394 protein-coding genes, 12 tRNA genes, 3 rRNA genes, 2 pseudogenes and 1 riboswitch (1 of these 412 cut by a window edge) are annotated in these 461,373 nt (G+C 51.4%); of the genes and pseudogenes, 161 read left to right on the top strand and 250 right to left on the bottom strand.

Annotated elements, in window-relative coordinates:
• Positions 1–133: the final stretch of a hypothetical protein gene (locus JTE88_RS02470; protein WP_204425166.1), read on the top strand. The gene continues 164 nt to the left of window position 1, outside the view; the window shows 133 of its 297 coding nt (coding positions 165–297); the start codon falls outside the window, past its left edge; the stop codon is at positions 131–133.
• A 109-nt stretch (positions 134–242) separates the two neighbouring features.
• On the opposite strand, the gene JTE88_RS02465 is transcribed toward JTE88_RS02470, so the two are convergent.
• Together JTE88_RS02465 and JTE88_RS02460 are read right to left on the bottom strand one after the other, a co-directional pair.
• The gene (locus JTE88_RS02465) at positions 243–407 is read right to left on the bottom strand and encodes an FAD-dependent oxidoreductase (protein ID WP_204425165.1); all 165 of its coding nucleotides are present in this window, start codon (positions 405–407) and stop codon (positions 243–245) included.
• A 320-nt stretch (positions 408–727) separates the two neighbouring features.
• The gene (locus JTE88_RS02460) at positions 728–1,528 is read right to left on the bottom strand and encodes a hypothetical protein (protein ID WP_204425163.1); all 801 of its coding nucleotides are present in this window, start codon (positions 1,526–1,528) and stop codon (positions 728–730) included.
• Between the two features lie 128 nt (positions 1,529–1,656).
• Between JTE88_RS02460 and JTE88_RS09135 the strand changes: the two genes are divergently transcribed.
• Together JTE88_RS09135 and JTE88_RS09130 are read left to right on the top strand one after the other, a co-directional pair.
• Entirely contained in the window at positions 1,657–1,935 is a 279-nt protein-coding gene (locus tag JTE88_RS09135) for an aldo/keto reductase (RefSeq protein ID WP_275586619.1), read from the top strand.
• Positions 1,936–1,961: 26 nt separating this feature from the next.
• Positions 1,962–2,480 carry an aldo/keto reductase gene (locus JTE88_RS09130; protein WP_338021086.1) on the top strand — a complete coding sequence of 173 codons (519 nt, stop codon included), beginning with the start codon at positions 1,962–1,964 and terminating at the stop codon, positions 2,478–2,480.
• A gap of 76 nt (positions 2,481–2,556) precedes the next feature.
• Here the strand turns inward: JTE88_RS09130 and JTE88_RS02450 are convergent, their stop codons facing one another.
• Both JTE88_RS02450 and JTE88_RS02445 read right to left on the bottom strand, forming a co-directional pair.
• A complete protein-coding gene (locus JTE88_RS02450) occupies positions 2,557–2,760 on the bottom strand; it encodes a YbdD/YjiX family protein (protein ID WP_204425162.1) in 204 nt (67 codons plus the stop codon).
• Between the two features lie 69 nt (positions 2,761–2,829).
• Positions 2,830–5,187, bottom strand: coding sequence for a carbon starvation CstA family protein (locus tag JTE88_RS02445; RefSeq protein WP_204425161.1), 2,358 nt, complete (start codon positions 5,185–5,187; stop codon positions 2,830–2,832).
• A gap of 451 nt (positions 5,188–5,638) precedes the next feature.
• Between JTE88_RS02445 and JTE88_RS02440 the strand changes: the two genes are divergently transcribed.
• From JTE88_RS02440 to JTE88_RS02425, 4 genes are read left to right on the top strand one after another with little or no spacing between them, the layout of a single operon-like run.
• Positions 5,639–7,195 carry an anchored repeat ABC transporter, substrate-binding protein gene (locus JTE88_RS02440; RefSeq protein WP_239519543.1) on the top strand — a complete coding sequence of 519 codons (1,557 nt, stop codon included), beginning with the start codon at positions 5,639–5,641 and terminating at the stop codon, positions 7,193–7,195.
• Complete coding sequence (locus JTE88_RS02435; RefSeq protein WP_204425160.1) at positions 7,192–8,160, top strand: choice-of-anchor M domain-containing protein; 969 nt, start codon at positions 7,192–7,194, stop codon at positions 8,158–8,160. Before JTE88_RS02440 ends, JTE88_RS02435 begins: the two co-directional genes overlap by 4 nt.
• Entirely contained in the window at positions 8,157–8,885 is a 729-nt protein-coding gene (locus JTE88_RS02430; RefSeq protein WP_204425159.1) for a metal ABC transporter ATP-binding protein, read from the top strand. The genes JTE88_RS02435 and JTE88_RS02430 overlap by 4 nt, the downstream gene beginning before the upstream one ends.
• Positions 8,882–9,745 carry an anchored repeat-type ABC transporter permease subunit gene (locus JTE88_RS02425; protein WP_204425158.1) on the top strand — a complete coding sequence of 288 codons (864 nt, stop codon included), beginning with the start codon at positions 8,882–8,884 and terminating at the stop codon, positions 9,743–9,745. The genes JTE88_RS02430 and JTE88_RS02425 overlap by 4 nt, the downstream gene beginning before the upstream one ends.
• Here JTE88_RS02425 and JTE88_RS02420 read toward each other — a convergent pair.
• From JTE88_RS02420 to rpmF, 3 genes are all read right to left on the bottom strand, one after another.
• Positions 9,722–10,714: a sialidase family protein gene (locus tag JTE88_RS02420; RefSeq protein WP_204425157.1), complete on the bottom strand. Its 993-nt coding sequence runs from the start codon at positions 10,712–10,714 to the stop codon at positions 9,722–9,724. The genes JTE88_RS02425 and JTE88_RS02420 overlap by 24 nt on opposite strands.
• Positions 10,714–11,400 (bottom strand): hypothetical protein, encoded by a 687-nt coding sequence (locus JTE88_RS02415; RefSeq protein WP_204425155.1) that lies wholly within the window; start codon positions 11,398–11,400, stop codon positions 10,714–10,716. Before JTE88_RS02415 ends, JTE88_RS02420 begins: the two co-directional genes overlap by 1 nt.
• A gap of 122 nt (positions 11,401–11,522) precedes the next feature.
• On the bottom strand, positions 11,523–11,687 hold the full coding sequence (gene rpmF, locus JTE88_RS02410; RefSeq protein ID WP_013169725.1) for a 50S ribosomal protein L32: 165 nt from the start codon (positions 11,685–11,687) through the stop codon (positions 11,523–11,525).
• 169 nt (positions 11,688–11,856) lie between these two features.
• On the opposite strand from rpmF, the gene JTE88_RS02405 reads away from it, so the two are divergent.
• The 3 genes from JTE88_RS02405 to epsC all read left to right on the top strand — a co-directional run bounded on the left by JTE88_RS02405 (position 11,857) and on the right by epsC (position 14,313).
• Positions 11,857–12,510, top strand: a complete 654-nt coding sequence (locus JTE88_RS02405; RefSeq protein WP_204425153.1) for an IMPACT family protein — start codon at positions 11,857–11,859, stop codon at positions 12,508–12,510.
• Positions 12,511–12,791: 281 nt separating this feature from the next.
• A complete protein-coding gene (cysK, locus tag JTE88_RS02400; protein ID WP_275586618.1) occupies positions 12,792–13,718 on the top strand; it encodes a cysteine synthase A in 927 nt (308 codons plus the stop codon).
• Positions 13,719–13,731: 13 nt separating this feature from the next.
• The gene (epsC, locus tag JTE88_RS02395) at positions 13,732–14,313 is read left to right on the top strand and encodes a serine O-acetyltransferase EpsC (protein WP_204425151.1); all 582 of its coding nucleotides are present in this window, start codon (positions 13,732–13,734) and stop codon (positions 14,311–14,313) included.
• 115 nt (positions 14,314–14,428) lie between these two features.
• On the opposite strand, the gene JTE88_RS02390 is transcribed toward epsC, so the two are convergent.
• Positions 14,429–14,872, bottom strand: a complete 444-nt coding sequence (locus tag JTE88_RS02390; RefSeq protein ID WP_204425149.1) for a ribose-5-phosphate isomerase — start codon at positions 14,870–14,872, stop codon at positions 14,429–14,431.
• Positions 14,873–14,929: 57 nt separating this feature from the next.
• On the opposite strand from JTE88_RS02390, the gene JTE88_RS02385 reads away from it, so the two are divergent.
• Both JTE88_RS02385 and JTE88_RS02380 read left to right on the top strand, forming a co-directional pair.
• A complete protein-coding gene (locus JTE88_RS02385) occupies positions 14,930–16,930 on the top strand; it encodes a M13 family metallopeptidase (protein WP_204425147.1) in 2,001 nt (666 codons plus the stop codon).
• Between the two features lie 2 nt (positions 16,931–16,932).
• Entirely contained in the window at positions 16,933–17,625 is a 693-nt protein-coding gene (locus JTE88_RS02380) for an N-acetyltransferase (RefSeq protein ID WP_204425145.1), read from the top strand.
• A gap of 94 nt (positions 17,626–17,719) precedes the next feature.
• Here JTE88_RS02380 and JTE88_RS02375 read toward each other — a convergent pair whose 3' ends face one another.
• Positions 17,720–18,175: a hypothetical protein gene (locus tag JTE88_RS02375; protein ID WP_204425143.1), complete on the bottom strand. Its 456-nt coding sequence runs from the start codon at positions 18,173–18,175 to the stop codon at positions 17,720–17,722.
• 284 nt (positions 18,176–18,459) lie between these two features.
• Between JTE88_RS02375 and pepN the strand changes: the two genes are divergently transcribed.
• Positions 18,460–21,006, top strand: coding sequence for an aminopeptidase N (gene pepN / locus JTE88_RS02370; RefSeq protein ID WP_204425141.1), 2,547 nt, complete (start codon positions 18,460–18,462; stop codon positions 21,004–21,006).
• A 94-nt stretch (positions 21,007–21,100) separates the two neighbouring features.
• Positions 21,101–21,877 (top strand): formate/nitrite transporter family protein, encoded by a 777-nt coding sequence (locus JTE88_RS02365; protein ID WP_204425139.1) that lies wholly within the window; start codon positions 21,101–21,103, stop codon positions 21,875–21,877.
• 85 nt (positions 21,878–21,962) lie between these two features.
• Here JTE88_RS02365 and JTE88_RS02360 read toward each other — a convergent pair whose 3' ends face one another.
• A complete protein-coding gene (locus JTE88_RS02360; RefSeq protein ID WP_204425137.1) occupies positions 21,963–23,018 on the bottom strand; it encodes an LLM class flavin-dependent oxidoreductase in 1,056 nt (351 codons plus the stop codon).
• Between the two features lie 143 nt (positions 23,019–23,161).
• Between JTE88_RS02360 and JTE88_RS02355 the strand changes: the two genes are divergently transcribed.
• Positions 23,162–24,358, top strand: a complete 1,197-nt coding sequence (locus JTE88_RS02355; RefSeq protein ID WP_204425135.1) for a dicarboxylate/amino acid:cation symporter — start codon at positions 23,162–23,164, stop codon at positions 24,356–24,358.
• 52 nt (positions 24,359–24,410) lie between these two features.
• On the opposite strand, the gene JTE88_RS02350 is transcribed toward JTE88_RS02355, so the two are convergent.
• Positions 24,411–24,641 carry a PTS sugar transporter subunit IIB gene (locus JTE88_RS02350; protein ID WP_204425133.1) on the bottom strand — a complete coding sequence of 77 codons (231 nt, stop codon included), beginning with the start codon at positions 24,639–24,641 and terminating at the stop codon, positions 24,411–24,413.
• 99 nt (positions 24,642–24,740) lie between these two features.
• Positions 24,741–26,888: a 4-alpha-glucanotransferase gene (malQ, locus tag JTE88_RS02345; RefSeq protein WP_204425131.1), complete on the bottom strand. Its 2,148-nt coding sequence runs from the start codon at positions 26,886–26,888 to the stop codon at positions 24,741–24,743.
• A gap of 178 nt (positions 26,889–27,066) precedes the next feature.
• Here malQ and JTE88_RS02340 point away from each other — a divergent pair, with 178 nt between their 5' ends.
• The gene (locus JTE88_RS02340) at positions 27,067–27,999 is read left to right on the top strand and encodes an acyl-CoA thioesterase (RefSeq protein WP_239519542.1); all 933 of its coding nucleotides are present in this window, start codon (positions 27,067–27,069) and stop codon (positions 27,997–27,999) included.
• Between the two features lie 227 nt (positions 28,000–28,226).
• On the opposite strand, the gene ettA is transcribed toward JTE88_RS02340, so the two are convergent.
• From ettA to JTE88_RS02320, 4 genes are all read right to left on the bottom strand, one after another.
• Positions 28,227–29,909 carry an energy-dependent translational throttle protein EttA gene (gene ettA / locus JTE88_RS02335; RefSeq protein WP_204425129.1) on the bottom strand — a complete coding sequence of 561 codons (1,683 nt, stop codon included), beginning with the start codon at positions 29,907–29,909 and terminating at the stop codon, positions 28,227–28,229.
• 91 nt (positions 29,910–30,000) lie between these two features.
• On the bottom strand, positions 30,001–30,534 hold the full coding sequence (locus tag JTE88_RS02330) for a single-stranded DNA-binding protein (protein WP_204425127.1): 534 nt from the start codon (positions 30,532–30,534) through the stop codon (positions 30,001–30,003).
• A gap of 161 nt (positions 30,535–30,695) precedes the next feature.
• Positions 30,696–32,162 (bottom strand): GTP-binding protein, encoded by a 1,467-nt coding sequence (locus JTE88_RS02325; RefSeq protein ID WP_204425125.1) that lies wholly within the window; start codon positions 32,160–32,162, stop codon positions 30,696–30,698.
• 42 nt (positions 32,163–32,204) lie between these two features.
• Positions 32,205–33,743: a GTPase gene (locus JTE88_RS02320; protein ID WP_204425117.1), complete on the bottom strand. Its 1,539-nt coding sequence runs from the start codon at positions 33,741–33,743 to the stop codon at positions 32,205–32,207.
• Between the two features lie 140 nt (positions 33,744–33,883).
• Here JTE88_RS02320 and JTE88_RS02315 point away from each other — a divergent pair.
• Positions 33,884–33,956, top strand: a tRNA-Arg gene (locus JTE88_RS02315).
• A gap of 105 nt (positions 33,957–34,061) precedes the next feature.
• Positions 34,062–34,715: an oligoribonuclease gene (gene orn, locus JTE88_RS02310; RefSeq protein WP_204425115.1), complete on the top strand. Its 654-nt coding sequence runs from the start codon at positions 34,062–34,064 to the stop codon at positions 34,713–34,715.
• 198 nt (positions 34,716–34,913) lie between these two features.
• Here orn and JTE88_RS02305 read toward each other — a convergent pair.
• Together JTE88_RS02305 and JTE88_RS02300 are read right to left on the bottom strand one after the other, a co-directional pair.
• A tRNA-His gene (locus JTE88_RS02305) sits at positions 34,914–34,985 on the bottom strand.
• A 76-nt stretch (positions 34,986–35,061) separates the two neighbouring features.
• Positions 35,062–35,991, bottom strand: coding sequence for an ATP-grasp domain-containing protein (locus JTE88_RS02300; RefSeq protein WP_204425113.1), 930 nt, complete (start codon positions 35,989–35,991; stop codon positions 35,062–35,064).
• Positions 35,992–36,196: 205 nt separating this feature from the next.
• On the opposite strand from JTE88_RS02300, the gene JTE88_RS02295 reads away from it, so the two are divergent.
• From JTE88_RS02295 to JTE88_RS02285, 3 genes are all read left to right on the top strand, one after another.
• Positions 36,197–36,817: a hypothetical protein gene (locus JTE88_RS02295; protein WP_204425111.1), complete on the top strand. Its 621-nt coding sequence runs from the start codon at positions 36,197–36,199 to the stop codon at positions 36,815–36,817.
• A gap of 112 nt (positions 36,818–36,929) precedes the next feature.
• Positions 36,930–37,002, top strand: a tRNA-Lys gene (locus JTE88_RS02290).
• Positions 37,003–37,062: 60 nt separating this feature from the next.
• Positions 37,063–37,138, top strand: a tRNA-Lys gene (locus JTE88_RS02285).
• 65 nt (positions 37,139–37,203) lie between these two features.
• On the opposite strand, the gene JTE88_RS02280 is transcribed toward JTE88_RS02285, so the two are convergent.
• The 3 genes from JTE88_RS02280 to JTE88_RS02270 are packed head-to-tail and all read right to left on the bottom strand — an operon-like array spanning position 37,204 to position 40,286.
• A complete protein-coding gene (locus JTE88_RS02280; protein WP_204425109.1) occupies positions 37,204–38,520 on the bottom strand; it encodes an ABC transporter permease in 1,317 nt (438 codons plus the stop codon).
• Positions 38,520–39,254, bottom strand: a complete 735-nt coding sequence (locus JTE88_RS02275; protein ID WP_204425107.1) for an ABC transporter ATP-binding protein — start codon at positions 39,252–39,254, stop codon at positions 38,520–38,522. Before JTE88_RS02275 ends, JTE88_RS02280 begins: the two co-directional genes overlap by 1 nt.
• 9 nt (positions 39,255–39,263) lie before the next feature.
• Positions 39,264–40,286: an efflux RND transporter periplasmic adaptor subunit gene (locus JTE88_RS02270; protein ID WP_204425105.1), complete on the bottom strand. Its 1,023-nt coding sequence runs from the start codon at positions 40,284–40,286 to the stop codon at positions 39,264–39,266.
• A gap of 194 nt (positions 40,287–40,480) precedes the next feature.
• Here JTE88_RS02270 and JTE88_RS02265 point away from each other — a divergent pair, with 194 nt between their 5' ends.
• The 4 genes from JTE88_RS02265 (at position 40,481) to JTE88_RS02250 (ending at position 45,335) form a co-directional block, all read left to right on the top strand.
• Positions 40,481–43,153 (top strand): DEAD/DEAH box helicase, encoded by a 2,673-nt coding sequence (locus JTE88_RS02265; protein ID WP_204425103.1) that lies wholly within the window; start codon positions 40,481–40,483, stop codon positions 43,151–43,153.
• Positions 43,154–43,184: 31 nt separating this feature from the next.
• Positions 43,185–43,916 (top strand): YggS family pyridoxal phosphate-dependent enzyme, encoded by a 732-nt coding sequence (locus JTE88_RS02260; RefSeq protein ID WP_204425101.1) that lies wholly within the window; start codon positions 43,185–43,187, stop codon positions 43,914–43,916.
• A gap of 51 nt (positions 43,917–43,967) precedes the next feature.
• A complete protein-coding gene (locus JTE88_RS02255) occupies positions 43,968–44,765 on the top strand; it encodes a MerR family transcriptional regulator (RefSeq protein WP_204425099.1) in 798 nt (265 codons plus the stop codon).
• Between the two features lie 117 nt (positions 44,766–44,882).
• Positions 44,883–45,335, top strand: coding sequence for a hypothetical protein (locus JTE88_RS02250; RefSeq protein WP_204425098.1), 453 nt, complete (start codon positions 44,883–44,885; stop codon positions 45,333–45,335).
• A 95-nt stretch (positions 45,336–45,430) separates the two neighbouring features.
• Here the strand turns inward: JTE88_RS02250 and pflA are convergent, their stop codons facing one another.
• From pflA to aspA, 5 genes are all read right to left on the bottom strand, one after another.
• The gene (gene pflA, locus JTE88_RS02245) at positions 45,431–46,357 is read right to left on the bottom strand and encodes a pyruvate formate-lyase-activating protein (RefSeq protein WP_204425097.1); all 927 of its coding nucleotides are present in this window, start codon (positions 46,355–46,357) and stop codon (positions 45,431–45,433) included.
• A 28-nt stretch (positions 46,358–46,385) separates the two neighbouring features.
• Positions 46,386–46,634, bottom strand: a complete 249-nt coding sequence (gene grcA2, locus JTE88_RS09125) for an autonomous glycyl radical cofactor GrcA2 (protein WP_204425096.1) — start codon at positions 46,632–46,634, stop codon at positions 46,386–46,388.
• A 46-nt stretch (positions 46,635–46,680) separates the two neighbouring features.
• Positions 46,681–48,768 carry a formate C-acetyltransferase gene (gene pflB, locus JTE88_RS02235; RefSeq protein ID WP_204425095.1) on the bottom strand — a complete coding sequence of 696 codons (2,088 nt, stop codon included), beginning with the start codon at positions 48,766–48,768 and terminating at the stop codon, positions 46,681–46,683.
• 258 nt (positions 48,769–49,026) lie between these two features.
• Complete coding sequence (locus tag JTE88_RS02230) at positions 49,027–50,181, bottom strand: branched-chain amino acid aminotransferase (protein ID WP_239519541.1); 1,155 nt, start codon at positions 50,179–50,181, stop codon at positions 49,027–49,029.
• A gap of 76 nt (positions 50,182–50,257) precedes the next feature.
• Positions 50,258–51,691, bottom strand: coding sequence for an aspartate ammonia-lyase (gene aspA, locus JTE88_RS02225; RefSeq protein ID WP_204425094.1), 1,434 nt, complete (start codon positions 51,689–51,691; stop codon positions 50,258–50,260).
• A gap of 205 nt (positions 51,692–51,896) precedes the next feature.
• On the opposite strand from aspA, the gene JTE88_RS02220 reads away from it, so the two are divergent.
• On the top strand, positions 51,897–53,498 hold the full coding sequence (locus JTE88_RS02220) for an aspartate:alanine exchanger family transporter (RefSeq protein ID WP_204425092.1): 1,602 nt from the start codon (positions 51,897–51,899) through the stop codon (positions 53,496–53,498).
• Positions 53,499–53,661: 163 nt separating this feature from the next.
• On the opposite strand, the gene JTE88_RS02215 is transcribed toward JTE88_RS02220, so the two are convergent.
• The 9 genes from JTE88_RS02215 to gatC all read right to left on the bottom strand — a co-directional run bounded on the left by JTE88_RS02215 (position 53,662) and on the right by gatC (position 66,676).
• Positions 53,662–54,990: a threonine/serine exporter family protein gene (locus JTE88_RS02215; protein WP_204425090.1), complete on the bottom strand. Its 1,329-nt coding sequence runs from the start codon at positions 54,988–54,990 to the stop codon at positions 53,662–53,664.
• Between the two features lie 120 nt (positions 54,991–55,110).
• The gene (locus tag JTE88_RS02210) at positions 55,111–55,866 is read right to left on the bottom strand and encodes a class I SAM-dependent methyltransferase (RefSeq protein WP_204425088.1); all 756 of its coding nucleotides are present in this window, start codon (positions 55,864–55,866) and stop codon (positions 55,111–55,113) included.
• Positions 55,867–56,165: 299 nt separating this feature from the next.
• Positions 56,166–56,283 (bottom strand): 5S ribosomal RNA (rrf, locus tag JTE88_RS02205).
• Between the two features lie 101 nt (positions 56,284–56,384).
• Positions 56,385–59,477, bottom strand: a 23S ribosomal RNA gene (locus tag JTE88_RS02200).
• Between the two features lie 262 nt (positions 59,478–59,739).
• Positions 59,740–61,265 (bottom strand): 16S ribosomal RNA (locus JTE88_RS02195).
• Together the 16S, 23S and 5S rRNA genes form the textbook arrangement of a ribosomal RNA operon.
• Positions 61,266–61,899: 634 nt before the next feature.
• The gene (locus JTE88_RS02190; protein WP_204425087.1) at positions 61,900–63,300 is read right to left on the bottom strand and encodes an NAD-dependent malic enzyme; all 1,401 of its coding nucleotides are present in this window, start codon (positions 63,298–63,300) and stop codon (positions 61,900–61,902) included.
• 76 nt (positions 63,301–63,376) lie between these two features.
• Positions 63,377–64,870 carry an Asp-tRNA(Asn)/Glu-tRNA(Gln) amidotransferase subunit GatB gene (gatB, locus tag JTE88_RS02185; protein WP_204425086.1) on the bottom strand — a complete coding sequence of 498 codons (1,494 nt, stop codon included), beginning with the start codon at positions 64,868–64,870 and terminating at the stop codon, positions 63,377–63,379.
• Between the two features lie 4 nt (positions 64,871–64,874).
• Positions 64,875–66,377, bottom strand: coding sequence for an Asp-tRNA(Asn)/Glu-tRNA(Gln) amidotransferase subunit GatA (gene gatA, locus JTE88_RS02180; protein ID WP_204425085.1), 1,503 nt, complete (start codon positions 66,375–66,377; stop codon positions 64,875–64,877).
• A 2-nt stretch (positions 66,378–66,379) separates the two neighbouring features.
• The gene (gene gatC / locus JTE88_RS02175) at positions 66,380–66,676 is read right to left on the bottom strand and encodes an Asp-tRNA(Asn)/Glu-tRNA(Gln) amidotransferase subunit GatC (RefSeq protein WP_204425084.1); all 297 of its coding nucleotides are present in this window, start codon (positions 66,674–66,676) and stop codon (positions 66,380–66,382) included.
• A gap of 57 nt (positions 66,677–66,733) precedes the next feature.
• Here gatC and JTE88_RS02170 point away from each other — a divergent pair, with 57 nt between their 5' ends.
• Positions 66,734–67,993: a phospholipase D-like domain-containing protein gene (locus JTE88_RS02170; RefSeq protein WP_204425083.1), complete on the top strand. Its 1,260-nt coding sequence runs from the start codon at positions 66,734–66,736 to the stop codon at positions 67,991–67,993.
• Positions 67,994–67,998: 5 nt separating this feature from the next.
• Here the strand turns inward: JTE88_RS02170 and JTE88_RS02165 are convergent, their stop codons facing one another.
• Complete coding sequence (locus JTE88_RS02165; protein WP_239519540.1) at positions 67,999–70,521, bottom strand: NAD-dependent DNA ligase LigA; 2,523 nt, start codon at positions 70,519–70,521, stop codon at positions 67,999–68,001.
• Positions 70,522–70,559: 38 nt separating this feature from the next.
• Here JTE88_RS02165 and JTE88_RS02160 point away from each other — a divergent pair, with 38 nt between their 5' ends.
• The 5 genes from JTE88_RS02160 to JTE88_RS02140 all read left to right on the top strand — a co-directional run bounded on the left by JTE88_RS02160 (position 70,560) and on the right by JTE88_RS02140 (position 76,060).
• Positions 70,560–71,753 (top strand): sensor histidine kinase, encoded by a 1,194-nt coding sequence (locus JTE88_RS02160; protein ID WP_204425082.1) that lies wholly within the window; start codon positions 70,560–70,562, stop codon positions 71,751–71,753.
• The gene (locus tag JTE88_RS02155) at positions 71,746–72,438 is read left to right on the top strand and encodes a response regulator (protein ID WP_204425080.1); all 693 of its coding nucleotides are present in this window, start codon (positions 71,746–71,748) and stop codon (positions 72,436–72,438) included. Before JTE88_RS02160 ends, JTE88_RS02155 begins: the two co-directional genes overlap by 8 nt.
• The gene (locus JTE88_RS02150; protein WP_204425078.1) at positions 72,435–73,160 is read left to right on the top strand and encodes an ABC transporter ATP-binding protein; all 726 of its coding nucleotides are present in this window, start codon (positions 72,435–72,437) and stop codon (positions 73,158–73,160) included. The genes JTE88_RS02155 and JTE88_RS02150 overlap by 4 nt, the downstream gene beginning before the upstream one ends.
• A 1-nt stretch (position 73,161) precedes the next feature.
• Positions 73,162–75,693, top strand: a complete 2,532-nt coding sequence (locus tag JTE88_RS02145) for an ABC transporter permease (protein WP_204425076.1) — start codon at positions 73,162–73,164, stop codon at positions 75,691–75,693.
• Positions 75,694–75,811: 118 nt separating this feature from the next.
• Positions 75,812–76,060, top strand: coding sequence for a WhiB family transcriptional regulator (locus JTE88_RS02140; RefSeq protein WP_204425074.1), 249 nt, complete (start codon positions 75,812–75,814; stop codon positions 76,058–76,060).
• Positions 76,061–76,096: 36 nt separating this feature from the next.
• Here the strand turns inward: JTE88_RS02140 and JTE88_RS02135 are convergent, their stop codons facing one another.
• Positions 76,097–77,524: a sensor histidine kinase gene (locus JTE88_RS02135; RefSeq protein ID WP_204425073.1), complete on the bottom strand. Its 1,428-nt coding sequence runs from the start codon at positions 77,522–77,524 to the stop codon at positions 76,097–76,099.
• A gap of 37 nt (positions 77,525–77,561) precedes the next feature.
• Here JTE88_RS02135 and JTE88_RS02130 point away from each other — a divergent pair, with 37 nt between their 5' ends.
• Genes JTE88_RS02130 through JTE88_RS02115 form a run of 4 tightly spaced genes read left to right on the top strand, consistent with a single transcriptional unit; the run spans position 77,562 to position 80,126 of the window.
• Complete coding sequence (locus JTE88_RS02130; RefSeq protein ID WP_204425072.1) at positions 77,562–78,056, top strand: DUF2505 domain-containing protein; 495 nt, start codon at positions 77,562–77,564, stop codon at positions 78,054–78,056.
• Positions 78,056–78,856 carry a thymidylate synthase gene (locus JTE88_RS02125; RefSeq protein WP_204425071.1) on the top strand — a complete coding sequence of 267 codons (801 nt, stop codon included), beginning with the start codon at positions 78,056–78,058 and terminating at the stop codon, positions 78,854–78,856. Before JTE88_RS02130 ends, JTE88_RS02125 begins: the two co-directional genes overlap by 1 nt.
• Before the next feature lie 23 nt (positions 78,857–78,879).
• Positions 78,880–79,416 carry a dihydrofolate reductase gene (locus JTE88_RS02120; protein WP_204425070.1) on the top strand — a complete coding sequence of 179 codons (537 nt, stop codon included), beginning with the start codon at positions 78,880–78,882 and terminating at the stop codon, positions 79,414–79,416.
• Between the two features lie 38 nt (positions 79,417–79,454).
• Positions 79,455–80,126 (top strand): FMN-binding negative transcriptional regulator, encoded by a 672-nt coding sequence (locus JTE88_RS02115; protein WP_204425069.1) that lies wholly within the window; start codon positions 79,455–79,457, stop codon positions 80,124–80,126.
• A gap of 5 nt (positions 80,127–80,131) precedes the next feature.
• Here JTE88_RS02115 and JTE88_RS02110 read toward each other — a convergent pair whose 3' ends face one another.
• The 9 genes and pseudogenes from JTE88_RS02110 to JTE88_RS02065 all read right to left on the bottom strand — a co-directional run bounded on the left by JTE88_RS02110 (position 80,132) and on the right by JTE88_RS02065 (position 88,386).
• Entirely contained in the window at positions 80,132–82,330 is a 2,199-nt protein-coding gene (locus JTE88_RS02110) for an FtsX-like permease family protein (protein ID WP_204425068.1), read from the bottom strand.
• 3 nt (positions 82,331–82,333) lie between these two features.
• The gene (locus JTE88_RS02105) at positions 82,334–82,999 is read right to left on the bottom strand and encodes an ABC transporter ATP-binding protein (RefSeq protein ID WP_204425066.1); all 666 of its coding nucleotides are present in this window, start codon (positions 82,997–82,999) and stop codon (positions 82,334–82,336) included.
• Positions 82,987–83,517, bottom strand: coding sequence for a PadR family transcriptional regulator (locus tag JTE88_RS02100; protein ID WP_204425064.1), 531 nt, complete (start codon positions 83,515–83,517; stop codon positions 82,987–82,989). The genes JTE88_RS02105 and JTE88_RS02100 overlap by 13 nt, the downstream gene beginning before the upstream one ends.
• Positions 83,518–83,588: 71 nt before the next feature.
• Positions 83,589–84,029 carry a pyrimidine dimer DNA glycosylase/endonuclease V gene (locus JTE88_RS02095; protein WP_204425062.1) on the bottom strand — a complete coding sequence of 147 codons (441 nt, stop codon included), beginning with the start codon at positions 84,027–84,029 and terminating at the stop codon, positions 83,589–83,591.
• A 122-nt stretch (positions 84,030–84,151) separates the two neighbouring features.
• Positions 84,152–84,439 carry a hypothetical protein gene (locus JTE88_RS02090; protein WP_204425061.1) on the bottom strand — a complete coding sequence of 96 codons (288 nt, stop codon included), beginning with the start codon at positions 84,437–84,439 and terminating at the stop codon, positions 84,152–84,154.
• Positions 84,420–86,057 carry a heavy metal translocating P-type ATPase gene (locus JTE88_RS02085; RefSeq protein WP_204425060.1) on the bottom strand — a complete coding sequence of 546 codons (1,638 nt, stop codon included), beginning with the start codon at positions 86,055–86,057 and terminating at the stop codon, positions 84,420–84,422. The genes JTE88_RS02090 and JTE88_RS02085 overlap by 20 nt, the downstream gene beginning before the upstream one ends.
• Positions 86,057–86,461 (bottom strand): ArsR/SmtB family transcription factor, encoded by a 405-nt coding sequence (locus JTE88_RS02080; protein ID WP_204425059.1) that lies wholly within the window; start codon positions 86,459–86,461, stop codon positions 86,057–86,059. The genes JTE88_RS02085 and JTE88_RS02080 overlap by 1 nt, the downstream gene beginning before the upstream one ends.
• Before the next feature lie 361 nt (positions 86,462–86,822).
• Positions 86,823–88,066 (bottom strand): annotated as a pseudogene (locus JTE88_RS02070) (ISL3 family transposase).
• Between the two features lie 246 nt (positions 88,067–88,312).
• Positions 88,313–88,386: transfer RNA gene (locus JTE88_RS02065), tRNA-Met, on the bottom strand.
• Between the two features lie 199 nt (positions 88,387–88,585).
• On the opposite strand from JTE88_RS02065, the gene JTE88_RS02060 reads away from it, so the two are divergent.
• From JTE88_RS02060 to JTE88_RS02050, 3 genes are read left to right on the top strand one after another with little or no spacing between them, the layout of a single operon-like run.
• Entirely contained in the window at positions 88,586–88,972 is a 387-nt protein-coding gene (locus tag JTE88_RS02060) for a GntR family transcriptional regulator (protein ID WP_239519539.1), read from the top strand.
• Positions 88,969–89,724: an ATP-binding cassette domain-containing protein gene (locus JTE88_RS02055; RefSeq protein ID WP_204425057.1), complete on the top strand. Its 756-nt coding sequence runs from the start codon at positions 88,969–88,971 to the stop codon at positions 89,722–89,724. Before JTE88_RS02060 ends, JTE88_RS02055 begins: the two co-directional genes overlap by 4 nt.
• A complete protein-coding gene (locus JTE88_RS02050; RefSeq protein ID WP_204425056.1) occupies positions 89,721–90,476 on the top strand; it encodes a hypothetical protein in 756 nt (251 codons plus the stop codon). Before JTE88_RS02055 ends, JTE88_RS02050 begins: the two co-directional genes overlap by 4 nt.
• 78 nt (positions 90,477–90,554) lie before the next feature.
• On the opposite strand, the gene JTE88_RS02045 is transcribed toward JTE88_RS02050, so the two are convergent.
• On the bottom strand, positions 90,555–93,602 hold the full coding sequence (locus JTE88_RS02045) for a UPF0182 family membrane protein (protein ID WP_204425055.1): 3,048 nt from the start codon (positions 93,600–93,602) through the stop codon (positions 90,555–90,557).
• 139 nt (positions 93,603–93,741) lie between these two features.
• Between JTE88_RS02045 and JTE88_RS02040 the strand changes: the two genes are divergently transcribed.
• Positions 93,742–94,290: a PPA1309 family protein gene (locus JTE88_RS02040; protein ID WP_204425053.1), complete on the top strand. Its 549-nt coding sequence runs from the start codon at positions 93,742–93,744 to the stop codon at positions 94,288–94,290.
• 47 nt (positions 94,291–94,337) lie between these two features.
• On the opposite strand, the gene JTE88_RS02035 is transcribed toward JTE88_RS02040, so the two are convergent.
• Positions 94,338–95,468: a YlbL family protein gene (locus JTE88_RS02035; protein WP_204425052.1), complete on the bottom strand. Its 1,131-nt coding sequence runs from the start codon at positions 95,466–95,468 to the stop codon at positions 94,338–94,340.
• A 125-nt stretch (positions 95,469–95,593) separates the two neighbouring features.
• Here JTE88_RS02035 and JTE88_RS02030 point away from each other — a divergent pair, with 125 nt between their 5' ends.
• Together JTE88_RS02030 and JTE88_RS02025 are read left to right on the top strand one after the other, a co-directional pair.
• The gene (locus JTE88_RS02030; protein WP_204425051.1) at positions 95,594–96,952 is read left to right on the top strand and encodes a zinc-dependent metalloprotease; all 1,359 of its coding nucleotides are present in this window, start codon (positions 95,594–95,596) and stop codon (positions 96,950–96,952) included.
• Between the two features lie 79 nt (positions 96,953–97,031).
• Positions 97,032–98,018 (top strand): hypothetical protein, encoded by a 987-nt coding sequence (locus JTE88_RS02025; RefSeq protein ID WP_204425050.1) that lies wholly within the window; start codon positions 97,032–97,034, stop codon positions 98,016–98,018.
• Between the two features lie 10 nt (positions 98,019–98,028).
• Here JTE88_RS02025 and JTE88_RS02020 read toward each other — a convergent pair whose 3' ends face one another.
• Complete coding sequence (locus JTE88_RS02020; RefSeq protein WP_204425049.1) at positions 98,029–100,017, bottom strand: ATP-dependent helicase; 1,989 nt, start codon at positions 100,015–100,017, stop codon at positions 98,029–98,031.
• A 95-nt stretch (positions 100,018–100,112) separates the two neighbouring features.
• Positions 100,113–101,048 (bottom strand): NAD(+) diphosphatase, encoded by a 936-nt coding sequence (nudC, locus tag JTE88_RS02015; protein ID WP_204425048.1) that lies wholly within the window; start codon positions 101,046–101,048, stop codon positions 100,113–100,115.
• Positions 101,049–101,107: 59 nt separating this feature from the next.
• Here nudC and glgX point away from each other — a divergent pair, with 59 nt between their 5' ends.
• Positions 101,108–103,291 (top strand): glycogen debranching protein GlgX, encoded by a 2,184-nt coding sequence (gene glgX, locus JTE88_RS02010; protein WP_239519538.1) that lies wholly within the window; start codon positions 101,108–101,110, stop codon positions 103,289–103,291.
• Positions 103,292–103,952: 661 nt separating this feature from the next.
• Here the strand turns inward: glgX and JTE88_RS02005 are convergent.
• From JTE88_RS02005 to JTE88_RS01990, 4 genes are all read right to left on the bottom strand, one after another.
• Entirely contained in the window at positions 103,953–105,197 is a 1,245-nt protein-coding gene (locus tag JTE88_RS02005; RefSeq protein ID WP_204425047.1) for an MFS transporter, read from the bottom strand.
• A 140-nt stretch (positions 105,198–105,337) separates the two neighbouring features.
• Positions 105,338–105,547: a hypothetical protein gene (locus JTE88_RS02000; protein ID WP_204425045.1), complete on the bottom strand. Its 210-nt coding sequence runs from the start codon at positions 105,545–105,547 to the stop codon at positions 105,338–105,340.
• A 215-nt stretch (positions 105,548–105,762) separates the two neighbouring features.
• Positions 105,763–106,893, bottom strand: a complete 1,131-nt coding sequence (locus tag JTE88_RS01995) for an MFS transporter (protein ID WP_204425043.1) — start codon at positions 106,891–106,893, stop codon at positions 105,763–105,765.
• A 786-nt stretch (positions 106,894–107,679) separates the two neighbouring features.
• The gene (locus JTE88_RS01990) at positions 107,680–108,666 is read right to left on the bottom strand and encodes a DNA glycosylase AlkZ-like family protein (protein WP_239519579.1); all 987 of its coding nucleotides are present in this window, start codon (positions 108,664–108,666) and stop codon (positions 107,680–107,682) included.
• A gap of 597 nt (positions 108,667–109,263) precedes the next feature.
• Between JTE88_RS01990 and JTE88_RS01985 the strand changes: the two genes are divergently transcribed.
• On the top strand, positions 109,264–110,472 hold the full coding sequence (locus tag JTE88_RS01985; RefSeq protein ID WP_204425039.1) for an MFS transporter: 1,209 nt from the start codon (positions 109,264–109,266) through the stop codon (positions 110,470–110,472).
• 42 nt (positions 110,473–110,514) lie between these two features.
• Positions 110,515–110,727, top strand: coding sequence for a hypothetical protein (locus tag JTE88_RS01980; RefSeq protein ID WP_204425037.1), 213 nt, complete (start codon positions 110,515–110,517; stop codon positions 110,725–110,727).
• A gap of 375 nt (positions 110,728–111,102) precedes the next feature.
• On the opposite strand, the gene JTE88_RS01975 is transcribed toward JTE88_RS01980, so the two are convergent.
• From JTE88_RS01975 to JTE88_RS01960, 4 genes are all read right to left on the bottom strand, one after another.
• Positions 111,103–116,298 (bottom strand): DUF4132 domain-containing protein, encoded by a 5,196-nt coding sequence (locus JTE88_RS01975; RefSeq protein WP_204425036.1) that lies wholly within the window; start codon positions 116,296–116,298, stop codon positions 111,103–111,105.
• A 40-nt stretch (positions 116,299–116,338) separates the two neighbouring features.
• Entirely contained in the window at positions 116,339–116,740 is a 402-nt protein-coding gene (locus JTE88_RS01970; protein WP_204425035.1) for a hypothetical protein, read from the bottom strand.
• 287 nt (positions 116,741–117,027) lie between these two features.
• Entirely contained in the window at positions 117,028–117,201 is a 174-nt protein-coding gene (locus JTE88_RS09225) for a hypothetical protein (protein WP_168917347.1), read from the bottom strand.
• Between the two features lie 968 nt (positions 117,202–118,169).
• Positions 118,170–118,436 (bottom strand): hypothetical protein, encoded by a 267-nt coding sequence (locus tag JTE88_RS01960; RefSeq protein WP_204425034.1) that lies wholly within the window; start codon positions 118,434–118,436, stop codon positions 118,170–118,172.
• Between the two features lie 1,087 nt (positions 118,437–119,523).
• Between JTE88_RS01960 and JTE88_RS09220 the strand changes: the two genes are divergently transcribed.
• A complete protein-coding gene (locus tag JTE88_RS09220; RefSeq protein WP_204425698.1) occupies positions 119,524–119,754 on the top strand; it encodes a transposase in 231 nt (76 codons plus the stop codon).
• Entirely contained in the window at positions 119,754–120,128 is a 375-nt protein-coding gene (locus JTE88_RS01950; protein WP_204425033.1) for an IS3 family transposase, read from the top strand. Before JTE88_RS09220 ends, JTE88_RS01950 begins: the two co-directional genes overlap by 1 nt.
• On the opposite strand, the gene JTE88_RS01945 is transcribed toward JTE88_RS01950, so the two are convergent.
• The 4 genes and pseudogenes from JTE88_RS01945 to JTE88_RS09210 all read right to left on the bottom strand — a co-directional run.
• On the bottom strand, positions 120,125–120,376 hold the full coding sequence (locus JTE88_RS01945) for an integrase core domain-containing protein (RefSeq protein ID WP_204424104.1): 252 nt from the start codon (positions 120,374–120,376) through the stop codon (positions 120,125–120,127). The two genes, JTE88_RS01950 and JTE88_RS01945, sit on opposite strands and share 4 nt — an antisense overlap.
• 45 nt (positions 120,377–120,421) lie before the next feature.
• Positions 120,422–120,631, bottom strand: a complete 210-nt coding sequence (locus tag JTE88_RS09215; protein WP_420826931.1) for a hypothetical protein — start codon at positions 120,629–120,631, stop codon at positions 120,422–120,424.
• A 71-nt stretch (positions 120,632–120,702) separates the two neighbouring features.
• The gene (locus tag JTE88_RS01940) at positions 120,703–120,879 is read right to left on the bottom strand and encodes an IS3 family transposase (RefSeq protein WP_204425032.1); all 177 of its coding nucleotides are present in this window, start codon (positions 120,877–120,879) and stop codon (positions 120,703–120,705) included.
• 255 nt (positions 120,880–121,134) lie between these two features.
• Positions 121,135–121,251 (bottom strand): annotated as a pseudogene (locus JTE88_RS09210) (IS3 family transposase); the annotation flags it as partial.
• 303 nt (positions 121,252–121,554) lie between these two features.
• Here JTE88_RS09210 and JTE88_RS09120 point away from each other — a divergent pair.
• Positions 121,555–121,686 (top strand): hypothetical protein, encoded by a 132-nt coding sequence (locus JTE88_RS09120; protein WP_275586617.1) that lies wholly within the window; start codon positions 121,555–121,557, stop codon positions 121,684–121,686.
• A gap of 18 nt (positions 121,687–121,704) precedes the next feature.
• Here JTE88_RS09120 and JTE88_RS01935 read toward each other — a convergent pair whose 3' ends face one another.
• Positions 121,705–123,411 (bottom strand): alpha/beta hydrolase, encoded by a 1,707-nt coding sequence (locus tag JTE88_RS01935; RefSeq protein ID WP_204425031.1) that lies wholly within the window; start codon positions 123,409–123,411, stop codon positions 121,705–121,707.
• Positions 123,412–123,558: 147 nt separating this feature from the next.
• Positions 123,559–123,768, bottom strand: coding sequence for a hypothetical protein (locus JTE88_RS01930; RefSeq protein ID WP_204425029.1), 210 nt, complete (start codon positions 123,766–123,768; stop codon positions 123,559–123,561).
• Between the two features lie 961 nt (positions 123,769–124,729).
• Between JTE88_RS01930 and JTE88_RS09330 the strand changes: the two genes are divergently transcribed.
• From JTE88_RS09330 to glgB, 12 genes are all read left to right on the top strand, one after another.
• Positions 124,730–124,894 (top strand): hypothetical protein, encoded by a 165-nt coding sequence (locus JTE88_RS09330; protein ID WP_168917339.1) that lies wholly within the window; start codon positions 124,730–124,732, stop codon positions 124,892–124,894.
• Positions 124,895–125,139: 245 nt separating this feature from the next.
• Positions 125,140–125,265: a hypothetical protein gene (locus JTE88_RS09115; RefSeq protein WP_256367955.1), complete on the top strand. Its 126-nt coding sequence runs from the start codon at positions 125,140–125,142 to the stop codon at positions 125,263–125,265.
• A 51-nt stretch (positions 125,266–125,316) separates the two neighbouring features.
• A complete protein-coding gene (locus tag JTE88_RS01920) occupies positions 125,317–126,267 on the top strand; it encodes a radical SAM protein (RefSeq protein ID WP_168917338.1) in 951 nt (316 codons plus the stop codon).
• A gap of 799 nt (positions 126,268–127,066) precedes the next feature.
• Positions 127,067–128,437, top strand: a complete 1,371-nt coding sequence (locus JTE88_RS01915) for an FtsX-like permease family protein (RefSeq protein WP_168917337.1) — start codon at positions 127,067–127,069, stop codon at positions 128,435–128,437.
• 79 nt (positions 128,438–128,516) lie between these two features.
• On the top strand, positions 128,517–129,170 hold the full coding sequence (locus JTE88_RS01910; RefSeq protein WP_204425028.1) for an ABC transporter ATP-binding protein: 654 nt from the start codon (positions 128,517–128,519) through the stop codon (positions 129,168–129,170).
• Positions 129,171–129,331: 161 nt separating this feature from the next.
• Positions 129,332–130,438, top strand: coding sequence for a tryptophan--tRNA ligase (gene trpS / locus JTE88_RS01905; RefSeq protein ID WP_168917335.1), 1,107 nt, complete (start codon positions 129,332–129,334; stop codon positions 130,436–130,438).
• 173 nt (positions 130,439–130,611) lie between these two features.
• On the top strand, positions 130,612–132,978 hold the full coding sequence (locus JTE88_RS01900; RefSeq protein ID WP_204425026.1) for a glycogen/starch/alpha-glucan phosphorylase: 2,367 nt from the start codon (positions 130,612–130,614) through the stop codon (positions 132,976–132,978).
• Between the two features lie 133 nt (positions 132,979–133,111).
• Positions 133,112–133,651 carry a methylated-DNA--[protein]-cysteine S-methyltransferase gene (locus JTE88_RS01895; protein ID WP_204425025.1) on the top strand — a complete coding sequence of 180 codons (540 nt, stop codon included), beginning with the start codon at positions 133,112–133,114 and terminating at the stop codon, positions 133,649–133,651.
• A 39-nt stretch (positions 133,652–133,690) separates the two neighbouring features.
• Entirely contained in the window at positions 133,691–135,772 is a 2,082-nt protein-coding gene (locus JTE88_RS01890) for an alpha-1,4-glucan--maltose-1-phosphate maltosyltransferase (protein WP_204425024.1), read from the top strand.
• 17 nt (positions 135,773–135,789) lie between these two features.
• Positions 135,790–137,469, top strand: a complete 1,680-nt coding sequence (gene treS, locus JTE88_RS01885) for a maltose alpha-D-glucosyltransferase (protein ID WP_204425696.1) — start codon at positions 135,790–135,792, stop codon at positions 137,467–137,469.
• Positions 137,456–138,844 (top strand): hypothetical protein, encoded by a 1,389-nt coding sequence (locus JTE88_RS01880; RefSeq protein ID WP_204425023.1) that lies wholly within the window; start codon positions 137,456–137,458, stop codon positions 138,842–138,844. The genes treS and JTE88_RS01880 overlap by 14 nt, the downstream gene beginning before the upstream one ends.
• Positions 138,845–138,898: 54 nt before the next feature.
• The gene (gene glgB, locus JTE88_RS01875; protein WP_204425022.1) at positions 138,899–141,082 is read left to right on the top strand and encodes a 1,4-alpha-glucan branching protein GlgB; all 2,184 of its coding nucleotides are present in this window, start codon (positions 138,899–138,901) and stop codon (positions 141,080–141,082) included.
• 103 nt (positions 141,083–141,185) lie between these two features.
• On the opposite strand, the gene JTE88_RS01870 is transcribed toward glgB, so the two are convergent.
• From JTE88_RS01870 to JTE88_RS01855, 4 genes are all read right to left on the bottom strand, one after another.
• Entirely contained in the window at positions 141,186–143,531 is a 2,346-nt protein-coding gene (locus JTE88_RS01870) for a glycoside hydrolase family 31 protein (RefSeq protein ID WP_204425020.1), read from the bottom strand.
• Between the two features lie 100 nt (positions 143,532–143,631).
• Complete coding sequence (locus JTE88_RS01865; RefSeq protein WP_204425018.1) at positions 143,632–144,525, bottom strand: sugar ABC transporter permease; 894 nt, start codon at positions 144,523–144,525, stop codon at positions 143,632–143,634.
• Between the two features lie 2 nt (positions 144,526–144,527).
• Positions 144,528–146,144, bottom strand: coding sequence for an ABC transporter permease subunit (locus tag JTE88_RS01860; protein ID WP_204425016.1), 1,617 nt, complete (start codon positions 146,142–146,144; stop codon positions 144,528–144,530).
• A 67-nt stretch (positions 146,145–146,211) separates the two neighbouring features.
• Positions 146,212–147,447 carry a sugar ABC transporter substrate-binding protein gene (locus JTE88_RS01855; RefSeq protein ID WP_204425014.1) on the bottom strand — a complete coding sequence of 412 codons (1,236 nt, stop codon included), beginning with the start codon at positions 147,445–147,447 and terminating at the stop codon, positions 146,212–146,214.
• A 324-nt stretch (positions 147,448–147,771) separates the two neighbouring features.
• Between JTE88_RS01855 and JTE88_RS01850 the strand changes: the two genes are divergently transcribed.
• A complete protein-coding gene (locus JTE88_RS01850) occupies positions 147,772–148,782 on the top strand; it encodes a LacI family DNA-binding transcriptional regulator (protein WP_204425012.1) in 1,011 nt (336 codons plus the stop codon).
• Here JTE88_RS01850 and JTE88_RS01845 read toward each other — a convergent pair.
• The 3 genes from JTE88_RS01845 to JTE88_RS01835 are packed head-to-tail and all read right to left on the bottom strand — an operon-like array spanning position 148,779 to position 151,846.
• A complete protein-coding gene (locus JTE88_RS01845) occupies positions 148,779–149,714 on the bottom strand; it encodes a co-chaperone YbbN (protein ID WP_204425010.1) in 936 nt (311 codons plus the stop codon). The genes JTE88_RS01850 and JTE88_RS01845 overlap by 4 nt on opposite strands.
• Positions 149,715–149,718: 4 nt before the next feature.
• Entirely contained in the window at positions 149,719–150,726 is a 1,008-nt protein-coding gene (locus JTE88_RS01840) for a DUF8094 domain-containing protein (protein ID WP_204425008.1), read from the bottom strand.
• A 31-nt stretch (positions 150,727–150,757) separates the two neighbouring features.
• Positions 150,758–151,846 (bottom strand): hypothetical protein, encoded by a 1,089-nt coding sequence (locus tag JTE88_RS01835; protein WP_204425007.1) that lies wholly within the window; start codon positions 151,844–151,846, stop codon positions 150,758–150,760.
• Positions 151,847–151,990: 144 nt separating this feature from the next.
• On the opposite strand from JTE88_RS01835, the gene JTE88_RS01830 reads away from it, so the two are divergent.
• Complete coding sequence (locus JTE88_RS01830; RefSeq protein ID WP_204425005.1) at positions 151,991–153,154, top strand: DivIVA domain-containing protein; 1,164 nt, start codon at positions 151,991–151,993, stop codon at positions 153,152–153,154.
• Here JTE88_RS01830 and JTE88_RS01825 read toward each other — a convergent pair.
• The 21 genes from JTE88_RS01825 to argS all read right to left on the bottom strand — a co-directional run bounded on the left by JTE88_RS01825 (position 153,151) and on the right by argS (position 171,598).
• Positions 153,151–153,930 (bottom strand): alpha/beta fold hydrolase, encoded by a 780-nt coding sequence (locus tag JTE88_RS01825; protein WP_204425003.1) that lies wholly within the window; start codon positions 153,928–153,930, stop codon positions 153,151–153,153. The two genes, JTE88_RS01830 and JTE88_RS01825, sit on opposite strands and share 4 nt — an antisense overlap.
• 39 nt (positions 153,931–153,969) lie before the next feature.
• The gene (locus JTE88_RS01820) at positions 153,970–154,257 is read right to left on the bottom strand and encodes an ATP/GTP-binding protein (protein WP_204425001.1); all 288 of its coding nucleotides are present in this window, start codon (positions 154,255–154,257) and stop codon (positions 153,970–153,972) included.
• Positions 154,257–154,952, bottom strand: a complete 696-nt coding sequence (gene nucS, locus JTE88_RS01815; protein WP_204424999.1) for an endonuclease NucS — start codon at positions 154,950–154,952, stop codon at positions 154,257–154,259. Before nucS ends, JTE88_RS01820 begins: the two co-directional genes overlap by 1 nt.
• Positions 154,953–155,099: 147 nt before the next feature.
• Entirely contained in the window at positions 155,100–155,507 is a 408-nt protein-coding gene (locus JTE88_RS01810; protein ID WP_204424997.1) for a DUF2550 family protein, read from the bottom strand.
• Between the two features lie 3 nt (positions 155,508–155,510).
• Positions 155,511–155,789 carry an ATP synthase F1 subunit epsilon gene (atpC, locus tag JTE88_RS01805; protein ID WP_204424995.1) on the bottom strand — a complete coding sequence of 93 codons (279 nt, stop codon included), beginning with the start codon at positions 155,787–155,789 and terminating at the stop codon, positions 155,511–155,513.
• Positions 155,759–157,219 (bottom strand): F0F1 ATP synthase subunit beta, encoded by a 1,461-nt coding sequence (gene atpD, locus JTE88_RS01800; protein WP_204424993.1) that lies wholly within the window; start codon positions 157,217–157,219, stop codon positions 155,759–155,761. The genes atpC and atpD overlap by 31 nt, the downstream gene beginning before the upstream one ends.
• A 38-nt stretch (positions 157,220–157,257) precedes the next feature.
• Positions 157,258–158,157 carry a F0F1 ATP synthase subunit gamma gene (locus JTE88_RS01795; protein WP_204424991.1) on the bottom strand — a complete coding sequence of 300 codons (900 nt, stop codon included), beginning with the start codon at positions 158,155–158,157 and terminating at the stop codon, positions 157,258–157,260.
• A 2-nt stretch (positions 158,158–158,159) separates the two neighbouring features.
• Positions 158,160–159,785 carry a F0F1 ATP synthase subunit alpha gene (gene atpA / locus JTE88_RS01790; RefSeq protein WP_204424989.1) on the bottom strand — a complete coding sequence of 542 codons (1,626 nt, stop codon included), beginning with the start codon at positions 159,783–159,785 and terminating at the stop codon, positions 158,160–158,162.
• 43 nt (positions 159,786–159,828) lie between these two features.
• Positions 159,829–160,644, bottom strand: a complete 816-nt coding sequence (locus tag JTE88_RS01785) for a F0F1 ATP synthase subunit delta (protein ID WP_204424987.1) — start codon at positions 160,642–160,644, stop codon at positions 159,829–159,831.
• On the bottom strand, positions 160,644–161,195 hold the full coding sequence (atpF, locus tag JTE88_RS01780; RefSeq protein WP_204424986.1) for a F0F1 ATP synthase subunit B: 552 nt from the start codon (positions 161,193–161,195) through the stop codon (positions 160,644–160,646). Before atpF ends, JTE88_RS01785 begins: the two co-directional genes overlap by 1 nt.
• A gap of 5 nt (positions 161,196–161,200) precedes the next feature.
• Entirely contained in the window at positions 161,201–161,410 is a 210-nt protein-coding gene (gene atpE / locus JTE88_RS01775; protein WP_091278578.1) for an ATP synthase F0 subunit C, read from the bottom strand.
• Positions 161,411–161,437: 27 nt separating this feature from the next.
• Complete coding sequence (gene atpB, locus JTE88_RS01770; protein WP_239519537.1) at positions 161,438–162,268, bottom strand: F0F1 ATP synthase subunit A; 831 nt, start codon at positions 162,266–162,268, stop codon at positions 161,438–161,440.
• A 141-nt stretch (positions 162,269–162,409) separates the two neighbouring features.
• Positions 162,410–162,841, bottom strand: coding sequence for a hypothetical protein (locus JTE88_RS01765; protein ID WP_204424985.1), 432 nt, complete (start codon positions 162,839–162,841; stop codon positions 162,410–162,412).
• Positions 162,822–163,985, bottom strand: a complete 1,164-nt coding sequence (locus tag JTE88_RS01760) for an MraY family glycosyltransferase (protein ID WP_204424984.1) — start codon at positions 163,983–163,985, stop codon at positions 162,822–162,824. Before JTE88_RS01760 ends, JTE88_RS01765 begins: the two co-directional genes overlap by 20 nt.
• Positions 163,982–164,620, bottom strand: a complete 639-nt coding sequence (locus tag JTE88_RS01755) for an L-threonylcarbamoyladenylate synthase (protein WP_204425692.1) — start codon at positions 164,618–164,620, stop codon at positions 163,982–163,984. The genes JTE88_RS01760 and JTE88_RS01755 overlap by 4 nt, the downstream gene beginning before the upstream one ends.
• The gene (prmC, locus tag JTE88_RS01750; protein ID WP_204424983.1) at positions 164,620–165,459 is read right to left on the bottom strand and encodes a peptide chain release factor N(5)-glutamine methyltransferase; all 840 of its coding nucleotides are present in this window, start codon (positions 165,457–165,459) and stop codon (positions 164,620–164,622) included. Before prmC ends, JTE88_RS01755 begins: the two co-directional genes overlap by 1 nt.
• A gap of 9 nt (positions 165,460–165,468) precedes the next feature.
• Positions 165,469–166,584, bottom strand: coding sequence for a peptide chain release factor 1 (prfA, locus tag JTE88_RS01745; RefSeq protein WP_204424982.1), 1,116 nt, complete (start codon positions 166,582–166,584; stop codon positions 165,469–165,471).
• A gap of 118 nt (positions 166,585–166,702) precedes the next feature.
• The gene (rpmE, locus tag JTE88_RS01740) at positions 166,703–166,915 is read right to left on the bottom strand and encodes a 50S ribosomal protein L31 (protein WP_204424981.1); all 213 of its coding nucleotides are present in this window, start codon (positions 166,913–166,915) and stop codon (positions 166,703–166,705) included.
• 201 nt (positions 166,916–167,116) lie between these two features.
• A complete protein-coding gene (gene rho / locus JTE88_RS01735) occupies positions 167,117–168,814 on the bottom strand; it encodes a transcription termination factor Rho (RefSeq protein WP_204425690.1) in 1,698 nt (565 codons plus the stop codon).
• A gap of 248 nt (positions 168,815–169,062) precedes the next feature.
• Entirely contained in the window at positions 169,063–169,911 is an 849-nt protein-coding gene (locus tag JTE88_RS01730; RefSeq protein ID WP_204424979.1) for a GHMP family kinase ATP-binding protein, read from the bottom strand.
• Between the two features lie 13 nt (positions 169,912–169,924).
• Positions 169,925–171,598: an arginine--tRNA ligase gene (argS, locus tag JTE88_RS01725; RefSeq protein ID WP_204424977.1), complete on the bottom strand. Its 1,674-nt coding sequence runs from the start codon at positions 171,596–171,598 to the stop codon at positions 169,925–169,927.
• 149 nt (positions 171,599–171,747) lie between these two features.
• Between argS and JTE88_RS01720 the strand changes: the two genes are divergently transcribed.
• Positions 171,748–171,820 (top strand) — tRNA-Arg (locus tag JTE88_RS01720).
• A 4-nt stretch (positions 171,821–171,824) separates the two neighbouring features.
• Here JTE88_RS01720 and JTE88_RS01715 read toward each other — a convergent pair.
• From JTE88_RS01715 to JTE88_RS01700, 4 genes are all read right to left on the bottom strand, one after another.
• A complete protein-coding gene (locus tag JTE88_RS01715) occupies positions 171,825–172,592 on the bottom strand; it encodes a glycerophosphodiester phosphodiesterase family protein (RefSeq protein ID WP_204424975.1) in 768 nt (255 codons plus the stop codon).
• 5 nt (positions 172,593–172,597) lie between these two features.
• Complete coding sequence (locus JTE88_RS01710; RefSeq protein WP_204424973.1) at positions 172,598–173,662, bottom strand: M23 family metallopeptidase; 1,065 nt, start codon at positions 173,660–173,662, stop codon at positions 172,598–172,600.
• Positions 173,663–173,758: 96 nt separating this feature from the next.
• Positions 173,759–174,790, bottom strand: a complete 1,032-nt coding sequence (locus tag JTE88_RS01705; protein ID WP_204424971.1) for a hemolysin family protein — start codon at positions 174,788–174,790, stop codon at positions 173,759–173,761.
• Positions 174,787–176,109: a hemolysin family protein gene (locus JTE88_RS01700; RefSeq protein WP_239519536.1), complete on the bottom strand. Its 1,323-nt coding sequence runs from the start codon at positions 176,107–176,109 to the stop codon at positions 174,787–174,789. Before JTE88_RS01700 ends, JTE88_RS01705 begins: the two co-directional genes overlap by 4 nt.
• Before the next feature lie 186 nt (positions 176,110–176,295).
• On the opposite strand from JTE88_RS01700, the gene JTE88_RS01695 reads away from it, so the two are divergent.
• Entirely contained in the window at positions 176,296–180,021 is a 3,726-nt protein-coding gene (locus JTE88_RS01695) for a multifunctional oxoglutarate decarboxylase/oxoglutarate dehydrogenase thiamine pyrophosphate-binding subunit/dihydrolipoyllysine-residue succinyltransferase subunit (RefSeq protein ID WP_204424969.1), read from the top strand.
• Between the two features lie 127 nt (positions 180,022–180,148).
• Entirely contained in the window at positions 180,149–180,766 is a 618-nt protein-coding gene (locus JTE88_RS01690; protein WP_239519535.1) for a GDSL-type esterase/lipase family protein, read from the top strand.
• Between the two features lie 16 nt (positions 180,767–180,782).
• On the opposite strand, the gene JTE88_RS01685 is transcribed toward JTE88_RS01690, so the two are convergent.
• The 4 genes from JTE88_RS01685 to JTE88_RS01670 form a co-directional block, all read right to left on the bottom strand.
• Positions 180,783–181,565 (bottom strand): heme ABC transporter ATP-binding protein, encoded by a 783-nt coding sequence (locus JTE88_RS01685; protein ID WP_204424968.1) that lies wholly within the window; start codon positions 181,563–181,565, stop codon positions 180,783–180,785.
• Position 181,566: 1 nt separating this feature from the next.
• On the bottom strand, positions 181,567–182,616 hold the full coding sequence (locus tag JTE88_RS01680) for a FecCD family ABC transporter permease (RefSeq protein WP_204424967.1): 1,050 nt from the start codon (positions 182,614–182,616) through the stop codon (positions 181,567–181,569).
• 4 nt (positions 182,617–182,620) lie between these two features.
• The gene (locus JTE88_RS01675; protein WP_204424966.1) at positions 182,621–183,691 is read right to left on the bottom strand and encodes a heme/hemin ABC transporter substrate-binding protein; all 1,071 of its coding nucleotides are present in this window, start codon (positions 183,689–183,691) and stop codon (positions 182,621–182,623) included.
• Between the two features lie 128 nt (positions 183,692–183,819).
• Positions 183,820–187,083 carry an HtaA domain-containing protein gene (locus tag JTE88_RS01670; RefSeq protein ID WP_204424965.1) on the bottom strand — a complete coding sequence of 1,088 codons (3,264 nt, stop codon included), beginning with the start codon at positions 187,081–187,083 and terminating at the stop codon, positions 183,820–183,822.
• Positions 187,084–187,444: 361 nt separating this feature from the next.
• Between JTE88_RS01670 and JTE88_RS01665 the strand changes: the two genes are divergently transcribed.
• Positions 187,445–188,509 carry a DUF5692 family protein gene (locus JTE88_RS01665; RefSeq protein WP_204424964.1) on the top strand — a complete coding sequence of 355 codons (1,065 nt, stop codon included), beginning with the start codon at positions 187,445–187,447 and terminating at the stop codon, positions 188,507–188,509.
• Positions 188,510–188,740: 231 nt separating this feature from the next.
• Here the strand turns inward: JTE88_RS01665 and JTE88_RS01660 are convergent, their stop codons facing one another.
• Complete coding sequence (locus JTE88_RS01660; RefSeq protein ID WP_204424963.1) at positions 188,741–189,781, bottom strand: hypothetical protein; 1,041 nt, start codon at positions 189,779–189,781, stop codon at positions 188,741–188,743.
• 172 nt (positions 189,782–189,953) lie between these two features.
• Between JTE88_RS01660 and JTE88_RS01655 the strand changes: the two genes are divergently transcribed.
• Positions 189,954–191,201: a DUF5692 family protein gene (locus JTE88_RS01655; RefSeq protein WP_204424962.1), complete on the top strand. Its 1,248-nt coding sequence runs from the start codon at positions 189,954–189,956 to the stop codon at positions 191,199–191,201.
• A 153-nt stretch (positions 191,202–191,354) separates the two neighbouring features.
• A complete protein-coding gene (locus JTE88_RS01650) occupies positions 191,355–192,320 on the top strand; it encodes an SPFH domain-containing protein (RefSeq protein ID WP_204424961.1) in 966 nt (321 codons plus the stop codon).
• Positions 192,321–192,475: 155 nt separating this feature from the next.
• Here the strand turns inward: JTE88_RS01650 and JTE88_RS01645 are convergent, their stop codons facing one another.
• Both JTE88_RS01645 and JTE88_RS09205 read right to left on the bottom strand, forming a co-directional pair.
• Positions 192,476–193,057 carry a P-loop NTPase family protein gene (locus JTE88_RS01645; protein ID WP_204424959.1) on the bottom strand — a complete coding sequence of 194 codons (582 nt, stop codon included), beginning with the start codon at positions 193,055–193,057 and terminating at the stop codon, positions 192,476–192,478.
• Positions 193,058–193,164: 107 nt separating this feature from the next.
• Positions 193,165–193,254, bottom strand: a complete 90-nt coding sequence (locus JTE88_RS09205; protein ID WP_420826936.1) for a 50S ribosomal protein bL37 — start codon at positions 193,252–193,254, stop codon at positions 193,165–193,167.
• A gap of 708 nt (positions 193,255–193,962) precedes the next feature.
• Here JTE88_RS09205 and JTE88_RS01640 point away from each other — a divergent pair.
• Entirely contained in the window at positions 193,963–194,694 is a 732-nt protein-coding gene (locus JTE88_RS01640) for a DUF2599 domain-containing protein (protein WP_204424957.1), read from the top strand.
• Positions 194,687–195,043, top strand: a complete 357-nt coding sequence (locus JTE88_RS01635) for a hypothetical protein (protein WP_204424955.1) — start codon at positions 194,687–194,689, stop codon at positions 195,041–195,043. The genes JTE88_RS01640 and JTE88_RS01635 overlap by 8 nt, the downstream gene beginning before the upstream one ends.
• A 100-nt stretch (positions 195,044–195,143) precedes the next feature.
• Here the strand turns inward: JTE88_RS01635 and JTE88_RS09200 are convergent, their stop codons facing one another.
• From JTE88_RS09200 to JTE88_RS01605, 7 genes are all read right to left on the bottom strand, one after another.
• Entirely contained in the window at positions 195,144–195,218 is a 75-nt protein-coding gene (locus tag JTE88_RS09200) for a 50S ribosomal protein bL37 (RefSeq protein WP_369801280.1), read from the bottom strand.
• Positions 195,219–195,344: 126 nt separating this feature from the next.
• The gene (locus JTE88_RS01630) at positions 195,345–195,626 is read right to left on the bottom strand and encodes a mycothiol system anti-sigma-R factor (protein ID WP_204424953.1); all 282 of its coding nucleotides are present in this window, start codon (positions 195,624–195,626) and stop codon (positions 195,345–195,347) included.
• Positions 195,623–196,231, bottom strand: a complete 609-nt coding sequence (locus JTE88_RS01625; RefSeq protein ID WP_204424952.1) for a sigma-70 family RNA polymerase sigma factor — start codon at positions 196,229–196,231, stop codon at positions 195,623–195,625. The genes JTE88_RS01630 and JTE88_RS01625 overlap by 4 nt, the downstream gene beginning before the upstream one ends.
• Before the next feature lie 112 nt (positions 196,232–196,343).
• Positions 196,344–197,504: an N-acetylglucosamine-6-phosphate deacetylase gene (locus JTE88_RS01620; RefSeq protein ID WP_204424951.1), complete on the bottom strand. Its 1,161-nt coding sequence runs from the start codon at positions 197,502–197,504 to the stop codon at positions 196,344–196,346.
• On the bottom strand, positions 197,501–198,277 hold the full coding sequence (locus tag JTE88_RS01615) for a glucosamine-6-phosphate deaminase (protein ID WP_204424950.1): 777 nt from the start codon (positions 198,275–198,277) through the stop codon (positions 197,501–197,503). The genes JTE88_RS01620 and JTE88_RS01615 overlap by 4 nt, the downstream gene beginning before the upstream one ends.
• Before the next feature lie 57 nt (positions 198,278–198,334).
• The gene (locus tag JTE88_RS01610; RefSeq protein ID WP_204424949.1) at positions 198,335–199,006 is read right to left on the bottom strand and encodes an N-acetylmannosamine-6-phosphate 2-epimerase; all 672 of its coding nucleotides are present in this window, start codon (positions 199,004–199,006) and stop codon (positions 198,335–198,337) included.
• Complete coding sequence (locus tag JTE88_RS01605; protein WP_204424948.1) at positions 199,006–199,926, bottom strand: ROK family protein; 921 nt, start codon at positions 199,924–199,926, stop codon at positions 199,006–199,008. The genes JTE88_RS01610 and JTE88_RS01605 overlap by 1 nt, the downstream gene beginning before the upstream one ends.
• A 125-nt stretch (positions 199,927–200,051) precedes the next feature.
• On the opposite strand from JTE88_RS01605, the gene JTE88_RS01600 reads away from it, so the two are divergent.
• The 4 genes from JTE88_RS01600 (at position 200,052) to rsgA (ending at position 203,856) form a co-directional block, all read left to right on the top strand.
• Positions 200,052–200,810, top strand: a complete 759-nt coding sequence (locus tag JTE88_RS01600) for a FadR/GntR family transcriptional regulator (protein ID WP_204424947.1) — start codon at positions 200,052–200,054, stop codon at positions 200,808–200,810.
• A 69-nt stretch (positions 200,811–200,879) separates the two neighbouring features.
• Positions 200,880–201,395, top strand: coding sequence for a DoxX family protein (locus JTE88_RS01595; RefSeq protein WP_204424945.1), 516 nt, complete (start codon positions 200,880–200,882; stop codon positions 201,393–201,395).
• A 20-nt stretch (positions 201,396–201,415) separates the two neighbouring features.
• Positions 201,416–202,786 (top strand): 3-phosphoshikimate 1-carboxyvinyltransferase, encoded by a 1,371-nt coding sequence (aroA, locus tag JTE88_RS01590; protein WP_204424943.1) that lies wholly within the window; start codon positions 201,416–201,418, stop codon positions 202,784–202,786.
• The gene (gene rsgA / locus JTE88_RS01585) at positions 202,783–203,856 is read left to right on the top strand and encodes a ribosome small subunit-dependent GTPase A (protein ID WP_204424942.1); all 1,074 of its coding nucleotides are present in this window, start codon (positions 202,783–202,785) and stop codon (positions 203,854–203,856) included. The genes aroA and rsgA overlap by 4 nt, the downstream gene beginning before the upstream one ends.
• Before the next feature lie 84 nt (positions 203,857–203,940).
• Here rsgA and JTE88_RS01580 read toward each other — a convergent pair whose 3' ends face one another.
• Together JTE88_RS01580 and JTE88_RS01575 are read right to left on the bottom strand one after the other, a co-directional pair.
• Entirely contained in the window at positions 203,941–205,200 is a 1,260-nt protein-coding gene (locus JTE88_RS01580) for an SIR2 family protein (protein ID WP_204424941.1), read from the bottom strand.
• A 182-nt stretch (positions 205,201–205,382) separates the two neighbouring features.
• Positions 205,383–206,822 carry a PAS domain-containing protein gene (locus JTE88_RS01575; protein WP_204424940.1) on the bottom strand — a complete coding sequence of 480 codons (1,440 nt, stop codon included), beginning with the start codon at positions 206,820–206,822 and terminating at the stop codon, positions 205,383–205,385.
• A gap of 166 nt (positions 206,823–206,988) precedes the next feature.
• On the opposite strand from JTE88_RS01575, the gene JTE88_RS01570 reads away from it, so the two are divergent.
• Together JTE88_RS01570 and JTE88_RS01565 are read left to right on the top strand one after the other, a co-directional pair.
• Positions 206,989–208,182 carry an exonuclease SbcCD subunit D gene (locus tag JTE88_RS01570; RefSeq protein ID WP_204424939.1) on the top strand — a complete coding sequence of 398 codons (1,194 nt, stop codon included), beginning with the start codon at positions 206,989–206,991 and terminating at the stop codon, positions 208,180–208,182.
• 1 nt (position 208,183) lies between these two features.
• Entirely contained in the window at positions 208,184–211,249 is a 3,066-nt protein-coding gene (locus tag JTE88_RS01565) for an AAA family ATPase (protein WP_204424938.1), read from the top strand.
• Positions 211,250–211,255: 6 nt separating this feature from the next.
• Here the strand turns inward: JTE88_RS01565 and JTE88_RS01560 are convergent, their stop codons facing one another.
• From JTE88_RS01560 to JTE88_RS01550, 3 genes are read right to left on the bottom strand one after another with little or no spacing between them, the layout of a single operon-like run.
• Positions 211,256–211,705 (bottom strand): DUF6912 family protein, encoded by a 450-nt coding sequence (locus JTE88_RS01560; RefSeq protein ID WP_204424937.1) that lies wholly within the window; start codon positions 211,703–211,705, stop codon positions 211,256–211,258.
• Positions 211,684–212,907 (bottom strand): CpaE/TadZ family protein, encoded by a 1,224-nt coding sequence (locus tag JTE88_RS01555; RefSeq protein ID WP_204424936.1) that lies wholly within the window; start codon positions 212,905–212,907, stop codon positions 211,684–211,686. The genes JTE88_RS01560 and JTE88_RS01555 overlap by 22 nt, the downstream gene beginning before the upstream one ends.
• Positions 212,904–213,494: an SAF domain-containing protein gene (locus tag JTE88_RS01550; protein ID WP_204424934.1), complete on the bottom strand. Its 591-nt coding sequence runs from the start codon at positions 213,492–213,494 to the stop codon at positions 212,904–212,906. The genes JTE88_RS01555 and JTE88_RS01550 overlap by 4 nt, the downstream gene beginning before the upstream one ends.
• 124 nt (positions 213,495–213,618) lie before the next feature.
• On the opposite strand from JTE88_RS01550, the gene JTE88_RS01545 reads away from it, so the two are divergent.
• A complete protein-coding gene (locus JTE88_RS01545) occupies positions 213,619–213,831 on the top strand; it encodes a helix-turn-helix domain-containing protein (RefSeq protein WP_204424933.1) in 213 nt (70 codons plus the stop codon).
• Between the two features lie 155 nt (positions 213,832–213,986).
• Here the strand turns inward: JTE88_RS01545 and JTE88_RS01540 are convergent, their stop codons facing one another.
• A complete protein-coding gene (locus JTE88_RS01540) occupies positions 213,987–214,541 on the bottom strand; it encodes a hypothetical protein (protein ID WP_204424932.1) in 555 nt (184 codons plus the stop codon).
• Between the two features lie 141 nt (positions 214,542–214,682).
• Here JTE88_RS01540 and JTE88_RS01535 point away from each other — a divergent pair, with 141 nt between their 5' ends.
• Positions 214,683–215,318: a LysM peptidoglycan-binding domain-containing protein gene (locus JTE88_RS01535; RefSeq protein ID WP_204424931.1), complete on the top strand. Its 636-nt coding sequence runs from the start codon at positions 214,683–214,685 to the stop codon at positions 215,316–215,318.
• A gap of 5 nt (positions 215,319–215,323) precedes the next feature.
• Positions 215,324–215,890 carry an Rv3235 family protein gene (locus tag JTE88_RS01530; RefSeq protein ID WP_204424930.1) on the top strand — a complete coding sequence of 189 codons (567 nt, stop codon included), beginning with the start codon at positions 215,324–215,326 and terminating at the stop codon, positions 215,888–215,890.
• Between the two features lie 122 nt (positions 215,891–216,012).
• Here the strand turns inward: JTE88_RS01530 and secA are convergent, their stop codons facing one another.
• From secA to JTE88_RS01440, 18 genes are all read right to left on the bottom strand, one after another.
• Positions 216,013–218,820: a preprotein translocase subunit SecA gene (gene secA, locus JTE88_RS01525; protein WP_204424929.1), complete on the bottom strand. Its 2,808-nt coding sequence runs from the start codon at positions 218,818–218,820 to the stop codon at positions 216,013–216,015.
• Positions 218,821–218,937: 117 nt separating this feature from the next.
• Positions 218,938–219,888, bottom strand: a complete 951-nt coding sequence (locus JTE88_RS01520; protein ID WP_204425684.1) for a polyprenyl synthetase family protein — start codon at positions 219,886–219,888, stop codon at positions 218,938–218,940.
• Between the two features lie 65 nt (positions 219,889–219,953).
• Positions 219,954–221,552, bottom strand: a complete 1,599-nt coding sequence (gene nuoN / locus JTE88_RS01515) for an NADH-quinone oxidoreductase subunit NuoN (RefSeq protein ID WP_204424928.1) — start codon at positions 221,550–221,552, stop codon at positions 219,954–219,956.
• A complete protein-coding gene (locus JTE88_RS01510) occupies positions 221,549–223,081 on the bottom strand; it encodes an NADH-quinone oxidoreductase subunit M (protein WP_204424926.1) in 1,533 nt (510 codons plus the stop codon). The genes nuoN and JTE88_RS01510 overlap by 4 nt, the downstream gene beginning before the upstream one ends.
• 19 nt (positions 223,082–223,100) lie before the next feature.
• Positions 223,101–224,972, bottom strand: a complete 1,872-nt coding sequence (gene nuoL, locus JTE88_RS01505; RefSeq protein WP_204425682.1) for an NADH-quinone oxidoreductase subunit L — start codon at positions 224,970–224,972, stop codon at positions 223,101–223,103.
• Positions 224,973–225,047: 75 nt separating this feature from the next.
• Positions 225,048–225,347: an NADH-quinone oxidoreductase subunit NuoK gene (gene nuoK, locus JTE88_RS01500; protein WP_204424924.1), complete on the bottom strand. Its 300-nt coding sequence runs from the start codon at positions 225,345–225,347 to the stop codon at positions 225,048–225,050.
• Positions 225,347–226,354: an NADH-quinone oxidoreductase subunit J gene (locus JTE88_RS01495; RefSeq protein ID WP_204424922.1), complete on the bottom strand. Its 1,008-nt coding sequence runs from the start codon at positions 226,352–226,354 to the stop codon at positions 225,347–225,349. Before JTE88_RS01495 ends, nuoK begins: the two co-directional genes overlap by 1 nt.
• Complete coding sequence (gene nuoI, locus JTE88_RS01490) at positions 226,354–227,037, bottom strand: NADH-quinone oxidoreductase subunit NuoI (protein WP_204424921.1); 684 nt, start codon at positions 227,035–227,037, stop codon at positions 226,354–226,356. The genes JTE88_RS01495 and nuoI overlap by 1 nt, the downstream gene beginning before the upstream one ends.
• Before the next feature lie 3 nt (positions 227,038–227,040).
• The gene (gene nuoH / locus JTE88_RS01485; protein WP_239519577.1) at positions 227,041–228,360 is read right to left on the bottom strand and encodes an NADH-quinone oxidoreductase subunit NuoH; all 1,320 of its coding nucleotides are present in this window, start codon (positions 228,358–228,360) and stop codon (positions 227,041–227,043) included.
• A 5-nt stretch (positions 228,361–228,365) separates the two neighbouring features.
• Positions 228,366–230,960 carry an NADH-quinone oxidoreductase subunit G gene (locus tag JTE88_RS01480; RefSeq protein ID WP_204424919.1) on the bottom strand — a complete coding sequence of 865 codons (2,595 nt, stop codon included), beginning with the start codon at positions 230,958–230,960 and terminating at the stop codon, positions 228,366–228,368.
• On the bottom strand, positions 230,957–232,297 hold the full coding sequence (nuoF, locus tag JTE88_RS01475) for an NADH-quinone oxidoreductase subunit NuoF (RefSeq protein ID WP_204424918.1): 1,341 nt from the start codon (positions 232,295–232,297) through the stop codon (positions 230,957–230,959). The genes JTE88_RS01480 and nuoF overlap by 4 nt, the downstream gene beginning before the upstream one ends.
• On the bottom strand, positions 232,294–232,974 hold the full coding sequence (gene nuoE, locus JTE88_RS01470) for an NADH-quinone oxidoreductase subunit NuoE (RefSeq protein WP_204424917.1): 681 nt from the start codon (positions 232,972–232,974) through the stop codon (positions 232,294–232,296). The genes nuoF and nuoE overlap by 4 nt, the downstream gene beginning before the upstream one ends.
• Entirely contained in the window at positions 232,974–234,323 is a 1,350-nt protein-coding gene (locus tag JTE88_RS01465) for an NADH-quinone oxidoreductase subunit D (protein ID WP_204424916.1), read from the bottom strand. The genes nuoE and JTE88_RS01465 overlap by 1 nt, the downstream gene beginning before the upstream one ends.
• Positions 234,323–235,021, bottom strand: coding sequence for an NADH-quinone oxidoreductase subunit C (locus tag JTE88_RS01460; RefSeq protein WP_204424915.1), 699 nt, complete (start codon positions 235,019–235,021; stop codon positions 234,323–234,325). The genes JTE88_RS01465 and JTE88_RS01460 overlap by 1 nt, the downstream gene beginning before the upstream one ends.
• Positions 235,018–235,575 (bottom strand): NADH-quinone oxidoreductase subunit B, encoded by a 558-nt coding sequence (locus JTE88_RS01455; RefSeq protein ID WP_204424913.1) that lies wholly within the window; start codon positions 235,573–235,575, stop codon positions 235,018–235,020. The genes JTE88_RS01460 and JTE88_RS01455 overlap by 4 nt, the downstream gene beginning before the upstream one ends.
• Positions 235,576–235,580: 5 nt before the next feature.
• Positions 235,581–235,940, bottom strand: coding sequence for an NADH-quinone oxidoreductase subunit A (locus JTE88_RS01450; RefSeq protein ID WP_204424912.1), 360 nt, complete (start codon positions 235,938–235,940; stop codon positions 235,581–235,583).
• 91 nt (positions 235,941–236,031) lie between these two features.
• Positions 236,032–237,318, bottom strand: coding sequence for a geranylgeranyl reductase family protein (locus tag JTE88_RS01445; RefSeq protein ID WP_204424911.1), 1,287 nt, complete (start codon positions 237,316–237,318; stop codon positions 236,032–236,034).
• A gap of 172 nt (positions 237,319–237,490) precedes the next feature.
• A complete protein-coding gene (locus JTE88_RS01440) occupies positions 237,491–238,231 on the bottom strand; it encodes a class I SAM-dependent methyltransferase (protein WP_204424910.1) in 741 nt (246 codons plus the stop codon).
• A 38-nt stretch (positions 238,232–238,269) separates the two neighbouring features.
• On the opposite strand from JTE88_RS01440, the gene JTE88_RS01435 reads away from it, so the two are divergent.
• Positions 238,270–239,574, top strand: coding sequence for an isochorismate synthase (locus JTE88_RS01435; RefSeq protein WP_204424909.1), 1,305 nt, complete (start codon positions 238,270–238,272; stop codon positions 239,572–239,574).
• 144 nt (positions 239,575–239,718) lie between these two features.
• Here JTE88_RS01435 and JTE88_RS01430 read toward each other — a convergent pair whose 3' ends face one another.
• The 3 genes from JTE88_RS01430 to JTE88_RS01420 all read right to left on the bottom strand — a co-directional run bounded on the left by JTE88_RS01430 (position 239,719) and on the right by JTE88_RS01420 (position 243,937).
• Positions 239,719–241,230, bottom strand: a complete 1,512-nt coding sequence (locus JTE88_RS01430; protein ID WP_239519533.1) for a S1C family serine protease — start codon at positions 241,228–241,230, stop codon at positions 239,719–239,721.
• A gap of 81 nt (positions 241,231–241,311) precedes the next feature.
• Entirely contained in the window at positions 241,312–242,946 is a 1,635-nt protein-coding gene (menD, locus tag JTE88_RS01425; protein WP_204424908.1) for a 2-succinyl-5-enolpyruvyl-6-hydroxy-3-cyclohexene-1-carboxylic-acid synthase, read from the bottom strand.
• 10 nt (positions 242,947–242,956) lie between these two features.
• Positions 242,957–243,937, bottom strand: a complete 981-nt coding sequence (locus tag JTE88_RS01420; RefSeq protein ID WP_204424907.1) for an o-succinylbenzoate synthase — start codon at positions 243,935–243,937, stop codon at positions 242,957–242,959.
• A 129-nt stretch (positions 243,938–244,066) separates the two neighbouring features.
• Here JTE88_RS01420 and JTE88_RS01415 point away from each other — a divergent pair, with 129 nt between their 5' ends.
• The 4 genes from JTE88_RS01415 to JTE88_RS01400 are packed head-to-tail and all read left to right on the top strand — an operon-like array spanning position 244,067 to position 247,676.
• The gene (locus JTE88_RS01415) at positions 244,067–245,050 is read left to right on the top strand and encodes a 1,4-dihydroxy-2-naphthoyl-CoA synthase (protein WP_204425680.1); all 984 of its coding nucleotides are present in this window, start codon (positions 244,067–244,069) and stop codon (positions 245,048–245,050) included.
• 16 nt (positions 245,051–245,066) lie between these two features.
• Positions 245,067–246,332, top strand: a complete 1,266-nt coding sequence (locus tag JTE88_RS01410; protein WP_204424905.1) for an AMP-binding protein — start codon at positions 245,067–245,069, stop codon at positions 246,330–246,332.
• The gene (locus JTE88_RS01405; RefSeq protein WP_204424904.1) at positions 246,319–247,197 is read left to right on the top strand and encodes a 1,4-dihydroxy-2-naphthoate polyprenyltransferase; all 879 of its coding nucleotides are present in this window, start codon (positions 246,319–246,321) and stop codon (positions 247,195–247,197) included. The genes JTE88_RS01410 and JTE88_RS01405 overlap by 14 nt, the downstream gene beginning before the upstream one ends.
• 47 nt (positions 247,198–247,244) lie before the next feature.
• A complete protein-coding gene (locus tag JTE88_RS01400) occupies positions 247,245–247,676 on the top strand; it encodes a PLD nuclease N-terminal domain-containing protein (protein WP_204424903.1) in 432 nt (143 codons plus the stop codon).
• A gap of 65 nt (positions 247,677–247,741) precedes the next feature.
• On the opposite strand, the gene JTE88_RS01395 is transcribed toward JTE88_RS01400, so the two are convergent.
• The 4 genes from JTE88_RS01395 to JTE88_RS01380 form a co-directional block, all read right to left on the bottom strand.
• On the bottom strand, positions 247,742–248,404 hold the full coding sequence (locus JTE88_RS01395) for a histidine phosphatase family protein (protein ID WP_204424902.1): 663 nt from the start codon (positions 248,402–248,404) through the stop codon (positions 247,742–247,744).
• A 36-nt stretch (positions 248,405–248,440) separates the two neighbouring features.
• Positions 248,441–248,917, bottom strand: coding sequence for a MarR family winged helix-turn-helix transcriptional regulator (locus JTE88_RS01390; protein ID WP_204424901.1), 477 nt, complete (start codon positions 248,915–248,917; stop codon positions 248,441–248,443).
• Positions 248,918–249,076: 159 nt separating this feature from the next.
• Positions 249,077–249,175, bottom strand: coding sequence for a 30S ribosomal protein bS22 (locus tag JTE88_RS01385; protein ID WP_005504750.1), 99 nt, complete (start codon positions 249,173–249,175; stop codon positions 249,077–249,079).
• Between the two features lie 86 nt (positions 249,176–249,261).
• Positions 249,262–249,477, bottom strand: a complete 216-nt coding sequence (locus JTE88_RS01380; protein ID WP_204424900.1) for a helix-turn-helix domain-containing protein — start codon at positions 249,475–249,477, stop codon at positions 249,262–249,264.
• A gap of 352 nt (positions 249,478–249,829) precedes the next feature.
• Here JTE88_RS01380 and JTE88_RS01375 point away from each other — a divergent pair, with 352 nt between their 5' ends.
• From JTE88_RS01375 to radA, 3 genes are read left to right on the top strand one after another with little or no spacing between them, the layout of a single operon-like run.
• The gene (locus JTE88_RS01375; RefSeq protein ID WP_204424899.1) at positions 249,830–251,275 is read left to right on the top strand and encodes a TrkH family potassium uptake protein; all 1,446 of its coding nucleotides are present in this window, start codon (positions 249,830–249,832) and stop codon (positions 251,273–251,275) included.
• 37 nt (positions 251,276–251,312) lie between these two features.
• A complete protein-coding gene (locus tag JTE88_RS01370; protein ID WP_204424897.1) occupies positions 251,313–251,981 on the top strand; it encodes a potassium channel family protein in 669 nt (222 codons plus the stop codon).
• Positions 251,982–252,032: 51 nt separating this feature from the next.
• Complete coding sequence (radA, locus tag JTE88_RS01365; protein WP_204424895.1) at positions 252,033–253,406, top strand: DNA repair protein RadA; 1,374 nt, start codon at positions 252,033–252,035, stop codon at positions 253,404–253,406.
• A gap of 40 nt (positions 253,407–253,446) precedes the next feature.
• On the opposite strand, the gene JTE88_RS01360 is transcribed toward radA, so the two are convergent.
• A complete protein-coding gene (locus JTE88_RS01360; RefSeq protein WP_204424893.1) occupies positions 253,447–254,376 on the bottom strand; it encodes a hypothetical protein in 930 nt (309 codons plus the stop codon).
• Between the two features lie 266 nt (positions 254,377–254,642).
• Between JTE88_RS01360 and JTE88_RS01355 the strand changes: the two genes are divergently transcribed.
• From JTE88_RS01355 to JTE88_RS01345, 3 genes are read left to right on the top strand one after another with little or no spacing between them, the layout of a single operon-like run.
• Positions 254,643–256,124 carry an MFS transporter gene (locus JTE88_RS01355; RefSeq protein WP_204424891.1) on the top strand — a complete coding sequence of 494 codons (1,482 nt, stop codon included), beginning with the start codon at positions 254,643–254,645 and terminating at the stop codon, positions 256,122–256,124.
• The gene (locus tag JTE88_RS01350; protein ID WP_204424889.1) at positions 256,111–256,656 is read left to right on the top strand and encodes a TetR/AcrR family transcriptional regulator; all 546 of its coding nucleotides are present in this window, start codon (positions 256,111–256,113) and stop codon (positions 256,654–256,656) included. The genes JTE88_RS01355 and JTE88_RS01350 overlap by 14 nt, the downstream gene beginning before the upstream one ends.
• Positions 256,653–257,540 carry an HhH-GPD family protein gene (locus tag JTE88_RS01345; protein WP_239519532.1) on the top strand — a complete coding sequence of 296 codons (888 nt, stop codon included), beginning with the start codon at positions 256,653–256,655 and terminating at the stop codon, positions 257,538–257,540. The genes JTE88_RS01350 and JTE88_RS01345 overlap by 4 nt, the downstream gene beginning before the upstream one ends.
• Positions 257,541–257,560: 20 nt before the next feature.
• Here the strand turns inward: JTE88_RS01345 and JTE88_RS01340 are convergent, their stop codons facing one another.
• Positions 257,561–258,511: a sugar-binding transcriptional regulator gene (locus tag JTE88_RS01340; protein WP_204424887.1), complete on the bottom strand. Its 951-nt coding sequence runs from the start codon at positions 258,509–258,511 to the stop codon at positions 257,561–257,563.
• Positions 258,512–258,687: 176 nt separating this feature from the next.
• On the opposite strand from JTE88_RS01340, the gene glpA reads away from it, so the two are divergent.
• From glpA to JTE88_RS01305, 7 genes are all read left to right on the top strand, one after another.
• Positions 258,688–260,403 carry an anaerobic glycerol-3-phosphate dehydrogenase subunit GlpA gene (glpA, locus tag JTE88_RS01335; RefSeq protein ID WP_204424885.1) on the top strand — a complete coding sequence of 572 codons (1,716 nt, stop codon included), beginning with the start codon at positions 258,688–258,690 and terminating at the stop codon, positions 260,401–260,403.
• Positions 260,403–261,602: a glycerol-3-phosphate dehydrogenase subunit GlpB gene (gene glpB, locus JTE88_RS01330; protein ID WP_204424883.1), complete on the top strand. Its 1,200-nt coding sequence runs from the start codon at positions 260,403–260,405 to the stop codon at positions 261,600–261,602. The genes glpA and glpB overlap by 1 nt, the downstream gene beginning before the upstream one ends.
• Entirely contained in the window at positions 261,599–262,861 is a 1,263-nt protein-coding gene (locus tag JTE88_RS01325; protein WP_204424881.1) for an anaerobic glycerol-3-phosphate dehydrogenase subunit C, read from the top strand. Before glpB ends, JTE88_RS01325 begins: the two co-directional genes overlap by 4 nt.
• A 107-nt stretch (positions 262,862–262,968) precedes the next feature.
• Positions 262,969–263,628, top strand: coding sequence for a uridine kinase family protein (locus JTE88_RS01320; RefSeq protein WP_204424879.1), 660 nt, complete (start codon positions 262,969–262,971; stop codon positions 263,626–263,628).
• A 182-nt stretch (positions 263,629–263,810) separates the two neighbouring features.
• On the top strand, positions 263,811–264,557 hold the full coding sequence (locus tag JTE88_RS01315; RefSeq protein ID WP_204424878.1) for an MIP/aquaporin family protein: 747 nt from the start codon (positions 263,811–263,813) through the stop codon (positions 264,555–264,557).
• Between the two features lie 66 nt (positions 264,558–264,623).
• Positions 264,624–266,156 (top strand): glycerol kinase GlpK, encoded by a 1,533-nt coding sequence (gene glpK / locus JTE88_RS01310; protein ID WP_204424876.1) that lies wholly within the window; start codon positions 264,624–264,626, stop codon positions 266,154–266,156.
• A 238-nt stretch (positions 266,157–266,394) separates the two neighbouring features.
• A complete protein-coding gene (locus tag JTE88_RS01305) occupies positions 266,395–270,276 on the top strand; it encodes a LamG-like jellyroll fold domain-containing protein (protein ID WP_204424874.1) in 3,882 nt (1,293 codons plus the stop codon).
• A 108-nt stretch (positions 270,277–270,384) separates the two neighbouring features.
• Here JTE88_RS01305 and lysS read toward each other — a convergent pair whose 3' ends face one another.
• From lysS to dacB, 14 genes are all read right to left on the bottom strand, one after another.
• Positions 270,385–271,968 carry a lysine--tRNA ligase gene (gene lysS / locus JTE88_RS01300; protein ID WP_204424872.1) on the bottom strand — a complete coding sequence of 528 codons (1,584 nt, stop codon included), beginning with the start codon at positions 271,966–271,968 and terminating at the stop codon, positions 270,385–270,387.
• A gap of 69 nt (positions 271,969–272,037) precedes the next feature.
• On the bottom strand, positions 272,038–272,454 hold the full coding sequence (gene panD / locus JTE88_RS01295; RefSeq protein ID WP_204425678.1) for an aspartate 1-decarboxylase: 417 nt from the start codon (positions 272,452–272,454) through the stop codon (positions 272,038–272,040).
• A gap of 16 nt (positions 272,455–272,470) precedes the next feature.
• Positions 272,471–273,298, bottom strand: coding sequence for a pantoate--beta-alanine ligase (gene panC / locus JTE88_RS01290; protein ID WP_204424870.1), 828 nt, complete (start codon positions 273,296–273,298; stop codon positions 272,471–272,473).
• Between the two features lie 54 nt (positions 273,299–273,352).
• The gene (locus tag JTE88_RS01285) at positions 273,353–274,234 is read right to left on the bottom strand and encodes a Rossmann-like and DUF2520 domain-containing protein (RefSeq protein ID WP_204424868.1); all 882 of its coding nucleotides are present in this window, start codon (positions 274,232–274,234) and stop codon (positions 273,353–273,355) included.
• Positions 274,224–275,735 carry a PH domain-containing protein gene (locus JTE88_RS01280; protein ID WP_204424866.1) on the bottom strand — a complete coding sequence of 504 codons (1,512 nt, stop codon included), beginning with the start codon at positions 275,733–275,735 and terminating at the stop codon, positions 274,224–274,226. The genes JTE88_RS01285 and JTE88_RS01280 overlap by 11 nt, the downstream gene beginning before the upstream one ends.
• Positions 275,736–275,738: 3 nt before the next feature.
• The gene (locus tag JTE88_RS01275; RefSeq protein WP_204424864.1) at positions 275,739–276,242 is read right to left on the bottom strand and encodes a PH domain-containing protein; all 504 of its coding nucleotides are present in this window, start codon (positions 276,240–276,242) and stop codon (positions 275,739–275,741) included.
• 45 nt (positions 276,243–276,287) lie between these two features.
• Positions 276,288–276,776 carry a DUF3180 domain-containing protein gene (locus JTE88_RS01270; protein ID WP_204424862.1) on the bottom strand — a complete coding sequence of 163 codons (489 nt, stop codon included), beginning with the start codon at positions 276,774–276,776 and terminating at the stop codon, positions 276,288–276,290.
• Positions 276,766–277,641 (bottom strand): 2-amino-4-hydroxy-6-hydroxymethyldihydropteridine diphosphokinase, encoded by an 876-nt coding sequence (gene folK, locus JTE88_RS01265; protein WP_204424860.1) that lies wholly within the window; start codon positions 277,639–277,641, stop codon positions 276,766–276,768. Before folK ends, JTE88_RS01270 begins: the two co-directional genes overlap by 11 nt.
• 14 nt (positions 277,642–277,655) lie before the next feature.
• Positions 277,656–278,468 (bottom strand): dihydropteroate synthase, encoded by an 813-nt coding sequence (gene folP, locus JTE88_RS01260; RefSeq protein ID WP_204424858.1) that lies wholly within the window; start codon positions 278,466–278,468, stop codon positions 277,656–277,658.
• Between the two features lie 9 nt (positions 278,469–278,477).
• Positions 278,478–279,071: a GTP cyclohydrolase I FolE gene (folE, locus tag JTE88_RS01255; RefSeq protein WP_204424857.1), complete on the bottom strand. Its 594-nt coding sequence runs from the start codon at positions 279,069–279,071 to the stop codon at positions 278,478–278,480.
• Positions 279,064–281,310: an ATP-dependent zinc metalloprotease FtsH gene (ftsH, locus tag JTE88_RS01250; protein ID WP_239519531.1), complete on the bottom strand. Its 2,247-nt coding sequence runs from the start codon at positions 281,308–281,310 to the stop codon at positions 279,064–279,066. The genes folE and ftsH overlap by 8 nt, the downstream gene beginning before the upstream one ends.
• On the bottom strand, positions 281,307–282,407 hold the full coding sequence (gene tilS, locus JTE88_RS01245; RefSeq protein WP_204424855.1) for a tRNA lysidine(34) synthetase TilS: 1,101 nt from the start codon (positions 282,405–282,407) through the stop codon (positions 281,307–281,309). The genes ftsH and tilS overlap by 4 nt, the downstream gene beginning before the upstream one ends.
• Positions 282,408–283,304, bottom strand: coding sequence for a zinc-dependent metalloprotease (locus JTE88_RS01240; protein ID WP_204424853.1), 897 nt, complete (start codon positions 283,302–283,304; stop codon positions 282,408–282,410).
• Positions 283,304–284,674, bottom strand: a complete 1,371-nt coding sequence (gene dacB, locus JTE88_RS01235; protein ID WP_204424851.1) for a D-alanyl-D-alanine carboxypeptidase/D-alanyl-D-alanine endopeptidase — start codon at positions 284,672–284,674, stop codon at positions 283,304–283,306. The genes JTE88_RS01240 and dacB overlap by 1 nt, the downstream gene beginning before the upstream one ends.
• Before the next feature lie 83 nt (positions 284,675–284,757).
• Between dacB and JTE88_RS01230 the strand changes: the two genes are divergently transcribed.
• Complete coding sequence (locus tag JTE88_RS01230) at positions 284,758–285,261, top strand: inorganic diphosphatase (RefSeq protein WP_204424849.1); 504 nt, start codon at positions 284,758–284,760, stop codon at positions 285,259–285,261.
• 97 nt (positions 285,262–285,358) lie between these two features.
• Here JTE88_RS01230 and JTE88_RS01225 read toward each other — a convergent pair whose 3' ends face one another.
• Together JTE88_RS01225 and JTE88_RS01220 are read right to left on the bottom strand one after the other, a co-directional pair.
• Positions 285,359–286,912 (bottom strand): C40 family peptidase, encoded by a 1,554-nt coding sequence (locus JTE88_RS01225; protein ID WP_204424848.1) that lies wholly within the window; start codon positions 286,910–286,912, stop codon positions 285,359–285,361.
• A gap of 501 nt (positions 286,913–287,413) precedes the next feature.
• Positions 287,414–288,730, bottom strand: a complete 1,317-nt coding sequence (locus JTE88_RS01220) for an MFS transporter (RefSeq protein ID WP_204424847.1) — start codon at positions 288,728–288,730, stop codon at positions 287,414–287,416.
• A gap of 168 nt (positions 288,731–288,898) precedes the next feature.
• Between JTE88_RS01220 and JTE88_RS01215 the strand changes: the two genes are divergently transcribed.
• Positions 288,899–289,924, top strand: coding sequence for an alpha/beta hydrolase (locus JTE88_RS01215; protein WP_204424845.1), 1,026 nt, complete (start codon positions 288,899–288,901; stop codon positions 289,922–289,924).
• Between the two features lie 41 nt (positions 289,925–289,965).
• Here the strand turns inward: JTE88_RS01215 and JTE88_RS01210 are convergent, their stop codons facing one another.
• The 3 genes from JTE88_RS01210 to ppdK all read right to left on the bottom strand — a co-directional run bounded on the left by JTE88_RS01210 (position 289,966) and on the right by ppdK (position 296,334).
• Positions 289,966–291,411, bottom strand: a complete 1,446-nt coding sequence (locus JTE88_RS01210; protein ID WP_204424843.1) for a hypothetical protein — start codon at positions 291,409–291,411, stop codon at positions 289,966–289,968.
• A 106-nt stretch (positions 291,412–291,517) separates the two neighbouring features.
• Complete coding sequence (locus tag JTE88_RS01205) at positions 291,518–293,404, bottom strand: acyltransferase family protein (RefSeq protein WP_204424842.1); 1,887 nt, start codon at positions 293,402–293,404, stop codon at positions 291,518–291,520.
• A 191-nt stretch (positions 293,405–293,595) separates the two neighbouring features.
• A complete protein-coding gene (ppdK, locus tag JTE88_RS01200; protein WP_204424841.1) occupies positions 293,596–296,334 on the bottom strand; it encodes a pyruvate, phosphate dikinase in 2,739 nt (912 codons plus the stop codon).
• Between the two features lie 210 nt (positions 296,335–296,544).
• Between ppdK and JTE88_RS01195 the strand changes: the two genes are divergently transcribed.
• On the top strand, positions 296,545–297,885 hold the full coding sequence (locus tag JTE88_RS01195) for a Na+/H+ antiporter family protein (RefSeq protein ID WP_204424840.1): 1,341 nt from the start codon (positions 296,545–296,547) through the stop codon (positions 297,883–297,885).
• 89 nt (positions 297,886–297,974) lie between these two features.
• Here the strand turns inward: JTE88_RS01195 and trpB are convergent, their stop codons facing one another.
• From trpB to JTE88_RS01160, 7 genes are all read right to left on the bottom strand, one after another.
• Positions 297,975–299,348 carry a tryptophan synthase subunit beta gene (trpB, locus tag JTE88_RS01190; RefSeq protein ID WP_204424839.1) on the bottom strand — a complete coding sequence of 458 codons (1,374 nt, stop codon included), beginning with the start codon at positions 299,346–299,348 and terminating at the stop codon, positions 297,975–297,977.
• A gap of 423 nt (positions 299,349–299,771) precedes the next feature.
• Positions 299,772–302,348 carry an ATP-dependent Clp protease ATP-binding subunit gene (locus tag JTE88_RS01185; protein WP_204424838.1) on the bottom strand — a complete coding sequence of 859 codons (2,577 nt, stop codon included), beginning with the start codon at positions 302,346–302,348 and terminating at the stop codon, positions 299,772–299,774.
• An 89-nt stretch (positions 302,349–302,437) separates the two neighbouring features.
• Entirely contained in the window at positions 302,438–302,899 is a 462-nt protein-coding gene (gene dtd / locus JTE88_RS01180; protein ID WP_204424836.1) for a D-aminoacyl-tRNA deacylase, read from the bottom strand.
• Positions 302,899–304,035 carry a CAF17-like 4Fe-4S cluster assembly/insertion protein YgfZ gene (ygfZ, locus tag JTE88_RS01175; protein WP_204424835.1) on the bottom strand — a complete coding sequence of 379 codons (1,137 nt, stop codon included), beginning with the start codon at positions 304,033–304,035 and terminating at the stop codon, positions 302,899–302,901. Before ygfZ ends, dtd begins: the two co-directional genes overlap by 1 nt.
• Positions 304,032–304,646, bottom strand: coding sequence for a heme-binding beta-barrel domain-containing protein (locus JTE88_RS01170; protein WP_204424834.1), 615 nt, complete (start codon positions 304,644–304,646; stop codon positions 304,032–304,034). The genes ygfZ and JTE88_RS01170 overlap by 4 nt, the downstream gene beginning before the upstream one ends.
• Positions 304,647–304,679: 33 nt before the next feature.
• Positions 304,680–305,480 carry a hypothetical protein gene (locus JTE88_RS01165; protein WP_204424833.1) on the bottom strand — a complete coding sequence of 267 codons (801 nt, stop codon included), beginning with the start codon at positions 305,478–305,480 and terminating at the stop codon, positions 304,680–304,682.
• 1,158 nt (positions 305,481–306,638) lie between these two features.
• Complete coding sequence (locus tag JTE88_RS01160; RefSeq protein ID WP_204424832.1) at positions 306,639–308,069, bottom strand: alanine/glycine:cation symporter family protein; 1,431 nt, start codon at positions 308,067–308,069, stop codon at positions 306,639–306,641.
• A gap of 303 nt (positions 308,070–308,372) precedes the next feature.
• On the opposite strand from JTE88_RS01160, the gene JTE88_RS01155 reads away from it, so the two are divergent.
• The 4 genes from JTE88_RS01155 (at position 308,373) to JTE88_RS01140 (ending at position 313,340) form a co-directional block, all read left to right on the top strand.
• Entirely contained in the window at positions 308,373–308,957 is a 585-nt protein-coding gene (locus JTE88_RS01155; RefSeq protein WP_239519575.1) for a DUF47 domain-containing protein, read from the top strand.
• Positions 308,957–309,967 carry an inorganic phosphate transporter gene (locus JTE88_RS01150; protein WP_204424830.1) on the top strand — a complete coding sequence of 337 codons (1,011 nt, stop codon included), beginning with the start codon at positions 308,957–308,959 and terminating at the stop codon, positions 309,965–309,967. Before JTE88_RS01155 ends, JTE88_RS01150 begins: the two co-directional genes overlap by 1 nt.
• Positions 309,968–310,072: 105 nt before the next feature.
• Positions 310,073–310,561 carry a hypothetical protein gene (locus JTE88_RS01145; RefSeq protein ID WP_204424828.1) on the top strand — a complete coding sequence of 163 codons (489 nt, stop codon included), beginning with the start codon at positions 310,073–310,075 and terminating at the stop codon, positions 310,559–310,561.
• A 4-nt stretch (positions 310,562–310,565) separates the two neighbouring features.
• Positions 310,566–313,340 carry a PKD domain-containing protein gene (locus JTE88_RS01140; protein WP_204424826.1) on the top strand — a complete coding sequence of 925 codons (2,775 nt, stop codon included), beginning with the start codon at positions 310,566–310,568 and terminating at the stop codon, positions 313,338–313,340.
• Positions 313,341–313,432: 92 nt separating this feature from the next.
• On the opposite strand, the gene JTE88_RS01135 is transcribed toward JTE88_RS01140, so the two are convergent.
• Complete coding sequence (locus JTE88_RS01135) at positions 313,433–314,029, bottom strand: hypothetical protein (protein WP_204424824.1); 597 nt, start codon at positions 314,027–314,029, stop codon at positions 313,433–313,435.
• A 243-nt stretch (positions 314,030–314,272) separates the two neighbouring features.
• Between JTE88_RS01135 and JTE88_RS01130 the strand changes: the two genes are divergently transcribed.
• A tRNA-Lys gene (locus tag JTE88_RS01130) sits at positions 314,273–314,349 on the top strand.
• A 52-nt stretch (positions 314,350–314,401) separates the two neighbouring features.
• Here JTE88_RS01130 and JTE88_RS01125 read toward each other — a convergent pair.
• Genes JTE88_RS01125 through JTE88_RS01105 form a run of 5 tightly spaced genes read right to left on the bottom strand, consistent with a single transcriptional unit; the run spans position 314,402 to position 317,725 of the window.
• Entirely contained in the window at positions 314,402–314,752 is a 351-nt protein-coding gene (locus JTE88_RS01125) for an EamA family transporter (protein ID WP_204424823.1), read from the bottom strand.
• A complete protein-coding gene (locus JTE88_RS01120; RefSeq protein WP_204424822.1) occupies positions 314,725–314,880 on the bottom strand; it encodes a hypothetical protein in 156 nt (51 codons plus the stop codon). Before JTE88_RS01120 ends, JTE88_RS01125 begins: the two co-directional genes overlap by 28 nt.
• 21 nt (positions 314,881–314,901) lie before the next feature.
• On the bottom strand, positions 314,902–315,696 hold the full coding sequence (locus tag JTE88_RS01115; protein WP_204424821.1) for an endonuclease/exonuclease/phosphatase family protein: 795 nt from the start codon (positions 315,694–315,696) through the stop codon (positions 314,902–314,904).
• Entirely contained in the window at positions 315,696–316,148 is a 453-nt protein-coding gene (gene msrB / locus JTE88_RS01110; RefSeq protein WP_204424820.1) for a peptide-methionine (R)-S-oxide reductase MsrB, read from the bottom strand. Before msrB ends, JTE88_RS01115 begins: the two co-directional genes overlap by 1 nt.
• A 5-nt stretch (positions 316,149–316,153) precedes the next feature.
• Entirely contained in the window at positions 316,154–317,725 is a 1,572-nt protein-coding gene (locus tag JTE88_RS01105) for a mechanosensitive ion channel family protein (protein WP_204424819.1), read from the bottom strand.
• Positions 317,726–317,891: 166 nt separating this feature from the next.
• On the opposite strand from JTE88_RS01105, the gene JTE88_RS01100 reads away from it, so the two are divergent.
• The 7 genes from JTE88_RS01100 (at position 317,892) to JTE88_RS01070 (ending at position 321,168) form a co-directional block, all read left to right on the top strand.
• Positions 317,892–317,964 (top strand) — tRNA-Glu (locus JTE88_RS01100).
• A gap of 44 nt (positions 317,965–318,008) precedes the next feature.
• Positions 318,009–318,085: transfer RNA gene (locus JTE88_RS01095), tRNA-Asp, on the top strand.
• 36 nt (positions 318,086–318,121) lie between these two features.
• Positions 318,122–318,197 (top strand) — tRNA-Phe (locus tag JTE88_RS01090).
• 58 nt (positions 318,198–318,255) lie between these two features.
• Positions 318,256–318,329 (top strand) — tRNA-Asp (locus JTE88_RS01085).
• A gap of 91 nt (positions 318,330–318,420) precedes the next feature.
• A complete protein-coding gene (gene murJ, locus JTE88_RS01080) occupies positions 318,421–320,256 on the top strand; it encodes a murein biosynthesis integral membrane protein MurJ (protein ID WP_204424817.1) in 1,836 nt (611 codons plus the stop codon).
• Positions 320,257–320,377: 121 nt separating this feature from the next.
• Positions 320,378–320,821 carry a phage holin family protein gene (locus JTE88_RS01075; protein ID WP_204424815.1) on the top strand — a complete coding sequence of 148 codons (444 nt, stop codon included), beginning with the start codon at positions 320,378–320,380 and terminating at the stop codon, positions 320,819–320,821.
• Positions 320,818–321,168, top strand: a complete 351-nt coding sequence (locus JTE88_RS01070; protein ID WP_204424814.1) for a DUF3618 domain-containing protein — start codon at positions 320,818–320,820, stop codon at positions 321,166–321,168. Before JTE88_RS01075 ends, JTE88_RS01070 begins: the two co-directional genes overlap by 4 nt.
• 117 nt (positions 321,169–321,285) lie before the next feature.
• Here JTE88_RS01070 and JTE88_RS01065 read toward each other — a convergent pair whose 3' ends face one another.
• A complete protein-coding gene (locus tag JTE88_RS01065; RefSeq protein WP_204424812.1) occupies positions 321,286–321,480 on the bottom strand; it encodes a BldC family transcriptional regulator in 195 nt (64 codons plus the stop codon).
• A 359-nt stretch (positions 321,481–321,839) separates the two neighbouring features.
• Here JTE88_RS01065 and JTE88_RS01060 point away from each other — a divergent pair, with 359 nt between their 5' ends.
• The gene (locus JTE88_RS01060; RefSeq protein WP_204424810.1) at positions 321,840–322,073 is read left to right on the top strand and encodes a DUF3073 domain-containing protein; all 234 of its coding nucleotides are present in this window, start codon (positions 321,840–321,842) and stop codon (positions 322,071–322,073) included.
• 83 nt (positions 322,074–322,156) lie between these two features.
• Here the strand turns inward: JTE88_RS01060 and JTE88_RS01055 are convergent, their stop codons facing one another.
• The 7 genes from JTE88_RS01055 to JTE88_RS01025 all read right to left on the bottom strand — a co-directional run bounded on the left by JTE88_RS01055 (position 322,157) and on the right by JTE88_RS01025 (position 333,020).
• Positions 322,157–322,513 carry a sterol carrier family protein gene (locus JTE88_RS01055; RefSeq protein WP_239519530.1) on the bottom strand — a complete coding sequence of 119 codons (357 nt, stop codon included), beginning with the start codon at positions 322,511–322,513 and terminating at the stop codon, positions 322,157–322,159.
• A gap of 208 nt (positions 322,514–322,721) precedes the next feature.
• Entirely contained in the window at positions 322,722–326,450 is a 3,729-nt protein-coding gene (locus JTE88_RS01050) for an isopeptide-forming domain-containing protein (RefSeq protein WP_204424808.1), read from the bottom strand.
• A 17-nt stretch (positions 326,451–326,467) separates the two neighbouring features.
• On the bottom strand, positions 326,468–327,217 hold the full coding sequence (locus tag JTE88_RS01045) for an isopeptide-forming domain-containing protein (RefSeq protein WP_204424807.1): 750 nt from the start codon (positions 327,215–327,217) through the stop codon (positions 326,468–326,470).
• A 59-nt stretch (positions 327,218–327,276) separates the two neighbouring features.
• Positions 327,277–328,206 (bottom strand): class C sortase, encoded by a 930-nt coding sequence (locus JTE88_RS01040; RefSeq protein WP_239519529.1) that lies wholly within the window; start codon positions 328,204–328,206, stop codon positions 327,277–327,279.
• 387 nt (positions 328,207–328,593) lie between these two features.
• Complete coding sequence (gene gdhA, locus JTE88_RS01035) at positions 328,594–329,931, bottom strand: NADP-specific glutamate dehydrogenase (protein ID WP_204424806.1); 1,338 nt, start codon at positions 329,929–329,931, stop codon at positions 328,594–328,596.
• Positions 329,932–330,061: 130 nt separating this feature from the next.
• Positions 330,062–330,955, bottom strand: a complete 894-nt coding sequence (locus JTE88_RS01030; RefSeq protein WP_204424805.1) for a phosphoribosylaminoimidazolesuccinocarboxamide synthase — start codon at positions 330,953–330,955, stop codon at positions 330,062–330,064.
• 208 nt (positions 330,956–331,163) lie between these two features.
• The gene (locus JTE88_RS01025) at positions 331,164–333,020 is read right to left on the bottom strand and encodes a phosphoenolpyruvate carboxykinase (GTP) (RefSeq protein ID WP_204424804.1); all 1,857 of its coding nucleotides are present in this window, start codon (positions 333,018–333,020) and stop codon (positions 331,164–331,166) included.
• A 402-nt stretch (positions 333,021–333,422) separates the two neighbouring features.
• Here JTE88_RS01025 and JTE88_RS01020 point away from each other — a divergent pair, with 402 nt between their 5' ends.
• The 3 genes from JTE88_RS01020 (at position 333,423) to JTE88_RS01010 (ending at position 335,858) form a co-directional block, all read left to right on the top strand.
• Positions 333,423–334,370, top strand: a complete 948-nt coding sequence (locus JTE88_RS01020; protein ID WP_204424803.1) for a hypothetical protein — start codon at positions 333,423–333,425, stop codon at positions 334,368–334,370.
• A gap of 122 nt (positions 334,371–334,492) precedes the next feature.
• Positions 334,493–335,365, top strand: a complete 873-nt coding sequence (locus JTE88_RS01015) for a hypothetical protein (RefSeq protein WP_204424801.1) — start codon at positions 334,493–334,495, stop codon at positions 335,363–335,365.
• Positions 335,349–335,858: a hypothetical protein gene (locus JTE88_RS01010; RefSeq protein WP_204424800.1), complete on the top strand. Its 510-nt coding sequence runs from the start codon at positions 335,349–335,351 to the stop codon at positions 335,856–335,858. Before JTE88_RS01015 ends, JTE88_RS01010 begins: the two co-directional genes overlap by 17 nt.
• 66 nt (positions 335,859–335,924) lie before the next feature.
• Here the strand turns inward: JTE88_RS01010 and JTE88_RS01005 are convergent, their stop codons facing one another.
• From JTE88_RS01005 to fbaA, 7 genes are all read right to left on the bottom strand, one after another.
• Positions 335,925–336,836, bottom strand: a complete 912-nt coding sequence (locus tag JTE88_RS01005; protein ID WP_204424798.1) for a carbohydrate ABC transporter permease — start codon at positions 336,834–336,836, stop codon at positions 335,925–335,927.
• Complete coding sequence (locus JTE88_RS01000; RefSeq protein ID WP_204424796.1) at positions 336,836–337,786, bottom strand: carbohydrate ABC transporter permease; 951 nt, start codon at positions 337,784–337,786, stop codon at positions 336,836–336,838. Before JTE88_RS01000 ends, JTE88_RS01005 begins: the two co-directional genes overlap by 1 nt.
• Positions 337,787–337,854: 68 nt before the next feature.
• The gene (locus JTE88_RS00995) at positions 337,855–339,177 is read right to left on the bottom strand and encodes an ABC transporter substrate-binding protein (protein ID WP_204424794.1); all 1,323 of its coding nucleotides are present in this window, start codon (positions 339,175–339,177) and stop codon (positions 337,855–337,857) included.
• 129 nt (positions 339,178–339,306) lie between these two features.
• On the bottom strand, positions 339,307–340,794 hold the full coding sequence (locus tag JTE88_RS00990) for a glycoside hydrolase family 5 protein (protein WP_204424786.1): 1,488 nt from the start codon (positions 340,792–340,794) through the stop codon (positions 339,307–339,309).
• A 57-nt stretch (positions 340,795–340,851) separates the two neighbouring features.
• Positions 340,852–343,872 carry a glycoside hydrolase family 2 TIM barrel-domain containing protein gene (locus tag JTE88_RS00985; RefSeq protein ID WP_204424785.1) on the bottom strand — a complete coding sequence of 1,007 codons (3,021 nt, stop codon included), beginning with the start codon at positions 343,870–343,872 and terminating at the stop codon, positions 340,852–340,854.
• Positions 343,869–345,524 (bottom strand): DUF4091 domain-containing protein, encoded by a 1,656-nt coding sequence (locus JTE88_RS00980; RefSeq protein WP_204424783.1) that lies wholly within the window; start codon positions 345,522–345,524, stop codon positions 343,869–343,871. Before JTE88_RS00980 ends, JTE88_RS00985 begins: the two co-directional genes overlap by 4 nt.
• 246 nt (positions 345,525–345,770) lie before the next feature.
• Entirely contained in the window at positions 345,771–346,793 is a 1,023-nt protein-coding gene (fbaA, locus tag JTE88_RS00975; RefSeq protein WP_204424781.1) for a class II fructose-bisphosphate aldolase, read from the bottom strand.
• A gap of 333 nt (positions 346,794–347,126) precedes the next feature.
• On the opposite strand from fbaA, the gene JTE88_RS00970 reads away from it, so the two are divergent.
• Positions 347,127–347,921 (top strand): type IV toxin-antitoxin system AbiEi family antitoxin domain-containing protein, encoded by a 795-nt coding sequence (locus tag JTE88_RS00970; RefSeq protein WP_204424779.1) that lies wholly within the window; start codon positions 347,127–347,129, stop codon positions 347,919–347,921.
• 91 nt (positions 347,922–348,012) lie between these two features.
• Here JTE88_RS00970 and JTE88_RS00965 read toward each other — a convergent pair whose 3' ends face one another.
• The 8 genes from JTE88_RS00965 to JTE88_RS00930 all read right to left on the bottom strand — a co-directional run bounded on the left by JTE88_RS00965 (position 348,013) and on the right by JTE88_RS00930 (position 355,290).
• On the bottom strand, positions 348,013–348,642 hold the full coding sequence (locus JTE88_RS00965) for a TrmH family RNA methyltransferase (protein WP_239519574.1): 630 nt from the start codon (positions 348,640–348,642) through the stop codon (positions 348,013–348,015).
• A 79-nt stretch (positions 348,643–348,721) separates the two neighbouring features.
• Positions 348,722–349,225 (bottom strand): hypothetical protein, encoded by a 504-nt coding sequence (locus tag JTE88_RS00960; RefSeq protein ID WP_204424778.1) that lies wholly within the window; start codon positions 349,223–349,225, stop codon positions 348,722–348,724.
• Between the two features lie 11 nt (positions 349,226–349,236).
• Positions 349,237–350,499, bottom strand: a complete 1,263-nt coding sequence (gene dcm / locus JTE88_RS00955) for a DNA (cytosine-5-)-methyltransferase (RefSeq protein ID WP_168917165.1) — start codon at positions 350,497–350,499, stop codon at positions 349,237–349,239.
• Positions 350,500–350,553: 54 nt separating this feature from the next.
• On the bottom strand, positions 350,554–351,258 hold the full coding sequence (locus JTE88_RS00950) for an Eco47II family restriction endonuclease (protein WP_168917164.1): 705 nt from the start codon (positions 351,256–351,258) through the stop codon (positions 350,554–350,556).
• Positions 351,259–351,308: 50 nt separating this feature from the next.
• Positions 351,309–352,940, bottom strand: a complete 1,632-nt coding sequence (locus JTE88_RS00945) for a DUF6119 family protein (protein ID WP_168917163.1) — start codon at positions 352,938–352,940, stop codon at positions 351,309–351,311.
• Between the two features lie 40 nt (positions 352,941–352,980).
• Complete coding sequence (locus tag JTE88_RS00940) at positions 352,981–353,379, bottom strand: (deoxy)nucleoside triphosphate pyrophosphohydrolase (protein WP_168917162.1); 399 nt, start codon at positions 353,377–353,379, stop codon at positions 352,981–352,983.
• A 116-nt stretch (positions 353,380–353,495) separates the two neighbouring features.
• Positions 353,496–354,302: a hypothetical protein gene (locus JTE88_RS00935; protein WP_204424776.1), complete on the bottom strand. Its 807-nt coding sequence runs from the start codon at positions 354,300–354,302 to the stop codon at positions 353,496–353,498.
• 220 nt (positions 354,303–354,522) lie between these two features.
• Positions 354,523–355,290, bottom strand: a complete 768-nt coding sequence (locus JTE88_RS00930; RefSeq protein ID WP_204424774.1) for an SDR family NAD(P)-dependent oxidoreductase — start codon at positions 355,288–355,290, stop codon at positions 354,523–354,525.
• Positions 355,291–355,326: 36 nt separating this feature from the next.
• Between JTE88_RS00930 and JTE88_RS00925 the strand changes: the two genes are divergently transcribed.
• Positions 355,327–356,133: an exodeoxyribonuclease III gene (locus tag JTE88_RS00925; RefSeq protein ID WP_204424772.1), complete on the top strand. Its 807-nt coding sequence runs from the start codon at positions 355,327–355,329 to the stop codon at positions 356,131–356,133.
• On the opposite strand, the gene JTE88_RS00920 is transcribed toward JTE88_RS00925, so the two are convergent.
• Positions 356,126–356,941: a serine hydrolase domain-containing protein gene (locus JTE88_RS00920; RefSeq protein WP_204424770.1), complete on the bottom strand. Its 816-nt coding sequence runs from the start codon at positions 356,939–356,941 to the stop codon at positions 356,126–356,128. The genes JTE88_RS00925 and JTE88_RS00920 overlap by 8 nt on opposite strands.
• Before the next feature lie 356 nt (positions 356,942–357,297).
• Here JTE88_RS00920 and JTE88_RS00915 point away from each other — a divergent pair, with 356 nt between their 5' ends.
• The 3 genes from JTE88_RS00915 to JTE88_RS00905 all read left to right on the top strand — a co-directional run bounded on the left by JTE88_RS00915 (position 357,298) and on the right by JTE88_RS00905 (position 360,867).
• On the top strand, positions 357,298–358,377 hold the full coding sequence (locus JTE88_RS00915) for an inositol-3-phosphate synthase (RefSeq protein ID WP_204424768.1): 1,080 nt from the start codon (positions 357,298–357,300) through the stop codon (positions 358,375–358,377).
• Between the two features lie 217 nt (positions 358,378–358,594).
• Positions 358,595–360,127, top strand: a complete 1,533-nt coding sequence (locus JTE88_RS00910) for a hypothetical protein (protein ID WP_204424766.1) — start codon at positions 358,595–358,597, stop codon at positions 360,125–360,127.
• Positions 360,124–360,867: a hypothetical protein gene (locus tag JTE88_RS00905; RefSeq protein ID WP_204424764.1), complete on the top strand. Its 744-nt coding sequence runs from the start codon at positions 360,124–360,126 to the stop codon at positions 360,865–360,867. Before JTE88_RS00910 ends, JTE88_RS00905 begins: the two co-directional genes overlap by 4 nt.
• A 94-nt stretch (positions 360,868–360,961) precedes the next feature.
• Here the strand turns inward: JTE88_RS00905 and JTE88_RS00900 are convergent, their stop codons facing one another.
• The 4 genes from JTE88_RS00900 to JTE88_RS00885 form a co-directional block, all read right to left on the bottom strand.
• Positions 360,962–361,408 carry an IS3 family transposase gene (locus tag JTE88_RS00900; RefSeq protein ID WP_204424756.1) on the bottom strand — a complete coding sequence of 149 codons (447 nt, stop codon included), beginning with the start codon at positions 361,406–361,408 and terminating at the stop codon, positions 360,962–360,964.
• Positions 361,409–361,415: 7 nt separating this feature from the next.
• A complete protein-coding gene (locus JTE88_RS00895; RefSeq protein ID WP_204424758.1) occupies positions 361,416–361,802 on the bottom strand; it encodes an IS3 family transposase in 387 nt (128 codons plus the stop codon).
• Positions 361,803–361,876: 74 nt separating this feature from the next.
• A complete protein-coding gene (locus JTE88_RS00890; RefSeq protein ID WP_204424760.1) occupies positions 361,877–362,137 on the bottom strand; it encodes a helix-turn-helix domain-containing protein in 261 nt (86 codons plus the stop codon).
• A 273-nt stretch (positions 362,138–362,410) separates the two neighbouring features.
• Positions 362,411–364,330, bottom strand: coding sequence for a coiled-coil domain-containing protein (locus tag JTE88_RS00885; RefSeq protein ID WP_204424762.1), 1,920 nt, complete (start codon positions 364,328–364,330; stop codon positions 362,411–362,413).
• A 421-nt stretch (positions 364,331–364,751) separates the two neighbouring features.
• Between JTE88_RS00885 and JTE88_RS00880 the strand changes: the two genes are divergently transcribed.
• From JTE88_RS00880 to JTE88_RS00870, 3 genes are all read left to right on the top strand, one after another.
• The gene (locus JTE88_RS00880) at positions 364,752–365,012 is read left to right on the top strand and encodes a helix-turn-helix domain-containing protein (protein ID WP_204424760.1); all 261 of its coding nucleotides are present in this window, start codon (positions 364,752–364,754) and stop codon (positions 365,010–365,012) included.
• Between the two features lie 74 nt (positions 365,013–365,086).
• The gene (locus tag JTE88_RS00875; RefSeq protein WP_204424758.1) at positions 365,087–365,473 is read left to right on the top strand and encodes an IS3 family transposase; all 387 of its coding nucleotides are present in this window, start codon (positions 365,087–365,089) and stop codon (positions 365,471–365,473) included.
• Positions 365,474–365,480: 7 nt separating this feature from the next.
• Complete coding sequence (locus tag JTE88_RS00870; RefSeq protein WP_204424756.1) at positions 365,481–365,927, top strand: IS3 family transposase; 447 nt, start codon at positions 365,481–365,483, stop codon at positions 365,925–365,927.
• A gap of 76 nt (positions 365,928–366,003) precedes the next feature.
• On the opposite strand, the gene JTE88_RS00865 is transcribed toward JTE88_RS00870, so the two are convergent.
• Together JTE88_RS00865 and clpB are read right to left on the bottom strand one after the other, a co-directional pair.
• Positions 366,004–367,473 (bottom strand): amino acid permease, encoded by a 1,470-nt coding sequence (locus tag JTE88_RS00865; RefSeq protein ID WP_239519528.1) that lies wholly within the window; start codon positions 367,471–367,473, stop codon positions 366,004–366,006.
• Between the two features lie 79 nt (positions 367,474–367,552).
• Positions 367,553–370,219 carry an ATP-dependent chaperone ClpB gene (clpB, locus tag JTE88_RS00860; RefSeq protein WP_204424754.1) on the bottom strand — a complete coding sequence of 889 codons (2,667 nt, stop codon included), beginning with the start codon at positions 370,217–370,219 and terminating at the stop codon, positions 367,553–367,555.
• Positions 370,220–370,465: 246 nt separating this feature from the next.
• Between clpB and JTE88_RS00855 the strand changes: the two genes are divergently transcribed.
• Positions 370,466–370,639 carry an antitoxin gene (locus tag JTE88_RS00855; RefSeq protein WP_204424752.1) on the top strand — a complete coding sequence of 58 codons (174 nt, stop codon included), beginning with the start codon at positions 370,466–370,468 and terminating at the stop codon, positions 370,637–370,639.
• An 8-nt stretch (positions 370,640–370,647) separates the two neighbouring features.
• Here JTE88_RS00855 and gluQRS read toward each other — a convergent pair whose 3' ends face one another.
• Positions 370,648–371,655: a tRNA glutamyl-Q(34) synthetase GluQRS gene (gene gluQRS / locus JTE88_RS00850; protein ID WP_239519527.1), complete on the bottom strand. Its 1,008-nt coding sequence runs from the start codon at positions 371,653–371,655 to the stop codon at positions 370,648–370,650.
• Between the two features lie 60 nt (positions 371,656–371,715).
• Between gluQRS and JTE88_RS00845 the strand changes: the two genes are divergently transcribed.
• A complete protein-coding gene (locus tag JTE88_RS00845) occupies positions 371,716–372,231 on the top strand; it encodes a TspO/MBR family protein (protein ID WP_204424749.1) in 516 nt (171 codons plus the stop codon).
• Here JTE88_RS00845 and JTE88_RS00840 read toward each other — a convergent pair.
• The gene (locus JTE88_RS00840; RefSeq protein WP_204424747.1) at positions 372,228–372,740 is read right to left on the bottom strand and encodes a GNAT family N-acetyltransferase; all 513 of its coding nucleotides are present in this window, start codon (positions 372,738–372,740) and stop codon (positions 372,228–372,230) included. The genes JTE88_RS00845 and JTE88_RS00840 overlap by 4 nt on opposite strands.
• 14 nt (positions 372,741–372,754) lie before the next feature.
• Here JTE88_RS00840 and ybaK point away from each other — a divergent pair, with 14 nt between their 5' ends.
• Positions 372,755–373,270, top strand: a complete 516-nt coding sequence (ybaK, locus tag JTE88_RS00835) for a Cys-tRNA(Pro) deacylase (protein ID WP_204424745.1) — start codon at positions 372,755–372,757, stop codon at positions 373,268–373,270.
• A 65-nt stretch (positions 373,271–373,335) separates the two neighbouring features.
• Entirely contained in the window at positions 373,336–373,770 is a 435-nt protein-coding gene (locus tag JTE88_RS00830; RefSeq protein ID WP_204424743.1) for a hypothetical protein, read from the top strand.
• Positions 373,771–373,850: 80 nt separating this feature from the next.
• Here the strand turns inward: JTE88_RS00830 and JTE88_RS00825 are convergent, their stop codons facing one another.
• Positions 373,851–377,132, bottom strand: coding sequence for an ExeM/NucH family extracellular endonuclease (locus JTE88_RS00825; RefSeq protein ID WP_204424741.1), 3,282 nt, complete (start codon positions 377,130–377,132; stop codon positions 373,851–373,853).
• 178 nt (positions 377,133–377,310) lie between these two features.
• Between JTE88_RS00825 and JTE88_RS00820 the strand changes: the two genes are divergently transcribed.
• Positions 377,311–377,739 carry a DUF3806 domain-containing protein gene (locus JTE88_RS00820; RefSeq protein ID WP_204424740.1) on the top strand — a complete coding sequence of 143 codons (429 nt, stop codon included), beginning with the start codon at positions 377,311–377,313 and terminating at the stop codon, positions 377,737–377,739.
• Here JTE88_RS00820 and JTE88_RS00815 read toward each other — a convergent pair.
• The 5 genes from JTE88_RS00815 to dnaK form a co-directional block, all read right to left on the bottom strand.
• Positions 377,711–378,268, bottom strand: coding sequence for an NUDIX hydrolase (locus JTE88_RS00815; protein WP_204424739.1), 558 nt, complete (start codon positions 378,266–378,268; stop codon positions 377,711–377,713). The two genes, JTE88_RS00820 and JTE88_RS00815, sit on opposite strands and share 29 nt — an antisense overlap.
• The gene (locus JTE88_RS09110; RefSeq protein WP_204424738.1) at positions 378,265–378,927 is read right to left on the bottom strand and encodes a heat shock protein transcriptional repressor HspR; all 663 of its coding nucleotides are present in this window, start codon (positions 378,925–378,927) and stop codon (positions 378,265–378,267) included. Before JTE88_RS09110 ends, JTE88_RS00815 begins: the two co-directional genes overlap by 4 nt.
• Before the next feature lie 60 nt (positions 378,928–378,987).
• Positions 378,988–379,983, bottom strand: a complete 996-nt coding sequence (locus tag JTE88_RS00805) for a DnaJ C-terminal domain-containing protein (RefSeq protein WP_204424737.1) — start codon at positions 379,981–379,983, stop codon at positions 378,988–378,990.
• A 79-nt stretch (positions 379,984–380,062) separates the two neighbouring features.
• Positions 380,063–380,683, bottom strand: coding sequence for a nucleotide exchange factor GrpE (gene grpE / locus JTE88_RS00800; protein WP_204424736.1), 621 nt, complete (start codon positions 380,681–380,683; stop codon positions 380,063–380,065).
• Positions 380,684–380,758: 75 nt separating this feature from the next.
• Positions 380,759–382,609 (bottom strand): molecular chaperone DnaK, encoded by a 1,851-nt coding sequence (gene dnaK, locus JTE88_RS00795; protein ID WP_204424735.1) that lies wholly within the window; start codon positions 382,607–382,609, stop codon positions 380,759–380,761.
• A 217-nt stretch (positions 382,610–382,826) separates the two neighbouring features.
• On the opposite strand from dnaK, the gene JTE88_RS00790 reads away from it, so the two are divergent.
• Positions 382,827–384,920: a prolyl oligopeptidase family serine peptidase gene (locus tag JTE88_RS00790; RefSeq protein WP_204424734.1), complete on the top strand. Its 2,094-nt coding sequence runs from the start codon at positions 382,827–382,829 to the stop codon at positions 384,918–384,920.
• 74 nt (positions 384,921–384,994) lie between these two features.
• On the opposite strand, the gene JTE88_RS00785 is transcribed toward JTE88_RS00790, so the two are convergent.
• The 4 genes from JTE88_RS00785 to JTE88_RS00770 all read right to left on the bottom strand — a co-directional run bounded on the left by JTE88_RS00785 (position 384,995) and on the right by JTE88_RS00770 (position 389,020).
• Positions 384,995–385,426: a cupin domain-containing protein gene (locus tag JTE88_RS00785; RefSeq protein ID WP_204424732.1), complete on the bottom strand. Its 432-nt coding sequence runs from the start codon at positions 385,424–385,426 to the stop codon at positions 384,995–384,997.
• A 14-nt stretch (positions 385,427–385,440) separates the two neighbouring features.
• Positions 385,441–386,619 (bottom strand): carboxylate--amine ligase, encoded by a 1,179-nt coding sequence (locus tag JTE88_RS00780; protein ID WP_204424730.1) that lies wholly within the window; start codon positions 386,617–386,619, stop codon positions 385,441–385,443.
• Positions 386,619–387,620, bottom strand: coding sequence for a lipid II:glycine glycyltransferase FemX (locus tag JTE88_RS00775; RefSeq protein WP_204424728.1), 1,002 nt, complete (start codon positions 387,618–387,620; stop codon positions 386,619–386,621). The genes JTE88_RS00780 and JTE88_RS00775 overlap by 1 nt, the downstream gene beginning before the upstream one ends.
• A gap of 77 nt (positions 387,621–387,697) precedes the next feature.
• The gene (locus tag JTE88_RS00770; protein WP_204424720.1) at positions 387,698–389,020 is read right to left on the bottom strand and encodes an MFS transporter; all 1,323 of its coding nucleotides are present in this window, start codon (positions 389,018–389,020) and stop codon (positions 387,698–387,700) included.
• Positions 389,021–389,097: 77 nt separating this feature from the next.
• Between JTE88_RS00770 and JTE88_RS00765 the strand changes: the two genes are divergently transcribed.
• From JTE88_RS00765 to JTE88_RS00745, 5 genes are all read left to right on the top strand, one after another.
• Positions 389,098–390,429: a DUF4921 family protein gene (locus JTE88_RS00765; protein ID WP_204424719.1), complete on the top strand. Its 1,332-nt coding sequence runs from the start codon at positions 389,098–389,100 to the stop codon at positions 390,427–390,429.
• Positions 390,430–390,843: 414 nt separating this feature from the next.
• Positions 390,844–392,136: an ABC transporter substrate-binding protein gene (locus JTE88_RS00760; protein ID WP_204424718.1), complete on the top strand. Its 1,293-nt coding sequence runs from the start codon at positions 390,844–390,846 to the stop codon at positions 392,134–392,136.
• 32 nt (positions 392,137–392,168) lie between these two features.
• The gene (locus tag JTE88_RS00755; RefSeq protein WP_204424717.1) at positions 392,169–393,158 is read left to right on the top strand and encodes a carbohydrate ABC transporter permease; all 990 of its coding nucleotides are present in this window, start codon (positions 392,169–392,171) and stop codon (positions 393,156–393,158) included.
• Positions 393,155–394,048, top strand: coding sequence for a carbohydrate ABC transporter permease (locus tag JTE88_RS00750; RefSeq protein WP_204424716.1), 894 nt, complete (start codon positions 393,155–393,157; stop codon positions 394,046–394,048). Before JTE88_RS00755 ends, JTE88_RS00750 begins: the two co-directional genes overlap by 4 nt.
• Positions 394,048–395,442 carry a family 20 glycosylhydrolase gene (locus tag JTE88_RS00745; protein WP_204424715.1) on the top strand — a complete coding sequence of 465 codons (1,395 nt, stop codon included), beginning with the start codon at positions 394,048–394,050 and terminating at the stop codon, positions 395,440–395,442. The genes JTE88_RS00750 and JTE88_RS00745 overlap by 1 nt, the downstream gene beginning before the upstream one ends.
• Here JTE88_RS00745 and JTE88_RS00740 read toward each other — a convergent pair.
• The 11 genes from JTE88_RS00740 to dcd all read right to left on the bottom strand — a co-directional run bounded on the left by JTE88_RS00740 (position 395,439) and on the right by dcd (position 406,345).
• Entirely contained in the window at positions 395,439–396,101 is a 663-nt protein-coding gene (locus tag JTE88_RS00740) for an ABC transporter ATP-binding protein (protein ID WP_204424714.1), read from the bottom strand. The genes JTE88_RS00745 and JTE88_RS00740 overlap by 4 nt on opposite strands.
• Positions 396,102–396,114: 13 nt before the next feature.
• Positions 396,115–397,839 carry an ABC transporter permease gene (locus JTE88_RS00735; protein ID WP_204424712.1) on the bottom strand — a complete coding sequence of 575 codons (1,725 nt, stop codon included), beginning with the start codon at positions 397,837–397,839 and terminating at the stop codon, positions 396,115–396,117.
• A gap of 32 nt (positions 397,840–397,871) precedes the next feature.
• Positions 397,872–398,948 carry a thiamine ABC transporter substrate-binding protein gene (locus JTE88_RS00730; RefSeq protein ID WP_204424710.1) on the bottom strand — a complete coding sequence of 359 codons (1,077 nt, stop codon included), beginning with the start codon at positions 398,946–398,948 and terminating at the stop codon, positions 397,872–397,874.
• 56 nt (positions 398,949–399,004) lie between these two features.
• Positions 399,005–399,110: riboswitch (TPP riboswitch) on the bottom strand.
• Between the two features lie 159 nt (positions 399,111–399,269).
• Positions 399,270–399,530 carry a DUF4235 domain-containing protein gene (locus JTE88_RS00725; protein WP_204424708.1) on the bottom strand — a complete coding sequence of 87 codons (261 nt, stop codon included), beginning with the start codon at positions 399,528–399,530 and terminating at the stop codon, positions 399,270–399,272.
• A gap of 53 nt (positions 399,531–399,583) precedes the next feature.
• Positions 399,584–399,940: a monovalent cation/H(+) antiporter subunit G gene (gene mnhG / locus JTE88_RS00720; RefSeq protein WP_239519526.1), complete on the bottom strand. Its 357-nt coding sequence runs from the start codon at positions 399,938–399,940 to the stop codon at positions 399,584–399,586.
• On the bottom strand, positions 399,940–400,200 hold the full coding sequence (locus JTE88_RS00715; protein ID WP_204424706.1) for an MrpF/PhaF family protein: 261 nt from the start codon (positions 400,198–400,200) through the stop codon (positions 399,940–399,942). Before JTE88_RS00715 ends, mnhG begins: the two co-directional genes overlap by 1 nt.
• Positions 400,197–400,808, bottom strand: a complete 612-nt coding sequence (locus JTE88_RS00710) for a Na+/H+ antiporter subunit E (RefSeq protein WP_204424704.1) — start codon at positions 400,806–400,808, stop codon at positions 400,197–400,199. The genes JTE88_RS00715 and JTE88_RS00710 overlap by 4 nt, the downstream gene beginning before the upstream one ends.
• Positions 400,805–402,355: a Na+/H+ antiporter subunit D gene (locus JTE88_RS00705; RefSeq protein WP_204424702.1), complete on the bottom strand. Its 1,551-nt coding sequence runs from the start codon at positions 402,353–402,355 to the stop codon at positions 400,805–400,807. Before JTE88_RS00705 ends, JTE88_RS00710 begins: the two co-directional genes overlap by 4 nt.
• Entirely contained in the window at positions 402,352–402,828 is a 477-nt protein-coding gene (locus JTE88_RS00700) for a Na(+)/H(+) antiporter subunit C (RefSeq protein WP_204424700.1), read from the bottom strand. Before JTE88_RS00700 ends, JTE88_RS00705 begins: the two co-directional genes overlap by 4 nt.
• The gene (locus JTE88_RS00695) at positions 402,825–405,710 is read right to left on the bottom strand and encodes a Na+/H+ antiporter subunit A (RefSeq protein WP_204424697.1); all 2,886 of its coding nucleotides are present in this window, start codon (positions 405,708–405,710) and stop codon (positions 402,825–402,827) included. The genes JTE88_RS00700 and JTE88_RS00695 overlap by 4 nt, the downstream gene beginning before the upstream one ends.
• Before the next feature lie 53 nt (positions 405,711–405,763).
• Positions 405,764–406,345, bottom strand: a complete 582-nt coding sequence (gene dcd / locus JTE88_RS00690) for a dCTP deaminase (protein ID WP_204424695.1) — start codon at positions 406,343–406,345, stop codon at positions 405,764–405,766.
• Between the two features lie 94 nt (positions 406,346–406,439).
• Between dcd and JTE88_RS00685 the strand changes: the two genes are divergently transcribed.
• On the top strand, positions 406,440–407,114 hold the full coding sequence (locus tag JTE88_RS00685) for a metal-dependent transcriptional regulator (RefSeq protein ID WP_204424693.1): 675 nt from the start codon (positions 406,440–406,442) through the stop codon (positions 407,112–407,114).
• Position 407,115: 1 nt separating this feature from the next.
• Here JTE88_RS00685 and JTE88_RS00680 read toward each other — a convergent pair whose 3' ends face one another.
• The 4 genes from JTE88_RS00680 to JTE88_RS00665 are packed head-to-tail and all read right to left on the bottom strand — an operon-like array spanning position 407,116 to position 410,616.
• On the bottom strand, positions 407,116–407,982 hold the full coding sequence (locus JTE88_RS00680; RefSeq protein WP_204424691.1) for a metal ABC transporter permease: 867 nt from the start codon (positions 407,980–407,982) through the stop codon (positions 407,116–407,118).
• Complete coding sequence (locus JTE88_RS00675) at positions 407,979–408,926, bottom strand: metal ABC transporter permease (protein WP_204424689.1); 948 nt, start codon at positions 408,924–408,926, stop codon at positions 407,979–407,981. The genes JTE88_RS00680 and JTE88_RS00675 overlap by 4 nt, the downstream gene beginning before the upstream one ends.
• The gene (locus JTE88_RS00670) at positions 408,923–409,681 is read right to left on the bottom strand and encodes a metal ABC transporter ATP-binding protein (RefSeq protein ID WP_239519525.1); all 759 of its coding nucleotides are present in this window, start codon (positions 409,679–409,681) and stop codon (positions 408,923–408,925) included. The genes JTE88_RS00675 and JTE88_RS00670 overlap by 4 nt, the downstream gene beginning before the upstream one ends.
• Positions 409,678–410,616, bottom strand: coding sequence for a metal ABC transporter solute-binding protein, Zn/Mn family (locus JTE88_RS00665; protein WP_204424687.1), 939 nt, complete (start codon positions 410,614–410,616; stop codon positions 409,678–409,680). Before JTE88_RS00665 ends, JTE88_RS00670 begins: the two co-directional genes overlap by 4 nt.
• A 250-nt stretch (positions 410,617–410,866) precedes the next feature.
• Between JTE88_RS00665 and JTE88_RS00660 the strand changes: the two genes are divergently transcribed.
• Positions 410,867–411,370: a phosphoribosyltransferase gene (locus JTE88_RS00660; RefSeq protein WP_204424679.1), complete on the top strand. Its 504-nt coding sequence runs from the start codon at positions 410,867–410,869 to the stop codon at positions 411,368–411,370.
• Positions 411,371–411,557: 187 nt separating this feature from the next.
• Here the strand turns inward: JTE88_RS00660 and JTE88_RS00655 are convergent, their stop codons facing one another.
• A complete protein-coding gene (locus tag JTE88_RS00655; protein ID WP_204424677.1) occupies positions 411,558–412,313 on the bottom strand; it encodes a type I 3-dehydroquinate dehydratase in 756 nt (251 codons plus the stop codon).
• 112 nt (positions 412,314–412,425) lie between these two features.
• Between JTE88_RS00655 and JTE88_RS00650 the strand changes: the two genes are divergently transcribed.
• The 14 genes from JTE88_RS00650 to JTE88_RS00585 all read left to right on the top strand — a co-directional run bounded on the left by JTE88_RS00650 (position 412,426) and on the right by JTE88_RS00585 (position 433,009).
• Positions 412,426–413,313, top strand: coding sequence for a hypothetical protein (locus tag JTE88_RS00650; RefSeq protein WP_204424674.1), 888 nt, complete (start codon positions 412,426–412,428; stop codon positions 413,311–413,313).
• Between the two features lie 2 nt (positions 413,314–413,315).
• The gene (locus JTE88_RS00645; RefSeq protein WP_204424672.1) at positions 413,316–414,110 is read left to right on the top strand and encodes a YwiC-like family protein; all 795 of its coding nucleotides are present in this window, start codon (positions 413,316–413,318) and stop codon (positions 414,108–414,110) included.
• Positions 414,111–414,164: 54 nt separating this feature from the next.
• Positions 414,165–414,569 (top strand): phage holin family protein, encoded by a 405-nt coding sequence (locus JTE88_RS00640; protein ID WP_204424669.1) that lies wholly within the window; start codon positions 414,165–414,167, stop codon positions 414,567–414,569.
• A 13-nt stretch (positions 414,570–414,582) separates the two neighbouring features.
• A complete protein-coding gene (locus JTE88_RS00635) occupies positions 414,583–415,248 on the top strand; it encodes a DedA family protein (RefSeq protein WP_204424667.1) in 666 nt (221 codons plus the stop codon).
• Positions 415,249–415,335: 87 nt separating this feature from the next.
• Positions 415,336–416,799 carry a hypothetical protein gene (locus JTE88_RS00630; RefSeq protein ID WP_204424666.1) on the top strand — a complete coding sequence of 488 codons (1,464 nt, stop codon included), beginning with the start codon at positions 415,336–415,338 and terminating at the stop codon, positions 416,797–416,799.
• 85 nt (positions 416,800–416,884) lie between these two features.
• Positions 416,885–417,115: a heavy-metal-associated domain-containing protein gene (locus JTE88_RS00625; RefSeq protein WP_204424665.1), complete on the top strand. Its 231-nt coding sequence runs from the start codon at positions 416,885–416,887 to the stop codon at positions 417,113–417,115.
• Between the two features lie 23 nt (positions 417,116–417,138).
• Complete coding sequence (locus JTE88_RS00620) at positions 417,139–419,295, top strand: heavy metal translocating P-type ATPase (protein ID WP_204424664.1); 2,157 nt, start codon at positions 417,139–417,141, stop codon at positions 419,293–419,295.
• A gap of 9 nt (positions 419,296–419,304) precedes the next feature.
• Positions 419,305–421,929 carry a lysylphosphatidylglycerol synthase transmembrane domain-containing protein gene (locus tag JTE88_RS00615; RefSeq protein ID WP_204424663.1) on the top strand — a complete coding sequence of 875 codons (2,625 nt, stop codon included), beginning with the start codon at positions 419,305–419,307 and terminating at the stop codon, positions 421,927–421,929.
• 200 nt (positions 421,930–422,129) lie between these two features.
• Positions 422,130–423,965 carry a SpaH/EbpB family LPXTG-anchored major pilin gene (locus JTE88_RS00610; protein WP_204424662.1) on the top strand — a complete coding sequence of 612 codons (1,836 nt, stop codon included), beginning with the start codon at positions 422,130–422,132 and terminating at the stop codon, positions 423,963–423,965.
• Positions 423,966–424,371: 406 nt separating this feature from the next.
• Positions 424,372–427,971, top strand: coding sequence for a DUF6923 family protein (locus JTE88_RS00605; protein WP_204424661.1), 3,600 nt, complete (start codon positions 424,372–424,374; stop codon positions 427,969–427,971).
• A gap of 124 nt (positions 427,972–428,095) precedes the next feature.
• Positions 428,096–429,778: a phosphoglucomutase (alpha-D-glucose-1,6-bisphosphate-dependent) gene (gene pgm / locus JTE88_RS00600; RefSeq protein ID WP_204424660.1), complete on the top strand. Its 1,683-nt coding sequence runs from the start codon at positions 428,096–428,098 to the stop codon at positions 429,776–429,778.
• A gap of 9 nt (positions 429,779–429,787) precedes the next feature.
• Positions 429,788–430,543 carry a GntR family transcriptional regulator gene (locus JTE88_RS00595; RefSeq protein WP_204424659.1) on the top strand — a complete coding sequence of 252 codons (756 nt, stop codon included), beginning with the start codon at positions 429,788–429,790 and terminating at the stop codon, positions 430,541–430,543.
• A gap of 29 nt (positions 430,544–430,572) precedes the next feature.
• A complete protein-coding gene (locus JTE88_RS00590) occupies positions 430,573–431,817 on the top strand; it encodes an MFS transporter (RefSeq protein WP_204424657.1) in 1,245 nt (414 codons plus the stop codon).
• 76 nt (positions 431,818–431,893) lie between these two features.
• A complete protein-coding gene (locus JTE88_RS00585; protein ID WP_204424655.1) occupies positions 431,894–433,009 on the top strand; it encodes an App1 family protein in 1,116 nt (371 codons plus the stop codon).
• Here JTE88_RS00585 and JTE88_RS00580 read toward each other — a convergent pair.
• The 5 genes from JTE88_RS00580 to JTE88_RS00560 all read right to left on the bottom strand — a co-directional run bounded on the left by JTE88_RS00580 (position 432,968) and on the right by JTE88_RS00560 (position 435,662).
• Positions 432,968–433,387, bottom strand: coding sequence for a hypothetical protein (locus JTE88_RS00580; protein ID WP_204424653.1), 420 nt, complete (start codon positions 433,385–433,387; stop codon positions 432,968–432,970). The two genes, JTE88_RS00585 and JTE88_RS00580, sit on opposite strands and share 42 nt — an antisense overlap.
• On the bottom strand, positions 433,384–433,749 hold the full coding sequence (locus JTE88_RS00575; RefSeq protein ID WP_204424652.1) for a helix-turn-helix domain-containing protein: 366 nt from the start codon (positions 433,747–433,749) through the stop codon (positions 433,384–433,386). Before JTE88_RS00575 ends, JTE88_RS00580 begins: the two co-directional genes overlap by 4 nt.
• Before the next feature lie 57 nt (positions 433,750–433,806).
• Complete coding sequence (locus tag JTE88_RS00570; protein ID WP_204424650.1) at positions 433,807–434,364, bottom strand: hypothetical protein; 558 nt, start codon at positions 434,362–434,364, stop codon at positions 433,807–433,809.
• Complete coding sequence (locus JTE88_RS00565) at positions 434,364–434,546, bottom strand: hypothetical protein (protein WP_204424648.1); 183 nt, start codon at positions 434,544–434,546, stop codon at positions 434,364–434,366. Before JTE88_RS00565 ends, JTE88_RS00570 begins: the two co-directional genes overlap by 1 nt.
• 90 nt (positions 434,547–434,636) lie before the next feature.
• Entirely contained in the window at positions 434,637–435,662 is a 1,026-nt protein-coding gene (locus tag JTE88_RS00560) for an endonuclease/exonuclease/phosphatase family protein (protein ID WP_204424646.1), read from the bottom strand.
• Positions 435,663–435,838: 176 nt separating this feature from the next.
• On the opposite strand from JTE88_RS00560, the gene hrpA reads away from it, so the two are divergent.
• From hrpA to JTE88_RS00540, 4 genes are all read left to right on the top strand, one after another.
• Positions 435,839–440,068: an ATP-dependent RNA helicase HrpA gene (gene hrpA / locus JTE88_RS00555; RefSeq protein WP_204424645.1), complete on the top strand. Its 4,230-nt coding sequence runs from the start codon at positions 435,839–435,841 to the stop codon at positions 440,066–440,068.
• Between the two features lie 496 nt (positions 440,069–440,564).
• Positions 440,565–441,479: an ABC transporter substrate-binding protein gene (locus JTE88_RS00550; protein WP_204424643.1), complete on the top strand. Its 915-nt coding sequence runs from the start codon at positions 440,565–440,567 to the stop codon at positions 441,477–441,479.
• Between the two features lie 40 nt (positions 441,480–441,519).
• Positions 441,520–442,494 (top strand): amino acid ABC transporter permease, encoded by a 975-nt coding sequence (locus tag JTE88_RS00545; RefSeq protein WP_204424641.1) that lies wholly within the window; start codon positions 441,520–441,522, stop codon positions 442,492–442,494.
• A gap of 15 nt (positions 442,495–442,509) precedes the next feature.
• Positions 442,510–443,289 (top strand): amino acid ABC transporter ATP-binding protein, encoded by a 780-nt coding sequence (locus JTE88_RS00540; protein ID WP_204424639.1) that lies wholly within the window; start codon positions 442,510–442,512, stop codon positions 443,287–443,289.
• A 23-nt stretch (positions 443,290–443,312) separates the two neighbouring features.
• Here the strand turns inward: JTE88_RS00540 and JTE88_RS00535 are convergent, their stop codons facing one another.
• Both JTE88_RS00535 and JTE88_RS00530 read right to left on the bottom strand, forming a co-directional pair.
• A complete protein-coding gene (locus tag JTE88_RS00535; protein ID WP_204424638.1) occupies positions 443,313–443,996 on the bottom strand; it encodes a hypothetical protein in 684 nt (227 codons plus the stop codon).
• Between the two features lie 51 nt (positions 443,997–444,047).
• Positions 444,048–444,989, bottom strand: coding sequence for a GNAT family N-acetyltransferase (locus JTE88_RS00530; protein ID WP_204424636.1), 942 nt, complete (start codon positions 444,987–444,989; stop codon positions 444,048–444,050).
• Between the two features lie 49 nt (positions 444,990–445,038).
• On the opposite strand from JTE88_RS00530, the gene JTE88_RS00525 reads away from it, so the two are divergent.
• Positions 445,039–445,488 (top strand): SprT-like domain-containing protein, encoded by a 450-nt coding sequence (locus JTE88_RS00525; protein ID WP_204424634.1) that lies wholly within the window; start codon positions 445,039–445,041, stop codon positions 445,486–445,488.
• Positions 445,489–445,530: 42 nt separating this feature from the next.
• Here the strand turns inward: JTE88_RS00525 and JTE88_RS00520 are convergent, their stop codons facing one another.
• The gene (locus tag JTE88_RS00520) at positions 445,531–446,115 is read right to left on the bottom strand and encodes a low molecular weight protein-tyrosine-phosphatase (RefSeq protein WP_204424632.1); all 585 of its coding nucleotides are present in this window, start codon (positions 446,113–446,115) and stop codon (positions 445,531–445,533) included.
• Between the two features lie 102 nt (positions 446,116–446,217).
• A complete protein-coding gene (nrdF, locus tag JTE88_RS00515) occupies positions 446,218–447,192 on the bottom strand; it encodes a class 1b ribonucleoside-diphosphate reductase subunit beta (RefSeq protein WP_204424630.1) in 975 nt (324 codons plus the stop codon).
• Positions 447,193–447,279: 87 nt separating this feature from the next.
• Between nrdF and JTE88_RS00510 the strand changes: the two genes are divergently transcribed.
• A complete protein-coding gene (locus tag JTE88_RS00510) occupies positions 447,280–448,434 on the top strand; it encodes a DUF418 domain-containing protein (RefSeq protein ID WP_204424629.1) in 1,155 nt (384 codons plus the stop codon).
• An 11-nt stretch (positions 448,435–448,445) separates the two neighbouring features.
• On the opposite strand, the gene nrdE is transcribed toward JTE88_RS00510, so the two are convergent.
• Genes nrdE through nrdH form a run of 3 tightly spaced genes read right to left on the bottom strand, consistent with a single transcriptional unit; the run spans position 448,446 to position 451,252 of the window.
• Positions 448,446–450,596 (bottom strand): class 1b ribonucleoside-diphosphate reductase subunit alpha, encoded by a 2,151-nt coding sequence (gene nrdE / locus JTE88_RS00505; protein WP_204424628.1) that lies wholly within the window; start codon positions 450,594–450,596, stop codon positions 448,446–448,448.
• A complete protein-coding gene (nrdI, locus tag JTE88_RS00500) occupies positions 450,578–450,979 on the bottom strand; it encodes a class Ib ribonucleoside-diphosphate reductase assembly flavoprotein NrdI (RefSeq protein WP_204424627.1) in 402 nt (133 codons plus the stop codon). The genes nrdE and nrdI overlap by 19 nt, the downstream gene beginning before the upstream one ends.
• A 21-nt stretch (positions 450,980–451,000) precedes the next feature.
• Positions 451,001–451,252, bottom strand: coding sequence for a glutaredoxin-like protein NrdH (gene nrdH, locus JTE88_RS00495; RefSeq protein ID WP_204424626.1), 252 nt, complete (start codon positions 451,250–451,252; stop codon positions 451,001–451,003).
• Positions 451,253–451,664: 412 nt separating this feature from the next.
• Here nrdH and JTE88_RS00490 point away from each other — a divergent pair, with 412 nt between their 5' ends.
• A complete protein-coding gene (locus JTE88_RS00490; protein ID WP_204424625.1) occupies positions 451,665–452,123 on the top strand; it encodes an S-ribosylhomocysteine lyase in 459 nt (152 codons plus the stop codon).
• Positions 452,123–453,469, top strand: coding sequence for a 5'-methylthioadenosine/S-adenosylhomocysteine nucleosidase (gene mtnN, locus JTE88_RS00485; protein WP_204424624.1), 1,347 nt, complete (start codon positions 452,123–452,125; stop codon positions 453,467–453,469). The genes JTE88_RS00490 and mtnN overlap by 1 nt, the downstream gene beginning before the upstream one ends.
• A gap of 75 nt (positions 453,470–453,544) precedes the next feature.
• On the opposite strand, the gene JTE88_RS00480 is transcribed toward mtnN, so the two are convergent.
• Positions 453,545–455,722: a S9 family peptidase gene (locus tag JTE88_RS00480; protein WP_204424623.1), complete on the bottom strand. Its 2,178-nt coding sequence runs from the start codon at positions 455,720–455,722 to the stop codon at positions 453,545–453,547.
• Positions 455,723–455,785: 63 nt separating this feature from the next.
• Positions 455,786–456,403: a ribonuclease H family protein gene (locus JTE88_RS00475; protein ID WP_204424621.1), complete on the bottom strand. Its 618-nt coding sequence runs from the start codon at positions 456,401–456,403 to the stop codon at positions 455,786–455,788.
• 70 nt (positions 456,404–456,473) lie between these two features.
• Here JTE88_RS00475 and JTE88_RS00470 point away from each other — a divergent pair, with 70 nt between their 5' ends.
• Together JTE88_RS00470 and JTE88_RS00465 are read left to right on the top strand one after the other, a co-directional pair.
• The gene (locus JTE88_RS00470; protein ID WP_204424620.1) at positions 456,474–457,412 is read left to right on the top strand and encodes a macro domain-containing protein; all 939 of its coding nucleotides are present in this window, start codon (positions 456,474–456,476) and stop codon (positions 457,410–457,412) included.
• Positions 457,413–457,450: 38 nt separating this feature from the next.
• Positions 457,451–458,269 (top strand): trimeric intracellular cation channel family protein, encoded by an 819-nt coding sequence (locus tag JTE88_RS00465; protein ID WP_204424619.1) that lies wholly within the window; start codon positions 457,451–457,453, stop codon positions 458,267–458,269.
• Positions 458,270–458,306: 37 nt separating this feature from the next.
• On the opposite strand, the gene JTE88_RS00460 is transcribed toward JTE88_RS00465, so the two are convergent.
• The 3 genes from JTE88_RS00460 to JTE88_RS00450 all read right to left on the bottom strand — a co-directional run bounded on the left by JTE88_RS00460 (position 458,307) and on the right by JTE88_RS00450 (position 461,368).
• Positions 458,307–459,227 (bottom strand): class C sortase, encoded by a 921-nt coding sequence (locus JTE88_RS00460; RefSeq protein WP_204424618.1) that lies wholly within the window; start codon positions 459,225–459,227, stop codon positions 458,307–458,309.
• Between the two features lie 87 nt (positions 459,228–459,314).
• Positions 459,315–460,892, bottom strand: coding sequence for a SpaH/EbpB family LPXTG-anchored major pilin (locus JTE88_RS00455; protein WP_204424617.1), 1,578 nt, complete (start codon positions 460,890–460,892; stop codon positions 459,315–459,317).
• 392 nt (positions 460,893–461,284) lie between these two features.
• Positions 461,285–461,368 (bottom strand) — tRNA-Leu (locus JTE88_RS00450).
• Positions 461,369–461,373: the final 5 nt, after the last annotated feature.

Genomic DNA, 461,373 nt, shown 5'->3' with positions numbered 1-461,373 from the left:
CGAGCACACCATTGCCGAGCACAAGCACGGCGAAGGTTGCGGCCACGAAGCCGTTCAGCACGGCGACCACGTCGATTACATCCATGAAGGTCACCGCCATGCAGCACATGGTGAGCACTACGACGAGCACTGAATCTGAGCTAGTACCACGTACCAAAACGGCGGTATTTGACACGGTAGCGAGCTATGAAGCTCTGCCTGTCAAATATCGCCGTTTTAGTTCAGGATCCGGTTGTTTTAGTTTAGGATCGCAGTCCACCATTAGCATCACCAACCGCATAGACACTGGGCACACTAATACGTAAATGACTATCAACTTTAATGAAGCCACGCTCATCTGCCTCAATGTCGACAGCTTCTAGGCCGAGCTCCTGTACTGTAGGAGCTCGGCTAACAGCAACGAGCACGCCCTCAGCGTGGTAACCGCTATCCTCTGTGCGAACAACAAGCCCATCTTCGTCGGTATGCAGGCAACGTTGATAAAAGTTCCGCCATATATGGAGGCTGATTTTTGACTAACGGAACTTTCTTGCCCTTGCCGGCGAGCTTACCAGCAAGAGTCTTCCCGGCCTTGCCTCAACCAATAACCAAAACATCAACGTTCATTGCGTTTTCTCCTTGATCGAGATTAGCTACAGCATTTTAACAATCACACGGCTTTGGTTATTCCAACTGGCTGAAATCAAAACGAGCGAACTTCAGATATAACAACTTCGAACACTCCGTTTCATTCTTCACCACCCTGCCAACTTTCTATTAACTCTGCAGTCGTAAACTCCGAAAAGACACCTGTTTCCTTATTAATTCGGTGGAAAACTTTCTTCAATAAAGTTCCAGAAAGAGCACCGTTAGAATTAAGATAACCGACCGTGAGGAACCCATTTTCAAATTGTTCAAAACTTGCTTGTGCCCAGACTTTCTTCTGCCTACGCCAGCTTTCCCGTAATGCTATATTCGCAAAATGCGTTAGCATCTCAATGAGAAAGTGCAAGTAAATGTATGGCGTTACTGTTCCCCAAGCAGCCCTCTCACCTTGCAAATCTCGCGAGATTTGCAATTTTTCCGTACCTGCCGGCAGCCTTGGTTCATTTTTTGCAAAGTTCCAACGGTTACCATGAGCACAGGCATTTCGGAAATGTCGCATGAACTCCAAAAGCTCGGACTGACTATCGTGGCATTCCCTTTTGTAAACTAGATCAGCCAATCTAGTGACACCTAGCATCATAGCGGCACTCATGGCATCCTCACGTAAAGCGTTTGACAAGGTAGATCGAGCTCGTTCAAGAACTACAGTCCCCGAGAAAACTAACTCCTCCTCGGGAGTTTCTCCGTTGACATATATTGGAAAGTCAGAAGCACAAGAATCTCCGAATAGAGTCTCTCTAATGCGGACAAATGTCTCGGGACGAGGGTCGAACAAGAATGGCATCAGAGCAGTTTGGGCAAGAAACATTGCGATAAGTTCATTTGCACACGCGACAATTTCCCATGACGAATCAAAAAGTTCATATTCAATTGAAGAGTCCATATTGTCATTATATGGATGCAGAACGCTTGGAAAGTCAACACTGTCAGGTAATAGCGCACACGGCTTAACCTACACAGGAAACCGGCTAATGTGGAGGTATCCATGGTTTCTCTGGTGAAAGGCTACCTATGACTCCTACGCTCACACTTAATGATGGCCGTGTTATCCCACAGCTCGGTTACGGCACATTTTTAGTCCCACCGGAAGATACCGAAGCACGCGTAACCGAAGCCCTTGAAGCTGGATATCGACATATTGATACTGCGATGATCTACCGCAATGAAGAAGGCGTGGGACGAGTAATTGCCAATTCTGGAATTGCTCGAGAAGAACTGTGGGTCACCACGAAATTATGGAATGATCGTCGCGGTCCAGATGCGACTCGGACGGCCCTAGATGAGTCCTAGCAAAACTCGGCCTTAACTATGTTGATCTGTATCTTATTCACTGGCCAACCCCAGAAAAAGAATCTATCGCTCCTACGTGGGAGACCTTCGGTGAACTTCGAGCTGAAGGCCTCACGCGCTCTATTGGCGTCTCAAATTTTGATCACCGTTATCTGCCAGACATCATTGCCACTGGTCTTATTCCAGCGGTTAATCAGATCGAGCTCCATCCACAATTCCAGCAAAAGCCAACGAAGGAATTAGCAGATGTCCACCAGATCCTACTCGAAGCGTGGGGGCCGCTCGGTCAAGGAAAAGTTGACTATCAAAGCGGGGTTATCGGTGACATCGCTCAGCGTCACGGTGCAAGTTGGGCACAAATAGTTCTCGCATGGCATATCGCTCGGGGACATATCGTCTTCCCGAAGAGTTCATCTCCGCAGCGCATGGCAGAAAATCTTGCAAGTGTTGATGTAACTCTTAGTGCTGAAGATATTGCGGCAATCGATGCTCTCGACCAAGGCAGGGCGGGCCGAGTAGCCTCGGACCCTGCGAACGTAAACTAGCGCATTCACACCGCTTTAGACAATGGCGGGCGCGAAGATCGAATCTGATCTTCGCGCCCGCCATTGTCACACATCGCTAGCAGCAACGAGCTTGAAAGTTCTGCTCGGCTTCGTCAGCACGCATACGCCAAAATTCGCGCTCGCTCATCGGTTCATGGTCGGGATGTTCTCGGTGATGCCGCTCGACGTATACGTCATAGGCTCCCTCACCAGTCATAGCCCGCCACAGGTATCTCACATGTTCGTATCGATCCCATAATTTTTGCGAAAGCTCTGACATGTTTATCTTCTTTCTTCTAACGACCACTTCTTTGCCATGCTAGCAAGTGACTCAACCGCCAAAATGCGATCAGTGAGAACGCGGTTTGACCCCCGGAATAAGATTCGGATCGCCAACCTGCTCATATTCGACGACCAGCTTCTTTTCTAGTGGCGTCGCAACGAGGTTAACTGGCGCGAAGAAGTTCGACTCCTGGTACGGGTCTTCACTATGAGTGTAGTGCCCCGACTTGATCGTCGAAACAATCCGAACTGCAGCCATAACGATTACGAAGGCAACCGCAACAACAAAGATGATGGACAGTGTTCCTTGAATAAAGGTGTTACGAATAACCGCCGCGTTGTCTTCAATTGCCATTGGATCGGTGAGCGTTTCAGCTTTTGCCACCGCGTTACGCCACTGTTGGAAGTAGCCAATCTTGGCATCGGTGGAGAAAATCTTCTGGTACGAGGCGGTAAAGGTTACTGCAACATCAAATGCGAATGGAATAAGCGGAATCCACAAGTACTTGATGTAGCCCTTCCGTGCCACTACTACGGTACACAGCAGCAGTGCGATGGCAGCGATGAGCTGGTTGGCAATACCAAACAGCGGGAAGAGCGTTTGAATACCACCACGTGGATCTGTTACGCCCATGAGAAGCAACGATCCCCAAGCAGCGACAACGAGTCCGGTTGCGAACCAGGCGCCTACGTTCCAGTTTGGATCTTTGAACTTCGGAATGACTGAGCCAAGAGCTTCAGAAACTTGGAAACGAGCCACACGGGTCACTGCATCGACCGCCGAAAGAATGAAGAGAGCTTCGAACATGATTGCGAAGTGATACCAGAATCCCATCATGCCTTTGCCACCACCAACTTGGTGCAAAATATGTGCCATCGACACAGCTAGGGTTGGCGCACCGCCGGTACGCGATACGACTGATGGTTCGCCTACATCCTTCGCAACAGCTTTGAAGGCTTCAGCACCGGTGACCACTACTTCGTTTCCGTTAGCATCTTCAGTTTCCCACTGAGGAACGACTTGACCACCGTAAACATTAGTCACACCCAAGTTTCCAACTGCCACAGAGGTAATTTCTTCTCGATCGCCGTCATACTGTTGGACGATCGCTGTGCCAGCGAGCTTATCTACGGTGCCTGCCGAGGTGTTCATTCCAAAGTAGATACCTTGGTTAAGCGATGCCGCAGCAGCAAGTGCCATGATTGCAACGAAGGACTCCATCAGCATGCCGCCGTATCCGATCATGCGCACTTGGGATTCTTTTTGCACCATCTTTGGGGTGGTTCCAGAAGAAACCGTGGCGTGCATACCAGATAGTGCACCACATGCGATCGTAATGAAGAGGAATGGGAAGAGTTCACCGGCGAATACTGGACCGTCAGTGTTTGTTGCAAATTCGGTTACGGCTGGCATTTCAAGAATTGGACGCACGACGACGATACCCAACGCCAAGATCGCAATAGTTCCGACCTTCATGAAGGTCGAGAGGTAGTCACGCGGAGTAAGGAGCATCCATACCGGAAGAACTGCGGCGAAGAAGCCGTAGACAACCATCGCGATAACTAACGTAGTTGGACTTAAGTGTAAGTATTCACCTAGTGGGGATTCAGCAACGTAACGTCCACCAATAATGCACAGGATCAATCCTAGGCAACCTGCAATAGACACCTGAGTGATCTTGCCTGGCTGCACAAACCGTAGCCACAATCCCATCGCAATAGCCAGTGGGATCGTCATCCCAACGGAGAACACACCCCATGGCGATTCCGCGAGTGCGTTGACACAGACCATCGCAAGAACTGCGAGCACGATCATGAGCATCACCAAAACGATGACGGTTGCTACGGCTCCACCAATTTTGCCGATTTCATCTTGTGCCATCTTGCCGAGGGAGCGTCCCCCACGGCGCATGGAGAAGAATAGGACGAGCATGTCTTGGACTGCGCCGGCGATGAGTACGCCAAAAATAATCCATAGGGTTCCAGGTAAGTATCCCATCTGAGCAGCGAGGACTGGGCCGACGAGTGGACCAGCACCAGCGATTGCCGCGAAGTGGTGTCCGTAGAGAACCACTCGGTTAGTGGGATCGAAATCTCGACCGTTATTGATACGCTCTGCTGGGGTTGCGTTGGTATCATCCGGAATCATAATCTTGCGCTGAATATAGAGCGCGTAGAAGCGATATCCGATGGCGTACGTGCACAGTGCAGTGATAACGAACCAAATAGAATTGACTTCTTCACCACGGACAATGGCGAGCATGGTCCATCCGAGTGCTCCGAGGATGGAGATTGCTATCCATAAAGCTATTTTGGCGGGCGTCCATTTTTGGTGGGGTTTTACCCCCACTGGTACACCATCTTTATTTCTGAGAATGTATTTTTCTTCTTCCGGGGTATAAACCGGAGCGGCCGGAGCAGACATCTGTGTCCTCCAAACTAATCTTAAACTGACATGAAAGTCACGACGGCGTTAACTCGCATATCTTTACGACATACAGATCTCAACGTCGTGCGATGCAAGTCTAAACGTATTTCTGGTTGAAACAAAGAGTACTCTAGTCCTATTTTCTGTTATCCCCAATTAAAGCAAGGGAAAACTGAAAATGAGACATTTTTGTGCCCTCTATTTGCCTCTATCTTTTGTCAATTCAAGGTCAGCAATATCGCATGGCGTCCCCTAGGGAGCGCCTTTGGTGAGGTCAACCAGCTATTCAATCGAACTGCACGCGCTCTCCCCAATGTGATTCCAAAATGTATAGAGGTTCTTAAATCGCAACTTATATAACCATTTGCACACGCATCGTTTTGAGAAAACTCGGTTTGATAATTAATCTTATATATATTGAGAATGATTATTATCTGAGAGGGGTCTCGTGAAGCGACTGCGTGCAATCTTACTAGCTGCCGCTATCTGCCTCAGCGGCTGCTCTGGCACAACCTCCCACCTCGATGAGCATCAAGTAGTTGCTTCAACCCCATTCCTTGCCGATATCACCCGCAACATCGCCGGAGATCGCCTCACAGTATCCGCACTCGTACCACCTGGACGAGATCCACACACTTATGAAGCCACCTTCTCCACTATCCGTTCCATCGCCTACGCAGATTTAGCAATCACAAATCAGCTCTTACTCGAAGACGCGGCTCTGATGGATTCGCTCCACGCCAACCTTCCACAAAATGCGCGCATCGTCGCCTTGGGCGACGAATCCATCGCCTTTGGCGCCTACCACATCCCACTCGTTGAAGACCTCGCCCTCTCAACCGCCTGGTTGGGACTGCGCGTCGACGGTTCGGGCGGCACCCAAGACTCCGTCACCTTCACCGCTACCCAAGCTGACGGACCGGGCGATATTGCGGCGTTCACCACCGGCACTTTCGGACAAGCCAATGCCTGGCTCGCCTCCTCCGACGGCATTTCCGACGCCGATACCCTCGCACTCCCCACTAACGCCCACACTCACATGTCGTGGGCATTTAGCCAACCCGGGGTCTATCACCTCACGTTGAATGCAACTCTGCATTCGCAAGAAACGACAACCGAACTGGGAAGCACCACACTTACCTTCGCCGTCGGAGTCGATCCGACCGACGTCGAACCGGCCTCCCCAACGGCAGTTACGCGTATCATTGATTCCGGTCACGTCGATATTACTGCCTCACTTTCCGGAAATATGACGTTGCGTGGTGAAGACACCAACGCGAGCGCCTACGACGTCGATCCGACCACAACCGTCATCGCAGTCCCACACTCCACAGCAACCGAAATCCCAGCCGAAGGCAACTGGCGGTTTATTGGAAAACCAGGAGACCGGGTGTGGATTTTAGCCCAAGCGGTGATCGGAAAACACGTCCACGGCGAAATCGATCCGCACATGTGGCTCGATGTACGCAACACCATCGCCTACGTCGACGTTATCACCGAGGCCCTGGCAACATACGATCCGCAAGGTAAAGATGCCTACCATGCCAATGCGGCACAATATAAGGCTAAACTTGCCAAACTAGACCGCTGGATGCGACTGACCCTAGCTGCTATTCCGCCCAACAATCGACGGCTAGTGACCAGCCATGATGGTTACGGATATTTCGCTAAAGGTTACGGACTCGACGTGGCAGGATACGTCTCCCCCAACCCGAGTCTCGAACCGTCCACCCGCGACCTGGCTAACCTTTCAGCAACTCTCGCAGCATTACATATCCCGGCCGTTTTCGGCGAACTCGGCGGAGCTGGGCAATCTCCCGCACTAACCAACGTTGCCCAAGCCAACAATATCGATATCTGCACAATCACCGGCGATGTCTTACAACAAGACCAAACCTACATCGATTTAATGACGAACTTGACCACAACTGTATCCACTTGTCTGAATCCCGGCGCGCTCCCGCCTTGGCCTGCAGACCTCGAGATCCCAAAGGTAGAACAATGAAACGACGCTTCTTGACCGCCACCGCCACCTGTGCAGTTATGCTCAGCGCACTCACCGTGCCAGCATCGGCAACCACCGCCCCGGATTCGACCGAATCCGATCCCGCGCTCACCCAGCATGTGGATGCCAACGAACAGATCGCAACCGACGGCGAACGCGTCGAGCGTTCTGCCGGACATATCGATCTTGGACCGAAGCTCATCGATAACCAGTGGAGCCTCATGGCACGCGACGACACCGAAACCACCCCCGTGTGGCGTCACGTGAGCGACATGATCTATCGCGTCCCAGACGAGGGCATCCTAGAAGTTCCTGAAGACGCCACCTATTCATTTATCAACGACGACGACCGCAAAGTCTGGGTTGTTCCCCAGCAAGAAATCCCCGGCGTCGTGTGGCTCGGGTGGAACACTCAAGACCCCGCAGTTACTGACAGCGTCAACGGCACCGTCACACTCACCTATGGCGGTCACGAAGGCCCTGGCCAATTCACCGTCTTCGTCCAAGCTGGTAACTTTGGAGCACCCCAAGTACTGTGGAGCTCCGATAAGAATGAACGCCAACCGATCGACGTCGAACTTCATTCTCATACTCACGCGAACTGGGTCTTCACCGAACCAGGAATCCACCACGTCACGCTCACAGCAGCAGCAACACTCAACGACGGCACCACAGTTTCTGATACCCAAGTTTTAACCTTTGCAGTCGGCACCGATACGGACGCTTCCACTGCCTATGACAGCGCCGCCAAAGTCAATGCTCAAGCCGCCGAGGAAACAGCCAACACAACACCAGAGCAACCTGCTTCCGATACCTCAGCAACGAAGCCAGAAAAGTCCTCCTCGTCCGCCCTGCCGCTGGTTGCTGGCGCAGGCATCGGCGTTATTGTGCTTGCACTTGTAGCGTTCGTGGTCCTCAAGCGTCGCGAAGCAGCCACAAAGAAGGAAGCACGGGGTGGGAAGTGAGCAACCCCCAACTCCTCAACGTCGATAACGTCAGCGTACGCCTTGGCGGACGCGACGTGCTCAACAACGTCAGTTTCCATGTCGAGCCTGGTCAGCTTATTGGCTTGATCGGCCCCAATGGTGCCGGCAAAACTACGCTTATGCGGGCAATTAACGGGTTGTTGCCGACGTCGAGCGGCTCGATTGAGCGCCATGCCAAACTGGGTTACGTCCCCCAGTCCCGGCAGATTGAATGGGACTATCCGATGTCTCTCGAACAGCTCGTTGCCACATCGTTTATTCCGCAACGTCCCTGGTTTTCGCGACTTGGCCGAAACGAATGGGAAGCCGTCTATCACGCACTGGAAACCGTTGGGCTAGCTGACTATTCGGAGCGAGCGCTCGTTGAACTTTCTGGCGGCCAAAAGCAACGCCTTTTAGTGGCGCGAGCTTTGGTAACACAGCCCTCGCTTCTGCTACTCGACGAACCGTTTACTGGACTCGATCATCCCAACCAGGATTCGCTCACCGATCTGTTTACCTCACTAGCACAACAAGGCGTCGGCATCATTATGTCCACCCACGACCTACCAGCCGCTGTAGATATGTGTAGTCATCTCTTGATGCTCAAACGCACTATGCGCGCCTTCGGCTCGCCGGCTGAATTGCGCGACCCGCAACTATGGATGGATACCTATAGTGTCCGCGCCGATTCTTCACTACTGAAAAGTTTGGGACTTGCATGAACCTCATTGATTTCCTCAACGACCTGACGAACCCAGCATTAAGCTTTCTGCCACGCGCCCTCGTGGTGGCCATCCTCGCCGCTATCGTGTGTGGGGTTGCTGGAACTCACGTCATCTTACGCGGCATGTCGTTCGTGGGTGATGCGCTGGCACACGCGGTCTTTCCTGGCGTTGCAGCAGCCTTCGCGCTTCAGGGTTCTATTTTGCTCGGCGGCGCTATCGCTGGCGTGCTCGTCACGTTACTCATCACCTTATTCTCCCAGCATCGCCGGCTCAAAGAGGACTCTATTATCGGCGTCTTTTTCGCTGCCGCTTTCGCACTTGGCTTGGTGATCATGTCACGCATCCCCGGCTACACCGGTTCGCTCGAATCTTTCTTATTCGGATCGCTCAACGGTTCCACCGATTCCGATATGCTCGCCGTTGCTGGACTAGGCTTCCTCATTATCGCTGTTCTAGCGTTCTATCATCGGAAGCTCGTAGCTGTCAGCGTCGATCGTGACTATGCAACGAGCCTCGGAATCTCACCTCTCAGCGCCGATCTTGTTGTCTATCTTGCTGTGGCCGCCGCGGTTGTTATTTCGGTTCAAACCATTGGCAATATTCTTGTGCTGGCACTCTTAATTACCCCTGCCGCCGCAGCGCGTATGCTCACCGATCGCGTGGCCACCATGATGCTTATTTCCCCGGCTATCGGATCTCTCGGGGCATTCTTAGGCATCTGGACTTCTTGGGCGTGGGATGTACCAACCGGGGCCACAATCGTCCTTATTTTGACGGCGATCTTTGTTATCGTTTGGCTTTTTGCGCCACGACGCGGGGTTATTACTGGCTGGTTATACGCTACGCGACAGCGTTAACGTCCACTGCCACAGTTCGTTATTGCGTTCGGCGACGACGATCAGCTGGTTATCGTGCCAGATCGCGTCGCTGTATCCGAATTCGCCGTCGTCAAACCGGTAGACAACTTCCCCGCTGGTCATATCGACGATGGCACCGGCTTCACGTGCCGTCAACGAATGCGGATGTATCAGAAGATTTCCGAGAGCTTTGGCATTGCATCCCGGATCTGACATTCCGCGATATTCCAGTGGGGAGAACTCCAGCCCGTCAGTACTGACTGCAACTAGTCGGCCGCCAGCCCCGCGCCCTTCGAAACCTTGGACTCGCGCATTAAGAATGATGCGATTGTTGTCGTCTAGTGCAAGCGAGGTTTCGTCAATCTGGATGTTCGGTGACGCAATCGGCGCCGACATCCGCACATACTCTCCGTTGCGGATATGCACCACGCGCACATGTGCTTGATCTCCGCGGCGCACAACGTAAGGAACTAAAGCGTGTTCGCCAAACATAATTGTTGAACCAGAGGTAGCAAATAATCCATCAGCTTGAGTCTCGTCATACAAAACGTCTAATCGGCGATGAGTGAACTCTTCGTCGGTGCGCGCAAAACCGATCCAGGGAACAAGGTGGGAGCCAGCAAACGTGGAGGACATATAGCTCACCTCGCCGTCGACTGAACTGTATGCAACCGTGATTTGTTCTTCATTGGAAGCTACCGCAGCATCGGAAGAAATGGCTGGGGTTTGTACAAAGCGCTCCGGCGTCAGTTCGCAACCAAGTACAACGTAGGCTAAATAGTTAGGGTTGGGTAGATCTGACGCCATCACTTCGCCGGTAAACGCACGACCATTTCCGCCGGCGGGCGCGGGCCGCACATCATAAAAACACACTACTTGCCCGTCACGCACGCCCAACGCGGGGATACGGACTTCGCCGTCGTCATGCGGGATCGCAATTCGACGCGGACCAGATATAAGCTCGAACATTATTCGGCCGTATCGACTTGGTTATCTGCACTACTCTCCGCCGCTTTCGACAAGCCAAAAGTTTGAAGGATATGTGGTCGCAATTCATCCAAGGCTGCATCATCTAGCGCATTCACTGTTAATTCGTATGCAATACCATCGAGTTCGAAAGCATAGATTTCTGCTGATTGAGCACCACCGGTCACCGAGAATTGGTAGGCAGAGATCTCTCCGAAGAAGACTGTGTCGAAATACTCTATGGTACGCCCAGACGGCGCAACCGCCTGTGACAAGTATTCCGCGTATTTATCTGCATCGGACGCAATCCCTGCAATTCCGGCGATACTCAAAACGACTTTGTTACCGTTCTCGCCATCTTGCCATATTCCGATATGACCGGAGCTCGTCGAACTTTGGCGGGTGAACCTCGCCGGTAGCTGAATTCTCAACGTCGGAGATTCACTGATTAGTTCCGCACCTTCCGCTCGATCAACAAGATCCGTTTCTTTTATCGCTCGTCGCAACGTCACATCAGAAAGCGAGGTTTCCGGTTCAGTTGGCAACGTCTCAGCCCCGGACGGATCTTGCGTCGCCTCGATTGACGATTGGTCAGATTGCTGAGCTGATTCTTCTGCAGTATCACCTTGGCTACAACCACTAACTAAAAGACCTACTGCAAGAATCACGCTCAGATACTTTCGAGACACTTCTTTTCCTCACCCGTCAAACATAACGATTATCGACACTTATTCTACGCTATGAAGCTATCTACCACAGCATATAAAAATGACTCCAGTTCGTGAACTGGAGTCATTTTTATTAGCTTAAATTAGTCAAGCAAGCCCTTTTGTGCAGCCTTTGCCAAACGGCGCGGAATACGAACCTCGCGGCCACCAAGAGACTTAACGGTCTGAAGCTCTGTGAGCTCAGCCTTCCACTGGGAGCGGCGAGAGCGGGTGTTGCTACGGGACATCTTGCGCTTAGGTACTGCCATGAGTCCAACCGCTCCTTTCATATACGATCTATGTGCTTGGCTTTCACCAAGTAGCTTGGTTTTCCAAGCAGACAAGCAATTACTTTAGCACGTCGCAGCAATATTCATCACGCGACCGAGACGTTTTGTGCGCAGAACCACTGGCACGCACTTGGTACACTTGTTGTCGATGACTACTTTACTGCGTTTACCTGCCGGCACCCAATTGCGCTCCGAATTAGAAATTAAACGTTCGCGCTTTATCACCCTCATTCGTCGTGTCGAATCAGCACAAGCGGCACGAGACCTCCTCAGCGATGCCCGGAACGAATTCCCAGATGCTCGCCACCATTGCAGTGCCTACGTCATCTCTGTGCCCGGCGCGCAACCGCTCAACCATTCTTCAGACGACGGCGAACCCTCAGGCACTGCTGGCCGGCCCATGCTCGACGTGTTGTTGGGCGGAAATCTCACCGATATTGCCGCCGTCGTCGTACGCTATTTCGGCGGTACGCTCCTTGGCACCGGCGGACTCGTACGCGCCTACTCCGATTCAGTACGCACCGCTTTACTCGGTACCCCACTCGTTGCGCCGGTTTCTCGACAGGTGCGCCGACTCACACTCCCCCATTCGTTTGCCGGAAAGTTCGACGCCGATGCGCGTATGCGGGGCTACGACGTCGTCGATACAGTTTACGAGAGTTCCGGAGTGACGTTTCGCGTGGCAGTTGACGACCTCGACTCGTTCGACGTCTTTGTCTCCGAAATGACGAAAGGTGCCCGCACCGCACAACCCGATGGGAACATTGTTTTAGATATCCCTACTACGCCGTTCACGCCATAACAACGTGAAACCTATGCCCGTCGAAACATGTACGTAACGCTGAGCGTGAACATCGACCACAAAATTGCGCCCGGGATAGCTTTCGACGTAGAATGAAGATGTTTATTTTTCAACAATAGTCTGATGTGCGGAAAGGTTAACACGATGAACACTGTCGTCTTTACCTCCACCGCCCGTTGCTGTACCTGTCTCAAGAGCGTCAGGCTTTAGCCGTGCGCACCTTGCGCATGCTTGACGCTCAGTGTTGAACGATATAAAAATCAATGTGATAGGACCGCATCATGCTCTACAACAACGCAACTGAACTCGTTGGGAACACCCCACTCGTACGAATCAATCGGCTTGCCGGCGACAACGCCACAGTGGCTGCAAAACTAGAATTTTACAACCCAGCAAACTCCGTCAAAGACCGCGTCGGCGTCGCAATTATTGACACTGCTGAAGCCTCCGGTGAACTCAAACCAGGCGGCACCATTATTGAAGCCACCTCCGGAAACACCGGAATCGCGCTAGCATGGGTTGGCGCAGCCCGCGGCTACAAAGTCATCCTCACAATGCCTGAATCCATGTCCAAAGAACGCCGCGCCCTCCTGCGCGGCTTTGGTGCAGAACTGATTTTGACTCCAAAAGGTGAAGGCATGCGGGGCGCCGTCCAAACAGCCGAGAAACTCGTTGCCGAAACACCAGGTGCCATCAAAGCTTCCCAGTTCGCCAACAAGGCGAACCCAGAAAAGCATTACGCCACCACCGGTCCAGAAATCTGGAACGATCTCGATGGCAAGGTAGATATCTTCATTGCAGGAATCGGTACCGGTGGTACCATTACTGGCGCTGGTCGGTTCTTAAAAGAGAAGAACCCAAATCTCAAAATTGTTGCAGTGGAACCCGGCGAATCACCACTCCTGTCTGAAGGGAATGCTGGGCCACACGGCATCCAAGGAATCGGCGCAAACTTCGTTCCAGAAGTTCTTGATACGGAACTTTACGATGAAGTCCTTCCGGTTTCCACGGAGGATTCACTCACCTTCGCACGGCGTGCAGCGCACGAAGAAGGACTACTAGTAGGAATCTCCTCCGGCGCGGTGCTAGCAGCTGCGTCACACGTAGCCGCACGTCCGGAAAATGCAGGTAAAACAATCGTCGTCATCATCCCAGATTTTGGCGAACGCTACGTCTCCACTCCACTCTTCGCTGGACTCACCGACTGAACGGACACCGCAGATGCATGATCACCAGCCACTTTTTCACCAAATGAAAGAAGACCTACAAGCTGCGATCAACCACGATCCCGCAGCTCGTAATCTGGTGGAAGTCTTCCTCTCCTACCCCGGCGTTCACGCCGTATGGGGATACCGAATAACTCACCGCATGTGGGCCCACGAGCGGATGAAAACAGTCGCTCGCGTGTTTTCACAAGGGATTCGCACCTTCACCGGCATCGAGATCCACCCGGCAGCCGAATTAGGTAGAAGACTCTTCATCGACCACGGCATGGGCGTAGTCATCGGAGAAACAGCAGAAGTGGGAGACGACGTCGTCATCTTCCACGGCACCACGCTCGGCGGAGTGTCGATGTCCGAAGGCAAACGTCACCCAACAATCGGCGATCGTGTAGTGATCGGATCAGGAGCGAAAGTACTCGGCCCCATCACTATCGGAAACGACGTAGCAATCGGCGCGAACGCCGTCGTCGTCAAAGATGTGCCAGATGGCAATACTGCAGTGGGAATACCGGCGAACAACCGACCATCTCATGGCACAACCGAAAGCGCGGAACATATAGATCCAGCTATCTGGATCTAGGCACGGAGGGGCACCACAACCTCCCCACAGCGAAACTGCGGTATCTTTCCGCCTCCTAAATTAGAGGCACGTCAAGATACCGCAGTTTTACGTTCTTATTATTGCTGAGAATGAATTACTTCTCGTAATCGCTCATCATGTCAATGCGCGACTGGTGGCGAGATTCTGGATCGTAGCCAGTTGCCAAGAAAATATCGACGAAGCGCGTTGCTTCCTCGATGGAATGCTGGCGTGCGCCAATCGAAATAACGTTGGCATTATTATGCTCTCGTGCCAACGACGCAACCTCGTCGTTCCACACAAGCGCAGCACGAACACCAGCAACCTTGTTCGCAGCCATCTGCTCACCGTTACCCGAACCACCAATAACGATTCCCAACGAACCCGGATCGGCAACTACAGCTTCACCCGCGGCGAAACACACCGGCGGATAAGCATCCATTTTGTCATATGTTTCGTATCCGTGATCAGTCACCTCATGCCCAGCAGCACGCAGATGATCAACAAGATGGGCCTTCAATTCAAAACCGGCATGATCTGCCGCAATATGTACTCGCATACCTAACAGTCTACCCATAAACCAAAGCATGTAGGCCAACTACGATAGAATTAATTTATGAATATAGATAACACAACGCAAAAGGTTTCCGATGAGCTACACCCATCGGTACGCCCCCAAGATGATCTCTTCCGCTACGTCAACGGAACCTGGATCGATGCAACGGTGATCCCAGCAGATCAAGCCTCCACCGGTTCATTTATGGATCTGCGCAACCAAGCCGAAGAAGACGTGCGCACAATCATTACCGAGCTGGCAGCCGCTGGCTCAAACGATCCAGATGCCGCAAAAATTGGCGATCTTTACAACTCGTTCATGAACGAAAGCGTCATCAACGGACTCGGCGCAATTCCACTTGCACCAGAATACGAAATCCTCGATAACGCACATACCAAGCAAGGCCTCGAAATGGCTATTGCTACTTTCTATGCCACCGGAGTGGGCGGACCATTCGGTATCGGAACCAACGCTGATCGCAACAATCCTGATCAATACATTCCATGGGCCTACCAGTCAGGTATTGGTCTACCAGACGAAGCTTTCTACCGCTCCGAAGAATATGCGGAAATCCTCGAAGCCTACAAGCAGTTCATCCCCACTCTTTACTCGCTGGCAACCGGCGTGAACGACGTCGACGCCAAAGAAGCTGCCGCGAAGATTCTCGACGTCGAAACTGCAATCGCTTCGCATCACTTCACCGTCGTCGAATCCCGCGACGCCGAACTAACCAACAATGTTATGTCGTACGACGAATTTGCTGAGCTTTCCGGCGAATTCGACATGAAGGCTGTGCTGACCGCGCTGGGCATGACGGCCGAGAACGCACCAGAAATTTTATGTATGACTCCGCGCTCCTTCACCGGTCTTGGTGAAGTGTGGACAACGTTCGACGTCGATACCCTTCGGACCTACATTCGCTGGCACCTGATCTTGGCCCGTGCACCCTACCTCTCAGAAGATATCGTCACCGCCCACTTCGCTTTCTATGGCACGATGCTCTCGGGCCAAGAAGCTCAGCGTGACCGCTGGAAGCGAGCAGTTGTCCTCGTCAACGACGGCCTCGGCGAAGCAGTCGGCAAGGTTTATGTTTCCAAGCATTTCCCGCCAGAAAACAAAGCCAAGATGGAACAGCTCGTTGACGATCTCCTCGCCGCCTACCACGATTCAATCTCCACACTCGATTGGATGACTGACGAAACCCGCGAGCGCGCTTTGGCGAAACTCGCAACCTTCACTCCGAAGATCGGATACCCGGTCACGTGGCGCGACTACTCCGAGCTCGAAATCTCAGCAGACGATTTGCTAGCAAACATCCGTGCAATCGCCAAATTCGAGTTTGACGAAGAGATCAATAAGCTCGGCAAGCCAGTTGACCGCGACGAATGGCACATGACTCCACAGACCGTCAATGCTTACTACAACCCGATCATGAACGAGATCGTCTTCCCGGCAGCGATTTTACAGCCACCATTCTTTGACGCTGACGCCGATCCAGCCTGGAACTATGGCGGTATCGGTGCCGTGATCGGCCACGAAATCGGCCACGGTTTTGACGATCAAGGCTCGAAGTACGATGGGAGCGGCCGGTTGAATAACTGGTGGACTGACGCCGATCGAGAAGAATTCAACAAGCGCACCAAGACACTCGTTGATCAATACTCGACCTATGTTCCAGCACAGTTCGATGCCGATTCTCCGCACCACGTCAACGGAGAACTCACCTTGGGTGAAAACATTGGCGACTTGGGCGGCATCACCATCGGTTTGAAGGCATACGAGATCGCTTGCCGCCGCGCTGGTTTCGCTTCAGCAACCGAAGCTCCAGTATTGGCTGGTTTCACCGGTATCCAACGTGTTTTGCTCTCTTATGCTCGCATCTGGCAAGAAAAGCGCCGCGACGAATTAATGATCCAGCGAGTCGCCACCGATCCACACTCGCCATCCGAGTTCCGGTGCAACGGTGTGGTAAAGAACGTTGACGCGTTTGCACAGGCGTTTGACGTCAAGCCAGGCGACGAGCTTTATCTTGCTCCCGAAGATCGCGTGCGCATCTGGTAACTATGGTTATCCGTGTTCCCACCCGTGAAGAATTCACTCACATTGTGGACCACATCCTGATCCCGAGCTTTCCCGCCACTGAACGGCCGGATAGCTCGGGATTCATGGAGCTGTTTGATAACGGGCAAATTTTTACATTGGCCGCTTTTGCCGGCCAATCCCCTTCTGGGGTGTCGATCAGCTTTCTCGATTTCAGGCAAGGCGAATCCAGCGGGTCTGCCTCCGATGTCGTTCTCATTTCGTGGCTTGCCGTGAGCGAAGCTGGCCGCGGGAACGGCACTGGTTCTGGCTTGCTGCACGAAACTGTTGATGTCCTTACTGCCCAGCATGATCCATTCCTCATCCTGATCGAGGTTGAGGACCCACGTATTCACACTGAAGTGGGCGCCTACGGCGATCCCGCTGCTCGGATCCGGTTCTATGAACGCAACGGAGCGCGCCGGATCGATACTCCGTTTGCGATGCCACGTGAGGATATCACTGGTGACGTTCTTCCCGGGATGCTCCTCTACAGCGTCGGCGGACGGGCACACCACACCACTGGCTCGCACTCCCCTGCACTCGGGGCTCCGCTGACTCGGTTCTTGCGTGCATACGCGCAGGCTGCCGGAGAACCGCAACACCCCGACGGCAGTTTCATTCATCCGGATATAGAACAGATGGTGCGGTCCGCACCCCACGCCGCGTTTACCTAAAATGTATAATCTCGGTATTCGACACAGCAAGCGCGGTATATACACTGCCGCTCGAAATACCGAGATTATATGTTTGTGGCAAAATTAGAAAATGTCAGTTACCTGCTTCGATAAGAATTGGTTTACCATGCAGGCCCTTCTTCATTGCATACATTTGAACGAGTTGGATCACCGCAATTATCAGTTCGAGAAAAATCGGAGAGCCAAGTTCAAGGTAATAGTCAGTAAACAACTGTATTAAACCCGGGATTGCAGTCAGACGGAGCATTGCGAAAATTGCCCCACACGCGAAAGTCGCAATAGCAACTCGGCCAGCAATAGTCACCCATACTACACGCTCGCGATTCGACGCAAACCATTCAGCACCAAATACCAAAATCTCGAAAACAATCATGATAATTCCAGCCGGTACAGATAGCCATGCTACCGGGGACGTGCCAAACATAAACAACCAAGCATTGACCGCCACGATAATAATGAACACTATTCGTCCCTGTAGCTCGTATCCTGACATTGCCGGTAGCTCTACATTGTTACCGTTTTCAGACATAAGATGATCTTCCCCCTACTAAGGACACATGGCTGATTGTTTTAACGTATCTACTGCATTGTAGACACCTGCCAACATGATTATACGGCCAAAACTGACGAACATTCTAGATTTTATAACACTACTAGCTAAATTACCTTTACCGCAGATACGGCACTGCCGTTTTCACAAACTATACGCGAACCCAACTAAGCGCGTAAACTAGAACTGTTTCATGACTTTTGTCAAACAATTGGGAGAAGCACTGGCCTGCCGGCGCTACCCCGCTACTGAAAGGACGATCCGTGCCAGGACAAAACCTTACGCGCATCGAAGCCACACAACGTGCCGAAATAATCAAAACCCACAGTTACCGCGTCGAACTCGATCTGCGCGGCGAGACCACGTTCCGCTCCCAAACCACTGCCAAGTTCAGTGCAACCGAAGGCGCGTCAACGTTTATCGATCTCATCGCCCAGTCCGTAGAAAAGATTGTCCTCAACGGTGTTGAGCTTCCACTCAGTGCATACTCCGATTCACGGATCACGCTTGAAAACCTCACCGCCGAAAACGAACTCTACGTTGACGCAACCTGCGTCTACTCCCACACCGGCGAAGGCCTCCACCGCGCAATCGACCCGGCAGATAACGAAGTCTACCTCTACTCCCAGTTCGAGGTTCCAGACTCGCGCCGAATGTACACGGTGTTTGAGCAGCCAGATTTGAAGGCCGAGTTCACCTTCGTCGTCACCGCTCCAGAGCACTGGAAGGTCTTCTCCGTCTCGCCAACCCCGCAGGCAACCCCCGCCGGTGATGGCTTCGCCACCTGGGAGTTCACCCCAACTGAGCGCATTTCGTCCTACCTGACCTGTATTATTGCTGGCCCATACGAAGGTACCACCGATTCGCACCAGTCCAAAGACGGCCGGACGATTCCGATGGGCGTCTACGCCCGTAAGTCGCTCGCCGAGTATCTCGACGGCGATGAGATCATCACGATCACCAAGCAGGCAATGGACTTCTTTGAAGACGCATGGGATGTTCCCTACCCATTCCGTAAGTACGATCAGATCTTCGTTCCCGAATACAACGCTGGCGCAATGGAACACCCTGGCTGTGTCACCATTCTTGACGACTACGTCTTCCGTTCCCGCCCAACTGAGGCACTGGTTGAGCGCCGCGCGATCACGGTGGTTCACGAGTTGGCCCACATGTGGTTTGGCGATCTGGTGACGATGAAGTGGTGGGATGATCTGTGGCTCAACGAATCCTTCGCCGAGTTCACCTCCCATGTGGCAACCGCAGAGGCTACCCGCTGGACTGACGCCTGGGTGACCTTCAATTCTTCGGAGAAATCGTGGGCGCAGATGCAAGACCAGTTGCCGTCCACCCACCCGATCGCTGCTGATATTCGCGATCTGGAAGATGTCCAGGTGAATTTCGACGGCATCACTTACGGCAAGGGTGCTTCGGTCTTCCAGCAGCTGGTTGCCTACGTGGGTCGCGATGCGTTCTTCACTGGTGTTTCGAAGTATTTAAAGAAGAAGGCGTGGGGTAACGCTACGCTCGACGATCTGCTGGTTGAACTCTCAGCTGCTTCGGGCCGCGATTTGACCGAGTGGGTCAAGCTTTGGCTGCAGGAGTCAGGGATTAACATTTTGCGTCCGCGTCTATCGGTTTCTGGTTCGACGTTGGACGAAATGGTAATCGAGCAAGGCTCTGACGGCCGTGCATCGTTGCGTCCACACCGGATTGGCGTTGGCGGTTATTCATTGAATGCTACCGGCGAACTGGTACGAGTTGCCCACACCGAATTGGATATCGACGGTGAAGAAACAGTTGTTTCGGAGTTCACCGGTATCGAGCGTCCACAGCTAATTTTGATTAACGACGGCGATTTGGCCTACGCCAAGGTTCGTATGGATGATGAGTCGTTGGCGTTTGCTATCGAGCACATCAATGCATTTACGGATCGTCTGCCACGTACCCTCGTGCTGTTCTCAGCATGGGATATGACGCGCGATGGTGAGATGCCAGCCTCGGATTACGTTGAGTTGGTATTGAAGGCGTTGGAGACTGAAGATCACGGTACGGTTTTGCGTTCGTTGATTAATCAGCTCTCGACGGCGGTCAAGCTCTACTCTGCTCCAGCTAAGCGTGCCGCGTTGCGGGAGAAGGTTGGCCAGCGACTTGCTGAGTTGGCCCGCGCTGCTGAGGCTGGAACGGATCGCCAGTTCCAGTTAGCATTGGCGAGCGTATCGTTGTCTCACACGAACGCACAGATTGATACGGTTGCTGGCTGGCTTGAAGGCACGGATGTCCCAGAGGGCTTAACGGTTGACGCTAACTTCCGTTGGGGGATTCTCACGCGGTTGGCTACTGCCGGCCGGGTTGATGCTGCAGCGATCGAGCAAGAGCGCACCGAGCGTGACAACACGGCTTCGGGTGCGGCGAATGCGGCGCGTGCTCGGGCAGCTATTTCTTCTGCTGAGGCAAAGGAAGCATCATGGATCGAGATCACTGGTGGCGAGGTTCCTAACTCTATCCAGCGTTCTGCCGCTCTCGGATTCACCGATGGCGATCCCGAACTGTTGGTGGCCTTCGTCGATCGGTATTTTGACAGCATCGCAACCCAATGGGCTGATCGTACAGTTGAGATCGCCTCGAACTTCATTGCTTACGCGTTCCCGACGGTTTTGACTGGCCGTGATGATTTGGGCATCGATATTGTTGCTCGTGGCGAAGCTTGGCTTGCAGAACATACCGAGGTTGCCCCCGCAGCTCGACGCTTGTTCTCGGAGGCACTCGCCCACGCTCAGCGTGCAGCGCGCGCTCAGCAGGCAGATGCCTAAAGTCTTAGAAATAGGTAACTAACCGACTGTAAAGTGGGGCCGTGGAATATTGTTTCTGCGGCCCCCTACTTTTGTTAAATGAAGAAAGATATTCATGGAAACCTTAACCCAAACACTTGACAAGCAAGCGGCTGTCGGTGCAGCGAAGTCGACGAAGGCTAATAATTTTGGCGGCTACCTTGCTGGTGGTGCACTGGCAGGTGCGTTTGTTGGCATCGGCTGCCTATTTATGTATGCCGGCGTTTCTGGTATGTATGTCCATGGGTCAGATTTGACCGGCACAATGATGGGCCTAGTTTTCGGTATCGGTCTGGTACTGGTGGTGTTTGCTGGTGGTGAATTAGCGACCTCAGGCATGATGATCATGCCATTGGCTACTATTCGAGGCACAGTCAGCACGATGCGTGCAGCATGGATGATCATTTTCATGCTACTAGGCAACTTGGTTGGCTCTATTGCCATTTCGGCGATGATTACCGCAGCTAACGTGTTTAAGAAGGATTCGTTGAATTACCAGATGCTTGAGGCAGTTGTTTCAGGCAAGCTCCATAAGGATTATTCGGAAGTTTTCTTCCGAGCGATCATGTGTAATGTGATGGTGTGCCTAGCTATTTGGACAATTAGCCGTATGAAGAACGAAGTTGCTCAGATTATTGTGATCGGGTGGGCTATTACGGTCTTTGTTGCTGCTGGTTTTGAACACGTGGTAGCAAACATGACGTCATTTTCATTGGCGATGATGAACGGCGTCGAGGGTGTAAATTTCGGCAATTCGGCGTTGAGTTTACTCGTTGCCGGTGCTGGAAATATTGTTGGCGGCATGGTGGTTGTTGGGGGCTCATTCGTCCTTGCTGCGCGTATGGAAGCTTGATCTTCTCACTCTCCCAATACCCCCGATGGGCACCAACAAGAGTTGGTGCCCATCGTTGTTGTAGTTAGTTAATCAGCTGGTAACCTCAACCAACTACAGGTCCTTCAGTGTTGGGAATCCAACCGAGAGCTGGCGCAACGTGTTTTGCGAAGTTGTCAAGAATTCGCACGTTCATGTCGACTCCCATTTGATTTGGGATCGTCAGCATCAACGTATCGGCAGCCGCAATAGCCGGGTCAGCCTTGAGCTGTTCAATCAACACATCTGGTTCAGCTGCGTAAGTGCGGCCGAACGTCGTCTTCGTTGCTCCTTCAAGCATGCCAATCTGATCCTTGCTGGTGGCAAACGTTCCAAAAAGTTCTTGATCTTCAGCAGTAACTATTGGGAAAATCGATCGGGAGACTGATACCCGCGGCGTCCAATCATGCCCGGCATCTTCCCACGCTTCGCGATAGACCCGGATCTGCTCAGCTTGGAGTTCACCAAGGGATGATCCATCTGCTTCGGAAACCAAAGTGGAACTCATCAGGTTGACACCATCTTTTGCTGCTTGTTCTGCAGTGGCGCGAGTTCCTGACCCCCACCAGATGCGCTTTTGTAAGCCGGGTGAATGTGGGAATATTGGTAGCGGTGTGCCTGGCTGATACATTTGCGGATACTGCAACTCAAGTGGCGCAGCTTGAGCTAACCCATATCCTTGGATCGCTGCGAGGAACAGTTGCCACTTTTCACGTGCAATATCAGAACCGTTCTCCGCTTCGCCTTTGTACCCGAAAGATTCCCAGCCGCGCAGTGCTGGTTCGGGTGAGCCTCGCGAAACACCGAGTGCGACTCGCCCCTCGGACAGCAAGTCAAGAGCAGCTGCTTCTTCAGCTAAGTGCAACGGGTTCTCGTAACGCAGGTCGATCACACCCGTGCCGACCTCAATCCGTTTAGTCGCGCCGATAATTGCGCCAAGTAGTGGCATTGGCTCTGCACCTTGTGGCGCAAAGTGGTGAACACGGAAGTACGCACCGTTGACGCCGATTTCATCGGCTACCTTGGCGATCTCCAAACTGTCACGTAATACTTGCCCAGCATCGGGCCCATCTTGGCCATTAATTGAGTGATGACCGAAACTTAAAAATCCAAAAGCTTTCATAGTTGAATTGTAAACTATTTCCGCTGTGTTGTCCACACTATGAACAAAGCTGCCACCGAGTTCAAAAATGACCTACTATAACAGACCATAAGTTACTCTTTATCGCACTTCCGCAAATAAGTAACTAAACAGAAAGGACCATCATGGAGCCCTCCATTCTTAACCGGCTCAGCAAACACTTGCTCACTTGGATCGTTGTAGCAATCGTGCTGGGAGCTCTTCTCGGTAAGGTTCTCCCCTCAACAGCTATCGTCCCCTTCGCCACATTCAACGATATCTTCGGAAAATTCCTCGGATTCTCCGTTCCACTTATCATCGTCGGACTTGTCACTCCAGCAATCTCCGACCTCGGAAAATCTGGTGGACGATGGGTGATACTCACAGTTGCATTGGGATACCTCTCTACGATCACCGCCGGTCTAGGAACTTGGGGACTCGCTTCGCTTATTTTCCCTTGGCTACTAGCCGACCAAAAAGTACCCGATCTCGCCGCTCCAGAAAACGCGGTGCCATCACTTATGGACGCAACATTCACATTGCCACCTGTTTTCGGTGTTCTCACTGCCCTTATTCTCGCCTTCCTACTCGGGTTCGGCGCAGTCGCAGCAGATGCAAAGAAACTCATGTCTTTAATGCAAGAATTTCGTGAAGTTATCTACATCGTCATCAAACGTTCAATCGTTCCACTGCTGCCGCTCCACGTCTTCGGCATATTCCTCAACATGTCAAAGTCTGGGCAATTCGAAACAGTCATTGTTGCGATGGCCAAAGTTATCGCATTCGCCTTCATCCTGACAATCATCATGTTGCTCGGGCAATACTTCATCGCTGGAACGCTCGCACGGCGCAATCCATTTATCGCCTTATGGAACATGCGAGACGCCTATGCTACCGCTCTTGGCACAGCCTCATCCGCTGCCACAATCCCAGTCACTCTCCGTTCTGCTTTAAAGAACGGCGTATCTGAAGACGTCGCTGGCTTCGTTGTGCCATTATGCGCAACCATCCACCTCGCGGGCTCCACAATCAAAATCACTTCGTTCGCACTAGCTCTGCAATACATGCTCGGCATGAGCTCATCTGCAGGAACCATTATCAGCTTTATCTTTATGCTCGGCATTATTATGATCGCTGCACCTGGTGTTCCCGGAGGTGCAATCACTGCAGCACAGTCGGTGGTACAGGGAATTCTCTCATTCACTGATCCGATGTATGGCATCATGGTCGCACTCTACGTCGCTGTCGATTCCTTCGGAACTGCTACCAACGTCACCGGCGACGGCGCTATCGCAATGATCGTTGAACGGTTTGTCTCTGGCAAGCCAAAGACCAAACAATAACCGTCAGCTTATTCCATAAACAGCATCATTGAGGCAGTTGTATAGCGTTTGCTCATACAACTGCCTCAATACCTTCAGCTAATTCCTGAGCACCAGGCCCCACAATAAGCTGGAGTTGACCTTTCTGACGAACGACACCGAAAGCACCTGCCACCCGCAAAATATCATCATTAACCACAGCCATCGATCGCACTTTAATTCTGATTCGTGTAAAAGCAGGAACAGCTTCTACAATATTGTGTCTACCGCCTAAACCAAGAATAAAATCCTGAACCGGTTGCATCGCTATTTCCTCCTTCCACAGAAATCTCAAAACAGTGGGTGCGGGCAGTAACTGCCCGCACCACTCAACACGTCAGACGTAAAACTTCTTAGGGCTTATTTATTCTGAACCATTCAAAGCCTTCGTAAAAGCGTCAACAAGTGACAACAATCGCGGATTCTTCGCTAGCTCCTCAACTAATACTACCTTCTCTGTCCCGTCTGCCAACGGAATCTTCCAATTTGGGTACTCTTGATCAGTTCCAGGCTGGTTTTGTGCACGCCGCTCACCGACAGCATCCACAAGCGAAATACACAAGAGTGGAGCTGGAGTTCTTGTCAAATACACATGCATAGCTTCAACGAGTTCACGCTCCGATGGCTCCGGCCCAATTAACCCGTATTCACGCAACCGTGAATACACCGTTTCTAGCTCACGATAAGCTTCAGCACGCACCTTCTCCTCGGGCTCAACTAACAACCCTAACCTGGCACGCAACGAGACATGTTCTTGAGCCAAATAGCCTGCAGCAGGTGGCAAATCGTGGGTATCAACCGACACAAGGGCGTCACTGCGGTAATTTTCTGCACGCAACGGAGCGCCGTCGCCGTCCTTTTCAAACCAGAAAATAGATGTTCCCCAAATGCCTCGCTCACGTAGATATTCGCGTACCCAAGGTTCAACATTGCCCAAATCTTCACCGATGAGGACAGCACCAGCACGATAGGCTTCCAGCAACAAGACACCTACCATTGCTTCATGATCGAAACGCACATACGTACCCTGGTTAGCCGGCATACCATCTGGAACCCACCACAGACGGAACAAACCCATCACGTGATCTACCCGAAGCAAGCCCGCATGGCGCATAACGGTACGCGCCATATCGCGTAGTGGCGTATAATCCATTTTCTGTAAAGCATCCGGACGCCACGGTGGCTGAGACCAATTCTGACCTTGCTGATTGTACATATCTGGTGGAGCACCAACGCCCACACCATGCGCAAAAGCTTCAGGAATGGTCCATGTGTCTGATCCTTGCGGATGAACTCCCACTGCTAGATCATGTGCAATACCAAAAGCCATACCAGAAGCTTTAGCAGCTCGCTGAGCATCAGCTAACTGTTCATCCATAATCCACTGTAACCACGCCCAGAAATCAATCCGGTCACGCAACTGAACGCGCGCTTGGGCGACACCACGACTATTGACATCGTGGAGCTCTTGCGGGAACTCTTGCCCCTGGTAATGCTCAACTAACGCACACCACAGTGCGAAGTCTTCCAAGCCTTGACCTTCATTATGCCGATACTGAGCAAACTCTCGTTCACGCGATTGTGAGCGTCCAGCAGTGAAAATAACTTCAAGTGCCTCACGCTTGGCTTTCCATGCCGCATCTCGATCAATATGGGAATTCTTCAGTGATTCTTTCTTCACTGTTTCACCGGCCCATGTAATTAATGAGCGCTCTGGACCAGAAAGATAGGCGACCTCTCGAATGTTTTCCGGCCGAATGTACATAGGGTTGAAAAAACGACGAGTGACCGGCAAATATGGTGACGGCGAGAGCGGTTCGATCGGTTCAGCTGCATGTAGTGGATTAACGAGCAGGTAGTCAGCCCCCTTAGAACCAAACAGTGAGGACATTTCCAAGAGGTCATCTGCGTCTCCAACACCCCACGAGTGTGCTGAGCGAGTTGAATAAAGCTGAGCCATCATACCCCAAGAGCGGTGATATTCAAGGCTACCTTTACTCAGCTTTCCAGGAGTCACGATCAGTGTGGTTGAATCCTGCGCAACGTTATCGGTCTCCGCGTGGCTTACACGTGCATAAATCTTGTGGTAGCCCAGCGGAAGACCAGCATCGAGAATAAAGCTTGCCTGGCCGATAGTATGGCCTTCAATGACTCGTGGCGGCGTGAAATCTTCGCCCTGCCGGACAATGCGTTCCGTACCGTCTTCAAACACGATGCGCAACTCAACATCCCAGCCATGGGGAACGTGTACTGCAATCGAATGCTCGCGATCATCGCGGGTCACCACACACGTTGGCAGGATCTGACGCCACGGTTCTTCATCTTTAGCTATAAGTGCAGCTTCGATTGCCTGGTCGGTTCGGGCATCAACACCCATCGCCGCTAGAACTGTCATAAGCGTTTGGGCTTCTACACGTACATGTTCTCCGTGAAAGCCCCAAAATTCAGTGGCGACATTGTACGCGTCAGCCAATCGATGCAATTTTTCAAGATCAACTATCTGATCTGGCATTGTTTCTCCTCGCAGGATGTGCAGCAGCACCCTTACTACTTAACGCTTTCATTGTGCCAGAATGTATTCATTTTCTGTAGCTGACAGCAACTATTTGCAAAGATTAGACCTTGGGAAGACAAGGGCATTTAGCTAAAATACACATAATTGTTCTACGAGCTAGTACTAATTTAGCCGTATGATGAAAATATCATCGTTCCCGGAGGTCTTCATGACAACTTATCTTCCAGTCCCCTCGACTCCCGAAGAACCCTTATCGGCAATCCTCAACACGCTCCGTTTACAGGTGCGTGAACCGGGTAGCTACGTGGGTGAAAATTTATCACAGTTTAACGGCCGGGTATATGGCGGTCAAGTTTTTGGCCAAGCTGTCATGGCAGCGTGGGCAAGCGTTGCGGAACATTATCCGCAACGCGAGATACATTCCATCACCGCCGCTTTTATGCGCCCAGGAGACCAGCATGAACCGATAACTTTCGATGTCGAAGAAGTCAATGATTCCCGGTCATTTTCTACGCGGCGCGTACACGCTTCACAGTTCGGCAAAACAATCTTGTCATGTCGCGCATCTTTCCAAGAAATTCAACCTGGTATCGAGCATTCGTCCGAGGTCCCCGTTGCACCAGAGCCACAAGAACTGGAGTCGTCCGTCGACTTCTTCGCAGGCTTTTCCCACCCTGCATCGAAACATATGCATATGACCAACGCCATCGACATGCGCCACGTGGACGGACCAATCTGGGTCAAACCTGCTCGCAAACGTGACAGCCACACACTTATCTGGTTTAAAACTCGAAATGATGTACCCCAAGGTGCGCCACAGCTACTCCATCGAGCACTTTTGGCATATGCAACCGACCAATTTATGCTCGAACCTGTCATGCGGCGGCATGGCATGTTCTGGCTTAGTTCCGATATTTCGTTAGCTACATTGGATCATGCGATTTGGTGGCATCGTAATGTTGATATGTCTGACTGGGTGCTGGCCGAACTGGATTCGCCCTCAGCCCAAGGTGGACGAGGTCTATCAGTGGCAAAATTCTTCCAGCATGGTGTTCATATTGCCACAATGGCACAAGAAGGCATGACACGATCGAGGGATGTCCTCTGAACTATCTTAACTATCTTCCTCTCATTGACCATTCATCTACAATATTCCGGCAACACTTTTTGGACTACCGCTCATACTCTCAGGAAATCCAGAGTGGTCACTGCGCACACTAGCTAGATAAGGTACACACCTGTCGAACAATATGCTGGTGGCGGGGATCTGGTGAACCAGATCCCCGCCACCAGCATTACCATGTGGAGCGGATTTACTATTCGTCCCTGCCGATATTAACCGCGTGTGAGCTTACGATAGGTGGAAGCTCCCGGACGTGCCGCATCCTCACCTAGTCGGGCAATCTTGTTCTTCTCATACGATTCGAAGTTACCTTCGAACCAGTACCAGTTAGACGGATTTTCTTCCGTTCCTTCGTAGGCAAGGATATGCGTTGCTACCCGGTCAAGGAACCACCGATCGTGGGTAATAACCACTGAACATCCAGCGAAGTCGAGCAACGCATTTTCTAGCGAGCTCAGCGTCTCAACGTCCAAATCGTTTGTTGGTTCGTCAAGTAGAATCAGATTTCCACCCTGCTTGAGCGTCAAGGCGAGGTTAAGCCGGTTGCGCTCACCACCGGAAAGCACGCCAGCCTTCTTTTGCTGATCTGCACCCTTAAATCCAAATGCAGAAACGTATGCACGTGAAGGCATTTCCACGTTGCCGACCTGAATATAATCCAAGCCATCGGACACAACTTCCCACAGCGTCTTCTCTGGGTCGATACCGCCACGGTTCTGGTCAACATAGCTCAGTTTGACAGTTTCGCCAATTTTAAGGTTTCCATCATCAAGTGGTTCAAGGCCAACGATCGTCTTAAACAGTGTTGTTTTTCCAACGCCGTTCGGTCCGATAATTCCCACGATGCCGTTACGTGGCAGACTGAAGGAAAGATTATCGATAAGTACACGATCGCCGAAGCCCTTCTTGAGATTTGTAGCTTCTAGGACGACATTTCCTAGACGTGGGCCCGGCGGAATCTGAATCTCTTCGAAATCGAGCTTACGTGTGCGATCTGCTTCCGCAGCCATCTCCTCGTAGCGAGCCAAACGGGACTTGGACTTTGCTTGACGGCCTTTAGCTGAACTACGCACCCATTCGAGTTCTTCAGCCAAACGCTTCTTGAGCTTAGCGTCCTTCTTGCCCTGGACTTCGAGACGTTCCTGCTTCTTCTCCAAGTAGGTTGAGTAGTTGCCTTCATATGGGTAGAGGTGCCCACGGTCAACCTCCGCAATCCACTGAGCTACGTGGTCGAGGAAGTAACGATCGTGGGTAACTGCGATAACTGCGCCTGGGTACTTCGCCAAGTGCTGCTCGAGCCAGAGCACCGACTCTGCATCCAAATGGTTTGTTGGTTCGTCAAGAAGCAACAAGTCAGGAGCTTCGAGAAGGAGCTTACACAATGCGACTCGACGGCGTTCACCACCGGAGAGCACATTCACCGGGCTATCACCTGGTGGGCACTGGAGTGCTTCCATCGCCTGTTCGAGCTGAGCATCGATATCCCAACCGTTGGCAGCATCGATTTCAGTCTGAAGCTTGCCCATCTCTTCCATCAATGCGTCGAAATCAGCATCTGGCTCAGCCATCTCCATGCCAATTTCGTTGAAGCGATGAACTTTTGTCAGTAGATCCCCAACACCTTCTTGAACATTCTCCAAGACAGTTTTTTCTTCATTCAACGGCGGTTCCTGCATCAAGATACCCACCGAGTAGCCCGGGCTCAACCGCGCTTCTCCGTTCGACGGTTCATCAAGACCGGCCATAATCTTCAAGATCGTCGATTTCCCGGCACCGTTAGGGCCGACCATACCGATCTTTGCACCTGGATAGAACGACATTGTCACATCGTCCAAAATCAGTTTGTCCCCGACTTTTTTACGGGCACGCACCATATTGTAAATAAACTCAGCCACGTTTCTCCAATAGCTAGCAAATGGAACTGGTTAACCAGTTCAACCATAGTCGACTAGGAGCGTTGAGCTCAAGCACAGCATCGGTATGAGGCTAAGACATCACCTTCTGCAAAACACCAGCCGTATCTGTGTCGCTTCTGTTCCCTTCTTCAGAGGTGGTGAATTGGTCGTCGATCTCATCTGATACTGGCCCCGTAGACAGTCGAGGTTCGCCAGGAATCGATTGTAACGGCACCCCTGACGTCTTGTGGAAGATCGCTTGACCTGTCGATAGTTCAATAGCGCAACTATCGGCAATCACTGTATTTTCGCTACGGACCACACCATCCTTATCTTCGTACTGGCGTACCATTAATCGGCCACGTACCAAAACTGGACTACCCTTGAAAACACTGTGGGCAACATTGACAGCTAACGCACCGTAGGTACGTACCGAATACCAAGCGGTGGGGCCATCCTTAAATTCTTGGTCAACACGCGAATAATAACGCGATGTCACTCCCACGCGAATGACCGTCGTTTTCGTTTCAGTCACTTCGCCAGTTTCTTGATCAGCAGTGTTTGTGAAAACCATCGGTGCTGCACCTACATAGCCTCGAATAGTCACATTCGTTTCGTTTGCCATCAGTTAGTCCTTAAACTTCCGTTATTGATAGGGTCAATAACTATTGTTCGGGAAGTGCTGATCTCAGCGCAGTGACTCTAGCGAAACTGTGGAAAGCGCATGTAACTCGCACCTAAAAGGAACAAGTTACATGCGCTATCCCAAAAAGAACGACTAGCGGCTTAGGCCGAAAAAATTTCCAACGCCTTTCGGGTGATCCGATGCTTTTCTAACACAGCAGCTGGCCCAACAACCATGCTCTGATCAAAAACCTCACCGACCGCATCCAACGCAGCTGACTCATACTGCTGAGCGAGTCGATTACACTGACGTCTCAGCAGATATCGCGCGAGCACATAGGACACTGTAGCGAGCACGAAACCCCCCAGAGCAACACCAACGCGGCTAACCACCGTATAAAACGGGAGACCTGCAATAGCTAGACCGAAACCAACGCCTGCCAGCAAGAGGCCAAAAATAACTAGTAGCCACGAGGTACTTCGCCGAATCCTCGGTAGCTCAAGCGAACGTACCGCGTTACCCACACCGTTACGTAATCTCTCTGAGCTGGCCACTTCATGTATCACTGCCTTCTGCCACACTTCAGGCAAGCCTTGTTTAATAAACGCTATCCAGCTATCACGAATGGCCATAGCCATGGAATTACCCAGTTTTTCCGGACGGACCAGTGCAGTTTTAAACAATGTTGCGCCAGCGTTCCGTAACGATTCAGCCGCAGCTCCTACTCCGCTTGCTTGCGCAATACGATCGACGACGTCGTCACGCTGGGAGCCGTAAAGGTCAACCTCGCTCATTCCAACATTAAATTGCAACCTGCGTCCAATCGCATCCAATTCAGCCGCCGCAGTGAGCGCATTGACTGAAGGACGCTGGCTTGTTTCTCGAATTACTTGTGCAAGTTCTTCCACACCTTCACCGGTCATTGCTGAGGTCGTCACCACTGGCACATCAGCTAATCCATCGCGGGCAAGGAGCTGGTGAAGATCGTCCAATAATACATCCCGCTGGGACTCGCGGACAGTGTCAATGTGATTCATCGTCACCAACATGACATGTGACCGCGCCGTCAACTTTTCCAAATATGATGCATGCAATACTTGATCCGCATACTTCTGCGGGTCAAGTACCCAAATGAGAATGTCGACCATTGGCAATAGCCGTTCAACTTCTAAAGAATGGTTAACCGCCACCGAATCATGGTCGGGCAGATCGATCAAAATAAGCTTATCGAATCTTTCGTTTCCGATATTCAGCTCCGATGTATGACTAATCCTGCGATCGTAATCAATCGCGAGATAATCTAATAATTCCCCAGCATCGGCACCATAGATACACGCTGAGGGTCGTTCAGTCATGGGCCGAACATCTCCAGAATCAGCAAATTCTAACCCAGTTAACGCATTAAAAAGAGAGGATTTCCCAGAGCCGGTGCCGCCGACCAAGGCGACGACAGTGATATCGGTTCCTAGTCGCATTCGTTCCTGGGTGCTACGCAAATCGTCTTGCGCTCTGGCAGATACGTAAGGATCAAAATATTGGCCGCCTGCTGCGACCGCGTCTTGAAGGTGCTGTAACCGGGAGGCAATGGCCCGGGCACTGCGCGATCGGAGTGTTTCTTTTTCATCCATAATACTCGTCATTCCTTGAGTTTCACGATAGACCTATTACCGCTAAACGTGTGCGAGGTATTCGCTGGCACGTAATCTTAGCTGGGTACTGTCACATACTGAGACCTCGTCAGCTACACGAACATAAACGTTCGAAAGCTCTGCGAGTGCATCATCTACGCACGCTAGGAGTGCTTCGCGCGCTAGCTCGATATAAGATTCAATACCGGAATTGCGTGCGACTGAAATAGCTCCCGAAATACCGCCAGCTGCGCACCCGAGAAGGGAAGCGATACCAGCTGGAGAAAGCCAGGGGTGGTCGTGGACTTGCTGAGTAATCTGGACGAGATCATTTTTCCATGCTTGCGCGCTCTTCTCGATAATCGAATCGATGTCGATTTCCTGATTGGCCTGTGCGCGCAATGTTGCCGTGTCGACGACGTCGTTTCGCCAAGCTTCGTTTGCGCGGGTGCGTGCAGTGACTAAAGCTTGGGATAAAGCCACTTTAAGTGCCGCATACAAGATATCGAACGTCACTGTGACTGCGTTATCTCGCGCGGTACGCTTTCGGTCGAACAATCGTGGGCTGTTGCGTGAAACCATCGCAGACAAAACACCCCCAGTTGAAGCGAAAGACAGCCACGACGCAGTTGGCGCTCCTTGACCGAACCTCCCATGTCTAATGTTCGTTCGTAGCTTCTCCAGCGGCGGTTGCACACTTTCAAGAGCTTTATCTTTCAAGTCTTGTATTGCATGTTCTTGCGCCTCAAGCGCATCTGCCAAGCGTAATAGTTCATCACGCAAAGCCGGTAAGGTTGCGCGTGTTGTGCGATCAATCAACGACTCACCCATATTGGTCGTCGCAATCATATCCAGCCAGGCCCGAATTTCTTGTGTCTCATTTTCTGGAAGCAACCCATCGTGTGCTCCCTGATCGGCGATGATGAACAACGGGGCATTTTCAAGCCCCATGTTCACCATTCGTTTCGTCAAATCTGTCCGAACACTTTGCATCGCTCGGCGAGGGACCCGGTCGAGGACAATCGCGCAGGTAACTCCGCGTTCGTGAGCACGACGTAACGTATTCCAAGCTAGCGCGTCACCATAACGCGCCGCCGTCGTCACAAAGATCCATAAATCTGCAGCATCGAGGAGACGTGCTGAAAGTTCTCGATTCGAATCGTCTACTGAGTCCAAATCCGGTGCATCAACTAAAACAACTCCTGGAATAGCAGATGCTGCGAAAACGCTTTGCCCCATAGATCCCAAAACATGGTCATCCATCACTTTGTGGTCACTTGGATGCATCACTAGCATCGGCGTTCGGGTTGTTGGCCGAATAACAGAGGCCTGAGTTACCTCAGTACGCACGATCGAATTAACCAGCGTAGATTTACCGGCCCCCGATGATCCACCAAAAACAATAATCGTCGGAACGTCATCTTCATTGATATGCGGTAAAATTCGCGACTCAAGCTGAGTGAGTAGCTGCTTGCGCGAAGCCTCCATTTCGCTCGAGCCAGGCATAGTAAGCGGCAAGGTAGCATCACGGAGCGCCTCGATAGTACGAAGAACGAGGTCGGCAATACTGGTGCGGGACATAGAGCTAGGATTCACCTTTCCATTACAGCGTATTTTTATAACTCATGCTGAGTCGACACGATAATTTTCGGCAGATGTGACCCTATTAAAATCCTTACAATAAAGCATTTCTGTCCCTATCGTGTAAAATCTTTGCGTACGCCTCGATAGCTCAATGGATAGAGCAACAGACTTCTAATCTGTAGGTTGCGGGTTCGAGTCCCGCTCGGGGTGCTGGTCGTAAAAATTCAGATACGCGATTGTTCACCTAGGCACGTCTTTAGCGACATACACTCTTCGCCGCACGCTTGTAGAGATAAGCTTGGTATTCTGGACCATATGAGTAATTTTTCTGCCCAGAATACGCCGATTGTGTGGATCGACTGCGAAATGACCGGACTTGACCTAGAACGGGATGCTCTTGTCGAGATCGCAGTCGTTGTCACAGATCCAGAATTAAACCCACTCGACAATGGCCTTGATATTGTCATCAAGCCACCTCAGGAAGCTGTCGATAACATGGATAGCTTTGTACGGAATATGCATACGACGACTGGCCTGATCTCGCGTTGGGAGGACGGGGTTACGCTTAGCGAAGCTGAAGCTCAGTGCCTGGAATACATCAAGCGGTTTGTGCCAGATGCCCGGAAAGCTCCATTAGGTGGAAACTCGGTAGGCACCGATCGCACATTCTTGGCACGCGATATGCCCAACCTAGTCAATCATCTCCACTATCGCGTTGTTGACGTGTCTTCTATAAAAGAGCTCGCAAAACGTTGGTTCCCGCGAACCTATTTCGCCGCTCCAGAAAAAACTGGAAACCATCAGGCCTTGGGCGATATTTACGATTCGATTGACGAATTGCGCTATTACCGCGCAGTGTTATGGCCTGAGGGCGATGGCCCAACCACTGATGAGGCAAAAAAGAAGGCTATGCAGATCACGGACGATTTAACAGTAGATCGGGCCCAGCGAGCACATGACGCTCTCTGAGTGAACTATATGGCAAACGGTAAGGCCTGAGCGGGCTTACCTGCGAACACAGGATACGGTTTCAATTCCCAGGTGTGCCGGTAGGATTATCCTCCCACCGGCACACCTATTATTTTTCGTTGTGCGCTTGTGCAGCGGTACACAAAACCCTTCTTGGAGAAAGAAAAAGATCGTTGGAAAACCAACGATCTTTAATCGGGTGGCTGACGGGGATTGAACCCGCGACCCCCTGGACCACAACCAGGTGCTCTACCACTGAGCTACAGCCACCATTGTTGCACTGCAACGAAGAAAAACTATACCGAGTTTCTCTCTCAGACGCTAATTATTCAGTGCGTGATTAGGGTCACCAATCGACACGCATCTGGATAGCGTCGGCAAACATATTGAGATTCTCTTCATTTTGGCTCAGATAGAGGGAACCATCGATAAGTGAAATCTCGACGACATAGAATTCCTCGCGAGAATTTTCATCTCCGCGGACAATGTCAACACGGTTAAACAACAGCAATTCGTCTTTGCCGTTAACGTCTTTGATGTGATTATGCAGAGCTTTACGAATACGTTCTCCCCAACGCCACGTTTCTTCAGTCGCATATGTCGCATGAGCAACTTCTTCGATCACGACTTCTTCACCAAGACTACGGAAACGTGGATGAAGCATTGCTTCTTTTTCAACTTGATATGAGGGAAGGCCATTGAGATAAACCAGCGAGGTTTCGCCCTGACTGTCAATCTCTTCGAGGTAACGCTGAACCATCACAGTACGCCCTTGGGAAAGTTCATACATAGCATGTTCAACAGCCTCACCACGTTGCTGAGCATCAACTGCTGAGTACCTGCCAGACCCACGCCCACCAGATGCCACAGCAGGCTTGACAACGAAATCTCCCGAAGCTGGGAAACGCGAATGGATTTGCTGCTTCGATAAACCTTGGGATGGTTCCAGCCAAGTGGTCGGAATCATCGGCAAACCATACTTTTCTAGAACTTGGAGGTAATGCTTATCGGAATTCCACGCGATTGTGTTGGCAGAATTTAGCACACGCGGCAAAGACGCAGCCCAGTTAATAAACTTTTGCCGATCTCGCGCATAATCGCGGACAGAACGGATAATCACTGTGCCTGCCTCATCCCAATTCACGGAAGGATCATCCCAGACGGCAATTTTCGGTTCTAGGCCACGTTCACGTAACGCATCGGGAAGGTTTTGTTCATCCGCATCCAAATGTGGAAGTTCTGCTGATGTTGCTAGAGTCACGATTGGTGCAGACACACTTACCGCCTTTTCATTCACGTCTACGAAGATGCCATGCCACGCACAGCGTTCATAAAATTGGGTGGAAACCCAAATCAAGACAAGTCTATCTGGTTGTGCGCCCATTCGCCTTATTCATACTTCACTTGCCAGATTTTTCTCTCATTTCACGGTAGGCTATAGCCTTATATTCAACAGATTTTTCAACGATTGAGGGATTTTTATGAACTGGTGGGAAGTTATAGGCTGGACAGGTTCAGTGCTGGTTGTTTTATCGTTATGGATACCCAGCGTGCGACGGTTCCGAATTCTCAACTTAACCGGTTCTCTAATCGCTACGATTTACAACGCTTATTTCGGTATCTGGCCGTACGCGGCTATGAATTCAGTCATTGTTGGCATCGATGCCTACTGGCTTATTAGACTTTCTCGAGGCGACAGCACACCACCGCGTGGCTACGCCGTAGTTCAAGCCCGAGCTTCAGATCCACTCGTCCAGCATTTTATTTCTCGAAATTCGACGGACATCAAGGCTAATTACCCAAACTTCTCACTCGACGCTATCTCCAACGCACAGATCCAGTTAATCCTTCACGAAGATGAACTTGTCGGAATTTTTGCGATGACGACGGCGAACTCGCAAGCAACGATTTTGGCGGATTACGTCACCCCTCGCTTCCGCGATTTGGGTCCTGGCCGCTACGTTTATGCGCAAACGGAGTTCTTCTCTCAGCTCGGAATTGATCAGTTACGCATCGAAGCTGAAGCAACAACTGATCCGGACTACTTTGCCAAGCAAGGTTTCTCTTCAGCAGGCGCAGTATTGACGCGGAACGTGGGGTAACTACCCGCCTATCCGTCGCAACTCCTCCAAAAAGGGTGCCTGTGATCACACAGAAATTTTCGCTAAAGATTTGCTCTGGAAAACATCGGTGCGATACAGTATTAGCTGTTGCGCACCGCTAGCTCAACTGGCAGAGCATCTGACTCTTAATCAGAGGGTTCTGGGTTCAAGTCCCAGGCGGTGTACGAGTAAAATCCCTAGATTCGTCTGGGGATTTTAATTCCCAGGAACTTGGTTCTTGGTGAGCACCGCTAGCTCAACTGGCAGAGCATCTGACTCTTAATCAGAGGGTTCTGGGTTCAAGTCCCAGGCGGTGTACCACATCATGGGGCGGTCCGGTTTTCCGGACCGCCCCATGAGTTTGTCTTTGTAGCCAATGATCCTCGCTAGAAGCGAATTGCGTCAATCGGACGCATCTTCACCGCAATCGTTGCCGGAATAATTCCGCATAAGGCACCCACAGTTGCAGAGATCCCTACTCCGATCAACGCTGCCTGCATCGGATAGGCAATAGTCGCAGCGATATCAGAAAACTCGTTAAACAGAAATCCCCCTACGCCTAGTTTGGGCAATACTCGAATAGTCAACACAGATAACACCACACCGACAAATCCAGCAATAGTTGTTGCCACAACAGATTCTAAGAAAACTGCGAAGAATACCCGACGGGCCGAGGCTCCTACTGCTCGCCGAATACCAATCTCGCGAATACGCGTTTTGACTGTCACGATGCTCATCGTCAACAATCCCAGCGCACCCAAGAGAATGACTATACCGCCGATTCCAGCAACTACCATTTGCATGACTCGACCTTGTTGCGCGCTCTGTTCAGCATATCCTTCGTCCCAATAGGCATTGACGTCATACGAATCTCCTAGGAATGAACCCAGTACTGCTTCAGAGACGTTCTTTGCTTGCTCTTCGTCACCGCGTGGCGGCAAGAAGAGGAATAGTGGATTTTCTCCGTGAGCCAGTTCCGGGAAAACGTATGCTTGCGCTTGGGCTGGAATGTAGAGCGTCGCACTTTCGTAGACGTTAACGTTTTTTATCACGCCTACCACGGTCACTGAACGTTTATGTTCTGCGTCGAGCCACAATCTCGGATATGTAGCTACCGGCGGACGGCCCAACGTTGCCCACGCTGATTCGTTAATCACCACCGGATTCATTTGCAACTGGCCATCATTGGCTTGGAGGAACCGCCCGTCCACAAGATTGTGCGCGTGCAACGCAAAATAATCTGGATCTACCGCCACTCCTGACGGATGCGCACCCAGGCACATATCAGCATATGGTTGCGGACATGGCTCAAACCCAGGAGCGTCCAACGACTTGATTGGAAACTCGAGTTTCGTCGTCCACAACGTAATTCCCAACTTATCGACTGTCTGCTCGACAGCGTGACGGAAATATTCGGCTTTCGACGCGCGCTGTTCAGCTGTGGTCGTCTCGGACATGGGCTCAGCAAAATTCGGCCCACCAGCGGTTTTCTCATACGCAGTGACAGTAATTGTGCCAGGCTGACCATTCCAATGGGCGATACTGCGCTGTTGGCTTTCGTTCAACATCGCACCTAGGGCGATAACCGTTGCCATCGCCCATACGGCAGCTCCCACCCCAATCAGGGACAAGATAACGCGCGCCCGGTTGATTTTAACTTCTTCCCACGCCTCAATAATGGCCCCAATAAAGTTGTGAATCATCAGTCGTCCACCTTCTTCGATACTCGCAGCCCCACGCGCGTAAAATGCGAACTTGCGCTGTCGATCTGGGTTAGCACCCCGTCAGCTATCCGATACACAGTGTCGGCTCGTTGCGCAATATTCATATCATGACTAATGACGATCAGAGCCGCATTGTTTTCCCGCGCAGCCTGCTCGAGTACCTCCATCACACGCATTCCGGTATCGGGATCGAGTGCGCCGGTTGGTTCATCAGCCAAAATCAGACGCGGCTGACGAATCAACGCACGTGCGATCGCCACTCGTTGCTGTTCTCCACCAGAAAGTTGGCTCGGAAACGCATCCAAGCGGTCGCCTAACCCAACCGAATTCAACACCTGCGCTGCTTTTTCGTGGCGTTGGTACAGTTCAAGACCAGAGTTGTAAAACAATGGTATTTCGACGTTGTTCAACACTGTTCGTGCCGGAAATAAATTAAACTGTTGGAATACAAATCCTACTGATTCTCCGCGCAACCGCGACCGCTGTGCGTCAGATAAACCAACGACGTCGTCACCATCCCACGTATATGTTCCGCTTGTGGGTTGGTCGAGTAAGCCGATGATATTAAGGAGCGTTGATTTTCCGGTTCCGGAATGTCCAACAATGGAGATGTGTTCCCCGGCAGCCACATCACAGTTTACTCCACGCAAAATGTGGAGATCTTGGCCGTTGGGTAACGTTACTGTTCGGGTAATATCGCGTAATTTCAGCATCAATTACTCCTAGTACCCCATCATGGTCATCGGATCGTTCGGGTCTTGGTCGTCTTGGGAAGTACGTGGGACGAATTCTAATACTTCAGTGTTTTCGTCCAGACCTTCGGTGATGACGACTCGACTACCGTCATTAATTCCAAGTTTGACAACCACTGGGGTCGGATCGCTGCCATTTCCTTCAGCTGGAAGATACACTTTGCCTTCCCGGAATCGTCCTTCTACCGCGGTAACTGGGAGCAAGAGTGCATCAGTGACCTGTTCGCCAGCAATATTGAGTTTTGCTTTGATACCGTCAAAGACTGTTTGGTCTACTGGAATGTCGCAGGTGAGGATCGGAGTGGAGCTTTGCGATGCGCCATCTGCTGATTGACCGGTGGATTTAGCGGAGGTGGTGTGCAGGTTCGTACACATGAAGGGTGCTGGCCCGTCAGCGATAACGACTTCTGCTTCCTGCGGGATGGACTGCAACGCATAGAGCTGGTCTGGGGTGACGTTGACGCTTGCATGGAAGGATGCTGGGACTATTGTGCCCAGTGCGTCATTATAGGTGACCTGTTGCTTGAGCATCGCATCAAAGCTGACTGTGCCAGACATCGGTGCGAGCACGTTATTGTAGGAAATACTCGTCACGGATTGTTGCTCCACTCCCCCTTCTGCTCCGTTTTCTTCCGACGCCGGCACGGTGACGTTCACTTGTTCGGTCGTGGTGGTTTTTACTTGGAGGAGCGGTGCGCCTTGTTCGACTTGTGCCCCATCGGCGACGAAGAAGTGGACGATTTCGCCTTCAGCTGTGGATTTCACAGACTTTGCTTCATCACGCAATACTGTTGCGTCAAACGTGGTGTCGTTCTTGATATCTCCGCGTTCAGCAGTCAGTGTTGGAAGCACAAACTGCCCTTGGCCTTGGAGTTCTTTGACGGGTTCTTGGTGAGGAAAGAATGCAAATTTGACAAGTGCGACGGCGATGACCGCACCAATCATCAGTCGTATAATGCTGAAGATAAGCTTTCGTGTTGGGTGTGCTTCCATGGACGTATCCTTCAATACGAACAAGAATGACAGTTAGCCATTCCTGTCTGTCTTAATATTTTTCTCTAGAATACCTCACAATATGTTCGACATTGCCTATTCTCGCAATTTTCTTTCCACTTATGATCACGGCTGCTCCTCAAGCAAACCTGATATATTAAACAGTGTTGGCATATCTTTGATGGAGACGATGAATGACGAGCGCAGAACCTGGCCTAAATATTGCATTAGACGCGTTAGAAGATGCTCACGGCTTAACGCCTTCACCTGAAGATATGTACGAAGCTTTCAGTAGCTGGGTCACCTCTACGGGTAAACAGATGTACCCACACCAGGACGAAGCGTTGCTGAATATCGTCTCCGGCGACCACGTCATCGTCTCCACCCCTACCGGTTCTGGTAAGTCGATGATCGCAATGCAGGCGCTGTTTACCGCGCTAGCTACCGGACGCACCGCCTACTACACCGCTCCACTCAAAGCACTTGTATCTGAAAAGTTCTTTGAACTGATCGGCAATTTTGGTGCGCATAACGTCGGCATGGTTACCGGAGATTCATCCATCAACGCTGACGCCCCTATTATCTGTGCAACCGCAGAAATCTTGGCAAATATTGCACTGCGCGAAGGCGACCAGGCCGACGTCGGCATGGTTGTCATGGACGAATTCCATTTCTACGATGATCCGCAACGCGGCTGGGCCTGGCAAGTCCCGCTACTTACCTTGCCCCAAGCCCAACAGATCTTACTCTCAGCTACCTTGGGAGATACCACCACGTTGGCCTCAGATCTCACCCGGCGGACCAACCGGCCCGTGAGTATCGTCGACGACGCCGTTCGCCCAGTTCCCTTGCACTTCACCTGGTCGACAGAACCGATCGGGGAAGTCATCAAAGAACTCGTCGCCACCCATATGGCACCGGTCTATGCGGTACATTTTTCCCAGCGCGACGCCGTCTCTCAAGCTCTCGCCTTGCAATCCCTAGCGCTCATTTCCAAGGAACAAAAAGAACGCATTGCGCAAGCTCTCGCCACGTTCACCTTCTCCCCTGGCTTTGGAAAGGTTCTCTCGAAACTGTTACGTGCCGGCATCGGAGTCCACCACGCAGGACTGCTACCGCGCTACCGCCGGTTGGTCGAACGTCTCGCCCAGGCTGGACTCCTCAACGTCATCTGCGGAACCGACACCCTCGGCGTCGGTATCAACGTGCCCATCCGCACGGTTCTGATGACCTCGCTAACCAAGTTCGACGGCACGAAACAACGTCACATCACCGCCCGCGAATTCCACCAAATCGCTGGGCGCGCAGGCCGTGCCGGATACGATACGGTCGGCTACGTCGTCGTCCAAGCCCCTGAACACGAAATCGAAAACGCGCGGCGCCTGCGTAAAGCCGGAGACGACCCCACCAAGATTAAGCGCGTCCAAAAAGTTAAAGCTCCCGAAGGTGAAATCAGCTGGTCGGAAAATACGTTCAATACGTTGATCGAGGCGCAGCCAGAAACTCTCACCTCGCGGATGCGAGTCGACCACAGTCTCATCTTGAACTTATTGCAGCGCCCTGACCCGGTAGCGGCAGCGAAAACCATTCTGTTCGACAACCACGAACCACACCGCGAGCGCAATACCCTGGCACGTAAAGCCATCACGATCTATCAGTCTTTGCGCACTGCCGGGGTTATCACCCATGAGGATCGCGATTGGCGTACCGAACATGGCGATACGAACGCTATTCATTTCACCAAAGACGTCCCGTCCGATTTTGCGCTGAACTCCCCACTTGCGCCGTTCGCGTTAGCTGCCTTTGACTTGTTGGATATGGATTCAGCTACCTACGCACTAGACGTAGTATCGATTATCGAAGCTGTCAGTGAAGACCCCACCCCAGCGCTCTACGCACAACAGCGCCAAGCGCGCGGGGAACTGATTGGCAAGCTCAAAGCCGACGGCGTGGAATATGATGAGCGGATGGCTTTCGTGGACGAAGTCACCTGGCCTAAACCGCTCGCTGACCTGCTTGAACCAGCATTAGAGATGTATGCGAAGACGAACCCGTGGGTGCGCGGTCAAGAGCTCAAGCCTAAATCTGTGGTTCGCCAGCTGATCGAAGAAGGTCTCACGTTCTCTGAGTTCATTTCCCGCTACGATCTGGCCCGCTCTGAGGGAGTGTTACTGCGCTATATTACGGACGTTTACCGGGCGATGCGCCAGTCGATACCGTTGGCTGCCCGCACCGACGAGGTTGAAGACATTATCGATTGGCTGGCGCGTTTGGTGCGCTCGGTCGATTCGTCGTTGCTCGACGAATGGGAGGCTTTAGCCGACGGCCGGATTACCCTCGATGAGCTTAATTCTTTGGGTTCGGAGGATTCTGTCCAGGGTGAAGAAGCTGCCTTCGGTGCCAATGAGGACGGCACGATTGCTTTCACCCGCAACAAGCATGCACTGCGCGTGGCGGTACGCAACGAAATGTTCAACCGCATCGAGCTACTCGATCGTGAAGATTACGAGGAACTCGAACGTCTCGACGGCGACGCCGGCTGGGACGCAGACCGTTGGGCGGACGCGATCGGCCCATACTTCAACGAATTCGATTTTCTCGGCACCGACCAGGCGGCACGTAGCGCTCAGTTCTTCTCCATTTTGGAAGATCCGTCGTTCGCGGATTTATTGCAGGCGGGGATGGACGACGACGAAGCCTCTGACCTGCTCGAATCCCACAGCAGTGGCCGAGTCTGGCTCACCCTCCAGGTCCTTGATTCTGGGGACGACGCTGGTGCGTGGGGCTTGTGGGCGCTTGTTGATCTGGATGCCTCCGATGAGGCGAATGCGGTGGTGCTCAAACCTATTCGGTTGAGCGAACGCTAACGCGCAGGTATGTTTCTAGGGTTTGGGCAGCATGGGCAGCATAGAGGCAGGTGAACACAGGTTGGAAAGCATCGCGCAGAACATCGGGCGCATACGTGAACAGATTACGCACTACACCAACGGGCGTGATGTGGACTTAATACTGGCTGCTAAACATCAACCGCTCCCCCGTCTCGTGGAGGCGTATCGCGCAGGCGGCACCTTGATGGGACACAACCTGGTTGATCAGCTTGCTGAGGCAACTGCGGGCCTGCACGCGCAGAAAATCAGGCCGTTTACCTCTGTGATCGGCCATGTACAGTCCAATAAACTCTCGGCGGCGATGAGGTGGGCGGACCGGATTGACACAGTTGATTCGTTCAAGACTGCCCAACGGATTGATCGCCGGCAAGAAGCGCGAGTGGCCTCCGGTGAGGCCAGTGGCCCGTATCCGATGCTGCTACAACTGAATTCGTCGGGTGCAGCTACACAGTTCGGCTGCCACCCAGAAGATTTCGTGGAATTAGCGCGTACCGTATCGGCTCTGCCTTTTGTGCGCATTGCTGGGGTGATGACGATTGGCGCTCGCGGCACCGAGGCCGATATTCGTTCCTCGTTTGTGCTCACTCGGCGCCTAGCTGAGGAGATACGCAACCTTCCTGGGCTGGACGACGCCGGCGTGCTCTCGATGGGCATGAGCAACGATATGCGAATTGCGATCGAAGAAGGCTCTACTGTGGTTCGCGTCGGCACAGCAATTTTCGGTACCCGTCCGGCACAATAAGCATGATTCTTAACTTGACCCTCACGCAGGGTGATACTTCACAATCATAGTATGAACGCTGCGAATGATATCCGTTATACAGTCGGCCAAGTTGCTGACCTATTCCAGGTAACAGTGCGTACTCTCTACCATTGGGAGCAGGCTGGATTGCTACAACCTGCAGAACGGACCTGGTCTAATTACCGGCTGTATTCCGAAGCAGATTGCCAACGTATTCAGCACATTCTGATTTACCGCGCAACGGGCATGGCATTAGCGGATATCAAAGTTCTCCTTGACGGGAACTCCAGCGGGATTGACCATTTGATCAAACAACGCGAAACGTTAGTCAATCAGCAGCACAAGTTAGCTGACATGATTGCGGCGATCGACATTCTTATGGAGAACACTGTGAAAAAACAACCTATGACGCCAGACCAGATCGGTGAGATTCTGGGACAGGCGAATTTCGCCGAATATCAACAAGAAGCTGAAGAGAAATATTCAGGCTCTGCGGATTGGAAGGAAAGCGAAGATCGCACAAAACGCTGGACTACGAATGAATGGACATCCGTTCATGCTCAGTTCACCGCTATCGATACAAAACTCGCTGCTGCAGCACGTGATGTTGTAGCTTCAGATAGCTCTGTAGCACAAGGACTAGTTGAAGAACATCGTCAAGTGCTCAGCACGTTCTTCCCGGTGACCCACGCGAAGTATTACATTCTCTCTCGTGGATACATTAACGACGAACGCTTCCGTGAATACTACGATAATCAGCAGGAAGGTTTAGCTCAATGGCTAGCTGATGCCATTGCCGTTAATTCACAGGCAAATGGCGTAGATCCAGCTGCCTGCATCTGGGAGTAGTCTTACATGCGCGTGCATACGGTTTGCATAATTACAACATTTACGCCGTAGTTGGCCTGTTAATGCGAAAAATGCAAACTGTATGCGCGTCATTCTGGCCGAGAGTAGACTGCAAGCATGAACAGAGTTACTAGATTCTCGATACCGTTTGTCGTGTCTGTCTTGCTTTTCACTGCTTGTTCGTCTGCTACGCATGCAGAATATCAAGAGAATACATCCGATAACATCACTGTATTTGATGCTGATGGGCAAAAGATCGCCACGTTCACAGCGCGAAAAGATCTCGAGTTTTTCTCAACCTTACTTGCAAATATCGTTGCCTCCGATGCCGACGAAGATGCCTTTGCCGGGCTAACCAGAGAGGTTCCAGAAGGTGCGCGCACAAAATACACGTATGAAATCACGCATCTTCGTGCCGATAGGAAAGAAACAACAGTAAAATTTTTTGTTTATGAGAATTATCCGTATATCACGTCGACTGGAATTCCGCTCCTTGAGCCTCTGACATGGGAGCCCTCAAAAGAGGAACTGGCAGTCTTACGAGATCCTCTAGCGCATAGATCTCAATGAGAGCTCAATGGCCAGTATAAATACGTAAGACTAATATTTACGTAAGACCAAGGATTACGTAACCTTCTTCGGTTACGCGAGCCTAAAGAGAGGAGTTAGAAAACGGTTAGCCCGCGGCTACGGAATACCTCACGTACCGCTTCGGTTGCTTCCTTCGACGGTGGTTCAACGTCGTTAAGTTGATATTCCAAACCGAGCGACGCCCACTTGTCACGAGCCATTTGATGGAACGGGAGAACTTCAACGCGCTCAACACTCGAGGACCAGCTAGAAACAATGTCGGCCACTGCTTCAACGTTCTCCGGATCATCAGTTAGCCCCGGAACGAGCACGAAACGAATCCAAATCTTATTTCCGCGCTCCACAAGACGCTGGCCAAATTTCAACGTAGGCTCAAGATCACGACCAGTTGTGCGCTTATAGAAATCTGGGATACCTGACTTCACGTCGAGTAAGAATAAGTCGACATTATCGAGCATCTCGTCAGTCATATTTGTGCCCAAGAAACCAGACGAATCGACTGCTGTATGGATACCCATATCCTTACAGCCCTGCAATAACTTAGCAAGGAATTTTGGCTGCATCATTGGTTCACCCCCAGAGAAGGTGACACCGCCCTTCGACACCGTAAATACAGCCTTGTAACGAGAAATCTTTTCGAGCATATCAGCGGTACGAACCGCTGTACCCTCTTTCATTTTCAAGGTGTCAGGGTTATGGCAGTATAAACACCGCAACGGGCAACCTGCAAAGAAGGTTGTTAGTCGTGTGCCCGGACCATCTACTGCCGTGACGAGTTCCCAGGAGTGGACAGAGCCGATGTCACCTGCTTGCACACCAGAAACATGTTCATGGTGTGACATCGGCCCTGCCAGGGAAACTCCGTCAAGACCTGCTCCACTTAAACGTGGGACTTCATCTTCGATTGGTTGGGGGCGATATTCGCCGGTGCTCCCTTCGGAGCCCCAATACCGGGTAGCGTCAAATTCTTCGACGCTAGGGTGTGCAGTAGATGTCGTCATATAGCAGATCAATCCTTAAACGGGGATCTCACATACCCTGGTGGAAGGTACGGGAGATGACGTCGAGCTGCTGCTCACGGGTTAGGCGAACAAAGTTCACTGCGTAACCAGAAACGCGAACGGTCAGCTGTGGGTACTTCTCTGGGTGCTCCATTGCGTCCTCGAGGGTGTCACGGTTGAGCACGTTGATGTTTGCGTGGTAAAGGCCCTGTACGCCACCCTTTGCAGCGCGCTGTGCCTTCATCGATTCGAGACGCTCTTCGTACGAAGTAGCCATAATAATTTCCTTTCGTAGGGTTTGTTTCGTTGAGCGAAACTGGGCGTCAGCCCTTCTTGATGAAGCCAGCATCCATGATGCCAACCAAGTTATCGACCTGCTCGGCCAAGTCACGGCCAAGGGACGATGGGACGATAGTGTTTGTCAAGGAAATGCCATCAAGAGCATCCTTGTAGTGCAACTTTCCAACGGAAAGCATCGAGGCTAGCATGCCGTGGGTATCCATACCGTTCTCTGGGTTTGCACCCGGAGCGAATGGGGTACCTGCGCGGTGGCCAGACGGGAAGTTACCAGTTGCCTTACCATATACAACATTAGAAGTGATGGTAAGAACTGATTGGGTTGGGATCGCATTGCGATACATCGGAATGCGCTTAATCTTCTCCATAACGGTGTGAACGATTGTCGCAGCAATATCGTCTGCGCGATCATCGTCGTTGCCGTAAGTTGGGAAGTCACCTTCGGTCTTGTAGTCAACGATCAAACCGGTCTCATCGCGGATTGGCGTAACGGTTGCATACTTAATTGCCGCCAGGGAGTCAGCAACGATGGACAAACCAGCGATACCGCAACCCATGGTGCGTACGATCTCAGAATCGTGCAAGGCCATTTCCATAGCTTCGTATGCATACTTGTCGTGGCTGTAGTGAATAATGTTGAGAGCTTCAACGTAAGTACCCACAACCCAATCGAGCATGTCTTCATACTTTGCCCAAACTTCGTCGAAGTCGAGTGGACCATCGCCCTTGATTGGTTCATAGCCTTCAACAACCTGCTTACCGGTCATTTCATCACGACCACCGTTAAGCGAGTAGAGCAAAGCCTTAGCAGCATTAACGCGAGCGCCGAAGAACTGCATCTGCTTTCCAACAGCCATAGGCGAAACACAGCAAGCAATTGCGGCGTCGTCACCCCAGTAGCCACGAATCTGCTCATCAGCTTCGTACTGAATCGATGAGGTCTCGATTGAAACGCGAGCACAGAAGCGCTTGTAGCCCATTGGGAGCTTATCCGACCAGAAGATTGTAATGTTTGGTTCTGGTGCAGGACCAAGGTTTACGAGAGTCTGGAGCAAACGGAAGGAGGTCTTGGTAACGAGCGGACGGCCGTCTTCACCGAAACCGCCGTCTGACCAGGTTGCCCAGTATGGGTCGCCAGAGAAGATCTCATCGTACGCGGTGGTGCGCAAGAAGCGAACGATACGTAGCTTGATAACCAGCTGATCGATGATTTCCTGAGCGTCCTCTTCGGTGATACGGCCAGCTGCGAGATCACGCTCGAAGTAGATATCGAAGAATGCCGAGAGACGACCGAAGGACATAGCCGCGCCGTCCTGCGACTTGACGGAAGCGAGATAACCGAAGTAGGTCCACTGAACAGCTTCCTGAGCAGTCTTTGCTGGACGAGAAATATCGAAGCCATAGCTAGAAGCCATGTTCTTGAGCTTCTTCAAAGCCTTGATCTGCTCAGAGATCTCTTCACGGTTACGTGCCCAATCCTGGCTGAATGGCTGATCGGCGTAAAGATCCTTATCCTTGCTCTTCTCTTCAATCAGGTAGTCAACACCGTAAAGCGCAACTCGACGGTAATCGCCAATGATGCGGCCACGGCCGTAGGCATCTGGAAGACCGGTGATGATGTGGGATGAACGCGCCGCACGAATACGTGGGGTGTAAATATCGAAGACACCATCGTTGTGAGTCTTGCGGTACTTGGTGAAGATTTCCTTCACTTCTGGGTTTGGCTCCTTGCCCGCTTCCTTGATAGCGGTCTCAACCATGCGCCATCCACCATTGGGCATCATCGCACGCTTGAGTGGCTCATCAGTCTGTAGACCGACGATCACGTTGTCATCTTCAGAAATGTAGCCCGGGTCAAACGCATCAACGTCTGCCGGAGTATCTACATCAACGTCGTAGACGCGCTTCTTACGCTCAACGGAAAGGTACTTCTCTTCCAAGGTTTCCCACACACGGCGAGTCTTCGCTGTCTCACCTGCAAGAAACTCAGAATCACCCTCGTAAGGGGTGTAGTTCTTCTGAATGAAGTCACGAACGTCAATGGCATCTTGCCAAATTCCGCCCTTGAAGCCTTCCCACTCAGGATGTGTAGCAGTTTCGGCTGTTTGAGTCACGGTTTACTACTCCTTTTCATTGCAGCCAACGGGACTTTCGTTATAAGTCAGTCCACACTGACCGCTCTTATTCCCCAGCAACTGACTGCTGGCGCTACTTCTAGATTAGTCCCTTATTAGCCGATATTCTCACCTAAAAAAGCTATCGGCTGAAAAGAGACGGTAGCCCTCCTCACAGTCACTCAAACTAAGGGACTAAAGTCCCCATATTGCAGAATTGAAGTTTCACCATCACACCAAAATTGGTCATGTTAACGACTACAATTTCGCGGGGTCAGCAAGTTTATACATCCACCCAAAACGGTCTTTTGTACGCCCAAACTGGATATCCGTTAGTGACTCATACACACTTTCCGAGAACGACGAAGAAGACAAATCCACTCGCTCTTCTCCTAACGTTAACGAACCAATCGGAACCACTGTCGCAGCCGTGCCACAGGCAAACATCTCCACGACAGCCCCGGCTTTAATCCCCTCCCAGATCTCAGCCAAAGCTAACGGCTCCTCAGAAACCACCACACCGTCGTCGTCAAGCATTTGCAAAATTGACGACCGTGTCGCACCGGGCAAAATCGTTCCAGACAACGCCGGCGTCCGCACAGAACCGTCTGCCATAACAACAAAAACATTCATCGCGCCCAACTCGTCCACATACGAATTAGTAGCCGCATCTAAAAACAAGACTTCGTCGAACCCGCGCTCTTTAGCATGACTCTTCGCAAAGAACGACGCCGCATAATTACCACCAGTCTTCACACTACCCATACCGCCCGGGCCGGCACGATGATGATCACGCTCCACCCAGACGTTAATCGGCTGCAAACCACCAGAAAAATATGGTCCTGATGGGGAAGCAACCACACCATATTCAAAACGTTGCGCCCCACGCACCCCTAAGAACGCCTCCGAAGCAAAAATAAACGGCCGCAAATACAACGACGCACCCGGCGTCTGCGGAACCCACCGTTGATCAGCGCGGACAAGGCACACTAGCGACGCCAAAAAATCTTCAATCGGGAACTGCGGAATCATCAACCGTTTGTTTGACTCATTCATTCGCGCAGCATTATAGGCCGGCCGGAAGGTCCACACCGAACCATCAGCATGGCGATAAGCTTTTAAACCTTCAAAAACTTCTTGGCCATAATGTAAGACTGCACCGGCAGGATCCAACGCAAGTGGACCATAAGGAACAACGGCATGCCCATGCCAGCCACGCGTTTCATCCCACGAAGCCCGCACCATATAGTCAGTAAAATCAGCACCAAAATTCAACCGTTCCATCGAGCTGGCATATTCATCAGCGCTTTTAACACCCGGATGCGCAAGCTGCGTATAGCGTGAAGCCAATTCCTCAGCGCCTGGCCACTGGTTACCGGCTTGCTCTTCCAACGATGTCAATCGGCGTACCACAGTCCGCTCCCTTCAGTTCCTGATGAACGATAGATACGTCTATGGTACGCCCGAAAAAGGTTTTAACTCTTGGAGACTAAATTCCTTCGTCCTCAGAAAACATCTGCCCCATATACTTCGGCTTCATCAAATTCTCCACCGACAATGCACGATCTAGGTCAGCCTCGCTTAATAAACCGCGTTCTAGCACGATTTCACGCACAGACTTTCCAGTTCGTGCAGCCTCTTTCCCAATCAGATCACCGTTATGATGACCAATGATGTCATTTAAGTATGTGACAAGACCAATAGAATTCATCACGTAACTCATACAGATATCTTCATTGACCGTGATGCCATCAACACAGCGCTCGCGCAAAGTCACCAGTGCGCGAGTGAGCAATGAAATCGACTCAAAAATTGCTTGCCCAATAACCGGTTCCATCACATTCAGTTGCAGCTGTCCCGCTTCCGAGGCCATCATGACCGTGGTGTCGTTTCCGATGACTTTGAAACAAATCTGATTGACTACCTCCGGGATAACTGGATTAACCTTGGCCGGCATAATCGACGACCCCGCCTGCATTTCCGGTAAGTTGATTTCATTCAAACCAGCACGCGGACCAGACGACAAGAGTCGTAAATCATTACAAATTGTAGAAAGCTTTACCGCCAGACGCTTGAGCGCAGAATGAATTGAAATATATGCACCAGTATCGGAAGTTGCTTCGATAAGGTTCGGTGAGGCGGTGACAGCGAGCCCAGTAACTTCGGCTAGCCGGCGAACAACCCGTTCTTGAAAATCATCGGGGGTATTGAGCTTGGTTCCGATCGCAGTGGCACCGAGATTCACTTCAAGTAGTAACTCAGATTCTCGATTCAAATTGCGAATCTCTTCAGACATCAGCACACTAAATGCGTCGAACTCTTGTCCAACAGTCATCGGTACCGCATCTTGTAACTGTGTACGTCCCATCTTCAGCACGTGAGAGTACCGCTCTCCAACCGCCGCGAACGCAGTTTGCATCCGATCGACTTCTTCCATGAGCTGATGAATCATCGTATAAACTGCAATGCGGAATCCGGTGGGATACGCATCGTTTGTGGACTGAGATTTGTTCACATGATCATTGGGATTGACGACGTCGTAAGTCCCCTTGGGCTCGCCTAAGAGTTCCAGCGCAAGATTCGCGACAACTTCGTTGGTGTTCATATTAACTGAGGTGCCGGCACCGCCTTGGAAGACGTCGACCGGGAATTGGTCCATGCATCGCCCGTCGTTCAAGATCAGGTCGCACGCATCAGCGATTGCGCGTGAAACACGGCGAGTAATGACTCGAGCATCACCGTTAGCTAGTGCTTCAGCTTTCTTCACATAGACCATTCCGCGTATCAGTTCCGGAACATCGTTAATCGTCTTGCCCGAGAAACAAAAATTTTCCATCGCACGCTGAGTGTGCACCCCATAGTATGCATCATTCGGAATCTCTCGGGTTCCGAGAAGATCCTCTTCAATTCGACTTTCCACCACATCAGCTCCTTGAATCCTCGTCGATTCTTACATTTCACAAGCATAGTCACGTTGCCAGCTCGTGTCACAGTCTCAGGAGAAGCACTCAGTTTTGCCGAGGTAGCATTCTACTTCTCAACCCACCACCCGGTGGACAGAAAGTATAAACTAGATGACAATTGTCTATACATAGATAATGTCTTGTAGGTCACTTCTCAGGAGTACAATGTCGTATATATTTCAGCTCTTTGCTGACAATCAAGTACTGTTACTGTTCTTCCTTGTCGGAACCGGAGCGATATTTTCGAAGATCCGAGTTAAAGGTGTCTCATTAGGTGCCGCCGCGGTACTCTTCTTATCCATCGGGGTTACCGCATGGGCACTACACTCCGGATATGAAATCGAAGTAGAGCACGATCTGGGCGTCCTAGGACTAGCACTCTTTGCTTTTGCTATCGGAATCTCATCCGGACCGAACTTTTTCAACACCCTCAAATCTTCCATATTGCCCGTCCTCCTCATGATCGGAGCCTACGCAATGGCCGCTGGCGCAGCTGCAGGCGTCGGGCGCGCACTTGGAATGGATTGGGCACTCATCGCGGGAACGTTCGCCGGGGCAACGACAAACACACCAGCGTTATCCGCAGCTGGAACGGCATCTGGTGACCCTGCTCTAGCGACCGTTGGCTATGCGATCTCGTACCTCTTCGGAGTTATTGGGATGCTCATCTTGGCAGCTATAGCGCTATCGCGGCGTCACGAAGATAAAGATAAACCTTCACCTATTAGTAACCGGACCATACGCGTCGAACGCACCGATCATCCAACCATCAAATCGCTTCGAGCAACCATTGGTGGCACAGTTCATTTCTCCCGGATCCGACGAGGTGAAACCGGCCCCATCTGGCTCCCTGCCGGAGATGACGTCCTCTACCAAGATGACCTTGTTACTGTTATCGGAACCGTTGCTGAAGTCGACGAAGCAATCAAACTTGTTGGTCACGGCTCGAGTCACTCGCTCATCGCCGATCGTCGCTACCTCGATTTCCGCCGCGTCACTATCTCAAATTCAGCTATCGCTGGACGCAAAATTGGCGAGCTCGAACTAGAAGAAAAGTTTGGAGGCACAATTTCTCGTATCCGCCGGGGCGACACGGACATGGCGGCAAATCCGCGATTGCGGTTACAGCTCGGCGATCGAGTCCGCGTCGTCGCTCCGACGCACTCCATGAAGGAAATTTCTCAGTACTTTGGAGATTCTTCACATGGTTTAACCGATATTAACCCCATCGCATTAGGTTTGGGAATGGCGCTAGGTATCCTCATTGGCGAATGGGAAATCCTCACACCTTCCGGACTAACTTTCTCGATCGGCTCCGCAGCTGGCACACTTATCGTCGGTTTAGTCATGGGTCGTCTGGGACGCATCGGGAAGATTGTCACCACGCTCCCATACACAACTTGCCAAGTTCTCTCCGAAATCGGTTTGTTGGTATTCCTTGCATACGCAGGAACTAAGGCTGGATCTCAGATCCTCATCGCATTTACTGGTGGCGCGTGGGTGCAAATCTTGCTTCTAGGTATTATGATCACGACTATCGTGGGAGCCGGATTCTATCTCTCTATGCGGGCCTTTACCTCTACTGGAGGGACTCGTCTTGCCGGAGCGATCGGCGGAATCCAGACACAGCCTGCAGTTTTGGCTTTTGTCAATGATCGTACCTCGTTTGATCCACGAGTAGCTCTCGGATATGCAATGGTCTACCCAGTCGCAATGGTAGCCAAAATATTTGTCGCTCAAATCCTTGGCTCATTTGCTGGACTCTGACACAAACCAATTGCTCAGCAATTAACATGGCTTAGTAACCTGATGTCGGCCTTCAGATTGAGATGAGAAGGCCCCATATAAAGTTCTGGCGGGTGGATAGATATCCACCCGCCAGAACTTTATTGTTCAAACCAAGAAGCTAAACGATACAACTTAATCACTGTCAGACTGCATCACGCACATCAGTATCTAAAGTGTCTGGAAGATGCGAGGTGTCCATATCATGTCGCCAACCGTTATCCATCACCACTCGCGCAATAGCTAAACCAAAACCGATGGACATGATAACGAAGAACACTTTCGCAAAGATGCCAATAGCACTCTGGAAATCACCTTCGTTAATCGCTACAAGAGCACGATAGAACGGAACTCCAGGAATCATGATGACAACCGCAGGAACTGACAACGAGACACGAGAATGCGACGTCTTCCACGCAACAATTGTCGCAACAATTCCTACGACGAGTGCAGCCAAGCCAACACCAAGCTGCCATGGCAAATTAACGTTTTCTTGTAACAGAAGACGTCCAGTGTTTGCCAGAGCTCCCGCAACAGCTGCTGCTGCGCAAACCTTCCACGGCGCATTAAACAACACTGCGAATCCGAATGCTGCGACGAACGATGTCAAAATACGCAGGAACGTCATTGTCCAGAAAGGCAACGGTTCAATAACACCCGCTTCGACCTGCCAATCCAACGCATGCACAACAACCCAGACTGAGACACCCGCAGAGCCGATAACCATAATGCAATATGAAAAACGAGCCACGGCAGACTGCGTGTCGTTACGAACGAAATCGAGCATCGCCGTCGTCAACGGGAATCCTGGAATAAGGTATAGAATCGAGGAAATCAATCCAGACTCATACTGGTGAAGAACGAGAAAACCGCCTGCATGGCCTGCTTCTAGTAAGAGGATATAGACGAGCGTTGAAGCAACTGCACACAAAATCCATGTGAGGAAGTGAGCGTAGCCACGCCCCAGTAAAAGCTTACGGATAAGCTGACCGACACCGGCAGCAAAAAACACGGTTGCGCATTCAATAGCACGGCCACCATTAAGGAAACAGAAACCTGCACAAGCGATCGCTGAAGCAAGAACTGTTGTCCACAAGCCATAGTGACGGTCACGTGCGGTCGTTTCCCGCAGCATTGCCCGCAGGTCACCAGCATTCATACCCTCACGTAGATGCGCCACACCTTGCATGATACGGTCGAGCTTTTCTGCGTTGACGCCAACACGACGCTGTTCTGCAAAGCTTGTATGCGTTTCCTGACCAAGCCAGGCAGTAGCTGTAATATCGGTCATTGATACTGAAGATTCGAGCCGGGTTAAGCCTATAGCCTTAGCAGCTCGAGACATTGCTGCCTTAACACGGTATGCTCCAGCACCACATGCCAGTAGCATCGTGCCAAGCATCAAAATCGAATTGACTTTTTCAGCTATTGTTTCTGGGCTTTGTACAGAATTGTTTGTGGGCTGTTCGTCCATACTTCTCTCACAACTAATCAAAAATGGTTGAATGTGCGAGACCTATTTTATGCAGGGATTTCGAGCTTTGGCAGGTCCTAGCGCCTAAATGAAAAATAATGCAGGGAATTATTTATCACATTATCGTCGTATAGCAGACCACATATAGGTTAAATACGGGATTTCAACAACGTTCTGATCATCAAAGCCTAGTTTCTCGTACAGATACCATCGGAGGTTGCGCTGCATTCTCTCACGATTAGCCGGACTCGATCGGATCCATGACGAGCGGGTCGTGCCAAGTTTGAGCACGCCTTGCACAGATAAATAATCTTGCCAGGATGCCATCGCAAACGTTGGCTGGGAAAATAAAGAACCGAACGATGGCGGTGCGGTAGAACGATAGACATCTCCGGACCGCATAATCCGCGATAAACGTTTTACCCACGGGATTGAGACGTCTAGCTGGTTGACAAGGACGACAGCAGTCCCGCCTGGCTTAAGAATCCGACTCGCTTCGACAAGAGCAGATTCACGATCAAGCCAGTGCCAACTCTGCGAATAAAAAACAAGGTCGCATGAAGAACTAGGAAGGCCGGTGCATTCGGCCGTACCAGAAAAGATTTCAAAAGAATGTTCATCCTGGAGTTGAATTAATTGGTTTCGCATATCATGACTTGGTTCGACCGCCCACACAATATGTTTACTATCTCCAATATTTGTCAGTAACCTTGTTAGTTTTCCGGTACCGGCGCCAATATCAGCAAGCGTAAGTGACTTACAGTTAGGCGAAATCAAAAGCGATTCGAGGAGATGCTGGGGATAGCTCGGACGTACATCGACATACGAAGCAGCGAGGTCAGCGATACCATCATAGGGGTTAATGGGAGTAGGCATGGAATAATTATGCATGAAAGTTACTAACGGGGAAAATGTCTATCTGGAGGCAAACCACAACAAGGAAAAGAATAGTAGTTGTTAAGCTTAGCGGCGCTGGCAACCTAAAAGCGCAATATTCACCGTTATTGAGATGACCCTCAGTGGGTGGAACCTGTTGTGGTGGTTGTTTGTGATCAGCAATCTGGAAACATGAACGGGTTAACCGTGCCGTTGACCACCTTGTGTGGGTATGATTAAGGGGAGGGCTGGTAGGAAACAGTGTTTCTTACCAGCCCTCCCCTTTATTGATGTTTGAATGACGGCGGTGTCCTACTCTCCCACACCCCCTCGGGTGCAGTACCATCGGCGCTGGAAGGCTTAGCTATCCGGGTTCGGAATGGAGCCGGGCGTTTCCCTACCGCTATGACCACCGTCAAAAATCTTGGGATCAATAATCCTGTATTAAATTATCTACTGCTATTGTTGTGTGGGGGTTGGGAATCGTATAGTGAACGCGAAACATACTCGAAAAATGTTTTTGTTAAGTGGTTGGCCATTAGTACCAGTCAGCTCCACACCTTACGATGCTTCCACGTCTGGCCTATCAACCCCATGGTCTATAGGGGGCCTACAAAACAAATTGTTTATGGAAACCTTATCTCAAAGCAGGCTTCCCGCTTAGATGCTTTCAGCGGTTATCCCTTCCGAACGTAGCCAACCAGCCATGCACCTGGCGGTACAACTGGCACACCAGAGGTTCGTCCGTCCCGGTCCTCTCGTACTAGGGACAGCCCTTTTCAAGTTTCCTACGCGCGCAGCGGATAGGGACCGAACTGTCTCACGACGTTCTGAACCCAGCTCGCGTGCCGCTTTAATGGGCGAACAGCCCAACCCTTGGGACCTACTCCAGCCCCAGGATGCGACGAGCCGACATCGAGGTGCCAAACCATGCCGTCGATATGAACTCTTGGGCAGGATCAGCCTGTTATCCCCGGGGTACCTTTTATCCGTTGAGCGACGGCGCTTCCACAAGCCACCGCCGGATCACTAGTTCCTACTTTCGTACCTGCTCGACCTGTCGGTCTCACAGTCAAGCTCCCTTGTACACTTACACTCAACACCTGATTGCCAACCAGGCTGAGGGAACCTTTGAGCGCCTCCGTTACCATTTAGGAGGCAACCGCCCCAGTTAAACTACCCACCAGGCACTGTCCCTGAACCAGATCATGGTCCAAGGTTAGACATCCAGCACGACCAGAGTGGTATTTCAACAATGACTCCACAACCACTGGCGTGGCTGTCTCATAGTCTCCCACCTATCCTACACAAGCCGTACCGAACACCAATACCAAGCTATAGTAAAGGTCCCGGGGTCTTTCCGTCCTGCTGCGCGTAACGAGCATCTTTACTCGTAATGCAATTTCACCGAGTTCGCGGTTGAGACAGCGGAGAAGTCGTTACGCCATTCGTGCAGGTCGGAACTTACCCGACAAGGAATTTCGCTACCTTAGGATGGTTATAGTTACCACCGCCGTTTACTGGGGCTTAAATTCACAGCTTCGAACACTTACATGTTCTAACCGTTCCTCTTAACCTTCCAGCACCGGGCAGGCGTCAGTCCGTATACATCCACTTACGTGTTCGCACGGACCTGTGTTTTTGATAAACAGTCGCTTCTCCCTGGTTTCTGCGGCCATCACCCCTAGCCTGTTAAAAGGCTTCAGGGATCAGGCCCCCCTTCTTCCGAAGTTACGGGGGCATTTTGCCGAGTTCCTTAACCACGATTCACTCGCTCGCCTTAGTATTCTCTACTCGACTACCTGTGTCGGTTTAGGGTACGGGCGGCTAAAACCTAACGTCGAGGCTTTTCTAGACAGCACAGGATCACTCTACTTCCCCACATAAATGGGTCATCATCCAGCCTCACCCTTATATGTCCCCCGGATTTGCCTGAGGAACGGGCTGCGCTGTTAAACGTGGCAAGCCATTAGCCACGCGAAGCTACCACTCTGCGTCACCCCTGTTAACACGCTTGCTTACTACACGATCAGGTCCCACGCTCCCCACACACCCCAACCCGAAGGAAGAAGATGGTGGTTTGGATGGTTAGTATCCCATGATTCAACATTGACGGTTTTTCGCCGGTACCAGAATATCAACTGGTTGCCCATCGACTACGCCTGTCGGCCTCGCCTTAGGACCCGACTAACCCAGGGCGGACGAACCTGGCCCTGGAACCCTTAGTCATTCGGCGGACGGGATTCTCACCCGTCATTCGCTACTCATGCCTGCATTCTCACTCGTACGAAATCCACAACCAATCACTTGTGCTGCTTCACCTCACGTACGACGCTCCCCTACCCAACAAAACAAAAGTTTTATTGCCGCGGTTTCGGCGGTGTACTTAGCCCCGCTACATTGTCGGCGCAGAATCACTTGACCAGTGAGCTATTACGCACTCTTTCAAGGGTGGCTGCTTCTAAGCCAACCTCCTGGTTGTCACAGCAACTCCACATCCTTTCCCACTTAGCACACGCTTAGGGGCCTTAACCGGCGGTCTGGGCTGTTTCCCTCTCGACTACGAAGCTTATCCCCCGCAGTCTCACTGCCGTGCTCTCACTTACCGGCATTCGGAGTTTGGCTGACGTCAGTACCCCGATAAGGGCCATCGGCCATCCAGTCGCTCTACCTCCGGTAAGAAACACACGACGCTGCACCTAAATGCATTTCGGGGAGAACCAGCTATCACGGAGTTTGATTGGCCTTTCACCCCTACCCACAGGTCATCCCCTCCATTTTCAACTGAAGTGGGTTCGGTCCTCCACACGCTCTTACACGTGCTTCAACCTGCCCATGGGTAGATCACCCCGCTTCGGGTCTAGAACATGCAACTAAAAATCGCTTTTTAAAACTCGCTTTCGCTACGGCTACCCCACACGGGTTAACCTCGCTACATGCCACTAACTCGCAGGCTCATTCTTCAAAAGGCACGCCATCACCCCTACCAAGGAGGCTCTGACGGATTGTAAGCGTCCGGTTTCAGGTACTATTTCACTCCCCTCCCGGGGTACTTTTCACCATTCCCTCACGGTACTCATCCACTATCGGTCACACGGAGTATTTAGGCTTACACAGTGGTCTGTGCAGATTCACACGGGATTTCACGGGCCCCGTGCTACTCGGGCACCACATAAAGCAGACTGACATGTTCCAACTACCGGACTCTCACCGTCTACGGTCCAGCTTCCCAACTGATTCGTCTACACACCAGCATTTATCACTACCCGACCCCTCATCGGCGGGATCAAACATGGCCCCAACAACACCACACACGCAACGCCCGACAGCTATCACACGCGCATGGTTTAGCCTCATCCGCTTTCGCTCGCCACTACTCACAGAATATCTTTTCCTGCGGGTACTAAGATGTTTCACTTCCCCGCGTTACCCCCAAACACCCTATACATTCAGATGCTGGTAACTAGAAATAACTCTAGCCAGGTTCCCCCATTCGGACACCCCCGGATCACAGCTCGTTTGCCAACTCCCCGAGGCTTATCGCAGGCTACAACGTCCTTCATCGGCTCCGTATGCCAAGGCATCCACCGAACGCTCTTGAACACTTACAAAAAACCAAAGATGCTCGCGTCCACTATACAATTCTCAACCACCACACCAACACCACACCCCTGAACACCCAACACGATGAGCACCCAAAAGCACAGGCAGTACACGGAGTATTACCCCACACCCCAACAGCATGCCAGACAATCCATAACGATTTTTCCACTAAAAACCACCACAACCAACACCAACCACAACAGGTCAATGCCAGCCACACCCCAAAATAAACAAACATGAAAAATACAGGGCATGAAGGTAGCTCCTTAGAAAGGAGGTGATCCAGCCGCACCTTCCGGTACGGCTACCTTGTTACGACTTCGTCCCAATCGCCAATCCCACCTTCGACCGCTCCCCCCAAAAAGGTTAGGCCACGGGCTTCGGGTGTTACCAACTTTCGTGACGTGACGGGCGGTGTGTACAAGGCCCGGGAACGTATTCACCGCAGCGTTGCTGATCTGCGATTACTAGCGACTCCGACTTCATGGGGTCGAGTTGCAGACCCCAATCCGAACTGAGACTGGCTTTAAGGGATTCGCTCACCCTCACAAGCTCGCAACCCTCTGTACCAGCCATTGTAGCATGCGTGAAGCCCAAGACATAAGGGGCATGATGATTTGACGTCGTCCCCACCTTCCTCCGAGTTAACCCCGGCAGTCTCTCGTGAGTCCCCACCTAAAAGTGCTGGCAACACAAGACAAGGGTTGCGCTCGTTGCGGGACTTAACCCAACATCTCACGACACGAGCTGACGACAACCATGCACCACCTGTACACCAGTCCGAAGACGCACACATCTCTGCATGATTCCGGTGCATGTCAAGCCTTGGTAAGGTTCTTCGCGTTGCATCGAATTAATCCGCATGCTCCGCCGCTTGTGCGGGCCCCCGTCAATTCCTTTGAGTTTTAGCCTTGCGGCCGTACTCCCCAGGCGGGGCACTTAATGCGTTAGCTACGGTACAGAACCCATGGAAATAGGCCCCACACCTAGTGCCCAACGTTTACGGCATGGACTACCAGGGTATCTAATCCTGTTCGCTCCCCATGCTTTCGCTCCTCAGCGTCAGTAACGGCCCAGTAACCTGCCTTCGCCATCGGTGTTCCTCCTGATATCTGCGCATTCCACCGCTACACCAGGAATTCCAGTTACCCCTACCGCACTCTAGTCTGCCCGTACCCACTGCAGCCCCGGAGTTAAGCCCCGGTCTTTCACAGCAGACGCGACAAACCGCCTACGAGCTCTTTACGCCCAATAATTCCGGACAACGCTCGCGCCCTACGTATTACCGCGGCTGCTGGCACGTAGTTAGCCGGCGCTTATTCAACACCTACCCTCAACTTTCGCCTTGTTCAGTGTTAAAAGGAGTTTACAACCCGAAAGCCTTCATCCCCCACGCGGCGTCGCTGCATCAGACTTGCGTCCATTGTGCAATATTCCCCACTGCTGCCTCCCGTAGGAGTCTGGGCCGTATCTCAGTCCCAATGTGGCCGGTCACCCTCTCAGGCCGGCTACCCGTCGAAGCCTTGGTAGGCCATCACCCCACCAACAAGCTGATAGGCCGTGAGCCCATCCCCCACCAGAAACCCTTTCCAACACCCACCATGCGGCAGGAGCAGAATATCCAGTATTAGACCCCGTTTCCAAGGCTTATCCCGAAGAAGGGGGCAGGTTACTCACGTATTACTCACCCGTTCGCCACTAATCCACCCCAGCAAGCTGGAGCTTCATCGTTCGACTTGCATGTGTTAAGCACGCCGCCAGCGTTCGTCCTGAGCCAGGATCAAACTCTCCAAACAAAAACCAAACACCCCAAAGGGCATCCAATCAATACAGTCCGAAAAGCCAAAACAGGCTCAACAAAACAGACAAACCAAAACTAGCTCATCCAAAATAAAATAAAGAAAACACACCAACCAAAAACAGCCAGCATGCAATCCAAACAAAAACAATCATTATAAAAAGCTGACACACTATTGAGATATCAAACAACACACCCACACCCAACAACCACCCAGAAAAACCAGGCAACCATCAAGAAGGATAAGCTACGAAAACCACCAGTCCAGAAGACCAAACCAGTCCTTCGCAACGAATAAAAACTATACCCACCCCAACCACCAACCGTCAAACCAAAACAACGTAACCCCGATCACAAACCTCTAGAAACCTAGAGAACCCTGCCCGACAAGCAATTTTTTACAGGCTCACCTATGGGTTTCGCTCGTTCAAACCTGATTCTTCGATCGATTTTCTCAACGGAATCTCCGCTATTAATGCATTACCAGGTCAGTGCTTAAAAAGTATGTGGGCGGAGAGGAAACTTCCTCTCCGCCCACATACCGACCAATGGGTACTTCAGATCCACATGAACGCCCACCCGCTACTCACATCACGTCCGAGCGCGGTCTGCAACACCATATAGGCAAAACACTACATGCTTTCAGCTGTGGAGTTCTTAAACTCATCACGAATTGCTCGTGCAACATCTTTAGCGGCCGTCGGATGGAAGACGCCTGGGATGATGAAGTTTGCGTTGAGCTGCTCAGGCAACACCGTATCCGCAATAGCACGAGCAGCCACTACGAGCATCCGGTCTGTTACTTCAGTGGCCTTAACATCCAGCATGCCTCGGAAAATACCAGGGAATGCCAAGACGTTGTTAATCTGGTTGGGATAATCAGACCTGCCAGTAGCAACAATCGCAGCATACTCAGCCGCTTCAATCGGATCCACTTCTGGAATCGGGTTGGCTAGCGCAAAAACAATCGGATCTTTCGCCATTGTGGCGATGTCTTTACCAGTCAAAATATTGCCAGCAGACACACCAATGAACACATCTGCATCACGTAGAACATCCTTCAGTGTGCCTTCTTGGCCGCGAGGATTCGTATTCTGTGCAAGCCAATTACGATCTTCGCCTTCTTCTTGACGGAACGGACCTAAAGCACCATTACGACCTACGCCAATGATATCTTGAGCGCCTTGCCCCTTAAGTAGACGAATGATCGCATTTCCAGCAGCGCCAACACCGGAAACAACAATCCGAATATCTTCGATCTTCTTGTCAACAACCTTCAGAGCGTTAATTAAAGCAGCCAGGACAACCACCGCGGTACCGTGCTGATCATCGTGGAACACTGGAATATCCAGCTCAGCGCGCAACCGCCGCTCGATTTCGAAACACCGCGGTGCAGAAATATCTTCCAGATTAATACCGCCAAAGCCCGGCGCGATAGCCTTCACAACACTGATAATCTCTTCAGTATCAGTCGTATCCAAGCAGATAGGCCACCCATCGACGTCGCCAAACTTCTTAAACAACGCAGCTTTGCCTTCCATCACTGGCATGGCAGCTTTGGGTCCTACATTGCCCAGACCCAAGACAGCCGAACCGTCAGAAACAACAGCAACTGTGTTGCGCTTAACTGTCAGCTTGCGCGCTTGTTCCGGATCTTTCGCAATAATCTCCGAGATGCGCGCTACGCCTGGAGTGTAGATACGCCCCAAATCTTGGCGTGTACGTAAGGGGCGCTTGAGCGCAATTTCGATCTTTCCGCCGATGTGCGCCTGCACGGTGGAATCGTGGATCCCGTGAACCTGTGCACCGTCAAGAGTTTCAAGCTTTGCTGCGATCTGCTCAGCGTGCGCGATATCATCGACCTTCGCAGTAATATCTGTCAACAAGGTATCTTCATCAGATTCGACCATATCAACACCGGTAACAATCGCACCGAAATCAGCAAACTCTTTCACCAAAGTCGCAGTGCCACGAGGGTCAAATGGTAGCGCAATACGTATCGTCACGTTATAGCTAGGTAGTGCTTTCGACATTAATTCTCCTTTTATCGCCACCCACAATTAAAGCGCAGGGGAGACGATTTATTCCCCTCCCCTGCGCTTATTACTTTCAGAGCTGAACTCGCTCCATAATCAGTTCGCGAACTCGGGCAGCATCTGCTTTACCCTGAGTAGCCTTCATCACAGCACCTACAATGGCGCCTGCAGCTTGAACTTTACCGTTGCGAATTTTTTCGACGACGTCGGGGTTAGCAGCAAGCGCTTCTTCGACGGCGGTATTGAGCGCACCGTCGTCGCTGACCACTTCGAGGCCACGAGCAGCAACAACCTCCGTCGGTGATCCTTCGCCAGCAAGGACGCCGGCAAGTGCCTGGCGAGCCAGTTTGTCAGTCAGCTTGCCCGATTCGACGAGACCATCAAGCTCAGCAACATGCTCAGCTGTCACTGGAACGGTTGCAAGCTCGAGATCGTTATCTTTCGCGTAACGGGCAAGTTCGCCCATCCACCACTTACGAGCACCGGCTGAAGTAGCGCCAGCCTTAACCGAATCTTCAATCAATACCAACGCACCAGCATTAACGATGTCGCGCATTTCGGTTGGAGAAACACCCCATTCAGCGAGCAACCGACGACGCTTTTGTTCAGGCAACTCTGGCAAGGTTGCCCGGAGCTCTTCCACCCATTCGCGCGGTGGAGCCAACGGCACCAAATCAGGTTCCGGGAAATACCGGTAATCATCAGCATCCGACTTTGGACGACCCGGAAGCGTAGTGCCATCAAGTTCCTGGAAGTGACGGGTTTCCTGCAATATCGTGTTACCAGAATCCAAGATTGCCGCCTGGCGACGCATCTCAAATTCCACAGCAGAGGCGATTGAACGGAAAGAGTTCACGTTCTTCGTCTCAGTACGAGTACCCAATGGAGAATCTGGAGTCTTGCGCAACGATACGTTAATATCTGCACGCACATTTCCCCGCTCCATACGAGCCTCAGAAACACCGATCGCGCGCGCAATATCGCGAATAGTCTGCACATACTTAGCAGCTACTTCAGGGGCCCGCGCACCACAGCCCTCGATTGGGCGGGTAACGATTTCCACCAGTGGAACGCCAGCTCGGTTGTAGTCAACAAGGGAATGATCAGCACCATGAATACGACCCTCGCCACCAATGTGGGTATTCTTGCCGGCGTCTTCTTCAACGTGTGCACGTTCAATATTGACGCGGAAGACTTCGCCGTCGTCTAACTCGATATCCAAGTAACCGTCGTATGCCAACGGTTCATCGGACTGAGAAGTCTGGAAGTTCTTCGACAAGTCCGGATAGAAATAATTCTTGCGAGCAAAACGGCACGATTCAGCAATCTTGCAATTGAGCGCTAAGCCCAGCTTGATCGCGTACTCGATAGCCTTCTTATTCACCACTGGCAAAGAGCCGGGCAAACCCAGAGAGACTGGCGTCACGAACGTGTTTGGTTCACCGCCGAACGCATTCGGTGCGCCGTCAAACATCTTCGTCTTCGTTGATAATTCGACGTGAACTTCGATTCCCAACACTGGGTCAAAGTTCTTAACGACGTCGGCATATTCCATTAGGTCAGTCATTTCTTCAGTCCTCCCACATATCCATAGCGGGATGCGAAGCAGCCGGATCAGCTACGTTTTCTACCATTGCCGCTACCTTGTACATCCGTGCATCTTCGAAAGTTGGTGCCATGATCTGGATGCCAACTGGCAAACCTTCCGACAAGCCAACCGGGATCGTCATCGCTGGGGTTCCAGCTAGGTTTGCCGGGATTGTAGTCATGTCGTTCTTGTACATCGCAATCGGATCGTCGAGCTTCTCGCCGAACTTGAATGCAACAGTTGGCGTTGCTGGCGTCAACAAGACGTCGACTTTTTCGTAGGCTGCTTTCAGATCACGCTGCACTAGGGTACGAACACGTTGCGCCGAACCATAGTAGGCATCATAGGTTCCAGCCGACAGTGCGTAAGTGCCCAAAATCAGACGGCGCTTAACTTCGGGACCAAAACCAGCCTCACGAGTAGCTGCCATCATCGTCTCAGCCGTCACCGGACCTTCCTTTGGAAGAACCCGGTTGCCGAAACGTACGCCATCGTAACGCGCCAGATTAGACGACATTTCCGCCGGCATAATCAAGTAGTACGCAGACATAGCGTAATCAAATGACGGGCAAGAGACTTCAACGAAGTTTGCACCAGCTGCCTTGAGCTTGTCAATAATTCCATGGTAGGTCTCGAGAACACCGGCGTTGAAACCTTCACCGTCAAGTTCCTTGACGATACCGAAAGTCACATCGCTCAGATCGTGAAGTTCTTTACCTTCGTTCACGGCGGCGACGAGGTTCGAAAAATCGTTGGTGAGCGAGGTCGAATCAAGCGGATCGTGCTTGCTGATGATTTCTTGGAGCGCTGCTGCGTCGCGAACATCTCGGGCAACGGGACCAACTTGGTCGAGCGAAGACGCTAACGCAATAATACCGTAACGAGAAACCGCACCATAAGTTGGCTTGGTGCCAACAGTTCCGGTCATTGCGCCAGGCTGACGAATCGAACCGCCAGTATCGGAGCCGAGGGCCCAAGGTGCGAGGTAACCCGCTACTGCAGCCGCGGATCCGCCACCAGATCCACCTGGGATAAGATCCTTACCCCACGGATTTTGGGTGGGGCCGAATGCTGAATGCTCGGTGGACGAGCCCATAGCAAATTCGTCCATATTGGTATGGCCCAAGATCGGCAATCGTGCTTCTTTAAGGAGCCGTACGACAGTTGCGTCATAAGGAGGTAACCATCCTTCGAGCATCTTCGACGCTGCGGTAGTCGGAATGCCTCGTTGACACATGTTGTCTTTCAACGCTACCGGGACACCAGCGAAGAACGGAAGTTCCTTGCCTGCTGTGCGATCTGCGTCTACTGTGCGAGCTTCTTCGAGTGCTCCTTGGGCATCGACTGCAAGGAACACATTCATCTTCGGATTGAGTTTTTCGATTCGATCCAAGAAGAGCTCAGTGAGCGCCACCGAGGTGACCTCACCTGCTTGCAATAGTTGCGCTAGTTCCCACGCAGATTTTTTGTGTAGTTGTTCAGTCATGTTTACTCCTCGCCCAGAATTGCTGGGACACCGAATTTGCCGTCGTCAGATTGCGGTGCCATTGCTAGAACCTCATCGCGATCGAGTCCGGGCACAATCTCATCTTCGCGCCACACATTGGTGAGTGGGATTGGGTGAGATGTTGCTGGGATGTCAGCGTTCACGACTTCTTTGAGTCGGGACACTGATGCGTTAATTACTTCGAGTTCAGCTGCGAATTGTTCTAATTCGTGGTCTGATAGCGAGATACGTGCGAGGTCTGCCAAACGGGCGACCTCTTCTTTTGAAAATGTCGACATACTCTTATGTTATCGTTCCCTACCCGCTTGAGGCGAAACGTATCGTAAACTGAATTCATGTCTTTATGGAAAAAACGTAAAACTTTCGCGCCGCAGCGCCTGGTGAAGTATGCGCTTTTTGCTGGCTTGAGCGCCCAAATCGCTGCTGTAGCAACGATTATTGCTGTTGATGAACAACGAAAGAAGCGTAATCCGCAACGCGGTGAATTTCCACATCAGTCACCGTGTACTACACGCGTTTCGGATTCAGAAGTGACAGTGTACACATTCGGCAACCATCTTTATGACGATATGATCACTGCTATCGAATCTGCCACGAAACGTGTGTACTTTGAGTCATATATTTTGAAGGCCGATGATGTGGGTTATCGGTTCCGGAATGCGCTCATTGATGCTGCTCGGCGCGGCGTTGAAGTGTTTATCATCCTAGATACGCTGGGAAACCTGAATCAAGATCCACGCGCTCGCCGTTTCCCAGATTTGCCAACTCTCCACGTTATCCGTTTCCCGTTGTTGCGTCCGTGGATTTTGACAACTCGTTCGAAAGATTCAGGTTTTGATCATCGTAAGATCTTAGTTGTTGACGGTAACGTAGGTTTCGTCGGCGGATATAATATTGGGCGCTTGTATGCCGATCATTGGCGCGATACTCATATTCGCGTCGCTGGTCCGCGCGCATGGGAACTAGAAAACGCGTTCATCGATATGTGGAATGAGTATCGTTCTGCCTACCACCCGTACTTGCCTGACGACGTCGTTCGCTCGTGGGTTTCAACATTTACCGTTTCGCAGAACGTTCCGGCCTACCGCTCCTACCCTATTCGTGCCAATTATTTGAACGCGATTAATCGAGCGTCAAAGAATATTTGGATCACGATGGGTTACTTTATTCCAGACTACGCTATTCGTAACTCGCTCACCAGTGCCGCACAACGCGGGGTTGATGTGCGCATTCTTATTCCACAATTTTCAAACCATATCATTGCTGACTGGGTAGGGCGGCCGCATTATTCAGAATTACTGGCTGCCGGTTGCCGTATTTATCTTTACAAAGATGCAATGGTCCATGCCAAAACTATGACGGTTGACGGTATTTGGACGACCGTTGGTACCGCGAATTTGGACCGGTTATCAATGGCTGGCAACTACGAGGTTAATGCTGAGATTTTCGATGCCGGACTTGCCTCTGCGATGGAAGATATTTTCAAACTTGATGTGACGAATTGTGTTGAGCTTACCCAAGAGTCGTGGGAAAAGCGTAGCCGTTTAGCTCAGCTTGCGGAACGTTTGATGAAACCGCTCGCGCCGTTCGTCTAGATACCTCACGGCATTTCGCCGGTTTCTAGTAGCTGTTGAAATTGTTCTTCATCCAGGATCGGAATACCCAGTTCTTCAGCTTTGGTGGCTTTCGAGCCAGCATTTTCTCCGGCAACGACGAGGCTCGTCTTTTTCGACACTGAGCTTGTTGCTTTGCCTCCTGCTGCAGTAATTGCTTCTTTGATACCCTCACGAGTAAAGTTGCTCAGCGATCCAGTCGCTACAATAGTCAGCCCGCTCAACGTTTGCCTTGTAGAAGTGGTATCTTCCTTGCGAGTGAAGTCAACGCCGTTGCCTGCCCACTGGTCCACAATCTCCTGATGCCAATCTTGCCTAAACCAGTTCAGGAAAGAGGTAGCGATAATCTCGCCAACACCGTCGATCGCTGAGAGTTCTTCCAGGCTGGCTTGACGCATCTGATCCAGCGAGGTGTAGGTTTGTGCGAGCGCCTGCGACGCTACTGGACCCACGTGACGAATATTGAGTGCAACAAGTTTGCGCCACAGGTCTTTGCCTTTGGCTTTGTCGATTTCTTCTAGCATCGTTTGCAGGGTTTTCGATGGTACAGAAGGTTGGGAAATCGCGCGTTCTTCCCCTTTTCCTGACCATTGTGGTTTAGTCCAGGCGGCACGGACGTATTTCCAGTTGCCGGTTTGCTTGCCCTTGGATTTTTCTTCCTGCCAAATCCATACATCACGTAGATCTTCGGCGCGCAACTGGAATAGCTTCGCTTCAGTATCTAAGACGGGTGTTTGCGGTTGCGGCAGTCCCAGTTCCTTTTGAAGCTCGAATGGAATAATATCTTCGTGGTCCATAATCGCGCCATGTTCATCGACAATTCCATAGTTCAGACGCTGATTAAGGTCCAGCTGAAGCCGCCGAACCCGGCCCCGCTCGTCCTCCAAAATCAAGGTGTGTCCAGTAGCGAGAGCGGTCAGCGCATCGGTCCGATTTTTATCCGGATGGCACAACCAACGAGCGGCCTCTTCTCCCAAGCCTTCCATATCGAGAGCACCTCGCGAACCAACATGCGCGACCCGCTGAGTTAGTTGCGCCGGGCAAGAACGCTGATTGGTACACCGCAGGTCAATATCGCCATCACTGATAGCCGCAATCGGCGCCCCACATTCTGGGCAATATTCGGGCATCACGAATTCGACTTCAGTGCCGTCACGTTCGGCAAGGATCGGTCCCACAACTTCTGGGATGATATCTCCGGCTTTTCGTACGACGACGATATCACCAATTTTTACGCCTTTACGCGCCACCTCCGAAGGGTTATGGAGGGTTGCTTGGGATACTGTGGATCCGTCAACAAACACTGGTTCCATAACCGCATAAGGTGTAACCCTACCAGTTCTGCCCACTTGGACTCGAATATCAACGAGTCGGGTTTGGACTTCGGTTGGTGGGAACTTAAACGCTACCGCCCACCGTGGAACACGCGTGGTATACCCGAGTCGTTCTTGAACTGCACGGTCATCAATTTTGATCACGACGCCGTCGAATTCGAAAGCTAACGTATCGCGTGCATGTTGATAATGATCGAGGAAGCCATTAATTTCTGCCAGTGTAGTGTGTGTTTGTGTCACGTTGGAAACCGGTAGCCCCCATTCATGGAAAGCTCGATAGACTCCAGCTTGGCGTGAAAGCTGGTTGAGCAGTTCGCCGTCGTCGCTGACAATCTCGCCAATTCCGTGAGCTATGAAATCTAGCGAACGCAATGCTACGGAACTAGTGTCTTCTTGCCGCATGGTTCCGGAGGCAGCGTTACGTGGATTCACGAATGTCTTAACGTGGCTTTCTCGGCGCTTCAACGGAATCTCGGGTTCCCAGTGCGCACGATCACGCGTCTGGTTCGTCTTTCTCATCTCACGATTGCGCGCAGCAATTTCTTTGTTGGCTTCGCTGATGCGCAAGTTTCGTTCATCGATTACCGCATTGCGTTCGACAACACTGCGATTGTAGGCATTAAAAGCTGCGACAGGGAAGAATACTTCACCTCGAACTTCAACAAGTTCTGGAAGATGGGAGCCTCGAAGTTCGTGCGGTATCGATGCGATTGAGCGCACGTTTCGCGTCACGTCTTCACCAGTGACGCCGTCTCCACGAGTTGCTGCCCGTTCCAGCTTCCCGTTGCGATAGGTCAGGTTCAGTGCCAGTCCATCGATTTTTACCTCGGTAGTAAATAGCGTTCCCTTTGGTAATTCCGCAGATATCCCGGTGAACCACTGAGCGAGTTCGTCTCGCGAAAACACATCTTGCAAGGAATACATGCGTTGTGCATGAGTAATGGGTGGAAGACTATTGTGAACGGGCTTGGCTCCAACCTTCGTCGTCGGGGACTGCGGAGTCCATAATTGTGGATAGGATTCCTCTAAATCGCGTAATTCGCGGATGAGAGCATCGTATTTTGCATCCACCATTACCTGATCCCCACTCGAGTAATAAACCTCTTGTGCATGTAAGAGTTGCGGAGCTATCTCGTTCCATCGCGAACGCGCCTGTTCGAAGTTTTGTGTATTCACATGGCTTATCGTACCGAAAAACACGTATCCTAAAAGGCATGAACGAAGAATCAGTGGATCGATTTCCCCTCATGTCTGATGTTATCCTTGCGTGCCTCATTGGAATGAGCGGAACCGAACCACTTTTCACTAAGTTTTCAACATTATCAGATAGCGATATTACTTATTTGTGGCTTTTAAGCGTTCTCACAGCTTTCCTTGTGGTTATCCGTAGAACGTCTCCCAACACTTCGAGTGCTATTTTCCTCCTTGCCCTGCTGATTCGGTATCTCATTTTTCCGAAATTCATCCTACTTTTAGATATCGTTGTAGCGATAATGGTATTCTCCGCGAGCGCTCGGGCACGCACGTTCACTGCCGTATCAGTCAATCTGGCAACGCTCACCGCTTTGGTTTTAATGTGGATCCAGCATTTGCCTGTGCGTACCTGGCAAGATACCTATGTTTTCTTTTCTACACTTGCGCTTATCCCAGCATTTGGATTCGCGGGATTCGCATACCGTTCACGGCTTGATCAAGCTAGAAAGTTCAAGCTTGCTCAAGAGCTCTTACAACAGGAAACAAAAGAAAATCAGCAGGGAGCCGTTGTTCGAGAACGCACTCGCATAGCTCGAGATCTCCACGATATAGTTGCCCACACTCTGGGAGTTGTCATTGCCCAAGCTGACGGTGGTCGCTATGCAGGACGTAGAGACCCCGCACAAGCGTTGCACGCCTTAGACACCATCGCCGACATGAGTCGAGCTGCACTCACTGATATTCGGTCGATCGTTGGTGTCTTGCGCGAACCGAATGAGAGCGATGTTTCCCTGAGCCCTCAACCGGTATCTCAAGATATCAGCGCACTCATTGAGCGAGTGAATAATTCCGGCTACGATATAAGCTTTATTCAGCTAGGAAGGATTCACTCACTTCCAGCAGGTACGGGAAATATGCTATATCGCATTTGTCAGGAATCTGTCACAAATGCGATGAAACATGCTGGTACGAAAGTCTCTATTGTGGTCAAACTTGAGTGGCAAAACCGCCGCGTCGTGCTCTCCGTTATCGACGATGGTCGAGGTGCTTCTGTCCCTAATGACGGGAAAGGAAATGGGATTATCGGGATGACTGAACGCGCCGCCCTATTTGGTGGCACACTAGAGGCAGGGCCCCGGCCCGGTGGTGGATTTTTAGTACGCGCAACAATACCTTACGATAGGGAGTCTTTAGAGGGGAGATCCGATGGATAACCAGATAATCCGTGTCGGTCTAGTTGACGATATGGATTTGATGCGTGACGGCATAGAGATGATGATCAACTCGCTTGAAGACATGGAGGTGGTCCTTTCTGCTAGCGATGGCCAACAAGCGATCAATCGTTTGCAAGTCGTCCCAGTCGATGTCATCTTGATGGATGTCCGCATGCCCGGGATGGATGGTCTAGCCACAACGCGGGAAATTACCTCTACTTCGTTACCAACAGGTGTCGATCCCAAGATCATCATCCTTACCACCTTCGACGAAGATGAATACCTGATGGAAAGTATCCGTGCCGGAGCTTCTGGCTTCCTGTTAAAAGACGATCCAGCTCCCAAAATGATTGAGGCGATCCGAACGATCTATCACGGAGATGCTGTCCTTGCACCCTCAACGACGCGCCGACTTGTTGACAAACTCGCAGCTGAATCATTCCGCCCACGTGATTCCAACCCCGAAATTCTTGACAATTTAACCGATCGTGAGCGTGAGGTCTTCCACCTGATTGCGCGTGGATTGACCAATACTGAAATTGCTGAACGATTATTTGTGGCTGAAGCGACAGTAAAAACCCACGTTACCCGCATATTTTCAAAATTAGGAGTGCGCGACCGCGTACAAGCGGTTGTTGTTGCTTATGAAGCGGGCATCGTCACCCCCGGACAAAATGATCTATGACTATTGCACGGCTCATCAATGTTAGCGCGCAGTCTACTGATATGACGACAAGCCGCGAGCTTAACGACGTATCGATGTCTTTTCCGGATAAAAAATTTACGGCAATCCTCGGCCCGAGCGGCTCTTCTAAATCTCTCCTGATTGAAGCTATCGGTGGTCTAGCCGAGGTCAATACTGGAGAGATTATCACATGCGGCACCACAGTCACCGGTGCCTCGTCTCAAACTCTTGCCCAGCTGCGTAGTGAATCAGTTGCCTTCGTGTTCAGCAACCACAATGTTGTACCGAGTCTCACAATCGAAGAGAATCTGTTCCTCGCCCATCGATTAACCCGGCGTACAGTTGACAGATCTTTTGCTAAAGAAGTAATTCATTCCTTTGACTTATTCCCCTATCTCGAACGTAAAGCATCAAAAACTCCAGCAGATGTCCATCAACGCCTAGCAATAGCACGTGCGATTTTGAAAGAAGCACAATTACTTTTGGCACAGGAGCCGACGAAATTCTTGCGCCACAATTCCTCAGAAAAAGTACTTGATAGTTTCCGACGTTGCTCGAGAGAATACGGTATTTCAATCATCATGTCGACCCACAGCAATTTTGTCGCTTCCTATGCTGACGAAGTTCATCTATTCTTGGACGGCTCACCAGCAGGAAATGTTGTCAATCCTTCGCTACACTCGCTAGCTTTCGCCCGAGAAAATACCACCTATTGGGCGTAAAATGCTGGCATTTGTTTTTGAGCATTTAGTCTCCTTCTGGCGAATCTACCTCTTGCCAACGATCGTTACAGCAATATGCACTATGTTACTTTTGCTCGGAATTTCTACGTTGGAATACATGCAACTATCTGTACCGTTCTCTGCGAAAGCCTCGGTACCAGAAGCCGACATCCGTGTGTATAACAGCGCGCTTCCTGGCGATAGCTTCCTAACCGCATTAGAAGAGATCGATGTGGTAAAAACTGCTTATTCCCCTACCCCACTATGGGGGATGGTCATGACAGATTCGGCTTCAGCGCAATTAAATATCAAATCAGTCCCACCGAAGGCTATGCGCGTCGAAGATTTCTATATCGGAGCTTATCCTACTTCTGCCGATGAAATAGCCCTACCTGTTGCAGTTGCTCGCCAGCTTCATGTGGCGCCTGGTGACGAGGTAGTATTATCTCTTCCTTCCGTTGGGGATCACGGTCTTGTTCGCCGGGCGAAAGTAAAAGGCTTATATGCATATAGTCCACTGAATCCTGATTTCCATTCATTATTTAATGCAATTTCTGGGATGAATATGCGTGAGCTGTGGCGCACGACAGAGGGACTCAAACGTGTTGGAGAATCCGGAATACTCTTATCTGGCCACCGCGGAGTACCTTTGGCGAGGCTAAAAGAGGCTGTTTTACGAATCCCTGGCACAGTCGTTGTCAACCGCAACGAGACATACGCTGAAGAATTCAGGAAAACTCAGAACTTTGTCACAAGCCTAACGATACTGGCTCGTGGTTTGCTGACAATTCCAATCCTGATCGCTGGGATAACCTGGTTTTATTCAGCCCGCAGTATTCTGCGCTCACGACAAAAGGACTTTGCACTGTTATCCTCTTTAGGGTCATCTACTGCGAAGCTTTTTTCAATTGCAGTATTACAGATGATGGGCATAGGCGCAGCCGCAGTTGCAGTAGGCATCTTTTTCGGCAATATGTTAACAACACCGATTTTAAACATATTGCAGGGCCTGCCTGGATCGCACTTCTTCTTGCCCTTTTTCCAGCCGTCACTACAACTGTCTTTCATCTCGACAGTATTCATGCTAGGTGTGCTGTTGGCATCTACCGCGCCCTCAGCGTGGAATCTCGTGTACTTTCTACACCAACCCAACTATCGCGGTTCGACTACACCAAGTTTACTCCCATGCCTAACACGTTGGCTTGCATCGGTCGCGCTCGGTACCAGCATCATTATATTTGCCGGGATCGTTACCCGCGGTAACCATGTCACAGCGACGTGGTCTTCGTATTCCGCGCTCTTTGCATTGATGACTATTTTTGGCATTGTCACGTTAGCTCTACTTACCCATCTATATATGTCCAACTGGTTGCGCACCACGGTTTTAAGGCTCGATATTTCATTATCCCGGTTTATGCGTCAACAGCCGAAGACTGCTAAGAAAACCACATGCACTGGGCTGTTTAGCGCACGACTGCTTGTTTTGTGTATTGCAGGTTTTGTCGTTGTGATAACGACTCATTCTTCGTCAGCTGCACTTATTGAACATATTGCCGGACAAGTAAGCCCATATGACATTAGTGTACGAACTGACGAAAATAGCGAGTCGGAACTGAGCGATGAACTCATCGCGATGGTCGATACCTATCCAGGAATTAAAAACTCTCTCGTGGTCTATTCGGCAAGTGTTTCTCTGTCTTCTCCCATTAGTAAATCCTCGACAGTGATCGATGTTCGCGCTGTGGATCGAGACGATTCTATTGAGTATTTTGCAGATGATTCGCATGCCGATGTTCCCCAAAGTGGGGTTATTCGAATTCCACGAGATTTGATGAGTGTCTTAGAAGTCGAAAATGGGGATGTCATTACTTTTCAAGGAGTCAATAACGGAGCTGTCCCATTGACAGTCCAACAAAGTTCTACCCCGTGGGTCGTGATGGAACTTCAGGATTTTCAGCACATTCAACATCCACTGATTCACGATGAGCTATGGCTTAAGACAACAGAAAAGAATAAACATCAGCTATCATCATTTTTTACCCGTTTCCGATCGGCCGTTTTAGGCACTCAACTCCGCGGTGGAATCCGAATACACTCAGGCATCACTGGTGAAACTCTCACTATTGCCGAACGTCCTCATTGGACTACGCCCATTCTTGCATTTTTAACCGCATCGAGCTTGCTTACCGCATTGGTCGTTGTTCTCATGAGTACCCCGCGAGCAAACCGCTTCGCAAAGCAAAACTCACGGCTACGTGCCAGCCTCGGCATTTCGCCGATGTCTCTACATATCAACAACATCGTTGAAATAGTAGGTTTCGTTCTCATTGATACAATCATCGGGATTGGATTGGGACTCTTAGTCATGCCACCACTATGGTTCTATCTACTCGGTTTGAAATATGCAGAAAGTTTGATTATTCCACTTAACCAGATCCTCCTTCTTGGTGGAGCAATTGTGCTGTTAGCTATCGGTTTTACCCTCATACGCCCGATATTCCACGGACCAAAATCCCTCGTTTTAACCAACTAATATGTGACCTATACCTACCCAGACAAACGTCACAGTTCCAGCTCTTTATAATCGTCGTAAAACCTGCCAAGGTATCCATATATAACAATGACGATGCTTGGAGAGTTGATAAAATCTGATGGATTGGCGACACGACGCTGCATGTCTGGATGAAGATCCGGAGCTGTTTTTCCCGGTAGGGAGTTCTGCAGCAGCTATGGCACAAACTGAGCGCGCTAAAGGTATCTGCTGTACTTGCGATGTAGCCGAGATCTGCTTGCAGTGGGCGTTATCTACCAATCAAGACGCTGGTGTGTGGGGTGGCCTTTCCGAAGACGAACGACGCAGCGTCAAACGCCATAGCATCCGAGCTCGACGGATCTCCTAATCCACCAAGTTCTCCACACGATCTCTTACGGTTGAACTAGGGTTTCATCGCCATCGTGATAGTGACCACGGTTCCGCTAGGTTCTCCTGGCTCCCAGTCAATCCGCCCATGGAGTTCTGATGAGACCATGGTTTTGACGATCTGAGTTCCTAAACCTGATCCTGGTCCCGAATCTCCAATGCCCACGCCGTCATCACTGACCGTCACCGTCAATTCGTTTCCATCACGCAACGCATCGACGCTCACATGCCCGCCACCGACTAAACCGTGCTCGACCGCATTGGAAATAATTTCGTTAAGCACCACAGAGAGCGCGGCAGCCTCCTCCGCGCGAATAAGACCAAACGAACCAGTAAACGACGACGTTACTTCAACGTCGTTCACTGCAATATCAACTGCCATCTTCAGCACTGGAATAAATAGCTCGTCGAAATCCACGACTTCATTGATCGTTTGCGAAAGTTGTTGATGAACCAACGCGATAGTTGCAACGCGACGCTGAGCAGTAGCAAGTGCGATGCGTGTTTCTTCTGTGGACGCTCGGCGCGACTGCAACCGAAGCAAGGCTGATACAGTCTGCAGATTATTCTTCACACGGTGGTGGATTTCGCGGATCGTTGCGTCTTTTGTGATCAGTTCCTTTTCTTGCCGTCGTAACTCTGAAACATCGCGACACAATAGCATTGCGCCAAGCCGTTCTCCCCCGTTACGCAATGGTACGGCTCGCATCGAGACTGTCACGGAGTGTGCTTCCACCTCAGCCATCCAAGCAGCTCGCCCCATCAGGACCACGGGGAGTGACTCATCTACCGATGAGTAGTCATCAATTTTTTCAGTGAGGAGTTCCGCTAAAACTCTATCGTGGAGCGGCACATCTACCCCGATACGCCGGAAGTGGGAGATCGCGTTCGGCGAGGCGAAAATAACGACGCCATCTTCGTTTAAGTGGATAACACCATCAGAAACACGTGGCGTACCGTGTCGATAACCTGACGGGGCTTCCGCATACGGGAACTCTCCTGTGCTAATCATTCTCGCCAAGGCTTGGGCAATCGCATCGTAGTTCTGTTGGGCGTGTGAGAGGACACGGTCTGGAAATAACGCATTAATGGCAACGACGACTGCAATGTAATGCCCTCGATAGCGAACGGGGATAAAGGTTGTTTCGACTTCGTCATCGCCCCAGGTCACTACTTCGCCACTGGTTAAAGCCGCATCAATACCTGGCAGATAGGAGCGTTCAGCAACTTCTCCAACAGAGTCCGTCTCGAAAAGAGTAGTAGCAGTTGCCGGACGCGCTTGAGCAGCGATGACTGGCCCATCAACAGTAGCAGTCACCAGTAGGAGGTCTGCAAAGAGGATATCAGCAAGCATTTGCCAGTCGCCGGTGAGCATGTGAAGCCATTCGCGCTGATCAAATGATAGTGCGGTTCGTTGTTGCAAAATATTTGTTAGTGTAGGCACAGTTCAACAATAGTGGGAAATAGTGTTGAATAGGAGTATGAACATCACACATGATCTGCACTATGGTGGAACCCTCACTGAGGTTCTTGAGGTTTTACGCTCTGAGGAACTTGTTTTCCGTCGTTTACAGGAAGTCGGGAATCCGGATTACGAATTAGTTCACGACGACGTTGAGGGCAAGGCACGTACCACGTTGACAGTTATTGCTGGTCCGAATCAGATCCCCGATCAGCTATCTATGTTTTTAGGTAAAAGCGCAACGGTGACAATCACGAGTGTGGAAACCGTAGCCGATGCTGGTGCGCAGATCGACTACCGTGTTTCGAGCAAACTTCCAGTCAAGTGCGTTGCTCGGATACTGCTGGTTGATACTGGCAGTGGCACTGCCGGAAAACTCGAGCTACAACTTAACGTGACGGTTCCGTTTGCCGGTGCGATGATTGAGCGTGGCATCGAGAGTAAGGTCCCCGAGATCTTAGTCAAGGACACTGCTCTTGTTAACGAACTGTTAGCCAAGCGGAGCGAGCAGTAATGATCAATCGGCAGTATGAGGATCTGTTGGCCGATGTGTTAGCTAACGGAGATAAGAAGACTGACCGTACTGGTACCGGAACCCTATCGGTGTTTGGCCGGCAGATGCGGTTTGATTTAAGCCAGGGTTTCCCCCGGATCACCACGAAGTTTGTGGCGATGAAGTCCATCAAGGGTGAGTTGTTGTGGTTTTTAAATGGCGAGACCAATATTGGTTGGCTCAGGGAGCACGGCATCACTATTTGGGATGAGTGGGCTGACGACGACGGCGAACTTGGCCCGGTCTATGGCTACCAGTGGCGTTCGTGGCCAACTCCGTCTGGAGAGCATATTGACCAGATTTCGCGCGTTATTGAGCAGTTGCGAACCACTCCGGATTCTCGGCGCATGATTGTGAGTGCGTGGAATGTGGCAGATTTGGATGAGATGGCGTTGCAGCCGTGCCATGCGTTTTTCCAGTTCTATGTGGCTGACGGGAAGCTGTCTTGCCAGCTTTATCAACGCTCCGCCGATCTATTCCTCGGGGTGCCGTTTAATATTGCCTCATATGCGCTGCTGACCCATATGGTCGCCCAACAAGTTGGTCTCGACGTGGGCGAATTCGTGTGGACGGGTGGAGACTGCCATATTTATCTCAACCATCTTGACCAGGTACGTGAGCAGCTTTCACGCGAACCCTACCCCTTCCCTACGTTGGAGTTGCGCAAGGCTCGCGATATTTTCTCCTACACGATGGATGATATTTCGGCGGCGAACGGCTACCAACATCATCCTGCTATTGTGGCTCCGGTTGCAGTCTGAGCGTGTTGGAGGCGAGGGAAGTTATGCGAATTGGCGCGATTTGGGCGCAAGCTAACGATCGAGCAATGGGCAAAGATGGCACCATTCCATGGTATCTTCCGGAAGATATGCGGTTGTTCCGTCAGATAACGACCGGTAGCCCGGTGATTATGGGGCGTTCGACGTGGGAATCGTTGCCTGAGCGAATGCGCCCGTTGCCGAACCGGACGAATATTGTGCTGACGCGTGCAGAAGATTATGACGCTCCTGGGGCGCTGTTGGCCCATAGTATTGATGAGGCGTTGGCGGCTGCCGCTTACTGCGAAGCCGATTTTTGTTGGGTTATCGGTGGCGCCCAGATTTATCAGGCGTTTCTCGACACATGCGACCTCGCGGTTGTCACGCATATTGATCTCGAGGTGTCCGGCGCAGATACATTTGCTCCGGTTCTTCCAACCGGTTGGCAGCCGCTTTGCTCCGATACACTGACGTCGGAGAAAGGATTAACGTATCAGGTCTGCGGTTATCTCAATCCGTGCTCTTCACTATCTGAGGATCACATCCGTCAGCTTTTACCGTAAGCTGCCAAGCTAGTTCTCGCCACTTTCGAAGGATTTTCATGTACGTCGCTCATCAACATATGCTCGATCCGCAAGCTGCTCTCGCTTACGCCAGCCGTATCGGCGTTGGGGAACTGATCACTACTGGCGAGCATGGTATTAACGCAACGCGCGTCCCGTTCGTCGTCATCGACAAAGATGGTACGCACGTTGTGCAAGCTCATTTGAACCGAGTAAATCCGCAAGTTCACGATTCTGGCGATGCGCTACTGATCGTCACTGGAGCTGACGCGCACGTCCCCGGGCACTATCTACCGCCAGAAAAACCTGGATCAGTTATGCCTACCGCGCCTAGTTGGGATTATGTGACGGTTCATATTCGGGGCGCGTTCCATACGTTCGACGACGACGCCTGGAAACACGAACATTGGCAACAACTCGTTGCACATCATGAACCGGTATGGACGATGGCTGATAGTCAGCCCCATCGGATTCAGCGAGCCTACAGCGCCATCGTAGGAATAGAACTTGCTGTTACTGAGGTGGTTGGCAAAGCCAAACTTCATCAAAACCTGTCCTCCCCTGATTTAGCGAACCTTGCTGATTCTATGGAAGCAGGCGGCGCGGAGGAGGTCGCGCGCCTCATGCGTGATATTTCTATCCCGTGGGCACAGGCCCGGGAGGCGCGTGTTGGCAAAGCACTAGATTTGCGTGCTAAACACGAATTCTGATCCCCTTACTCTTGTCTGTTTGTTGCCGGTTGGGTGATACGGCGCATCGCCGGAGACAGCGCAACAATCGCACAACCAGCAAGGACCAACGCACAGATGAGGACTGCGACGAGGACCGGGTCGAAGGTAGCATCGAGGGTCGAGGAGAATATCTGGAGCATCACCCAGGCAGCACCGAACCCGAGTGAGCTGGCAATAACCAGCATCGTCGTCAACGGCCCAACGGTTTCGATGAGCATCATGCGGGTAATGTTTTTGGGTTGCATTCCGCTGAGTCGAAGCGTGAGCAGGGAACGACGGCGTTCAAGCAAACCAGCATAGGTTGATACCAGCATCGATATAATTGCGACGGCGATTGTTCCGGCAATGCCGAAGTGAACCAAGTAGGTCAGCAAAATAATGGCATCTACTCCAGCAAACGCGGATTTGTCACCAGCGGAGAACATCCAGATATTCTCTTCGTTGTTTTCTAACTGGTGTGTCCGCGCTAGCAAGGAACGGAACTGTTCTAGCTGGCCTGGGTCACGTAGTTTTGTCACTACCGTATACTGTGTGCGGTCGGTTGCTGCCCCATACGCCGATCCCACATGTTCCTTGAAATCTGCGAGGCTAGTGGCGCTCACTTGTGCTTGTTCGTTGGTCTTCGATGCCCACAGGTTGACGCCAACGACACCATCGGCGCAAGAAGTATCAATGTAGTCATTGACTACCTGGCAGTCAAATACTGTCCAGGCACCTGCAACCAACGGGAAAACATGGCTTTGTTCGATGGTCGGTTCAGCTTGTAGCAGTTCGTTGAGGCGCTGTGCCGGTGCGTCGTCGTCGAAACCGAGAATGACTGAAGTACCCGAGTTCAACGAGTGGACGGTTTGCGAAGCGCGGGCAAAAACATCATCTGTTTGGGACACGGCAGTGAGGAAGAAGGAACCTGCGAAAACTGCGAGTACCACACCGGAAACTGAACGTGAGATTCGTGAAGCATGTGCTTGGACATACGTCAGACCAATAATCGTTGGCGCAGAGCGGGCCCAGCGAGCACTGATCCGTGCCACGCTATAGGTTAGCCACGCACTAGCGACCACTAAGCCGACCATCATGCCGATAACGGCCCCTATCAAAATATATGAATCATTAATAACGCCGGAATTATAGTCCACCACTGCATACTCGTAAGCGATCGCACCGATGCTCACTGCAAGTGGTATGAGCCGTAACCAATGCGGTTTGCGAGTGGTTGTTTGCCGGCGCATCACACCTAGTGGTGACACATGGATGTGGCGCATCCCCCAGCTGTGGGCAAGGACCACTAAGACAATTGTTGCGATGGCAACGCCGCCTGCTTGGAGCGGGGTAATCGCAAAGTTGTTTGCCCACAATCGCATGCCGTCGATCCCAATGGTTGGGAAGATTGGGCGCACTGCCATAAACAACGCCAGTCCGAGTATATAGCCGATCACTGCGCCAACCATTGCTTCCATGACTAGTATTCGCATAACTTGCCCACTGGTGGCACCGACGAGCCGCAGTGCAGCATAGCGTTGTTCGCGTTGCACACTGCCGAGTGTTGCTGAGATTGAGATCAATAGCAAAACGGGGAAGAGAATAACGATCAGCCCGAGGTACATAATAACGACGCTGACTTTGATCGATTCTGGTGGTGCTTGGGAAAAATCAGAGATTACTACCCCGGTATCGCCGAGGTATGCGCCACGAATAACGAGCAGATCATCTGGGCCGGCTGTTAATTCCTGTGGCAGATTTCCGATATCGGTTACCCCAAAGCGATCGTGAAGTTGGTATTCCGGATGGTCTTCCATAAGAGTTCGGACCCCAGCCGAAACGAGATATTCTCCAGGAGCTGGCCACGTTACAGCATAGAGCTCTGGGGCGTTCACGGTGGCCGAGGAATCGACTATGACGCCGCGGATCTCACTGGCACCGACTTTCATGAGCGGGTTGAAGTCATCTTTTGCTACCCGTACAGAATTGGCTGGATCGGGTGCCGGACGGCCTCCTTCTTGGGCATCCATTTCGTCACCAATACTTCGTAACCATAACGACGGCGAGTCAACAGATAGCGCATTATGAAATGAGGCAGCAGTCAGCAAGAGCATGACACCGAGTGCCACTGCCCCGGCGATCAGCACGAGGCGTCCTTTGGTGTGTGCTAGGGAGGTGCGCAGGAGTGTCCACGATAGATACATTGTTTATCCCTCCAGCAGTCCGTCGCGCACAACGACTTCCCGATCGGCATAGGCTGCGATCAGTGGCTCATGGGTGACCATAACGACCGTCATTCCGGTTGTTCGGACAATGTCCATAAACATGGCCATCACGGTTTCGGAGTTGAGCGAGTCGAGGGATCCGGTAGGTTCGTCGGCGAAAAGGATGGATGGTTTTGGGCACAGCGCCCGGGCAATAGCGACTCGTTGAGCTTCGCCACCGGAGAGTTGACCGGGAAGGGATTGGGCGTGTTCGAGCAATCCAACGGTGTCTAACCATTTATTGGCCTCATAGTAGGCTTTGGATTTTGATTTGCCATCAAGCAGGAGTGGCACGGCAACATTGTCACGTGCGGTGAGTTCGGGGACAAGTTGGGAAAATTGGAAGACGAAGCCGAAGTCCCGCCGGCGCAGTATTGTGCGTTCTGATTCGCTCATGGTGGTGAGTTCACGTCCGTTAACCTGGATTGTGCCAGAATCAGGGAGTTCGATACCAGCGAGGGCGTGGAGCAACGTGGATTTTCCAGAGCCGGATGGTCCCATGATAGCGAGGGCTTCGCCGCGCGTGACGTCGAGCGATATTCCGCGCATGGCGCGAGTTGTGCCGTAGGTTTTGGTGAGATCGCGGGCGGTGAGGATTATTTCAGGCATAGTTCTTCCTTGAGTGTGTTGAGGCGGGCAGAGGCAAGTTCGATCCAGCGCAGGTCAGCTTCGATATGAAAAATTGCGTTATCGAGGAGGAGTTTTTCAGCCATCGGTGCGTCTTTTTTGCGCCGGGTAAGGTCGCGCATGCGTTCGAGATGTAGTTTGCGTTGAGCGCGTAGGTAAGGTGCGGCATCGCCTTCGACGATGAGGGCGAGGACTGTTTTTCCGTACATGGTTGCTTGTAGTGTTGGGGACGGCACTTCTGGGGTATTGAGCCATTCGACGACGGCGTCGCGGCCGGCTTGAGTTAAAGCGTATCTGGTGCGACTAGGGCCGTTGGATGCGCCGTCGTCGTCGACTTCGATCACTTTGGCGTCGCGTAAGAGGCGAGCCAGGGTGGAATAGACTTGACCAGGCAGAATTGGTTTGTCGCCGGCGAACAGCTGATCATAGAGTTTTTTCAACTCATAGCCGTAATTTGGTTCTTGGGTGAGCAGACCAAGGAATGCGTACTGGACTTCCATACAACCCCCTATACACTGAGTGACTAATTCCTCTAGTCACTCAGTGTATAGGGGGTTCATTGTGAAATCAACTAGATTTTCTCCCACGACTCAATATCGCCTGGAACCACAACAAAAACTGGGTGGGCAGTAAAGGAGTCGTCAATCCACGGCTGCTCGGTGAGCAGATGCTCAGCGCGTCGAGCAACTTTACTGCGTAACCAACGTGCCTCATAAGCCAATTGCCCATCCGTCACCGGGATCTGAATATCAGATAGGCTCTGTGGAGAATGCAAGATTTTCGACTGGTCGAAATTGTAGCCACGGCGAGTGGCGTCCTCATAAAGCCCGGTCAGCCACGCGCCGATAGCCAACATTGGATCGGAATGTTCGCGGAATCGTTGCAACTGCGGATGGTCACGATAACCTTTGGTTTGACCGGCAAGGACTTTTTGCGCGAGCAGTCCTTCACGCCATCCAGCAATCAACGCTGCACGATCTAAATTACTCGGATGTAGACTCCACAACCGCACGTGTATCCTCCAGTTTTTCAGACATAACTGTTACCCAGCACCGACTACCACCCAGGGCGCCTACTTCTACAGAAACTCAGCGTCCGCCGTCGTTAAACCGTCTGAGCAACTACTAGCCTACCCTATCGACTTACAGCGCCTCGCGGGAAGCGACCGGCACGCAAGCCGTTGAGGATTACTAATACTTCACCAAACTCGTGAACGAATACGACCATCGCTAATCCAAGCACGCCGGTGAGCGCCAACGGCAACAGCCCAAGGACGATCAGCAACGAGAACCCAATATTTTGATCGATAATACGCCGGCAACGTCGGCCGTGAGCAAATAGTTGCGGCAGAATAGTGAGCTCCTGACCAGCGCAGGAAATATCTGCGCTCTCGACGGCGACGTCAGAGACGTGGGCTCCCATCGCGATTCCGACACGTGCCTGAGCTAATGCGGGGGGCGTCGTTGATTCCGTCGCCGATCATCGCCACCTGTTTCGTTGTGCTTAACCGCTGGACGGCCGCAGCTTTTTCTTTCGGTTTAAGCTGGGCTTGGACATCGGTGATTGCGGCGTGGTTGGCAAGCGTGCGGGCGGTGGCAAGGTTGTCTCCGGTGAGCATGGTTGTGCCAATGCCGGCGGCGTTGAGTTCAGCGACTGCCCTAGCTGCTTCTGGGCGTAGCTCGTCGCGTACCACTATTGCGCCGATTGTTTCATTGTTTCGCGCAACGACGACGATGGTGGCGCCTGCATCTTCAAGTTCGGCGACGCGGCTGGCAAACTGCTGTGGGGCGAGCCAACGGGAGTTGCCAACGGCGATTCGTTGGCCATCCACTGTGCCTTCCATGCCAGCTCCGGGTACTTCGCGCGCGTCATGGACAACGGGTGCGTCATGGATAGCGGGCGCGTGTGGTTCGGCGGATGGCGCGGCGTCGAGAACGGTGGCGTCAGACGTAGCATCGTCAGGCGCAACGGCTGTTGCGATTGCACGCGCAATCGGGTGATGACTGTGCGTTTCCAGCCGGGCGGCGAGCGCGAGTATCTGCGCTTCGGTGTAGCTCGGGTCGGTGAGAATCTCGACGACGACGGGCTGGTTATTCGTGAGCGTTCCGGTTTTATCAAAGGCGATGTGGTTGATAGATCCGATTTCTTCGAAGGCGGAGCCGGAGGTAAAAACGATGCCCTTTTTGCTCACCGCGCCGATTCCAGAGATAACGGTGATGGGCACTGAGATCCCTAATGCGCGCGGCGAGGATGAGCACACCAAGCACGAGTGGGCGGGCGAGACGGTCTGCGATTCGCGCGCGGTCACCTTTGATGTTTTGAGCTTTTCTACGAGTTCGACGACGGCGGTGAGCGAGTTGCGGCTGCCAGGTGCGGTGGCGTGAATGTGGAGGACACCAGACTGGTTGATCGAGCCTGCGTAGACAGTATCGCCTGGCTGGACGTTGACTGGGATTGATTCGCCGGTAACTGCTGAAACATCGAGACGTGAGGTTCCCTCATGAACTATTGCATCAGTTGGTATCCGTTCGCCGGCGTGGACGCGCAAACGATCTCCGGGAAGAATTTCTGATACATCGATCTGAGTGTCTTTTCCATCCTGACCGATGCGGGTTGCGTTAGTCGGTAGCAGATCGAGCAAGGAGCGTAGGCTGTGGCGGGCGCCGGTCATTGCCCGATGCTCGAGCGCTTCGGCAACAGAATAGAGGAATGCGAGGCCAGCTGCTTCTTCGACCATGCCAAGTAGAACCGCGCCAATAGCGCTCAGCGTCATCAGGACGCTAATACCGATTTTCTTAGACGCTAGTTTAGTGAGGGCTTCAGGAACAAACTGTCCGGCACCGAGCAATAGCGATATCCAAGCTCCCAGCGTTCCGAGAATATTTCCGGCGAAGAACCAGCTAGTGGCGATGCTCAGCACTAGGAAGAGCCCGGCGAGCATGGAGATTTGCAGGTTTCGATCGCGCCACCAGAGAGCTAACTCGCGGGTGTCTGTGTCGGTGTTGACTGGCGTCGCTGGTGTTGCACAGCAGGTGTCCATTAGCAGCACTCCCCTTCGATGTGCGACGTCGGTGTAGTGCGGTTCGACGTCGTTACGTCCTTATTCGACGCCGGCGACTTACGCAACAGGCAAACCTCTGGCGTCCGTTCGTCGTCAATCTCCGAAACACTATCGAGAAGTGCACTGAGATGTTGGATTATGCCGGCATCGACCACGCGATATTTGGTTTGGCGCCCTTCTTGTTCAGTTGTGACCAATCCACAACCACGTAGGCATACCAAATGGTTTGACACGTTCGCACGAGTCAGGCCCAGCTCCCGCGCTAAAACGGCAGGGTAATTCGAGGCGTGCAGAAGGGAGATCAGGAGCGCTGAGCGAGTGGGATCGGACATCGCTCGACCTAGCCGGTGCATCACGTCAAGTTGTTTTGGCTCAAGAGCCATACGAGCACTATACAGCGACTGCTGAACTATTGGAAGGTGATAAAAACTCAGTAGCCCACATTCATTACTGACGAACACATCTTCACTTGCACACCTAACAAAGCGGCTCTTCGCGTTTTAGCGGGGTGAAACGTTGTTACTCGGTGGGTTTACAGGCCTAGTATCAGGTGCTGGTGTAGTGATTTTAACGTTAGTAGCTGTGTTTTCGTTGTCGTTAATGTGGCGGTGATGAGATTTTTAGTGGCCCGGAATAACTATACAAAAGTAAGCAACATACATTGTCTTTGTTAACCCGTTGGTGTTAGTGCGTGGAACACTCGATGATAGAAAATGCCTTGTGATCTTCTCACTGGTAAACAGGTTACACGAAGATATTATGCAGCAGTCTCCAGTTAGGTTTACCGGCATACAGTAATGCACGAATGCGATAGTTGTTGAAATTCGTGAACCCAAATCCGATACGTTTAATACGTTTGATGAGATTGTTTAACGCCTCGGTGATGGAATTAGAAAGATGCGTTTGATGATACGCCAAGATTTGAAGCTGCCATCGTTGTAGCGTGCGTCCTAGCTGCTGAATTTCTGGGGGCATAGCCACATCCAGGCATGTTTGTATCAATTCTGCAAGCATGGTGGTCGCAACACCAAGATCTGTTTGCTGATAAAACTCTCGTAAGCGTTTATCCGATACGCAATCGCTACTTCAGCGTGAGGATCTCCTAACACAAGCATGCTTTCTAGACGCTGGACCATTGCTGGCAGTAGTTTTTCACTACCATATGTCAGTAAACGCCGAATCTTGTATAAAGGATCTTTTTTATGCCCACGGTGTCCCAAGGTCTGATTTTGCACGCGTCTACGTACAGTATCTAACACACGATTGGCTAACGTAATCACATGGAAATGATCAGCTATTTGAGTTGCCTGAGGTAATACCACGTTATACACAGCACGGCATGTTGGGCTCATGTCTAAAGTGGCATAGCGGATTCGTGCTTTCCAAGCGTTGGGCTGGTCTTTTAAATAGCGGGCTACGTCTATGTAGTTACAGCTTGGGATAATATCAATAATTTGATGATGCTCGACGTCACATACCGTAGTGACATAACTTGTGCGGTGTCCTTGTATGCGAACGAAACTTGTTTCATCAAGCCCGATTGCGTGAGTCTTGTTTAAACGCTTACGGTCTGCTTGTAGTAACACTTGACCATACATAGTTACTGCATCATTGACTGTGTGCCAAGAACACCCAAGATCAGCTGCGACTTCGCTAATTGTTCGTCCCATGCCTACTTGCCGGGTCGCCCATTTAGCTGCCCTGGTAGTCATCTGGCAACGTTGAGCAGCAATACGTTTATCTTGACTTGTCCATGAACCAACATCACATGCAACGTTTGGACAATACAAGCGGTGCTTACGCCATAACAAGCTCATAGACCGACCATAGACAGGTAAATCTATATACCGCACTCTTGGCCTTTCTTTAACGCGTGCAAGACTTTCACAACGCGGGCATGTTGGTCTCTTAAGGACTTGTTCAATTTCGATTTCCTGTTGAGAGCCATAACGGTAATACGCCAAGACGCGAATATCTTTCAAACTCACAAGCCGAGCAAGAATTACGGTAGGATCATAAGCGGTGAAGATAGTTTCAGGTTTTTGATTCACACTCTAAGCATGAACTACCTTCACCACTTCTGCATCCCCACACCCCGCTAAAACGCGAAGAGCCGCTAAAACGCGAAGAGCCGCTAAAACGCGAAGAGCCAACAAAGCTCAGCCCGCTCTAGCGAAACCATATTGAACAAAATAAAATCCCTGAACTCTGATGAGTTCAGGGATTTTGTCTAGTTGCGGGACCAGGATTTGAACCTGGGACCTCCGGGTTATGAGCCCGGCGAGCTACCGAACTGCTCCACCCCGCGTCGGTACTTACTAGTTTAGGAGGATGAGGCGTTAAGTTCAAGATAGGAATAGGTGCCCTTTCTCACGTAACACGATTTGCCCACACTCCACACTCCGCGCTCCGCAACCCACTTAACCGAAATACATCGAACCACTTGACACCACATATGTTATGTGGTTAATTAGTCATGCAACTGACCAGCTAACGAGGTGATATATGTGAATGAAGAAAATCCTCTGCGTTTTGATTCAACCACCCCGATCTACCTACAGATCGCCGAAGATATTCGCCACAGAATTCTCGACGGCGATCTCAAACCTGGAAGCCAGCTCATGTCCACAACACAATACGCGACGAATTATCGCATCAACCCAGCAACTGCCAATAAAGCATTTGCGGTTCTGCAGTCTGAAGGCCTGGTCTACAAGCAACGCGGAATCGGCATGTTCGTCACTGAAGATGCCCCTACCCTGCTGCGCGCATCCGGCCAAAAAGAATACGTCGAATCCATTCTTTCCCCCGCAATCCACCACGGCCTTGCGCTCGGCTTCGATTCATCCAGTATCCAAGACTTCGTTCAGTCAATATTGAAGGAGCAACAATGACCTCCACCCCGCCATTAAAAGTCATTACCGAGAATGCCGGATATTCTTATTTCCGTCACCGCGCACTCGACTCACTATCCACCACGTTTGAAGCCGGCACAATTACCGGCTTGCTCGGACGCAACGGATGCGGAAAATCCACCCTAGCTATGGTGCTTGCCGGGCAGCTCAAACACAGCGGACACGTCCAGATGCAGTGGGACGGGCAAACCTCGTCAGCACCGATCTGGGACAATGGCAAACTCATGCGTCATGTGGCACTGGTGTCCGATGAAACCTCAGTTTTTGGTGATTGGAAGATACGAGATACTCTAGATTTATGGCAAGCCACCCGACCACACTTCGATCGCGAGTATTGCCTTGAACTCCTCGATAACTGGTCGATCAGCCCCAAGCGCAAACCAGCCAAACTTTCTCGTGGCCAAAAGTCAGCGTTCTTTGCATCCCTCGGCTTAGCTTCTCGTTGTGCCTTAACAATTTTCGACGAAGTCCATCTCGGTATGGACGCAGTCATTCGACAAGAATTCTACGATACTTTATTGGCCGATTACGTCACGCATCCGCGTACCATCATTATCTCTTCACATCTGGTCAATGAGATCGAAAACATTATCGAAAATGTGGTGATCCTTGACCACGGCAAGCTCAAAGAAGTCGGCGACGCCGATCGCTTACGAGCTAAATACTCCACCAAATCTACTCTCGCATCACTTACCGACGTTCTTATCGCAGCTACTGGGAGGAACTCATGAACCTCATCGCACGTCTTATTTCCACTCGGCAACTACGTTCGATCCTACTCGGAACCCCGTTTATCGTGACCGGGATTTATATCTTCAACCTCATACTTGGCGTCCAATTCTCCGTCAGAATGAACTCATCTCCAGAGCACACCCAATTCTTCAACGTTTCGATATCGGGCGCGGAAGACGGGACGGTACTTCTGGGCTCGTCTCAAGTGTCGGACATTCTTGAAGTAACAACCATTATGTTGGCTAGAACACTGCCGTTGATTATCGTAATTACTACACTAACAACCTTCACAACAAGCATACGCGCCTGGTTAGGTGCTGGTGTTAATCGTCGAACAATCTTCGCTATCTGCCAAGTATTCATTGGTTTCTTTTCTTTATTCGCGACTACCCTCACGGCAGCACTCATGGGCGGATTTTCTGTCACTGGCCTGGCAAGCTTTACCAGTTTCTCGCTCGAGACAGTGCTGTATACATTCTTACTCTACGTAGTGCTCTTAGAACTCACCCTTCTCGGTACGGCCGTTTGCCTTCGGTTTCCACTGTGGATCGCTCTCACCTTGATTTTCGGTGTACCCTTCGCTTTTGCTCTCTTCATCGGAAACGTTGCCAGTGGAGTCCTACATATATCCCTCGATCTGGATCTGACAAATAGCGTCCCACTCCGAACCGCCGTATCACTTGGTATCAGCCTGATCATGGCGTCACTGAGCTGGTTCACCCTATTCCGGCTACCAATGCGGCGCGGATAAAGCTTCACGACGAACACCGCACACGATCAACAAAAATGGCGAGCATATTGCTCGCCATTTTTGTTTGCTAACTACCCATCACGGTTGCTTCTGTGCATCAACTTCTTGTTGTGCTTGCGCAGCTCGGGTAATAGCTTCGTTGAGTTTCTTTTGTGCCTCACCATAGGCCGCCCAGTCGCCCGACTTCAATGCGGCATCAGCTGACTTGATTGCTTCCTTCGCGTCATTAAGAGCCGCGCTCAAATCAGCAGCTGGCGTACCTGCTGGGGCTGTTGGTGCGGCTGGTGCTGGCTTGGTTGGCTCAGCTGGCTTCGCCGCATCGGCAACGTCGTCAGTTCCAGGAACCTTAACTTTGTCACCATCAACTGGTGCCGCCTTATCGCCCACGATGTTCGCATCGCCTGCGTTCACGCCAGCGTCACCAGCAAAGACCATATCCAACGATTCTTGCAGCGTAGGAGCAAATCCCACGGAGTCACCAAAGAGAGTCAGCACATACTGCAATGTCGGATACTGTGTACCCTTCGACGCCTGAACATAGACCGGCTGAACATAAAGCAGTCCGCCACCGACAGGCAAGGACAACAAGTTACCTTCAAGAACCTTGGTGCCACCTTGACGCAACAGGTTCAAATCTGTTGACACCTTCGGATTAGCAAACATCGTGTTCTGTGCCTGGCCAGGGCCTGGAACAGTTAAGTCACGCGGTAGTTCAAGAAGCCGCAGCTTTCCATATCCCGGCGCAATCTTGCCAGTCTCATTGCCGGCATTAGAATCAGCAGCCAAGAAACCAGTCATCACGTTACGCTTGGTGTTTCCACCAGGGATATAGGAGGTTGACAGTGAGAACGACGTCTCTTCCTGACCTGGCATCTGCAACGTCAAATAGTACGGTGGCTGTGCCGGAGCATTCACATCATTCTCCGACTGGCCAGTTGGTTCGCGTGGAATCTGCCAGAAGTCACCACCGGAGTAGAACGACAACGCGTCATCAACGTGGTAGCGGGCCAACAAGCTACGCTGCACATTGAACAGATCCTTCGGGTAACGCACGTGAGCAATCAAATCACCTGGCATCTTGGCCAACGGAGTGACCTGACCCGGGAAAATACCTTGCCATGCCTTCAAGATCGGGTCTTTTTCATCCCACTGGAAGAGCGTCACCTTGCCATCATAAGCATTGACAACTGCCTTTACCGAGTTACGAATGTAGTTAATCTCGTTCGTGCCTCCGGCGATCAACGCACCAGATCGGTTGGTGGCATCACGGGTAGTCTCATCAAGAGTCTCGCGAGCCGAGTACGGATAGTTGTTCGACGTCGTATAACCGTCGATAATCCATACGAGTTCAGATGGCGTATCCGGATTTGAATCCATATCGACCACTGCTGGAACAGCCTTCGAATCAAGCGTCAAATATGGTGCAACCTTAGCAACGCGCTGATGTGGGTCGCGGTCGAACAGAATCTGCGATTGATCCGTGACACGATCCGAGAAGAACAATTCAGTAGAACGGTACTTGATCGCAAACATGAGCTTAGACCAGATGTTGCCAATCGACGGACCGCCGTTACCGGTGTAGGTGTTATTGACCTGACCGTTGGGAGCATTATCGTTTGGATAATCGAGCTCCCACGGTTCGGAAGATTCCGGCGCACCCACGATTGAGTACTCTGGGGATTGCTGGCCGAAGTAGACGCGTGGTTCGAAATCTCCGAGCTCACCAGTGGACGGAATTCCCGCTTCCCAGAACGCTGGATCACCCTTAGAGGTAACCGTATTTCCATATGCGGCAGCGACGCCAAAACCGTGAGTGAAGACCGTGTGGTCATTAACCCAGGATCGGCGTTCGTCATCCAGACCGGCTAAGTTCAATTCGCGCACTGCGATCACAGTGTCACGCAATTCGCCATCGATCGTGTAGCGATCGACAGTGAGCGGCGCCTTAAACGAATAGTATTGACGGTTCTGCTGAAGTTGGTTGAACGACGGATCAACGATATTTGGATCCAGCAGACGAATCTGTGCAGTGGTCTGCGAATCTTGACGCAACTGGCCAGCCTCAACCGTGGTACGAGCTTCATACTGTTGGGTCTCGACGTCGGACAAACCGTAGGCTTCGAGGGTTGCGTTGATATTGCGCTGGATGAATTCTGATTCTAGTTCAGCTGCGTTCGGATCAACCTTGAAGCGTTGCAACAGCGCCGGATAGGCGGCATTGACAACTAAGGCCACTGCAAATACCGAAGCAATACCGACAACGGCTGGCTTCCACTTGCGGACGATGCCGGCGTAGAGGAAGAGCACCACCACGAGTGCGGTCACAATCGCCAAAATGGTGAGACCGGGCTGCGATGCATTGATATCAGTGTAGGTCGCACCCGAGAAACGCTGCTTGTTGCCCAGCAACAAATTGTAACGATCCAGCCAGTAGTTCCCGGCAAAAAGCAAGGCTCCTACCGCGAGCAAAATACCTATATGGAGCTGAGCTTTGCTCTTCAAATGCGGACGATTTCCCTTGAACTCAAACGCTCCGGTCACCCAATATCCGGCAATTGAGGCCATCAAAGACAACAACAGTAGCGTGCTGACGAAGCCCAACAGGATCTGCAACGCTGGCAATGAGAAAACAAAGAATGAAATATCGAGCCCGTACTCTGGATCGGTAGCTCCAAAGGATGTGCCGTTGAACCACAGCAAGAATGTCCGCCACGTAGTTGACAGGCCAGCACCGAATAACGCACCGACTGCCAACGGGATAAGTCCGAAAGTAACTATCGAATGACGGCGCAACCACTCAACGTTGCGCGCCAACGGATTAGTTGAAACAACGACGTCGGCGTTTGCTGGCGCTTTGCCAAACGATACTCGCAAGTTAATGGCGAAAACGAGTGCAGCTATCAGCGTGCCGATAGCGCCAAGACCGATTGCTGCACCGTATTGAGTCCAGAAGACGCGGGCAGCGCCAACCTGGTCAAACCACGCAAATTCTGTCCAGAAATCAGCAAAAATCACAAGGGCAAAAACGATCACGCCCAACACGATTAAAGTTGGTCCGAACGCGCCACCAGGAAGCTTGCCCGGCTTCGGATTGGGACGCGAGATATTCGACGTCGGTGTTGTCACTGCGATGTCCTTCAGCTCGATACATTATTTATACAGACGCATAAATACTTTCCTTAACCGTATCTTACTTGCCCGCGTACTTAAAGGGCATATGAGAGTCTAGAGATATGCCAGTGGAGAAATATGGGACAATTAATCTATGACACGTGAACTCACACAACAATTACGCGCCTTGCGCGATGCCACTATCGATATTGAACGCCATGTTGCTACCGGCGGTTGGGATGCACCGATTCGGCTCTTTGCTCTTGTCCGTGCCCAAGCTGCGCTGGCGAAGAATCCCGAACTTGCCGACGAGCTTCCAGCTGACGTTTCGGCTCAATCGATTACTGATCCGCAGTTGTTGTTCTCCGTAGAGCAAGAAGGACTTCCGCAAACGTCGTCGCTTGAGGAACTTCTTGGGCAGATTGTGTGGCCCGACGACGTCGATGGCGCAGCGCTATCGGTCGAACGGATCGTGTTACCGCCGTCGGCAGAAAACGATATTCCGCAAGATCCTCATGAAGCGTTGGAGTATCTGCGCAAGCACCCCGATCGGCAAGATGTCCGCATGGTGGTTGCCGCGTTGCGCGAAGGTCAAACCTGGAGTGTGATTCGGATGCGTTCGCATGATTCGGATGCGGATGTGCTCTCCGGAGAAAACCTGGTTGAAGGTCTCACCGCCGCCCTGCAGTCAACGTTTGAGTAACCTGCGTTCGCAGCTGAGCAATCCGCGAACGCTACTGCCCGCGAGCGCTACTGGGTGATCTCCACTGGTTCTGGAACGGCAGAGCACGGCGTGAGATCTGAGGTATCTCCCTTGCCGATCGCTTCAACTGCATGGATCGAATCGTCGATCGTGCGCACTGCCCACACGTTCATTCCAGCCGGAATATGGCCGGTGGTTTCATAACAATTCGATGCCGGGGCTAAGAAATTTTCGGCTCCGGCATCGCGGGCACCAACGAGTTTTTGCGCAATACCGCCGATCGGCATGATGGTGCCGTCCCATGAGAGCGCACCGGTACCGGCGATCACGTGGTCGCCTCCGAGTGAGCCCTCGGTGAGCTGATCATAAATCTCAACCGAGAAAATATTTCCTGCACTCGGCCCACCGATGCCGTCGATAATATAGTTGGCTTGGGCTGGCATGGTCACATCGGTGACGTTTATCAATACTCCCATCATCGAGCCCGGGCGCACACTACCGTCGAAGTCTGGTTGGCGTTCGACGGTGACGACCGGAACGGTGAGTTGTTCGCCGTCGCGCTCAATCGAAACACTCAATTCTGTACCGGCTTCAACACCGGTTAAGAAGCTCGTGAGCTGGCCGAAGGTTTTGACCTCCAGCGGCTGGTCCATCTGCGGGCTACGAACTGCTCGGATCACATCACCTTCAACGAGTTTGGCTTGATCGTTCGTATTGGCTGCGACCACCAGGTTCATCGTCACGTCCAACCCGGCGCGTTCCATCGCCACTGCCGCCGCAGTGTCTTGCGAGGACGCCATCATTTGCTGATCTCGCGCCGAAATCTCTTCCGCACTTTGGTCCGGAGCATACAACGCGCGGATCGGAACAATCCGGGCTGCGCTATCGAACATCGCTGCCATCACTGTGGAACCGTTCGCACCTGATTCGGCAGAACCATAGGCGGAGACCGTCGTCATCAATAAACGGGTATCCGAAGGATACGTTGGTTGCCCGGTTACTTCAACGATGGGCTCGCCTTGATATTCGCCGCTGACGTCGTCTGCCGGGCCGGGACGCATCACAATAAAACTTGTGGGCATCAGTAACGCGGCCAACAAGAAGATGCCAAAAATGAGCGCCGGGATGGCCGGCGATTTCACCGGTTGCGGCGCAGGAGACCAAGACTTTGTATTCACACATCTATCATGCCCTAGTGCGTGCGGGACTGGGGAGGTCGTTCGCCCTGCGCGCACCTGACTATCTGCGTTGTGGGTAATGTCCTCTGCCAGTTAGGCTATAGACAGATATAAAGGAGAGCAGTATGCCCGAGCAGAACAATGAACAATGGGAAGAAATGTTGCGCGCCATCATGGGCGATTCCGCCGATGAGGTGATTCGTTCGATGAAAGAATCTGGACTCGATCCGTCGGCTATGGGGGCGGCGATGAGTCCAGAGCAGATGCGTGCGGTTACTTCCCAGTTGCAAGCTATGCTTGGTTCGCATGGGGAGGGTCCAGTTAATTGGAAAATCGCTGAAGAAGTAGCTCGCGATACGATTATCCGGACCAATATGGATAGTTTGTCGGCGGCGCAGGGCGACAAGATCCGCTCAGCACTTTCCGTTGCGTCACTGTGGCTAGATGCGGTGACCGACGTCGATCCCACAACTGGTCCGAATCTTGCGTGGACTCGTCTTGATTGGATTGCACATTCGCTTCCGACATTCAAGAAGCTTCTTGATCCGCTAGGTACTAACATTAACCGTGCTTTTGGTGATGTGATGCGTGAGCAGTTAGCGCAGTTGCCACCGGAGATGTCTGGCTTGATGTCAGATCCGGAAGCCTTGTTGGGCTCGATGATTTCGTCGTTCTTGGGGATGCAGTACGGTTCGGCTCTCGCTCAGCTCGCTTCGTCGTCGTTCGGCACTGCCGATATTGGTTTACCTCTCATGGAAGGATCTTCGGCGGCGTTGGTTAATTCCAATATCACTGAGTTCGCTGCCGAGCTGGAAGATTCTGAAGACGACGTGCGGATGTATATTGCGGTGCGTGAAGCTGCCGCGTCGCGGTTGTTCACCTCGATTCCCTGGTTGCGTTCGCGCATTATTGACACTGTTGCCGAGTATGCTCGTGGCATCGAAATTGATATGTCGTCGATTGAAGAGCAGGCGCGCGCTTTCGATTTTTCAAATCCGGAAGCTATGCAAGATATGGATTTCACGGGCGTATTCTCCATGGAACAGTCTGCTGCGCAAAAGGATGCGTTGGCTCGCCTCGAGCATCTGCTTTCGCTGATTGACGGCTGGGTTGCTGCGGTTTCGGCCCGTGCCGTGTTGGCGTATCTGCCCAGCGCAGCTGCTCTTCGTGAAATGTTTGCTCGCCGGAATGCCACTTCACATCCGGCCAAAGCGGTGTGGGGAAGCCAGCTTGGTGTGGAGCTTGCTCCGCGTCATTTGCGTTCTGCGTTGGCGTTCTGGGAGCGTGCCACTCGGGAGTTGGGCGACGCAGGTCGCGATCGTCTGTGGACCCACCCGGATTTGTTGCCAACTGCTGAGCAGTTAGCTGATCCGCAGTTGTTCTTCTCTCCAGAAGCGGCCGCCATTGAAGAAGAGCTCGATTCGTTCTTGTCTGAGTTGCTTGACGGTGAGGATAATACCGAATCTGGCTCAACGCCTGCCTAGTTTTTCCACAGCTGTGGATGCTTGCCACAGCTGACTGGGAGCTTTGTTTTAATCTAGTGCCACCGTAAGAGGAGGCAGTATGCAGATTAAGCCAGGTTTACCGGTTATTTGGCGTGAGACTGATCAGATCCAGATTGGGTTAGATCCGCGCAGTGGCGTGATTCTTGAGGGCTTGAGCGTCCCGGAACTACATTTTGTTGATTCGTTGAGCCAACCCCATACAGAGGTTGATGTGTCGCACCGGGCCCGAAAGTTTCATGTTTCGCCAGATCGAGCGCACACTATTGTGGCGATGTTGGAACGTAGCGGTGTGCTCACGAGTGAGAATGTTTTTGCTCCTGACGATGCTGCGCATGTGCGCTTACATAATTCTCTTCCGCACGCCCGACGCCGGGCACATGTGGTGTTTTCTCGCGGTGACTATCTGAGCACGGCGGCGGCGTTGATTTTGCGCGACGCCGGTGTGGGTACGTTATCGTGCCGGGACACTGCGATGGTTGGTTCCGCCGATCATCGGCTCTTAGCCGCCGAGTTTTCTGGCGTGCCGCGCTATTTAGCATTCCGTTCTTTCTTCGATACGGATGCTGGCAGTCCTGCGGTTGCTGACAGCCCTGCGGTTGCTGACAGCCCTGCAGCATCACGTACTCCGACGGCGGTGGTGGAAACTGGGCCGTATGCGCTCAATCCGGCGCATACGGCCCAGTGGCTAGCTGACGGCGTGCCGCTCGTTCATGCGTGGATTGAAGAGGTTGATGTGGTAGTTGGGCCGACGACGATTCCGCACGAAAGCGCGTGTGTCTCGTGCGTGTATTTGCATCGTCGTGATGCTGATCCGCTGTGGCCGCGGCTGGCAATGCAGACCTTTGGTAGGCCAGATATTCGTGCCGATATTTCGTCGATGGAAGTCGGAGCGGCGCTCATTGCACGCGAGGTGTTGGCGTTAATCGACGGCGAGCGGCCAGCGTTGCGGAACAAGCTCAGCGTGATCGGGCCACAACCTGCGCCCCCAGCCTTGTGCGACATATCAGTTCATCCGCAGTGCGGATGCCAAGACTTCGCGAACTGACCCGGCACACTCACCGTGCCGCAAACTGCTCGACAACACTCAACACCCCTTGCCCGAAATAGGACAGCTTCATCGCGCCAATGCCTTTGATTTGGCCGAGCTCTGCAAGGTTGCGGGGCTTAGCGATCGCAATGTCACGAAGCACCGAATCATGGAAAATCAGATACGGTTTGCGCTGTGCTTCGCGCGCCACCTCGGCACGCCACGCACTAAGCGCATCGAAGAGCTCTTGATCCTCTGCATGGTAGGTGGCGAAATCTTGCGCCTGCTCAGCTGATTTCTTGCGCGCCTGAGTTGCCCGCGACTGCAACTGCGGCCAAATCTCAGCGAGGAAACGCGAGCGTTGCCGATCAGCACGTCCGGTATTCGTACGCGCATACGATATCGCTAAATATTCTTTCGCACGAGTGATCCCCACATACAGCAAACGCCGTTCTTCTTCAATTCCGGCTTCGCCCTTCGCCAACGAGATCGGCATCAGCCCCTCGCTCATGCCAACCAAGAACACTGCCTTCCACTCCAAACCTTTCGAGGCGTGCAAGGACGCCAGCGTAACCGAATTAGTGGCTGGCTCGTTCATCATCTGCGAGCGTTCGGCCATCTCGGCAAGAAACTCTTCAACACTCGCGTCACGTTTGTCTTCCATGTCTGCCGCCAACTCACGCAAGGTATTGAGCGCATCCCAGCGTTCGCGAATCGCTCCGCGCCCCACCGGCGGCTCCGGCCGCCACCCTACCTGCTTCAACGCATCGGTAACGGCAGCTTCGAGCCCGTCATGTTGCGGGAGCCGGGCAACTGAGCGAATAGACACCATCGCTTCTTTGACGTCCTTACGCTGGAAGAAACGATCGGCGTCTTTAATCGACACCGGAATGCCGGCCTGGGCTAACGTCGTTTCTAACACTGCAGATTGCGCATTGGTACGATACAGAATCGCAATATCGGAATACTGTATTCCGCTTTCTACCAGCGTTAAAATCTTGCCCGCCACTTCGCTCGCTTCGTGCGCATCATCGCCGTACTCACTAAAACTTACTGGACGCCCGGACGGCAACATAGAGCTGAGGTGAACTGCGCCGTCGAGTTGGGATTGACCAATAACCGTATTGGCTAAATCCACCACTTGCGGGGTTGAACGATAGTCGCGATGGAGCCGCACAATCTGAGCTTGCGGAAAATGCCGAGAAAACTCAGAAAGATAGGTGGCACGTGCTCCTGCGAAGGAGTAAATCGTCTGCGCCACATCACCCACCACGCACAAATCTTTGCGATCACCCAGCCACAGTTGCAACAACCGGTATTGCATCGGGGAAACGTCCTGGAATTCGTCTACCACAAAATGCCGGTATTGATGGCGGATAATCTCAGCAATTTCCGGCTCTTCACGCATCATGCCAATCAGCAACAAGATGACGTCTTCAAAATCAATAACCCCGCGTTCGGCCTTTGCTTCCTCATAGCGAGAAATCAGATGGGCGATATCACGATAGGTAGTTCCCGCAATGAAATCTCGCTTGTATTCACGAGCGCGCTCCTCGTACTCTTCTGGCGGGCACAAGGTCACCTTGGACCATTCGATCTCGGCAGCAAAATCACGGATAGCAGGTTTGGAGGTATCGAGGCCAAGAGCTGCTACTGCTGCCGAAACTAACGGTATTTTCGATTCTTTGATCTCTGGCACGTGACCGCCAATAGCTTGGGGCCAAAAGTGGCGTAGCTGAGCTAACGCAGCAGAGTGGAAGGTTCGTGCATTTATCGGGGAGACACCCAGATCGCGCAACCGCGAACGCATCTCGGAGGCAGCCTTGGCAGTGAAGGTCACTGCCAAGATATTACGCGGATCGAAAGCGCCGGTACGCACAGCGTATGCGATGCGGTGGGTGATGGCACGAGTTTTACCGGTTCCAGCACCGGCAAGCACTGCCATAGGGCCGTAAATATGCTCAGCTACTGCACGCTGATCTGGATCGAGAAAATCAAGCAACCCATCAGTATCCATGCTACCGCTCCTCCCCTTACGTATCTTTTTCCGTCGTGTATTGATTGTAGTTGGCGCCTCCGACAACGTGCGCCGTCACAACCACAAGGTGTGGATTAACCCAATTTTCCACTCAACCAGTGTTCGATTAATGCGCGTCCAACCGATGCGTTCGACGGCAAGGTGAGCTCACCGTTGGCAACTCGTTCCCGCACCGAGTCACGGGTAGCGAAGAACGCTTCGGCGATTTCGTCGTCGTCGATCTTCACTGCAGTCTCGCGAGTGTAGCCGACGAAGGCGACCATCAAAGAACGCGGGAAAGGCCACGATTGCGAACCGAGATAACGCACGCGATCGACCTGCACTCCGGCCTCCTCACGGGTTTCGCGGCGCACGGCTTGTTCGAAGGACTCCCCCGGCTCTAAAAAACCGGCCAGCACAGATACGCGCCCCTGCAGCCAGCGGCTGTTGCGCGCCAACAGTAGCCGACCCTGCTCATCAACAATCGCCATGATCACCGCCGGATCCATGCGCGGAAACACAACATGCCCGGTTGCGCATTGACGTTTGCGCCCGAGTCGGTCACTCACGAGTGGCGTTCCACATTGTTCACAAAAACGCGCCTGGCGATGCCATGCGGTCAACGCCAACGCCGACCACACCAGTTGCATTTGCGCGGTAGGTAACTCCCCCACCACGTGGCGGATGTCCACAAACTCTAGACGCACGCGAGCCGCCTCCGCCCCACTTTTTTGCAAAATGTTCTCCCACGCACCGTAACCCTCATGATCTGGAGAGCGTTCACCGTCGTCGTACACGAAATAATCGTGAGCCGAATCGGAGGCAAGATAGATCAATTCCTCGGCTGGAAGAGCTGCGGTTTCCTCGCCATCAAACCAGGCTATTTCCCCGTTATTGAAAGCAATAGTCGCAGAGCGTACACACGCTATCTGCATTCTTTCTCGCACAGGCATAAGCGCACTATCAATAACGAACGCCCCGGTGTTATCGGGCACGTCTAACGGGTTATACGTATGAGTTAAGTCATCCACTTTTACAACCTTACTCTTAGCCTGCCCGAAAACTGCATAAATTTGCCACAATATAAGGCGTGACTATTTCAGATACGCCATATATTGACGCTCCCCTGGCTCAGCCCGCGCTTAACAATCCGCCCAAGCTCGGTGCACACCTCATTGCCGACGGGGTTGATATCGCTGTGGAAGCACCGCACGCCACGAACGTCTGGGCGTGCTTTGTGGATCCGGACAATAACCATGCCGAACATCGCGTAGCGTTACGCCGCGGTCTTTATGGCGTTTGGGCTGGTCACATTGCCGGTATTACGGCTGGAACTTTTTATGGTTTTCGGGTTGATGGTCGCTGGGATCCAGCCGCCGGTCACGTCTATAATCCGGCGAAGTTGCTACTCGATCCGTATGCGCGCGCGGTAGGACGCACCCCGATCATCGATCCACGGCTGTACGGCTATGTGATGGACGACGATCACACCGCTCACCTCGACCAGCGCGATCCGCGTGACTCGGTAGAAGTCGCTGGACTGGGCGTAATTATTGCTGACGAGCCAACCGCTTGTGCGCACCCCTACACGCCGTGGGATGAGACTGTGATTTATGAAGCTCACGTTGTGGGTTTGACCAAGACGCTGCCGGGCGTGCCAGAAGAACTACGCGGCACCTATGCGGGCTTAGGCCATCCGGCGACGATTACGCACCTAAAATCGTTGGGAATTAGCGCGATTGAGTTGTTGCCGATTCACGCCAAGCTCAGTGAACCGTTCCTGATTCATAAGGGTCTAGAAAATTATTGGGGCTATAACACGTTGAGTTTCTTTGCCCCTGAGCCGAGCTATGCGAGCGCTGCGGGTCGCGCAGCTGGCGCCCAAGGCGTGATTGATGAAGTGAAAAACATGGTGGCTGCGTTACATGCGGCTGGTATTGAGGTGTTGCTCGACGTCGTCTACAACCATTCGTGTGAAGCCGGTACTGACGGCGTGACGGTTTCGTGGCGAGGACTTGATTCGTCACTGTACTATCGCCATGATTCAACTAATCCAGGAGCATTAAAAGACACCACTGGGTGTGGGAATTCTTTCGATTTCCGCCGCACGTCTGTGATTCGGATGACGTTGGATTCGTTGCGTTACTGGGTTGAGGTTTTCGGCGTGGACGGGTTCCGGTTCGATTTGGCGGTGACTTTGGGGCGCGAGGGCGATAATTTCAACCCGAATCATCCGCTCTATAGTGCGATGGCAACCGATCCGGTGCTCAGTACCGTCAAGCTGATTAACGAACCGTGGGATGTGGGTTATGGCGGTTGGCGTACCGGCCAGTTCCCGGTGCCGACGGCGGATTGGAACGATCGGTTCCGCGATACGTTGCGTTCGTTTTGGCTCAGTGAGCCGGCAGCGATCGTGCACGGCGGGCACGGTAGCGATCTGCGTGATTTGGCCACTCGTATGGCAGGTTCTGCTGATTTGTTCGGCCACGGCCGACTCCCTGGTGGGCGTGGTGTGCATGCCTCAGTGAATTTTGTGACGGCACATGATGGTTTTTCGCTCAACGATTTGACCGCTTATTCGCATAAACATAATGACGCGAATTTGGAAGATAATCGCGACGGTAGCGATAATAATTTGTCGTGGAATCACGGAGTTGAAGGTAGCGCGTCGGAGGCTATTATGACGATGCGACGTAAATCGGCACGTAATTTGATGGCGTGTTTGATTTTGGCTGCCGGCACTCCGATGCTCACCGCCGGGGACGAAATCTTGAAAACCCAGCATGGCAACAATAATGCGTACTGCCAGAATTCGCCGTTATCGTGGCTGGATTGGGAGCTTGGCGAGCATGAAGAAAACATGTTGGCAACGACGTCGTTCTTGTTGCAGTTGCGCCGGGAACATGCGGTGTTCCGCCCGACCCAGTTCTTTACCGGCAGTCCGCGCGAGGGCGACGCGCTACGTGACATGGAATGGTTGGATGCTTCTGGCAACCAGATGCAGGACTACACGTGGTTTGATCCCCAGGCCCGGTTGGTGCAAATGCTGCGTTCGGGGCGTGGAATAAGTCGCGATGCGTTGGTGATTATTAACGGTCAGGCTCAGGCTGAACAGGTCACGCTTCCGTGGGGACGCGGTACTGATTTTGAGCTGATGTGGGCCAGCCAATGGGAGCGCCCACGCGAGCACACGGAGCATATTGCACCCGGTGGGCATCTGACCCTCGCACCGTTCTCGGTGGCGGTATTGCTTGGTGGAAGTGTGGAGAGCTAAACCGGGCATTGTTCGCACTTTGCTGCGTTGTTTCGTGTTTTTGGGCGCAAAAAGCGCCCAGCGGCACAATAACTGTATAGCACCCTATCGTGCCGATATCCGCCATTTTGAGTCCTCTAAACTCAGTCACAATAGCCGGTGACGCAGAACGCCTGAGTTAATGGCTCTTGGGATTTTAGCGGGGTGTTGTACGGTTCGCACTTAGAGTGCGATCAGCCTCATTCTTACCACGATCACTGCAGGCATTCAGGATTTATCGCCATCTAGAAGTAGAAACCGTGCAGGTTCGGTGATGAGGTTAGCGCATACCCATCTGTCGTGCTCAGATGTTGACGTATTTGGCTGCTTTGAGTGGTCATCATTGCTCTTTTGCTTAACCTAAGGGCAACTGTTTGGTGAGTAGGACATGATATGAAGGCTAGCGTCGCCCAATCCCGGCAATAGCGCAAACCTAGGAGTATATCGCCTCGGTTTGCGCTATTGCCGGGTTTTGCTTACACCTACCTATTCACCCACCGGCGACACACAACATCATCCCTTAACCCAGCTAAAATGCGAAGAGCCGAATTAATTTCATCTTTTGACACGTTTGGAGCAAGTGACAACTTCTCGTCTTGAGAAAATACAACACATACATCCTAGGATTTATTCTTCGGTTACCTCATCCAATGACGGAATTTGAAGGTTCTGCGGAAGACTCCGATGCTGAAATACGAGAATTCTTACGATCAAGAAATAGACCCATAGATATCCCGCCAAGCGCAAGAATAATTAGCAATAGCGCGCTTATAGAAATTACCGGGTGGAGAATCTGTGCTGGAAAAAGCGCATAAATAAAGTACGCAAATGGCGTAGTGCCGAAACTTATCATGTAATCCAGAGAAGAAACTCTGCCCATTTGGCTTGCTGGTATACGAGACTGTAGGGCCGATCCCCATAAAACTCCAGAGATTTCAAAACCGACACCGGTAACAAAAGAGCCGATAATTAAAATCCAAAAAGAGTCGGATAAAACGCATGCAAGTAATTGAGCAACTGACAGTGCTCCCCACGCCATACTTCCGCTGATTAGTTTAGTCGTTCGGATTCTTAATGAAAATAGGCTCCCGCACACATAACCGATAGCCACGCTTGACATCATGAAAGACCAGATCGACGGACCGAGTCTCTCAATAATATAGATAGGTTGAGAAACTTCAGCAGCTCCAGAGTGCACTGCCAAGAAAATACCCCAAAAAGGAATCGTGAAATAAAGCCAACTATTTCCTGACATGACTGAGCGAAAAGTTGTACGATCATTCCCCTCGTCTTTTTGTGCAATCACATTTTCTGTGATCTTTATACGCGCAACCAAACATGCTGAAACTGCATTCATGGCAACTACAGACCAAAGCAGAAAAACGGGTGACGTGTGTACTCCAATAGCTGCGGCAGCTCCTGGCGCCACGATACCAGCAACATTGCGAAAGGAGCGCACTAGCGCATTGCCATAAAGTATCTCTGACTTTTCAACAATCGATGGAAGCAACGCATACAAGGAAGGAGATCCTACAGCTACAACAAAACCTGAGAACAATAAGATTAGCTGAGCCTTCCATCCTAACCCCTCCCCAGGAAGCACAAGAGCTAAGCAAACATTGAGGATCATTCCGGCCACAATTGACGATACAGACGCCTTCACACGATCCCACTTATCCGCAATAACACCGCCAAGCAAGGTGACAAGTAGAATGGGTAAAGTGCGCGCAGCTAACGAGAGCCCCAGGCCAAATGTGTCTGAACTATTTGCACCATAAAGAACAAGTGAAAAGGTCAAAAAACGCTTGCAAAGGACGAAATGCCTTGCGCCCACGCCAAATACCAGAGATTTATACTGCTGGGGCACATGAGCCCCTTTATCGAACATTTACCCATACTAGCCTAAAATACTAATACTTCTCCCTTTTCAAGTCCATCCACACTGATGAACGTGGTGAGAGTTTAATGGATGGAAAACTCTGCCGTACGTTAATTATCTGATACGCCTTTGGCGGCTACACACTGGGATTAATAGTTGTCTGTCTCCTCTTTCGCAGCTTTGTCGAGAAAACTCATTCCCTCGCTGATTAGCCCGCACCGCAGGAGAGGTTCTCCGCCAAACCAATAGGCATTAAAAGGCCTATTGCGATGTAGTTCAACTATCTGTTCGGCCACTTCATTAAAGCCGATTGCAGCATTTCCCTTTACCGCACCCAAAGCGCTTTGAAAAATGTCCATACCAGCACGATTGCGACTTTCTCTCAAAAGAACCCGGCAGCTTGAAATCCGTGCATCTTGGATTTACCTAACGGCTATCTCCAGCGGAGTATCACTCACCCGAGGATGCCGCTATCAAGACACGTAGATTTAGAATCACAGAGGACACATGCCTACAAATCGCAACGATTGAAAGGACTAAGCAGCATCCCGATACTGAGTAGGATACTTCATTTTCAAATTTTCTCATTGCTATTTTTCATTACTCCTTTTCCCATCAAGAAAAAGAGTAATCCAAGAATAAAAATGGTCACTGCAGAAATAGCGACTGCCGAGAAGATACTGAGACTTCCCCACAACCAACCAAACACCATATTCATTGTAGTAGAGGAAATAAGCGTAACCGTTGAGAGAATCGAGAACATTCCGTTGCGATGCTCATCGGAGAACTTACCTTGCTGCAAAGCTCCCAGCGCAACACCCGAGATCCCGAATCCGCATTCAGCAATAAGGAAACCAACGATCTTGGCAACAGGCATCGCCACGACACACAACAGCCCAATCGAAATTAGTGTAATTCCAATAAAGAAAGTCGGACTGTAGGGAAATTTAGAAAGCAAGAATTTCGTACTATACGAACCCGCCAGAGCCGCCAGACTCATAAAGAAGAGCATGAATCCGTTTCGCCCTACATTATCGCTACCCAACGTCAAAATAGGTTGCCACGGCAACACGATCGCGACGGTAACAGCACCCAAAAGCACATTCGCTAAAACCAGCGGACGAATCTCGTCAGAGAACAGCCAGCGCACTATGAACTTTAGCCCCAGTTTTGTGCTTGCACTAGATGTAGATTCTGTTTCTTGAAAGAGGAAAAACGACAAACCCGCTAGGACAATGATGCCTACGCCCGCAACCATGATCAGCGTATTTGCATCAATCCTTGCAACAAACACCCATATCAACAACGCGCCAACTGCCGACATTACCCATCGCGCGTTCGAAGTCTGCCGTGCCAGTTTCTCGAACAACTCTTGCCGATCAAGCGTTTTCGAAGAAGAAAGAAGGATTGGGGCAAAAACACCTGATTGTAGAGCCATACCGGTTGTCCAAAGAATAAGTGATATAGCAATGTAAATTATGGACGACGAAAGGGAAAGGAATACCAGACTAAGACCCCACATCGCTAGCCCAGTCATCAGAAATCTTTTATGACCAAACCTATCAGCTAGATTCCCACTGGGTGCTTCGATCAGTATCGAAAAGAGCGTACTTAGCCCAAATAGAAATCCTAACTGGGCTGGCGAGACATCTTTTTGCAGGACTGCAACGACATATACTGCCCCAAATAAGAAATCGAAAAACATTAAGAGACCATATACGAACACAATTCGCCGAAGCGTCAATTGTGCGTCTCCCCTATTCCCTATTAACACCCTAGCCCCTAAAACTCACATTCCTAACTCTGCTGATATTACAAATATAAAACACATAACTAATCTCTATGAAGAGCCCGTTTAACCAAGAGCACCTATGGCCTTGGTTTCATAAAATGAAACATTACTCGTTTGTTCCTACCCAAGTGCGAGTGGCTGCACAGGCTGAAGAAAGTTTGGTCAAAATGCTAAGAACTGCACAGTACGGTTTACCATACGCAGGATACTTAACTATAGGGTGTAGCGTTCCAGTCGGCTTGTCATGTGGAACTAGGTGTTTCTTACCGTACGGCCCGGTATTGGTTAGCCCTATCTCACTAACTGGGACGAACGATACCTGAAGATGCAGATACTATTGCGGAAAACGCGAGGCTAGATAGGGAATTCTACGAGCTTCACAATACGAATTAGTTGTTAAAAACAGCTACGGTTTTCCGTCTTCGAACTCAACCTAAGAGCGTTCGGTACATGATTGCGTTCATTGATAGACACAACACTCCTTTCACATGGAGTATTCATCGGCAATGCTGTTAACCAACACTCGTAAAAGGAGGGTTGTCGCCTTCGAGCGGATATCGTCAAGCCAAGTATCGTAGTCCTTCAACTAAACAGGTTCGAGACAAACAACTCGCGGAAATGAATCGTTCTTTGTGCAGTGTTGTTAACTCACCAGCCGCTATCAGTGACGGCGATGTATTTTATAGCTCTATACTCTCATCAGGGATGATCTGTCCATAGTCGTAGAGTCCGCGCAACTTCATGTTCGACAAAGTGGGCGTCCATTGTCTCATCTATTTCAAGGTTCTCGATCTCAACGGTGCCGTTCGAAACTCTTGCAGCGACTCTTCCGATAATGTTTTCATTGTTCAGAAGCGGCATAGCAAAGTAGCCGAATTCGCGTTTATTCGCGGGCTTGTAAATTTCGAGTCGATAGTCTTTTCCGAAAAGTGCTAGCTGACGTGGGCGATGCCAAATTAACGAATCAAATGGCGAGAGAACCGAAATATGTGGACTTGACCAATCCAGTTCGTCAACTTTGTCAAGCAACTGTTCATCGATCAACCAGGTGTCGTTAAGTCCCTCAACATTCACCGGAACAAATCTGCTTTCATGGCAATAGTCAGCGATCTGTGGGTCTTTCGGGAATCGAAAGTAATCATAAACATCCTTGAGCCGCGCAACCCCAAGTGCATCTAAAGCAAGATCTACCGATTTTTGCAGGCTCTCATCAATACTTAGCTTCTCCTCAGAAGGCATATTAGCTTGTTCCGGGGTGCTGTATATCCTTTGCCAGCGTTCATCTCTGCTAACCACAGCCAATTCGCCAAAACTCAACAACCATTCACACGCGACTTTCACCTCACTACTGCGATTCCAGCCGTTGCCACGAGTTTTACCAAGCATTCCATGAGAAGCCGGCCCATCGATCGAAATCCGCTTCAAAACCTCAGCTGCAACTTTCGGGTCATACGGAACACCACTGAGACCATTTTTGCGGATACGATCACGGCGCCAGTGAAAAATCGACCATAGAGATTGCGGAAGAAGTGAATGTGCATGGCCCCAATTTTCAAACAATCCGGCCGCTGAAGTGTAAAGAGAATCTACTTCAGATTTATTCACCCCGCGGGAAAGAAGCACAATTTCTTGCGAACGGCGCACTGCCTGAATCGAATCTATTTGTACACAACCCAGTCGTTTCATCACAGATTCCAATGAATTAAGCGCCCCTAGCTGAGCCGGGGCTAACCCTTGCGCAAGCACAGCTACCTTTCGCGCAGTCCGTAGATCGATATCCTCCACCAGTCTTGACCTTTCCCTTCTCGATCACAGCGACATGCTCGCACGATTTATAGAAATTAGCCGTGCAATCTCGTAAACAATATCATCCATGTATTCAAAGACAGATTTGATTCCAGAGTTTGTGTCAGTGGAGCAAATCTGAGTCAAGTTTTTCTATCGCTAGTTCTGAACTCAACGAGCCCGACAACATCTTATGTCCAGATCCGCCCTGCCCGCTTAACTACAAGATGGAGGAATACATGTGGTTTAATAGTCTCAGGTCAGGCTCAGCAGCTCACACTTCCGTGGGGACGCGGTACTGATTTTGAGTTGATGTGGGCCAGCCAATGGGAACGCCCGCGCGACCACACGGAGCATATTGCACCCGGTGGGCATCTCACCCTTGCTCCGTTCTCGGTTGCAGTACTGCTCAGTTAACCACTAGAAAACAACTGAACCGATGAATAGAACGGCCCTTCGACAAACTTAACAATATCGACAGCAAGAGGAGCGCACGCGATGCATCCAGATTTTAATAAGCTGTGGTTCGCCCGTGCCTCGTCTGATGCTGGAGAGGCACTTGCAACTGGCGCACTGTCATTGGCAGCGGTCACGCTTCTTTCGGTATCTTCGCTTGAGCTTTCGCTACTTTCTGCGATCCCTGGCTTTATTAGCGCGTTCGTCATGATTGTTGCTGGACCGTGGCTTGAATTCAGAGCAAAACGGCCACTGATGATATGGATTGATATTTTGCGTGCAGGCATCCTCGCAACCATTCCTATCATGCTCGTTTTCCAATCGTTTTCTTACGTTCAGTTGCTAGTTGTTGCAGTTGTGCTCTCCACGCTCTCAAGTCTTTTCTTGCCAGCTTCAATGGCACATCTCAAGGATCTTATTCCTGCTGAACAGCGCGTGTCTGCCTTTAGTAAATTTGAATCAACTTTCTGGATCTTCACCACGTTTGGGCCAATGATCGGCGGATTCATCACTCAGCTTCTTGGCGTTGGCATCACCCTATTATCGCAAGTCATAGGCCTGCTGGGATCAGCTTTTGGACTGAGTAAGATTACTACCCCTGAAGGAAAACCTCCGGTCCATTCAAATGCGCCTTATAAACAGCAACTCGTCGAAGGCTTCGGCTATATCGCTTCAAAGCCTATACTGCTCACGCTTTTAGGAAATGCCACGTTATTTGCTGGGTTCCTTGCCTTCATCTACCCGTTGGAGATCTTGCTCCTGCTAGATTCTTGGAAACTATCCCCTATTGAATTTGGTATAGCTCTTACTGTTCCCGGCTTTGGCGGGATACTCGGCTCAACCTTTGCCGGACGAATCACCAACACATTGGGAGAACGCAATGTTCTTACCTATATTGGAATGCTGCGTTCGCTTCCTATCTTTGTTATTCCTTTCCTTCCTGGAACAACAATAGGCTTTACTATCTACGTGTGTGCGAATTTCTTCCTCATGTTTCTTGCTGCTCTCTTCCGTCCCGCATACGCTACCGTGCGGTTGACTGAAACTGACGATCACCTCATAGCGCGAGTTACTACCGTCTTTAGCCTTTGCTCGAGAATCTCTGGCCCCTTACTCACAATCGCCGGTGGCATCATCGGCCAGTACTGTGGAATCCACACTGGAATCTTCATCGGTGCTTGCGGTTTACTGATAGCAAGCACAATCCTGCCGTGGAACACATGGCAGGCGCCAACACCCCCGTCGTCGTAAAATCTTTTAGACAACGGTTACAAACCCGAACTAATATCCATCATGAAAAACAATCACCCTCACCCTAGTGTGATACGTTTCAACACCGAAGAAAACGCGGTCAGTACAGATAATCAGGAAGAGACTGTTGCAGACGATGTGGTTACTCAACTAACTCACCAGTTTGCCAACAATTACGAACAGGCACTGTGCGAACTTGCCCATCAAAATCCCCACCACGGATCAGAACAGCCAAGCAGCGAAAATATTCGGTAAACAGATGCTCTAGCCTTATCCATAGTCGCAGTATTGCTTGGCGGAAGTGTGGAGAGCTAAACCGAGCATTGTTCGCACTAAGCCGTGTTGCACTCTACTAGCGATTAACTAGTGCACACCATTAGCTTCACCATACAACGGGAAGAATAACGAGGTCGCCCAGCTCAGTATCTGTAGCACGTTCATCGAATACTATTATGAAAAGCGTCAACTCCAAGATTATGTTCCTATTGTTTGCGGGTGTAGCAGATGTTGAGCTTTCGGCTACTAGCCGAGGTGCCAGTAGTAGATCCCGCCGTTAATAGTTAGTAGCATACCGGCCGCGAAGGACACCCGTCGTTCGAACTGGTGGAGTCCTTCGCGGCCGGTTCTGTTTCAGCGCAGGTGCGACAAGATAGCGGGGTCTTTAATCTTCTTGTCGTTCGCCAGCATGAGAGCCTTGCTGACAATTTCGGCGGTCTTCGGGTCACTGTCCACGAAGGGAAGGAAGATGCGTCCGCGCTGCTGTGAATGGACGGGGAATACTGGTAGCATTCCTCTGCCGGCCACATGAATCACGCCGGAGCCTAAGTGCATGGAGTATTCATGCAACTGGCCTTTAATGGTGATGTGGGAGCCCTCAATCTGGTAGTTGCTAACTCCGAGCAGGCCCAGATTGTGTTCGAGGATGCGGGTGCGTAGTTCAATCGTGGTGTGATTGAGCTCAGGATCAACTCCGCCCACGTGAGCGACTGAGACTACTAGGTCAAGGTCACGCATGGTTTCGCTGAAAATGATGGGATCCAGCTCAGCCATGTTATAGGTTTTACCGGTCTTGTTGTCCAAGAAGACAACTTTTTCGAAGCTGGGTGCTTCCACGTCACCGGCGGTATACCAGTCAGCGTAGGAGTACAGTTCAATCCGCAGATCGCTATGGTGGTGGACTTTCTCGAAGCCTTCCTCGCCATTTAGCATCCAGCCGCGAGAGTTCAGTAAGCCTAGAGTCTGGTTGAGAGCAACCTGGTAGCCGGCGAAGCGTTGCGTGTATCCATCTTGTTTGCGTTCTTCCGCGGTCATGGTGTAGAGCTCGCGGAAGACCTGCTTGAAGGGCTGGATAATTTCACGTTCCAGTAGCAGGTTCTGCCAGGCCACCCAGTCATGTTCAGCCAGATCGACGGGATGAGCGACGCGGAGCTGTGCGTCCTCGGCCAGCTCTATCTCTGCCTTAATCCCCTCAAGTTTTCCGTTACGGAAGAACCCGACCTTTCCTTCATGGGTGAACAAAAGGTCACGCATGAGAGCTGAGACGACCGGGACTGTGTCCAGTTCAGTAAGCGCTGACGGAGTGAAGGTTTCCCGTGTGCACATGGCATCTTCGAGCATGGTGCGGGCCCGCCGGTACTGGGCTTTGAGCACGGCCTTAACCGTTTTGAGCTCTTTCACGTAAGCATTTTTGCTGATCTTGCCGGGCACGCTCTTGAGTTGCTTATCATCTTTTGAGACAATGATTTGCGGCTTCTCAGGCCTAGTCAGGTCAATATGGATGAAATAGTCGTCAACCTGATGCGGGCTGAAGAATTCCGCTTGGCTCTGCGATAGTTTCGCTTCCATGCTCCAGGTGAAACGGTTAATGGACATACCCACATTTCTGGCTAGGTTGTTCATCGCGATGGAAACTTTGAGGGCTTCCGATGCGCGCCGTTGGGAACCGAACTTCTTTGATTCAGCGAGGAAGGATTGGAGTTTCTGGTAGCGGTGCAAAAGATCCTTTTCGCGGTCTCGAGATTTGCCTTTGCCGAGGGGGATGAGGCCGTATGCCAGTACCATCTCCTGATTTCGTTTATCGGAGATCCGTGATTCAACTTCTTTGAATTTGAGTTTGCCGCGGACTGCGTCGGCGAAGTATTGGGCGCGCTTGTGTTTGCTGCCATCAGTAATGTACTTCGCGGCGTCGTAGAGTGCTTGGAAGTTCTTTTCTCCTAGCTCTTCGTAGCTTTCTCTAAACCAGTTCAGGTCCATTTGCCCGTTCTCAAAATCAGTAAAAGCGATGTCAGTGTAGCGGCGGACAATTAGTTTTTGCTGGTCGCTGAGACTGTCATTCAAATGAGTTTTGAAGAAGTAGGCGGCTTTAACTAGCCCCGGAATCTTCAGATAGTTTTCCGCGTATTCGATGAAACGCAGATTGTAAACGCAGGCCTCTAGCAGGCGCTGGTTATCAATCTGATACTGCTTTACGAGTTCGTTGAAACGTTCTTGGGTGAGGTCTTCTTCAGGCAAGGTTCGGGCAATAATCTTGGAGAACATTTCTTTTTTACCTTCATGCCCCCAAGAGTAGCCGCGCACGAAAGTCAGCTTGTCCATTTTGGAGAGGGTCTTCAAGAAGACTTCCGCGCCATAGAAAGCAAACACTCTAGAGATTGCTTCAGAATAAGGGGTGTCAGAGTCGGTGCGGGCAATCTCAAACTCCACCAAATAGGAAACCATCGCCCGGTAAACTTCTTTCTGCTTTTCCAGATAGGCGGGCTCATGGTATGTCGCGTTGGCACGATAATTGGTCGCCCGATTCACATTTGTGGAAACCTCAAATAGCAAGGTATTCAAATGGGAGTCATATTCAACGGAGGGGCGCCAATAGCTGCGGACAATCGGGTACGGCTCAGGGTCCAGCATCAGGGTATAAATCAAATCCAAGCCAATTAGACCTAAGTCTTCCAGCTTGAAGAGCACTTCAATCGCGAAGGTGTAATTGTGCTGTTTGGAAATCGAAACTAGGTTGAGGACTATTGCCAGCATTTGTTCCGGATTAGCCCACGTGGTTTGCGTATCGAAGGCCTGTATGGACACGTAGCGCTCGTAGTCGAAAAGGCTGACGGTATCTGGGTTGACTTCTTCAGGCATGTCATCTAGCGGAATCATCTCTCCTGCCTGGATGCGTTCTCTTTCTTTCGCAACCTGATATGCCAGTACTTGAGCGAAGAAATCTTGACAAGAATCGTTGACCTTTTTATGTTCACGGCGGGCCAGTTCCATATTCAAGGCAGCCCGCGCGTTAGCAACAACATGCTCACGATCAGTTTTGTTTACCTTAGCGGAAGCCCACTCACTAAACATGTTGGAGAGGTCCGGAAGATACTGATGCTTAATCGCCCAATCTGTAATCTCATCACGGTAACTTCGCCCGTAATCCTCATACTGAGTGACGGCCGTCAAATAGTGTCGCCAGAGTAGGCATTCCAAGTCGGAAAGTTGCGTGGTGAAGGGCAGGTAGTCTTCGTAAAACGTGTAACCATCGTAGGGCGTTGTTTCCCGATACTGGCTCACAACGTCAGTCATGTAAAAGAAGTCGTATCCGGCGCGAGCCTCATACTTAGCCCCATCATATCCGGTGCGGACCACAGTTTCCCCATGATGGGCGGCGAAGGCTTCCGCACAGTCATTCATGAACTTCGTTAACTTGTTGAGATCAGGGTTCAGGTAGGTATCTACCGCTTGCGGATCCCAGCTAAGGTCTGGGCGGGGAATCTCAGCAACCGGGGTGAAGAAAAGCTCTCGTTCCTCATGTGCGGGCTTTTCTTCGCCGAGGAGGACCGCCACCTGATCTTGTAGCGAGGTTTCAAACTCGATGCCGCGAATAAGCTCTTGCACTTGAGCGTACTGGGGCAGGTTTTTAACTACCTCATAGTTGTCGGTCAGGTTGCCAATAGCACCGTTACGCTTGTTCTTATTGCGGGTAGACAGTGCAGCATGGGCTACCTCAAGAATAGTTTCAGCGGGTGCTTCCTTGAGTAGCTGTGCCACGTTGTTACGAACCGTGGAGCTCTTTAATCTCAGCAGATCACCTACGGTAAGGAAGTCTTCATGGGTTAGCTCTAGCTTTGCGGCTTTGATGATGTCGAACGCGGTATCGCTAATACCGGTACCGATTGCGGCGACCACAGCCTTATGGACCGCCGGTACTTTCATCCGCGGAATCATCGCGCTGTGGTCGCCCCGAGAGGTCCAGTACCTAGGAAAGACCGCGTAGGCTTCCTCGTAAAAGTCTTCAACCTCGTCGACTAACGGAAGGACCACAGACCGGTAGTGCAGGTTCACATAGTAGGAACTGAAGGGGGCATCTCCTTCACCGTAGATGTTGTGGTACCGGGCAGAGGTCTTCACCTTAGCGAATAAAGGTAGGATTCCAGCCAAGAAGTCACGTTTTTCAGGGAGGGAACCGAAGCTAAGCTCGGGAATATTAGTTAGCAGAGCTGCCGCTAAATTTCTGGCTTTTTCTTGTCCAGCTTTGGTTTCTTCTGGAATCTGATTGATAGTTTGCATCAAAAGGGTCGGGACAGAGCCCGGTATGGTGAGTTTTGCTTGCCCAACGAAATGCAAAGCGGCAATTTGTTGATGCTGATCCCATGCTCCGAACCGTTCAACAATCACAGATAGGGCATCTTCAACGCTATGGCAGGCTTTCAAATACAGGCCCAGATAGAACTTCACATAGTTCTTTTCCAGTAAATACTCTTCAGCCTTTTCCTCTAACAAGCCCTCAAGCAGCCATTGGCCCACCAGCGGAATGGTTTTATCGGACAATCCATCGGTCAGGCCCCCAAAAGTCAGGAAAGCCCTTTTAACCGAAGAGAACCGGAGCAGATTCTCATCTTGAATAATCTGTAGGAAATATTTAAAAGTATCCACAGAACCAAAATCAATCACTTCAATAATACTCTGACGGAGGCCTTCAGACAGTTTCGCGGCCCGCAACAGCTTCTCAACTAGGGCAATAGCTCTGGGGTGCCCCGACATTATCAGGGCCCGAAGCAAAATGTTGGAGAGCTGGGAAACCCCCTCGGCCTCAAAAATACCCTTTTCGATCCGGTCCAAAAGACCTTCACTGTCACGTGAAACTGCATTATCAAGGCCCGACAAGTCCAGATTTGGTGCCAAAATAGCGGCCAAATACATTCCCGCCTGCTCAAACATCCAAGCGTTCTCAGTGATGGGGTCTTCTGGCGAGAAGAACAACTCGGTCAGGTTCAACCCCAGGTGCTGGTAGATACAGAAATGCTCCAAAATCCGATATCTCAACTCAATCTGCTGGTACGGAAAATCAGAATGGTAGGAGCGGCGCTGATAGGTGTTCAAGTGAGTTGCTAGTTCCGGTGCCAGCGCTAAGTAACGACAGTAGGCATCCCGGTAGTCATCATTTAATTGCTGGTACAGGAGGTCGAATGCAGGCAGGGCAAGCAATTCCTCAGGGGTGCGCGGGTTAGTGTCACGATACCGGCCCGCAATCATCATTCTCTCTTCTACGGAGTCATAATCTGAAAGATCAGAGACAGAATCTTCAACTTCTAGCAGAGCTTCTTCAACATCACCGTCAAAGGAGAGAATGAGCTCTTCAAGGTTCGTTGTTTGGGCTGTTGCAGGTGTTTTGCCGTAAATCAGTTGCTGCTGCGACTCCGGTAAACTGGCGCGCAGCTCACCCAGTGCGCACAGGTCACGCCATGCCTCTTTAAGAGAGTCGTTTTCTCCTAAGCCGACGCGGTTGAATAGATCCCGCACCCACTCAGGTTTAGTAGTGAAGTAGTTGTATTCGGTAGCCATGTTGCTCCTTCAAAATAATGCTGGACAGTGCAACATGGGTTTAGTATCGGCCAGTCAAAAAGGTGAGTTTTAAGAGCACTAGACGGTCATCTTCTGCTAGGGAAATCTTGCTATCTAAACCAATAATCTCCGCATCGTTGAAGAAGATCTTTACCAGTCCATCCTCCACTGCCTGCAGAGCAGTGTCTATGGCATCAGATAACACGACCTCCCCCTCGTTTTCATGATCCCCGAACCAGACTTTGCCGGTCTCTAGCATCCCTGCCAGCTCCGGCTGAGTCAGCGCTACAGTCTCGGGTTTTTGCAAGAAAGCTGCCACCTCAATCTCAACCAGGGCGGCAATCAAATCATGCAGGGTGTTCACCTCAGACTGTAGATAGTACGGAATCTCGCTGAGGGGACGCGTCTTCCCCAGCGACTTCTTAACGACCTTGATTCTCATTGATAGTCTCCTAACCGGTGTTGCTTCCACTATAAAGGAGCGGCGGGACATTTAGGACTGCCCGTCCCACAGTTGGACATAAAACTTCTTTCCTAGAACACAAATTAGTAAAAACCGCCCGCACAAAACTGTGAATGGGGCTCCTATTTTTCTTTTGTTTAGTCTAGACGGCTAGTTTGACGGGCCTGGTTTCGTAGAAAGTCTCGTCTCGGATCATGGTGAAGAGGACTGCTAGATACTTGTGTGCGAGTGTGATTGGACTGGCCTAGTTTTCAGGGCCACTCGGCTTAAGTGTTGACCGTGTTTCCTTTTCTCCATCGTTGCGCGTATTGTCGTGGGCTAAGGTAACTCAGCGAGGAGTGCGTAGGGAAGTTATCGTAGAGCTGTGACCAGTGTCCGATGAGCACGCGGGCGTGAGAAGGATTCTCGATGAAGTTACCCTCGAGCAATTCCTCACGCATTCGATTGAGGAACGATTCAACAAACCCGTTATACTATGACTGGCCCGGTGGAATACTGTCTGAAGCGTTTGATCCTCACTAACCCAACTTTCCAGAGCACGGGAGATGAATTTCAGGTCCGTTATCCATCCGGATCATCCGTGGTTTATCACCATGTTCTTAAATGAACTCATCGATGATAGTACATATGCTGACCATCTTCCCGTGCCGGGCCTGAATCACACTGGAAATCCAAAGACCACACATCTTTAGGGTATAGACCAGGGGCAACCTTACGGTGTTCTTCACCAGTTAAACGCTTACGCGTCTTCCTGGATAGCACACGCAGACCTTCCTCACACCAGATTCTGCAGAAGGCTTCCCGACATACTCCATATCCTTCTACTAGCGCCTTGATTCAAGCATCGCTGGTGTCCCCACCGGCGGTGGTCCTTAGCAAATGCGTGCATCCACTAGCACAAGGGAGGACACTTAACAGATTTGCTATCGTAGCATTTTGCATGCCGCTAAGCACTGTGTGAGAGCCTAACAATGTGCCAGGGAAGTCTTTGGAAGTAGCCAGCGCAACTAGATACCATTCCCATCATGACGGCGAGCTGGGCCTAGAATTTCCCACCCCATAGTTTCTTCCGCGCTACTTTTTCAACTCAACCCGGCCCAACAAAAGCTTCAGATGCGAGTTCTCGCCCCGCCTTCCTTAAGTTCGCGAGCCTTTTTCAACTTACGAACAATGTGTTCTGAAGTGGGCCTAATATAAGCCCACATCACCATTCATCCATTCTCCCCCCCCGAAGGCAGGATATCAATAGACAACACTCAAGTCACCTGGATCGAAAAATCTAGAACGCTCCTATCTTCACTGGAACAATTTCCTTGATGGCTCACAAAACTGCATGTTTCACTCTTTAATGTAATTGGTGGTGGATACTCGGTTTGAGTATCCACCACCAATATTCTTCATATGTGTATCATGGTCTTCGCGAATCCCAGCCTACGATTACAAAAAGTATTCCAAGAATTTCAGAAAAAACGCCATAAGAGAGATATTTTGTAAATGACGCAACTTTTTGCAGCGCAGCAACAGAGAAATCTGAATCTGCGGCATGGTGTCCCGAACTAATATCGTCCACAAGAATATTGAGAGTGTATGAACTATTCAGCGATGCAATAGTCAATAGAAACCCGACCAACACACAGATAATCCCTAAAACCAAGAAGACTTTTTTTAACTTCATTGCAATCTCATTCTCTCGTCGGTTTAGTAGATGTTATGACATTGTTCTCCAGCATACTGTCCATTTACAAACACTCTGGCACATTGCACACCTCTATTAACGGATTTGAAACGAGAGTAGATGGGACCTGTTGTCAAAAGTTTGCACCCCCAGTAGGTATTTCCGACATCTGTACGGTAGATCGTATTCCCGTAGCGATTCTGAAAGTCGATACGATAATTACAGAGGTTTAATCCTTCTGCTTCGGCCACTTCAGAGTTAATTGTCAAACCGCTTCCGTTGATTACGTGATCAAGCATCATTGACGGAATTCGGATGTCTTTAACGGTAAAACCTCCGATTGGTTGCGATCCCGACGCTGAGAGTGGCATTATGATATCTCTTCGCGTAGGAACAAGTTCGTAATTATTATCTCCTAGGCTTGGAACAAAATTTGGGAGAGAGGGATCATTGTTCTGAACCGACCCCCCCCGTAAATAGTGGTTCCTTCTTTGAAATTGTCTTCTGCCACGGCCGATGTCATCATGGACAAACTGACCACCACACAAGTGATGGATGCAATCAACATGTTCTTCACTGTGTTTTTCATGTTAGACCTTTCGTGTCAGTGCATGAGGTTTGCGATTATCACGACCTCTTCGTCGTGATAACCACTTTCATAATACAAAATTGATTAGTACCATGTGCTGGTTCGTGCAGTTTACTAAACGGAAATTTAAGTTACGAGAATTAAGGAATGTTTCAAATCGCTCACACACCCTGTGGCAGAAGAATAAATGCGATCATTTTTAAATCTATTTTTTACATACTATTCGGTGCGTCTCATGTCCCGTTGGTCCGGTAATACTGCACGATGTAGCGTTTTCGACGACAGTGTTCAACGTTTGTCTCCGCACAATAAACTTAAACCTAAACGATCACCACACCGCTCAAAGAATGATGGGGTTACCCTTGAATACCGGATGCCTAATTAGTGCGGACTGGGTGTTCGTACGGAAAGATGTTTGTTATGAGTCGTCAGCGGAAAAGATACACGTAGGAATATCGCGTTGAGGCTGCTGGCCTTGTTACTGAGACTGGGAGGACTATTGCAGAGGTATCGCGCGAGATTGGTGTTGGTCAGGCTTTGCTTGGTCGCTGGGTTAAACAAGAACGAGAGCACAATAACAGTTCCGGGGAACGGACATATGCCGAATTAGAGGCCGAAAACTCACGGTTGAAAAAGGAACTGGCCTCGATCAAGCTTGATAATGAGTTCCTGTCAAAAGCCAGCGCCTTCTTCGCTGCGAAGCAACACGAGAAGAGAAATACGAACTAATGCAGCGCGAGAAGGTTAACTACTTTATTGCCCGCATGGTCCGTTTGCTTAAAGTTTCGCGTTCATACTTTTATGCATGGGCTAAAAAGCAGGCCGCTATCTCAATTGGAGATGATGAGAAAACCAGCTACTACCAGCAACTAGATGAAAAAATTTATCGCATGTGGGAACGGTCAGACAAGGTCTATGGCACACCACGTATTACTGCTGATCTTCATGCTGGTGGTGTGAGTATTGACAAAAAGACCGTGGCCAAACGCATGAAGTTGATGGGCATTGAGGGTATTTCCCCGAGGAAGTGTGTACCTAGTAAAAAAGTTGGTGATGCTTCGGTTGCTGCAATCCCTGTGAAGTGTACCGGGTTTTCTTCCTAGGCTTGTGCCCTGGTTGGTGTTTGTATTTTCTGTGTTGTGTTAACGGTGTGCCAGTAATCGTTTTCAACTTCGAGCGGTGTGCGGTAGTCGAGTGCTTGATGTAGCCGTGTCTTATTCCACCAACTTACCCATTCAAAAGTAGCGATTTCCACTTCGAGTACGTCTTGCCATGTACGAGGATGAATAAGCTCGTTTTTATAACAACCATTGACATTCTCAGCTAAAGCATTATCGTAGCTATCACCCACGCTACCTTGTTGAGGGAATAATCCCTCCCCTGTGCTAGGTGCTCGTTATACACAATCGAAGCGTACTAGGAACCATGATCGCCATGGTCTACTAGCCCGCTGACCTCCTTCGCACAAGCAATTGCTTGGTTTAACGCCTGGTAAAGCCTGGGTTCGCATAGAATCCAACAACGCCCACCCCACGATCTTACGGCTGAAAACATCCACAACAAAAGCCGCATACACAAACCCCTGACGTGTTCGAACATACGTCATATCGCCCCACCCATAACTGGCCGGGTTTAACGGCACGGAAATGACGATTAACTAAATCAAGACGAGTATCTTCACATCTTCTTAGCCGACTCCCCACCGAGGATCGGCCCTTTACCTTTGCCTGACAAGCCGGCTAAACGCATAAGCCTAGCTGTTTGTTCACACCCAATCATGATCCCGGCACGCCCTAAAGCATGCCACATCTTACCCACCCCATACACACCATAATTCGAGGCATGAATATCCACGCATAATCCCCACAAACTCACTATCGCGTCTGGCTCGAGCGCTTAACGGAACCGACTTGGCATAACGATAACCACGAGAGGTAATGAATCCTCCCTCACGATACTTAATTCAACGTCACGCACATGAAACACGACATGCGAAACGATCCTTATGAGGTCTGATGCATTTTTAGGTGACAGTCTTTTATGCAGCTTTGAGTGCTGTGGTTACTATTTTCTCATATTCTATGGGTGTTTGTTTACCGAGCCGGTTTTGGCAGCGTTATCGCCACACGCTCCAACTCTTCCCATGGACCCAATCAAGTGGTGATTTTGCAGGGCTTGAGTCTAAGCATTCGAACGAAATTGGCTACCGCGCTCGGAATGGACAATACATCCGTGCATGTTCATTCCTTCTCACTTGTGGTAGTGAACTTATGGCTAATTACTCCTTGTTGATCTGTGATTGCTCAGTAATCATCATGAACAGCAGGCCCAGGCCTTGGATGGCGAGAACGTTTTTTACCGTAAGAAGACCATAGTTGTTCTTGATTACACAGTTTCCATGCATCAGACCCCTTCCACCTTGGAGCATACAACCGCTTCTAACCTATGTGGAACACATGGCACGTGCCAACAACCCCGTCGTCGTAAAATCTTTTAGGCAACGGTTACAAACCCGAACTAATATCCATCATGAAAAACAATCACCCTCACCCTAAAGTGATACGTTTCGACGACGACGAAGAAAATACCGCTAATTCTGGCATCATCGCGACCGAAGAAAAACCTTCATGTACTACAGTGAGCGAACGTTTTATGAGCTAGTTGTTCGAAACGAGCATATTACTTCTGCTCTGCGTGGTTTTTGCTAAGGAAACTGGTGATGAGCGTTTTAACATCGCGCCACGTGCAGGTTTGAGGAACCGAAAGCGCGCCGTGAAAAGTTCCTGGAAGTATATGCAGTTCAGCAACTCCACCGCCATCGATCAGATCTGTTGCCAAAGTAATCGCTTCGTCTCGCAAGGGATCCACGGGGTTCGCAATGATCATAGTCGGCGGCAGCGAGGCTGCACTATTTCGCACTGAAACATGCACTTGTGTTGGATCCACGCCAGCGAGATAGTGCTCCCAAGCTGCCTGGGCAGCTGCCGCCGTCCATACTGGACCCTCGCGATAAATCTGGTAGGAGCGGGAGGAAACTCGTGGATCAAGGCATGGTTCTAAACAAATAAAACCGGAAATCGTCGTATTCGATCTTGTGGTTACTAGGGTTTGTAAAGCTTGTAGTCCAACTCCAGCGCCGGCTGAATCCCCCAACACAAAGATAGGAACGTTTGGGTATTGATCTTCCATATAATTGATGGCATCAATGCAGTCTTGAACTGCGGCTGGATACGGGTGTTCGGGCGCCAACCGATATTCAGGCGCACAGATCACAGTAGTTGGGAGCAGCTCTAGTAATTCATAGTTGCGTTCATCATCATATTCGGCCTTCCCAGCCACATAACCACCACCATGAAGCGCAATGAGTATCTGATCTGGTTGTTGATCAGTGCGGTACAATATCCGCAACGGTAAACCGCGGCCGGTTTTCATTATGGTGGCACGAATTTTACTGCCTACACCGCCATCAGTTCTCGTTAGCAACTGTTCTCCGGCCTGACGTAATTGTTCAACATCCCACGTAGTTTGGGGCGGAGCACTGCTTAACCAACGCTGCAGCTCAGGCGCAAGATAAGGATGTGGGGAAAAATTATCGTCGAGAGATAACAAGAAATCATCAACAAGAGCATATAACTCAGTGGAGTTATCTCTACGAACCATATGGGAAGTGCCCGAAATCAGTGCGGTTTTCAGATATGGGTTGCCATAACTGTTAACTTCTTTCAAGCCCTCCCCGCCAAAGAGAACATCACTGCCTTCGCCGGTCACTAAGAGAGTATGGACGCTAACGTGGTGGAGAATTATTCGTCCCTGGGAGCCGACAATTCCAGTTCTGACAAACTTTTGATCCACTTGCGTTTTCCCTTGTAACCATCCGCCATATTCAGACACCGGCCAGCTAGTATATGTTTTCATAAGCTCGATCATGGCTTCACCGACGTCGTTGCTCATGAGTTCTAGGCGTTGAGCCAGGAGCGGACCTCCGGCTCGATACGTTTCATACTGCTGTGGGGTAAGAAGCGCCGGATCTTCGAGGATAAGCGCTGTAACAAGTGAAGGTATCTGTAAGGAAACATGCGTAGCAATTGCGCCACCAAGGGAGTGCCCGTAGATAACAACTTTCCCTTGTGGTGACTGAGCAGCGGCAGTTTGGACACTTTCGATCGCCGTTTTCACGAGAGCAGAAAACGGATCTAGCAGTTGGCTATCAGAAAATCGAGGGCTAGTTCCATGCCCGAGAGAATCGACGAGGATTACCCGCCAGTCAGGCGCCCAATGGTCTGCGAGGTCACTCAGTGAGGCCGCATTATCCGTCACTCCGTGAAAAGCGACAATGGTACCGCGCACGGATTTACCGCTTGCAATGTGAGTCAACGGCGTGAACACTGATCTGCTCCTTTACATAACCTCCGAGGATTCTAATGAATATCCTAAAGCATCACTGGCTTTAATAACCGCGGCGAACTCACCATCACCGCACTCAAAGCCGGATACTAACAATGCAAACCGTCAGATAACTACGCCTATTACTTACTAGCAGCCAGAAGCCCCTACTTTCGCTTTTCTCTTGGAATCAACAAGATAAGCAACGCAAAAAACTAGCAACGATAGATAGCCAGGCAAGCCCGTTTCAATGACGTCAAATGCATAAAGCACAGCAAAAACAAAAGCGGCTAAACCTGAGAAAAACATGACGAAAGCAAGGAAAATTTTCATTAGCTGAGAGCCTTCCTCTATATTCACATCACTGACACTTATAGGGATATTTTACCAAAGACCGATACGAAGCAATATTCGGATGGAGCAGGGCAATCACTCAATCCACTATCGGACACGCCCACCTACAAACAAACGCTCGCAACACAAAGCTAAAGACATTTTCTTTTATTTCTTCGTTTTCCTATCCAAAGCTACAACCAACCACGTAATATTCCACAACAGAAGATGAACATGAGGAACTGACCATGTTTTCCATCAAGAATACGGATGAACCCCATGCAAACCTACGTCTACTTCACCGGGAGAACTGACCGTATTTGACGGAAGTTATCTCAATGGGAGGAAAAGAAGGCCCGTTACTGTTTTGATAAGCTCTGAAGCTGGCATTTGCGCGATGATGGGTTTGGCTGGACTATCTCGGCATGATTGTTTGCCCCTGTCTTTTAATGATCCGGGGGGTGTTGTCACCGGGATCGGACAGACATACTCGTGATTACTCATCAGGGGCATGGCACTGGAATATGATGCCTGTCGCAGGCGTGGGTGTAAGACGGATGTGTTTACCCGTGAAAGCTAACAACTAGTTAGCTGGTTGTATTCTTGAAAGTCAGACAGGCAGCGATACCGGAGAATTTTGATATCTGGCTTGGCATCGACGCAGGGCAAGACTGATCACTGGGCAACCATCGTTCACGGTAGTAGCGATCAAGTCTACTCACATTCGCTTACCCAACGATGGAGAAAAACTACGACAGATTTATGATGAGCTTGCCAGCCTTGGCTCAATACTTGTTGTGGTAGATCAGCCAGCAACAATTCGGCGCGCTGGCTGTGGCAGTGGCCCAAGCAATTGAGGATACATGTCGCGTACTTACCCGGTTCGGCAATGCGACCGATCGCGGATCTATAACCAGGGATAAGCTAAAACCAGCCAGCGCGATGCGTTCATCATCGCTCAAGCAGCTCCCACGATCCCCCACTTCACATGGTTGATGAAGATGAAGCCGAACTGGGGATGCTCACCGAATTTGATGATGATCTCCCCAACAAAGCATTGCCGGAAACCCTTAATAGCTCAAATAAGATCGAGCTGGTTCACACTCAGGTTGGGGCGAACAACGTCGACGTAGAATTCGCGACGTTCAAGTGAGCAACCTGATGAAATCGTCCCAGACTTAACCGGAGTCTAGGTTATCACCCCGCCAACTGAGACTGAGTAGGAATTTTAAAACCTGCTCCTAAATCAAGAAAATGAATGAAATCAAGACAGATGCCTAGAAACAAAACCGGGGCAGTTCATGCCACATAACTGAATTTCTTACACCTATAGGATTTAGTTCCTATTTTCTCTGGAATACTCCTTATATACTTATATGCATAAAGTTAGGAGGTGAGATGAGTTCTACAACAGACGCTCTGAAAGAGCTCAATTTAGACAGTGAGTTAATCGAGCTAACCGACCAAGACGACCATTGGCATTTCATTACATGCGGAATCATCATCGGATCAGGCGGTTGCTAATGCAACTCGTGTGGCCGAGATAAACGCTCGGCCACACGACTTTGGAGAAAAATGAAACGTGGTATAAGCGTAGGAATTATCATTACCCGACGATGTAATGCACATTGCATCCACTGCTGCTTCGAATCAACGCCTAAATGTTCAGAGGAGATACCGACAGAAACTCTTATGCAAATTGCGCACGAAGTGGCTTCAAATCCAATAGTCCAAACGGTAGGCATAAGCGGAGGTGAAGCAATGTTACGTAAACAGGTGGTCCTCAACATGATAAAGATCGTGACCGCACAAGGTAAGAAGGCTACCCTAACATCGAATGGTTTTTGGGGAATAACCCCGAGAAGTGCACGAGAGGCCATTTTAGAACTCAAACAAGCTGGACTCGCCTATCTGACTATTAGCCACGACAGCTTCCATTCCCCATTCATCAACAAAGCTCGTGTTGAAAACATCATAAAAGCATGCGATGAATTGAATTTGGAATGTTGCATTAATTGCGCCACAACTAAGAGTAACCCTCTCGATTCTTCCATTCTCTCAATCAAGAAAAAATATCCCCAAGTTACCATAAGGGAATTTCCCGTAACACCAGTCGGCGCTGCCACCAATCTTCCAGAGAGTGAATTGTACAGATCATCACTACCAATTTCGGAGCTAAACTGCCCCAGCTTCGAACCAACTTTTCACTACGATGGGTATATCTACCCATGCTGCTCTCCCGCAGTCTTTGGCACTAGTTTAAAAATCGGAACTGTAGACGGGACGCCTTTTGAAGAAGCACTAAAAACGATTACTTACAATAGCTACTTTTCAGTTATTAGGCATGAAGGTTTTGGCTGGATCTACAATTTAGCAATTTCCAGAGGCCTAATCCCACGCCTTGAAGACTCAATAGTTACAGACGCATGTAGCGTCTGCCGAGCACTAACACTCACCCCACATGTATTACAGAGCCTCGCCAACGATATAACCTCACGCGCGAAATTCCTTATGCAACAAAGTTAGATATTTAGATAATGAAAATACGTAAATATCTTCGAGCTTCCACAGAGGATTATATTCTACTCTCAAAAGGCGAACAAACATTTGTGTATTTCACCTCAAAACGGAAGTGCTACGTAGGAAAAACTGAGGAGTTTGAGGAAAACCATACGTGGCAAGTCGAATACACCTATCACGAATATCGATACGCCTTCATAATTTTCACTATTACAGCCGCGTGTATTGCTTGGTCATTACATCTATATATTAGCAGCAACCTCAACTCTTACAGATATCTATCGAGCTACCCTCACCTATTATCGCTATTGTTCTACGCGCTATTTCAAGCTCTTATACACGAATATTCCCATGTTCTCGCTTTACGTTTACACGGTCAAAAAATTGATTCATGGGGATTTCATTTTAACCTCGGTTTCATACCTTCAATTTTCGTCCGAATAAACCGTGTCTATCTACTCCCTCCGGGATTCAGAATAACTGTACATCTAGCCGGAGTCTTTGCGAATGCAGTTTCAAACACAACTTTCCTCATTAGTAGCTATCACTGCACACAATTAAGTGCTAGTGCACCGATATTTCTAATTTTCAACTTTGCTATACTCTTCAATATTATTCCTTTTGTAAATTCAGATGGTTATAGAGCACTCCTCACACTCTTAAACCTGGACACCTCCACCTTGAAGCATACAAACTCTTCTAACCTATATAGTAGAATTTATTATGCTCTGAAAGTTGGAACGGTTTTATTTTTCCTTATTTCCATCGCAACAATAGTAATAAGCATTGTGGGAGGCCGGGCAATATGCTGAAAGAGATTCGCGATTTCATTCCAATGTTCGTAGCAACCCTCAGCATTTCCTCCATTTCTTGTTGCCTCATCACGCTATCTCTGAGCACGACTATCGCTGGTGCACAGTTACCAACTGGCCCAGCTGCAGAGCAATTCTCCGTTCTTGGAGGCTTCCAGATGGCGTTGACTATTATGGCAATACTTTTCTGCGTTCCAACTATTATCCGGCTAGCGGTCGAGGAAGATTCGAGAAGAATTGCGCTATGGCAAGTCATTGGCGCTTCTCCATCTGCAGCACGATTACGGTACGTTACTTTAGCCTGCCTTGCGGCTATTATCGGCTGTGTGCTTGGCACTGTACTCGCAATGTCACTATGGGATTTCTACATAGTTCTGATTCAGAAAACTGGACTTCTCCCAGCTGATTCAGGTTACATACATCAAAGCATATGGGCAATCGTGTTCGCACCGATTACATCACTTCTCACCGTCATTCTTCCGTTAGTTTTAACGACTCGCTCTCTACTCAAACTCGATCCTGTTATCGCAGTAAATGGCCCTCTTGCGAATCCAACTGAACGCCAGTGGGTGCGCTATCTTTTCTCTTTCCTCGTGACTGGAGGAATGATCGCATCTTATATAGCAATATCAAAGGTACCTATCACCACCAGCTCTGAGATTCTTAGCGGTTTGATCAGCACTTACTGGGGAATCGGACTTGGGCTATTACTCGCGTTTGGCATATCAAGCAAAGCGATAGTTAAGTCCACAATCACGTTCATTGGACTATTCGACCCAGTTAATATTTTTGATAGCTGGATGATTGCGTTAACCTCTGCGAAGCGCCGAGCATTTCGCTCTACAGCGTTCATCACTCCGCTAGTTTTGGCAGCAACATCAGTCGGCCTAGTATTTGGCATGATCTCCCAAACACGTAACGTAATGTCCGCAATTGGAGCCTCCGAGGAGAGCCTTCAAGCCAGCCCTAGTTCCCAGATTCTATTAATTTTCAGCACACCAGTTATTCTGGCAGCGGCAAGCGGAGTATTAGCTGTCTATTTAACAAACCGTTCTCGAGTGCACGACATTGCACTACTACAGGTTCTCGGTTGCAAGCCTTCGACCATCACATTCGCAGCATTTCTAGAATCCCTTATTTATCTACTTGTCGCATCTTTAATCAGCACAGCAATCCTTTTCATCAACAGTTTAGCTATGGGTTTAGCACTCTCGGCCGGGCCAGTTCCAGGAACACAATCAAGTGGCATACCTCTTGAAACATACATTCTTTTAACCGCTGGATTTTTACTGATAACACTTTTTACCGAATTCTCAACTTTGATTCAATCTCGCTCACTAAACATGCAAGCTATTGTCCGATAAGAGGTTTAAGATGCAACCCATAATCCATGTAGAAGATCTATCAAAGAGTTTCCCACTAAACAAGAATGAATCAGTACACGTGCTGAAAAACTTATCGTTCCAAGCTCAAGCAGGAGAGTTTGTATCTATTGTTGGCCCTTCAGGGTCTGGTAAAACTACCTTTCTTTACTGCATGTCTGGACTAGAACAAGCAGATTCCGGGATAGCAAAACTATCCGGCAGCGATGTAGTGTCCGCATCCAGAAAGGAAAGAAGCGCGATACGTCGTAAGAACGCAAGCTTCATATTTCAAGATTACAATCTGATTGACTCGATGACAGCGCTTGAAAACGTCAAGCTTGGTCTTCGTTTCAATAAAAAACGACTCTCTGCAAAAGCTATCAAAAAACTATTCGACCGCTTCGGTCTTTCGGATAAGTTAGATTCTTATCCAGCACAACTCTCCGGAGGTCAACGACAGCGAGTTGCAATTGTCCGGTCTCTCGCGGTACAACCAAAAATTCTTTTTGCAGATGAGCCCTCAGGAGCACTCGATTCAGCCTCAACACGCCTACTTCTCGATCAACTCGCCCAATTACATAAAACTGGGACCACTGTAATCATGGTTACCCATGACCTTGAAGCTGCCGCTAGAGCAGACAGAGCCATAGTTTTACGCGATGGTATCATCCATAGCGATATAGTAAACCCCACCGCCAAACAACTATTTTCGCTCATAGGTTCAACAGAATGATCCTCCCAGAAGTTACTACTAAGAAAACCACGTCGTTTTGAACTTTAGATAATTCCCACCTGTCCGCCGTCGTGACAACCTTTGCCAGATCTCCGTGAAACGTCACGCTTCACAACTATGTGAAGCAAAAAGTGGTGGCACGGCACGCTAGACTAGAGGGCATGAGTGAAAATAATGCGCAACTCGCCCTGGAGACGGCAACATCGGATGCTTCGCTCGAAGCTACCCGCCAGATGAGCGAGAAAATCAACCTAGCTATTGACGAAGATCCCTCGAAGTTCCGGGTATTGACCGGCGCACGGCCAACTGGGCACCTGCATATCGGCCACTATTTCGGCACTTTGCAAAACTGGCGTAAACTCCAGCAACGCGGCGTCGATACCTGGCTACTTATTGCTGACTATCAGGTGATTACGGATCGCGATGAAGCCGATTCGATCCGCGAGCGCACCATGTCTCTCCTCACCGATTATCTCGCGGTGGGTATGGATCCTGAAGAAACCGTATTCTTCGCACACTCGCAAGTCCCCGAACTCAACGAACTTGTTATTCCGTTCTTATCGGTTGTTTCCGACGCCGAACTGCGCCGCAACCCTACAGTCAAAGCTGAATACGAGGCAACGAACGGCCGGCCAATGTCTGGCCTACTACTGACCTACCCGGTTCACCAGGCTGCCGATATTTTGTTCTGCAAAGCGAACCTAGTGCCAGTTGGTAAGGATCAGCTTCCACACTTGGAGCAGGCGCGCGTGATCGCTGATCGGTTTGAAAAGCGGTACAACAAGGGTAAGAAGGCGAAGCGAATCTTCCCTCGTCCGCATGCCCTTTTGTCCGATGCGGCGCACGTGCTCGGTTTAGACGGTGAGAAGATGTCGAAGTCGCGCGGCAACACGATCGAGTTGCGGATGAGTGCAGACGAGACAGCTAAGAAGCTCAAGCGCGCAGTAACCGATTCGGATCGTCATATTACTTACGATCCGGCCAATCGTCCCGAAGTTGCCAACTTGCTACTTATCGCGTCGATGTGTACTGGACGTTCGCCTGAAGTTATCGCCGAAGAAATTGGTGACGGCGGTGGCGGCACTTTGAAGAAGGTTGTCACCGAAGCTCTTAACGAGCATCTGGCTCCGATTCGTGCCCGTCGTGCGGAACTAGAACAGGATCCAGAGTATCTGCGCAGTGTTCTTATGCGTGGCATTGAGCGTGCGCGCGAGCAGGCTCAAGAGACTCTCGACGACGTCCACAACGCGCTCGGAATGCGCTACTGAAACATACAAACATAACGGGACTTTCGTCCATAGAAACCGGCGTATCTGAATTCGAGCAGCGATTCGATGGCGAAAGTCCCCTATGAAACATTTTTCGCAACGTTTCACGTAGGTTACGATTGCACTATAAGGAAGTGGCCCTCAGCCCATTACAGCCTTCTGAAAGGGAGAACATGACCCATCCTGATACAACATCCGCAATCGGAATGCAGGTGCGCGCCGTCTCTGGCCGCAACGAGCACTCTGGCACCCCGATGGAATACTGGTCAGCAACGTCCAGCGCCGTCGTCGATCGCATCGCAGATAACTGGCAACGCACCGAAGAAACCTATAACGCTACGCGTATGCAGCACTACTTCTCTGCTGAGTTCCTCATGGGCCGTGCGCTGTTGAACAACCTCACTAACCTCGGCATGATCGAAGAAGCATCCCAAGCACTCAACGCCTTCGGTCAAAACCTCTCCGATGTCCTCGAAGAAGAACACGATGCGGCACTCGGAAACGGCGGCCTTGGCCGCTTGGCAGCCTGCTTCCTCGATTCCTGCGCCACGATGGATCTGCCAGTACGCGGATACGGAATCCTCTACCGCTACGGACTCTTCCGCCAGCTATTCAATGACGGCTTCCAAGAAGAAGAGCCAGATGCCTGGATGGAAGAAGGCTACCCATTCGTTATTCGCCGTGAAGAAGAACAGCGCATCGTCAAATACGCCGATCTCGATGTTCGAGCTATTCCTTACGACATGCCAATCACCGGCTACGGCACCAAGAACGTCAACACCTTGCGTATGTGGAAGGCTGAACCAACCAAGGAATTCGACTACGACGCCTTCAACTCTCAGCGCTTCACTGACGCTATCGTCGAACGCGAGCGCGTCCACGATATTTGCCGCGTGCTCTACCCGAACGACTCCACTTACGAAGGCAAGGTCTTGCGTGTTCGCCAGCAATACTTCTTCTGCTCGGCATCACTGCAAGCAATCGTCGATAACCATCTTGAGCACCAAGGATCCTTGGACAACTTCCACGAGTTCAACTGTATCCAGCTCAACGATACTCACCCAGTGCTCGCTATCCCAGAACTCATGCGCTTACTCCTCGACGAGCACGGCTACACGTGGGAGAAGGCGTGGGAGATTGTTTCACAAACCTTCGGTTACACCAACCACACCGTGTTGGCCGAAGCACTCGAAACTTGGGAGATGACCATCTTCGATCGTCTCTTCCCACGCATTAGCGAAATTGTGCGCGAAATCGATCGTCGCTTCCGCCAAGAGCTCGCTGGCGAAGGCTACCATCCAGGCAAGATCGAGTACATGGCTCCAATCCAAGGCAACCGTGTTCACATGGCTTGGATCGCTTGCTACGCGGCCTATTCCATCAACGGCGTGGCTGCATTGCACACCGAAATCATCAAGAAGGACACGCTCCACGACTGGTACGACATTTGGCCAGAGCGGTTCAACAACAAGACCAATGGCGTCACCCCACGTCGTTGGCTCAACCAGTGCAACCCACGCCTAGCAGCATTGCTCACCGAGCTTCTCGGCTCAGATGCTTGGGTACGCAACCTTGATGAGCTCAAGAAGCTCGAAAAGTTCGGGGAAGATACCTCGGTACTCGATCGTCTCAACGAAATCAAGGCAGCAAATAAGACTGACTTTGCTGCATGGATCAAGAACCGTCAAGGTGTTAGCGTCAATCCGGAAGCTATTTTCGACGTTCAGATCAAGCGTCTGCACGAATACAAGCGTCAGTTAATGAACGCGCTTTACATCTTGGATCTCTACTTCCGGTTGAAGGATGATCCAAGCCTTGAAGTTGCGCCACGCTTATTCATTTTCGGCGCGAAGGCAGCTCCCGGTTACGTGCGTGCGAAGGCAATCATTAAGTTGATCAACGAAATCGGTCGCTTGATTAACAACGATCCAGATATGGACGGCAAGCTCCAGGTTCTCTTCGTGGAAAACTACAACGTTTCCCCAGCTGAGCACATCATTCCGGCTGCCGACGTATCTGAGCAGATTTCTACTGCTGGTAAGGAAGCATCGGGAACCTCGAACATGAAGTTCATGATGAACGGCGCATTAACGCTCGGTACCCTCGACGGTGCGAACGTCGAGATCCTCGACTCCGTCGGCGAAGAAAATGCTTACATTTTCGGTGCTAAGGAAGAAGAACTTCCTGAGTTGCGCGCCACCTTCAACCCACGCGCCACCGCAGAACAAACCCCTGGTTTGAAGCGCGTTCTCGATGCGTTCGTAGATGGTACTTTGGACGACGGCGGAACCGGCATGTTCCACGACCTGCTCAACTCCCTCTACGAGCCAAGCTGGGAGCCAGCCGACGTCTACTACGTACTCGGCGACTTTGCTTCCTACCGCGAGACTCGTGACAAGATGGCTGCCGACTACCAAGATCGTCGCCACTGGGCAAAGATGACATGGAAGAACATCGTCGAATCTGGTCGATTCTCTTCTGATCGGACCATCGGCGACTACGCCCGCGAAGTCTGGAAGATTACGCCACACACGATCTGATTAAGTCAAGCGATCAGCTCATAAGTAATCTGCTGGTGGGGGTTGGTGTTCATAACCGAACGCCAACCCCCACCAGCTTTTTGCCACACCAGCTTCTTGATACAGTCACCTTACCGACCACAGGAGGCTGACGATGCTCACTATCCCACTCCATACCGGCGATCCCATCATCGATGCATACAGTTTGCGCGTCCTAACCACCGGCTCTGTTATCACGCAGATCACCTTCATCAATCGCGAACACGAATCAGAAACCAACCCGCACGATCCGTTCGTAGCTCTCATCACCCAAGCGCTATCAGCCTGGTACGACGGCGACGTTAGCAAACTCCGCGCCCTTCCACTCGCCCCCGCAGCCACACCGTGGGCGTCCAAAATTCGCACAGTGCTCCACCGCCTGCCACTAGGCAAAACCCTGAGCTACACCCAACTCGCACAATTGGCCAACAACCCACGCGCAGTGCGTGCCGCAGCCAGTGCCTGTGCCAGAAACCCGTTTCCGCTTGTCATCCCCTGCCACGCCGTCGTCCCCCAGCCGACACAACACAAACTCGAACGCAACCCCGAGCTCGTCACAACTGCGCATTTCCCCAGCGGAAACTACGCATTCGGCCCGGACCTCAAACGTGCACTCCTAAAATTCGACCATCAACATTCACACCAATTCCGCTAAGAATTTTTGAGACGTAGATAACTAGATTAGACTAGGAGTGTGACTACTTCGCAACGTAAATCCAGTTCTGTCCGTAACCGCTCGGCTCGCACCTCACGTAGCCCTCAAACTCCACAGATCCAGCCTGTTAGCCGGATCCCGATTGTTGAGGTCTCACCCCAACTCCTTGATGGCACCAGCCCTGTGAAGGCAACCATCAACGAGTCGTTCCCGGTCAGCGCCACCATATTCCGAGAAGGCCACGATAAGTTTGCTGCCGCCGCAGTGTTGGTTGACGCAACCGGAAAAATCATCGACCAGACCCCCATGCAAGATACTGCGCCAGGGTTATTCCGTTACGAGGGTTGGTTAACTCCACACACTCTCGGAGCTCATCGCTTTTACGTTGAAGCGTGGTCGGACCCGTATGCCACCTGGTTACATAACGCAGAAATCAAGGTATCTGCAGGAATCGACATTCCGCTCGTTTTCGCTGAAGCAGAAGTTCTTTTCAAGAAAGCAGTCAAAGCTACTCCAATACGTACCGCAGAACGCACTGCACTACGCGAAGCTCTGACAGTCATCTCCAAGAAACGTGCACTGCCCGAAATCAAGCTAGCTGCCGCCCGAGCACCTGAAGTTCAAGAAGCACTAGCTAAATATCCCGTTAAAGAACTGGTATCTCGGTCAAAAGAGTATCCGCTATTTGTCGATCGCGAACGCGCCCTTGTCGGTTCCTGGTATGAAATCTTCCCGCGTTCGGTGGGCGCGAAGAAGGACCCTGAAACTGGCAAGTGGACATCAGGCACACTACGCACCGCAGCCACTGATCTCGATCGCATCGCCGGGATGGGGTTCGACGTCATATACCTCACCCCAATTCATCCTATCGGTGAAACAAACCGCAAAGGACGTAACAATTCGCTCACCGCACAACCGGGGGACCCTGGTTCACCGTACGCAATCGGTTCTGCCGACGGCGGTCATGATGCTATCGATCCACAACTAGGAACATTCGACGATTTTGACGAATTCGTAGCCAAAGCCCATAAGCTTGGCATGGAAGTTGCGATGGATGTAGCTCTGCAGTGCTCCCCAGATCATCCGTGGGTCACTGAGCATCCGGAATGGTTTACCACCCGCGTTGACGGCACCATCGCTTACGCCGAAAACCCACCCAAGAAATATCAAGATATCTATCCGCTCAACTTTGATAACGACCCAGAAGGTATCTATCAAGAAATCAAGCGCATTCTCGAGTTGTGGGTTAGCCACGGAGTAACACTTTTCCGAGTAGATAATCCACACACCAAACCAGTTGCGTTCTGGCAGCGACTCCTTGGCGAATTCCGCCACAACCATCCAGACATTATTTTCTTAGCCGAAGCATTCACTAATCCACCTATGATGCAAACCTTGGGAACCGTGGGATTCCACCAGTCCTACACCTATTTCGCGTGGCGAAATGAACGCGAAGAGATCGAAAAATATCTCACCGAAGTCTCCCACGAATCAGCGCACCGCATGCGTCCAGCGTTCTGGCCGACCACCCACGACATTCTCACCCCGTACATGCAACGCGGTGGGATTCCAGCGTTTGCGATTCGTGCGATTCTCGCTGCGACTGGTTCTCCCACCTGGGGAATCTACAACGGTTACGAACTCATAGAAAATATCGCCCGCCCAGATGCCGAAGAACAGATCGACAACGAAAAGTATGAATACAAGCCCCGCAACTATGCCGTTGCCGAACATAACGGCATGTCCACATTGCTGAAACTACTCAATTCGATTCGCAACAAGCACACAGCTTTGCAACGGTTACGTAACGTCACCATCAACCCCACTTCAAATGACAAAATCGTGTCATTTACAAAGATTGCCCGTCCTGAAGAAACTCCGGATGGCACGTTGGATGCAGTTATCGTTGTCGTCAATCTCGATCCGTACGCCTCTCGAGATGCTAGTGTGTATCTTGACCTCTCCCCGTTTGGCATCTCCCCGCGTTGGGACAACGGTCCACTATTGCAAGTGACCGACGAAATGAACGGCCAAACCTATCTGTGGAACGAAGCTCCATACGTACGTCTTGATCCGCACGGCCAAGTTGCCCATATTCTATCTGTGAAGGTGTTACCTTGACCAAACCCACTATCACTATGCCGCCGCTCGACCGCCCCGGCATCAACGCTGATCCCAACTGGTTCCGCACTGCCGTCTTTTACGAGGTGCTCTTGCGCGCATTTGGCGACACTCACGGTACCGGGACAGGCGACTTTCGTGGTCTGATCGATCACCTCGACTACCTGCAATGGCTAGGGGTAGATGCACTGTGGATCCCGCCGTTCTATCCGTCACCGATGCGCGACGGCGGCTACGATATTTCGAACTATACGGCGATTAAATCCGAATACGGTTCGATGGAGGATTTTGCCGAACTGGTCGACCATGCACACCAGCGCGGTATCCGTATCGTGATCGACATCGTCGCCAACCACACCTCCGATCAACATCCGTGGTTCCAAAGCTCACGTGCTAACCCCGACGGGCCCTACGGCGATTTCTATGTGTGGCGCGACACCGACGAAGAATACGCCGACGCCCGCATTATCTTCATCGATACCGAGGCATCGAACTGGACCTTCGATCCGGTACGCCGGCAATACTTCTGGCACCGCTTCTTCTCCCACCAGCCAGATCTCAACTTTGAAAACCCGGCCGTGCAAGAAGCCATCATCGACGTCGTCAAATTCTGGTGCGAAATCGGCGTCGACGGATTCCGCCTAGACGCTATCCCGTATCTATTCGAAGAAGAGGGAACGAACTGCGAAAACCTGCCGCGGACACACGAATTTATTGCGCGCCTGCGCCGAGAAATCGACGAATCCTATCCGGGACGAATCTTTATCGCCGAAGCCAACCAGTGGCCCGAAGATGTGGTCGAATACTATGGCACCGAAGAAAACCCCGAATGCCATATGTGTTTCCACTTCCCCGTCATGCCACGCATCTACTATGCCTTGCGCGACCAGCGTGCCACCGCAATCCAAGAAATCCTCAAAGCCACCCCAGATATTCCAGCCGGCGGGCAATGGGGAACATTCTTACGTAACCACGACGAGCTCACCCTCGAAATGGTTTCCACCGAAGAACGCGCCAAAATGTATGGCTGGTATGCCGAAGATCCGCGCATGCGCGCAAACGTTGGCATTCGACGCCGACTCGCACCACTCCTAGGCAATTCGCGCGCCGAAATCGAACTCGCCAACGCCCTCCTACTCTCCCTGCCAGGTTCGCCTTGCCTGTACTACGGCGACGAAATCGGTATGGGCGACAACATTTGGCTCGACGACCGAGACTCGGTACGCACCCCGATGCAATGGACTCCCGATCGTAATGCTGGTTTTTCCAGCGCTGATCCTGGCAAACTCTACCTGCCACTCGTACAATCCTTGGTTTATCACTATCAGGGAACGAACGTGGAATCCCAGCTAGCCCAATCGTCATCACTGCTGCATTGGATGCGCGGTATTTTGCAGATCCGTTCGCGGTATCCAGTGTTAGGAAATGGCGCGTTTGAGCTCCGCGACACCGACCACGAATCGGTTCTCGCCTACACCCGCGTCAACAACGATCAAGCCATGTTGTGCGTGATGAATATGGCCAACACACCACGTGCCGCCCGCATCGAGCTCCCGGATTTCGCCGGTTGCCAGGTGCGAGACGTCTTCGGCGGGGCACGTTTCCCTGATATCGACAACGACGGAACCTACCAGTTGACCCTCGGTTCGCGAGACTTCTTCTGGTTGGAGTTAACGAGGAATCATGATCAGAATTAACTTTGACGACGTCATTCCACTACTTCGTCCGTGGATCGGGGCTGCGCGCTGGTATCGCGGTACGCAGGTGACAGATATTACCTGTGTGGCAAGCTGTGCGTTACCTACCCCAGCAAATGACACGATCACTTTTCTTCATCTACTCGAAGTGTCCGGAACCTTGTTCTGTGTTCCGTTGACCTACAGCGTCAACCACGAAGCGAATTCTGGACTGATCACAGTTGCCGACGGTCATCTCGAATCCGGAGAAACAATCTCGCTTGCAATCTGCGATGCTACCGAACATCGGCGCGGTCAAGACGATCTGTATCAACTCCTCAACGGATCTTTTACTTCGCTCTACAATCCTGCAATTTGGGTCGATAATACTGGTGAAGAATTAGATTTACGGCTCACCCCGGCACGAAATATTCACGATCTTCCAGCGCCGGCAAGCTCGCATAAACTCACCTCTGAACAATCCAACACCTCGATTATTTACCGGTTCGACCCGGTTGTCGAAAATCAGCCCGTAGGCTTGATTTGTAAGCTTTTGCGAGTGGTCTCCCCCGGCCACAATCCCGACGTCGAACTCCAACTGGCACTCGACGATGCCGGTTCGCACCACGTTCCGAAACAATACGGATCAGTTGCCGCTGCATGGCCGGGAACCGACCATGCTGATCTTTTTGTGGCGCAAGAATTTCTTGCCGGCTCAGTTGATGCTTGGCAAGTGTTCCTCACCGATCTCAACACGCACGGGCCAGTAATGAGCGCCGAGCAAGGCGAACGTATCGTGGCGCTAGGTCAGATAACGCGTGAAATCCACAACGAACTCCGGAGCAGTTTCGGAACGAGTAAAGCCGACCAGATCGGCGTCGTCAACACGTTGATGGAACGCGCCCAAGCCGCAATCGCCCAAGTCCCAGAGCTTGAAACACTACAGGCACAGATTCGGACAATTTATGACGCCACCTTGGCGCTCGCGTGGCCGGAAACGCAACGCATTCATGGCGATTACCATCTCGGACAAGTCTTAGATGTGCCCGGACGCGGCTGGGTTGCCCTCGACTTTGAAGGCGAACCGTTGCGGCCATTAGCCCAGCGCACACAACCCGATATGGCGTTGCGCGATGTTGCCGGCATGATCCGCTCATTCGATTACGCAGCGGGCGCTGCCCACAAGGCAGGTGCCGACGCTGAACGATGCGCCACCTGGGCACAGCAAGCTACCGAAAAATTCTTGACCGGATACGGCACACTGACCGAAACCGAACACACAATTCTTACCGCGCTCATTATCGACAAAGCCCTCTACGAGGTCTGCTACGAAGCAGTATCACGGCCAGACTGGATCGATATTCCACTAGCGGGAGTGCGAAAGGCACTTTCATAAAATTGAACCGTATTATTAGATGTAAATCACACCAAAACATGGGAAAATAAACGTATGAACGCACAGCTTGAACCAATAACTGTCAGTAGCGAAATACTTGACGCTGTTTCCAATGGCCACTACCACGCCCCGCATGACATCCTTGGACCACATTCGGACGGCACTAACGTGACAGTACGCGTTATTCGTCAACTAGCAGACGAAGTTACTGTTATCACCCCGAATGACGAATATCCAGCAACCCATGAACACAACGGCGTGTGGGTGGCAGTCCTACCCGGAAAGAACATCCGCGATTACCGTATTCGAGCCCGCTACGGCGATTTCGACTCCGTCGGTGATGATGGCTATCGGTTCTTGCCAACAGTCGGCGAAATGGATACTTACCTGTTCAACGAGGGACGCCATGAACGCCTCTGGGACGTACTCGGTGCGCACCTCACCACCTACGAAACTGAAATGGGACTCGTCTCCGGAACCGCATTTGCAGTATGGGCACCGAACGCCCGTGCCGTGCGCGTCGTCGGCGATTTCAACGCCTGGAACGGAACCGTCTCCGCCATGCGCACCATGGGCACTTCTGGCGTCTGGGAATTGTTCATTCCGGGAGCTAAAGAAGACGCTCGCTACAAGTTCGAGATCCAATACCCTGACGGCTCCTGGCACCAAAAGGCCGACCCATTCGCCCGCCGGACTGAAGTTCCACCGTCAACCGCATCGATTATTACCGCAAGCAACTTTGAGTGGAGCGACGACGCTTGGCTCGACCAACGAGCCGCCCGAGACCCACACTCCGGCCCGATCTCTATCTACGAAGTACACCTCGGCTCATGGCGAATGGGCTTAGACTTCAAAGATATGGCAGAACAGCTCATCGGCCACGTGAAGTACCTCGGTTTCACGCACGTCGAGTTCATGCCACTAGCCGAACACCCCTTCGGACCATCATGGGGATATCAAGTCACCGGCTACTACTCGCCCACTGCACGATTCGGCACCCCCGATGAACTGCGTTATCTCATTAACGAACTCCACAAGGCTGGAATCGGCGTCATCATGGACTGGGTACCCGCACACTTCCCGAAGGACGACTGGGCCCTGGCACGCTTCGACGGCACTCCATTATTTGAAGACCCCAACCCGATGCGTGGCGAACACCCAGACTGGGGAACCTACGTCTTTAATTTTGGCCGAAATGAAGTCAAAAACTTCCTCGTTGCCAACGCACTCTACTGGCTCGACGAATTCCACATCGACGGTATTCGCGTCGACGCCGTAGCATCCATGCTCTACCTCGATTACTCGCGTGAAGCTGGCCAATGGGAACCAAACCAGTACGGTGGACGCGAGAACCTCGAAGCTATCTCCTTCATCCAAGAAGCCAACGCTACCGCCTACCGCAACCACCCAGGCATCATGATGATCGCCGAAGAATCCACCTCGTGGGAAGGCGTGACCCGCATGACCTCCGAAGGCGGCCTCGGCTACGGACTGAAATGGAATATGGGATGGATGAACGACACGTTGCGCTACATCCAAGAAGAGCCCATCAACCGGCGCTGGCATCACGGCGAAATCACCTTCTCCCTCGTCTACGCCTTCTCCGAACAGTTCGCGCTACCTATCTCCCATGATGAGGTCGTCCACGGAAAAGGCTCACTGTACGAAAAGATGCCAGGCGATCCATGGCAGAAACTCGCTGGTGTACGCCTCCTGTTCGGCTACCAATGGGCGCATCCAGGAAAACAGCTCCTGTTCATGGGACAAGAGTTCGCTCAAATCTCCGAATGGAACGAAGGCAAAGGCTTGGACTGGTGGCTCATCGACAATCCTAGCCACGATGGTGTCATGTCCTGCCTGGCACGACTCAACGCCGTCTACCAAGAACATCCAGCACTATGGTCCGAAGACTTCACTCAACGTGGATTTGAATGGATCGACGGTTCCGACGGAGACAACAACGTTCTGACCTTCATCCGTAAGTCCTCCATCGACGACGATATCGTCGTCGTCGCCCTAAACTTCGCTGGAACCCCACATATGGACTACCGTATCGGGCTACCACTGGAAGGCGAATGGGAAGAAATCGTCAACACTGACGCCCTTGAATACGGCGGTTCCGGAGTTGGCAATATGGGAGCTATCCACACCGAAGATATCCCATGGAACGGCCGCGCACAATCCGCGCTTGTCCAGCTGCCACCGCTCGGCGCTGTCTACCTCACGCCAAAGAAGTAACAGAGCCCGGCTCGATTCACCTCGACTAAGTAAAAGCCTTGGGTCCTTTCATTTGAAAGGACCCAAGGCTTTTACTTACGTTCAGCAAGCTGAGCGATCCGCATTAACGAATAGAAGCTAACAGCGCTCGATAACACTCAATACGTTCGGAAACTACCCGACGCAGGTGGCTATCTGCTCCGGCATCCGCAAAACTCACCTGCGTTTGAACATCAGACTCAACCGTCTCAATAAACCGCAGAGCTTCTTCCCACAACGTCTCCTTCGTCTGCAAGAAGCCTTCTGCTTGATCAATCACCTCGAAAACCTTCCGGCGAATATCGGGAATATCCAGCTCAAGATCCGCGATATGCACATCCAGGGATGCCATATCGCACTCCCCCAAAGAAATCCGATACGCGTTCGCTTCATACGTTCCCGGGTACGAACACGAGCGAACTCCCATCAACTGCAGTTCAACATCGGCCATACGCGATGGCGCATCCTGCTGTGCTTGAACACTAATATGTACCGAGGTACCACCATAGTTTTGGTGGAGGCGATAACGATAAGGCTGGTCACCGCCGTCGTCCTCAATCAACTCACTTACGCCATCTCCGAGGAAAACACGTAACGTAACAGCATGCGGATGATCGGCCACACCTGCATAGGTATCGGTAGCTAACGCAACGATACTTCCGGCTTTAGCAAGTACCGGATAGCTCGTGATATCACGGTAGAACACCGTTTCCTGGCCGCCTAAGTATCTCTTTCCATTGAAAAAGTCATACCATGTACCCTCCGGCAACCATCCAGTCGCACCCGCGTAATGCGAATCTGGATCGAGAGGTGCCACAATTGGCACAACAATCATCGACTCACCAAAAAGATACGTGTTCGGGTGCTGGTAGGCTTCGCCGTCGTCACCATAATCGTGATACAGCGGCCGAATTGGCGCCCGCCCATCTATGCTCTGCCACATCGACGTATACACATACGGAATGAGCTGGTGACGAAGTTGCAAGAAACTAATCTGCGTATCACAATACGGTTGCGGGAACACCCACGGTTCTTTGCTAGTGAATGGCGACGCCGTAGCATGGAGACGCATGATTGGCGAAAAAACACCAAACTGCACCCAGCGAGTATGCAATTCGTTGTTACGTATCCCAGCCATATGTCCGCCAATATCATGGCTCCACCAGTAGTAGCCAACGTTGGCAGCATTGGCCGTGAAATACGGCTGGAATGCTAACGAATCCCATGAGGTGATGGCATCGCCAGAAAAACCAATCGGATAACGATGCGAACCCAAACCCGCATAACGAGAAAAGATCGCCTTTCGCGAGATATTGCGGATCGAAGAGTTCAGATAATGATAATGGTTGAGCATCCAGAGCGGATCTAGACCAGGAATACTGGTCTGCTCGCCTTGCTGCCAGTCAATCCACCAAAAGTCAACGCCTTGCGCTTCCAGCTGCTTATGCAACACATTGAAATATGCGTCCATAAACCGGCGATCCACTGGATTAAACTCAACCGGCGTACCATCAGGTTCCTTCCCCAACTCCCGGCACATATCCTGATATGCGTCCTCATGGAAGCGCACTCCGTCAGCTGGATGGACATTAAGCGAGGTGAGCATTCCGCGCTCATGCAGATAGCCTAAGAAGCCTTCCGGATCTGGGAAAAGCTCCCGATTCCACGAATAGCCTGTCCATCCGGAACCCACTTCAACAGGAACATCAGTGATATGCCAATCCATATCGAGGACACCTACCGAAAGCGGAACATGATGGGAATCAAAATCATCCAATAACTGGCGGTATTCGCGGTCAGAATATCGCCAATATCGTGACCACCAGTTTCCGAGCATAGGACGCGGAATCAGCGGGGATCGCCCAGTTAACGCAAAGAAACTAGCAAACAGCTCATGATAGTTTTGCCCGTAAACGAAGAGATAGACGTCTTGCGCATCTTCATGAGTTTCCCGCTGGCGAATCCACCCATCTTCGCTGCGCACAATCGAATCAGAATCGTCAACTAACACATACCCCGAAGTGCTCACCAGGCCAGGCTCAAGCGGATGAGAACCATCAATATTATCCAACGTGCGATAAGTTCCGTGAAGATTACCTGGATCATCCTGCGGCCAGCTGACATCAATGGGAGAGCTAGCGTCCTGGAACTTGATCCGTAGCGCCTGCGGGATATTCAACTGTGGATCAAAATAAATCACTGCTCGTTGAGTTTCAATAACAACACGAGAGTGCCCGCCCCCTTCATCAACGAACATCGAATAGTCTCCCCCACCAAGTTGTGGGCGATGTTCAACTAGTTGGGTAGGTTCATCTACAAAATTATTGTGAGGATCTGTTTCAAACCGAATACATGATGGCGAGATAACGCTCACGCGCCACGAGTCACCAGTCAACACTGATTGGATGTTTGGCGTAACAGACAATTCCATCTTCTTTCAAACTAAACGTGAATGCTGCAGGCATGAATGGAAGTTGGCGCGACGATAAAGAATTCTTTATCGTCGCGCCAACAGCAAACTATCGCAGAGATTAGCCCTTCACAGCGCCACCGGTCAAACCAGAAACGATGTACTTCTGCAAGAACAAGAAGAGCAATAAAATCGGAACTGCGGCAATGATGGAACCGGCTGCAAACCAATCCCAGTTCTTCTCATTTCCGCCAACCCACAAGTTCATGCCAACAGCAAGTGTCCAATTCTCTTGCGAGGTCAGAATCGTACGAGCCAAGATGAAATCGTTAAACGAGCTAATAAAGCTCAACAATCCCACCACAGCAAGAATCGGAATCACCAACGGCATGATGATGGTCCAATAAACCTGGGAGTGCGAAGCACCATCAATCTTGGCAGCTTCATCCAGTTCCATTGGGATCGAATTGAAGAAGCCATACATCAAGAAGGTGTTAGCACCTAGCGCACCGCCGAGGTAAACACAGATCAACGCGAGCTTCGAATCGATACCCAACACTGGGAACACATCACCCAAAGTGGTGAGCAACAAGAAGATCGCGACGAAGGTAAGCAACTGCGGGAACATCTGGATCACCATCAACGACATCAACGTCATCTTCCGCCCGGAGAACCGGAAACGAGAAAATGCGTATGCTGCAGCCGCACCCATGAGCACAGTGCCGATCGCCGTCGTCACACCAATAATGAGCGTATTAGAAAACCACGTCCAAAACATCGTATCGGACAACTCAGTGAAGTTATCCACCGAAACGGACGAGAACATCTTGTTCGCACCCGTAAGCGTAGTCTTAATACTTGGATTGAGCGCCGCCGAAACAATATAGAGAATCGGGAACGCCGCATAAGCAACTGCAACAACAGCTATCAGATGCCGGAAACCAGTCTCACGGAACCACTTACCAAACGGAACTTTGTTTGCAGTTACCGCTGGAGCAACAATAGTATTCTGCATGATCACATTGCCTCCATTGACTTAGACTTCTTAAACGAGTAGAGCGATACCGATCCGACGATCAAGAAGATCACCAGCGACATCGCCGCAGCCAAACCATAGTTCGGTGCTGCCTCACCAGTGAGACCCGCAATCTTATAAACCATCGAAATCAAAATATCAGTATGCCCAACTGGAACCGACGCATCGTCCATGCGTGGACCGCCACCATTAAGCATGTAAATCAAATTGAAGTTATTGAAATTAAATGCGAACGAAGCGATCAACAGCGGGGTCAATGAAATCATCAGCTGTGGCAACGTGACATTGCGCCATGCCTGGAACGGTGACGCACCATCAATCTTAGCAGCCTCAGTTAGCTCGCCAGGGATAGCTTGGAGAGCACCGGTAACAATTAAGAACATGTACGGGAAGCCCATCCACAAGTTCACCAAAATGATCGACACCTTAGCCATCGTCGGATCAGTTAACCATGGAACTTCAACGCCCAACATTTGGTTGAAGAATCCATAGCTTCGGTTCATCAAACCAGCAAACAAGAATGCGGTCATGAACGACGGGAAAGCGTAAGGTAAGAGCAACAGCGTACGGTAAATCTTGCGTCCTTTGAGACGCTCATCATTAAGGACAATCGCCAACGCCATACCTAACAAGAACGTTGTTACAACAGATAAGAACGCAAAAACAACGTTCCAGATCAGAACTTGGAGGAACGGCTGAGCATACCGCGAATCGCCAAAGCCCTTCGCGAAATTGCTGAACCCGACAAGCACACGCCAACCAACATTAATCGTCGAACCGTCGTCGGCCTCGAAGAAACCCGTATCATCGTTTGCGTGGTAGACAGTACCGGTAGCAACATCAGTCATTGAATCAGTATCCGGATCATACGTCATCGACGAAATGAACTGGTATCCAACGGTTCCCGTCTGCGTACCGATAGCACCTTCGTCAGGATTATTGCTGAGTGCAACACGTAGTTGTGACACTTCGTTTTGGCGATCGCCTAGCTCAGAAAGCGGAACAATCCGGTATCCGTTGACTTCGGTGATTTTCTTTCCGGTGAACGAGCCATCAACCTCAGTTAGTTGTTGCGACGCTGTACCAGCCTTGATGACGTTTTCATCTGGGTCAATAACCGCGAAGCCCAGCTCGCCACCTTGTTCAACGATGACCAGCGGGTACTGCGGAGAATTTTCTACACGTTGCGAGGAATTTTGTAGCAAAATCGATTCAATTGCCGACTGCTTATCGAGAGTGTGCTGATGTCCGTAATTCGTGAACGCAATGTAGGCCGTGTAGACAATCACGAAGGCCTGGAATACCAACAGAAACACTAACCCTGGTGCAAGATACTTTAAGGCCAGTGTGCGTCGAGAAAAATATACCCAATCAAGTGCCACCAAAAGCACAATCATGAGGCTTCCGAGAGTTACTGAACCTACACCGAAAGCAGTGAATATAATAAATATTCCGAGGGCATTAACAATGCCCATCAATATGAGTTTGATGAGGAAACCGGTTCCCCACTTGGTGGCAGCTGAATCCCGTTTTGACAACTCGGTTCGTCGTGCCGTGCGCTTGAGAGATGCCTTACTCGGCTTAATCATCTGCGACATGTTCATCTCCTGATATAAGAGACGGCCCCGCCCCCATAGGCGACGAGGCCGCTACTCTTAAATGAAATCACTTCTTGGCAATTTCGTTTTCGATGTCAGTGATCATCTTGTTCCAGGTTTCAACTGGATCAGAGCCACCCATGATCTGGGTTTCAGTACCGCCCCAGAAGCCCCAAACTGCACCCATTTGTGGGAGAGCTGGCATTGGGAGGCCTGCTTCGCCAGCCTTGGCAAAGCCAGCAGCAACTGGATCAGATTCGATCTTAGCTGCAGATGCCTTCAAAGCTGGAGTGCGCTGGCCAGCCTCATAAAGGGCGTCCTGGACTTCTTCGGAACCAACATAGTTCACGAGGAAGTCGGTGGCAAGAAGCTGGTTTTCCGACTTAGCGGAAATGAAACCACCCTGGACTCCAACGAATGGAGCAGCTGGCATATCACCGGCAGCTGGAACTGGATCAACTGCGACGTTCATACCTTCGAAATCGCCGAGCATCCATGGGCCACCAAGAATGAATGGAACTTCGCCCTTCTTGAATGCTTCAACAACGATATCGTAGGTCCATGCTGTGGAGAGTTCACCGGCAGTTGCCTTTTCACCAAGCCACTTCGCGAATGCTTCGCCCTTTTCGCCACCGAGGTTCAACTCTGGGGTGTAGTTGCCCTCTGCGTCAGTCTTGAAGACTGGGCCGGAGAAAGAGGACTCGAATGGGTACATGTGGAACGGATCGCCCTTTTCACCAATCTGGACCATAAATGGGTTCGGTGCTCCGGTAGCCTTTCCAGCAGCAATCATTTCATCGAAGGTAGCTGGGGTTGGGTCCTTGGCGAGATCTGCATTGCGGATAATCGCAAGGTTCTCAACTGCGTATGGTACGCCATACGTTTGCCCGTCGTAGGTAAAGCCTTGGAGAGCAATATCGGAAAATTCGCTTGCCTTATCACCAAGTTCAATTGGGGCAACAATACCGTTGGTGACGAATTCACCTAACCAGTCGTGAGCACCAAAGGTGATGTCTGGGCCTTTACCTGTTGGGACTTGAGCTGCAAATTCGGAACGGATCTGATCATTTTCTTTAACGACCAGTTCGACCTTGTTACCAGTCTCTTCTTCATACTTCTTAGCAGCAATTTCGAAGGCTGGCTTGCGGTTGTCATCAACCCATACCGTTAGCGCAGCATCTGATGACTGGCTTTCGGAAGCAGTTGTATTATCTGTAGCTTTTTCCGATTCTGAGGAACCGCAGGCGGTTAGGCCAGCGATCGTCATTCCGGTGATAGCTAAGAGTGCAATGCCACGACGCATTTTATCTCCTCAAGGGTTATAACCATGTAGTTTTCAATAATCACGAGCAACAATCACCTATTTTGTGAGCTACGTTGCTCATGTGTTGTGCTTTCAGTATAACGACACCACCAATTTATGCAATTCTTTTCACGCATTTTGCAAGAAACGAGAATTTTCGCAGTAGTTCACATAGAAGTCCCAGGCGCACCCAATGAGCTCTTTATGCGCTATTTACTTGCATAATAGACAATGTTCAGGCAATTCGCGGTATCGTTAGTTCTGGAACCAGAGAAAATTTTTGCAATATTCCATTAACGAAACACATCGAGCAAAGGAGCTCACATGGCCAAGCGGATCCGACTAGCTGATCTTGCCACACACGCAGGAGTATCAACAGCGACTGTCTCACGGGTCTTAAACGGCAAACACTCCGTCGCCCCCGATACTCGACAAGCTGTCCTAGCCGCACTCGACTTGCTCGGTTACGAACGCCCAGAGCAACTGCGCGAACGCACTGGTGGACTTATCGGCTTGATTCTTCCTGAACTAACAAATCCCATCTTCCCGCAGTTTGCCCAACACCTCGAAAATGCCATGACAATCCAGGGCTATACCCCTTTACTGGGTGCACAGATCGCCGGCGGCGCAACGGAAGATTCGTATGTCGAGGCAATGTTAGAACACAGTGTCGACGGCCTAATTTTCGTTTCTGGACTTCATGCCGACGCCACTGCGAGCATCGAAAGATACCACCGCATCACGGCCCTCGGTGTGCCGTACGTAACGATGAACGGGTTCAACACTGGCCTTTCAGCACCTGACTTTTCAACTGATGATGCCTCCGCCATTCGCCAAGCCGTGCGTCACCTAGTAGGACTTGGCCACCGGAAAATTGGTCTCGCTACTGGACCACTGCGGTTTGGCCCAGCACGAGTAAAAACGGAAACATTCATCGACACGATGTCTCGAGCCCTTCCCCACGAACACCCCTACCGTTCACACACACTTTTTACTGTTGAAGGTGGTGTCTCAGCATGTACCGATCTCATATCGAAAGGTTGCACAGCTATCATCTTCGCCTCGGATATCATGGCCTACGGCGCTATCCGTTACTGCCAATCATCTGGGTTGCAGATCCCCGACGATCTCTCGATTGTAGGCTTTGACGATTCCCCGTTAAACGCCTTCACGAATCCACCGTTAACGACGCTTCATCAGCCAGTGAAAACCATGTGTGAAACCGCTGTTACCACGCTATTAGGGATGATCAATGGAACTCAGTCACCTATCGGTGCAATGAAGTTTGAGCCGGAACTCATCGTGCGCGAGTCCACTTCGTCCCCACGTCGCTAGAAAAGAGCGTTCGTGAGAGCTTTACGAGCCTGATGAACACTAGGCGAATGTTGCCCAACTATGTCGAACAGGGCAAGCAAGCGAGTGCGTACGAGATCACGATCTTCGCCCTGTGTAGCTTTGATAACGTCGATCAAGCGGGTAAACGCCGCCTCAGCGTGACCGAAGGACAACTCTAGATCGGCAGCTTGCAAATGAACATCAATCTCGGTCAACGGAGAACTCGCTGCCGCATGCAATAAACCTTGTGCTTCCAATGGAGAATTTTGCGGATTAATCGCCTGGACACGTTGCAATAACTCGACCTGGTTCAAGGCTGTTTTTGCTTCCAAATCGCCGGGGTTTTCCTTGATTGCCGCAGTGTAAGCGGCATGTGCAGCGTCAAGGTTTCCAGCTTCCAAGGCGACCAGCCCTTCTTGATGAAGCGGCGGAATTTCTGGTTCGGGAGCTGCACCTTCCGGGTCACCATCGAGCACACCATTGAGACCGTATTGTTCACCAGCTTTGAGAAGTTTTGAAAGCGTCTCATCGATTGCTTGAGAGTCTGGTAAACCTTGGAATAACGGCACCGGTTGCCCTTGGAGTAACGCCACTACTGACGGAACGGCTTGAATACCGAACGCGCCAGCTACGCCGCGTTCGGTTGACGTATCAACAACTGCGAGTTGGATCCGTCCAGCACGTTTGGTGATAAGATTCGTTAGCTGGGAAATTAAAGTTTGAGAATGCTCAGACTCTGGTGCCGCAAAAACCACGATAACCGGCAAGCTCATCGATGTCTGAAGAGTCGATTCGAGATTCTTTTCAGTAAGTGTCAATACCCAAGGTCCAGGTATTGTTGCTAAACTGGGTTGACCAGCCTCATTTACTGGTTCGGGTTCTTTCTTGAGCGTAGAAAGATCAAATACTCCACCAAATCCTGGCATACTCATGAGATTATCCTGCTTTCACTACACTTATTAAGGCGGGAACCGATGCGCCGATTAATTGAATCGGAACCTCGGATCCCTTAGGAGGGAGGTAGAAGGCTACTGACGTAGCGTACTGTGCAACAACCGGGTTATCGACTTCAATAACGCCATCTTTCGTACCGGACGCTAGCGCACCGATAAACGATCCAAGTTTGAGTTTTGCAGTATCTTTTGTACGCGTGACCGTCATATCGTAGCGTAATTCGCCGACGACGAGGAGCCCGCCGTCTTTTGTGGACACTGCACGGATATCCTTATTAGGAACCGAGAAGCTTGTTGCTGCGTTCCCTAGTCCGTTCAGTGCAGATGTTAGATCCTGGGCCTGCTTTTCTGTTTCTTGATACAGGGGGTCACCTGTTTTAAACGGCACATCGCCAACCGCTCGATTCGTCGCATAGGTAGCGTATGCGTCAAGAACAGCCGCAGGATCAACGAGGTATTCTCCGGCCTGCGTTGCAAGATAGCCTTGGTCATCGTTTTGCTTATTGATGATTTCGATTTTCGGTGGCGAGGGGAACATATCAAGCACAGCCCACAGCGAGTAATTTTGGCGGGCAGTCGGCTGCTGCCAGACCGCAATCGTACCAATACCGCGAGCCGTATTAGTTTTATCAATTGCCATCATCGTGCGCGGAAAATCAGTACCAGAAGATACTGTCACTTCTTTACTGTCAAGTGTAAAAGAAGTAGGAACAGTCGTTTCAGTGATCGTAGCCAGATTGTATTCTGCTTCGCGTTGGATGCGCAACGGTCCAGTAATCCGCTCCCCAAGCGCTGCTGTATCGCGGCTCTGATCTGCTTGTTCTATCGTTGCTGAAACCGCTGTAGCGAGCTCAGCATACTTTCCTTGCGGAAGAATGTTTGAAACGATGTCAGTTTTTTGTACTTGCGGTACTCCAGCTTCTTGGGCGCAACCAGAAAGAAACATCGTGCCAGCTACAACCACAGCGAGGCCAAATCGGATTTTACACATTTTGATCTCCATCTTCCTTCTGTTGAATTCCTCAAGAGAAATTCCATAGTGAGCGCCAGTCGTTTCCATTACGCTCGATCTTTTGCTCCATAGAATCGACAGTTTCGTGACCACTGAAGTTTTCTGAGAGACCGGCTTCGACAACGGTTTTATTTTCTTCCGCATCATCATTGATATCAATCCCTGACGCCTCATGTTCTGCTTGACGTGCGATACCAGAAGCTGTCTCCATCGAATGAGTTTCGCCATCATGCCCATCTGATAATAAGATTCGGTCTTCTTCGGCTAGCTCGCGGTTACGGAACATTTCGATACGTGCTGAGGAAGGCAAAATTGATGCACCAAACGCTGAGCCGGTATACGTACGTTGAACTTCACGGCCCACACTCGGATCTGCAATATCGCCATCAAAAGCACCGATCACCGATGTTGCCGAATCTTGATGCGCATGCGTACGAAGCTTGACAGCGGTACGCTTATGCGGCCGGGAAAGTTGACGCTCTTGGAAAGAATTCAACAATAAAAATGAGCCGATTAGTGCCAATAAGCTAGCAATGACATAATAAACAACTGGGCTACTGATTTCCCGCGTCCCGATCCACTCTAAGGTAACCTTCGGAGCTTCACCTTGGGCTGTTGTAGCAAGGAAGGTCTGGCTATCGAGGTCTTTTGAATCGAACTCGATAGTAGTTTCGCTTTTGCCCTCACCTGTTTGGGACCACATATCCGATCCGACGAGATTGAACGATTGCGCTGTGACAGCTTCTGCGACAGTTTGGATTCCCTCTGGAGTTCCTTCTTCAGTAGAAGTTGTCAATTCTTTCCAGGATTCCATTCCCGAAATTTCTTCTGCCGGCGCTTGTCCAATATAAGCAGCAACATCTATTGGAGAGCCTAACGCCCACTGAATATCATTATCCGGGGAGTCCAAAGTAACCCTGACTTGATCGTTAACAAGCGTCAAAACACCAGAATCTACATACACAAACACTGTAGATTCTGCTGCTGAGGTCGATAACTTGACAGTGGTTTCTTTTACTTGTGAGGCATGTATAGCAAACGTTGCCACTAACATGATGAGCCCAACAACAAGGGAAATGATCCCTAGAATCCGTTTCATATTCCCGCTTCCGTCGATCGTTGACAACATGTAACGATTTAATAACACTACCTTATTTCCTGGAGCCTGATCTGACGATGTGAGTAAATTGACCCCGGGCAGGTACAGTTAAACTATTACATCTATTATATGGAGGAAACCATCGTGGCAGAAGAACCTCTCTTCCCTGTTGTCATGCGCGGCTATGACCGTGCACAGGTCGAAGAACGTATTTCTAGTCTTAGTACCAGCCTTTCTCAAACACGTACGCAAGTTGCCCAACTTGATGAAGAAGTTCTCAAGCTTTCTGCTCAGCTAGCACAGGCTCAAACAGCCCTAGAAGAAAACGACCGCCCCTCCTATTCTGGGCTGGGCAATCGCGTCGAACGGCTTTTGAAATCTACCGAAGAACAAGCTCTCGATTTGATGTCCCGGGCCCGGACTGAAGCTGGCGCTATCGTATCAGCAGCTGAAGACCGCGCAGAAAAACTGCACCAAGGCGCCCAAGCTGAAAGCCAAAAGATCCTTAGCCAGGCTCAAACACAAGCAACCACAACACTCGAAAAAGCCCAAGCAGAAGCACAATCGCTAGCCACTGTCTCTCGCCGCACAAGTGAAGAAATGATCTCCTCAGCCGAACGTGAAGCCGAACGTCTCCGCATCCAGATCCAAGCAGAAACGTCTACCCTACGCTCCCAAACCGAACACGACGTCGCTCAGCTCCGTACATCAACTGAAGCTGAAATGACTCAGCTACGCTCAGACACACAAACTGAACTTGCGAAGTTGCGTGCCGACGTCGAAGCTCAAATAGCTCAAGCTAAAGCTGATACAGAACGCGAAATTACCGAAGCTAAAGCGGCTGCAGATGCCTCGATCGCGAAGGCGAAAGAAGACGCAACCCGAGAACTCGCTGAAGAAAACGAACGCTTGAGCGCTGCAGCTAAAACAATGGTTGAGAAGGCCGAAGCAGACGCACACAGCGCCGAAGAACGAGTTATCGAAGCTACGCGGCGGGCTACCGAGCTAACCGAAACAACAGAAAACGACGTTGCAACACTGCTGGCTGATAGTCGCATGCAAGCTGACGAGATTCTCGCTGTGGCCCGTGAAGAAGCACAGCGTATACGCGAAGAAGCAACGGCCGAAGCAAACCGCAAGGTGGGAGCAGCTCGCGAAGAAATCGACTCTCTGAAGGAACAGCGCCAATCCCTCTCGTCATATATTGAGGATATGCGTGCGATTCTCTCCGGCTCGCAACGCTCACTCTCACTGCAAAACATCGTAGATTCTGCTGCCGAAAAAGCCGACGGTGAAGAATCCGATTAAGCAGTCACCCGTTCGACGAACTCCCGCAATGCCAGCGCTAGTTCCTCTGGCTTTTCATCTGCCGTAAAGTGCCCCGCTCCTTCAATTTCAAGGATGCGGGGTTGCTTTGCGTTGAGCGCCAAACCCATGAAGTACTCTAGCGACGCGGTCGGATCATCTGTTCCACGGATGAAGAACACCGGACCATCAACCAGTTCAACAACGTCGCTGCGATCCACGCGGTTAGCCAAAGCTCGCTGGATCCATGCCAACCCGGCACCCGGCGCCGCTTTGAACCGTGCAACAAGCGACTCTTGAACCTCTGGGGTGACTTCCAAGCCGGTCATCGTATCCTTCCATGCCTCCAGCATCTCAAAGGCTCGGCCCTGCTCGGCAAGCTCAGCCATCGAAGCTCGGAACTCTTGGCGCTGTGGATTATCAGATCCGATCCCCGTATCTATAAGTGCCAACCCATCGATCATCTGAGGATAGGTTGCTACGAAATCAGCAGCAATAGCACCACCCATAGACAAACCACCGAGCATGATCTGATCAACACCAGCATGGTCGAGGGTTTCTTTCAAGGCATGAACATAGGCCATGGTTGTGGGCTCATCACTGAGCTCTTCACCAGCCGGAGAAGCACCAAACCCTGGTGCATCCACCGTGATCACATCAATAGGTTCAAGCAATTTCCTGACGGTATCCCACATCGAGGAATCCAAAGGTAATGCGTGAAGCAAAACAAGCGGGCAATTTGACGGTTGGCCAGTGCGGCGCATATTCAACATAGTCATACCTCCACCGTAGCACTCGCCCGCTACGGAACGAAAGGCTTATCGCCGTCGTCCGCGCGCCTCCCAACATCCCGTATGCCAATGACGGCGGTCATTCTGGCCGAACTCTTTGCCTAGAATATGATCCTCAGTCCACGCAACTTCGTGGGGTTCACCTACCCGAATGATTCCCGAACATCCTGGGCACACATACTCTTTGACACCGGAGTTAATATGATGGACCTTAAAAGCACGCCCGTCATCAGCGTATTCGATACGGGTATACCCCATCAAGGCATATGAATTAAGCTCGCGCGAGGGCCGAGAATATTTCTTCGAACGACGCATCAGAACAACCGATCTTCAGGGTGATCAACGCCGCGCATCGCATCGTAATCAAGAATGACGCATTCAATCCCACGGTCTTCAGCCAAAACACGTGCTTGCGGTTTGATTTCCTGGGCAGCGAAAATACCACGTACCGGACTCAATGTAGAATCACGACCGAGTAATTCGAGATAACGAGTTAGCTGTTCTACCCCGTCAATTTCGCCGCGGCGTTTAACCTCAACTGCAACATGTCCCCCATTGAGATCTAACAACATCAAATCTACCGGCCCAATAGCAGTAGGGTATTCACGACGAACGAGCTCCAAATTCTCGCCCAACACTGCCACTTGTTCGGCCAACAGTTTTTGCAAATGTGCTTCGACGCCATCTTTAACTAGTCCCGGCTCAACACCGAGATCTTGCGTCATATCGTGGAAAATTTCGTAGATGTTAATTCGGAGAACGTCATTAGTTTTGTTGTGCTCAATTGACCACGTCTGAGTCACTCCGGCCTTGAGATCAGCTTCAGAGACCTCAACTTCGGTCATGGTCGCTGGCGGAGACATCCAATTCAGGGGCTTATAAGAACCGCCGTCGGAATGCACGAGAACAGAGCCATCTTGCTTCATCATCAAAACTCGAGTTGCAGGTTCAAGGTGAGCATCAAGGCGGCCAGAATAATCCACACTACAACGGGCAACTACAATACGCACAGGTCATATCTCCTTCATCTTCAGCGAACTCAAGCAACATTTAACGAATGTCATTCGATCTCATCTAGAAACAAGCATGAGCAATTCCTTGTACCATTCTCACACAAAGACTGGCCGCACTGTTGATGCGGCCAGTCTTTAACATGATCAGAAAAGTTCCGGTTCTTCTACCGGAGGCGCCGAGTCGATCCACGAAACGATACCAGAAACGGCAAGCGGTGTGGTTGCCAAACTCCACGACCTTTCGCCCTGTTGGATTCGAACTACCTGAATTTCGCTATCGGTCGCAGGTGAAACTGTGAAATCTAGCTCGCCACGTTTCCACTGGATTTGCGGATAAGGACTTAGCGAATGCGTTGAATACCAATTCAATTCGAACGGCTTGAATACAGCAACGCCGGTCACCCAGCGTTCACTGCCTTCTTCACGCACAGCAACATGGAACGAACCACGCCGGGAGAACAAGGTACGTAAGCGCATCAGGAAATAAACTCCGATGAGAATCACACACAGTGCCACCGCAACAACAGTCCACCACAAAGCCCAACTGATCAACCGCTACTCCTTGTGATTCTCGACGACCACCATGACTTCGTCGTGGTCAACGGTCAAAAATCCTTTACCAACCTTGATCTCTTGGCGATCTCCAGATGCTGTCGTAAAGCGAACACTACCTGGTGTGATCACCGCAAGGATCGGCGCACGGCCGGGCAAAATACCAAGCTCACCATCGAAAGCTGGAACAACAATTTCTTTGACGTCCCCGGAAAAGATTTCTCCAGAGCGGGCAACGATTTCGAGCTTCATCAGCGCATATCCTGTTGAATCTTGTGCCATGCACGCTCAATATCTTCGATACCTCCGATATTGAAGAATGCCTGCTCTGGGATATGGTCATATTCGCCGTCAGTGATACGTCGGAAGGCTTCAACAGTTTCCGCGATTGGCACAGTAGAACCTTCAACGCCGGTGAACTTCTTCGCAGTGTAAGTGTTCTGCGAGAGGTACTGTTCAATACGGCGAGCACGAGCCACGGTGACCTTATCTTCTTCAGAAAGTTCATCAACACCAAGAATGGAAATAATATCCTGGAGTTCCTTGTTCTTCTGCAGAATTGACTTCACCTTGGTCGCAACATCGTAGTGCGCCTGGCCAACGTACTGTGCGTCAAGAATGCGCGACGTTGACGATAGCGGATCCACCGCCGGATACAAACCACGCGAAGCAATATCACGCGAAAGCTCGGTGGTGGCATCCAAATGTGCGAAGGTCGTTGCTGGAGCCGGATCGGTGTAATCGTCAGCTGGAACGTAAATTGCCTGCAGCGACGTAATCGAATGACCTCGAGTGGAGGTGATTCGCTCCTGCAAAGCACCCATTTCGTCAGCCAAAGTTGGCTGATAGCCCACAGCAGACGGCATACGGCCAAGAAGAGTCGAAACCTCAGAACCTGCCTGCGTAAAACGGAAGATATTATCGATGAAGAGGAGCACGTCCTGGTTTTGAACATCACGGAAGTATTCCGCCATGGTCAGCCCGGAAAGTGCAATACGCAAACGCACCCCTGGTGGTTCGTCCATCTGACCAAAGACCAATGCAGTCTTGTCAAGAACACCAGCGTCTTCCATCTCGTGGATCAGGTCGTTACCTTCACGGGTACGCTCACCCACACCAGCGAATACCGATACACCGCCGTGGTCCTGCGCAACACGCTGGATCATTTCCTGGATCAGAACAGTCTTACCAACACCTGCACCACCGAACAGACCGATCTTTCCACCCTGAACATACGGGGTAAGAAGGTCGATAACCTTGATGCCGGTTTCGAACATCTTCGTTTCTGGTTCTAGCTGGTCGAAATTTGGAGCCTTACGATGGATAGGCCAACGTTCATTGACCTCCAGTGTTTCGCCTTCACCCAAGTTCAACACATCACCAGTAACATTAAAAACATGTCCCTTAGTGGCATCACCAACTGGAACGGTAATTGGCGCACCGGTATCAACAACAGTCGCACCACGGACCAGACCGTCGGTTGGCTTCATGGCGATGGTTCGGACGATGCTATCACCAAGATGTTGAGCGACCTCTAAGGTCATCTTCAAAATGCTTTCGCCTTCACCTTGGCTTGAAAGATCCACTTCGGTGGTTAGCGCGTTGTTGATTTCGGGGAGAGAGTCTGGCGGAAACTCAACGTCCACAACAGCGCCCACAACCTGGACGATACGTCCGGTGGTCACTCCCTGCCGATTATCTACTGCAGTCATTATTCTTCCTTACTGTGTCCCTGAGCAGGTGGGACGTTTTAGCTCTTCCCCAGGCTGTCTGCGCCGGAGATAATTTCTGTAATTTCCGTGGTAATTTCCGCCTGGCGGGCGTTGTTTGCCAAGCGCGTATACCTGTCGATGAGATCGCCTGCATTTTCAGTTGCGGAGTGCATTGCTTGCTGGCGGGCAGCAAGCTCCGAGGCTGCGGACATCAGCATCACTGAGTGAATTCGTTGACCGACATACATCGGCAACAATTCGTCGAAAACTTTCTGAGCCGACGGTTCATACTCGTACAGTGGCTCATCTTCGACGCTCGTATCCGCTTCGGCTTCGCCATCAACCACTTGCAGTGGCAACATGCGACGTACTTCGACGTTTTGCGTAACCATCGACACGAACTTCGTAAAGATCATGTACAGCTCAGCAACACCGCCGTCTTCGGCGTCGGCAAGGAACCGTGTCAAGAATTCCTCAGCAATTTCACTGGACGTTTCATCACTTGGCTTATCGGACTCACCAGTCCAGGCTCGCACGACAGGGATATCGCGGAATCGGAAATATGAAGCTCCGCGTCGGCCTGAAACGTAAAGGACTGGCTCTTTCCCTTGCTCCTTAAGATCGTTCACTAGCCGTTCGGCTTCCCGCAACACCGATGATGAGTAAGCACCGGCCATTCCGCGATCAGAAGTTACGACGAAAACGATAGCCTTGTTAGTATCCGTACGTTCTTTAACCAATGGATGGTCTGCATGCGCATGAATGGCGACCGTCGCGATAGATTTAGTCAACGCCTGCGTATACGGATCTTGTCCGAGCGCACGGTCGCGAGCCTTACCAATGCGTGAAGCTGCAATCAGCTCCATCGCACGAAAGACTTTCTCCAGCGTTTTTGTTGCTCGGATTTTTTGTTTATAAATCCGCTGTGCGCCTGCCACGATCAGCCCCGCTTCGTACGAACGATCTGTTCTTGTGACTGCTCAGCCTCTGGGAGCGAGTCATCCTCAGATACGGTGTCATTATTTGCAGTGAAGCCCGCACGGAACTCTTCAATGCCCGAACGAAGTGCTTCTTCAGTACTTTCTTCGAGCTTACCAGTGGTGGCAATATCCGCAAGAACTGACGTGTTGTTCCGCAAGTAGCTGATCAGACCAGATTCAAACTTAGGAATATCCTTGACGTCGATATCGTCAAGGTAACCGTTAGATCCGGCCCACACCGACGCAACTTGATCTTCAACAGCGTATGGCGTGTACTGCGGCTGCTTGAGCAAGGCCATCAGACGTTCGCCGCGGGCAAGCTGCTGGCGAGTCGTAGCGTCTAGGTCAGATGCGAACATTGCGAACGCGGCCTGGGAGCGGTACTGCGCCAAGGTGATCTTCAAGGTTCCAGCAACTTTCTTCATCGCCTTAATCTGAGCGTCACCGCCCACGCGGGAGACGGAGATACCGACGTCCACAGCTGGGCGCTGGTTTGCATTGAACAGATCGGACTGGAGGAAGATTTGCCCGTCAGTAATTGAAATGACGTTGGTTGGGATGTATGCCGAAACGTCGTTTGCCTTGGTTTCGATAATCGGTAGACCCGTCATCGAACCACCGCCGAGCTCGTCAGAGAGCTTTGCACAACGTTCAAGGAGCCGGGAGTGTAAGTAGAAGACGTCTCCTGGGTATGCTTCACGGCCCGGTGGGCGACGCAAAAGCAGGGAAACAGATCGGTATGCTTCTGCCTGCTTGGAGAGATCATCGAAAATAATCAGGACATGCTTGCCGTCATACATCCAATGCTGGCCGATGGCGGAACCGGTGTAAGGAGCCAGGTACTTGAAACCAGCGGAGTCTGATGCTGGAGAAGCAACAATGGTGGTGTATTCCAATGCTCCGTTGCGCTCGAGCGTTGCGCGAACTTCAGCAATCGTGGAGCCCTTTTGTCCAATCGCTACATAAATACACCGAACTTGCTTCTGCGGATCGCCAGACTCCCAATTGGCTTTCTGGTTGAGAATGGTATCGACAGCTAGCGCAGTCTTTCCAGTCTTACGGTCACCAATAATGAGCTGACGCTGGCCACGACCAATCGGAATCATTGCATCAATAGCTTTGATACCGGTTTGGAGTGGCTCGTGAACTGATTTGCGAGCCATGACGCCGGGCGCCTGTAGTTCAAGAGCACGCCGAGAATCGAGATCGGTAATTTCTCCCAATCCGTCAATCGGATGTCCAAGCGGATCAACAACGCGCCCTAAATAACCTTCTCCGACAGGAACAGAGAGAACTTCGCCAGTTCGGCGTACTTCCATTCCCTCTTCAATGTGCGAGAAGTCTCCGAGGACGACGACGCCGATCTCGCGTTCTTCAAGGTTCATGGCCAAACCGAGAGTGCCGTCTTCGAACTTCAATAGTTCGTTCGCCATCGCTCCTGGCAAGCCTTCAACACGGGCAATACCATCGGCACATAGTGTGACGTGACCGACCTCTTCACTGCTGGCTGTTGCCGGCTCATAAGAGCTGACAAACGTATCCAGTGCAGACCGGATTTCATCGGGCTGGATTGTCACATCAGCCATACATCATTCCTTCGCTCGAAGCAGCTCGTAAGCTGCAAGTTAATTAGTTTGTAAAGTTCTTCCGCAATGCCGAAATACGGTTTGCAAGAGTTCCATCTATCACATCGTCGCCCACGTGAACTCGGATACCACCAATAACGGCTGGATCTAAAGTGACGTGGATTGTTACATTTTTATTGTAGGTACGCGTCAAAATCGAACGTAGTCGATCTTCTTGCGCTCGAGTGAGTGGCACCGCACTCGTAACAGATGCGACGATATGTCGGTCGAGTTCAGCAGCGAGATCAAGATAACGGGTCAGAGATTGAGCTAACGTCCAACCCCGGACAGTACGAATAACTGCGCGCATTAACAATCGTTGCGTGTAGACAACACATCCAGCAAACACCTGTTCGGCGAGTTGAGCACGCGCTGGGGCCGGGTAATGACGATCACTCAGTGTCAATCGCAAACCACGCTCCGCACGCAAGGTACGCAGAGAAACGTACAGCTCTTCCTCTACACGAGAGAGCTCATCTTCGCGGCGAGCACCGAGCAATACTGTATACGCACCCAGATACTCCAAGCTAACAACAATATCGCCAGATTCTGACCAACGCTCACGAGCTAAGCCAGTGAGCAAATCAATGACTACACCACGAGTCTTCCCAGAGAACAGATTTACCACGAGGTTTGCGCGGGCATCTGCCGGACGCGAGCTGTCTTCTAAAGCTGCAACAATCGCTGGGTTCTCCCCGAGAATGTCTGCGATAGAAAATATTGCTTGCGCAATATCGAGTTCATCGCCTGCTATCTGACTGGTTAACCCGTCCCACCGATCACGTGCCCGCGTTAACGCTGCTTCGCTTCCCGAACGCATTAAGCCTCCTGTGGAGCTGAAGGAGTTGAAGCCTCAAGCTCGTCTAAGAATCGATCAGTTACTCGTTGAGCTAGTTCTGAATCAGTCAACGATTCACCGACGATACGGGTAGCTAGTTCGGTAGCAAGAACGCCTAACTCGGCACGTAGTACACGCCGAGCTGCATCTGAATCAGCAGCAATACGTCGATGTGCATTGTCGATGATCTGATCAGCGCTTGTGTGTGCTTGGGACTGGGCATCAGTCATGATCGCTTTTGCATGCGCATTGGCTTTTTCGCGAATTTGCTCGGCATCGCGATGGGCATCGCGAATCTCTTCTTCCAGGCCGGCACGTTGGTCAGCGATTTCAGCACGTGCCGCATCCGCGGCGTGCAGACCCTTCTCAATCTTTTCTGCTCGCTCATCCAACGTTGCCATGAACGTTGGCCATGCAAGCTTGTAGATAGAAATCGCAACGATCACGAACGCGACAGTACCCCACACCAGATCTGGTAACGCTGGTATAAGTAGCGAATTGCCACCTTCAGCAAGGATAGTCGTGCTTGTCATACGTATCACGCAGCGAAAACGAAACCAGCCACGAAGCCCAGCAGACCTAGAGCTTCAGCAAATGCGATCGACAGAATCATGTTCACACGCAAGAAGCCCTTGAGCTCTGGCTGACGGGCAGTTGCTTCCTGGTTCTTAGCACCAATAAGACCAATGCCGATAGCTGGTCCAATGGTTGCAATACCGTAACCGATGGTGGCGATGTTACCGATCATGGGATGTTTCCTTTGTTTGTTACTGTCTCAGTGTTCTGAGATGGATAATGAAATGTAGACGGCAGCAAGCATAGCGAAAATATATGCTTGCAATGCGCCAACAAAAAGCTCGAAGACGACGAAGACAACGCCTACGAGAAGAGTGAGGCTTCCTAGCCCCGCACCAAAAACGCCGCTGATCTCAAAATAGAGATAATGCGTTCCCAAAAAGCACAGGACCAAAATGAAGTGTCCGGCAACCATGTTTGAGAGCAAACGAACGGTAAGAGTTAGCGGACGGAGAATGAAGGTTGAGAAAAATTCGAGTGGAGCGAGCAGAATATAAACTGGTTTTGGCACTCCAGACGGAAAGAGCTGTTCCTTGAAGAACCGACCGAAACCCCGAGATTTAATCCCGGCAAGAACGAAGCCGACGAAGACAAACAGTGCAAAAATGAGTGGCATACCGACGAGTGAAGTACCCGCGATTTGCAACCCGGGGATAACACCGGTGAGGTTCATGAAAAGAATGCCGATAAATACAGTGGCGATCATTGGCTGGTACTTTGCTGCCTGATCTTCCCCGAGGATTTCTTCACCGATTTGGACGCGGGAGAAATCGAGCAATGTTTCAACTGCCGCTTGACCACGTGAAGGCACTAATTTGGCCGAACGTGAATACCAAAGCATCACCCCAAGCAGCACAAAAACCGCAATCAACCGCACCATGAGCAGGCGATGGATTTCGAATGGCGTACCCGCGAATAACAACGGATCGGGATTGAACTCGTGATCCAACGTCGGTGGAGCGAATGAATCACCCGACTGTGACGCAAGAATAATCGGCGCAGCTCCCAGAGCTTTCAAAAGAGAAAACACAGTTCTTAAAATCCTCAGTATTGCACGGACTGTACCTGCAGTCGCCAATGGCGCTCATCCGCGACTTCAAGGTATGAACATTGTTTACTCTACCCGAGTTCATCGCCCATAGCCAAAGGGCAAACAAACACGTGGGATATCTTAAACATCGGCACTAATGGATGGCCCATCCTCGCCAATGATCACCACCGAAATTGTCAATAAATTCAGCATAATCCCACACATCATGGCAATGATCACCACTCGTGGTTCACACAGTGGTAACTGAGTTATTATCTGCATCGCCAACGCAATAATCATGATTTTAACAAAGTAGCCACCAACCATCGTCACCCCGGCATTCAGTCGCGCAAAAGTGAAAAATGAAAACACTGCGTTGACCACGTCTAAGGCAAGCAAGATGCCAGTTCCATACGCGACAGAAACTGCAAGCTGTCCATACCCCGAAAGTAACGCTCCGATACTTACTGCGCCAAATATGACGATCGTGGCAGCAAGATTCCAGACAATTGAGCGCAGAATAATCTCTTGAGCGCTCCTGCGCTCACCAGGTTTATGATTCCGTCGGAACATCGGATTTACTATGGATTGTTTGGTGTACCGCTTCCTTTAGCCGTGCCACGGCACGCGCACGACGCGCAGCAAAAACTTGAAATGTTACTGCTATCGCGATCAGTACACCGAAAATACTCGCCGGTAGCACCCAACGCAACGGGAAAGCCACCGCACTCACTGCACTAAACGAAGCAACCGCGGTCCACATATACAGCACCAATACCGCATTCGTATGCGAATGCCCGTGGCGCAATAACCGATGGTGAAGATGTCCCGCATCAGCAGAAAAAGGCGATTTCCCTTTCGCCACGCGGCGAACTACTCCCCACACCAAATCCACAATCGGAATAATCAAGACTAATAACGGCACAATCAACGGCATGTAGGCAGGGATAGCTTGCGGAGTGTTCGCAGCCACCGGGTCGATCTGACCGGTCACGACAATCGACGCACCCGCAATAATCGTGCCCAACATCAATGCGCCCGAATCACCCATAAAAATCTTCGCAGGATGGAAATTATGCGGTAAGAATCCTATACAAATACCAACCAGCGGCGCCACTAAAGCTGAGGCAATCGACGTGAAATCTCCTGGCGATGTTTCCCGTGTCAAATAATAGGTGTAGGCAAAAAACGCCAAGGCCGCAATACCCACTACACCAGCAGCTAAACCATCAAGACCGTCGATGAAATTCACCGCATTGACTACAACTACCACCGCAACAATCGTAACGAAAAGAGTCAACCGAGCCGACCCCACAGTAATGCCAAGTAACGGCACACTAACGAGTTGCACGCCATACCACACCATGACACCCGCAGCGAGCATCTGCCCAGCAAGCTTGGCATACCACGGCAGCTCATAGATATCGTCAATTACACCGATGGCACAAATAATACCTGCACCTGCCACCACCGCCCACGCCATTGAACCTGGGCCTAGCACGATATGGAAATACGGAATTTGCGAAGCAATAACAAGGGAGATGACAAAGCCCAGATACATTGCCACTCCACCGAGACGTGCAATGGGAACTTTGTGTACGTCGCGAGCGCGAATCTCAGTAATCGCGCCAGCTGCCAATGCCGCACGATGCACCACCGGTACCAACAAATACGTGACGATACCAGCAATAACCATGATTAATAGATATGCTCTCATGCGTTATCTCCGAGGTGGACTATTCGAGCAAGCTCCGCACGACTCAATGCGCCTTGACGTAAGACACTATACGTATCATCGGCTTGGTTCCAGCGCACGATCGTCGACGGCACACCGCCTGGAGATCGCCCGTGATCGAGGTAGACTGCCACAGCTTCGCCTAGTTGTTCAACAGCTTGTGCAATCTCAGTGGCTGGCTCTTGCCCGGTCTTATTTGCCGAGGTAACTGCCAACGGACCAACTTGTTGTAAGAAAGCTACGGTGACATCGTCGTCGGGCATACGCAAGCCAACAGTTCCAAACGTCTCCCCTAGATCCCAGCCGAGCGAGTCACGCGCAGGCAAAATAATCGTTAGTGCACCCGGCCAAAATTCGTTCATCAACGACCGTGCGCTCTGTGGTAGCTGGCTCACTAAGGTTTCGGCCTGCTCAACCGAGGCAACCAAAACCGGTGGCGGCATTGCGCGGGTACGGGACTTTGCCGCTAAAAGTGCGCTCACAGCGTCGTAAGAGAATGGGTCAGCACCGATGCCATAGACGGTATCTGTAGGCAAACAAACAACCTGACCAGCGCACACTGCAGTGCGTGCTTCATCCAGCGCAGTTGCCAGATGATCACTGTGAATAACCTGCATCACATACCCTCTTTTTCTGCGTACAGCCACCGGTCCCTGCCAGCTAAATCGCACCCGGTGTGCCCGTTGACAAAACCGTGCCGATGCGCAAAGTCAACTAACGCTGGCCCTTGCTCATCGCTATGTTCCATAATAAGCACTCCGCTTGGCTTGAGCAGGTCGTAGGCGCGGGTGACGAGCTGACGCGGAATATCTAATCCATCGTCACCACCGCCGTATAGCGCCACTGCCGGATCGGCGAGGACGTCCGCAGGTAGTTCGACCGAATACGGAACATATGGTGGATTCGTGATGACGACATCCACCCTGCCCACTAGTTCTGGTAACGCGCTACGTGCATCACCTTCGACGAGTTCAACATGCGAACCATAGCGCGCGTTATTCACTCGCGCTAGCTGATAGGCGTTGGAGTCTTGTTCAACAGCCCATACGCGCGCGCGGGAAACTTCAGTTGCTATCGAGATCGCGATTGCCCCCGAACCAGTACATAGATCGACGACGACGGGGTGAGGCTCACTGATCTTCGCTAGCGTATCAATTCCAGCTTGGGTCACCATTTCGGTTTCTGGGCGGACGATAAAGACGCCCGGCCGGCTAACGAGCTCAAGATAGCGAAACCACATCAGCCCCATAATGTGCTGAACGGGTTCGTGCCGTTCGCGGCGCACAATAGCATCCTCAAATTGGGATACTTGACCCTCAGTAAGCAAGGCTGCCAGCTCTGGCCGACGGGTATTCACCCATTCGGCAAGTAGCCTGGCGTCCACATCTGCAGATGGTAGACCAGCTTCCGTAAAACGTTGCGTTGCCCGCGCTACTGCTTCTCCCCAAGTAGCCATAAGTGATTCCTATTGTGGATCGGTGGCATCTTTCGCAGCCTGATCTAGGCGCTCAGTTTCATCAAGTACGCGCAAGGATTCGATGACAGCTGAGAGGTCGCCGTTGAGGACTGCATCAAGGTTGTGTGCCTTGTAGCCGGTGCGGTGATCCGCGATGCGGTTTTCGGGGAAGTTGTAGGTGCGTACACGTTCGGAGCGGTCCACGGTTCGCACTTGGGAACGACGTTGGTCTGCTTCTTTTGCTGCCTGCTCTTCAAGTTGGAGCTGACGCAGGCGTGCCAACAAGACACGCATAGCCGCTTCACGATTCTTAATCTGCGACTTTTCATCTTGCATTGACACTGTAATACCGGTTGGCAAGTGGGTGATGCGCACTGCAGAGTCTGTGGTGTTTACTGACTGGCCGCCAGGACCGGAGGAACGGTAGACGTCGATGCGTAGCTCGTTGTCGTTGAGTTGAACTTCTTCTGGTTCGTCAACTTCTGCAAAGACCAGCACGCCAGCTGCCGAGGTGTGAATACGCCCTTGGGATTCAGTTGATGGCACGCGCTGAACACGGTGCACTCCGGCTTCAAATTTCAGATGTGCCCACACGCCGTCAGCTGGATCTTCTGGAATCGAGGATGCTTTAACAGCCATCTGGATATCTTTGTAGCCACCAAGCTCTGTCGGGGTGGACGATAGGGTTTGCACACTCCAACCTTTGGATTCGGCGTAACGCTGATACATACGTACAAGATCTGCTGCAAAGAGCGCGGATTCTTCTCCACCTTCGCCTGCTTTTACTTCCAAGATAGCGTCTCGCGAATCGTCTGGGTCGCGTGGAATCAATGCGTCACGCAAACTTGCTGCAGCCTCAGCTGCTTCCTTTTCCAAACGGGGTAATTCGGATTCAAATAGTTCGCCGTCTTCGCCGCCGATTTCAATGATTTCCCGAATATCATCGAGGTCAGCTTGGGCCTTTTCCCATGTGCGATATCGGCTTACTACGCGGCCGAGTTGGGCGTATCGACGCCCGAGACTGCGCAATTTTTCCGGACGCGAAATCACGTCCGGGGACGACATCTGGCTCTCGATATCTAGATATTCCGCTACCATCGCATCTGCTGCGGGAAATGCACTCATTGCTGTCCTTTGATTATCGACTGGGCGTCGGTTGCCACCAGCTGGTGAAACTCTTTTCTTACTTTACGCGTAAAACAAACGCCGGCACGACAAATCGTACCGGCGTTTGTAAGAGAAGCTAATTTGCGCGCTTGCCGTAGCGTGCTTCGAAGCGAGCCACGCGACCACCGGTGTCCAGAATCTTCTGCTTTCCGGTGTAGAACGGGTGGCATGCTGAGCAGACGTCAACACGCAACTCTCCACCTTGGATGGTGGAGCGGGTTTCAAATTCATTGCCGCACGTACACGTCACATGCACTGGTGCGTAATCTGGGTGAATACCTTTTTTCATAGGAAATCTCCTTGGATCGTTTTCTGCCTTGGGTCCACATCGCACCCGAAAAATACGGATTTTTCGTGGATTGCTTGGGGTTTTCACACCAAGCGGCCATGTGGTGAACCAATAGCCGACTCATTATTACATCATATTCCCCATGATAGTGCCCACCTGTCGTGAGTAATATCATGGGGAATATCGAAGGATTGCTAGGACCTACTCGTCCACTCCTGCGCCTTGGACGCCGCGAACAATCGACATCAACAATGCCGAGTTCGATTCAGTCTTACGCATCCGGCCAAGTAGCTGATCAGATGCTTCTTGGACTTCCATCTGGCCTAATCCGCGACGCAAGTGCCACATAATCTTCAGCTCCTCTGGCGAGAGCAACTGCTCTTCACGGCGGGTACCTGAAGCGTTAATATCGACTGCTGGGAAGATACGACGGTCAGCTAGCTGACGAGACAAGCGCAATTCCATGTTGCCGGTGCCCTTGAACTCTTCGAAAATAACTTCATCCATCTTCGAGCCAGTTTCTACAAGCGCCGAAGCAATAATGGTGAGCGAACCGCCGTTTTCAATATTACGGGCAGCACCAAAGAACTTCTTTGGCGGATAGAGAGCTCCAGCATCTACACCACCAGAGAGAATACGGCCAGACGCAGGCGCAGCCAAGTTGTATGCACGCGATAAACGAGTCAACGAATCGAGCAAAATCACAACGTCCTGGCCAAGCTCAACCAAACGCTTCGCGCGTTCAACAGCAAGTTCAGCAACGATTGTGTGATCGGTAGCTGGGCGATCGAAGGTCGAAGCAATGACTTCACCCTTGACCAAGCGCTGCATATCGGTGACTTCTTCTGGGCGTTCATCAACAAGAACAACCATCAAATGCACGTCTGGATCATTGTTCGAAATCGCCATTGCGATCTGCTGCATAACAACAGTTTTTCCAGCCTTTGGCGGGGAGACAATCAGACCACGCTGGCCCTTGCCGATTGGTGCAACCAAATCGATCATACGGGTGGTCAATGCCTTTTGCGTTGTTTCCAGGCGAAGCATCTCTTGTGGATACAACGGGGTGAGCTTGTTGAATTCTGGACGCAAGGCAGCATCTTCAACACTCAGACCGTTAATCGTTTCCACATCGACAAGCGGATTGTACTTGTGCTGGCGACCGCGCGAATTTTCCGCATGCGGACGAACCGAGCCTTGGACTGCGTCACCGCGACGCAAGCCGTAGCGGCGGATAGTCTGCGCAGAAACATAGGCGTCATTCTTGCCAGGCAAGTATCCGCCGGTGCGCAAGTAGGCATTATTGCCGTCGATGTCGAGAATTCCAGCAACCGGGATAAGGACGTCTTCGGTCGACGTCTGCTCTTGATTGTTGTCGTTATCGTTGTTGTCCTGGTGGCGATCGCGACGGTTGTTCCGATCACGACGGTTGTTCCGATCACGACGATTACGGTTACGATCACGGCGATTACGTGAATCATCTTCGTCGTTGTTCTGCTCTGGGCTACGACCCTCTTCAGCGCGACGCTCAGCAGCTTCACCTAGCGCGTCGAGTGCGGCGGCCTTTTCTTCTTCGGTCATCTTTGATTTGTTATTTCGACGACGATCGTTGGTGCGATCCCGGCGGTTACGGCCGCGCCCTTCTTCTGGAAGCTCGATCTCTACCTTGCGGGATCGAGAAGCTTTGCGGTTCTCAGATTTTTCAGTTTCCGTTGCTTCGGACGTCGGTGCCTGTGGCTCGCGTTCTTCGGTTTGTGTAGCACGGTCCTGCTTACTCTTCTGAGAGTTTTGTGAAGCTGAGTTACTTCGGATGGCAGCAATATAATCTGCCTTTCGAGACTTCGGCGGCATTCCAATGCCCATCGAAGCTGCGAGTTCTTTGAGTTCCGGTAGCCGCATTGTAGACAGTGCGGGCTTACGACCAGTAGTTGTTTCGCTCACGAGGTTCCTTCCTCGGTGGCCCTGAGGGCCTTCTAGACATAATCAAACCATGACGGCTTAAGGATCAAGGATAAACGGCGAGAATATACATCAGCCGGGCGAACTCTGGCTTTATCGAAACTGCAAAGCAGTCAAAAACAGCCGTTCGCTGTTCTCAAGTGTACACAAGATAACTTGAATACGCCACGTAATGGCGACAATCACATTCAATCGTCGAGCCGAGAGTTTGCGACCGAAGTTGCAATACAGACATACCCTTCGCCGGTGAACCGTTTTTGCAAATCAGGACTCAGATCTGCAAAAAGCACGATCGCAGGTCCGCTGCCGGCAAAAACCGCTGGCCATTGTGCTTTGTGTAGCGCTTCGAGAAAATAGCCGTTGTAAACAACCGCTTTATCATCAGATCCCTGCGTAATCACCCGTTGGCACAAACTCGACAATAACTGCGGATCTTGCGTCAACGCATGCGTGAGGGCCGCAACCGGACCGCGCGCATATCGCGAACCGGTCGTAGAACGACGGTGGGCTACCAGTAGCGTCGTGGCCAACGGCGAATCCTGCGGTATCGAAACAGCCCGGTGCACATCGCCGTCGTTCCAGGACAGACTTACTCCACCTTGTATGATTGCCGGCACACGCGCCGGCGAAGCACCCAACGATATCGCTAGCTCGAACGCATCGGCGTCGGAAAAATCTTCCGGGTTGCCCACTAGCTCTCGCACCAGACTGATACCGGCCACAATCGCTGCCGAGCGTGCACCCAAGCCAACCGCAGGCGGTATTTGTGTTTGGCCAATAAGCGCAATACCTGCCTGCGGAGCTTGTAGCTTGTCCAACGTTGCCAACATAGCCATAATCGTCGGATGTTGGCCATCTCGTGGCGCCACATCCTTACTAGGACCAGTGATCGTCGCTCGGCTCTCCCCCACAGTTACTGTTGCCGCGTAGTCGTCCCACAACTCGAACGCAACACTGATGTGCTCGCCTTCACTATCGGAACACAGCACAGCACTAGCTGGAACTCGAACCCGCGCGTAATCAGTTAGCAGCCGCATACGGTCAGCAAACCTACATCTTGTCTGGAGCACTAACGCCAAGCAGCTTCAAGCCATTGGCAAGAACTTGACCTGCTGCATCATTGAGCCACAACCGGGTGCGATGAACATCTGTGACTTCCTCATCCGCACGCGGAGTCACACGCGAATTGCCATACCATGCGTGGTAAGCACCCGCGACTTCTTCAAGGTAGCGTGCTACACGGTGCGGTTCGCGAAGCTGAGCCGACTGGGCAACAATCTCCGGGAACTGTGCCAGTTTTGCGATGAGTTCCGAATCTGCCGGTGTATCAAGCAAAGAAGGAACAAAACTATCCCGGGTGACACCATGAGCGGTCGCATTCGCATCAACGGACTTGGTGCGCGCATGCGCATACTGCACATAGTAAACCGGGTTTTCGTTGGTGCGGGAGGAGATAAGCCCAAGGTCGATTTCCAGTGTGGTATCCATAGCGGCGCGTACCAGGGAGTAACGAGCAGCATCCACACCTGCAGCATCAACGAGATCCGAAAGCACAACAATGGTTCCGGCACGCTTAGACATGCGTACTGGCTGGCCATCCTTGACTAGGTTGACGAGCTGACCGATAAGGATCTCCATGTTTTCACCCTTACCAGCAGTATCGCCGAAGGCACGAGCCATCGCGTACATACGGCCAATGTAGCCGTGGTGGTCAGCGCCAAGCATAATGACAACGTGGTCGGCTCCGCGCTCACGCTTGTCCAAGTAATACGCAATATCGCCGGCAAAGTATGCGGCATCGCCGTCGGACTTGATAATGACTCGATCTTTATCGTCACCAAAATCGGTGGTACGAATCCAGGTTGCACCTTCGGATTCGAAAATCACGCCTTTGTCACGCAACTGCGAGATAGCCTGATCAACTGCACCGGACTCATGCAAGGTATCTTCATGGAAGAAAACATCGAACTCGACGCGGAAGTTCGCCAATTCCTTCTTGATTTCGCCAAACATTCGCGTAACGCCATGCTGACGGAAGAACTCTTGAGCTTGAGCATCATCTTGTTCAAGTAACTTATTACCTTCTTCGTTCGCAGCTAACACAGCCTCAGCGATATCTTCAATGTACTGACCGCCGTAGCCATCTTCCGGAGCTTCCTGACCGCGCGCACGAGCCAAAAGTGACTTGGCGAAGCGGTCAATTTGGGAGCCGTGATCGTTGAAGTAGTATTCGCGGACAACTGATGCGCCCGAGGCGGTCAAAATACGAGCAAGCGAGTCGCCTACAGCAGCCCACCGCGCGCCACCAATGTGGATCGGACCAGTTGGATTAGCTGAAACATATTCAAGATTAATAACGTGGCCAGCAAGCGCTGTTCCTTGGCCGTATGCCTCGCCAGTTTCAACAATGTTTCGAGCGAGCTCTCCAGCGGCAGCGGCGTTCACGGTGATGTTGATGAATCCAGGACCCGCAATTTCTGCATGATCAATACCGGCATCTTCGACCAGCTTATCAACAACAAGTTGCGCAAATTCGCGCGGATTCATTCCGGCCTTCTTACCCAACTGCATAGCAACGTTGGTTGACCAATCGCCATGTTCGCGAACACGCGGACGTTCTACTCGAACTTCCGGAATCTCGTTCGGATCAAGATTGATCTCGCCCGCACTAGCCGCATTTTGAATGATGGTATAAATCAATGATTTAAGTTCTTCTGGAGTCATACTCCAAGTGTATCTGGCTAACCAACCATTATTTCTATCTCACACGTACAATTGCTCATGCGCTTGGACACATTCAGGTGATTTTCGACGCTGGTGGCCGATTCCTATTTTTCTTCCCCGTCAATTCCTGTTAAGCTATCTAGGTCTGAGCCCCGATAGCTCAGGGGATAGAGCGTCTGCCTCCGGAGCAGAAGGTCGCTGGTTCGAATCCAGTTCGGGGTACTTTTCACACAATATGGCGTAGTGCCGATGGAATGTCGGTAATGATTCCGTCTACCCCAAGATCAACTAGCTGTGCTGCATGTTCTTCGTCGTTTACTGTCCACACATGTACGGCCATCTTCAATGAGTGCACAAGTTCGACAAACTTTTCGTCCACAATTTTGATTCCGCGAAACGATTCCGGCACTTGAACAGCATGCACACCGTCGTCAGCTGCCGGTAACAACCGCAGTATTGCCGAACGTAGACTACCAGGAACATTCGCAGCAGCGATTAATTTTGCGACGGCGGAAATACCCATCGACGATGAGACTCCGGGGAGCTTTTGCCGTAACTGCACTAATCTACGTTCCGAAAACGAGGCGAGAGACACCCGTTTCTGAGCTCCTGTGTGTTTGATAGCAGATATTAATGGCTCAATGACGCGGTTTTCCTTAGCATCGATATTGAAGACCAAATGTGAAAACTCGTCGAGAGCCTCATCTAACCGCATCAATGGTTGGCCAGAATGATCCCGATAACGTCGAAGCTCATCCCACGTGTACTGCGAAACTCTGCCATGTCCGTCAGACACTCGATCGAGAATTGGATCGTGAATGACGACGGCGACGCTATCTTTAGTACTGTGAACATCAGTTTCGATATGGGATAGACCCAGATCATTCAGGCGGGAAAACGCCTGTCGAGAATTTTCGGGAGCTTCTTGTCCGCCACCACGATGCGCAATTAATACTGGATCAGAGGCGTAGCCCCATAGCCGAGATTGTGTCATCTGCGTTATTTAACTCCGCACACGTCATTAATATCTACAGCTCCTTGTTCCTTCAAGAAGCTCATCGGATCAACTGGACCTGGCCCAGTAAATCCAGCATACGCACCTGGATGAATCTCAAAGTGCAAATGCGGACCGGTCGAACGGCCACTATTTCCAACGTCAGCGATACGATCACCGAGGCGAACAACGTCACCCTCGTTAACAAAGATTCCAGAAGCATACGAGTGCAGATACCACGAAGTGAATACTTCACCATCAATATTATGCTCGATAACAACGACCGGATCGCCAAAGGTTTCGCTGCTTGCCCCAGAGAACACAACCTTACCGTCAGCTACAGCATAAATTGGTGTGCCGATCGCTGCCGAGAAATCAACTCCCTCATGAAGCTTCGATGTTCCATAGAGCGGGTGAATCCGCCAACCAAATGGTGAAGATTCTTGGAATGTTCCAGCCGCCATAGGATGAATGAGCTTGTTGAGATTATTGCGTGCAAACGACGTCAAAGAATTGGCGCTTGATACCGTTTCACATACTACAGCATTTCCAGAAAATTTCTCTTCATAAGCTTTGAAGCGGGCAGAATCAGCAGCACTTGAAAGCGATCGAAGGCTAGTGGGGGTTTGCGAGCCTTCAACATCTCCCCCGGCAAAATCTGATTCGATAGAGTTTGCTTGCGCAGCAATTTCAAAACCATAAGAACCGAGCGTTAAACCGCATCCCACTGCTAAAGCGAAAACACAGGCGGTGGAAGTAACAGTGCGAAGGTTCTTTGGCCGAGAAAAGATCTCGCGAGCATAGGCATAGGCAGAACGAATACTAGATCCTTGAGGAGAAAAATTTTTGCTCTTGGCAACCGCCACGGAATCGTTGCTCTGCGCCACGGTAACACAAGGATGTTTAGTTGCATCATCATCAACTGTAGGTGCAGTTTCCAGCATTGACTGAGCCACAGGAATAACCACTGTGGATTCCGATGAAATATCCGTGGATTTACGCCGTGATTCTTCAGCGATGCGCGCAAGCCGCAATTCACGGCGAGTAGGCCGAGTAGATTTTTCGCTCACGCGCTTCCCCTAAAACAGTAGTTTCGTAACCATTGACTATAATAACGGTTTGATAACAATTGTGCTACACCACTTTGCAGTGACAGCAAACACATGTCAGCGTTGCATGGCGTCGCGCACTTCTCCGATTAATTCTTCGAGGACATCTTCCAGGAAAATGACACCCTGTGAGCCATCTTTAAGGTTCACTTCCGCCATGTGAGCACCGGCCTGCTGCATGACACGCATTGCGGTTTCGATCTCATCGTCAGGATCTACCGTTACCAAGCGGCGAATCTTCCAGCCAGGAATAGGATCAAAGCGATTTTCTGGCGCAATATCCAGAATATCTTTCACATGAACATAACCGATCAACACCCCATTGGAAGCCACCACCGGGAACCGTGAATACCCTGTATGCGCCACCCGATCCTCTAACTCCTCTGGAGTAAGCGAATCAGGGACCGTTTCAAGATCTTCTTCGGAAACCATTAATTCCACGGCGGTCTGTTCCGAAAACTCGATTGCCGAAGAAATCAGCCCCACGTCGGCATCTAACACTCCAGCTGCTCGGGAAACTTCAACAATAGAAGCCACTTCATCTGCGGTGAAGGCTGAAGCTACTTCGCTTTTAGGTTCATAACCAAAAAGCCGAATCACATGATTAGCCACCCAATTCATCGAAGCCACAACCGGGTAAAAAAGTTTAGAAATGAACACTAACGGTGGCCCCAATATCAACGCTGTACGTTCCGGATTAGTCACCGCAAGATTTTTCGGAACCATCTCGCCAATAACAACATGTGCATAAACAACCAACAAAAGCGCAATGACGATAGCTATTGGATGAACCATCGACTCTGGCACACCCAAGTTTTCTATAGGCCCATCGATCGCGTGGGCGATCGCTGGTTCAGCGACAGCTCCGAGCGCCACTGACGCAATGGTAACACCTAACTGACAGGTTGCCAGCATCAGTGTGACATGTTCAAGCGCATAGAGAACTGTCCGTGCGCTCTTCTTGCCGTTTTCTGCTAACGGTTCGATACGCGAGCGCCGCGATCCCATAATCGCAAATTCTGCGCCCACGAAATAGGCGTTGGCAGCGAGCAGTCCGAAAGTAATGAGCAACGAAGGTCCGAGGTTCATTCTGCTTCCTCCTGCTGCTGGGTTACTGTGAGTCGCACTGTCTCAACGCGACGACCATCCATTTTTTCAACACACGCCGTGATACCGTCGTCAACAAATTTGTCACCGACGTCAGGAATCTTGCCTAATCCAGCCATTATCCAACCACCGACAGTTTCCCACGGCCCATCATCTGGAATACCGATGCCGAACTCCCGACTAATTTCATCTGGTCGCATGAGCCCAGGAACAATGGTTTCTCCGGTCGCCAAGACCCGCGATTGTGTGTCGGAACCATCATGTTCGTCCGCAACATCGCCAACGATTTCTTCGATAACGTCTTCAAGCGTCACAATGCCAGAGACCCCACCGTATTCATCAACAACAACCGCTACTTGTGACCCAGAGGCCCGCAGGCGTACCAAGAGTGGCGCCAGTTCGAGAGTTTCTGGAACACGAGGGACTGGAATCATGAGCGACGACGACGTGACACTCACCTCTGCACGGCGTTCGAACGGAACTGCTATCGCCCGGCGCAGGTTGACGATTCCGCGGATGTCATCCATATCTTCACCAATGACCGGGAAGCGTGAATGTCCCGTAACGCGGGCAAGATCGATAACATCAGCTGCCGTTTGATCGACGTCAAGATGATTGACTCGCCCTCGATCGGTCATGACATCGACAGCAGTCAATGCACCAATATCAATCGATCGCGTCAGTAGCCGTGCTGTGGAGACATCAAGAGTTCCCTGCTCAGCTGAGCGTCGCACCAATGCAGAAAGCTCGGTGGCAGAACGCGCCCCCGAAAGCTCTTCCGCAACTTCAATTCCGAAACGGTGCAAAATCCAGTTTGCTGAATTATTAAGGACAACAATAAGCGGTTTGAAAATAAGAGTAAAACCCCGAAGCGGTAGGGAAACCAAGGCAGCAGTGCGCAATGGGGCAGCTAAAGCCATGTTCTTAGGCACTAACTCGCCAAAAACCATGGAAAACAAATTCACCACGATGAAGGCGAAAACTACTCCGGTTGCTAGTGCTGCGGCGGAACTCAACGGGGTGTTTCCTAAAAATTTTGCAAATAGTTCCTGAAGTGGGGCTTGTGCCACATATCCCAACAAGATAGTCGTGATGGTGATACCTACTTGGCATGCTGAAAGCTGAAGCGAAAGATGATGTAAGGCTTTGGTGACTTTCTTTGCATGCGGATCACCTTCTTGAGCCTTAGCGTCCACAGTGGCCGGATCAAGTGCAACGAATGAGAACTCAGCAGCCACAAAGACTGCGGTGCCCAACGTCAAGAGAACACCGATACCGAGCAAAATCAGATCTACTAGCACGACCTATCACCAACGTCATTTGTCATAGACAATATCCTAGCGTAGAGATGTCTTAATCCCGGAGTTAATTTCCACAATTCCTCTTTACCTCACGATTTATCTCTGTTTGTCTCCTGTAAAGACCTCGATAATCGGGTATAGTTTGAAGTTAAGATATCTCTTCGATTGGCTAGCGAGGCAAAGACAGTGACGTCAACACATTCAGAAGATTTTGGAGCGAATCAGAGCTTCATCGAGGATCTTTATTCCTCATATTTATCCGATCCGCACAGTGTTGGCCCCCAGTGGAAAGAAATGTTTCGCAACTGGCAAGCATCTGGACGCACTCCACTCACCACTGACGCCGGTCACGACCCCGAAGTATCTGAAGAGACCCAGCAAGCTCAGCTCTCAATTCATTCAACACATGCGCGTGAAGTTACTGCGTCAACCAATGTCACTCGTTCCGATCTTCCACCTCAGCCACGCTCTGCAGCACAACCCGCTGTAACTCCCTATGCGAAACAGTTTGACCTCAAACCGAAAGTCGGACAGATCTTCGAACAAGATCATCCTGAATATGTAGCGCTCAAAGGAGTAGATCGTGGGCTTTCGAAGAACATGGACTCTTCGCTTGAATTACCGACTGCTACCAGTGTGCGCGCTCTGCCAGCGCGCGTCATGTTCGACAACCGCAGAGTGATCAACAAATACCTTGCCTCAACACGCGGCGGAAAGGTTTCCTTCACCCATCTCATCGCCTACGCAATGGTCGAAGCCCTTTCTGAAATGCCGGAGATGAACTACTCCTACATGCTCAACGACGCCGGCAAACCTACGCTCGTAAAACCATCGTCGGTGAATCTCGGTATCGCCATCGACGTCACCAAACCAAACGGAGAACGCACCCTCGTTGTTCCATCCATTAAAGATGCAGAGCATATGACGTTCTCTGAGTTCCTCGTTGCCTTCGAGGAACTGATCAAACGCGGACGAGATAACACCTTAACTATCGAGGATTACCAAGGCACCACAGTTTCACTCACGAACCCAGGTGGTCTGGGAACCACACATTCGATTCCGCGTTTAATGAAAGGCCAAGGCTTGATTGTCGGGGTCGGTTCGATGGTATATCCACCGGCATTTGCAGGTACTGCCGAAACCCAACTTGCACGTATGGGAGTCTCAAAGGTCGTCCATATTACCTCCACCTACGATCATCGCGTTATTCAGGGAGCAACTTCGGGCCGATTCTTACGCCTGATGGAAAACAAACTATTAGGTTTGGATGGCTTCTATGATCGCGTCTATGTGGCGCTCCATATTCCATACAAGCCATTCGTATGGGAAACTGACGTTGAATACGATGCCAAACGAGAACTCGGAAAGCCGGCACGTATTGCCGAACTTATCCACGCCTACCGGCAACGTGGGCATTTGATTGCCGACACCGATCCATTGTCATTCCACGTCCGCCGTCATCCAGACTTGGAAATCAGCTCCTATGGTTTGACACTGTGGGATCTCGATCGCTCCTTCCCTACCGGCGGTTTCGCCAACTCCTCCCACCTGACGTTACGGCAGATCCTCGATCAACTGCGCGAAGCCTATTGTCGCACGGTCGGCATTGAATACATGCATATTCAAGATCCCGCTCAACGCAAGTGGTTCCAAAAGCGACTCGAACGCCCAGCCGAACCAGCAACCCTGGAACAGCGTCGCCGGATACTTACTAAGCTCAATGAAGCAGAAGCCTTCGAGTCTTTCCTCCAAACGAAATACATCGGTCAGAAACGATTCTCCCTCGAAGGTGGCGAATCCTTGATTCCGGCCCTCGATTCAATCCTCGAAGGGGCAGCCGAATCTGGTTTAAGCGATGTCGCTATCGGCATGGCTCACCGCGGCCGACTCAATGTGCTCACGAATATTGCCGGCAAATCCTATGCGCAAGTCTTTAGCGAATTCGACGGCCGAATCGATCCATCTTCCGTTCAAGGCTCAGGCGATGTCAAGTATCACCTAGGCACAGAGGGAACCTATATTTCTCCACGTGGCGACAAAGTCGGCGTCTACCTTGCGGCGAACCCGTCACATCTGGAAGCTGCCGACGGCGTTTTACAGGGTATCGTCCGTGGAAAACACGACCTTATTGGGGTCAAGGATTCGTTCTACCCTGTGCTACCAATTCTCATTCACGGCGATGCGGCATTCTCTGGCCAAGGAGTCGTCTGGGAAACCTTCAACCTTTCACAGCTGCCAGGATATAAGAATGGCGGAACCATTCACATCGTGGTCAATAATCAGATTGGTTTCACCACTGCCCCGTCGCTTGGTCGTTCTTCACGCTACACCACTGATATGGCTAAAGGTCTTCAGCTACCGATTTTCCACGTCAATGGCGATGATCCAGAAGCTGTGGCACGAGTAGCTCGTATGGCCCAAGAGTTCCGTGAAGAGTTCCATAAAGACGTCATTATCGACATCACCTGCTACCGTCGTCGTGGGCACAACGAAGGTGACGATCCATCGATGACCCAGCCAGTAATGTACTCCTTGGTTGATGCCAAGCGCACCACGCGCCGTATCTACGCCGAAGCACTCATCGGCCGTGGCGATATGACCTCCGAAGAAGTCGCAGAACTCGAGAACACCTATCACGAAACGCTCGACCGTGCGTTGAACTCAGTACGCGAATCGGATGATACGTTGACCAAGTCTGAAATCCAGGCGGCTGTTTCACTCGGCCAGCCGCATTCGCAAGAGGATGACTCAGCAATGATCGGTTGGCAGACTGCGACGACGCCAGGAATCATGGCTCGTATCGGCGCCGCTCACGTCCAAGTTCCAGAGGGTTTCACGCCGCACAAAAAGGTCATGCAGTTGTTCGAAAAGCGCAACGAAATGTCCACCAAGGGCAATATCGACTGGGGCTTTGGCGAACTCCTGGCATTCGGTTCCCTGCTCATCGAAGGCGTGCCGGTGCGAATGTCTGGCCAAGATGTACGCCGCGGCACCTTCGTTCAACGCCATGCAATTTCGCACGGTGAAGGAACCGGTAAGGAATGGACCCCGCTTCAGCATCTCACCGAAGATCAAGCATGCCTAGAAATCCACGATTCACCGCTCTCGGAATACTCAGTGATGGCGTTCGAATATGGATACTCGGTGGAGCGTCCAGATGCATTGGTGGTGTGGGAAGCTCAGTTCGGCGACTTCGCCAACGGAGCACAAACCGTGGTTGACGAATTCATTTCCTCAGCGGACCAAAAATGGAATCAGAAGTCTTCCCTTGTACTCATGTTGCCCCATGGGTATGAAGGTCAAGGCCCGGATCACTCCTCGGCACGCATCGAACGCTATCTCCAGCTGTGTGCTGAGAACAATATGTTTGTTGTTCAACCATCGACGCCAGCCAATCACTTCCATATGTTGCGCCGGCAAGCATACTCCCGCCCACGCAAGCCACTCATTGCTATCACGCCGAAGCAACTGCTTCGCCGTAAGGGTGCTGTATCGCAGGTAGCAGATTTCACAACTGGCACATTCCAGCCGGTTATCGGCGAGCATCGCACTGACCTGCATGTCACTCGCGTGGTGCTGTGCACCGGCCGGTTGTATTACGATCTGCTCAATCGTCGCGAAAAGGATAATGACACCTCGGTTGCTATTGTCCGTATCGAACAGCTCTACCCGAACCCAGTGAAGGAATTGACTGACGAGTTGGCAAAGTATCCGGGTGCCGATCTCATTTGGGCGCAAGATGAGCCAGCGAATCAAGGCGCCTGGCCGCATCTGGCCCTAGAAATGTTCTTGCCGATGGGATTGCTGGTCAAGCCGATTTCGCGTGCCGCTGCCGCTGCAACCGCAACTGGTTTAGGTAAGATCCATCAGGCGGAAGCACAAGCAATTATCGATGCGGTATTTGCTCGCTGATCGTTGCTAGCGAAAGCTGTATGCAACTATTGGCCTGTCGCACTACTGCCCGCTTGTGGACTGTTACCAGTAAGATAGAAGCAAGTCGATCATCAACGACACCGTTGTTTCAGTGAAAAGGGTAAAGATGACCAGAGATAATGTAGAGCATCCCATGCGCATTATGTTCGTCGGTGATGAACTCGTCGCCGGCTTCGGCGACGCACGCGCACTGGGTTGGACTGGTCGCGTTATGGCTCGTACCGCCTGCGAACCACCGCTGATGCATATGACTCTGGCAACCCCGGGCGAAGGTACTGAAGCTTTAGCTGCTCGATGGGAGAACGACGTCGTTAACCGAATGGATCGCAAAGCGGATAATCGTCTCGTACTCGGGCTCGGTTCTCACGATATGGAAAAGAGCCTTTCCCTTGCTCGCTCTCGCCTTTACGTTGCCAATATTCTTGATAACGCCATGAGTCTGGGTCTCTCGCCATTTGTCGTCGGCCCGCCTCCACGAAACGACCAGCCGCTACGTAATCAAAACGATCTGACTCAAGCATTTGCCGATGTGTGTACGCGACGCAACGTTCCTTACGTCGATTGTTTCACACCACTATTCAACCACGAACAATGGGCAACAGATATGTCGATGACCGCCACCTACACCCCACGTCAAGCCGGCTATGGCCTCATGGCATGGCTCGTATTACATAAAGGGTGGCATGAGTGGCTCGGCGTCACTCCACACGAATCTCTCACTTAACCCCCTGCCGGCGCTATCAACTTTGTGGCAAAACCACTAATCGCCCGTCAGCAACTCGTATCACGTCAATTGGCCAGTTGTAGACGCGGGTTAGAAGTTCTGGATTCAATACCACCTCGGGCGTATCGTAGGCAGCAATACTGCCCTCACTCATTAACGCAATCCGGTCACAATGCGTGCCAGCGAGTTGGAGATCATGCATGACGGCAATAACCGCATGCCCGGCCTGGGCGAGCTCCCGGCAAATCTGCATCGTCCGTTCCTGATGGGCAATATCGAGCGCTGCTGTTGGTTCGTCAAGAAAAACAACACTAGCTTCTTGGGTGAGCACGCGCGCTAGGGTAACCCGCGCTTTCTCGCCTCCCGATAGTCGAGTGACATCACGATCTTCAAAGCCACCGACGTCGGTACGTGCGAGTGATGCCGAAATTATTTCTTGATCGTGTTGCGGGTTTGGAGCCCAACATTGCCGCCCCATCGCCACAATATCTTGCACCATGTAAGAGAATGGAAAATCGATAGCTTGGGGCATGACTGATCGTGTTTGTGCCAATTCTCGGCGCGAAAAATCAATCAAGTCGGTTCCGCCATAGGCAACTGTGCCAGCTTGAGGCTCAAGATCGCCGGCCATGATACCCACCAGTGTCGATTTTCCCGTTCCGTTTGGCCCTAGCAAACCAACGACTTCGCCGTAGTTCACTGTCAGAGAGATATCGTGCAAAATTGTGCGACTCCCGTATGCGAATGCGATGTCTGAGGCTGCGACTGCAACATTCCCGCAGATGCGCAAACTAGTCATATTATCGTCCCATCCGTAGTCGAGTACGAAGCAAAATAAAGAAGGTTGGCCCACCAACTAGTGCCGTGAAAATACCGATCGGCAGATCAGCAAACGGGATGATTGTACGCGCAGCAAGGTCTGAGAGCGTAATCAGTAACGCACCGGCAAACATCGAAGCTGGCAGGAGCACTCGGTTTACTGGGCCGAGCGCTAACCGCATCACGTGCGGAACGATCAGTCCAACGAAGGCGATAACTCCGGCATAAGAGACTGCAGCCGCAGTCAGTAAGGTAGCTAACGTGATTGCAATGAGTCGCAGGCGCTGAACGTTGATACCTACGTGGCCAGCTGCACGTTCTCCAAGAGAGAGAGTATCGAGCTGTTGCGCGAGTGTGAAGGACACCGCAATACCGAAAGTGACAACGATAGCGACGATCCAGACGTGGGACCAGACCGTTCCGTTAAGCGACCCCATTTGCCAAAATACGATATGGTCGCGAGCAGTTGTGGGCGCGATATAGGTTGCGATGGATGCTAGAGCGGTACACACGGCGGTGACGGCGATACCGGTTAGCACAAGGACAATCACGTCGGCTTTGCCTTGGGAGCGCGAGAGCGTGTACACGATTGTCGCAGCTGCCAAGCCAGAGAGAAACGCGGCAAGTGGCACAGAAAAACCTGCGAGCGCATGGGGTGCGAAAACGAGTGCCAAGGCTGCACCGACGGAGGCTCCGGACGATACACCCACGATTCCTGGTTCGGCAAGCGGATTGGAAAAAACCGCTTGCATGACAGCGCCGGCCACTGCGAGTGCAGCACCGACGAGCAGGCCAAGGCAAATTCGCGGAAAACGGATGTTCCACAGGGTTGAAAACGCGAGGGGCTCGTGCGGGTATTCAGTCAAGCCGAGGGGTGCAAAGAGAGAGCGTAGCACTTCGCCTACACCGATGGGGTATTGCCCCAATAGGGCCGAGACTAAAGTTGCCAAGCACAAAGCGATGATCACGATTGCAAAGGTCAGGGCCACACGTGCGTTTCGACGGGCTATGCCCGCAGTGACAGAAGCCATATGGTTACTCAATTCCGTATAACGCGCGGGCCACAGCAAGCAGGGTTTGACCAGTTTGTGGACCAAACGATAGTGATAGTCCATCTGGGATGGCGACTATCCGTTGGTTTTGACCGGCCCTAGTTTCGGCAACGCCAGGTCGAGCAAGAAGTCCTTCAACGCCGTTGGTGGATTCGAGACCGGCACTCATGGTGAAGATGACTTCTGGGTTAAGTGCGACGAGGGATTCAGCATTGGCAGGGGTGAGCCCGGTGATTCCTTGTTCGCTAGCGAGGTCCTTTGCCCCAACGGATGTGAGCAACGCCGAAGCGCCTTCGTTGGCTCCGAGAATGAAGAATACTCCCCCGGTTCCGCGCACATAAAGGAAGGCTGCTTCCATTGGTTGCTCAGGGGTCCAGTCTTTAATCTGTTCGAGCGCATCGCGGGTTTCTTCTTCGGTGCGTTTGGCGAGTGCTTGGCCGGCTTCTGGATTTCCGAGTGCTTGGGCGACTGCGGTAATCAGTGGCGTGTTTTGCTCTAGTCCGCGTTGGGCGTCGATGAGGACAAGAGGGATGCCAGAAGCGCGAAGTTGGTCGAGCGCCTCTGGCGGTCCGACGCTACGGTCAGCGATAATTACCGTAGGGTTGAGGGAGAGAATAGCTTCAGTATTGAGCGTGTGCCCGTTTTCGGTGACTACCGGTAGTGCTTGGAGTTGTTGTTCGGTTGAAGAGACTGTGCGACCGACAAGGTTTTCCCCATATCCAAGGGCAATGACAGTCCGGCTTAACGTGCCGGGAAGATCGAGCGCTAAAATGCGGGATGTGTCGGTGACGGTGACGCTATTTCCTTCGACATCAGTAACTGTGACTGGCAGTTTCTGCGGGAAGTTTCCGCTAATTGGTTGCGGATCGTCAATATCGGCAACCACACGAAGTCCACTCATGTCGTGTGGGTTTGGCAATTCAATGCTGGTGGTTGTTTTTTCGCTGCGTGGAGCAGAGGTTTCTTGTGGTTTTTCATCAGGGTGGACGGGTGTTGTGCAGGCGCTGAGTGCTAATGCTGACAAAGCGAGAAGTGCTGCTAGTTTTCGGTTCATGGTGGTGTTTAGTTCTTTTCGCCGAACACGGTGTGGAGCACATGTTGTGCTCCACACCGTTGGTTGTTTTGGTCGTAACTGATTTTACTCAGTTATTTTTAGGTTGTTTTCTTGTCGGTTTATTTACCTCACGCAACGTGTAAGCGCCTACGGCGAACACCGAGTGCTCCGAGACCTGCAAAGAGCAGAAGAATCGAACCAAGTAACATACCTTGGGTTTCGATACCCGTCTTGGCAAGGGCGGTACCGAATGCACCGTATTCGATGAGTTCGCCGGTTACCGGATCACATTCGGTTGCTGGCACCAAGGTGACTTGTGAGGACATCGAATCAAGTGTTTCACCAGGTTTGTAGAATCCGGCAAATGCCTTGGCACCTTGTTCGGTGAGAGAAACTGCAGCTCCACTGAAGCTCAATGCGCCGTCAGAAACCGAGATTCCGTTCAAGGAAACGGTTGCGAAGTTGACTCGTCCGAGCTCGAACTTCTTTCCGCTCATATCTGAGCCGGTGACAGTCATGTAGAGCGATCCACTGTTGCCGTTGATTGAGATGCTTGGGTTACTCATGGTGAGGTCAAGAATCCCGTCGTGGCCGGTGAAGTGGACTGTTCCACCGTAGTAAATGTTTCCAGTGCGTGTTGCAGTGTTGTATAAGCCACCGGTTGCTGGGAAGTTGAACGTCGATCCGTTCCATGAAGCTCCATTGAGATCCCAACCGCCGTGAGCGATGGAGCCACGAACATAGGTGGTGAAGGAAGAACGAATTCCCCAGCTGAGGTTTCCACTGGTAATCCGCTTCTTGTTTGGATCAACTTCGCACTTCTTGATCGGTGCAGGAGTATTGGCTTGGTTTTGTGTGGCGTTGGATTCTGGGTGTGCCTGTTGGTCATTTCCAGATCCTGGGTTAACATCGGTTCCATTTTCGCCTGGTGCAGATGGCTTTTCGTTGTCTGCATTAGGTGACTGTGCTGGCACACCGAGCACGATGGTAAGTGGGTCAAGTTCCTGACCTACTCTGTAGAAACCAGCGAATGCTTGCGCTCCTTGAGCCGTGAGTACGACACTGGCGAATGACAACTTTGTTTCGTTTCCGTTGGTAACTTTTTCTGGTGTCGATAAGTTCGCGATGGCTACTCGATTGGTTGTGAGCTCTCCGGCAGGAACTTTGATTCCGGCGAAGACTTTTCCGATATCTTTTTTGTCAAAAGCGCGTGAGTCAACGGTTGCGTATAGTTTCCACGATCCGGATTCGTTTTTGACTGTTGGTTCCGAGATAGCTAAATCGAGCAGACCGTGATGTCCTGTGAAATGAACTTTGCCATCGAAGTTGATCTCCGTGAGGCTATCTGTCGAGATTTTTCCGTCATTCTTTACCGGGAACTTAAATTCACCAACCACACCGTTTGACAGAGTCCAGTCTCCGGCGGCGAATCCGTGAATGTACTCACGGAAGGTTTTTTTCACGCCCCAGTCGAGGAAGCCAGAGATCTTGTTGTTTTTTGCATCGTTTTCATTAGCCTTGCGGGCTTCTTCAGCCTTACGTGCTTCTTCAGCCTTACGTGCTTCTTCAGCCTTGCGTGCTTCTTCAGCCTTGCGTGCTTCTTCAGCCTGCCGCTTAGCTTCAAGTTCCTCTTTAATCTTTGCGATTTCTGTAGCAATCTTCTTGTCTTGATCGTCATGTGATGCCTGAACATCTGCCTTAGTCTCAGTGTTGCGCAGGTCTTCCGCATTCTGATCCTCGTTAGGAGCGCCACGTAGTAAACTCTTCTTGGTGCCCCAATATTCATCAACAATCTCTGTTAATGGCTTTAGAGAATCCCAGCCTTCTTGCCCAAAGGAGTTATGTGCAAGCTTAATCCAGGTGATGAATTCAGCATTTGGTTTCCATTTAGCGAGCGCTGACGGATCACTAATGAAGTTATGCTCTAGGTCAAGCTTCCGAATGCCACGTTTAAGGGGAAGAGTGCCAAGATCTTCGATCAGATTGTGGGAAAGGTTCACGCTCTTAGCAAGGACGAGATCGTTCCATCCAGAAAGATCAGAAATACGGTTGTACGAGAGATTGAGATCTTCAATAGCGTCTGCTTCTGGGCTCTCCGCCAACAACGGCAACTGAGAGATGTCACTAATACGATTGTGGGAAAGATTGAGCGTAGACAGATAAGGCTTGTTTTTAACTGCAGCAACATCCGTCAACCAGTTTTCTTCCGCGTTTAACGTGTAGAGATCTGTCAGCTTGGCTAATGGCGCGAGCGACGTTAGCTGGTTTTTACCTACCGAAACGCTGACGAGCTTCGTCAAGTCACGTAGTGGTCCAAGATCAGTAATCTTATTCTGGTATAGATTGATCGAGGCTAGATTAATTGCCTTTTCCAAACCTTCTAAGCTTTTGATATCGGAAGCGGCACAACTCAACGATTGAATTCCCTCGAGTACCTTGTTTGTCATTGGGATCTTTGGATCGACGCCCTCCTGCTCTCGAATACATTTATCGAGGTTAGCGTCTGGGATTTGAATATCTGTGAGCGGATCATCACTGTAAACCGGGCCATTTACTGGGTCTTTCCAGCGGTCAGGGAACATTTCCCACAAGACGGGTGCAGGAATAGCTGCATCTTCGGCCACCGTTCCGATGGTAGCAACAAAAGGCGCACCCTTTTCACCAGCATAGAAGCCAACAAGCGACTTGACGTTTTCTGTTAACACTGGATCAAGAGAGGACACCACAACATAGCCATTTTTTTCAGTTACCTTCAGATCTTCAAGTTCTGCAATCGGTTTCTGTTCAAACTGAACTTGTCCGGCCTTGGCCATCGTGCCCTTGGTGTAGCCATCAGCAAGCAGTTTTTTGGTGTCAAAGTCGATGGTTGGATTTGCGATCCAAACATTGAGGTAGCCATCATATTTCGACCACTCGATTTTACCGGTGAAGTGCAACTTTCCAGCAGGCTTGGAGAAGTCGAGTTGCTGATTCGGAGCGAGACTCCAAAGTAGATTCTTTCCCTGCTCGAGAATAGTGGTCTCGGTAAGTTTTTCACCTTCAGAGCCGACGTAGTCGCGGAATGAGCGGCGGAAATCCCAGTTAGCGGATCCGCTCAGAACTTTTGCCTCGGTTTGAGCAACTGGCTCAGTGACTTCGGTAGCAGGCGCAACAGGTTCAGCTGGCGTTACGACAGGTTGGGTTGGTTGGGTTGACTCATCGACAGATGCGGCTTGAGCTGGCTGAGCTACTGCAACATCGTCGTTTGCAACGGCCGCGCTTTCTTCAGCGCTTCCTTTTTCCGTAGCGGTTAAAGACGGTTCATTCGTACCCGCCTCATTTTCTTGGCTAGCTAAGGCTGGGATGGTGTTACCCATCATCAGCGCTGTCGCCAGCGCTGATGAAATAAGCATTTTCCTCATTGTGCGGCCCATGTGTAAATTACTCCTACATTCAGGCTAAATAAACATCATTTTTTCATGACAGAAATATGCTACTTAGGGCAACCTTATAAATCAATATGCAACTTATTCACCACCTTGCCAGCAACTTCCCTGCCACACACTAACAAGCTCATAGCGACACATGCACATTAGGATGTCCTAACAAGTCAATGGCCCAGCAACCCTTATTACTCCTCAAAAATCAGCACTCGACTATCGTCAGAGCAACTAAACAACCACACGAAAGTCCTATCTTCTAGGAAAGAAAGTGATTAATATAGATATACGATGTTATTCACAACACACTTCCGTATTTACAATGAGGGTACACATGTTTACAGCACTTCCTGCTCTTGATTACCCCACTCTCTTCGCCTTCGAAGTTGGCGAATGGTGGGATTACGCGATGCTTATCGCCGTCACTGCAGCGCTGGCACTCACAGCCTGGCTAGCCCAACGCAATAAATGGGTCGTCCTTGCCGTTTTCGTGATCGCACCAGTTCTGCTCACAATTTTCTGGTGGCCATACTCCACTCAAGGAACGCGAGCTGAGGGATGGTTCCCGATTGTCAAGCAATACTCAGCACTAGCCGGTTCACTATCCCTAGTTGGACTACAATATTCGCAAAAGCTTCGTAAGAACCAGTGGTATCTCATGATTCCGCCTATCATTCTTGCCATTAACATCCTCGAAGCCGTTATCCGTGATTTCCAGTGCGCAAATATTCATGGTCTAGACCCAGCAACCGGACTAACTATTTCGGGTGGTAGCTGGAACTATATGAACGGCATTGCCGGCATTCTCAATCTACTGGCAATCTCCGGCTGGGTCGGAATTTTCGTTGCAAGCAACAAGAGCAAAGCAATCATCTGGGGCGATCTCACACTTGGATGGATTATTGCTTACGACCTGTGGAATTTCGCATACGTCTACAATTGCTTGCCTGACCGAGCATGGTACTCCGGTCTTGCTCTACTAGCCTCATGCACCATTCCGGCACTATTCCCAAGCATGCGTGGATCGTGGATTCAGTTCCGCGCTTACACACTGACTCTCTGGTCTGCAGTCGTCCTTACGTTCCCACACTTCATGCACGACTCAATGTTTGCTCATCGTTCGAGCTACAACTCAACAGCACTATTCCTCTTCTCATTCCTAGCGCTCGTTGTCAATGTCGCCGTCTTCGGATACCACTTCTACCGCATCGCTACGCTCAAACGTAATCCATTTAAGGTCGAAGTCTACTCCGATACTCCAGAATACATTCGCATGGTCCGCAGGAATGCATCCGAGGAAGACAAGATAGCTATTGCCGGACGTCTAGGTAAGACTCCCGAAGAACTACACTATCGAAAAGCCGCAAAGCAGCGTAAAGGGATACGCCCAAAAAACTGAGTGATCAACTAACAACTTCTACGAGAGTGGAATCGGGGAACTAGTACTAGTTCCCCGATTCCACTCTCTATCGCCTCTTCATTTCCCCTAACCGCTACCTAATACCACGCACACCGGAACCCACTTTTCTATGACAAATTACTTTCCCATTCATAAACCCTCATCTAAAAACGAAGTGAGCGGACACCACATGGCACTCGCTCACTTCGTCAGGACTATCTTTCAGATGAATTACTTCTCTTCTGAAGGCTTCTTCTTACCCCATCCCTTGAGATAGGTCTTTTCCTTCTTCTGGCGAATCTGCTCTTCCCAAGAGAACTCTGGCTCTTCCCAATCAGTGAAATAATCCTCGTCGACAATGTCAGCCCACGGTGTTCCTGGGCCCGTTGGTGGCCACTCGGGGTTGTCCGTGACGGGTTCACGGATTTCTGCCACGGCTGGAGATTGACGACCGTAACGCATCCACTGAGTATAGGTTTCTTCAAATAGCGGGGTCCCATCCCAACGACCAGCTGGGGTACCGGTATTAAACCAGCGTCCACCCAAAATACCGCGCATCATCTTTCCGGTATGGTGCTGCTTCTTGCGGAACTCAACTACACGCTTAACATACAGGTTTTGAAGGTGCGTCATGACACCACCAATAAGCTCAATATTAATCCAGTTGATCGCTGAAATCGTTGGATTATCCGGTTCGAAACCAATACGCCAGTGGTTGATCAATCGGCAACGGTCACCCTTCAATGGCACGAAATAGAAACACCAAGCAGCAGCAAAGTGCTTCATGAATGGGAAACGGAATGCGTAAGAACCTGGAGCGGCTGGCGGATTCTTGGTGTCCACCCACTGCACCATGTACTTACCTGGAACAACGTCTGCCCATTCCATTGACATACCATGGAAATCGAACGCCGCAATATCGCCTGGCACCATGGAATCTGGCTGCTGGAACTCTTCTTGAATCTCATAGGAATTGAAGAACGGTAGTCGAGCGAAGGTACGCTCGAGGAACTCTGAACTGAAAGAACCAGACTTTTCCGCACCAATCTGCTTGAAAATACGGTAAACAGCATAAGCTGGAGCATCAATATCAATGGCATACGTTGACGAATATCCATTGTCATAGTTCGCATCGATCAGATCATCGCCAGGATATACCCACTCCTGTTCTTCCTTCGTTGCTTTGCCACTAAACTGACTGAAAGCAACCAGACCACTAAGACCGGTGAGCGCCGCAGCTCCACCAAGCTTCATCCACGATGACTTTTTCATCGAATCTCCTTCTGTGTAACGTCGTACAATGACGACCTGCCACCACCCTGTGACGTTAGTCTCCAGTATCTCAAAATTTTCACGTTAATATTGAGGATAAAGTCCTAGTCGATACATTTATGTATCGCTTTCGACTCGCACTTTCCTGCACTATAAAGCCGAAGGATACCTCATGTCATCACTATTCCTCTGGGAGATTGGAACTCCCTCAGTTTATCTTTTCTGGGTAATCGTCCTGGTCGCACAGATCGCCGTCGCCGAAATCAATCGACGCTGGAACTGGACCATCTTCACCCTATGGACCATCGGTGGCATCGCCGTGATGCCGTACGTTATCATCCACGGCGTTCCTATGGTTGGTTGGTTCCCGTTCGGTAAATTCGTCATCATGATTGCCACCGCAACCATGACCGGCTACCTGCTCGTATTCGGCAAACGCCATCCTGACAAGGCACGGAAGTATGCACTTTGGATGGGTATCGCACTATGGCTCGGTCTATCCATCAACATCATGGAAGCCAATATTCGCGACGTTACGATTTTCTTCCAAGCCGATTCCTACTACGCGTGTGCCGCAAGTCCGCAATGTTTGATGGATATCAACGCCGCACATTCGATTGACGTCCTCAACGGGCTACCGGAATCGCGCGGCATCACCGCGCCACTGCATTCGGCCGAATGGTATCAGGCACTGGCAGCTAACTTTGAAGCCAACCACGTCGGTATCGATCCAGCAACTGGATTCCGCACGATCGGCGGGCACTGGAACCTCGTTTCTGCACTTGCTGGACTGCTGAACATCATCACCATCACTGGTCTAGGTAAGATCTTCGTTACATCAGAATCCAAAACAACACTGGCAAACGGTAAGAAGCAAGTTCGTGGCCTGATTTGGGTAGACATGGTCTGGCCATGGGTTATCGCCTACGACTTGTGGAACCACGCCTTCCTATACAACGCGTTAGCCGATTACACCTGGTATTGCACGTTTGCACTGTTGCTCGCTTGTACAATTCCAGCATTCACATGGGCAAAGGGCCAGTGGATTTGGTTCCGCTGCTTTACACTCATGTTCTGGATTGCCGCAAACAACCTCTTGCCTGAACTTTTGGTCAAGCCAAGTTCGATGACGAACTATGCAACGATGAACCCAGTTGCCAATATTGTCTGCGCCTGGGCAGCATTGATCTTCAACATCGGATTGTTCATCTACTGGCTCTACAAGATCATCAAGCACAAGCGCAACCCGCTTACCAACTGCTTGTACTTTGAAATGAGCGAGTTCCGTACGATTGTTCGCCACCACGCCGATGAGGACACCGCACGTTGGCTTACCAATGAAATTCCAGAAACTCCTGAGCAGCTTGGATTCATCGATTCCACTTCAAAGCCTGCTAACAAAGCGAAGCATAAGAAGTAAGAGAGCTAGCGAGCATAGAATGCGCATGCCACGCAATAAATAGTGGTTATGGTCTGTTTTAAGGCCAGATATGCAAACTCTATGCACACTCTTCACCTAACCTCTAAAAAGTGATATCATTTTTATATCACTTTTTAGAGGTTAGGACTTTATATGGACACATCAACACCAGTCACGGTAGCCGCCGACCCAGTCGGCCACTCTGGCATCCGGGTAGATATAACAGAAAAGAAAGCATGGGCACTAGGATCAGCTGGAACGATCCTTCTCTTTTTCAGCATCTTGGCAGCTATCGGACTCTCCTCATGGTTCTTCATCCAAGGCGCGATTGCGCAAGATAATGGCACTGCCACCACTCAAACAAATGTCGTCATGACTATATGCGGCATCGTCTTCTTACTGGCATTCTTTTTACTTACTGGATTCACGATCGTTTCCCCGGGTGAGTCTCGCGTCGTTCAGCTTTTCGGAACCTACATGGGCACGATCCGGAGTACCGGGTTCAGTTACACCATCCCATTCACTAATCGTAAAAAAGTTTCAGTGCGCGTACGCAACTTTGAAACCAACGAGACGAAGGTTAACGACTACTCTGGAAACCCTATTAATATCGCAGCAATTGTTGTCTGGCAGGTCGCAGACACCGCGAAGGCGCAGTTCTCGGTTGAAAACTATGAAGACTTTATTAAGTCCCAATCTGAGTCAGCACTCCGTCATATCGCCACTCAACATCCTTACGACTTTCCTGTTGATGGACGTTCCTCACTGCGCGGATCAACCGAGGACATCAGCATTGAGCTAGCTAATGAAGTTGCCGAGCGAGTGAGCGTTGCCGGCTTAGAAATCGTGGAGACCCGCATTTCTTCCCTCTCTTACGCTCCTGAAATCGCCCAAGCAATGCTACAGCGCCAGCAAGCTGCAGCAATCGTGGATGCTCGCGAAACAATCGTTGACGGCGCCGTCTCCATGGTTGAGATGGCACTCGATCAGCTCGAACAGAAAAACATTGTGGATCTTGACCCAGAACGACGGGCCGCAATGGTATCCAACCTGCTCGTAGTTCTGTGTTCTGATGGACAGACACAACCAGTCATTAATGCTGGAGGTCTTTACCAGTAAGCTTATGACACCTCGCAAAGCTATTTCGTTACGCCTCGACCCAGCGGTTCACGATGCCGTTGCCCGCTGGGCCGAGGACGATTTGCGCTCAGTCAACGCGCAAATCGAAGTCATTCTTCGAGATGGGTTACGAAGAGCTGGCCGACTCCCTGGCACTACCGGTCAGTTACCGAAACGCGGACGGCCGCCAAAAAAGCCTCCGCAGCAGACGGAGACGTAAGGCGCACTACAGGTATCCCAGTACTCCTGTTCTCCTGCTCTCGCATCCATTGGCGCTTTCGTGAAAACGAAAGGAAATGCCAACGAATAATCGATTCGGAGTTAAATAAACGTCTCCACGTTTCGATATTCCCATTGCATACATGCTCGCGCCTAATCACTCGTTTAATTGAGCGTTTAGTCAAGCGCCAGAGTGAGACGTACCGCGGATAGTCAAGAGCTACTAACAAATCTGCGCGCGAAAAAATGACATCTTTGAATTTTCCCCACGCTGAATCGCATACCCATTCGGGTAATTGCGTGAACTGATCTGCCAACGCACGCATCTCATTTTCGTCCCGATTTTGCCATACCGCTTCCGAAGCTGGCACAAAACCAATTTGTTCGTCAACAAGACACAGCGGATAGTGACGGAGTTGCGCAAATTCCCGAGCTAACGTTGACTTTCCGCTTCCAGTAACACCATAAAACAGCACTCGCCGAGCTGACACGATCTCATATTCATGTGCTATTGGCATTGAGCACGCACCTTTCTCATACGAACGTAAGATGACTAAAAGAGAGCGACTTATTAGCCGCTTTCTCCTATTATGGAATCAATGATTCCCAAGCTTCGGACTCAAGATCAGGTGTTGGGACGCTTGCCGTGGTTTGAACCGCGCTTCTTGCGGTCACGGCGCTTACGCGAACGCTTCGAGACATTAACGCCTGCCAGGAACGCATTGTCTCACCTTCGCCATATACCATCCACGAACATGGGTTTTCTTGCAGACTTCACCCTATAATCAGCTAATATTTCCGGCCTTGACTGGCCTTGCCGAATTTGATCATGACGTTGCCACACATTTCACATCGGGGATATTTCACTCCTTATCCAAACCGAATTCAACACCAACTTCCCCGCAACAAAACAGAAAAAACGAGATTCGATTCGGCACACTACCAGTATCGACAGCCCAACCTGCGATGCCACACACACGTAAACGAGATGTTACCTATTTCACAGTTTCACTTCACTAGGTTACATATTTCATATACGATTAAAGAGTGCGATGGCACACATGTGAACTCTCACCAAATGCTAACTTCAGAGGAATAAAAGAACCATGAAAAAATATCACTACTCACATCAATAGCCACTTCATGCACTCTTGCTATCGGCACTATGACTTACGCGTTTGCGCCACCCTTATCTGAGAATTCACGTGATCTAGGCGATTAGGAACTTGCTACAATTGTCGCTCAATCAACGCCCGATAAAGTAGCTATTAATAACATAGAAGCCGTCCCAACCGAAGATGGATATCTTTCGCGCGGTTATGTGGATGTAGAGATCCCTAAAGACGCCTACAAGCCAGTTGTTATTACTTCGGTTGACAGCCCCTCCCCTACCTCTAGCACCAAACTGTTTCTAGACCCGGAAGTGAAGAGCAAAGGTTCACTTACAGACGATGGATCCGTTGTTTATGCTGGCAAGAATATCGCTCAAACAGTACAAGCAACAAAAGATGGCGTACGAATCAATACTGTCATAACCTCGTTAGATAGCCCTCAAGAATTTCACCATACGCTGGATTTATCTTCGGACTTACGATTGGCGACTGGTGCGGAACTAGAACAATTAACACCCCCTGAGGGGAGAACCGAACCTTTAAAGGGCGTGTATACCCTAAACTCTAATAATGATCTGGTTGGCGAAATTTCTGCCCCTTGGGCAATTGACGCTAAGGGGAAGGAAGTTCCTACTTACTACACCATCGAGGGTAATGCCGTTATCCAGCATGTAGAACATCGAGGGGCAGCTGTTACCTATCCGGTAGTTGCTGATCCTTGGTTAGGTTTCGACTTAATTTCAAAGGCAACATGGGAGCACCGGGGTGAAGGGTGGACCCTTAAAGTTTCGCCAACGGGTTGGGCGCGTGCTAATGCTCCCAGTTATTTAGTTGGTGTTGCGGGCTGGAACGAACTTTACGCGAAATACAAGAATAGAGGACTAAATGTCAATCTTGACGGTATGCTAGACCAATATATCTGTCACCAACAATTTGCTTTTTGGAAATCGACGTGGATTCTCGATGAATGGCGCCCCAACGTCGGCTACCTGCAGACTGTTAACTCAATGTGCAATCCAGGCGGAGGGAAGATAATTGACTAAAACAAAAGAGAAGACATTTCTGGCGACGTGGCCACTAGGAGCCATCTTGGCTCCTTACGTCCTATCTCCGATAGGTTCTGTCATTAGCGTAGCTCTGTTTGTTGCGGCCGTTGTGTTGTTGACTAAAGATCCGCAACTAAACAACGTAGCGAGAATCGCTACGGCGCTGCTTTGGATCTCATCTATTACCTGCTTCGTCTACGCAATACTTGCTTTCGGGTCTATGGTAGAAGCGGCAGATAATATGTCACCTAATACATCATGGACGCAGGGATTCCTACCGATCATCATTGCTGGTGTGATCGCACTTATCGCTTCAGCTTTCATCGTTTTGAAAGAAAAAGCGTAGACCTAAGAATCCAGTGCGCAATTAACATATGAAAAGAGAGCGACTAAAAGCCGCTCTCTTTTCATTGGAATCAAGAGATTCCCAAGCTTCGAACCCAAAATCAGGTGTTGGGACGCTTGCCGTGGTTTGCACCGCGCTTCTTGCGGTCACGGCGCTTACGCGAACGCTTCGACATTGTGTACTCCTTAACCTTCGGCCGCAGTTTTACGGCACGACGAAACTATATTGTACCGGGTAATGAGCTAATGCGTCACATTAATAACGATGGAGCTACTCACGCTTACGCCTCCCGCAAACGAAACTAGCCCTGCAAAACCTCTACGATACGTGCCCGTAGCTCTTCTGGAGCCACATCAGAAGTGCACGAACGCTGTAGCGCCAGACGTACCATAACCTCGGCACGGATCATATCGCCACAATGCTCACACCCGGCACTATGCTGCAACATTCGCTGAGCCTGCTCCACTGGCATATCTTCATCGACGAGCTCAAACAAGTGCACCAAAACTTCTGAACAATCACACGCAACATCTGCACAGTGACACTCGTCAAGTTGTTCTAGTAAATCTTCAAAACGCTTCACTTCTTCTCCTCCGCCTTCTTCTTAACTTTATATCCCAGTTCACGGGCATAGTCACGAAGAATCTCTCTAAGCTGAGTACGCCCACGGTGAAGGCGAGACATCACCGTCCCAATTGGCACCCCGACGATATCAGCTATCTCTTGATACGAAAACCCTTCAATATCAGCTAAATACACAACAGTTCGACGATCATCCGAAAGTTGTTCCAGTGCTTCTTTAATTTCTGAATCGGGCAGCCGCTCAAGCACTTCAGCTTCCGCTGACATCAACCCTCGTGAATCGTGCGTTGAGGCCGCATATTCTTGCCAGTCCTCTACCTGGTCTGCATCAGCTTCTTTTGGTCTACGTTGGGCTTTGCGATAGTTAGAAATAAATGCGTTATTGAGAATGCGATACAGCCACGCTTTGAGATTTGTCCCCTGTTTATATTGGTGGAACGCTGCGAACGCTTTGGCGTAGGTTTCTTGCACCAGATCTTCAGCGTCAGCAGGATTGCGAGTTAGACGAAGTGCGGCACCATACAACTGATCGAGAAGCGGCAACGCCTGCTCCTCGAATTGGTGCGATAACAGCTTACGATCTTGGACTGAGACTACATCGTTCATCAGGAGATAGTTTACCGTAGAACGCCAATCCAATTCGCATCACAGTCCCACGATAAGTAAAACGGGTTATCAACACACTAAAGTGCCGATAACCCGTTTTAGAGCAAACGTATTATGCGCGCTGATAATGCACCATATTGAGGTCGCCATCAAACGCCACAAAGTTTGGCTTTTCGCCTTCAACAAAATCAACCGTCACACCTGGCTCGTCACCACGTAATGCGAGCGCACGAACTGGTCCAGCCACGCAACAACGGACAGCGGATTCCATGCTCAAATGGCCACCGCCCACCATGCGCTGAATTTCTTCAGCTAGCCGTGCCGTACCACCAGCGATAGCGCCACCATCAGTTAACCGGGCAACCCCATCCACGATAGTGACTGCCAGCGAGCCGAGCACATAATCACCATCTGGCATTCCTGCACCAGCCATCGCGTCGGTAACGAACACGACGCCATTCATCTGACCAGAGTTTTCGATCACTCGAACAACATCCCCAACCAAATCTGGATGGACGTGAATCGTGTCTGCCACAAGCTCAACAACAGTTTCACCGCTGCACGCAGAGGCGATCAGTTCGCGGACCGGCCCCGGCTCACGGTGTGCCAGCGTTGGCATTGCATTAAACAAGTGCGTTGCCGTTTGTGGAACCTCTATCCCCTTCGAACGGCCGTATTCGGTGGTGCGAGCAATCAGATCGTGCGCATCAGCCGTGCTACCAGAGGTGTGCCCCCACGAAGGTAACGCGCCAAAATCAAGCAACAAACATGCCGCTTCAAAAGCGTTATCCACTTCAGGAGCAATTGTCATGGTTTTAATCCAGCCCTTGCCAGCTTCTAACCAGGTACGTAATTCTGCCAGATCTGGATTACGGACTGCAGCCGGGTTTTGTGCGCCGCACTTGTGTGGCGAAATGTACGGGCCTTCCATGTGAATGCCGAGCAATTCGCCAGCTTCACATGCTTTCACTAAGTTTTCGATAGCCGGCAACGGATCAATCATGGACACAGTGGAAGCAATCATTGCTGTTGTACCCAAGCGACGGTGAGCCTCGATAGCTGTATAAACACCATCTAAGTCAGTCTCATCTGGGAATGATGCACCGCCACCACCATGATTGTGAATATCAATCAGACCAGGAGTAATCCAGCCGTCAGGCAACTCCCCGCCGGCAGGCAGAACACGAACTAGAACGCCGTCGTCGTCTATCTCGAGACCAGCACCGACTAATTCACCTTGGCCGTTAAGAACTTTTCCTTCGAAAACGCTCATCGTAGTGACTCCCAGCGTTCCATGTAGAAGTCTTTGAGTTCAAGCTTAGCTGCGGCGGCTTCATCTAAGAAAACTACAGCTTCTTGATGCATTTGCAGAATCGTGGCTGGCCACTTGGCTGAAACACCGCCCTCAACAAGTTCGCGAACTGCGTCTGCCTTACCAGCACCTGTAGCGATCAACAACGGCACTTCGCATTCCATGATGGTGCCCAATCCTTGGGTGATGCAGCGGGTTGGAACCTTGGCCAGATCATTCTCGAAGAAGCGGGCGTTATCTTCGCGAGTTTGTGCTGTTAACGCTTCGACGTGTGTACGTGAGGTCAGAGCACCACCTGGTTCGTTGAAACCGATGTGACCATCAGAACCGATGCCGAGGATCTGCACCACGACACCGCCGGAGTCCTTGATCGACTTGTCGTATGCTTTTGCCGCTTCATATGGGTCGTCTGCCGAACCATCTGGCGTGTTGAGATCTTCTTCGCGCAAACCCGTCCGCTCGTCACCAACAAGTTCGGCGCGCAACACGTTGCGGTAACGCTCTGGGTGCTCTGGATCGATACCGATGTACTCATCGAGTGCAAACGCCTTAAAACCTTCTAGCGAGAAAGTGCCGGCAGCATGCGCATCGCGCAGTTCCTGGTAAAGCGGTAGTGGTGTGGAACCGGTAGCGACACCAACAACCTTGCGCTCAGATGCGTTGAGCTTCTTCATCAAATATTCAGCAGCTGCTTTTGCCAGCGTTTCTTCATCTTTAAAAATACCAACATACATGTGCGATTCTTCTTTCGTTTAATGAGAGAACTTCTTCGTTTCCGAACAAACGTTTCGTTATTTTGTTGCGTTAATAAACCAGGAGGTGATCGAGGTTGGGTGCGTGATTGCCGTTCCGACGACGGCGGCAAACGCGCCAGCTTCAAGGACCTGACGAGCGTGTTGTGGGGTGTGGATTCGACCCTCGCAGATCACTGGCATGTTGGGGAAAGCTTCGACCATCTGGGCTAACAATTCAAAATCTGGTCCGTCAGTTTTCTCGCGATCTCCGGTGTATCCCGCGAGAGTGGTTGAAATAATGTCAGTACCAGCATCTACTGCACGTTGAGCATCCTCGAACGATCCGCAGTCGGCCATCGTCAAAATGCCGTCTTTTTTCAGCTCAGCAATGGTTTGCGCATAAGTTAAACCGTCTGGACGTGGGCGGCCAGTAGCATCGATAGCAACGATATCGGCGCCAGCCATCGAGCAGGCGCGAGCGTGACGCAAAGTTGGGGTGATGTAGACCCCTTCGTCCCCCTCTTTCCACAAACCGATAACCGGAATCTTCACACGTCCTTTGATGGCCGAAATATCAGCAAGGCCCTGGCAACGGATAGCTGACGTACCGCCGAGTTCGGCTGCCCGCGCCATCTGCGCCATCGTCTCCGGGTGGCGTAACGGTTCCCCAGGATAGGCTTGCACTGACACAACGACTGTGCCGCGCAACGATTCAATAAGCGGATTCATTAATTATTCTCCCTTGAATAGTAATAGAGGGCGGCGCCGAATAATGGGGCGTCAGATCCTAATTCACCGTTGCGTAATTCAAGATCCGCAACGAAATCCATAGCGCTTGCGCGATACCCACGGCGAACTTCAGACCACCAGGTTTGCCCAGAGCGAGTCATTGAGCCAGAGAGGACGACGACGGAGGGGTCGATCGAGTTTGCCAGCGAACCGAGCACTTCCCCCAGTGCATACGCAGACTGGGCGAAGGTGGTAGCGGCGAGTTCGTGACCGCTTTCAGCTAAATCTTGGAGTTCCCGACCGTTGTTGACTTTGGCGTCTGTGGAACGCGAATTGAACCAAGTAGTGATACCAGAGCCAGAGCAGATGGCCTCAATATGGCCGGTTCGGCCGCATGAACAGGGTTGGTCGGCTGCAAAGTGGTGGTGAATATGACCAAAATGGCCAGCAAGGTTGTGGTCGCCGAAGACAATCCGACCGTTAGTAATATGGGCTCCACCGATGCCTGTCCCCACGGCACATGTCAGAACTGAACGGAAACCGCGGCCCGCGCCAAGAACTGCTTCACCTAGGCCGTGCGCGTGAACATCGTTGATGGCCCAGACGGGTTTTGTGGTTGCTTCACGCAAAAGATCACCTAGTGCGGTACCGCCCCACCCGGGCATTGTTCCGGTTGCTGACACAATAGCACCGGTTTGTGGATCGACGACGCCTGCTGAGGCTACGGCGATGCCATCGACATCGACTCGTTCAACCAGTTCGGCTGCCAACTCACAGATACGTTCAGCAACACGGGCACCGCCGTCGAACGCCTGAGTAGGAATAGAGCCTCGTTCTGAGATGGATAGTTCGCCAATGCCTCCAGAAACGATCGCCCAACCGACTTTGGTACCACCAATGTCTAGCGAAAGTAGAACCACCTTTGTTCCTACGCTTTCTTACTGCATTGCACACTGCTCTGGCAGAATTTTGGCGAAAAAATTAGTTCCAAAAATCTGTCCGAAAAACAGGGCAACGATGCCTTGTATTCGTTAGAATAAAGCCTATGTTGTCTGACAAGTCATTGCAAGCGATCCTGAAGAAATATACAACTTCATCGGCACCTGAACGTTCCATGATTGGCACGGTCATGCGCTCTACCGCCACAATGGACGCAATTAAAGGCTATATCCTTAACCATGATCTCAAGCCAGGTGATGCTCTACCAACGGAGGCAGAGCTCTGCGCAGATCTCGGAGTCTCGCGTTCATCAGTGCGTGAAGCACTTCGTCAACTGGCTGCTCTCGATATCGTCACTGTTCAGCAAGGCCGCGGATCCTTCGTCGGATCGCTGTCACTTGAACCTATGGTCCAAACACTCATTTTGCGTAACGCTCTTGACCAGTCCTCCGGAAAAGCTAGTCTGCGCCAAGTGGTGATCACCCGCAAGGTTCTCGATCTTGGCATCGCTGAAGAGGTCGTTCATGAATTCAAGGGTACTCAAAACCCTGAACTACACGCCTTAGTTGATACGATGATTGAACGTGCGAGCGCAGGGTGTACCTATCTTGATGAAGATATCGCCTTCCATGAAGCGCTAACGAAATTTACTGGAGATTCCCTCATCTCCCAGCTTATTAGCGCAATGTGGCTGGTACATCAAGCATTCATCCCTGGACTGGGAACTCCTGCTTCGGATGAACTGCTCGCCACTGCGCAGGCGCATCGAGATATCCTTTTAGCTGCCGAGGCCGGAGATATTGAAGCTTACAAGAAGGCTATCGATGCTCACTACGGACCGTTGGCAAAGATTATCGATATGTGACTGCTTAACTTTCAGCGTAATTTTCCTCGTTTACCAAACTCTGCGGGAAGCTAACGGTAAGCTATAGACATGACTATTTTGAACAAACTTGCTCGTCCCTTGCTCGCAACCCCATTTATCCTCTCCGGCATTGATGCTGTAACGAAACCACAAGGCCATCGTGAACCTGCTCGTAAACTCTGGGCATTGGCACAAAAAGCTGGATTAGATAAAAAACTAGGAATTTCTGAACCTACGGATACCGCTCTCGATCTTGTAACGCGCGCATCGGGCGCAGTCGTAACGCTTGCTGGCTTGCAGCTAGCTCGTTCGCGCACCCCACGTTCTGCTGCGCTTCTCTTGGGCGTTACCCAGATTCCGCTTGCTTTGGCCAACAATCCCGTATGGGAAAAGAAGCCGATGGCTGCTCGGAAGAAGGATATCTCTGGGTTGCTCTCTGCAGCTGGACTCATCGGTGGCGCCCTTATCGCTTCTACTGATCGCTCCGGCAAACCGTCAGTTGGTTGGCGCGCAGCACGGTTGAGTGAACGAGCTGCTGAGAGCGCGTCTCAGCGTTTTGAACAGATAGCTCCGACACGTTCCTAAACCCTGCGTAGGATCGTGCTATGAGTACTCGCGCCGAACACTCATGGTGGCAGGCGCCAACAGTTCCGGCTGGGCAATACATGTTCGGCCGGATCGCACTGCCAGGATCAAAATCCTTAACAGCCCGCTGGATGCTTCTAGCTGCCACCGGCCACGAACCTGTAGAACTCTGCGGCGCCCTCGAATCGGACGATACCCGGGCGATGGCAGATGCTTTATCTGCATTCGGCGCGACCATTTCGTGGGCTGGCGAGAGATGCCGGATCTCCCCAATACCGCGGGATTCATCCGGGCAGATACAAATACCCGGCAACCTCACGATCAACGCACATCAAGCCGGCACAGTCATGCGCTTTGTGTTGCCTTTAGCCGCAATGGCTGACGGCGATATCGTCATTGACTGTGCGCCGAACGCCCGCCACCGGCCCATCGCCGGACTCGTAGCGGCCGTGCGCGATCTGGGCGTAGAAATATCGTGGGAAAATTCAGCAAATCCGCGTTTCCCACTCACTATGCATGGCCGAGGGCCACTCGACGGCGGACGCATAACCCTTGACACCCGAGCCTCGTCACAGTTCCTCTCGGCACTGTTGCTCGCTGCTCCTCTAATGTCACACGGTTTAGACGTCAGTCTTAGTCACAGCACTATCCCGTCTACCCCACACATCGGCATGACAATCGCCGCATTGCAACAAGCTGGCCACACCGTCGTCGTCAATAAAAACTCTTGGCAGGTGGACCCTGGTAAACCGCCAACGCCGAGCAGGCTTGAGAAAACACGCCGCATTGCAATTGAACCAGACCTGTCCAATGCGGGACCGTTCCTCGCCGCCGCGATGGTCACCGGAACAACCATCACTATCGACAACTGGCCACAACACTCCACGCAACCCGGTCGCGCCTATCTTGACCTATTACGGATGGCCGGCGGGCAACTCGAGGTCGTCACCACACCCGCCGGAAACGAACTCGTTTGCCGCGGCCCGCACGAGATTCAGCCACTCGACGTCGATATGAGCGACGTCGGCGAACTCGTCCCCACCATCGCAGCTATCTGCGCCTTCGCATCCGGGCAAAGCACCCTGCGAAATATTGGGCACCTGCGTGGGCACGAAACCGACCGCCTTGCAGCGCTCACCGCCACGCTCACCCGCGTCGGCGTCCAGGCACACGCTACGAGCGATGCGCTCGTTATTGATGCCAACCCGCGTGCGCTCCACGCAGCCGACCTCGACTCCTACGCCGATCACCGCATGGCAACCTGTGGTGCAATCCTAGGGCTGCGTATTGCCGGGGTGCGGGTTGGTAATATGAATGCGACAACGAAAACTTTCCCGCATTTTATACACATGTGGGAATCGATGATCACACGAACGGATGAAAAAGGTTGAGCAGACGCGATATTGGTACCGATGATTACCGGGTGAAAGTACGTCCGGGAAAGCCCTCGCGCCCACGCACCAAGATTCGTCCCGACTATTCGCAGGCGCCTCGCGGGCGCGTCTACCGGGTTGATCGCGGCCGCTACCATGTGCGCATGATCGACAGCGGTACTGACGTTATCGCTGTCAAGGCTCGCGAATTAGGCCGGCGCGGTATCGTCGTTGGTGATGTGTGCGCAATGGTTGGCGATCTTTCCGGGCGCAAAGATACCCTGGCACGCATCGCGGAAGTCGATGAACGTTCAACAGTTTTGCGGCGGGTTGGTGAAGAAGGCGAAGCAGCAGGAAACGAGCGTATTATTGTTGCCAATGCTGACCAGCTCGTCATTGTGGCTGCGTTAGCTCAGCCAGAACCACGTACCGGCATGATTGATCGTTGTGTTGTTGCTGCTTACGACGCCGGAATGGACGTTATTTTGGCGTTGACGAAATCCGATTTGGCTCCCGCGGATGAGTTGCGTTCGATTTATGAGCCAATGGGGTTAGACATCGTGGTTACCAGCGTGGTTGATCCGGCTGAAGCCGAAGCTGAGGCCAGTAGCGAGCCTGGAGCTGGTAGCGAGTCGGAACCTACCGATGGTTTGGCGGAGTTGCGCGACAAACTCACCGGTCGCGTCTCGGTTCTCGTTGGACATTCAGGCGTTGGAAAATCGACGCTGATTAACGCACTGATTCCACAAGCAACTCGAGAAACCGGGCACGTCAATGGAGTTACTGGTCGCGGCCGGCACACCTCGACGTCGGCAATGGCCTTCGACTATCTCGGTAACGGCACGGTGATCGACACTCCTGGTGTGCGGACGTTCGGCTTGGCACACGTTACCCCGGACGGGCTTTTGCGCGGCTTCCCTGACCTGGACGACATCGCTGAAAACTGCCCGCGTGGTTGCACCCACGAAGATGGTGTAATCGAGTGTGCGCTCGACGATCCACAATTCGTGGAACCTGGATCAATGGCAGCTACACGAGTAGAATCCTTTAGGCGTTTGCTTGCCTCGCGGGGCAAGCCGGAGTGGTGAGTAGAAAGCCAAAGTCAAACCCTGATACTTTCTACTCACCACGAGTGGAGATTTTCTTATTTTACAAATCCTGGCACTGGGCGCCTACCCAGCGCTCTGCACGAAAGACTTCCAAGCATCTCCCTTTAATGTTTTCCCAACACCATCCCGCTCGAATAAGAGCTCTAGATCATCATTAACGTCAGCTCCGAGCTCACAACGCACAACCTCCTCTTCGAGCTCATCCCCATAGGTTACGATCAGAACAGTCGGCATATGTTTTGAAGAATCATCATCCTGCTCACTGAGACTCTTCCTCCTCAAGATTTCTTGCTTGAACCGCTTATTCACTTCTTCATCTCGGAAAGAATAGCCAACAATCAGCCAATGATCCGAATCGGCAAGCGCATGCTCAAACAGCAAGTATGCGCTTTTAAATGGTTCTTGACTAATAAGATTGCGCTTAAGGTTTTGTGAAGACAGAATAACCAACGGAGATAGCTTAAAATCATTGGGACGTTTCCTCATACGTTCCCACAGCTTGTTGTCGCGAATATCTTTAACTGTAACCTTTATATGATGGGTCACCCCATCCGTATCTTCTGTCTTGAAAAAACCTAGTGAACCATGCAGGTGAACCAGTGAAGTTTTAGCTTCCCTGATCGCTTTTATCCGCACCGCATAATCATCCTCTGAAGAATCCACAAGAGAGAAATACTGAATTGCTTTCTTTTCGATTTTAGACTTCTTATCAAGCAACCCCAGACATAAGTCGAATGTTCCGCGAGCCTTAAGGTTACCAGCTTGTGTCGCTAAATCTTGCAACTCGATTCCCTTACTTTTACACAACCCTAGCAACCTCCACATAAGTCGATTATCGTAGTTGAGATTGATGAAGGAACGTTGCTCGAATTCTTCTATAACTCCTGATATAAAGGCAGAAACTTCGTTGTTCGTAGACCGATGGCGTTCATCGATAGTTTCTAAAATATGCGCAGTTGCTACCTTTTGAAGCGCCTTGAGAAATTTTTGAACTCGGGCGATATGCTCACCCATTTCAGTATTTCTATCAGTGACTTGGGCTATGGCGCTAAGCAGTTCCATACGCCCTTCTTCAACTCCGAACGCTCCAACAATTTGCTCAAAATCGTTTAAGTCGCAACCAGGAAAAACATCTTGAGCCAAAGCCGACAAGACATCATTCATTTCCGAGAGCTCTTGAGATTCTCCATCTTTACGACTATCATCGGATAGACCAATAAATTTTTCTCTTAACGCACTCGTCAGACTGTCTAAACGTAAATCTGCGTTATCAGCTATTGACAGTCCATTTCCAGACAACATCATTACTCGTCGTTGAGTCATTTTAAAACCGTTCTTTCAAGCATTATCTGACACAAAAGTAAACACCTACATAATAAAGACTACCCGGAAAAAATGGAACTCATCCGGAAAACAATTTTGAGCACGTTCCGAATAAGAGCTCTGCACTTTTAACTCAAAAGAAACTGGTCTACACCTTGCACAGTCCAAGCCACCTAAGTTTACTACCCCTGCATAATCAGAACTTTTGCGTGAATTTCTAGGACAATCTGCGAAAGTTCGTTGAAATTCTCCACGTCAGAGATCGTGGCAAGTTCTTGCTGGAAGGCGCCAAGTCGCTCATGTGAAGCCTTCGCATGCTCAATCGCCTGGGCAACTGTGGCGTTGGTAGAGTCGATAATCTCTGGCATTTCCACATCTTCTGCCGACATCTGCCACAATTCCAGTAGCTGACGCGGAATAGAAATCGCATGCAGAACACGATCCATGTAGTGGGCGATATCGTTTGCACGTTCGCGGTAGGCGCGAGCGTGCTCTTGGAGCGCTTCTACGTCGGCATTCAGTACCGAGCTGAGCATTTCTAGTGATTCAAGTCGCTCACGAACTGCACGTTCGTCAGCGGTTTCGTTGGCTTCGACGTCGAACACTTCGCGGGTAACGAAGCCTGGAGCAAGCCCCGGAACACCAATTTTAGCGTCGTACCCGGTGTCGATAAGTTCAGCAATGAAGATGCCACACATGTCTGAATGGAGGCGCGAGAGCGCGATACGGAAACGGGTTTGTGCTATCTGGGCGTCGAGCGCGGTGACCTTCAAGATAAGCGCATTAAGATACGTCGCGGTCACACCTTGCATCCGATTCCACACCAGGAGTGGCTCAAGGGCTGCATGTAGTGCTGGATTTCCTTCGCCTAGCTGCGTAAATTCGTGCGAAACGTTAGACATGGTTGCCATATCGCTACGGACGTGTTCGACGACGGCGTTGAGCCGTTCGCTCATTTGTGCAAGTTCGTCTTGGTGACGCATCCATGCTTCGAGCGTGTCATGCTCTTTGTGAACCGCGGCGAGCATATCGTGGAGCTGCGATTGCCCTTCACGTTCCGGGAAAGTTACGCCTTGGGTTTCACGCAAGGCGACCTCTTCTGGAAGTGACGCGATTTCGAAGTCTTCATAGGAGTCGATGCCAGCGCGGGAGAGTTCCTCAGAAAGGAATGACAGGGCAGATTCTGCTGCTTGGCGACGGTTAAGTCCGCCGTCGATCAGTGTTTTCTCATGCTCGAGAACGCGCGCATAAACCTCACGAATACGGGTGAACACTTCTTCGCGCATAGGACGGGCACGTACTGAGAGGTAGCCACCGGTAGGTAGTGGTGTGATGGTGGCGAAGACGTCATATTCGGAGCCGTCGCCAGCGAGATTAAGCATGTATCCTGCGAATGGCTTACCTGCTTCGAGGGTGTCCCAGACGAGTTTGAAGATCGAGGCTGGCATATCCGGGTGGCGCACAATATTGTGCGGTGCTCCGCGTAGTTCATCGACGTCGTATCGTGATAACCGAGTGAATACTTCGTTTGACAGCTGGATAACGCCTTTAGAATCCGTGGTTGAAAAGAATAGTTCGTGCGGTTCGACGTCTTGAATTTCTCCAGTTGGTGCGGGTTTCACGTATGTCTCCTCGGTTGACGACGGCGGTCGCGATCGGTTCGCGCACTACCTACTTCCTGTATTTTAACAGTTTGGCCGACGGTGGTTGTGCCGGAGTTTAGAAATATGTGTATAACTGGGCCAGTGTCACGCATTTTATGTCGGAGGCGATGGCTAGACTAGACGCATGAGGTTTTTACATACGTCAGATTGGCATTTTGGTCGCACGCTTCACGGTACAGATCTGCATGAAGCATATGAGTTGTGGTCAGATCATGTGGTGGAGGTAGCCCACACACGTGATCTTGATGCCGTGCTTATTTCTGGCGATATTTTCGATCGCGGGATTCCGCCAGTGGCGATGGTTCAGTTGCTATCGCGCACGTTGGAGCAGCTAGCCGAACATACGATGGTTATTCTCACTGCAGGTAACCACGATGCTCCTACGCGGCTAGGATTCACTGCCGGGTTGTTGCAAGAACGCGTCGTTATCGCCACCGATCCACTCAAAATTGGCACGCCGATCGAGGTACGTCGTGGTGAAAAGCCGGTGGGGTACGTGTATGCGCTGCCGTATTTGGAACCTGATATTGAGCGCGTGCGCTTGGCTCCAGATCCCGAATCTCCGTTGGCTCGCAGTCACGAAGCAGTGGTCCAAGCAGCCATGGATCGAGTACGCGAAAGTATTGATGGTACTACCGGCGATCATCCGATCGATAATTCCCTCCCCACGATCGTGATGGCACATGAATTTGTTGTTGGTGGCGAACCGTCAGAATCAGAGCGCGATCTGCATATTGGTGGTGTTGATAGCGTACCAAGTGGCGTATTTGATATTTGTGTCAATGGTAAAAGCGTTATTGATTACGTGGCGTTGGGCCATCTACATGGCCCACAACAGGTACATGAAAAACCCCTCATGCGGTATGCCGGCTCTCCCCTGCCGTTCTCATTTTCCGAAGAGCATCATAAGAAATCCTCAGTTCTTGTCTCTATCGAGCAGGCTGGAGATGCTCCAGAAATTGAGCTCATTCCAGCACCGATTTATCGCCCGCTAGCTACCTTGCGCGGAACGTTCGATGAGCTGATGTCCAGCGAGTATGCACGCTATCGCGACCATTTTCTGCGCATTTTCGTTACCGATATTGATCGTCCCGAGCGGATGCTGGCACGGCTACGCCAGAATTTCCCGTACGTACTTGAAGCTCATCACGATATTCCACGCCAGGATATGCCAGTACAGGAGGTCTCATTAGCAAAAGTAAACCCTGTCGAAGTTCTCTCGGAGTTCTTTGCCACCGCCGGTGGCCGCGAACTCAATCCAGAAGAACTTGCTCTGATGACCGCCCAGTGGGAGCAACTAGGGAAGGAAGAAAAGTAACATGTTATTTCGTCGCCTTGTTATTGATGGAGTGGGCCCGTTTGGTTCCCACTATGAAATCGATCTAGATTCTCTGACTGCTAGCGGTCTCTTCCTTCTCGAAGGGCCTACGGGTTCTGGAAAATCGTCACTTATTGACGCAATCGTCTTTGCACTCTACGGCAGAACCGCCGGGGACGAATCAGATTACAGTCGCATCCGTTCCACCCATGCAGATCCTGCAAAGCCATCCACAGTTGAACTCGTTTTCACCGTCAGTGGTGGCACCTACTATGTACGGCGGTCGCCGCGATGGGATAAACCTAAGCGTGACGGCGGCACCACCACTGTTTCAGAAAAAGCTACCCTGATTCGCCTGTCAGAAACCGCTATTGAACAAGCCCAGTGGGACAAGGGCGAACCGCTGGCTTCTGGCGCACGCGATGTAGGCACTGAGTTGAGTAAGATTCTGCCACTCACTCGGGCACAATTCGTCCAAACAGTTGTACTCCCTCAAGGCCAGTTTGCTGATTTCTTACGATTGAAGTCAGAAGATCGTTCCACCCTGCTTGAAACGCTGTTCAACACCGGAGTGTATCGTCAGTTCGCTACCGCACTCCACCAGCGTGCAGTTACGGCGAGCAAAAAGATTGACAAACGCCGGCAAGCAGTTACTGAAGCGACCGCGAGCTGGTTAGGAAATCCGGCTGTGGCTGAGTGGGACGAAAAGGTCCGCCAGCTTCTTGACGAACTCGTCGATCCGGAACAACACCAACTTATCGAAACGCTCTCGGACGTATCGGATACGCTCGATGAGCGCCAAACTCATAGCGCCACCGAGCTTCAGCGACTCACGAAGCTCGCCGATGAGGCGCGCGCGAAACTCTCCGCGGAACAAGCTCTTGCGGGTGCTCTGGAAAAGCGCGCCAGCCTGCTTACTCAACAGCAAGATCTCTTCGAACAAACTGAGCAGATTGAAGCGGGTAGAGAACTGGTAAAACGCCACTTCGCTTCGGTTGTTCCGTTAGAGCGCCAGCGAACCGTCGTCGATACTGATAAGGAACTAGCGAAACGTCGCAAGTCGTTGGACACCACGCTTTCCCGAATCGATGAAGGCATCGCCGTCTACGAGTCGAGCCAATCCCCGAGCCTCGATACTCTCCTCGTCGAACAAACCGTTGATGCGCTCGAAACAAAAGTCGAAGAAGTTGACGAACGAGTGACCGACCTGCAACAGCTCCACACGCTCGAAAAAGGGAACGTAGCTCGCGAAAAAGAAATCAACAAACTGGGTAAGCAACTTGCGCGTTACCAAACAGAACTAGAAGAAACACATGCCCGGCGCGAGGAACTACCGCAAAAAATCAACCAGACTCAACACGATCTCGACCAAGCCCAACTACTGGCCAACACCCTGCCAGAAGTGCAGCGCAAACTCGACGATGTCAATGAAAAAGCACAGATTCTCACACAAGCCCAAGCAGCTTCCGCACAGTTATCACAAGCCGAAGGCACACACAAAGAGTTAGTGGCAGCTTTTGCGAGTCAAAATGCTACTTATAGTGAGATCAACGCCCGCTGGGTTGCCTCCCAGGCGGCCATCCTCTCCGCCGAGTTAGCTTCCGATAGCCCATGCCCGGTTTGTGGTTCACTCGAGCATCCAGCTCCAGCTCAACCGCAAGAAGAGCACGTCACTAAAGCCGACGTTGAGCGTGCCCACGAAGAACTAGAAGCTGTGCGAAGCAAGCTCGAACGTTCATCCGCATCGCTAGCTACCACACGCTCCACGTACGAGCATCTACAAGAACAACTCGGTGAGGATACCGAAGAGACTCTTGCAGCCCAGCGCACGTCACTTGAAGAGCAACAAAGCCAGGCCCGTAGCGCACAAGGCCAGGTGGAAAAGCTCGATGCTCTGTTAGCGGAGTTGCGCGGCGAACATGAAAACATTTCAGTGGCTTTGTCTCGCTTGGAAACCGAGCATCACAACCTCACAGCTACCGTGAAGAAAGAACAAGAACAGCTCGATAAAGATAGCGCAACCGTCGCCAAAGAACGCGGCGAGGCAACGAGTATCAGCGAGCTTATCGAAGAACACAAGCAGGATCGAAAAGATCTCACGGCTACCCTCCATGCGCTGTCTGCTTATGAACAAGCCCACGAAAACTTGGGCACTGCACGCCAGCACCTGGCTGATGCGCTGAGCGAAGCAGCAATGAGTGAAGAAGAAGCACAAGAAGCATTTCTTGGTAAGGACGAGTTAGCACAACAGCAAGCCGCTATCTCGCGCTTCGAAGCGAACTGGGCACACGTCCACGGGCAGCTACAAGAACCCGAAATTGCGAAACTCACCGGCGAAGAAACGACTGCGGTGGAACAACGCAGTGAAGAATACGCCGCTGTCCAAGAACGCCAAGAAGAATGCGCCCAACAGGCCGCCATTATTCGCGAAAGCGCACGTACCGCACATCGTCTCTACACAGCGGTCGACGCCGCTTTTCGAGCGTGGGAAAAAGAAGTGGAGGATTCCGGCCCGCTCGCCCGTCTCGATCAACTAGCTCAGGCTGGCAAAGCTTCACACACCAGTGTCAGTTTGCCAGTGTGGGTGTTGATGAAGCGTTTCGAAATGGTGATCGAACATGCCAACGATTATCTGGCACGTTTTTCTCACGGACGCTATGAGCTGGTTCGTCCCGATGAAGCAGAAAAGGAACGCAAGACCGGGCTCGGGCTGTCGATTATTGACTATGACGCACGCGGCGAAGGCGCCAGCGAAATCCGGTCTACTCGCAGTCTCTCCGGCGGTGAAACATTTTACACATCGCTCTCACTCGCACTCGGCCTGACCGAAGTCGTTCAAGAAGAAAACGGTGGAATCCGCATCGACACTCTCATGATCGATGAAGGCTTTGGCACACTGTCTGGAGAAGTGCTCGACGAAGTCATGACCACACTAACTGAACTCGCCCGCGATGGGCGCAAAGTTGGGTTGATCTCCCACGTCGACGAACTGAAATCCCGTATCTCCAATCAAGTACGCATCACGCAAAAGAAAGGCGCCGGTTCCACCATCACCGTTATCAGTTAAGAATCCTCACAAGGCTGCGAGCTGCTCACGCTCACTGATATCGAACCACAACAGTTCAATATCCCCGGTGGCTAAGAATGCCTCCTCATCGCCCGCGAGTGCCTGAGAGATCAACGATTCTGAACCAGGCGCATCCATATGGAATGATTCGACGTCTTTCCATGAAATATCAGTCCCGAGTTCAACTTCCGTCGGCAGTTGCGGATCCGATACCGCGGAAATAGACGAGTCCACCACTTCAGCCACCGCCACAATCCTGCGCAGAGAGCTCTCAGGGCCCTCCCCTAGCATACGTAATGAATCGTCTGCCGCAGCCAACGTAGCAATATATTCATAGCCTTCGGAGTCCTCGTCCACAACCGTGGCGCGAAGCTCGGAAGTAACTGCATGGACACGACGAGCGGTTACACGTTCGGCAGATAACTCAGCTAATGTCATGGGGATATAGATGCGCATAAACGCATTCTATCCTCAATCCACGCACAAACTCGCTCCAAATCCCGCGAATACCCACTTTTGGGATACGCCCGTGTGGTAGCCGTTCCAGATAACAGCACTCGATCAAGGCGACCACGTTCCTCACGAACACCAAAAATCGGTATATCTGTTATACCCACCGTATGCAAAACGTCTCGGGCGTGGAACATCGGACTAACGCCCAACGCCGTCGAACGCACCCCAGTCAACACAATCGCCTCATGGGCAAAACCCTGTTCGCGAGAAGAATCCCAATGCTCAATTAGACGTCGTAACCCAATCGGCGTCGCCGATGCAACATGAATAACAATATCAGCCCGCTCCAAAGCAGAACGCGATAACGCCCAGCGATCAATCCGCTCACCGTGCTCATCCAAGCCGCCAGCCAAATCCACCATGGTTAAAGCGCAATCCGCACACGCTACCGGCCAGATCCGATCCGCAACCGGCCGAGAAATCTCACGCCAACGTTGCCCAGTATTCATGCCTGCAAGCAGTTCAACCCCGCAAAACTCCGCAGAAAGCTCAGAGAAGATCGCGTCAATATCAGGCTTTTTACCCTGGTCGATCATACGAGCTACACCAATGATTCCTGAACTTTCTTCCACATCAAAGAACTGGGCTAACGATGGCGATCGTACATCTCCATCAACAACCCGCACCTGGTCCTTTTGCGCCATAAGCACCGCACAGTCACGTATCAGAGTTGACCGGCCGTGGGAGCCCTCAGGCCCCCACACTGCAACCAGACTTCCTTCATTGTTCTCTTTACTCGTGTTTCCATTATGTAATTGGTGCGGAGAAAACTCAGCAATAGTTTGCACCGCTCGTATCCGAGCTACAATTTCTATCGGTAGCGGTGAGAGAATCTCGACGTTTCCAAAAGCTCGAAGATCCCGAGATGAATACGTCGAGGAGGTTGCACTCCTGCCAGATTCTGCACAAGGGCGTGCAACAATCGCTACCCCAACATACTGGCGCAGCTCCGAGATCAAGGTGAGGTCTAGGAAATCGGCATCTTCAGAAATAACCGCTAACGTCGCAATACGTGCTCTGGCCCCGGCAAGTACTTCAGCCAAGTCGGCACATCTGCGCGCAATAAGATGCGTTTCACCGCTTTCTGCCAACATTTCGATGACAGCAGAATCGATCTGTGTTGGTAAGCACAACAAGACACTCATGGGTATTTCCCTTCTGCGATGACAACAAATTCATCACCTTGCCCAAGAGCGGTCATAACATGAGCTACGCTGGCTTCGTTCAACCGTACTTCGACTTTCTGTTTACCGTCACTCATTGACCGAGTTTCGCGAGTAACGACAAAGATTGCATGTTGGGCAACTATGCTTGCTTGACCGTCGTGTGTGCGCGGAACCCGCCAAATAGTGACGTCTTGTCCGGGTTTGAGGTCCGCTGAAACAGGTACTGTAAGTGGTAGGACAAGTGTGCTTCCTTGATGCTGGGTCGATAGCGTGCTGGTGCTGAGGAGTTCGCCTGGGGAAAGAGGCCGGCCAGCATAGGTGCCTTCCGGCAGTTCTAAACCGTGAACATAGCTCGCTGCCAGATGTGCTGGCACGTCCACCAAAATAAAATCTTTTGCTGTTAGTCGATCTCCGGCTGCGATATGCTCGATTGCTTGAGGAATTTGGACGGTGTGTGCGGGCCGGGCTAGCATGCCGCCAACAACGCCACCACCTAAAATCAATACTGCTCCAAGAAGAATACGTGGATCGCGGGCTCGCTGAGTAAAACGCTGAATCGAAACCATAGCTCTATATTTGCAGTAACTGGATTTTTCCCGAAAAAGTTTTCCACAATAGAGTTATCCACAGCCATACGCCATGTGCGAATATCATTCGGCGACAGTTAAGAAAAAGTGTCAGAATAGTTTTATGCAAAAGTTTCTTACCATCGCGGATGTTGCTGAAAATTTGAGTGTTTCAGCCGGTCAAGTCCGCACTCTTATCAAAAATGGCGAACTCTCGGCTATCCAAGTCGGCGGCCGGGGGCAATGGCGCATTTCCGAACAAGCCGTTGAAGAATATATTCAGACAGGATACGAGCGAACTCGGGAGAAGATCTCATCGAATAACTTCGACGAGTAACCGTTAACAGTATTAAGCAATTGTAGTGTGGGTAGCAATAGTTCTATTGCTACCCACACTACAATTTAATATCTACCCGATTGTTAAGTACTTTTACACAGCTGAGCAGAAAACTCACAACATTCGGCATCCCGCACACGCCCCTCGGGTTCTTCCTAACCCAGCGTTGCACTGCTGACCGTAGCGAGATGAGTAAACGGAATATACAGCTCTCGGTGAGTTTGTTCGTCATAGTGTGCCGTCTGATATCCATACAACGAGATTAACTCAGCTTTCGGTTCCACAACCACATAATCCTTGCCAACGCTTAAGAGTTCGGCGCGTACTGCATCGGCATAACGATTCACAAGAACCGTGTGGCCAATCAGGCGCCGTAGCACAGAACTCATTGTTGGTACGTAACGGGAGGATTCGAAGGCGGCTTGACGCAAGCCTCGAGCCACACTTATTGCATCGAGTTTGACGAGATCTATTTGCTCTTGACTCGATAACATCAACCAGTCTTTACCTGATTCAATAACGACGCCTGTGACATTGCATTCGCTAACCGTGATAGTAATATATCGGCCGCGTGCACCACGTATACGATCCGCGAAAGACACACTAGCATTTTCTGCATCTGTAATTTCGTCGATTTCCTCGAAAAGTTCTTGACGCTCGTTATTGCGAATATGCGCGGCGATACCCTCAATCAGTGTTTCCCATACCATACCGATAAGTATAAAGATTCATTAAAAAGCGACAATATTTTTTATCCACAAGCACGTGCCGGGCACACCCTCTTTTCTTTGAATATTTGACACGTAAGAATATCAAACAGCATCAAACATTATCTCTAAGGGTTATTCGACATGAAAAATGGACTGCCGCTCTTCATATGTGGAACCACGTTCGCGTTGAGCGCCGCCTGGCTCGCTTCGAACACCAGCGGACAACAACTAACCGGTGACATGTCTTTGACATTATTTGGCATGGCCACGTTAGCCGTACTGTTTTACTGGCACAGTCTATCGTATCTTTTACTAGCAGCCGCAACCCGGCATGATATTCCGTCAATAATACGTTATGTTTCACGGTTTGGCTCACCAAAAGCTCGGCATCTCGCGCTTTCGATGCTGTTACTGGCCCCTACTCCAGCGTATGCCCAGTCTCAGAGCACAAGTTCTCCATCAGATGTTGCACCTATAACGAACCACAACTTGCCATCTGTCGAAGCTACTCACCACACCCCTGATTCACTTCTGCGTCGGACTATTGTGCCACACGAGATTGCAGTATCGATTAGCCAGCCAAGTAACAGCTCAACAATCACGGTCAAACCGGGCGATTCGTTATGGACAATAGCTCAACGGCTCTACCCTGCTATCCCGCCCAATGAGATATCGGAAGCCACATTCGCCCTGTGGGAAGCAAACCGTGACATCATCCCGGACCCACATACTATCCATCCAGGTCAACAACTCATCATTCCCGCATCCGGAAGGTAATAATCATGCCCAGCCCCACTGTCTTAAGTCTCGATGCTTCGCCCTCCCTCAACTTTTACCCGGTTGCGAAGAATACACGCCCATACAAGAGCCATATCCCTGTCACTAGGAGGGAAACTATTGCACCACCAGCTACCTCACCCGATAAGCCATTTGATCGGATCTCATTCGCGGCCACAACAAGTGAACATACCAACGACGACGACGATCGTCGCGCACTTGACCGAGCCCTACCCGACGGCCTTGCGCCAGCAAAAGCTTTTGCTGCACATGCGGTTGGCCAAGCGGTAGAAGTCTTACAAGGGCATCGCCCAATACGACAACTCCAAACATGGTTAGCACCCGGTGTCTATCGAGCTTTGGCTGCACGCGCCGGTCTCAATCTCAGACTCCATGGCCCTGCTCCTCGCGCATCTCGGCCAGCAATTCGCCGCCTTTATATTAGCCACCCGCGTCGTCGGATCGCTGAAGTATCTATCGTCATCCATGACGGTTTTCAAATCCGCGCAGTGGCGTTACGTTTAGAAATCCGACGGGAACGCTGGCAAGTAACCGCACTCGAAATTGCTTAAAAGCTAAGGGTGGAGCCGCGGATTAATCCGCGGCTCCACCCTATTGACTCCGGAAGGCGATCGGCTTCTACTATCATGGATAGATACATGACCAGCGCTCTTGAGCCTTACGCGAAGATAGTCTACTTGTTCTTCTTTGCCGCCCGGCGCTGAGCACGGTTCATCTGCGGCTCACTAGAACCAACAGTTGTTTGACCATGCACTTCACGACCCTGCTCGTTTGTCGCACGAGCCTGACCACTACCGTCCTTGGCAGACGACGTGTAAGTCATCTTCGCAGCCGACGTAGGACGCTTGAGACCAAGAATTTTCTCGGTTGCAGCCTTCGTCGCACTCGACTTAGCAGCCGCAGAAGCCGCGGCCTTCGCTACTGCTTGTGCATCCATCAACGAACTTTGACCGGCCATCACTTCAGCAGCTTCAGCAGCTTCGCGCGCCAACCGCTCCGATGGCAATTCAAAGCCCATTAAGAAACTCACTGTTTCACTACGAATTTGGTCATTCATCGACTGGAACATTTGATAACCCTCCTGCTTGTATTCCACAAGCGGGTTACGCTGAGCCATGGCACGCAAGCCAATGCCCTCTTTCAAATAATCCATCTCGTACAAATGTTCACGCCAGTTACGATCGAGGGTTTGCAACAAGACCTGGCGCTCAATCTGACGCATCTGCTCATCACCCAACTCCTCTTCACGCTCTTCATACTGGGCATGGATATCTTGCGTAAACTCGTCACGGAGTACATCCCGGCTCAGCAACTTCTGATCGCCGTGCTCCTCAATGAACTCCTCCGGAGTGAAACTTGGCTTGAAATAGCGACGCATATCTGCCCACAGCATGTCCAAATCCCAGTCGTCCGACGGGCCTTCAGTATGAGCGGATACAATATCATCCACCACGAAATCCATAAAGTTTTGGATCTGGTTTTCGACGTCCTCACCGCTCAAAATACGACGGCGCTCAGTGTAAACAACAGTACGTTGATCGTTCATAACATCGTCATACTTCAACACATTCTTACGGATTTCCGCATTGCGTCCGTCGAGCTGAGCCTGCGACTTCTGGATAGCATTAGCCATCATCTTGAAATCAAGCGGTTCGTCTTGAGCACTTGACCGCAACGTATTAACAATCGTTGGACCAAACAAACGCAAAAGATCGTCATCAAGAGACAAATAGAAACGTGACTCGCCCGGATCTCCTTGGCGGCCGGCACGGCCACGCAACTGATTGTCGATACGGCGAGATTCGTGACGCTCCGAACCGAGCACATACAAGCCACCTAATTCGGTCACTTCATCGTGTTCTGCTGCAACCTGATCCTTGGCAGCCTGCAAAATCTCCGGCCACCGCTCTTCGTATTCTTCGGTGTTCTCTTCCGGATCTAAACCGAGCTTGGACATCATCTCAACTGCGATATGCTCGGCGTTACCACCAAGCATAATGTCAGTTCCACGACCCGCCATATTCGTTGCAACTGTCACAGCATGCTTACGACCAGCCATCGCTACAACAGAGGCTTCACGTTCGTGCTGCTTAGCGTTAAGGACTTCGTGTGGAATATGCGCCTTACGCAACAGCCCCGACAGTAACTCGGAATGCTCAACTGAGGCGGTACCAACCAAAACTGGCTGGCCTTTCTCGAAACGTTCCTTAATATCTTCAACGATCGCAGCGAACTTCAACTCAGCTGTTGCATAAACAATATCGCGTTGGTCCACACGAGCAACTGGCTTGTTGGTTGGGATCGGCACAACTCCGATGTCATAAGTCGAAGCAAACTCTTCAGCTTCAGTCTCAGCAGTACCAGTCATACCGGAGAGCTTGTCATACATCCGGAAATAATTCTGCAAGGTAATGGAAGCCAAGGTTTGGTTTTCTGCCTTGATTTCTACGCCTTCTTTAGCTTCGAGTGCTTGGTGCATGCCATCGTTATAACGCCGGCCTGGCAAAATACGACCAGTATGCTCATCCACAATTAAGACCTCGCCGTCGCGGACGATATAGTCTTTGTCGCGATGGAAAAGCTCTTTTGCTTTAATAGCATTGTTCAAGTAGCCAATGAGTGGCGTATTGACTGACTCATAAAGATTATCAATACCCAGGAGATCTTCGATTTTATCGATACCTGGCTCCAAAATACCCGCGTTACGCTTCTTCTCATCAACTTCATAGTCAGTATCGCGACGCATCTTCTGCACGGCATCAGCAAATGCAACATACCAGCGGTTAGCATCACCGTCAGCCTGGCCAGAAATGATCAATGGGGTACGCGCTTCATCGATGAGAATGGAATCAACTTCGTCGACGATAGCAAAGTTATGGCCACGCTGAACCATCGAACTTTCTTCCATCGCCATGTTGTCACGTAAGTAATCGAAACCGAACTGATTGTTCGTACCATAAGTAATATCAGCTGCGTATTGCTGACGACGTTGATCCGGTGTTTGCCCATCCAAAATACAACCAGTGGTCATACCCAAGAACCGGAAAACACGCCCCATAAGTTCCGACTGATAAGAAGCCAGGTAGTCATTAACTGTCACGACGTGAACGCCTTTACCAGACAAGCCGTTGAGATAGGCCGCCAAAGTTGCCACCAAGGTTTTACCCTCACCGGTTTTCATTTCGGCGATATTTCCCAAGTGCAAGGCTGCACCACCCATGATCTGCACATCATAGTGCCGTTGACCGAGAGTTCGAACCGATGCTTCACGCACAGCGGCGAACGCATCTGGCATGATCTCATCCAGCGTTTCACCATGAGCAATCCGCTCACGGAATTCCTCGGTGACAGCCTTGAGCTCTTCATCGCTCATGCCAGAGTATATATCCTCAAGCAAATTCACTTGCTTCGTGATGGCGTTGAGCTTTTTCAAAATTCGGCCTTCACCGGCTCGAAGCAATTTATTGAGAAGATTTCGCACGTACGACTCCTTGATTCTTGGCGTTTAAGATAAAACGCTGATACTGACTACTATCCTACTCTGGTTCGCGAAATCGCGGGTATTCATAGTTACTAAGTTCGCCTCTAGCGTGGCAGGTTATGACAGCCGATCAACCATCGCACGTGCAAACGATTCGAGAGCATGACGAACTGCGCCTTCTGGCACAGTTCCCAAATGTGACAATGCATCATCAACCCATTGGTGAGCCAACGTTCGAGTTTCATCAACCACACTATGCGAACGCAACAGGCCAACAACGACGTCGAGATTGTCACCTTGAGTTAAATCACGCTCATCTAAATACGCTAAAATCTCTTGACCTGCATCATCAAGTGTCCCGTTGGCTGCATGTTGACGCAACAAAAGCGTTGGCATCGTTGGGACACCTTCGAGTAGATCAGTCCCTGGCGTCTTTCCGGTAACTTCCGGATCAGAAACTAAATCGATGACGTCGTCTGCAATCTGAAAAGCCACACCAACCTTTTCACCGAATTGGGCAATCTCTTCAGCCAATTCTGGATCGCCACCAGAATACAAAACACCGTAACGACCAGATGCCGCAATCAGCGAACCGGTTTTGTCTGCTAAAACTTGGATGTGGTGAGCGATGGGATCATCACCCTCGCGAGGGCCGATTGTTTCATGAAGTTGGCCCATACAAAGTCGCTCGAAAGTTTGGGCATGCAACAATACTGCCTGCGGACCGAGCTTAGCAACAATGCCTGAAGCGCGCGCAAATAAAACATCGCCAGCCAAAATAGCTGAGGAATTCCCATAAATGTACTGCGCCGAAGGAACACCACGACGTAACGGCGCTTCATCCATCACGTCGTCATGATACAACGTAGCTAAATGGGTCAACTCCACTACAACCGCAGAATCCACAACTTCAGGATCTGCCGGACGAGGCCCGAGTTGCGCTGTCAAGACACACAAAGCGGGCCGAAGCCGCTTCCCACCGGCCATAGCTAGGTGGGAAGTGGCTTCGTCCACAACAAGATCATCAACCTGCACAGCCTCACGCAGTGCCGATTCTACTTCCTCCATTCGAGAGGTAAGCTCAGCTACGAGAGCCGTGGACGGTTGATCAAATAGATTCGAAATAAGACTCACTAGAATATACCCGCAATGAAATCGAGAATTGGACTTGGGAAGATACCAAGCACGATAGTACCAGCCAGTGCAACACTGATGGCAACTACACTCAGACCTTCCGAAGAAACGATCTCAATCTGGTCTTCGTCAGGTTCGGTAAAGAACATGAGTTGAATCAGTCGGAAATAGAAGAAAGCGGTGACAACTGAGGCAATAATGGCAATGATAACCAACACCGTATCACCGGCAGCAATACCTGTTGCAAAAACTTCGAACTTTCCGATAAAACCTGCGGTCAACGGAATACCCGCAAACGATAGTAAAAATACCAGCATCGCGGTAGCTAAGAACGGATTACGTTTTCCTAATCCTGCCCACTGCGAAATTAGGGTTGCTTCACCCAATACACTGCCAGCAGAGTCCTTGGCGCGTACCAAGGTTACGACACCGAACGCACCGATAGTTGCTAAGCCGTATGCTAACAAGTAGAAGATCACTGCTCCGAGTGCAGCTAACTGGATTCCATTGATATTGGCCAGTGTCGCATTGACAGCAATCAAAATGAAGCCCGCATGAGCAATAGACGAATAAGCTAAAAGACGCTTGATGTCAGTTTGAACCAAACCCATCACCGTGCCGACGACGATGGTTGCAATGATAACAATCCACATGAAAATGCGGAAAGCATCTGGAACAACGCCCACGATCCACAGGAAGACACGAACCATGGCAACAAACGCGGCAGCCTTGGTACCCGCGGCCATGAATCCGGTGATCGGTGTCGGCGCTCCTTGGTATACATCAGGGGTCCACGAATGGAATGGGACGGCTCCAACTTTGAAGAGCAATCCTATTACGAGCATAATTGCGCCCACTGCTAGGAACATCATTGTGGCTTGCTGTTGCTGAGCCAAAATAGCAACACCGTAGAAACTGAGCGTACCGGTTGCACCATAAATAAAAGCTGCCCCCATTAAGAACACTGCTGAGGAGAATGCTCCTAAGAGGAAGTACTTCAGTGCCGCCTCCTGGGAAAGTAGCCGACGACGACGAGCAGTCGCGCTCAAAACATAGAGTGGAAGAGACAAAAGCTCAAGCGCGATAAACATCGTCAACAGGTCAAAGGCGGAGACAAATGCCATCATGCCACCAGTGGCGAAGAGTGCAAGCGGGAAGACTTCAGTCTGCTCACGGGCAGCTTCGGTCGATTCACGTTCTTCAGCAGAACCGGGTCGAGTAGCGGCCGAAGCAGCGAACGATCCATCACGTAACAATGTACGATCAGCAATCAGCATAAAAGCGAGAAACGCACAGATAAGAATCACTGCCTGGCCGAGAATAGAAAAGCCATCTTCGACCAGTGATACGCCCGAGAACGCAGCACTATCAGAAAGTGATAGTGGTCGAAGTATGCCTGGATTTTCTTGGCTAGAAAGATCTTTCCAACGCCAGATAATAGCGATGAATGTTGCTGCCAGAGCGATGAGCGATAAACCGATCTGAGCCACCCGGCGCACCGAGCGTGGAAGGAAAGCTTCTAACAACGTACCGAGAACCGCAGCTCCGAGAACGATGGCAAGTGGTACCGTTGCAACCCAATTAATCGTGAGATTCACTTGGTGCTCCCTTCAATCGAAACTTGAGCATTATCTGCCGAGGAAACTGCAACAATAGTTGCGTTCTCTGCGACTGGAGTAACCAACTCCAAGACCGGTGCTGGGTAGAATCCGAGCACGAGCATTAGCGCGATGAGTCCACCCATCACAGTTTTCTCTCGACCGCCTAAATCAGGTACATCGATGTGTGGTTTCGGCCCAGTAAATGCACGCTGATACGGTAGCAAAATGTAGATCGAGGCGAGCACCACGCCAACCGCAGCAACCATTGCCGCGTACGGCCAAATAGTGTAGGTACCCATAAGTACCAAGTATTCAGGAATGAACCCAGAAAGACCTGGCAGCGCGATCGTCGCCAAACCTGCAATGAGGAACGAGCCGGCAATAACCGGAGTGACACGCTGCCAACCACCATAAGAAGAAATCAGGTAGGACTGACCACGCCGCTCGAGGAAGCCAACAATGAGGAAAAGTCCAGCTGTACCCACACCGTGAGCAACCATGTAGAGAATCGATCCGGATAGCGCAAGTGCCGAACCGGAGAAGATACCCATAACGATGAAGCCGAAGTGCGAGACCGAGGTGTAGGAAACGAGACGCAACATGTTATCTGAGGAGATCGCCATGAGCGCACCCCAGATGATCGAGATGATCGCCAGCGTAATAACAACGGGTGCTACCACGGTTACTGCGTGACCGAAGAGCGGCAAGCAGATAGCGATCATTCCGAATGTACCCAGCTTGTCAAGCACACCAACGAGCAACGTTGAAGTTCCTGGGGATGCCTGCTCGGCAGTATCGGGCAACCAGGTATGAACTGGCCACATTGGCGCTTTGATCGCAAAAGCGATGAAGAACGACACGAAGACCCACATCTCTGAGGTCGCTGTTAACCGCAAAGTTCCAGCGATCTTATCAAGAACGAAGGCCTCCGGTCCACCACTTCCGTATGCGTAGACGGCGATAACACCAGCAAGCATAATCAAGCCACCAGCGAGCGAGAAGAGCAAGAACTTCATCGCTGCGCGAGTGCGCTGAGTGCCACCGTACCGACCGATCATAAAGTAGACCGGAACGATCATTGCTTCGAAGAGCACGTAGAAGAGGAAGAGATCGCGGGCGGAAAACAAGCCAATCATGATGGCTTCGAGGACCAAAACCCAGGCGAAGTATCCGGCGTCGTCATGTGACTCAAAATCCGTCCACTCAGCAGCAATAACGAACGGAACCAAGACGGTTGCCAAGGCAACCATCACAGCACCCATGCCGTTAATTCCCCACGTGAAAGTCACGCCAATCTGTGGAATCCACTGGTAGGTTTCATACAACTGAGTGCTACCAGCTTGAGCAACGTCGAAACTCGTCACAAAAGCGGCAACGAAGCCAGCCAAAACGATCAGCGAGATAGCGAGCGCGAATTGACGGGCGAACTGGCGTAGCGGTTTAACCAACCACAACAGCAAACCCGACACAAATGGAATCGCAACGAGGATTGTGAGCCACGGAGCGGTTGCTTCAATGATGTTCATGTGAATATATCTCCTTGTCTCACATAGCTGATTGGACGGCTAGAGCAAGGGCGAGAATAACGCCCAAGGTAATCCAGCTTGCGTACGTTCGAACATAGCCAGTTTGTAGCTTGCCCACCAACGTACCCGAGGAACGCGTAGCCTGTGCCAAGCCTTCGATACCACCGTCGACGATTGTCTGATCAGCAACTTCGGTACCGGCTGCAACAGCAATACCGGGCTTCATAAACAGGTTCTCGTTAACCGCGTCTTGGTAGAGGTCGGCCCGAGCAGCGCGAACCAAAGCGCTACTGTGTGGGGCGAGCTTCGGAACAGCACTTGCCACATACATCTTCCATGCCAGGGCAACACCGATAGCGACAACCGTCAAGGTTGCACCAGTGATCGCCCAGATCGGAATAACTGGATGCGGATGTTCACCGTGTCCAACAGCTGGCTCGAGCCAGGTCAAGAATCCGGTGTAGTTCAATACTGCACCAAGGCCGAGGGAACCGAGGGCCAAAATTGCCATTGGCACCCACATATATGGGGATGGATCGTGCGGATGCTTGTCTTTGTGGTCCCAGCGCTCTTCGCCCAAGAAGATGGCGAAGAAGACGCGCGACATGTAGAAGGCAGTCAAACCAGCAACCAGAACGGTAATCGTTCCAAAGGTCCATGGCTGGAGCCCCTCACCGGAGAAAGCGACTTCAATGATCTTGTCCTTGGAGAAGTAACCCGAGAGGAATGGGAAGCCGATGATGGCAAGGTAGCCAGCCAAGAAAGTACCGAAAGTAATCTTCATATGGCTGCTCAACCCACCAAAACCACGAATATTGACTTCGTCCTTCATCGCATGCATGACAGCACCGGCGCCAAGGAACATATTTGCCTTGAAGAAGCCGTGAGTAACGAGGTGGAAGATAGCAAACGCTGCGCCAACTGGGCCCATGGTTGCAGCCAACATCATGTAGCCGATCTGCGACATGGTCGATGCTGCCAGCACCTTCTTCATGTCGTCCTTGGCAGCACCGACAACGGCACCGAACACCAAGGTGATCAGACCGATGATAGACACAACGAGCGATGCGGTAGGCGTTACAGCGTAGATAACACCGGAACGTACCATCAGGTAAACACCGGCGGTGACCATTGTTGCGGCGTGAATCAACGCCGAAACTGGGGTTGGGCCAGCCATTGCGTCACCGAGCCAGGCTTGGAGTGGGAACTGTGCAGACTTACCACAAGCTGCAACCAGCAAGAAGATGCCGATGAAGGTTGCGGTGCTCGCCGGAAGTGTTTCAGCTCCAGTAGCGACGTCGGTGAAAGAAACCGAGCTGAACGACACCACCATCGACATCATGGCGATCAGCATTCCCAAGTCACCAACACGGTTCATCACGAATGCCTTCTTACCAGCGGTGGCGTATGCCGGAACGTGGTTCCAGAACGAGATGAGGAGGTAGGAGGCTAAGCCCACGCCTTCCCATCCGAAGAACAAAACGAGGTAGGAGTTGCCCAGAACCAACAACAGCATCGCGGCAACGAAAAGGTTGAGGTAAGCAAAGAAACGACGGCGATCAGTATCGTGCTCCATGTATGAAATAGAGTAGATATGGATTAGTGTTCCAACGAATGTTACAAGCAAAACGAACGTCAGTGAGAGCGGATCCGCTCGAGTACCAAAATCAACTGAGAGTTCACCGGCTGGAACCCACGTGTAGAGCGTGGTTTCGACGACGCGGTTCATGGCGTCCATGCCCAGCAACTGGAGCGTAGCAAGGAGGCCGACGACGAAGGCGCTTGCTGAGGCAAGCGTGGCCAACCAGTGACCCCAAGCGTCAGCGCGACGGCCTAAGACGAGAAGAATTCCACACGAGATCAGCGGGATCGCAACTGCAAGCCATACCATGCTTGCTGCTCCGGTTGCCTGCCCAACCTGTGCGACTGCGGCTAGATTAAACAAGAGATTCACACCTGCTTTCCGTCAGTGCTTCATGAGGTTGGCACCGTCAAGCGATGCGGACCTGCGGGTTCGGAAAATGGAGACGATGATGGCCAAACCAACAACGACTTCGGCGGCAGCTACGACCATCACAAAGAACGCGAATTGTTGACCTTCAAGATTGCCGTGCATTCGCGAGAAGGTGATGAATGCAAGGTTGCAAGCAGAGAGCATGAGCTCAATACCGAGAAGTGCAATCACGCCGTTTCGACGAGTGAGCACAGTGGCAGCGCCGATCGCGAAGAGAATTGCGGCTAAGGCGATATAAAACATGAGGTTCATCAGTTCTCCTCCGACTTCTCAGTGTTCTCTAGAGTGATATCGTGCTCACGCTGAACTGTTTCGGAATCAGGAATCTCGTCGGTACCTGAAACAGTCATCGGAGTGTCACTCGAGCCGAGTCGAGCAAGCGCACCTTCGTGATCTGGAGCGCTCTCACCTGGCATACCAGCAATCTGCGCCTGACCGGTAGCGCCGTAGGTTGCCGGACCTTGAATTCCGCCATCCATAACGCGCTTGACTGTCATTGGTGAAATTTCTGCAACGGTACGTACCTGGCCACGAATGTGGAGTACGCGGCTGGTCGAATCTTCAACTGGCAAACCACCTGCGGTAAGCGCTGGGTTAGCCGACGAGTTCGACTCTGCGTAAACGCCCGGCGGTGGCTTCTGGCCAACGTGAACGCCGGAATCACTGAACTGCTGCATACGCATGTGCGCGAGCTGTTCTTGAGTGATGCGCTCCTTGACACGATCACGGTGAGTGAGCGTCATTGCGCCCAAGGCAGCAACAATGAGCAACGTTCCAGTGAGCTGAAGAGTAAGAACCGATGAGGAGAAAATCAGTGTTGCGACACCCACCGGGTTGGATTCCGCATTTGCTACTTCCAGACCAATTCCTTGTGGCGCTTTCGCACCGAAAGCAACACCGATAAGAATTGCGGCAATACCGACTCCGCCGAGAATAGCTACTGGGCGCTGCACCTTGAGCGTCTCATGTCCCGAATCTGCTGAATCAACACCGATGAGCATGAGAACGAACAGGAACATCATCAAAATCGCTCCGGTGTAAACCACCACTTGAACAACGCCCATAAACGGGGCTTCGAGCGCCGTGTAGAGCACAGCCAAGCCAACCATCACGCCGATAACGCTCAACGTGGTGAGTACAGCTTTGCGAGTGATAAGTAGACCGAAGACTGCCAAAGCAATCATGCACACTGACGTTACAGAGAACAGGATCATCTCCCCTGTTCCAATCGACAGCGTAGTTAATGGTTCAGTAGGCATCAGTTCTGCGCCTCCTTCGTAGCCACAGATGTCACGCGTGCAGAAGAAACGGTTGGATCATCTGGACGTACTTGTTTCACCCAGTCAACCTGATCTTGGGTTGGACCAGTAATTTCGCCCTTGTAATAGTTCGCATCTGTGGTACCGTCAGCCATTGGGTGTGGCGTAGCGAGCATACCTTCAGCTAGTGGAACCAAAAGATCTTGCTTCTCGTAAATCAGCGACTCACGGGTTTGATCGGCAATTTCATATTCGTTTGTCATCGTCAATGCGCGAGTTGGGCAAGCCTGAATGCAGTACGAGCAGAAAATACAACGCAAGTAGTTGATCTGGTAAACCCGACCGTAGCGCTCACCAGGTGAGTACTGCTCGCCTGGATGATTAGAGGAGGCTTCAACGTAGATTGCGTCAGCTGGGCATGCCCATGCACACAATTCGCATCCAATACACTTTTCCAAACCGTCCGCATACCGGTTGAGCCGGTGCATACCGTGGTAGCGCGGACGTGGTGGAGTTTTCTGTTCGGGCTTGTGCGGCAGGTACTGTTCAGTAACTGTTGGGCGGAAGAGGGTAGAGAATGTCACACCAAAACCAGCGACCGGTGCAAATGCTCGACCCAATACGCCCTTCTTATTCGGGCTATATAGCGATTCGTCAGGCTGAGCGAATTCTTTATCCGACATTCTTTACGCCTCCTGGGTTGTAGTTGGCACAGGGTTAGCTACTCGACGAGTAGCTCGTGGCGATGGCGGAAGATGCTGACCTGGCAGTGGTGGCACTGGATAGCCGTCTTCAAATCCATCAAATTCTTGGCTTTCACGCTGAGCAATGAGCTCACTTTGTGAAATCTTCTCGTCGTCACGAACGAAGGCCCAGATCAGCATGATGATCGCAAAGCCAGTGGACAGGATGATCATTGGCCAACGATCATTGAACTGTGGGTGAATCATCTTGTAACCGTGGAGCACAAGCACGATGGTCAACCAGATGAGTGCTGATGGAATCAAGCCCTTCCAGCCAAGCTTCATGAACTGGTCGTAACGGAATCGCAACAGTGTCGCACGAACCCACACGAAGATCCCAATAAATATCCAGACCTTGAAGATGAAGACAAGCATGGGGAACCAGCCGGTGTTCGGGTCGAAACCGATCAGACCGCAAAGAGTGGTCATAATTGGTCCAGAACGCCAGCCACCGAAGAACAAAGTCACAGCCAACATCGACACGTTGAACATGTTGACGTATTCGCCCAAGTAGTACCAAGCGAACTTCATCGACGAGTATTCGGTATGCGGACCTGCAACAATTTCGCCTTCAGCTTCTGGAAGGTCGAAAGGCAAACGGTTCGTTTCACCGAACATGGTGACGAGGAATACCAAGAAGGCAGGAAGCAACGTAACAACGTTCCAAATCTCTTGCTGAGCACCGACGATACCGGAGGTCGACATCGTGGCCGCAGCTAAGAAGATCGTCACTAGGCTCAAACCCTGTGCGAGTTCGTAAGAAATCATCTGGGTTGCCGAACGCACCGAACCGTAGAGCGGGAGGGTGGACTTCGCAGACCAACCACCGAAGACCATTCCGTATTCGCCCAACGCTGCAACTGCAAGAATGAAGAGCATCGCCACTGGGGAATCGGTGAGTTGTAGTGGAGTGCGCAAACCGAAGATTGACACTTCTGGACCCATTGGGATCACTGCCATCACGGAGAACGCACAAATTGCGGTGATAACCGGAGCAACGATGTAGACGATCTTTTCTGCACCTGCAAGCCAGAAGTCTTCTTTAAAGATCAACTTCAAAGCGTCTGGGAAGGACTGGCCGAGACCGAATGGGCCAACAGTGTTTGGGCCAACACGGTTCTGGAATCGAGCAATCAACCGACGCTCGAACCACAGTGCGAAGATAACTGAGAAGATCAAGAAAAGCACAATAAAGAGTGCCTTCAGCCCAGAAATCCACCACGTATCATTGGAGAAATCTGCAACGACCTGAGTAAAAATCATGGGATTCACTTCGTTACCTCCGTTGCTTGAATCGAAACGATGTCTCCGGCTGCAGAACCAATGAGAGCAATCTGGCTACCAGCTGAGTTCTGTGGAACCCAAACCACACCATCGGGCATCTCGATAACTGCAGTTTCCAAAACCATCTCACCAGTGCGGCCGATGATCTTCACATAGTCACCGATCTGTGAGTCACGTGCCGTGTTCGCTGACATCAAAGCAACTGGGCGGCGTGCGGTACGAGCTAAGTTTGGCTCATCGGACTGCAAAGCACCAGCATCAAGCATGAGTTTCCAAGAAGCAAGGACGACTTGTCCGGCGCCAATAACTGGTGGTTGCGCGGTACGCACAACTGGGTCTTGCCCACGTTCGCCATCCCAATTGCGCATCAAAGCCCACTCGGAAACCGCATCAGACAAGGTTGCCAAACCGAGATCGACACCAAACTCATGAGCCAGATCGTGCAGTACGCGGCGATCTGGAACATTGCGTGAAACTAATGTCTGACCAAATGGACGCAACCGGCCTTCCCAGTTCACGAACGTGCCACCCTTTTCTGCCGGAGGTGCTACCGGGAGTAAAACATCAGCAAGTTCAGATGTTTCGCTCTTGCGCACTTCGAGCTGGATCACGAAAACATTTTCAAGTGCTTCACGTGCTCCGAGTGGCAGGTCTGCAAGCTCAACACCACCAAGGATGACAGCGCCGAGTTCGCCAGCAGTTGCCGCAGCCAAGATTTCCTCAGTTGAACGGCCTGGGGTTTCCGGAAGACGCTCAACGCCCCAGGCAGCAGCAACATCAACACGTGCGGCTGGGTCAGAGACCAAACGTCCAACTGGGAGCAGGTGGGCAACCGCGCCAGCATCAAGAGCACCACGATCACCAGCACGACGTGGAATCCACGCAAGTTTCGCACCGGTGCGTTCCGCGAGTCGAACAGCTGCCGAAAGTGTGCCAGGGAAATCAGCACTCCGTTCACCGAGCACAATCACTGCGCCTTCACCGGCAAGATCGCGGTAGGTATCTGCAAAGATGCTATCGCCTGCGTCGTGCATAGCGTCGAGAACTTCAGCTTCAGTACCAGGCGTTGCTGGGATGAACCGGGCGAGCATTTTGGCACTGCCGCGGGTTTCGAAAGCCGAAACTACCGAGACCGACGTCGTCTTATCAAGAGCGCCCTTGCGCAACCGCAAGAATACCGAACCGATTTCTTCTTCAGCTTCGAGGCCAACGAGTAGAACATGCTTTGCATGCTCGAGATCGCTGTAGGTGACGTCGCATTCCTTGCCAGCTACGCGAGCTGCTAAGAATGCATCTTCTTCGGCGCTGTGCTTGCGGGTACGGAAGTCGATATCGTTCGTACCCAAGACGACGCGTGCGAACTTCGAGTATGCGTAGGCATCTTCGAGAGTCACCCGGCCGCCGGTAATGATGCCAACGCCCTTCTTCTGTGCCTTTTTCAAACCTTCAGCAGCAACATTGAGCGCTTCTGCCCACGAAACTGGTTCGCTTGGATCCACGCCCTTGAGCTGTGGGTAGACCACGCGGTCAGTGCCAGTCTGCCAGCGGAACGCAAACCGATCCTTGTCAGTGATCCAGTCTTCGTTGACATCCATATCTTCCAATGCAAGACGGCGAACAACCGTGCCACGTCGGTAATCAACGCGGATTGCTGAACCCGAAGCGTCATGCTCAGAAACCGAAGGAACGGAAACCAAATCGAATGGCCGAGCCCGGAAGCGGTAAGAAACCGACGTCAACGCGCCCACTGGGCAAATCTGGATGACGTTACCGGAAAAGTAGGAAGAGAACGGCGCACCGGTCACATCTACTTCATTTGGCTCAACTGGGCCAGATGCATAACCAACCGACAGGCCCGCTTCGCCAGCTGGACCCGCGAAATTGTTTAGTGCGGTCAACGACTCGGTTTCCTCATCCGCAGCGAAATCGAGCACACCGGCGTCGAAATTACCAATCTGGGAACCGTGCATGCCGTGAACTTCCATACCAGCACTACCGCCGGAACGGCCGTGAAGCTGGATGAATGGGTCGCCCGCAATTTGGCTCGAGAATCGTGTACAACGCTGGCACAAGATGCAACGGTCGCGATCGAGCAAAATATTTGCCGAAACCGAAATTGGCTTCGGATACGTGCGCTTAATGTCAACGAAGCGGGACTTGGTACGACCATCGGTCATCGCCTGGTTTTGCAGCGGGCACTCGCCACCTTTATCACACACTGGGCAATCCATTGGGTGATTGATGAGCAAGAACTCCATGATGCCGTGCTGTGCCTTCTTGGCAACCTCAGAAGTTTCTGCCGAGTAGACTTCCATGCCCGGTGCAACTGTTACGGCACATGCCGGCTGTGGCTTCGGCATCTTCGAGATCGTGCCGTCGCGGCCCGGAGCAGCAACCTCCACCAAGCACTGGCGGCACGCAGCTGCTGGTTTGAGTAACGGATGGTCACAGAAACGTGGAATATGCACACCGACTTTTTCAGCTGCGCGAATGATCAGCGTACCTTTAGGAACTGACACTTCCCGGCCATCGACCGTGAGTGTTACCAACTCTTCGGTTGGAGATACCTGGGTTGTCATCGAACACCTACTTCACTGAAAAGAGCCGATTGAGCGATTGGATATTGCTCGGCAGTTGGCATCGAGCACGCATCGACAAATTCGGAACGGAACAAATCGATTGCGGAACGAATCGGCGTTGCCGCCGCATCGCCGAGCGCACAGAAGGAACGGCCAGCAATATTCGATGCGATTTCGTAGAGCAAATCGATATCGGCTTCGGTTCCTTGGCCAGCTTCGAAACGGTGCATGATTTGGCGCATCCAGAATGTGCCTTCACGGCATGGAGTACATTTACCGCATGATTCGTGCTGGTAGAAGTCAGTCCAGCGAGACACGACGCGCACCACCGAAACGGTTTCGTCGAAAATCTGGATTGCGCGCGTTGCGAGCATCGAACCGGCTTCGGCAACTTCTTCATATCCGAGTGGGACGTCGAGGTGGTCTGGGGTGAACAGCGGAGCTGAGGAGCCACCGACGGCGAAGAACTTCAGTTCGTGTCCTTCGCGAATACCGCCAGCCATGTCGAGAAGTTCACGCATCGTGATACCGAATGGTGCTTCGAATTGGCCTGGGTTCTTCACGTGACCAGAAATGGAGAAGATACCGTGACCTGGGGAATTCTTCGTTCCAGCACCCATCGCAGTGAACCATTCGGTTCCGTTCTTGATGATTCCTGGAACCGAGGCGATCGATTCGACGTTGTTGACCACGGTTGGGCGGGCGTACAAGCCTGCTACTGCTGGGAATGGTGGCTTCAAGCGTGGCTGACCACGGAAACCTTCGAGTGAATCGAGGAGTGCGGTCTCTTCGCCACAGATGTAGGCACCAGCGCCGGCGTGCACGGTGATATTGATATCGTAGTCACCGTTTGGGCCCAAGCCCTTGCCGATGATTCCGGCTTCTTTTGCTTCGCGTACGGCAGCGAGCAAACGTCGGTAAACGTGGACGACTTCCCCGCGCAGATAGATGAAACCATCGTGGCCTCCGATAGCCATCAAACAGATAGCCATTCCTTCGATCAGCAGATGGGGGTTGGCCATCAAGAACGGGATGTCCTTGCAGGTACCTGGCTCGGATTCGTCGGCGTTAACGACGAGGTAGCGGGCACCGCCGTCTTCTGGTGGCAAGAATGACCACTTTAGACCTGTTGGGAATCCTGCACCACCACGGCCACGCAACCCTGATTCTTTGATCAGGTTCGTCAATGCGCCTTTTTCTTGGTTGATTTCCCATGCGCGTGCTAGTGCCTGATATCCACCAGTTGCACGGTACCCGTCGAGAGTCCATGGGCGCTCGGTGTCCCAATTGTTAGAAAGAACCGGGGAGAGCGTTCCCGGTGCACGGAAAGCATTCACTGTGCGTCTCCTCCTTCTGGGCGTGGCGCAGTCCAATCGTGCGCACGCGCAATCTTCAGACCACGCAACGAAGCTTCGCCAGCTGCCGGTCCTTCATCAACGTGTCCGTCTTCGAAGCCAGCGAGCACACGCGAAATTTCTTTGAAGGTGTGGACTTTGTCTGGTCCACGCGTTGGCTTGATGTCTCGGCCAGCGCGAATATCATCAACGATCTGTTTGGCTGACGCTGGGGTCTGGTTATCGAAGAATTCCCAATTCACCATAATGACTGGAGCGTAGTCACAGCCAGCATTACATTCGAGTTGCTCGAGGGTGATCTTGCCGTCTTCAGTTGTTTCGTCATGACCAACACCGACATATTCGGAAAGCTCATCCCAAATGAGGTCGCCACCCATCACTGCGCACAGGGCGTTGGTACACACACCAACGTTGTACTCACCATTGGGATGACGGCGATACTGGGAGTAGAAGGTCGCTACCGCGGAAACTTGGGCGCGAGTGAGTCCTAAAATATCGGCGACGAGCGTGATACCACGAGGCGAGCAGAATCCATCGATTGATTGAACAAGGTGCAACAGCGGCATAATAGCTGAACGAGATTCTGGGTAGCGCGCAACTACTTCGGCGGCCTCGGCCCGGAACTTTTCTTCAACGTGAGGTTCGTATGGGGCACTCATTAACGATCGACTCCTCCCATAACCGGATCGACACCGGCGAGCGAAACAATAAGATCGGCCAACATGCCACCTTCGGCCATCACAGATAGCGATTGCAGGTTGTTGAAACCAGGGTCACGGAAGTGTGCACGGTACGGGCGCGTTCCGCCGTCGGAAACTAAATGTACGCCGAATACCCCCTTTGGATGTTCAACCATTGTGTAGCTTTGGCCCGGTGGCACGCGGAAACCTTCGGTTACCAGCTTGAAGTGGTGGATGAGGGATTCCATTGATTCGGTCATGATTTCACGAACATGCTCTGGGGTTGAGCCTTGGCCGTCACCAGCGATGGACAACTGTGCTGGCCAGGCGATCTTTTTGTCGCCAACAATCACTGGCTCGCCAGCGGTCTTGTCGAGTTCGTCGAGGACCTGGTAGCAGATGCGCAATGACTCGTAGCATTCGCGGAACTTTACGTCGATACGGTTGTATGCGTCAGCTTTGTCTGCCACCGGCACATCAAACTCATACTTTTCATATCCACAGTATGGCTGGGTCTTGCGCAGATCCCATGGGATTCCAGCTGCGCGCACCGATGGGCCAGTCATGGACAGTGCCATCATCGACGATAGCGGCGAAACACCAACATTGACGTGACGATCGAGGAAGATGGGGTTCTTCATCGTCAGGTCTTGCATTTCGGAAATCGTCTGGCGGACCTTTGGAAGGAGTTCACGGCAGTAGTCGGTGAAGCCTTCTGGCACGTCGTTAAGAACACCGCCTGGGCGTATGTACTCGTGGTTCATACGCAAACCTGTGACATCTTCAAGTAACCGTAAAATATCTTCACGGGCTCGGAAGGTCAGGGTAAGCATGGTGGTTGCACCTAGTTCATTTCCACCCGAGCCGATGCCCACGAGGTGGGAGGAGATTCGAGTGAGCTCCATTAAGAGCACACGGATCGCTTGGGCACGCTGCGGCACCTGATCGGCGATACCAAGCATCTTTTCTACACCCAAGCAGTAGGCGACTTCTTGGAAGATGGGTGCTACGTAGTCCATTCGAGTACAGAATGCGACACCTTGCGTCCAGGTGCGGTATTCCATATTCTTCTCAATACCGGTGTGCAAGAAACCAGTCGCTGCACGGACTTCCTTAACGTTTTCGCCGTCAAGCTCAACCTGAACACGCAAAACACCGTGAGTGGATGGATGGACTGGGCCGAGGTTGACGACGATATGTTCTTCGCCGACTTGCTCGGCTGCGCGAGCGATATCGGCCCAATCGCCACCAACAGCTTCGAAGCTGGTGTATGAATTGGACTCTTCTTCATTGATTCCACGCGTTGCGTGTGGCATCTGGGTAGTCATTAGTTGTACTCCCTGCGTGTGTCCGGTGGCGGAATAACAGCGCCCTTATACTCAACTGGAATACCACCAAGTGGGTAATCCTTGCGTTGTGGGTGTCCGATCCAGTCATCTGGCATAACAGAGCGAGTTAAGCCAGGGTGGCCGTCGAAAACGATGCCCATCAAGTCCCATGCTTCACGCTCTGGCCAATCATTGCCTGGGTAGACGCCAACGATTGATGGAATATGCGGATCGTTTTCTGGCGTGGTGACCTCGAGAGACAGTGCACGGTTATGGGTGATGGAGAAGAATGTGTAAAAGCCGTGGAGTTCGCGGCCCTGATCTTCCGGGTAGTGCACGGCGGAAACACCGAGGCACAACTCAAACCGCAGATCTTGATCATCACGCAAGTAACGAGCAACGCGAACGAGGTGTTCGCGCTTGATAAAGATGACGAGTTCACCATATTGCGTGGTGACCTTTTCGATCACGTCTGCGGGGGTGAGACCATCTGCAGTGAGCAGTTCGCCAAGAATGTCGACGACCTCATCGAACCAACCGCCGTATGGGCGATGAGCTGGTTGCGCGATGGTAACTATTTCTTCGTGGCCATTAAATCCGGTTGTGTCGGCGCCGTTCTTCACGCCCCACATGCCTTTACGGGTGGTGACGTATTCTGCGCCTGCCCCGCTTTGGGTCACGGAACCATGATCGGTCATGCGAGCAATCCCTTCTGCGATTCGAGTGGAAGAGCTGCCAAAGCGGCTGCTTCTGCCTTGCGGGCCACTTCCTTGCGGTGTTCGCCCAATGGTCGATTCTTCATCAGGTTGTTACGCAGTTCGAAGACGGCGTTGATCAACATCTCCGGACGTGGCGGGCAACCTGGGAGGTATATATCGACCGGAACGATGTGGTCGATTCCTTGGACGATAGCGTAGTTGTTGAACACGCCACCCGAGGAGGCACATGCACCCATGGAGATAACCCACTTCGGATCAGGCATTTGATCGTAGATGTTGCGCACGACCGGAGCCATTTTGTGGCTGACACGACCAGAAACGATCATGATGTCTGCATGGCGTGGCGATGCACGGAAAACTTCCATACCAATTCGCGAGGCGTCGAAACGAGTCGCACCGAAGGACATCATCTCAATAGCGCAGCATGCCAAACCCATAGTCACTGGCCACGGGGAGCGCTGTTGTGCCCATCCGGCAAGTGCTTCAACTGTAGTCAGGCCGATACCTGCTGGGATTTTTTCTTCAAGACCCATTTATTTCACTCCCAATCTAGGCCGCCACGGCGCCATTCGTATATGAATGGGACCGTAATAAGGAAGACGAAGGATGCAATCGCAATCAAACTTGCAAGTCCTAGCCGGTTAGCTGACACAGCCCAAGGGTAGAGGAACACAACTTCGATATCGAAAATAATGAACGTCATTGCCGTCAAGAAGTACTTGATAGGGAAACGTCCGGAGGCTCCAGCCGATGGCGTTGGTTCCAATCCGCATTCATAGTTAGCTACTTTGACGCGGTTGTAACGCTTTGGACCGATGATGGCGCTGACTGCCAGACCTCCGATACCAACCAGAGAAGCAACCGCGATCATGATCAGCAGTGGCACGTAGGGATTCATGCGACCTCCAACCCTTCATTGAGTGCCTGCGGTGAACAGACATCAATCTTACTCGTCTTTTTTCCTGCATTTGATGGTTCGTGATATATCGTCATGCTTTGGGAACCACCTTCGATAATGTCGTAATAACTTTGTCCATCCAATCGCCGTCGTGGCGATCATAGGAATCTGAAAGAAGCTTCATTACTAATTTCATCAGGGTTGGGCGCGGTAACCCGTATTTCACACACAGATGCATAATCTCCGGACGCTCGATGAGTGCGGCAAAAATGCGCCCTAACGTGTAGTAGCCGCCGAGTTCGGCTCGTAGTTCGCGCGGGTACTGTGCCATAACGCGATCTTGCGCTCCAATTGTTGGGCGGATGAGGGCCTGGGCGATAAAGTCGGCAACCATGCGCCCGCTCGCCATCGCATAGGCAATACCTTCACCGTTAAACGGCGAAACCATGCCGCCGGCATCGCCAACGAGGGCTAGACCGTTCTCGTAGTGTGGCTTGCGATTGAACGCCATTGGCAAAGCAGCTCCGCGCAACCGTCCTACTTGGTTTTCTGGGGTGAGTTCCCATTCATCGGGGGTGTTGGCTATCCACTTCGTGAAGACATCACGGTAATCAACCCCGGTGGGTTGCGCAGTTGACGACAGGGAGCCCAGACCGACGTTAACAAGACCGTCTCCGACGGCGAACATCCACGCATATCCCGGCAGTAACTCTGATTCACCGGGCTTACCAGCCCATAGTTCGAGCTGGGATTCCATCATGTCAGTGTTGGCAAGCGGGGAGCGGAAGTAGGTGCGGTGGGCAACTCCCATCGGCCGATTCATCGCCTTTTCTCGCCCGGTGGCGATAGCGAGACGAGCCGAAACACCACCACAATCGACCACGAATCGAGCCGAAATTGTAAATTCTTCACCGCGGGAGCCATCGGCAGTATTGCGTGCACGCACGCCAACAACTCGGCCAGATTTTTCGTGCACAACTGGACCGAGAACGGTCACTCCTTCACGCAAGCGCGCTCCAGAAGCTACGGCATGTTTGATCAGAAGGTGGTCTAAATCTTTGCGTGGCATTGCCGAACCGAAGTTTGGAACTGAAGCTAATTCTGGCCATGGAACTTCAATAACGTGCCCAGCACCATAACCGCGCACGCCCCAGTTACGTACCCAGCCATCTTCTTCACGGACGGAGATTCCCATCCGGATCAGCTCGGCCATCGCGCGGGGCGTTAGACCATCTCCGCAGACTTTATCGCGCGGGAATGTTGCCTTTTCGAGAACTAAAACATCGACACCATTTTGAGCGAGGTAATGCGCGGTCGCCGAACCTCCAGGGCCGGCTCCCACCACAATCACATCTGCATGTTCAGACCGGGACAACATTCACCGCTTTCGCTCATAGATTAGGACTTCTTTCCTTAGTCTACGGACTTTGACAGCACTCTAAGAACTCAGAACAAACTCATTTACGTTAGTGTTTAGTTGCTAAAATCATTTCGTGCCATAAGCCGCGCAAATTCACAGTAAAAACGCCACTTAAAGTCGCTTCCATCACTCATTTACGAATTGCGCGGTGCAATGCCACAATTCCATTAGTGAGGTTCTTATATTCCACGCTTCGCCATCCAGCTTCATGCATAACAGCAGCAAGATCCTTTTGAGAATGCCACGCCTGGATCGACTCACGTAAGTAATCATAAGCAGGCGCATCTGACGAGAAAATCGTCGACAGCAGCGGCATACCCAAACGCATGAACTCAAAATAGGTGGCGCGGAATAGCGGATTCGTTGGCTGGGAGAACTCCGCAACCACGATCTTTCCGCCGCGTTTAGTCACGCGCAGCATGTCGCGCAACGCTGCTTGTGTATCAACCACGTTGCGCAAACCATATGAAATTGTCACGACGTCGAATGCTTCATCCGCAAACGGCAACGCAGTAGCGTCACCTACCCGCAAATCCAACCCTGGGTGAAGTTCCCGGCCGCGAGCAATCATGCCAGGTGAGAAATCGCAGCCAATCACGTCTGCACCGTCGGCCGCATATCCAGCTGCGGAAGCGCCGGTACCACACGCAACGTCGAGAACTTTCAGCCCCACACGTGCGCCGACTGCTTCCCGGGTAACCTTGCGCCACACGTGCACAAGCCCGCCAGTTAAGACAGTGTTCGTCAGATCGTAGTGTTGGGCGACGTCGTCGAACATCTTCGATACATCGTGCGGTTTTTTCTCCAGCGATGCGCGGTGCTGGGAATTTTCAACTTCAGTTTGTGCGCTTAGCGATAGCGTTCTTTTCATGTCTGCATTTAATCACTTTCCGCACTAACATTCGAAACATGTACACCATCCCACATTTACGCGCCCAAACCACTCGCCTACCAAAGACGCCTGAATTGGCGGCGTTACTGACCTCGAAACGCCAGCAGCTTGCCTGGTTGCGAAACGGTAGCGGTTTGGTGGGAGCTGGCCAGGCAGCACGTTTTGATCTTGATCCAACGTCGCAAAGCTCCCACGAAGATGGCCGCCGGTTTGCTCTAGCTTCCCAATGGTGGCATGACATAGAAAATGCAGCTGAAATCCGCGACGAGATCGGTCAACCTGGTTCTGGTTTAGTTTCTTTTGGCTCCTTTAGTTTTACTCCTCATTCGCCAGCTGGGTCAACTCTCATCGTGCCCCAGGTTGTAGTTGGAATTACCGGCCCAGGAACCGGTTCTCAAACCTCCGGAGAGGCTTTTTTAACGCTGATCGGCCCCGATGATCAGGATGTGTTTACCACTTTAAGCCGACAGGCAAAAGAACTTCTGGACGCAGTACTCGTTGGTGTCTTGCCACAATACGAACCGATCCGCACTGCCAGGGTTGAACCCGCCGTTGATCCGGAACGATATTTGGCTGACATTGAGAGCATTACCCGAACTATTTCAGAAGGCGACGTCACAAAGGTCGTTATTGCGCGCCAACTTGATGTTGTTGCCGACTCCTCCATCGACGAGCGCTATCTTATTTCACACCTGGCTGATCATTTCGACGATTGCTGGACATTTGGAGTCGATGGCTTGGTCGGAGCCACACCAGAATTATTGGCACAAAGTAGCGCCGACGGGGTTTTCACCCGGGTACTAGCTGGCACAGTTGGCAAAGATGCTGCCGACACGGCTACTGAACTACTTGGTTCGCCGAAGATTCTTCATGAACATGAAGTTGCAGTGACTTCAGCAGCGGAGTCGTTGCGCAAAATTGGATCAGTAGATGTCACTGACCCATTTGTGCTTGAGTTGCCTAATGTTTCACATTTAGCCACTGATATTCGCACCACGCTCGCTTCGAATGCGGATGCTTTACAGGTTGCTGGGACCTTGCATCCAACGGCTGCGTTGGGCGGGACCCCGACGGTTCGCGCGTTAGAGATTATTAACGACGTCGAACCAACCGATCGCGACCGATTCGGCGCACCTGTTGGTTGGCTGGGCTCGGGCAATGCTGGGCAGTGGTGTGTGGCGCTACGCTGTGCACGTATTGATGGTGAGTTCGGAGCGCGTGCCTGGGCGGGTGGCGGAATTGTTGCAGATTCTGATCCGCAGGCGGAACTTGCTGAAACCGAAGCGAAGTTTGCGCCGATTATGGGAGCTTTCCAGGTTTAGGGTTTGCCGGGGATGTGCTGCTCTTAGGCTGTAGCTCCTACTTCTCAGGCGAGTACTGCACCAAATCGGCGCCCTGCGGCAAGAAGAGGTCTATATAGACCTCGCGTGTCGCAGGGTGCCATTTTGGAATATCATGACTGCGGTTTACCGCGGATCTTCGCGCGCTGCAAGCGTGACATCTACTTCAAGCAGCTCACCATCTCGCTCAAGTTTGAGGTTGATAGCATCTCCAGAACGGTACTGGCGAACGTAGCCAGTGAGCGCAGTGGCGGTTGAGACCTTTCGTCCGTCTACTTCGATGATGTTGTCACCTTCGCGCAATCCGGCCTTATCTGCAGGAGTTCCTGGTTCCACTGTTTTAACGGTTGCCGAGGTTCGGCGGGTACCGTCAAATTTAGCTAAACCGTTAGAGATAGTAACACCAAGGAAGGCATGTTCGGCGTGACCGGTATCGATCAATTGTTGGGCAACATTCTTTGCCAGATCGATCGGGATCGCAAAACCCAAACCGATCGAACCCCCGCCTTGTCCGCTAAAACTAGTTTTCACCGTAATGATTGACGATGCGATTCCGATAACTCGACCTTGTTGATCAAATACTGGCCCTCCAGAGTTTCCTGGGTTGATGGCTGCATCGATTTGGATTGCGTTCGTAACGACATTTGCGCCACGGTCTGCTTGAGTAGGGCGGTCAAGCGCGGAGATGACTCCCGTTGTTAAAGTTGAATCGAGGCCCATCGGGTTACCAATAGCAGCAACCGACTGCCCTACCTGCAGTGCAGCAGAGCTTCCTAGTCGCGCTACTGCCAAATCCGTTGGTGCATCTTTAATTGCCACCACCGCGAGATCAGTGGCTTCATCTGTTCCCACAATATCGCCTTCAAAAACTCGTCCGTCGGAGAACATAACGAAAAGCTCGTTTGCCCCTGACACCACGTGGTTATTGGTCAAGATATGGCCTTCATCGTCAATAATGACACCAGAGCCTTGAGACTGGCCAGTATCACTCGTGACGTCAAGCGAAACAACCGTTGTACCGACTTCTTTGGCAACTGCTTGCCAATCAGCTGCACCGACCGAACTGTCGACGAGCTGAGTTGTGCCTGACGGGCTTTCTTCGGCGCGCATTGTTGCTGGGCGGGGCCCGGGGTGGTTGAAAAAGTCATTCGCACCGATTCCGATTCCGCCACCAACCAAAGCGGCAACGATCGACGCAGCAATAAGTGCCGTCCAGCCAGGCTTACTTTTCTGCCGTGGCTGCCGAGCCACTGGAACGCCAATATATGAGGGCGAGGTTTGTGGTTGTGGACCAAAAGCGGTGTCGGCCTGACCGTATTGTTGCCATGGTTGCGCGCTAGCCCACTGGTGTTCCGCCGGCTCGGCCGCAGGTTGTTCGGTGACCGGCTCGGTGACCTGTTCTGCTACTTCTGGTTCTCCTACTGGCCTAGTGAACGGATGGGGAGCGAAATCATTGTATGTTTCACCCGCAGACTCTAAAGGAGTATCTGGCTGATCTACTGCCGGGGCTTGGTCAAGTAACGGCTCGAAGACCTGATCTGGCGACGCCTGCGTCTGCATTCTGTCTTGGGACTGTTGACCTCCAACGACACCATCGTTTTCGTCCTGTGGACGCGCGCCTTTTAGCTCTTCCATCATTTTCTCCTAATTACCAGGAATCTTCATCTGCTAAAAGATTCCCACCATGATCTCCCAATACTCCCAAAGAAGTATGGGAGTTTACTGAAAGTCATTTAGCCTGCGGTGAACAGCGTCAAGAACGTGCGCACGCCGTTGGGTCCGCAGCGCCCGATCCGCGCGCATCGACGTGTGCCCGAGCCGCACGTGGATAATTCGCACCCCTACTGGCACTCCACTGAGCACTTGACGCAACTGCTCAACGTCGTCAACTGGCTCATAGGTTGCACCAACCGCTTGTGCGTAAGCCGCAACATCGAGTTCCTTCTGCGTGCGGAACACTCGATCATAGGAAGCTTCCTGCCCAGTTCCGTACTCCAGTGTGGCAAAAAGTGAGCCCCCGGCGTCGTCAATCATGACGACGTCGAGATCCAAGGACTGCTGGTGTGCCGTATGCACTAAAGCACCAAGGTCGTGAACAAACGTCACATCTCCTAACGCCACCCGAACAGCTTTGCCGGTCGCCAACGCGATGCCGAGCGCGCTGGACATCGTCCCGTCAATCCCGGCAAGCCCACGGTTGGCATGCACCGGCGGGGCTGGAAGTGGTGCATAAAGATTTATTTCGCGAATAATCGACGATGCTCCCACTACCAGCGGAAGATGCATGCTGTGTTTGCTAATTTCGCGACCGATCGTGGCAAAACTGAAGTCGGTTGCGTGGCTGGAAATATGGTTTTCGGCCGCCTGTGAAGCCGCCTGCCAAGCAACCAACCATTCCTGGTCATGAACTAATACTGCGTCAAGATCTTCGACGTCGATCACCTGACCGCGACCGGCGACATCGGCATACGTCGGCACGTCGTCGAGAATATAAACCTCGACGTTCGGATCGGCAAGCAGTGCTGAGATTTCGCGGGTGAGTGTGGGATGCCCGACGACGACAACCCGGTTAATCTGGGCTCGCAACTGACTCGAAAGCACAATCGGATGCGCCACGACGGCATTGGGATGATTACGAAGCGACGCAGACGGCTCAGCCAGAATCGGCACCCCGACAAAGTGTGAAAAGTTAAGGTTTTGGTGGACTACCGTACTCCCGGCAACAACCACGCAGCGCACAGTTCTATCACCTTCGCCACCGATGTCCCGGTGTTGCGCTTGCTCCACATCGACGACCACACTTTCCCATCGAATTTCGGGCATGAGTGGTTCAATGAATCCCACGTTGAGATGGACTGGTCCGGGTACAGTGCCCAGATGCTCTCCGCGCGCCCCGCCCACAATTCGCCGAATGAGGCCACCCACATTCGTCAGCGAACCACCAGCGGGGAACTCTCGAAAATCTCGAACCGACCCGGCTAACACTGCCTGATGGTCAGTGGTTTGGCTCGCACGCACCCCACGCATATGATGTGGCCGATCCGAGCTGAGCACGATGAGTGGAACCCCAGCATAAAACGCTTCTTCGACGGCCGGATGCAGGTTTGCCACAGCCGAACCAGAGGTGGTCACAACCGCCGTCAGCTCCCCCACCGAACCAGCGCCGAGCGCCACAAATCCTGCAACACGTTCGTCAGTTTCCACATGCAACCGAACCAAACCTGCCTGTTCGGCGTCGTAGAGCGCGTAGGCGAATGGAGCAGAGCGCGAACCGGGGCATAACACGAATGTGCGCACTCCGTGAGCAATCAGATGCGTAAGAATTGCACGTGCGGTGGTGGTTGAATCTGCCACTTCTACTCCCCTACTGAACGTATTCGTCGGTGTGTAACGTGTAGTTCGCGTCGATAGTGCAATATTGCCACATGCTTTCTAGGCGCATGTCCCAGGCCTGTACAAGTTGCGGATCTGGCGCCGGAATATGGTCTGGTTCGACGTCGCGAACTGCAATCGTACCGTTTTTGGGCACCAGTGAGTCGGTGACCGTATCGGCGGTCAATAATTGCACAGTTGCCAGTCCGCATGCATACGGCAACTGTGGCAGGGCTGCCGCGAACGCCAATCCGGCACGGATACCGATTGAGCTTTCTAACGCCGAGGAAACAACAACTGGCAGTTCGATCTGTTTGGCGATCTCGAGCGCTGCACGCACGCCACCAAGCGGCTGATTTTTTACGACGATGAGGTCGGCGGCGTTGAGTTGTTTGACGCGCATCGGGTCGCTGGCTCGTCGTATCGATTCATCAGCAGCTATGGGCACGGGGGAGATTTTGCGCAGGCGGGCGAGGTCCTCGACGTCGGCCACCGGCTGTTCAGCATACTCCAAACCGCCAGCTGCTTCGTTAAGGGCTAGGAGGGCATCGCGGGCCTGGGTCACATCCCAGGCGCCGTTGACGTCTACCCGGATTTTTCCGTTCGTACCCAAGGCTTCGCGTACTGCGGCGACGCGCGAGAGATCGTCTGCAAGATTTTGCCCTGGTTCGCCGACTTTAACTTTCGCAGTGGTGCAGGTGCCGGCTAACACGATGTCGCGAGCGCGCTGCGGCGTGGTTGCTGGGACTGTGACGTTGACCGGGATATCGGTGCGTTGTGGCTGGGGATAAGGTTGAGTTGCACTTTCGATGCCGGCATTAAGCCAGGCAGCCGAATACTGCGGATCGTAGTCCCAAAATGGGCTGGTTTCTCCCCAGCCGGCTGGGCCGTGGATGAGCAGACCATCGCGTTGGGTCAGCCCGCGAAATTTGGTGTGTAACGGTGAAGTGTAGACGTAGATGTCAAGATGCATAATGCCTAGTTTAGTCGTGACGTGGCTGTAGGTGGTGGCTGTGTTGGTGAGCTTACAGCGGGTGTGGGCTGGCCTCGTGGTGTGCGAGTGAATGGTGTGGGAGGCTCGTGGCACAATAGTGCTATGACTATTTCTCCTTTGCCAGCTGTTGTTTCTGAGATTTTCGATCCGCGCCGGTGGCGTAGCGTTGAGGGTTTCCCAGATGCCGATATCACCTACCATCGCGGGGTTGAACGTGAGTTTTCGCCGTCTGGTGAGGTGATCTCGGAGCGCGATTTGCCGGTAGTGCGAATTGCGTTTAATCGTCCAGAGGTACGCAATGCGTTCCGGCCGGAGACTGTTGATCAGCTCTATCGTGCCTTAGATCACGCTCGGCTAACTGGCGAGATTGGTTGCGTTATTTTGACTGGTAACGGACCGTCTGCCAAAGACGGCGGGTGGGCGTTTTGTTCTGGAGGCGATCAGCGTATTCGAGGTCGCGATGGCTATCGGTATGACGGTGGCGATGACGATCCGCAGTTGAATAAAGCTACTCGTGATTCGGTGGATCCACACCGTGCGGGCCGGTTGCACATTTTGGAAGTTCAGCGTTTGATGCGCAACTCGGGCATGGTCATTATTGGCGCGATTTCGGGTTGGGCTACTGGTGGCGGTCATTCGCTCAATGTTTTGTGCGATCTGTCGATTGCTTCGCTAGAGCATGCGCGGTTTATGCAGGTCGATGCCAATGTTGGCTCGTTTGACGCTGGTTATGGTTCGGCGTTGTTGGCTCGCCAGGTTGGCGATAAACGGGCTCGGGAGATTTTCTTCCTTGCCCGTGAGTATTCGGCTACTGATGCACAACAGTGGGGTGTGGTTAATGAGGCGGTTGCGCATTCCGAGTTAGAAAATAAGGCGTTGGAGTATGCGCAGATTATTGGCACGAAGTCTCCGCAGGCGATTCGCATGTTGAAGTTTGCATTTAATTTGGCTGATGATGGCTTGGCTGGTCAGCAGGTTTTTGCCGGCGAGACTACTCGCTTGGCATATATGACGGCAGAGGCGCAAGAAGGTCGCGATGCATTTTTAGAAAAGCGCGCGCCACGGTGGGATAATTTCCCGTTCTACGCGTAATCTGCTTGGCATAGTTATGGTTGCTAACTCGTTTGTTCCGTTGCCCGATCCACAAGTGGTTGTGTGTGATGGCACTGAGGTACCGATGATTCTGGGGGCGATCCGCGATGGGCTTGCCGGGATGAATCGAGCACCAATTTTCGTTGTTGGACCCAATGTGTCGCCGGCGGATACGCTACATGAGGTACGCCAGGTTGGCTACCCACATGGCACCGGGGTGTTGATGCGTACCTCGGGGTCGACGTCGGGGACCGGTAAAATTGTTGCGCTCTCGTGGGAGTCATTATGCGCTTCGGCGGCTGCCACGCATGCGGCATTGGCTGGGCCGGGGCGTTGGCTCGCCGATCTTCCGGTGTTTCATATTGCGGGTTTTCAGACGCTTGTGCGCTCGGTTCTAGCTGGCACTGAGCCGTTGCGGATAAGTTTGGCTGAGTTGCTGGCAGATCCTGAGGTACTTAAGCTTGGCGAGCCTGGCCAGCCCACATATTGTTCGGTTGTTCCTACCCAGCTTTCTCGGATTGTTGGCTCTCCTCAGTTACACGACGCTGCCCGGAAGCTGATCTTTCTCGTTGGCGGTGCCGCAACATCGGGAGCGTTGTTGGAGCGGGCTCGCGAAGCCGGCTTAACAGTTCACACCTCGTATGGCATGACGGAGACCTGTGGCGGATGCGTGTATGACGGGTGGCCGATTGGTGACGCGGTTGTTTCGCTTTCGGAGCGCGGTCAAGTTTCACTCACTGGTTCGATGGTAGCGCTCGGTTATCTGCCAACGCCCAGTTCGAACGTTGCATCTGACGCCGACACCGCTTCCCACACCGACGCCGATGTGGCAGGCATCTTCCCTTCCGGCCCTGCAGGAACTATCCGTACCCACCGCACCCGCGATCTTGGCGAGTTTGGCCCACAAGGCGACCTACGCATCCTGGGCCGCACGGACGACGCCATCACCACCGGTGGGTTAACAATCATTCCTCGCATAGTCGAAGAAACATTGGAACGCGAGTTGGGCACCACCGTCGTTGTCATCGCAATTGCCGACGACGAATGGGGACAATCTGCTATCGCCATCGTCGATATTCCCCAGCACGAACTCCCGCCCGAGAGACAAGAAATGTTACGCATGCACGTCAAGCGCGTTCTTGGCACAGGCTGGCAACCGCGTCAAATCCTGCCGCTAAGTACGTTGAAATATTCGGCATGGCCACAAACCGCCTCTGGGAAGATTGATCGCCGAACCATTGCCCGGCAAGCCAGCATATACTTTTTATATGGCAACAGTTAACGATTGGCTCGAAGGCGCCCGCGTGCGCACCCTCCCAGCGGCGGTAGCTCCGGTAATCATCGGCGCCGGACTAGCTCACTACGACGGCGGATTCTCCTGGATTCGAACGCTCCTCGCAGCGTTCGTCGCCCTCGCATTCCAAGTAGGTGTGAACTTCTCAAACGATTATTCCGACGGCATCCGTGGAACTGATGACCACCGCCAAGGTCCACCGCGAATAACCGGCGGCGGAAAAGTTCGGCCAAAAGTCGTGCTTGCTATCGCGCTGAGCTTCTTCACCGCCGCATGTATCGCCGGTCTCGCACTCGTTGCACTCTCCGGCCAGTGGTGGCTCATCGGTCTTGGTGCAGCGGCTGCCGCGGCTGCCTGGTTCTACACCGGGGGGAAACATCCCTACGGTTACCTCGGACTAGGCGAAGTATTCGTCATGGCTTTCTTTGGCTGGATGGCTACCGTTGGTACCGCTTATGTTCAGACTGGACTGGCACCGTGGTACGCGTGGGCAGCCGGCACCGGGGTTGGCCTGATTGCCTGTGCCTTGCTGATGGTGAACAATATCCGAGATATTCCAACCGATAGTGAAACTGGTAAACGTACTTTGGCTGTTCGCATGGGCGATACTCGAGCACGCGATGTCTTTGCTGGAATGCTGGTTTCAGCAGTCTTTATCCAAGCTGTTGTGCTTGCCTGGCTGAGCGGATGGTTGGGTGTGGCTAGTTTGGCGCTCATTATTCCTATCGCGCCAACGATTCTTGAGGTACGCGGTAGAGCTCGTGGAAAGTACCTTATTCCGGCTCTCAAGCGTACCGGAATCTTCGAACTTGCTTACGCATTGGTGTTCTTGCTCGGCTTTACGCTGAACTAAAACACGTGAACTATCTTTCGGCACGAAAGTTCAATAAACTTAACTGCGTGGCTCGAGTATTTCTTGTTTTAACTGTTTTAGCACTACACATCTATTCGTTTATTGCTGTAGTACATACTGATCGTTCGGATCTGCCGGCGCGCCTTCCTAAGGTTGCGTGGCTGGTTTTGACGCTTATTGTTCCGATCTTGGGACCCCTCTTGTGGTTATTCTTCAAGAATCAGCATCTGTTCCGCTCCGGTACTACGCTATCCTCAGACTCGTTAAATAAGCCTTTCGGCCGCCGTAAAGAACAGCCTGCTGGCCCAGTGGCTCCTGACGATGATCCAGAGTTTCTTGCCCGGCTAGAAGCGCAAAATCGCCGCCGTGCCTACGAACAACAAAAGCGTGCAGAAAATGGCGAAATTGATGAGCCAGATGACGAACCTAAGTCTCCAGAAGAGCCCGAGGAAGACGGCGGGTTATACGGCCGCCGCTAAAGGACAGACAAATATCCTCCGAGTTGTGGTGGTATCACCGCAACTCGGAGGATATTAATGTTTTGCTACTTTTTTGTTTGTGCCTGGGACGTACCCGGGACCATATCAGCAGCTTGCGCCAAAATATCGGCGGCCGGCTCCCAATAATCAAGGGAGATCAGTTGTCGACCTACGAAAGTCAAGGATGTAACTGAGGCTAAGGAACATTCGCGTCGGCGTGGATCGTGAGCCAGCGGAAGCCGTTCAATAAAACGCCGCATCGTCCAGATCGGGAGCTGGTGGGAAACAATAACTGCCTCGCCACCACTAGCTACAGTGATTGCATCTGAAATAGCGGCCGACATGCGCTTGACGATGTCGGTGTAAGGTTCACCCCATGACGGTTCAAGCGGATTGGAATACCACGACCAGAAACGTGGATGGGCGAGTTGCCACCGGTTAGAGTTCACATCAATACCTTCGAACTTGTTATCTGCTTCGATAACACGCTCATCGGTTGTGATAGCGAGCCCGAACGCTTCAGCAGTTGGCGTTCCAGTTTCAATTGCGCGCTCTAAGGGAGAGGTAATCACAGTTCGAATATCGTGACCGGCAAAAGCTTGAGCCACTTTTTTCGCCATAGTATGCCCTAGCTCAGTGAGGTGGTAACCAGGGCGGCGTCCATAAAGAACACCTTCCGGATTATCTACTTCACCATGTCGTACTAAATGAACTGTTGTGATATCCATACCTTTAGCTTACCTGATGATTCCTGGCAAAGATGGCTACTGGCTACAGACTCGTTTTTCGGTCTCTTCAGCGTCGATAAGTTTGCCAAAGATTTCGCCTAACGTAAGAAGTTCTTCGCGAGTAAGTTTGCTGAGAAAATGCTCGCGCAGAGCTTCGGTGTGATCCGCAGTAGACGCTTCAATTTTTTCCTGCCCCTGATCAGTTAAACGACAGAAAATCCCCCGTCGGTCAGCTGGGCATTGGAAACGCTCCACGTATCCAGCTTTTTCTAGCCGGGCAACCGTGTGAGTTAAACGGGACCGCGAGTGGACAAGATCAGTTGCCAGAACTGACATCCGAGCTTGTTGCTTTTCGGCTTCAGCTAATCGCATCAGGACTTCGAATTCATGGAGCGCCAACCCGAAGTTTTCGACGTCATCGTGATTGACAGCATCACGCACGGCAGCTTGGCCACGCATAAAATTACGCCAGGCTTGCTGCTCTTCTTCATTGAGCATTCGTGTTTGTGTCATGTTAAAGTTCCCTACCGAGTTAATATTGAATATTTAACTATCTTAGTCGGATTTTTCAGCTTATTCAACCATGGGCGAGAAATCATCATCTATTTCCCTACGCATGGAAGCAATTCATCCGCATAAAATAATCGAGAGCCCGAAGGCCCTCGATTATAGTCACTTCTTGTTGCGACGCTGATGACGAGTCTTGCGAAGCAGTTTGCGGTGCTTCTTCTTCGACATGCGCTTGCGACGCTTCTTAATAACGGAACCCACAGGTTACCTCCGGATTGAAACTATTACGGACGAGCCGCGTTTACGAACAGAACAGATTCTACATGACGTAGAGCGTTGCAAACGAATTAAGATCCGGATGCTTCACGATAATCTAATGATGCCCCACCCGTCAGGAGCTGATCAACAGCAGACTTCGGGACGCGGTAGGAGTTACCAACACGCACTGCAGGAAGATCTCCTGCATGCACCATACGATAGACAGTCATTCGCGAAACCCGCGTCATATCAGCAACTTCGGCTACAGTAAAGAACTGTGGAGTTGATGATGGGAGGTGAGCCATCTGCGATTCCGTTCTCGTATGGGCGAGCTTAAAAGCTCAGTGCGATTGATATTCAAGCACTCTCTACACTCGTAAACTAAGTGAAAAACGACACGTAGAGAAAAGCTTGGTTCTTCGCTAATCCTACCGGAAGAACTCTATTTTTACATCCTCAAACTTAATTAACTCCGCTTCTCTCTTCTTCGGTTCGTCACATTTACTCACCGTCAGCCACTAACATTGTCGAACTTGTTCATCACATGAAGCCGCAATCTCCCCGTTATATAGTTAGGGTTAATGCATCGTAACAACACAGTGGCGACCTCGGTGGAAAAGTGATCCCCAACCGTCGACGTCGGGGAAGGAACATAACATGGCACCTAAAGTTCCTCGACGGCCCTCATTTCCTCGTCGAGGTAAACGCGAAATTCGGATGTCACTGGGCCCAGATACTGAGCTAAGTATTGACGCACCCTCAGTACGCAGCTATATCAATGCTCTCGCGCGCCGCTCACCTGCACGCCTAGCAATGCTCGTTTTCGGCGCGCTGATTTTAACGATCACGTTCTTACTCATGCTCCCGTTCTCCTCCCGGGTTCCCGGTAACGCATCCTTTCTCGACGCGTTATTCACTGCCACCTCAGCGGTCTGTGTTACCGGATTAACCGTGGTCGACTCCGCTAGTCACTGGACTGTCTTCGGTCATGTCGTTCTCGCTCTCGGCATCCAGATCGGTGGTTTGGGCGTGATGGTTATCGCCTCAATTTTGGCGCTGGCAGTCTCTCGGCATCTAGGACTCACCCAACGCATGCTTGCCGCCACCGAAACACAAAGTAGGCTTGGCGATGTTGGTGCTCTACTACGTGCAGTTATTGCCACCTCCGTTATTGCGGAGAGCGTTCTGACAATTATTTTCTTGTTCACTTTCGTCCGATTAGATTCCTCATTCGTCAGCGCTCTCGGTCATTCTTTCTTCATGGCACTTTCCACGTTTAACAACGCCGGTTTCGTCATCCTTGATGCGGGACTAGCCCCATTCGTCGGTAATTGGGCAGTGAGCGTGCCAATTATTCTCGGAACAATCATCGGAGCAGTTGGCTTCCCCGTTACTCTCAATATTGCAAAGAATCTGCGTCGTCCCAGCGAGTGGACACTCCATTCGAAACTGACCGTCGTTACCTACTTTTCCTTACTCGGGCTCTCAATTATGATGATGGGTTTACTTGAGTGGTCCAATCCAGCAACTTTTGGGCAACTATCGGGCGCCGAACGTACTTTGGCTACCGTCTTTCACGCCACCACCCCGCGCTCGAGCGGACTTGCCACAATCGACATCAGCCAGATGCAGCAGTCAACCTGGTTCTTCCTTGACATGATGATGTTTATCGGCGGAGGCTCAGCGTCAACCGGCGGTGGCATCAAGGTAACCACGTTCGCAGTACTCGTCTTGGCAATCCGAGCCGAAGCTCGTGGCGACCGCGACACAGAAGCATTCGGCAAACGTATCCCACCCGATGTTGTACGACTAGCTATTTCGGCAACATTCCTTGGGACGTTGCTCGTCACGTCATCAACACTCTTATTAACGCACATAACTAACTTATCGTTTTCCCAGGTTCTTTTCGAAGTCATTTCTGCATTCGCTACCTGCGGGCTTTCTACCGGCATCACGCCAGGTCTGCCCGATTCCGCACAACTAGTTTTGATCATGCTCATGTACTTTGGCCGGGTAGGAACGATGACATTAGCTGCTGCACTGGCTCTGCGAAATCGACGTCGTGTTATTCGCCTCCCTGAAGAACGCCCGGTGATCGGCTAGGCTAAAACCATCTATCGTTAACACTGGAGGAACGCGAATGGTTCGGATGGCAAATCAAGGATCGGATGCCGTTTTAGTGATCGGTTTGGGCCGCTTTGGTTCCGCTATTGCAGTCACTCTCGATAAACTTGGTCGTGACGTTCTCGCGGTGGAATCAGACTCTGACCTCGCCCAACAATGGTCTCATCGGTTTCGTGTCGTAGAAGCTGATGCTCGTTCATCCGAAGCGCTACACCAGTTAGGCGCTGAAGATTTCCAGATCGCCGTCGTCGGTGTCGGTACTTCTTTGGAAGCAAGTGTGCTCATTACTGCCAATCTTGTTGACATGGGAATGCGCGAGATTTGGGCGAAGGCTACCTCACGCGAGCATGGAACTATTTTGCGCAGAATCGGTGCGAACCACGTCGTCTACCCAGAGTACGACGCCGGACAGCGCGTCGCACATATGGTTTCAGGAAAGATGCTTGACTACATTGAAATGGAAGATCAGTTCACGATCGTTAAAATGCTACCGCCAAAAGATATGGTCGGTTTTACATTAGAAGAGAGCCGGATTCAAGAACGGTTTGGGGTGCGCGTCATCGGTGTGAAATCACATGGTCAACCATTTGAGTACGCTACTCCGAAAACTCTCGTATCAGCTGGCGATACTCTCATTGTTTCCGGCGATCCTGCTTTGTTAGAAAGTTTTGCGAACCGTATCTAACCAATGCCTCGTACACAAGAATGTGTCGGACCTGGTTGTTAAGGTAATTCCATGGCAAAAAGTAAAGCTCAATTCGCGTGTACCGAATGTGGATGGACTACGTCAAAATGGGTAGGGCGCTGTGGCGAGTGCCAACAGTGGGGAACAGTTGTTGAGGCAGGGTTTAATCCTGCGGCACGCACTGTTACTGCGCTAACTCCTGTTACTTCTGCCCAGCCAATTACCGATGTTAGTGCACAAGCCTCAGTGAAATCTCCGACCGGTGTAGGAGAACTCGATCGAGTACTCGGTGGCGGTTTGGTCCCGGGTGTTGTTGTGTTGCTCGCTGGCGAACCCGGGGTTGGAAAATCCACTCTCTTGCTTGATGTCGCAGCCAAAGCAGCGCGCGAGGCGCGCAATGCAGGCAAAGCTCCAGTTTTATATGTCACTGGTGAAGAGTCAGCTTCGCAGGTGCGTTCACGCGCCGAACGTATCGGAGCTCTCGATCCTCACTTATTGCTTGCCGCTGAAGCTGATTTGGCCCGAGTTTTAGGCCATATCGAAGATTCAAAACCATCGTTACTTATCGTCGATTCCGTCCAGACGATTGCCAATCCGGAGATTGATGGATCTGCTGGTGGAGTCGCACAAGTTAAGGCAGTCACCTCAGCATTGGTTAACCGGGCGAAGAGTACTGACTTGCCGATTGTGGTTGTCGGCCATGTCACGAAAGATGGTTCGATTGCTGGCCCTCGTGTACTTGAACATTTAGTAGATGTCGTTTGCCAATTCGAAGGCGATAAACATTCTCGGCTACGTATGGTGCGGGCGGTAAAAAATCGTTACGGAGCAACTGATGAAGTTGGCTGTTTCGAACTTATCGATGCCGGAATCCGCGAACTTGAGGATCCTTCAGGGTTGTTTTTAAGTTCCCGCAATCTCACGGTGCCGGGCACCTGCGTCACTGTCACACTCGAAGGGCGTCGGCCGATGCCGGTCGAAGTCCAAGCCTTACGCGTTCCAGCCGCAGGCCCGCCGCGCCGTACTACATCCGGTGTTGATTCTTCGCGCGTAGCAATGATGTTGGCAGTGCTCCAGTCACGGCTGGGTGTCGCCTACGATCATTGTGACGTATTTGTCTCTACTGTGGGTGGCGCGAAAGCTAACGAACCGAGTGTCGATCTGGCCACCATACTTGCGTTAGCGTCAACTGCCGCTGATTTGCCGCTAGCCCCAGGAGTTGTCGCACTAGGCGAAGTCTCGCTCACCGGCGAATTGCGCCCAGTTGTTGGATTGCAACAGCGAGTCAACGAAGCTCACCGGCTAGGGTTCTCGGTGGCTCTAGTTCCGGAAGCTGGAGATGAAATAACGACTCCAGGGTCTCTGACAATTCGCAGAATTTCAGATGTGCGTAGCGCTATCAACGCTGTATTACCCACTCATTAAACGTTGTATCCATAATTGCCGGCTGTGCTAGCGTTTACTTCTAGTTGTTCTCAGCAGGAACCGGAGCTGAGAACACTTGGAACGGCAGGCCCTTCTCAGTCATTTTCTCACCCATGTAGTACACATTGGCTACATAGGATCCTGCCGCAGCCGGAGCGTTTGAACCACACATCTTGCCCCCATACATTCCATTCCACGTGAATGTCTGTGTGGTAGTTACGCCCTTATCAAGTAACAAGCGGGGTGCACTTATGCCAGCTTCGCAGGTTTCGGAATCGAAGACCTTAATATCACCAGTATTGATCGTTACTTTGAAATCGGATGCAGATGTTTCCATTGAACATGGCACTTTACTGCCAGTATTTTTCACCGAAACACTAATTGCAATCGGTTGTCCGCCAGTATTTCCCTCTCGCGACAGCTCAGTAGTCAAAAAGTCCAACTGACACGGAACCGGATCAAAAGCTCTGGCTGGATCGGGCGGAGCAGCATGTTCTTCAATTTTCTTCAGCGAAAACCACACTAGCCACAAGGACGCGGCAATAACTAACAAAAATGCGAGAATAAGCGATATCCAGCGAAGTTGGCGACGGCGTTGTTTGACTGCACGCAACTGGTGTGCTCGAATAGCCGCTTGGCGCTGATGGGCGTGAGAACGCCCATCACGCGAACGTGCCTCATCATGAGGACGACGTCGAACAGGAGTTTTTCCACTCGCGTTAGCTGGCACTCGCCCACCGGAAACTCGTTGGGGCCGACGTGGTCGCTGCGCCTGGTCTGCTCGCGAGCGCACCTCTTGCCTGGATTGCGCAGCATTCGTAGCACGACGAGGCTGACTAGCGGCTCGCGTTTGGCGTGGCTGCTCACTGGCATGAGTACGGGTACCGCGTGTCCGTGCGTTTCGAGGGGTAGCCGACGAGCGCCCACCCTTCGCTGATGGACGAGAACCTGAACCGCGCTGATTATTCACAAGACCAACGGTATCTGTCAACGCCCAAACAACGAAACGTCCACGCCGTCAGATGGTGACTTTCACGTTTTCCCACCCAGGCTGTTCCCTCATGCATCTTCTTTCCTTGGCATTCAGAAATGACATAACACAAGGTGAGTTTTTAAGACCTGCCGAAAACGACGTAGATTTCTCCAGCTTTCATAATGATTGATCAAGTGAGAGATCGATGACGAAAGATCATTTCACGCCTATAACTACACCGACCGTTCGGTACAGTTATGGGCATGTCGAGTCTCTCTTCTGTTCCCAAACAACCGCCCACGCCACACAAGTGGATGTTCCTCGCGGTTCTTAGCCTTGGCTTGTTCCTCGTCGGGGTAGATAACTCAGTTCTCTACACTGCCCTGCCAGCACTGCGTACCGCATTGAACACTACCGAGCTCCAAGGGCTCTGGATTATCAACGCCTACCCGCTAGTTCTAGCAGGCCTCCTGCTTGGTACAGGTACGCTCGGTGATAAAATCGGCCACCGTCGCATGTGGATGATCGGTCTTGTCATCTTCGGCATCGCCTCGCTTGCCGCTGCTTTCTCCCCTAATCCATGGGCACTTATTGCGGCACGCGCACTTCTCGGGTTTGCCGCCGCTACTCTCATGCCAGCTACCTTGGCACTACTGCGCACCACTTTCACAGATCCCCGAGAACTCGCCACTGCGATCGGCATCTGGGCTGCTACCGCCTCCGTTGGCGCAGCAGCTGGCCCGGTAGTTGGTGGCTTCTTACTCGGTCACTTTTGGTGGGGCTCGATATTCTTAATCAACATCCCGGTAGTCATAATCGCCTTTCTTACCACCCTGGCAATCGCACCGGCAAACATCGCATCCCCGGAAAAACACTGGGACTTACTTTCCAGCCTTTACGCCATGTTCGCTATGTTCGGAATGGTGATGTTCATCAAGGAAATTGCCGGGCAGCAGCATATGTGGATCGTCATCGCATCACTCATTTCTGCTATCGCTGGCGCCGTAGCTTTCAAACTACGTCAAGATAAACTCGTTGCCCCCTTGATCGAATTCTCAATCTTCTATTCACGCATGTTCTCAGCCGGCGCGCTCGCAGCTGGCATGAGTCTGTTCATTATCGGCGGCTCGGAACTCATGACCACCCAGCGCTTCCAAATGTCTGCTGGATATACACCGTTACAAGCCGGGCTATTAGTTGCAGTAGCAGCAGTCGCTGCCTTCTTCACCTCTGCGCTCGGTGGGGCAATCCTTCATATTGCCGGTTTCCGAACGCTTATTTCTGGCGGATTTACCATAGCCGGTATTGGATTGACCATCGTGTACTTCGGTGTACTTCAGACCCTCTTATGGCTAACTATTACCGGACTTGCCCTCATGGGTGCCGGCATAGGATTGGTTATGAGTGTTTCGTCTACCGCAATTATCGGCTCCGCACCAAAAAGCCGAGCCGGAATGGCAGCTGCAGTCGAAGAAGTCTCCTATGAGATCGGCACCGTTTTTTCGGTAGCTATCGTCGGTAGTCTGCTCCCCTTCTTCTATCGAAAGAATGTACCCACGGCAATCCAATCCTCAATTGTTGACGGCTTAGCCCACCCGACTTTGGCAGATAGCGCACGCGCCGGCTACGACGCAGCATATTTAAACATGCTGCTACTCATGTTAATCTTCACCGCAATCGCCGTCGTCGTCACCGCATATGCACTACGCGGAAACCCGAAAGAAACTCCCTATGCGCACGAGTAAGAAGACCACAATACTCAAAGCTATCGTTGAAATTATCGAAGAATCCGGGGTTTCTGGAGTAACCTACGAAGCTGTCGCCACCAAATGTGAGTTGAGTAAATCTGGGCTCATCTATCACTTCCCGTCACGTGAAACAATGCTCGAAGAAGCACACCGCTACATGGCCCAACACTGGGAAGAGAGTCTGCGCGAAAGCCTCGACGCCACGGACAATCCGACGTCGGTGACCGCTATCCTCAAAGCTAACCTTGCCGTCTCACAACATGCAGCTACGCGCGCTGAACTGTTAATGACGATCGACGCTGCTTCCACCCCAGAGCTGTACACGATCTGGTCCGAAACACTCGACCAATGGACGTGTGCTCCGGACAAAATCACTACCGATCCGCGAGCATGTCAGGCATATCTGGTACAACTCATTGCCGATGGCTTGTGGGCGCACGACTATATTAACGGTCGAAAATTAACCAAAGAACAACGCGCCGCGCTTGTGGACGCCGCACTTAACCTCATACCAGGCAACGAATCGTGACCGCACAGCATTCTCACCTCTACTCCCAACTCACCAATTGGTTTTCTCAGTCCGCCCGGCCACTGCCCTGGCGGCAAACCCGCGATCCTTGGGCGATTTTGCTATGCGAAGTGATGAGTCAACAAACACCGGTCGCACGTGTCGAACCAACCTGGTATCTGTGGCTGGAGCGCTGGCCCACCCCCACCGATCTGGCGAACGCTACAGCCGCCGATGTGCTTCTGGCATGGGATTGCATGGGGTATCCGCGCCGGGCGCTACGGTTACGCGAATGTGCCCAAGCTATTACTGAACGGTTTTCAGGTGAAGTTCCGCGCCAACGCGAGGAATTATTGAGTCTGCCAGGAATTGGCCCGTATACTGCTGACGCTATTTTGGCGTTCGCCTATGAAGACTATTCTGTTGTTCTCGATACGAATATTCGCCGAGTGTTAGCGCGGTGGAACGGTCAGGCGTTGCCGGCGCCAACTCAAACGCAAGCTGAACGCCAACTGGCACAAGAGTATGTTCCGACCGAACCAGATCAGGCTTGGCGTTGGAATGCTGCGATTATGGAGTTTGGGGCACTGGTGTGTACGGCACGTAACCCGCGTTGCCAGGTGTGCCCGGTTAGTGACAGCTGTGGTTGGAAAAACGCTGGCTACCCCAGTGATGCCTATGCTCAGAATCGGACGACGCAAAAATGGGCGGGGACGAACCGGCAGGCGCGCGGAGCGATTATGGCTGTGGTGCGCGCCAATCCACATGAGTCGTTTACTGAAGACGTGCTCCGCGAGTTGAGTACGTTATCGGAGGATCGTTTCACGGCAGCGTTTCGCGGATTAATAACTGACGGTTTAATCGCTAGTAACGACGCCGGATTCTATAGTTTGCCGCGAACCTAAACAAGTTGCATAGTGTCGGGTTAGCCGAGGTCGCGTAACCGTGCGGCGGCGTCTTCGTCGATAATCAGATCAGTGACAACTCCGGCATGTAACGCCGCCCGAGCGGCAACGACTTTATCAACTCCGGAAACCACGCAAAGTCGGCGTTTGATTTTTTTGAGCTCATCTGGTGTTGGACCTGAGGCGCGTTTGTTGATTGCGAGGTCTTTCCAACTACCGTCTGCACGCATGAGTACAGTGCACACGTCCCCGACAACGCCGTCGTCTTTAATTGAAGCGAGGTCGTCGGAACTGAGGTATCCGCCCGAATAGACGAGTGAAACGTTTCGGCCAGTCATGGAACCGACACCAAAAACTGCGATATCTGCCGAGGCTTGCAGTTTCCGAACTGACTCAATTGAGCGTTCGCGCCACAAGGCCTCTTTTGTTGCGGCATAGTCAAAGAAGGCAGGAACAGAGAAATGCTGCACCATACTCCCATGAGCACGCCCGAAGGCTTCCATAATTGCACCAGCGTAGGGGATACCGGTAGTAGATGGATTTGCTGCACCGTTAAGTTGGACGACGACTGATCCATGTGCTGGCCGTGGAACGAGGTGGTCGGCGATCGCCGAAACTGTATTTCCCCATGCGACTCCGATAACGGTATGCGGTTCCATCAAATTTGAAATGAGTACGCCTGTCATTTGAGCCACTGCAGTGAGCCTACGGGCCTCGTTAGCTTGGAATGGGATGGGGACGACGTGGGTGCGAACCCCGTAGTGCTGCGAGATCCATGTGGCGTTTTTCGAGGACGTTTCTTGGGGTGCATGCAAAGTTATTTGCACAAGCCCTTCTTCGCGAGCCACCTTGATTAATCGTGAAACTGTCGAGCGTGAAACGTTTAATCGTCGAGCGATCGTTTCCATCGTCTCACCTTGCACATAGTGCATTGTTGCCGCTTCATAGGCTGCTGAAACACGCTCAGACATGAATTTTACCTTCCAATAACCTCCAGCTGGAACATCTCCCACTGTACATGAACGTTTGTGCACAGTTGTGCATATTCACCATTTTAAGCTCCCCTAATTATGCTCTATTCGTCACAACTCACTAAAGTGGGGCTAGGACTGCAATGGTGCACACCAATGATAGTGAGGATAATTCCATGAAGACTTTATCTACCGACGTTGTCGTAGTTGGTGGTGGCGCTACTGGCGCCGGCATCCTACGCGATTTGGCAATGCGTGGTTTCCACGCAATCTTGCTCGAACGCGCTGATATCGCGCAAGGAACTTCGGGCCGATTCCACGGACTACTCCACTCTGGTGGACGTTATGTGGTCTCCGATCCTCGTTCAGCAACGGAATGCGCCGAGGAAAACCTCATTATGCGACGCATCCATGCCGACGCTGTCGAAGAAACCGGCGGCCTGTTCGTCGTCACCCCAGAAGATCCTCTGGACTTCTCCGACAAGTTCATCAACGGCGCCAAAGACACCAACGTTCCCTGCGAAGAAATCTCTGTCGCACAAGCATTAAAAATGGAACCCCGCCTCAACCCTGGCATCAAGCGTGCGTTCGCAGTCGAAGATGGTGCGGTTGACGGCTGGCGTATGTGCTGGGGACTGATCGAATCAGCCCGCGCGCTCGGATCCCTCACTCTCACCTACCACAAAGTCACCGAAATCTTGAGCGAAAACGGCAACGTTTCAGCCGTCATCTGCCATAACGAACGCACCGACGAAGACATTCGGATCGACTGCCGGGCAGTAATTAACGCAGCCGGCCCATGGGCTGGACAAGTAGCAGCGATGGCTGGAGCCCACGGCGTCGACGTCGTCCCGGGCCGGGGAATCATGATAGCTATGAACCATCGGCTTTCTCACCGCGTTATCAATCGGTGTATCCACCCAGCCGACGGAGACATCATCGTTCCAGCACACACCGTCTCCATCATCGGAACAACTGATAAGGCTGTGGAAAACCCTGACTTCCTCGAAATCGAACACGACGAAGTGATCCAGATGCTCAACGCTGGTGAAGTCCTCATCCCAGGATTCAAGAAATCGCGAGCAATCCACGTTTGGGCAGGTGCACGACCACTCGTGAAGGACTCACGCGTATCGTCCACTGATACCCGCCACATGTCGCGCGGTATGGCAATTATTGACCACGGCGAACGCGACGGTATCGCAGGTATGTTCACTATCGCCGGCGGAAAACTCACCACCTACCGGTTGATGGCAAAGAACGTTGTTGATGCGCTTATGGAACACTGGGGAGAAGATCGTCCTTGCATCACCGAAACCGAAGCTGTCCCGTCAGCTCAAGGAAAGCGCACGCATCGCAATTCTGATCGCCTCGCGAAGGTTGAAAAGACTCGCGATCATGACTCCGTTATTTGCGAATGCGAGCTCGTCACCCGCTCAATGATCGAAGAGCAGCTTTCGGCTCAACCTGAAGCAAATCTCGATGATGTTCGCCGTCAAACTCGCCTTGGCATGGGGCCATGCCAAGGAACTTTCTGCGCAATCCGCGCAGCTGGCGTCATGCACGAAGTCTACCGTCGCAATTCCGAGCACGAAAATAACGCAGCAGCCGCAGACCGCACCTCAACCATGTTGCGGCTGTTCACCACCAACCGCTTCGACGGCGTCTACCCACTGCTGTACGGAGAGCAAATGCGTGAAGCCGCGCTCAACCAATGGATCCTCCAAGGAACGTTGGATATCGATCATTTACCAGCGCCGAGCGAACCAGCCAAACAAGCAACCGGTGATCTTGGTCTGCTTCACGGCCGCCCACAGCCACCCAAAACTCAGGTCATCAAACCACAGCCGGTAAGCATGACATCCGCAACTAACGAAGAAGGTGACAAGTGATGAAAGTTGTTGTTATTGGCGCCGGCCTAGCTGGCCTATCTTCAGCACTCATGCTGGCCGAAGCTGGTCATCGAGTCGAAATCATCTCTAAAGGCCTCGGTGGCTTGTTGCTTTCCACTGGTGGAATTGATGTTTATGGCTGGACCGCTGAAGGTGCACCCGTCACCAAACCTTTTGAGGCAATCGGAGCTATTGATCATCCTGATCACCCGTATCATAAGATCGGTGCACAGGCAGTACGTCACGCAGTAGGTTGGCTAGGCCAACGCTTACCGTTTATTCAATTACCGGCAGACGAAGAATCGAACTCGCTAGTTCCGACGGCAGTTGGTGCGGTACGCCCAATGTTCGGCCTACATTCAACTCTCCTTCCGCTTGAAGATGGCCAAAAACTCGTCGTCGTCGGAATTAAACAATTCAAGGATTTCCCGGCACAACTCATTGCCGATAATCTCTCGCGTTCCCCACTGGTCAATGTTTCCGCACGTGCGATCAGTATCGATCTTGATGTGCGTGGGAATGAAGCTGATTCTGCAGCAACGAATTTTGCTCGATTCCTAGATACGACATCCGGGCGGGCTGCATTCCTGGATGCATTGCGTGGCCAAGCACAGCCCGACGAGATTTTGGTACTACCAGCTATCCTTGGTCTTCAACCAGAAACTTACCAGTATCTTACGGACGAACTTGGCGTGCGAATCAGCGAAGTCCCGGTTCCCCCGCCGTCAGTTCCTGGCCGCCGCCTCAACGATGCCCTCGTAGCGGCAACAAAAGCCTCACGTATCGACATCTCCACCAACGCACAAGTAATTGGGTTCGAGCATGAAGATGGAGCTGTACGGACCGTTCATATTCAGCGAGCTGGTCGCGTCACCGTGTCGCGTGTCGATGCCGTTATTCATGCTGGTGGCGGTTTCGAATCTGGTTCACTCACTCGCGATCCAGACGGCACAATTACCGAACGTATTTTTGGACTCCCCGTTCGTGAAGCCGCCGATATTTTCTCTTCTGGCATCCGAGTGGACCAGCACATGCATCCGCTAGATACCGAGGGTAATGTGCTCTACCGCAACATGTATCTTGCCGGATCAATTCTGGGCGGAGCGCATGCGCCGGTAGAGAAGTCAGGTGAAGGTATTGCGCTGGGTTCAGCGTGGGTAGCTGCCCATTCAGCAATAAGTGAAGGAGAAAACCGATGAGCCTCGATTATGCAAAAGCTTCAATGGCCCGCATGTCACTTGACTCATGCGTGAAGTGTACAATATGCGAAACTCAGTGCCCAGTTTCTCGTGTCACTGATTTATTCACAGGACCAAAGTTCGTTGGCCCACAAGCTGAACGTTTCCGCGTCGGCGAATCTGTTGACAAGTCACTCGATTACTGCTCAGGTTGTGGCATTTGCACTACTGCATGTCCACAAGGCGTGAAGATCGCTGAGATCAACGCCCAGGCGCGCGCGGTAATGAAAGAAGGGCATATGCCGCTACGCGATCGCATCATTCCAGAAACCATTTTGGAAGGTATGTTGATGACGCCAGTTGCCCCAGTAGCCAATGTTGTTCTTGCCAACAAACCGATTCGTACTGTGATTGAAAAAGTCATTGGTGTCCATCGTGATGCACCAGTGCCAAAGGCTCGGATGCAAACTTTCCAAGGATGGTACAAAAAACATAAGCGTGCGCGTGATGCGGAGCTCGGTGCAGACTACGTTGCTCCGCGTGGTCCAGTAGTCTTCTTCCACGGATGTGCTGGCGGTTATTTCGAAGTTGAAACATCGAAGGCAACGGTTGAAGTTCTCGAGCATATTGGTTTCGAGGTGCTGGTTCCTAAGCAGGGTTGTTGCGGTCTGGCACATCAGTCCAACGGCTTGTTCGGCCGTGCAGAGTCTCAGGTGAAAAAACTTGCTCGTCAGTTAACTGAAGCTGGTAAGGACCTACCAATTATCGGGTCTTCCGGTTCGTGTGCTGGAATGTTGCGCCATGAGGCACATGAAATTTTGGGGATCGATGATCCTGTTGTTATGGATGTTGGTAGTCGGGTTGTTGAACTTTCCGAATTCTTGCTCGAGCTGATCGACAATGGTGAATTCCCAGTAGCCGAATTGGCTAATTGGGACATCACGATTCCCTACCATCAGCCGTGCCAGGTCAAGTCGCAAGGTATTGGCATGCCAGCTATCCGCATGATGGAAACCATTCCAGGTGTAACGGTTGTGGAATCAGGTCAACCGTGCTGTGGTATTGCTGGAACGTATGGCTTGAAGAAGGAAAAGTATGACATCGCTCAGCGGGTCGGCAAGCCGTTGTTTGACATGGTTAAAGAAACCAACCCGCAGTTAGCTGCGTGTGAAACTGATACCTGCCGCTGGCAGATTGCGCATGGTACTGGGGCAAAGGTTGTTCATCCAGTCCAGGTTATCCATCACGCATTGGGCTTAGGAAACATTTTTGCTAAGTAAAACTTCCCGCGAATCAGACTTCTAACAAGTTTGGTACATCGAAACAGTTGATAACGCCACTGCACCTCGTCTTCTGACGAGGTGCAGTTGGTTGTAAACTGGATTGCATGTCCACTCCTCTAAGTAACGATGGCTTATTCGACCTCCCTGACGTCATTGAACGTATACCGCATGCGAAGGTCATATTGGTGACCGGACCATCGGGGAGTGGAAAAACTCGGTTCACTTCACGCACCGGGTTACCAGTTGTTTCGCTAGATGATTTCTATTACGACGGCGATCGCCCCAGCTTGCCGCGGCGGCATGGAATGGTTGATTGGGATTCCCCTGCTACCTGGGATCGCCAGGGAGCAATCAATGCACTGATCGAACTGTGCACGAAAGGTGAAACGACTGTTCCAATTTATGACATGCCCTCTAACGCGCGGGTCAGCGAACGAACATTGAGTATGGATGGGCGGCGCCACGTTCTCGCTGAAGGTATTTTCGCGGCAGAGATCATTGATGATCTGAAAAAAGAGGGAATACTTGCTGACGCGTTATGTATCGCCCGCCCTCGCGTGCAAACTTTCTGGTTCCGGTTGATGCGTGATCTTGATGAGGCCCGCAAGCCGCTTCCCAATCTTTTACGTCGCGGCGTTGCACATTTCATGCATGAGCCTCAAATGTATAAAGACCTCGAAGCAAAAGGAGCTCGAAAAGTCTCATATACTGAGGCACAAGAGGTTTTGACGCAAATGCTAGCCGCACAACGCTGGTCTATCTAAAAAGACTATACGAAACTGAGTGCATCCTCCTTGGATCGCTGTGCACATTTGTGCATACCCGACCGCTAACCACACTCTAACCCTAGGTCTATGCCATAGTGAAGATGTGTGATAGATTACATATCAACTGGCACTTAGTTATTTCTTTCCGCAACGAAGCGGAAGGAGAAAGGTAGGCGAAAATGTCTCTACTAGAAATCTTTATCTCAGAAGCACTGGGTACTGCGTTGCTCATCACACTAGGTGTTGGAGTGGTAGCAACTAATTTACTCACCAAATCCAAAGGCAAAGACACCGGCTGGCTGATGATCAACTTTGGCTGGGGCTTTGCAGTGATGATTGGCGTTTATGCCGCATGGAAAACCGGCGGTCACCTTAACCCAGCAGTAACTCTCGGCATTGCCGCAACTGGAGCAGAAGAATTCATTCCTGGCATTCCTGTTACTTTTGCAACTATTATGACGTATATTGGTGGCCAAATGGTCGGAGCAATGATTGGTGCAGCTCTCGCGTGGCTGGCTTACAAAGATCATTACGATGCGCACGAAAATCAGGCTGAAATTCTTGGAACTTTCGCCACAGGGCCTGCAATTCGTAACTACACCTCCAACATCATCACTGAGATCATCGGTACGTTCGTGCTCTTGGCTTGGGTCATCATCAACGGCTCTACCCCAACCCAGATCGGCCCACTTGCAGTCGCTCTGGTAATCGTATCTATCGGCGCTTCCCTTGGTGGACCAACCGGATACGCAATCAACCCAGCTCGTGACCTTGGCCCACGTATCATGCACGCAATCTTGCCAATCAAGGGCAAGGGCGGATCCGACTGGTCTTACGCTTGGGTACCAGTAGTTGGCCCAATCATCGGCGGCGTACTTGCCGGCGTCCTCTTTGGCGCCAATATGCTCAATCTTGCCGGACTATAAACATACCAACCAGAATTCAGTCGGTAATGACGCCGACTACGACAACCACAATCAGAGGAAAACTCAATGACTGAGAAAAAGTACGTTATTGCAATTGACCAGGGCACGACGTCGTCGCGCGCCATCGTCTTCAACCACTCCGGCGAAATCGTTTCCGTTGGACAAAAAGAACACGAGCAAATTTTCCCGAAGGCCGGTTGGGTTGAGCATGATCCAATAGAGATTCGAGACAATATTCGCGAAGTCATCGGTCAAGCCCTATCAAAGGCAGATATCAACCGCCACGAAATCGCCTCAGTTGGGATCACAAACCAGCGCGAAACTGCCGTCGTCTGGGATAAGAACACCGGTAAGCCGATTTACAACGCCATCGTGTGGCAAGACACTCGAACAGATACTATCGTGCGTGAACTTGCCGGTGATGCAGGCGCAGACAAGTACAAGGAGATCTGTGGCCTGCCCCTAGCCACCTACTTCTCTGGCCCAAAGATTAAGTGGATTCTTGACAATGTTGAAGGCGCACGCGAGAAGGCCGAAGCTGGCGATCTCTTGTTTGGAAATACTGACTGCTGGGTATTGTGGAACTTGACTGGTGGACCAAATGGAGGAGTTCACGTCACCGACGTCACCAATGCTTCGCGTACTATGTTGATGGATGTTCGGAAGTTGCAATGGGATGAAGGCATCTGCATCGACATGGGTATCCCCATGTCTATGTTGCCGGAGATCCGTTCCTCGTCCGAAGTCTATGGCCATGGAGCGAAGAACTCCCTCCTCATCGATACTCCTATCTCAGGCATCTTAGGCGACCAGCAGGCGGCAACCTTCGGTCAGGCGTGTTTCCAAAAGGGTATGGCGAAGAATACCTATGGCACGGGTTGCTTCATGCTCATTAATACCGGCCATGAAGCCGTCACCTCCGAAAATGGCCTACTAACCACTGTGTGTTACAAGATCGGTGACCAAGAGCCAGTGTATGCTCTTGAAGGCTCGATCGCTGTCACTGGTTCTCTTGTTCAATGGCTCCGGGACAACTTAGGTATCATCAGCACAGCACCCGAGATCGAGGCCTTAGCTGAAACAGTTGAAGACAACGGCGGAGTCTACTTCGTGCCAGCCTTCTCTGGCCTATTTGCCCCCTACTGGAAGGACAACGCGCGCGGTGCAATCGTTGGTTTGACGCGATTCAACAACAAGGGACACTTGGCTCGCGCAGTCCTGGAAGCTACCGCATTCCAAACAGCTGAAGTGCTCGAGGCGATGAATGCTGATTCTGCTGCTGACCTCACTGAGCTACGTGTCGATGGTGGCATGACGGCAAACAATACCCTTATGCAATTCCAGGCAGATCTGCTTGGAGTTGACGTTGTGGTACCTGAAGTTGCTGAAACAACTGCTCTCGGCGCTGCCTACGCGGCCGGTATTGCAGTTGGTTTCTGGAATGGTGAAGACGACGTTATCGCCAACTGGAAGGAAGGCAAGCGCTTCTCGCCGCAGATGCCAGTTGCTGAGCGTGAGCGTCAGATGCGCCTGTGGAAGAAGGCCGTAACCCGTACTTTCGATTGGATTGATGAAGATACGGAAAAGATTGACGGATAGTCAATAAATACTGCGCATGCATTCCTAAGGAAAGGTTTGGTGCAAAGTTTTTCAAACTTTGCACCAAACCTTTCCTTTTCTTATAAACACTTGCCGGATGTCTGATAAATAAGAGACAATGACTGTGGTTATCTGTGTCTCACATAACTATCTTGTTTCAGCGACGAAACGAGGCTGGAATCTCTCAACGATGACGGATGTCAGCCTGACGAAGATAAGCGATAGAAAAGGAGAACCGATGTCTCGGTTTACTTCCTCAGCGGCGGGCCTAAGCGCCCTTCTACTTGGACTTCCCGGATTGGCCTACGCCGCGCCACCAGAAGAAACTTCCCTAACATCACCGGGGTTGATTCACCACTACACTTTCGACGACAGTACCGGTAACGATAGCGCCGGTGAGCGTCACGGCAATACCGGCTCTGCCACCTTTAGCGAGAACGGCATTTCAGGTAAGGCACTGTCCGTGCGCGATGGTGCTGGCATGACGTTCGCCGAAACCCAGAAGTTCGATGCAGGCTCTAACTGGACTATTTCGTATTGGTTCAAGGTAGCTAACGCGCCCACGGCCCGTACCTCAGTCATCTCCGATGACACTGGAGATATCGCTTTCGATTTGCGTCTAAAGAATAGCGCTCCGGGCAGTGGTGCGCATGTTGGTCAGGGCGACAGTATGATCCTCACCTACTCAGTGGAACCTATCGTCACCGGTGAGTGGCAGCAGATCTCCTGGACGCAGTCTTCAGCTGCAGGGCTGTCAATGTACCTCAATGGCAAGCTGGTCGAAACTAAAGACTGGACTGCAAAAAATACCTTCACTGCCCCGTTCGATAAAATCGGTGGTTTGAACTTCACTGGAGAAATTGACGACGTTCGCGTCTATGACCATGTCCTAACCGGCACTGAGGTAGCCGCCGAATACCAGCGTCGCGGCTCCCTTGATACTTCACCCGCAGATCCTGACAACGAAGCACATCCTTCCGGATTGATCCACCACTACAGTTTTGATGCTGGCGACGGATCTGATTCGGCCGGAAACCGCAACGGAACTACCCATGGCGCGTCATTTAGCGACGACGCTATTAATGGTAAGTCACTTGCTGTGTCCGACGGCGATGGCATGACTTTCGATGCCGATCACACTCTCACTGCAGGTTCAGACTGGTCTATTTCATATTGGGCTAACGTAGATGCAGTACCTACCAAGCGCACCTCAGTGCTCTCCGATAAAAGTGGTCATTTCGCTTTCGATTTGCGTCTGAAGGACAGCGCCGCAGGTAACGGTGCACACGTAGGCGACGGTGACAAAATGATACTCACGTACTCTGAAGCTCCAGTCCTCGCACACAGGTGGTATCAGCTCACTTGGACTCAATCTGCACAGCGTGGTCTTTCTCTGTACCTTAATGGCAAACTAACCAGCACCAAAAACTGGACAACTACCCATCCATTTACTGCCCCGTTCGATAAGATCGGCGCTCAGAATTTCACTGGTAAGATCGATGATGTTCGTGTCTACAACCGCGTGCTTTCAGCAGACGAGATTTCTAGCCAATACCAAGAATTAGCTCCACAAACGCCACCAGCAGAGCCCGATCCATCCGAAATTCCGCACGACTACAACGACGGCGACCAAGTTGTTCTTGCCCGGCCATACGAAGGTGAATTCACATGCTACCGCATTCCGGCATTGACAACTGCTCCAAACGGCTGGATTCTTGCCTCGTGGGATGGTCGCCCATCGGGTTGCGGTGATGCCCCGAACCCAAATTCGATTGTGCAACGTATCTCTAAAGACGGTGGCCACTCCTGGGAGCCAGCTAAAGTTATCGCACAGGGCCACCCAGGCCCCAATAAGTATGGCTACTCTGATCCGTCCTATGTTGTTGATCGGGAAACAAAAGAAATCTTCATGTTCTTCGTTAAGTCCTTCAATGAGGGATTACGCGGTTCGAGTCTTGGAGTTGATCCAAAAGACCGCAATGTCATCCATGCAGCAGTGATGTCGTCTAAGGACAACGGTGTCACGTGGAGCGAACCTCGGATCATCACCCCGGAGATCACCGCGCAACCAGATATTATGCGTGCTCGCTTCGCCGCTTCTGGCGAGGGCATCCAGTTGCGATCTGATCGTGCCCATAAGGGACGTCTCGTTCAGCAGTACACCTACGCAGTAAACAAGAGCGGCACCGAGATCTTCCAAGCAGTTTCCGTCTACTCTGACGATCACGGAAAGTCGTGGAAATCCGGCGAACCTTTCGGTGTCGGAATGGACGAAAACAAGGTTGTTGAGCTTTCTGATGGTCGCCTGATGGTCAATTCGCGTGCGTCGAACCGTGGTGCTGCTGGGGTTGCAGCTCGACGTATCGCGATTTCCGAAGATGGCGGCGCACATTATGGTGAAACTGTTGTTGACAAGAATTTGGTTGACCCGAACAACAACGCTGCCATTATTCGCGCATTCCCAGATGCTCCTGCCGATGATCCACGTGCAAAGATCCTACTGTTTAGCAATACCGCAAATTCTGGAGCGCGAGTCAATGGCACGATCCGTATTTCTTACGACGATGGTCAAACCTGGTCTGCTGCTAAGACGTTCCAGTCTGGTTTCACTGGCTACTCAACGATTACTCCACTGCCGGATGCTACTGGAAAATTCACGACTGGGCGTTTCGGCGTCTTGTCAGAAGCCCCGGCTCCTGGCCACAATAACTATGGGTTCATCAGCTACACTACGGTCTCGTTGGATTGGCTAGGTAATATCCCAGCTATTATTTCAACAAATGATACAACTGTTCACCGTGGCGGAAATATCATCGATGTTTCCGTTGAGAACCTTGGAACAACCCCAATTACTGGTGGGACATTGTCAGCACAGCTACCAGAGGGATGGAAGTTTGTTGCAACTGATGTGCCGCTAACACAAGCACAAGACGCATCACCACTGGAGTCATTCACGGCACCAACGATTGAACCAGGCCAAAGCGCAACATTGCGAATGAAGGTTATTGTTCCAGCTACGCAAGAATCTGGGGCCGTACAGATCCCATTGACCTTGACAGCTGGCGAGAAGAACGTTTCTGGCACTGCGGACTTCACAGTCGAGTTGCTTGAAGGTGAAGAAAATCCACGATGCCTCGCAGTGACCTTACCTAGCGACTTACCTGCTGAAGTAACCAAAGCCCAAAATGGACCGAAGAATATGTTCGACGGTAACACCGGTACAATCTGGCACACTCCGTGGGATTCCACAAAAGTCCCACTGAATATTGATTTCTCGTTCCAATACGATTCAGCACTTAAAGTTCTTGATTTAACCAACCGGCTAGATCAACAAATCAATGGTCAAATTCGTAGCGGTAAGCTATCTGTTATTGACCCAGATGGCAAGGAAACACAGTTAACCTCCATTACTATGGACGATAAGTTGAGTGTAGATTTATCGAAGTTACGTGACATGTTGACAGACGGTGACCGTGTTACTGTTCGTTTGCATGTGACCGAGACAGCAGGTACCCGGGAAAATACATGGGTTTCTTTGTCTGAAGTTTGCTTCAAGACGGTGCCTTCTGCTCCGGCAACCCATGACGAGATTGACGCAGAAACGATTAACCCAGATGTGATTATTACTCATCCAGACGAGCCATCTGATCCAGCCCGGCCAGCCGATCCAGCTGCTCCGCATGCAGATCCAGCGCAATTCTCGGGGCAACGCGGTGAGACTGTGACCTTCGCGTTTGCCGGATTCAAACCTGGTGAACAAGTAACAATCGAAGTCCACTCTGACGTAGTTAAGCTCGGTACCTTTGTTGCCGATTCGGATGGCAAGGTCAGCACACAATGGTCTATCCCCACTGATTTTGCAACCGGTCTACATCACGTTATTGCACGTGGCGAAACATCTGGTGAGGTTAAAGCAGAGTTAACGATTTCCGCAAAGACTAAAACCCCCGCGAAACCAACTGATCCGCAAATAACGCAAAAGAAACAGGCTGGCTCTCCTAACCCGCAAGCGGGCAACCTGCTTGCAAATACCGGCAGCACCGCTGGCGGCCTCATCCTCGTCAGCTTCTTCGCACTCGCCGGCGGTCTACTCCTTCGCCGTCGTACCGTACAAAGCTGATATACAACTAACTGCGTGGTGGCCAGAAAAACTGTCGCCACACAAATATAGACTTCTGGCCGGAATAGTAATTATTCCGGCCAGAAGTCTATATTTACGTTTTACCAATCAGGCGCGTGGCTTAACAAACGGGAAGGTAATAGTTTCTCGGATACCCAAGCCAGTTAAGGCCATGAGTAGCCGGTCAATACCCATACCCATACCGCCAGCTGGCGGGAAGCCCTGCTCCATTGCTTCGATGAAGTCCTCATCGAGCTGCATAGCTTCCGGATCACCGTTAGCTGCATCGAGTGATTGTTGAGTCAGGCGCTCACGCTGGATAACTGGATCAGCAAGCTCGCTATACGCAGTAGCTGTCTCCACGCCACGAATATAGAGGTCCCACTTCTCAGTCAAACCTGGCTTCGTGCGGTGGTTACGAGTCAATGGTGAAGTATCTTCCGGGAAGTCGCGGACGAAGGTTGGAGCCCATAGCTTGTCACCAACGAGTTCTTCCCAAATATCTTCCGCGATCTTGCCAGCAACCGCGTAATCCTTAACCTTAATACCGTGCTGTTCAGCAAGCTCCACCAGACGCTCACGCGGAGTTTCCACAGTGATTTCTTCACCAACAGCTTTGGACAAGGATTCATAGAGTGTGATGGTGTCCCATTCACCGCCCAAATCATATTCGGTGCCGTCAGCCAACGTGACCGTGGTAGAACCGAAAACATCACGGGCCGCGTTCTGTACCAAATCACGAGTGAGCTTAGCCATCGTGTCGTACGTACCGTATGCGGCATAGGCTTCGAGAGCAGTGAACTCTGGGGAATGCGAAGAATCCGCACCTTCATTACGGAAGTTCTTTCCGATTTCGTAGACGCGATCAACACCACCAACCACTGCGCGCTTCAAGTACAACTCGGTGGCAATACGCAAATAGAGGTCTTGATCGTAGGCGTTGATATGAGTAGTGAACGGCCGAGCTGCCGCGCCACCATGCAGCACCTGCAAAATCGGAGTTTCGAGTTCGATAAAGTCATCAGATTCGAACGTGTTCCGCAGTGAGCGCATCACTTTTGCACGGATACGCACCATATCGCGAGCGCTCTGGCGGGTAATCAAATCGAGATGACGGGCACGCACCCGCGACTCTTCACTCAACGCCATTTCTACGCCGTCAGCAGTGGTAAACGTCTTTGGCAGTGGACGGATAGCCTTCGATGCCATCTCCCACTCGTGGGCAAAGATCGACAGTTCGCCACGCTTAGAGGTACCAACATGGCCGTGAACAAAAATAAAGTCACCGAGATCGACGTCGGCCTTCAACGCATCAAATGCTTCCTTGCCAACGTTGGCGAGGGAGAAAATAACCTGGATACGAGTACCGGCGCCATCCTGGAGAACAGTGAAGGCAATCTTGCCTGATGGGCGCATGAACATGACACGACCCGCCAAGCCAACCATATCTTCGGTTTCTTCACCGGGGGCAAGAACACGAACATCGCCAGCTGGGGTATCGCTAACGTTTCCCTCAGCGTCGAGTTCGGCAACCGCATATCCTTCACGCACCTTCACAATGGACGAACTGATCGGAAGTTCAGCAGCGTAAGCGTTGCGGCCTTCGTCGAGCAGGCGCTGGCGCTTATCCTTCCGGACCTGAATCTGGTCAGAAGTATCGTCAGCAACAGTAGAGGTATTATTTTCGTTCATATTCACCCTTTAAGATTACAAGGCATAGCTGGTTATTCTCAGCCAATTATACGTGAGATGGAGCGCGAATTATCGCACCTGAGAAAAAGGTATTCCAGAAGATTGCAGATCGGCAGAATTCGCGGGCACTTGTCCTGGTTCGCTTCCCACATGTAGTGGTTTATTCTCCCCGTCAACAAACACCACGTGCGGTTGAAGTGTGCGAGCAGTTTCGTCGTCGAGGAGCGAATAGCACATGATGATAACGAGGTCCCCCACATGAACTTTATGTGCGGCGGCACCGTTCAACACGATTTCACCTTTTCCGCGTTCGCCCGGAATCGTGTATGTGGTCAGGCGTTGACCGTTATTAACGTCAACAACATCGACTGCTTCACCTGGCAAAATATCGGCTGCGTCAAGCAAATCGGCATCGATAGTTACCGAACCTACATAGTGTAGGTCCGCTCCGGTGACAGTTGCTCGATGAATTTTTCCGGTTACCATCCGGCGTAGGCGTGTATTAGCCAATCACAACCTCCAAGTTGTCTATTAAACGTGTAGAACCAACCCAAGCTGCGGTGACCAGTAGTCCGTTACCTGATTCAGTCAGTGGCATGAACGTATCACGATCAACAAGCTCGAGGTAATCCATTTTCACTCCAGGCGCATGAGTGAGTGATTCGCGGGCAACAGCGAGTGTTTGACTGGCACTTCCACCGTCTAAAGCGACTCGCTTACCAGCTTCGAGTGCACGTGAGAGTGCTAATGCTTGTTCTTTTTCCGTCTGGGACAGGTAGGTGTTTCGCGACGACATCGCTAGCCCACTTGATTCACGTTTGATAGGCACTGCCCGGATATCGAGCGGCATATTCAGATCAGCGACCATCGTACGGATAAGCGCTAGTTGTTGGGCGTCTTTTTGCCCGAACCACGCAGCATGGGGCCGAACCAAATTGAAGACTTTGTGGACGACTTGGAGTACGCCAGCGAAATGCGTCGGCCGGGTTTTCCCTTCGAGGACTGTTGCTACCGGGCCCGGATCGATACGCACGAGCGGGTTACGCGGATACATAGCTTCATCAGTTGGTGCGAAGACGACGTCGACACCGTCGAGTTTCGCCACGTCACCTTCGAGATCACGCGGATATGCGTCAAAGTCTTCGCCCGGGCCGAACTGCAACGGATTGACATAGATCGAGACGACGACGTGGTCCGATTCTGCACGTGCGGCTTCCACAAGTGACAAGTGTCCTTCATGCAGTGCGCCCATCGTCATCACTAACCCGATATCGCCGTGGAGTGGCTTTAATGCTTCAATCAACTGGGCTGGAGTGGTAGCGATAATCATCGTTTCTCCGATCTATCTCGCTAGGATTGCGCCATATCTGCGCGTATTACCGGCTTAGAGTTTACTCCGAATTTCGTTGAACACATCTTCAGTGATAACTCTGCGAGCCAATGCACGCTTTGCGGTTGCTTCGGCAAGTGCCCGGTAGACGGGAACGACGTCGTTCAGTGCTTGTTCTTCGGCGGCGATAGTTTCGAGGGTGGCGACGTGTTCGGCAACTGTTCCGCTGTCACCGCGTACCACCGGCCCAGTTTGGAGGGCGTCCCCAGAACTGATGGCCCCTTCCACTGCCGCGGTGATGAGTGGACGGATGTAGTCGTTATCCAGCCCAATGGTGTTGAGTAGCCGGGTTGCTTGGGTTATCACTGTCACGACGTGGTTTGCTCCGTGAGCGAGCGCCGCGTGATAGAGCGGACGGTCACCTTCAGCAAGAATAAATCCTTCCCCACCCATATCTCCGACCAGCGCCAAACCAATGGGTTGAAGCATTGGTGGAGCTGTCACTGCGAACGGGCATCCGCGCAACCGGGCAATATCGAGCGAGGTACCAGTGAAAGTCATCGCTGGATGGATGGCGATCCCGAGTGCTCCTTGTGCTGTCGCAGGTTGGAGCACATTGGTGCCGTAGCGCCCTGCCACGTGGACGAGGAGTTGCCCGGCCTGCCAAGAACCGCTTTTAGCTAACCCGCTAACTAGGCCGGGAAGTTCGTCGTCGGGCACAGCAAGGAGGACTACTTCACTGCGTTCGACGATGGTTAGTACATCGAGCGCAGGAACACCAGGCAACATCGTTTCTAGACGTTCAATGCTGGCTTCTGAGGTGGCGTAGGCACCAATGATGTGATGCCCTGCAGCCCGCAACGCAGCGCCGAGAGCGCCACCTACTTTTCCCGCCGAAATAATGCCGATGCCTAAACGGCCAGTTTTATTCTCCACGAGTCCGCTCCCGGGTTTGCACGGTCAGCCCCAGCCGCGTCTTCCATTCGTCAATACTTTCACTCACTTCAACGGCGCGAGCTTGCTTCGTTAACTGGTTTTGTTCACGCAATAATTGACCCATATCGTCAACCGCAAAGTTCTTTACTACTCCATCACATGGTCCAGCAAGAAGATGGACATTAAGTGATGATAGCCCCAGAATACGTTGTAGCGGGCCTTGAGAAATGGCAACCGACTGAGTGTGGTCTTGGAAAATCAATTGAACCTGGCGCCAGAATCTGCCCCGCCGAATCGCAAAAACATCGACATTAGCATAGTACCCGCCTACTGTTGCAGCTATCGGATCAATCCATCGCGCCCGCTTCGGTGGAGTACGAACATAGTGGTTCTCGCCGCGACGGTACAACAACTCATGCATCAACAATGCGTCATTATCTGTACCGAGAGTGGGGAAAATAGTAGCCAGAATCCGCATGACTTCTTCTCGGTTCGCGCATGGTACAAGCGCGCCGATATTCCCATTTTCCACCGCATCCGATATCGATTCACCGGCAACCGTGACGCGAATCTGCCACCAGTCAAAACGTCGCCACAATAATGGTTGCTTTATGCTCACTGCATGGATGCGCGTGGGTGGTAGCGATCGAGTCACCAGTTTCGTCAACCCGTGCCGAGATTTCAGCCCCGTTTCCGCAACAAATAAAGTGGTGCCGTACGAACGTGAAACATACTGAATCGAATTAACCACTGAACCAATGATGATGATAAGGAAACCAATAGAGAAACCGCTACCAAAAACAAACTGCCAAACAGCGGCCAAAATCAAACCAGCAAACGCAAACCACGCATGTCCAGTAAGAACAGTCGATCCAATTAGTCGCTTTGTGGGGAGTTGATATATCTGATGCTCATCAGCCGGCGTGACTACCGAAACTTGAGACTCGTCACGGGCAGTAATATCTTTGCCAGCTCGGGCATCAGCCAAGCCGGTCAGGATTTCTTGGCGCAGTCGTTCGCATTCATCACGGCGAAGTAAACCGAGCTCCACTGGGTCTTCATTAAAACCAGCCGCATCGATCTTGACTGCACCGAAACCAAAAATACGAGCGAAAAGCTTCTGTTCGATCTCAACGGACTGGATCCGATCCCATCGCACATGCTGATATTGCTTAATAAACACACCGTTGCGGTAGTGGATTCCGCTCGGCACAATCGCATACGACTTATATCGCCACATGATTGTGCCAATACCAAGGAAAATTAATGTGACACCAAGCAAGATACCAGCGCCAACCGCCAACCAGAATGGGGTAATAAGCTCGATATACAACCCAATATCATTGAACGCATCTTCAACCCATTGAAGAGCGATATAGAAACCACCAACGATCAGCGCGAGCCAAAAGCTTCCGGCGTCTGCTAGCGGCGTTACCTTGTGAAATTTTCGCCAGGCACCTGCCGGTACACTGTTTTCCCCTAAAGCTTGCTTGCCTGCCATGGATTACAGACCTTCCAGCTTCGCTTGACCCATCCGTGTCAGCTTTTCCCGTAACCGTTCAGCTTCCGCGAGTGGTAAACCCGGAATAGACGCATCTGATCCGGCCGACGCCGTAATTAATTCAACAGACGCTAAACCGTAAGCATTCAATAACGGCCCGGTACCAAGATTTACCTGTTGCATCCGGCCATAGGGAACCATCGTGACTTCTTGGAACATGATCCCTTTGCGTATCAGAAGCTCATCTTCGAGCTCCACATATCCCAGCGCTTGAGCCCGGCGGACTGCAAGCCACATATCCCACATAGCGCCTGCCGTAACACCGCCAACCACGATCATACTCATAATGCCGAACCAGCTGGATACATCATCGACAAAGAAATAAAAGGCCGTGCCTACGCTGATGCCTACTAATATCCACCAAATAATATGGCGGATAAATGTCACCTTAACGAAGGCCGGATCTACCGGCTGAAATTCAGTATCTACTAATAAACGATTGCGCATACACCTAGTCTAGCGGCTATCGACTAGCTACACTTAGCCTAAAAGTTAAACGGCGGTAGCAGGCGGGACCGATTCGTCGTCGTCATCGTTTTTACACCATAATTCAGCGATAAATCCGGCCACCGACATACCAACCGATACGGCACCTGCGATACCCACCGCAATAGCCTGATATACCATCACATCAGAGTGCAAGTAGCTCATGTAACTGGCTGTCGCTCCGGCACAAACCCCGGCCATCACGGCACCAGTGCGCGAAGCGGCCTGTGCTAGCAACCAAATCCGAGCTGCACTGAGCATATTCAAGGGCCGATTCCCCATCCGATAGGAGCGCACTTTCCATGCTTCCCACAACACAAATACGCTCATAAGAGCCGGAACAATAAAGGTATAGATTGGTATTAGCACCGGAGCATACCCGTAGCTCAGCCACGTATCGATAACAAAAAATGCTGTTACACCGCTGACAATGAATAACGCTAAGAGCGTCCACCACGTCGTTGGATTAAGCGAATAATGCTCGTTAGTTTCCATCTCCGAAACCAACTTTCACAACATGTTGATCGGCCACATCGGCTAGCAACTGCGAAATAGGTGTACCGTTGAGGTCAGCTAGCGGATCGATCTCCAACCATGGTTCAAGTACAAAGCGACGCTCATGCGCGCGCGGATGCGGCAACATCAACACCGGATAATCCGAAACAACGCCTGAAACGTTGATGATGTCAAGATCTAAGGTGCGTGCGCCCCAATGTTCAGTACGTGTCCGCCCGTGGGCTTCTTCAACCATGTGCAGGAACTCCAGCATTGCCATCGGTGGAGTTGGCGAGGTAATCGACACGACGGCGTTGATGTAGTCCGGTTGCGGATCTTGGCCCGGCGCCAAAACCGGCGTGGTGCGGTAGAGCGAGGAAACGTCATCAACCCATTCCCCGAAATCTGACAGCTCGGCAATAGCGCGACGAACATGCTCTTCCGGATTATCAAGGTTTGACCCGATAGCAATCACATAGTTACGCTGCTTCTCCGCAAACAGTGGCCCTTCACGCATAATTGATACTGAAACGTCAGCGAATGGGTGCTCGATAGGCGCATTCGGTTTGTGAACAACCACTTCTGCACTCACCACCCGCGGGTCCATAATCGCGTTGAGGATCCGATGCGCCAACGTTTCAATCAGATCACAATGTTCACCTTCGATAACAGCAACAATTTTGTCTGCCACAAGAGCATAATTAACTGTTTGGGAAACATCGTCGGTACGAGCTGCGCGTTCCATATCGACTAAAAGTTCAACATCAACCACAAATTCTTGCGGTTGACGATGCTCAGCTTCGAGCACGCCGTGAGTTCCGAATGCACGAACTCCTGTAAGTCTGATTGCGTCATTGAGCGCCATAGTTTACTTCTACCTTAGTTCGCAAGAGTCTGGTTACGTTGGATGGCGGACAGTGTTGACACAACAAGCGACGAGGAACGCACATCGTGTACCCGAGCACCCCACACCGCATGTTGGGCAAGATAGCCGGAAATGGCGGCTGTCGAAATATCTCGATCAGTCTGGGCGTCCCCCACTAGTCGGCCAATAAAACGTTTACGTGAGACACCAACGAGAACCCGATGCCCCAACGAATTGATGTGGTCAATGTTTGCTAGGATTTCCCAGTCAGTATCGCCAAGCTTAGCGAATCCGATGCCCGGATCTAAAATAATTCGTTCCGCATCGATACCCCTCTTAACCGCGCGATCACGGGCGTTGAGGAGTTCGTCGATCACTTCGCTGGTTGCCTCGTGATACTCAGCAAGCGCATTCATCGTATCTGCTGTACCACGCGAATGCTGCAAAATATAGTCGCAAGATAAACCGGCAACGGTGTCAAACATGGCGGCATCGCCACGTCCGCCTGTCACATCATTAACAATATCGGCGCCCGCTTCGACTGCCCGACGAGCAGTTTCAGCATGGTAAGTATCAACCGAAACCATCGCTTTGCGCTCATGGGCGATCATCGCTAATTCAGCCACGACCGGAGCAATGCGTTCCCACTCTTGCTCCCAGCTGAGAGCTTGAGCTCCAGGGCGGGTTGATTCCCCACCAATATCAAGAATGCTTGCGCCTTGATCGAGTAGTTCGACGCCGTGTGCGATCGCAGTTTCGGCAGTATCCCAGCGGCCACCGTCAGAAAATGAATCCGGGGTGACGTTCACAATTCCCATCAGATGCATAGTTTGTTCCTAACGGTTTGCCATTATCAAGCTCATGGCTTCGGCTCGGGTTGCTGAATCTTTTAGGATCCCACGCACAGCTGACGTCACGGTCCGTGAACCTGGTTTTTGAACCCCTCGCATGGACATACACAGGTGTTCTGCTTCGACGACGACGATTGCACCTTGCGCATGGAGTCGCTCCATAAGCGCGTCAGCTATTTGCGATGTGAGGCGTTCTTGGACTTGGGGCCGGCGCGCGAAACCTTCGACGAGTCGAGCCAGTTTTGACAGTCCAGTCACCATGCCATCAGCGCTGGGAATATAGCCGATATGTGCAACACCGTGGAATGGAAGTAGGTGGTGTTCGCACATCGAATACATTGAAATATCGCGCACTAATACAAGTTCTTGATGATGGATATCAAAAGTCGTATTCAGAACCTCGGTAGGATCTTTTTCTATGCCAGCAAAAATTTCCCGGTAGGCTCGGCCCATGCGTTCGGGGGTATCCAACAAGCCATCACGTGTTGGATCTTCACCGACGGCAATCAGGAGCCGACGCACGGCATCGACAACTTCATCTTCGTCGTATCGTCCGACGTGCAATGCTGGCTCACTCATCGCTCACCTCTGGGGCCTGCGGTCCCTCCATCGGATCGACGTCCGGTTGCACGATGGTCGTCTCAGTTGTGCCTGTTGCTGAATCTGCTACTGCTGACTCCGGTAGTGGCACGGCAGGCAGATCAGATACTGGGCGCGATGGTGCAGACAACCATTGTTCGCGAGCCGGAGCTTTGACAATATCGGTGAAAATTTCTGCGAGTTCCTTTTCCAGAATCGTCTCTTTATCTAGCAAAGCTGCCGCCAGCGCATCGAGTACGTGACGGTTCTTCATCATCAATTCCCACGCCTCTTGGTGTGCGGTTTCGAGGAGCTGATGAACCTCTTCGTCAATAATTCGAGCGAGTTCTTCGGAGTATTCGCGACTATTTCCGCCGCCCAAACGAGTCATCGGATCTGACTCGTCAGGCACGAGACGTACCGAGCCAACCTTGGCAGACATCCCGTATTCCATCACCATCTTGCGCGCTATACCAGTTGCTTTCTGGATATCGTTCGACGCACCGGTGGATGGATCGTGGAACACGATCTCTTCTGCAACGCGCCCGCCCATGGCGTAAACCAGTTCGTCGAGCAGTTCATTACGTGAAACGGAGTACTTGTCTTCGGTTGGCATCACCATGGTGTACCCCAAGGCGCGGCCACGCGGTAAGATCGTCACCTTCGTAACTGGATCGGTGTGGTTGAGTGCCGCTGCGGCAACCGCATGCCCGCCTTCATGGTAGGCGGTCATCCGCTTCTCTTGTGCATTCATCACTTGGGTACGTCGCTGCGGACCAGCGATCACACGATCGATTGCTTCGTCAAGATCGTCGTCGTCAATGACAGTGTGCCCGCGACGGGTTGCCAGCAGCGCGGCTTCGTTGAGCAAGTTCGCTAACTCCGCACCGGCGAAACCTGGTGTGCGACGGGCAATCGATTCAAGCTCTACGCCTTCTGCCAACGGTTTACCCTCAGCATGGACTTTGAGGATGGCAGCACGACCCTTCAAATCCGGGACAGCGACGGCGATCTGACGATCGAAACGGCCCGGACGCAACAGTGCCGGATCAAGAACATCTGGACGGTTCGTTGCCGCAATAACAATCACGTTCGCACGCTCATCAAAACCATCCATTTCCACGAGCAGCTGGTTGAGAGTTTGTTCGCGTTCATCGTTTCCCCCACCCATACCTTGGCCGCGGTTACGGCCAACGGCGTCGATTTCGTCGACGAAAATAATTGCGGGCGCGATTTTCTTCGCCTTGGTGAACAGGTCACGCACACGCGAAGCGCCAACACCAACAAACATTTCCACAAATTCTGAGGCGGAAATATGGAAGAACGGCACACCGGCTTCACCGGCAACCGCTTTAGCAAGAAGGGTCTTACCAGTGCCGGGAGGGCCATAAAGCAGGACTCCACGCGGGATTTTTGCGCCCATCTTGTGGAACTTTTCCGGATGGTCAATGAATTCTTCAATTTCTTGGAGTTCTTCGACTGCTTCATCTGCGCCGGCCACATCTGCAAAGGTGGTCTCCGGGCGATCTTCTTCCATGCCGTCTTTCTTGACCCGACCAAAGGCGCCCATTCCGCCCTGTTGAATCTTCGGCAACAGCCACATGAGCAGGGCGAAGAAAATAACGAGCGGAAGCACAAGGGAAAGAATGGACCCGAGGAAGGACTGCTGCGGAACGATAGAGTTGTAACCGTTTTTCGCTTTAGCATCAGCGACCAGGTTTTGTACCTTTTCAGCTTCTGCCGTCACGAACTGGAATTGCACCTTCTTCGTTGGCCGACCTTCTTTACCTTCAAGATCGTGCGGAGTGAAGTCTTTATCGAGCCAGACTTGAACGATTTGAGTTCCATCAGTTACCTGAATGCGTTCTTTGGCAACCTCCGAGCTTTCCAAGATTGCAATACCCTCGGAGGTTTTTACAGCAGTAAAACCGCCAGGAGCAAACAGCCAGAACAATCCAGTGCCCACCAGCAGTGCCATTGCGATTGCACCAAAGACTGAACGTTTCGGGCCTTTCTTGTGACCTTCTTGCTTTTTGCCTTTTCCAGAGGTTTTCTTGTCAGCTTCCCGGGCGAGCTTTTTTGCTTCTTCCCAGCGATCACGCCACCCCTTCGGACCACGCTGTTCTGTTTCCGATTGTTTTTGTGGCTGACGACGACGTTCTTGCCGCCCACTAGAGTTAAACTCTTCGAGTTTGCGGCGGTTTTCCGACTGCGTCGTATCCTGTTCAGGGTTAGTCATGAATCCTCCAACGGCAGATACTCTGCCGATTTAGATATGGACCGCGAACCATGCCGTGACTGCTTCCCAGGCAAAAACATCAACTGATTGTGTTCTCGCCACGCTCGCACTCCCGGCAAATCTATTCCACGGTTGTTCTTACGCTCTGTTAGTAGTTTATCAAGTCCCGCAATATGCCAGTAGACGAGTTCGCCACTACGTACGCCACTTTCTTTCACGGCGTATTTTAGAGCCCGACGTCGAACTGCTTGGGGAGCTTGTGATAGTTGGTCGCATGCGATTGTTACTGGGTCTCGAGCAATAATAGCTTGCGCTAATTCACGACGCGCATAATATGCTAAAGCCTTGTTATCTTCTTGTAAAAGTTGGGCTGTGCGTGCAATAGCTGGCACTGTTCCCGGCCCGAGACTTGCTTCGAGCTCTGGCACAACCCGATGGCGCACAGCTGTTCGCCGCAGGTCCAACCCGTCGGCGGTTTTCCACGGGCCACCTAGCTCATTACTTGGATCGTTGATCCATTCCACATCGTATTCCTGGCAGATGATGCGCAGATCTTCGCGCGAAAACTCTAAGAACGGCCGAATCATCGGCACGTCTGGATACAGCGGTAGCTCTCCCGCTGCCGGCATACCAGCGATCGACTGGGCGCCTGAGCCGCGCGAAAACCCCAGTAAAACGGTTTCTGCTTGATCATTTTGGGTATGGCCGAGCAACACTGTTGCCGGTTGTTTTGTTGTGCCAAGCTTGCGCGCATATTCTGCAATCGCCGCGTAACGTCCCTGCCGAGCATTACCCTCCGGCCCTGCATTTCCAGTAACGTCAATACGCACAATATCGACATCGATCCCAAACTTTGCCAGACGCTCACGTACTGTTTGGGCTTCGGCAGCAGATTCTGGTCGGATACCATGATCGACACATACCGCGCGGGCAGTTAATCCCAGTTTCGGAGCAATAAACGCCAGCGTAATTGCTACTGCCATCGAATCTGATCCGCCCGACACTGCTACGACAACAGGCACGTCATCGTTATGGTCCGCCAATGCTTGACGCAGGGCGAGGCGCGAAATATTCACTACATGATGTGGACCACTCATCTAGATGTTTCCACCTTCTGGTTTAACAGTTGCACCCTCAATACGTGCCATCCACAGTTGTGGATCGTGCAGTTCCGTCAGGGTTGGCAAATTGCGTTCATCGTCCCAAACTTTATTAAACGTATCAACGCCAACAGCGGTGACGACGTCGGCAACAAAATCCCGACCTTGACTATACTGCTGGGCTTTTTCGGTCAAACCCAATAATTGTTTGACTTTATGTGCAACAACACCACCGTGCGCGCGACGGCTCGCAATCGCCTGCGCAAGTTGTGCCTGCGAGAAAAGAACATTCGTCGAGGCCTGGTCGCTCACATACGTCGCATGCCCTTCAAGCAACGACATCACTGCAGTGATGTGATCGATGTAGGCCTCTTCATCATCGCTCTTAGTATTGACCACACCTGTCGCTAGCTGCGCGATATAGTCAGCCAACCAAGGAGCAGTATAAAACTGTGCCGCATGAGTGAGCTCGTGAATAACTACCCACAAAGCTAAATCTTTCTGGTTGAGCAAATAGTCATCCATAAACTGTGCAATATTGGGTGCCACCAGGTACATCTGTGGCTTTTGCCCATACGGATCCCACTGGCCTAAAACCCTGCGGGACACCACAAGCCCCACAGCACGGATCTGGAAAGCTGATAATGTAACTGGCGGTTCAGATCGCCCTAACATTTTCTGTACCGACTCAACCATAGCTGTTATCCATCGGCTACGGTCAACTACCTGAACTGGAACCGCAGGAACTGACATCCGGGCAACTTCAGCAACAATGGTGCGCGCCTGCCAAGAGGCCTCTTTGAGATCGGAAATCAATGATTGCACTTGAACCGGACTCATGCTTGGGCCGCTACCAGTGAACAGTTGTGTCAGTTTTCGCGCATTATCGGCCACTACAGCTCCTCGACAATTTTGCCAACCGTATCATCAATTGCGGCTCGTACATTGAGATTATCGCTTTCCTTATGGTTACTGACAAGGGCAACGAAGATTAAAGGCCGCCCAGCCTTGGTGGTCACATAGCCAGCCAACGCCGTCGTTGTCGAAAGTGTGCCAGTTTTTGCACGTATTGCACCGCGCGCTGGGGAATCGAAGAATCGGTTATGTAACGTGCCCTCTAAGCTCGCCAGCGGTAGGGCAGAGCCAAGAGATGCCAATTCACATGCATCACAGTCCCAGGAACGTTGCAAGATATCCGCTAAAAGTTGCGCTGGAATACGATTGAGATCTGAAAGCCCGGAATTATCGTCAATAACGACACCTGCGATAGAAAAGCCCTGTGCCGATAAATTGTCCTTCACTGCTTGACCAGCGCCAACGAACGTTGCCGGCTTATTTTGCTTGATCGCCACTTCGTGACCGAGAACTTCCGCAATCGTATTATCCGAATCGGTCATCATCAAATCGACGAGCTCACGGATCGGAGCGCTGTGGACTCGAGCAATTTCAGCGGCACTTTCCGGAGTTTGGGCGCGCCCAGCAACGCCGATATTGACTCCGCGCGACTGGAGCTGAGCTGCAAGCTCCTGCGCCGCAGATACGTCTGGATCGTCGTAAAATAGCGAATACTTTTCCGTTGTTTGCTTACCTCGGTCGATGGCCACCGGACGCAACGGCATCACATAACGGGTATTATCTTCGCTCATGACAGTAGGATTGAAAACAGGTCCGCGATAGCGTGAGGAATCTACATAAAGTGTGAGCGGTCCCTCCAAGGCTTCTATTTTTGGCACAACTTGTTCCACGAGATCGGTTATTCCAGCACGTCCGATGACGGCATTCGGTTCCCCGACTCCAGCGCCCAGAGTAACGTCGCCGCCCCCGGTGAGGTAGATATCGTGGTCTTGGACGTTGACTGTGGTATCGAGAGTCGTTTGCGGACCAAGTTCGTTTAGTGCGCTTACGGCAGTTAAGTATTTCATCGTCGACGCCGGGCGCAGGGTTTGGTTTGTGTTAATGGCACCCGCGGTTGCCTGCTGAATCGGATCAACCACTAAAAGGTCGATTTCTCCACTCATGCGCACATCCGTGCGCATGTCATCGAGAATTGTGCTCAAGCGTGCAGAATCAAGTTCAGACAATGTGGTAAAACTCGGAGTTTGTTCCACAGTGACATGCAGCTCATTACTCTCAGGGTACGGCAAAGGCTCAGTAAGTGGCGGTTTCGTAGTGAAAAGTCCAGGAACAACATCCCAGGCATCCATGAAAATATAAGCGCCGACAACTATCATGAGCGTCGAAATTCCGATCTTTACTTTATTCACCCCACCAGTCTCCCACACGCAAGCAGGAAACACCGGCTACAATCATTAAAAGCAGACTAAATGACATGCCGAAGGAGTTACCTATGGAGTTTGATGTCACAATCGAAATTCCGAAGGGCAATCGTAATAAATACGAAGTCGATCACGAGACTGGCCGTATCCGTCTTGATCGTATGCTCTTCACATCTACCCGATACCCCGATGATTATGGTTTCATAGACAACACTCTCGGTGAAGACGGCGATCCGCTTGATGCGCTCGTTCTTCTCGACGAGCCAACGTTCCCTGGTTGCGTCATCCGTTGCCGCGCTCTAGGAATGTTCCGCATGTCTGACGAAGCAGGCGGAGATGACAAGGTACTATGCGTTCCTTCCGCTGACCAGCGCGCTTCCTGGCGTACTGAAATCGAGGATGTCTCTGAGTTCCACCGTCTTGAGATCCAACACTTCTTTGAAGTCTATAAGGATCTTGAGCCCGGTAAATCCGTTGAGGGTGCACACTGGGTTGGCCGTGAAGCTGCCGAAGAAGAAATTCGCGCCTCGTTCAAGCGAGCAGAGGATACCGGATATTACACTCACGGCCACTGAGAAGTAGCTAGCCTGTAAAGTAAAGCGTTGGGTGGAACCTTTGAAGGTTCCACCCAACGCTTTACTTTACGACTGTTATCACGGAGTGAACCGAGTTTTAGCCAGTGATTCGCAGGTAGATAGGGTTTCCGTACACTGGCCCCTCCTGGGTACCCATCGCAGGGTTGTAAGCTGCAATATGCATACCGTTACCGCTGTACATTCCGACATGCCCAGGCCACCAGAGAACATCACCTGGGCGAGCTTCGGAAGCGGAAACTTGTCTGAAACCAGCATTCATGTATTCGCTCGATACTCGCGGAACGTTGATTCCATGATGATTGAAAATGAACTTCATGAATCCCGAACAGTCCCATCCTGCCGGCGTGTTTCCACCCCAGACATATGGCGTTCCGAGGTAGCGTCGCCCAAAGTCTACAAGAGCTTGACCGGAACTTGTTCCACCACTCGGAGGTTCCGGTTCTGCAGCAGCTTCGGCATCAGCCTGGGCGGCAGCAGCGGCAGCAGCGGCCTGTTGCTGAGCAATTGCACGATCTCGCGCGGCTTGTTCTTCGGCTGCAATCCGAGCAGCTTCAGCTCGAGCTCGTTCAGCCTCTTCCGCCTTCCGAGCCTCAGCAGCGGCACGCTCAGCTGCTGCACGCTCAGCAGCGGCACGCTCAGCAGCGGCACGCTCTTCGATAGCTCGCTGATTTGCTAGGACCGCTTCACGTGCTTTTTCAGCCTGCTCGAGGGCGGCACGTGCACGATCGGCAGCTTCCTTATTTCCTGACTTTTCCGCCGCATCAAGATTTGCTTTGACGGTTACAATCGAAGATTCGGCCTCTTGCGAAGTTTTTCGAGCTATCTCAACTGCTTGGTCGAAACGATCAGCATTAGCACTGGCAATCAAAGCGTTAGCGGCTGCCTGCGAACGCTTTGCACGATCAGCTTCAATATCAGCCAATCGCTGAGCTTCAAGCGCTTCGGTAGTGCCACGCTGATGGGCAAGCACAGTCACAAGCTGACTTCGGCGATCTTTAGCTAGTTCGACCTGTTGCTGAGCTCGTTGAGCTAAGTTTTGCGCTTTTTCCTCAGCTTCACTGGCAGTATTAGCAATTTCGCGTTGTTCATCTGCGGCTTGGTCAGCTTTGTTCTGGAGAACATGTGCTATTTTTTCCAATGCAGCAAAATGCTTAACTTTGCTATCAGCTTGACTAGCAACAGCATCGTACGCACGGGTTCGCTTGTTGGCTTCATTGAGGTTATCTGCACCAAAAAGATAGAACGACGATGTAATATTTGCGGCGGAATCACGATAAACGGCCTGGGAAACAGCACCTAACTCACGCCGCGCACGATCAACATTTTCTTGTGCCTCATTAGCTTTCTTTTGGGTGTTCATTGCTTGCGCAATTGAATCAGCCAAGTCGCCTTCAGCTTTCAGGCTGGCAGCGCGAGCTTGTGCGGCCTGCATTTCAAGTTCTGTAGATTTACCGGATAACCTTGCTAATTCGAGTTCGGCGTCCGCAATCGAGAGTTTTGCGGTTTCTTCAGCTGCCTGGGACTGCGTAATGTCATCGTCTGAGACTGGAGCAGCAAAGGCAGTATGTGCCGAAAATGCCAGCATCAATGCGCTCAGTGACGCCCCAAGGGTATATGCCCGCTTCTTCACAAATTCCTCCGGTGTTTCAAATGTTCTCCGCGCGTCGCCTTGATTTTTTTATCAAAACTACTTTGCTACCTATTGACCGTATACCAAAATGACCAAAAAAGAAACACCTAAAACATAATTCACTTGATTAACAGCCATCCCACGATTCACGATATCCACATTTGCTATTCAGAGCACCAACATCCATCAAGACCCAACCAGATACTGCGTTTAAGGAAGGGAAATCACTTCCCTGCGCAGTGACATATGATCTAACGATCAACAATCTTCCCGCCACGCTCAACATGCTCAAGTCCGACGCGCAACAGACAGGCTGGCAGCAAGATACCTCATGCGACGGAGTAAGAAACTGGTGTGCAAACAAAAGTAGCGCAGACCAACCGACAAAACGACTCACATTAAAATAGCCCGAAGGGTCCATGCACTTTACCAGCGCACAGACCCTTCGTGTTCGACTATCTTACTACTAGTCTCCGTGTGCTCCCCGGAGCTTGTCAGCTATCAAAGAACCTCTTCACTTGTTTCAAGGACGTGAAGGTGACGCCGGTTGAGAACCACTAGCCACCAGGATAGAGCTGCACCAACCAAGGCAACCACAGCCATCATCAAGAAAATAATGCTGAACCCGGTGGCCGGATCGTCACGGTAAGCATCGAGAATTGAACCATTAAGCGTTGTCGCCCATAAAATACATGCAAATGCAAGGAAGGAATTAACCGACATTGCCGAGCCCACGATCGAGTTCGGCAGATTCAACTCTGCAACTGGAGCTTGTTGAATCCCTTTTGCCATCATCGTCAAGAACACAAAGAGAGAAATGAGCACTAACGCGAAAATCATGTTTCCTCTGTCTCCCGGCAACAGTGCCAAGCCAAGCAAAAATACTGCTCCGCCACACAATGTTACTGCCAATGTGAGCGCCGATGATTTAAATACCCGATCTGCGACGATTCCACCAACTAGACCACCACCGAGTCCGAGTAACACTGCATTGACAGTTGCATACAGAGCGGCAGTTTCCGTCCCCATCCCAAAAACTCGAACAAAGTACGGGGTGGTATAGATTAACGTCGTGTAGACCCAGTAGACATTCATGCCAGCAAAACCTGCCAACCACACTCGCGGAATTTTCAATGTTTGAATCAGGCCCGTTAGCGCTTCTTTGCTAGAAACCTCTACTGTTTCCGCATTTTCTGAAACGTCACCATCTTCTTGCGGGTCCGCTGGAACATATCGATAGATAAGCGCAATAAGGGGCAACGTTAACAACGCGTACACCACCATACCGGAGCGGAACGCCAAAAGGGATCCATGCGCGAGTGACATCACTGCGATCATCACGCCGTTCAAAACCGCTTCTCCGCCCGCACGAAATGCTGTCAGCGTTCCCAATGCGAATCCTTTGTGCGACTTAGAGGAGAACAAAACCACGCCTTTGACAACTGCTGGCCAGAAGATCGCATCAACAATTCCCCACGTAAATGTGATGGCGAGCATCACAGAAAAAGCAGGCTTCACAAGTATCATAAACAATGCGGTGGCACATCGATAGGCCAGCCCGACCATAAGAACTGTCCGAGCGTTAAATCTATTATTAACCCAGCCTCCTGGAATATAGAAAAAGACAGCTACTCCAAGCATAGTAAATAGAAGTCCAAACTGAGTATCAGTCAGGTCGTAATACTCAACAAGACGCTGATAGAACGGTATCTTGAAAGATTCGAACGCCGAATAAATAATTTGTCCAGAAAAAACCACCGTCAAGAATGCGGCTATCTGCTCTCGACTATGGAAGCCATTGCGTTTAAAGAACCCCATAGAAACCCCTTTGTAGTAAGAAAAGTGAATAGCAATGATGGAATACTAGCTGTGATGACGACGTCGTCATCTAAATCCCGGAAGATATTCTAACCATAGATGACCTTGACAAGCACTCGCACAACAACTTCTGTTGTGTAGTTCTAGCACTACTATTACTCTTATTCTATGACAAAATGGTATCCAGACTTTCTCGGCGACGAATATTTCGCGACCACAATTCCACTAGCAGACGACGACCAAGGCTCTGTAGTTGCAACCCTAATCCGGCATCGCCCACTCAAAGATGCTTCTGAAGCGGGTACGACCAGGCGTTTTGCACTATTGGCGGTTCATGGTTGGAATGATTACTTTTACCATACCGACTTCGCACAAGCCGTAACCGCTATGGGCGGCCGGTTCTATGCGCTTGATTTACGTCGATACGGTCGCTCGCATCGCGAGGGACAGCCCTGGGGATACGTCAGTGATTTAACCACGTATGATGAAGAAATCGGAGCTGCAACTGATATTATTCGGTCAGAAGAAGGCGAAGGCGTCCCCATTATTCTGTATGGCCACTCCACAGGTGGTTTGACCACAACTTTGTGGGCGCATCGTCACGCTAGCGAGCTTGCTGGTCTCATTCTCAATTCGCCATGGCTGGAGTATCAAGACTCCGTGCTCGCCCGCCAACTAGGTAAACCGCTCATCGATGCACTAGCACGCTTTAACCCAACAAAGATTATTTCTTCATCAGATAACGGTTTCTATCAGCGTACACTCACCGGATGGAAGGCAGAAGACGGGCCGATGCCTATCCATACGGCTGGCGATCCCTTCTTTGAAGGCGGCTGGAAACCTGATCCACGCTTCCGCCATTTCCCGACCTTCCCGGTTCGCGCTGGATGGCTGTCAGCAGTCTTGGCAGGTCATGCGAAGGTAGCTCGCGGTCTCAATACTGATCTACCTACCCTTGTCCTCACTTCTGCGCAATCCTCAATTGTTGATGTATGGGCGCCAAATCAACGGAGCGTGGACGGAGTTTTAGATGTCGAACTGATTTGGCAACGAGCTGCACATATTTCGACACACACAACAATCGTCAAGTTGTCTGGTGCAATCCATGATGTCATGCTCTCCCGGGCAGAGGTACGCCAGGAAGCTTATAACCAGTGCGATCGATGGATTTCTGCATTTGCGCGACTGCCATAACCAAAAGTTTTCCGCAATCGCTGTCGTTGAGTTTAACTAATTCAACGACGGCGAGAGCGCCGAGAACGGCGTGTGGGCTGGTTAGTTGCAGATCGTTGTCGAGTTATCCACTCTGCGAGTTGCGTCTTATCATGTTCCGCTGCTTCGGCGACCGCTCGCTCTGCTTCGCTTGCTGACAGTTCCTCTGAGAATATGACCGCATCGAGGTTATGCTTGGGAGCTGATTTATCCCACAAACGCTGCTCGGCTCGCTTGGCCCGCTCCAAAAGTTGCTGATATAAGACCGCGTCAGAATCTGCTTGAACTACTTTGCCTGGTGCATGCTGTGACCCATTGTCGATCTTCGTCTCCACATCAGTGATTGTCGAAGTTGTCTCTGAGGGAACCCCGTCAACGACTATACCTTCGGCATCATTGTGCCGCATATCTGCACCAATGACATGTTGTTCGGGATTTTCAACACCCCCATGACGCCGTGCTCGTCTACTCATACGCTTGCCATACCGACGAGGAGACTCAACCGGTTGAGTGAGTTCAGCCAGCTTGATGACCGAACCAACATGCTGAGAACCATCCGCCACTGCCTGCCCCTGCTCTTGCACTGCTACGTCTTCCTGAACAGCTTCATTTTCAGCAAACTCAATGGTCTGTGCATGCTGATTGGCGTTGAGAGCGGAGATATCAACTTTGACACGGCTAGGTTTTACGGCTCGTTGCGGTAGCGGCGGAATATTTGGACGGTCCACCCAGCCCTTAATCTCCCACAATGACTGATCGATTATCTCGCCAGTAGTGTGATCAGTATCGGTCAGAACTTGGCCTGTTTCATCATCATCTACAGCCACCTGTCCCTTCTCATTTGCGAGCACGGCACTTAAAACCGCAGGTACTTCCGCCGACGGAGCACCTATCAGCCATGGTGCAGGCGGAGCGCTGAGGCGATCCGGCGAGTAATTCTCAACATCAGTAACTTCAATAAGCGTAGAGCTAGATCCTTGGTGCGGGATAACAAGCTTGACACTGATATCAACTCCGCTAAGAGACTGGCGAACATCATTGGTCACTTCAAGGCAAAATACGTATAGGCGCGCAGAGGTTTGAGACAGTGGACTTGTGCCTTCAAGAAACATCGACCATCGATGAGCAAAATCTTGTTCGGTGCCAGGATAAATAGATGCAAGTTGCTGGCGACTGAGGGAACTAAACGTGCCAGCACGATGCGTCGCTTGGAGTAACACGTCTGAATTTAACGTAGGTACAACTTCAATTGTCACAACACGTTTGGCAGAGTCCAGCGCTATCAAGGACTGTTGGGGCGATGACGAACTTTCGTTTGTCACTATTCCTACAGGAAACAAGGCTCGATCAACGAGGTGGAGAGTTTGCTCGCTGATAGCTCGTATGACCTCATCAGATTCCCAATGAAAATCCCCTGACAACTGAGGAGCATCTTCTAATCGCCCATTATTGAGAGCAAAAACCGCCATACCCTCCTCCTCCCCTACGACACATGTGCACAACTCTTGGCGAACCAACCGGCCCTTCGTTAATCTTACAGCTAAGTTCCCACAGGTTCCTAGATAGTCTCATTTTTCACCGTGAGAAATTTTGCAACGCCTGGACAATAGCATCAGCAAAGAGCTGTCCACCTTCAGCGTCAGGGTGAACACGGTCACCTGCGAGAACCTCCGGATGCGCTAACGCGATATTTTGCCAATCTGCAAGCGCAACTCGCTCCGGATATTTCTGCGCAATAGCGCGCATCGTGGCATTAGCTATTGGGACCCAAGTTGCATATTCTGGAGCTGATGCAGTAACAAACACTGCCCGACGATCCGGCCCTAGTATAGCAAGGATATCTTCTGCATCTTGTTCGGTGATGATGGCATTAGTCCCCAGCCCAATGACTACATAAGGACGTAGTTCGTTTTGCTGAGCGTACTGTTGGGCAATAGCAGGGAACTCTTTTATGGAACGAGAAACCGCACCATCAACTATTACACCTGGTAAAACACTCTGCAGTGCAGGTTGAGAAGCAAGTGTAACGGAATCTCCGATGACTGTAACGTTGGCACCAATAACTTCAGGGACGTAGGTTTGCCCTGGATCCGGTACCGGTGTCGGGGTAGATTCTTCACTTTCTTCGCCGTTTTCTTCCTCGTTGCCTTCTTCAGCGCTGGGCGTCTGCGCCGGGCCCGGGTCAGTAACCTGGCCTGACTCTTCCTTCGAGGGTGCTTGCTCTTGATGTTGCTGATCAGCCAACGCTTTTTCTTGAGCCAGTCGAATATATTCCTCTCCAGATGATATTTCTCGATCAGTTACAAGGCCGATGGCAGCTAAAACTGACAGAACTGTGAAACCCAACGCATACCATATCGCACGCGTTCGAGTTTTCATTACCGTACGCAGCCACTGAACAAACCCTTGCGTTCTGATCGGAGTTTCAACATATCTGAACGATAAATCGGCGAATAAAATACTCAAAAGCATTATGAAGATGGCAGTATAACGGACATCAAACGGAGGATGATAAAACGCAATAACATGCAGCGGCCAATGCCAAAGATAAATTCCGTAGGAACGATGACCCAGCCATACAAGTGGGCGCCACTCGAGCACTGATTGTAAACTGCTCGCGCCAAGACCTGGTACGTCGGGAAGGATACCTCGAATGACCACTGCAGTGATGGTTGAGAATCCCAGCATCCCCAGTGGATACATCCACCAGCCATCAGGAACAACGAAACTCAAAATTATGATGGTTGCTAGACCTACCCAAGATAGGTAGCCCCAAAAGCTTGGTGCGTCCCTTCGTTCACCAGCTAACAAGCCCGGTAACCGTAGCGCAACTGCAGCGCCTATCATCAGCCCAAAAGAATGGGACAACGGCGATACATAAGAAAAGGTCTGGTCGGCTCCAAGATTCACTGCATAGACCGCTAGCGAACCAGCTGCTATCAACAACGCACCAATCGCACGGATATTGGGCTTGAGCCAGTGGACGAAAATAACTAAGAGCAGTGGCCAGAAAAGATAGAACTGCTGCTCAACAGACAATGACCACATATTGTTCAACAACAATGGTGATTGTTGGTCAAAATAAGAAGAAGAGTGCCCAATCTGTAAAATGTTGTAAGTTCCGGTTATTGCCCCAAGCGCTTGCCATTTAAGTTGCGTCAGCGCATCTCCCCCGAAAATACGAGCCAGCGCCAACGAACCGATCGTCGCGATCACAACTGCCGGCACTAGCCTGCGAATCCGGCGCATCCAAAACTGCTTGAGAGAGATCGATCCATTCGTATCGAACTCTTTAACCAACAGTGCCGTGATGAGGAATCCAGAGATGACGAAGAACATGTCTACGCCGATAAAACCAACCTCTGCAAAACCCGGAATTAAATGGTAGAGGACAACTAAAAAAGCCGCAATCGCACGTAAACCGTCTAAGCCTAGAATACGTCCATGTCGAGTACGCTTCACTGATCTACCTCCGAGTTCTGACTATCTATCCTACGTCCACGCCCGTCAGCTTTCGAACCTACAAACTACCTAGAAGACTACTGTAAGAATCTTCACCCCAATAACCGAATTATGTTTGAAAAAGAATTGTTGGCACATATCTGATCGATATGTGCCAACAATTGAAAATCTACCTGTATTACCGGGTTTCTTTAGGCAGTATGGTTAGCAGTTCCTCCTGCTGACCGAGGCGATTCATTCGAAATAGCAGCCCGGCCAGCTTCTAAGCGAGCAACTGGCACGCGGAATGGCGAACAGGAAACATAGTTCAATCCAATTTCGGCGAAGAAATGGATCGACGCTGGATCGCCACCGTGCTCACCACACACACCCATCTTCAAATCAGGCTTGGTCGCCCGACCGCGTTCTACACCCATCTCTACAACTCCACCAACGCCGTGAACGTCAATTGATTCGAATGGCGAAATACCAAACACGCCATAGTCGAAGTATTCGTTGAAGAACGTTGATTCGACGTCGTCACGCGAGAACCCCCAGGTGGTCTGGGTCAAATCGTTGGTGCCGAAGGAGAAGAAGTCAGATTCGGCCGCGATCGTATCGGCAGACATTGCTGCACGAGGCAGCTCGATCATATTACCGATAGGCAAATCGAGTTCGATGCCGTGCTCGGCAGACACCTCACGCAAAACATCATGGGCCATATCGCGTACGATCTGCATTTCACGTGACGAGCCAATCAACGGAACCATGATTTCTGGCCGTGGATCCTTACCTGCCTTCTTCAACTCAGCCGCCGCTTCGGCAATCGCACGCACCTGCATGGCGATTAAGCCCGGTAGCTTCAATCCTAGGCGCACGCCACGCAAACCAAGCATCGGGTTCTGCTCGTGGTTTGCCTTCACTGCTTCAAGCAACGCATGCTCGTCTTCGGTAACCTTTTGTCCCTTAGCTACCTTAACTGCCAATTCAACTGACAGTTCAGTGAGGTCTGGCAAGAACTCATGCAACGGCGGGTCGATAAGTCGCACAGTTACTGGAAGTCCATCCATTGCCTCAAAGATACCGAGGAAGTCACCCTTTTGAAGTGGCAAGAGTGCATCAAATGCTGCCTGCTTAGCTTCTTCGGTCTTTGCCAGGATAACAGTCTCGATGAGCTTGCGCCGGTCCCCTAAGAACATGTGCTCGGTGCGGCACAAACCAATGCCTTGAGCGCCAAATTCGCGAGCGCGCTGAGCATCCTCCGGCGTATCAGCGTTAGCCCGCACAAGGAGCTGGCGGGCGTTGTCGGCACGGGTAAGGATCATATCTACTGCGCGGACGAGGTCTTGGGTGTCGGCGTCGTCGGTTGCTGCTAGGGCAGCCTCGATGCCGTCAGCGATATAGGTCATCACTGGAGAGTTCGTTACTGCCACTGTACCTGCGAAGACTTCACCGGTGGTTCCATCAATGGAGATAACATCTCCGGCCTTAAAAACTCGACCGGTTCCCTTGATGGAAACTGTTCCCGCAACTTCTTCGACGAGGAGTTCGTCAGCACCAACTACACAACACCGGCCCATACCGCGTGCCACGACGGCTGCATGGGAGGTCTTGCCGCCACGAGCAGTGAGCACACCAGAGGCTGCAACCATGCCTTCAAGATCGTCCGGGTTGGTTTCGCGGCGAACCAAGATGACCGACGCACCGGCAGCAACGCGCGCCTTGGCTTGTTCGTTGTTGAGCACGATTTCACCAACTGCAGCACCAGGCGAGGCTGCCATACCACGTGTCAAGAGCTCTTTGTTTGCTTTCTTGTCAAACTGTGGGAAGAGCAAAGAGGTGAGCTGTTCCCCAGAAACTCGGGTGACTGCTTCGTCTTCGGTGATGAGGCCTTCTTCGACGAGTTGCTTTGCGATGCGGAACGCTGCAGCAGCAGTACGCTTGCCGACGCGAGTTTGCAACATCCACAGCTTGCCTTGCTGAATAGTGAACTCGATATCACAGAGGTCGCGGTAATGGTTTTCGAGCTTCTTCATGATTGCCACGAGCTCGTCATAGGAGGTCTTGTCGAGACGTTCGAGATCTGCAAGAGAGAGTGTGTTGCGGATTCCGGCAACGACGTCTTCGCCTTGGGCGTTTTCGAGGTAGTCGCCGTAGACGCCGGCATCGCCAGTGGATGGGTCGCGTGTGAAGCAGACGCCGGTTCCTGAGCCTTCACCCATATTGCCGAACACCATAGTTTGCACATTGACTGCCGTACCCAGATCGTTTGGAATATGTTCGCGACGGCGGTAGATGCGTGCGCGGTCAGTGTTCCAAGAGTTAAATACAGCGACGACGGCGAGGTTAAGCTGCTGGCGTGGATCTTGCGGGAAGTCGATACCAGTTTCGCGTTCGAAGATCTCTTTGAATGTGACCACGAGTTCTTTGAGGTCCTCGGTGGTCATATCGAGATCGCCGGCATATCCATTGCGCTCTTGAAGGCCGTGAAGCGCATTAGCGAATAGGTCGCCGTCGATATCCATGACTGTCTTGCCAAACATTTGAATGAGTCGACGGTAGGAATCCCACGCGAATCGCTCATTGCCAATGGTTGCTAATCCTTGGACTGACTCATCGTTGAGACCAATGTTGAGCACAGTCTCCATCATTCCTGGCATGGAGAACTTAGCGCCAGATCGTACTGACATCAAAAGTGGATCGTGGGGATCGCCGAGCTTCTTCCCCATAATTCCTTCAACCCCGGCGATAGCTTCGCTCACTTGGGCATCGAGCTGTTCTGGCACAGTGTTGTGCTTCAGATAGTATCGGCAGGTTTCGGTGGTAATAGTGAACCCTGGTGGGACAGGTAATCCCAATTTCGTCATTTCGGCAAGGTTTGCTCCCTTACCGCCCAATAAATCTTTTTGGTCCTTATCACCTTGGGTGAAATTGTAGACATATTTCGTCATATGCGTAGCGCCCTCCATTGGGTTGTGTGAAACATTCGAACACAAATGTTTTTAGTCCTCGTCATAACTTACCACTTTGGTCCTAAAGAGGAGAACTTTTCTGCGACCTTGAACACGTTTACTGCTGATAATTCTGAAGGATTTTGTTCACATCTTGAGATATTTTCTAGTTTCTTGAGAGAAGTTGCCGGCAGCCATAGAGTAGGGCTTATGAATGCTGTACTTGTTGCTGTTGTGTCCATGCTCCTCCTAGCGCTCACCCGGGTTCACGTTGTGATCGCATTGTTTATTGGCGCGCTTGTCGGAGGGTTCACGGCTGGCCTTGGTCTTGACGGAACCATGTTGGCGTTCCAAGACGGACTCGGTGCTGGCGCAAAAATTGCACTATCGTACGGTTTACTTGGCGCATTCGCTATGGCAGTATCCCAGTCTGGCCTACCGAGTGTCCTGGCTTCCTGGCTGATTTCGCGCACAAAATCTGGGCAGTCCGAAACTAACACTGCGCTGGTTAAGTATGGCTTGCTTGGCGGGATTGTCCTGATGGCTATTTTCAGTCAGAACCTTATTCCAGTTCACATCGCTTTCATCCCGATCCTCATCCCCCCACTACTACCGGTGTTCAACCGCCTCAATCTCGATCGACGCATCGTTGCTTCTATCCTGACCTTCGGCTTGGTCACCACCTACATGTTTATCCCACTAGGGTTCGGCTCAGTGTTCTTGAACGATATTTTGCTCGGCAATATTGAACAAGCCGGGCTCGACGTGAGCGGAATTAACGTTATGCATGCCATGGCAATTCCAGCAGCCGGCATGTTCGCCGGTCTCATCATTGCGATCGGCTTTACATACCGCAAGCCACGCACATATGCCGAATCTACTGTAGTTACACAAACACCCACCGCAACCGTATCGAAGAAAAACGCAATCGTCTCCGTCGTCGCCGTGCTGGTCACGTTTGGCACACAACTGGTACTGAACTCGCTGGGCTACGAAGCAGACGCGCTACTCCTGGGTTCGCTGTTAGGCCTAAGCGTATTCCTCGTGACTGGGACACTGAAACTTCGCCAAGCCGACGACGCATTCAGCGACGGCATGAAAATGATGGCCATTATCGGTTTCACCATGATTTCAGCGCAAGGATTCGCTTCGGTAATGAACGCAACCGGGCACGTTGAATCGCTCGTAGAATCAGCTAGCACGATGGTAGACGGCAACAAAGCCTTAGCCGCTTTCGCGATGCTTCTTGTCGGCCTCGTCGTTACCCTCGGTATCGGTTCATCGTTCTCGACCCTGCCGATTATTAGCACCATCTATGTTCCGCTAGCAATCTCGCTGGGATTCTCTCCACTGGCAACCGTTGCGATTATCGGTACCGCAGGTGCGCTCGGCGACGCCGGTTCTCCGGCTTCGGATTCGACGCTCGGGCCCACGTCTGGCTTGAATGTTGACGGCCAACACGATCACATCCGAGATTCAGTTATCCCCACGTTCCTACACTTCAACATCCCGCTTCTTATTGCAGGATGGGTTGCCGCAATGGTACTCTAGCGGCCCCAAGTCACAGTGCCCAAGCAACTCGTTTCTCGTGGCTGTGGCGACATTTCCCCATAGCCACGAGTAACCCTACTAACAACGAACTACAGACCTTCGCGCGCGTTGGATTCTTGCGTCATCTTCGCTAGAACGTCAGCAACCCGCGGATCAGTAACCGGTGTGTCCATTGGATCGTCATACACCAAATCACCAATCACGTTGTGCACATATTCGACGTCTTTATCGCCCCTACCTGAAAGATTGACTAGCAAAACGACCTCACCAGATTCGCGTGCGGCTTGCGCCCCGCGCTCACCGAGCGCCTCCACCAGGTTGCCGGCGTTGATCGACTCTGCAAGCTTCAAGGCATACGCTAGGGCGTGCGAGGATTCCAGAGCTGGAATAATGCCTTCATAACGTGACAGCATCCGGAACGCCTGCACGGCTTCGGCATCTGTGATGCCCACATAGCGCGCCCGGCCCGTCTCCATCAGATAAGCATGTTCTGGTCCCACACCTGGATAATCCAAGCCGGCCGAAATCGAGTACGACTCACTTACCTCACCCGATTCACCGAGCAACACATACGATTTGCTGCCGTGTAGTACCCCGACTTTGCCGCGTTCGAGCGGAGCGCCATGCTTGCCTGAATCGAGACCTTCGCCAGCCGGCTCCACACCAACCAGTTGCACATCCTCATTGCCCGGCTCATCACTCAGGTAATGAGCGAACGCCCCAATAGCATTCGAACCGCCACCCACAGCAGCAATCACCATATTGGGCAGGCGCCCGATTCGATCCAGCATCTGCTGACGCGACTCTTCCGAGATCACGGCCTGGAAACCTTTTACCAGCGTCGGGAACGGGTGCGGGCCGCATGCCGAACCGAGCAGATAATGGGTGGTGTCAAAATTATCTACCCAGTCGGTCAGAGCCACGTCGATCGCGTTAGACATCGAGCCTTCAACACCCACAACCGGCACAACCTTTGCTCCCATCATGCGCATCCGCAACACGTTCGGCTGCTGGCGGGCAACGTCCTTTGCGCCCATATAGATCGTGCACTCCATACCCATCAATGCGGCAATCATCGCGGTCGCCGTACCGTGTTGACCAGCGCCAGTTTCCGCAATCAACCGGGTCTTACCAAGCCGGCGAGCCAACAAGGCCTGCGCTAAGACTTGGTTGCCCTTGTGCGCGCCACCGTGAACCAGATCTTCACGCTTGAGGAAAAGCCGAACCCGCGGGCTACCCGGCGCTTTCGACGTCGTTATCGGCAAGTTTGCGCACTCAGTAATCGGTGTTGGGCGGCCCAAATAGTTGCGACGAAGTTCGTCGAGCTCTTTTAAGAATTCCGGATCGTCACAGGCGTGAACGTATGCTACTTCGAGCTCGTCTAAGACGGGTAAGAGTTGTTCGGGGACGTATTGACCGCCGAATTGGCCGAAGTATGCGTTAAGAAGAGTCGAGCGAGCCATGAGATACCTTTCAGTACTGCCGTGTAGCTGTTGTTTGGGGGCACTTCTTCTCAAATAGCCAAGCTCATATAAAAAACCGGCCCGCCACTTCGAAGAAGTTGGTGCGAACCGGATAAGAATCGTCGATAAACGGCTCGCCTATGCGAGCCACCACCAGTTTCGATTCATGTTCATCACGTTTAGAGCATACGGCTAAAGCTTCTGTATGCGCAAGCCAGTCCAGAATCTGACATGAACAACTAACTCACGCCCCAATTAGCACAACACAATGCACAGATTATAATTTTTCAGGATCACCGGCGGGCTGTGGTGCAGCAGAATCAATCGGGAATTCTGGAACGATAATCATTTTCTGATTAGTCACATATGTTGGGAGGTACCACCACTGGTGGTACCTCCCAACATATGTGACTCAGTTTTCAGCTACTTTTCTTGATCAGCAACATTCTGCTCATCTGTAGGCCCTAACGATGCCGGTTGAGCCAGACCATTCATCACTTCAGTTTCCGCGTTAGGAGTGACGCCTTCAGGCAAGCGATAGTCAGAATCTTGACCGGTAAACGTAAACGACATTGGAATGTCATCCTCATCTACGTCAACCACGATCGTTTGACCAGAACTAAACTCGCCGAACAACAGCTTCTCCGACAGTTGATCTTCGATATCGCGTTGGATTGCACGACGCAACGGACGGGCACCCAACACGGGATCGTAGCCACGGTCAGCAAGCAAATCCTTAGCCTTATCCGTCAGTACAATGCCCATACCTTGATCGGCAAGACGAGCACCGAGCTTGTTAATCATCAAATCAACAATCTGCAAGATTTCTGGCTTCTGCAACTGTGGGAAGACGATAATATCGTCAACACGGTTCAAGAACTCTGGACGGAAATGGTTCTTCAGCTCATCGTTAACCCGCAACTTCATCCGCTCGTAAGAGCCAGTCTCATCAGCATCGAACTGGAAACCAGTAGCAACGCCCTTGGCGATGTCCTTAGTACCCAAGTTGGTGGTCATGATGATCACGGTATTCTTGAAGTCCACCACACGGCCCTGCGAATCAGTCAACCGGCCTTCTTCCAGAATCTGGAGTAAAGAGTTGAACAGATCTTGGTGCGCCTTCTCAACTTCGTCGAAAAGCACAACAGAGAACGGCTTGCGGCGAACCTTCTCGGTAAGCTGGCCACCCTCGTCGTAACCAACATATCCCGGAGGAGCACCGAACAGGCGCGAGACCGTATGCTTCTCCTGGAACTCGGACATGTCCAGAGTAATCAACGCATCTTCATCACCGAACAAGAACTCTGCAAGCGCCTTAGCAAGCTCAGTTTTACCTACACCAGTTGGACCTGCGAAAATAAACGAGCCACCTGGACGATTCGGATCCTTCAATCCAGCACGTGTACGGCGGATTGCCTGTGACAACGCCACAACTGCTTCGTTTTGACCGATAACGCGCTTATGAAGCTCTTCTTCCATACGAAGAAGCTTCGACGACTCCGCTTCGGTGAGCTTGAAGACTGGAATACCGGTAGCCATCGAGAGCACTTCCGAGATCAGCTCTTCGTCAACCACCGCAACCACGTCAAGATCGCCTTCGCGCCAAGCCTTATCGCGCTCTGCACGCTTCTCAGTTAGTTGCTGTTCTTGATCGCGCAACGCAGCAGCCTTCTCGAAATCTTGCCCATCAATGGCAGCTTCCTTCTGACGCTTAATCTCGGCAATCTCTTCATCCAATTCACGCAACTCTGGTGGAGCCGTCATCTTGCGAATCGCCAACCGGGCGCCGGCCTCATCGATCAAATCAATGGCCTTATCCGGCAAGAACCGATCATTGATGTAGCGATCTGCCATCGTGGCCGCCGCTTCGAGAGCCTCATCGGTAATCGTCACACGATGGAATGCCTCGTAACGATCACGCAATCCTTCGAGAATCGCAATAGTTTCCTTCACCGACGGCTGTTCAACCTGAATCGGCTGGAAACGACGCTCAAGAGCCGCATCCTTCTCAATATGCTTGCGATACTCGTCAAGAGTAGTAGCGCCAATAACTTGGAGCTCACCACGTGCCATCATCGGCTTGAGCAACGAAGCCGCATCAAGAGCACCCTCTGCTGCACCGGCCCCCACAAGGGAATGAATCTCATCAATAAACAAAACGATATCGCCGCGCGTATTGATCTCTTTCAAGATCTTCTTCATACGCTCTTCGAAATCACCACGATAACGCGAACCAGCAACAAGCGAACCCATATCCAACGAATAGAGCTGCTTATCCTTCAATGTTTCTGGCACATCGCCGTGTGCAATCGCCTGAGCTAAACCTTCAACAACAGCCGTTTTTCCGACGCCTGGCTCACCAATAAGAACAGGATTGTTCTTATTACGGCGAGAAAGCACCTGCATTACACGCTGAGTTTCAGTATGCCGGCCAATAACCGGATCAAGCTTGTTGTCACGCGCAGACTGGGTCAAATTGCGGCCGAACTGGTCAAGAATAGTAGAACCAGACTTTACACCTTCGCGTGGGCCACCACCGCCAACACCGACAGCTTCCTTACCCTGATAGCCACTGAGCAACTGAGTTACCTGCTGGCGAACCTTCGGCAAATCAGCATCCAGCTTGACGAGTACCTGAGCGGCAACACCTTCTTGTTCTCTGCATAACCCGAGCAACAAATGCTCAGTACCAATGTAAGAGTGACCTAGCTGGAGGCCCTCACGCATCGCATACTCAAGAACTTTCTTAGCACGAGGAGTAAACGGAATATGCCCCGAAGGCTGCTCCTGCCCCTCGCCAATAATCTCAACAACCTGCTCACGCACTGCATCAAAGGAAACACCAAGTGCTTCTAGCGCTTTGGCTGCCACACCTTCGCCTTCTTTAATTAAGCCTAGCAAGATATGTTCAGTACCAAGATAGTTATGCTTGAGGTCGCGTGCTTCTTCTTGCGCAAGCACGATCACTCGGCGAGCGCGGTCAGTAAACCTTTCAAACAATGTGGTTTCTCCTTCAATTCATACAACTGCCACCTACCATAGCGACATTTTGTATGGAACCGGTAGCGCGTTCGCCACCGGCATGACTGTTAAATATCGAGGATGATGGTAAATGGTCCGTCGTTAAGAATCTCGACGTCCATCATCGCCCCAAACTCTCCGGTTTGAACATCTATATCGTAGCTACGAACCGCCGAAACAAGCCGATCAAACAATGGTTGCGCTACGACACCTGGAGCCGCATGCGACCACGACGGCTTCGTTCCCTTACGCGCATCCGCGTACAGCGTAAATTGCGAGACCAGTAAAACCCCGCCACCAGCATCGCCAACGTTTACCCGATCTTTCGGATCATCCGAACCATCGGGGTCACGCATAATTTTCAATTGCGCAATCTTCTTGGCTAGTTTCACAATCTCAGCTTCGCCGTCGTCGTGCGTAATCCCCACAAGAACCGCAAGCCCCGAACCAATTTTGCCGACGGCGACGTCCTCGCCGTCGCGCTCAACCGTCACACTTGCACGCTTGACCCGTTGCAGAACTGCCCGCATCACTTACCGCCCAACGACTTCGACGACATCGCAGGCGGCGGACCACCCAGTCGACGAGCACTCAAGCCGCTACCCGGACGCACCTGGGGCGAAGCTGAAGACTTACCCTCACGTCCAACAATCTCTACCTGGGATGCCTCAAAATCGCCCACAGTCAATACCGCATCAAGAGGAACATTACGTTTCACCAACGCCAACGCAACCGGACCGTCGTCAACCGCACGCGCCACCGACGTCAACTCACCAACCGACCGACCTTGTAACGAGACCTCCGTACGCGGCTCCGGCAACTCCTCTTCGCCGCCCTCCAAATAAAGGAACACCAACCGACGCGGAGGCTTACCCAAATTCACAAGCTTAGCCACGGTTTCCTGACCCGGATAACAACCCTTATCTAAATGCACCGCGGTACGTAACCAATCGAGTTCATGTGGAATAGCAGAACTATGGGCCTCACGGCTCAACGACGGACGCCAATCCACAATCCGCGCCGCCTCCCACGCCTGGAAACCAGCCGGCTTGATTAACAAACCAGCCAACGCCTCCAACGCACGTTGCGTATTGGTCTGTTCAACCACGACGACGGTGCGGCGGGTACCGTGAGCCGGATGATCGACGTCGTCCACACCATAGGTAGCACCTCCCTCAGCCGTAGTCGGCCACGGATCTTCCCACACGCAGCGGGCAACACTCGTCAGCTCAACCGGAAGCTCGCCCGGCCAATTCAGCAAACCAACCACGAGCGGATCGGCCAAAACCTTAGTCTCCACACGCATCATAAACGTCATCTTGGCGATATGATCAGCCAACGCCTGCCCATAACCAAAATCAGTAATCAGCCACGTCGTCTCAGCATCACTCATCGCGCCCGCTGCATGAACAATATGGCCCTGCGCATCAAGTACCAACATCTCCGTCGACACCCCTGCAGGAACCTGCTCAAAATTACGGCTAGAAATCAGATGCAACAACTTCATCCGATCCACGCCACGCACCACGACGACGTCGCGATCCAGAATCGAAAACGCTTTGCCCGCGCGCAACGACTGCTCTTCAGCAAACGGATTACCGAAGTGCGCCGGAACCCGGTCGCCGTCGAAAACAACTGCACTGGGAAAAAGAGAATCGATACTCACTGCGCATCCTGTTCATCAGCAGCTGGATCCACACTCGCATCGAAGGTCCGTGACAAGCGGCCCGCCATATACGAACGCATATCTGCACCGAACGCCGCCATATCCAATGCATAGAACAAATCAGAAGCAACCGAACCCGCCATGATCTTCGCCGCCTCGATCATCGCGCCCGAACCCGAACGCATCACCGAATCAGTAATCATCTGCAACCGTGGACCGTTAATCAAACCCACCCATGCGTGGGCCACACCAACCGGCGAGGTCAACATAGATTCAATCTCATACGAGCCGTCTTCGCGCTGGTTCGACTCCGGATTGACCCGAATATAGCCAGTGTGCTGCATCCACAGCTCATCCTTCGTCAGCTGATCATACGTCACCTGACCAGGTGCCTCCTTATCGACAACGCCTGCCGGTTCCTTCGCCAACCACACCTTCGAGGTCACCTTCAGATAAGGACCACCGTCCGAAGCATCGAAACACATCTCGTGAATATACGCAGCAGGTTCCACATTCTCGTACTCAAGAATGCCACCACCAACCCACGAATCAATCATCCACGCCAGCGGAGTATTTTCAGGAACTAAATTTTCAGGAAGTCTAATAGCCATACTCTAAGGCTAAACGACTTCGTTGTATCCTGCCTAGCTAGCAATCAAGACAACAACGCCTACCGCTAACGGCGGAATCATCGCCCGCGCGGCTCCGCTCAACGGCTGTGAAGGTTTTGGCATATGCTCCACTGCGCGAGCCGAAAGCAAATATGCCCCCGCCACACAAACACCAATAACGAAAGCAGAATCCAACGGCACTTGGGTGAGGTAGGCAAAGCCGAGAGCAAAAGCAATACCGTTGACGAAGCCAGCAATGCGAGCAGCAAGAGAATCAAAAGCATGCATAAGAGCCACAATGGTCAAGGTAATCGCTGCCACAATAGCAATACTCTTACCTTGACCAAGTCGCATCGCATGAATCCACAGCGAGCCCGACATCAACACCACTGCCCCCGCAAAGCCTCCTGAAAGCTGCTCGATCAGTCGCGGACGGCCATCTGTGCGAAACATCTCCGCAATAAACGCAGCAATAATACTCGCAGCGCCAACAATGGCAGTATGCGCAACAGTTCCAAAGAGTGCAGTCACAATCAACGTGACCGCCAATAACGTTAACAGAACGCGCGGAATGAATCGGGTCGGTAAACTCAGAAGATTAGGCCAACCCGCAATCATAATTGCCCCCATAATACCTACCGCCACAGCAATCATGTACGGGCCGAAAACAGCACCGAGTGCAAGCGATGTTGCCGCATATACGCCAAGCAGAGCGCGTGCGTATCCGGCACGCTTTTCCCACACAGCTGTCAATAAATAATCTCCTGGGACATTTTTGAGCACTGGCGCCGACTCCGAACTGTCAGCAGTTGGTTGTGTTTCGGTTGTATTCACCTAAACATTGTTTCACAAGTGACGGGATATTGGGAAAGATTTGCGTGGGCGGAGTCGAAAACTCGGCGTCCAACTGCGCTGGTTGCCATACCTACTTATTCTCTTGCCACCCTATAACCCTACCGCCGCCTCGTTTAAACGCATGCCTCAGTTATAAGTCTCAATCATTGTCCGACAAGCCCCCTCTTGACGGCAGCTCCTCTAAGCTCTAGCTCGTGCAACAGTGTGCACCGGCAGTAGAAAGCGTGCAGTTTTGCTAGCTAGCAATTCGCCTGCGAAGGGTCTATAGTACTTAACAAGACACCGGGTCGTGAAAGCCCCGGGCTCCAAATATTTGCCGCTACGAGCGGCCTTCGCGCCGACAGGCGCTCTCAGGTCCGGTGTCCTAATACTTCGACAGGGTCGTAGCGCATAGCTACGGCCCTGTTTTTGTTAGCCTGCCCTGCATAACTCCGCCCCGCACGACCCAACCACTCATTTCATAACCCAACCCAACGGATCTAAGCCCCAACTTGATGGAGCCAAATTGCACCGACCTTATTCGAAATCTCTCTTGGGTTCTCACCTTCGACCAGCTCAATCACCAACGCTTGTGGCTTCACTCGCTGATGCGATTGAACAAGCTCTTCACAACCACCATGCTGAGACCGGCTTGATTATTCTGGATTCACTTCTACATAAGCGCATGATCACGCCAGTCATAGCTGATCAACTAGTCAGTACTGCTCAGGAGCGTAAACATCCAATTCTGCAAAGATACACATCGACCTCACAATCGGGCAGTGAAACCCGAGTGCGTAACTATCTCTGCTCCAAGGGGTGTCATGCCTAGCCACAAGTCGACATCCCCGGGGTAGGACGGGTGGATCTCCTAGTGGGTAATTCCCTCATTATCGACGGCGATGCACCGGGCACTACCCCGGCCCCTTAGGTGTCCGAGTTGAACGGCTAGCTGAAAACTGGCACGGCGCAGAACCAGTACCGGCACAAATCTAGTAGGTGTACAGGCCCAGTTCGGCAGTATTCAGCACGGTGGCGCTGTATAGATCCTGTCGTGTTGAATACCGCCGATCGGAGCTAGAAGGCGGGCAAGGGGCGGATACGGCAGACAAAAACGGGGATGCGCTGGCGACGAAAGACGGAGCCAGCCGCTCACCTTCACCAAATGTCCGAGGGAATATCTCCCGGTAGCTCCGCCTTGTCAGCCTGGAACACTGGATCCACACCTTCCCTGATTTGCTTCTCATAGTCACGCAACAACGCCATAATCCACGGTGCAAGCGCCACAATCGCCACTAAATTCAAGACGGTTACCGCAAACATCGCAGTATCCATCACTGCCCACACGAACGTCAGTGCCGTAATCGAGCCGATAAAACTCGAAACGATCAAAACCGCACGAGAGGCAAGGTCAAGCGGACGGGATTTCTTTAAGAACACCAGATTCGCTTCACCATAGGCGTAAGCACCTAAAATAGATGAAAAGCCGAAGAAGAAAATCATAATTGCAATCGGCCACGCCATCCACGCACCCAACGTACCTGTGATCGCATCAGTCGTAACATGGGCGGCATCGTCTGCCGTAACACGAGAGTAGTCCAAAGCGCCGGTCGTCGAAATAATAAAACCGGTAGCTGTACATATGAGGATCGTGTCGAGGAAAACACCGAACGCCTGAATCAAGCCCTGTTGTACGGGATGGGCAACTGTCGCTGTGGCGGCAGCGTTTGGCGATGTGCCCATTCCCGCTTCATTGGAGAACAAACCACGGCGGGTACCGTTGAGCAAAGCGGCAACGAATGCCGAACCGGTTCCGACAAAGGCTTCGCGTGCACCGAATGCGGAGGAAAAAACATCGGCAAAGAACTGTGGAACTGCGGTGATGTTGAGCGCGATGATCACTACCGCGACCCCAACATAGAACAGTGCCATCATCGGGGAAATAACTTCTGTTGCTCGAGCCACTCGGCGCACTCCGCCAAACAAGACCAACGAAGTTAATCCAGCAATAACTAGCCCAATAATCCACGGGTCAATACCGTGGGCGCCAGAAATGACCTGTGCGATTGTGTTGGCTTGAACCATCGGCATTGCAACGAACATACAGAAGACCATTGCGCAGGCGAAAACGACGGCGAGCGGACGCGATTTCAAACCATCCATGATGTAGGAGGCTGGACCGCCACGGAACGAACCATCTTGATGCCGGAATTTGAAGATTTGTGCCAAAGTGGCCTCAGCGAACGCCGTCGACATTCCTACGATCGCGACGATCCACATCCAAAAAAGAGAACCAGGCCCACCCAGAATCATCGCTAGGGCGATACCGGTAATATTCCCAATACCAATGCGGGTAGACATACCCATTGCGAAAGCCTGGAAGGACGAAATCCCACCTCGCGAACCACGTCGTGACTGCGTCAAATATTTGGCCATGCCAACAAAATGCCGCAGTTGTAGCGCGCGGGTACGGATGGTTAAGAATATTCCAGTTCCGACAAGCGCTAGGATCATCACCCAGGTGTAGAGCCAATCATTGAGGCCGCCTAACCAAGCAGTTACGTCCTGTATCGCATCGTAAACAGCCATCGTCTACACCTCTTTCCGATAAAAATAATGATATAAAACGTCACCATCTTATCTTGTTGGGGAATATATCTCTGCCGATGTCCACATTGTAGAACCCCTACATTTCAAGGAAAAATAAGGACAATAGGGACCTTCAAGTGACAAAAGGCCTTGTGATCTATACAACTTGAACCCGTGAAATTATCGGTTTGGCAAGCGCGTCGAGCCATGAGCAACGTAAGGTGAAAACGACAAGTGTTCACTTAGTGTTCTGAGGGCATTGTGAGTCTAAGTAAATTCGCACCGGGTAAAGCCGTGCTAGAAATGTTTGCAAAGCAAGCTAACCACATCGTATCTGCTGCGCAGATACTCGAACAGATGGGAAACGCCGACCGTGAAGCTCGAAAAGAGCTGAACAAGAAACTCCATGAGGTCGAAAACCTTGCTGATGACGGCACTCATGACGTGCTACAAAAAGTTGCACACAGTTTCGTACTCCCCTATGACCGCGAAGACGTCTACGGGCTTGTGTCCACAGTTGACGATATCGTTGATCTTATCGACGAAGCCGGCGACAACATGGTTTTGTACCGAGTCGATGAACTTCCCGAAAAAGCACTTGAACTTATTCGGATTATTACTAAATGCGCAACGGTAACTAACGAAGCGATGAAGCTTATCGCTTCAATGGGCGAGCATACTAAGCAATTCTGGCTGGAAATTAACCAGCTCGAGAATCAAGGCGATATCATTTACCGCAAGCTTATGCGTGAAATTTTCGCTGACGACGACGCCAACGCAATGGAAGTTTTGAAGATCAAATTTGTTGTTGACGCACTCGAAGCTGCTATCGACAGCTTTGAAACTCTCGCGGTCTCCATCGAAGGAATTGCGATCAAGGAGTCCTGATGGTTACTTCTACTATCCTGATCGTGGGACTAGTGATCGTCATTGCGTTCGCATTTGATTTCACTAACGGTTTCCACGACGCGGCGAATGCAATCGCTACATCAGTTGCTACTCGCGCCCTGGCACCACGTACTGCTCTGATTATGGCGGCTGTAATGAACTTTATTGGCGCATTGCTTGGAACAGGAGTTGCTGAGACTATTGGATCTGGCATCGTCGATATCGACGGGGTCGAGAACAATGTGGCATTATTCGTTGTACTTTCAGGCTTGGTCGGTGCCGTTATCTGGAATCTGATCACGTGGTGGCTTGGTTTGCCTTCTTCGTCATCTCATGCGCTTATTGGCGGTTTGGCTGGTGCTGGGTTAGCTGCATCTATCTCCGTGCAGTGGATGGTCATTGGTGAGAAAGTCGTCTTACCGATGTTCATTTCGCCAGTTGTCGGTTTCGTTTTAGCTTACGTTTTAATGACGCTGGTTATTCGCATATGTGCTAATTTTGCATACCGCCCAACAATGCGCAAGTTCCGTTACGCTCAAACAGTTTCTGCTGCTGCTACCGCACTGGGGCACGGCCTGCAAGATGCCCAGAAAACAATGGGCGTTGTGGTTCTTGCTTTGGTTGCGGGTGGTTTTCATGAGGGTCACGAAGTGCCGATGTGGGTCAAGCTGGGTGCAGCTACTGCAATTTCGCTGGGAACATATTCCGGTGGCTGGCGGATCATGAAAACGCTGGGGTCGAAGATTATTGACCTTGACCCATCTCAAGGTTTCGTAGCCGAATCAGTCGCTTCATCGGTTCTCTACACGACTGCATTCCTCTACCACGCTCCTATTTCCACCACGCACACAATCACGTCGGCCATTATGGGTGCGGGAGCAACGAAGCGGCTTTCAGCTGTGCGGTGGTCAGTGACGAAGTCAATCGTGGGTGCATGGTTCCTTACGATGCCTGCAGCTGCTATTGTTTCGGCGCTTTTCTACGCAGTTTTCCATTTCTTGTTTATCTAGTATGTAGAACGGATGAGTTCTTTCACGACTGGGCAGTCAAATCTTTGTTGATTTGACTGCCCAACGTTTATAGTTGCTGGTAAGAATTTATCTGAAGGAGCATACATGTCTACGTCAGCGTCTTCAACCACATCTTTTTTTGTACATCGTTTGCCTGTTTTTTTGGTAGTTTTTTTGATGATCGTTGCTGTAGCTGGATTCGGAATCTGGCGCTGGGGGCAAAATCTTAATTACTGGGGGACGCCAAAAGAATTATCGGCTTTACTCGCGGAGGATGTCGCTAGTCCGACGTCGTTCGGGCTGGAACCGACTGAATATTGGCAAACTCCGCCGGCAGGTTTTTTGGGTAAATCACGCCCTTACGAGGTTCGTTATATTGTGGAGGATACCGACGGCAAGGCACTAGTCACGCTTCAGAAAGCAGCTCTCGCCGACGGATGGATGGTAGATTCATCCTGCCCCGATTCACTTTTGTGGTGTGCAAATAAGAGAAATTCGGACAGTCCAACTAAACGCCTCACCATATCTCCAGGAGAAGATATCTCAACTATTGAAAACAGGTTTCCAATAGTGGTGTCTCTAACCTATTATTAGATTCATGAAATCTATAACAAAGAAGTTATTCGCAGGTTTTGTTGCCCTGTCGGCATCATTATTCACTGCCTCTCCCGCACTTGCAGATACGTCTCACCAAGATGAAAAATATCTGACACTGACTCTTATTGGTGACTCCTACACAGCCGGTAACGGTGCTGGCCAATACTACGGACCCGCCGAAGCCTATCGCTCCATGCGCAACTGGGGTCACGTTTATGCCGATAAGCTCAATGCCCAAGGCGTTCACACTACAGTACATAACCTTGCCGAATCTGGTCAGGTTACTCAAGGCGTTCTGGACAATCAGATTTCCAAGGTTCCTAGCGATTCCGATATCGTGCTCTTCACTGTCGGCGGCAACGATATCGATTTCCAAAGCATCATTACTGGCTGCTTTGGAGGCACGTGGATTGGGAACTCTTCGTACGATAACTGCAGTGCCGCTCTCAAGCACGCCCAAGATTTACTGCCTCAAACTTTTGCAAATGTTGAGACCATTCTGGAGCAGTTATCCGCAAAACTTTCACCTGATGCTCAGATAGTCATGGTTGGTTATCCGCTTCTTTCTACCGAAGGGGAGTATATTCTGGATAACAGTGGCTGGTTCAGTTCGGCCACGAAATCTATTGATGCCGCTCACGGCGTCCGCCAGTTCGGACTGGATGCAGTCGCGTTGCAAGAGGATCTGACTCAGAAGTGGAACCAGAACGTGGCCCATCCACATCTGACGTTCATTCCGACGCATGCATTGTTCGCTGGACATGAGCCAAATCCGTATTTTATCCAGTACAATCCACAGCGCTGGTTTAACGAAATGGCTGAGGAAAATGGTTATGTTAACGACGAGGGGAAGGTTGTCTCTACGACCTCTACGACGACGTTGATGTTCTACCATCCCAACATCACCGGACACAGTGAAATCGGTAAGTATCTCTATAATCAGATTGGCGTACCAGCGTCGGCACGTGATAAGCAAAGTTACGCACGTCCAATCGATGTTACTTTCCTAGTGGAAGCATCTTCACAGACAAAGGCTAAGCTACCCGAAATTAAGAAGCAGATCCGCCGTATCGCTGTAGAAACTTTTGACGCTTCAGCTAACGCAAACCAAAAGGCACGTTTCAGCTTAAAGTCCTTCGTTGGAGAAGATCCAATTTCTGATGAGCAAGCTCAGCCTGATGCTGACCTCCCCGAAGTTCCCCAGCCTGATGCAAGTTCTCCAGTAGAACCAGTCACACCTGATCTACCGGAAGCCCCTCAGCCAGAGGCCGTTGCCGATGAGTCAGCAGAAAATGCTGCACCAACTGATCCGGAAACTGCAACTGACGATACTGAACCAGCAGAGCCTACATCAGAACCAGAAGCCGCTAAACCAGCAGATACTGAGACTCCGATCGCAGATGCACCCGAGACTCCTGAGGGTCCGGCTGCAACAACATCATTCGGCGAACTATCCAATGTCCTGGACTCACTCAATGATTTAGATACGACCTCGAATCAGAACGCAGAAGATTTCTTGACAACTCTTAAAGAGGTAACGACTTCATCTGAATGGCGCGAAGAAGCCCGCAAGATCGTCGTCGTCATTGGTGATGCTGAAACTGGCCAAAATTCCGAGAGCCTCTCACAGTCCGTCGAACAATTACTTTTGAGCGCATTCGCAGCGAACACAGTCGAATTCAATCTGATTGATCTTGACACTGATCGCACCGAACCGCTTCCGTCTCTCTTCACCCGCACAGGTGGCCGGATGCAAGTCCTAGGAGATCTACGTCCACTAATTCTCGAAACCCCTACCGCTAAACTCGGCCAGGTGACAACACAAAAGGTTGGAACAACCGTTGAGTTCAGCGCTGATGGATCGGTCTCACCTAATAGCGACATCATGTCCTATGGTTGGGACTTCAATGGTGACGGGCAACCAGATAACACCACAAAAGAGAATAAGATTTCGCATACCTTCACAACAGTCGGCGAACACACTGTTTCGGTAACTGTGACAGATGCGGATAATCAGACAGCGATTGCAACCATTATTGTTGACGTGACAGAAGACGGCGACTTGGTGGACCAGAGTGTTGATAACTGCCCTGACATTGCTAATGAAGATCAGCTCGATACCGATAACGATGGAATTGGCGATGCGTGCGACGACCTGAACCTTGTTGAAATTCAGAAGAAGGTGATTGCGGGAGCTGAGGCTCAGGGCTTCGATATTCACTCGGTATTGCCGGGAGCAACCGACATCACGTTGACACTTGAAACCGCTACTCCGCAATCTTGGAATGTGACATTAAAAGACTCGGTACTTTCCTATGCTGCAACCGACAAAGCGGAAGGTGGTGAAACCGCTTCTGCTATGCTGACGATGAAAGTACCTGCTGGAACAACATTTAAGCGGAGCACGCCAGAAACGAAAGATATGACAGTTCGGTTAAGGTTGACTGCAACGAAGATTATTCCAGCAATGAAGCTAACCCCAGGCAAACAAACCATCCCAGCAATGGAACTGACCCCAGGCAAACAAACCATCCCAGCAATGGAACTGACCCCAGGCAAACAAACCATCCCAGCAATGAAGCTAACCCCAGGCAAACAAACCATCCCAGCAATGTCGCTCACACCGGCGACCAAGCTACCGCAGAATCCAAAAGTTGTCGATCATACAACAGGAGATGTGCTAGCACATACGGGAACAAGCGTTGGTGCGATTGCACTACTCGCAATGGTTCTTCTTAGCTCAGGTATGGTTCTTAGCATTCGTAAAGAAAGCTAAAACAACTATCCGATAAGCTGTAGTGGCCGGCGAAGATTTGGTTCTTCGCCGGCCACTATACATTAAGTCAAGCTCAACCTGCAGGCTACTTATTACATGCGCCCACGTCGAATAGCTTTCTCTCCTGCCAGATAAAATTCTTGGGCAGTTCGAACCATAGCAGTATTTCGCCGAGTAACCTCAGTTGCAAGAGGATGATCATCGTCAGCAATCCACAACGGCTCAATACTTGCAATATAGTCAGTAAACCGAGCTGAATGGCGAATGACCTCTAAAAAGTCCCCGCTAAACGAACCTGAAAAAACTTGATCCCATGAAGTCATCATGTCTACCGGTGTCAAAACACCCGACTGATCCGTGTCCACCTTTTCGGCAGCAATAAAACGTTGGCGAACATCATCCGGAAAACGCCGAATCCATTCACGTAGCAGAAAACCACGCCACAAAATTCCTGGCAATGACGTTTCTGGTGCATCAACCCACGACTCAGCCACGACATCAATCCCCTCGTCCGCAATCACCTGGTGTAGCCGTTCCGTGACCTCATGATCAATATCTGAGTCAAGAGGAATAAGTGCGTGTGCAGTTGCATAAGCTAATTCAAGCCTTGCTTCAATGTTGACGTCTCCATCAATAACTTCGAGTTGTTCCGGACGTAACTGAGCGGGGCGGCGAAATGATACGTTCATGGTACAAGCCTCCTTCAAAGCACTATAGCCACAGTCAAGTTTTTCATAATGTAGCCTACTGACCATCTTATACGCACACTGTTGGACGAATCACAACGACATGTTGTTTTCGGCTATTTGCCGTAAAACAATAATTCACTGATTTTCATCATACATTCTGATTTTTACTCCGAGCCAAGAAAGCGCTATACTAATAAAAGTTCCGACGCAAAATGCGCCGAAACGACGCTTGTTTTCAAGCGTGGGCCTCTAGCTCAACTGGTTAGAGCTGCGGACTTTTAATCCGTAGGTTGTGGGTTCGAGTCCCACGGGGCCTACCAGTAATCGCCGGTACTTTACGTGCCGGCGATTTTCACATCTATCTTAAATTCGTTAAGAAGCCGATGGTGGATGCGCTTTCCGCCGTCGAACCGGCTGAAAACCAACCAACGCCACAGCAACCGTAATGAAAACCAGACCCGATAGTTCTCCGATAGTTGGAACTTGGCGCAAAATAATCAACCCTATTAACAGTGATGTTGCTGGTAACAGGGAATGAAGTAACGCAAACGTTGGAGCACTTAACCGGCGCATAATTACTGCATCCATCACATACGGAGTTACCGATGCCAATAACGCCACCACCACGACTAGCCCGAAAATACGCCCGGCAGTAAAAATCGGCCCTAAGTGCGGAAATGCAACTGGAAACCATACTAGCGAGCCAAAAAAGGTACGCCCCACACCACAGCGATTACCGCAACGCTAGAAAACAACCCAATAGCTATCGTCACGCCACTATATTGGATCGCCGCTGTAGTCAACAATATAACCGGTGCCCATGCCCATGTTTCAGTTGGGTTCTCGCTCATGCAACCTTACCTTTGAGAGTTTTACCTGAGAACTACTTCAACAACGAGTCCCACATGGTCCGATATTGCCGTACTTAACGAATGCGAGCGTTGAGAAGCTATCCGATAGCCAAGTATATGATCGATCTGCCAGCGTGGTTTTGCGTGTGGGTATGTTGGTGCAGATGCCAGGACCGTGTGCGGGAACGTCATAGTTTTTGGAATCTCATCCAGTGCATCTCTAACAGCGTCAGGTCGCAGATTCATATCCCCAGTAAGCAACATCGGCGTGTGAGTCGGTGACACACCCCATGCTCGAGCAGCAACCACAAACCCACCAATAACGATCTCTAACTGCCGTGGGGCAGAATTTTGATCGATATCTAGGTGGGTGGTTCCTACCAGTAGCAACCCATCTGGGGTTTCTACGAGGCCATATAACGCAACACGCGGTTCGGGCCAGCGTATCTTCATCAAACCGTCGTCGGTGCGATATATCGGTTTGACGATAGGCGGTAATCGCAAATATCGAGCCGCCCGGATCGGATAAGCACTCAAGATGCCGACGCCATACCCGAAAGCAGACGGGGCATAGACGTGCTGCATGTGAAGCCATCGTCCTAAAGTTTCCACATGCCCAGCATGCTGGCTGTGTGGGCGAGTTAGTCGGGCGCGGGTTGGACCGTCAGCTTCTTGCACAGTGAGAATATCGGGACTCACTTGTCTGAGCTGTGTGACCGCTTCGGCAAATTGTCGATCGACGTCGACATCGTCACGTATCGCTTTCTGTGCTGGTCTGCCGTGCTCGAGGTTGAGCGTGGCACAGCGAACTGCCATCAGTTCTTGCCTGATCCTGGCTCGAATCGCAAAGCCACTGAGTTCATGCAGTAACGCAACCCAGTCGGGGTTTCGGGCGAATCATTAAAGACATGACCTAAGTGCGAACCACAGTTAGCACACCGCACTTCGGTTCGAACGCGTGGCGCGAGGGAACGATCTTCAATGTAGACAACCGCTCCTTTTTCGTCGGGATCGTAGAAGGATGGCCAGCCGCAGTGGGAATCGAACTTTGTCTCTGACGAGAACAGCTCCGCGTCACAGGCTTTACAGTGATACATTCCAGCGCGGTTTTCGTAGAGCAGTTCACCAGTTCCTGGGCGCTCGGTACCAGCTTCGCGAAGGACGAAGAATTCCATATCCGAGAGCAGGTTTCGCCATTCTTCTGGCGATTTATCGAGCTTGTACTCGATATTTTCAGTATGTTCTGGGGTCTTATCAACGTAACCCATGATCATCATTCTCCTTGGTCTGTGTGGCCGTGGCCGGCATCTTCATGGCCGTGTCCGGCGTCGTCGTATTTTGCAATATTAGCAGTCTGTTCTATCTTGCGGTTACGCTCTTCATAGGCATCTTCTCCTGGCCCGGAATACTGTTCGGCTCGTTTGTTCGCTTCTTCAGATCCGTGGAAGATCGCCGACTGATATCCTGCTGGTTTTCCATCGTCTTCTGCGGGGACGACGACGAACTCTTCGGAGTTTGCACCCAATTGGAACTCGTCATCACCCACGCGTTGGGCTATCGGAGTACGGGCAAATTTTTCTAATTCTTCGCGCGAAATGACGGTTGTCGACGCCGTATCAACAACTGCTTTATCAGGTTTGTAAGCTGGAGCGCTTGCCGCCAAACGTTCATCTACCCGTTGCCGGGTCGCTTCACTGACATCGTCGAAGTTGGGAGCATCATCGACGATTCGACGATAGTGCGGTATTGCTTGTGGTGCCTCGTTTTGAATCCACTCGACCATTGCTTCACGCAGGTAGTGCCGCAAATCGATAAGTGCTCCAGCGTTTTGTCCAGAGACGATTGCACGCATCATGATCAGCCCATTAGTGGCTTCGGAGATTTGCAGGATTCCGATGCGTCCGTCCCATAAGTCTGTGGACTGGAGTAGGTGCTCGAGTTGTTTACGGGCTTGTTGGATCGGAATGGTCCAATCTACATGCCATTCGACGATTCCCATCATTTCCGGGGAACGGCGAGTCCAATTTTCGAAAGGTTCTGCTGTCATTTTCGATGACGGAACCATGATGCGCCGCCCGTCCCACACTGCGAGGACGACGTAGGTGAGAGTAATTTCTTCGACGGTTGTCATTTCGTCGTTGAATAGGACGATGTCACCGACCCTCATCGAATCAGAGAAGGCTAACTGCACGCCGGCAAAAACATCACCGAGTACAGATTGCGCTGCTAAGCCGGCTACTACGGAGAGGATTCCCGCGGACGCTAGGATGGATGTTCCTGCTGTTCTAGCTGCTGGGAATGTCAGTAAGATTGCACCGCAGGCGACTACCCAAATAACAGCGGATATGACCCGGTGGATAACCTGGACTTGGGTTTCGATCCGGCTGGCTCGTTCTTCGGAGGAAACTTCCATGCGGAGATAGATTGACTTTACTAACCCGTTTACTAGGGCTACGACGAAACCAGCGACGACGATGATAAATAAAATCAAAAACGAATGGCTAAGCCAGCTCAACCAGCCGGGAGCGTCGTCAGTTTTGATGGAGTCGAGGACGGTTTGGAAACCAATCCACCCACCGAGGGTTGCTAAAACGATTACTACTGGGCGGCTGATCGTTGCGTGGATCGGCTCATAGTACTTGTACCAGCGAGCAAACATGTGGCTGATAGACATAACCACGATCGTGGCGACAACGCCTACCGCCACTCCTGCGAGAGTTCCGCCAACAAAACTGAGGACGTCAACCGTCGCTTCAACCACCGCTTCTGTTTTCTCAGAGACGGGCGTTGCAGGGGAATCGTCGACGCTATTGATGAGTATCTGCGGAAAATCCAAAAATGTCATGTCTTTAGCCTAAGATAAAATCGGCTAAATACCAAGGAAAAACAGGCTTCTAGCGAACAGTGACCGGTAACACACACGATTAATTTTGCATTATCGGGGTAAATATCGCTAAGCTATAGGAGTTCGAGGCGCGGAAGTGCTGAGAACGAAGAAGCCTTCGGGTTTCGCCCCCATCGTCTAGCGGCCTAGGACCCCGCCCTTTCACGGCGGTAGCACCGGTTCGAATCCGGTTGGGGGTACTAACTTCCCTAGGGAAGTAGATATCGAAAGATATCGGCCGTAAGGCCCTGTAGCGCAGTTGGTTAGCGCGCCGCCCTGTCACGGCGGAGGTCGCGGGTTCAAGTCCCGTCAGGGTCGCCAAGGAAATCCCGGGAAACCCGGGTGTTTTCTTATCTTGGCTCTGTAGCTCAGTTGGTAGAGCGTTCGACTGAAAATCGAAAGGTCACCGGATCGACGCCGGTCGGAGCCACCAGATAAATCCCCTGCCCTGGCAGGGGATTTTAGGTCTCGGTAGTTATCTGAGCCATCCTGGCCCTGTAGCGCAGTTGGTTAGCGCGCCGCCCTGTCACGGCGGAGGTCGCGGGTTCAAGTCCCGTCAGGGTCGCACATGTCCCCCTGCTCACGCAGGGGGACTTTCATATTTCTGAGCCCTCTGCCATCTAACCACGGCTGAAAAAGATCGGTACACTAGTGGCATGGATTTTCGCTCAAGGAAACGGTTTTTGCCACGGCACGGACAGGGACGTATCCCACTATCAGCACAATGTGCTGCACTAACACCACACCGCCAATCTGTCGACAACCCCACCGTGTCGCCAGTTACGCCTCCTGGGGCTGAATCCGCACCTGCAGCACCGCGAGCGAACCAACCGCGCGTCTCTGCAGCTCGTTCGTCGTTCATTATGTTCCTCGGAACCCTCGTTTCGCGAGCTCTTGGTATGATCCGCTCCCCCATTTTGCTCGGCGCAGTCGTCGGTGTTTCCACACCAGTAGCCAACTCGTTTGATGTTGCCAATAACGTACCGAATCTGCTTTACGGCATCATCGCCGGTGGATTAGTTAACGCTGTGCTAGTTCCGGCAATTGTGCGTGCTACGGAGAAATCACATGCTGAGGGTGTAGTTTTTATTAATAAGTTGCTGACTTTTTCATTCGTCACATTGGGCCTACTCACGCTAGTGATTACCCTAGCGGCACCTATGATCGTTAGCTTCTACGCCTCGACAATGTCCGCCGAATGGTATCGACTCACCGTCATTTTTGCATACTGGTGCCTACCGCAGATTTTCTTCTATGGACTGTATGCGGTATTGGGCCAGATTCTCAATGCTTACGAAAAGTTCGGACCCTACATGTGGTCTCCGGCACTGAACAATATTGTTGCTATTGGCGGTTTAATCCTCATGCTCGGGCTTTTCGGCAGCGAAGATTCAACTTCGCCGTCATCAGCTGCTGATTGGGCTGGCGCGCCAACGATGATTCTCGGTGGTGTTTCGACCTTAGGCATCGTTATGCAAGCGGTGGTTCTTTTCTGGCCGTTGCGCAACTTAGGCATCCACTACCACCCCGATTTCCGATGGCGCAATTCTGGACTCGGTGCAATCGGTCGTGCCGGCAGTTGGGTACTCGCTTTGATGGTTACCGGCATGATCCCAATTATGTTTTTGGTGAACGTCGCTGCCGGTGCAACTCAACGTGCGATCGATATGGGTATGGACACCATTGGCGTCGCCGGTAATTTCATGTACACCATCGCATTCGCTCTTTATTCGCTCCCGACATCACTGGTAACCATCTCCATTATCACCGCCGTGTTCCCGCGTATGTCACGTGCTGCGGCACGCAACGATTCCAATTCTGTACGTTCTGACATTTCGATCACGATCCGCACGGTTGGAGCTTTTAATATTTTGGCTAGTGCGTTGATTTTCGTACTGGCTGTGCCAGTTGCAAAAGTGGTTACTCCGACGTCGACTGCAGCTGAGGCGTGGTCACTAGCGTGGGTGTTGGGTGCACTCACCCTTGGATTGGTTGCAGGAGCTGCTGATTCGGTTTTAATGAAAGTTTTCTATGCTTACGAAGATACACGCACAGCTTTCTTTACGGTTCTCCCACTTCATATCATCACTCCGATTTTCTATTTCTTCACCTCCTATTGGTCACCGGAGTGGACGGTTATTGGACTGTGTCTATTTTCGTCGCTCGAAAACGTTGTCTATCTAGCGATTCATGCCTGGATTCTACGACGCCGATTGGGAGGTATTGACGGGCGACGAATTGTATCGAGCCATCTGAAGTTAGGCGCTATTGGAGTTATTAGTGGCGCACTAGGCTTTGTTAGTATGCTGGAGTTTGGTTACGACGCAGTTGCTAATAATTATTTCTTGTCGGTCGTTTCAATCATCGTTGTTGGCACACTGATGTCGATCACTTTTGTTGTATTACTGTGGATCTCGAAACTCCCTGAGGGAGAGGTACTTCTTCGTCCGGTACGTCAGATCAGTGCGAAAATTCTGACTCGAGTTCGCTGAAAAGACGCCGGTTTCATTGGGTTCTTTACTGGGGGTCGCAAAATAGTAGGAATTCATGAAACAATAGGAACATCATCGTCATCTGTCCATGGGCTGAATGCAGCCCGCGAAGGAGTAGTCCGTGACTACCGAACATAAAGATCCAATATCACCACGTGTAGAATCGGTGCCTTCACCGAAATCCACATCAGGTTCTATTGGAGAATTGGTTGCAAAGATAACTAGCCAGTTCTCTGCCTTGGTACGCGACGAAATCAAATACACGAAGCTCCAGGCTCAAACAAAGATTAAGCGACTCGGAGTTGGCGGCGTTTTGCTTGTTGTCGCTGGAGTGCTTGCCCTTTACATGCTGGGCTTCCTTTTCACCAGTATTGCCCTGGCATTTTCGCTATTAGTTCCTGAATGGGCTGGGTATCTCATTACTGCTGGCATCTTGTTACTGATCATTATAGTTCTTGCACTAATTGGTATGAGCTCGCTGAAAAAAGCAAAAGATGCGGAGATTGATCCAAAGATCGGTCTGACGAAAAATGTCGACGCCATCAAGAAAGGTTTTGAGAAGTGAGCAACGTGAACGAAGCTGCTCGTGCAGTAGCAAACGCTAAGATGGCCTCTGATTATGAAGCGCCTGTCGGCGTAGAAGATACTCGGTCGGCTAGTGAAGTTCAAAAAGACATTGAACGTGTCCGTGAAGAATTGACTGCAACTGTCAACGAATTAGCCGCGAAGCTTGACCCTGAAGTGCTCAAAGAGGATTTAAAGGTTGCTGCCATGGAGAAAGTTGAGAACGTCAAAGCCAAGGCTCAAGCACTCGCCCATGACGCCGCCGCTGGAGATAAGAAAGCTATTGGCGTTATCGCCGGTGTTGCTTTGAGTGTTGCGGCGATCATTATCCGAAAGATCGTTAAATAGTAGCTGTAGGGTCGCCGATTGGCGCCTCTTTCAGAATAAAGGGTGTGGGGAACAAACATAAGGCTTGTTCCCCACACCCTTTATCAACTATCGCATTAGAGGCAATAGTGTGGTCACTTACTCAGAAATCTCAGTGGTGTTGTTTTCTAAAATTGCAAGGATATCCGCGCGACGGAAACGACGGTGACCGCCGAGGGTCCGGATTGAAGGGATCTTACCTGAATCAGACCAACGGGCAACTGTTTTGGGATCTACTCGAAAGAGAGTTGCCACTTCGGCTGGGGTCATGAGTTCTGTATCGAATTCAGTCATTGTGTTTTCCTTTCACATAAACCTATGAAGTTCATCGCGCTTTGTCTTTTTATTCGGAAGAATAAAAGATTGTCCTTTTCCATTATAAAGGGAAGGATGAAGGTAATATATCCACCCAGGAGATGATTTATTTACTCAAAACCGCAACCAAGGGTGTACAAATTGCTCAACCATATTCCTTTATTCGGATTATTCCTTTGATTGCCTATCAATCTCACAGGCGTGATCGCTCGCATTTTCGCCTGCCACGTGGAGTTTAGGTGTCGATTCGTTGTAAAGTAGTTCCACGAGAACAATTAATGTACATAGCGGGGCCACTTCGCGTCGCCCCAAGACGAGTTGAGGGGGGTCGGATCCCTATGGGACGCGGCCGTCAAAGAGCCAAACAGCGAAAAGTCGCACGTGATCTAAAGTATTTCAGTCCCGAAACGGATTATGCAGCTCTCGAAAGAGAACTCATCGGAAAATCCAACTCATCTGCTGATAGTGATTCCGGAAATCCGGATAGCGAATGGTCGAGTTACGACTCGTATAACATTCCGCCAGCAGAAGACGATTGGGATGAAGACGATTGGATGCCGCCACACAAGTGACGAGCACAAAGATTTGTTATCCAGCCGGGCCAGATGGCCTGGCTGGAGCATTTCTGTCCCCATTTTCTACCAATATGGATTAATTACAATCCAAGTTGCGCTGCTCCGAAAAGTGGTAAAAGCTGGCGCAAATCAGAACGCGAACCACTTGCTTTAACAATTCCCGCTGTTGGTTGTCCGACCACTAGTTTTAGCCACGTTTGCGCATCCATCTCCACCACGTTCGGCGGCGTTCCACGAGTATGCGTAGGCCCTTCAATTGCTTGCACGGCTCCCACCCAAGGAACTCTTATTTCGACTGACCGCCCCGGGTGCCTAATCGCAAATTCTTCTAACGAAAAACGCACTGCCGTGCGCCGTTCAGCCTCTGTAAGCCTTTCTCCTGCCGCGAATCGCCTAACTGAGCCCATACCCACAGAGGGGTCAATCTTTCTCTTCACAAGACCATTGTGGCATATTTATACCGCGGTTGATAGTACAGAGCACACTACATAAGACAAGTGGACCCACGTCCATCGCAATCTCATTAAAATACCGGCAACAGAAACTTTGCCAAGCCGATGTTTCAGGGCGGTTACTGATAAACAGCAACCGCCCTGAAACATCATTATTCGCGATAGCGGAATAAGCTACAGCGAAGGCGCCAGACTACCTTCTAATAGCGAGCGTATTCATTGCGTGACCGTGTCGGAACGCAAGAACCAATCCCCCAAGCATGATGAAAAGTCCAACTAAACCTGGTATCCAGACGCCATGACCACCAGACAATGGCAGATCACCGGTATGGACATCATTGACGGTTACGACAATCTGGTCGCCAGCTCCTGCAACCTCCACATTCAGCGAATTAACAGCTTCTACTACTATCTTTCCTGCGGCATTCGTCTTACTAATCAGCTTGACTGGCTCTGGGAGAAGACTCAAGCCCTTCGGCGCTTTAGTTTCGACAAGATAGTAGGTCTTACTAGCGTCCACATCGAATGTAAGACCTTTCTCCTTGCTTATTTCTGCGACCTTCGAGTCAAAGTTAGGCGATTCCTGTTGCCCTTCTTTTGCCGAATACACGATGAACTCAGCACCGCCTAAATCGGGGAGGACGGCACTCTTTTGTGTCTTAGGATCGTAACTTGCTTTCCTAATAGTGACCTTTGCTTTCTCAGCCTTAGGAATAGAGTTACAAACTCTAGACTCAGCAAAATCAGTATTGCTAATCTTTGCGGAATTACATAGCTCTTTAGCTACACCGAAATCAGCAGTTACACCATCATTATTGTTCATCAGAACAAAGTTAACTTTGACTTTATACAGATGTACCCCTTTAGGCTCCAGCCACTTCTCCTTTTCAGTGCCGATTTTAACCTTTCCGTTATTAGGAATACTTATGGATTGCGCATTTTCATCGCTACCAGACCTGGACCAAGCCATTTTAAGAGAATTTAATTGGTCCGGCCAACCCTGCTTATACATATTATCGTCTACGACATAGGAAAGCGCGTCGTCTATAGTCGTATAGGAAGTTTTAATATTACCTATGTTCTCAACCCGAATCTCATACTCAGCTTCATAAGCTGAGTCGCCAGCATTTCCATTCTTGACAATGCTTCCCCCAGTTTTAGAAATCTCAAGGAGTGGCTTCTGGGCCAACGGAAGACAAGTAGGATCCGGAGCGTTTGCAGTGGAAGGATCATCAGTTTTAACTACATCCCCCGACACTAGAACATCCGCTTGATTGCACGCATGTGCACCATCGGAACTGCTGGCTCCTGTAGCATGCACAGTTAGCTCTACTACAGCTGGAGCATTAGGAGAAACAACCCCAGGGTGCTTATTGGGCGAATTGATCAAACGCTCATCTTTAAAGGGGTTTTCACCGGCCTTGCCTATTTCATTCCCATTCAATGTTGCCTTAATAAACTCATACTTATTACCATCAAGAACATCGAGTAGCTTGATTCCAGGAGCTGGAATCTTGCTAGTATTCGAAACTTTTATAGTGAACTTGATCTGGTTGGGATGACTACTATCTACAGCAACACCAGTTTTTTCTGCAGATATGTGAGCTTTTGGAAAAGCGCAGGAACTTAAATCTTGGACGCCTTTAATTCTAGGACTACTAAACAAAAATTTAGCTTCACCCGTTTCCAGATTAATCGAATACATTTCACCATCCGGAATCCGATTGCCATAAATACTCTTATCTGATGCATCGTACGATGCATATAAAGTCCCATCGGGCCCAAAAGCTAAACCAAAGAACCCTTTTTTCTTAAGGGAATTTTTTTTAGTTAGATTAGTAATTAAATGAGCAGTGTCACCCTTATTTGCCAATAATCTAGCTGCTGACAGACTAAAAAGGAAAGAATCCTCATTTTTAGTATTTTGGTAGACCCCGTCAATAAGTGTTTCAGTTCCCACTGTCGATCCAATAATCCACATAGTGTTGTTGCCGTCAATAGCAATATCTCCGAACAAAAGATCACTCAAAAAGAGTTGTTTTCCACCGCTATACTTAACATCAGATCCAATAAACCCATGATCTTTCCAACCAGCACTGGTAGCTTTGCCATCCTGATCCAGCTGCAATGAGTACATTTTTCCTAACCCAGAAAAAGACCACAAGGTGCCATCTGGACCAAAAGCTAAACGATTAGTGTATGTAGCTCCAGGTTTTTCAGTACGAAGTTTCCCTTCACCTTCAACCTCCCACTGCGCATCGGTGATTTTTTCTATCCTACCAGACTGTTTGTGGACTCGATAAAGACCGATGTTCGGATCACCCAGCTTTGCAGCCTGACCACCCACACGCGGCGTATAATAGACCCATTCGGGATGTTGCGCAGATGTTGCAGATGCAGTTGTCATGCGAGCCAGATTGCCAGGGGACTTTGGGTTTCGAGGCGCCCCGTCTGCCGGGAAATCTTTGTTTTCTTCTGGAGCTTTACCAGGATCCATAGAACCCAAAGTGCCCACGCCGCTCGATTCATTAACTGTAGTGTAGTCAATTACATCACAGCGAGCGATACCAAAATTATTTCCGTTTGTTGCGTTATCATACCGTACGCCTACATAAGTAGCTGCACCAGCAGAACTCGCATCTCCTGCGGAGTTGAAAAATGTCGCATCAACTATACCTACTGTCACTTGTTGCACGACTGAAGTACACGTCCAAACAGCCTCACTCCCTGCAGGAATAAACTGACGTTTCCGCGATTCCTTAACGATACCTGATTCAATTCGAAGAGGACTGCATGAATCATCTTTCATCGAACGGAAATAAAGTTTGTCTCCACTCAAATTTCTAACAGTATAAGTGTACTTAACTAACTCGCCGGACGGTTTCACATAATCCTTAGAAGACGCTTTTTGTATACTCCACTTTGGGTCTCTATTAGATTCGTAGTCCTTTGGAGTAACAGGGGCCGTTGGAATAACAACAGTATAACGGTTGCCCCCTTCCCCTCGATCAATTTTCTTATCTTGGACTTCAACAGCGAATGGGAGACGGTAGTTATTCAAGCTCTCAAAAGGCCTGAGATAAGTATTTCTGTTCCAAAATTCTCCAGCTTTTAGCGTTACTTCATTATATTTTTTGCCAGCCACATCGAATTTCGTGGAACAGGTAAGTCGGGCTTCAGAATTTGGCTTAATATAAGTGTACCTCGCAGTGGTACTCCATCCAGATCCATACTTTATTGGGGCGCACAATTTGTCAGAAATAACATGAGCTGAATCCCGATGATCGCCTCCGTCTAACCACCATAAGTTATTCCCGGACGTGTTCCGGATAACATATGTGAACGTTACTTCTTCATTTAGTTTCGGGTTAGTTGGAAACGCCTCAACACGTACCGTATAGCTGGCAGAACGCGGTTGCACGACGCCGCGTTCTTTATCAGGTGTAGCTAACGTGAAAGCATCTACATCCAGATTTAGTTTCCAGGAATCAGGTGAGTCAACTGTGGCTGCCGAATACGAGATAACGAGCTCGGAGTCTTTAACAGTTTGTTCTGAATCGCGATCCAACTGAACAGTGATTAATTCACTATGGTTATCAGACGCTTCAACAGATGCATACGAATCAGACTCCAATGGTTCACCTGCGAGAGTTACACCTCTAAGTGACACAACGTTAGACGGATTTCCAACACGTTCGAAGGTGATCATGCCTTCGTCTACCATATCTTCGGAAAGAAGCACATGAATCTGCTGATCTTCAGCTATATTGGCAATAAAATTAAAAGACTTATTTTCCGAATTAGCTTCTACAATCGCTGCGCTCTCATGCTGAGAGCTCGAGCTATTTTCGGCGCTCAACGCTGGAACTGCCGTCATAAATGATAAAAGTAGACCTGTAACCGCTACTACCGCAGTAGTCATTTTTCCACGTTTTATGTTCATTTCTGACCTTCTAAAGAATCTTCTGAAACGCTTTCGTTTAGGTTATTCTCTGCGTCTTTTCTGCGTCTCACAACAAGGATCAAACCCCCAACGATAAGAATGGTCGAAACCACGCCTGCGATGAGTATTTGAGCACCAGTGATAGCAAGAGGAGGTACTGGTGTAGGCGGCACCGGAGGCTCGTGGGGTGTTGGAGGAACCGGCTCTACATCATAATGCGTTTTCGCATCAATCTTCACAGCACAATCCCAATGGTCTCCCTGACCCAAAGGTACGGAAACCAAAAAATCATCTAAGTGAGATATTTTGTAATGAGGATCTTGAGGAGCTGTTGCAGTGATGAGGTAGAGCCCAATTGGCAGATTGTTAAAAGTAACCTTCGCATCACTATTTGTTGTCAAGGTTACTCGATCACCAACAAGCCCCATATCACGTGCTGTTTTAGGGGTAAGCCCGCCGATTTTCACCCACTCGGATGATTTAGATAGATCAAGACCTGCCACTCGTTGCGCAGATATCTCGAACCCTTCTCCAGTAGGTTCAGCCAAGCCATCATTCGGTGTTTGATCGTACGGGTTTGGCTTCGGCAACGAGATCGTAAGAGACGTCTGCTCGCACCTGATATCGTGTTCCGCCGAAGGCGTGTCTCCAACAACCGGTTGTGCAATAGCTGGACTAGCTACCGTAAAAGTGAGAACTGTAAATCCTAAAGTTGCTACGCAAGTGATAAGTTTAGAGACTTTCATTGCCACCTCCATTTTCCGAGATATCAGCACCATCTAGGGTTTCTGCCGACATATTTTTTCTATTGATTGTGATTGTTTTTACTTACATAAAGGAATCGAATGAGTATCAGAACCGCGGAAAGAGCAGCAATACCAAAAAGCCACATCCACCATTGAATTTCCCAACCCACACCGTTCTCCACCGCATCCGCGCCATTATCATCCATTGGAGCTCGTTCAGCATGAACTAAAAGACGATGGGAATTAATACCATACGGGGTGCAGGTAACAAGAGTCAGCAGGTCTTTTCCCTCTACTTTGTAAAGGGTGTCCGCTTCATCAGGCAAAACGACCTCAGTACCTGTAACAACATAACGGAGCTTTTCACCGTAAACATCTATATAGATTGAGTCACCCGTGGAAATATCCTTTAAATTATCGAATAGAGTCGCTGTTTGCAGCCCCGTGTGCGATGTAAGAACAGAATGGGTACCTTCCCCGCCTACCGGAAGATCAGTTCCAAAAAGATGACCTACACCCCGCTCTAAAGTCTCCGGACGAGTGCCATGAAAAACAGGAAGATCAACTTTAATACTAGGAATAACAATCCTTGCCATCGTACCCATCAGATTTAACTGCTCTAGGTATTCACTGTATGGCTCGTTATCGTCGGACAAACGAGCAGTCCACGGATCTAGAATTGGCCCAACTGTTCTATTCTGATTATATGAGTATGCCTTTTCCAACGACTCTTCAAGTTTGGAGGTATCTTGTTTTTCAACAAACGATGCATACTCATCAGCCACTAAACGCTGCTGATAATTATTCCATTGAGTAGAAACAATTGGATAGAGAAGGATCGATACACCAATTAAAATGATAATGGTAGGCATCAAAAATCCGCCGGAAGCCTTCTTATTTTTGGCGATCTCCGGCTCAGGCAAGCCAACATCCCTGCCTTCACTTTTTTCAGCGAACACTATATTTCTGTGCATACGCACCTTTCCCATTAAAATTCTAAATATAAATTGCACACCACACTGAAACAGACCACTCAGAGAGCAGACCTATTCAGTTGACCATAAGCTTTAAGATCTAGAATATTCAAAATATCCCAGTTAAGCAATCAGACTTTTCTGTCCTTTTACACCTTCATGTAGAAACTCACGATTACCTTTCACTCGCGCATTGGGGCGAAATTTCTAACTGCCACAACGATAATTAACAAAAATCCACAAATTGCCGAGGCAGCGACTACTTAGCTCATCCACTGGATAGCGTGTCAGATTACACTAAGCCTAGTTCCACACTTTTCTAAAAACCAGCAATTTCTAGGTCGAAAAACTATTCTTTCCTTCAACCACTCGCCTAGTGAAAACGCAGAATTATCCCTGCTATTAAATGATTCCCTGATCTAACATGGCGTCAGCAACCCTGCGGAAGCCCGCAATATTTGCACCCACCAGGTAATCGCCTGGTCTACCAAATTCATGTGCGGTTTCCAAGCATTCACGGTGGATATCGAGCATGATCTTATCTAACCGGTTTTCAACCTTCACGAACGGCCATTGAGTCAGACCAGCATTCTGTTGCATTTCCAATGCCGAAGTTGCCACACCGCCAGCATTGGATGCTTTGCCCGGAGCATAGAGAATATGTGAAGCCTGGGCAGCTTCAATAGCTTGCGGAGTCAATGGCATATTTGCTCCTTCTGCGATCAGCTTGACACCGTTGTTGGCCAGAGTCACCACATCAGCTTCTTCCATTTCGTTTTGGGTAGCACATGGCAAAGCAATGTCGCCAGCAATCCCCCATACCCGTTCACCGGCCAAGAATTGCGCATTAGGGCGTCGTTGAGCATAATCTGAGACTCTACCCCGCTCAACCTGCTTTACTTGCTTGAGAAGCTCGACGTCAATCCCATCCGGATCATACACAGCACCAGATGAATCTGAGATTGATACTGGTTTAGCCCCTAGCATTTGTGCTTTTTCAATGGCATACGTAGCTACGTTCCCAGAACCAGAAACGATGACTTTTGCACCTTCCATATCTTCACCACGCTCTTCGAGCATGGCCTGTGCAAATGTAACTAGTCCATAGCCAGTTGCTTCAGTGCGCGCTAACGAACCGCCCCAGTTCAGCCCCTTACCAGTGAGAACTCCTGCTTCGTTGCGATTGGACAAACGCTTATATTGACCAAACATGTAGCCAATTTCGCGGGCACCCACTCCAATGTCTCCTGCTGGAACATCAATATCTGCGCCAATATGGCGGGATAGTTCTGTCATGAATGCTTGACAGAAACGCATAACTTCGTTGTCCGATTTACCATGTGGATCAAAGTCTGACCCACCTTTGCCGCCACCGATCGACTGAGCAGTCAATGCATTCTTGAAAATTTGTTCGAAGCCAAGAAACTTCACTACCGATAGTGTGACTGACTTATGAAACCGCAAACCACCCTTATATGGGCCAAGGGTTGAATTGAATTGAATACGATAGCCACGATTGACACGAACCTGGTTATTATCGTCCTCCCACGCAACACGGAACATGATTTGTCGTTCAGGCTCAATGATTCGGGCTAAGATTGCCGCATCGCGGTAATCCTTGCGGGTAGCGAGCAACGGCTCGACTGATTCTAGGACCTCGCGTACTGCCTGTTGAAATTCTGGCTGGGTTGGGTTGCGTCGAAGGGATTCTTCGTAGACCTTTTCAATGTAGTTGTCCATGAGTGTTGCTCCTTTGTTTTTCTGCTAATCACAGGATAAACCGCAACTCTTCGTAGACAAAGACAAGATAGCCTATCAGGGCAATCGTCTCATACTTTGTATATGTTATACGCCACGAGCGGAGATATCCCTAGCCTGCTAACATCGCAAACACGGTCTCATACCGCTTCTTAACGGTCGCAACCAGGTGGGGTGGTAGTGGCGGAGGTGGGGTCCCACTATCTCGGTCCCAGCCACATCTCGTGAGCCAGTGGCGGATAAATTGCTTCCCCATTGCGACTTGTGCCTTACCTGGTTCGTAATCTTGGGCGAGCCACATAGTCGCCGAGTCTGGAGTGAGCACTTCGTCAGCAAGAACGATTTCGACGTCACCAGGATCAGCCGAGCTGCCAAATTCGACTTTGCATTGGGCGAGAATGATCCCGGCTTGCGCACACTTTCTGTGGCCTTCGTTGTAGATTCTTATCGCGATCGAACGAATACTCCGCGCAACGTCTAACCCAACAATATAGGCGAATTCATCAAAGGTAATATCGATATCGTTTGACTCTACCGAACCCTTACGGGCAGGTAGAAAGATCGGCGACGGAAGTTGATCTCCTTCGCGTAATCCTGCAGGCAGTTCCACTCCACAGACTTTTCCAGTTGCTCGGTAATCTGCAAGCATAACATCGGTCATATAGCCCGCAACAGAGCACTCAACTGGATACATACGCAAGCGCCGAACAATCATGGCACGTCCAGCTACTTCCTCAGGGACACTCACAGATGCGAGATGGTTGGGAACGATACCATTGAGCTCATCAAACCAGTGGAGAGTTAATTGAGTAAGCAGTTCCCCTTTGCCAGGAATGGTGGAGGGCACAACGCGGTCTTGGACGGATAAACGATCGGATGCAACGACGAGCATTGTATCGTTTCCGTCATGCCATTGGTTGTCAATCGGAACATACATATCTCGTACTTTTCCTGCATAAACACGAGACCAGCCAGGAATAGAGATGCCTCCAGCAAATGCAACCATTGCCCCTCCTTCGTTGGATTGTGCAATTAATACAATTTTACCGTGCGCACGGCAAAACTCTCCACGCAGGACAGGCCGATATCTCAATATGAGACAGAACGGAGCGACAGCTCGTAGTTACTATAAGGAACTCCACTCGCTAAGCAATATTATGGCCTGAGGAATTTTCCTCAGGCCATAATATTGCTTAGGTTATCGAGCTATTAACTCAGAGAGCTTCCTTAGCGGTTTCGATACGCTTGCGGAGAGCATCGAGCTCTTCCATAAGTGGAGCTGGAACCTTGTCGCCGAACTTTGCGAAGTACTCTTCGGAGTCCTTTGCTTCAGCTTCCCAAGAAATTGGATCAAGGGTGTACATAGCGTTCCAGTCAGCTTCGGTAACGTCGGTGCCTTCAAGGTTGAAGTCTTCGCGCTTCGGGTAGAGACCAGTCATACCTTCGGTTGCTTCAACTTCACCTGCCACGCGGCGTACGATCCAGTCAAGAACACGGGCGTTATCGCCGAATCCTGGCCAGAGGAACTTGCCGTCAGCATTCTTGCGGAACCAGTTGACCTGGTATACCTTCGGGAACTTCTCGCCGAGCTCTTCTTGCATCTCGAGCCAGTGACCCCAGTAGTCAGCCATGTTGTAACCACAGAATGGGAGCATAGCGAATGGGTCGTGGCGGAGTGCGCCAGCCTTGACGTCAAGAGCTGCTGCGGTAACCTCAGAGGACACGTTTGCGCCGATGAAGACGCCGTGTGCTGGGGTGTACTGCTCAGCAACGAGTGGAACGTTGCTTGCGCGACGACCACCGAAGAGGATTGCGTCCACTGGAACACCTTCTGGTGCTTCCCAATCTGGGCAGATGATTGGGCACTGCGATGCTGGAGTGGTGAAACGTGAGTTCGGGTGTGCAGCTGGCTCGCCAGACTCTGGGGTCCAGTCATTGCCGTGCCAATCGATGAGGTGCGATGGAGTCTCGCCATCGATGCCTTCCCACCAAACATCGCCATCGTCGGTAAGTGCAACGTTGGTGAAGATGGTGTTAGCCTTCATGGTCTCCATAGCCATTGGGTTGGTCTTGTAGGAGGTACCTGGGGCAACACCGAAGAAGCCTGCTTCTGGGTTAATTGCACGGAGACGGCCGTCTTCGCCTGGGCGCATCCAAGCAATGTCGTCGCCTACGGTCTCAACCTTGTAACCGTCAATGGTTGGCTGGAGCATAGCGAGGTTGGTCTTTCCACATGCTGATGGGAAACCAGCGGTGACGTGGAACTGGCGACCGGTCTTCTCATCGGTGAGTCGGAGGATGAGCATGTGCTCAGCCATCCAGGTGTCGCGACGAGCCATAGTCGAAGCGATACGAAGTGCGAAACACTTCTTACCAAGGAGTGCGTTGCCGCCGTAACCAGAACCGAAAGACCAAATCTCGTTGGTCTCTGGGAAGTGGGTAATGTACTTCTCATCGTTGCATGGCCAAGTGGTGTCTTCTTGACCCTCTTCGAGTGGAGCACCCACGGAGTGAACTGCTGGAACCCATCGCTTTCCTTCACCGATGAGCTCAAGAGCCTTGATGCCCATGCGGGTCATGATGCGCATGTTAACAACAACGTATGGGGAGTCGGTGAGTTCGATACCGAGCTGGGAGATTGGACCACCTAATGGACCCATGGAGAACGGAATGACGTACATGGTACGGCCGTGCATTGCGCCACGGAAAACACCCTTTTCACCAATGAGGGTTTCCTTCATTTCCTTTGGATCTGCCCAGTGGTTGGTCGGGCCTGCATCTTCTTCCTTTTCGGAGCAGATGAAGGTACGGGACTCAACACGAGCAACGTCCGACGGAAGGGAACGAGCCAAGAAGGAGTTTGGACGCTTCTCTGGGTTCAACCGGGTGAACATTCCGGATTCAACCATCATCGAAGTGAGGCGATCCCATTCTTCTTCGGATCCATCAACCCACTCAATGTTCTTTGGTTCGGTCAAGTTAGCTACTTCAGCAACCCACTCGACCAAATCTGCTGGCGCTACCGATGGTGCACCTTCGCGTACTGCCTCAACAGTGTACATGTCAGTCATCTTTTTCCTCCTAGAGATTGACAACGACGTTTGGTTTTTATGCCACATAGTCATACTACCGGGAATCTCGGTTTCTCACTGGGACTATAGGGCCCATGCTATCAGCGTAAAAATCAGGGTGTTCTTCAAGATCATTGCGCTGTTGCCGTTTCATGTTTTACCTACCCAAATTTCATGTTCACTGCCCGCAAACTACGTGACAGAGCACACGTTATGCACCTATCGACAAAACCGATATATCTAACAGAATTACCACCTAAGCTATTAACTACCCCACATTTCCTCACTATCTCGTTCGTATCATCATGTATCCGGACACGAATTAGGATGAGTTCTGGCGCATCTCTTTATCAGTCTTTAGAATCAAGGCAAAGAAAACTCTGAAAGTTAGGTTAAACCGCTTTGAAAATACCAGCATTCCTAAAAATAACAGCTGTAACAACAACTACTCTTATCGCTCTCAGCGCCTGCCATGTCGATCTCGGAGTCGGCGTGGAATCCGACGGATCGTTAAACTCAGTGATCGAATTTCACGATCCCGATCACCAACTGAAAGAACTGGGGCTTGGTGACAGTTGCGACGTCCTCTATGATGCAATTAAGGGACAGCTTCCCACTGATCAAGATGCCAATATCTCCGTCGATGACATCACATCAGGTGATGACTTTGCATGCCGATTCAGCGCCAAAACCGATAAGTCCGCAGTTGACCAAGGAATGCTCACTGAAACAGACGATACCTTCATTCTAAAAACTGAAGATACATCGGGCCAGGTCCCCAAAGGACAACTTGCCTTGCTCGAAAGCATGGGTGATTTCTCGCTAACAATCGTGATGCCTGGCGATATTGTTTCTGCAGAAGGAGGTAAGATCGACGGCAATCGTGCGACCTTTACCGATCTGGAAACACTTGTTAACGGCATCACCGTTGAAGGTAAGAAAGTAGGGGACGGCTCGATAGAGGAAATCACTCTTAATGATTCTTCTTCTAGCATGCCTGCTTGGATTTGGGTAGCAATTGCCGGTACACTACTTCTCGGAATTGGTGCACTAGTCTTCTTCATCGTGCGTAAGAAACCAGAAGCTCCTGCAACGTCAACTGGCTATGCAAACACTGCTATTCCAACTACTGATCTACCAACTGCCGCGAACCAGCCTTACCCTGGTTCAGCAATGCCTGGAGCCCACGGGGTACCAGAAGGCACTACTGCTACTTTCAGAGGCGCGGAATCTCCAGTAGCACCAAATCAACCATATCCCGGTATTGGCATCGCCGGAGCAAACGGCGTACCAGAACACCACACCGATGCATCTGATGGCACAGTGAACGACGCAGACCAACTCCAGTAAATCTGACACTTGTTCTTCTTTTGGCGAGGCAACTATCTACATAGTTGCCTCGCTTTTGATTCACTACTTTCACGCTAGACTGGAAACTAATACTTTCTTCTCTTCGACACAGGAGCCTGTTTATGACGTTCTCCCACAAAATAAAAGCCGCTGGTATAGCAACAATAGCTATGCTTGGGTTAAGCTCCTGCCAAGCAAGTGCTGGCGTTGGCATTCATGAAGACGGCCGGGCCACTATCGCGATAGAGTTCCATGACTCGTACGGCATACTCGCCCAAGAAAAGATTTCTTCCTGCGAGGATCTGCTCTCAGCATCTCTTGAACAGCTAAAGAACGATCCACAAACAGCAGAAATTCCTTCAGGAGCGATTGATCTCCTCCTTGAACAAGTCACAATCACTGAGCTTGAGTCGGATGATGAGCTTGCTTGCCGCGCCGATTTTGAGACACCTGATTCGATTGTCGATGGTGAGATCGTTAAAGAAACTGCAGATACGTTTATCGTTGATGGGCGTATCAATGATTCCGAAGATCTACCTGCTGGCTTAGGATTTTTAATAAATATGCTCGATGTTCGCCTTGTCGTTGCCACTCCAGGACCGATTATTCAGGCCGAAGGAGCTAAGATTGTCGGAAATCGGGCAGTTTACGATAGCCTTCCATATCTCATCGAGCACGGGGTTTATCTTGAAGGGCAAAAACACGGAACAGACAGTTTTTCTGATCTATTTATGCCCGCCAGCTCGGCCGGATTACCACTGTGGGCTTGGATGGCAATCGGTTTTGGCATTGCTGGCTTAATAGGATTTTTTGTGTTCTTCACTATGCGGAAGAAGGAGCCGGTATCTTCCCCTGCTGAACTATCTACCTATGGCTATGAAGTGAATTTAGCGAGCGCTTCGACTCCGGCTCAGGCAGCCACTCAGCAGCCTGCAACTGCTCAACCATCCACCACCCAACCAACCGAGGAATTTTCCAATGAAGATCTCATCTAACCAGAACCTTATGAATTCCCTGATTACTGGCGGATCAATCGCAGCTTACTATGCGTCTCCGGACTTATTCCGTTCGCGCACCACCCGCTTTTTCGTGAAAACAGCAGCCACTTTGTTGCCCTTTGCCTACATGCATATGACCAAGCAACTACCGATGTCTATCACTCTTGAGTCTGAAGCCGATATGAAGGCTCGCGAGGCTACAGAGGCTGAGGCTAATCCAACTCCTAACGACGTCGAAGTCAGAACTATCGAAGATGCCGAGAACACACCGGATGTGGATCCGCTCGAGATTCCGGCGCCGTTCATCATCGGTGCCGGTTTGGCAGCCTGTGCCTCGATTGCGTTTTCTGTTTGGGAAGAGCGTGCGATCTTCCGGCGTGGAGAGCGCCGTCGTGCCGAAGGTAAACGCCTTGCTCACTCCCAGCTCGCACTGGTGGGTGGAATATCCGCTGGAGTTGTCAGCTACCTGAGCGATCGCTTCGACGACTAACAGCTAAATAGCAAAGTGGTGGCCACGAACTCATGTTCGTGGCCACCACCAAATGTCTCGGAACAATCAGCCTTTAACCGAACCGGCAGCGAGGCCAGACTGCCAGTACTTCTGCAACGCAAGGAAGAGAACAATCAGTGGGAGAACTCCCAACAGCGCACCTAACATCACAGCTCCCTTTTCTGGGGCAAAGTAGCTCATCATGCCGTACAAGCCAAGAGTTACCGGCTTAATTTCATCAGCCGTCACCATCATCAACGGCAACAGGAAGTTGTTCCACGTTCCTACAAAAATAAAGAGGAAAATCGTCACCATCGCCGGTGCTAAAAGCCGCAACACCATCGTAAAGAAAATGCGAGCTTCGCTAGCGCCGTCGATTCGCGCAGCTTCGATGAGCTCCGTTGGCACAGATGTCTGAGCATAGACGCGGCCCAAGAACACGCCAAATGGGCTCACACAAGCTGGAATGATAATCGCCCACATTGTATTGGTGATTCCGATGTGGTGGAAAATAATATAGAGCGGGATAGTGAGGAGGGCCGCTGGCATGAGCAGGCCAGACATGATCACGCCCATCGTAATTCCTTTGCCAGGAAAGTTAAACTTAGCAGTTGCGTATCCTGCCATCACAGAAATGAGTGTGCCAACTACCCCAGCAACCGTGGAGTAGAGTAACGAATTCAATACCCACCGCCAAAACATTCCGCGCGTCCACACCATCAGCGTCTCGTGATTCTTCAGCAGATTAAAATCGTCGAACCATAATCCGTTTGTGGACACGAGTTGAGAATTCGTCTTCGTGGATGCCACGATCACCCAATAGACCGGGAACAGGAAGTACACGAGCGCAAGAAACAGGATTGCTCTAGTAAGCCAGCGAGCCACAGCAGACGGTGCGATAGAACGAGCTGGGATCCCTTCTCGCGAAGGGACATACTCGGTTCCGTCACTGAGCATACATTTTGCTACTTTTGACATTAGTCATTCACCTTCCGCTCGATCAACGCATAGGCCACAGCTAAGCTACCCGCAATCACTGCCATCACAATAGAAGTCGCGGCTGCCGGACCATCACCAGATGGGGTAATCTGCCCAACCATAGTGTTGTAAGCCATCATCATTGGAGTGTAGTCAGCACCCATCCACCGGTTCACAGTGGACAAAACAGCTGGTTCGTTAAACAGTTGGATCGTCCCCACAATTGAGAGAAGGACGGACAGCAGCACTGCCCCTCGAACCATTGGAACCTTCACCTTTGTGACTACTTGGAACCCAGTAGCTCCATCAAGCCGGGCTGCTTCCTCAAGCTCAGTTGGAATCGCCTGTAGCGCTGCAAGGAAGATCAGCATGTTATAGCCGGTATAGGTCCAAGTAGTCATATTTGCCATCGAGAAGAAAATGAGATTCTTGCTCATCAAATTAACGTCTAGTCCCAACCAGTTCAACAGCGAAATAAGTGGTGAGATTTCTGGAGTGTAGATGTAGAGCCAGATGATTGCCGCTACGATGCCTGGGATGGCAAACGGTAGAAAGTAGCCGAGCCGATATACCGCAACGTGGCGAACTAGCAGCGAGTCGAGAACAAGTGCCAACGCCAAGCCCACAAAAATCATGACGGGGACCTGGATGAGTGTATAGAGAATCACTCGCATAATTCCCATCCAGAATCTCTCATTGGCCACGGTTCTGTAGTAGTTATCTAAACCAACGAATTCCTTGACGAGTTCGCTTCCGCCGTAGAGTCCGCCACCGTCAGAGACTTCTTGGAAGAACGACGAATATATTGATGCTCCAATCGGTAGCAGAAAAACTAATGTGAAGCCAATGACGAACGGGAGCATGAAGATCCAACCAGTTAGGGCTTCATGGCGCTCTCGCCTGCGTCTACCTCTTTTTCTTGAGCTATCGATTTCTACCGTGTTTGTCATAGTGTGCCTCAATATAAATTCCTTGTAGTTCTCAACCAATCACGTCTCTTTCGGCGGCGGACCACCTACTATTCGACTACTGGTAGTTTGAGATTCTTAAGCGTCTTCATCGATTCTTCTTGAGCTGCCGCAAAAATATCGGCAATCTTGCCCTTGGAATCAATAACGTTCGCTGCCGTATCAACCATCTTTTGGCCTACCGCAGAGAATCCTGGGATGTACTGGAAGTCAGGGTTCAAGCCCTGGTTTGCCTTGGCAAGCTCGGTGAAAACGTCTTGTCCACCAAACTGACGCTTAATCTTTTCTGGAGTAGTCACCTCTCCCTTAGCTGCAACAACAAGGCCTTGTGTTGCAAGCTCTGCCGTCTGGGTATTGAACCAGTTGTTGAACTCCATTGCCTCGTCGATGTGCTTGCAGCCCTTCATCACGGCAACACCAGATCCACCGTCAGGGCCGGTCTTCACGCCTTCACCGAAATCTGGTAGTAGAGCTACTCGCCAAGTACCTTCAGCATCTTCGGGAACAACTGGGTCAAGCATAAAACCAGCTTCCCAAGCTGCACCGATGTTTCCAATAACCTTCTTATCGGTCAATGCCTTAGTGTATGCATCATCCCAGCGGTTAATCGTGGTGACTGCCTTGGCATCGATGAGTTCTTGCCAGAAGTTAGCTACTACCTCAGATCCCTTGTTTTGGGTATTGATCTTCCACTTATCGTTTTCGGTAGTGAACCACGGATCGCCGACAGCAGCAGCCTGTGCTGAAAGCCAGTGAGCGGCTTCATCAGGTTCGAAATTCAAAATGTACTTGCCTTGTTCCGCTGCCTTCTTAGCAGTTTCTTTCAGCTCATCGAGCGTAGTTGGCACGGACAACCCGAGAGCATCGAATTCTGCCTTGTCATAGAAGTAGACGAGCGGGCCAGTATCTTGCGGTAAACCTACAAGCTTTCCACCGGCTGCCATCTGGCCGTACGCACCGGAGAAGTTGTCCTTGTACTTTTCTGCCTGCTTGGTGACGTCTTCAACCATGCCCTTCACGAATGCTTCTGGGACCTCAGAGTATCCGAGCTGTGCTAAACATGGGGCGGTATCGGTTGCCACATCCTTTTCGAGCTTCTGGAATAGATCTGCAGCTTTACCATCGAATTTGGTTGCCTTGACTGTCATATCCGGGTGATCTTTGTTCCATCGATCTACGATTTCTTGAACTTTGACCATGCCTTCACCATCTGGCAAACGATGGACGTATTCAAGTGCGGCTTCTGTTTTTCCGTCTTCGCCGGACGATGCTTTTCCAGCCGAGTCCGATGAGCAACCAGCAAGACCGGCTGCTGCGAGTGAAACAGTTGCCAAAACGGCAGCAACTTTGCTGCGATGCGACAGTGTTGTCATAATTTTTCTCCCCTTTGAGTTCAGAATGACTGTTCTGCTTGCCATTACACTATACCGCTATTCACCAAAAAGTGAATCCGGTAACATAACACTTTTCTTGTCAACAGATATTGGTAGTCCGGAAGCTACTTATTTAGCCCGTTTCACCCAGACTTCCTTGTACTGCGCAAAAGTTCCAGTGTTAATTGTCAGTATTTTTTCTTCAGGACTAAATCCAACGATTGTTGCCCCCTCAACACGGATATCGTCAATCTTCGATGCCCATGGAACCTGGATTTCGGTATTGCGCCCATCACCGCGTTCAAAATAGATCCCACACCCATCAGCTAATGGTTCTTGCGAATCCAAGAAGCCGCCTACGACTGTGGCATAACATGTTGCCAATAAGTCGTGCGTGTTGCGATTCTGGCCGTTTTCATCCCAGGGCCCCCATTGTCCGCGATCAGAGGAGTAATAAAAAGTAGAGGCTCCCATCATTCCTAAACGCCATTGGGCATACTTGACATATTCCAGCCCACCCGGTTTGTCAGTGTTAAGTCCATATTCGCCGACGACGATGGGCACAGTCGTCCCGTCTGGCGAGAGATCTTTGGCTTGTTGACGAACGTTGGCTTGCCACAATCGCATTGCCCCTTTAATTGCAAGTGCTGACCATTGAGGCATCCCGCCCTCTTCAGTACCAAGCATGTACATGTGCGGAGCATAACCAATCTTTGGTCGCCCTCGGCGTGGGTCTGGAATGTAAGGCAGGTTTGTTCCCAGTCCCTGATTTGCACCTAAGGCAACTGGTTCTAGGAAAATCCAAGTATCGTTATCCGTTTCGCGAATTGCATTGATAACCCGCCTGTAAAGATCAGCTAGCGGCCCTTGTTCCAACGTTGCTGGAAAGGATTTACCTGCGAATGGTTCATTCATCAGATCGTAGCCAAAAACTCCAGGATGATGCGCAAACCGGTGAGCAACATGAGCCCACATTTTGGCATAATGATCCATTAATTCCGGATGCTTGCCCGTGTGGTTCCAGAAATTATCGAAAGCTCGAATAACACCTTTTTCAAGATAATACATAGCCCAGTTATCATGTTTATTTACTGGTAGCCCGTCAGTATAAGTTGCCCAGGCTGGAGCTCCATTTCCAACACCAGGAATATCAGCTACACCCGGCCCATAAAGGTCTTGATGCATGTCTAACAAAACAGTCATGCCATGAGAGTTATAGGTGTTGACTAGGTTCTCTACTCGATCAAGATAGGTATCATCGTACACGCCTGGTTCAGGCTCTACACATCTCCACTGCATCAATAGTCTTACCGCGTTACTACTGAGTTCGCTGCGTTCTCGAGCAATATCAGTTTCGTAGTATTCCGGCATACAGTCTTTTGCTACTTTCGTCGAACCATGCGTATTAAGTCCACGAAGAATCACTTGCCGACCATCAGACGTTGTCAAATATGATCCACCATCACCTCCCTTACCAAATGTTTCTACTATCGACTTAGCTTGTTCGCCCGTCGATAGCCCATCTTCCTCATTCGCATATGCAGCTTCTGGCAGCAACGATGCTCCCATAGCGAATCCAATCACTAACGCTGCAGGTTTTCTCCACTTCAGTCTCATTCTCTACTCCTTCCCTCTTTTCTAAGCACCGTTGCTTAGAATGTGTGAGATGAGAAATCATCGAGTATGTCGTTTTATATCTAACGAGATACTCACCGCCCGTGGTGTCCATGCGTGTTGCGGGTAGACATCTGGACCGCATGTCCGCGAGCCTAAACCATGCTGGCCACCATCAAGATATAGATGCCAGAATCCATCGTTTGCTTCCAGCTCGTACGGGTGGCGCGCGGCCGTAAGTGCGAACTCGTCCTGCTCATGCAGACTAAATGACGGATAGTAATCGGAATACTCCGGCAAACTGATATGCGGATGCGCATGCAGGCTGACCCCGTACGAGCCATATCTCAAAACCAACTCACGCATACCAATTCGGGTGCCATTTTCTTGCGGAACCGAGTACTCAAATTCTAGGTCTTGCGGTTCAGCAGCAAAGCGCCCCAGTGTCACTGCTTGGCGAGAATCCGAATATGCTTCACCAGGTCCATATCCGTACCATGAGACATGTTCTGGCCGCGGGATAGCAACATGAATTCCGGTCCGTGGCCACGAGCCCCGCCAGCTAGCTGACGGCAACACGTCCGCGGACAACCGGACGACTGGTTCGCCGTCGACAACGCCCCATTCCCAGCGCCAGGTGACGTTCACCCTGGCTTGGGACTGATCACTCGCCCAGACTTCTTCACGCGCGTATCGTCCACTGCACTCATCACCCGAAAGCTCAGTATGCCATTCGTGACATGCCATCTTATCCAGTCCTGCCGCACGCCACAAATCCGCCGACGACGACGCACCTTCCAAGCCGGCACCAAACGTCTTCCCTGGGCTTGCCAAACTAAATGACCCAAACCCACGCGATTCATCGTTATCCGTTGGCGCCCGCCATAACGACGGCCGAATATCAGCAACCGGAAGCTCAAGAACACGAATCAGCCGATCGCCGTCGAGCTCCACGAGCGGTTCTGTTGCGGGGTCAATCATGCCCCCAACCGGATACCGCAACGGTTGGACCTGCGGACGAATCTGGGTACGGCTCACCTCCCAGCCTTCTTCTTCCCACGAGTTGCCAGGGACTGGAATCTCATTGCGACACGAGACCAGATCAATCACGGCTTCTGGCGAAATAGCGTCATGCTCCCACACGAGCGTTTCATGTTCACCCGGCGCAACATCGTGCCCTAGTACGCCTAAACACGTCTCGCCCACATAAACGCGAGTCGTAAGAATATTTGAGCGTTGCGCATGGTATCGATTACGAATATCAACAATCAGCCGGCCTGCTTCTGCCCGAGCAACCAACTTAACCGGAACGTACACGGCCTTGAGCTCCGCAAGCGCCGGTGAGGGAACGCCGTCGGACCGAACTAACCCGTCCATCACGAAATTCGAATCGTGGGTTCGCTCCCCAAAATCACCACCGTACCCGAAGTATTCCTGGCCGTTATCCCAGGTACGCAAGCCGTGGTCGCGCCACTCCCAGACGAAACCGCCATGATACTGCTCGTAGCGCTCAATACACTCGTCATAGTCAATCAACGCACCCGGGCCGTTTCCCATCGCATGAGCATATTCGCAGTTAATCAGCGGGAACTGATGCACATGACCCCACACTGCCACATCGGAAATCGGTACGTCACCACCAGGAGAACACATGGCGTGAATCTGTTCGATCGGCAAATACATTCGGGAATGAATATCGGTGATTCGGCCGTCGTAATCGCCTTCATAGTGGATCGGACGCGACGGGTCCTCTCGGCGAATCAGGGCCGCCGACCGAGCCATATTCTCCCCATACCCCGACTCATTCCCGAGCGACCAGAAAATAATCGACGGATGGTTGTAATCGCGCGAAACCGTCCGCAAGGCACGATCCTCATAAACGCCTCGCCACTGCGGAGAATCAGACGGGTTACCAGCCCAGTCAGCAAACACAAATCCATGAGTTTCCAAATCAACTTCGCACACAACCCAGAAACCAAATTCATCTGCCAGATCGTAAAAACGTGGATCGTGAGGATAATGGGCGGTCCGGATCGCGTTGATATTGTGCCGTTTCATCATAGTTAGATCCCGGCGGAGCTGGTCTGGATCGAAAGCACGGCCCTTGTCCGGATGCGTTTCGTGGCGATTGACGCCACGCAATTCCAGCTTCTTTCCGTTGAGCAGGATGCGTGGCCGTTCTCCACGGAACACCTCAACCCGGCGGAATCCCACCCGGATCGTCCGGGTATCTAGTGAGTTGGTCAGCGTGATCGGATACAAGTGTGGCGCATCCGGGCTCCACGGCAACGTCGATTCGACGACAACGCTCTCCCATCGGCCGGTTCGTAGCACATGCTCGTGGTCTCCGATGCGGCAAGTGTAAGTATCGCCGTCGGACTCAACTCGAATGTGCAACGTGCACACGCCGGTGTGTGGATCATAGTCCCCGTGAACGCGGGCATCGCGGAAACTTCCCGCGCGTTCCACATAAAAATCAACGTCACGGAAAATGCCGGCCAGCCACCACTGGTCTTGATCCTCGATATAGCTCATCGCCGACCACTGACTCACAACCACTGAAATTGTGTTTGTGCCTTCGCGGATAGCCGAAGAAATATCGACTTCGTGCATCAACCGGGACCCACGCAAGGTAGCAACCAAAACATCATTGACCCGAACCTGCGCAATAGACTCAGCACCAAGGAACCGAATAATTGCGCGCCCGCCTGCAGTCACGTCAGCGAATGCTTGGGCGGAAACGTTGAACGTTCGCACATGTTCCCCGGTGGGATTATCGTGCGGCACGTGCGGCGAGTTGAGTGCAAACGGGAACTTTTGGTTAGTGTAGATCGGCTTGCCTCGTGTCCACAGCAACCGCCCGGCGTCGTCGCGTTCGGAACTGAACACCCAATGGCACGGTAATGTGATGGTCTCCCACGGGAGGGAATCATCTAGCTGGGCTGTGGGGTGGAGCCGGAAACGCCATTCGCCGTTGAGCGAGATATGATGCGGATAGTCGGTGGCCGGACGCCATGTGCGCGGAGGAACTAGGAAGCCAGTGGAGGCAGAAATTTCTTCGATATGTTGTGGCGTGCTCATAGTTCCTTCACTTTTTCTTGTAGCTTGGCGTCAATAGCAGAGTTGAGGCGCTCTCGACGCCGGATCAGTTCCTGTTCCGAAACCCAACCGCTCGCATAATCGAGGGTCTGGTCCGGATCAATAATGTCAAGTACCGCAGCGCGCCCCAACAGGGTTTCCGCGAATTGGCAGACGGCTAGATCTTGGAAGCCGGCGCCCACCATGCGGTGCCGCAGGCTTTCCCAAACTTCACCGTTCGGTGCAGGGTAAACAATGAACGCGTCACCAGAGATGAATCCGCCACCGGCGTCGTTTTCCCAGAACGGATCGACATACCCGGTGGACAGCTGCGTGTTATAAAAATTGTATCCCCACTGTAAAAATCCGCGAGCGCCAGACTTGTAGAGCTGGAAGCCGAGATAACGGTGGCGGATCGGGCGTTGGGCGATGTATTGATTGGCAAGTTTCGTTTCTTGGCATACGCAGTAGTAGACCCATTCTGGTTCGATACCACCGGCACGAAACTTGTCGATTGCGTCCGTGGCAACAACGGCAGTATCCACAAGTTCCTGGTAAGCCACGTCAGATAGCGCATCGATGACACGGCAACCCTCGAGCAGGTCAAGCACTTGGGCGCGAGCTGCAACATACGTGTCCACATTATTTTCGGCTGGCTCATCTGAAATATGGAAGTAGAGCGAGTCAGGATCCATATGTTCGCTCAAGAAACTACGCACAAAAGGAATAAGTTGTTCGAGGAATACGCGGTATTCTGGCGAGGTAGCAGGAGTGTCCCAGCCGAAAGCTGGCTGAACCTCTTGGCCCTGCCGAATATAGAATTGTGCGCAGGCTTTCGCTCCCCACTGGGTGAAAATATGCGGGATCTCGATAGCGCTAAACCCGTGCTTTTTCAGCAAGCCGAGCCAGCGCAGCGCCTGTGCCGTATCGAATACATACTCTCCAGTTTCGGTACGGGTAATGTCTAAGAGTTGCGTTGACATCCGGCGTTTGCCGGGGGCGGTATCGAGCGGCGGGGTCCACAGTGGAATGAGTAAACAGTTGATATGCATCCGCCGTGCGGCAATCATCTGGTTTTCGATCACCTGCCAGTGTTCGTCACTCCACACCGGCACGTGAGCCGTATGCGCTAAGGAATCGCAATGGAACCAGCGGGTGTTGACGATATCTGGTTCTGGAACTGTGGCCGGTATCGTTGTCACCTCTATTGTTGGTAGCACGAGTTCGCCGACTTTTACCATGATATGGGTGCCCGGGTCAGTGACACTCACCCACACACTATTCCAACCCTGGTGACGTTGTTGGACGAAACAGCTCCATTCGGAGCCGTCCGCGCTATTAGTCTTTTTGGTCTCCACTGGACGCAAAACATCTGGCATAAGATCTGGGCGAGAGACGAGATAACCATCGTCGTCCCCCATAAAAAACGGGGTAGATACCGGAACAAGCATGGCTTCTTCGCAGCGAACGGTTGCTAAATCACCAGCGGAAATGGTGATCGTGGTTTCGATTCGGTCAATACCATGGGGCGGTTCATGCCAGGCAATCTGAAACTGGAAAGGTTCATTGCTGAACCGAGTCCGCGAAAGTTCAGCCGGGCGCGGGCGTTGCGTAGGAAGAATCTTCGTTAGTTCGTCAACAATGAGGGCCTCCATGGCCAGCCTCCTCAAGCTCTGAGCCTGATAATAGTTGGGAAACATCATTGTTCCCGTTCTGGTACTCCGCATATTTTATTATTCACATCTATATTTATGCAAACGTTCACCATCGCACACAACGCATTTAAACTGCGGCATATTGCAGATAATCAAAATAAGCAAAAGGCGGACATCTGCTCGGGGTGCCCGCCTTTTGCTTATTGGCACACTTAACGCAGCATGCTAGGCGTTGACGCAGCTAGATCAACGCATCTTCTTGCCAACGGAACCGAGGCGCTCACATGCTTCAACAACGCGAGCAGCCATGCCAGCCTCAGCAGCCTTGCCCCATGCGCGTGGGTCGTACTGCTTCTTGTTGCCGACTTCGCCGTCGATCTTAAGAACGCCGTCGAAGTTGCGCATCATCCACTCAGCGACTGGGCGGGTGAATGCGTACTGGGTGTCGGTGTCAACGTTCATCTTGATAACGCCGTTGCGGACTGCGGTTGCGATTTCTTCTGCGGTTGAGCCGGAGCCGCCGTGCATGACGAGATCAAATGGGGATTCCTTGCCGACCTTCTTGCCAACTTCTTCTTGAATCTCGCCGAGGAGTTCTGGGCGGAGCTTAACGAAGCCTGGCTTGTATGCACCGTGAACGTTACCGAAGGTAAGAGCGGTGATGTAGCGACCCTTTTCGCCAAGACCAAGAGCTTCGATGGTCTTCATACCATCTTCAGCAGTGGTATAAAGCTTTTCGTTGATCTCGCCAACGACGCCATCTTCTTCGCCACCAACAGCACCGATTTCAACTTCGAGGATGGTGTTTGCTTTGACAGCAAGATCGAGCATTTCTTTAGCAATCTCGAGGTTCTCAGCAAGTGGAATAGCCGAACCATCCCACATGTGGGACTGGAAGAATGGGAGGCGACCAGCCTTGACTTCTTCAGCTTCGAGCTCCATAAGTGGGCGAATCCAGGAATCGATGTTCTGCTTTGCACAGTGATCGGTGTGCAGTGCAATGTTGACATCGTAGTTCTTCGCGATTTCGCGAGCGTAAGCTGCCATTGCGAGGGAGCCGGCAACGCGATCCTTCACAGTTGAACCTGACCAGTACTCCGCACCGCCAACGGAAACCTGAATAATACCGTCAGACTCTGCCTCAGCAAAGCCACGGATAGCAGCGGTTAGCGTCTGAGATGACGTAACGTTAATTGCTGGGTATGCGAACTTGCCGGCCTTAGCACGGTCAAGCATTTCGTTGTAAACCTCTGGGGTTGCAATTGCCACGGGAATACTCCTCTTGTAGTGGTTAGAACAGTTCTATTATCGCACTATTCGTGCCCACATGTTAAGCCCTCAGTCCCGTTCGTGAAATATTGTGCATTACCGCAAATCACGTTCAGTTTTATACTGATTTTTCCAAGGTTCACTGGAGCCATGCTTTGGCGTTTGTAGTACCTGTGCATTCAGTTTGCATATCTGCGGATATTTGCTGAATTTTCACCGTTTGGTGCGCAAAATGCAAACTCTGTGCTCGCTTCATCAAACAGCGCGCAGAGCAATCTGAGCCTTGTGGAAAACTGATCGCATGATATACAGAATTTATTAGACAATTACAGAATGGGTGGCATCTTTACCTATCAACAATTAAGATCAGCGGGCTACTCTCGCCGGGCAATTAACCATTTAGTTCACGAAGGTGCGCTCTCACGATTTACTCGTGGCTGGTTCGCAGACCAAACTGCGGATCAATCTGAGGTTCGAGCTATCGCATCGGGTGGCAGGCTGACATGCATTTCCGCATGTCGGTTATTCCCGCTGTGGACACCACCGGCAGCGTCCGATTGCCTCCATATTGCTTATCATCCTCGCCGAGGGAATATAAAAATGCCAGCACAAGCAATATGTCACCGGCAATTTTTCGCCGCAGACCAGGTCCGGCTCGATCTCCCCGAAATCATATCTATCGTGTTCCGTTGTTGTTCATCCGAGACTTCCCTCATCATCGCTGAATCGGCAGTCAACAACCGACTTCTCTCAGTTGATGAGGTCTCCGTTCTTATTGCACAGTTGCCTGCCAGAACTCACAACAAGCTTCTGAGCTTCTCGCCCTCCGCGCAGTCAGGGAGCGAAACTCGAGTCCGACTTTTCCTTGAAGGTCATCATTTTTCAGTGATTCCGCAGGCACATATTCCTAGTGTAGGATTCGTTGATTTACTGGTTAACCGGCGAATCATAATTGAATGTGATGGCCGGCAGTATCACGTGTCAGAAAGCACTTTTGAAAACGACCACCGGCGTGATCTAGCTGCTCAGGATGCCGGCTATCGCGTAGTTCGCCTGTCATACCGACAAATCTGGTACGAATGGCCGCAGACTCAGCAGAAGTTGTTGACTATTTTGAGGCGCCGGTAAAAACACCCCCGTACACACAGTTTGCATTTTTGCACCGGCAACCGGAATTTCGGCGATTACCTGTCGAATATGCAAACTGAATGTACAGTCGTTAAAGTACAGGCCGGCTTTCTGGCACTGGAGTCGCATCCGGCCCGTGCTGCATAATCCACATATGCATGGCAATTGCCGCTGCCGCCGCAACATTCATGGACCGCGTGGAGCCAAACTGCGGAATATAGACGGCTGAATCGGCGGCTGCCAGCAGTTCGGCGCTCAAGCCGTTAGATTCTTGCCCGAAGATCAGTAGCGCGTTTTCGGGTAGTGGCGTGGCGGCGATCGGTGTGGATCCTTCCATATTGTCCACCGCAACGAGCACATAATCGTTTTCGCGGGCCCATTGTGTCAGGCTGGCAACGTCTGGGTGGTGGTGGACGTTGAGGTAGCGATCGGTGACGAGTGCGCCGCGCCGGTTCCAGCGTTTGCGGCCAACAATATGGACGCCGCTGACGTTGAAGGCGTTGCCGGTGCGCACAATGGATCCGATGTTGAGGTCGTGTTCGAGGTTTTCGATCGCGATGTGGAGTTTGGTGGAGTGCGCGGCGAGGTCCTCGCTGATTGCTTCGACGCTCCAGTAGCGGTATTTGTCCGCGACGTTGCGCTTATCGCCATTCGCTAACAGTTCCGGATCGTAGCGCGGATCGTCTGGGAGTGGACCTTCCCACGGGCCAACACCGGTGATTCCGCCCGGCTTTTCGCCGTTTCCCCAAAAGTCGAATGCTTCGTCGTTGGTTGCGTCGGGGGTTGGCTGGGTTGGGGTTTCACTCACGGTGGTCTCCACTATGTAGGGTTGTAGGCTGATATGCGGCGAGTCCAGTTCCGATGAGTGTGGCCTGGGTTTGTACCGGGATGCGTGGTTCGGTTGCGGTTTCGTCGTCGAAAAGTGTGATCGCAACGGCGGTGCGTCCGCTTGCCTCTGGGCCGAGGAGTTCGCCGTTTTCGGTGACGACGACGTCGTAGGCGAGGCCGCGTGAGGCGGCTGCGTGTTGGATTGCGAGCGCGAGCGCTAGATTTTCGGGTGCAACCGTAAGGATTTCGACGTCGAGCGGGCCGTAGCCGTTTTCTTCGAGCAGGTCGAGCATAACGTGGCCAGCCAGGATCGCGCCGTCATAGCTGAGAAGCAGGGCGCGCAGCTCGCGGGCTTGCTGTGTGATTCCGGCTGGATCGTACTGGGCAGATGATGGCATCGACTCGGGAGCTACCTTGGCGAAGATAGGCCGAAGCAACTCAGCTAATGCACTCTTTTGCGGATCATTACTGAACATAGCATTACATCTTAATTCCTTAAGTCACCATAAGGGAAACGTAACGGTTCAACTACTTCCATTGTCTCATCGATCGGAATCAATCCAAGGGAAGCTAAGACGCATAATCCCATGTGGTAACCCAAATTCACAGGGACAGCGTTTCCAATCTGCTTATATTGTGCAGCTACACTCCCATTAAACTCCCATTCATCAGGAAAAGTTTGGATTCTAGCATACTCTCGCACCGTAAAGGGACGTGTCTCTTCCGGATGGCACCGCTCAGTCTGTTTCTGAGCTGGATTACAAGTAAGAGTTAGCGCAGGTTCATTCCATGACATACGGCGAGCCATTCCCGTCTTTCCTCCACCAAGATAATAAGAAGCCCCCATATACTCTTTTTGGATTTCATCGGGAAGATCGCGCCAATTACCGCCTTCAGGAATCAGGCGCATTACTTTTTCTTTTTTCGCAGTATACTTTTGACCTGGTGAATCCGGAACTCCTTCGAGAGCTTCCCGCAGAGTGATAATATAGTCTTGCTCTTTCGGGAACACAATTGGGAGATTCTTTCCCCTCTTCACTGCGAACAAAAACAGTCTTTCCCTCTTTTGAGGAACATCTAAGTACTGTGCTCGCAAAATTCTGAAATTAATGTCATACCCAAGCTCATCGAACGTGTTTAACATCGTGACTAATGTTCTTCCACCATCATGGTTCACTAGTCCACGAACGTTTTCACCAATTGCAATATCGGGCTGTATATCGCGAACCGCTCTTGCAAACTCAAAAAATAACGTCCCTCGAGTGTCCGCGAATCCTTTAGACTTCCCCGCGTAAGAGAAAGCTTGGCAAGGAAATCCAGCTTGAATGACTCGCGCACTCATCGTAGAGAAATCTACTTCATGTACATCTTTATCGGATATATCCCAATTAAGGCCAAATTTTTCACTATTACTACGTAAAGTAGAAACGGCCTCTTTGTTAAACTCATTCAAGAAGACATGATTCAATCCAGCATTATGGAAACCAAGCGCAGTTCCCCCAGCACCCGCAAATAGATCAATACAAGAAGCATCTTCGAAAATTTCGCCGCGTGATAAAACTTCAAACGTACGCTGTGACCCCTCACCATTGAGTTTACAGCGCAGTCGAGCAATCTCATCGACATTAAAAAGGCGATCACCTCGCGCTCCTCGCGAAGCTTTTATTAGCCCTTGTTTCGCCCATCTCCGAATTGTATCTACTGACACACCAAGCTCTTGAGCAGCAACACCAATCTGTACTTTCTCCACTACACACCTCTTATGGTAACCTTTGCCTATGTAAAGGTTACCATAAACAAGGTGTCATTCCGCACTAGGTAGTGATCTAAAAAACAGCTCAGCAATCTCTCCCTCAACAAGACTATCGCTACCGATAATATCTCTAAATATCAAAGGAAGTGCACGATACAGTTGGAACAGCGCTTCCGGCTCCCCATATACCAACTCATAGGCAGTCACGCCGTCACAATGTCGAATGTCTTCCCGAACTGGCCTGCCAGCCACTTTCCACGGTTGATCATACCTCTCAGCTTTTTTGGGAATTATCTGGAAAACGTAGCCGACAGCTCCATTTGCTTTTACATGACGCTCAAGATCATCCCACAGATTTTTCTGATCCGAACCTTTGATAGTGTTAAAACGATTCTTAACTTCGGCATATACAGGTCTTCCTATAGAAGGAGGAAGAAATCCAGGATTGGTCTTCAAATCTATATTGCCACCAGACGAACCTGTCTCCTGCCAATTTGGAGATAGGCCAAGAACGCGTTGATGCCAATATCCCACGTTATCTGACAGTGTCTTATTGAGCGATCGCTCTTTTTCGAACATTAGAGCCTCTGTAAGGCTCCCACCCATCACTGTCGCATGTGCAATAATGGTAAATGGATCTGGAGGAAGCGGCTGCTTCCGCTGAGGATTCAAGACCTTATCAAAAGTCTTTTTTGTCACTTCGAATAGCGCATCCTCATCGATCCAATCTAAACCATATGAGTGATTATTTCCCATATTCTCTTCCCTGAACTCTTGCTTAGATTACATTTCACAATGTCAAGCATCTAATCACTTACCGAAACTCTACCGACAGTGACCTTGTATCCCATCTGTAGCAATTCTTTAGTATTCTGAATAAGGGTTATTTTACTAAAGAACGGCAACCAGTCCATGCCTGTTCGACTTGATTTCGCAATAATTAAATATCTGATACAGTATCTATTCGGCACTACAGATTCGTTCATATCAGGTAACACCTGTGACCAATCATCACTGTGCCCAACTTTTACTTGATCACGAATATAGTCTCTTAACTCAGATCGGAAACTCTGATCACCCAGAAATGTCTTTGCTGAAACAGTACCCTGAGCAAACAAGTGACTCAAAGTCGATGAACGCGACTTTCGTTTAACGTGGATAATCTCTCCTTCTTTGGATAAAACATCACAAAATTCGATACCTGTTCTCGCGCCTTGTGGCCTAAATACTTTAGCATCCAATAGAAGTAATCCTCCGCCTGATTCTCTAACCAAACGTTGATTATAATTCGTCTCTTTTTCTCCAACTTTTGCATCCGGAAAGCCCTTTGCGTCAAACGTTATTCTTTCTTCTAAATAAGAATCGACCTCTTCAACCAAAAGTTTGTCAACCTCGAACCAACGTCCCTCAATCAAAACATAGAGCCGCCCACCCTGCTCCAGTCTCTGCTCCGAAACCAGGCACCTGTATAATGTTCCACGTCGGTCGTATGCTTGAGTTCTTGAAAATCTTACTGAAACATGAAACCTTTTAAGCTTCTCTAAGGATAGTTGGTCAAGCGCGTCTCCCAACTCTTTTAAATAACTATCCAAATCAAGCTCCGGGTACTCGACTCCGCGAGTTCCTTGAATCTTGTAGGCGTCGATATCCTCCAAATCCAGCACATCTGGTAAAGCTAAATGGGTCGAGCCCAGCACTCCTGACCTTAACTCGCCCACTAACTTGTTATCGAGCAGGTTAATGGTTTTTTCATCCCGTACGAGCGCTAAATGATCAACCCAACCAAAATTTTTCTTATACGCCTCGGACTGATACGCTTCGAGGAGCTGTTCTAATAGTCTCGGCACTTTGAGTGCACCAATATCAGCATTGAGCACCACTGAATCACTACCGGAAATAGTGTTAAAAAAATCATTTCCATCGATCTTTCCTGCTACCGATTTCAAAATATCCCGCTGCGTGTCTACATTAAACGATGCAAGTCCAGCGTCTCTGCTTACTTGCATTTTTGCAGAAAGAACCAAATCGTCGAATAACTTCGTGTCTACACTTCGAATTTGTTTTGGATCAATTAAATTGAGGGCAACACGCAAACCAAAATTAAACTCAATTTTCTGCAGATCTATTAGAGAACGCCCATATCCGAATGCGATTGCAAAAATTCGTTCCTTCACTCTGGTTACTAACAACGCAGAAATACTTTTGGTTTTCATTTCAGGAAGATCCTCTGCCAAGATAGGAATCACATAGCTTAGCCACGCTGGAGTATTGTCCTCCTGTTTTTTATAAAACAAGCACCCGTCTGAGCCAAAAGCATTATTTGTTGGAATTTTAAAAACCTCTATTCCTATTTGACTCTTTCTCTCTAAGTCGAATATATCTTCAATGTCTTGAACATTTTCGCGAAACATATAAATAGTTAACCGCTGTTTCCCCATGATCTTAAACCTCAAATCTTAATGGATGCTCAGCAACGATTTAGATTATCTGTGAACGAATACTCTCAATAATCGGAATATCAGCCGGCGCCCACTGCACACTGAATAGTTCTTCTGCACCCAGCCAGCGAATTTCTTGATGCTCAGTCAGGGTTGGTTCGCTGCCTATAATAGTTGCAAAGTAAGCATCTAGCCAAACGATTCCAAAATCGTATTCATACTCTGATCGGGCAATGAATTCACCTACTTCGGCGTCAGTAAGCAATTCTTCACGCAGCTCACGAGCAAGTGTTTGCTGCGGGCTCTCTCCTGGCTCGATCTTTCCACCGGGAAATTCCCAATATCCTTCTAGAGCTCGCCCTGAGCCGCGCTGCGCAGCCATAATCTTGTCATCACGCACAAACACAGCGCCGACCACGTGAATTAATTTCTTCGCCATACTTCACCACAAAAATCATCTAGTTATGCACTATAAGACCACGTTAGCAGATGGATGTTCCCAAACACCTTCCTAGCAACACCACCTAAATCTGCTCTACCTTCATCATTCCCTGTTTACTGCAAAGCTTTTCGGTAACTACGCATAACGATCGACGCGTTTCTATAATTCTCAGCTTCAGCCATTTTATTTAGCCAGGGATAGCAAAATAACTTAGCAAGTTTCAAACTTCCTCTTGTACCCACAATTGCCGCCACCTTAACTCCCACGCGTAGAGATTCGTTGCGCATTTTCAACCGAGAAATGATGAGTTCCAACGCAGAATATAACGCAAGTAAATATGCGAATGGGAACATTGAAAAGAGAAAGAAACCGGAAAGGATAAAAATATTTATTTCTTTCGACCAATAAATTGAATCTGCATGACTGTACACCTTAAAAGAAACCAACAAAATAAATATAAAGCCATAAAGAATCAGAGCGCCTTGCAAGAAATGATTTGTGAAGGAACCTAATTTCTTTCGCTCGATGACTGCACTTGAAGCACCCAACAGAAACACAACGACCTGCATAAAAACTTCAACTACATACGGGAATGAAACCAGGTTGAAATAGGCAGAAACAATTACTGTGAAACCGACAGCATTCTGCGAAATAGCTTTAAGCAATTCGAAACCACTGATCATCTCTACCGGTTTGAAATAGAGCAGTGGAATTCCACCAACTAGAATCATCAGCAGAGACTCTTTGATGAATTCAACTTTCCACAGACCAATTTGCCAAGCAATCCACATCGATAGCACCGCACATAGAAAGTAGCACAACAACGCTACCTGCAATTTCCACGAAAAGGCTTTAAATAGATTCCAAATGCCCTTCCGGAAGCTGGGTTTTCTAATTGCTTCGACAATAACTAAAAGCATTAATAGTGCAAGAATTGTTAACGACGCTAGCTCCCGGTTTGTCAAAGCCTATCTTTCCTTTCATCTTAAACGAACGACAGTCTTTGAGAGAGCGTATGTACACATGATATTGATCAGCATCCATACGCTATTTGAAGCATAATATTCACTTCCCACACACTTTGCTGAACACCCCGACTTTCTGCATTTCATAAGCCAATAACAAGCCAATATTGTGGCGTCAACCCCGCCCAGAAAGCCCCGGACCGGCGAACTTGCGCACGAGTCTGCGCGGGGCATGGCGTACCACCACGCTCGCCAGTTTGTAGAGCACAGTCGGCGTGACCTCCACCTGGCCAGCCCGCGCAGCCGCCAACGCGGCCCGCACCACCTGCTCAGGACTAGCAAAAACGACTTCCGGCCACTGCGACGAATCTACGTGGGAACGCTCATGGAACTCGGTGCGAATCAGGCCCGGATTAACCACCGTCACCCCTACCCCGGTACCAGCCAGTTCTACCGCCAGCCCCTCACTGAACGTCCGCACCCATGCCTTGTGCGCCGAATATGTGCCTTGCACGGTCAGCGAGGTCATCGAGGCCACATTAATAATCGTGCCTCGCCCGCGCACCACCATCGCCTCGGCAGCCGCGTGGCTGAGCATCATCACTGCTCGAACCATCACATTCAAGCCATCAAGTTCGCGCTCCATCGCACCACCCACAAAATCTTGCCCCAGCCCGAAACCGGCATTATTGACCAGCAAACTTATCGGTGCATCACTTGCGCCCAGCCGCTGCGCCACCCGCTGGGTATCCGCCACATCACCAAGATCGGCGGCAATAACTTCAACCTCAACGCCGTAGGTTTGTCGAATCTGGCCACCGACGTCGTCCAATCGTTCCTGGTTGCGCGCAACCAGCACGACGTCGTGCCCATCGTTCGCTAGCTGGCGAGCAAAAGCGAGCCCTAGCCCTGCACTTGCTCCGGTAATCAACGCTCGTCCCATACGACAAGACTACCGCGCAACCCGTAAACTGGTCTCATGAAGATCGCAACGTGGAATATTAACTCTGCCCGTGCCCGTGCCGACCGCATCCTAAACGTCCTAGAACGTCACGATTTAGACGTGTTGGCGTTGCAGGAAATCAAATGCAAACCCGAGCAATTCCCAGCAGCCGAGATTGAGGCAGCCGGTTACGAGATCGCCGCCCACGGGCTTAACCAGTGGAACGGCGTCGCCATTATTTCCCGCGTTGGTCTTTCCGATGTTCGTTACGAATTCCCCGGCCAGCCCGGTTTCACCAAAGGCATTCCCGACGACGGCGCCGCCTTCATCAACGGTCCGCGTGAAGCTCGCGCCATCGGGGCGCGCGTGGGCGGAATCGACCTGTGGTCACTTTATGTTCCCAACGGCCGAGCCGTTGGCGATCCGCACTACTTCTACAAACTCGAATTCTTGCGCGCCCTCCAAGAATTCGCCACCACCCAAACCCGCCTCGGAATTGACCTCACCTTAGTTGGGGACTGGAACGTTATTCCTACCGACGACGACGTGTGGGATCCGTCCGCGATGGAGGACGGTATTTATTTGACCGACGCCGAACGCGCAGCGTTCCATGCGTTTAGTGTCGCTGGCATGCGTGAAGTTTCGCGAGATTTCGCCACGAACTACACGTTCTGGGACTACCAAAAGCTACGTTTCCCCAAGAATGAAGGACTACGCATCGACTACGTGTGGGCATCCGAAGGACTGGCCCAACGCACGATCGCCGGCGCAATCGACCGCGACGAACGCAAAGGCAAGGGCGCTTCAGACCACGTGCCAGTGATCGTCGAATTTGCTAGCTAGCCCGCATCTGATTAGTTAGCTCTGGCCAAACCTCGGCGTGCTCGTGGCCAAACATCCGGTTTCCTAAAAAGACGCCCGCTTGGTTGGCCACCGGATCGACCCACACAAACGAGCCGGACTGGCCGAAGTGACCGAACGTCGTCGTCGGAAAATCAGATCCCGTCCAGTGCGGTGACTTGTTGCCACGGATCTCCAAACCCAAACCCCACAGATTATCCGGCTGGCGGCCATAACCTGGCAAAATACCGGGAATCCCGGCAAACTGCGGACTAAATGCCTGCTGGGCCAGGTCGGGCGAAATCAACTGGGGGTCCAGCAACTCTCCCGCAAACCGCGCCACCGAATCGAGCGACGCCCGACCAGAAAACGCGATCGAGCCATCCACGCTGGCGTCCAGCATGCGCACGGGTTCAAGTACCGTCTGCCGCACCCAGTCCTGGATCGACATGCCAACCCGCGCCGCAACCGCCTCGCCCAGCACGTCAAAACCATAGTTTGAATAGATCCGGCGGGTGCCAGGTGCTGCAATAGGATCTCCTGCCGCCGACGGCAAACCCGAAGCGTGCGCCAACAAATGGCGAATAGTTGACCCTTCTGGTCCGGCTTGTTCGTCCAAAGAAACCAGCCCACGTTCTACCGCTACCAGCACAGACCATGCCGCGATTGGCTTCGTGACCGATGCCAGCGGATAGACCACGTCGGGATCGCCGGCGATTCCTGCTATCTCCACGCCGCGTGGGCCGGCGGTGAGCGTCATGTAAGAGTGATCGAATGCCAAGGTGTCAGCCGGTAAAAAATCTTCATACATGCTTCCAGTTTGGCATATTCGGGCAGGAGGTGCCCGGGCGGTGCCGGGGCGCGCAGCCTTGCCGGGGCAGCGGGGCGGCGCCTGTCCGCCTCGCACCGCCCGGCAGCTAGCTCAGCGCGCCCCGCTGTCACAAAAGCTCGTCGTACAGCGGAGATAGCCACTATATGCACCTATCTACTCCCAGAGACGAGTTTTAGGAACAACCCGCACTCAGGCCCCTAGCCAACAAAACCGGACGTGTCGTGTCGCACTTGCATCTTGCCCAGTAACAAGCGAGACTGTTAATTGTCGTGACAATTATGTCCTGACAACTAACTCACTGCCCGCCAGCAAGCAGACCGACCAAAGGAGAAAATATGTCCAAGATCCGCGTAGGTATCGTTGGAGTCGGCAACTGTGCTAGCTCACTCGTTCAAGGAGTTGAGTTTTACAAAGATGCAGACCCTAACACCCCAATCCCAGGATTAATGCACGTGAATTTCGGCGGATACCACGTGGGCGACGTCGAATTCGTGGCAGCTTTCGATGTTGATAGCGAAAAAGTTGGCAAGGATATCTCCGAAGCCATCTTCTCCTCGCAGAACAACACGATGAAGTTCGCTGACGTTCCAGAAACCGGCGTGAAGGTTCTTCGCGGCCACACCCTCGACGGTCTCGGCGACTACTACCGCGACACCATCACCGAATCCGACGCACCAGAAGTAGATGTGGTCGCCGAACTCAAGGCCGCCAAGGTTGACGTTCTTATTTCCTACCTGCCAGTTGGCTCCGAAGAAGCAGACCGCTTCTACGCCCAGTGCGCTATCGATGCCGGCTGCGGATTCGTTAACTGCCTGCCGGTGTTCATTGCTTCCACCGAAGAGTGGACCAAGAAGTTCGAAGACGCCGGATTGCCAATCATCGGTGACGACATCAAGTCCCAGTTCGGCGCAACTATCTCCCACCGCGACCTCGTCGCATTGATGGAATCGCGTGGCGTTCGTATCGACCGCACCTACCAGCTCAACGTGGGCGGCAACATGGACTTCAAGAACATGCTGCAGCGCAACCGTCTCGAATCGAAGAAGATCTCCAAGACCAACGCCGTCACCTCGAATATGACCGGCCCGGTTGACGATCACAACATCCACGTTGGCCCATCTGACTACGTGCCGTGGCTCGAAGATCGCAAGTTCGCATTCGTTCGCGTAGAAGGAACCACCTTCGGTGAAGTTCCGATCCAAATCGAATACAAGCTCGAAGTTTGGGATTCACCAAACTCTGCAGGTATCGTCATCGACGCACTGCGCGCCTGCAAGATCGCGCTCGATCGTGGCATCTCCGGCAACCTGCTCTCTGCTTCGTCCTACCTGATGAAGTCACCGAAGGAGCAGTTGCGTGACTCGGTCGCTCGCGAGCACCTCGAAGAGTTTATTGCTGGAAATCGCGAACGGTAAGCTCTCGATACTCGACGACGTGGCGTGGCTGATCCGCTCAGCCACGCCATTTTCAGAGCGTCAGACAGTGGGGAATTCCCTGCTTTTCTCGCAATCTTCCCAGGAATTTTCCAGACAAATACAGGCTAAAGCATAAATTTATATGATCTAGAAAACACTATTCAAAAATGTAACAATCCACCTTGAAATGTCAACGAAATTCCATACTATTCAATCTATGACTTTTAAAAAATACGCAACACATTCCGTTCTGAGCCTCATGATTGCCGGAACCGCACTTGTCCACCCTTACGGCGCAGCCTTTGCCGCATCTCCACCTGAATTATCAGCTCAATGCACCCAAGCTCGAGCCGATGTCGCTTCACACCAAAAGACTCTCGAGACACTCAAAGCGCGCCACAGCGAACTCATGAAGAAACTTGACGCGGAAAAAGAAGCACGCACTCAGGCCGAGCATAAGCTAGCTGAACTAGAAAAAGCCGCCGAGACCAATAAAGGTAAAATCGCTCAGGCACAAAACGCGATCGATCGTGCGACTGCGAAGATTAAGCAACTCGAGACAATGATTGGCCAGCTTGACAAGGACCTTAAGAAGCAAAACCAGGCGTTAGAAGAAGCTAAGACAGCGCTCGCGATTGCTCAAAAGGAACTTAAAGCCATTACTGCCCAACGCGATAAGACTCGCGCAGAGGTCACCAAGAATCAAGAAGCAGTCAAGCGTTCACAGTCAGAGGTAGTTGGTGCAGAAAAAGCCCTACAGGACGAGAAAGACGCCTACAACAAGGCGCTCGAAGAACACAACAAGCAGATAGCCCAAAAAGAAGCTGATCTTGCAAAGACCGCTCAAGAACTAGAAAAATCAAGCAACGAACTTCCGAATCTAACCGACCGACTTAACCAAGCAAAAGCCGATAAAAAGAAGGCAGAAGACGGCCTCAGCTACGCACATAAATATGCGACGCAAAAAGTTTCTTACTTCAAACAGCTCAAGGACGAGCTAAACGCTTACATGGGCCTAAAACAACAGCACATTGACACCAAGGATAAGCTGGAAAAAGAGATAGTTGAAAGCAATAAACAACTTTCAGAACTGCAAAACAAACATGCAGGCTACCATGCTGCAGAAGAAAAATGGGCGAAGCTAGATCAACAGATACGCGATTTAAACACTAAGTTAAACGATCTGCATACTAAAAAATTTGAACTGAACACTCGCCTCAGTTCTACAGAGGAACAGTTGAAACAACTTAATTCCCTCAAGATTAAAACCGATGAAGAATTAACAAAGGCTCTTAGTTCAGTTGAAAAGGATCGTATTGATTCCATACCAAGCCTACGGCACAAATTCGATGATATTGAACGCAATATTAAATCTACTGAGGCAACAATCGGGCAGCTAAAGCAAGAGCTTAGTAGCACTGAGGGATCTATCACTGACCTATCTACACAACATGACGATCTTAACCGTCAAAAAGCGAACCTTTCAGCACAGCTTGAAGAAGTCGAAAAACTACGGGACGAATTGAACAACCTCCGGTCTGTAGTTCGAAATAAGCAATCAACTGTTGAAAAGCTCTCGGAGAATATCGAGACGCTAGAATACCAGATTAAGAGTGCTGAAAAGGAGATAACCAAGCTTCAAAAAGAAATACTTATTTCTTCTGATAATGTTCGCTCTGCCGAGCACATCCTGAAAAGGCTATCCGCGACATCGCTTCAGCGGATAAAGCTCTCGCTGAACAGCAGGTGAAGATCGCCGAACTGTCGAAGGAAAAAGCAAAGCTCGAGCAAGAGTTGAAAGCTTTGGAAGAAACGCCAATTACGAACAACATTGCAGTTCTTACGCAAAAGTTGGACGAAGCAAAACAGCAACTGGCTGACCTCAAGATGAAACTGCAAGATGCTGAGAAACGTCTTAAGGAACTTGAAGCGGCTTATGGCGAAGCTCTAGCAGCTGAAAAAGCACAAGCAGAGAAGGTCGCTGCGGAAACCCGTCGTACGGAAAAGCTCCGCAACGAACTAGCTCAAGCTAAAGCAGATCTTGAAGCCGCTCAACACAAGCTAGATCAAGCCCGTAAGGACCATGATTCTGCTGTTGAGGCACAGGAGTCTCTCACTAAGCAGATCGCTGACGTAAAGGAAATGCGTGACCGAATCGCAGATTCATCCGCCGAGCTTGACAAGGTCACCAAGGAGCTTGACGCCAAACGTATTCTTCACTCAGAGTCCGTGAAAACTGAGAAAGAACAGTGCACACCAAAGCAACCTATGCCAAAGCACCCTGCACCAATGGCACCAGCACCAACACCAGGGCAACCAACACCAGCACAGCCGATGCAACAAATGGCTCCAGCTAACGTCCAGCACAACGCTTCTAGCCAGCTTGCCCAAACGGGCGTTGCACCAGGTGAAGCATTGCTCGGCGCAGGAGCACTTATCGGTCTAGGTGCGCTTGCTGCGGGAGTTTCCCGACGTCGTCGTCAAGGGTAAAACCACTATCGAAAAGTGACAGATGCACATAAATGGGGCTACATGTTATGATCTGCTCCCCAGATGTTGGACAGTTTAAATCATATCCTGTCTGTTAGGCTGCAAGGGCCTGATTCCGGTATTCAATCGGGGTCAGGCCCTTGAGTCGTTCTTGGATACGGTTGTTGTTATACCAGGTGATGTATTGGTCGAGTTGGTCAAGGAAGTCTTGAACGGAGGTAAAAGAGCTTGGGTGGTAAAACTCGGCTTTGAGGTGACTGAAGAAATTCTCTGCTAAAGAGTTGGCATAACAGTTACCCTTGCGAGACATTGATTGAACCGCGCCGATATGGTCAAGCTGGTTACGCCACGATACATGCTGGTAATGAAATCCTTGATCAGTATGAACAATCAATCCTGGCTGCGGGTTTTCCTTGGCAATGGCCTGAGCTAACGACGCGGCTGTGAACGTGGTTGTGGGATGGAAAGCATGCGTGGCAGCGATGATGGTCCCATCGAAGAGGTCGATAATGGGTGAGAAATAGACTTTCTTACCACACACGCGAAACTTAAGTGATATCTGAGACCCATTTACGATTGACCTGTGCGACACTAAAGGCACGGTTAAGCACGTTTCGAGCAAGACGATTAATGGTTCCACGGTAGGAGTTATACCGGCGTTTAGGCCGTGTAATACACACTAACTTCTCACGCGCCATGATCTTAGCAACGAGTTTTTTCGATACCCGCCAACCATCTTTCATCAACGCTAACCGGATACGCCACTGGCCATACCGGCCATGAGCTTGATAGAAAATATTTTTGATCACTAGCGCAAGCTCAGCATGTTTATCGCCACGCCCGACACGGGCCTGATGGTAAAAGAACGTTGAGCGAGCAAGCCCGGCAATACGTAGTAAGTCACTAAAGCGGTAGCGGGACTTGAGATCTGCCACGACGCGGGTCCGGGTCAGTATTCGTTGCTCATCAAGTCCCTTAATGCTTTTAGGTAAGCATTTTCCGCTTCTAATTACTCTAAACGGCGTTTGAGCTGATCAAGCTCACTAACTGGCCGGGGTTGATGTGGATCTTTTCTTGGTCGACCCTTTGGTCGAGGACGTAGTCCGTCTACTCCTTTAGTCCGATAGATCCGAACCCATCTTTCTAATACTTTCGGTGAGGACAAACCCAGTTCCTTCGCAATGGACATCTTTGTTTGCCCGGAAAGGAACCGCTCAACTACCTGGAGTTTAACCTCGAAGGAATACTGTGAAGGAGTCGGCTTGTGCATGAGAACAAGTCTGCCATGAATACACCACCTCTCCCATAGATTCTTTGCAGTTCTCACCCCAACACCTACATGCTTGCTAGCAACATGAGGACCAAAACCAGCCTCAAACAACGAAACCAACTGCTCACGCTGGAGCACACTCGCCTTACTCGAAGCCAACATAAAACTACCCCCTGAAAGAAGGAACCCAATCAACAAGTCCAACTTTCAGGGAGCAGTTCACTAACCATGTAGCCCCCATTTATGTGTATCTGTCGCTTTTAGATAGTGATTTTACCCTTGACGACGACGTCGGGAAACTCCTGCAGCGAGAGCACCAATACCGATCAACGTTCCCGCACCAAGTAAAACCTCTCCTGAGGCAACACCAGTCTGGGCGAGTTGAGCCGAAGCGTTGTGTTGAGCTCTGGCTGGCGCCGTCTTCTGACCAGGTTGGTTCTGTCCGGTCTGCTTTGGCGTGCTTGGGGTTTGGTCTGCCGGATCAGTCTGCTTTGGCATGTTCGGGGTTTGGTCTGCCGGATCAGTCCGCTTTGGCATATTTGGGGTTTGCTCTGATGGTGCACATTTTTCTTTTTCAGTTTTCACTGAATGAGAATGGAGAATGCGTTCAGTTTCGAGCTCGTTAGCAATCTTCTTTAATTCGGCAGACGAATCACCTATGAGATCGAGTGATCCTTTCGCATCTGCAATCTGGTGCTGAAGCGAATCTAGTTCCGCTAGGGCATCATCGTGAGCTTTACGCGCATTGTTTAATTCGAAGCGGACGTTATCTAGGTCTGCACGGGCCGTGCCGTGTGTCTCACGCAGTTTTTCAATATGTTGCGTTTTCTCAGCGAGGTCTCGCTCGCGTGCTTCTTTAGCTGCCAATGCTGCATTGTAGGTAGGTTGAAGGCTATCGAGGTTTTCTTGCTCAGTGCTCAGGCGTGCTTTAAGAGGAGCTAGCGCTTGCTTGGCTGCTTCCAATTCTCGTTCACGGTCTGGGGTGTTATTGGCGATTGGATCTGCCAATGTTGCCAGCTCTCGTTCGAGTGCCTCTTTGTTCTTGGTGAGCGCGTCGATGGTAGAACGCTGGTCGAGAATTGCTTGCTCGGCTTGGGCAGCATCGCGGATCGCTGTTTGTAGTTTTTGTTCGACGACGAGGATTTCGGCAGCAAATTTACGAATTTCTTCCTCAAGTTCGGCTATATCACTTCGAATCTTGGTAACTAGGTTATTGAGGTCAGTAATATTTCCTTCGTAGCCTTCGCGCATTCGTAGTTGACTCTGTCGCCGAGCAGTAAGCTCGGCTACTTTTTGGGTGTTTTCCGGGATCTGGGGAAGTTCTGCAATCTCATCGTCAAGCTTCTTAATTTCGGCGTCGGTCATATTCTTCAACGCCATTTCCTCGTCTTTTTGCGCCACTACCCCTTCAAGAACCTTAGTTGCGTCACGAGCCTTTTCATCCTTTTCTTCACTGACTTTCCGTAATAAGTTTAGGCGTTCTGTGGCTTTATTTTGTTCAGCTTGTGCTTTAGTGAGCCGGTCATTGAGTTCGACAAGAGTCTGTGGTGCGGTTGCGAGCTGTTCAGTGACCTTCTTTAGCTCCTGTTCGGTTTGAGCGCTCCTGCGCGCTTGCTCTGCAACTGCGCTGGTGTAGCGTTCTTTTTCGTCCTGCAGCGCTTTTTCGGCACTGGCAACACTCGATTGTGCTTGACGCACTAGCTCGTTAGCTTGTTCAACTTTAGCCCGAGCTTGTTCGTGTGCGGTGGCAATAGAGTCGAGTTTGCGCTGTGCATTAGCCAGTTCTTGGGTAGCGGCCGCTAATGCTTTGGCGTGCTCAGCAATTTCGTTATCTAGGCGCGCAATAGCAGAAGTGAGTTCCTCGATCCGCGCAGTTGCGCGTTCAATCTGCTGGTGAGCTGTAGAAATCTCAGCCTTCTTATCCATCGCTACTGCTTCTAGTTCAGCTAGCTTATGCTCGGCCTGAGTGCGTGCTTCTTTTTCCGCGTCAAGTTTCTTCATGAGTTCGCTGTGGCGCGCTTTGAGTGTCTCGAGAGTCTTTTGGTGTGAAGCGACATCGGCTCGAGCTTGGGTGCATTGAGCTGATAGTTCAGGTGGAGATGCGGCAAAGGCTGCGCCGTAAGGGTGGACAAGTGCGGTTCCGGCAATCATGAGGCTCAGAACGGAATGTGTTGCGTATTTTTTAAAAGTCATGGATTGTATCATATAAAATATTTTTGGTTTTCCAAGGCGTGTTACGACATTTTTCAATAATGTTTTATTCATCATAGAAATTGGTGCTTTGCCCGGTATTTATCTGGGAAATCCCTGAAAGGATTGCGAGAAATGCTAGGGATTTTTGCATGAAATAAAACCACAAAAAGGGGGGGCTATAGGCCCAAATGTGTTGCTGTGAACTGCTCCCTGAAAGTTGGACTTGTTGATTGGGTTCCTTCTTTCAGGGGGTAGTTTTATGTTGGCTTCGAGTAAGGCGAGTGTGCTCCAGCGTGAGCAGTTGGTTTCGTTGTTTGAGGCTGGTTTTGGTCCTCATGTTGCTAGCAAGCATGTAGGTGTTGGGGTGAGAACTGCAAAGAATCTATGGGAGAGGTGGTGTATTCATGGCAGACTTGTTCTCATGCACAAGCCGACTCCTTCACAGTATTCCTTCGAGGTTAAACTCCAGGTAGTTGAGCGGTTCCTTTCCGGGCAAACAAAGATGTCCATTGCGAAGGAACTGGGTTTGTCCTCACCGAAAGTATTAGAAAGATGGGTTCGGATCTATCGGACTAAAGGAGTAGACGGACTACGTCCTCGACCAAAGGGTCGACCAAGAAAAGATCCACATCAACCCCGGCCAGTTAGTGAGCTTGATCAGCTCAAACGCCGTTTAGAGTAATTAGAAGCGGAAAATGCTTACCTAAAAGCATTAAGGGACTTGATGAGCAACGAATACTGACCCGGACCCGCGTCGTGGCAGATCTCAAGTCCCGCTACCGCTTTAGTGACTTACTACGTATTGCCGGGCTTGCTCGCTCAACGTTCTTTTACCATCAGGCCCGTGTCGGGCGTGGCGATAAACATGCTGAGCTTGCGCTAGTGATCAAAAATATTTTCTATCAAGCTCATGGCCGGTATGGCCAGTGGCGTATCCGGTTAGCGTTGATGAAAGATGGTTGGCGGGTATCGAAAAAACTCGTTGCTAAGATCATGGCGCGTGAGAAGTTAGTGTGTATTACACGGCCTAAACGCCGGTATAACTCCTACCGTGGAACCATTAATCGTCTTGCTCGAAACGTGCTTAACCGTGCCTTTAGTGTCGCACAGGTCAATCGTAAATGGGTCTCAGATATCACTTAAGTTTCGCGTGTGTGGTAAGAAAGTCTATTTCTCACCCATTATCGACCTCTTCGATGGGACCATCATCGCTGCCACGCATGCTTTCCATCCCACAACCACGTTCACAGCCGCGTCGTTAGCTCAGGCCATTGCCAAGGAAAACCCGCAGCCAGGATTGATTGTTCATACTGATCAAGGATTTCATTACCAGCATGTATCGTGGCGTAACCAGCTTGACCATATCGGCGCGGTTCAATCAATGTCTCGCAAGGGTAACTGTTATGCCAACTCTTTAGCAGAGAATTTCTTCAGTCACCTCAAAGCCGAGTTTTACCACCCAAGCTCTTTTACCTCCGTTCAAGACTTCCTTGACCAACTCGACCAATACATCACCTGGTATAACAACAACCGTATCCAAGAACGACTCAAGGGCCTGACCCCGATTGAATACCGGAATCAGGCCCTTGCAGCCTAACAGACAGGATATGATTTAAACTGTCCAACATCTGGGGAGCAGATCATAACATGTAGCCCCATTATTATCAAGCTATTTAGCGACAAAGATCTTCTTCGAGTAAATCGTGGGTGTGCATCGAATGCACACTACGCACCGCCAAGTAGGAGAGTGTCAAGATACAAAGGTATGGAATGCCGGCGTACCAGGCCACTGGCAGTAGCCAGTAGAGCCCAATGAAGATCGCAACCGACACAGCGATCGCCACAGGCGCAACAATGTTCGCTGCCAACAACCGATGCTCAGGCAATGGCAACCCGGCAGCCTTACGCTTGGCACGGAACGCCATGTGGGTAATCATCGTCATCACCCAGGTCACCAGAATGCCGATCGTTGCACAACCATAGAGCCACAAGAACGCATTCGCCGGGCTAGCGATTGCCAGCACAGAAGCTAACACCATGCCAACCATTGCGATCAATACTGCACGACGCGGCGAACCATTACTCGCCGTCACCGCAGCCCAGCTCGGGGCTTGACGGTCATTAGCCAGCGAATGAATCATGCGGCTTGAGGAGTACAAACAGCCGTTTGCCGCCGAAAGCGCAGCCACAATCAAAATCGCATTCATAATATGCGCCGCACCCGAAACACCCGTAATATCGAGCGCCCGCACGAATGGTGATTCGTCAATCGTGCCATGTGAGCCAGCAGTTTCCGTCCAGGGTTGCAACATGAGCACCACGAGAATGGCGAGCACGTAGAACAACAACAGACGCCAAATCATGGTGTGTGCAGCACGTGGAACGTCGCGCTCCGGATGCTCGGATTCCGCTGCACCAACCGAGACGTTTTCGATACCGCCGAAGGAGAAGACAGCTAAACAGATAGCCGCCAAAAGGCCCGAAATTCCTTTAGGGAAGAACCCGCCGTGCTCGGTCAAATTACCAGTACCGATTGCTTCCACCCCTGGGAACAGCCCAAGAACCAGGGCCAAACCGAGCGCAATGAAGGTAACGATAGCGATGACCTTAATCATCGAGAACCAGTACTCGCTCGAACCATAGAGATGCACTGAGAACAAATTCAACGCCACGATCAGCAACGAGCATAGGACAGTACCGGCCCACAGTGGCAAGCTCGGGAACCAGAATTGCAGATAGGTGGCTGAGGCTGTCACTTCAGCACCAACCGCAATTAACATCGTCACTGCGAAGTTCCAGCGCGTAACGTAGCCACCGTATGGGCCTAGGTAGGAGGCTGCTACTGCTCCGTGGCCGCCAGGAACCGGGTGGACCGACACCATTTCAGCCAACGCCCACACAACAGATAGAGCTAGAAGACCAGCCGCCAGATACGCAAACACTGTGGATGGGCCACCAAAACTGATCACCGATCCGGAGCCGAGAAACAGGCCGGTGCCGAGTGCGCCAGATAGTCCAATCATGGATACCTGGGCAGAAGTTAGGCCTCGTTTAAGCTGAACATGTTTGCCATTTACGGCAGATTCGGCAGAGGCCACACTGGCCCCTGCCGAATCTTTTGCTGTATTTATCTGATCTTTCATAGGTAGGAGCATACCCGTCTGACCGAACAAATCCTACAGCTGTCCACCTATTGGGATACGTACCATGCATTCAGTGTGGTTAGCTTTCCTCAACAACCAACTTCAGCTTGTGTGCGTTCTCCACCGCCGTGCCATTGGCGGGCACCACTTCACCGGTTTCTCGATCGAAGAATGAGGTATCGAGGTCTGCACTTTCAACAACGACTCGTTGCCCATCGCTGACGTCACCAGCCAACAGCAGGCGTGCCAGCTGATCGCCGACTTCGCGCTGAATCAAGCGACGCAACGGACGTGCACCGAATGCCGGATCATATCCTTCTAGCGCCAACACTGACTTCGCATCCTCTCGGACATCGAGCGTAATCCGACGCGAGTCCAAACGTTGCGCCATCTGAGCCACCTGCAAATCGACGATCTGGCCAATATCTGCAACACTCAACGGTTCGAAGATAATCAGATCATCCAACCGGTTCAAGAACTCTGGCTTGAAGTTCGCATGGACCGCTTCCATCACTGCCCGGTGCTGATCGGCAAGATCCAGCTCGGTGTTCGTTAAGAATTGCGAACCCAAGTTCGACGTCAAAATCAGGATCGTGTTCCGGAAATCAACCGTGCGTCCCTGGCCGTCCGTGAGCCGACCGTCGTCAAGCACCTGCAACAAAATATCGAAGACTTCCGGATGTGCCTTCTCCACTTCGTCCAACAACACCACACCATAGGGGCGACGGCGAACCGCTTCGGTGAGCTGACCGCCCTCTTCATACCCCACATATCCTGGAGGTGCACCAATCAACCGTGCCACCGCATGCTTCTCGGAATATTCCGACATGTCGATACGAACCATGGCACGTTCGTCGTCAAACAAGAACTCTGCCAACGACTTCGCCAGCTCAGTTTTTCCGACGCCGGTTGGGCCAAGGAACAAGAACGAACCCGTTGGACGCTGCGGATCGGCAATGCCTGCACGCGAACGCCGCACCGCATCCGCTACAGAGACCACTGCCGAACGCTGGCCGATAAGCCGACGCGCAATTTCGTCTTCCATACGAAGCAGCTTCTCGGTTTCGCCTTGCATGAGGCGACCGACTGGGATGCCGGTCCAGGCAGAGACCACATCGGCGATACCGTCCGCGTCAACCTTCTCCGCGATCATTGGTGCTTCGTCAACAAGTGTGTTCTTGTCTTCTTCACCGGCTGCGATCTGTGCTTCAACTTGTGGAATGTCGCCGTTTTGGATCCGTCCGGCGTCGTCGTATCGGCCTTCACGAATCGCTTTTTCCAACTCAGTACGCAGCTCGTCGAGGCGCACACGCAAATCGCCAACCTTGTTCCGGCCAGCTTTTTCAGCTTCCCAGCGCGCGTTCAGCGAAGCGAGGGCTTCGGATTTGTCGGCGAGTTCAGCGTTGAGCTTTTCGAGGCGGTCGGCTGCGGAGGCGTCGTCGTCTGCATCGGTTTCTTCCAGATAGGACTTCTCCATCTTTAACCGATCGACTTGGCGTTGCAGGACGTCGATTTCTTCTGGTGACGAATCGAGCTCCATACGCAGGCGCGAAGCAGCTTCGTCAACGAGGTCGATCGCCTTATCTGGCAGCTGCCGCCCGGAAATATAGCGGTCAGAGAGCGTAGCCGCGGCCACGAGTGCACCGTCAGAGATGGTGACCTTGTGGTGTGCTTCGTACTTTGGTGCAATTCCGCGCAAAATCGCGATGGTATCTTCGACGCTTGGTTCGCCGACGAAGACCTGCTGGAAACGGCGTTCTAGAGCTGGGTCTTTTTCGACATGTTCACGGTATTCGTCAAGCGTTGTTGCGCCCACGAGCCGCAGTTCGCCGCGTGCCAGCATCGGCTTGAGCATATTTCCGGCGTCCATTGCCCCATCTGCTCCGCCACCGGCGCCGACGACGGTGTGCAGTTCGTCGATGAAAGTAACGACTTCGCCGTCAGACTCTTTGATTTCTTGAAGTACGGCTTTGAGGCGTTCTTCGAATTCGCCACGGTATTTCGCACCGGCCACCATGCCGGCAATGTCGAGAGAAATAAGCCGCTTGCCGCGCAAAGATTCGGGAACATCGCCGTCGACAATACGCTGTGCGAGCCCTTCGACAACTGCAGTTTTACCGACGCCTGGCTCACCAATAAGCACAGGATTGTTTTTCGTGCGCCGGGACAGAACTTGGACGACGCGGCGAATCTCAGAATCTCGGCCGATAACCGGATCAAGTTTTCCTTCGCGCGCCATCTGCGTCAAATCCGAACCGTACTTTTCGAGCGCTTTGAACGTACCTTCAGGATCTGGGGAAGTGACTTTTGCTGAGCCACGTACCGACGGCAGAACTGCGCTGAGCTGTTCACGACTCGCGTTTGCCGAACGCAAAATATCGCCCGCGGAGCTTTGACTGCCAGCGATAGCGAGCAGTAAATGTTCAGTGGATATGTAGGCATCTCCCAGCGCGGTTGCTTCTTTCCCAGCATCGGACAAGACAAGGGAAAGATTACGTGAGGCTTGTGGTTGCGAGGCTGTTTGGCCTTGGACTCCTGGCAGAGTTGCCAGTTGCGCTTGGGCGCGTTCGACGACGTCAGCAATAGTGACACCGACGGCATCCAGTAACGCCGTTGCTACTCCACCTGATTGCTTGAGTAATGAGACGAGAAGGTGGGCTGGTTCAACGTGCGGGTTGCCCGCGCGCATCGCCATGTCGATCGCATCAGCTAACGCCTCCTGCGATTTCGTTGTTAACTTATCCATGTCAATAAACTCCTTGATAATACGACTGAACTGACGCGTTCTAGCCGTTCACTGCTTCATATAACGTACCTAAGGTTGAGTCTATTCCACTCAAGTTTAATTAACAAGACCCACTATAAGGCAAGAATTTATCTAGAAGGTAGATTGAGGACTAAATACCTAGTAGAATGAGGGTAATGCTACACATGGAACAAGCGTCGTTAATCAACGCCCTCATGGTAGCGACAAACCGAAAGGAGAATAGAGATGTCTCTATTTGATAAGGCAAAGGATGCGCTTAACAGCGATAAAGCAGAAGAGCTTACCGATAAGGCGCTAGATAAAGCTGAAGAGGTAGCCAAAGATAAGCTCGGCGCCGAGCATGAAGATAAGATCGATAGTGTCCGTGGAGTTATCGATTCCAAGCTCGGAAACGAATAATTCGTCCCCTACCGGCCGGGTTCAATATCTCGCAGTGACGCGAAAAAGGATGTTGGCCCGGCCGTTAGGCTATCCACATCAACCATCCACGGCGATCGGGGAAGCGCCGCGGGATCGAACGCGGCTAAAAACTCAGTAGCAGAACGGATTTCTGAAACCCCTAGACTACTGATCCGCATTTTTAACGATGTTGCAAGTAGCGAGATAATATCGCCCACTTCCCAACCAAACTCAGCCAGCTGCGCTATCGTCACCGCACCATCACGTTTAGCCAACCGCGCACCTTGACTGTTCAGTACCAACGGAACGTGAGCATATTCAGGCGTGGCATACCCCAAGACGTGTTGGAGATAAACCTGACGCGGCGTTGACGGCAACAAATCATCACCACGTACAATCTGCGTCACCCCGAATTCGGCGTCGTCAACCACCGAAACAAAGTTATACGAATAAACCCCGTCTCCACGACGAATCACCAGATCGTCAATTGCACCCCGGTAGCTACCGCACTGGCGATCTACAACGTCACCTTCGACGTCGTTCGCCGCCAACCGAAAAGCTGGCCCACGATTCAACGACGCTAACTTTTCCCGGCCCGCCTGCCGCTGCTCTGGCAACAAATCCCGACAGGTACCCGGATATGAACCGGGAGGTCGATGTGGAGCCGAGGCCACCGCTGCAAGTTCTTTGCGCGTGCAATAACATTCATAAAGCTGACCAGCTTTCATCATCTGGTCAAAAATCTCGGCATAGCGGTTCAAGCGCTGACTTTGGAAGACAACCGGACCATCCCAGTCAACACCCAAAGCTTCCAGATCACGCAGCTGCGAATCGACAAACGGCGGACGCGAACGCTCATCTAGATCTTCCATCCGCATATGAAATCCGCGCCCACTATGGCGCGCGAACGCCCACGCCAACAACGCTGTACGCAAGTTACCTAGGTGGAAGTCCCCCGTCGGCGACGGTGCAAACCTGCCCAACCCCTCACAACCTACGCTAGTTTCCTCGTTCATCATTCTCTGCTAACAGCTAAAACATCAGTACTCACTCATTATAGTGATAAGACTAGAGTCATGGGACTACTGAAAAACATTATTAAAACAACCGCGGTCACCGGCCTCGCAGCCGGAATCGCATCCTACGCCACAAATACCGACACATTGTGGAACAAGACGCAACTTAAACCTTCATGGCAACCACCAGAAGAAGTCTTTCCCATCGCATGGTCAGCACTCTACGCCTCGATCGCAGGTGCCTCAGCTGCTGTTTTAACTAAATTGGATAACCAGGCAGACGAGGCTCACGACGATCCTGAAGAACTCGCCAGAATCCATCGCGAGCGCCGCAAATTCAAGCGCGCCCTCGGCGTCAACCTCGCACTGAACGCCACCTGGAGTGCCCTTTACTGGAACGTTCGAGACAATTGGCTTTCTGCCGCAGAAATCACGTTGTTGGCCTCATCCTCAATACACTTAGCGTATCGTGCCGGAAAGGTCTGCCCAGCCGCTGGTGTAGCCCTCATTCCATATGCTGGCTGGACGGCGTTCGCTACCGCACTAAATATCGAAATTGCCCACCTCAACAGTTAACGGATAAACGTTTGTCTGCCGGTGCTGCCAGTGTCCGTTAGCGCAAGACCGAGTGTTTGAGCTACCGCTTGAGCATCCTCAGTGAAATCGATGCGCGAAAAATCGCGCGCGGAGAAAAACTGCGCGCCGGCAGCATCGTCACCTGTTTGGCATGGCATGAACGCGTAGGCAGGAATGTCACCACTGGCAGCGTTTAGGAGTTTCGTTCCGTATCCTCGACGGCGAACATCGCCGCGCACACCCAACCACGTCACCGCCAACAGGCGTTCATGGCCGGCCCCCAGCGCGTCCGAACGCACATACCCCACAACCTCACCGTTGAGGTCGGCAAGCCATATAGTTGACGCACCCTGATCAGTGAGAATCTGGACAATTTCCCGATACTCTTTTTCCTTATTGAAATCCACATCGGGGAAATCTTGCGCGAAAATCGCGGTTCGAAGCTCGAATAACGCACCGGCGTCGACACGCGCGGCCGGTCGGAGATAAAAACGCTCAGAAGTATTCATGCTTTTATTGTGTCATGACTAGGAAGAAGAAAACAGGACAATATAAGGCGGGCCACACCGGAACACCTGCATTGGTTGCGCTTGAAGCCGCGAATGTTCCCTTCACACTCTACGAATATGAGCATTCGCAAACCATGGAACACGGATATGCACAAGACACTGCACAGATTCTTGGAATCGATCCAGATACGGTGTTTAAAACGCTGATGGTTGAGTCTGGGAAAGATGCTTTTATCGCGATCGTTCCGGCCAGTGCCCGACTCAATCTCAAATCCGTGGCACACGCGGCTGGCGTGAAATCAGTGGCGATGATGGAGCCAGCGCGAGCCGAAAAACTCACCGGCTATGTTACTGGCGGGATCTCACCGCTGGGACAAAAACACCAGTTCCCTATCTTCTTGGACGAAAGCGCGGTCATCGCTGACGAAATATTAATCTCGGGCGGGAAACGGAGTTTATCAGTGGGCATCGCACCGGCGGATTTTATTGCCATATCGGGCGCACGGGTTGCTGACATTGCCCAGTGGTAACAGATGTCCGGAACGTCTACTATGTCCCTGTGAACATATCGCACGAAGCTAATTGAGGTGAGGTTATGAGCGACGAGCACACACTAGAGCTCAAAGAGGGCTGGGTTAACTACGAAGATTTCCCATACAAGCTAACTGACATGAGGATTGTTCGGACCTCCATTGTCGTGTTGCTCATGTACTCCATCCCTAGCGCCATTTTTGCTATTCGCACGAACAATTACTTGCTAGCTGCTCTGGTCGCTTTTGCCGTTGTGGGATGCCTTTTCCTGATTCCGATCCTGAAGAAAGCGCTTCCGCAAAATAAACTTCGCGAAGCCTTGCGAGACTTCTATGGCGCCGAAGCCGTCTTTATCAACACGGACGGCACGGTAGTAATCCATCTCAACAACAAGAGTTACTCAGGCCGCTTAGAGAAGCGCGATAGGTTCGCGCGAATCATTGACGTCAAATTCAACTATGAACTAAGCTTCATGGACTCTCTGATGAAACATATTTAAAACTCAGGGCGGGGATCTAGGTTTTTCCTAGATCCCCGCCCTGGTTGTCGGTAGCTTTACCTACCTGTACACATCAGCGTTCATACGTCCTTGCGGCGCATCACGAATGCGATACCGGCAAGAGTCACCAGCGCCGCGAAAGTACCGAGCGCCAGCACGTCCGCACCGGTCTTGGCCAGCATCGACTGGCCCTCACTCACCTGCGCAACAACCTGCGGAGCTGCTGGCTGAGGCTGAGGCTGAGGCTGCGGCTCCGGCTCCAGCTGCGGCTGCGGCTGCGGAGCAATCGGCGTCGCCGGAACCAATTCAGTCCACGCAATACCCGGCTTTTCCGGCTGCGGCTCCGGAGCAATCGGCGTCGCCGGAACCAATTCAGTCCACGCAATCGAGCAACCGAGCTCTTTACGAGTCAGCGCTGTCCACTGCCACTGAGTTTGCTGACCTTCAGCAAACATGAAGCCTTCCAACGGCTCGGCACGCACAATAACAGTCTTGCCGTATGGGTACTCGAACTTGTTGGCGTTGTCAGCCAGCGGCGCTAGTTCCACACCGTCGACGCTCACCGTATACTTCACGCCGTCAACTGGCGTAACTTCCACGAACGGCTGGATCTCGCAGGTAGCCGGATCGGCAGCTGACGGTTCAATAGGCGCTACCTCAACCGTTTCTGGCTGCGGATCGCGAGTATCAATCGCAACCTTGATCGGGTCGTGATCCGAGGAACGGAATGGCGATTTGCCGTCGAACAGGTTCTCGAAGTTCACGTTGTAGTTCCAGCGTGAGTATTCGAAAGCAACTGGCTCCATTGCGTTGACGTTCCACACGTCTGCATCCTTCACCATCGCCATCGCTGCCGGGTTACCGAGCGCATGATCGAGCGAACCAACCACACCACCATATTGGTAGGAATGATTCGTCACACCCATCTTCTCCGCAATCGACTCGTAGCCGAACTCTTTTTCGAGCTTCACCAACGGATCTTCATGCGTGTAAGAATTCAAATCGCCTAAGACAAACACTGCATCGTCAGCGAAGTTCTTCGCTACCCACTGCGCCATTTCGGTTACCTGCTCAACACGCATATGGTTGTTGTTTCCCTGGTAGCCATCGTTTGGCACTGTGTCCTTATTGGAGCCCTTGGACTTCAAGTGATTGAGGACGACGACGAATGGCTTTCCTTCCGCCTCTCCGTCCTTGAGTGCCTGGAACTTTTGCGCCAACGGCTGGCGAGCATACGTCCACTGATCGCCGTCGTACAATACCTTCGACTCATCGACTGGCTGAACTTGATCCTTCTGGTAGATAAACGCCAGACGAATAACGTCTTGGGCCTTAAGATCAGGTAGTTTCTCAGCGACTGGAGACTTGACGTACGCCCACTTGTCAGTGCCTGCATCAGTGTTCAACACCTCAACGAGGTGAGCGATAGCAAAATCACGGTCCTTACCGAACTTGACCGAGTTTTCAATCTCTTCCAGTCCTACAACTGACGAATCGAGTGCATTGATTGCTTTCACGATCTTCGACTCTTGCATCTTGAACGCAGCCTGAGAATACGCACCGCGTGGCTCACACCGGTTCGTGGTCAGCTTGGTTCCGTCGTATGCGGAGTATGCGGAACACTTATCGACGTCTTCACCCAAGGTGGTGAAATAGTTGAGCACATTGAACGAGGTGATGGTGACGTTGCCTTCAGCAAACGTTGGCGCATCTTGACGGGTGGAGGTAAACGAGACCCAGCGTGTCCATTCGGTGTTTGCCTTATCGTTGTAGTCCGACAGCGGCTTGGTTGGCTGGAGGTTCCACCGGTTTTCGTACTTTTTACGACCCACGGAGTTGGCGCGGTAGTCCAAAATCATGGGCTGTGGCAACTTGATAACTGTGCCCACCCGCAACGGGTTATTCACATCCAAATATGGAACCGGATTGTTGTAGTTTGGCCAACGCTTGTTTTTACTACCGAACGATGTGTAGTCGATGGAAGCGCCGTCGTCGAGTGCGATACGTTCGCGCTCGATCTTGGCAGCCAACTCTGGCCACTGCGTCTTGTCTGCGGTTTGGTCAGACGGAATCCGGAACGGCTCGTTGCCTGGTGCCAGGTCGAGTCGACCGTGGCGGTTTGTTAGATAGTTAGCGGTGACCGTGTAGTTGCCGGTGACCTGGACCAGCATGCCTTCGAGCTTTTCACGGGCTTCTTCAACATCTGGGATGCGCTCAACCTTGACTGGTTCTGGAGCGACGACGTCGTCGCCTTTGTCTAGTTTAGTGACGGTGTAGTCTGGGTTAACGCCGGCTTTATCATAGACGCTCACCTGGGTTAAACCGTAATATTCACTCGCCATACCGGTCACTTCAAGATAGTCACCTACTGCGATTGTACCGGGAGCCACGCCGGTCTTATTGCGGATGTTCTTAAAGTTACCGACATAGACGAAGATGCCGTCAGATGCGGTGCGCTCACCGGCAGCATCACCACCAGTTCCCGGGGTTTGCACATAGAAACCTTGGAAACCGCCGTAGGGATATACTGCGGTGACGACGCCGGTCGTCGTGACGCGTTGATCAGCATACGGAGTCTTGTCACCGGTTCCCTGGATTTGTGCAATTGTTAGGGTTTGTGCCGGTGCAACTGGCGGAGTGATTGGGTCTGGTTGCGGATCGGCTGGATCCACAGGAGTATCCGAATCATCCGGACCTGGCACATCCGGAGCATCTGGCACATCTGGCACATCTGGCACAGCCACACCAGAACTCTGCGGAGTTGCTGCCGAAATAGAGAAGTCCGCACTGTTGTCATTGGTATCTACGCCTGTAACGGTACGCTGAAAAGACTTCTCCTTCTTAGCTGCACCCGGAATCGCTTTCCCTTCACCGATAGCCTTGGTTCCCCAACCAACCAGATCGACCGCAGTAAAATTTTTATTCAGCTTCGAAGGAACACTACCCTTATCGAAAAGACCTATTGAGGCACCCTCCTTCGACGCACTCATTTTGAAGCGGCCGTCAGTTGAATCTGCATTCAGCTCTATTTCTGGATTACCCTCACGAGCCGCCACAAGATAATACCCGTGTGGCGCGATAGTTCCCGTGAGATCTGTTTGCGAACCGGATTTGTTTCCACTTCGTGAATAACCCTGCAATACGTAATTGCTCAGATCAATCGACGAAGTCGTCGGGTTATACAGCTCAACGAAATCCCGATAGGTTCCCCTATTCTCTGTTCCATCAACATAAACTTCGTTGATAACAACATGATCAGCGACCGTATTCTCGGCAGCATGAGCTGGTAATGCAACCAGCGGAAGCCCGAGCAAAGATGCAGTCGCAACACTCATCACCTTCATTGAACGCGAAAGTTTCATATGTGCGTGTACTCTCTATCCATTTCAACGTCATCGCTACTCGATAGCGTCTCGAATGTCGTTAGACACTATGAATTATGCTGTTTTCCCCTAGCCAACACAACCGAATTCTTAGAATCTGGACTCCATCGCGAAACAAAATATTGGCAATATACGCAATATCAGTACAATTAAGCTCATGACTAGCTTGCATGTACGCCAATTGTCCGAATCTGAAATCGAACGCATTACGTCAAGTTCTCAACACGCCGAAGATCGAGGCCTACTCGAAAATCTCGAAATGCTTGATAAAACTGCCGCACAGTTACGCACCGATCCGTCAGCAGATATCACTGCTGAGCTGGACATTCTCGGTGCAGCCCTCGGTCTTCACTTATCCCAACTAACCGGCATGCAATGGGCGGCAGTAACTGATGGAGTGGAATCTGCAATCGTTCTGATTGGTACGGCCGGTGAATCCACTATCGTCGTCTACCCATTTGACGTCGTCCAACGGCGCTGGAACGACGAAAATGATGAAATATTCCGCGCCTACGTCGCCGAGGTTCTCGCCTCGATACAGCAGAGCCAAAAGACAGCTAACGAGAACCAAACCGCGGTGGAATAACCAGATTCCGAGTAACATCCCACGGCTGGACATATCCTTCGCGAATAAGTAGTCGATCCACTATGTAGCCGGTTAAGCCCCAAATCATCAGGCCATCTAACTCAAAACCCGGCCCGACTCGGGTCGAGTGTTTCCATGTTCCACGATGATCGGGATGTGCAAGATCTGCAAGTTTCAACCAGTGTGCGCTCGCTACTTCTGATTCGCTGAGCTTGAGTGGATATGGGTTCGATGCGGAATAGGGTGAAGCGAGCCTGCCGACAACCGGAATAATTTTCTTCCCTGTTTGCGGAGCAGTTATCTCCGGCATCTCACCATCGATCTCAATATCTTCGGGGGCAATACCGACTTCTTCCCAGGTCTCGCGTAGCGCGGTTTGAGCTGGAGTTTCTGTGCTATCTCGGCCCCCGCCAGGAAGACTTATCTGCCCGGCGTGCGTGCGCATACCCGATGCTCGCACAGTTACCAACAATGCGGGAAATTCCTCAGTGGACAGCAGGGCTAACACTGCCGCATTAAACTGCTTCATAGGGTCTCATCGAAGTCGATAATCTCGTTCTCGACGTCATCATTTTCCGGCCCCGAAGCGAGATACCGTAAATTTTGTGCCTCCATTCGGGCACGCATATGCTGCTCTAGGAGCTCCAGTAGCCAATCGAGCTGACCGGGGCGTGGCACAAGTGCACTCGACGTGTCGAACTGATTATTATCTTGCAACGTTTGAGTGCTGCGCTTGCGTTCATCTTCGCGTACTGCTCGCAGGGTACGCCGAAGCACATCAATCGATCCAGATGCTTCGACCTGGCCAGATGAATTCACCGCAATGACGCGCTGTTGACGGTCTTGTTGGGAGCGAAGCTTTTCCTCCACATAGGCATGCTCGGCACGCAGTTCTGCCAATTGGCGTTCCACAACCGACTTCGCATGCGCAATCTGGGCAAGTTCATCGCGCAATTCAAAAATACGCGATATCCCAGCTAAGTTGATGCCCTCTTCCTGGGACAACCGTTGAATCTCAGTTAACCGATCGACGTCATTCAGCGAATAACGCCGACCGCCACCCCGGGTACGTTTTGCAACTACAAGACCTAGGCGGTCGTACTGGCGTACAGTCTGGGCGTGCATTCCAGCTAGTTCGGCGGCAACCGAAACCGTGAGAATCGGTGCATTTTTCGACACTTTTGCCATTATGCCTACCTCCTAGTGGATAGTTCTACCCGCCGCTGCTAGGCGGCGGGTAGGGACAGGTTAGATACGAGCCATCTTAGTAAATTCTGCGCGTGGATCATGATGTTCCATCGCCTGACGGTATTCTTCGATAGCTCTACGAGCATCGTCTGACAGATCCTCCAAAGCAGGAACAATGACGGTGAGATGGACGAACATATCGCCAACTATGCCGTTTGCGCCGTGGAGACCTTTACCGCGAACGCGCATCTTCTTTCCGGTTGAGGAGCCGGCTGGGATTTTCACCTTCACCGATTCCCCATCAATAACTGGCACGTCGATGATGGCACCTAGTGCAGCTTCATCAAACGAAACCGGCACGGTGATATGCACATCGTGCCCGTGGAGCTCATAGACCGGATGGCTCTCAACGGTAACATCTACCAAAAGATCCCCGTTTTGCCCACCGTTCAATCCCGGATTACCTTTACCCTTCAGGCGAATCTTTTGGCCCGTTGCCACGCCTTGAGGGATTCGAGCCGTTACTGGTTTACCGTTGACATTCAGCGTGATGGTGGCACCATCGACAGCTTGCCGGAACGTGAGTTTCGCGGATGCTTTCACGTCATGGCCACGTTCTGGACGGCGTCCGAAACCACCGAATCCTGCCGGACCGTTCGGCTGTGGTGCGCCTTGCCCAAACATATTCTTGAGGATGTCTTCGAATCCAGGAGTATCACCCATGGAGCTGTATTGCGCTCCACCGCGTGCGCCTTGACCGAATACGCCCGAAAAAATATCTTCGAATCCACCACCAGAACCTGGAGTGAATCGAGCCCCGCCAGACATGGAACGAATAGCGTCGTATTGTTTGCGCTCCTGTTCATCTTTCAGCACACTGTATGCTTCAGAAACATCTTTGAACTTCGTTTCTGCAGCACTATCACCCGGATTGCGATCCGGATGGTACTTGCGTGCGAGTTTACGGTATGCACTTTTGATCTCTTCGGCACTGGCATTTTTTGAAACCCCCAGAGCCGCATAAAAATCTTTGTTCATCCAATCTTGACTTGCCATGATCGTCACCTCCTCACAGGTGTTCTTCAATTAAGTAGCGATAATAGTTGGTATCCGAATACGCAGGCAGAGTTGCCATTTACTCAGGCTTAACGACGCCAACGCGAGCCGGACGCAAAACACGCTCACCAACCTTGTAACCTGGCTGAATGAGCTGGCTAACCTGTTCTTCAGTAACATCGGCGGACGCAGTTGCCATAAGAGCTTCATGAAGGTTGGGATCAAAAAGATCGCCTTCTGCTCCGAAACGCTCCATCTTGAAGTTGGTTTCTAACGTGGATTCCAACTTGGTAATGATTGCGCCAGTTGGGCCTTCGAGATCTCCATGTTGCCGTGCAAGTTCCGCATCATCGAGTACTGGTAAAAGTAGGTCAAGAACTTTGTTAATTCCGGCTTCATATTGGACTACGCCGTCAGCCTTCGACCGTTTGACATACCCGTTGTATTCTTGCCGCAAATTGTAAAGATCAGCATTGCGTCGAGCAAGCTGTTCTTCGAGTTCTGCCACTTTCAACAAAGCTTGGTCAGCTTCGGACAGTTGTGGTCCGCCATCTTCTTCAGCACTGATTCCAGGTGCTGACTCTACTGGCTCTTCTGGTGTTTGAGCCTCAGAACCAGTTGCGTTCACCGTTGGTTCGGTATGCTCTGGTTGCTGGTTCTCTTCTGGCTGGGATTGTGGGTTGATTGGTTCATCTACCATGATCGTTCCTCTTCTTCCGGTGATATATGTAGCGACCGGGGGCCGCGATGATACCGCGGCCCCCGGATACGGCTATCACTTGGAGTCGTTGTCGTCTACGATCTCAGCATCGATGACGTCATCTTCGCCTTCTGGGCTCTGACCAGAAGCATCTGCTGTAGCTTGCTCCGCTTGAGCTTGTGCGTAGAGTGCTTCACCGATCTTTTGTGCCTTGGTGTTGAGGTCTTCTGAAGCGCTCTTGATTGCTTCAACATCTTCGCCCTTGAGAGCTTCATTGAGGGCATCAACAGCTGCCCGGACTTCGGTGGTTACTGCATCGTCGAGCTTATCTTCGTTATCCTTCAAGACTTGCTCAATGCTGTAAACCTGCTGTTCTGCAGTGTTGCGAACATCAGCTTCTTCCTTACGCTTGGCGTCTTCAGCAGCGTGCTCTTCTGCTTCCTTGACCATACGCTCGATATCTTCCTTGGACAGTGCCGATCCACCGGTGATGGTGACAGACTGTTCCTTACCGGTACCAAGATCCTTCGCCGATACGTGGACGATGCCGTTGGCGTCGATATCGAAGGTGACATCGATCTGTGGGCGGCCACGTGGAGCTGGAGCGATACCGCCGAGTTCGAAGGTACCAAGGAGCTTGTTATCGCGAGCGAACGGACGCTCACCTTGGTAGACCTGGATGAGAACGGAAGGCTGGTTATCTTCTGCAGTGGAGAAGACCTGGGAACTCTTGGTTGGGATTGCGGTGTTACGTTCGATCATGGTTGCCATACGGCCACCAAGAGTTTCGATACCCAAGGAAAGTGGGGTGACGTCGATAAGCAAGACGTCGGTACGGTCACCGGCGAGCACACCAGCTTGTAGTGCAGCACCAACAGCGACAACCTCATCTGGGTTAACGCTCTTGTTTGGCGCCTTACCGCCGGTAAGTTCCTTAACTACTTCGGTCACAGCCGGCATACGGGTTGAACCGCCGACGAGGACGACATGATCGATTTCGGAGATCTTCACATCAGCATCTTCGATAACCTTCTTGAAAGGTGCCTTGGTGCGCTCGAGGAGGTCCCTGGTCATTTCTTCGAATGCTGCGCGGGTGAGGCGCTCATCGAGGTGGAGTGGACCGTTTTCAGACATCGACAAGTACTGCAAGTTGATGTTGGTGGAGGTTGCTGAGGACAGTTCCTTCTTGGCCTGCTCTGCTGCTTCCTTCAAACGCTGGAGTGCAACCTTATCCTTAGAAAGATCTACGCCGTGGTTGTTCTTCACCTGGGTGACGAGCCAATCGATAATGCGCTGATCCCAATCGTCACCACCGAGCTTGTTATCGCCTGAGGTTGCGCGAACCTGGATGGTGGAGAAGTCGTCTTCATCCTTACCTACTTCGAGGAGGGAGACGTCAAACGTACCGCCGCCAAGGTCGAAGACGAGGATAAGTTCATCTTCCTTACCCTTTTCCAAACCATAAGCGAGAGCTGCTGCGGTTGGCTCGTTCACAATACGCTGAACATTCAGGCCAGCAATCTGACCGGCATCCTTGGTTGCCTGGCGCTGTGCGTCGTTGAAGTACGCTGGGACCGTAATAACAGCATCGGTGACGGTATCACCCAAGTATGCCTCTGCGTCCTTCTTGAGCTTCTGCAAGATGAATGCCGAAATCTGCTGCGGGTTGTAGGTTTTTTCGTCGATGTCTACCGACCAGCTTTCACCCATATGGCGCTTCACGGACGAAATGGTGCGTTCGACGTTGTTTACTGCCTGACGCTTTGCGATTTCACCGACAAGGACTTCACCAGTCTTGGAAAAGCCAACGACTGATGGAGTTGTACGCATACCTTCTGCATTTGCGATAACGGTTGGTTCGCCACCTTCGAGAACGGTGACAACCGAGTTTGTTGTTCCTAGGTCAATACCCACTGCACGTGCCATGGAATTGTCTCCTTTTCTGTTAGCGCTATGCGCTGTTAAAAACTTCTACCTCTCAAGTGTGCATCAGCGCTGAACTTATGTCCAGTCGACTAACTCATTCTTGAGTCCATATCACTCAACTTTACAACGGCTATTTTTATTCCCAGGCTATATCACTTAATTTTTGACAAGGGAGATAACATTGATATACCAACACCGAACGGAAAGGCTGCTGAGTATGCAGGTCCAAGAATCCACCCCAGGCCATGATCCCTATCGATATCTAGAGGAACTATCTCCGCAGAACCTCGATTGGGCGAACGAGCTCTCTGCTCACACACTCGAGCAGTTTGGCGGCCCGAGGTTCACTGAGTGCCAAGCCCAGCTGGATGAAATACTGTCTGCTAAAGATCACCTTATTCTTGCAAGCAAACGCGGAGACTACGCCTACAACTTTTATATCGACGGCGATCATCCCCGCGGATTGTGGCGGCGAGCCCCGTTTGCTGATTATCTCGCCTACGTTTCGCCAGAAACTGAGCCGGAGTGGGAAACACTGCTCGATATCGATCAGCTTGGAAAAGTAGAAAATGAATCGTGGGTTTTTGGTGGCGCACAACTCCTCTACCCCAGCTACGATCGCGCTTTAATTACCTTACACCCCGGAGGTTCTGACACAAACGTTGTCCGCGAATTTGATATCGCCACCCGCTCCTTCGTCCCTGAATCGCAAGCCTTTGTTAAACCGAATTCTAAAGGATCGATGAGTTGGATCGATCGCGATACCGTCATTATCAGCGCCGATTTTGGTTCCGATAGCGTGACCGCTTCCGGCTACCCTATTTCTGCTCGGTTGTGGGCGCGTGGCGAAAAGTTGTCTGAAGCACCTGAGATTATCCACGGCGAGTTTGACGACGTCGTCGTCGGAGCTTTCTACGACCACACTCCCGGCTACGAAAAACTGCTGGCGCGGCGAGCAACCGATTTCCGTACAGCGCTCATCTACGACGTCGATCGGGTAAAGCTGCGCGCCGGGGATCCAGATGCACTCACGGAACTGAAGCTACCGGGATCGGCAATGGTCTCCCCGGTTCGCAACTGGGTTATTGCAGAATTACGCTACCCGTGGGAGCTGGAGGGCACAATGTATCGGGCCGGTTCACTCCTTGCGATGGAATATAGTGCCGCACTTTCTGGGCCACACCCACAAGATATTCACCTTATGTACACACCGAACGAAACCTCGTCGTTGTTGTCCATGAGCGCCGTCGCCACTGGCGTCGTTTTCACAACACTCGACGACGTTCGCCAACGTTTCTGGTTTGCCCACCATGCACAGTCGCAGTGGCAGATCACCGAATTGCATCCACAAGTTCCGGAATTTTCCAGTGTCAGCATTTCCCCAGTCGATCCGCAAACCTCGGATGACGTGTGGGTTACCGCCTCAGGGTTCCTCCATCCAACAACCTTGTTCCACGGAACCGTGTCACCAGCCGGACTCAAGGTTCAGCAACTACGCCAAGCCCCACACCGGTTCGACAATACCGGATTAGCGGTCGCTCAACGATGGGCCACATCTCTTGATGGCACTCAGATCCCATACTTCGTCGTTGGCCCACATGATGCGCTGGCAGGTAAAAAGCCCGTGCGCACACTACTCGACGGCTACGGCGGATTCGAAGTCTCTCGCCTACCGTCCTACATTTCCACCTATGGCAAGATGTGGCTCGAAAAAGGCTACGTCTACGCCTTGTCCAATATTCGTGGCGGTGGCGAATTTGGCCCACGTTGGCATCAAGCAGCATTACGGGAAAACCGACACAAGGCCTATGAAGACCATGCCGCCGTCGCCGCAGATCTCGTTGCTTCCGGTATTACCACCGTGCCACAACTCGCAGCAACTGGCGGATCCAACGGTGGCCTGCTCATGGGAAACATGTACACCACCTATCCGGATCACTTTGGTGCAATTGTCTGCCGGGTACCTTTACTGGACATGAAGCGCTTCTCCCATCTCTTGGCCGGCGCATCCTGGATGGAAGAATACGGCAACCCCGATACTGAGGATTGGGAATACCTCAAGAACTACTCGCCCTATCACAACGTACATGAAGGGCCCTACCCACCAATCCTCATCACCACCTCAACCCGAGACGATCGAGTGCACCCCGGTCACGCCCGGAAATTCTTCAAAAAACTACATGACGCAGGATTCGACGCCTACTACCACGAAAACACCGAAGGCGGTCACGCTGGCGCTGCAGACATCAAACAAACCGCGCTCGTCATGTCACTGATCTTCTCCTATCTCGACTCCGTGCTCGAAGCATAAGAAGGCTGGGCGAAAGAAAACTGCCTGTCTAGCCAAGCAGCTAGACAGGCAGTTAGTAAACCTCTCTGTTCGGATCAGTCTTCATTCGGATCAGCTTCAGCATCAGCCTTGGTTGGATGAACAGTGCCAGCAACGTGGTCCGGGCCAGCATAAATTGTGTAAAGCTTCAGTGGCTCGTCACCAATATTGGTGACGTTATGCCACATATCTGCTGGAACAAAAATTGCGTCATCATCTTTAACTTCGACTTCGAAATCAAGATTGTCCTCTGTCGGACCCATCTGGCACAAACCCTTGCCAGCTTCGATTCGCAAGAACTGCTCAATGCCATGGTGAACTTCCAAGCCGATGCACTCGCCAACTGGAATCTCCATCACCGTCAGCTGCAACTTGCTACCCGTCCACATGGTTGTACGGAAAGTCGTGTTGTCGAGAGTTGCCTTCTCGATATCCACAACGTAAGGGGTCTTACCCTTATCATCAAAACGACCAGCATAATTTTCCATGGCTATTCCTTTCGTTACCAACCTAGATTTCGTCCAATACTTTCACGAAGTTTCGTCAACCGCTGGATTCGAACCGGATCATCATCGAATCCGTAATCCAAAGCGTTACCGGTATTCGCGTATCGCACGGTATCCATAAAATATTCTAGCGCAACGCCGCTAAGTTGATTGGCTACTTGCGAACGCAACGCAGTAATCCACGAGAACGGCCGGCGAACAACCTCCGGAAACTCTTTGCCTTCGGCGTCGTTAATCGCATGCTCAACAAAATTCACCCCATTGAGCAGACCGTAATACGAACTACGCCCCAAGCGAGTGTTCATCTCCAACATATAGGGCACATCGGAATTCACATCGGCTTTGAAATCAATATTGAAGAACCCAATATAACCAAGACCACCAACAGCGCGCTGACACAAATCCTGTAAATCAGGCCGATCAGTATCAGTCAACAACAAATGATTACCCACCCACATCGGGCGAGTATCAGTCAGCACACTACGAGCCTGAACAAAAACCGTGCGTCCATCAGCACTGCGATAACCGTTAACCGAAAACTCTTGCGTATTATCACCAGAAATAAAAGTTTGAACCAACATATTTCCAGTGAATCCAGAAGCAAAAACAGCGCTCAAATAGTCGCGAGCCTCATCCGCATTCTGCGCATAGAAACCCTTATGCTTTTCCGGAAAATCAAACGAATTAAACGTCTCGTAGTCGTCAGCTTTAATAAACTGCTCACCGGCCAACACCTGTGAGGAAAAGTTATCCGGCCCAGCGATCAGAGTCTGCGGAACAGCAATATTCAGCTTTTTCATCCGCGCATAAAAATAGCTCTTATCCATCAACGCCACACCCAACTCTGCGTCCGGATACGGCATCACTGGCGAGAAATCAAGTAAATCCAACGCCCGGTAAAGCATGTGAAGATACTCTTCAGTTGGTGCAATCATCAAAAAGTTATCGATATCTGAATTGCGGCTAGCCCACACCTCATTAAGCAACCCCGCGAAAACATCAACATCACTCGAAAACCCAGCACGCGCATGAACTTGAGCTATTTTCGTATGGTAAAACGGCGCTAGAATACCAGCACCACACACGACCGCCTGTCGGCCATACGCCTCATGATAGGCACGAGCCTGAGTATATGAATTCTCATCTGTACCCAAAATCAGCGGAACAACAACCATCAGTGTTCCTTCCGGCCAGTTAGCTCACGGAACCGCTCATACGTCTCAGCATTAATAACCCGGTCAATGTTGCCAATCCAATGGATAACGTTGTTTTCCGTGAACTTCCGCTTGAAATGATAAAGACCATTATCTTCATCAGTATGGAAGATTCCACCCATGTCATAGAAGCGGCAGCTCTGCTCAGCAGCATACGATATCTCTTCATAATTAATCTGATACGACTGACCGATCTGGAACTCGTGCGAATCTGCACCATAAAGCGCATTCGCAGTGTCATTAAACGTCACCAAGAACGACGTCGTAATCGCCTTGCCCTCATACATGGAAAAGCTCAGCCGCACATGGTCTTCAAAAGCATCATACAAACGTTCAAAATAACTATACGGCCGGTAAGAAATGCCATGATGCTGATTCATCATCTCAAAAAGACGATAAAACTCAGGCAGATCCTCACGGCCACCCACTCGGTTCGTCACTCCAAGACGATAAGACTTGCGCACATTCTTGCGGGTGTTCTTCGACAAATCTGCCAGCAACTGTTCCGGATCGCGACCATTAATATCCAACACCAGGCTCATCAACGGCTGGGTGGTGTTCGCATCATCACGCTGGATTGGATATCCGGCTTGCGCATAGGTTTCACGCAACTTTTCATCATCAGGCACACCCGGATCGACACGTAATAAGAAACCCTCATTTGCGCGGGCAAACTCTTCAGCTTCAGCAATCAGCTCACTAACGACGTCGATCCGATTCAGATCGCATACCGGTCCGCGTGGAGCATAATACAGCCGGGCACCAAACCGGGAATCCATGATGGAAAGCACCGAAAGAGTCGCATCGATTTCACCATCAGTTTCATGGTAGAAATAATGACTATCCCAGCCGGCCTTCACCTGTGCCCACGCGCGGGTCTGCAACAAATTTGCGTATGGGCTAGAGGCGATAAAGTCGTCGAAACGTTGAGTCTGATTCAGGTCTTGTACATCGAGAAGCATAATCCAAGGATAGTCGACGACGCTCACTACCTGCACGAACACCACTCCTAAGAGCAGAAATGCACCCGTTTGACGTATTACTCTCGGGCCTTGCCAGCGACAGTATCCGAATCATTCGTATCGAATACCAACCATGAAATCGCAGCGAAAATCAAAACGCTTCCGCCCACGATATAGGCCGTCACGTATCCCGAATAGTCAATAATCAGCCCCGCAATAATCGGCCCTAAAATAGTGCCGAAATCATTGAACTGCTGGAAGAACGACACCACACGGCCACCCTGGCGATCACCCACAATATCAGCGATAGCACCCTGCTGGGCTGGCTGAATAAAACCAGCACCCAAGCCGCCGAAGAAGCACAACAACAAGAACGTCACCGTCGTCGCCGAAAAACCTAACGCAATCGTAAAAACGCCAGAAACAACTAAACCCCATATCACCACAATACGGCGGCCATAGAAATCAGCCCATCGGCCAGCGTGCAACAATGCCACCACGTTACCTAACGCAAACGCCGTCATCGCACCACCAGCTAACCAGTCGCCAGCCGGCAACCAGCTCGGCCCGAGCACAATCGTGCCGGCAAGAAGTGGTACAACCGCCACTCGCATACCCATGTTTGCCCAGCCCTGCACAAACGTCGTGATCAACACAAGTGGGAAGCGACGATTCTCAAACGCCTGCGAAACAGTCAAAACTGTGCGGTTTGACGAACCGGAAAGAGCCACAGTCGGCAGCTCCTTCGGGAATACTTCTGCTGAACGTGGAGCACGCACCTGACCACCAGAACGCTTAAACAACACCTCGCGTAATTTACGACGACGATGGCCATCCGCTGGAATCTCATAGGCAACAATCGCGATCGCGATCAGTAACATCAGCGCATAAATCAAAAACGGCCACCGATACCCCAACGGTGCGATAACCGCACCCAACGCCGGACCCGCGATATTACCAATAAGGTAGCCACCACCAAACGCAGCCGATGCTCGCCCGCGGGCATGCGGTGGCGCTAACTGGATCACTAGCGACATCGCCGCCACCGAAAACATCACCGAACCAAAACCGCCCATGCCGCGCAACACCAGCAAATGCCAATACGCTTGGGAAGCCGAACTGGCCGCTGAAGACAGTGCGACGATAAAAATACCGAGCAAATACATGCGACGTTCGCCCAACCGTCCAGACAACCGTCCAGCAGCCGGAGCAAAAATTAGTCGAGTGAACGCAAAAGCTGACACCACAAGTGTTGCGGCCGTCGTCGTCACCCCAAACTGGATAGCAAACCGAGGTAACACCGGGGCCACAATTCCATAACCCAACGAAATTGCAACCGAAGCCGCAACAATCACCCAAATCTCACGCGGAAGACGAACTTTTTCCTTGCTTTTACTCACACAGTTATGTGTATCAGTCAGCAACATAAAATGGAAGCTGTAGCCACGTGCCCTGACACACGTATAAACTATGAACCATGGTTGACACATATTCTTTTCCCCCGCCCCTCACAAAAATGGCAGACGGTACGATTAAACAAATCAATCCGTTCTCCGGAACCGAAGTGTGGACCATACCTGGACGCGCCAACCGTCCCATCGATATCGTTCACACGGACATCCAACCAATAGACCCCAAACTCGTTGGCCACACCTGCGCTTTTTGTACCCAGCGCATTCTTGAAACACCACCGGAAAAAGCCCGCATCGTACGTAAACGCGACGACGCAGTTGTCTACAACGGCACCAACGTTGACATGCTCACCCGTGAATGGGAATTCCGGCGTATCCCCAACCTGTTCGAAATACTCTCCTTCGATTACTGGGCGAAAAACTATGATTACCGCTTGCCAGCCACCGCACGCGGACGGCTTGAGGCCTATATGGCAGACCCAGCCGGTCGATCCCACGTCTTAAAAGTCCTGCGCATGAAACTGCGCAGCACCCACACCGATGAAGAATTCAACGCGCTGAGCGATCAAGAAATCACCGATTTAGCATATCCACTCTTCGGCGGCGGACATGATCTGATTGTGGCACGTCGCCACTTCACCCCCGACGCCACCGACACCTCACACTTAGCGGCTGCCGGCACCCTCACCCCGCAAGAACACGAATGGTTCATTCGGCTCACCGTCGACGCCATGCAAGATCTCTACGCACAAAACAAATACGTACGCTACGTGCAAGTGTTCCAAAACTGGCTCAAACCAGCTGGCGCTTCCTTTGACCATTTACACAAGCAGCTCGTCGCAATCGATCAACGCTCCGTCAACGGCAAGATCGAGGTTGAACGTGTACGTCAAAACCCGAACCTCTATAACGAAGCTGCCATCAACTACGCTAACTACCACAATTTAGTTCTGGCAGAAAACAAGCATGCGATTGCGATTGCCGGATTCGGCCACCGGTATCCGACATTGGAAGTATGGTCAAAGTCGCCCGCTTCCCAACCATGGGAGCACACCGACGACGAACGTCGCGCAATGAGCGATTTAATCCACGCAATGCATGCCGCTACTGGTCCAGCAGTGCCAACAAACGAAGAATGGCATTGCAAGCCGATTGACGCTGATGTGAGTATGCCATGGAAAGTGCTGATTAAATGGCGCGTCTCCACATTGGCCGGCTTTGAAGGCGGCACAAAGATTTACGTCAATACGATTGATCCGTGGGCGTTGCGCGACCGTGTTGTTCCACGATTGCTCGAACTGCGAGCCGAAGGAACTATCGCCCACAACATTTCGATTGCCAGCGAATGTAGTAACGAGCCGAATGTGCTCAAATACAATCCGAACCTCGGGATATAGCAGGGGCGGGAATTCTGCACGCCCGGCCTATCTTTGCTGGACTACACCCAGGCCTGCCTGAACTCGCCTAACCCTGGCTGGATCTTCGTCTCTCCTCACCCCAAACTTTATCTACAACGCGCGGTAGGGGTAATCTTCTCACCTCTCATCGTTCGATCCAGATTTACATGTTCGATTATAGGAACAGCCTGAGGCTTCCAGAAACGATCACGCACTCCATCACTCAACATCAACATAAAACTGGTAGAACAGGCCCACCCTCTTCGCTTTTCAAGGGTAAAAATGGGTGATACACTAATCTTACTTTACCGGTTTAGTTGTGGCGCAGATTACGCACAATATCTGCGCGACTGCCAAAACGGTAATCGGCATTTCAACGAAGAATAGCCCAAAACTAAAACAAGGAGAACATCGATGAAGATCCGTTCCGCTTCCATCGGCTTCCTAGCCGCTACAACACTTCTGCTCAGCGCCTGCACTGGCGGTGGTGTATCTAACGAGTCAACGGATAACGCCGGCGAAGGCAACGCAACTGGCGAAATCACATTCCAAACATGGTCACTGAAGAACGATAAGTTCACTCCATACTTCGAAAAACTCGTTGCTGATTTTGAGAAGGCTAACCCTGGTGCAAAGATCAAGTGGATCGACCAACCAGGAGACGGCTATGAAGATAAGGTCCTCCAGCAAGCTGAATCCGGCGAACTTCCAGACGTTATCAACCTTCCACCAGAGTACGCTTATGCACTCGCTTCGGTCGATCAGCTCATGGACTTGAAGAAAGAATCCAAGATCATCGACGAATACGTTCCTGGTGGCGTAGAAGCGTACACCTTCGACGGCGTTGAAGGCTCCTTCGGATTCCCGTGGTATTTGGGCACTGAACTGAACTACTGGAACACTGAACTTCTTGAGAAAGCTGGCGTTTCTCAAGCTCCATCAACCTACAAGGAATTGTGGGCCGTAGCTGAGAAACTCGGCCAGGACGGCATTCAAACCATTTCCGATCTTCCAAGCCCGAAGGGCTTGCAGATCATGGTCTCTGACGCTGGTGGCAAGCTAGACATCATCAAGGATGGCAAGTTTGCATTCAACACTCCAGAAGCCGAAGAAATCGTCAACACCTACATTGACCTCTACAAGAAGGGCGCTATCTCCCCTGAAGCTCTCCAAAACGCTGGCACTGCGAACGCAAACGTCAACAACTTCAACAAGGGAACTGCAGCCTGGACAACAGCAGGACCGAACTACATTGACAAGGACGTTGCTGTTAACGCCCCAACCTTGCTACCGAACATGCAGGTAACAGCCGGCTTCGGCAACCCACCATTGTTCGTTCAAGGCATTTCAGTTGCTAAGAACTCCAAGAACCCAGAACTCGCTCTGAAGTTCGCAGAATTTGTTACCAACACCGAAAACCAAATCGAGTTTGTCAAGCTCGCAGTTGGCTTCTTCCCTGGAACGGTTGCTGCAAACGCAGATCCATCAACTTTCGCTATTGAGGCTGAGCACGAGCAGCAGAAGGTCGCAACCGATCTTGCCGCTAAGCAAATGGACAAGGCAAAGATGACCGGTGACCCGAAGTTCACCACCGAAATGGAAACGTTCGCTAAACAGCAAATCGCTCTCGCCGTTAAAGGAGAAATCACCGCGAAGGAAGCTCTCGATAAGTCTGTTGAGCACGCTCAGCAAGCAATCGAAAAGTAACCATTAACAACTGAGACGAAGGGGATGAGCAAATGAAACGACAAAAATGGTACACCCCGTATCTATTGACACTCCCGGGAGTGATCTGGGTGCTTGTATTTGCACTCTGGCCATTCCTTAACACAGTAGCACTGGCGTTTACTGACGCTCGTCCTCTTCGTCCCGCAAAGTTTGTTGGGTTACAAAATTTCTACGCACTTTTTAGCGATGAACGGTTCGTCTATGCACTAACGACGTCGTTGGTCTACGTCGTCGTCTGTGTTCCGTTGCTAACGTTCTTGCCACTTCTGTTAGCACTGTTGGTACACAATAAAATTCCAGGTATCGGATTTTTCCGAACCACATTCTATTTCCCTGTTATCGCATCTGCAGTCGTAGTGGCGATTGTGTGGGAGTTCCTCTTCTCAGGCAACGGCACCATTAACGAAGCATTGAAATTCTTTGGTTTCATTGACCGCCCAGTAGAGTTTTTGTCTGACCGTTGGCTCTTAATCGGTTGCGCTATTGGCTTGACCGTGTGGAAGGGCCTGGGATACTATATGGTTGTCTACCTTGCCGCGTTAGGTAATGTTGGCCGCGACCTGCACGAAGCAGCGGCTCTTGACGGCGCCGGTAAATGGCGTCGGTTCTGGTCTGTGACGGTCCCAGGCGTACGCGGCCCGATGCTGTTAGTCTCCGTCTTAATTTGTGTTGCCGCTATGCGTATCTTTACCGAACTTTACGTGCTGTCCAACGGTTCGGGCGGCCCGGGCGGGCGCGCAATGAGCGTTGTCATGTTGATCCAAGCAAGTGGCAAGGGCCTAAACGGTCAGGTTGGCTATGCGTCAGCAATCTCCCTCGTCTTATTCCTCTTGACGTTAATCCCACTTCTCATCGTAGGTATTTCCAACAACGGCGACATGCTCCGTGATGCCCTCGCAGCTCGCCGTACTCGTAAAGCCCACAAGGCCGCTCTTCAACTTGCCAAGCAAACCGCTGCCGCGCCTGCGGTCAACGCTGTTAAGGAAGGAATCTCCGCATGAGCACGTCCACTGATCTCGTCCGTCACGATCGCGCCTTCCGTACTCGCGGCTCCTCAGATATTATGAAGCCGTCATTGGCTGGTCTGATCGGCAAGTATATTCTTCTGTTTGCCGTGTTGGCATTGATGGTGTTCCCATTCTTGTGGCAGCTATCCACCTCGTTTAAAGGCGCTTCCGAAAACATCTACGATTTCCCGCCAACGATTATTCCGCAAGAGCCAACACTGTCGAATTACGCTGAAGTGTTCCGCACGATCCCGGTTCTTAGCTACGCATGGCATTCCTTGCTTGTCGGTGTAGGAACAGTTGTTTCGAATATTATTTTTGCAACCTTGGGCGGTTATGCGCTGGGCTGTTTGAAGTTTAGGGGCAAGGGAATCATTATGGCGATTTTCTTCTCTACCTTGCTTCTACCTGGCGAAGTCACTTTGACCAGCCAGTATTTGACCGTTAAATCGTTAGGCTTAGCAAACACGCTATGGGGTGTGTTCTTGCCTGGTGCTATTTCGGCAATTAACGTGTTGTTGATTGCCGCAGCTTGCCGGATGATTCCGCCGGATGTGTTGGATGCAGCGACGATCGATGGCGCAAACACATTCCAGCGGTTGCGTCACATTGTTTGGCCGAATATTCGCGGTATGGTTTCAGTTATCGCACTGTTTGCATTTATCGGCGCATGGGATGATTTCTTGTGGCCGCTGGTTGTCTTGTCTGACCCGGCGAAGTACACGCTGACTGTTGGTATGCAGTATTTGAATTCTAACTTCGCAGCTAATCCGCGTGTTATTGCGGCCGGCACGATGATTGCATTGGTACCGATTATTATCTTGTTCGCCACGTTGCAAAAGCAGTTCTTTAGGGGTGTTGAGGAAGGTGGCGTGAAGCAGTAATGGTTACGGCGCGTTGCAGGTGGATTCCGACGACGACGGTTGCGATCGTTTCCGATCTCGCATTTCGTCACGAAGCACAACGGTTGGCAACTGATTTCGGTGTCCGTGGATTGGCTACTGCTATCGATGATGTTCCAGGTGCAGAGTTTCGGATTGTTGTGCAGGTTTCTTCACAACCGACTACTAGTCCTGAAGCTGCGACGATTGAAGTCAGTGAAAAGTCAATCGTTGTCTCAGCGTCTGCTCCGGTAGGAATTTTCCGCGCAACGCGCCACCTTCTGTCCCTATTTGATGCTGCGGGATCAGTCCCATGTGGCACAATTCAGATTTCTCCGTTAGTTGCGGAACGCGGATTGCATATTGATGCGGCTCGCAAATATTTTGATGCACAATGGCTAAAGGATCGTATGCGGGAGGCTGCATCACTTGGGCTGAATGTTATCCAGTGGCATTTTTCAGAAAATGAAGGGTTCCGGTTAGAATCTCATGCTTTTCCACAGATCGTTTCAAAGCATCATATAACGCGTGACGAGGCTCGCGAGATCCTCGCACTGGCACGCGATCTGTATATAGAGATTATTCCTTCGTTGGATATGCCAGGGCATTTAAGGAAGGCATTGGCTGCCTTCCCAGAATTACAACTTCCACCCGCGCATCTAGCACCCGACGCCGAACCGTTAGCGATTCCAGATACCGGCCATGCGCTCAATATTGCGTTACCTGAAGCTCTCGATTTTGCGCGTGCTCTAATCGACGATTTTGCCGATCTTTTCGCAGAATGTCAATCTTGGCATCTCGGCGGCGATGAGTTTGTTGATTTTGCCCGCATTACTGAATACCCCGTGTTGGCACAGGCAGCTCAACGCACGTTCGGTTCGGATGCGAATGGTTTCGACCTGTTGACGGATTTCGTTAATCAGATTGCCTCTCACCTCAAAAGCCGCGGTTTTACGGCTCGGGTGTGGAATGACGGTATGCTTCGGGGAAACATCGTCCAACTCAATCCGGAAATGGTATTGACATGGTGGACCAACTGGCATGCTCATATGCGTCCGGTTTCGGATGCTTTGGCAGCCAATTATCGGATCGTCAATTTCAACGATTCACTGTTTTATTATGTTTTAGGTGAGAACGCTGGATACCGCTACCCGAGCGCCGAACGTATCGAAGCTGCAAACTGGCATCCGGGTCTCTTCCCGCAATTACCAGCAGGCGTTTCGGCCTCGCCTATTCAGGAAATCAAGCCCGAAAATGGTGGCTATCCGAACCAGCTTGTCGGTGCATTCTTCTCAATCTGGTCCGATCAGCCTGATGCACAAACCCCAGCCGAGGTAGCTGTAGGGATCCGCGAACCGCTAGCTGAGTTTGCGGCACGTTGCTGGCAAATATCCTAGGCACGTGCAGTGTGCCCGCATAACGTTCCGTCAGTCATTCGTAGCACGCGGTCAGCAACAGTGTTGGCCTCATCCGGATCGTGAGTCACAAACACGGCAGTCATTTGCGCACCTTTGAGAATCTGGCGCACATCCACGGCTAAGCGTTCCCGCAATTCTTTATCGAGAGCCGAAAGTGGTTCGTCAAGAAGCAACACGTGCGGACGCGGAGCCAGCGAGCGCGCTAACGCCACCCGTTGGGCTTGGCCACCCGAGAGCGTACCTACTTCACGTTTTTCAAACCCACCCAGTCCGACAACGTCAAGCATGGCAGATACGCGCGCTTCTCGTTCGCCACGTTTCACCCCAGCCATTTCCAGGCCATAGGCAACATTGCGGGCAACATTACGATGCGGGAAAAGCTGACCGTCTTGAAAAACCATACCGATGTTTCGGCGATGTGGCGTCACCCCATCCATATTTCGCCCACCAACAACGATTCGTCCGGCATCGATCGGTTCAAGCCCAGCAATCGCACGCAGCAGTGTGGATTTACCTGATCCTGAAGCACCAAGCAATCCCACGATTTCCCCATGAGCAACCCGCAGGCTCACATCACGTAATGCTTGATATCCGTTGGGGTAAGTCAAGCTGACATGGGAGACATCAATCGTACTCATGGTGTTTTCTCCATTATTTATCCGTAGTTTGGGACGTGCGCGAAACATGGGAGTGCTGCGATGCATGGCTGCTACGTGGTTTGCTGAGCATCTCTACGATCACCATCACGAGCGCTGTAATGCCACACAAAATGACTGTTCCCGCGTAAGCCATGCCCTGGTCGGTGGCACCGGCACGGCCAACAAGCTGATAAATCATGACAGGCAAGGTGGGTTCACGTTGTAGCACTAAGAACGACGTCGCCGAAAACTCGCCAATGCTGATAGCGAATGCGAACCCAGCACCAACCCCCAGTGCCCGGGCAAGCACCGGCCCTTCAACGGTGAAAAATGCACGAAACGGAGAAGCACCCAAGGTGAGAGCCGGACCATAAAGCTTCCGGTTAACTCCGTCAAGCATCGGCACACTCGTGCGGATCAGAATCGGTAATGCGACGAGTGCTTGCGCAAGCGGCAATAACAGCGGGGAATCAGCGATGAAGCGCAGCGATCCGCCAAGGGCGACGAGCATGCCGAAACCTAAAGTTACTGACGAAATTCCCACCGGGAAGATGAAAAGCGCGTCATAGAAGCGGGTGATTCGACCCCAGGTTTCGCCGCGTATTCGAAGTTTGCGAGTGACCAAAAGCGACACCATCACCCCGACGACGACGGCGATCACCGTCGCATAGATAGCAGCAGATAGTGACTGCCAAATCGTTGACGCTATCGCAAAATCGACCGAGCGGGCCGCACCAGGACGGAAAAGATCAGCGAAATTCGCGGTAGTGAACTCACCGTTACGTCGCAAGGAACGCACAATGACTTGGAGGATCGGAAGAACAATCAGCACGACGACGATCGCTACAATTGCCACCGCAAGTGGACGTTGTGCGCGGGTCAAGGTTGGCGGTGTGCGCACAAACCGCGAGTGCGAACCCGCTACCGTCGCGCGTTTGCTAACCCATTGGGAGACCATCAGCGCCAGGATCACAATGATAGCTTGGACCAGGGACAGCAATGCGGCGGTGCCGAGGTTTAAGAACTGTGCAGTTTGGCGATAGATTTCAGTTTCAAGAGTGCGAGTTCGGGTGGTTCCTAAAACCATCACCAAACTGTAGGAGGTAGAACAGTAAAGGAAGACCAGGGTTGATGCCGAATACACTGCGGGAGCTAGTTGCGGCCACGTTACAGATGTAAACGCTCGAACTGGTGACGCACCTAGAGTACGAGCCGCCGCTTCATAGTTCGGATTCAACGCACTCCACGCCGCACCCACAGTGCGTACAATCACCGAGACGTTGAAAAACATCATTGCTAACACAATAAGCACCGGCGAACCGGCAAGCCCGAGAAAGCCGAGCATACCACCGTCGTCGTAAAGAGAACGAAACGCTGTAGCAACAGCAATCGTAGGTAAAACGAACGGGAAAACAATCAAGAACCGTAGAAAGTTTTGCCCCGGAAAACGGGTGCGATACAAAACGTAGGCGGCTGGCACACCAACCACAACCGACAGTAATGTACCAGCGAATGCTAAACCAAGGGTGGTAGCGATGGCGATCCCTGCACGGGCATTGCTTAACTGGCCGATCAGTCCAGCAAAACCGCCACTACCCCAACCGTCTACCAGCTCGGCAACACCTAAGCTCAGCAAGTCTGCCACGGGAGCAAAAAAGAACAATCCGAGGAAGATTGCTGGGATACTAGCGCACAGCGCCCACATAACCAGTGGGCGCTGTGCGAGATGTTTCATCATCGGACGAGTCCTTTAAACTAAGGAACCCGTTCTTAGAACAGGTCAGTTACCGATGTGATCCACTGTTCCTTCATTTCGACGATCTTTTTCGCATCTAAAGCTGGAACAGCGTTTGGTCGCGGCGCAAACTCAGCCATACCCTTGGGGAGTTCTGCTGATTCGTCGATCGGGTAGGCAACGTTTTCCTTTGCAATAACCGTCTGCATCTTCGGGGTGGAGAGCCATTCGAGGAACTTCTGGGCACCTTCAGTGTTTGCTGCGCCCTTAAGTACGCCAGCATATTCCACAACCGGGTAGCAACCGCCAGCAACATTAGCGGTGCTAGAAGCATCGCCAGCTTCGTTGATCGTCCAGAATGGGGATGTCGCATAGGACATGACGATTGGGTAGGCGCCCTTTCCTTCACCAGCAGAGAAATCTACCTGGTAGGCATCCTTCCAGCCCGCATCAACCTTGGTACCGTTGGCGAGGAGCTGCTTCCAGTAGTCAACGTAGCCATCTTCGCCAAACTGGGAGATAGTTGCTGCCAAGAGTGCGAAACCGGTATCCGACTTGGACGGATCCTCGATGACGGTGAGGTTCTGGTAGTCCGGCTTCACCAGATCTTCTAGCGATGCTGGCGGTGTCAAACCCTTGTCTGCAAAATACGCGATATCGTAGTTGAAGCATGCATCGGAACGATCTAACGGCATCGCACCGGCAGCTTGCGAAACCATGTACTTGTCAGCTCCAGCTGGGCCAGCGAGCTTAACAGAATCGTCGAACACGCCAGCTTCAGCAACCTGGATAATGTTGTTTGCAGTCAGGCCGACGACGGCGTCACCCACCGGGCTATTCTTCGTCAGAATCAGCTTCGAATCCAGTGTTCCAGATTCTTCGCCGTTCAACATTTCTACCTTGAAGCCAGATTTTTTGGTGAATTCTGCGAGGACATCATCTGGCAACGAGAATGAGCCGTTGGTAACGACCTTCACCACCTCAGGAGCTTTTGGAGTTTCTTCTGGTGTAGCCTCAGACTTTTTATCAGCAGCTGGCACGCTGGATGTGCACGCACTAAGCGCCAATGCGCACGCAGTGACCAAAGCAAGGCTAAACTTACGGGTTTTCATGTATTTCCTCCGTTATTCATGGAGGGCCTGATACACGCGCCACATGGCGCAATGTAACAAGGAGAGATCTCACTTCCTCCGCCGGTATAACCCGGATCAGGTATGAGGGTCTGCAAATAACATTTGCACTCTCAGCGCCTTCGCGCTCCCCTGTGACACTTTCAATCTTACCATCGAGTTTTCGGCACGATAGAAGTGCATATCAAGGTTTGACTTTCCTCTCACTACGAGTGGCGATACACAAAATCCCGAAATTGAATGTTGCCACAACTAGTTGCAGTGCCACAAAAAATTTCGGGATATTATGCCAATACAGCGTTATCAGGCTTCGTTCTCACTACGGTCAGCGCCATACCACTGAGCAGCCTTACGCTGCATGGCTTCGTTGACGAACGCAGTCACACCTGCCGTCACTGCCGAGAAAGTAGCGATTTGCGCTAGTGGTAGATCCACATCAGTCTCATCACCATTAGGGGTCGCTTTGCCAAAGCCTTTTTCCCACACCAGTGTCACAACTTGGCGTGCAACAAGGCCTGCAACAGCACCAGTAGCCAAACTCAAGACTCGATATCCGAGATTCATCTCATTCCTTTCGTTACACAGCCCGTCAGAATCTTTGACGAACACAACTGTCTTTAGTCTACCGTGAGATCACGCCCAGCGAGCAGATCCTTATCTAATTCGTCAATATCGAAAGGGGAACTACCGGGCGGACGGGTTCGATAAGCAGCCCGCGAAATAACATGAGCAGAAATAGGTGAGGTAATGAGTTGGAAACCAATAACCGCCAATAGCGTCCATGTCACTGCACTTTCACGAACCACTAGCATCACCCCAACCATCAGCAATATCAGCGACATAACTTGGGGCTTGGTAGCAATATGCTGTAGCGAAAAAACATCTGGTACTCGCACTGCACCGATCGCCGCAATCAAAGTCAAAATAGTGCCGAGAAAAATCAGGCTCGTGCCAATCCAGTCAAGCACCACCATTATTCTTCCTCCTTTGGCAACGCCCGCGAAGTAACCGTCGACCCCACGAAACCAACGAGAGATAGCACAACGAATACCGGTAGCAGATCAGTGCGCCGCGTAAAAGCAAATAAAATCGCGATACCACCCACGAGTACCGAGGTAATCATGTCCAACGTAACCACCCGGTCAAGAATTGTTGGCCCTCGCCCTAAACGCCACAATAACAACGCTACCGCCAGTAATTCGATCACAGCACTAGCCATCAGTAACCACATCATTGGACTTCCTCCAATCTGCCGTAGGAACGTGAAGGCCCCGGAACATATCCGGCGTCAACTAATTCATCATGGGAAGCAAACGCCCGCAATAGCCGCTCTTCAACAATCAACACTGACTGACGCGTAGCCTCCATTCCCCCAGCTACTCCCACGTCGAAAACGTGCACATACAAGATCGATTCTTCACGTTGCACATCAACGACAACAGTTCCAGGAATTAACGCCGTCAAGCCAGCCACGCTGGCGATGTACACATCTGATCGCGAACGCAACCGTACTTTAACCACGGCTGATCGGGGATCCCTTGACCGTAACACAAACCACGATAATTGGGCGGTCGCACGAGCCATTTCCCAAGCCGACGTCACCACTAGTAGGACAACACCCCACGGCCGAAACCGTCCATCGAAAGGCATCGCTGGGAATGGAGCAACGGTTGTAGCAAGTAGTGCGGCTAAAAATCCGGCGCCGACGTTACCTACCGTGAATTCTCCCCACAACAGTACCCACGCCACAGTTAAACCGATAAGCAACCCCATGGAGGCGTGCGGAAAACGCTCGGATTGTAAAACCGCATGGCGAATCGCTCGGGAACTGCTATTTCTCATGGTTTCACCTCCGCTTGTTCAGTCACTTCACTGCTTTGCCCAGTACCGCGTTCGTCATCAGGCAATACGGATGAAATATAAGGGGTTCGTTGATGAAGTTCAGTAGCTGAATCCCACGTGTAACGACCAATAGGTCCAGCACCGAACGAAATCCCTAACGTCACTGTCACGAGCGCCGCAGTAGATACCACCATGGCACGCGGAATAGTTTTCTCTGGCATCTCTTCAGGAGCCTCTTGCCAAAACATCATCGTCCACGCTCGGGTTACCGCATACAAAGTTAATAGTGAGGTGACGATACCGGCTGCAATCAACCACCAATCTATCGGCAGGCCACGGCTCACCGAAGCCTGAATTAATCCCACTTTGCCCATGAATCCGGAAAGTGGTGGAATACCAGCAAGATTTAATGCTGGGATCAGGTAGAGCACGGCAAGTATGGGGGCAACTTTCGCTAACGAGCCGAGTTTAATTAACGACGTCGTTCCCCCACGTCGTTCGATTAGCCCGACGACGAGGAACAGTGCGGTTTGAACTGTGATGTGGTGGACGGCGTAGTAGATTCCAGCTCCGAGGCCATCGTCAGTGGATGAGGAAATTCCCCACACCATGTAGCCGATATGCGACACCAGTGTGAAGGACAGTAGACGTTTGATATCGTGCTGGGCCACCGCACCCAAAATTCCTACCAGCATGGTGACGATCGCAAAAGCTCCGAGAATGAAATCTAGCCGATTGGATGGGAATAGCAGGGTTTGGGTACGAATGATGGTATAGATACCAACTTTCGTCAATAATCCCGCAAACACAGCAGTGACAGGTGCAGGCGCGGTCGGATAAGAGTCTGGCAACCAGGCAGAGAGCGGGAAAATCGCGGCTTTGATACCGAAGCCGATCAGCATCATTGTTTGGATGGCTAACCGCACGCCAGGATCAACGTCAGGTAACCGTAACGCTAACTGTGCCAAGTTCACTGTTCCAGCAGCCGCATACGCAAAAGCGATTGCCATAAGTAGCACAACTGATGAGATTAGCGAGACCACAATATAGACTGTGCCGGCTCGTATACGATCATGGGTTCCGCCAAGCGTGATGAGTACGAAGGAGGCCATAAGGAGTAATTCGAAACCCACATATATGTTGAATAAATCCCCCGAAAGGAACGCGTTCGATACCCCAGCTGAGAGCAGCAAGAACGCTGGATGGTAGACGGCGATCGGAGCTGCGTCGTCACCGTCAGCTGCACCTTGAGCTACCGAATACACCAGCACGGCGAGGGTGACGGTGACTGAGGTCAGCAACATGATCGACGAGAGCCGATCAGCAACCAGACTGACGCCTACTGGCGATGACCAGCCGCCGACGTCGAGCACGATCGGCCCGCTGCGCGATAAGAGTACTAACGCAAGCGCCACGGTGAGCACGATAGACAAGATCGAGATAGAGATCCAGCCTTGTAGACGACGCAACGACGCCGAAGCAAGCGAGAGTCCGGCGCCTAAAATTGGGAAAACCACAGGAAGAGCAACGAGAAAGTTCATATTCATGAGAGCACCTCGTCTCCTGATGTGGTTTCGTGGCGCGATTCGGTTTCGTCACGAGCTTCTTCAGCATCGACTTCGATACGTTGCGGCTTATCAGCACGCTCAGCAATCTTGACCGCTTCGGATCGTTTCGCAAGCCGTTTATCTTCTAAATCGTCTTGCACTTCGTCGTTGCCAAACAACTGCCATGACCTATAACCAACTGCTAATAGAAATGCAGTCAATCCAAGAGAAAGTACGATAGCGGTCAACATCATGGCTTGAATGAGCGGGTCTGCCATCTGTGCCGGTTGCGCTTGTCCCACGATCGGGGGCTCACCCGACGCTCCACCAGCGATGAGGAACAAGATATTCACTGAATTCGTTATCGATGCTAAACCCAAGACGATACGTGACAAGGAGCGTTCCGAAACAAGGTATACTCCAACGGCCATAAGCACGCCGGAAAGAATTATCAAAGCGAGAGATGATGTCACCGTGCTACCTCCGCAACTAACTGCGAAACCTGGTTCGTGTCACTTTCCGTGTCCTGTTCAGTATGTCGATCTATTTCTGCCCCCAGCGAACGCACGATATCGAGCGAGAGGCCAACGACGGCTACATAGACCCCGATATCGAAAAACAGCGCGGTTGCTAGCTTCACCTGTCCAAACATCGGCATCACGAATTCGATAGACGCTGTCTGCAAAATTGTGCCACCCGCAGCAAGCGGAGCTAGTGCGGCTATGGCTGCGATGACCATTCCTGCTCCCATCAAATGCCCTGGATGCAACGGGATCGTAGCACCAAGCTCATAGCGGCCACCGGCAATATAGCGCAATACTAGGGCGATACCAGCTAGTAGACCACCGGCAAATCCTCCGCCGGGAAGATTGTGGCCCGAAAAAAGATAGAACAACGAAACAATCAATATGGCGTGGAAAATCAGGCGCGTACCTACTTCCACGATCACCGAACGATCCGCTGGATCTTGAAGACGCGAGGCCGCCAACCACACTCGATTATTTGATTGGGAACGTCGTGCTTTGACACCGTCAGGGATAATCAAATTACGGAATCTATCTACTCGCCCGGAACGGTCTCGGATGAAGAGTAGGGAAGAGATACCAATACCGCAAGCCACCAGCACCGACATTTCACCGAGAGTATCCCAGGAACGAATATCAACCAAAGTCACGTTGACAATATTTTTTCCATACCCATAGGCATAAGCTTCGTCGTGGAAAAGCTCCGAAATCGGAGCAACACTACGGGCACCAGCTGCGAGCCATGCCATTGCAGACATAGCTACGCCCATTGCTACCGCAAGTCCGATACGGATTCGCTGCACCGCGACAACTGGACGCGCGGAGAAATGGACCGGCAACCGGCGCAATACCAAAATAAAAACCACCAACGTCATGGTTTCTACTAATACTTGAGTCAACGCTAGATCAGGGGCACCGTATAGTTCGTAGATCAACGCCACACCGTATCCTGAAACGCCGATGAACATGATCGCTTTCAACCGGCGTCGCGACCATGCCGCCACAATCGCGGCAACCATCGTCACCACCGCCACACCAGCTTGCGGAAGCGAATCCCATAGCCGTATCTGAGGCAGATTTTCGATGCCGCCCCACCATAGCGACAACGGTACCGTGGCAACAATAAACATCATGATCATGCCGATATAGGCAGGTAGCGAACCACGCTGGGTTAACGCCGTCGCCCAACCAGATACTGTTTCCAGCTCGGTGACTAGCCACCGATAAATACCATCAGCACTCACCGGAACATCAAAGTCATGCATGCGCACGGCGAACCTTCGCGTCACCACAAAGAGCCCCACACCAGCAGTAATGATCACGCATGTGATAGCAAACGGTAGATGGAAGCCAGCGAAAACTGCCAGATGCCCAGGATTTCCAGCCAATGTGGAGGTGTACGGTAACAGGACCTTTTCGAGTACGCTCGCATTCAGACCGACAACGATACCCAGTGTTGCTAAGACAAGAATCGGGAAGGTCATCAGATACGAAGCATGTTTGGTTTCGGTTGGGGTCAATCCTGGCTTGGTGGCGAATGCTCCCCACCAGAATCGCGCAGTATACGCGACGGTGAATGCGGAACCGAGCGCAATAACTATCCAGGTAAAGGTATCGAGCGGGGTGGAATGTACTAGTCCTTCGAGGGCTGCTTCTTTGGCAACGAAACCAGCAGTGAAGGGCAATCCCATCATCGAGGCACCGGCTAATCCAGCTCCGATAGCCACTGACGTACATTGGCGGCCGACTCCAGATAGTTCGCGTAGATCACGTGTTCCAGTGGACCAATCGACTGAACCAACTGAAAGGAATAACGTGGATTTGAAAAGTGCATGGGCGACTAACAATGCCAAGCCAGCCAGAAGTGTTGCTGGTGTCCCGTAACCTACAAGGACGATGATGAGTCCGAGTTGAGAGACTGTACCAAATGCCAACACGAGTTTCAGATCGAACTGTTTCATGGCGCGGAATCCGCCGACGATTAAGGTTCCCAGACCAGCGGTGATCACCACGTATCGCCACTGCGGTAACTGTGAAAATCCGGGAGCCAGCCGGGCAATCAGATAAACTCCCGCTTTGACCATCGCGGCCGCATGTAGATATGCCGATACTGGGGTCGGTGCCGCCATAGCTGCCGGGAGCCAAAAATGGAATGGAATCAGCGCCGACTTTGATAGTGCTCCGATAAGAACGAGCACCACTGCGGTTGCGGTGTAGATACCGTGGGTATGGATCAGGTAAGGACCTTGAGCGACCAGTTCCGACAGTTGATAGGAGCCTCCCGGGATGTGCCCGAGCAAAATGATTCCGGTAAGCATCGCTAACCCACCAGCCGTAGTGACGATGATGGCTTGGCCGGCTGCTCGACGTGAGGCACTCGAGGTGTAATTATGTCCAATCAACAAATAAGAAAAGACCGTTGTTAATTCCCAATAAGTGTAGAGAGCAAGAGTGTTATCGGTTGTTACTAGCCCTAACATCGCACCAGAGAAGGCGACGAAGACTCCAGCAAAACGCCCAAGCCCTTGGGCGTTGGGGGCAAAATAGCGGGCACAATAGATCAATACCAGGCCACCTACCCCAGTAACGATGAGGGCGAGCACCCATGACAGATGGTCAATACGCACGTCGAGGTTGAGGTGCAATTGGTTAATCCATGGGATTTTTTCTTCGACTACACTCCCACGTAACACTTGGGGTCCGTAGCTGGCTAGCCAGACAAAAGCCGCTAGCGGGATGGCGGCAAGAATCAAAAATCCCAACCGTCCTGCTCGCATTATTCGAGGTGCACATAGCCCACCTAGAACAAAAAGTGCCAGCACAAAAAGCATCGCATTCCCTTCACTGTCTCCTGGTCACAGTTTACGGGAAAGTGGCAAGCAAGTTAACGCGTGACGTCGATGCGGTGGAAATTCAGGTGTGACCGGGACGCTGTGGGACCACGTTGACCTTGGTATCGTGAGCCGTTCGCTCCTGACCCGTAAGGGTGTTCTGCCGGCGAGGAAAGTTGGAAGAAGCACAGCTGGCCAACTTTCATTCCAGGATAGAGCTTAATCGGCATCGTTGCCGTGTTCGATAGCTCTAACGTGACGTGCCCAGAGAAACCCGGATCAATGAAACCTGCAGTGGAGTGAGTGAGCAATCCCAAGCGACCAAGGCTAGATTTACCTTCGAGCCGAGCGGCGACGTCGTCACCAAGGGTGACTTGTTCATAAGTTGCACCCAAAACGAATTCGCCCGGGTGCAAGATAAACGCACCATCGGCATCTACCTCTACGAGCCGCGTCAAATCGGTTTGGTCTAATGCCGGATCGATCACATCATATTTATGGTTATCGAAAAGCTGGAAGAGCCGATCGAGGTGTACATCAACGCTCGATGGTTGGATCATAGTCGGATCCCACGGATCCAACGTAATGCGTCCGTGCTGAACGTACCGGGAAATATCACTATCTGAAAGCAGCATGATTCTATTGTGCCACCTTCTGGACGCTCGACACCAACGTTGTGGTGAAAATGAACAATCGAGAAAGCTCCCATAGCCGTGTTACCATGCACTTATGCCAGTTTCTTCGTTATCTGAAAGCACCCAGAACTATATGAAGGCAATCTGGTCTCTCGGCGAATGGTCCGATGAGCCAGTTACAGCCTCAAGCCTTGCTGCACGTGCTGGAGTGAAACTTTCGACCGCATCGGACGCGATTCGCAAACTTACAGATCAGGGACTGGTTGATCATGCCCCCTACGGAGCAGTTTATTTAACCGATCATGGCCGATCACTGGCAGTGGCGATGGTTCGCCGTCATCGTCTTATCGAAACCTTCTTGGTAGATATTCTGGGTTACGCCTGGGACGAAGTCCATGCCGAAGCAGAAGTTCTAGAACATGCTGTCTCGGATGTGATGGTAGCACGGATGGCACAGCGTTTAGGTAACCCAAGCCGCGATCCGCACGGCGATCCGATCCCCGCTGCTGACGGTACGATCATTCGCCCGCAAGCTGTTTTGCTCAGTTCGATTGACGATGCCGGCCGGTTCCAGGTGGAACGTATTTCCGACGGCGATCCGGATCTGTTACGGTTTTTCGACATTCACGGAATCGCTTACGGTTGCGTGGTAGAAACCCAACCTCCGGCGCCGTATTCAGAGTCGATTGAAGTGACCGTTAAGGGACATGACTCGGTGCTGTTAGGCGTTGCCGCTCAACGCGCTATCTGGGTAAGTTCAGCAAACTAGCTCAGCTGTGTCGTTGCGACTGGTGGACAAACCGGCGCTTTTTACCAACGATCAGCACGCCAGTAAACAACAACCCATACCATACCGCCATCGCCGCCGACGTCGGCGCATGCAGTACGTAAGCTAACCAGAATCCCACGATAGCGCCAGAAACCGCGATAATAGCGGTACTGACCAACATGTGCCGCATAGACGTACTAAACAGCCGCGCCGTAGCTGCCGGGGCAATCATCAGTGCCACAATCAGAATTGCGCCAGCCGCATTGAAAGCAGCGGTGACTGTAATAGCTACGAGAAACATGAACGCAGCGTCAACTGCTCGGGCGCTAATACCCACGGTTTGAGAAAATTCCGGATCGAAGCTAGTAATTTTCAGCCGCGGATACATCAACCACATCGCCCCAATATTTAGGACAAGAACCGCGAGTAACACGTAAAGATAAACTGGCCCATACGAGGTGCCATTAATCATGAGTTGATGCCACGCAGCAAGGTTGAGGTCACCAGCGAGTACCGTATGTGTATCTAGATGCAGATTTCCGAAATTCAACGAAATTAAAATAACCCCTGCGGAAAACAGCATAGGGAAAATCAGACCTTGCGGAGCATCACCCGAAACGAACCCCGAGCGCATCAACCAGTCGTTTCCCAAAACGACGATCAGGCCAGCGACTGCCGCACCAACGATTAACAGGGGGGAATCGAAATCGTGGGTAATATAGTAGCCGACAACGATGCCCGGCAAGATCGCGTGACTCATCGCGTCAACCAGCATCGAGCTTCGGCGCAGCACAATAAACGATCCGGGGATGGCACACACGAGCGCAGTCACCATGGCGAGCAGGCTAGTTCCGATAACAAAACTCATAGCTGACTTTCTGCTACATGGGTGCGTTCTAATAGCTGTTGTTTAAGTTCTTCACGTGCTCGACGTCGAGCCCAGGCTTGCATGATAAGCGAACGGCGCGGGGAGAACACGAGTGAGATAACGAAGATGACAAACAAGACAATGACGATCATCGGACCGGTTGGCACTTTTCCAAGAGAGACGGCAAGGTAGGCACCGATTCCGGAACCTATTGCCCCGATCAGTGCCGAGACAATCACCATGGAGCTGAGCCGGGTTGTCCATTGGCGAGCAGCAGCTGGCGGGGTAATCACGAAGGCGATCATCACCACGAGCCCGACAGCACGCAGGCCGATGACCGAGGCGATGACGATGGTGGCGAACATGAGTGTGTCGATGAGTTTGCCGTTGATTCCCATCATGGTGGCGTGGGTGGGGTCAAAAGCGCGGGCCGCGAATTCTTTCCAGAATAGCGCAACCATCGCGAGCGCGAGTCCGCCGACGGCTAACGACGTGTAGAGATCTTCGCGGGTGATTGTTGAGGCGTTGCCGAAGAGATAGTCTTGGATTCCGCCTTTGCCGGGCAGGGGTGCGTCAGCAACGATGCGCATGAGCATCATTCCCAGGCCGAAGAATAGCGAGAGCGCTACGGCCATTGCCGAATCGAGATGGACTTTGGAGTTGCGCACGATCCATTGGGTGAAGAGCACAGCAAAGGTACCAACAATAACTGCACCAGTAATCAAGGCGAGCATATTGCGCCCGTCGGTTCCGATAATGACGACGGAGAACAAGAACGCCGCCAATGTGCCAGGTAACGCTGAATGGGAGATCACGTCGGAGATCATCGACTGTTTACGCAGATAGGCAAATGAGCCGAGTGCTCCGGCGACGAAGCCGATCACCGTCGTGCCGAAAAATACCATACGGAAGGTATGGTCGGAGAAAAATTCGATAATGCTCAAGCGATGTTTCCCCACTCGTCGTCGTCCGCGACGCGGTATGCGGTCCGGATGTTGTCGCGGGTTAGCGTTGTTTGGCTCGGACCGGAAGCGACGATCGTACGGTTAAGGAGGGTAACGTGGTCGCAATAGTCGGCGACGGTGGCCAGGTCATGATGGACGATGACAACCGTGTTTCCTTGCGAACGCAGGTGGTGAAGAACGTCAACGATTGCGCGTTGACTTTTCGCGTCGACGCCTTGGAAGGGTTCATCCATGAAGTACAGCTGAGGCTGTTGAACGAGGGCACGGGCGAGGAAGACTCGTTGACGTTGCCCGCCGGAGAGCTCCCCGATTTGCCGATGGGCTAAGTCTGGGATTCCGGTTTGTTCGAGAGCTTGCATGGCTTGGGCACGTTCGGCACGGCCCGGACGGCGCAACCACCCAAGTTTGCCGTACGTTCCCATCGTAACGACGTCGATCACGGTGGTTGGGAAGTCCCAGTCTACGCTGACACTTTGGGGCATATATCCGACGCGCTCACGTACTTTAGACAATGGTTGTCCAAAGAACTGCGCCGAACCTGTTAACGGTTTGACGAGCCCCAACATCGCTTTGATCAGGGTTGATTTGCCGGCGCCGTTGGGCCCAACAATACCCATAACGACGCCTTCGGGAACGCTGAAATTAACGTTGTAGAGTACTGGGTCTACCCGGTAGCACACCGACATGTTCTGAGTTGCGCATGCCGGTGTGCTAGAGGTGTGTGAAAAAGTCACTTGCTGAGCGCCTTTGAGATAGCTTCTGCGTTGTGCATCAAGGAGCCGAGGTAAGTATCGACGCCCTTTTCTGCACCAAGAGAGTCTGCGAAGAGTTCATCGTCAGAGATCTTCACGTCCCAACCGTTGGCGCGAACTGCTTCTTGCAAAGCCTTGATCGCCTGTGGGTTTGCGAGGTTGTCGAGGAAGATCACTGGAACTTTCTTTTCAGCGATCAACTTGGCAAGGTCGGAGATTTCTTGGGTGGAGAGCTTGGCTTCGGAGGAGACGAAGTCAGTTGCGTGGACTTCCAGATCGAAGGTTTGACCGAAGTAGTTGAAGGCGTCGTGGCCAGAGATCAGGATGCGTGGTGGGGCGACTTTATCAAGGAGTTCTTTAGCCTGTGCCACGGTAGTGGTGATTTCTTCACGGTACTTCTTGACGTTGTCCTGGTAGGTTTTCGCATTGTCTGGATCGATTTCGGCGATCTTGTCGGCTGCTACCTGCACGGCCTGTGACCATGCTTCTGGACTGTTCCAGATGTGTGGATCGTGCAGTGCATGGCCATCTTCGTCGGTTTCTGGCCATGGCAGGAGGTACTTCTCGTCGAGGGTATCGCCAACTGCTACTTGCTTATCACCGAGTGATTCGAGCTTGTCCAGCATCTGTGCTTCAAGGTGGAGGCCACTCCAGATCACGACGTCAGAGTCTTGCAGTTGTTCAATATCTTTGGTGGTGGGCTGGTAGGTATGCGGATCGCCACCTGGACCGACCATGGTGATCACTTCAGCATCTGGAGCGATGTTAGCGACAGCATCTGCCAGATAGCCGGTTGTCGCGAAGATTTTGAGATGGTCTTCAGCGGCGCCTTCGGTAGCTGAGGAACATCCGGCAAGCAGTAGCGCACTAGCGAGAAGCGCTGTGGCGCCGAGTTTGATTGTGGAGAAAGCCTTCATGTTTACTCTTTCATCGGGTGTATGAGCGGATCGTAAGATAGCGGAGTAACGCTATGCGACACTCATCTATCCAGCAACTAACTTAGCGATTTAGGATACCCTAATTCAACAATTCACTTGCCAATGTTTTATAGAACACACATGAACACGTGCAATTTTCGACAGCCAACTCGTTTCACAAGATGAGGTAACTGCTCTCACTATGTGAATCCATTACATAGAAACGAGCAAGAGGCGGTAAACTCGTGCCATGGCATACCACGCAGATACCACCGAATTGACCGGCAAAGAAGTTCTCCAATGGGATGAGTTTGGCGTAGCAATGCGCGAACTTGCTCAAACAATCGCAGATTCAGGCTTCCATCCTGAAGTTATTATCGCTATTGCTCGCGGCGGGCTCTTGCCTGCTGGTGCACTGAGCTACGCCCTTGGCGTGAAGCTCTCTGACGCAATGAACATCGAGTTCTACACTGACGTCGAACAGACTCTCCCAGACCCAATTCTCCTTGAACCGCTTTTGGACACGGAATCAATTAAGGGCAAGAAACTACTCATCGTCGATGATGTTGCCGATTCTGGACGCACCCTGAAAATGGCTGTTGATATGCTTGCCGATCTTGGTGCCGATGTGCGCTCAGCTGTGATCTACGATAAGCCACGCTCAGTTGTTGCCCCGGATTATTCTTGGAAGGCAACCGATCAGTGGATCGTCTTCCCATGGTCTTCACAGCCACCGGTAACACCAAACAACTAATCATCAACTACTAACTTTTACGGGTGGTGGGACAGATTTACTGTCCCACCACCCGCTTCACGTCTTCCGTACTTTTACCGGTCACGCGCCGACCGCAACATCTAGTTCGCGCATACCCGCACAAGCTTCAACACAACCATCATCATCTCTGGCACACATCGGCGCAGATGCCCCGGTAACAGCAAGTTTAGGCTTCGGTCGCTTCGGTCTGCGCGGCAAGAAGTTCCGCAATATGCGGCTGGCCCGGAGCTGACGGCCGCGAACAAGCAGCGAACGTGGCAACCGAACCATAGTCCCAGCCCACAAAACGTGCCCGGCGCCCCTGCTCGCTCATCGCCACCGCAATGACCATCCGGCCAGTTTCCTCAGTGACCTCACGGGTAACCGTCAGTAGCCGATCGACGTCGTCCGAATTTTGTGCAGTGACGGCAAGTTTGGCAACTACTCCTTCAATCGCAAGCATGTCGTCAAACATGATTCGCAAAATATCCGATTCTGGAGTGGAGATCCAGTTATGGTCAGAAATAACGACGGTATACCCCAGCTCTTGAGCCCGCCGTGATAAGTCCGGAGCTGCACGATGCCAATATTCAATATCCACACCAATTCGCTCACTGGGTACCCGCAACTGCAGTAAAGTGTCAAGCATTTCCGCAAGCAACAGCCGATAACGCCCCTCACTTACCTTCACCGCACCACCTTGGCTAGCAGTACGGATCGTCAAGAGCAACGGAATATCAGTTGCTTGGATAAGCAATGGAATAATTTCAGAGCCCAGATGAGAAAAAGAGAAATTCGGATGTTCGCCAAATAACATGTCCACACGCCATTCAATGACGTGGGCACCGGCACGCTGCGCTTCTCGAGCTTCCTCGACTAACATCGCCGGCGTCGTACCTAGTAAAGGCACAATAATCGTTCGAGTACCAGGCGAAAAAATCATTTCCCCTCCTTCAACGCTGAATGTCACCGATAAGGCAACGATACCGCAGTGGAGATATATCGGGTAAAGTGTGGCGTGGAAATACTATTAGCTATAAGAAAAATGGGATCGTATGCCGATTAATCTTGATCAGTTCAACTCTGCTGATAATCCCACTCCGGCACATCAGCCCGGCTCTCGCGGTCCGTTTTACTTCTTCCTCGCCAGCGCGGCCATCGCGTTTGCTGTCGCCATCATTGTGATATTCATGATGTTCATTAACCAAGGCCGCAACGTCGTGGAAACTCCGCAAAAACCAGTTGCCCTAGAACAATCCGAAAAGACGCAACCTAACACTCCGCCTGCTGAAGACCCACAAGCTCCGCCGCCCATCGACGGGTCGAGTCTAGATGACGTCATTTCTACCTCAACCTGCAGCGACCCGCAAAGCGACACTCTTCCATTCTTCGACTATGTGTTAGCTACCGACTCACAACAGCAATGGAATGCTAAAACACAAAAAGTTTTTACTGACGCCTTGGCTAAACTCGATGAACATTGCGCCGCAAACAAGACCTACTTACTGGCTGTTCAGCAAGCTCTCGTCAATCCCCAAGCACCTCCGCAAATCAATGCACTAGTCAAAGATGCTACATGGATTACTCGTGTGCGACCAGCACCCGACGATGCACAAATCCCCACCGGACGCTTCACTACTGGCTTGCGCAATATTCACTGCTCGATGGAATCCGATGGCACCTCATGCACAATCAACAATTATCAATGGGCTGCGCCGGAAGGCTGTAGTGGCAAACCAGCAACACTACGCATCGATCCATCGATGGACGAACCAAAAGGTGGCTGTTTAACCGCGATTGTGGGCGAAACCGAGTATCCATATGGCACAACTTTGGCTAATAACGGCTATGCGTGCACAGTAGAATCCACCGGCGTTACCTGTTGGTCAGAGTTTACCGGGCACGGTTTTGAGTTAAGTCGCGAGCGCCTGAACCAATTCTAATTATGGCCGCTCGACGTCGAACACAGTGGATTCCCAACTACCACGGGGCCTGGGCGATGGTTGGAATTCCACCGCTTGTGGGCATCGCAATCGGTGGTTTCACATGGACTCACATTCTTGTGTTGATGTTATGGTGGATTGGCTACTTCGCTTTTTTCGCCACTGGTTTATGGTTACGTTCCGGGCACAAATCTCGCTATTTCACACCTGTCATCGCCTACAGTTTACCCTGCGTTGCGCTGGGATTAATACTAGCATTTTTGGAACCTGAGTTACTGAGATGGGTTCCGATTTTTCTCCCACTTATTCTTGTGACCTTCCGGCAATCTGCGATGCGCCGGGATCGCTCACTTCTTAATGACACTGTGACTGTAGCTGCCGCTTCCTTGATGGTTGCAGTGAGCGCTCACGTTGGGAGCTTTGCCCACCCTGATCTATCGTGGTCGAGGACGTGGGTAACGACTGGATTTGTATTCGGTTATTTCATGGGCACTGTCTTCTATGTGAAAACCAATATTCGCGAGCGCGGGCGAACATCGTGGCTTGTCGCCTCAATTGCATGGCATGTTGCGTGGTTGGGATGTGCAACTAGCATCTCCAGCCACGCAATCACTATCGCAGGCATTGAGCTTTCTAGCTGGCATACTGGACTATGGGTTGTGCTTGCGTTACGGGCAGGAGCGGTGCCCTTATGGGGAGCTCGCCATGGTTGGGTAAGCGCGAAAGCTCTTGGTATTGGGGAAATTGTTTTCGCGCTCGCATTCTCTCTAACACTCCTCATCCCCTCATTCTCCTAGGTTTTGTTAGCGCAATTATTCAGTGCCACGTCGGTAACCTGCTAAGCTGGGCGCATGAAATTTGTTATTCGTATCTTGTCCAATGCGCTAGCACTATGGGTTACCACGCTGCTTTTTAGCGGGTTCGCGTTACGTGAGCCAGTTATCGATTCCTTGGCCACCCTTGATCCGCAGGTTCGCACGATTATTGCCCTACTCGTCGGCGGTCTGATTTTGTCGCTAGTCAACGCATTCGTACGCCCTATCGTGAAACTGCTGTCGTTGCCGATCTATATTTTGACACTCGGGTTATTTTTCGTCGTCGTCAATGCAGCAATGTTGATGCTCACTAGCTGGATCTCGGGGCAAGTCGGAGTAGGTATCGCGGTTGATAGTTTCGTGTGGGCGATTGCCGGCGGTATCGTCATTTCAGTGGTGAACACCGCGCTAGAAATTCTTATTCCGAATAAGCGGAAATGACATACTGTACCCCATGCTGACATCTTCACTTATCACCTTGTCCCAGCAAGTTGCCGATTCGCAAGACCTTTCTGGAATTGCGGCATGGACTGTCGATCTTATGAACAAGCTCGGCGGTTTGGGCGTAGCCTTGATTATCGCCATCGAAAATGTCTTCCCGCCGATCCCGTCTGAAGTCGTTTTACCACTAGCTGGCTTCACGGCTTCCCAGGGTGGAAATTTGAGCTTTGTTGGTGCCTTAATCTGGTCCACTATCGGCTCGCTACTTGGTGCGCTCATCCTTTACGGCATCGCCTACCTTTTTGGTCGCGAACGTACGCGCGCTTTACTTCTCTGGTTACCGTTAACTCGCGAATCCGACGTCGATAAGACGGAACAGTTCTTCGAAAAGTACGATCGGCCAACCGTGTTTTTTGGCCGCATGCTACCGATTTTCCGTTCGCTTATTTCCCTACCTGCTGGCGTGATTAAAATGAATATCCCGTTATTCATAGGTCTGACCACTGCCGGTTCACTCGTGTGGAACACGGCGCTCATCACCGCTGGCTATGTACTTGGCGATAACTGGGAACTCGTCGAACGCTATGTGGGGTTGGGGTCAAAGATCGTTGCAGTTATTGTGCTTCTTGGCCTACTAGCGTGGGTTATTATGCGTGTTCGGGCAACGAAAAATCGTTAAAACCATTCGTTTTTATACGTCAATCTAACTACCGAATTGTCGTTTCGCCCGGTATCGTGGTGACGAGAGTCCAACGAAGGGATAAAAGTGACCACCACCTACCTCATGGCTGTTTCTGACAGTCAAGCTTCTGCTTTTCTCGATAACGGTTACGATCTGATCGCCGGTTTCGCCGTTGATGCCGCAGCGCTCGCCGATGTGACCGACGTCAGCAAACTCCTTGACGTTTTGCAACTACGGTTCCCCGGATCGCCGTTTTCCGACGACGGTCCACTTCATGTTCTCCACCTGCCAGCTGACGCATTTGTTCAAGCCCGTCCAGCAGTAGGACCGTTGCATCCGCAAGCCTTCCGTGGCGGAATTATCGAACCTGCCCCGTTTGATGGCTCGGGAATCGTAGAAGGTGGCGGGGTACGCACCGAGCTTCTGATGCTTGACCCGTGCCGTATCACTACTGGTTCACGGTTGTGGAGCTTTATCCCTGGCGAAGACGAACCCATCCTACGTGGCGTCTACCATGGCATTACTTACGGTTGGGAAAACACCGAAACAGGCACGTTTGTCGCGGGAGTTCCGTCTCCATTTGCGGGCGCTACCGTTAAACGCGCCTGGGGAGATGTGCCGTGCGACGTCGAATTAGAAGACGATCAGCCAGTTGCTGTCACGCTCGTGTGCCCGTTTGAGCCAGAAGATGAAGAAGGCTTCGAACAGTTAGAAAACCAGTTGTGGGCTAAGCGGATTGCGTATGATGAGTCGTTTTCTATCTACACTCCACTGATTACCGCTCAACTGTCTGGTATCCCGGTACGAATCTTGCGTGCCGTATCGACCGAAGAACATCCGCTTATGTTCCAAATCGTCTCGCTTGTACCCGATGCGGTTTACTGTACTGCAGTGAACTTCCAACGCTGGGCTGGCGGTACTTACACTGCGCTAGCGTTACCGGAAAATTTGGAAAATCAAAACAAACAGGAAGCTTCGCCGGTTTCGTGGTCGTTAGCTGATCGCCCGGCAGCTACCACACACCGCACCACTCCATTGGATATCGCCAACCCGAATATGCTTGTTCAAGAAGCATTTAATCTGCTTGGGCAAACCACTCCGCCGGCATGGACTGAACTCTCGCTACAAGCACAGATCATTGGCGATCATATCTCGTATGAAGCAAACGCCAAGCTTTCCAATGGTCAAGGTGCTCGCCTCAAGATCGTTCCAACAGCGGTGCTGCATTACCTGCGTCAGCTCAAGAAATTGCGTACCGAGGCTTGCGAAGCTCCGTTCTTTGCAATCGTTTTGCAGGCAGTGCGCGACGGTCAGGGATCGGTTTCGCTCAACGCAGAAGCTGAGCCACCCTACGCCGATCAGGTTCCAGATACCGAATGGGCACGCGAATATGCGCTTGTTAAGGCCAGCGGTCATCCAGTACCACAATGGCTTGTTGCCAAGGTTTCCAAAGCTACCAGTACCGGTAGCTCTTTCGGCCCGGGGGCAACTATCAACGAGCGGTCTCACACTGACTTGACGTCACATATTTCTGCTGTGCCTGAATAAGCCACGAAATGACGTCTTCCCTCGCCCCGCTACTTGTGCCATGATTAGTAGCGGGGCGAAATAGTTAAAAACGAAAGGAATTATGATGTCTCAAACAACTCTCGAAATCTCCGGCATGACCTGCGGCCACTGCGCCAACCACGTCACCGAAGAACTCGCCGAACTAGCAGGCGTATCCAACATCAACGTTGACCTTAACGCCGGCGCAACCTCGATTGTCACCTTCGAATCCGAATCACCAATTTCCGACGCCGACATCCGCGAAGCAGTCAGCGAAGCCGGAAACTACACCGTGGAAAGCATCAACGTAAAGTGAACGTCGACCTCAAGATTACGGGCATGACATGTGCGTCATGCTCGACTCGCGTGGAAAAGAAACTCAACAAAGTCCCAGGCGTCACCGCCGTCGTCAACTTGGCAACCGAACGCGCCCACGTCGAATTTCCAGCAGAACTATCGAACGCAGATCTCATCTCTGTCGTCGAAAAAGCGGGATACGGCGCAAGCGTCCTGGAAGACGACACGCTCGACACTTCCGATTCTGTTGCCCGCAGTAACGATTTTCGACGCCGATTCATCGTGTCCGTCATCTTGAGCGTTCCCATCATCGCCCTATCCATGATCGCGGCCTGGCAGTTCGCTGGCTGGCAATGGTTCATCACCGCACTGGGAATCCCCGTTGCTTTCTGGGGCGGATGGCCCTTCCACAAAGCGGCATTCTCCGCCGGCCGCCACGGCTCGTCAACTATGGACACCCTGGTTTCCCTCGGCGTCGTCACCTCGATGGCCTGGTCACTATGGGCGCTATTCTTCGGCGGCGCTGGGCATATCGGCTACACCATGTCGATGAGCGGACTACTCAGCCTCGACGCTCACGGCCACACCCATATCTACGTCGAATCAGCAGCCATGATCGTCACCTTCCTGCTGTTGGGACGCTGGCTCGAATCGCGCTCCCGGCGCCACGCCGGCGATGCCCTGCGCCTCCTGCTCTCAACCGGAGCACCCTCAGCTAAGCTCGTTCAACGAGCCGACGGCAGCCCAGCTGATGAAACCATCCCGGCAACCGATCTCGCCGTCGGAGACATTTTCGCCGTACACGCCGGCCAAAAAATTCCAACCGACGGAATCGTCGTTTCTGGATCCAGCGCAATCGACGCATCCCTCATCACCGGCGAATCCACCCCGATTGACGTGCACGAAGGTGACGCCGTCATCGGCGCAACCATCCTCACCAACGGATCCTTGCGTATTCGCGCAACCCGCGTCGGCTCGGACACCACACTGGCACAGATGGGCAGACTGCTTGAACAAGCACAAGTAGGCAAAGCCCCCATCCAGCGTCTCGCCGACCAAATCGCATCCGTATTCGTACCTGGCGTACTCCTTATTGCGCTCGCCACTTTGCTTGCGCGGATCTTCGTCTTCGACAACTCCCTCGATATGGCACTATCGTCAGCCATCACTGTGCTCGTTGTCGCCTGCCCCTGTGCGTTAGGTTTAGCAACCCCAACCGCACTGCTCGTCGGCTCCGGCCGCCTCTCCCAGCACGGCGTCCTCATTTCCGGCCCAGAAGCCTTGGAAAACGCCCACTCGCTGGACGCAATCGCACTCGATAAAACCGGCACCCTCACCACCGGCGAACTTACCATCGCCGACGTCGTCAACCACACCGCAACCGATACGCTCGCGGTACTTGCCGGCATCGAAGCCCACTCGCATCATCCGTTAGCGCGCGCACTCGTATCTGGCGCACACAACCGCGGCGTCGAACCGGCCACCGTCACCGACGTACGTGAAGAAGTCGGCCGCGGATTAACCGCCCGCTGGAACGACGAACAGATCTTCGCCGGCAGCCTCGCGTGGCTGCGGGAAAACCAGGTGCCGGTCCCAGCCCTTAATGAGCCTGGCACAATCGTCGCCTGCGGTAGTCGCATGGAATTCTATGGCTACGTAGTCTTGAGCGACACCATTCGCACCGACGCCATCGAAGCACTTACCTGGTTGCGTGAACAAGGAATCGAACCGATGATGATCACCGGCGACAACCTCGCCAGTGCCACCACCATCGCCAACCAGCTCGGGATCACCACCGTTCACGCCAACGTGCTACCGGAAGATAAATACGCCATCATCACCCAGCTACGCGCCGAAGGTAAGAAGGTGGCGATGGTGGGCGACGGTATCAATGACGCCGCTGCCCTCGCCGCAGCCGATCTTTCTATCGCCATGGGGTCGGGAACCGATGTGGCCCAAGCCAGCGCCGACGTCACCATCGTCGAATCGCGTATCAACGTCATCCCCAAGATGCTGCGCATCGGCCACAAGACGCTACGTATCATTAAAGAAAATCTAGCCTGGGCGTTCGGATACAACCTCCTCGCTATCCCGTTGGCCGTTTTCGGAATAATTGCACCCGGCCTGGCTGCGATTGCGATGGCTAGTTCGTCAGTCATCGTCGTCGCCAACTCGCTACGTTTACGCAATGCTCGATAAGATGGAGGAGTGAACAGTCAAACTCACCCGTTAACTGACGTAAAAAAAGCACCTGCGCGTGACGTCCTTGTTGTTGATGCACCTCAGCGGTGGATCCGGCAACCAGCCGATCTCGTAGGAGCCTTCGTTGCATTTGTGTCCGTTGCCGGGGTGGTTTTTCTGGCCTTATATGCTCGCCTGACGGTTCTAGGCGTCACAAGTGACGTACGTGCAGCAACATCAAGTTTCGTTGAACAGATCCTTTTTATCCCAATCAACACCGTGCAGGGTTTGGTTTCTTTCTTCCTGCCAATCACTCTCATTTTAGATATGCTGATCCGTCGGCGATGGCGTGCGTTAGCTACTGCAGTTGCCGCCTCAGCGAGCACCGTCGTACTCGTTCAGTCTTCACGCTTCTTCATCGAATACGCCATGCGCCAAGAGTGGATTTCGACGGTCAGTCCACTAAAAATGTTTACCGAACCGATCCCGTATCTTGCCGTTATTAGTGCACTGCTCATCGTCGCCGGCACCTATCGAGGATCTCGACTGGTACGTTGGGGCTGGATTCTGACCATCATCGTTATCGTACTTGCAGCCTTGCAGGGCATGAACACTCCACCCAATGCGGTGGCCACAATTTTGCTCGGTATCGGAGTTGCGTTTTGTACCCGATTTATCATCGGAACGTTACCGCGCCGGCTCACCGGCACCCATCTTGTGGATCTTATTCGCCGCTCCGGAATCGACCCGGTTGATGTCATCCGCTACGACGCCGACGTCGCTGATTCCGTATCGGCCTGGACGGTTCAGGCACGCAGCCCGATCGGCTATATCGACATGAGTGCTTTGCAACGACTCGCAACCATGTGGAACAAATCTGATGACGAACGCCAGGTTGGCGATGCCCTTGAAATCACAGAGCAGATCTCGACCATTTCGCCAGCTTCTGGGGTAAACGCAGCCGATTTATCGGCCGGCATCCGATCTTCTTTCCCAGCTTTTCGGCCAGAATCTGTTTCACGCATGTATGTGGTGCGAGATATTCATGGCGAAACCTTCTACGTTCACGTTCTTGACGAAGATCAGCTTATTGTTAGCGTACTCGCAGACCTTTGGCGACAGTTACGGTTCAAGGTTGCCTATCGAGAAAATTCGCGTACGCTTCACGATGCCGCCCAGCATCATATCCTTATGCAACTTGCTACCGAGGACGCCGGTATTTCCGAACAGCTATTTGTCGGCAGTGCGCACGCAGATTCATCGGTATGTATCGTGTACCGAACGTCGTCGTCGGTTTTGCTCGACGACGTCGATGGCGAAATAATCACCGATGAACAGCTCGATGCTTTCTGGCAGACGGTGCAAACTGCCCACCTGCGCGGATTATCTCACGGCGATATACACGCTGGCTGTGTGCGCTACAGCGATGCCGGTTTGCAGATCACCCAGTGGCAAGCTGGTTCGATTATGACTGGTGAAACTGTGCGGTTGGTTGATTTGGCACAGAGTTTGGCTATGCTCTCGGGTGTTGTGGGGATTAATCGTGCAGTGGATTCGTTGTCGCGCGCAATTCCGTTCGAACGCATCATGTCCTTGGCTCCACTGCTTCAAAAAACGCTGATGCCGGCACGTACGCGGGAAGATTTTCCGAAGGCGAAGGATTTTCAGACAGTACGGCAAGTACTTGAAGAGCGACTACCAGATATGGGTTCGATGGAGCCTATTGAGGTTAAACGCTTCTCACCGAAGACGATTATTACGGTGTCAATCGGTGTAATCGCCGTGTACTTGCTGGCTGCTTCGGTGAACTTTGAGGAGCTGGCAGCGGCGATTAAGTCAGCAAATATGATGTGGATGATCTTGTCCTTCTCTGCTGGTTTGCTGACATATTTGGGTGCGGCGATCACGTTGAAAGCCTATACGCGTGAACATGTTCCGCTGGGGCAATCAATTATTATTCAAATCGCAGCTTCGTTAGTGACGTTAGTGGCACCGGCCGGTATTGGTCCAGCAGCGCTTAATATGCGGTTCTTACAGAAGAAGAATGTGGCGACTGCGGCCGCTGTTGCGACTGTGACAGTGGTGCAGGTAGCGCAATTTGTGACCACGATTTTGTCGCTAGCTGTTTTGACGTTGATTACCGGTGAGCTAGGTTCGCTGTCAATGCCGTCAGAATCGGTCATGATCGGTATTACGGTTGGTGTGGCAGCTCTCGGTTCAATATTCCTCATTAAACCGTTGCGCCGGTGGATTTTACGCAAGATCCAACCGACTGTGGAGCAGATTTGGCCGCGCCTGGTCTGGCTGGGCACTCATCCGCAACGGTTGCTGTTGGGGTTGCTTGGCTCACTCATTATGACCATTGCGTTCATTGCCTGTTTCGGCTTTGCGTTGGGCGCGTTCGGCTACCAGTTGCCGCTGGTGACCTTGGCGGTCACGTATCTGATTTCGAATTCGGTGGGTTCGTTGGTTCCCTCCCCTGGTGGTATCGGCCCGGTGGAAGCAGCGTTGACCGGTGGTTTGGTACTTGCCGGTATTCCGTATTCAGTGGCGTTATCAACCGCGGTGCTCTATCGTTTGTTCACCTTCTGGGGCCGTGTGCCATTGGGTTGGATTGCGTTACGAATCGCCACAAAAAAGAACTATATCTAGGCGTTGCTAAACTTCTGAAATCAATAACGATTTGACACCTTTTCAAAACTCGGGCTAATTACACATTATACATATTAGAAATATCACGTCACAATAATATATATCAGAATCAGCCAAGCCATAATCTAGACTGATAGGTATCACGTTCGTGGCTAATAGTTTGCCCTGCGTAAGATCATCTGCCGGGAGCACATTTGATCATGAAACGTGCTACTCAGCGAATGTTATGGACACAAGTCCACAGCACGACAACAGGAGAACAAATGTTTAATAAATTGCGCAAGATGGCCGTTGTTGCCGTCACCGCAGGCGCCCTAGTCCTCACGGGCGGTATCGCCCAAGCGGACAATGGCAAAGCGCCAGACTCGGTCATTGACGCCAGCAAAAAGGGAAATATACACCTAGTCAAATATGACGACGAAGGTAAAGCTGGCTCTCCAGCAAATGGAATAAAGCTTGATAGTAGCCCTCGACAAAAGACAATTCAAGGAATTGAATTTTCACTTTCGCAAGTAACCAAATTTCCAATTTCTAGTAAATTTGGGACATTTTCCGGAAAGCCAATTGACATTACAGACGTTGCGCAACTCACCGCGCTAGCCAAGCTATCAGCATCTGACGTCACACAGGACATGTTAACACCTTCCAAAACGCCTGAAAACGCAACCCCGGGTGCAAATGGTTCTTTTAAGACCGGAAATAAAGGCGAGATCGATTGGAAAGACCTTAAGCTCGGCGTGTACATCCTGAGGGAAACAAATTCAACTGTAGGAGAGGTTACATATAAAGCCGCTCCGGATTCATTAATCTTCTTACCTACAACAAACCCTGAGAACCAGACTGAATGGCTTGTCGACACGGACGGTAATTATGGCATTTGGATTTATCCAAAAAACTCCAAGGACGAAAACACAAAGTTTGTAGATGACGCTAAATCGAACGTCGGCGATACCATTACCTACACAATCGAGGCATCAATTCCAGCTACCAAAGTACTCGATCTTAAAGACCAAAAAGATGGCCTAGAAACAAATCTTAATGAGTTTGCGTTCTTCGATCACTTAGATGAAAAATTAGAGTTAACAACCAATTCACGAGTTTTTCTATCAACAGCAATTTCTAAAGAAAAAGCACTTTCATCATTTAAGAGCAACACAACCAGTTTAGTTCAGGATTCTGACTATAAAGTGACCATTAAAGGTCAGAAACTGTTTGTAGCTTTTGACGTACCCGGACTAAACAAACTTGGAAAGGCAAAAGCAGCTGACAACCAGAACGAATTAAAAGCCTACTTAATTTTCCAGCCCACAGTCAAAAAGTCAGGAATTATTCCAAACAAAGCGATTGTATTCAAAAATAACGGCTCCGGTAAAGGCGATATAACGAAAAACCCGACTACTCCACCATCAGAGCCAGGGAAGGGCGCTAAAACAAAAACTGTTGTATCCGCTTGGGGAAAAATCGAGATCGTCAAGAAGGATGATACAGGAAAGCCCCTTCCGGACGCAGTTTTCCAGGTTTACGGTGTCACCGAAGACGGAATCGACTATAAGACCCCTGTGAAGGTGGGAAATACAAACAAGTGGACCACCGCAAAAGACACCGGAAAAGTTGTTATTGATGGTCTTCACGCAAACAATCTCGAAGACTCAGAGGCAAAAGATGCAACATATAAAAAATATGCACTTGTCGAAATAGAAGCACCTGCAGGGTTTGAGCTGAATCCTAAACCAATTTTCTTCACTATCGACGCTTCGAATGTCCAAAAGATTACAACAGAATCAACTTGGAAGCTTGATGAAGAAGGCAAGGTTATACCAGAATCAGAGACAACCAAAACGACAGTTGAGGAATCCGCTAGTTCCATCACCGACAATATCCAAACGCTTTTCCGCACGGTTGATGTTATCAACATCAAGTCCAAGCCAAAGCTTCCACTCACTGGTGGCGCTGGTATCACGATCTTCGGTCTGCTTGGCGCAGCGATTATCGGTGGTGGAATCTTCGCCGCTAAACGCAACAGCAAGAAAGCCTAAAACTTTCAAGAAGGAATCATTCCTTTACGTTGATAAACAAAAATAAATTTGTTTGTTAACGCATCTTTGGGTGGCTTGCCTATTACCCAGTAGACAAGCCACCCAAAGTTTATTTCCACGCCTGAAGAATAGCTGGCCAATATCTAGTTCAGTTTCAAATCCCTTGGCCCACTTCTTGATCCTTGGAAACCTATGGAGAGTTCGTCAGTTATAACATTCTGGCCTACATAACCGATCTCGTGGGGTAAATAGACCACGAACTGAAAGGTTGCCCTACGTATAAACCACATATAAGCTTTAGCAACATTATCGCCGCAGTATTAGACGTTAAGTGACCCCCACTCCTAAACGCCACAAAATCAAAAAGACTCACCGGCAACAATATTCGATCATTGAAGGAACAACGATGAAACAAGTCCGCAAAAGAAATATAATAACTTCGCTTTTCACCGTCACAGGTGTTCTACTTTCAAGCCTTAACCTGTTGCCTTCCACCAATAATGGTTATCTCCTTATGGGATCAACTAAAGCTGAAGCTGCTACCTTTACTAAAGGTTTCGATCCACAAGAAAAGAAATCTGAGGTGCTCTCCACAAAGTCAGACACGGTGAAGGTAGTCAATGCCAATGACTGGTGGAAGAACGGTAAGTGTAACGCAGGAATTGTTGATATTTCTTTTTATGCACCCGCGAATATCAATATTTCTGAAATCATTATTACGCGACCTGGTTTACCCCATCTAACTATAGAAGTTCCCCCCGTTGACAATTGGAAAGGGAGAGCAAATACCATAAAGGTGGCTGACTATAAGCGCATGTTTTCCTCAAGCTATGAGCCGACGTGGGACGACATAAAGAAAACTACGCATTACACTGTCACCGACAATGCAGACCCTAGTAAGAAAACAGTACAATACGCTATTCATCAGGATCTAACTATTGAAAAAGGTCAATATGTAACTATTGAAAACGCCCTTTCGTACTGCTCAGCTTATCCTCCTGGGACTACACAACCTTTAAGCATAAAACTCGTTGGAAAAGTGCAGGCTGGTGGTTTCTGTGAAGATCGTGCCCGATACTCACAACCGGCAATCTTTGCAGGCGGATCCGGCGAGCGGAAATTAAGCAGACCTTCTATCGGATCACTAAAAGAAATTGCAGCAAAATATACTACTAAAACTCGAGTTCCGTTACTCTATTATTCCCCAATAGACGCTACCGATGAACGCTACCTTGGCTTTGTTGCAAACGAAAATTATCCTCAAAATAGAATCTTGGCCCGCCTAGAATCCTACAAAGATTCACACGGGGATCCTGTTGATGCTTCTAAGGTAGTTTCCAAAGAAGGTCCGCGAACTCTGAGCGCCGAAGAAAAACGTAACGGGGTCTCTACCTACGTGACCGCTGCTATACCTGATGCCCAAAGCCGAGACCGATCCCAGCTTTTCCGACAAATTCCCGGACAAAGCAGTTTTAACACAATTGGGAAAGAAACAGGCTGGGTGGTAAACGCATTGGCTTATAATCCAGAAGACAACTGGTTATACGGAATCAGTCAAGGCCGAGTAGGTAACCATTCCTCACCTTATAGCGAACCTGCAGGTTATCAAGGAAAATTCTATACAATCACAAAAGATGATCCTTGCTTTCCCGCCGGCCATCTCCTTCAAATTCATCCAGTAACTGGCGAAGTTAAGAACCTCGGACGTGTAACAGCACCGGGAACCAACAACTATGCCTTCCAAGGAAAAGAAAACACCACCACCCCAAATGATCTATGGGGCGGCATAAATGTGGGCACTTTTACCAAAAATGGGCAATACGTCGTCTCGAATGCTTCAACATCCGGGACAGGTGCTTTATATTCGGTAAACATCAATAATGTCACTGCTCAACCGATCAATAACGCACAAAAATGGATCAACACAAGCAAACGCCTAACTAGCGACTGGTGGCCTGATTCTTTTCTTAGAGGTCCTGATTATGGCCGAAATAAAGACCGTTCTGGGCGCGCTTGGTCAGAGGACTACACTCCGCTTTATGTCCCAGAACAAGCGAATAATGGCTTCACGAAGAAGCAACATATCGCTGGAGATTACATTTGGGGAATTCAAAACGGTTGGAACTCAGATGTTGCGAAAGATGTTAAGAAAGTCTTTATAGAACGCATCAATACTCTCGATGGCACCGTTCATCGATGGGATATTAGTGGTCTCCGTACACGAGCCGGACAAAGTATTCCATCTGGCCACCAGTGGGGCAAAGCGTGGGCAGCCGGAAATTCCATTCTGGGATTCGGTACCGCCAGTAGCGGCGCAACAGCAGACCAAATACAGATTCAGATCACTAATCCAGAATCCAATAACCCCGCTTTTAGCTTGGTTTCCCGAGACAGCTTAGCTCCGAAATCATATAATTCCAACGGAACCTCATCGATTTCTGTAGATGAAAATGTCGTGGACCTTGAAATTCGTAAAACACGTAAAGATATCTCTGAAACTGAAGTAATCTGGGACATCGAAGTAAAGAATGTTTCGAAAGATACTACCAGTTCCGGTTTCATTGCTTACGATACTATTCCTAAAGACTTCGTTGTCACCGAATTGCAAAGCAATAATAGTTCAACACCGATTCCTGCAGGGACTACTAATAAAAGTTTTAGCGTTGGTAACTGGTCTGCATACGTTGGCACACCCATTGCCAACGGCAATACCGTAGTAGAAGCGATTCACGGACAGCTCGAACCAGGTAACTCTGCTATCCTCACCATAAAAGCCACACGTAAAAACAATTCTCTACCAACCGATTGTGTAGAAAATGTTGCAGGAGTTATCGGATTCGATCGCGATCCAAACACTAAACATGTAACAGTTGATAACTCCGGTCTAGACGAATTTGGCAACAAAACCAACGGTGAATATGGTGATGTGGATCGTTACCGCAAAGACAAAGACGGTAAATTGCGTGAATACGGAGACATCACGTCAGATAACTACTGTAAAGCAAGTATCACGGTAGAAAAACGTATCGTAGAGCCCGGACAAGAAAAGACTGAGCATGATCAGCGTACTTTCCCTGCTGACGCAAACACTGCCGGCTGGGAATTCACCACGAACAGTGGTGAACAAAAAGTTCTTCTCGACGGTTTAGAAGGCAAAACATTTACTGATGCGAACCTCCAAGAGCGCACTCCACAAAGCCAGTCCGTTCTGAAAACTTCCAACGGAACTGAATCTGATAAAAAGGGTACCGCCAAATGGCTGGTTAAAAGCTCCGCGGATGTCAAAGATGTTTCCCTTACCGAAAGCCAACAAGAGGGCTTTTCACTTGTGAAACAAACGGATATAAAGAACGCCAAATGTACGTACACCACCGGCATAGGAACTACACCCAAGAACCTCGAGTTCACGAATGTTGAGTCTCCTTCTAACCCGGGCGTAAAATTCAATATTCCATTTAATAAACGTAAAGGTGCGGACATTACCTGCGTATTTGATAATGCGAAGCTCGAGAATAAGGGCAAAGTAACGGTCAAAAAAGCTGAGTACGATCCAAAAATGGACAAGCCGACTGTCTTAGAAAACTTGGGTGGTGCAGAATTTAGCGTTTACGCTGCCAATACGGACAAGTCTTCACCTGATTACACTAAAGTTCTGCACAGCATTAAATATGAGGAAAACCAAGAAGATCACGGCTTATCTTTCGAGGTTAAACCTGGACAAACATATTTCCTTGTAGAAACCAAGGCTCCAACAGGCCTCAGCCTTCTTCCACAACCGTTGAAGCTTGAAACCTATTTAGATAATGACGCAGTCAAAGTCCGAACTGACAATACTCTGAGTGGAACTGTCCAGGGACAGGACAATAGCATCACAATCACTGTTAATGATGTTAAAACCGGAAATCTACCACGCTCAGGAGGCCCCGGAATCTCACTCTTCGGCATCCTCGCCCTTGGACTATTCGGAGTTACTACAACACTGATAAGGCGTCAGCACAACGTCTAATAGCTAAGACACAACGTCCTATCTGGTGGCTCAAATGTTTCCACAACATTTGAGCCACCACTATTTTTCCACGAGCTAAGGCGAGCGCCAACACCAATGCAATTACATTTAGTAGACTAGAGTTATGAATGAACGCGCAGGAACCCTGGCTCAGCAATCTGACCTTATCGACGTCGATGCTCTCATCAGCGCCTACTATGACATTGAACCCGATCCAGCAAACCCAGCCCAGCAGGTTGTATTTGGCACCTCTGGTCACCGTGGTTCGGCTTTCGACGGTGCTTTTAACGAGGCACACATCGTGGCAACCACCCAAGCTATTGTGGAATATCGCCGGGCACACGGTATTGATGGTCCGCTGTATATCGGCCGCGATACTCACGCACTCTCGGAACCAGCAGAGCGTACTGCATTGGAAGTTTTAGCGGCGAACGACGTCGAAGTTCGGATTGACGCTCGTCATTCTTGGACTCCTACCCCAGCGGTTTCTCTCGCAATTTTGACGGCGAATGGGGCTGACACGTTCGACGGCGTCCGCACCTCCGGTCCGGGCTTGGCTGACGGCATCGTCGTCACCCCTTCGCATAATCCGCCGCGCGACGGCGGTTTCAAGTACAATCCACCGCACGGCGGCCCGGCAGGGTCGGATGCTACCTCGGCAATTGCGCAGCGTGCGAACGAGATTTTGCGTGAAGGCTGGCGCAATGTGCCACGTGTTCCGTACGATGTCGCTATCAAAGCGGATACCACGCGTGGGCATGATTACCTGTCTGCTTACGTTGACGATCTGCAAACAATTATCGATCTTGAAGCGATCCGGGATGCCGGCGTGCGCATCGGCGCCGACCCGATGGGTGGCGCGTCAGCCGAATATTGGGGTGCAATCGCCGAACGTTACGGTCTCGATTTAACGGTTGTTAATCCGGTTGTTGATCCAGCGTGGCCGTTTATGACGTTGGACTGGGACGGCAAGATCCGCATGGATTGCTCCTCCCCGTATGCCATGGCTTCGCTGCTTGAACGCATGAAGCCGGACGCTTCTGGTCATTCACCGTTCGATATTGCAACCGGTAATGACGCCGATTCAGACCGGCACGGAATCGTTACTCCCGATGCTGGCTTAATGAATCCGAACCACTATTTGGCGGTGGCGATCCAGTACTTGTTTACGCATCGCCCGCAGTGGCCGGCTGGTGCTGGCGTTGGTAAGACGCTGGTGTCGTCGTCGTTAATCGATCGCGTAGTTGGCGATATCGGACGAAAGCTCGTTGAAGTTCCGGTCGGATTCAAGTGGTTTGTGCCCGGGTTGATCTCTGGGAAGATCGGGTTTGGCGGTGAAGAATCTGCCGGCGCATCGTTCTTGCGGAAGAACGGTACCGTGTGGACCACCGATAAAGATGGTCTGATTATGGATCTGTTGGCGGCCGAGATCACTGCGGTGACGGGTAAAAGCCCGTCTCAGTTGCATCGTGAACTGGTGGCCGAGTTTGGCGGTTCGTCCTATGCACGTATCGATGCGGCAGCAACGAAGGCAGAAAAAGCTAAGTTGGCTGCGTTGGCACCAAGCGATGTGACTGCCACTGAGCTAGCTGGCGAAACCATCACGGCGCATTTGGTTGAGGCACCTGGAAATGGAGCAAAGATTGGCGGACTGAAAGTCACCACGGAAAACGCGTGGTTTGCGGCTCGCCCATCGGGTACTGAGGATGTCTACAAGATCTACGCCGAATCATTCCACGGTGACGAACACTTGGCCCGCGTTCAAGACGAAGCCAAGGCTGTTGTCGCCGCTGCGCTAGAATCCTAACCAATCATTATGCTCCACCCATACGCACCTCGGATCGAACTCAATCGGACCTCAGATATTCCACTCCATGTGCAAATATCGCAGCCGATCGAGCGTGCCATTATTGCCGGCGAATTGTCTGCCGGCACGGCAATCGAGAACGAGATTTCGATGGCACATCGGCTCAAGGTCTCCCGGCCAACCGCCCGGCGTGCCATGCAAACGTTGGTGGAGCAAGGACTGCTGATCCGGCGGCGAGGCAAGGGCACTATTGTGGCGCCCAAGCCGCGCCATCGACTGTTGAAACTCACGTCGCTGAACGAAGAGTTGCGGGTTCGAGGGCAGCATCCGAGCACCGAGATTTTGGCCTACAATATGGTTCCGGCAACTGTGAAAATGGCGCAGCAACTCGATTGTCCACTCGGCACACCGGTGTTGGAACTCGAACGGCTGCGCTATCGCGACGGGGAACCTATTGCCTTGCTCTATAACTGGATGCGTGCCGATCTCGCGCCAAGTTTTGCTGATCTTGAACAGCACGGATTGTATGAGTTGATTCGTCAATCTGGAATGATTATTGCGTCGACAACACAGTCGGTTGGGGCTGAGCGTCCCACTCGACGCCAGGCTAAACTCCTCACTATTCCGTTACGTCAGCCAGTTCTCACTATCAACCGTACAGCTTTCAATGAAACAGGCGATATTATCGAGTGGGGCATTCACACGTATCGCGGCGATCTCTACCGTTATGAATCGACGGTGTTCTCCCACGGGGAGCACGCCTAAATACTAGTTTTTACACTAGAAAGGTACTCATGTCTTCCCAGACGTTGCGCCGCGTGCGCAGGGTGATGGTTGTTGGCCTGATCCTCACAGTTTTAGGTAATCGCCTGATTGAAGGTGGTTGGAACGCGCTTACTGCTGCTGGCCAGGTCAGTGTGGGCACATTCGTGCTGATTTCTTCCGCCGAACAGCTCTGTGTTTTCGCTTTTCCACTCTATGCGCATATCCTCAAGAAATATTCTCCGGATACGACGCTGATTACCGTTGACTTCATTGAAGCTCTACTGTCGGTTGTCGCCGTCGTCGCACTGATGTTTACCGGCATACCGCAGATGTGGCTGTTGATCGGATATATTGCGATCGATCTATTCCTCGCACCGGTATCTGATATCGCCGAAGAGTTTTACGGCGCGGCGTTCGCTCAACATTCCGAAGAACACGCACTGTCGTTTAACGCCGCACTGTATGCTTGGCTCGGCTTTATCGGCCTGGTTGTTGCCAGCCCGGCCGGTGCATGGATGTCTGTTCTTTCCGTGCAGGTTCTGTTCGTTGCCAACGCGGTGTTGTCGCTTGCCGGCGCGGGTTTCCGAATGTGGGCCCGGCACACGTACGCGATGCCCGCGTTAATTGATGCCGACGACGACGAATTCTCCGTAACCGGTGCACGCCTACCGATGCGTCAGTTCTTCTTTGATCTTTTCCGCTCCGGCCCAGCTTCGCCACTACTTTCCTTCGTCTTACAAGTCATCGGAGCATTGACCGGCTCACTCGTATTCTTGTGGGCAGCGAACTTGAGCGGGCGCCCGGCACAGATAGCCATGGGGTGGGTGCTGATTGCCTTCGGTAGTGCAGCAACCGTTGGCCCACTCGTTGGGCGGCGCATCTCCAAAGCCATCCCAACTAAACGCGCCTTGCAAGCAACCGCCGGACTTTCGGCTCTCAATATTGTGATCACCGTCGTCCTCATTGCCAGCAATAACGCCACATTCTATACCGCGCTCGGTTTCATTTTCTTCAACGTTCTATTCAACAAAGCCCGGGTGATTATCTTGGAAACTCACCGCCAAGTGTTCTTCCGCGGAACTCAGTTCGCTCGGATTATGAGTTGGTCCTATAGTTTTGGCGCGATCGGAACAATTTGCGGATTGCAGTTAGGCTACCTGCTCAACACGCCAAATTCGCCGTTGAGTGCCTTACTCATTGCGGCTACTTTATGGGTTGTTGTTGCTGGCGTAGTCAGCTCTCGCACCTCGCAACCGGCAAAGCAGTCTGCCTAATCCCTATGCAGTTTCACGCATCACGCCAAGAGTTGACCCTCTCCCTCAGCTGGCCAAGTTTCGTTAGACTGTATCTATGGGATTAGCTAATATCGCTCGCAACGTCGAGGATTCAATTAACCGTCGTGGTATCGTCAAAAGTCGCCGCGCTGGCTGGCTCCCACGCATCACCGCTTATGCTGGTTATGGTTCAACGAGCGCAGTTCGTGTTTTGGCACGCGCTATCATGTCAGATCCGCAAGCCGAAGATAAGACATTCACGTTACCTTTCTTACCTAGTCTCACCCATTCTTATGCTGGGCAACGGGTTAATGAGATTATTTCCTTCGCTAACGAGAAAGCTGCCGAAGCTGAGCGAGGCTGGCGACAATTCTTCACTACCCAAGTGGGATTTTTACCGGTTACAGTAACCATTGGCACCCGAACCATTTCGGCTCGAACTGACCGCAGCGGATATTTAGATATCGTCGTCGAGAATCACGGGCTTGAACCAGGCTGGCATGAAGCAACAATCACCCCTATAGCTGGTGAGCCTATCAAAGCTCCAGTCATGATCGTCTCACCAAAAGCGACGCTCGGCCTGGTCTCCGATATTGACGACACCGTGTTAGTTACCTGGCTTCCGCAAGCCGCCCGGGCCGCATGGAACTCCTTTGTCAAACACACAAACGCCCGGCAAGCGGTGCCGGGAATGGCTGAGTTTTATCAGACGTTGCTCGCCGGCTCGCCGGAAGCACCCGTGTTTTATTTGTCGACCGGGGCGTGGAATACGTATTCCACGATTTTGCGTTTCATGCAGCTCAACGATCTACCCATCGGACCAATGTTGTTGACCGATTGGGGGCCTACCCCAACTGGTCTTTTCCGTTCCGGGCAGGAGCATAAGAAGACGCAGCTGCGAAACCTGCTGGTCATGTTTCCGCAGATTGAATGGATCCTTGTTGGCGACGACGGCCAATACGATCCGCTGATCTATGACGAACTAGCTCGCGAGCATCCTTCGCGGGTGCGTGCGATTGCGTTGCGTGAATTAAACCCGGTCGAGCAAGTACTTTCCCACGGTTCACCCGAAGCGTTCCGCACGGACCGTGAAGATAGCGACGTTGAACGCGACGGCGTACCAGTGATCCGTGGCAAAGACGGATACGAACTAGGCGTGCGCGCCCGTCGTCATGGATTCAGGATTTTTTAACACAAGTGGAATCGCCGGAATATCTACCATTCCACATAGCTGCGAGACGTACACTCGCACATAAGGCAAAATATCAGAAACTACTTGCCTGGAAAGAAAAATCTCCCAATCGCGGTCATTCGGTAAAGCTTGAAGGTCATCTTCGGAATGATAGATTCCACGCATATGCATATCTACGCTAGCAATTTGAGCTTTAATGGATAATTCGATATCAACCACGAACTCGTTATCAATAACTTGCGGAGCGTAGAAACTAATATTTGTTTCTACATTCAACTTCTCCGTTCGATCAATCTGCACACTTTCTGAACGAATCAGATTCTCTATTCCAGATTTGACTACTTTGACGCGCTCCAACGTCATCGTTTCATACATCATGCCTGAACCTTGTCCGAGTAATGAACAGTGAAATCAGTGTCTCCGTATTGTGGATATGGTATTTCTTGATAAACGGCGACATTTTGAACTACGTGGCGGATTTCAACATCTGGAACTAATCGATATTCTATACTCACCCCAACTATGCGGGCATATCGCCGAATAGTTTGTTGTGTAGGATTTATTTGCCCTGATTCAAAACGAGAAATAGTTGACTGGCTAACTGACATTTTCTGCGCAATTTCTACTTGCTCAATCCCTAATTTTTTACGCATTTCTACAAGGTCAGAAATAAGTTGCCGATCGCGTTTATTTTGTTCCCGTCGTTTCCGGATGGATTCACGTCTTTCGCGATTAAGCATGCCCCTCCCCCATTCACTATATGCAACTGGTGCATATAGTGAATATATCATGTCGCACTAGGGGGCAATATGAAAGTTTTCCGCCCAAGACATACATCTACTCATTGCCGCTGCCATAAAGTCGTTCTGCATACTATTAAGCTTGACGTTGCCGTCTCGTTTGACATGCATCAGCAAAGTCACGATTCCAGAAAAAGGTGGCTGCTCTGGCTCCACCACATAGATACGGATTCGATATTTGCCATCCCCGAGCTCATAGGGTTCACGCAATCGAATTTCAATCAAGCCTGGTTGCGATTGAGTTTCTACCGCGTCAGCATAGACCTCGTAACTCAGCTCCCCAAATGCAGCTTGCTCAAATCGGTCTTCTATCGCCGCTATTAACTCATCAATTTCATCATCCGAGATATGAACATCTCTTCCGGCAAAACCCTTAAGAAACGACCCCAATTCTAGGATGTCAAGCATTACCCAACAATCATCAGGAAGCACGTCATTTAGCGGCGAGCAATCACTATTTTCGCATTCCCCACCAGCATGACGCATTCGGTAGCTCGGCAGGTTGGCCGGCGAGTTACAGCACCTGACAGGCCCTGTGGCAGGTGCAAAAATCACTACTCATCCTCGACTACAATTTCATCGCGAATCTTATGAACGTTATCCCCCACATTACGGATAGTCCTTGAATTCCATAGCTGCTGAGCAAGATCCATGATCTGCTCATAACGTTCCCGGCCTGCCTTGGCACCCAGCACATAAGCTCCGCCAGCAATAATCAATGTACGAAACAGCTTCATATCTACTCTCCTTTGTTCAACACTCTTACTGATAATGAAAAGTCTAGCGACCGCCCGCATAACCTGGCACCCGCCGAGCACCCATCCAACTCACTTCTTCACCGAAAGCCGAACAAGTAACCCGCGATGATCAGAATCGCCAACTGAAACCACAGCAGCATCCGAACCGGTGTAATGCTCCCCGTCATGCAAGACGCGATCGATCGGGGCAGCTAATAACGCTGGAGTCGACGCCGGCCAGGTTCCCACTGCACCAGAACCTGCCTGATAAGCAGCATCAGCACAGGAAAAACCTTGAGCTAACTGGTGATCGACTGTGGAATTAAAATCGCCAGCCATAATGAAGTTCGGCTCGGAACACACACTGTAAACTGAGCGGGTTTCGGAACGCCATTCATCGATCAACGCCGGCAACGGAGCAATCGGATGAACACCAACGAACACAGGTCCTTGCCCCGAAACCGGACGAGCCGAAACACCCGCTGCACTATCTGGAACAATATCTGCCTGCTCGTATTCGCCTAGACCACGAGATACCAGCAAAACAGTAGAGCGAAACTCCGGATCATACTCTGAGGTATGCGTATCAAACTGCTGGAAATCCAAACCACTCTCGCGTAACGCGTCGACCAGTTCTTGCCCATGCGCACTTGATGTTTCTGGTAAGACGATGACGTCGGCGCCGTTAGAAACTGCCAACTGGCTTACATCAGCCATCCCGGTACGACCACCCAAGGTGTTGTACGTCAACACCGTGATATCACCGTTGCCCGACGAAGAAAGTGACACCCCGCGATCTGGCCCAAGCTTGCCTGGATTAGATATCCCACGCTCAGCAATCATGCCGAACTGGATACCACTGAAAATCAACAGCACCGCACCCAAAACAGCAGCAATTCTGCCCATGCCAAGCAACTTGCGGCGTACAACAGAAAAAACGAAAAGCGCCACCGCAGCAAACAGTAAACCGCCCGCAATCCACACACGCAGCGACATGATCTGCGCTAGCGGAGTAGATAGAACAAAATCACGCGAAAAGCTCAGAAGATCTGGGCGAATAAGTATGGCCGCACATGCCGCGATCACAAACGACAGCAATCCCCAGAAATATTTCATCCATACCTCTTTTCTTGTTCACTGTGCATAAGTCTAAACCACACCTCCCACACAAAAACGATCCGACAACACTCGGCCACAGTTATCCCTGCGACGTCCCACACAGTCAACATCCCGAACACTCTCACAGCGAACCACCCTGACATTGCCCAACGACCGTGCGAAAATAGAAAACGATGTCTGTAGAAAAAACACACCACAAAACCCAGGAAAACACCTCCGTCCGTCGTTCTCCTGCGGATCGACGTCGGAAAAATCGGCACCACCAGCGCGCACCGCGCGGGCCACGCCCGTTCACACCCGAACAACTAGCTGCCCGGCAAGCAATCGTCCCCGCCATCACCTACCCGGCACAACTACCTGTCTCAGCCCGCCGTGCAGACATCATGGCCGCAATCAAAGACAACCAAGTCGTTATTATCGCGGGCGAAACCGGATCCGGAAAAACCACCCAGCTGCCAAAAATGTGTCTTGAACTCGGCCGCGGCATCACCGGGATGATCGGCCACACCCAGCCGCGGCGCATCGCCGCACGCTCCGTCGCCCAACGAATCTGCGACGAACTCGACGTCGAACTCGGCGGACCAATCGGATACCACGTACGATTCACCGAAGAAATCTCCCCCACTACGCTCGTCAAACTCATGACTGACGGCATCCTGCTCGCCGAAATCCAATCCGACCCGATGCTACGCCGCTACGACACCATCATCATCGACGAAGCCCACGAACGCTCCCTCAACATCGACTTCCTCATGGGCTACCTCGCCCAGCTCCTCCCCAAACGCCCCGACCTCAAACTCATCATCACCTCCGCAACCATCGACTCCCAACGGTTCGCACAACATTTCGGAAAGTTTATGTATAACGGCGGTGACGACGTCGTCGCCCCAGTTATCGAAGTCTCTGGACGAACCTTCCCCGTCGAAATCCGATACCGTCCACTCGACAGCGAAACCGAAACGCTGCCAAGTGGTGAAAACGCCGAATACCTCAGTCGCGAAGAAGCCCACGACCAAATCACCGGAATCATCGACGCCGCCGAAGAACTCATGAATGAAGGGCCCGGAGATATCCTCGTCTTCCTCTCCGGTGAAGGCGAAATCCGCGAAACATTCAAAGCCTTCAAAGACGAACTCGGCAACCGGTTCATCGAACCAGGCGGACACTCCTCTATACCCGGCGCCGTCGAAATCATGCCGCTGTATGCGCGCCTGTCAGCCGCCGAACAACAACGCATTTTCCAGCCACACAACTATCGGCGCATCGTGCTGGCCACCAACATCGCCGAAACTTCCCTCACCGTGCCTGGCATCCGTTACGTCATCGACCCCGGAACCGCACGCATTTCGCGCTATTCGCCACGCACCAAAGTCCAACGCCTGCCCATCGAGGCCATCTCGCAAGCCTCCGCCAACCAGCGCTCGGGCCGATGCGGACGCGTCGCCGACGGTATTGCTATCCGGCTTTATTCTGAAGAAGACTTCGCAGCCCGCCCCGACTTCACCGAACCGGAAATCCAGCGCACCTCCCTCGCATCCGTCATCCTCCAGATGGCCTCGCTCGGACTAGGAACCGTCGCCGACTTCCCTTTCATCGACCCGCCAGATCTCAAAGCCGTGCGCGCTGGCGTCCAACTATTGGAAGAAATCGGCGCCCTCGAACCCGACACGCGCACCCCTGTGTTGACTAGAATTGGGCGCAAACTCGCCCGCCTGCCCATCGACCCGCGCTTGGCCCGAATGCTGTTAGCCGCGGTAGATAATGGCGCCGCCACCGAAGTACTGGTGTTGGTTGCCGCCATGTCCGTCCAAGACGTTCGCGAGCGCCCAGCCGAATACAAAGCCCAGGCCGACCAACTCCACGCCCGATTCACCGAACCTAGCTCAGACTTTTTGGCCTACCTGAATCTGTGGCGCTACCTGCGCACCCAACAACGCGACCTATCTGGTTCCGCCTTCCGGCGCATGTGCCGGGCCGAACATCTGAACTGGTTACGCTTCCGCGAATGGCAAGACGTCGTCGCACAACTACGCGAACTGGCTAAACCGCTTGGGATCACACTGAAAAATATTGCCCTGCCAACCGCTGCACAAATCCAACAAGCACGCGACAAACACAACGATGTCAGCCACAATCGCGACGTCGTCCACGCTGTGAAAGCAGTGGGCGCTTCAGCGGACGCGCCGGCCGCTGACGCCATCCACCGCTCGCTACTTGTTGGTCTGCTCTCCAATGTTGGCACCTACGACCAGCGCAAACGCGACTATCTCGGCGCACGCGGAACCCACTTCGTCACCTGGCCCGGCTCCGGCCTCGCAAAACGCACCCCCGACTGGGTGATGGCCGCCGAACTCGTCGAAACATCGCGACTTTTTGCGCGCACCGTCGCCAAAATTGATCCAGCCTGGATCGAACGGGTAGGCGCACACCTGATCAAACGCACCTACTCTGACCCGTTCTGGTCCACCCGCGACGAAGCGGCGAAAGTACACGAAAAAGTTTTGCTCTATGGGCTGACCGTCGCCGCCGACCGGCAAGTACTGCTATCATCTGTGGGAACCGATTCCGCGAGCGAACTTGCCCGCGAAATGTTTATCCGACACGCCCTCGTCGAAGGCCAATGGCGCACCCACCACCAGTTCGTCAAAGACAACAAGGCTGCACTTGACGATGCCCGCGAAGTCGAAGAACGCTTACGTAGCCACGGCATTGTTGCCGACGAAGCCGCACAATTTGTGTTCTTCGACGAACGCATCCCCGACAACATCGTCTCGGCACGCCACTTCGACTCGTGGTGGAAGAAAGAACGGTACAACCGTCCCGACCTTCTGACCTTCACCCGCGAATTCCTGCTTGGCGAAACCGACGCGTCCGACGACGACTTCCCCACCGAATGGGTACAAGGCGACATCGCGTTGCCCATCAACTACACGTTTGTGCCCGGCTCACACGCCGACGGTCTCACCATCGACGTGCCGGTCACATTGCTCCCACAACTCACCGACGATGGGTTCGACTGGCTCGTTCCCGGGATGCTCGACGAACTTATCATTGCAACGATTCGCGCACTGCCCAAACGCATCCGGCGCTACCTCGTTCCGGCGCCTGATGCGGCGCGCGACGTCGCCGCCCGACTGCCGAAATGGGACGACGTAGCACACGGGCAAGCCGGCGCGCCAAGTTTCCGTGACGCGTTTAGCGCGGCCGTGCACGAAGCACGCAGTATCGAGATCGATGAAGAAGCCTGGGAACAAGCCGATCTGCCACCCCACTTGGTGATGACATTCCGGGTGCGTTCGGAACGCGGTGCAGTACTAGAAGAAGGAACTTCTCTCGAATATTTGCAGCGTTCCCTTGCGCCGCAAACCCGCTCTGCAGTTGAACACGTCGTGAAGAACGCCGTCTCGCAGGCGCTTTCTGGTGGTTCGGCCGGTCACGGAACCGAGGCACCGGCGTCGTCCCCAAACCCCGACCTCACTGCAAACACCCCGCTGAGCGAATTCACGGGGCAAACCCTCACCACTTGGCCACAAACCCCCGACGGCAAGCTACCGGACTCGCTCGAATCGGTCGGCGCACACGGCATGATCATCCGCGGATACCCCGCACTCATCCCTGTACCAACAAAAACTGGCACCGGCGTCGAACTGCGAATCCTCGCCGAACCCGCCGAACAAGTACGCGACCACCGCAACGGAATCATCCGACTCCTCGCCCACGAACTCACCCTGCCCGACGCGCGCGTCAGCTCGCGATGGACCGGGCGCGAATCCCTTGCCATGGCCGCATCACCATACTCGTCAACCACTGCACTCATCGGCGACCTCCACGTAGCGGCAGTCCGCAACCTCGCAGACCGTTGGGCGCGCGAAGAAAAACAACCACTCGGACACATCCGCAACGCCGAAATATACAACGACCTGCGCAGCTGGTTGCGCGACCGGGTCGAAGACGAAATCTACCGCGTTGCCCAGATCGTCGTGCGGATTTTGGAAGCATACGGTGACGTCGACAGCACGATTCGAGGAACCAAGTCGCTCGCGCTCATCAACACGGTGACCGACGTGCGCGACCACGTAAGTTCGCTGGTGCGCGATGGGTTTATCAGTGCTGTGCCGGAAGAATATTTAGCGCAGATTCCGCGATACCTGCGTGGGGCACAGATCCGCCTCGAAAAAGCACCAACCACCCCATCCGAAGACTCCCTGGCATGGCAGATCGCTGGCATCAGCGAAGCCGTTACCCAAGAGCAAGAAGTCGACACCGCGTACGATCCGCAACGTGCCGCCCAACTCGAAAAGGCGCAGTGGATGATTGAGGAATTGCGTGTTTCCTTGTTTGCGCAACAGTTGGGAACCCACGGGAAGGTTTCCGTGCAGCGCATCCGCAAACTGCTCGGGTAAGTGGCCGCTGGGGCGGCGCAGGCTTGGCTAGGGCCGGCCACTCGGCTCCGGCCTCCCGCCCTTGGTCCTGGTCCCCGGCCACCAACTCCCACACCCCCGGCTCCCAGTCCGACAGCCCGGCCACCAACTCCCACATCCCGGCTCCCAGTCCGACAGCCCCAAACCGGACTTTCCTGTATCTATTTTCCAATATCCGCGGCCGCACTCTGTCGAAACCAGCCACAAACAGCCTCTCTCCAACTTCCCCCCCCCACTCTCTTCAGCACCAAATGGGGGAATAGCGCAAACCTCGTTCATATACGTCGAGGTTTGCGCTATTCCCCGTTTTACTGCACATCTTCCACGTCGAACACCCGCCCAAACCCACCTCACCCCATCCACATCCCAGAATGTGTGCCATCTTACCCAAAAAAGACTGTATAACTATACACAGAAATGTATATACTTTCATTACTGGCCAACACCGGAACAAAAATTCCATCCGCGAGGAGAAACCATGAAAACCCTGAAGATTACCGCAGCCGCCGCTGCACTACTGCTGACCTTGGGCGCTTGTGGCTCCGACGCCGGAACGTCTACCACCGACGCACCCGACGCCGCAGCTACTGCCGGCGACGTCCGCGCCACTGACGTATCCGCAATCGAGAAGGTAGAGGAGATTGCCGCTCTCCTACCTGAATCTGTTACCAAGGAAGGAAAACTCACTATCGGTACCAACGCGTTCTATGCGCCAGCTGAGTTCTACGCTGAAGATGGCACGACTATGCAGGGCTTCGATGTCGATCTAGCTAATGCGCTAGGCAAGGTTCTTGGTGTTGATGTCACCATGGAAAATGCAGAATTCGCCGCGATCATCCCTGGCATCGGCTCAACCTATGAGGCTGGTATTGCCGCGATCTCGGTCAATCCGGAACGGCAAGAGACTGTTGATTTGACACAGTATTACGAGGCTGGTCTACAGTGGGCGGTACCTGCTGGAAACCCGAAGAAGTTTGATCCTGCTGACGTGTGCGGCAAGGTCGTCGGCGTACAAACAGGCACCGCTCAAGACGAATACCTTACCGAGCTCAACACTGACGGATGTAAGGACAACCCGGTCCAAATCCAACGGCAGTCCGAACAGCCACGGATCAGCTTGGAGCTGGCACAGGGTCAGCTTGACGCCATGTTTGCTGACACCCCAGTTATCGACTACGCTGTCTTGCAAACCAATAAGCAGATTGAAAAGATTGGCACGCCGATCGATGTTGTTGGCTTAGCCATCGCCAGCCCGAAAGGTGACGGCACTACCGAAGCTCTCAATAAGGCGCTTCAACACCTGATCGACACCGGCGACCTTGCTAAGATTTTTGAAACTTGGGGTATCAAAGATGGCGTTGCCACCACTGCTACTCTCAATCCAGCTAACTGATAAAACACAACACTAGGAAGCTCGACAGCCAGGATATATTATGCCGTCGCACAACAGCCCCGAACTTATTCACGCAGTCCCCGTCCGCCATTGGGGGCGGTGGGTGTCTGCCGTCATCGTTGCGATTATTGCTTACGCGATTCTCAACCAGCTTGTCACCAATCAGCAATTCCAATGGGATGTAGTGGCTGACAATCTGTTCAAGATTCAGATTGTTAAAGGCGTGGCGTGGACGCTTGCGCTCACGGTAGCTGCGATGGCGCTGGGTATTGCCCTGGCTGTCACGATGGCGATTATGCGCCGGTCGGATAATCCGGTTTTACGTTCGGTGGCGACCGTTTATATCTGGTTCTTCCGTGGCACTCCGATTTACACTCAGCTAATTTTCTGGGGTTTGATTGGAACACTGTTTCCGACCATTACAGTTGGAATTCCAGGAGTGGTTGATTTCTTCTCCTTCGCGCCGAATAATATTTTTGCTGAGCGGCAGTACACGATGTTCTTGTTTGCTGTGCTGGGGCTGGGAATAAACGAAGGCGCCTACCTTGCTGAGATTGTGCGTTCTGGTTTGAATTCGGTTGATCCGGGTCAAGAGGAAGCTGCGAAGGCCCTGGGCATGAGCAGTGGCATGATTATGCGGCGGATTATTTTACCGCAGGCAATGCGGGTGATTGTGCCACCTACGGGTAATGAAACTATTTCGATGTTGAAGACGACGTCGTTAGTGACGGCCGTGCCGTTGTCGCTGGAGTTGACGCACGTGACGAATGCGAGTGGTTTTTCCTCGTTCCAGCCGATTCCGTTTTTGTTGGTTGCCGCTATCTGGTACTTGTCGATCACCTCGGTGTTGATGGTGGGCCAGTATTATCTTGAGAAGTTTTACGGCCGTGGCACTTCGGATAGTTCTGATTCGTCGCGTGCACGGACGACGAAGAAGAGTCGGGCGGGTCGCCAAGCTGCAATTAACGCCGCGCAGACTACTGTCGACGATCCGTTCGCCGAGTACACCCCATGATTTTGAGGATTAATGATGACTACTGCGTTTGAAACGAAGCCGAAGGTGCGCGTCACTGACGTCCATAAGTTTTTTGGCGATCTGCATGTGTTGAAGGGTGTATCTTTCGATGTGCAGCCGGGTACGGTGACGTCGATCTTGGGCCCGTCGGGTTCAGGTAAGTCGACGATGTTGCGCTGTATCAATCTGTTGGAGACGATCCAGGCCGGGTCGATTTATGTGGACGACACATTGATGGGCTATCAGGAAAAGGGCGGCAAACTGTATGAGCTGACGGCGAAGCAGGCTGCGGCTCAACGTGCGAAGATCGGCATGGTTTTCCAACGGTTTAATTTGTTCCCGCATAAGACGGCGTTGGAGAACGTGATGGAAGCGCCCGTGCATGTGTTGGGTAAGTCGGTTGCGCAGGCGCGCACTCAAGCGCAGGCGTTATTGAAGCGGGTCGGGCTTGCAGATCGGATGGAGCACTACCCTTCTGAGCTGTCTGGTGGCCAACAGCAGCGTGTGGCGATTGCGCGTGCGTTGGCGATGGAACCGGAGTTGATGCTGTTTGATGAGCCGACGTCGGCGTTGGATCCGGAGTTGGTTGGTGAAGTGCTTGCGGTGATGCAGGATTTGGCGCGCGAGGGCATGACGATGATTGTGGTGACCCACGAGATGGGGTTTGCCCGCGAGGTTTCCGATCAGGTTATTGTGATGGACGACGGCGGTATCATCGAAGCCGGCAAGCCCGCGGACGTATTTGACAATCCGCGTAGCGAGCGCGCACGCGAGTTCTTTACTCGCGTGGTGTGAGCAGGATGCGCCTTGTGCGAGCCCTACCCGCGCAAAGACCCGACGAATAACATCGCAGCGAACGCCGCGATTCCGGCGCTTGCCCACCATTGAACGGCTGCCCATGTTGGGGTTCGTTCAAGTGGGCTCCGACGGACCGGTAGTATTTCGGCCTTGTTTGGCAAAATACGTGGACGATGCCTGAGCTTATCCATCAATTCGAGCTGCTGGGCAGTGGCAGTTCCTTCAACAAGTTCACCTAATTCTGGATCTGTTTGGAAAAGCGGGAGCAGAGTACCTACAGGCGGGTCGGCCACTTCCCCGACTCTGGTTCGCATCGTCACCATCGAACTAAATGGCGCACCCCCATCAACAGGTAACGCAACGACTGGCACAAGGATTCCTCGCCCACCACCGGAGCGAACTTCTCGCGCATACTCCGTCTCATTGGTCCCAATGACTCGCGCAACCACCGCACGTTGCGGCGCCGATTCTGGCTGCCACACATACCAGCAACCAAATACAATCGCTGCCAGTAACGCAACAGGTAAAAGAGTAAAAGCCATTCGGCCCAAGGGAACCTCATCAATGAAGAGGAACATTCCCACAACTGAGCCAAACAAGAATCCCATTAACACAGCTGCGCTCATGCGCCGTGCGTGATCAATAGGCCGCGATGCCGGCAATGCCACGCGGTTCATACGCAAAATAATATCGGTTCCAGACATGCGGCAATTATATCGACTATCTCCGACATATTTTCCTGCACACTAGCCCAGTCACATGATCAATTTCCCAACAGTCACCGGCGGATACAACGTCAACCACAACGGTTCGAACTCAAACCCGAGCGCTTTATTCATGCGTAGCGACGCCTGGTTCACGCTCGCCCCGCCAGTTCCCCACCGACGCACCCCGAGCGCATAAGTTCCCAACACAGACGCAGATTTCATCGCTTTCGCAAGGCCTCGACGTCGAAAATCTGGATGCATACTGGTGCGGTCGACTTCCCACCGCTCCCCTGCATCAAACAGCACCGTAAACCCAACCAGCGTATCTCTCATAAACGCACCCCAAACACGGACGCTACCGTGAGCGACCTTCTCACCGAAGTCGTACGGGAGAGGCTCATGGTGCGATGCCGGAGTGGATGGAAAGTCCGGAGCAACCAATCTATCAAGCGCATAAAGCGCAGACATATCGTCAACAGTCAGTTCCCGCATCTCAAAACCGGCGTGGATCGCAGCGTCAACATACTGCCGATAGAGAGACAGATCGGCGTCGTCGCCAAGATTCAGGCGCGCACCCCACGACGTCGAGCCAACCTGCCACCCCGCCTGACGTAACTGGGCAACTTCCGGCATGTCTTCGCGGAAAATTCGTGGTTCGCCGTCGACGTCGATCACCAGATTCAGCAAACCAACCGGGAGCGGACCGCCGTAAATATGCGGAAATTTTTCTGACTGCGGGTTCTGCGGATCTCCCGGCTCGAATCGAACCTCGAAGCCAGCTGCGCGCAACTCCTCGTCGTCAATGGCGACGACGAACGCGTCCGCCCGGTCCGCATACAGAAATTTTGCGACGGCGCTCGCCTGCTCCAGCGACTTGCTGGCATGCACGAAACCCACCGCGTCGACGTCGCAGTCTCGCGTTGAGCGCCTATACGTTCCGCAGTCGCGAGCTAAGTTCCAGTCTTCGGGCAAAACGATATGAAAAACCATACCAGCACTCTAACATTGTGCCGGCCGTCAACACCGCTACGATAGAGGGGTGGATATTGATCAGGCGCGCGCACTAGCCCAAGAACTCATGGCGTTTCATGGGCTGACTGGCTGGTCGTTCGCATTCGACCGAGCGAAGCGGCGCGCCGGCGCAGCGCATTTTGATCGCAAGCAGATCACGTTGTCGCGTGCACTGACTGAAGCCTCAGACGACGACGCCGTACGCGACACTATTCTTCACGAAATCGCCCATGTGCTTGTTGGTCCGGGTCACGGTCACGATCGGCTTTGGCAGGAAACATGTGTGCGGATTGGCGGTTCTGGGCAGGTGCGGTTGCGCAATGCGCCGCATATTCCGGGAGCCTGGGTTGGCGTGTGTCCGGCGGGGCATCGCGTTGAACGTTTCCGTCGGCCGAGCCGGCCACTGAGTTGCGCAATATGCCATCCGCGAGCGTTTTCCGCCGACCACGAGTTTGTGTGGCGTCGGCGCGAACAGTAGCTCCTGCTAGCTATTGCGGCACTCAACTATTGTGGCGGTTAACTATTGCTGTCCGTGCGCTTTCGCTACGAATTCCACAATTCCGCGAGCGCCCGCTTCGACCATATCCAACGTGTCGTAGAATCCGGAAGCGTCACCGTACCATGGATCGAGGACGTCGAGTTCGCCGTTCGAAGTGTAGAAGTCTGAACCGCGTCCGGCTTTGACTTTCTCTTGTCCTTCCAGCGGCCCGCCCGGTCCGAACACGCCGGCTGGGCCTGGCTGCACGGTTCCGTCAAATTCGCGCCACAGGTGGATTCGGGAGATGTGCTCTTCGCTTAAGCCTGCGCTGAGCATCATGCGGCGTAGCGAACGTGCATGACCGGTGGTCATGGCAAGGATCAGGTCTGCGTGTGCCAGTTCCATGTCGCTGGCTTGATGCGCATGGTGATCAAGTGGGACGCGGTAGCCTTTCTCGCGCAAAACCTTAGCAGCGCGCGAATCGACCGGGTGTCCGCTTTCTTCGCTGGACACTCCGGCCGACGTGACAGAGGCATCGATTCCAGCTTCGTCGAGTTGTGATTGCAGAACGATGGCGCCCATCGGCGAGCGGCAAATATTTCCTGTGCATACGACTAAGATTTTCATCTTCTGCCTTTCTGTTGCGCGTTGCGTTTGTTCCGGTTCCCGATGTACCAAAATGACGGGATCTGACACATCAGCTCCCGAACTCCGGCCCTCAGTGCTTACTTAGAAGTCCCAGTCGTCGTCTTCGGTGGCCTCTGCTGTACCGATGACGTAGGACGAACCAGATCCGCTAAAGAAGTCGTGGTTTTCGTCAGCGTTTGGCGATAGTGCCGCCAAAATAGCTGGGTTGACTGCGGTTTGATCAGCGGGGAAGAGGGCTTCGTATCCTAAGTTCATCAACGCCTTGTTGGCGTTGTAGCGCAGGAACATTTTGACGTCTTCGGTCAGCCCCATCTCATCATAGAGCGACTCGGTGTAACCTTCTTCGTTCTCGTACAAATCTTCAAGCAAGGAGTAGGTGTAGTCCATGAGCTCTGCTTGGCGCTCGGGCGAAGACTTCTTCACTGCCTGCTGGTACTTGTATCCGATGTAGTAGCCGTGGACCGCTTCGTCGCGAATGATAAGACGGATGAGGTCTGCGGTGTTGGTGAGTTTGGCGTGCGAGCTCCAGTACATGGGTGCGTAGAAACCGGAGTAGAAAAGGAAGGATTCGAGCATGGTGGATGCGACCTTGCGCTTTTCGGCATCGTCGCCGCGGTAGTAGTCGAGTACAATTTTCGCTTTCTTTTGCAGAAACTCGTTTTCTTCTGACCAGCGGAAGGTCTCTTCGATTTCTTGGGAAGAGATCAGGGTAGAGAAGATCGAGGAGTAGGACTTGGCGTGCACTGATTCCATGAATGCGATGTTGGTGTAGACCGCTTCTTCGTGCGGTGTGACAGCATCTGGGATAAGCGAGATCGCGCCAACGGTTCCTTGGATCGTGTCCAGTAGCGTAAGGCCGGTGAAGACGCGGGTGGTCATGAGTTGCTCATGCGGCTTGAGGGTGTTCCAGGATTGGATGTCATTCGACAGCGGGATTTTCTCAGGTAGCCAGAAGTTTCCGGTGAGACGGTCCCAGACTTCCTGGTCTTTTTCATCGATAATTTTGTTCCAGTTGATGGCTTGCACTGAGTCAATAAGTTTAATCTTGTCGCTCATATTTTCCTCCCAAAAATCGCGTTACTTAATCTTCTCATGACTGCATGTCACTTCCAATGGCATCGCTCAGCGTTTATTATGTGACTTATGACGACGAACGCTATTTCTTCTCCGGTTCCATCAACCATGTCGGACCGTATTGTTGGCCTCGATCTCGCAAGATCGTTGGCAATTATGGGCATGTTTTGGGCACATATGACGGCCTATGAGCCAGCTGGCTTTTTTGATGGCTGGTTGGCTCAGGTTCCCGATGGCCGTTCAGCAATCACGTTTGCCCTGCTGGCGGGCGTCTCTGTCGCGTTGATGACTGGACGCCAGAACCCATATGTGGGTGAACGGATGTATACGGCTCGGTTGCGGATTGTGGGACGGGCTTTGGTGTTATTTTTAGCTGGTGGCCTTTTGAGTTCGTTGGGCACATCCGTGGTTATTATCTTAGGGTTTTACGGTTTTTGGCTGTTGTTAGCGTTACCGTTTACTCATCTCTCGGTGCGCACTCTGGTGTGGGTTGCCGGCGTCGGAGCGTTTGCTGGTCCGTTTCTTCTGATTCTGACTAAGTCAGCGATGGCTGCTGGCGGGTTGTTTGTGGGGTCAGATCCTAACTCAGCTTTTATGACAGTGATGATTACCGGAACATATCCAGGGTTACAATATGGGGTTTTTGTGATCGCTGGGTTGGCGATCGGTCGTTGTGACATGTTGGCTCAGGCTCGCCAGTTGCGACTTATTGCTGGCGGTCTAGTGTTGATGGTTGGTGGCTACGGCTTAGCTTATGTTGCCACTGGCGGGGAGAACACTTGGCCGCAGCACATGCCGTGGGATCCGTTAACGTCGCTTTTGGCGCGCGACGCTGCACCGCGTTCGCTCGAGGGCCCACTCGGGTGGGTTTTCCCATCGTTAGGCGAGTTCTTTTCGGCTGAACCACATAGCGCCACGATCTTGGAAACAGTCGGTTCGGGCGGTTTTGCTATCACACTTTTAGGGGTGTGTTTATTGATCGGCTCTGCCGTGCGTTATGTGCTGTATCCGTTAGCGGCCATGGGTTCTATGCCGCTAACCAGTTACTGTGGTCATGTTGTCGCTATTTACTTCTTTCCGGATTTAGAACAGTCCCTTTCACTCACCGGGTTTTTCGTCGTATTGTTGACAACGATGGTGTTCGCCTCGATCTGGAAAGCTATGTTTTCCCGTGGCCCCTTGGAGTGGGTGGCGTGGCGAAGCGGGTTGCTGTACAGCCGGTAAACGTGAGTTAGTTACAGCATGCACGAGACGCAGCCGTCAACCTCGGTCCCCTCGAGAGCGGCCTGGCGGATGCGCATATAGTACAGCGACTTGATGCCCTTGCGCCATGCGTATATGTAGGACTTGTTGACGTCACGAGTTGTGACAGTATCTGGATAGAACAGTGTTAATGACAAGCCTTGATCGACGTGCTGGGTTGCTTCAGCGTAGGTGTCGATGATTGCCTGTGGGCCGATTTCGTAGGCGTCTTGGTAGTATTCGAGGTTATCGTTAGTGAGATAAGCTGCCGGATAGTAGACGCGGCCGATTTTGCCTTCTTTACGAATCTCGATCTTCGATACGATCGGGTGGATCGATGACGTTGAATGGTTGATGTAGGAGATAGAACCGGTTGGCGGTACCGCCTGGAGGTTCTGGTTATACATTCCGTGGGTGGCAACGTCGTCGCGCAACTGTTCCCAGTCAGCAGTGGTTGGGATGTGGATGTCAGCAAAGAGTTCGCGTACACGTTCGGTTTTTGGTGACCATTCACGTTCAATATACTTGGCGAAGTAGGAGCCGTCTGCATATGCGGAGCGTTCGAAGCCGTCGAACTTCTGCCCGCGTTCGCGTGCGATTTCCATCGAGGAACGGATCGCGTGGAAGGCGACGGTGTAGAAGTAGATGTTGGTGAAGTCCAATGCGACTTCTGAACCGTAGAAAATCTTTTCCCGACCGAGATAACCGTGAAGGTTCATTTGACCTAAACCAATTGCGTGCGACATATCGTTTCCACGTGCGATTGACGGCACGGAAGTAATGTCAGTTTGGTCAGATACAGCAGTCAGTGCACGAATGGCAGTTTCGACTGTGCGACCGAAATCTGGTGAATCCATGGTTTTCGCAATATTCAGCGAGCCAAGATTGCAGGAGATATCTTTGCCGACGTAATCATAGGAAAGGTCAGCGTTGAGCGTGGATGCTTCAGAGACCTGCAGGATTTCTGAACACAGATTCGACATCGTGATGCGACCGTCGATCGGATTTGCTTTGTTGACGGTATCTTCGTAAACAATGTATGGGTAGCCGGATTCGAACTGAATCTCAGCAAGGGTTTGGAAGAATTGGCGAGCATTGATCTTCGATTTACGGATTCGCTTGTCGTTCACCATTTCTTCATACTTTTCCGTCACGGAAATCTCGGTGAACGGTACCCCGTAGACGCGTTCGACGTCGTAAGGCGAAAACAGGTACATGTCTGCGTTTTGTTTTGCTAGCTCGAACGTAATATCAGGGATAACGACGCCGAGCGAAAGCGTTTTAATTCGGATCTTTTCGTCAGCGTTTTCACGCTTCGTATCCAAGAATCGCATGATGTCTGGGTGGTGTGCGTGGAGGTAGACCGCGCCTGCGCCTTGGCGGGCACCGAGCTGATTGGCGTATGAGAACGCGTCTTCGAGGAGCTTCATGACTGGGTTGACGCCGGATGACTGGTTTTCAATGCGTTTAATCGGCGCACCAAGTTCCCGCAAGTTCGATAGGTTCAGCGCAACTCCGCCGCCGCGCTTGGAGAGCTGGAGCGCAGAGTTAATACCGCGGGAAATAGATTCCATGTTATCTTCGATGCGTAGCAAGAAGCAGGAGACGAGTTCGCCGCGTGCTTTCTTACCTGCGTTGAGGAAGGTCGGGGTTGCTGGCTGGAAACGGCCTGAAATGATCTCATCAACAATGTGTTTCGCGAGTGCCTCATCTCCACTGGCGAGCGTGAGTGCCACCATAACAACACGATCTTCGAAGCGCTCGAGGTAGCGGGTGCCGTCAAAGGTCTTCAACGTGTAGGAAGTATAGTATTTGAACGCTCCAAGGAAGGTGGGGAACCGGAACTTATGGGCGTAAGCCTGCTTGTACAACCCCTTGACGAATTCCGGATCGTAAGGCTCAAAGATCTCTGGCTCGTAATATCCTTCTTCGATAAGGTATTCAAGCTTCTCTTCTAAGGAGTGGAAGAACACCGTATTGCGGTTGACGTGTTGCAGGAAGAATTGGCGGGCAGCTTGACGATCAGCATCGAACTGAATATTTCCCTCAGCGTCATAGAGGTTTAGTTGTGCATTCAACGCATGATAATCGAGGTTTTCGCCGATAAGTTCTTCACCAGTATCGGTCATGATTCGTTCCACCATTGTGTTAATCCTTCGCGCAGTTTCTGCACATCACCAGGAGTGCCTAATAATTCAAATCTATACATGTGGGGTACATGTAGTTTGGCGGAGATAACATCGCCTGCCAAACCGTACGCTTCGCCAAAATTTGTGTTTCCGCCAGATATAACCCCGCGGATATGCGACCGGTTTTGCTCATTGTTGAGGAATTTGATCACTTGTTTGGGTACTGCACCACGTTGATTGCCCCCACCATACGTTGGAACGATTAACACGTAATCATCGTTCACAACGAGCGGTTCTTGGGTAGGGAGGAGTGGTATTCGATCAGCTGGAAAACCTAGCTTTTCAACAAAGCGCTTAGTGTTTTCGGTTGCTGACGAAAAATAGACGAGGTAAACCATGGGAGAAACCCACGATGAGACTTAAGCGCGCATAGCAACTGGCGAAGCAGCAACAGCGAGGCGCTTGATCAGATCTGGGCGGTAACCCGACCAGTGATCGCCATCTGCGAAAACAACAGGAGCTTGTTGATAGCCAAGTGCCTTAACTGTTTCGAGGGCTTGTGGATCTTGAGTGAGATCCACTTCGGAGAAAGACAAACCATTCTTCAACAGCGCTCGCTTCGTGGCAGTGCACTGGACACACGCAGGCTTGGTGTAAAGAGTGATCGACATGTTTTCTCCTCGGTTAAATTATTTTCAGCTTCGGTACATAACACTACACCTAGTGATGAAAAAAATCTGCACCCCTAGATAAAGTGTCTCAAAAATATTTTTTACTGATTTTCACACCTGCCTAGAGAAGCCCGTTAATCCGCCAAGATCGCTCGACTTTTACCCTACGACCGTGAATTTCCACTTGACAAACCTACACTCACACGCCTCTGGTTGAGACAAAATATACCATCGTCGCCTTAATTTCGGACTTTAGATCACACCATCACCCCCCAACGTGGGAACTGCCTCTTGAATTTCAACGATTCCGACTTGTTTGGGCAAAACAGAAAACTGGCCGCTTGATTGATCTTGTGCGAAAAACATGTGCAACAATAAAGTTATCTATAACTTTGAAATGGAAGAGAAGCCGATGCCTAAAATGAACGTCGAGTCGTTCAATCTGGACCATCGTTTTGTTGATGCGCCCTACGTGCGTATTGCTGACGTTAAGCACTTACCACACGGCGATACTTTAACTAAGTACGATGTGCGATTTACCCAACCTAACCAGGCACACCTGCAGATGCCTGCGATACACTCCATCGAGCATTCTTTTGCTGAGTATGTACGCAACCATGCCGACGACGTCGTCGACTTCTCCCCCATGGGTTGCCAAACCGGTTTCTATCTTATTCGAGCACATGAGCCCGATCTCGAGGGCACACTTGATCTCATCGAAATAACTTTCCGTGACATTCTCAACGCATCGGAAGTACCCGCTGCGAATGAGGTGCAATGTGGATGGGGAGTGCATCATAGTTTGCCCGATGCTCAAGCTGCAATTACCGCCATGCTGGCACAGCGCACTAACTGGGAGAACGTCCAGTAATGAAAAACATCGACGCCCTCGTCATCTCCGCAATGCCCGAGGAAATGGCGCCTTTCCTCGAACTGATTCAAACATATAATCCAAAGCCGGCACAATCACCGATCGGTACGTTCTACCTTGCATCGCGCGGCTCGACGCGGATGGCACTTATGGTCACTGGTGTAGGCATGAGTGCATGTTCTTCAGCACTTGGCTGGGCACTATCCCAAGTAGCACCAAAAATTATCGTTTCAATCGGTTCGGCTGGTGGGTTGGCTCGCGATTCACGCGTTGGACAGGTCGTTGTAGGCGATGAGTATATCAATGGAGGCGCAGACGGCACTGTTTTCGGATACGCACGCGGGCAGGTGCCCGGACAGCCAGCCTCATTTACTGGCGATACACATATGCTCGATTCAGTCCGTGAAGTCATGGCCTCCGTCGCCGATTCTTTTTCGATTCGAATCGGCCAAATGCTCTCTTCAGACGCTTTTGTCACCGAACGAAACGTGACAGATACTCGCGAAGCTTTCCCTTACGGTCTCAGTGCTGATATGGAATCACATGCGGCTGCCCAAGTTGCGCATACGTGGGGAATTCCGTTCGTTTCCATCCGAGGCATCTCTGATTTATGCGGAGATCCCGACGATCAAAACATTTCATTCCACGCTGAATTATCAGATGTGGCCAGGCGCGCAGCGGCAGTTGCTTGCCAAACATTACAACATAGCAAATATATTTCACTAACCCGCTGCACTACGCAACAATTTTCCCAAACAATTCTCACAGGCGCGTTATATATGATGCTAGCTCGCCGATATAACCTCGACGCTGGCGATACAAGCATTCTTGGTGACTACAACCTGAGTGCCGAGAGCCCCGACATTGATAAATTTGATCCGGATATTATTCAGGTGATCCTTGGCCAGGTTGCCGCAGGCAAAGAGCTTGCTCAAACTGAACCAAATTCGGCATTAACTGCCAAAGATTATGATCGGTTACGGACAGAGTTCATTGAGAGACTTCCAGAAGATCTCCGAATTGGAACATTCACCTGGCCACCTACCTCGCAAACCATTATCAAACGTTTTGATGGATACTGGAACGAAGCCTTAAGCGCTATTGGCCTTGTTCCTCGGCAAGGTCGCAGCCGTGGGGGAATCAAGTATTCTGAGGAAGATTATCAAACAGCAATTCTCGCATATAAGCGTCATGCCGCAGCTCATGATTCCCAGCCCTCTTTTGCCGGATATTCTGCGTTCGCAAAATCCGGCCCGTTAGCCGGAAAAATACCTTCGGGTGCCGCAGTGCGCCAACATTACGGTTCGTGGACGAACGCATTGAATTCTGTATCGGCAGATAGTTAACGTCAATGTTTTGGGGGTGGCCATATTTATGACCACCCCCAAAACATACTGTTGACGAGCTCGCCGGGATTTTGGTTAGTTCACTCCGATGTGATCGAAAATAAACGCTAGTTGCCCTGCGCGCTCTTCCCACTTCTTATACCGGCCAGAACCACCACCGTGCCCGGCAACCATTTCAGTACGTTGAAGGATCGGGCGCTCAATTTCGTCGTTGGTGACCGTATCACGCAATGCTTGTACCCATTTTGTTGGCTCGATATAGCTTACTCGGATATCGTTGAGCGAGGTAGAAGCAAGAATTGCTGGGTACTGCACGGCCGCAATATTTTCGTAGGGCGTGTAGGACTTCATGTAGTGGTAAACTTCAGCACTTTCGATCGGGTTTCCCCACTCTTCCCATTCAGTCACAGTTAGTGGCAATTCTGGATTCAAAATCGTGGTGAGTGCATCGACGAACGGCACGATGGCATGCACAACCCGGAAGGCATCTGGGGCCAAATTCGTTACCGCCCCCATCAACAATCCACCTGCTGACCCACCTTCAGCCGCTAACCGTTCGCTATCTACTAGTCCACTATCAGCCATCCACCGAGCACAGGACACGAAATCTGTGAACGTGTTGCGTTTGGTGAGCATTTTTCCATTCTCATACCATGAGCGGCCCATTTCGCCACCACCACGAATATGCGCAATCGCATAGACCACTCCGCGTTCAAGGGCAGAGAGGATTGTTGGGCTGAACCATGGATCATTAGAGATTTCATATGATCCATATCCGTAGATGATGCCTGGACTAGTGCCGTCTTTTTGCAGATCGGCACGGTGAACGATCGTCATGGGAATCTGGGCGCCATCTTCTGCAGTTACCCATTGGCGGTACTGCACAAACTTCGACGCATCGTAATGCGGAACCTCGGTTTGCTTCACACTGACGATCTCACCGGTATCCAAGCTCCAACGTTGGAACGTATCTGGGGTGAGAACTGATTCGATAATGAATCCGACTTCACGTGCATCCCACATCTCGTTGCCGTAAAAGTTCAATGTAGCAAGTTCTTCAGTTGGGAGAACAACCGCATCTTGCCAATTTTCAGGAGAAGCACCCGGACCAGCGTAGCCTTGCTCGTCAAGGATAGGATCTGCACCTGCTGGAGTTTCAGCACGGGCTGATTCAACCCGCTTCAAGGCTCGCAACTGCATCGCCCCACCGTCGCGCATATTGAGCACAGCAAAGTCTTTAAAAGCAATAACCTCACTCAACCGCTGCCCTGACTGAGCTCGGTAAATAGGCTGCCAGGTATCTGGCTCGCTTGGCCCAACTGGCGCCACGGCCAGATCGAAATCTTCATTGTCAAGATTATGCACAATCAGCAAACAATCGCCCGCTGGTTCAACCGTATAGTGCAACCCGTTGCGCCGTTGCGCCACCATAAACGACCGTTCTGGCGATTGGGTGGAATACAAGTGAACCTCTGCGGTGAGCTTCGATTCGGACTGTATGACGAGCCATGACCCATCGCGTGAAGCATCAATCCCCACCCAGAATAGCTCATCATCATCTTGGTAAATCAACACATCATCGTCGACATTGTGCCCTATAACATGCATCCACACTTGGTATGGGCGCCAAGAATCATCGTTACGCACATAGTAAACACGAGTGGAATCTTTTGACCACACTAGCCCGTATCCAACACCTTGCAAGGATTCATCGATTGTACGATCACCGTCGATAACTGAGATACGCACGTCGAACTGTTCGTTACCTGCATTATCTACTCCGAGGGCTAATAACTCCCCATCTGGTGATACTGAAGAAACCCCGATATTAAAGAAATCTTTGCCTTGCGCTAAAACATTAGCGTCATAAAGTAGCTGGGATTGGACGCTTTCAACATCTGGAATATCTGCCACCCCAGAACCACAGCCAAGTGCCGGGCATCGATAGACAGCCGGATACGATTTTCCTTCATATGTTCGGCTCCAATACCAATATTTACCTTCACGCACTGGGACCGAGACATCGTCTTCCTTGGTGTGCTGAGCAAATTCGCTCACCAGTTGTTCACGTAATGGAGCCAGATGCGCCGTGCGCGCATCAGCCCACGCATTTTCGGCCTCAATATGTGCAATAACTGCTGGGTCGGAATCCTGGCGAATCCACTCGTAGTTATCCACCACATCATCACCATGAAACGAGCGCGTAATTGGTTTCTTCGCCAAGCGTGGCGCATGCGTCAGTTCAGTATTCATATCTTGACCCTATCGGTAGGATCCGACACGGTTTAATGTCGGATAAATTTCTTCGGTTAAGTTTTACTTGTGGGCGTTGGATTGCTCTACAGCGAGCCGGTCAGCGAGATCATTTCCCGGATCTCCATTGTGCCCGCGCACCCATTCAACGTCGGTTTTCCCGCTTCGTGCTTCGTAAAGGTCAACGATCGCCTCGATTAGCTCTCGATTGAGAACGGGTTTACCATCGGCTTTGCGCCATCCGCGCTTGCGCCAACCTACAGCCCATTTCGTCATCGAGTCGATCACGTATTTCGAATCGACACGCAGCAACAGATCGACCTCCGGCCCGGCATAACGCAATGCGTGAAGCATCGCAGTGAGCTCCATAATATTGTTCGTGGTCTGGTGAGCGCCGCCAGAAACCGCATAACCTGCTGTTTGGTCCACGAACGCCCACCCGCCAGGCCCAGGGTTTCCCGAACACGCACCATCAGTTGCGATGACCAAATCGTACGACGACGAAGGGCGCCCGACCTGTTTTCCGATCTGCGTTTCGCGAGCGCCCGGAGGAGGCGTGAAACCCGTATCGTGAGAAACTTCCCCCAATGAGTCGAGAGCTGATTCCTCGACGTCGGCAGATAATTGCCCGTCGATATCTGGAAAGTCCGAAAATAATGAAGGCTGCTGTGAAAAATTCATGGGACTAGCTTATCTCACATGACCTTGGAGGCGAACATGGGTATTCTTAGAGTAGCGAGAAAGGTTTACCATGCTACAACTATCGGACTACCGTCAAGAAATCCATCTAGATGAACCGTTTCCGGAACCAAAAAATGATAACCGGTCAAATTACGATCTTTTGATGACTGCCCTCGGAGGTATTACCGAAAAGCACTATACAGGAACCTCGTCGCTTGCACATTTATCAACTGACAAGGGTCTGCTGCGCTGGTTGCAGGCCGAACTTGCAGTTCGCGAACCCAAGCCGCTCGATCCTATCTCGTCGCGTGCGATTAATACGTTGCTTTTCCGTGAAGTTGGCCGCCATGGACGCGTCGAAGCAGCAAACCTTCGCCGAGTATCGGATATGATTCCAGATTGCGATTACGGCCCTGCTCCGCACACTGTGCTTTATCGTGGAGATATGCGCCAACTCGTTGTTGACGCTGTTGTTAATGCTGCAGTACCAGACCTTAACGGTTGCCCGGTTCCGTTGCATGATTGCCTGGATTCGACTCTCCACGAGCAGGCTGGTCCATGGATGCGTAACGACACCAACACCGTCCGCCAACTTAACGGCGATAAAGGTCTAGCACCTGCCGATGCAATAATAACTCGTGGCTACCGGCTACCGGCAAAGTACGTTATTCACACCACCGGCCCGGAACTGAAAAACGGCAAGGTCACCGCGAAAGATCGCGCCACCTTATTCAAGGCCTACTGGAACTGTATGGAGTTGGCTCGCATGAAGGGCGATATCCGCTCAATTGCATTCCCTGGTATTTCCACCGGAAACGGTGGTTTCCCGCTTGAAGATGCCACGCAAATCGCACTCGACGCCGTCGAACACTGGACGTATCAGCATGACCAGAGTCTCGACCTTATCGTTTTCTCGCTCCGCACTGATGCGGATGCGGAAAAAGTTCTCCACCAGCTTGAGCGTTGGATTGAAAGCGATAACCGCTCGTCCAATATCGTACCTGCGTGATATAACCTTCAAACACCGATCCTAGATAAGGCTGGTGCATGGATCCCGAAACCCTATTCCGAGTCGTCGACGTCCTCGGAGTGATAGCCAATGCCCTGATTGGTTCCGCGCTCGCCCGTATCTTGGGCTATGACCTGATCGGTTTCCTTGTGCTGGGCACGGGAACCGCGTTGGGGGGAGGCATTATGCGTGACGTCATGCTTGGAGTTGGATTCCCTGTAGCTCTTACTGACCCGTGGTATCTTGGTGGAGCTTTTACTGCATCGATCTTGTCCTATCTGTTCCCGTTCGAAGGGAAATGGTCGCGGCGAATGCTCTCTCTTGCTGACGTCTTAGCGCTGGGCTGCTGGTCAGCTACTGGAGCTTCTAAGGGGTTGACTGCAGGACTTGATTGGATACCGTCAATATTTTTGGGCGTTATCACCGCAACGATGGGTGGGGTTCTGCGGGATGTCATGGTCAATCGCATACCGGCGATTTTTGGCGGTAGCCCACTCTATGCCACCTTCTCGGTGCTCGCTGCTACTCAAATGGTAATTTTTCAATACAACGGCATGTACCAGTTGGGTATGGGGTCGGCAATCCTCATGTGTGCGGTTTTCGGACTCATGGCACGCCGGTTCAACTGGCAACTGCCGCGAACTGCCTATGATTTACGACGTTATTCTGAACGGTTACGGCGATTACGGATCCGCCCGCGTCACATGCTCGATGATTCGTTGACTCAACAGCATGGCACTGAGGCTAATACGAAGGGTATGGCTCAAGCAGGCCGCGAATTCCGCCATAAGTTGCGCCATAATAATCCCGAGGAAAATAGTCGACTCCCGCGTCATTTCCGTGACGAACAGAGCTGAACGTTAGGCTTGTGCTTTATTCTAGTTATCGAAAGTGTCATTCGGTTTCTTTGATTTTATTCGCTGCTACGATTTCTGCGGCTCGGTATCCATCGCGCCAGATGTATACTGCCACGCCAAGGACTGTTACAGTCAAAATGATGATCCACCATGGGAAGTGTGGTAGTCGTGGTTCTGATTTTGCCGCTTCTTCTGCGCCTTCTGGTGTTGGATAAATTCGTTGCGCGGTGACAAGAATTCTGTGTGTATTAATCCCCAATGGTGTGCAAGTAACAAGTGTGACGAGGTCGCGTTCCGGGTCTGCTTCGATTTCTTGAGTGTCTTCTGGTGCGATGACTTTCAACTCTTGCACTTGGTAGGCGTAGACTTTGTCGAAAATCGTTATTGTGAAAATATCGCCTTCTTTGGCTTTGTCGAGCTCGTTAAATAGTGTTGCTTCGGGTAGTCCACGGTGTGCAGTGAGGACGGATCGTGTACCCTTTCCGCCGACCGGTAGCGATGTTCCTTCGAGGTGCCCGATACCAATCTCAAGGGTTTTTGTTTCTGTTCCATGGTAGATCGGCAGGTCAATGTCTAGGCTTCCATAGAATAGCCGTCCCATATAGCCGCTTCCGGTGCTGTTGAGTAAGTCATTATAGTTGAGCGCACCTGGTTTGAGTTCACCACGGCCGCTGGCGATATTGGCGTTGGCTTGGTAGATTGCGCCCGAAGCTAAAGACTCGTTATATTCTTGGGCTCTTTGAATCTCTTCGTGAATTCGCTCTTCCTGTTCCGAATCGTCTCCCACGGAAACTAGCTCTAGTCCGATAACTCGTGACTGTTCAAACTGAGAGAACCAAGATGCCACATGTGGGTACATGAATGTTGCCACGCCAGCCAAAATAAGAATGCTGGAAAATATGGCAGTAACCGGAAATTTCCACGGACGACGTCGAGATGTTACATGTTTCTTCTTCATGTTCTCTGTTCCCTTAACATAGAGAGTTGGTGGCGGTAGATTACCGCCACCAACTCTAAAATAGTCACTTATTGTATCGGAATCCGCTTAGTTCTTAGCGGTCGCACGACGCCGACGAGAGACTACAACAACCCCGGCACCGATAGAAACGAGTGTTAGTCCGAGAACCGTCAACAGAATGGTTCCCTGTGCACCAGTCAACGGCAGATCTGGAGTATCCTTCGTCTTATTCACAATCTCGGTTATAGAATTCTTGTTGCTGGCTACTGTGCCGGCCTTGATTGTAATCGTTTGCGGATCTGTAAGACCGGTGTAACCTGCTGGCGCTCCAGTTTCGTAGAGACAATATTTCTTAGTAGGAGAGCTAAGTTCACCATTACTGGAGTTTGCTACGAACAAGCCGAGGACATCAGATGTGGAATCCTTCCAGATAACGATGCCTTCTTCGTTCGATTCACCGGTTGCAATTGGGTTATCCGCTTCAGCCGAGCACTTACCATCGACTGCTTCGGTTACAGCGAACTTTGCACCCTTGAGGGCCTGTTTAGCAGTATCTACCTTCTTGACCTTGAGCTCACCCCAATAAGTGTAGGGAGTTGTTTTACCCGGAACTGTAACCCCGTTAAAATCCGATCCGTAACCATTATTAGGCTCTCCAGATTCTTTGTCCCATGGCTTGTTGTTGATCATACCGGATTCAGTGACTTTTTCGACTGTAGTAGTGAAAACGACTTGGAGCGTTTGACCGGCTTTCAAGGTATCGAGTTTGCCCTTATTAAGCTCCCAAACAATACCATTGTTAGGAGTGGTTACTTTGTAGTCAGATTCGGTTAGAGTCTCTCCGTCCAAAGAAACTTTAATAGTCTTGCCAAACTTCAAGCTAGAATCGAGGTAGTCAAAGATCTTTGCAGACTCATACTTTTCACCCTTTTTCAGAGCAGGAACTTCCTGCTCAATGGTCCATTCAACCGTTTCGTTGAGAACGAGTTTCTTCTGCTGACCATTCTCGTTAATCGTTTTTTCAGGACCTTCAAGTTTGAGGTTCTTTGGATATACATGAATATCGTAGAGCCAGTTTGCTTTCTGGTCATCGTTCTTGCCCTGCAGTCCCTTTTCTGGCATTGGAACCGAAACGAAGAACGGAGCAGTCTTAGAAATAACGTCCGATGGAGCAGCAGTTTCAGCGACGTAGTAGAATCCTAAGTCAATTTTACCGGTTTCAGCAAAGCCAGCTTCACCGTCCTTAAGACCAGTTTTGACAGAAGTTCCAACCCCGATTAAACACAGACCTTCAACATCAAAATTATCATAGTCAACCGGAGCTTGCGCTTCGGAGATAAGCTTCCAATCATCGTTGTCGGTAGTCTTTAGCGGGGTACATTCTGAACTAGCACCCTTCTTACCGACCTGCCAATAGGTAAAAGTAACACCATTGAGTCCTTCACCTGAAGGCTGATCTAACTTCAGTCCAGTATCGTGTGTATCCGCTTCAGCTCCCAGGCGCTTATGGATCGTTAATGAGCCTTTTTCCGGAGCATTCGGCTGGCCGGGCCCTTGAACTTCGGCACCGTGAGCTGACGGGACAACAGCAACCATACCCAACGCGACGAGCGAGGTAGCACCGATTCCGGCTACCACCCTCTTCATTACACTTGCAATAGACATTAACGTCTCTACCTTTCAATTCAGTTAAATACAATCTTCAGCCCACAAAAAACAGGAAACTTTTTCTACACTAAAGACGCTAAATTGCCGCGAATATCTTGGATATCATAGTGAAGCCACAGAACACGCCTCAGCACTTTTCCCGACAACCACCATGAATTTTATATGCAAAGAAACAGAGAAAACCAGTCCGGAGAACTACGACTCCAAAGATCACATCAAAGTCACATAAGGATTTCCGGCCGACAAAATTTTCTACACGACCGCTTCGCAACAAATGTAATCCACACTGCTAACACGGGCCGAAGATAGGGACATCAACACAAGGGCACTGCGTGGTACACAGTAAAAACGAATAACAAATTATCATCGCCATATCAACAGCCTAAGAGTGCTCGAGGGGGGAGTTGAACCCCCACGCCCTTGCGGGCACACGGACCTGAACCGTGCGCGTCTGCCTATTCCGCCACTCGAGCAAAAG

The sequence above is a fragment of the Arcanobacterium phocisimile genome (assembly GCF_016904675.1).
Classification (GTDB): domain Bacteria; phylum Actinomycetota; class Actinomycetes; order Actinomycetales; family Actinomycetaceae; genus Arcanobacterium; species Arcanobacterium phocisimile.
Note: the sequence above shows the minus strand (reverse complement) of the source record. Positions and strands in the feature narration are given on the sequence as shown.

Coding starts and splice junctions, on each gene's coding strand:
- JTE88_RS02460 (WP_204425163.1), bottom strand. CDS start 1,528: ATGGACTCTTCAATTGAATATGAACTTTTTGATTCGTCATGGGAAATT.
- JTE88_RS09135 (WP_275586619.1), top strand. CDS start 1,657: ATGACTCCTACGCTCACACTTAATGATGGCCGTGTTATCCCACAGCTC.
- JTE88_RS02450 (WP_204425162.1), bottom strand. CDS start 2,760: ATGTCAGAGCTTTCGCAAAAATTATGGGATCGATACGAACATGTGAGA.
- JTE88_RS02445 (WP_204425161.1), bottom strand. CDS start 5,187: ATGTCTGCTCCGGCCGCTCCGGTTTATACCCCGGAAGAAGAAAAATAC.
- JTE88_RS02435 (WP_204425160.1), top strand. CDS start 7,192: ATGAAACGACGCTTCTTGACCGCCACCGCCACCTGTGCAGTTATGCTC.
- JTE88_RS02425 (WP_204425158.1), top strand. CDS start 8,882: ATGAACCTCATTGATTTCCTCAACGACCTGACGAACCCAGCATTAAGC.
- JTE88_RS02420 (WP_204425157.1), bottom strand. CDS start 10,714: ATGTTCGAGCTTATATCTGGTCCGCGTCGAATTGCGATCCCGCATGAC.
- rpmF (WP_013169725.1), bottom strand. CDS start 11,687: ATGGCAGTACCTAAGCGCAAGATGTCCCGTAGCAACACCCGCTCTCGC.
- JTE88_RS02405 (WP_204425153.1), top strand. CDS start 11,857: ATGACTACTTTACTGCGTTTACCTGCCGGCACCCAATTGCGCTCCGAA.
- cysK (WP_275586618.1), top strand. CDS start 12,792: ATGCTCTACAACAACGCAACTGAACTCGTTGGGAACACCCCACTCGTA.
- epsC (WP_204425151.1), top strand. CDS start 13,732: ATGCATGATCACCAGCCACTTTTTCACCAAATGAAAGAAGACCTACAA.
- JTE88_RS02390 (WP_204425149.1), bottom strand. CDS start 14,872: ATGCGAGTACATATTGCGGCAGATCATGCCGGTTTTGAATTGAAGGCC.
- JTE88_RS02385 (WP_204425147.1), top strand. CDS start 14,930: ATGAATATAGATAACACAACGCAAAAGGTTTCCGATGAGCTACACCCA.
- JTE88_RS02380 (WP_204425145.1), top strand. CDS start 16,933: ATGGTTATCCGTGTTCCCACCCGTGAAGAATTCACTCACATTGTGGAC.
- JTE88_RS02375 (WP_204425143.1), bottom strand. CDS start 18,175: ATGTCTGAAAACGGTAACAATGTAGAGCTACCGGCAATGTCAGGATAC.
- JTE88_RS02365 (WP_204425139.1), top strand. CDS start 21,101: ATGGAAACCTTAACCCAAACACTTGACAAGCAAGCGGCTGTCGGTGCA.
- JTE88_RS02360 (WP_204425137.1), bottom strand. CDS start 23,018: ATGAAAGCTTTTGGATTTTTAAGTTTCGGTCATCACTCAATTAATGGC.
- JTE88_RS02355 (WP_204425135.1), top strand. CDS start 23,162: ATGGAGCCCTCCATTCTTAACCGGCTCAGCAAACACTTGCTCACTTGG.
- JTE88_RS02350 (WP_204425133.1), bottom strand. CDS start 24,641: ATGCAACCGGTTCAGGATTTTATTCTTGGTTTAGGCGGTAGACACAAT.
- malQ (WP_204425131.1), bottom strand. CDS start 26,888: ATGCCAGATCAGATAGTTGATCTTGAAAAATTGCATCGATTGGCTGAC.
- JTE88_RS02340 (WP_239519542.1), top strand. CDS start 27,067: ATGATGAAAATATCATCGTTCCCGGAGGTCTTCATGACAACTTATCTT.
- JTE88_RS02330 (WP_204425127.1), bottom strand. CDS start 30,534: ATGGCAAACGAAACGAATGTGACTATTCGAGGCTATGTAGGTGCAGCA.
- JTE88_RS02325 (WP_204425125.1), bottom strand. CDS start 32,162: ATGGATGAAAAAGAAACACTCCGATCGCGCAGTGCCCGGGCCATTGCC.
- JTE88_RS02320 (WP_204425117.1), bottom strand. CDS start 33,743: ATGTCCCGCACCAGTATTGCCGACCTCGTTCTTCGTACTATCGAGGCG.
- orn (WP_204425115.1), top strand. CDS start 34,062: ATGAGTAATTTTTCTGCCCAGAATACGCCGATTGTGTGGATCGACTGC.
- JTE88_RS02295 (WP_204425111.1), top strand. CDS start 36,197: ATGAACTGGTGGGAAGTTATAGGCTGGACAGGTTCAGTGCTGGTTGTT.
- JTE88_RS02280 (WP_204425109.1), bottom strand. CDS start 38,520: ATGATTCACAACTTTATTGGGGCCATTATTGAGGCGTGGGAAGAAGTT.
- JTE88_RS02275 (WP_204425107.1), bottom strand. CDS start 39,254: ATGCTGAAATTACGCGATATTACCCGAACAGTAACGTTACCCAACGGC.
- JTE88_RS02270 (WP_204425105.1), bottom strand. CDS start 40,286: ATGGAAGCACACCCAACACGAAAGCTTATCTTCAGCATTATACGACTG.
- JTE88_RS02265 (WP_204425103.1), top strand. CDS start 40,481: ATGACGAGCGCAGAACCTGGCCTAAATATTGCATTAGACGCGTTAGAA.
- JTE88_RS02260 (WP_204425101.1), top strand. CDS start 43,185: ATGGGCAGCATAGAGGCAGGTGAACACAGGTTGGAAAGCATCGCGCAG.
- JTE88_RS02255 (WP_204425099.1), top strand. CDS start 43,968: ATGAACGCTGCGAATGATATCCGTTATACAGTCGGCCAAGTTGCTGAC.
- JTE88_RS02250 (WP_204425098.1), top strand. CDS start 44,883: ATGAACAGAGTTACTAGATTCTCGATACCGTTTGTCGTGTCTGTCTTG.
- pflA (WP_204425097.1), bottom strand. CDS start 46,357: ATGACGACATCTACTGCACACCCTAGCGTCGAAGAATTTGACGCTACC.
- grcA2 (WP_204425096.1), bottom strand. CDS start 46,634: ATGGCTACTTCGTACGAAGAGCGTCTCGAATCGATGAAGGCACAGCGC.
- JTE88_RS02220 (WP_204425092.1), top strand. CDS start 51,897: ATGTCGTATATATTTCAGCTCTTTGCTGACAATCAAGTACTGTTACTG.
- JTE88_RS02215 (WP_204425090.1), bottom strand. CDS start 54,990: ATGGACGAACAGCCCACAAACAATTCTGTACAAAGCCCAGAAACAATA.
- JTE88_RS02210 (WP_204425088.1), bottom strand. CDS start 55,866: ATGCCTACTCCCATTAACCCCTATGATGGTATCGCTGACCTCGCTGCT.
- JTE88_RS02190 (WP_204425087.1), bottom strand. CDS start 63,300: ATGTCGAAAGCACTACCTAGCTATAACGTGACGATACGTATTGCGCTA.
- gatB (WP_204425086.1), bottom strand. CDS start 64,870: ATGACTGACCTAATGGAATATGCCGACGTCGTTAAGAACTTTGACCCA.
- gatA (WP_204425085.1), bottom strand. CDS start 66,377: ATGACTGAACAACTACACAAAAAATCTGCGTGGGAACTAGCGCAACTA.
- gatC (WP_204425084.1), bottom strand. CDS start 66,676: ATGTCGACATTTTCAAAAGAAGAGGTCGCCCGTTTGGCAGACCTCGCA.
- JTE88_RS02170 (WP_204425083.1), top strand. CDS start 66,734: ATGTCTTTATGGAAAAAACGTAAAACTTTCGCGCCGCAGCGCCTGGTG.
- JTE88_RS02160 (WP_204425082.1), top strand. CDS start 70,560: ATGAACGAAGAATCAGTGGATCGATTTCCCCTCATGTCTGATGTTATC.
- JTE88_RS02155 (WP_204425080.1), top strand. CDS start 71,746: ATGGATAACCAGATAATCCGTGTCGGTCTAGTTGACGATATGGATTTG.
- JTE88_RS02150 (WP_204425078.1), top strand. CDS start 72,435: ATGACTATTGCACGGCTCATCAATGTTAGCGCGCAGTCTACTGATATG.
- JTE88_RS02145 (WP_204425076.1), top strand. CDS start 73,162: ATGCTGGCATTTGTTTTTGAGCATTTAGTCTCCTTCTGGCGAATCTAC.
- JTE88_RS02140 (WP_204425074.1), top strand. CDS start 75,812: ATGGATTGGCGACACGACGCTGCATGTCTGGATGAAGATCCGGAGCTG.
- JTE88_RS02130 (WP_204425072.1), top strand. CDS start 77,562: ATGAACATCACACATGATCTGCACTATGGTGGAACCCTCACTGAGGTT.
- JTE88_RS02125 (WP_204425071.1), top strand. CDS start 78,056: ATGATCAATCGGCAGTATGAGGATCTGTTGGCCGATGTGTTAGCTAAC.
- JTE88_RS02120 (WP_204425070.1), top strand. CDS start 78,880: ATGCGAATTGGCGCGATTTGGGCGCAAGCTAACGATCGAGCAATGGGC.
- JTE88_RS02115 (WP_204425069.1), top strand. CDS start 79,455: ATGTACGTCGCTCATCAACATATGCTCGATCCGCAAGCTGCTCTCGCT.
- JTE88_RS02110 (WP_204425068.1), bottom strand. CDS start 82,330: ATGTATCTATCGTGGACACTCCTGCGCACCTCCCTAGCACACACCAAA.
- JTE88_RS02105 (WP_204425066.1), bottom strand. CDS start 82,999: ATGCCTGAAATAATCCTCACCGCCCGCGATCTCACCAAAACCTACGGC.
- JTE88_RS02100 (WP_204425064.1), bottom strand. CDS start 83,517: ATGGAAGTCCAGTACGCATTCCTTGGTCTGCTCACCCAAGAACCAAAT.
- JTE88_RS02090 (WP_204425061.1), bottom strand. CDS start 84,439: ATGGGAGCCCACGTCTCTGACGTCGCCGTCGAGAGCGCAGATATTTCC.
- JTE88_RS02085 (WP_204425060.1), bottom strand. CDS start 86,057: ATGGACACCTGCTGTGCAACACCAGCGACGCCAGTCAACACCGACACA.
- JTE88_RS02080 (WP_204425059.1), bottom strand. CDS start 86,461: ATGGCTCTTGAGCCAAAACAACTTGACGTGATGCACCGGCTAGGTCGA.
- JTE88_RS02055 (WP_204425057.1), top strand. CDS start 88,969: ATGACCTCCACCCCGCCATTAAAAGTCATTACCGAGAATGCCGGATAT.
- JTE88_RS02050 (WP_204425056.1), top strand. CDS start 89,721: ATGAACCTCATCGCACGTCTTATTTCCACTCGGCAACTACGTTCGATC.
- JTE88_RS02040 (WP_204425053.1), top strand. CDS start 93,742: ATGACACGTGAACTCACACAACAATTACGCGCCTTGCGCGATGCCACT.
- JTE88_RS02030 (WP_204425051.1), top strand. CDS start 95,594: ATGCCCGAGCAGAACAATGAACAATGGGAAGAAATGTTGCGCGCCATC.
- JTE88_RS02025 (WP_204425050.1), top strand. CDS start 97,032: ATGCAGATTAAGCCAGGTTTACCGGTTATTTGGCGTGAGACTGATCAG.
- JTE88_RS02020 (WP_204425049.1), bottom strand. CDS start 100,017: ATGGATACTGATGGGTTGCTTGATTTTCTCGATCCAGATCAGCGTGCA.
- JTE88_RS02005 (WP_204425047.1), bottom strand. CDS start 105,197: ATGTTCGATAAAGGGGCTCATGTGCCCCAGCAGTATAAATCTCTGGTA.
- JTE88_RS02000 (WP_204425045.1), bottom strand. CDS start 105,547: ATGGACATTTTTCAAAGCGCTTTGGGTGCGGTAAAGGGAAATGCTGCA.
- JTE88_RS01995 (WP_204425043.1), bottom strand. CDS start 106,893: ATGTTTTTCGATTTCTTATTTGGGGCAGTATATGTCGTTGCAGTCCTG.
- JTE88_RS01990 (WP_239519579.1), bottom strand. CDS start 108,666: ATGAAACGACTGGGTTGTGTACAAATAGATTCGATTCAGGCAGTGCGC.
- JTE88_RS01985 (WP_204425039.1), top strand. CDS start 109,264: ATGCATCCAGATTTTAATAAGCTGTGGTTCGCCCGTGCCTCGTCTGAT.
- JTE88_RS01980 (WP_204425037.1), top strand. CDS start 110,515: ATGAAAAACAATCACCCTCACCCTAGTGTGATACGTTTCAACACCGAA.
- JTE88_RS01975 (WP_204425036.1), bottom strand. CDS start 116,298: ATGGCTACCGAATACAACTACTTCACTACTAAACCTGAGTGGGTGCGG.
- JTE88_RS01970 (WP_204425035.1), bottom strand. CDS start 116,740: ATGAGAATCAAGGTCGTTAAGAAGTCGCTGGGGAAGACGCGTCCCCTC.
- JTE88_RS09225 (WP_168917347.1), bottom strand. CDS start 117,201: ATGCGTGAGGAATTGCTCGAGGGTAACTTCATCGAGAATCCTTCTCAC.
- JTE88_RS01960 (WP_204425034.1), bottom strand. CDS start 118,436: ATGAAGTTAAAAAAAGTCTTCTTGGTTTTAGGGATTATCTGTGTGTTG.
- JTE88_RS01950 (WP_204425033.1), top strand. CDS start 119,754: ATGCAGCGCGAGAAGGTTAACTACTTTATTGCCCGCATGGTCCGTTTG.
- JTE88_RS09215 (WP_420826931.1), bottom strand. CDS start 120,631: ATGACGTATGTTCGAACACGTCAGGGGTTTGTGTATGCGGCTTTTGTT.
- JTE88_RS09120 (WP_275586617.1), top strand. CDS start 121,555: ATGAAAAACAATCACCCTCACCCTAAAGTGATACGTTTCGACGACGAC.
- JTE88_RS09330 (WP_168917339.1), top strand. CDS start 124,730: ATGGTTGATGAAGATGAAGCCGAACTGGGGATGCTCACCGAATTTGAT.
- JTE88_RS09115 (WP_256367955.1), top strand. CDS start 125,140: ATGAGTTCTACAACAGACGCTCTGAAAGAGCTCAATTTAGACAGTGAG.
- JTE88_RS01920 (WP_168917338.1), top strand. CDS start 125,317: ATGAAACGTGGTATAAGCGTAGGAATTATCATTACCCGACGATGTAAT.
- JTE88_RS01915 (WP_168917337.1), top strand. CDS start 127,067: ATGCTGAAAGAGATTCGCGATTTCATTCCAATGTTCGTAGCAACCCTC.
- trpS (WP_168917335.1), top strand. CDS start 129,332: ATGAGTGAAAATAATGCGCAACTCGCCCTGGAGACGGCAACATCGGAT.
- JTE88_RS01900 (WP_204425026.1), top strand. CDS start 130,612: ATGACCCATCCTGATACAACATCCGCAATCGGAATGCAGGTGCGCGCC.
- JTE88_RS01895 (WP_204425025.1), top strand. CDS start 133,112: ATGCTCACTATCCCACTCCATACCGGCGATCCCATCATCGATGCATAC.
- treS (WP_204425696.1), top strand. CDS start 135,790: ATGCCGCCGCTCGACCGCCCCGGCATCAACGCTGATCCCAACTGGTTC.
- JTE88_RS01880 (WP_204425023.1), top strand. CDS start 137,456: ATGATCAGAATTAACTTTGACGACGTCATTCCACTACTTCGTCCGTGG.
- glgB (WP_204425022.1), top strand. CDS start 138,899: ATGAACGCACAGCTTGAACCAATAACTGTCAGTAGCGAAATACTTGAC.
- JTE88_RS01870 (WP_204425020.1), bottom strand. CDS start 143,531: ATGGAATTGTCTGTTACGCCAAACATCCAATCAGTGTTGACTGGTGAC.
- JTE88_RS01865 (WP_204425018.1), bottom strand. CDS start 144,525: ATGCAGAATACTATTGTTGCTCCAGCGGTAACTGCAAACAAAGTTCCG.
- JTE88_RS01860 (WP_204425016.1), bottom strand. CDS start 146,144: ATGTCGCAGATGATTAAGCCGAGTAAGGCATCTCTCAAGCGCACGGCA.
- JTE88_RS01855 (WP_204425014.1), bottom strand. CDS start 147,447: ATGCGTCGTGGCATTGCACTCTTAGCTATCACCGGAATGACGATCGCT.
- JTE88_RS01850 (WP_204425012.1), top strand. CDS start 147,772: ATGGCCAAGCGGATCCGACTAGCTGATCTTGCCACACACGCAGGAGTA.
- JTE88_RS01845 (WP_204425010.1), bottom strand. CDS start 149,714: ATGAGTATGCCAGGATTTGGTGGAGTATTTGATCTTTCTACGCTCAAG.
- JTE88_RS01840 (WP_204425008.1), bottom strand. CDS start 150,726: ATGTGTAAAATCCGATTTGGCCTCGCTGTGGTTGTAGCTGGCACGATG.
- JTE88_RS01835 (WP_204425007.1), bottom strand. CDS start 151,846: ATGAAACGGATTCTAGGGATCATTTCCCTTGTTGTTGGGCTCATCATG.
- JTE88_RS01825 (WP_204425003.1), bottom strand. CDS start 153,930: ATGACTATGTTGAATATGCGCCGCACTGGCCAACCGTCAAATTGCCCG.
- JTE88_RS01820 (WP_204425001.1), bottom strand. CDS start 154,257: ATGCGTCGTTCGAAGAAATATTCTCGGCCCTCGCGCGAGCTTAATTCA.
- atpC (WP_204424995.1), bottom strand. CDS start 155,789: ATGGCACAAGATTCAACAGGATATGCGCTGATGAAGCTCGAAATCGTT.
- atpD (WP_204424993.1), bottom strand. CDS start 157,219: ATGACTGCAGTAGATAATCGGCAGGGAGTGACCACCGGACGTATCGTC.
- atpA (WP_204424989.1), bottom strand. CDS start 159,785: ATGGCTGATGTGACAATCCAGCCCGATGAAATCCGGTCTGCACTGGAT.
- JTE88_RS01785 (WP_204424987.1), bottom strand. CDS start 160,644: ATGCGTTCGGGAAGCGAAGCAGCGTTAACGCGGGCACGTGATCGGTGG.
- atpF (WP_204424986.1), bottom strand. CDS start 161,195: ATGACAAGCACGACTATCCTTGCTGAAGGTGGCAATTCGCTACTTATA.
- atpE (WP_091278578.1), bottom strand. CDS start 161,410: ATGATCGGTAACATCGCCACCATCGGTTACGGTATTGCAACCATTGGA.
- JTE88_RS01765 (WP_204424985.1), bottom strand. CDS start 162,841: ATGTTCCGACGGAATCATAAACCTGGTGAGCGCAGGAGCGCTCAAGAG.
- JTE88_RS01760 (WP_204424984.1), bottom strand. CDS start 163,985: ATGAGAGCATATCTATTAATCATGGTTATTGCTGGTATCGTCACGTAT.
- JTE88_RS01755 (WP_204425692.1), bottom strand. CDS start 164,620: ATGCAGGTTATTCACAGTGATCATCTGGCAACTGCGCTGGATGAAGCA.
- prmC (WP_204424983.1), bottom strand. CDS start 165,459: ATGGCTACTTGGGGAGAAGCAGTAGCGCGGGCAACGCAACGTTTTACG.
- prfA (WP_204424982.1), bottom strand. CDS start 166,584: ATGAGTGCATTTCCCGCAGCAGATGCGATGGTAGCGGAATATCTAGAT.
- rpmE (WP_204424981.1), bottom strand. CDS start 166,915: ATGAAAAAAGGTATTCACCCAGATTACGCACCAGTGCATGTGACGTGT.
- rho (WP_204425690.1), bottom strand. CDS start 168,814: ATGCGGCTACCGGAACTCAAAGAACTCGCAGCTTCGATGGGCATTGGA.
- JTE88_RS01730 (WP_204424979.1), bottom strand. CDS start 169,911: ATGCGGCTGCTAACTGATTACGCGCGGGTTCGAGTTCCAGCTAGTGCT.
- argS (WP_204424977.1), bottom strand. CDS start 171,598: ATGACTCCAGAAGAACTTAAATCATTGATTTATACCATCATTCAAAAT.
- JTE88_RS01715 (WP_204424975.1), bottom strand. CDS start 172,592: ATGACACAATCTCGGCTATGGGGCTACGCCTCTGATCCAGTATTAATT.
- JTE88_RS01705 (WP_204424971.1), bottom strand. CDS start 174,790: ATGAACCTCGGACCTTCGTTGCTCATTACTTTCGGACTGCTCGCTGCC.
- JTE88_RS01690 (WP_239519535.1), top strand. CDS start 180,149: ATGACCAGAGATAATGTAGAGCATCCCATGCGCATTATGTTCGTCGGT.
- JTE88_RS01685 (WP_204424968.1), bottom strand. CDS start 181,565: ATGACTAGTTTGCGCATCTGCGGGAATGTTGCAGTCGCAGCCTCAGAC.
- JTE88_RS01680 (WP_204424967.1), bottom strand. CDS start 182,616: ATGGCTTCTGTCACTGCGGGCATAGCCCGTCGAAACGCACGTGTGGCC.
- JTE88_RS01675 (WP_204424966.1), bottom strand. CDS start 183,691: ATGAACCGAAAACTAGCAGCACTTCTCGCTTTGTCAGCATTAGCACTC.
- JTE88_RS01670 (WP_204424965.1), bottom strand. CDS start 187,083: ATGCTTATTTCATCAGCGCTGGCGACAGCGCTGATGATGGGTAACACC.
- JTE88_RS01665 (WP_204424964.1), top strand. CDS start 187,445: ATGTTTACAGCACTTCCTGCTCTTGATTACCCCACTCTCTTCGCCTTC.
- JTE88_RS01660 (WP_204424963.1), bottom strand. CDS start 189,781: ATGAAAAAGTCATCGTGGATGAAGCTTGGTGGAGCTGCGGCGCTCACC.
- JTE88_RS01655 (WP_204424962.1), top strand. CDS start 189,954: ATGTCATCACTATTCCTCTGGGAGATTGGAACTCCCTCAGTTTATCTT.
- JTE88_RS01650 (WP_204424961.1), top strand. CDS start 191,355: ATGGACACATCAACACCAGTCACGGTAGCCGCCGACCCAGTCGGCCAC.
- JTE88_RS01645 (WP_204424959.1), bottom strand. CDS start 193,057: ATGCCAATAGCACATGAATATGAGATCGTGTCAGCTCGGCGAGTGCTG.
- JTE88_RS01625 (WP_204424952.1), bottom strand. CDS start 196,231: ATGAACGATGTAGTCTCAGTCCAAGATCGTAAGCTGTTATCGCACCAA.
- JTE88_RS01620 (WP_204424951.1), bottom strand. CDS start 197,504: ATGAGCGTTTTCGAAGGAAAAGTTCTTAACGGCCAAGGTGAATTAGTC.
- JTE88_RS01615 (WP_204424950.1), bottom strand. CDS start 198,277: ATGTATGTTGGTATTTTTAAAGATGAAGAAACGCTGGCAAAAGCAGCT.
- JTE88_RS01610 (WP_204424949.1), bottom strand. CDS start 199,006: ATGAATCCGCTTATTGAATCGTTGCGCGGCACAGTCGTTGTGTCAGTG.
- JTE88_RS01600 (WP_204424947.1), top strand. CDS start 200,052: ATGTTGTCTGACAAGTCATTGCAAGCGATCCTGAAGAAATATACAACT.
- JTE88_RS01595 (WP_204424945.1), top strand. CDS start 200,880: ATGACTATTTTGAACAAACTTGCTCGTCCCTTGCTCGCAACCCCATTT.
- aroA (WP_204424943.1), top strand. CDS start 201,416: ATGAGTACTCGCGCCGAACACTCATGGTGGCAGGCGCCAACAGTTCCG.
- JTE88_RS01580 (WP_204424941.1), bottom strand. CDS start 205,200: ATGACTCAACGACGAGTAATGATGTTGTCTGGAAATGGACTGTCAATA.
- JTE88_RS01570 (WP_204424939.1), top strand. CDS start 206,989: ATGAGGTTTTTACATACGTCAGATTGGCATTTTGGTCGCACGCTTCAC.
- JTE88_RS01565 (WP_204424938.1), top strand. CDS start 208,184: ATGTTATTTCGTCGCCTTGTTATTGATGGAGTGGGCCCGTTTGGTTCC.
- JTE88_RS01560 (WP_204424937.1), bottom strand. CDS start 211,705: ATGCGCATCTATATCCCCATGACATTAGCTGAGTTATCTGCCGAACGT.
- JTE88_RS01555 (WP_204424936.1), bottom strand. CDS start 212,907: ATGAGTGTCTTGTTGTGCTTACCAACACAGATCGATTCTGCTGTCATC.
- JTE88_RS01550 (WP_204424934.1), bottom strand. CDS start 213,494: ATGGTTTCGATTCAGCGTTTTACTCAGCGAGCCCGCGATCCACGTATT.
- JTE88_RS01545 (WP_204424933.1), top strand. CDS start 213,619: ATGCAAAAGTTTCTTACCATCGCGGATGTTGCTGAAAATTTGAGTGTT.
- JTE88_RS01540 (WP_204424932.1), bottom strand. CDS start 214,541: ATGGTATGGGAAACACTGATTGAGGGTATCGCCGCGCATATTCGCAAT.
- JTE88_RS01535 (WP_204424931.1), top strand. CDS start 214,683: ATGAAAAATGGACTGCCGCTCTTCATATGTGGAACCACGTTCGCGTTG.
- JTE88_RS01530 (WP_204424930.1), top strand. CDS start 215,324: ATGCCCAGCCCCACTGTCTTAAGTCTCGATGCTTCGCCCTCCCTCAAC.
- JTE88_RS01520 (WP_204425684.1), bottom strand. CDS start 219,888: ATGGAGGAAGTAGAATCGGCACTGCGTGAGGCTGTGCAGGTTGATGAT.
- JTE88_RS01510 (WP_204424926.1), bottom strand. CDS start 223,081: ATGAACATCATTGAAGCAACCGCTCCGTGGCTCACAATCCTCGTTGCG.
- nuoL (WP_204425682.1), bottom strand. CDS start 224,972: ATGGTATGGCTTGCAGTTGCGATCCCGCTGATCTCGTGTGGAATTCTT.
- nuoK (WP_204424924.1), bottom strand. CDS start 225,347: ATGAACCTCATGTTTTATATCGCCTTAGCCGCAATTCTCTTCGCGATC.
- JTE88_RS01495 (WP_204424922.1), bottom strand. CDS start 226,354: ATGCCTACTGAACCATTAACTACGCTGTCGATTGGAACAGGGGAGATG.
- nuoI (WP_204424921.1), bottom strand. CDS start 227,037: ATGTCGGATAAAGAATTCGCTCAGCCTGACGAATCGCTATATAGCCCG.
- nuoH (WP_239519577.1), bottom strand. CDS start 228,360: ATGATTTTTACTCAGGTCGTTGCAGATTTCTCCAATGATACGTGGTGG.
- JTE88_RS01480 (WP_204424919.1), bottom strand. CDS start 230,960: ATGACAACCCAGGTATCTCCAACCGAAGAGTTGGTAACACTCACGGTC.
- nuoE (WP_204424917.1), bottom strand. CDS start 232,974: ATGAGTGCCCCATACGAACCTCACGTTGAAGAAAAGTTCCGGGCCGAG.
- JTE88_RS01465 (WP_204424916.1), bottom strand. CDS start 234,323: ATGACTACCCAGATGCCACACGCAACGCGTGGAATCAATGAAGAAGAG.
- JTE88_RS01460 (WP_204424915.1), bottom strand. CDS start 235,021: ATGACCGATCATGGTTCCGTGACCCAAAGCGGGGCAGGCGCAGAATAC.
- JTE88_RS01455 (WP_204424913.1), bottom strand. CDS start 235,575: ATGGGTCTTGAAGAAAAAATCCCAGCAGGTATCGGCCTGACTACAGTT.
- JTE88_RS01450 (WP_204424912.1), bottom strand. CDS start 235,940: ATGAATCCCTACGTGCCACTGCTGATCATGATCGCGGTTGCTTCTCTG.
- JTE88_RS01445 (WP_204424911.1), bottom strand. CDS start 237,318: ATGTTGTCCCGGTCTGAACATGCAGATGTGATTGTGGTGGGAGCCGGC.
- JTE88_RS01440 (WP_204424910.1), bottom strand. CDS start 238,231: ATGAAAAGAACGCTATCGCTAAGCGCACAAACTGAAGTTGAAAATTCC.
- JTE88_RS01435 (WP_204424909.1), top strand. CDS start 238,270: ATGTACACCATCCCACATTTACGCGCCCAAACCACTCGCCTACCAAAG.
- JTE88_RS01430 (WP_239519533.1), bottom strand. CDS start 241,230: ATGATGGAAGAGCTAAAAGGCGCGCGTCCACAGGACGAAAACGATGGT.
- JTE88_RS01420 (WP_204424907.1), bottom strand. CDS start 243,937: ATGCATCTTGACATCTACGTCTACACTTCACCGTTACACACCAAATTT.
- JTE88_RS01410 (WP_204424905.1), top strand. CDS start 245,067: ATGGTTGCTAACTCGTTTGTTCCGTTGCCCGATCCACAAGTGGTTGTG.
- JTE88_RS01405 (WP_204424904.1), top strand. CDS start 246,319: ATGGCAACAGTTAACGATTGGCTCGAAGGCGCCCGCGTGCGCACCCTC.
- JTE88_RS01395 (WP_204424902.1), bottom strand. CDS start 248,404: ATGGATATCACAACAGTTCATTTAGTACGACATGGTGAAGTAGATAAT.
- JTE88_RS01390 (WP_204424901.1), bottom strand. CDS start 248,917: ATGACACAAACACGAATGCTCAATGAAGAAGAGCAGCAAGCCTGGCGT.
- JTE88_RS01380 (WP_204424900.1), bottom strand. CDS start 249,477: ATGGCTCACCTCCCATCATCAACTCCACAGTTCTTTACTGTAGCCGAA.
- JTE88_RS01375 (WP_204424899.1), top strand. CDS start 249,830: ATGGCACCTAAAGTTCCTCGACGGCCCTCATTTCCTCGTCGAGGTAAA.
- JTE88_RS01370 (WP_204424897.1), top strand. CDS start 251,313: ATGGTTCGGATGGCAAATCAAGGATCGGATGCCGTTTTAGTGATCGGT.
- radA (WP_204424895.1), top strand. CDS start 252,033: ATGGCAAAAAGTAAAGCTCAATTCGCGTGTACCGAATGTGGATGGACT.
- JTE88_RS01355 (WP_204424891.1), top strand. CDS start 254,643: ATGTCGAGTCTCTCTTCTGTTCCCAAACAACCGCCCACGCCACACAAG.
- JTE88_RS01350 (WP_204424889.1), top strand. CDS start 256,111: ATGCGCACGAGTAAGAAGACCACAATACTCAAAGCTATCGTTGAAATT.
- JTE88_RS01340 (WP_204424887.1), bottom strand. CDS start 258,511: ATGTCTGAGCGTGTTTCAGCAGCCTATGAAGCGGCAACAATGCACTAT.
- glpA (WP_204424885.1), top strand. CDS start 258,688: ATGAAGACTTTATCTACCGACGTTGTCGTAGTTGGTGGTGGCGCTACT.
- glpB (WP_204424883.1), top strand. CDS start 260,403: ATGAAAGTTGTTGTTATTGGCGCCGGCCTAGCTGGCCTATCTTCAGCA.
- JTE88_RS01325 (WP_204424881.1), top strand. CDS start 261,599: ATGAGCCTCGATTATGCAAAAGCTTCAATGGCCCGCATGTCACTTGAC.
- JTE88_RS01320 (WP_204424879.1), top strand. CDS start 262,969: ATGTCCACTCCTCTAAGTAACGATGGCTTATTCGACCTCCCTGACGTC.
- JTE88_RS01315 (WP_204424878.1), top strand. CDS start 263,811: ATGTCTCTACTAGAAATCTTTATCTCAGAAGCACTGGGTACTGCGTTG.
- glpK (WP_204424876.1), top strand. CDS start 264,624: ATGACTGAGAAAAAGTACGTTATTGCAATTGACCAGGGCACGACGTCG.
- JTE88_RS01305 (WP_204424874.1), top strand. CDS start 266,395: ATGTCTCGGTTTACTTCCTCAGCGGCGGGCCTAAGCGCCCTTCTACTT.
- lysS (WP_204424872.1), bottom strand. CDS start 271,968: ATGAACGAAAATAATACCTCTACTGTTGCTGACGATACTTCTGACCAG.
- panD (WP_204425678.1), bottom strand. CDS start 272,454: ATGGTAACCGGAAAAATTCATCGAGCAACTGTCACCGGAGCGGACCTA.
- panC (WP_204424870.1), bottom strand. CDS start 273,298: ATGATTATCGCTACCACTCCAGCCCAGTTGATTGAAGCATTAAAGCCA.
- JTE88_RS01280 (WP_204424866.1), bottom strand. CDS start 275,735: ATGGCAGGCAAGCAAGCTTTAGGGGAAAACAGTGTACCGGCAGGTGCC.
- JTE88_RS01275 (WP_204424864.1), bottom strand. CDS start 276,242: ATGCGCAATCGTTTATTAGTAGATACTGAATTTCAGCCGGTAGATCCG.
- JTE88_RS01270 (WP_204424862.1), bottom strand. CDS start 276,776: ATGGAAACTAACGAGCATTATTCGCTTAATCCAACGACGTGGTGGACG.
- folK (WP_204424860.1), bottom strand. CDS start 277,641: ATGGCGCTCAATGACGCAATCAGACTTACAGGAGTTCGTGCATTCGGA.
- folP (WP_204424858.1), bottom strand. CDS start 278,468: ATGCATCTGATGGGAATTGTGAACGTCACCCCGGATTCATTTTCTGAC.
- folE (WP_204424857.1), bottom strand. CDS start 279,071: ATGAGTGAGCCAGCATTGCACGTCGGACGATACGACGAAGATGAAGTT.
- ftsH (WP_239519531.1), bottom strand. CDS start 281,310: ATGACTAACCCTGAACAGGATACGACGCAGTCGGAAAACCGCCGCAAA.
- tilS (WP_204424855.1), bottom strand. CDS start 282,407: ATGAGTGGTCCACATCATGTAGTGAATATTTCGCGCCTCGCCCTGCGT.
- JTE88_RS01230 (WP_204424849.1), top strand. CDS start 284,758: ATGGAGTTTGATGTCACAATCGAAATTCCGAAGGGCAATCGTAATAAA.
- JTE88_RS01220 (WP_204424847.1), bottom strand. CDS start 288,730: ATGGGGTTCTTTAAACGCAATGGCTTCCATAGTCGAGAGCAGATAGCC.
- JTE88_RS01215 (WP_204424845.1), top strand. CDS start 288,899: ATGACAAAATGGTATCCAGACTTTCTCGGCGACGAATATTTCGCGACC.
- JTE88_RS01210 (WP_204424843.1), bottom strand. CDS start 291,411: ATGGCGGTTTTTGCTCTCAATAATGGGCGATTAGAAGATGCTCCTCAG.
- ppdK (WP_204424841.1), bottom strand. CDS start 296,334: ATGACGAAATATGTCTACAATTTCACCCAAGGTGATAAGGACCAAAAA.
- JTE88_RS01195 (WP_204424840.1), top strand. CDS start 296,545: ATGAATGCTGTACTTGTTGCTGTTGTGTCCATGCTCCTCCTAGCGCTC.
- trpB (WP_204424839.1), bottom strand. CDS start 299,348: ATGGCTCGCTCGACTCTTCTTAACGCATACTTCGGCCAATTCGGCGGT.
- dtd (WP_204424836.1), bottom strand. CDS start 302,899: ATGCGGGCAGTTCTGCAACGGGTCAAGCGTGCAAGTGTGACGGTTGAG.
- JTE88_RS01170 (WP_204424834.1), bottom strand. CDS start 304,646: ATGGCTATTAGACTTCCTGAAAATTTAGTTCCTGAAAATACTCCGCTG.
- JTE88_RS01160 (WP_204424832.1), bottom strand. CDS start 308,069: ATGGCTGTTTACGATGCGATACAGGACGTAACTGCTTGGTTAGGCGGC.
- JTE88_RS01155 (WP_239519575.1), top strand. CDS start 308,373: ATGTTTGCAAAGCAAGCTAACCACATCGTATCTGCTGCGCAGATACTC.
- JTE88_RS01150 (WP_204424830.1), top strand. CDS start 308,957: ATGGTTACTTCTACTATCCTGATCGTGGGACTAGTGATCGTCATTGCG.
- JTE88_RS01145 (WP_204424828.1), top strand. CDS start 310,073: ATGTCTACGTCAGCGTCTTCAACCACATCTTTTTTTGTACATCGTTTG.
- JTE88_RS01140 (WP_204424826.1), top strand. CDS start 310,566: ATGAAATCTATAACAAAGAAGTTATTCGCAGGTTTTGTTGCCCTGTCG.
- JTE88_RS01135 (WP_204424824.1), bottom strand. CDS start 314,029: ATGAACGTATCATTTCGCCGCCCCGCTCAGTTACGTCCGGAACAACTC.
- JTE88_RS01120 (WP_204424822.1), bottom strand. CDS start 314,880: ATGAGCGAGAACCCAACTGAAACATGGGCATGGGCACCGGTTATATTG.
- JTE88_RS01115 (WP_204424821.1), bottom strand. CDS start 315,696: ATGGCAGTTCGCTGTGCCACGCTCAACCTCGAGCACGGCAGACCAGCA.
- msrB (WP_204424820.1), bottom strand. CDS start 316,148: ATGGGTTACGTTGATAAGACCCCAGAACATACTGAAAATATCGAGTAC.
- JTE88_RS01105 (WP_204424819.1), bottom strand. CDS start 317,725: ATGACATTTTTGGATTTTCCGCAGATACTCATCAATAGCGTCGACGAT.
- murJ (WP_204424817.1), top strand. CDS start 318,421: ATGGATTTTCGCTCAAGGAAACGGTTTTTGCCACGGCACGGACAGGGA.
- JTE88_RS01065 (WP_204424812.1), bottom strand. CDS start 321,480: ATGACTGAATTCGATACAGAACTCATGACCCCAGCCGAAGTGGCAACT.
- JTE88_RS01060 (WP_204424810.1), top strand. CDS start 321,840: ATGGGACGCGGCCGTCAAAGAGCCAAACAGCGAAAAGTCGCACGTGAT.
- JTE88_RS01050 (WP_204424808.1), bottom strand. CDS start 326,450: ATGACTACTGCGGTAGTAGCGGTTACAGGTCTACTTTTATCATTTATG.
- JTE88_RS01045 (WP_204424807.1), bottom strand. CDS start 327,217: ATGAAAGTCTCTAAACTTATCACTTGCGTAGCAACTTTAGGATTTACA.
- JTE88_RS01040 (WP_239519529.1), bottom strand. CDS start 328,206: ATGGGAAAGGTGCGTATGCACAGAAATATAGTGTTCGCTGAAAAAAGT.
- gdhA (WP_204424806.1), bottom strand. CDS start 329,931: ATGGACAACTACATTGAAAAGGTCTACGAAGAATCCCTTCGACGCAAC.
- JTE88_RS01030 (WP_204424805.1), bottom strand. CDS start 330,955: ATGGTTGCATTTGCTGGAGGCATCTCTATTCCTGGCTGGTCTCGTGTT.
- JTE88_RS01025 (WP_204424804.1), bottom strand. CDS start 333,020: ATGACTGACATGTACACTGTTGAGGCAGTACGCGAAGGTGCACCATCG.
- JTE88_RS01015 (WP_204424801.1), top strand. CDS start 334,493: ATGACGTTCTCCCACAAAATAAAAGCCGCTGGTATAGCAACAATAGCT.
- JTE88_RS01010 (WP_204424800.1), top strand. CDS start 335,349: ATGAAGATCTCATCTAACCAGAACCTTATGAATTCCCTGATTACTGGC.
- JTE88_RS01005 (WP_204424798.1), bottom strand. CDS start 336,836: ATGTCAAAAGTAGCAAAATGTATGCTCAGTGACGGAACCGAGTATGTC.
- JTE88_RS01000 (WP_204424796.1), bottom strand. CDS start 337,786: ATGACAAACACGGTAGAAATCGATAGCTCAAGAAAAAGAGGTAGACGC.
- JTE88_RS00995 (WP_204424794.1), bottom strand. CDS start 339,177: ATGACAACACTGTCGCATCGCAGCAAAGTTGCTGCCGTTTTGGCAACT.
- JTE88_RS00990 (WP_204424786.1), bottom strand. CDS start 340,794: ATGAGACTGAAGTGGAGAAAACCTGCAGCGTTAGTGATTGGATTCGCT.
- JTE88_RS00985 (WP_204424785.1), bottom strand. CDS start 343,872: ATGAGCACGCCACAACATATCGAAGAAATTTCTGCCTCCACTGGCTTC.
- JTE88_RS00980 (WP_204424783.1), bottom strand. CDS start 345,524: ATGGAGGCCCTCATTGTTGACGAACTAACGAAGATTCTTCCTACGCAA.
- JTE88_RS00970 (WP_204424779.1), top strand. CDS start 347,127: ATGGGTGGCATCTTTACCTATCAACAATTAAGATCAGCGGGCTACTCT.
- JTE88_RS00960 (WP_204424778.1), bottom strand. CDS start 349,225: ATGTTCAGTAATGATCCGCAAAAGAGTGCATTAGCTGAGTTGCTTCGG.
- JTE88_RS00950 (WP_168917164.1), bottom strand. CDS start 351,258: ATGGGAAATAATCACTCATATGGTTTAGATTGGATCGATGAGGATGCG.
- JTE88_RS00945 (WP_168917163.1), bottom strand. CDS start 352,940: ATGGGGAAACAGCGGTTAACTATTTATATGTTTCGCGAAAATGTTCAA.
- JTE88_RS00940 (WP_168917162.1), bottom strand. CDS start 353,379: ATGGCGAAGAAATTAATTCACGTGGTCGGCGCTGTGTTTGTGCGTGAT.
- JTE88_RS00935 (WP_204424776.1), bottom strand. CDS start 354,302: ATGCTTTTAGTTATTGTCGAAGCAATTAGAAAACCCAGCTTCCGGAAG.
- JTE88_RS00930 (WP_204424774.1), bottom strand. CDS start 355,290: ATGGGACGAGCGTTGATTACCGGAGCAAGTGCAGGGCTAGGGCTCGCT.
- JTE88_RS00925 (WP_204424772.1), top strand. CDS start 355,327: ATGAAGATCGCAACGTGGAATATTAACTCTGCCCGTGCCCGTGCCGAC.
- JTE88_RS00920 (WP_204424770.1), bottom strand. CDS start 356,941: ATGTATGAAGATTTTTTACCGGCTGACACCTTGGCATTCGATCACTCT.
- JTE88_RS00915 (WP_204424768.1), top strand. CDS start 357,298: ATGTCCAAGATCCGCGTAGGTATCGTTGGAGTCGGCAACTGTGCTAGC.
- JTE88_RS00910 (WP_204424766.1), top strand. CDS start 358,595: ATGACTTTTAAAAAATACGCAACACATTCCGTTCTGAGCCTCATGATT.
- JTE88_RS00890 (WP_204424760.1), bottom strand. CDS start 362,137: ATGCACAAGCCGACTCCTTCACAGTATTCCTTCGAGGTTAAACTCCAG.
- JTE88_RS00885 (WP_204424762.1), bottom strand. CDS start 364,330: ATGACTTTTAAAAAATACGCAACACATTCCGTTCTGAGCCTCATGATT.
- JTE88_RS00880 (WP_204424760.1), top strand. CDS start 364,752: ATGCACAAGCCGACTCCTTCACAGTATTCCTTCGAGGTTAAACTCCAG.
- JTE88_RS00865 (WP_239519528.1), bottom strand. CDS start 367,473: ATGAAAGATCAGATAAATACAGCAAAAGATTCGGCAGGGGCCAGTGTG.
- clpB (WP_204424754.1), bottom strand. CDS start 370,219: ATGGATAAGTTAACAACGAAATCGCAGGAGGCGTTAGCTGATGCGATC.
- JTE88_RS00855 (WP_204424752.1), top strand. CDS start 370,466: ATGTCTCTATTTGATAAGGCAAAGGATGCGCTTAACAGCGATAAAGCA.
- gluQRS (WP_239519527.1), bottom strand. CDS start 371,655: ATGAACGAGGAAACTAGCGTAGGTTGTGAGGGGTTGGGCAGGTTTGCA.
- JTE88_RS00845 (WP_204424749.1), top strand. CDS start 371,716: ATGGGACTACTGAAAAACATTATTAAAACAACCGCGGTCACCGGCCTC.
- JTE88_RS00840 (WP_204424747.1), bottom strand. CDS start 372,740: ATGAATACTTCTGAGCGTTTTTATCTCCGACCGGCCGCGCGTGTCGAC.
- ybaK (WP_204424745.1), top strand. CDS start 372,755: ATGACTAGGAAGAAGAAAACAGGACAATATAAGGCGGGCCACACCGGA.
- JTE88_RS00830 (WP_204424743.1), top strand. CDS start 373,336: ATGAGCGACGAGCACACACTAGAGCTCAAAGAGGGCTGGGTTAACTAC.
- JTE88_RS00825 (WP_204424741.1), bottom strand. CDS start 377,132: ATGAAACTTTCGCGTTCAATGAAGGTGATGAGTGTTGCGACTGCATCT.
- JTE88_RS00820 (WP_204424740.1), top strand. CDS start 377,311: ATGACTAGCTTGCATGTACGCCAATTGTCCGAATCTGAAATCGAACGC.
- JTE88_RS00815 (WP_204424739.1), bottom strand. CDS start 378,268: ATGAAGCAGTTTAATGCGGCAGTGTTAGCCCTGCTGTCCACTGAGGAA.
- JTE88_RS09110 (WP_204424738.1), bottom strand. CDS start 378,927: ATGGCAAAAGTGTCGAAAAATGCACCGATTCTCACGGTTTCGGTTGCC.
- JTE88_RS00805 (WP_204424737.1), bottom strand. CDS start 379,983: ATGGCAAGTCAAGATTGGATGAACAAAGATTTTTATGCGGCTCTGGGG.
- grpE (WP_204424736.1), bottom strand. CDS start 380,683: ATGGTAGATGAACCAATCAACCCACAATCCCAGCCAGAAGAGAACCAG.
- dnaK (WP_204424735.1), bottom strand. CDS start 382,609: ATGGCACGTGCAGTGGGTATTGACCTAGGAACAACAAACTCGGTTGTC.
- JTE88_RS00790 (WP_204424734.1), top strand. CDS start 382,827: ATGCAGGTCCAAGAATCCACCCCAGGCCATGATCCCTATCGATATCTA.
- JTE88_RS00785 (WP_204424732.1), bottom strand. CDS start 385,426: ATGGAAAATTATGCTGGTCGTTTTGATGATAAGGGTAAGACCCCTTAC.
- JTE88_RS00780 (WP_204424730.1), bottom strand. CDS start 386,619: ATGGTTGTTGTTCCGCTGATTTTGGGTACAGATGAGAATTCATATACT.
- JTE88_RS00775 (WP_204424728.1), bottom strand. CDS start 387,620: ATGCTTCTCGATGTACAAGACCTGAATCAGACTCAACGTTTCGACGAC.
- JTE88_RS00765 (WP_204424719.1), top strand. CDS start 389,098: ATGGTTGACACATATTCTTTTCCCCCGCCCCTCACAAAAATGGCAGAC.
- JTE88_RS00760 (WP_204424718.1), top strand. CDS start 390,844: ATGAAGATCCGTTCCGCTTCCATCGGCTTCCTAGCCGCTACAACACTT.
- JTE88_RS00755 (WP_204424717.1), top strand. CDS start 392,169: ATGAAACGACAAAAATGGTACACCCCGTATCTATTGACACTCCCGGGA.
- JTE88_RS00750 (WP_204424716.1), top strand. CDS start 393,155: ATGAGCACGTCCACTGATCTCGTCCGTCACGATCGCGCCTTCCGTACT.
- JTE88_RS00745 (WP_204424715.1), top strand. CDS start 394,048: ATGGTTACGGCGCGTTGCAGGTGGATTCCGACGACGACGGTTGCGATC.
- JTE88_RS00740 (WP_204424714.1), bottom strand. CDS start 396,101: ATGAGTACGATTGATGTCTCCCATGTCAGCTTGACTTACCCCAACGGA.
- JTE88_RS00735 (WP_204424712.1), bottom strand. CDS start 397,839: ATGATGAAACATCTCGCACAGCGCCCACTGGTTATGTGGGCGCTGTGC.
- JTE88_RS00730 (WP_204424710.1), bottom strand. CDS start 398,948: ATGAAAACCCGTAAGTTTAGCCTTGCTTTGGTCACTGCGTGCGCATTG.
- JTE88_RS00725 (WP_204424708.1), bottom strand. CDS start 399,530: ATGAATCTCGGATATCGAGTCTTGAGTTTGGCTACTGGTGCTGTTGCA.
- mnhG (WP_239519526.1), bottom strand. CDS start 399,940: ATGGTGGTGCTTGACTGGATTGGCACGAGCCTGATTTTTCTCGGCACT.
- JTE88_RS00715 (WP_204424706.1), bottom strand. CDS start 400,200: ATGATGTGGTTACTGATGGCTAGTGCTGTGATCGAATTACTGGCGGTA.
- JTE88_RS00710 (WP_204424704.1), bottom strand. CDS start 400,808: ATGAGAAATAGCAGTTCCCGAGCGATTCGCCATGCGGTTTTACAATCC.
- JTE88_RS00705 (WP_204424702.1), bottom strand. CDS start 402,355: ATGAATATGAACTTTCTCGTTGCTCTTCCTGTGGTTTTCCCAATTTTA.
- JTE88_RS00695 (WP_204424697.1), bottom strand. CDS start 405,710: ATGCTTTTTGTGCTGGCACTTTTTGTTCTAGGTGGGCTATGTGCACCT.
- dcd (WP_204424695.1), bottom strand. CDS start 406,345: ATGCTGCTTTCAGATAGTGATATTTCCCGGTACGTTCAGCACGGACGC.
- JTE88_RS00685 (WP_204424693.1), top strand. CDS start 406,440: ATGCCAGTTTCTTCGTTATCTGAAAGCACCCAGAACTATATGAAGGCA.
- JTE88_RS00680 (WP_204424691.1), bottom strand. CDS start 407,982: ATGAGTTTTGTTATCGGAACTAGCCTGCTCGCCATGGTGACTGCGCTC.
- JTE88_RS00665 (WP_204424687.1), bottom strand. CDS start 410,616: ATGAAGGCTTTCTCCACAATCAAACTCGGCGCCACAGCGCTTCTCGCT.
- JTE88_RS00660 (WP_204424679.1), top strand. CDS start 410,867: ATGGCATACCACGCAGATACCACCGAATTGACCGGCAAAGAAGTTCTC.
- JTE88_RS00655 (WP_204424677.1), bottom strand. CDS start 412,313: ATGATTTTTTCGCCTGGTACTCGAACGATTATTGTGCCTTTACTAGGT.
- JTE88_RS00650 (WP_204424674.1), top strand. CDS start 412,426: ATGCCGATTAATCTTGATCAGTTCAACTCTGCTGATAATCCCACTCCG.
- JTE88_RS00645 (WP_204424672.1), top strand. CDS start 413,316: ATGGCCGCTCGACGTCGAACACAGTGGATTCCCAACTACCACGGGGCC.
- JTE88_RS00640 (WP_204424669.1), top strand. CDS start 414,165: ATGAAATTTGTTATTCGTATCTTGTCCAATGCGCTAGCACTATGGGTT.
- JTE88_RS00635 (WP_204424667.1), top strand. CDS start 414,583: ATGCTGACATCTTCACTTATCACCTTGTCCCAGCAAGTTGCCGATTCG.
- JTE88_RS00625 (WP_204424665.1), top strand. CDS start 416,885: ATGTCTCAAACAACTCTCGAAATCTCCGGCATGACCTGCGGCCACTGC.
- JTE88_RS00620 (WP_204424664.1), top strand. CDS start 417,139: ATGACATGTGCGTCATGCTCGACTCGCGTGGAAAAGAAACTCAACAAA.
- JTE88_RS00610 (WP_204424662.1), top strand. CDS start 422,130: ATGAAACGTGCTACTCAGCGAATGTTATGGACACAAGTCCACAGCACG.
- JTE88_RS00605 (WP_204424661.1), top strand. CDS start 424,372: ATGAAACAAGTCCGCAAAAGAAATATAATAACTTCGCTTTTCACCGTC.
- pgm (WP_204424660.1), top strand. CDS start 428,096: ATGAATGAACGCGCAGGAACCCTGGCTCAGCAATCTGACCTTATCGAC.
- JTE88_RS00595 (WP_204424659.1), top strand. CDS start 429,788: ATGCTCCACCCATACGCACCTCGGATCGAACTCAATCGGACCTCAGAT.
- JTE88_RS00590 (WP_204424657.1), top strand. CDS start 430,573: ATGTCTTCCCAGACGTTGCGCCGCGTGCGCAGGGTGATGGTTGTTGGC.
- JTE88_RS00585 (WP_204424655.1), top strand. CDS start 431,894: ATGGGATTAGCTAATATCGCTCGCAACGTCGAGGATTCAATTAACCGT.
- JTE88_RS00580 (WP_204424653.1), bottom strand. CDS start 433,387: ATGATGTATGAAACGATGACGTTGGAGCGCGTCAAAGTAGTCAAATCT.
- JTE88_RS00575 (WP_204424652.1), bottom strand. CDS start 433,749: ATGCTTAATCGCGAAAGACGTGAATCCATCCGGAAACGACGGGAACAA.
- JTE88_RS00565 (WP_204424648.1), bottom strand. CDS start 434,546: ATGAAGCTGTTTCGTACATTGATTATTGCTGGCGGAGCTTATGTGCTG.
- JTE88_RS00560 (WP_204424646.1), bottom strand. CDS start 435,662: ATGAAATATTTCTGGGGATTGCTGTCGTTTGTGATCGCGGCATGTGCG.
- hrpA (WP_204424645.1), top strand. CDS start 435,839: ATGTCTGTAGAAAAAACACACCACAAAACCCAGGAAAACACCTCCGTC.
- JTE88_RS00550 (WP_204424643.1), top strand. CDS start 440,565: ATGAAAACCCTGAAGATTACCGCAGCCGCCGCTGCACTACTGCTGACC.
- JTE88_RS00545 (WP_204424641.1), top strand. CDS start 441,520: ATGCCGTCGCACAACAGCCCCGAACTTATTCACGCAGTCCCCGTCCGC.
- JTE88_RS00540 (WP_204424639.1), top strand. CDS start 442,510: ATGACTACTGCGTTTGAAACGAAGCCGAAGGTGCGCGTCACTGACGTC.
- JTE88_RS00535 (WP_204424638.1), bottom strand. CDS start 443,996: ATGTCTGGAACCGATATTATTTTGCGTATGAACCGCGTGGCATTGCCG.
- JTE88_RS00530 (WP_204424636.1), bottom strand. CDS start 444,989: ATGGTTTTTCATATCGTTTTGCCCGAAGACTGGAACTTAGCTCGCGAC.
- JTE88_RS00520 (WP_204424632.1), bottom strand. CDS start 446,115: ATGAAAATCTTAGTCGTATGCACAGGAAATATTTGCCGCTCGCCGATG.
- nrdF (WP_204424630.1), bottom strand. CDS start 447,192: ATGAGCGACAAGATTAAACTTATTGACTCAGTGCAAGCCATCAACTGG.
- JTE88_RS00510 (WP_204424629.1), top strand. CDS start 447,280: ATGACGACGAACGCTATTTCTTCTCCGGTTCCATCAACCATGTCGGAC.
- nrdE (WP_204424628.1), bottom strand. CDS start 450,596: ATGGTGGAACGAATCATGACCGATACTGGTGAAGAACTTATCGGCGAA.
- nrdI (WP_204424627.1), bottom strand. CDS start 450,979: ATGGTTTACCTCGTCTATTTTTCGTCAGCAACCGAAAACACTAAGCGC.
- nrdH (WP_204424626.1), bottom strand. CDS start 451,252: ATGTCGATCACTCTTTACACCAAGCCTGCGTGTGTCCAGTGCACTGCC.
- JTE88_RS00490 (WP_204424625.1), top strand. CDS start 451,665: ATGCCTAAAATGAACGTCGAGTCGTTCAATCTGGACCATCGTTTTGTT.
- mtnN (WP_204424624.1), top strand. CDS start 452,123: ATGAAAAACATCGACGCCCTCGTCATCTCCGCAATGCCCGAGGAAATG.
- JTE88_RS00480 (WP_204424623.1), bottom strand. CDS start 455,722: ATGAATACTGAACTGACGCATGCGCCACGCTTGGCGAAGAAACCAATT.
- JTE88_RS00475 (WP_204424621.1), bottom strand. CDS start 456,403: ATGAATTTTTCACAGCAGCCTTCATTATTTTCGGACTTTCCAGATATC.
- JTE88_RS00470 (WP_204424620.1), top strand. CDS start 456,474: ATGCTACAACTATCGGACTACCGTCAAGAAATCCATCTAGATGAACCG.
- JTE88_RS00465 (WP_204424619.1), top strand. CDS start 457,451: ATGGATCCCGAAACCCTATTCCGAGTCGTCGACGTCCTCGGAGTGATA.
- JTE88_RS00460 (WP_204424618.1), bottom strand. CDS start 459,227: ATGAAGAAGAAACATGTAACATCTCGACGTCGTCCGTGGAAATTTCCG.
- JTE88_RS00455 (WP_204424617.1), bottom strand. CDS start 460,892: ATGTCTATTGCAAGTGTAATGAAGAGGGTGGTAGCCGGAATCGGTGCT.